A 461,373-nucleotide genomic window follows, 5' to 3' on the forward strand; every position below is an offset into this window, starting at 1 on the left:
TCTTCAGTTCAAACATCTTTGGGTTTTGAGAAAACCCTAAACTTGGCTCAGCAATCGTTGGTTACATCTTTGATTTCTCGCGGAGTAACTTGTGATGCTGATAATCTGTTGACTAGCAGTCTGACTCCACAAGCACCCACACGAATTGCTTGATTCAGTTGTTAAAGAGCGGTTGGCTGAGTCTTTCGTCTCAACCGAGGCGCGCATTCTACAGCGCCCCGTGTATCTGTCAAGCGGTTATTTTAAGAAGTTTTCAAAGTTTCGCTTCGGAAACATCAACAACTTCAACCACTTGCGCTTCCGATCTCTCGTTAGCGGGAGGCGAATTCTACAGCGTTACTCGCTGCTGTCAACACCTCTTTTTCACCGCTTTCGACCGAGAAGATCGAATCGCCGATAGAGCCAAACAACACCGCTCTATCTGCTCCTTCCGGGCTTCGATGACCTGAAGCCCAACACCTTCGAAACTTACTTAACTCATTGAATCTCAAGGAGTTTTCCGTTTCGACTGCGCCGGAAGTGGGGCGAATTATAGACTTCCAGAATCTGCCGTCAACACCTATTTTCAGCTTTATTCAGATTTCAGCGTAATACGCGCAAAAGCCTTCTTGCCGGCCTGACAGACATGAGTAGAACCCAGCTCATATATATAGGTGCGATCCACAACCTCACCATCGATACGCACACCACCCGAACCCAAAAGGTCTCGCGCCACCGCTGCGTTCTTGACCAGGCCTGCTTTATTAAGGACTGCCGCAATCGGCATATCCTCGGCAGCAGTCAACTCGATCTCCGGCAGATCGTCCGGCAGCTCGCCATCCTTCATGCGATTACCCGCCGCGCGATGAGCATTGGCCGCAGCCTCCTCACCATGGAAACGCGCAACGATCTCTTCGGCCAGCTTGATCTTGATGTCACGCGGATTGGCGCCAGCCTCGACATCGGCACGGAACGCATTGACCTCATCCATGGACCGGAAACTCAACAGCTCGAAGTAGCGCCACATCAGCACATCAGGAATGGAGACCAGCTTGCTGTACATGACGCCCGGCGCTTCCTGGATACCCACGTAGTTGCCCAGCGACTTGGACATCTTCTTCACACCATCCAGACCTTCCAGCAACGGCATGGTCAGGATGCACTGTGCCTCCTGACCATAACCACGCTGCAGCTCACGCCCCATCAACAGGTTGAACTTCTGGTCGGTACCGCCAAGCTCAACGTCCGCGCGCAACGCGACCGAGTCATAGCCCTGCACAAGCGGATAGAGGAACTCATGAATGGCGATTGGCTGATTGGATTTATAGCGCTTGTCGAAATCATCGCGCTCAAGCATGCGAGCCACGGTGTATTGGGACGTCAGACGAATGAAATCCGCCGGCCCCATCAGATCCATCCAAGTGGAGTTGAAAGCCACTTCGGTCCTGGCCGGATCAAGAATCTTGAAAACCTGAGTCTTGTAGGTCTCGGCGTTATCGAGAACCTGCTCACGAGTCAGCGGTGGGCGCGTAGCACTCTTGCCGCTTGGATCACCGATCATCCCGGTGAAGTCACCTATAAGGAAGATGACCTGGTGCCCCAGGTCCTGGAACTGGCGCAGCTTATTAATAAGCACGGTATGGCCCAGGTGCAGATCGGGTGCCGTCGGATCGAAACCTGCCTTGATACGCAGCGGCTGCCCGCGCTTGAGCTTTTCGATCAGCTCGGACTCGACCAACAGTTCTTCCGCACCACGTTTGATCAGCGCTAGCTGCTCTTCAACCGACTTCATAACAGACCCGTAAGGCTCAGATTCAAAGGGCCCCAACCATACAAGATCGCGCACCAAATACAAGGTTTGCCCGGCGCGCGGACGCCAATCCACAGAACAGAGCGTTCGCGGGCTTGCTTCGCAGGGGTTTTGGTTATATTTTATACAGTTATTTCATCTTCATCATGTCAGTCATCTTTTCCAATTCATCTTTTCAAAAGTCAAAATTACCTATGACCACAGAACCGTCTAAAGCGCCGCCGCTTTACCCGAAGACCCACCTGCTTGCCGCAAGTGGCATCGCAGCCCTCCTTAGCCTGGCGCTGCTGGTGTTTCCCTCCAGCGATGTTGAAGCCAAAAAGACGACCCTGAGTCTTGAACTGGAAAGCCCTGCTGAACAACTGACACAAGAACAAGACGCCGCCGAAACCGTTCAAGCCACAAACGAACCGGCCGCCTCTCCTTTTGCGCAGATTGAAAACAGCCCGCAAGACACCACCGAGGCAGCCGCTCAGGTAGAAGCGCCTGTAGCAGAAGAAAAGAAGGGACCAGACCATCGCGAAGTGATTGTTGCCAAGGGCGACACACTTTCCACCCTCTTCGAAAAGGTTGGCCTGCCCTCGACTTCGGTCCATGAAATCGTGGCCAGCGACAAGCAAGCCAAGCAGTTCACTCAACTGCAGCGCGGCCAGAAACTCGAATTCGAACTCGATCCAGAGGGCCAGCTGACCAACCTGCACACCAAGCTGAGCGACCTGGAAAGCATCACCCTGACCAAAAACGACAAGGGTTATGTATTCAATCGCGTCATCACCAAGCCTACCGTCCGCTCGGCCTACGTTCATGGCGTCATCAACAGCTCATTGTCCCAGTCGGCTGCACGCGCAGGCCTTTCCCACAGCCTGACCATGGACATGGCCAGTGTATTTGGCTACGACATCGACTTCGCCCAGGACATTCGCCAGGGTGACGAATTCGACATCATCTATGAGCAGAAAGTGGTCAATGGAAAAAGCGTCGGCAACGGCCCGATTCTCTCCGCGCGCTTCACCAACCGCGGCAAGACATACACCGCCGTGCGCTACACCAACAAGCAAGGCAACAGCAGCTACTACACCGCCGACGGCAACAGCATGCGCAAGGCCTTCATCCGTACACCGGTTGATTTCGCCCGCATCAGCTCGAAGTTCTCCGCCGGCCGCAAGCATCCAATTCTGAACAAGATCCGCGCCCATAAAGGTGTCGACTACGCAGCTCCCCGTGGCACGCCAATCAAGTCTGCCGGCGACGGCAAGGTATTGCTGGCCGGACGTCGCGGCGGTTACGGCAACACCGTGATCATCCAGCACGGCAATACCTACCGCACGCTGTACGGCCACATGCAAGGCTTCGCCAAGGGCGTGAAGACTGGCGGCACCGTCAAGCAAGGCCAGGTGATCGGATACATCGGCACTACCGGCCTGTCCACCGGCCCGCACTTGCACTATGAATTCCAGGTCAACGGCGTCCACGTCGATCCGCTTGGCCAGAAACTGCCGATGGCCGATCCGATCGCCAAGGGCGAACGCGCGCGCTTCCTGGCTCAAAGCCAACCCTTGATGGCTCGCATGGATCAAGAGAAAGCCACCATGCTGGCCTCGAGCAAGCGTTAAGCATGGCGCTCTATATCGGTGTGATGTCCGGGACCAGCCTGGATGGCCTGGATATCGCACTGATCGAACTGACCCCGGCGATCAAATTGATCGCCACGCACTACATTCCGATGCCCGCCATCCTGCGTACCGAATTGCTCGGATTGTGCAGCAGTGGGCCCGATGAGATCGCCCGCTCCGCCATTGCCCAGCAAAGCTGGGTAAAGCTGGCCGCACAGGGTATCCATACCCTGCTCAACGAACAGAAACTCAAGCCTGAAGACATCACGGCGGTCGGCAGCCACGGCCAGACCATCCGCCATGAACCAGCCCGCGGGTTTACCGTACAGATTGGCAATCCGGCCTTGTTGAGTGAGTTGACCGGCATCACCGTCGTCAGCGATTTCCGCAGCCGTGACGTCGCCGCCGGTGGACAAGGCGCCCCGCTGGTTCCGGCATTTCACGAAGCACTGTTCGAAGAACGAGCCGGTAAACGTGCCGTACTGAATGTCGGCGGTTTCAGCAATCTCAGCCTGATCGAGCCGGCAAAACCCGTCGCTGGTTTCGACTGTGGTCCAGGCAACGTATTGCTCGATGCCTGGATACATCAACAACGAGGCGACCATTTCGATCGTGACGGTCAATGGGCTGCCAGCGGGAAAGTCGAGCCAGTTCTGCTCAAGACGCTGCTCAGCGATCCCTTCTTTGTCACGAAGGGTCCGAAAAGTACCGGGCGAGAGGTATTCAACCTGCCTTGGCTGAGCCAGCATTTATCGCAGTTGCCAGCCTTCACCCCGGAAGACGTGCAGGCAACGTTGCTCGAACTGACAGCCCTGACCATCGTCGAATCACTCCAACATGCCCAGTCCAATACTCAAGAGTTGCTGGTCTGCGGCGGCGGTGCACATAACCAGACGCTCATGAAGCGCCTGGCCGATTTGCTGCCGGACGCCAAAGTCAGCAGCACGGCGGTGTACGGCGTAGACCCGGATTGGGTTGAAGCCATGGCTTTCGCCTGGCTTGCCCATTGTTGCCTTGAAGGTATTCCAGGTAACCGTCCAAGTGTCACCGGCGCCCGCGGCCTGCGCGTACTCGGCGCCATCTACCCAGCCTGAATCCAGTAATTACGGACAGAAAAAAGCCGCAGGGCCCTAAGGCTCTGCGGCTTTTTTATTGAAGCACTCAGATCGAGAACGAAGAACCGCACCCACAGGTTGTGGTCGCGTTTGGGTTCTTGATCACGAACCGCGAGCCTTCCAGGCCTTCCTGATAATCCACCTCGGCACCTGCCAGGTACTGGAAGCTCATCGGATCGACCACCAGGCTGACCCCTTCGCGTTCAACGATGGTGTCGTCTTCGGCCACTTCTTCATCAAAAGTGAAGCCGTACTGAAAACCGGAACAACCGCCGCCCGTTACAAACACGCGCAGCTTCAAACGATCATTGCCCTCTTCATCGACCAGGCTCTTCACCTTGTGCGCGGCACCGTGGGTGAATTGCAAAGCCGTGGGGGTGAAGGTTTCGACGCTCATGCTGAATATCTCCCGGCGCTTACGCCGCCATAATGCGTGATGGCGGGCATTATCCGCTTCTCCTAGAAAATCGGTCAACTATTTACAAGAGCAGCGGCGAACTACAAGCCCCAAGCTCGTAGCTGCCAACTTGAAGCGTGTGGCTGCCGTTATGGCAACATCCCCGCATGGGAGAGCCCCAAGCGCTCATCCAGCCCGAACAGGATGTTCAGGTTCTGCACGGCCTGGCCGGACGCGCCCTTGACCAGGTTATCGATGACCGACAACACCACCACCAGATCACCGTCCTGCGGACGATGCACGGCGATCCGGCAAACGTTCGCACCGCGCACGCTGCGGGTTTCCGGGTGGCTGCCGGCTGGCATTACGTCGACGAACGGTTCGTTGGCATAACGCTTTTCAAACAACGCCTGCAGGTCCACCGAACGATCGACGACGGTTGCATAAAGAGTGGAGTGGATGCCACGAATCATCGGCGTCAGGTGCGGCACGAAGGTCAGGCCGACCTCCTTGCCCGCGGCCCGGCGCAATCCCTGGCGAATTTCCGGCAGGTGGCGGTGCCCCTTGACCGCGTACGCTTTCATGCTTTCCACCGTTTCGGCGTACAGCGAGCCGACACTGGCGCCACGCCCGGCCCCACTGACACCGGACTTGCAGTCGGCAATCAGACGCGAAGCATCGGCAAGACCGGCCTCGAGTAGCGGCAGGAACCCCAGCTGCGTCGCCGTCGGATAGCAACCCGGTACCGCGATCAGTCGGGCCTGCTTGATTTTCTCGCGATTGACTTCCGGCAATCCATAGACCGCCTCGTCGAGCAGATCCGGCGCGCCGTGAGGTTGACCGTACCACTTGGCCCATTCATCGGCGTCCTGCAGGCGGAAGTCCGCCGACAGGTCAATGACCTTGGTCCCGGCAGCCAGCAGTTCACCCGCCAGGGCGTGGGCGACACCGTGAGGTGTGGCGAAGAACACCACATCGCAGGCGCCAAGGGTCTTGATGTCCGGAACACTGAACGCCAGGCCGTCGTAATGACCTCGCAGGTTCGGGTACATGTCGGCAACGGCCAGGCCGGCCTCGGATCGGGAAGTGATGACCACCACCTCAGCTTGCGGATGCTGTGCCAACAGACGCAGCAGTTCGACACCGGTGTACCCCGTGCCGCCGACGATACCGACCTTGACCATAAACCTGCCCTCAACGAACCCACTGGAAAGCCGTCGATGATAGGGGCCGCAGGGCCCGGCGACAACCGCCAAGGTGACGTGCGGACGCTCTAACCTCTACTATCGGGCTACCGTGAATCCTGGGAATAACTAAAAATGCTCTATCTGTGGCTCAAAGCACTTCATATCGTCAGCATGGTCTGCTGGTTCGCCGGCCTGTTCTACCTGCCTCGCCTGTTTGTCTATCACGCCCAAAGCGAGGACAGCGTCAGCAAAGAACGTTTCAGCGTCATGGAGCGCAAGTTGTACCGCGGCATCATGGGCCCGGCGATGATTGCCACGCTCGTATTCGGCATCTGGCTGCTCAGCCTCAACGCCGGCGCCTACTTCACCCAAGGTGGCTGGATGCACGCCAAGCTGACCCTGGTCGTGCTGCTGATCGGTTACCACCATATGTGCGGCGCCCAGGTAAAGCGCTTCGCCCGTGGCGAAAACACCCGCAGCCATGTCTTTTATCGCTGGTTCAATGAAGTGCCGGTTCTGATATTGCTGGCTATCGTAATTCTGGTCGTCGTCCGACCGTTCTAATCTCCAATCAGCATCCATTATCCGGGGTACTTGCGATGTCGTTGCCCGCTCTGCTTGAACAACGCTTGCGCCTGCCCGTCGTGGCAGCGCCAATGTTCCTGATTTCCAATCCGAAACTGGTGCTGGCCTGCTGCCGCAACGGCATCGTCGGAAGTTTTCCGGCGTTGAACCAGCGCGAAAGCAGTGGCTTCAAGGCCTGGCTCGAGGAAATCGAAGCAGGCCTGGCGACCCTGGAGAATCCGGCACCCTACGCCGTGAACCTGATCGTCCATCACAGCAACCCGCGGCTTCAAGCCGACTTGGCCATCTGCATCGAACACAAGGTGCCGATTGTCATCACCAGCCTGGGCGCGGTGAAGGAGTTGGTGGATGCCGTCCATGCTTATGGCGGACTGGTGTTCCATGACGTGACGACCCGGCGTCATGCCGAGAAAGCCGCCGAAGCCGGTGTCGATGGCTTGATCGCCGTTGCCGCTGGTGCAGGCGGGCATGCCGGAACATGGAGCCCGTTTTCACTAGTCGCCGAGATCCGGCAGTTTTTCGACAAAACCGTGCTGCTTGCAGGATGCCTGAACCATGGCCATCAGATTTTGGCCGCACAATTGCTCGGCGCCGATCTGGCCTACTTCGGCACGCGCTTTATCGCTACGAGCGAAAGCCACGCCCCTGACGCTTATAAAGAGATGTTGCTCACATCCAGAGCCGCAGACATCGTGCATACTCCCGCTGTATCCGGAGTGCCGGCCAGTTTCATGCGCCAGAGCCTGGAGAGCGCCGGTTTCGATCTGGCCGCTCTGCAGAACAAGGGCGAGGTGGATTTTGGCTCGAAACTCAAACCGCTGAACGATGAAGCCAAGGCCTGGAAAACCGTATGGTCCGCTGGCCAGGGCGTGGGTGAAATCGATGATTTGCCCAGCGTCGATCAGTTGGTGGCACGCCTGGATGAAGAATACCGTCAGGCACATGCCCGGGCGGCGCAGCTTGGCGGGCAATGGCCCCGCTGAAGCAACCCCATAAAAACAGTTATTTAACTTTCAGAGACAAGGATGCCGGGCATGAGCGAAACCCGTTTCAACATTGTATTCGACGGAGGCCTGATGCCGGGCGTCGATACCACCACAGCCAAACTCAACCTCGCCGACCTGTTTAAAAGCGACATCAGCGCCATTGAACGGCTGTTCACTGGTCGCAAGGTAGCCCTTAAAAGCAACCTGTCCCAGAGCGAAGCGCAGCAATACCTGGAAGCGCTCAACAGGAGCGGAATCGATGCCCGAATCGAAGCTGAACCTGCCCTCCAACTGAGCCTCGGCGAAGTGCAGGAGTCGCCACAACAGCCGAGTGGGCGCCACCCGGAATCTATCGTCGACCCCGTCTCGCCGTATGCGCCTCCCCGGGCCGAAGTGGGTGAAACACTCGCCGAGTACAGCACCCTCAAGCCGTTCAGCTTCGATGGGCGTATCGGCCGTTTGCGCTACCTGGCCTGGACCATGGTGTTGACCCTGGCCCTGCTGCCCCTGGTCGGCCTGGGCTTCTGGTTAGCCACGGCCTGGCTGCTGGCTTCCGACTCGATAGCGGGACTCATCGTCGGCGGCCTGCTCGGCGCAGCCGTCGTACTAGCCTTTGCCTTCGTGAGCATCCAGTTCAACGTCCAGCGCCTGCATGATCTCGGCTGGTCGGGGTGGTTGTGGCTGGTCAACCTCGTTCCATTCGTGGGCAGCATCTTCCCGTTCATCCTCATCATCGCCCCGGGCAATACCGGTGCAAACCAGTATGGTCCGCCGCCACCGCGCAATACCACGGCGGTCAAATTGCTGGCGTCGCTTTGGCTTGTGATGATCGTCCTGATTTTCATGGCTACCTTTGCCGGCATCTTCGGAGCCCTCCAGGAGGACTACGACAGCAGTACCCTGAGCAGCTATGAAAGCAGCGAGTCCAGCACCGACACCGCCGAAGAACCCGCCGTCGAGGCAGCCGAGCCCGCTTCGCCTTCTGTAGACTATGAAGAAGAAGAGGAACAATAAGCGCGCTTCATGCCGGTGACAGCCCAGTCGCCTGGCGGCGGGCTGTTGATGGAGAACTGCATGACCCGTTACGCACTGATCACTGGCGCTTCCAGCGGCATTGGCCTGGCCATGGCCGAAGCGCTGGCCCGGCGCGGCCGCAACTTGATACTGGTGGCTCGACAACGTGATCGGCTGGAAAGTATTGCAATCGAACTGACTCAGCGGTTTGGCGTGGAGGTGTTGTTCCGGGCTTGCGACCTGGGCGAACCGCTGAGGCTTTCAGGCTTTCTCCTGGAACTGGAGGAAGGTGAGCGGCAGATCGACCTGCTGGTCAATTGTGCAGGCATCGGCACCAGCGGGCCGTTCCTGGGCCAGGACTGGATGACCGAGCAGGATCTGATCGAAGTCAACATCCTCGCCCTGACACGGCTTTGTCACGCCATCGGTAACAGCATGGCCCTGCTTGGCGGCGGCCAGATCCTCAACGTCGCCTCGATTGCCGCGTTCCAGCCCGGCCCCTGGATGAGTACCTATTACGCCAGCAAGGCCTATGTGCTGCACTTCTCCGAAGCCCTGCGGGTCGAGCTGAAGAAATGCTCGATCAAGGTCTCGGTGCTTTGCCCTGGCCCGACCCGGACCGGCTTCTTTTCCAGGGCGCAGATGGACGAACAGAAACTCATCGACAGCAAGTTGCTGATGAGCCCGGAAGAGGTGGCCCTGTACGCCGTGCGCGCGCTGGACCGCAACCGCGCCATCATCATTCCCGGACGCCGCAACCGCTGGCTGGCCGCACTGCCGCGACTGGGGTCGCGATGGCTGGTACGAACCATCGCCGGCATGATCAACAAGGCTTATTGCCCGCGCTGATCCCTTCAAGTTGAATAACCAGGCGCCTCAACCGGAGCCTTCAAGACACCCGACCTCGACGAACCCAACGGAGAAAACAGCTGTGGATACTCTGTTTACCAAGATCATCAACCGGGAAATCCCGGCGAAGATCATTTACGAGGATGACCAGGTATTGGCCTTCCACGACATCGCCCCGCAGGCGCCTGTACATTTCTTGGTCATACCGAAAAAACCGATCCGCACCCTCAATGACCTGGCCGAAGAAGACAAAGGCCTGGCTGGACACATCTTGTTCACTGCCCAGCGCCTGGCACTGGAATTGGGCTGTGCAGAAGGTTTTCGCGTGGTGATGAATTGCAATGAAATGGGTGGGCAAACGGTCTATCACATTCATATGCATGTGCTGGGGCAGCGCCAGATGAACTGGCCGCCGGGCTGATACCCCTGACCCAACGCAAATCTTCGGCGGTCGATTGGGTTAAACTGGCCGCTGTGATTTTTCCCGGAGGTAAGCATGACTACCCAACGTCACTACTCGCCGATTGACCGCCTGTTGCTGCAAGCGGATACCGCGATGCGCACGCTGCTGCCCTTCAGTGGCCAGCCGTACCGCCCATCACCGGCTATCGTGCAACCAGACGCGCAACTGAGTGACGAGCAAACCCGCCACGTCGCCGGACTGATGCGTATCAACCACACCGGCGAAGTCTGTGCCCAGGCGCTGTATCAGGGCCAGGCGCTGACAGCGAAGCTACCGCAAGTGCGTAAGGCAATGGAGCATGCCGCCGAGGAAGAAATCGACCATCTGGTCTGGTGTGAACAACGGATTCGCCAGCTGGGCAGTCATACCAGCGTCCTGAATCCGCTGTTCTATGGGATGTCATTCGGGATCGGCGCCGTTGCCGGGCTGATCAGCGACAAAGTCAGCCTCGGCTTCGTTGCGGCGACCGAGCATCAAGTGTGCAAGCATTTGAATGAACACCTCGAACAACTGCCGGCCGAGGATGAAAAATCCCGGGCGATCCTTGAACAGATGCGCGTGGACGAGGAACACCATGCCGAGAGTGCGCTTGAGGCCGGTGGCTTCCGTTTTCCGGCCCCGGTGAAGTTCGGCATGAGCCTGCTGGCCAAGGTCATGACCAAGAGCACTTATCGGATTTGACGGCAATTGAGGACTGACTAGCTCATTCCCACGGAAATTAAAAAGGCGACGTCCCCAAGGGAAGTCGCCTTTTTTCTGTCCGAATACATCAATACGGCCAGTCGACTCTCGACTCAACCCAACTCGATGATTTCATAATCGTGGGTGATTTCGACCCCGGCGACGCCAAGCATGATCGAAGCCGAGCAGTATTTCTCGGCGGACAGCTCGATGGCGCGCTTGACCTGGGCTTCCTTCAGGGCGCGCCCCTTCACCACGAAGTGCATGTGGATCTTGGTAAACACTTTGGGATCTTCAGTGGCGCGCTCTGCCTCCAGGAAAGCTTCGCAGCTTTCGACGGCCTGGCGAGACTTTTTGAGAATGCTGACCACGTCGAAGTTGCTGCAACCGCCCACGCCCAGCAGGAGCATTTCCATCGGCCGAACACCCAGGTTCCGCCCACCGGCCTCTGGCGGGCCGTCCATGACGACCACATGACCACTGCCTGACTCACCGAGGAACATGGCTTCGCCAGCCCATTGGATGCGTGCCTTCATCGCCAAGACTCCACTGTTAAAAAAGGGTCGCCAGCTTAGCACAGCGCTCCGGCATGACCGCTCTCCGTCTTAGGAGACCTGACCGACCAGCATGTAGGTAAATTCTCAAATCAATTAAGGACGCCTCTGTTAAGCTGGCCATACGCCAACTCGATGGCGCATGGCCAGCCTTTAGCGATAGCCATTCGCGTCTATAAAAAAACCAAACCATCACTGCGCAGTCTTTCGGGATACAACCATGGTTGCCATTACTCCCACGTTCAAGATCAAGAATCTCGACAAACTCTTGATGCATTGCCAGCGCCGCCGCCATCCAGCCAAACACAACATCATTTGTGCGGGAGATCGTTCCGAGACGCTGTTTTTCATCATCAAGGGGTCGGTCACTATCCTCATAGAAGATGACGACGGTCGGGAAATGATCATCGCCTACCTCAATTCCGGAGATTTTTTCGGCGAGCTGGGGTTATTCGAACAGGCGGGCAAGGAACAGGAACGCAGTGCCTGGGTACGGACCAAGATTGAATGTGAAGTGGCGGAGATCAGCTACGCCAAATTCCGAGAACTGTCCCTGCAAGACCCGGACATTCTTTACGTCCTCAGCGGACAAATCGCACAGCGCCTGCGCAATACCACCCGCAAGGTGGGCGATCTCGCATTTTTCGACGTCACCGGACGTGTAGCACGCTGCCTGTTGGAACTGTGCAAGCAACCCGATGCCATGACCCACCCGGACGGCATGCAGATCAAGGTGACGCGCCAAGAGATTGGTCGGATTGTCGGTTGTTCGCGTGAAATGGTCGGTCGCGTACTCAAGGACCTGGAAGAACGCAACCTGGTCAGCGTCAAAGGCAAGACCATGGTGGTGTTCGGAACGCGTTAAGCACCCAGCAGCTTGGTCAGCAGCTCCCGATACAACGCCTCGAGTCGCTCCAACGCATGAGGCGCCGGGAATTTTTCACGCAGGGCAATATGACTCTCGGCACGCACTCGCTGCTCCAGGCCACAGGCCTCATTGAAGCGATTGACTGCCGCGACCATGGACTCGCGCTCGCCCACCAGTAAAAGCGCACCATGGACCAGCCCCACCGGACGTTGACCACCCTTGCTCTGGCGCCAGCGCTGAGCGGTGCCCACCATTTTCCGGCCGTCGAGGTTGACGTTGAAGCGTCCGTCACAGAAAGCCCCCTCCACCTCTCCCAGCGAAGCCACTCCGCCCAGCTCATCCAACAGTTGGCAGATGGGATCGCACAACCGGCGATACCCGGTTTCGATACGTCCGTGGTCGCCTTCGCTGCGCGGTGGTGCGTAGACCAGGGCGATATTGACGGTGGCGGCCGATTGCGGCACCGGTTCGCCACCGGTTTCGCGCAGCAGGACCGGCCAGCCATGGGCAGCCGATACTTCACAGGCGTGTTCAAAGCCCGGTAGGCGACTCAAACGGCGCGGCATGACCAGCGCACGGTCTTTGGGCTGCCAGAACAGCAGGCCGAACTCAGCGTCGCCCGCGCAGATGCTGGCCAACAGATCCTGTTCGGCTTGCAGGCCAGCTTCGACGGTCAGGGAAATCACAGGCGACATGGATCAGTCCAGCGTCGAGCCGCTCACCGGCAGGCCACGTTCAGGAAAGAACAGTCGTTGCAACTCCGTACCCGGGTTCTCGGCGCGCATGAACGCTTCGCCCACCAGGAACGAGTACACATCGCTGACTTCCATCAGCTCGACATCGGCCCGGTTGAGGATGCCGCTTTCGGTGATGACCAGGCGATCGCGCGGAATGCGCGGCAACAGGTCCAGGGTGGTTTCCAGGCTCACTTCGAAAGTGTGCAGGTTACGATTGTTCACGCCGACCAGTTTGGTATCGAGGGTTTTCAGGGCTCGTTCCAACTCGTCACCGTCGTGGACTTCCACCAGGACATCCAGCCCGACGCTTTTGGCAACGGCCGCCAGCTCGGCCATTTTCACGTCGTCCAAGGCGGAAACGATCAACAGCACGCAGTCGGCACCCAACGCACGCGCCTCGACGATCTGGTACGGATCGATCATGAAATCCTTGCGGATCACCGGCAACTTGCACGCCGCCCGCGCCTGCTTCAGGTAGTCGTCGGCCCCTTGAAAAAAGTCGACGTCGGTCAGCACCGAGAGGCAGGTAGCACCGCCCTTCTCGTAGCTTCGCGCGATCTCGTCCGGGACGAAGTGCTCACGAATCACGCCCTTGCTGGGGGATGCCTTCTTGATTTCGGCAATCACCGCCGGCTGTTTTTTCTTGGCCTGATCGATCAAAGCCTGGGCAAAGCCGCGCGGCGCATCCGCTGAACGCGCCAGGTTTTCCAGCTCGGCCAGACTGACCCGAGCGCTGCGCTCGGCCACTTCCTGGGCCTTGCGAGCCAGAATTTTTTCCAGAACCGTTGGCACGCTCATCCTTCATTCTCCACTTTGAATACGGCGGTAAATGCACCCAGCTCTTCGAGCTTTTCCCTGGCCAGGCCAGTGTGCAGCGCATCATGGGCCAGTTCCACGCCTTGCTTGAGACTGCTGGCGTGGTCAGCGGCGTACAACGCAGCGCCGGCATTGAGCACGATCATCTCAGCGGCTTTCTGGCCATTCTCGGTTTTGCGACGCCCCAGGGCATCGCGAATCAGTTCCAGCGATTGGGCCGGGCTGTCGACCGCCAACCCGTGCAAACTCTGGCTCTTCATGCCGAGGTCTTCAGGTTCGACCCAGTACTCGCTGATCTGATCATTTTTTAGTTCGGCCACGAATGTAGGCGCCGCCAGGCTGAACTCATCCAGCCCATCCTTTGAATGGACCACCAGCACGTGCTTGCTGCCCAGGCGTTGCAGGACTTCAGCCAATGGCCGGCACAACGCCTGGCTGAACACACCGACTACCTGATGTTTCACGCCGGCCGGATTCGTAAGCGGGCCGAGCATGTTGAACAGCGTACGCAGCCCCAGCTCGCGGCGCGGCGCGGCGGCGTGTTTCATGGCGCTATGGTGGGTCTGGGCAAACATGAAACCGATGCCGACGTTATCGATGCAGCGTGCCACCTGGATCGGCGTCAGGTTCAGGTAAATGCCGGCCGCCTCCAGCAGATCGGCACTGCCGCTCTTGCCGGAAACTGCCCGATTGCCGTGTTTGGCAACGGTGCAACCGGCCGCCGCGACGACAAACGACGAAGCCGTGGAAACGTTAAAGATATTGGCGCCGTCACCGCCGGTACCGACCACATCCACCACACCGTCCAGCGTCTTGAGTTCGACCTTGTCCGCCAGCTCACGCATCGCCGAAACCGCACCGACGATTTCATCGATGCTCTCACTCTTCATGCGCATGGCCATCATGAACGCGCCGATCTGCGCATCCGTGCATTGGCCAGTCATGATTTCGCGCATCACGTCGCGCATCTCGTCGGTGCTCAGGTCGAGATGGCCGACGATACGGCTCAGGGCTGTCTTGATATCCATGAAAAGTCCTTAGCGCGTGCCGCCGGTTTGTTTGAGAAAGTTGGCGAACAGTTCGTGGCCCTGCTCGGTGAGAATAGACTCGGGATGGAATTGCACACCCTCGATATTCAATGTCTTGTGGCGCAGCCCCATGATTTCATCGACCGAGCCGTCTTCAAGCTGGGTCCAGGCCGTCAGTTCCAGGCAGTCCGGCAGAGTTTCGCGCTTGACGATCAGGGAGTGGTAGCGGGTTACGGTAAGCGGATGATTCAGCCCCTCGAACACGCCCTTGTCCTCGTGGAATACCGGGCTGGTCTTACCGTGCATGACTTGTCGGGCGCGCACCACGTCACCGCCGAACGCCTGGCCGATCGACTGGTGCCCCAGACAGACACCCAGGATCGGCAGCTTGCCAGCGAAATACTTGATGGCGTCGATGGAAATGCCCGCTTCGGTCGGCGTGCACGGGCCGGGCGAAACCACGATGCGCTCAGGCTTGAGGGCTTCGATTTCGGCGATGGTCAGTTCGTCGTTGCGCACGACCTTGACCTCGGAGCCCAGCTCGCCGAGGTACTGCACAACGTTGTAGGTAAAAGAGTCGTAGTTATCGATCATCAGCAACATGGCGTAAGCAACCTATTGAATTCACTGGCTTTAAATACAGCCTTCAGGGCAAAAAAGCCCCTTGGCCGCAGGTTGTCGGGGAGGACTTCAGGCGCCTGAAGTCTGCTCCGCCAGCGCCACGGCGCGAAACATGGCCCGTCGCTTGTTCAGGGTCTCTTCCCACTCCAGTGCCGGCACCGAGTCGGCGACAATACCGCCGCCGGCCTGCACGTGCAGTTCACCGTTCTTGATGACCGCGGTGCGAATGGCAATGGCGGTGTCCATGTTGCCGTTCCAGGCGAAGTAACCCACGGCCCCGCCGTACACGCCCCGCTTGACCGGCTCCAGTTCGTCGATGATTTCCATCGCGCGGATTTTCGGCGCGCCGGACAAGGTGCCCGCCGGAAGAATCGCCCGCAAGGCGTCCATCGCCGTCAGCCCGGCCTTCAACTGGCCGGTGACGTTGGAAACGATGTGCATCACGTTGGAGTAGCGCTCGATGACCATCTTCTCGGTGAGCTTCACCGAGCCGATTTCCGAGACCCGTCCGGTGTCGTTGCGCCCCAGATCAATCAGCATCAGGTGCTCGGCGATTTCCTTGTCATCCGACAGCAGGTCCTCTTCCAGCGCCCGGTCAGCTTCCTCCGTGGCGCCACGGGGGCGAGTGCCGGCGATCGGCCGCACCGTGATCAGGTTGTCTTCGACCCGCACCAGCACTTCCGGCGAACTGCCCACGACATGGAAGTCTCCGAAGTTGAAGAAATACATGTAGGGCGTCGGGTTGAAACAGCGCAGCGCCCGATAGAGATCGATGGGCGCCGCCTTGAAGTCGATGGACATCCGTTGCGACGGCACGACCTGCATGCAGTCACCGGCGAGGATGTACTCCTTGATGGTATCGACGGCGCGTTCGTAATCGTCCTGGGTGAAACTGGAACGAAACACCGGGTCGGCCGCCGACTGCTTGCTGAAGTCCAGGCCGGGACGCGGAGCGATCGGCTGACGCAACTTTTCCAACAGTGCTTGCAGGCTTTGTTGACCTTGCTCGTAGGCATCTTCCTGGGACGGATCGGCCAGGACGATGGCGTGCATCTTGCCGGCGAGGTTGTCGAAAACGACGACCGCGTCGGACACCATCAGCAAAATATCCGGCACGCCCAGCGGATCGGGGTTCGGGCAGGTGCCCAGGCGTTTTTCCACGTAACGCACGCAGTCGTAGCCGAAATAACCCACCAGGCCACCGTTGAAGCGCGGCAGGCCGGGGATGGTCGGCACGTTGTAGCGGGCCTTGAAGGTTTCGACGAACGCCAGCGGGTCTTCGACTTCGAGGCTTTCGATTTCGACGCCGTCGTGGGTCACGCTGATGCGATGGTCATGGACTCGCAGCACGGTGCGGCACGGCAGGCCGATGATGGAATAACGGCCCCATTTCTCGCCGCCCTGCACCGATTCGAGCAAGTAGGAGTTGGGTTGGTCGGCCAACTTGAGGTAGATCGACAGCGGTGTGTCGAAGTCGGCCAGGGTTTCACAAGCAAGGGGGATGCGGTTGTAGCCGGCAGCGGCTAGACGCAGGAATTCTTCGCGGATCATGGGGTGCCTCGTGGCAAGAGGAGCTGACAGTCAGGTATGCAAACGCGCCGGATAACCGGCCAGGATCACGTCAGGCGCGCCAACGCCAGCGGGCCAGGGCCTTCATGACTTTCATCCAGAGTTTGCGAGTGACCACCACGATGGCGTTTCCAGAAGAGGATTGAACAGCGTCGGGCAACGTTATCTCAGCGGCCGGGTCCAGGCAACCGGGAATTAACAGACGCAAATCGTCGATCACCAGCGTCGGAAACTCTTCGGCGATGGGCCGGCCGTGGTTGTAGCCATAACTCAACGCCACGCACTTGACCCCTGCCGCCTTGGCCGCCAGCACATCGCTGCGCGAGTCGCCGACGAACAGGGATTGGGAAGCCGGGATGTTGGCCATTTTCATCACGAAAAACAGCGCGGCCGGATCCGGTTTTTTCTGCGGCAAGGTATCGCCGCCGATGATCCAGCGGAAATAGCGGCCGATTTTCATCTGGTCCAGCAACGGCGCAACGAAGCGCTCCGGTTTGTTGGTAATCAGGGCCATTTCCACGCCCTGCTTTTTCAGCCATTTGAGGGTGGAGCGCACGCCGGGATAGACCACCGTCAGTTGGTGATTGTCTTCGTAGGCGTCATTGAACAACGCCAGCGCCCGCTCGGCCTCGGCATCATCGACACCTTGGGCATCGATGTCATTGGCCAAGGCCCGGCGCACCAGCATGGGCGCGCCGTTGCCGACCCAGTGGCGCACCGAGTCGATACCGGCAGGCGGGCGTCCAAGCTTGAGCAGCATCGTGTCCACGGCCGCCGCGAGGTCCGGGACCGAATCGACCAATGTGCCATCGAGGTCGAACATCACCAGACGCGGCAAGCTGCCGGGGAACAGCTGCTCGAAGCCGCTCATGGGCGCGCCAGGGCCAGTTCGGCGCGCATTTTTGCAATCACCTCTTCGTAGTTCGGTGCGTTGAAGATCGCCGAACCCGCGACGAACGTATCGGCACCGGCCGCGGCGATTTCACGGATATTGTTCACGTTCACGCCACCGTCGATTTCCAGGCGGATATCACGGCCCGAGGCATCGATCAGCGCACGGGCTTCGCGCAGCTTGTCGAGCGTACCCGGGATGAACTTCTGCCCGCCGAAGCCAGGGTTGACGCTCATCAGCAGGATCATGTCGACCTTGTCCATCACGTACTTGAGCACGTCCAGGGGCGTGGCCGGGTTGAACACCAGGCCGGCCTTGCAACCGCCTTCGCGGATCAACTGCAGGGAGCGGTCGATGTGCTGCGTGGCTTCAGGGTGGAAAGTGATGTAGGTAGCACCGGCTTCGATGAAGTCACCGACGATGCGGTCCACCGGACTGACCATCAAGTGCGCGTCGATCGGCGCGGTGACGCCGTACTTGCGCAGCGCCGCGCAGACCATCGGGCCGATGGTCAGGTTGGGCACGTAGTGGTTGTCCATGACATCGAAGTGGACGATGTCGGCCCCGGCGGCCAGAACGTTGTCCACTTCCTCGCCCAGGCGGGCGAAGTCGGCAGAGAGAATCGACGGAGCAATAGCGAAGGGCTGCATGACGCACCTGTTTTGAGCGAAATCACGATGGCGCGCATTGTATACCTCAAGATTTGGCGCGCCCACCGTGACAATCGATCAATACGCCGCGCGGTAGATCTTCTCGATATCGGCGGCGCTCAGTTGGCGTGGATTGTTGCGCATTAGCCGTTCTATTCCCGCCGCTTCCACCGCCATGGAGGGAATCACGTCATCGGTCACGCCCAGGCTGCTGAGGCCCTTGGGTATTTCCACGGCAGCACACAGCGTAATCATCGCCTCCACAGCCTCATCGGCCGCCTCGAGATCGCTCAGGTGAGCGGTCTTGATGCCCATGGCTTCGGCGATATCACGCATGCGCTCGACACAGGCCATCTTGTTCCAGGTCATGACATACGGCAGCAACAAGGCGTTGGCAACGCCATGGGACACGTGAAAACGCCCGCCCAACGGATAGGCCAGCGCATGCACCGCCCCGACCCCGGCATTGCCGAATGCCATGCCGGCCATCAGGCTGGCCGTGGCCATGTCTTCCCGGGCTTGCAGGTGAGCCGGGTTGGCATAGGCCTTGGGCAGCGCGCGGCTGATCAGCTTGATTGCGCCGATCGCCAGGGCATCGGTGATGGGTGAAGCATTGAGCGACAGATAGGCCTCGATGGCGTGTGCCAGCGCATCAACGCCACTGGCAGCCGTGACGCCGCGCGGGCAGGTGAGGGTCATCTGCGGACTGACCAGCGCCACGTCCGGCAACAGATAATCGCTGACGATGCCTTTTTTCAGCTGCGCGGCCTTGTCGGAGAGGATCGCCACGTTGGTGACTTCCGAACCAGTACCGGCCGTGGTCGGGATGGCAATCATGGGCGGGCCTTTGCGAGGCACCTGATCGACACCGAACATATCCTGCAGCTCGCCGTGGTACCCGGCATAGACCCCCACGCACTTGGCGATGTCGATGGCACTGCCGCCACCCAGGCCGATCAAGCCATCATGACCACCGTCGCGGTAGGCTTGCATGCAGTCCTCGACAATGGCGATTTCCGGGTCCGGCATGACCCGGTCGAAAATCTCGTAGTCCCGTCCGCCCAGATGTTGCAGGGCCAGTTCCACGGTGCCGGACTTGACCAACGCCGCATCGGTCACGATCAGTGGGTTGTCGACGTCCAGCCGGGTCAGCTCAGCCGCCAGTTGCTCGATGGCAGCGGCACCGGTGATCAGTTTATGGGCGATCTTGAATGAGGAAAGACTCATGTGCGCGGCCTCTTATTCGAGTATGGGCTGGCACAAGGATAGCTCGGTATTGAGGGTTGTCAGCTATTGAGCTTATGAATACACCGCAAACCCAATGTGGGAGCGGGCTTGCTCGCGAATGCGGCGGAACATCCAACATCTATGTCGACTGTTACACCGCTTTCGCGAGCAAGCCCGCTCCCACAGGGACCAACGCTGGCCTCAGACTTGGGTAGTACGCAGCTTCTCGCTACGCCCACGCAACCACTCCAGGGTCAGCAACAGGATCACCGAGAAGGCAATCAGCAGGGTCGCCGCCGCCGCGATGGTGGGGCTGAGGTTTTCGCGGATGCCGCTGAACATCTGCCGTGGCAGGGTTGCCTGCTCGGGGCCGGCCAGGAACAGGGTCACCACCACCTCATCGAACGACGTCGCGAAGGCGAACAGTGCGCCAGAGATCACGCCCGGGGCGATCAACGGCAGGGTCACCCGACGAAACGCCGTCAGTGGCGAAGCCCCGAGGCTGGCAGCGGCCCGAACCAGGTTGTGGTTGAACCCCTGCAGGGTCGCCGACACCGTGATGATGACGAACGGTACACCCAGCACGGCGTGGACCACGATCAGCGAGAAGAAGCTGTTGCCCATCCCCAACGGTGCGAAAAACAGGTAACTGGCCACGCCGATGATCACCACCGGCACCACCATGGGCGAAATCACCAGGGCCATCACCAGTGCCTTGCCTGGGAAGTCACCACGGGTCAGGCCGATGGCCGCGAGCGTGCCGAAGATCATCGCCAGCAACGTCGCTGCCGGAGCCACGATGATGCTGTTTTTCAGCGCCCGCATCCATTCGGCCGAGGCGAAGAAATCGTGATACCACTGCAGCGAGAAACCTTGCAGCGGGTACACCAGGAAACTGCCGGAGTTGAACGACAGCGGAATGATCACCAGCACCGGCAGGATCAGGAACAACAGGATCAACCCGCAGAGTATGCGCAGACTGTAGAACCACACCCGCTCAATGGGGGACATGTAAGGACTCACCATTTTCGATCTCCCCTTAGCTCAGGCGCAGGCGACTGGCGCCCACCAACCAGCTGTAAATCAGATAAAGCACGATGGTCGCCAGCAACAGCAGCCCGCCGAGCGCCGTGGCCATGCCCCAGTTAATGCTGGTATTGGTGTAGAACGCGACGAAGTAGCTGACCATCTGATCGTTCGGGCTGCCCAGCAGCGCCGGCGTGATGTAGTAGCCGATGGCAAGGATGAACACCAACAGGCAACCGGCACCGACACCTGCATAGGTCTGCGGGAAGTACACCCGCCAGAAACTGGCGAACGGGTGACAGCCCAGGGAGATCGCCGCCCGCATGTAAGTAGGCGAGATGCCTTTCATCACGCTGTAGATCGGCAGGATCATGAATGGCAGCAGGATGTGGACCATGGAGATATACACACCAGTGCGGTTGAACACCAGTTCCAGAGGCTTATCGATGACGCCCATGGCCATCAGGGCGCTGTTGATCAAGCCGCCCGACTGCAACAGCACGATCCATGCGGCGACTCGCACCAGGATCGAGGTCCAGAACGGCAGCAACACCAGGATCATCAACAGGTTGCTTTGGCGCGATGGCAGGTTCGCCAGCAGGTAGGCCAGCGGATAGGCCAGCACCAGGCAGATCGCGGTGATCACCAGGCCCATCCAGAACGTGCGGGTGAAGATATCCAGGTAAATAGCCTGGTCAGGGGTGGCTGGGGCCAGCTCGCCGAGGTCATCGATGCGGTGATCGACGGCCGCCAGCAGGTAATACGGGGTAACGTCGCTGGTGTTGCGGCGGATCACCTGCCAGTACGCGGGGTCGCCCCAACGCTCATCGAGGTTTTCCAAGGCTTCTTTATAGGAAGCCGGCTCGGTGGCAAACGGCAACGCCCGAGCGGTCTTGGTCAGCAGGCTGCGATAGCCGGCCAGTTCCATGTTCAGGCGCTTGGACAAGTCGCCCAAGGTCTGATTCTTGCGGGCTTCGGCCAGGTCTTCACTGGCAGCCTTGTACACTGGTTCGCCCGGCAAACCGCGTCCGTCCCAGGCAGCGACGGCGGCGACGGTGCGCGGCATGGCGCCCACCACCTCCGGGTTGCTGACGCTTTTGAACAGCAGCGCCACGATCGGCACCAGGAACACCAGCAACAGAAACAGCACCAGCGGCGCGATCAAGGCCTGGGCCTTCCAGCGGTTGATCCGCTCGGCGTGCTTGAGCCGCTGCTTGAGGGTGGGGCTGGTGCCCGCGTTCAGTGGAACGGCGATGGCCATGGCGAACTCCGCAAATCTCTTTGATCGTTACAGGGGCGGCGGGCCGCCTCTGTTCTTTTGAAACACCCAACTGGTGCAAAACCTGTGGGAGCGGGCTTGCTCGCGAAAGCGCTGGGTCAGCCAACACTGATGTTGGAAGTGATGACGCCTTCGCGAGCAAGCCCGCTCCCACACAACCGTCACCGGTTTACTTGGCAGCCCAGGAGTTGAAGCGCTGTTCCAGTTGCTCGCCATTGTCAGCCCAGAAGCTGACGTCGATCTGCACTTGGTTGGCGATGTTTTCCGGGGTGGTCGGCATGTCCTTCAGGACATCCTTGGCCAGCAGCGGTACAGCCTGGGTATTGGCCGGACCGTAGGCGATGTTTTCCGAGTAGGTCTTCTGCTGCTGCGGCGCCACCGAGAAAGCGATGAATTTCTTCGCAGCTTCGGCGCGGGTCTTGTCCAGGCCGCGTGGGATGGCCCACGCATCAAAGTCGTAGATGCCGCCGTTCCACACCACTTTCAGGTTGCTTTCCTTCTGTACCGCGGCGATCCGGCCGTTGTAGGCCGAGCTCATGACCACGTCACCGGAAGCCAGGTACTGCGGCGGCTGGGCGCCAGCTTCCCACCACTGGATGTTCGGCTTGAGCTCATCGAGCTTCTTGAACGCACGGTCCTGGCCGTCTTTGCCAGCCAGCACTTTGTAGACGTCTTTCGGCGCTACGCCGTCGGCCATCAAGGCGAATTCCAGGGTGTACTTGGCGCCCTTGCGCAGGCCGCGTTTGCCCGGGAATTGCTTGGTGTCCCAGAAGTCTGCCCAACTGGTCGGCGCGGTCTTGAGTTTGTCGGCGTTGTAGGCCAGCACGGTCGACCACACGAAGAAGCCCACGCCGCAAGGCTGGATGGCGCCCTTGACGTAGTCTTCGGCCTTGCCGAACAGGGCCGGATCGAGTTGTTCGAACATGTCTTCGTCACAACCACGGGACAATTCCGGGGACTCGACCTCTACCAAATCCCAGGAAACGCTCTTGGTATCGACCATGGCCTTGACCTTGGCCATTTCGCCGTTGTACTCGCCAGCCACGATCTTGCCGTTGCCAGCCGCTTCCCACGGTGCGTAGAAGGCTTTGACCTGAGCCGCCTTGTTCGCCCCACCGAAAGACACCACGGTCAGGTCCGGGCCCGCCGCCATCGCGCTTGCCGCACCCATCATGCCCAGTGTCAGGGCTGTGAACTTCAGGGATCTCAACATTTATTGTTCTCTCCACGTGCAGGGTTGGTGTTGGTACAGCAGGGGGCGATCAATTCGCCTCTAGAAGGGGATCGAGCGCACGCACATGCTCGACTTGCCAGCCAAGCGGAACCACGTCCCCGACGGCGAGCCCGGGATCGAGCTCGGCAATCGGCTGTTTCACGAAGAAGTCGGTCTTGCCGCAGACTTCCAGGCGAACCCGGACGTGGTCGCCCAGATAGATGAATTCCGCCACCCTCCCTGAGAAGCGGTTGACACATTGTTCGCTTGCGCCGTTGAGGCTCACCCGCTCCGGGCGGATCGACAGGGTCACCGGCTCGCCGGGCTGTCCGACGTTCACCGCCAGCGCCTCGACCTTTTCACCGCGTCCCAGCTCCACCAGGCAGCGCTCGCCGGTTTGACTGTGCAGACGACCGTTGAGACGGTTGTTCTCGCCAATGAAGTTGGCGACGAAGGTGTTTTTCGGCTCTTCATACAGGGTGCGCGGCGGGGCGATCTGCTGGATCTCGCCCTGATGGAACACCGCCACGCGGTCGGACATGGTCAAGGCTTCGCCCTGGTCATGGGTCACGTAGACCACTGTCACGCCAAGACGCTGGTGCAGGTGTTTGATTTCCATCTGCATGTGCTCGCGAAGCTGCTTGTCCAGCGCACCCAGGGGTTCGTCCATCAGCACCAGCTGCGGCTCGAATACCAGCGCCCGGGCCAGGGCTACCCGTTGTTGCTGGCCGCCGGACAATTGCGCCGGGTAGCGTTGGGCGAAGCTGTCCAGCTGGACCATGCTCAAGACGCGCTTGACCCGATCGCTCACGTCGCTCTTGTTCAGGCCACGCACGGTCAGCGGGAAGGCAAGGTTCTCGGAGACGGTCATGTGCGGGAACAAGGCGTAGTTCTGGAACACCATGCCGATGTCGCGCTTGTGCGGTGGCACATTGTTGATCGAGCGCCCGGCCAGCAGAATCTCACCGGCGGTTGGGGTCTCAAACCCGGCGAGCATCATCAGGCTGGTGGTCTTGCCAGAGCCGGAAGGCCCGAGCAGGGTCAGGAATTCGCCTTTGCGAATATCCAGGTTGAGGTCTTTGACGATCAGGTTCTCGCCGTCGTAGCTCTTTTGCACACCACGAAAGCTGACCAGTACATCACTGGCCCCCGCGCTTGAATCGACCTGGCTCATACCCGCACCTTTTGTATTGATGACTGCTTGTGAGTCAAGCCTAGTGGAGCCTGGGGTCCACGCAAATCGGGACGCAGGAGAGAATCACCTCAGCGGGATGGAAGAGTCGGGGTAGGGATTGCCCTACAGGGATGGCGGGATTGGGTAAATGCAGTGGCGCGTTTTAAGCGGCAAGCCGCAAGTAGGGGCAAAAGGCGCTGTTGGGGCTTGTCGCAAATGGATATGCCAACGCATTCCCCTGTGGGAGCGAGCTTACTCGCGAAGGCGGTGTATCAGTCGACACATGTGTTGGATGTCAGACCGCCTTCGCGAGCAAGCCCGCTCCCACAGTAAGGATGGTGGGCGGGCTTAGAGCAGCTTGTGCTCCATCGCATACTTCACCAGTTCCGCCAATGAGGTGATGTTGAGCTTCTGCATCAGCCGCGCCTTGTGGGTGCTGATGGTCTTGCTGCTCAGGGCCAGTTGCTGGGCGATGTCGTTGACGTTGGCGCCCTGGGCCAGGCGTTCGAAGACTGAGAATTCACGCTCGGACAGCAGCGAGTGCAGCGGTCGCGTGTCGGTCAGGCCGACTTCAAAGACCATGCGGTCGGCCAGGTCCGGGTCGATGTAGCGCCCGCCAGCCGCGACCTTGCGAATCGCCATGAGCAGCAAGGCCGGGTCGCTGTCCTTGGTCGCGTAGCCGGCGGCGCCGACCTTCAGGGCGCGGGCGGCCATTTGCGCCTCGTCATGCATCGACAGCACCAGGATGGCCGGCGGATTGTTCAGCGCCCGGATCCGTGGGATCGCCTCCAGGCCGTTGACGCCCGGCATGGAAATATCCAGCAGCACCACTTCGCAGGGCACATGCCGTAAGGTTTCGAGCAACTGTTCGCCATTGCTCGCCTCCCCCACCACCACCAGATCCTTGGCCAGGCCGATCAACTGCTTGATGCCTTCGCGGACGATGGTGTGGTCTTCGGCTACCAGTACACGGATCACATTGTTCTCCAGATTCAGGATCTCATCGCGAGCAAGCTCGCTCCCACAGGGTGTATCTACATCTCAATCAATGTGGGAGCGAGCTTGCTCGCGATTGGGCCCGCCCAGGCAACCCACCCCATCAGGCCTCCTGCAACGGCACCCGCACCGACAGGGTCGTCCCCTCCCCCGGCTCACTCTCCAGGGTCAACTGCCCGCCCATGATCAACACCCGTTCACGCATGCCGACCAGGCCAAAGGAGGTTGGCCGACCCGTATCGGCAATAAATCCTACACCGTCGTCGCTGACGGTCAGACACAATTCGTCGTCGTCCTGAACCAGCGTCAGCTCTACAGTATGCGCCTGGGCATGGCGCATCACGTTGGTCAGCGCTTCCTGGAGAATCCGGAACAGGCCAATGGCCTTGGCGTCGCTCAGGGGCGGCAGGTTGTCCGGCACCTGCACCAGACATGGGATCTGCGTACGCGCCTCGAAACGCCGGGCCTGCCATTCGATAGCCGAGGCAATGCCCGCATCCAGGATCGGCGGGCGCAAGGCCGTCGCCACGTCCCGCACCAGTTGGAACAGCTGGGCAATCAAGCGCTTCATGCTGTTAAGCCGCTCATGCAGGCCCGGATCAAGTTGTGCGTAGGCCAATTCACACATGGACGTTTCAAGCTTCAACACCGTCAGCATCTGACCCAGCTCATCGTGGACCTCCCGGGCGATGCGCGCCTTCTCCTCTTCCCGCACGCTTTCCAGGTGCGCCGACAACTCGCGCAACTGCTCCCGGGAGCTGGCCAGTTCCAGCTCGATGCGCTTGCTTTCGGTGATGTCCCAGACGATTCCGTCCCAAACGTAGGCGCCATCTTCCAGACGACGGGTGATCGCCTTGATCTCGGCCCAACGCTCCTGGCCTTCGCGGGTCAGGATGCGGCCCTGCCATGACCAGTCACTGTCAGTGTCCAGCGCCTGGTCCTGGGTACGGTGGTAATCGGCCTTGTCCTGCGGGTGCACCAGGCTGCGCAGCCCGGTGTCGCTGCGGGCCAAGGTCGCGGGGGAATAACCCACCAGGCTTTCGCTGCCCTCGCTGATGTAGGCAAAGTCGATCTGGCCGGTCACCGGCGCCCGCTCCAGGCGAAAGACCAGGCCTGGCACATTGGCGGCGATGCCTTGCAACCGCGCTTCGCTTTCGCGTAGCGCCGCCAGCGCACGTCGGCGTTCGGTCACGTCGTTGAGGTAGACCACCAGGTATTCGGCGTCGCGAAAACGCAGGAAGCTCAGGGAAACGTCAGCCGGCAGGATGCTGCCATCGGCTCGCACGCATTCGGTCTCGAAACTCTGCGGCCCGTCGTCACTGGCCCGGGCGCGCTTCCACAGGTTCAGCCAGCGATCCATGTGCAAGCCCGGCTCGAAGTCGATCAAAGGGCGGTCAATGATCGCGCCCGAGGCGTAGCCGAGCATGGTTTCAGCCGCTCGGTTGGCATAACGCACGTGGCTGTCCCAATTGACCCAGAGGATGCCGACCGTGCTTTGATCGATGGAAAACTGCGTCAGGCGCAAGGCTTCTTCGCTGGCAGCGCGCTGGACGATGTCCTCCTTCGCGGCTCGCAGACGGCGCTCCAGTGCGCGTTGCTGGCGGCGCTGCCAGAACACGATGGCAATGCTGCTGAGCAGTAGAACCAGAATCAACAGGGTCAGGTTCTGCCAGAAGCCCGGGGTCTCGGTCAGGCGTGGGTATTTTGGCTTGAGCCAACGGCTGTGCAGTTGCTCCAGATCCTTGGCCGGGATCGCCTGCAAACCGCTGTCGATGATCTCGGCCAGTTCCGGCCAGTCCCGGCGCGTGGCAACCCGCAGCAACTGCGGCAGGCCAATGTCGCCCACTACCGCCAGCTCAGCGAATTCGGGCTCGACCATCAGCCGCCCGAGTTGTGCCTCGTCGACCACCGCATATCGGGCCTGCTGGGTCAGCAATAATTGCAGGGCTTCGCGCTCCATCGGCACACCTTGCAGATTCAGCGCCGGGTAGTTGCTGCGCAAGTAATCGGCTATGGCGCTGGGCATGCGCACCGCGACCCGGGCCTGGGTGTCGAGTTTTTCCAACTCCACCCCTTCGGCCCCCTTCTGCGCGCCGACGATCAATTGCGGCACGCGCATATAGGGATCGGAAAACTGCCAGAGCTTGAGCCCGCCCGGGGATTGGGTCAGGCCCGGAGCAATGTCCACCTCGCCGGCGCGTACCGCGGCTTCCAGTTGCGCCACGTCCTGGAAATTGCGCCAGGTCAGCTCGACGTTCAACGCCTTGCCCAGCCATTGCATCAACTCGACGTTGGTGCCGGACAAACGCTGCAAGCGCCGGTCGTATTGCGCATAGGGCGCCTGCAACACCAGGCCAACCCGCCATTGCGGATGTTGCACCAGCCATTGGCGCTGCCCTGCATTCAATTGCACCCCGTGCGCCGACGGCGCGGGCGCGGCCCACGCCATCAAGGGAAGCCATAAACAGCCGATAACCCACAGGCAGCAAAAACGCATCATCGAAGTCTCATGCACTGACAAATACTGACCAACCCATTAGGCTGCCGGAAATACTTCTGGTCATGGAATATCCGATGCCCTCTGTTTATCGCCTGGCGTTGCCAGCATTGTGCCTGTCGCTGATCCTGCCAAGTGCCTTTTCTGTACGGGCCAGCGAAACGGCCCCCGCCGCCGAGCAACCTGCCGAAGAAAAACCCGTCGAGCGCCAGCCTTTGCTCGAGCGTAGCCAGGAAGAAGCGAGCGCACTTGAACGAAAAGTCCCGGTCCTGGAACAGCAACAGTTGCAGACTGGCAGCGATACCTTCCTGGCGCTGTGGAAACCGGCCAATACCAGTGATCCCAGGGGCGCAGTCATCATAATCCCCGGTGCTGGCGAAACAGCTGACTGGCCTCAAGTTATCGGCCCTTTGCGGAAAAAGTTGCCCGATGTTGAATGGAGCAGCCTGAGTATCACCCTGCCGGACCTGCAAAGCGACGTCATTGCACCGCGCGTGGTGCAAGCACCACCTGAGACCAAGCCGGCCGACACCGCTGCCGCAGCACCGGACGCCACCACTGCGGCACCGATCGAACAGGTCGCCGGTGGCGAAGCCGATGCGACAGATCCAGTCGTTGCCCCAACCGATGAAGAACACGCCAAGGCCGACGCCGAGCGCATTTTCGCCCGTATCGATGCCGCGCTGGCCTACGCCGAACAGCAAAGCGCACGCCGCATCGTGTTGCTGGGCCATGGTACCGGCGCCTATTGGGCAGCACGTTACTTGAGTGAGAGGCAGCCCTCGCAAGTCGAACGCTTCGTGATGGTGGCCGCCCAACCCCCGGTTACCGCCAAGCCCGCCCTGGCCGAACTGACCCCGACCTTGAAACTGGCGACCGCCGACATTTTCTACATGGACAAGCCGCTGGATCGCAACGCGGCGCTGGAGCGCTTGCAGGCGAGCAAACGCTTGAAAGGCTCGACCTTCAGCCAGGTGTCCCTCAAGGCCCTGCCGAACCAGGCGGCGGAGCAAGAGCAGCTGTTTCGTCGGGTTCGGGGTTGGTTGAATCCGCAGAAGACGGGGGAGTAAGGGCTGGCTCTGCCCCCTTCACCGTGGCAAGGGAGCTTGCTCCCGCTGGACCGCGCTGTAGGAGCTGCCGAGCGAAGCGAGGCTGCGATCTTTCCAAGACCAGTTGAATATCAAGCGAAAGATCAAGATCAAAAGATCGTCCGAGCGCGGCCCGAGCCTTCGGCAGCTCCTACCGCAGCCGAGCGGGAGCAAGCTCCCTCGCCACAGGGGGCAGTGGGCTAGCGAAAATCCCGCCGCTCGCGAATCAGTCGATAGGCGTTATGCAGCTCTCGGGTTTTGTCGGTGGCTTCACGCACCTGCAAGGGCGTTGCCCCGCTGCCGGCAATCTTGTCCGGGTGATGACGGCTGAGCAGGCGACGATAAGCGCGCTTGATCTGCGACGGTTCGCTGGTGGCCGAAACCCCCAGCAAGCGCATTGCTTCCTGGTAGGTCACGCCACTGTTGGGCCGCGACAGTTTCTGCGGCTCGTAATCAGCCGCCAGCGCCTGGACCTGTTGCGGCGTCCAGCCCAGCCACCGGCCCCACTGAGTCACCAGTTCTCGCTCGGCGACACCGGCACGCCCATCGGCCCAGACCATCCGCCAACACGCGCGCAATACCCCTTCAGCCGCATGGGGCTGGACGGCCAGGCGACGCATGTAACCGCGCAAGCGATCGTTTCCGGACTTGCCCCGGTTGAACGCCGCGATCGCCCGGCGCTGCGCCGATTCGCTCAAGTCCAGCGCACGCATTTCCTGACGAGCCTGCTGGATGTGGCCATCGACCACACGCCCATCACTTTTCGCCAGACGCCCGAGCAATACAAACAACAACTCATCGTTGCGTAACGCCGGACGTCCCCCCAGGCGCTCACGTACCTGCGCCCAGCCCTGCAGGTTCAGGCGCCGATCCAGTGCCTGTCCCAACAACGCCCCAAGCATGGCCCCCGGGATGCTGGCTATGGCAAAGCCCGCCCCGGCTCCAATCAGAGTCCCTGGCCACCACATATCAACCGCTCGCTTCTATCAAGGTTTCGACCTGCGCCAAACGTTCATGGGTGCCGACATCGACCCAATGCCCTTTGAGGTGCTCGCCACTGACGCGCCCCTCGGCCATGGCCGCGCGCAACAGCGGTGCGAGCTTGAACGCACCGTCCGAGCAACCGTCGAACAACCGCGGGTGCAGGACGGCAATGCCGCTATAGGTCAGGTTGTCGGCAGGCGCGTGCCTATCGTGAACCTTTCCGTCGACCAGGACGAAATCGCCGCCTGGGTGATGCTCGGGATTATCGACGAGCACCAGATGCGCCAACCCTTCGAGCGGCCGGCGCAAAGCACTGAAATCGTAGTCGGTCCAGACATCGCCATTCACCACCACAAACGCTTCATCGCCCAGCAGCGGCAAGGCCCGGAAGATTCCACCACCGGTTTCCAGCGGCTCGCCTTCGGGGGAAAACCGAATGTTCACGCCAAACCGTGAGCCGTCCCCCAGGTGATCTTCGATCTGCTGACCGAGCCAGGCGTGATTGATCACGATCTCGGTGAACCCGGCCCGCGCCAGCGCCCGCAAGTGGTATTCGATCAAGGGAACACCACCGACGCGAATCAACGGTTTTGGCGTGGTAAGGGTCAAGGGGCGCATGCGTTCGCCCTTGCCCGCCGCCAGGATCATCGCCTTCATGCCGTTGCTCCGGCCGATTGCCGCAGGCTGCCCAGCAGTTCATCGAGCGGTGCCAGTTCCGGACGACGGGCAATGACCGCTTCTATATAAGCAAAGAAACGCGGCACATCGCCGAGGTAACGTGGCTTGCCGTCACGATGACAAATGCGCGCGAAGATCCCGATGACCTTGAGATGGCGCTGCACGCCCATCAAGTCGCTGGCCCGCAGGAAGTCCTCGAGATCCGGCTGGACGGGAATGCCGAGGGCGCCGGCCTGCTGCCAGTAACTCTCCAGCCAGCCGCGCACACGCGCCTCGGGCCAACTGAGGAAGGCATCCTTGAACAGACACGTCACGTCGTAGGTGACGGGGCCATAGACCGCATCCTGAAAATCCAGCACGCCGGGGTTCGGCACGCTGAGCATCAGGTTGCGCGGCATGTAGTCGCGGTGCACCAGTACTTTGGGCTGGGCCAGGGCACTGTCGATCAGCAGCTCGCTGGCCTGCTGCCAGAGTTGCTGCTGGGCCGAATCCAATTCGATACCCAGCTCGCGCTTGACGTACCACTCGGGGAACAATTCCAGCTCCCGACGCAGCAACGCGACATCGTAGCTCGGCAACGGCGCAACCATCGGCAGTTGCTGGAAAGCCAACAAGGCTTGCAGGGCATCGCGGAATAAATCGTCGGCATTTTCGCCGGTGATCACGTCCAGATAGGTCTGGTTGCCCAAGTCATTGAGCAAAAGAAAGCCGCGTTCGAGGTCTTCGGCATAAATTTTTGGCACGTTAATGCCAGATTTCGCCAGCAAAAAAGCAATATCCACGAAGGGTTTGCAGTTTTCCTGGGGCGGTGGCGCATCCATTACGATCAAACTGCGACCCTCGCCTTCCCAGCGGAAATAACGCCGAAAACTCGCGTCACTGCTGGCGGCGGTCAACGTGGCCGGGGGTACGACGCCCCAGCCCTGTTGAGTGAAAAGGATCGGCAGTTGTTCATCGAGCCAAACTTTCAGGTGTTGCAAGCGTACATCTTGGTCGGGCATTGCAAGGGTCTCCGACGGCGCTAGCCGTCAAGCGGGTCATGCTTTATTATCCAGCATCTTTTTCAGACCATCGAGAGGCGTGCGGCCCACACCGCGGGCAGATGGCACGCAGGAAGCCCGGACTAATAAGATGGCATTGAAATCCCCCGCGTTTCGTAAAAAATTTCCGTTGCTGGTCACCGGCAGTCTGCTGGCCCTGCAACCCCTGGCCTCTTCATTCGTCGTCGCGGCGCAGCAGTATGACTGCTCCGTCTCCGCTTCGGGTGCCTGGGACTGTGCACCCAAGACACCGGCCGCCGCGTTGCCGCCGCGTCCCGTGCATGACGGCAGTGCGGTTTCCGACAGCGGCGCAGCGGCGGCCGACAGCAGCTCGGGCGAGGAAGCCGGCGAAAAGCCGATGCTCGTTACCGAAGCCAAGGGCCGTGGCCTGAAGTCACGCAGTGCAGACTACAGTCACCTGGATTGGGTTCCACGGGAGAACCTCACCCCGGCGCAATTGGCTGAAACCGGCCCTTACTGTGCAGGGGCCTATATCGAGCCGACGCGTCCTGGCATGAACGACAAGACGGCCAAGAGCGACGCCCCCACCTTCCTCGGCGCCAAGGCGTCACGCTATCAGCAGGAAGAACAGGTGGCGACCCTGGCCGGTGACGTGGTCATGCGCCAGGGCAGCATGCAGGTCGAGGCCGACGAGGCCAGCCTGTACCAGGCCGAGAACCGCGGTGAGCTGAGTGGCAACGTGCGGGTGCGCGACAACGGTGCGCTGATCGTCGGCGACCACGCCGATGTACAGCTGGACACCGGCGAAGCCAAGGTCGACAACGCCGAATACGTGATGCACAAGTCGCGTATCCGGGGTAACGCGCTGTACGCCAAACGCGCCGAGAACGCGATCATCCGCCTCAAGGACGGTACCTACACCACGTGCGAACCGGGCAGCAACGCCTGGACGCTCAAGGGCAACAACATCACCCTGAACCCGGCCACCGGCTTCGGTACCGCGACCAACGTGACGCTGCGGGTCAAGGACTTCCCGGTCCTGTACACGCCGTACATCTACTTCCCGATCGACGATCGTCGCCAGTCCGGCTTCCTGCCGCCGACCATCGGCAGCGGCAGCGACACCGGTTTCCTGCTGGTCACCCCGTACTACTTCAACCTGGCGCCGAACTACGATGCCACGTTGTACCCGCGCTACATGAGCAAGCATGGCCTGTTGATGGAAGGCGAATTCCGCTACCTGACCAAGTCCAGCGAAGGTCAGTTCGGCGCGGCGTACCTCAACGATGAAGAAGACGAGCGCAACAAGCAGTCCGACTACAGCAAGACCCGCTACATGTACAACTGGCAGCACAAGGGCGGGCTCGATTCGCGCGTGCTGACGGAAGTCGACTACACCAAGATCAGCGATCCTTACTACTTCCAGGATTTGCAGACCGACCAGATCGGTGTCGAGTCCAAGGACTATGTGAACCAGCAAGGAGCCGTCAGCTATCGGGGCGACAACTATGTTGCCCGCGTGAATGCCCAGGCTTACCAGATGGCGACGATTTCGAAGATCACGCCTTATAACCGCCTGCCTCAGATCACGTTCAACGGTGAGCTGCCTCAGCATCCGTACGGCCTGGATTTCGCCTACAAGACCGAGCTGGTGCGATTTGATCGAAATCTGCGCGACGGCCTCTATAGTGATAAAGATGGCGTCACGACACCGTGGCTGGATACCCGGGTTTGGGGCCTTGCCCGGGCAAATGGCAATCGTCTGAACCTGGCGCCTGTCATCAGCCTGCCGATGAACGCAAGTTATGGCTATATCAAGCCATCGCTCAAGTACCAGTACACCCAATATGATCTGGATCTGGACGGCGAAGGCAAAGGCGATATCGCTGGGCAGACCGCAGAACTGGATCGCCTACGCGGCACGTACAGCAGCAGCCAGAGCCGTGGCGTTCCAATCGCCAGCATCGACAGCGGCTTGTATTTTGACCGTGATACTCAATGGTTCGGCACCAACTATCGCCAGACCCTGGAACCACGCCTGTTCTATCTTTATGTACCGGAGAAGGATCAGAGCGATATTCCGGTATTCGATACCAGCGAATCGACTTTCAGCTATTCCTCGCTGTTCCGGGATAACCGCTTCACCGGCTCCGACCGTGTCGGCGACGAGAACAAACTTTCCCTGGGCGTGACCAGCCGCTGGATCCAGGAAAACGGTTTCGAGCGCCAGCGCGTCAGCGTCGGCCAGGCCTTTTACTTCAAGGACCGCGAAGTTCAACTACCAGGCATCGACTTCAACACGCGTGAAGATGCCAAGTCAGACGTATCTCCATACGCACTGGAGTACGAATTCCGCTGGAACCGCGACTGGCGAACCACAGCTACCTACAACTGGGACCCTGACACCCACAGCCCTCGCTCGGGCAGCGCGATGTTCCACTATCAGCCTGAAGACAACCCGAACAAGGTTATCAATGCTGGCTATCGCTATCGCAACGATCAGGTCCGTTACGACGAAGCTACCGGTACATGGCAAGTGGGCGGCGGCGACTACGGTACGCCAGGTACACCTGGCTACGTGAAGGACTACTACAAGATCAAGCAGCACGACTTCTCGGTCATCTGGCCGATCGTGCCGCAGTGGAACGCGATCAGTCGCTGGCAGTATGACTACAACCGCAACCGTACCCTGGAAGCCTTCGGTGGTTTCGAATACGACAACTGCTGCTGGAAACTGCGCCTGATCAACCGTTACTGGGTCGACTATGAAGAGTTCAGTCAAGCCGCCCCGGAAAACGAAAAAGGCGACCACGGCATCTTCCTCCAAATTGTTCTGAAGGGACTCGGCGGCCTGACCGGCGCCAAGGTAGAGAGCTTCCTCGACAAAGGCATCCAAGGTTATCGTGAACGTGAAGACCAAGCTTTCTGATTGTCTGCGCCCGCTGATGCTGGGCGCGCTGTTCCTGGGTACCGCGGCCAACGCCGCGGTAGAGTCCATCGATAAAGTGGTGGCCATTGTCGACAACGACGTGGTCATGCAGAGCCAGTTGGACCAGCGCGTCCATGAAGTGCAGCAAACCATCGCCAAGCGCGGCGGTGGCCAGCCGCCTCCAGGCGTGCTGGACCAGCAAGTGCTCGAACGCCTGATCGTCGAAAACCTGCAACTGCAGATCGGCGAACGTTCCGGCATCCGCATCACCGATGAAGAACTGAACCAGGCCGTCGGCACCATTGCCCAGCGCAATAACATGAGCATCGACCAATTCCGCGCCGCCCTGGCTCGCGACGGCCTCTCCTACGAGGACGCCCGCGACCAGATCCGCCGCGAAATGGTCATCAGCCGTGTGCGTCAGCGCCGCGTAGCCGAACGCATCCAGGTGTCGGAGCAGGAAGTGAAGAACTTCCTCGCTTCCGACCTGGGCAAGATGCAGCTTTCCGAAGAACTGCACTTGGCGAACATCCTGATTCCGACCCCGGAAAGCGCCAACTCCGAAGCGATCCAGAGCGCTTATCGCCAGGCGATGGATGTCTACCAGCAGCTCAAGCAAGGTGCTGATTTCGGCCAGATGGCCATTGCCAAGTCGGGCAGCGACAACGCCCTGGAAGGCGGTGACATGGGCTGGCGCAAGCCCGCTCAACTGCCGCCTCCGTTCGACCGCGAACTGAGCGCCATGGCCGTGGGCGACATCACCCAGCCTGCGCGTACGCCAGGCGGCTTCATCATCCTGAAAGTGCTGGAGAAGCGCGGTGGTGGAACCCAGGTCCGTGACGAAGTGCATGTTCGCCACATCCTGATCAAGCCCAGCGAGATTCGCAGCGAAGCCGAGACCAAGCGCCTGGCTGAGAAACTCTACGACCGCATCGAAGCGGGCGAAGACTTCGCTGAACTGGCGAAGAGTTTCTCGGAAGACCCGGGGTCGGCCCTCAACGGCGGCGACCTGAACTGGGTTGACCCCAATGCACTGGTTCCAGAGTTCCGCCAAGTCATGGCCGATACGCCGCAAGGCCAGTTGTCCAAGCCGTTCAAGAGCCCTTATGGCTGGCACGTGCTGGAAGTCCTTGGCCGCCGCGCCACCGACAGCACCACCCAGGCTCGTGAACAGCAGGCGATGACCGTATTGCGCAACCGCAAATACGACGAAGAACTGCAAACCTGGCTGCGTCAGATTCGCGACGAAGCCTACGTTGAAATCAAACTTCCTGGTGCAGACCAGGCAGCGCAGTGAAACCCAAGCGTTTCGCGCTGACACCCGGCGAACCAGCCGGCATCGGTCCCGACCTGTGCCTGCTGCTCGCCTCGCAAGCCCAGCCACATCCCCTGATTGCCATCACCAGTCGCGACCTGCTCCTTGAGCGGGCCGCGCAGCTGGGGGTGGTCGTCGACCTGTTACCCGTGACACCGCAGGCCTGGCCGGACGTCCCGGCGCCCGCCAACAGTCTGTATGTCTGGGATACCCCCCTGGGTGCTCCAGTCGTCACCGGGCAGCTGGACAAGGCCAACGCCGCGTTCGTCCTGCAAACCCTGACCCGCGCAGGCGAAGGCTGCCTGGACGGATCGTTCGCAGGTATGATCACCGCACCGGTGCACAAGGGTGTGATCAACGAGTCCGGGATTGCCTTTTCCGGGCACACCGAATTCCTGGCGGACCTGACCCACACCGCGCAAGTGGTGATGATGCTCGCCACCCGTGGCCTGCGAGTGGCCCTGGTGACCACTCACCTGCCCTTGCGCGACATCGCCGACGCCATCACCCCGGAACGCCTGGAACGGGTCACGCGCATCCTGCACGCCGACCTCCAGGAAAAATTCGGCATCGCCCGGCCACGCATCCTGGTCTGTGGGCTCAATCCCCATGCCGGTGAAGGCGGACACCTGGGCCGTGAAGAAATCGACATCATCGAACCTACCTTGGAGCGCTTGCGCAGCGAGGGCATGGACCTGCGTGGCCCGCTGCCTGCCGACACTCTGTTTACCCCAAAATATCTGGAGCACTGCGACGCGGTGCTGGCGATGTACCACGACCAGGGCCTGCCCGTGCTGAAGTACAAAGGCTTCGGCGCGGCAGTCAACGTGACGCTGGGCCTGCCGATCATCCGCACCTCCGTGGACCATGGCACTGCCCTGGACCTGGCCGGCAGCGGCAAGATCGATACCGGCAGCCTGCACGTCGCGCTGGAAACCGCCTACCAGATGGCCGAGACTCATTTATGACCGAGCAATACCAACACCGCGCGCGCAAGCGCTTCGGCCAGAACTTCCTGCATGACGCCGGCGTGATCGATCGCATCCTGCGCTCCATCCGGGCCAAGCCCGACGATCGCCTGCTGGAAATCGGCCCGGGCCAGGGCGCCCTGACCGAGGGCCTGCTCGACAGCGGCGCGCAACTGGACGTGGTGGAACTGGACAAGGACCTGGTCCCGATCCTCAACCAGCAATTCGCCGGCAGGAGCAATTTCAGCCTGCACCAGGGCGACGCGCTGAAGTTCGACTTCAATAGCCTGAACGCCGCGCCGAACAGCCTGCGGGTGGTGGGAAACCTGCCGTACAACATCTCCACGCCGCTGATCTTCCACCTGCTGAGCAATGCCGGCCTGATCCGCGACATGCACTTCATGCTGCAAAAAGAAGTGGTCGAGCGCCTCGCCGCCGGCCCTGGCGGTGGTGACTGGGGTCGCCTGTCGATCATGGTCCAGTACCATTGCCGGGTCGAACACCTGTTCAACGTCGGCCCAGGCGCATTCAACCCGCCGCCGAAAGTCGACTCGGCCATCGTCCGACTGGTGCCCCATGCCGTCCTGCCGCACCCGGCCAAGGATCACCGCCTACTGGAGCGGGTGGTGCGCGAAGCGTTCAACCAGCGCCGCAAGACCTTGCGCAACACCTTGAAACTTCTGCTCAGCAGCACTGAAATCGAAGCCGCTGGCGTCGATGGCAGCCTGCGCCCCGAGCAGCTGGACCTTGCCGCTTTCGTGCGCCTGGCCGACAAGCTCAGCGAACAGGTCGCCCCGCAAGTCGACGCCAACTGAACGGGTGACGATGGCTATCGGGCAGTACACCAATCTGGTCTACTACCCGATATCTGGCCTAGACTGATCTCCTGAGTCGCGCCCGCGTCCCGCTTCGCTTTTAAGGCCTTTTTGCATGTCCGATCCTCGTTATCAGGTCGACGTCAGCGTCACCACCCGTTTTCTGGCAGAACAGTCGCAACCCGAGCATGACCGCTTCGCCTTCGCCTACAGCATTACCGTGCGCAACAACGGCTCCTTGCCGGCCAGGCTGCTGTCGCGGCACTGGATCATCACCGACGGCGATGGCCATGTCGAAGAAGTGCGTGGCGAAGGTGTGGTCGGCCAGCAGCCGTTGATCGACGCCGGCAAAAGCCACAGCTACAGCAGCGGCACGGTGATGACGACCAAGGTCGGCACCATGCAGGGCACCTACCAGATGCTGGCCGAGGACGGCAAACGCTTCGACGCCGTCATCAAGCCCTTTCGCCTGGCCGTGCCCGGAGCCCTGCACTAATGGCCACGTATGCGGTCGGCGACCTGCAAGGCTGCCTCGACCCGCTCAAATGCCTGCTGGAGCGCGTCGCCTTCGACCCGCAAAAAGATACGCTGTGGCTGGTGGGCGATCTGGTCAACCGTGGCCCTCAGTCCCTTGAGACGCTGCGCTTTCTCTACGGCATCCGCCAGTCGCTGGTGTGCGTGCTCGGCAACCACGACCTGCATCTGCTGGCCGCCTGGCAGAACATCGAACGCCTGAAAAAATCCGATACCCTGAACGAAATACTCGCGGCCCCCGATTGCGTTGAGCTGCTGGAGTGGTTGCGCCAGCAAAAGCTCATGCACTACGACGAGGCGCGCAACCTGGCGTTGGTCCATGCAGGCATCCCGCCCCAATGGTCCCTGCGCAAGGCGCTCAAGTGCGCTGGCGAAGTCGAACACGCATTGCGCGACGACAATCTGTTCGCCCCTTACCTGGACGGCATGTACGGTAACGAGCCGATCAAGTGGGACAACGACCTCACCGGCAGCGCCCGTCTTCGCATCATCACCAATTATTTCACGCGCATGCGCTTCTGCACCCGCGACGGCAAGCTCGACCTCAAGGGCAAGGAAGGCATCGAGACCGCACCGCCCGGCTATGCCCCCTGGTTCAAGCACGGTGAGCGCAAGACCCGTAACCTGAAGATCATTTTCGGGCACTGGGCGGCACTGGGAGGTCAATGCGACGAGCCCGGCGTCTTCGCCCTCGATACCGGCTGCGTGTGGGGCAGCGCCATGACGCTGATGAACGTCGACACGGGCGAGCAACTGCATTGCGATTGCGACGAACAGGGCCACGCCAGAACCCATCACCTGACCACTGCACCATTGCCGGCCGGCACTGCCGTCTGACCGGCGTTGCGCCTCAGCGCTAAAGGAGCCCTCATGACTGAATTCAAACGCATCCCCCCGGAACAAGCCCAGGCCCTGCGCGAGCAAGGCGCGGTCGTCGTCGACGTTCGCGACCCAGCCACCTTTTCGGCTTTGCACATCAGCGGTTCCAGGCACCTGGATAACCACTCCATCGCCGACTTCATCCGGGCCGCCGACCTCGATGCACCTACCGTCGTGGTCTGCTATCACGGTAACTCCAGCCAGAGCGCAGCCGCCTATCTGGTCAGCCAGGGCTTCAGCGACGTCTACAGCCTGGACGGTGGTTTCGAGTTGTGGCGTGCGACTTATCCTTCAGAAACAGCGCAAGACAAACACGAATAATTTTTTAAGCCGTCCAAGCCCGCGTGAACCGTGGGCTTGAGCGATGGCAGACGAACGGTCTGCCATAACTAATTACGTATTCCACCTTTACCTCCGCGATTCCGAACTATCCTTAGCCTCAGGCCATCCAAAACAGGGGAGAGCCGGTACACCGGCGCGCGGGTCATCGGGAGTCAGCTTTCAAGAGCCTGCATGCTTGGAAGCATTCTGGGGGGTAAACGGCAACTGGGTTCCCAGCGGCTGTCCAGCATCGACTGATTGATCCGACACCGGCTCCACGTATCGAGCGAGGTGACGTCATGAGCATTTTTAGCCACTTCCAGCAACGTTTCGAGTCCACGCGGCAGGAGGAATACTCGCTGCAGGAATACCTCGAACTCTGCAAGCAGGACCGCAGCGCCTATGTATCGGCTGCGGAGCGTCTGTTGCTGGCAATCGGAGAACCGGAGCTGCTGGATACCTCGGCCAACTCGAGGCTTTCGCGGATTTTCTCCAACAAAGTGATTCGCCGCTATCCGGCCTTTGAGGACTTCCACGGGATGGAAGAATGCATCGACCAGATCGTGTCCTATTTCCGCCACGCCGCCCAAGGCCTGGAAGAGAAGAAGCAAATCCTCTATCTGCTCGGCCCCGTGGGTGGTGGTAAATCGTCCCTGGCCGAAAAACTCAAGCAACTGATCGAAAAAGTGCCCTTCTACGCCATCAAGGGCTCGCCGGTGTTCGAATCGCCCCTGGGGCTGTTCAACGCCACCGAGGACGGCGCGATCCTCGAGGAAGACTTCGGCATTCCACGCCGCTACCTCAGTACCATCATGTCGCCATGGGCGACCAAGCGCCTGGCCGAATTTGGCGGCGACATCAGCCAGTTCCGGGTGGTCAAGCTCTACCCGTCGATCCTCAACCAGATCGCGGTGGCCAAGACCGAGCCGGGTGACGAAAACAACCAGGATATTTCCGCCCTGGTGGGCAAGGTCGATATCCGCAAACTGGAAGAATTCCCGCAGAACGACGCCGACGCCTACAGCTATTCGGGTGCGCTGTGCCGGGCCAACCAGGGCCTGATGGAATTCGTCGAAATGTTCAAGGCGCCCATCAAGGTGCTGCACCCGCTGCTGACCGCCACCCAGGAAGGTAACTACAACAGCACCGAGGGCCTGGGGGCCATTCCGTTCACCGGCATCCTGCTGGCTCACTCCAACGAGTCGGAATGGCATACCTTCCGCAACAACAAGAACAACGAGGCCTTCATCGACCGGATCTACATCGTCAAGGTGCCGTACTGCCTGCGCGTGACCGACGAGGTGAAGATCTACGACAAGCTGCTGTTCAACAGTTCGCTGTCCAAGGCTCATTGCGCCCCCGACACCCTGAAGATGCTGGCCCAGTTCACGGTGCTGTCGCGTCTCAAGGAGCCGGAAAACTCCAACATCTATTCGAAGATGCGTGTGTACGACGGTGAAAACCTCAAGGACACCGATCCGAAGGCCAAGTCGATCCAGGAATACCGCGACAACGCGGGGGTTGATGAAGGGATGAACGGGCTATCCACACGTTTCGCGTTCAAGATCCTGTCCAAGGTCTTCAACTTCGACCCCCACGAGATCGCGGCCAACCCGGTTCACCTGCTGTATGTGCTGGAACAGCAGATCGAGCAGGAACAATTCCAGGCCGAAACCCGCGAGCGCTACCTGCGTTTCCTCAAGGAATACCTGGCCCCGCGCTACATCGAGTTCATCGGCAAGGAAATCCAGACGGCGTACCTGGAGTCCTACAGCGAGTACGGCCAGAACATCTTCGACCGCTACGTGCTGTACGCAGACTTCTGGATCCAGGACCAGGAATACCGCGACCCGGAAACCGGCGAGATACTCAATCGCGTGGCCCTCAACGAGGAACTGGAAAAAATCGAGAAACCGGCGGGCATCAGCAATCCGAAGGACTTCCGCAACGAGATCGTCAACTTCGTACTGCGCGCCCGGGCCAACAACAACGGCAAGAACCCAACCTGGCTCAGCTATGAAAAGCTGCGGGTGGTCATCGAGAAGAAAATGTTCTCCAACACCGAAGACCTGCTGCCAGTCATCAGCTTCAACGCCAAGGCCAGCAAGGAGGACCAGCAAAAACACAACGACTTCGTCACACGCATGGTCGAACGTGGCTACACCGACAAACAGGTACGACTGCTCTCCGAGTGGTATCTGCGGGTCCGGAAATCGCAGTAAGCAGCGGCAAGCTTCTAGCTACAGCCTGCAAGGGAACGGCGTTGAGCCCATGGCTCGACGCCACGCCCCTTGCAGCTTGAGGCTTACGACTTGAAGCTCCCCCGGAGGGGCCTATGAGCTATGTGATCGACCGACGCCTTAATGGCAAGAACAAGAGCACGGTGAACCGCCAGCGGTTTCTGCGGCGTTACCGTGACCACATCAAGAAGGCCGTCGAAGAGGCGGTCAGCCGGCGTTCCATTACCGACATGGAACACGGCGAACAGATCAGCATCCCCGGCCGCGACATCGACGAGCCGGTGCTCCACCATGGTCGCGGCGGCAAACAGACCGTCGTGCACCCTGGCAACAAGGAGTTCACCAGTGGCGAGCACATCCCCCGTCCCCAGGGCGGAGGCGCCGGCAAGGGCCCCGGCAAGGCCGGCAACTCCGGCGAAGGCATGGATGAGTTCGTGTTCCAGATCACCCAGGAGGAATTCCTGGAGTTCATGTTCGAGGACCTGGAGCTGCCGAACCTGGTCAAGCGTAACCTGACCGGCACCGACACCTTCAAGACCGTGCGTGCTGGTATCAGCAATGAAGGCAATCCGTCACGCATCAACATCATCCGCACCCTTCGTTCAGCCCACGCCCGGCGCATCGCGTTGTCGGGCAGCAGCCGGGCAAAACTGCGCGAGGTCAAGGAAGAACTGGCCCGCCTGAAACGCGAAGAACCCGACAATTTCGGCGACATTCAGGACCTTGAAGCGGAAATCGAGAAACTCAGCGCCCGCATCCACCGCGTACCGTTCCTCGACACGTTCGACCTCAAGTACAACCTGCTGGTGAAACAGCCAAACCCCAGCTCCAAGGCGGTGATGTTCTGCCTGATGGACGTGTCCGGCTCCATGACCCAGGCCACCAAGGACATCGCCAAGCGCTTCTTCATCCTGTTGTACCTGTTCCTGAAACGGAACTACGACAAGATCGATGTCGTGTTCATCCGCCACCACACCAGCGCCAGGGAAGTGGACGAAGAGGAATTCTTCTATTCCAGGGAGACAGGCGGCACCATTGTCTCCAGCGCCCTGAAGCTGATGCAAGAGATCATGGCCGAACGCTACCCAGCCAACGAATGGAACATCTATGCGGCCCAGGCGTCGGACGGCGACAACTGGAACGACGATTCACCGATCTGCCGCGACATCCTGATCAACCAGATCATGCCGTTCGTCCAGTACTACACTTATGTGGAGATTACTCCACGCGAACACCAGGCCTTGTGGTACGAATACGAACGAATTGCCGAAGCTTTTTCCGACACATTTGCCCAACAGCAACTGGTCTCGGCCGGGGATATCTACCCGGTCTTCCGTGAACTCTTCCAGCGCAGGTTAGTGACATGACCGCCAAAAAAGAGCAGAAGCGCCAGCCCATTTCCACCGGCTCCGAATGGACGTTCGAGCTGATCAAGGCCTACGACCGCGAAATCAGCCGTATCGCGGACCGTTATGCCCTCGACACCTACCCGAACCAGATTGAGGTGATCACCGCCGAGCAGATGATGGACGCCTACGCGTCAGTCGGCATGCCGCTGGGCTATCACCACTGGTCCTACGGCAAGCACTTCCTCAGTACCGAAAAATCCTACAGCCGCGGCCAGATGGGACTGGCCTATGAGATCGTCATCAACTCCGACCCCTGCATCGCCTACCTGATGGAAGAAAACACCATCTGCATGCAGGCACTGGTGGTGGCGCACGCCTGCTATGGGCACAACAGTTTCTTCAAGGGCAACTACCTGTTCCGCACCTGGACCGACGCCAGCTCGATCATCGATTACCTGGTGTTCGCCAAGCAGTACATCATGCAATGCGAGGAACGCCACGGCATCGACGCGGTGGAAGACCTGCTGGACTCCTGCCACGCCCTGATGAACTACGGCGTGGACCGCTACAAGCGGCCTTACCCGATTTCCGCCGAAGAGGAACGCCGGCGCCAGAAGGATCGCGAAGAGCACCTGCAAAAACAGATCAACGATCTGTGGCGCACCATTCCCAAGGGTGCAGACAAGTACAACGAAAAAGACAATGCCCGTTTCCCTGCCGAGCCCCAGGAGAACATTCTCTATTTCATTGAAAAACATGCGCCGTTGCTGGAGCCCTGGCAGCGGGAAATCGTGCGCATCGTGCGCAAGATCGCCCAGTATTTCTATCCACAGCGCCAAACCCAAGTGATGAACGAAGGCTGGGCCACGTTCTGGCACTACACGCTGATGAACGACCTGTACGACGAAGGCCTGGTCACCGACGGCTTCATGATGGAGTTCCTGACGTCCCACACCAGCGTGGTGTTCCAGCCCGGCTTCGACAGCCCGTACTACAGCGGTATCAACCCCTACGCACTGGGTTTCGCCATGTACCGCGACATCCGGCGCATGTGCGAAAACCCTACCGAGGAAGATCGTCACTGGTTCCCGGAAATCGCCGGTTCGGACTGGTTGTCCGCCATTAAATTCGCCATGAGCAGCTTCAAGGACGAAAGCTTCATCCTGCAGTACCTTTCGCCCAAGGTGATCCGCGATCTGAAACTGTTCAGCATCCTCGATGACGATCAGAAAGATGACCTGCTGGTACCTGCCATTCACGACGAGGGCGGCTACCGCATCATTCGCGAAACCCTCGCGGCGCAGTACAACCTGGGCAATCGGGAGCCCAATGTGCAGATCTACAGCATTGACCGCCGCGGGGATCGTTCGCTGACGCTGCGGCACCAGGCGCACAACCGCAAACCACTGGGCGACTCCACCGACGAAGTGCTCAAGCACCTGCATCGCCTCTGGGGTTTCGACATCCACCTGGAAACCCTGCAAGGCGACCAAGTGATGAAAACCCATCACGTGCCCCCCAGAAGCGAACAAGCCGAAGGCGACTATGGTCGCCTGGACCTGGCCGTCATTCATCTTTGATCCCGTTTTCGCCTCCGGACGTCTGACGCAAAGGTTATCCTGTCGGACCAACGGAGGTTTTTTATGCAGATCTATAAAGTTGGCGGCGCCGTTCGCGATCGCCTGCTGGGCATTCCCGTCACCGACGTCGATCGGGTCGTGGTGGGGGCCACCACCGAGGAAATGCTCGCCAAGGGTTTTCGCCCCGTGGGGGCCGATTTTCCGGTATTCCTCGAGCCGAAGACTGGCGAGGAATACGCCCTCGCCCGCACAGAGCGCAAAAGTGGTCGCGGCTATGGCGGCTTCGTGTTCCATGCCAGCCCTGAAGTGACCTTGGAGGAGGACCTGGTTCGCCGGGACTTGACCATCAACGCCATGGCAGAAGACGACCATGGCAACCTGACCGATCCGTATCACGGCCAGCGCGATCTGGAAGCCCGGATACTGCGTCACGTTTCCCCCGCTTTCGCCGAAGATCCACTCCGAGTCCTGCGGGTTGCCCGCTTCGCCGCGCGTTATGCTCCGCTGGGTTTCAAGGTGGCAGACGAAACCCTTGAACTGATGCGCCAACTCAGCGATTCCGGCGAGCTGGAAGCACTGACGGCCGAGCGCAGCTGGAAAGAAATTTCCCGTGCTCTCATGGAAAAACAGCCACAGGTATTTATCCAGGTCTTGCGCGACTGCACGGCCCTCAAGGTCCTGATGCCTGAGGTCGATGCGCTGTTTGGCGTACCCCAGCCTGAAGCCCATCACCCGGAAATCGACACCGGCGTCCATACCCTGAGCGTGCTGGAACAAGCCGCCCTGCATCGACAGCCGCTGACGGTCCGCTGGGCCTGCCTGCTCCATGACCTGGGCAAAGGCCTGACGCCCCAACACGAATGGCCGCGACACATCGCCCATGAGCACACGGGGTTGAAGCTGATCAAAGCGGTCAACGAACGCTTCAAGGCGCCCCGCGACTGTCAGGAGCTGGCGTTGTTGGTCGGCCAATACCACACCCATGGCCATCGCGCGCTTGAACTGAAGGCGTCTACTTTGCTTGAGCTGCTGCAGAGTTTCGATGTGTACCGTCGACCTCAGCGCTTCGAGGAGTTCATCGCAGCCTGTGAGATGGATGCGCGAGGGCGCAAAGGGCTTGAAGAACGGAGTTATCCACAGGCTGATTATCTGCGAGGCGCAGCGGCAGCGGCCCGCGCGGTGGCGGTGCAGCCTTTGCTGGAGAAGGGTTTCAAGGGGCCGGAGCTGGGAGAGGCGATCAAGCGTGAGCGTCTCAGGGTGTTGAAGGCCTACAAGGAAGCGGCGAGCTGACGGAATCTTGGATCAGCTTGCATTTGTGTTGGATGTTCCGTCGTCATCGCGAGCAGGCTCGCTCCCACAGTGGATTTCGGTTGAACACAAGCTATGTGCACGCTGAAATCCTAATGTGGGAGCGAGCCTGCTCGCGATGGCGGCAGGCGCCTCAACGCAGGTTCGATGGCGTAAGCTGCTGGCCCCGCCATTCAAAAGCCACCGGCGCCAGCACCTGGTCGATCTGCGCTTCTTCCCACAACGTGGCAAAGCTTTTGCCCACACCCGGATGAATTCGATCCGGCGCGATCAACGACAAAGGCCACAGGACGAAGGCGTTCTTGAGGATTTCCGCGCGCGGCAGGATCAACCCATCGAAGTTGCCGACCTGTTCGCCATACAACAACACGTCGATATCCAGCGGCAGCCCCTTGCGGTCCGGCGCATAGCGACCGTTGTCCGCCTCAATGAACTTGAGGCGACGATCCAGTTCCATCAGCGGCAGATCCGTGAAGGCCGAGACGACAAAATTGAAGAATGGCCCGCTCTTGATACCCACCGGCTGGCTCTCGAACACCGCCGAACAGCGCATGTCCACCAGGAAACCGGCCAAGGCCTCCAGACCGGCGCACAGATGGGTTTCGCGCTCGATATTGCTGCCGAGCCCGAGAAAAACCTGAGTCAGCGACATCCGCGCTCGATCTCCACACCCACGCCGCTGGCCGCCGGTACAGCGCCAGGCTTGGTCACTTTCAGACGCAGCCAGGTGATCTTGAACTCATCCATGAGCGCCTGGGCCAGCCGCTCGGCAAAGGTCTCGACCAATTGGAACTGCGCCTGCTCGGCAAACGCCTGGATGCGTGACGACACGCTGGCATAGTCGAGCGCCAGGGTCAGGTCGTCGCCTGCGGCGGCCGGGCGGTTGTCCCAGGCAAAGCTCAGGTCAAGCCGCAGGCACTGTCGGATGCCTCGCTCCCAGTCGTAGGCACCGATTACCGTGTCGACTTCCAGGCCTTCGATAAACACTCTGTCCAAGCACTCTTCTCCGCAGCACGACAAGGGCGCAATGCGCCGTTAGAATCAGGGCGTCCTCGCCCGGAATAGTTAGCATGTTTTGGTTACTGGCGATTCTCGCCTACCTGCTCGGCTCGCTGTCCTTCGCCATTTTGCTCAGCCGCCTGACCGGTCACCCGGATCCGCGAATGAGTGGCTCGGGTAATGCCGGCGCCACCAACATGCTGCGCCTGGCCGGACGCAAACTCGCCATCCTGACCCTGCTGGGCGACCTCTGCAAAGGCCTTGTCCCGGTATTGATCGCCAGCCTTGCAGGGCTCTCGTTGCAGCAACAGGCCTGGATCGGCGTCTGCGCCGTTATCGGCCATCTATTCCCGCTGTACTTTCGCTTTCGTGGCGGCAAGGGTGTCGCCACCGCCGCCGGCATGCTGCTGGGCCTGTACCCGCCCGCCGCCCTGCTGGCTGTCTGTGCCTGGCTGCTGACGTTCTACCTGACCCGCACCAGCTCCCTGGCCGCGCTGATCGCCACACCGCTGACCCTGCCGTTGCTGGCCTGGCAGGAACCGGCGGCCTTGCTGCCAATGACCGCACTGGTTGCACTGATCGTCTGGCGTCACCGGGGCAATCTACGCGACCTGTTCGCCGGGCGCGAACGGCATTTTTAAATGACGCTTCACAGCGGCGCCAACTGCTCCATCGGCCAGCGCGCCTGCACGCTGATCGCCAGGCTTTCGTGCTGGCCGGCCTGCAAACGCTGGCAGCCGGCAAAGGCAATCATCGCGCCGTTATCTGTGCAGAACTCCGGCCGGGCGTAGTAAACGTCGCCCTTCATGTCGCCGAGCATTTTCTCCAGCGATGTCCGCAAGGCCTTGTTCGCACTCACACCGCCAGCGATCACCAGGCGCTTGAGCCCGGCCTGCTTGAGGGCACGCTTGCACTTGATGGTCAAAGTCTCCACCACGGCCTGCTGGAACGCCAGCGAGATGTCGCAACGGGCTTGTTCACTGTCGTCCCCGGCGCTGACACACTGCTGCCAGGTGTTCAGGGCAAAGGTCTTCAGCCCGCTGAAACTGAAATCCAGGCCGGGACGGTCACACATCGGCCGCGGGAACACGAAACGCCCACCGACCCCTTGCGTCGCAAGCCGGGAGATTTCCGGCCCACCGGGATAATTGAGGCCCATCATTTTTGCAGTTTTGTCGAACGCTTCGCCGGCAGCATCGTCGAGGGTTTCGCCGAGCAGCTCGTATTGGCCGATCCCATCGACCCGAATGAGCTGCGTATGGCCGCCCGAGACCAACAAAGCGACGAACGGAAATTGCGGCGGTTGCGACTCCAGCATCGGCGCCAGCAGGTGGCCTTCCATGTGATGCACGCCCAGGGCCGGAATCCCCCAGGCAAAGGCCAGCGCCTGGGCACAGGAAGCGCCCACCAGCAACGCGCCCACCAGGCCCGGGCCGGCGGTGTAGGCGATGCCGTCGATCTCGGTCGGCACGCAGCCAGCCTCGGCCAGGACCTGGCGAATCAAGGGCAGCATGCGCTTGACGTGATCGCGGGAGGCAAGCTCGGGCACCACCCCGCCATAGGCGCGGTGCAGGTCGATCTGGCTGAACAGCGCATCGGCCAGCAGGCCGCGTTCACTGTCGTAAAGTGCGACACCGGTTTCGTCGCAGGAGGTTTCTAATCCCAGTACTAGCATGGGTTTGCGCCTTGTAGAGGCTGAATTCGAAGGCGCGCATAATAGTCGCCGCGTTGTGCCCCGACCAGCGGTTTTCGATCAGAGGCTTTGCATTCCGAGCGTTGAGGGGTTAACATCCGCAACCCTTAAAAACCGACGTCTTCAAGTGCTCTTTTGCCGCGAGGATGTTGACCCCGGTAATGAATGAAGGTAGCTCTGGATGCCAGCCGTCAAAGTAAAAGAGAACGAACCCTTCGACGTAGCTCTGCGTCGTTTCAAGCGCTCCTGCGAAAAAGCCGGTGTTCTGGCTGAAGTTCGTAGCCGCGAATTCTACGAGAAGCCGACTTCTGAGCGTAAGCGCAAGGCAGCAGCCGCTGTTAAGCGTCACGCCAAGAAAGTTCAGCGCGAACAGCGCCGCGCCGTACGTCTGTACTAATACACAGACGTCCGTAGCAAGCTTCTGCCAAGCCCGGCCCTCAAGCCGGGCTTATGGCATTTGCGGAATAACGCTTGATGCTTCACTGTCAAAGCCGCAGACGCGACCAAGACAACCTGCTTCACCGCGTCAGACCTGGCTCTTTTGCCAGCGGTGCACGTCTTTCCTGACGAGCCTTCCAAGGCTACCGACGAGCACACCCTGATTCCTCTAACGACGATCAGCCCAAGGCACCTGCCTGCGTGTCCGCTTCATGAGCTATCCGAGGCCTGAACGGCTGTTACCGGACTCAGCGCAACACATTCAAACAGTCGAATACTGATAGTTATTAACGTCAGTGGATTATCGGCAGATACACTTCCCGACAGCGATGATGCAGACGACCCGGTCGAGCCACCGATTTAGCGTGCCTCAAACCCAGACCCGGTTACGCCTGCCGATTTCGGGTCCATATTTCGCGCAGTGATGATGAGAACGCCATGGCCGGGCTGATTCCCCAGAGCTTTATTGACGACCTCCTGAACCGCACCGACATCGTCGACGTGGTCAGCTCTCGCCTGCAAATGAAGAAAGCGGGCAAGAACTACACGGCCTGCTGCCCGTTCCATAAAGAGAAAACGCCTTCTTTCAGCGTCAGCCCCGACAAGCAGTTCTACTATTGCTTCGGCTGCGGCGCTGGCGGCAACGCCCTCGGCTTCATCATGGACCACGACAACCTGGACTTTCCCCAGGCCGTCGAAGAACTGGCCAAAGCCGCCGGCATGGAAATACCCCGGGAGGAAAGCGGCCGACAGCACAAGCCGCGCCAACCGACCGATTCACCGCTCTATCCGCTACTGACGGCAGCGGCCGATTTCTACCGCCAGGCCCTCAAAAGCCATCCGGCACGCAAGGCCGCGGTGGATTATCTCAAGGGCCGCGGCCTGACCGGCGAAATCGCCCGGGACTTCGGCCTCGGCTTCGCCCCGCCCGGCTGGGACAACCTGTACAAGCACCTAAGCAGCGATACGCTGCAACAGCGCGCCATGATCGACGCTGGCCTGCTGATTGAAAATGCCGAAACCGGCAAGCGCTACGACCGCTTCCGAGACCGGGTCATGTTTCCGATCCGCGACACACGCGGGCGGATCATCGCCTTTGGTGGCCGGGTGCTGGGCGACGACAAGCCGAAATACCTGAACTCCCCGGAAACCCCGGTGTTCCATAAGGGCCAGGAACTCTACGGCCTGTACGAAGCACGCAAGAACAACCGCAACCTCGACGAAATCATCGTCGTCGAAGGCTACATGGACGTTATTGCCCTGGCCCAGCAAGGCCTGCGCAATGCCGTCGCGACCCTGGGCACGGCCACCAGCGAAGAGCACATGAAGCGCCTGTTTCGCGTGGTGCCCAACGTGCTGTTCTGCTTCGACGGCGACCAGGCCGGCCGTAACGCCGCCTGGCGCGCACTGGAGGCCACCTTGCCGTGCCTGCAGGACGGACGCCGGGCGCGTTTTCTGTTCCTGCCCGAGGGCGAGGACCCGGACACCCTGGTGCGCTCCGAAGGTACCGACGCATTCCGTGCGCGGATCAACCAGCACGCACAACCGTTGGCCGATTATTTTTTCCAGCAGTTGACCGAAGAAGCCGACCCACGCTCCCTCGAAGGCAAGGCCCACATGGCCACCCTCGCGGCACCGCTGATCGACAAGGTGCCCGGCGCCAACCTGCGCACACTCATGCGCCAGCGCCTGACCGAGATCACCGGCCTGAACAGCGAAGCGGTCAATCAACTGGTGCACAGCGCCCCCCAGGAGGCGCCACCCGCTTATGACCCGGGCATCGATTACGACGCGATGCCGGATTTCGCCGACTATCATCAACCCCAGCAGGATTACGCCCCCCAGCAGGAATGGACACCGAAAAAACCCGGCAGTGGCGGCAAGAAATGGGACAAGAAACCCTGGGACAAGAACGGCAAGCGCGGCGATCGCGACCAACCACGTGCCCCGCGCGTGCCGGCCGCCGTCGAACCACCAACACTGGCCGCCTTGCGCACCTTGCTGCATCACCCGCAACTGGCGGAAAAAGTAGAGGACGCCGGGCACTTCGCCGCCGAGGATCACAGCAATACGCAATTGCTGGTTGCACTCCTTGAAGCCGTGCAGAAGAACCCCAAGTTAAACTCTTTCCAGTTGATCGCACGGTGGCACGGGACCGAGCAGGGGCGCCTCTTGAAGGCCCTGGCCGAGAAGGAATGGCTGATTGAAGGAGACAACCTTGAACAACAGTTTTTCGACACCATTACTAGCTTGTCCGCCCGCCAACGCGAGCGAAACCTGGAACAACTTCTGCGAAAAGCTCGCCAGAGCGAGTTGACCAGCGAAGAGAAAAACCAATTGCGCGACTTACTCAGCCGCAATGTTTGCGCATCAAACCCGACCTCAACTGGCGCGTGAGGTCACAGCTCAGGTATAATCCTCGGCTTGTTTTTTGCCCGCCAAGACCTTCAGTGGATAGGGTGTTATGTCCGGAAAAGCGCAACAGCAGTCTCGTATCAAAGAGTTGATCCTATTGGGTCGTGAGCAGGGCTACCTGACTTACGCGGAGGTCAACGACCACCTGCCGGAGGATATTTCAGATCCGGAACAGGTGGAAGACATCATCCGCATGATCAACGACATGGGGATCAACGTATTCGAGGTTGCTCCAGATAAGGATGCCCTTATGCTGGCCGACGCCGATACCGACGAGGCGGCCGCTGAAGAAGCGGCCGCAGCGTTGGCAGCGGTCGAGACCGACATTGGTCGCACCACCGACCCCGTGCGCATGTACATGCGTGAAATGGGTACGGTAGAGCTCCTCACGCGTGAAGGCGAAATCGAAATCGCCAAGCGTATTGAAGAAGGCATCCGTGAAGTGATGGGCGCAATCGCGCACTTCCCTGGCACGGTTGACCATATTCTCTCCGAGTACACCCGCGTCACCACCGAAGGTGGGCGCCTGTCCGACGTCTTGAGCGGCTATATCGATCCGGACGACGGCATCGCGCCGCCTGCCGCCGAAGTGCCGCCGCCGATCGACGCGAAAGCCGTCAAGGCCGACGACGACACCGATGACGACGACGCCGAAGCGAGCGACGACGAGGAAGAAGCCGAAAGCGGTCCGGATCCAGTCATCGCAGCACAGCGTTTCGGCGCTGTGGCTGACCAGATGGAAATCACCCGCAAGGCGCTGAAAAAGCACGGCCGCAACAACAAGCAGGCGATTGCCGAGCTGTTGGCACTGGCCGAGCTGTTCATGCCGATCAAGCTGGTACCGAAGCAATTCGAAGGCCTGGTCGAGCGTGTTCGCAGTGCTCTGGATCGCTTGCGCCAGCAAGAGCGCGCGATCATGCAGCTTTGCGTGCGTGATGCCCGCATGCCGCGTGCCGATTTCCTGCGCCAGTTCCCTGGCCACGAAGTTGACGAAAGCTGGACCGATGCACTGGCCAAGGGCAAGAGCAAATACGCTGAAGCCATTGGTCGCCTGCAACCGGACATCATTCGTTGCCAGCAGAAGCTGACCGCGCTGGAAACCGAAACCGGTTTGACGATCGCCGAAATCAAGGACATCAACCGTCGCATGTCGATCGGTGAGGCCAAGGCCCGCCGCGCGAAGAAAGAGATGGTCGAAGCGAACTTGCGTCTGGTGATCTCCATCGCCAAGAAGTACACCAACCGCGGCCTGCAGTTCCTCGATCTGATCCAGGAAGGCAACATCGGCCTGATGAAGGCGGTGGACAAGTTCGAATACCGTCGCGGCTACAAGTTCTCGACTTATGCCACCTGGTGGATCCGTCAGGCGATCACTCGCTCGATCGCCGACCAGGCCCGCACCATCCGTATCCCGGTGCACATGATCGAGACGATCAACAAGCTCAACCGTATTTCCCGGCAGATGCTGCAGGAAATGGGTCGCGAGCCGACGCCGGAAGAGCTGGGCGAACGCATGGAAATGCCTGAGGACAAGATCCGCAAGGTATTGAAGATCGCCAAAGAGCCGATCTCCATGGAAACCCCGATCGGTGATGACGAAGACTCCCATCTGGGTGACTTCATCGAAGACTCCACCATGCAGTCTCCGATTGATGTCGCCACTGTCGAGAGTCTCAAGGAAGCGACTCGCGAAGTACTCTCCGGCCTCACTGCCCGTGAAGCCAAGGTACTGCGCATGCGCTTCGGCATCGACATGAATACCGACCACACCCTTGAGGAAGTCGGTAAGCAGTTCGATGTGACCCGTGAGCGGATTCGTCAGATCGAAGCCAAGGCATTGCGCAAACTGCGCCACCCGACGCGAAGCGAGCATCTACGCTCCTTCCTCGACGAGTGACCCTTCAAAACCCCCGGCCCTGCCGGGGGTTTTGTTATGCACAGATAAAATCCCCCTCGTTACACCCCACCACCCTGTTGCCCGTCTACACTCGAATCATCCTCCCCAAGCCATGACGAGACAGTGATGCCCAGACTGACGGCCGCGCTTTTGCTGTCATTGATGACCTGGACCGCAACAGCTGGCGCGTTGACGCTCACCGACGAGGAGCTCCGCTGGCTCAAGAACCACCCCGACCTGCGCCTGGGTGTCGATGCCTCATGGCCGCCGTTTGAGTTTCGCGATGACCAGGGCCGCTATCAGGGCCTGGCCGCCGACTACGTCGACGTCATTCGTGAACGGCTGGCCATCAAGCTCACCCCCATCGAGCCGGTCAGTTGGACCGCCGTGCTCGAGCAGGTCGCACAGGGCAAAATCGACCTTTTGCCGGGCATCATGTCCACACCGGAGCGTCAGAATTACCTGGCGTTTACCCGGCCTTACCTGGATTTCCCCATTGTCATCCTGGCCCATCGCGGTGGCGCCCAGCCGCACAACCTCAAGGAACTGTACGGGCTGAAAATCGCCGTGGTGGAGAACTATGCCCCCCATGAATTGCTGCGCAACCACCATCCCGACCTGAACCTCGTGGCGCTGCCCAACGTCAGTTCAGCCCTGCAAGCACTGGCAACCGATGAAGTGGACGCGGTGGTGGGCGATCTGGCTTCCAGCGTCTGGAGCCTGCGCCAACTCAAGCTCGAAGGCCTTTATGTCAGCGGGGAAACGCCTTATCGCTATCAGTTGGCAATGGCCGTCCCTCGAGACAACAAGATATTGGTGGGCATCCTGGACAAAGTCCTGGCAGACATGAGCCCGGCCGAGGTCGCCGAGATCCAGCAGAAGTGGGTCGGCAATGTGCACGACTATCGCCAGCTCTGGTCAGACTTACTGTTTTACGGCCTGCCTGCGCTGCTGCTGATGGTCGGCATACTGGCGGTGGTGATTCGTATCAACCGCCGACTCAGCTCGGAAATCTCCCGACGGGTCGAGCTTGAGCAGGAGCTGCGCAGCAGCGAATACCATTACCGTGGGCTAGTGGAGAGCCTGTCGGCCATTGCCTGGGAGGCAAGGGTCAGCGATTTCACCTACAGCTACGTGTCGCCCCACGCCGAAGACCTGTTGGGCTATCCCCTCTCCCATTGGCTGGTCCCAGGTTTCTGGCGCAACATCATTCATCCGGCCGACCTGATCCGAGCCCAGACCTACTGCGATCATGAAGTGCTGGCAGGTCGCGACTACTGCGTCGATTATCGCGTGATCACCGCCGATGGCCGCTGCCTGTGGGTGCGCGATATTGTCAGCCTGATCGAGCACGGGCACGAACCAGTGATGCGCGGGCTGATGATCGATATCAGTGAAGCCAAGCGCACCGAGGAAGCGCTGCGCCTTTCGGAGCAGAAATTTGCCTCGGTATTCCGCCAGTGCCCGGACATCCTGGTGATTGCACGGTTATTGGACGGTTGCCTGCTGGAAGTTAACAAGGCCTTCGAAGAACAGATCGGTTTGAGTGCCGCCGAGGTGGTGGGACACAGCGCAACCGAACTGGATATCTGGGGCATCCAGGGCGTGGGGCCGGGCCTGTTGCAGCGCTTGCAGGCCGGCAGCATTCGCAACCTGGAAATGCCCTTCCGCCGTAGCAATGGCCAGGTGTTCACCGGGCTGATCTCCGCCGAGCCCTTCGACCTCGACACGACGCCAGCCCTGGTCGTGGTGGTACGGGACATCAGTCAACTCAAGGAAACCCAGCAGCAATTGCAGACCTCCGAAGAGAAGTTTGCCAAGGCGTTCCACGCCTCGCCCGATGGCCTGCTGCTGTCCCGGCAAAGCGACGGCCTGCTGATCGAAGTCAACGAAGGCTTCAGCCGCATTACCGGCTTCAACAGCGCCCTGTCGGTGGACCGCTCCACCTTGGACCTGGGCATCTGGGTCAACCTCAACGAGCGAAAGCAGATGCTCGACCTGCTGAAGCGGGACGGCTTCGTCAGGGATTTCAGCTGCCATATCCGTCGCAACGACGGGCAGATCCGGCTGTGCGAAGTCTCCAGCCGCCCGCTGCCCATCGGCAACGAAGACTGCATGCTGACCATCGCCCGGGACATCACCGAACGCCACCTCATGCAGGAGAAACTGCAACAGGCTGCCACCGTGTTCGAAAGCACTGCCGAAGGCGTGCTGATCACCGATACGCAACAGCACATCAGCGCAGTGAACCGAGCCTTCACCGAAATCACCGGCTACAGCGAAACCGAAGCCTTGGGCCATACACCTCGGTTGTTGGCTTCAGGCCTGCATGACAGTGCGTTTTACGCCGCGATGTGGCACCAGTTGACGGCGGAGGGCCACTGGCAGGGAGAGATCTCCAATCGGCGCAAGAACGGCGAGCTCTACCCTAGCTGGCTGACCATCAGCGCGGTGCGCAATCGGGATCGACAGATCACCCATTTCGTCGCGGTCTTCGCCGATATCTCCAGCCTCAAACACGCCCAGGCCCGCCTCGATTACCAGGCCCACCATGACCCGCTGACGGGCCTGCCGAATCGCACACTGTTCGAAAGCCGCTTGCTGGCAGCTCTCAATGGCCAGCAGGAAAACGGTGGCCAGGGTGCCGTGCTGTTCCTGGATCTGGACCGCTTCAAGCACATCAATGACAGCCTCGGGCACCCGGTCGGCGACCTGTTGCTCAAGGGCATTGCCGTACGCTTGCGCGAACAGTTACGCGACATCGACACCGTGGCGCGCCTGGGCGGCGACGAGTTCATCATCCTGCTGCCGGGCTTGCAGCAGCCCAGCGATGCCGAGCACATCGCCCAGAAACTGCTGAACTGCTTTGCCGCGCCATTCCAGGCCGGCGAGCACGAGTTCTTCATCAGCGCCAGCATCGGTACCAGCCTCTACCCACAGGATGGCTGCGACGTCGCCACGCTGGTCAAGAACGCTGACGCGGCGATGTACCGCTCCAAGGCCAAGGGCCGCAACCGGGTGGAGAAATACACCTGTGACCTCACCGCCCAGGCCAGCGAGCGCGTGGCCTTGGAACACGAGCTGCGACGAGCGATCGAGCGCAACGAACTGTCACTGTCCTTCCAACCGAAAATCAGCCTCGCCGACAACCGCCTGGTGGGCGCCGAGGCGCTGATTCGCTGGTATCACCCGACATTTGGTGACGTCCCGCCCGAACACTTCATCCCGTTGGCGGAAGAAAACGGCATGATCCTGCAAATAGGCGACTGGGTACTGGAACGCGCCTGCCGGCAACTGTGCGAATGGAACAGCACCTATGAAAGCCTCGGCCCCCTCTCGGTCAACCTGGCCGGCGCCCAACTGCGCCAACCCAACCTGCTGGGGCGTATCGAGCAACTGCTGCGCGAACACCAGCTCCAGCCCGACTTATTGCAACTGGAAATTACCGAAAATTTCATCATGAGCCAGGCCGAAGAGGCCCTGACGGTGCTGCACCAGTTGAAAAACCTCGGCGTGCAACTGGCCATCGACGACTTCGGCACGGGCTATTCCTCCCTGAGTTACCTCAAGCGCCTGCCGCTGGATATCCTCAAGATCGACCAATCCTTCGTCCGCGGCCTGCCCGACGACCCCCACGACGCGGCCATCGTGAGGGCAATCATCGCGCTGGGCCGCAGCATGCAATTCACCATCATCGCCGAGGGCGTCGAAACCCTGGCCCAGCAGCAATTCCTGACCGAAGAAGGTTGCGAACAGATCCAGGGCTACATCGTCAGCCTGCCCCTGGGCGCCGACGAATTTGCCGCAACGTTTCTTCGTGTGACCGTATCGGATTTTTCGGATAGCACAGCCGAGAAACCGTCGCTATAATCCGCGGCCTACTGAGGGCCTATAGCTCAGTTGGTTAGAGCAGAGGACTCATAATCCTTTGGTCCACGGTTCGAGTCCGTGTGGGCCCACCATACAAAAAGCCGCGCATTGCGCGGCTTTCGTGTTTCTGGATGGACCACCACAGATACAGTCGCTTAGACCTATCGACGCTGGTCATCAAGGTCTGAGGAACTGCACATGCCCTACATCATGCAAACTGTCGTCCTTCTGGTGCTGGGCGCGATCCTCGTTCAGTTTCTGAAACCATACTCGCTGCGCAAGTGGCTGGGTTTGGCGCTGCTGGCAACGGGCTTGGTCAGCATCTTCAAGGTTGGTGAGCAGCAGGTGCTGGGCTTTGACCTGAAGCTGCTAGCACTGCTGGCCGTGCCGCTGGGCGTGGTGCTTTTTCTGACGCGGCGGCGGTTCACGGAGGGGGACTGAAGCCCTGGCACGATTTCTCGGTGCCGTCTCTGACCCAAAATCATATGGGACAACAGTCGATCAACAGTGGTCTCCACCACTGCCATGAATCATTTTCCCGCTGTCGCCTTCAGACGTCGCAACCTGTAGTAAGGTCGTCATCAGTCGAACACTCCCTGGATTTCGTCAAGCGTGGGCATTGCAGCTGGCACCACGGCGAATTCACAATCCAGAGCCCCCAGAATTCGCGCGTAGGCGAGCATGCCCACCGACAGGTCACCCTTTTCAATGGCGATGACCTTCTGCCGGGTGATACCCGCCAAAGCAGCGAGATCGGCTTGGGTCAGACCGCGATTCAGGCGGCGCTGCCGGACCTGTTGACCAAGACGTGTTGTGATAAAAATCAAAACCGCTGTGTCGCATAGGGGAGCAGTTCTCCCGTTAGCCTCTTTCGCTCCATTACAATAAAAATCCCCCTCCCTCACCGAGACGCCCATCATCGCCAGCCCCAGCCTCCCCCGACTGTTTCTTGAACTGTTCTGGCAACTCGGCATCCTGCTGGTGCCGGCCTTTTTCGTCACCGTGCTGCCACCCCCATTGGCTTTGCTGGCGGTGGTGTTCCTTGGGCTGCTGATGGGCCTGGCCGCTCGCCTGGGCTTTTTGCCGGTGGGCCGAGGCATTGCCCGGCTGACGGTGGGCGCTGTGTTTGGCCTGGGTTTCAGCCTGGGCCGGGCGTTGCCTGAGTGGTGGGGCATCTTGGTAGCGATCGTCGGCATCATGGTCGGGCTCGCCTGCGTCAGTAGCTGGGAGAGGCGCCTTGGGTTGACACCCATTTCCAGCAAAGGGCCGAGTGCCTGGGGCGGAAACGAACCGTTGCTGACCCCTGAAGGCGAGCCGATCCGGGCGTTCAACCACGGCGAAATCGCCATGGGCGGCCCGACTTATTGCGACTATCTGTTCCCCGACGGCGTGCTCCTGCAAGGCCTGGGCTCTTCGGCCGTATTCTCCAGCGACGGGCGCTATTTCGCGGCACCGGTACCGTCCCGGCAGGCATGGGGACTGGTGGTCCTCGACCGTCAGCAACGCCAGTTGTACCGCTGTGCCGACAGCGAGCTCTGGGAGTTGGACGCTTTTGACCTCGACCTGTTGAATGGACGCCATAGCCCACTGGTGGATAACAGCGTTCGCGAAACCCGGCTCGATGAGCTGTTAAAAACGGCCAGCGTTTCCAATCTGGTGCCTGTCGCCGATCTCTGGCTGGAACCCGACTGGCACCCGGAGCATGTCCTGCACACGTTCGAACGACGTTCCGCCGACGGCCTGCAATGCCTGCAAGGCAACATTTCATTGCCTTCGACGTTCCGTGATCTGGACCAGCCACTGGAACCGCTGCGTTCACCGCGCTACACCGTCAGCATCAACGGACAACCGTCTGGCCTGCTGATGGCGGCCGATGCGCCACTGGTGTGGAGCACCGATCAACGCGCCCTGGTGTGCCTGGCCCAGGCGCGGGATCCTCAAGCAGATGGCGACCAGTATTGGTTGTGGCAGCTCGACAAAGGCTGGCGCGCCTTGCCATTGCCGTGGGTGAAGAGTGCTGCTGAACCGTCCTTCTACTGGCATGAGTTGCTGAGCCTCGACGCGCACCATGTGCATATCGGCGCGTACCTCGACTATCCGCGACCGGGTTCCGGCCGGTATGGCTACCGCCTGGACAGCATCCACAGCGATACCGAAACCCAGGCCGGTCATGACGCCCAGGGTCGCGTACAGGTTGCAGAGTTCAAACTGACCCGCACGGTCATCGCGATGCCGCTGGACAGTCCGGGAGTGCGAGGTGACTCGTACATCGAGACGCAGCCGCTGCTGGGTGGCGCATGCGCTCAGCTCATCTGGCTTTGCGACAATCGCGAGGGGCTTGGCGGTTATCGCTGCCAGATTGGTGATTGGCACTTGCCAGGCAGTTGGCTGCTGGATCATCGCGTCTCTGACTGCGGGCGCTACTTGGCACTGCTGCCCTTTGCAGACTCAACGACAGTGGCCACCCATGCGGTCATTGCAGATGTGCAGGATCGACGCCTGCTGGAAGGCCCCTCCATGTGGGTGGAACGGATACTCGACTTTCGGGATGGCCGCTTGAGTCTGGCAGTGGTGGCCGGTCGTCTTGACCACGACCTGGACAGCAGCGCGCTGCAACGCTTCAACATCCCGGCGCCGCCGATCGGCAGCGATCCTTCGTTCTTTCATCCCAGCGAGCAATCCCGGCTGTTCTACAACACCGTGGACCTGCAGGTGACAAACTCACAACTGCACAGCGTCGCCCCCTGGCGCCTGGTGGATCGTCCGCAAGTGGCCAACGCTGACGGAGACTTCATCCAGCCCGCCCACGACCATCAGGATGCCGCCTGGCTGTTCGGCAGCGAAACGGAATATGCCGACAGTTGGGTGCGTGCGCAGACGCCCCGGCTCGGAGGCCATCTGCTGACAGCCTCAGGCTGCGCGTTGGTCGACTTGGCACCGTCGATGATCTGGTCGACGGATAGCCGCTATCTGGCCCTGACCTGCATGGCGACCGATGTGACAGAACAGTGTGGAAGTTATCGAGGCTGGCAATTGCTGCTCCTGGATGTCCAGGAACACACATTGCGGGGGCATCCACAGTGGCTGGGCAACCGGCCGTTGTTTGAAAGCTTCGACGACGAACAGCTGCATGTACGGTGTTTCGAGCGCGATTGGGAAGCGCAAGACGATGACGACCCGGGTTCAGTGCAGTCGTTCTCACTGGATCTGTTGTTGCAGTTGCCCACCGAACAGCTGGTTTGCCAGGACGGTTTCTGGTTCAGGGCTTCACAGGTACACCTGGCCCCCGCCTGGCGCGCACTGGCTTTGCCTGCCGTTGGCTATTTCGCACGTGAGAGCCTGTAACATGCTCGCCATCGAATGCCTGCGCCGGAGCCCACTTTGACTGACACCCGCCCTCCCGTCCTCGACAAAATCGACCGGCAGCTGATCGCGGCGCTGCAAATCAACGCCCGGGAAAGCGTCGCCATGCTCGCCCGGCAACTGGGTATCGCCCGCACGACCGTGACCTCGCGGCTGGCGCGCCTGGAAAAGACCAAGGTGATTACCGGATATGGCGTGCGCCTGGGACAACGGGTGATTGACGGTGGCTTGCAGGCTTACGTCGGCATCAAGGTCCAGCCGCGCTCCGGCAAGGACGTGCTGCGGCGCTTGAGCGCCATGGCTCAAGTACAGCAGCTGTGCGCGGTCAGCGGTGAGTTCGACTATGTCGCCTGGTTGCGCACGGACTCGCCGGAACAGCTGGACCAGTTGCTGGACCAGATCGGCAGCGTGGACGGCGTGGAGAAGACCACCACCTCGATCATCCTCAGCAGCAAGATCGATCGAGGCCAGCCAGTCTAAACCCTGCGTCACTTAACCTGTGGGAGCGAGCTTGCTCGCGATGGCGTCAATCCAGTCAACACCGTCATGGAATGACATACTGCTATCGCGAGCAAGCTCGCTCCCACAGGGGACTGGTTTCGTCATTATGATTTATGAACAGATCAAGATGACTGATATGCGCTCAAAACGACGACATATTGTGTCTTATTAACATGTTCCACCCTCCCTAGAATGGCTGGCATCTTTCCTATACTCAGACGCGAACACTGCGTCGAGTCGCCCACCAAGGTCAGCCATGAACAAGAACAATCGCCACCCAGCAGACGGTAAGAAGCCCATCACCATTTTCGGGCCGGACTTTCCTTTCGCCTTTGACGACTGGATCGAACATCCGGCTGGCCTGGGCAGCATTCCCGCCCACAACCACGGTACCGAAGTGGCGATTGTCGGGGCCGGAATCGCCGGTCTGGTGGCGGCGTACGAGCTGATGAAGCTGGGTCTCAAGCCCGTCGTCTACGAGGCGTCGAAGATGGGTGGGCGTCTGCGTTCACAAGCGTTCAACGGCGCCGAAGGGGTGATCGCCGAGCTGGGCGGCATGCGTTTTCCGGTGTCCTCCACCGCGTTCTACCATTACGTCGACAAGCTGGGCCTGGAGACCAAACCGTTCCCCAACCCGCTGACCCCGGCGTCCGGCAGCACGGTCATCGACCTGGAAGGCCAGACCTACTACGCACAGAAACTGGCGGACCTTCCCGCACTGTTCCAGGAAGTCGCCGACGCCTGGGCCGATGCACTGGAGGATGGCTCGCGCTTCGGCGACATCCAGCAGGCGATCCGCGACCGCGACGTGCCACGCCTCAAGGAGCTGTGGAACACCCTGGTGCCACTGTGGGACGACCGCACCTTCTACGACTTTGTCGCCACTTCCAAGGCCTTCGCCAAGCTCTCTTTCCAGCACCGCGAAGTGTTCGGCCAGGTCGGTTTCGGCACCGGCGGCTGGGATTCGGACTTCCCCAATTCGATGCTGGAAATCTTCCGTGTCGTGATGACCAACTGCGACGACCACCAGCACCTGGTGGTCGGTGGCGTCGAGCAGGTGCCCCACGGCATCTGGAACCACGTGCCGGAACGCTGCGTGCACTGGCCGCAAGGGACCAGCCTGAATTCGTTGCACCTGGGCGCCCCACGCAGCGGCGTGAAGCGCATCGCCCGCGCGGCCGATGGCCGGTTCAGCGTGACCGACGTCTGGGACAACACACGCGAGTACGCCGCGGTGCTGGTCACCTGCCAGAGCTGGCTGCTGACCACCCAGATCGAATGTGAAGAAGCGCTGTTCTCGCAAAAAATGTGGATGGCCCTGGACCGCACCCGCTACATGCAATCGTCGAAGACCTTCGTGATGGTCGACCGGCCATTCTGGAAGGACAAGGACCCGGAGACCGGCCGCGACCTGATGAGCATGACCCTGACCGATCGTCTGACCCGTGGCACCTATCTGTTCGACAACGGGGACGACAAGCCAGGGGTGATTTGCCTGTCGTATTCCTGGATGAGCGACGCGCTGAAAATGCTTCCGCACCCGGTGGAAAAACGCGTGAAGCTGGCACTCGATGCCCTGAAGAAAATCTATCCCAAGGTGGACATCGCCGCCCGGATCATCGGCGATCCGATCACCGTGTCCTGGGAAGCCGACCCGCATTTCCTCGGCGCGTTCAAGGGCGCCCTGCCCGGCCACTATCGCTACAACCAGCGCATGTATGCGCATTTCATGCAGGACGACATGCCGGCCGAACAACGCGGGATCTTTATCGCCGGCGATGACGTCTCATGGACACCGGCCTGGGTCGAAGGCGCGGTACAGACCTCACTCAATGCCGTGTGGGGAATCATGAAGCACTTCGGCGGTGAAACTCACGCCGAGAACCCGGGTCCAGGTGATGTGTTCCATGAGATCGGTCCGATCGCCCTGCCCGAATAAAAGGAGTTATTGATGCGTGTAGCCCTCTACCAATGCCCGCCGCTGCCACTGGATCCGGCCGGCAACCTGCAACGCCTGCACCAGGTGGCGCTGGAGGCCAGGGGCGCCGATGTGCTGGTGCTGCCGGAGATGTTCATGACCGGCTACAACATCGGCGTCGACGCGGTGAATGTATTGGCCGAGGTCTACAACGGCGAGTGGGCGCAACAGATCGCCCGCATTGCCAAGGCCGCCAGCCTGGCGATTGTCTACGGCTACCCTGAGCGCGGCGAAGACGGGCAGATCTACAACGCCGTGCAACTGATCGACGCCCAAGGCGAGCGCCTGGCCAACTACCGCAAGAGCCACCTGTTCGGTGACCTCGATCACGCCATGTTCAGCGCCGGCGACTCAGCGCTACCTATCGTCGAGCTCAACGGCTGGAAGCTCGGCCTCCTGATCTGCTACGACCTGGAGTTTCCGGAAAATGCCCGACGCCTGGCCCTGGCCGGTGCCGAGCTGATCCTGGTGCCAACCGCCAACATGCAACCCTATGACTTCATCGCCGACGTCACCGTGCGGGCCCGGGCCATCGAGAACCAGTGTTTCGTGGCGTACGCCAACTACTGCGGCCACGAAGGTGAATTGCAGTATTGCGGCCAAAGCAGCATCGCCGCACCGAATGGCTGCCGCCCAGCCCTTGCGGGGCTGGATGAGGCCTTGATCGTCGGAGAACTGGATCGACAACTGATGGAAGACTCCCGCGCGGCCTACAACTACCTGCACGATCGCCGCCCTGAGCTTTACGACGACCTGCACAAACACTGATTGAGGATTGAGAACGCAGCCTAATCCGCTAGCATGAGCGCATCTTTGTTCTGGAAGCGCTCATGCCGGCCCCCGACTCCCTCCGCCCCCACACTGAAACCCTGGCCAACGGCTTGCGGGTGACATTGCGTCACGTCCCAGGCCTCAAGCGCAGCGCTGCAGTACTGCGAGTCGCGGCTGGCAGCCATGACGCGCCCCTGGCCTGGCCGGGATTGGCGCACTTGCTCGAACATCTGTTCTTCCTCGGCACCGCGCGTTTTCCCGCGGGGGAGAACCTGATGGCCTACGTGCAGCGCCACGGCGGCCAGGTCAATGCGCGCACCAGCGAACGCACCACGGATTTTTTCTTCGAATTGCCACCTGCAACCTTCGCCGACGGACTGGAACGACTGGGGGACATGCTCGCTCACCCACGCCTGGATGAGGCCGATCAGTTGCGCGAACGGGAAGTGCTGCACGCCGAGTTCATCGCCTGGTCCCAGGATGCTGCAGCCCAGCGACAGCTTGCCTTGCATGACGGCCTGTCGGCGACCCATCCACTGCGGGGTTTTCATGCCGGCAATCGCGATAGCCTGGCGGTGACGCAAGCCGAATTCCAAAGCGCATTGCACGACTTCTATCGCCGCTTTTACCAGAGCGGCCAGATGACCCTGAGCCTGGTCGGCCCGCAGAGCATCGACGCCTTGAAAGCGCTGGCTGAACAGTTCGACAGCCACATACCTGCCGGCGAAGCGCTTGCCAGGCCGGCACCACCAAGTTTGATGGCATCGTCCCAGACGAGTTATCAACAGGCCCGCGAGGGTTGCCTTGATCGGCTGTTCGCCTTCGAAGACTTGCCTGCCGCCTCGCCTCAAGCCCTGGACTTTCTGTGTACGTGGCTGAACTCCAGCAAACCGGGCGGCTTGCTCGCCACGTTGCGTCAGCGCGGCCTGGCTGACAGCCTCAAGGCCACCGCGCTGTATGAGTTTGCCGGGCAGGCGCTGCTGCACATCGAACTCAAGCACGCCAACGCCCAGACAGCGGCGCAGATCCAGCCGTTGCTGCACGACTGGCTGGGGTTCTTTGCCGCCCAGGACGACTGGGCGCCGTTGCGCGAGGAGTTCACCGCACTGTTGCAGCGCCGGCAAGAGACAGGATCGGCCTTGCAGGTGGCCCGCTGGGACGGTGAAGGACGTGACGGGCCGCTGTTGGCAAACGACCTCGTCAGGCTCAGGGAAATCCTCAGGCAACTGCACCCGGCCGATAACGTCGCGGGGCAATGGCAACTGCCCGCGCCCAATCCGTTCCTGCAAACGCCAAGCGAAGCGCCCCGCGCCGGGCTGATACGCGGCCAGACCAGCGCCCACCGCGGCTTGCGAACCTTCGCCCAGGACCGCTCCCGGGGTCGCCGGGAACGCTCGCCCATGCAGTTCAGCCAGGCGCTGCCAGACAACGGTCGTGAAGGCGCGGTGTACCTGCGCTGGCAACTGACGACCCAGGCACCGCTGGACTTTCAATCCAGGCTCGACCGGCACCTGCAGGATCTGCGAGAGGATGCTCGCCAGGCCGGCGTGGACGTCAGCTTCGAGCCCTCCGGTCATCAATGGCTGCTGAAACTGGTTGGCTTACAAGCGCCGATACCGTTGGTGCTCGAACACGTTCTGACGAAGCTTGCGCAACCGCTGCCAATGGCCCAAGCCGGTCACGAAACCCCGCCGATGCCGATTCGGCATCTGTTGAAGGCGCTGCCAGATCACTGCCGCCACAACCGCCAAGCGCCAGCGTTGCCAATGCCCGACAGCGACCAAAGCGTGTGGACAACGGCCCGATGGGACGGGCTGTCCATCGGCCTGTCGACGGCCACTCAAGGGGCGTTGGGCCCTGCGTTGGCCCGAGTGCCGGGCATTGCCGGCGATGAAGCCAGCCCGGTGCCGGCACCTCGCGGGCAACGCCTCTGGCATAGGCTCCAGACTCACGGCGAAGAACCGGCCGTGTTGCTGTTTTGCCCGACAGCCACCCCGACGCTGGCCGACGAAGCCGCCTGGCGGTTGCTGGCACAGCTGTGCCAGACGCCGTTCTACCAGCGCCTGCGCGTCGAGTTGCAGTTGGGTTATGCGGTGTTCAGTGGGTTGAAGCAGATCGACGGGCAAACCGGGGTGTTGTTCGGCGTCCAATCGCCCAGCCTTTCGGCAACGCAACTGAGCGCCCACATCGAACAATTTCTGGCTGGGCTACCGGCGCTGATCGAGCAGCTCGATGACTCATCCCTGACCGGCCAGCAGCAGGCGCTTGCCGCCCAACTCCAGGACACCACCCTGCCCTGCGCCCAGGCCGCCGAACTGCTCTGGCAGGCCAAGTTGGCCGCCCGCCCGTCGGATTATCTTGAGCAACTGTCCGCTGCCATCGTGTATCTGGATCGCAAGCAGCTACAAATGGCCGCCCAACGTCTGATCAAGGCTGAAGGAGGATGGTATTGCCTGAGCAACGGAGCCTGCCCGGGAGAGCGCTGGCAAGCGGCGCAGTGATCATTGCAGGGGCCGTAATGAGCTTTCTTCGAGAATCGCGGCGAACGAATATGTCAGATTTAGTAACATAGGCGTCTAAGCATCTGAACATCTCCGAACGGAGGTGGACTATATGTATAGGTCTCAACCGTTCTATCTAACGAAAGCATCCCAACCAAAGGAGTATTCCCATGTCCTGGTCCAAACCCGCATATATCGACCTGCGTATCGGTTTCGAAGTCACCATGTACTTCGCCAGCCGTTGAATGCTGCAGGCGGTTAAGCACGCAGCACTACGCCTCGGCCAGCCGAGGCGTTTTTATTTCGGTTTGCAGATGGAGCAGCCATGTTCGTCCAGATTCTAGGTTCTGCCGCCGGTGGCGGTTTCCCCCAGTGGAACTGCAACTGCGCCAATTGCGCAGGTTTTCGCGATGGCAGCCTGCGGGCCCAGGCGCGCACCCAATCGTCCATCGCCCTGTCCGATGACGGTGTGAACTGGGTGCTGTGCAACGCCTCTCCGGACATTCGCGCCCAGCTCCAGGCGTTTGCCCCAATGCAGCCGGGCCGGGCCCTGCGCGACACCGGCATTGGCGCGATCATCCTGATGGACAGCCAGATCGACCACACCACCGGCCTGCTCAGCCTGCGTGAAGGTTGCCCGCATCAAGTCTGGTGCACCGACATGGTCCATGAAGACCTGAGCACCGGCTTTCCGCTGTTCAACATGCTGACCCACTGGAACGGCGGGTTGAGTTGGAATCGCATCGAACTCGACCAGAGCTTCACCATCGCCGCCTGCCCGAACCTGCGCTTCACCCCACTGCCCCTGCGCAGCGCCGCACCGCCCTATTCACCGCATCGCTTCGACCCGCACCCGGGCGACAACATCGGGTTGATCGTCGAAGACCTGCGCACGGGTGGCAAGCTGTTCTATGCCCCGGGCCTGGGCAAGGTCGACGAGTCGTTGTTGGCGATCATGGCCGGCAGCGATTGTCTGCTGGTGGACGGTACGATGTGGGACGACGATGAAATGCAGCGCCGTGGCGTCGGCACCCGCACTGGCCGGGAAATGGGCCACCTGGCCCAGAATGGCCCCGGTGGTATGCTCGAAGTGCTGGAACAAGTACCTGGGCCGCGCAAAGTCCTTATCCATATCAACAACACCAACCCGATCCTGGACGAAGACTCGCCCGAGCGGGCTGAACTTGTACGTCGAAAGATTGAAGTGTCTTACGACGGAATGAGTATTGAGTTGTAGGAAGGGCGGAACCAATGTGGGGTGAGCTTGCGGTGTGCCAGTCAACGCTTGTGCTGGCTGATAGGACGCCTTCGCGAGCAAGCCCGCTCCCACAGAGGCCGAGTAGCACTTGATATTTTATGCACCGCAAAACCAATGTGGGAGCGGGCTTGCTCGCGAAGAGGCCAGCCCAGCCCCCCAACCGCCAGCGGTTATTCCCCGGAGCCCCAAATGACTGACACCCCCCTGTCCCCCGCCGAGTTCGAAGCCGCCCTGCGTGCCAAGGGCGCGTATTACCACATCCATCACCCGTATCACGTGGCGATGTATGAAGGCCGCGCGACTCGCGAGCAGATCCAGGGCTGGGTCGCGAACCGTTTTTACTACCAGGTGAATATCCCGCTCAAGGACGCCGCGATCCTGGCCAACTGCCCGGACCGGGAGATCCGCCGCGAGTGGATTCAGCGCCTGCTCGACCACGACGGCGCTCCCGGCGAAGACGGCGGCATCGAAGCCTGGCTGCGGCTGGGCCAGGCGGTGGGCCTGGACCCCGATCAACTGCGCTCCCAGGAGCTGGTGCTGCCCGGGGTGCGTTTCGCCGTGGATGCCTATGTCAACTTCGCCCGCCGGGCCTGCTGGCAGGAAGCCGCCAGCAGCTCGCTGACCGAACTGTTCGCCCCGCAGATCCACCAGTCGCGCCTGGACAGTTGGCCCCAGCACTACCCCTGGATCGACCCGACCGGCTATGAGTACTTCCGCACCCGCCTGGGCCAGGCCCGGCGTGATGTGGAACATGGCCTGGCGATCACCTTGCAGCACTACACCACCCGCGCAGGGCAGGAACGCATGCTGGAGATTCTCCAGTTCAAACTGGACATCCTCTGGAGCATGCTCGACGCCATGAGCATGGCCTATGAATTGAACCGCCCGCCCTACCACAGCGTGACCGGGCAACGGGTGTGGCACAAAGGGATCATCTTATGAGTTTCGACCGCAGCAAAACCCCGCGCTGGCGCCCCGGCTATCGTTTCCAGTACGAACCGGCCCAGAAAGGCCACGTGCTGCTCTATCCTGAAGGCATGATCAAGCTGAATGACAGCGCTGCGCTGATCGGTGGCCTGATCGATGGTGAACGGGATGTCGCGGCCATCATCGACGAGTTGGCGAAGCAGTTTCCCGGCGTGCCGGAACTCGGTGACGACATCGAGCAATTCATGGAGGTCGCCCGTGCACAGCACTGGATCGAACTTGCCTGAGAGCACCGGTCTGCCGCCCAAGCCTGAAGTCGGCTTGCCGCTGTGGTTGCTGGCGGAGCTGACCTATCGTTGCCCGCTGCAATGCCCGTACTGCTCCAACCCGCTGGACTTTGCCGAGCAAGGCAAGGAGCTGAGCACCGAGCAATGGTTCAAGGTCTTTCGCGAAGCCCGCGAGATGGGCGCTGCGCAGCTGGGCTTTTCCGGCGGCGAGCCGTTGGTGCGCCAGGACCTGGCCGAGTTGATCGGCGAGGCACGCAGGCTGGGTTTCTATACCAACCTGATCACCTCCGGCATCGGCTTGACCGAGCAGAAAATCAGCGACTTCAAGAAGGCCGGCCTCGACCATATCCAGATCAGTTTCCAGGCCAGCGACGAGCAGGTGAACAACCTCCTGGCCGGTTCGAAGAAGGCCTTCGCGCAAAAACTCGAAATGGCCCGAGCGGTAAAGGCCCACGGTTATCCGATGGTGCTGAACTTCGTGACCCATCGGCACAACATCGACAAAATCGATCGCATCATCGAGCTGTGCATCGCCCTGGAAGCCGACTTCGTAGAACTCGCCACCTGTCAGTTCTACGGCTGGGCGCAGCTCAACCGCGTCGGCCTGCTGCCCACCCGGGAGCAACTGGTACGCGCCGAGCGTGTCACCAACGAATACCGCGCCAAGCTGGAAGCGCAAGGCAATCCGTGCAAGCTGATCTTTGTCACGCCGGACTACTACGAAGAACGCCCCAAGGGCTGCATGAACGGCTGGGGCAGCATTTTCCTCACGGTCACGCCGGACGGCACGGCATTGCCCTGTCACGGTGCCCGCCAGTTGCCGGTGCAATTTCCCAACGTGCGCGACCACAGCATGCAGCACATCTGGTACGACTCGTTCGGCTTCAACCGCTTCCGCGGTTATGACTGGATGCCCGAACCGTGTCGCTCCTGCGATGAAAAAGAAAAGGACTTCGGCGGCTGCCGCTGCCAGGCGTTCATGCTCACGGGAGACGCCAGCAACGCCGACCCGGTGTGCAGCAAGTCCGAACACCACGGGGTGATTCTCAAGGCACGTGAAGACGCCGAGCACGCCACGCAAACCATTGAACAATTGGCCTTTCGCAATGAACGAAACTCGCGCCTCATCACCAAAAGCTGAGCCTTTCAGCGCCGCCCAGGCCGTTGCCGCCGGCACCGACTTCGCCGAACTGCAGCTCGGGCCTTTGGGCCTGTTCTGGAATGAATACCGCCCCGCAGACGGTGCCTGCCGGATCTGGCATTGGCAAGACGCCATGCCCCGCTGCCTGACACCGGACGGGTTCAGCGCGCGCAGCCGAGTCTATGAATACGGCGGTGGATCATTCTGCCTGAGCCATGACGGTGTGCTGTTCGTCAATGAGGCCGACCAGCAGCTGTACCACCAATCCCTGAACGACGAACGCCCCGTAGCGCTGACCTCGGGTGACTGCCGCTATGGGGATCTGAGCTTCGCCGACGGCCAGGTATTGGCGGTGGAAGAACAGGCCAACCAGCATCGCCTGGTGTCGATCGGGCTGGTGGATCATCAGCGACATCTGCTGGCCGAAGGTGCAGATTTCTACGCGTCACCCACCGTGAGCCCGGACGGCCAGCGGCTCGCCTGGATAGAGTGGAGCCGTCCGCATCAACCCTGGACCGCCACGCGCTTGATGCTGGCCGAGCGCAACGCTACGGGTTGGGGTGCGCCACGCTGTGTCGCGGGCAACGGTGAAGAAGAGTCCATCCAGCAACCGCGCTTCGATGCGGCCAGTCGTCTTTATTGCCTGACTGATCGCGGTGGTTATTGGCAGCCTTGGCTGGAGTCGGCCCAGGGCCTGGAACCGCTGCCTGCCGCCCAAGCCGATCACGCCCCAGCGCCGTGGCAACTGGGTGGCTGCACCTGGCTGCCGCTGGGCGAACACGCGTACCTGGCCAGTTGGACCGAAGCGGGTTTCGGGCGCCTGGGCCTGTGCCACGGTGACGATGCCGATGAGGACTTCACCGGCACCTACACCCGCTTTCGTAGCCTGGCGTTGGATGAGCGGTTCATCTACGCCGTTGCAGCCTCGCCGACCCGCCCATCGGCGGTCATTACCATTGAGCGGCATAGCCACGAAGTGGCCGTGCTGGCTGGCGGCGTCACGCCATTGCCCGTCGAACAGATCAGCCGTCCTCGCACCCTGCGCTATCCATCCGCGTCAGGCGAGGCCCACGGGTTCTTTTACCCGGCCATGAACGCACCCGCAAAGCCGCCCTTGGTGGTGTTCATTCACGGCGGCCCCACCTCGGCCTGTTATCCCTTGTTCGACCCGCGTATCCAGTATTGGACCCAACGTGGCTTTGCCGTCGCCGATCTCAACTACCGCGGCAGCAGCGGCTATGGCCGGGCCTATCGGCAGGCGTTGCATTTGAATTGGGGCGTGGTGGATGTCGAGGACGCCTGCGCGGTGGTCGCGTATCTGGACGAACAAGGCCTGGTCGATGGCCGACGTGCGTTCATTCGCGGTGGCAGTGCCGGTGGCTACACGACCCTCTGTGCCTTGGCATTCCATGATGTATTCCGCGCCGGCGCCAGCCTCTATGGCGTGAGCGACCCTGTCGCCCTGGCCCGTGCTACGCACAAGTTCGAAGGTGATTATCTGGACTGGCTGATCGGCGATCCGCAACAGGACGTCGAACGCTATCACGCCCGCACCCCGCTGTTGCACGCCGGGAACATCCGCGTGCCGGTGATCTTTTTCCAGGGTGAGCTGGACGTGGTGGTCGTACCGCAGCAAACCCGCGACATGGTCAGTGCTTTACAGGCCAACGGCGTGGCGGTCGAGGCGCACTACTATCCCGATGAGCGCCACGGTTTTCGCAAGGCCGCGAACCAGGCCCATGCGCTGGAGCATGAGTGGTTGTTCTATCGCAAGGTGATGGATGGCGACCTGTAGGATGCCAAAAAACTGTGGGAGCAAGCTCGCTCCCACAGGGGGTTCTATAACCGATGAGTTCAGCGCTTGGCGATGATGTACACCGCATGGACGATGCCAGGGATATAACCCAGCAGCGTCAGCAGGATATTCAGCCAGAAAGCCCCGCCGAAGCCGACCTGCAGGAACACTCCCAGTGGCGGCAGCAGGATGGCGATAATGATGCGAATGAAATCCATGGATAACTCCCTGATCGACGATGGCCAAATTGCCCTATAGCTCATTGACCCCAGGCCGCTCGCCAGGGTTCAGTGAAACGCAACCAGAAGCAGCCTCGATGGAGGGCGCCTGCCAGGAACAAAAAACGCAGGCAAAAGAAAGCCCCGCCGAAGCGGGGCTTTGCAGACTGTTTCCCTGACGTCCATTTCACTCCGCCGTCCTGGCAGAATCCTACGTGTCCGTGTCGTTACTTTGCGCGTCCTGCGCTACATCCATGGAAGCTAGATTAGCCCTGGATCCAATCCGCCGGTAGAGGGAAAACGCCAGCACGATGTGTAAGAGAATGCTTACACATCGTCATGATTTCAGAACTGGCCGGCTTCCAGCAGGAACAGCGACTCGCTGCCCGCCTTGACCGAAGCGCTCAAGGAGTGAATACGCGGCAGCAGGCGGGCGAAATAGAACCGCGCCGTGCCCAGTTTGCTCGCGTAGAAATCATCCTGGCTTTCTTTGCCCAAGGCCGCCCTGGCCATCAGCGCCCACATGTAGGCATACGCGGTGTAGCCAAACGCCTGGAGATACTCCACCGACGCCGCGCCGATTTCGTTCGGGTTGCTTTTCGCCCGGTCCAACAGCCAGTCGGTCAACTCGTCCAGCGTGTCGACAGCGCTGTTCAACGGCTTGATGAACTCCGCCAGATCGCTGTTCGCGGTGGCCGTGAAGTGACGGATTTCATCGGCAAACAACTTGTAGAACGCACCGCCGCTGCCGACGATCTTGCGCCCCACCAGGTCCAGCGCCTGGATACCGTTGGTGCCTTCGTAGATCTGGGTGATACGCACATCGCGCACCAGTTGCTCCTGGCCCCATTCACGAATGTAACCGTGGCCGCCGAACACCTGTTGACCATGGACGGTGGTTTCCAGGCCCAGGTCGGTCAGGAAGGCCTTCGCCACCGGCGTCAGCAACGCCACCAGGTCTTCGGCGCGCTTGCGAGTGGTTGGGTCTTCGCTGAACTTGGCGGTATCCAGTTGCATCGCCACGTAGGTGGAAAAGGCCCGACCGCCTTCGTTCGAGGCTTTCATGGTCAGCAGCATCCGACGCACGTCGGGGTGGACGATGATCGGGTCAGCGACCTTGTCCTTGTTCTGCGCACCGGTTGGCGAACGACTTTGCAGGCGGTCACGGGCATATTCGATGGCGTTCTGGTAGGAACGCTCACCGGAGGCCAGGCCCTGGATACCCACCCCCAGGCGCTCGTAGTTCATCATGGTGAACATCGCCGCCAGGCCCTTGTTCGGCTCGCCCACCAGATAACCCACGGCTTCGTCGAAGTTCATCACGCAGGTGGCGGACGCCTGGATGCCCATCTTGTGTTCGATCGACCCGCAGTTGGCCGCGTTGCGCGCGCCCAGGCTGCCGTCGGCATTGACCATGAACTTGGGCACCAGGAACAGCGAGATGCCCTTGGGGCCTGCCGGCGCGTCCGGCAGTTTCGCCAGCACCAGGTGAATGATGTTCTCGGTGAGGTCGTGTTCGCCGCCAGTGATGAAAATTTTCGTGCCACTGACCTTGTAGGAACCGTCGGCCTGGGGGTCGGCCTTGGTGCGGATGATCCCCAGGTCCGTACCGGCATGAGGCTCGGTCAGGCACATGGAACCGGCCCAGACGCCGGCGTACATGTTCGGCAGGTACGCCGCTTTCAGTTCTTCACTGGCGTGGGCATTGATCGACAGGCAGGCGCCGGCGGTCAACATCGGGTACAAACCGAAGGACAGGCTGGCGGAGTTGACCATTTCCTCGACCTGGGCCGAAACGGCCTTGGGCATGCCCATGCCGCCGTACACCGGGTCACCGCCGACACCGACCCAACCACCTTCAGCGTAAGTCTTGTAGGCCTGTGGAAAACCTGCCGGCGTGGTGACGGCGCCGTCGGCCCAGTGGCAACCTTCTTCGTCAGCGGCGCGGCTGAGGGGCGCGATGCTTTTGCTGGTGACTTTGCCGGCTTCTTCAAGGATCGCTTCGACCGTTTCGGCATCCACGGTGTCGGCCAGCGCCGGCAATTGGGCCCAGAGTTTCGCGACCTCGAACACTTCATTGAGGACGAAGCGCATATCGCGCAGGGGCGCTTTGTAGTCAGCCATGGCAAACCTCGCAGGATCTAAACAGTTGGTTCGTAAAAGACGGTTTTCGCAATGACCTGAGTGTACCTCAACAACTTTTGCGACACATAGGGTCAACCCATGACCGTTTTGTTATTTTTAGTCACAACGAAAGATCGCAGGCTCCTACAGGGAATACGCATTTCAATGTAGGAGCTGGCGAAGCCTGCGATCTTTGGCATTCCTCTCAATCAAAGCGCAAACAACTCCGCCGGCAACTTCATCAGGCAATCACTCCCGGCCTCGACGGCAGCCCGATGGGCGGTCGTGCGCGGCAACAGGCGCTTGAAGTAAAACTCGCACGTCGCCAATTTGGCCCGGCAAAAATCGTCATCTCCAGTGCCACTGTCGAGTTGCGCCTGGGCCACCAAGGCCATGCGCAGCCACAGGTAGGCCAGGATGATGTAGCCGCTGTACATCAGGTAATCCACGGAGGCAGCGCCCACTTCATCGGGATTTTTCATGGCGGCCATGCCGACCCGGGTGGTCAGTTCGCCCCATTGCTGGTTGAGCCCGTCGAGTTGCGCGACGTAATCCTTGAGCTGCGGATGTCCGGCATTCGCGGCGCAGAATTTGTGGACGATCCGGGTAAAACCGCGCAACAACTTGCCCTGGCTGCCCAGCACCTTGCGCCCCAGCAGATCCAGGGCCTGGATGCCATTGGTGCCCTCGTAGATCGGCGCGATGCGGCAATCGCGCACCAACTGCTCCATGCCCCACTCACGAATGAAGCCGTGACCGCCGAACACTTGCATGCCGTGGTTGGTCACCTCCAGCCCGGTGTCGGTCATGAAGGCTTTGCAGATCGGGGTGAGGAACGCCAGCAGGTCCTCGGCCTCCTGGCGGGCGGTTTCGTCCGGGCTCAGGTGCGCGGTATCGAGCAATTGCGCGGTGAAATACGTCAGCGCCCGGTTGCCTTCGTTGAAGGCCTTCATGGTCAGCAACATCCTGCGCACATCGGGATGGACGATGATCGGGTCGGCGACCTTTTCCGGCGCCTTGGGGCCGGTCAGCGCGCGCATCTGCAACCGGTCGTTGGCGTATTTGATCGCGCCCTGGAAGCTCGCCTCGCCCAGGCACAGGCCCTGCATGCCGGTACCGAGCCGGGCGTGGTTCATCATGGTGAACATGCAATTGAGGCCCTTGTTCGGCTCGCCGATCAGGACCCCCTTGGCCCCATCGAAATTCAGCACGCAGGTGGCCGAGGCCTTGATGCCCATCTTGTGTTCGATCGAACCACAGGACACGCCATTGCGTGCCCCGGCCTCACCCGTGGCGTCGGGCAGGAACTTGGGCACGATGAACAACGAGATGCCTTTGGTCCCGGCAGGAGCGTCCGGCAACTTGGCCAGCACCAGGTGGATGATGTTATCGCTCATGTCGTGTTCGCCGGCGGAAATGAAGATCTTGCTGCCGGAGATCGCGTAGCTGCCATCGGCCTGTGGCACGGCGCGGGTTTTGATGATGCCCAGGTCGGTGCCGCAGTGGGCTTCGGTCAGGCACATGGTGCCGGTCCACTGGCCGGCGGTGAGTTTGCTCAGGTAGGTCTGTTTCTGTTCTTCCGTGCCGTGGGCGTGAATCGCCGACATGGCACCGTGAGTCAGGCCCGGGTACATGCCCCAGGACGTGTTGCTGGAGCCGATCATCTCGCTGATGACCAGGCCCAGGGAGCTGGGCAATCCCTGGCCACCATAAGCCGGATCTGCCGCCAAGCCGTGCCAGCCGCCTTCCACGTACTGTGCGAAAGCCTGCTTGAAGCCTGTCGGCGTGGTGACCACGCCGCTGTCGAAATGGCACCCCTCTTCGTCACCGGAACGATTGAGTGGCGCCAGCACGTTCTCGCAGAATCTGGCACCTTCCTCGAGGATCGCGCTGACCATGTCCGGGCTGGCATCGCTGACGCCCAGCTCGGCATAACGGCCATGGAAATCGAAGACGTGATCGATCAGAAAGCGCATGTCGCGCAGCGGGGCTTTGTACTCGGGCATGGTGGTTTTCTCCGGTAGCAGATCGTTTCAACCTACTGCCGGCCACCGAGGCTCACAATCACAGTCCAGGCGCTGAATGCGCCGTCATCACTCAACCCGCGGCAGCCTCCATGCGCACCGCACCGCGGCGGTTCTGGCCGAAGGCAATCACACAGTTACGCCCCGCGCCCTTGGCGTTATAGAGCGCCTGGTCGGCGGACTTGAGCACTTCTTCAGGCGTGCGTTGCTCGAGGCGTTCCGCGACGCCGATGCTGACCGTCACCGAGACGCTGGATGCGCCGGCGCCAGAACGACGCTGGCGACCTTGTTGATCGTCCTGGGGACGGCTGTCGGAATTACGCAGCTGGATGGCGTACGTCTCGATGGACTGGCGGATGACCTCCAAATGGGGCATGCACTCGTCGATGGTCTTGCCTGCGAACACCAGGGCAAATTCCTCACCGCCGTAGCGATACGCCCTACCGCCACCGCCGATCTTCGACAATTTGCTGGCCACCAGGCGCAGGACCTGGTCACCCACATCGTGGCCGTGGGTGTCGTTGAATTTCTTGAAGTGGTCCACGTCGCTCATCGCCAGTACATAATTGCGTCCCAGGCGCTGCATGCGTTCGTTCAGCGCCCGACGACCCGGCAGGCCGGTCAGCTCGTCACGGAAGGCCATTTGATAGGCCTCGTGGGAAACCGCCGCAGCGATCATCAGCATCACCTGGCTGCACATGATGTTCAGGGTGAACGGCAGGATAAAAGTCTTCGGCAGCATCCAGAACAACCCGAGCAACCCCACCAGTTGCGCCGCGTGCAGTGGCCGGGGGTTGCGCCAATATTGCCAGGCCAGCAGCAGGAATGCGGCGGCGAACATCGGGTAGGACAACTGGATCAGGCTCATCCAGGCGCCGTGCAACGCGGGCCAGCGGATTTCCGAAAGCCACAACAGCAAGGCTTGGGGGAAACTCTGCTCCAGGGCCAGCGCCACGCTGCCAAAGACCAGCAATACCGCGAACCGCGCCACCATGTCCTGGAACAAGTGGGTGCGCTCCTGCCACGCCGCGAACAGCCCGAACAACAGCGGCAACAACAGGCAAACGAGATGGAACACCACCGCCGCGTCTTCGCGCACCTTGCCGTTATCGCGGTAGAAGTCGGTCTGGGTGTCCAGGAGGAAGTAGGCGATGTACACCGTGACCATCAGGAACAGTTCACGTTGACGTCGGTAGACCGCGCAATACGCCCCGCCCAGCAACAACACCAGCGTGGGGAGCACGTTGAACAGCGAGGTGAAGAAAACGTTGAGATCCTTGACGTAGGCAGCCGCAAGCCCCGCCAGCAACAGCAGCAATGACGGTAGGAAATGGCTTAAACGTACAGCGGAAGAACGCGGCAAGGGTAAAGCTCCGACCCGGCTGATCAAAGATGGCATTGTGCCTGCAACTGGAGCAGTAAGGCACGCGAGATGTGACAGATGTCACACTGCCATCGCTGTAACGGCAGAGGGGACGGTTTTCTTAGGGTCGAGTTGGATGAATATTGTTTCAGGATCGCGGTTGATCCTGTGGGAGCGGGCTTGCTCGCGAAGGCGGTGGGTCTGCTTGCATTGATGTTGAATGTGCAGCCGCCTTCGCGAGCAAGCCCGCTCCCACAAGGGGATTTGTGGCAGACATGAAAAAGCCGCTGCTCCCGAAGAAGCAGCGGCTTTTGGAAGAACCACGTGAGGCTTAGTAGCCCAGCGCGAAGTCCTCTTCCTTCATGTCCATCAGGTTGTTGGCGCCCGACAGCATGGTTGCCACGTGGGTACGGGTACGCGGCAGGATGCGCTGGAAGTAGAAGCGCGCGGTCTGCAGCTTGGCGGTGTAGAAGGCTTCTTCAGTGGTGCCGGCTGCGAGTTTTTCCGCCGCCAGGCGCGCCATGTCGGCCCAGAAATAGGCCAGGCAGGCGTAACCGGAGTACATCAGGTAGTCCACCGACGCGGCGCCGACTTCTTCGCGATCCTTCATGGCCGCCATACCGACCTTCATGGTCAGCTCGCCCCATTCCTTGTTCAGCGCAGCCAGGGGTTCTACGAACTCCTTGACCGCTTCGTTGCCTTCGTTGCCCTGGCAGAACTTGTGGACGATCTTGGTGAAGCCCTTGAGTGCCTCGCCCTGGGTCATCAGTACTTTACGGCCCAGCAAGTCGAGGGCCTGGATGCCGGTGGTGCCTTCGTACAGCATCGAGATACGGCTGTCGCGAACGTTCTGCTCCATGCCCCACTCGGCGATGAAGCCGTGGCCGCCATAGATCTGCACGCCGTGGTTGGCCGATTCGAAGCCGACTTCGGTCATGAAGGCCTTGGCGATCGGCGTCATGAACGCCAGCAGTGCATCGGCCTTTTTCTTCTCTTCTTCATCCACGCCGTACTTGACGATGTCGACCTGCTTGGCGGTGAAGTAGACCATCGCCCGGTTACCCTCGGCGAAAGCCTTCATGGTCAGCAGCATGCGACGCACGTCAGGGTGAACGATGATCGGGTCAGCGGCCTTGTCTGGCGCTTTCGGGCCAGTCAGGGAACGCATTTGCAAGCGATCGCGGGCATATTTCAGGCCGCCCTGGAAGCCGATCTCGGCGTGGGCCAGGCCTTGCAGTGCGGTACCCAGGCGTGCGGTGTTCATGAAGGTGAACATGCAGTTCAGGCCTTTGTTCGCCGGGCCGATCAGGTAACCGGTGGCCGCGTCGAAGTTCATCACGCAGGTGGCGTTGCCGTGGATGCCCATCTTGTGTTCCAGGGAACCGCAGCTCACCGCGTTGCGCTGGCCGATGGAGCCGTCGGCGTTAGGCAGGAACTTGGGAACGATGAACAGCGAAATGCCCTTGGTGCCCGCCGGTGCGTCCGGCAGGCGTGCCAGCACGATGTGGACGATGTTGTCGGCCATGTCGTGTTCGCCGGCCGAAATGAAGATCTTCGTACCGGAAACCTTGTAGGAACCGTCGGCCTGAGGCTCGGCCTTGGTGCGCAGCATGCCCAGGTCGGTGCCGCAGTGCGGTTCGGTCAGGCACATGGTACCGGTCCATTCGCCGGAAACCAGCTTGGTCAGGTAAGCCTCTTGCTGTTCGGGCGTACCGTGCTCGGAAATCGTGTTCATCGCGCCATGGGACAGGCCCGGGTACATGCCCCACGACCAGTTGGCTTCACCGACCATCTCGCTGACCGCCAGGCCCAGGGACTCCGGCAAGCCCTGACCACCGTGCTCGACGTCGTGGGCCAGGCTTGGCCAGCCACCTTCGACGAATTGCTTGTAGGCTTCCTTGAAACCCGTCGGGGTCTTCACGCCGGACTCGCTCCAGGTGCAACCTTCGATGTCGCCCACGCGGTTCAGCGGCGCCAGCACCTGCTCACAAAACTTGGCGCCTTCTTCGAGAATGGCGTCAACCATGTCCGGAGTTGCGTCCTGGCAAGCCGGAAGGCTCTGATAATGCGCTTCGTAGCCAAGCAGTTCGTCACGAACGAAGCGAATATCACGCAAGGGGGCCTTGTAGTCAGGCATAGCGATAAACCTCTGCTGATGTAACCGGGAATGAACGACCGCGTGGATTTGTTGTAGCGGTCAAACAGTTGTTTGAAACATACGTTTACGCCCAAATCTTGTCAAGCGCCGATCTTTTGCCGTTCGTCATCAGCCGAGAAAAATGTCGGACACGGGAAATCCATCGCGCTGAAGAATCCGCGATGCGCGTAGGAAAAGATTAGTTGAGCAATAAGACGTTAGAGACAAGAACGCCGCGAATAATCGCGGCGTTTTCGTCAATCTGAAGGGCAGGATCAGGCGAAGGTATCGATCAACGTACCGAGCATTTCGTCGGATGCCTTGGCGACGTTAACACCCAGTTGCACCTGGAACTTGCCTTGGGACAGTTCAACCATGTTGCTGGTCAGGTCCGACTGCTGACTACGATCCACTGACCGCAGGCGATCCACCTGGACTTCGGACGACTGGCTGGTGACCGAACGCTCGATCGTATTGTTGGCGATCTGGCTGGAGGCCTGATCGACACGGTTCTGCCCTGTCTGAATCGTGCTCAGACCGGCATAGAACGCGGTATTTCCTGAGATTTCCATGACAGAGCTCGTCTTCTTGAAGGGTCGACAATGGCCATTGAAGCAGAACCCCAAGGAAAAGGCCCGACAAAAACACTAATGGCACAGTGCCTTGTCATAGTGAAAACCTTCCCTTGGATGATTAATCCAGCAGATCCAGGTGCAGATGCGCAGCCACGATATCGGCAGTGATGCCTTTGACCCTCGGTACTCGCCCCAGGCAAGGCGCCGGGAGGCGTTCGGCCAGAGTGGCGAGGTTTTCTTCCAGGCGCGAGGTCTTGGGATCAATGATATTCGCCACCCAACCGGCCAGTTGCAGACCGTCCCGGGCGATGGCCTCGGCGGTCAGCAGCGCATGGCTGATGCACCCCAGGCGCACGCCCACCACCAGGATCACCGGCAGGCCCAGGGCCATTGCCAGGTCCGAAAGATTATCCTGATCGGCCAACGGCACACGCCAGCCGCCCGCGCCCTCTATCAAGGTGAAATCGGCCTCCAGGGCCAGCACCTCACGCATCGGCCCCAGCAAGGATTGCACCGTCAGCGCCACGCCGGCTTCCCGGGCGGCCAGGTGCGGCGCAATGGCCGGCTCGAATGCCAGCGGATTGACCTGGGCATACTCAAGCGGCACCGAACACTCGGCCAGCAGCGCCAGGGCATCGGCATTGCGCAGGCCCTTGGGCGTCACGTCGCAGCCAGAGGCCACTGGTTTTCCAGCCGCCGTGCTCATGCCAGACTGCCGCGCAGCATGCAGCAGGCCCGCCGCGACGGTGGTCTTGCCTACATCGGTGTCGGTGCCGGTGATGAAATAAGCCTGGCTCATAGCGGTTTCTCCAAAACGGCGTAGACCACCTGGTAAGTCGCCGGCAGTCCCTGCGCCTGACGAAACTGCTCATAGGCTTCAACCAGCGCCAGGATCCGCGCCCTGCCGGTCAAGCCGCCGGGGCGACCGGGGTTCAGATTGTGGGCGCCCAAGGCTTTCAATTCGTGAGTCAGACTGCGCACGTCGGGGTAATGCAACACATGGGGACAGTTTTCAAGACTGACGACATTCAGCCCGCTGTCCGCGCAAAGGTGTTGATACGTCTCGAACCCACGGAAACGGTTGACGTGCACCAAGCCATCCACCTGACGCCAACTGTCGCGCAATTCGTACAAAGTGCCCACGCAGAGGCTGGTGAAGGCAAACACCCCACCCGGTTTCAACACACGATGGGCCTCGCTCAGCACCGCGGCAAAATCCGCACACCACTGCACCGCCAGGCTGGAAAACACCAGGTCACAGCTCGCCGCTTGCAAAGGCAGTCGCTCAGCGTCACCAGCGACGAAATACAAGGCGCCACCTTGAGGACGCGCATGGTTGAGCATGCCTTCGGCGATATCCAGTGCCAATCCGTTTGTCTCACCGAAACGCGCGCCCAGCGCCCGAGTGAAATAACCGGTGCCGCAGCCCAGGTCCAACCAACGTTGCGGCATGAATGAGGGCGGCAAGCGCCCGAGCAATTGCTGGCCCACGTCGCGTTGCAGTTCGGCCACGCTGTCGTAACTGGTCGCTGCACGGGAAAACGAAGCCGCTACCTGGCGCTTGTCAGGCAAGGCACCGGGCAATGGGGGAAAAGACAAATCAGTCATCACCGGACTCATGCAAAAAAGCCTGGATCGCCGCCGCTACACCGTGCGGGTCTTCCAGAAGGAATCCGTGGCCGGCCTGTTCGATCAGACCGATTTCGACATCCGGCAGCAAGACCAGCAAATCACCCGCGGCTTCGGCAGGCACCAGGGCATCGAGGCCGGCAAACAAATGCAGTTGCGGGCCGCGAAAGCGCTGCAACGCGGCGCGTGTGTCCAGTTGCGCCAGCACTTCAAGCCCGGCCATCAAGACCTCGGGTGAAGTACTCGGCGCCCCGGCCAACAACAACCGCGACAACCCGCGCGGATCGCTGCAGCCCTGGGCACACAGCAAGCTGAAGCGCTTGAGGGTCTGGCGCGGGTCGGCCGCACAGCCGGCGAGAAAACCATCGAAGGTTTCTCCGCCCATCGCGCTCGGCCATTGCTCGTGGGCGACAAAAGACGGATTGCTCGCCAGGGTCAGCAGGCCGCAGCAGCGCTCGCCCCGACGCGCCGCCAGCGCCGAGGCCAGCATGCCGCCCAGGGACCAACCGCCCAACCAGGCGTCCTGGGGCACGGTGGCGTCCAGCTCTTCGAGCCATTCATCGGGGTCGTTCGATAGCAACGCCGGCAACGGTTCGATTTCCACGCGCAGGTGTTCGTCGAGCCCTTGCAACGCCGCCGCCAGCGGTTCCAGCGGTGAAACGCCCAAGCCCCAACCAGGCAGCAATATCAGTCGATCACGCATCGCTTGGCTCCGGCCCCAACAGGGCAAAACACTCGGCCAGTGCATTCAACAATAGCTGCACCTGGGCCTCGCTGTGGGCGGCGGTCAGGGTCACGCGCAAACGGGCGCTGCCGGCCGGTACGGTGGGTGGGCGGATCGCGGTAACCATCAGCCCGCGCTCACGCAGCATTTGCGACAAACGCATGGCCCGTCCCGCATCGCCAATCAGGATCGGCTGGATCGGCGTGAAGCTGTCCATCAATTGCAGGCCGATCTGCTCGGCGCCCTGGCGGAACTGACGAATCAGCACTTGCAAGTGCTCGCGCCGCCAATGCTCGCTGCGCAGCAGCTCAAGGCTCTTGAGCGTGGCGCAAGCCAGGGCCGGCGGTTGGCTGGTGGTGTAGATGTAGGGGCGAGCGAACTGGATCAGGCTTTCGATCAGCTCTTCACTGCCGGCGACAAAAGCCCCGGCGGTACCAAAGGCCTTGCCCAGGGTGCCCACCAGCACCGGCACGTCATCCTGGCTCAAGCCAAAATGCTCGACGATACCGCCGCCATTGGCCCCGAGCGGGCCGAAGCCGTGGGCATCGTCGACCATCAGCCAGGCGCCCTTGGCCTTGGCTTCACGGGCCAGGGCCGGCAGGTCGGCAATGTCGCCGTCCATGCTGAATACGCCATCGGTGACCACCAGGGTATTGCCGGTGGCTTTCTCCAGGCGGCTGGCCAAACTCTGGGCATCGTTGTGTAGGTAACGGTTGAAACGCGCGCCGGACAACAGCCCGGCGTCGAGCAGCGAGGCATGATTGAGCCGGTCTTCCAGCACCGTGTCGCCCTGCCCCACCAGCGCCGTGACCGCGCCGAGGTTGGCCATGTAGCCGGTGGTGAACAGCAACGCCCGCGGGCGGCCGGTCAGGTCGGCCAAGGCTTCTTCCAGGGCGTGATGAGGACTGCTGTGGCCGATCACCAAATGGGAGGCGCCACCCCCGACACCCCAACGGAGCGCCCCGGCGCGCCAGGCTTCGATCACTTGCGGGTGATTGGCCAGGCCCAGGTAATCGTTGTTGCAGAACGCCAGCAACGGCTGGCCGTCCACCACCACTTCCGGGCCCTGCGGGCTTTCGAGCAGCGGGCGCTGGCGATAGAGGTTGTCGGCACGACGGGCAGCCAGGCGTGCGGCGAGATCGAAGGGCATGCAGGCCTCGGGGTGAACTACTTATTTGAGACGGGATGAAATCCCCTGTGGGAGCCGGCTTTTGTGGGAGCCAAGCTTGCTCGCGATGAAGGCATCGCGGTCTATAGCAGGACCGCGTTATCGTTCATCGCGAGCAAGCTTGGCTCCCACAAAAGCCCGCTCCCACACTTGGTTTTGCGTCAACTCAAACAGCGGCGTTATAGAACTGTTCGCTGCTCTTCTGCTCCACCAGCGCCTGTTCAATCGCCGCCTGGTGCACTTCGTCGGCATGTTCTTCGCGGGCTTCAGGCTGGATACCCAGGCGTGCGAACAATTGCATGTCTTTGTCGGCTTGCGGGTTGGCGGTGGTCAACAGCTTGTCGCCGTAGAAAATCGAGTTGGCACCGGCAAAAAATGCCAGGGCCTGCATCTGCTCGTTCATCGCTTCACGGCCGGCGGACAGGCGCACATGGGACTGGGGCATCATGATCCGCGCCACGGCGAGCATGCGGATGAAATCGAACGGATCGATGTCCTCGGCATTCTCCAGCGGCGTGCCGGCGACTTTGACCAACATGTTGATCGGCACCGATTCCGGGTGCTCCGGCAGGTTCGCCAGTTGGATCAGCAGGTTCGCGCGATCGTCCAGGGACTCGCCCATGCCGAGGATGCCGCCGGAGCAGATCTTCATTCCCGAATCACGCACGTAGGCCAGGGTTTGCAGGCGCTCGCTGTAGGTGCGGGTGGTGATGATGCTGCCGTAGAACTCCGGCGAGGTGTCGAGGTTGTGGTTGTAGTAGTCCAGGCCGGCCTGGGCCAGCGCTTCGGTCTGTTCCTGGTCGAGGCGGCCCAGGGTCATGCAGGTTTCCAGACCCATGGCCTTCACGCCCTTGACCATTTCCAGTACATACGGCATGTCCTTGGCCGACGGATGCTTCCAGGCCGCGCCCATGCAGAAACGGGTCGAACCGATGGCCTTGGCGCGCGCGGCCTCTTCAAGGACCTTCTGCACTTCGAGCAATTTCTCTTTATCCAGGCCGGTGTTGTAGTGACCGGACTGCGGACAATATTTGCAATCTTCCGGGCAAGCGCCGGTCTTGATCGACAGCAGCGTGGAAACCTGGACGCGGTTGGCGTCGAAGTGCGCGCGGTGCACGGTCTGCGCCTGGAACAGCAGGTCATTGAATGGCTGGACGAAGAGTGCTTTGACTTCGGCCAAAGACCAGTCATGACGCAGGTTGGCAGTGGTGCTGGCGCTCATGGGCATTTCCTTGATTTATGCTTGGCTGGCGCCTGGGGCATGGAATACCCACAGGCGCGACACGGATGTTCGGCATATTTAAGGAAGAGTCATGCGCTGTCAACCACGATACAACGGACCGGTTTACATCTGGTTAAAAAACAAACAATTTTGCCTGTTATGCGGCGAAAGCACCGACACCCCGCAGCCTATCTGCACCCCCTGTGAAAGCGAGCTGCCCTGGCTCGGTGACCAATGCTGCGTCTGCGCCCTGCCGCTGCCCATGGCTGGACTGCGTTGTGGACAATGTGCCTCGCGACCGCCGGCCTTCGAACGGGTCCTGGCGCCCTGGGCCTACGACTTCCCGGTGGACAGCCTGATCACCCGTTTCAAGCATCAGGCGAAATGGCCCCTGGGCCGGCTGTTGGGCGAACTGCTGGCGCAGTCGCTGCAACATCATTTCGACGAAGGGCTGGAACGGCCCGACGCACTGGTACCGGTGCCACTGGCGACCCGTCGTTTGCGCCAGCGCGGTTTCAACCAGGCAGCGCTGCTGGCCCGCTGGCTCAGCGGGCCGTTGGCGATCCCTTGCGAAGAGCATCTGCTGCGACGCACCCACGACACCCCCGCCCAACAGGCTCTCGACGCCAAGTCCCGACGGCGAAACCTGCGCCAGGCCTTTGCCCTCGCGCCCCAGGCTGCGTTGCGCAACCGTCACTTGGCGTTGGTCGACGACGTGCTCACCACGGGCGCCACCGCCCAGGCACTGGCTGCCCTGCTGCTCGACGCCGGCGCTGCGCGGGTCGATGTGTACTGCCTGGCTCGCACGCCGAAACCCGGAGAGTCGGCTTGACGGGCCGCGCCCAAGGCGCCAACGTCCGCTCATCGACCTTTGCACGCAGTTTTCCGTCATGTCCTTGCCCACGCTTCTGACCCAGCACATCGTTCGGCGACCACAACGCATCGCCCTGTTGCAGCACATCGCCGAACAAGGCTCGATCACCCGCGCCGCCAAGAGCGCGGGCCTGAGCTACAAGGCGGCGTGGGATGCCATCGATGAGTTGAACAACCTGGCGGACCAACCGTTGGTGGAGCGCAGCGTTGGCGGCAAGGGTGGTGGCGGCGCCAAGCTGTCGGAGGAAGGCCACCGCGTGCTGCGCCTGTATCTGCGCCTGCAAGCGCTGCAGACGCAACTGCTGGAAGCAAGCGAGGATCCCGGCGACCTGGGCCTGCTCAGCCGCTTGATGCTGCGCACCAGCGCCCGTAATCAATTGCATGGCAAGGTCCTGGGCATCGAGGCCCAGGGGCACAACGACCGGGTACGCCTGGAGCTGGCCAGGGGTCTGGTCATCGAAGCCCAGATCACCCACGACAGCACGCTGCGCCTGGAGCTGGATGTCGGCACCGACGTGGTGGCGCTGATCAAGGCTGGCTGGCTGGAATTGCACCCTGTCGAGCAAGCGGAAAAACCGGGGATCAATTCGCTGCGCGGCATGATCGAACAGGTCGACGCCGCCGAAGACGGCCCCAGCGAAGTACGCATCAGCCTGCCCAACGGCCAGACGCTGTGCGCCCTGGCCGACCCGCTTGAGCTACAAAAGCAGCATCTGGAAGGCGGCTCACCGGTGCAAGTGACGTTTTCAGCAACAAATGTGCTGCTCGGCACACCGCTGTAGTGTGTTGCAACAATAGTTTCATCGACCCGCTTTAAGGTGACTGCCAAAACCAGCAGGGAGCCTGATGATGAGCCTATTAGAAGAAAACCAATCCACCGACCTGGAAAAGATCGTCGGCCTGAGCCGTCGAAGCTTCATCAGCGCCGGCGCCCTGTGCGGCGCGGCGATGTTCCTGGGCGGCAACCTGTTGAGTCGCAGCGTCCTGGCCGCCGCCGTGAGCGAAGGCAACAGCCGGCTGCTGGGCTTTAAAAGCATCGCCGCCGCCACGGCCGACACCATCACCCTGCCGCCGGGCTACAAAGCCTCGGTACTGATCAGTTGGGGCCAGCCGCTGCAGAAAAATGCACCGGCGTTCGATCCAAGCGGCAATGGAACAGCCCGCGCACAGGAAATGCAGTTCGGCGACAATAACGACGGCATGAGCCTGTTCGAATTCCCCGGCGACAAAAACCGGGCGCTGATGGCGATCAATAACGAGTACACCAACTACCAATACCTGTTCCCTCACGGCGGCCAGCCACAGTCGGCCGAAGACGTGCGCAAGGCCCAGGCCAGCGAAGGCGTGTCGGTGATCGAAATCCAGCGTCGTCGCGGCCAGTGGCAGTTCGTCCAGGACTCGCGCTACAACCGCAGGATTCACGGCAACACGCCGATTCGCCTGCGTGGTCCGGCAGCCGGGCACGACCTGCTGAAAACCAGTGCCGACAACAGTGGCAAGAAAGTACTCGGCACATTCCAGAACTGCGCCAACGGCATGACCCCGTGGGGCACTTACCTGACCTGCGAAGAAAACTTCACTGACTGCTTCGGCAGCAGCAAGGCGGACCTGCAATTCGATGCGGCACAGAAACGCTATGGTGCCACCGTCGCCAGCAGTGAAATCAATTGGCACTTGCACGATCCGCGTTTCGACCTGGCGAAGAACCCCAACGAACTCAATCGCCACGGCTGGGTGGTGGAAATCGACCCGTTCGACCCGCAATCCACCCCGGTAAAACGCACCGCCCTGGGCCGCTTCAAACATGAAAACGCCGCCCTGGCGCAGACCAATGACGGTCGCGCCGTGGTGTACATGGGCGATGACGAACGCGGCGAGTTCATCTACAAGTTCGTCAGCCGCGAGCGCATCAACCATCGCAATGCCAAGGCCAACCGCAACCTGCTGGACCATGGCACCTTGTATGTAGCGCGCTTTGATGCCGGCGACGGCAACCCGGACCATCCCAAAGGCAAAGGCCAATGGATCGAACTGAGCCATGGCAAGAACGGCATCGACGCCAGCAGCGGTTTCGCTGACCAGGCCGAGGTGTTGATCCATGCCCGCCTGGCCGCCAGTGCCGTTGGCGCTACGCGCATGGACCGTCCGGAGTGGATCGTGGTCAGTCCCAAGGATGGCCAGGTTTATTGCACCCTGACCAACAACTCCAAGCGCGGCGACGCCGGCCAACCGGTGGAGGGGCCAAACCCTCGGGCCAAGAACGTCTATGGGCAGATCCTGCGCTGGAAAACCGACCGCGACGATCACGCCTCCAAGACCTTCGCCTGGGACCTGTTCGTGGTCGCCGGCAACCCGACGGTACACGCCGGCACGCCGAAAGCCGGATCGTCCAACATCAACCCGCAGAACATGTTCAACAGCCCCGATGGCCTGGGCTTCGACAACGGCGGGCGGCTATGGATCCAGACCGACGGCGACTCGAGCAACGCTGGCGACTTCGCGGGCATGGGCAACAACCAGATGCTCTGCGCCGACCCCAACAGTGGTGAAATCCGCCGTTTCATGGTTGGCCCGGTAGGCTGCGAAGTGACCGGCATCAGTTTCGCGCCGGACTACAAGACCCTGTTCGTCGGAATCCAGCATCCCAGCGGCGGTTCAACCTTCCCCGAGCACCTGCCCAACGGCAAGCCGCGGTCTTCGGTAATGGTGATTACCCGGGAAGATGGCGGGGTCATCGGCGCCTGACACTGATCGTTCCCACGCTCTGCGTGGGAATGCAGCCAGGGACGCTCCGCGTCTCCGAAGCGTAACGCGGAGCGTCACATGAGGCGTTCCCACGCAGAGCGTGGGAACGATCACCGACAGCCACCACCTATCTGCCTCTGTCTGCGCTACCATGCTGGGCCGGACGCGGCAGCCCTGCCGCTGCGCAGGAGTCAGCATGTCCCATCCGTTTGAAACCCTCACGCCCGACCTGGTACTCGATGCCGTTGAAAGCATCGGCTTTCTCAGCGACGCCCGCGTGTTGGCCCTCAACAGTTATGAGAACCGCGTCTACCAGGTCGGCATCGAAGATTCCGAGCCGCTGATCGCCAAGTTCTATCGCCCCCAGCGCTGGACCAACGAAGCGATCCTGGAAGAGCACAGCTTTACCTTCGAGCTGGCCGAATACGAAGTGCCTGTGGTCGCGCCGCTGATCCACAACGGCACCAGCCTGCACGAACACGCCGGGTTTCGTTTCACCCTGTTCCCCCGTCGCGGCGGCCGTGCACCGGAGCCGGGCAACCTCGATCAGCTCTATCGCCTGGGACAATTGCTCGGGCGCCTGCACGCAGTCGGAGCAACCCGTCCGTTCGAACATCGTGAAGCCCTGGGAGTGAAGAACTTCGGCCACGACTCACTGGCCACCGTGCTGGCAAGCGGCTTCGTCCCTCGTAGCCTGCTGCCGGCCTACGAGTCGGTCGCCCGGGACCTGCTCAAGCGCGTCGAAGAGGTTTACGCCGCCACGCCCCACCAGAACATCCGCATGCATGGCGATTGCCACCCGGGCAACATGATGTGCCGCGACGAGGTGTTCCACATCGTCGACCTGGACGACTGTCGCATGGGCCCGGCGGTGCAGGACCTGTGGATGATGCTCGCCGGCGATCGCCAGGAATGCCTGGGGCAATTGTCGGAATTGATGGACGGCTACCGCGAGTTCCACGACTTCGACCCGCGGGAGTTGGCGCTGATCGAGCCGCTGCGGGCCCTGCGCCTGATGCACTACAGCGCCTGGCTGGCGCGACGCTGGGACGACCCGGCGTTCCCGCGCAGCTTCCCGTGGTTCGGCAGCGAGCGCTACTGGGGCGACCAGGTGCTGGCACTGCGCGAGCAACTGGCGGCGCTCAATGAAGAGCCGTTGAAGCTGTTCTGATGTCCCGCAGAGCCACCCTGTGGGAGCGGGCTTGCTCGCGAAAGCGTTAAGTCTGGCAAAGTTGTGCTGCCAGGCACGCCGCCTTCGCGAGCAAGCCCGCTCCCACAGGGGGGCTGCGGTGATTGTGCACAAGGTTCACAGCACAACCAGACAAATCTCCTTACAATCACTCCTTTGTTAGCTGCCTAAGCAAGGATTCTGCATGCAAGCCGCCAACCCGCGTCGCGGGTACATCCTGGGCCTGAGCGCCTACATCATCTGGGGTCTGTTCCCGATCTACTTCAAGGCCATCGCCAGCGTGCCGTCGGTGGAGATCATCATCCACCGGGTGCTGTGGTCGGCCTTGTTCGGCGCGGCGTTGCTGATGGTCTGGAAACACCCGGGCTGGTGGCGCGAACTGCGGGACAACCCACAGCGCCTGGCGATCCTCGCCCTGAGCGGGACGCTGATCGCAGCCAACTGGCTGACCTACGTCTGGGCGGTGAACAACGAGCGCATGCTCGAAGCCAGCCTGGGTTACTACATCAACCCTCTGGTCAACGTATTGCTGGGCATGTTGATCCTCGGCGAGCGCCTGCGCCGCATGCAATGGCTGGCGGTGGGGTTGGCGGCGGTCGGTGTGGCGCAGCAGGTCTGGCAAGTGGGCAGCCTGCCGTGGGTGTCGCTGGTGCTGGCGCTGACCTTCGGTTTCTATGGGTTGATCCGTAAGCAGGCACCGGTCAAGGCGTTGCCGGGGCTGGTGGTGGAAACCTGGATGCTGGTGCCGATCGCCATCGCCTGGTTGCTGTTCAATCCCACGGCCACCAGTGCCCAGGCGGCATTCTGGACCACCTCCGAAGCCTGGTGGCTGGTAGCGGCCGGCCCCGTGACGCTGGTGCCGTTGGTGTGTTTCAACGCCGCAACACGGCATTTGCCCTACACCACCATCGGTTTTCTCCAGTACGTCGCGCCGACGCTGGTGCTGCTGCTCGCCGTGATGCTGTTCGGTGAGCACCTGTCGTCCAGCACACTGGTGGCGTTCCTGTTTATCTGGGCCGGGCTGGCGGTGTACAGCGTCGATGCCGTGATCAGCATGCGTCGGCGCAGCTGATCAAAAAACGCACAAACCTCTACAGGCCACGTCTGGCGTGGCCTGCGCTCATCCTTCCCAAGGTTATCCACAGCGTGATCCCCGCCGTTTGTGCACAACCCCTTGAAAACTGGTGATTTTTTGATCATCGACCGCTAAGCCCCGGCGAGCCTGGGCTGGAGCCGGGTCTCTACAGGTTATCCACAGGCAGGCGCAGTTTTTCCTTGGATAACCTTCATCACGCTTCGTCGCTGAGCTTGAGCTCCACCATCAACTCATCGGCCAGGGTCTCCAGGCGTTCCTGCAACGTCTCCAGCGACAGGGTCAACGGCACCCCCAGGATCGCTTCGGCATGAAACAGCAACTCGCTGCTCATCGGCGCCGGCCGGACGTAGGTCACCAGGCGCTCGACATTGACGCCCTGCTCGCTCAACAGCCGGGTGATGTCCCGCACGATGCCGGGACGGTCGTTGCCCACCAGCTCCATGGTGATGGGTTTCCAGGTGCAAGCCTCCTCAAGGGCGCTTTCAGCGATCAACACGCGGATGTCGTGAGCCGACAGCCCCTGCAAGGCTTCGATCAGTGCCTCATGGGCCTCGGCCGGGGCGCTGATTCGCAGGATCCCGGCAAACTGCCCAGCCAGGCGCGACATGCGGCTTTCCAGCCAGTTACCACCATGCTCGGCGATGCAATCGGCAATGCGCTCGACCTGCCCGGGCTTGTCCGGGGCGAAAACAGTAATGACAAGGTGGTCCATGGCGCAGTCCTCTTGTTGGGGAAGGGACAGTATAGGCAGGTGATCGCGAGCAGACTGTGGCCTAAAGATTTATACCTTCCCCCTGTGGGAGCAAAGCTTGCTCGCGATGAAAACAACCCGGTCCTTCTGAAACCAAGGCGCCTGTATCGCGAGCAAGCTTTGCTCCCACAGGATGACACCAGAGATATCGTGTACAAACCTCAAGATTTATCTGGAACAATCTATCTATTTTTTGAGAACATCCCGTGTCTCGACGTGACCGTAACACTTTAGTCGGTCGCGGAACGACGCAATTAGTCTAATTTTCACAACCGCAATTGATCATGTAGTATGCCGCAGCGAGCACTACATAACGTTGTACCGATGTCTGCTTAAGGCGCAGTCGCATCCCTGAAAAGCCCCGTCAGCAAGGCTTACCACCCAGCCGCCAGCGATGGCATGTACTGGTTCCGGGGTTTGTGCTTTAAATGGCCCGAGGCTTCATTGTCAAAATCGAAGAGCTGAAAAGCGAAATAGCTGAGCAGAGTGAGGCAAGCAATGACTGAACACGTTCAAGTCGGTGGCCTGCAGGTCGCCAAAGTCCTGTTCGACTTCGTGAATAACGAAGCCATTCCCGGAACCGGCCTCACCGCCGACGCGTTCTGGGCCGGTGCCGACAAGGTCATCCACGACCTGGCGCCGAAGAACAAAGCCCTACTCGCCAAACGCGATGATTTCCAGGCGCGGATCGATGCCTGGCACCAGGCCCGTGCCGGCCAGGCCCACGACGCCGTGGCTTACAAAGCCTTCCTGCAAGACATTGGATACCTGCTGCCAGAAGCGGCGGATTTCCAGGCTACGACCCAAAACGTCGACGATGAAATCGCCCGCATGGCCGGCCCGCAGCTGGTGGTGCCGGTGATGAACGCCCGCTTCGCCCTCAACGCATCGAACGCCCGCTGGGGTTCGCTGTATGACGCGCTGTACGGCACCGACGCCATCAGCGAAGCCGATGGCGCGGAAAAAGGCAAAGGCTACAACAAGGTCCGCGGCGACAAGGTCATCGCCTTCGCCCGTGCCTTCCTCGACGAAGCCGCGCCCCTGGCGGCCGGCTCCCATGTCGACTCCACCGCTTACAAAATCGTCGACGGCAAACTGGTGGTCACCCTCAAGGGCGGCAGCAACAGCGGCCTGCGTGACGATGCCCAGTTGATCGGCTTCCAGGGCGATGCCTCGGCACCGACCACCGTGCTGTTGAAACACAACGGCCTGCACTTCGAAATCCAGGTCGATGCCAGCACCCCGGTCGGCCAGACCGACGCCGCCGGCGTCAAAGACATCCTGATGGAAGCCGCGCTGACCACCATCATGGACTGCGAAGACTCGGTCGCCGCCGTCGATGCCGATGACAAAGTGGTGATCTACCGCAACTGGCTCGGCCTGATGAAAGGCGACCTGGCTGAAGAGGTCGCCAAAGGCGGCCAGACGTTCACCCGCACCATGAACCCCGACCGTGTCTACACCGCCGTCGACGGTTCGAGCGTGACCCTGCACGGCCGCTCGCTGTTGTTCGTGCGTAACGTCGGCCACCTGATGACCATCGACGCGATCCTGGACCAGCACGGCAACGAAGTGCCGGAAGGCATCCTCGACGGCCTGATCACCAGCCTGGCAGCGATCCACAGCCTCAACGGCAACACCAGCCGTCGCAACAGCCGCACCGGCTCGGTGTACATCGTCAAGCCGAAGATGCACGGCCCGGACGAAGCCGCGTTCACCAACGAGCTGTTCGGTCGCGTCGAGGACGTGCTGAACCTGCCGCGCAACACCCTCAAGGTCGGGATCATGGACGAGGAGCGCCGTACCACGGTCAACCTCAAGGCCTGCATCAAGGCCGCCAGCGAGCGCGTGGTGTTCATCAACACCGGCTTCCTCGACCGTACCGGCGATGAAATCCACACCTCCATGGAAGCCGGCCCGATGGTGCGCAAGGCCGACATGAAAGCCGAGAAGTGGATCGGCGCGTATGAGAACTGGAACGTCGACATCGGCTTGAGCACCGGCCTGCAAGGTCGCGCACAAATCGGCAAGGGCATGTGGGCCATGCCGGACCTGATGGCGGCGATGCTCGAACAGAAAATCGCTCATCCGCTGGCCGGCGCCAACACCGCCTGGGTTCCCTCGCCGACCGCCGCGGCCCTGCACGCGCTGCATTACCACAAGGTCGACGTGTTCGCTCGCCAGGCCGAGCTGGCCAAGCGCGCCCGCGCATCGGTGGACGACATCCTGACCATCCCGCTGGCCGTCAACCCGAACTGGACACCGGAGCAGATCAAGAACGAACTGGACAACAATGCCCAGGGCATCCTTGGCTACGTGGTGCGCTGGATCGACCAGGGCGTGGGCTGCTCCAAGGTGCCGGACATCAACGACATCGGCCTGATGGAAGACCGTGCGACGCTGCGTATCTCCAGCCAGCACATCGCCAACTGGCTGCGCCATGGCATCGTCACCCAAGACCAGGTGATGGAAAGCCTCAAGCGCATGGCGCCGGTGGTCGACCGCCAGAACGCCAGCGACCCGCTGTACCGTCCGCTGGCACCGGACTTCGACCGCAACATCGCCTTCCAGGCGGCGGTCGAGTTGGTGATCGAAGGCACAAAGCAGCCCAACGGCTACACCGAGCCGGTGCTGCACCGTCGTCGTCGTGAGTTCAAGGCCGCCAATGGGTTGTGATTGAGCGGTAGACGCGGCACAAAAAAAGCCCTGATCGAAAGATCAGGGCTTTTTTATTGCAAAATCACCAAGCATCTGGCTGATGCTTGAGTCATTGCGGCAAGGGGATTTATCTGTGGGAGCAAGGCTTGCCCGCGATGAGGGCAGCGCGGTCCTTGGTGAACCGAGGCGCCTGCATCGCGGGCAAGCCTTGCTCCTACAGACAATCTTAGAGATCCATCCCCAACTCGTGCTTGACCAACCCCAGCAGCTTGTCGGTATCGATCGGCTTGAGCAAAAAGTCCACCACGCTCAGGTGCATGGCTTCGATGGCGTCCTTCACGTCGGCATCGCCCGACACGATGATGATCGGCAGCGCCGCCCGCGGAGACTCGCGCACCAGGCGGATCAGCTCCAGGCCATCGACATTGCCCATGCGCAGGTCGGTGATCAACAGGCCAATCGATGGCTTGGTTTCCAGCATCTTGAGTGCCGTTTCACCACTGGCGGCGGTCATGCAGTGAATCCCGTCCAACGCCAGGATCTCCGACAGCAGCTCACGAGCGTCCTTGTCGTCATCGACGATCAAGACGCGCTGCGGCGGCAAGTCAGGTTCCAGCATGACGGCACTCAGCGCCTCGCGCTCGGCGTCACTCAAAATATCGTGGTCGGACATGGTGCTCTCTACGTTCTTTAAATCGATCCCCTGGCACAGTGGTCAGACATCGTTCTGCGGCGCTTCAATGTGCACTTCGTCGGATTTTTTTCCAAGAACATTCAATGAAGATTTTTCCGACGCCTTGCGTAGGATTTTTCCGTAAGCCCTCCCCTGTGCAGCGACCTAGACTTACGTCCAATGGGCACCCCGCGCTGAGGGGCCGACCATGGGAGAACGGATCGACCACAACAATTCAAAAAAGACTGCGTAATGGTTATGAAAAAAGCGGACGCCTTCACCCAGGCAGGGAAAACCGCGGTGTTGCAAAACATCCAGGGGACACTGCAGTTTCTCCAGCGTTTCCCACCGTTCAACCAGATGGAAAACGCCCACCTGGCCTATCTGGTGGAGCAATGCCTGCTGCGTTTTTATGCGCCGGGCGAAACCATCATCAAACCAGCCGACGGCCCGGTGGAGCACTTTTACATCGTCAAGCAAGGCAGGGTGATAGGCGAACGTCCGCATTCGGCCAAGGGTGGCACCGAAACCACCTTCGAAATCACCACCGGCGAATGTTTCCCCCTCGCCGCGCTACTGGGCGAACGAGCCACGCGCACCGAGCACCGGGCCGGCGAAGACACGTTCTGCCTGCAACTGAACAAACAGGCCTTCATCAAGCTGTTCGCCCTGTCCGGCCCGTTTCGCGACTTCGCCCTGCGTGGGGTCAGCAGCTTGCTCGACCAGGTCAATCAGCAGGTCCAGCAGAAGTCCGCGCAAACCCTGGGCACCCAGTACTCCCTCAACACCCGGCTGGGCGAACTGGCGATGCGCCATCCGGTGAGTTGCAGCCCGGACACGCCGCTGCGCGAAGCCGTGAAGCTGATGCACGAACAGCAGGTCGGCAGTATCGTGGTGGTGAATGAGCAGAAAGTCCCGGTGGGAATTTTCACCTTGCGCGACCTGCGGCACGTGGTGGCCGATGGGGACGGGGATTTTTCCCAGGCCATCGTCGGACACATGACCCAGGCACCGTTTTTTCTCTCGCCGGACCACAGCGCCTTCGACGCGGCCATCGCCATGACCGAACGGCACATCGCCCATGTCTGCCTGGTCAAGGACCATCGCCTGTGTGGCGTGGTGTCGGAGCGCGATCTGTTTTCCCTGCAACGGGTCGACCTGGTGCACCTGGCCCGGACCATTCGCAACGCGCCAAAGGTGGAGAATCTGGTGGCCCTGCGCGGTGAGATTGGCCAACTGGTGGAGCGCATGCTGGCCCACGGCGCGTCGTCGACCCAGATTACCCACATCATCACCCTGCTCAACGACCACACCGTGAGCCGGGTCATCGAACTGACCCTGGCCGACAAGGGCGACCCGGGGGTGCCGTTCAGTTGGTTGTGTTTCGGCAGTGAAGGCCGGCGCGAGCAAACCCTGCACACCGACCAGGACAACGGCATTTTGTTCGAGGCCCGGGACGCCGCCCATGCCGCGCAGATCCGCGGCCTGCTGCTGCCCATCGCCCAACAGATCAACCAGAGCCTGGCCTTGTGCGGCTTCACCTTGTGCAAGGGCAACATCATGGCCGGCAACCCCGAGCTGTGTTTGTCCCGTGCCGAATGGGCCCGGCGCTTCGCGGCATTCATTCGCGAAGCGACCCCGGAAAACCTGCTGGGCTCGAGCATCTATTTCGACCTGCGGGTGGTCTGGGGCGATGAGCAAGGCTGCGAGCAGCTGCGCCGGCAGATCCTCGACCAAGTGGCCGACAACCGTTTGTTCCAGCGCATGATGGCCGACAACGCGCTGCGTCATCGCCCACCCGTGGGACGTTTCAGGGACTTCGTGCTCAGCCGCAAGAATGGCGAAAAGGCGACCTTGGACTTGAAAGTGCAGGGCCTGACGCCCTTCGTCGACGGCGCCCGTCTGCTGGCGCTGGCCAACGGCATCGAAGTCAACAATACCTTGGAACGCTTGCGGCAATTGGTCGTCAAGGAAGTGATCGAACCGCTCGATGGCGCCGCCTATGAAGAGGCCTATCACTTCATCCAGCAGACCCGCATGCAGCAGCACCAACTGCAAACCCGCGAGAACCTGCCCTACTCCAACCGCGTCGACCCCGACAGCCTCAACCATCTGGACCGACGCATCCTGCGCGAATCCCTGCGCCAGGCCCAACGCCTGCAAAGCAGCCTGACCGTGAGATATCAGCTGTGAGCATTTTTTCCTGGTTGCGCCCAGCCCAACCCATGTTGCCCGAAGAAATACAAAGGCGCCTGGAACGCCTGCCGGCGGCTTCAGCCTTGGGTGAATGCGACCTGCGGGAACAACGCTGGGTCGTGCTGGACCTGGAAACCACCGGGTTGAACCTGAACAAGGACCAGGTGCTGTCCATCGGCGCGGTGGTCATCGAAGACGGCGCCATCGACTTCAGCCAGCAGTTCGAACGCACCCTGCAATGCGATAAGCAGAAACTCGGGCCGAGTGTGTTGATCCATGGCCTGGCACCCAGCGCCATCGCCGCCGGCAGCGACCCGGCCGAGGCGCTGCTGGCGTTCATGGAGTTCGTCGGCGACAGTCCGCTGCTGGCTTTTCACGCGCCGTTCGATTCGCACATGCTCGGGCGCGCCTTGAAAGACTACCTGGGCTATCGCCTGCAGCATTCGTTCCTCGACGTGGCGGACCTGGCCCCGATGCTTTGCCCGCAAGCCCATCTGCGCAAGTCAGGCCTGGACGAGTGGATCGACTGGTTCAAGCTGCAAGTCTTCGACCGCCACAACGCCAGCGCCGACGCCCTGGCCACGGCGGAACTGGCGCTGATCCTGTTCAGCCGCGCCCGCCAGCAACAGATCCACAGCCCACTTGACCTGCAACAGCGCCTGAGCCACTGGAAACGGCGGCAGCAGGCGCCTTCGCTCTAAACCCTCTGCTCCGCGGGTGGTTCACCTGTGGGAGCAAGGCTTGCCCGCGATGGCATCGCCTGGTTTGACAGCCAAACCGAGTCGCCTGCATCGCGGGCAAGCCTTGCTCCCACAGACCTACTTGGGCCCACAGACTTATTTGGGCCCACAGATCGGGTCCCGACCAGCGCCAATTGCTTTCCCGCCTCCGCCTCTGCCACAATCGCGAACAATTCTCGTTACTTAAAACGTCGGTGATGCTAGGTGTCGTCAGTCCCCACCCCCCACAGTGATTTGGTTGGTGCGTTGTACCGCGACCATCGCGCTTGGCTATTGGCCTGGCTGCGACGCAACGTGGCGTGTGCGCACCGGGCCGAGGACCTGAGCCAGGACACCTTTGTGCGCTTGCTGGGTCGCGAGGAACTGAAGGCGCCCCGCGAACCACGGGCATTTCTGGTGGCCATCGCCAAGGGCCTGCTGTTCGATTATTTCCGTCGAGCGGCATTGGAGCAGGCCTACCTCACCGAACTGATGCTGATCCCCGAGGCCGAGCAGCCCTCGGTGGAAGAACAGCAAATCATCCTCGAAGACCTCAAGGCCATCGATCGCCTGCTCGGCAAACTGTCGAGCAAGGCCCGCGCAGCTTTCCTCTATAACCGCCTCGACGGCCTCGGCCACGCCGAAATCGCCGAGCGCCTGGGGGTTTCGGTGCCGCGCGTACGGCAATACCTGGCCCAAGGCATCCGACAGTGCTACATCGCACTTTATGGTGAGCCGACATGAGCCAGGCCCATGCCAAACCGGTCTCGGCCAGCGTGCTGGATGCCGCCATTGCCTGGCAGTTGTCCCTGGACTCGAGCAGCGCCCAGGAGCGTGAAGCCTTCGCCCAATGGCATGCCGCCGACGAAGAACACGCCCGGGCCTGGCGACAGCTGGGCATGCTTGACCAGCGCTTCAGTGTGGCCAACGGGCCGGCGCGCGCCGCGTTGCTGCAATCGCGGGTCAGCATTCGCCGGCGGATACGCAAGGTCGGCAGCGGCCTGGCCAGTGTTGTCGCGGTCATCGGCCTGGCGCTGTTTGCCGGCGATCGTTACCTGCCGCTGGATTACTGGCTGGCCGATCAGCGCACCGCGACAGGCGAACAGCGCACCCTGCGCCTGACCGACGGCACGCTGATCAACCTCAACACCCACAGTGCCCTGGACGTGCGTTTCGATGACAAGCAGCGCCGCATCGTCCTGCAGGAAGGTGAGATCCTGGTGGAAACCGGTCACGACGACCCGCGTCCGTTCATCGTCGAGACCCGCGAAGGCAGCCTGCGCGCCTTGGGCACACGGTTCCTGGTCAAGCGTGAAGACGAAGGCACGCGCCTGAGCGTGTTGAAATCCGCTGTGGCGGCGCATCCCCAGGCCACGGACAAGGAACTGATCCTGCGCGAAGGCCAACAAGTGCTGATGCACCGCGACGGCCTCGGGCCGACCATTGCCCTGAACCCCGGCGCCGATGCCTGGACCCGCGGCATGCTGGTGGTGGACAACGCGCGCCTTGAAGACCTGGTCTACGAACTGGGGCGTTACCGGCATGGCTACTTGGGGGTCGCGCCACAAGTGGCAGACCTGCGCATCACCGGCAGTTTCCCGCTGCACGACACCGACCTGGCCCTGACGGCCCTGCTGCCGAGCTTGCCGGTGCAGGTCGAGCATCACACGCGGTGGTGGGTGGTGGTGGGGCCAAGCACCGCGCCGAAACCCTGAGAGATCTTGTGTCAGGCAGGCCGCCTTCGCGAGCAAGCCCGCTCCCACATGGGAATGCGAACTCCTGTGGGAGCGGGCTTGCTCGCGAAGAGGCCTGCTGCCTCAGCACAAAGACCAGGCTGGACACCCAACCAATAACCTGAATCTAAATTATTTTCATCCACCCCTATCACTTTTCGATTTTCATCCGGCACCCAGGCAATTGAGAAATATTTCCATTCAGGAGCCGCCGTATGTCCCGCCCGCTAGACACCCTGTTGCGCCCCAGCCTGTTAGCCATCGCCATTGCCTTTGCCGTCCCGTTGACCAGCGCCCCACTGCTGGCCGCCGAACAGGCCACGAGCGTGCGCACCTACAACCTGCCCGCCGCGCCACTGGCCAGCACCCTGAACCAGATCGCCAGCCAGGCCGGCCTCGCCCTGAGCCTGAATCCGTCCCTGGCCTCGGGCAAGACCTCGGCCCCGGTCCAGGGCCAGTTCGACGCCACCGGCGCATTGCGCGAGGCCTTGCGCGGCACCGGCCTGCAACTGGAACAAAGCAGCGCCGGCACCTACAGCCTGGTGGCGGTGCCTGAAGGCGTCATGGCCTTGCCGGAAACCAGTGTGATCGGGGCCGGCCTCAATGAAACCGCGTGGGGCCCGACCGAGGGCTACGTCGCCACCCGCACCGCCGCCGGGACCAAGACGGATACGCCGATTGTCGAACTGCCGCGCTCCGTCTCGGTGGTCACGCGCCAACAGATGGAAGACCGTTCGGTTCTCAACCTCAATGACGCCCTGCGCTACACCGCTGGCGTGCAGAGCAGCGGCTACGGTTCGGATTCGCGCAACGACTGGCTGTTGGTCCGTGGCTTCATACCGACCCAATTCCTCGATGGCCTGCCGCTGCCCAAGGGCAACTACATCACCCCGAAAATCGAGCCCTGGAACCTGGAGCGCATCGCCGTGCTGCGTGGCCCGGCCTCTTCGGTCTACGGCCAGACGCCGCCTGGCGGCATGCTGGACATGGTCAGCCGTCGGCCACAGGCCGAAAGCAGCAATGAAGTCGAGTTGCAGGCCGGCAGCTATGAACACAAGCAGATCAACTTCGACAGCACCGGCAAAGTCGATGACGAAGGCCAGTTCCTCTATCGGCTCAGCGGCACCGTGCGCGACAGCAACGCCCAGGTCGATCACATCCCGGACAAGCGCTACAACCTTGCGCCGAGCCTGACCTGGAACATCAACGACGACACCCGTCTGACCTTCCTGTCCCAGTACACCCGCGACGACACCGGCATCACCGGGCAATTCCTGCCACTGCAAGGCACCAAGCTGTCCTCGCCAGCGGGCAAGATTTCCCACCACAAGAACCTCGGCGACCCGGACTGGGAATTCTACGACCGGACCTACTACGCGCTCGGCTATGCGTTCGAACATCGCCTGAACGACACCTGGCAGTTCCGCCAGAACCTGCGCTACACCAAGAGCGACCTGGAAACCCAGGGCATCTCCGCCGGCGGGCAATTCTCGCCGGCCGGTCCTGAGGAAGCGGTGAGCGCCGATGGCACCGTCAAGCGCAGTGCCAGCGTCATTGACGAAGACATCAGCCAGTTCGCCGTGGACAACAACTTCCAGGCCGATTTCCAGACCGGCGCCCTCAGCCACACCCTGCTGCTGGGCCTGGACCACCAGCGCTCCAACAGTAATTCGCACTGGGATTGGGGTTCGACTGGCGTGCCGACCAGCAACATCCACAACCCGACCTATGGACAGGATTTCTCCAACGTCCAGTATTTCACCATGTATGACTACAACCAGAAGACCCACCAGACCGGCCTGTACGTCCAGGACCAGATCGCCCTGGACAACTGGCGCCTGACCCTCGGCGGTCGTGAGGACTGGATTCACACCGGCACCGTGTTCCACAACCTGAACGATGCGACCAACACCCAGCGCGACAAGAAATTCAGCGGCAACGCGGCACTGAGCTATGTCTTCGATAACGGTGTGACGCCGTACATTTCCTTCGCCCAGTCGTTCCAGGCGGCGGCAGGTTCAACCGTCAACAGCACCGAAGCGTTCAAACCCACCGAAGGTGAACAATACGAAGCGGGTATCAAGTACCAGCCACCCGGCACCAAGACCCTGCTGACCGCTGCGGTGTTCGACCTGACCCAGCAAAACAACTCCGTCACCGAAAACAACGTCACCCGCCAGGTGGGTGAAGTCCAGGTGCGTGGCCTGGAACTGGAAGCCTCGGGCGACGTGACCGACAACCTAAAACTGATCGGCTCCTACACCTACAACGACAGCGAAATCACCAAGGGCACGGCGGCGGAAAAAGGCAAGCGCATGGCCCAGGTCCCGCGCAACCAGGCCACCGCCTGGGCGGACTACACCTGGCATAACGGCCCGCTGGATGGCTTCGGTATCGGCACAGGTGTGCGTTATGTCGGCGACACCTACGGCAACACCACCAACACCGACTGGGGCCATGTCGGGTCCTACACCGTGTACGACGCCTCGGCCCATTACGACCTGGGCCGTCTGAACAAAACCCTCAAGGGGGTCACGGTGGCGGTGGACGCGAAGAACCTCTTCAACAAGGACTATCTGTCCACTTGCGACGGCTTCTACTGCTACTACGGCGACCAACGCAACGTCGTCGCCAGCGTGAATTACAAATGGTAAACGGTTAGCATTTGCATACCCACTTTAGCGGGCACTATGTGGGAGCAAGGCTTGCCCGCGATGGAGGCGACTCGGTTTCAGAAAGACCGCATCGCCTGTTTCGCGGGCAAGCCTTGCTCCCACTGATACCCCTCGCCACAAGGTGCCCTTTTGCATCCGGATCGCTCATGAAAAGCAAAACCATCCGCCGCTGGTCCTTCGTCCACACCTGGACCAGTCTGATCTGCACGGTGTTCCTGCTGATGCTGGCGATCACCGGGCTGCCGTTGATCTTCCACCATGAAATTGAACACCTGCTGGGCGACGCCCCGCAGCTTCGGGAAATGCCCGCCGACACGCCGCCGCTGGACCTGCAACAACTGGTGGAAAAAGCCAAGGCCCATCGCCCGGGGGAAGTGGTCCAGTATTTTGGCTGGGACGATGACGAGCCCAACGGCGTCATCACCATCATGGCACCGACACCGGGCACTGAACCCAATGCCTCCCACACCTTCATGCTCGATGGGCGTACCGGCGAGGCCCTGGAAATGCCCTCGGCCAATGGCGGTTTCATGATGGTTATGCTGCGCCTGCACGTGGACCTGTTCGCCGGGTTGCCGGGCAAGTTGCTCCTGGCGTTCATGGGGTTGCTGTTCGTGATTGCCATCGTCTCCGGGGTGGTCCTGTACCTGCCGTTCATGCGCCGCTTGAAGTTCGCCACGGTGCGCCAGGACAAATCCACGCGCCTGCGCTGGCTCGACCTGCACAACCTGATCGGCGTGGTCACGCTGGTCTGGGCGCTGACCGTGGGCGTCACTGGCGTGATTGCCGCCTGCGCCGACCTGATCATCGCCGCGTGGCGCAACGACAGCCTCAGCGCCATGGTCGAACCCTACCGCAACGCCCCGCCGCTGACCCAACTGGCACCGGCCACCCGGCTGCTGGACATCGCCAAGGACGTCGCGCCGGGCATGGAGCCGAGTTTCATCGCCTTCCCCGGCACGCTGTTCTCCAGCGAGCACCACTACAGCGTCTTCATGAAGGGTGACACCCACCTGACCTCGCACCTGCTCACGCCGGTGCTGATCGATGCCTCCACCCTGGACATCACCGCCGTCGCCGAACGGCCGTGGTACATGGACGTCATGAGCCTGTCCCTGCCGTTGCACTTCGGCGACTACGGTGGCCGGCCAATGCAGATCTTCTGGGCGACCCTCGACGTACTGACCATCATCGTCCTCGGCAGCGGCGTCTACCTGTGGCTGGTGCGGCGTAAAGCGGCCAAGCGTGCGACCGTTGGTGCGCAGGTCCTCTCGTGAGGCCTCGGCAGTCGAGTTTCTGGAAGGTGTTTGGTCTTCCCCTGATGATTGGTGCGCTCAGTGCGGCAGGGTTGTTCAGCGCATTGCTCGGAGACGGCGTCTGGGATGCGGTGAGCTGGGTGGGTTTAGGGGTGCCGACGGTCTTGGGGGCGTGGGGATTGATCAAGCGCGGATAACTCCTGCCGGACGCGTCCCCTGTGGGAGCGGGCTTGCTCGCGAAGGCGGCGTGTCAGTCGCAATTGTGTTTCTGACACGCCGCCTTCGCGAGCAAGCCCGCTCCCACACTGGAACTCGCCAGCCGCCTTGGAACTGTCTAGGCTAGGCGCTAGCCGTTTACCGAGGATGCCTGCATGTCCACTCCCAGCATGACGCTGTTCCACAACCCCGCTTCGCCCTTCGTTCGCAAGGTCCTGGTGCTGCTGCACGAAACCGGCCAGCAGGACCGCGTGGCGTTGCAGCTCAGCCAGCTCTCGCCGGTCAAGCCGGACCGGGCGCTGATCGATGACAACCCGTTGAGCAAGATCCCGGCCCTGCGCCTGGCCAACGGGACGGTGATCCACGACAGCCGCGTCATCCTCGACTACCTCGATCACCAGCACGTCGGCAACCCGCTGATCCCCCGGGACGGCGCGGCCCGCTGGCGGCGCCTGACCCTGGCCTCCCTGGCCGATGGGATCATGGATGCGGCCGTGATGATCCGCTACGAAACCGCGCTGCGCCCTGTGGAAAAGCACTGGGACGAATGGCTCGATGCGCAGCGGGACAAAATTCGCCGGGCCCTGGGCCAGCTCGAAGCCGAAGCGATTGCCGAGCTGGCCTGCCACTTCGACGTGGCCTCCATCAGCGTGGCCTGCGCCTTGGGCTACCTCGACCTGCGCCATCCCGACCTGGAATGGCGCAAGGCCAATCCGCAACTGGCGGCGTGGTTTGCCGAGGTCAGTCTGCGGCCTTCGATGGTCGAGACGGTGCCCAGGGTTTAGCTTTGCGTTAGCCGTGCCGGCCTTATCGCGGGCAAGCCTTGCTCCCACATAGACCCCGCTCAACCTTGGGAGCAGGTTAGCCCCCACATAGACCCGCTCAACCTGTGGGAGCAGGTTAGCCCCCACATAGACCCGCTCAACCTGTGGGAGCAGGTTAGCCCCCACATAGACCCGCTCAACCTTGGGAGCAGGTTAGCCCCCACATAGACCCGCTCAACCTGTGGGAGCAGGTTAGCCCCCACATAGACCTGCTCAATCTTGGGAGCAGGTTAGCCCCCACATAGACCCGCTCAACCTGTGGGAGCAGGTTAGCCCCCACATAGACCCCGCTCAACCTGTGGGAGCAGGTTAGCCCCCACATAGACCCGCTCAACCTGTGGGAGCAGGTTAGCCCCCACATAGACCCGCTCAACCTGTGGGAGCAAGGCTTGCCCGCGATGGCAGTGCACCGGATCCAGCGGAAACAACCCAGCAATCTGCATCACCAACACCTCCCGCACCCGCTGGTCCTCACGCAACCCCAATGACCGGCTCATTTCACCTCTCCCAGATCAAAGCTCATCGCCGCCGCCGGCTTCGACCCGACCCCGTACCAGTCCAGCTTGCGGGTCAGCACCATGAACACGCCCAGCAGGCCGAACAGCAACAGCGAGCCCATCAACAGCGCGTAGTCCTCGGCGCTCAACAGGCCGTAGAGCAAACCGTACAAGCCCGCCAGCCCCACCGAGAATCCCAGGCCGTGGCTCACGCTGCGCAACACATGGCAGACATAGAACCCGATCAGCAATACACAGGCGCTGGCCGACACCAAGTACGCCAGGGTGAAGCCGATGTGCTCCGACAGCGACAACAGCAGCAGGTAAAAGAACGCCAGCGCCACGCCCACCAAGGCGTACTGGACCGGGTGCACCGCCAGGCTCTTGAGTACCTCGAAGAGGAAGAAACCGGCGAAGGTCAGGGCGACAAACAGCAGCGCATATTTGATCGCCCGGTCGCTCTTGAGGTACTGGTCCACCGGGTCGATGAAGCTCACCCCGAAGGCCCGGCTGCGGAACGCTTCACAGCTATCGCTCGGTTCGCAGGCTTGCAGTGTTTCCAGGAGGTTGGTGGAGAAAAACGACGTCTGCCAGTCGGCACTGAAACCCTGCTCATTGATTTCACGATTGGTCGGCAGGTAGTTGCCGATAAAGCTCGGATGCGGCCAGTCAGCCGACAGGTGCACCTTGGTGGATTTGCCCACTGGCAGAATCTGGAACTCGCCAGTGCCTTGCAGGCGCAGGTCGAAACCGAAGGTCAACTCAGGGCCGCCCTGGGCGGTGATCATCGGCAGCGGCACATGCACACCCTGCCCCAGCCAACCGAGCCGCGAGCCAGGCAGGAAGTCGACGGTCTGTTGGTTGAGCGTCAGGGTCAGCGCATTCTCGATGCCGCGAATGTCGCTGATGCCGACGCTCAGGTACGGCTCATCGAAGCGGTAATCGGCAAAATCCTTGGCGGCTACACCGTAGCGCTCAGGCACCTTGAAACGGCCATCGATCCGGTTATCGGCATGGAACAAGCGCGCTTCGTAGATGCCCCGGGCACGGGTTTCGGTGCGGATCTGGCCGTCGAGTTCAAACTGCTCCGGTAAAAAATACAACTCGCCCGCTCGCTCGACGGTTTCCAGGAAACGCACGCCGGTCTTCTCGTTGGTATTCCAGACCTTCACGCTCTTGCGAAACGGCACCACGATCATCGGCCCGATCAGTTGCTGGTTGTAGCTGGAGCTGCGGGCGATGTCCTGCAGCACACCGTCACGCAGTTCCTGGCGCTCATCAATGAGCCCGTTGATCATCAACAACGGGATCATCAACAAGAGAATCAAGAGGGCGATCATGCCCAGTTTTATGGCGAGGCTGCGGTTCATGTGGGGCTCTCCCTGTTCGAATGAGGGAGAGTCTGGGGTGGCTGTGTGTTGGGCTTATGGAGCGATTGTGGAGATTGTGTGGAGACTGCCATCGTCGTGTCGAGCACGAACGCCGGCATCCGCCACGTCCACGGCCTGGAAAGCTTCGCGCAGGGAGTCCTCCATCAGCTGCCAGGCCTCCTCGGCCGACTCGTCCGGTCCCAGGTGGGTGAACATATGGTCGCAGCCTTCAAACATTCGCTGGCGCACCGGCACGCCGGCCTGGCGTAACTTCTCGGCGTAGGCCTCGCCTTCGGCACGCAAGATATCGTATTGCGCCGTGATCACCGTGGCAGCCGGCATCCCCGCCAGCGCCTCGACCGGCGCCAACAGGGGTGAGGCCAACGGATCGAGCGCCTGTGCCGGATCGCTCAGGTAGCAGCTATTGAAGAAGCGCATCAGGCCGGCATTGAGCAGTGGCCGGGCACTGGTGGACGTCTTCAAGGCTGGGTCCTGGTGCAGATCCAGCGCCGCATAGTCGATCAACTGATGCACCACCTTCAACGCCTGATGCCCTCGCGCCAGGCCCGCCACGGCGGCGGCCAGATTGCCGCCGGCGCTATGGCCGCCGACGGCGAAACGCTGAGGATCGATGCCCAGCGTTTCGGCTTCGCTGGCCAGCCATTCGAGCACCGCGAAGCACTGCCGCGGGCCTGCGGGGAAGGCGTGCTCCGGCGCCAGCACATAGTCCAGATTGACCACCAGGCAGTTCAGGTTATGGGCCAGTCGACGGCAATAGCTGTCGTCGTGTTCGGGCGTCCCCGCGACAAAGCCACCGCCATGGAAATTCAGGTACACCGGCAGCTTTGCCGAGGACTGCGAATGGGGCCAGTAAAACAGCGCCCGCGCAGGCCCCCAAGGCGTCGGGATGGTTTGCTCGACAACGGCGCGCAACGGAAACAACGCAGCGTCGTAGGTAAACTTCGCCTTCATTCTCTTGGCGAAGGCGCGCAACAACTTGGCCTGCAGTTTTTGCCAGAGGCTCACCATGCTCATGCTCCCGGTTGTGTATCCACGAATAGGACCAGCCGACCGAAAGTCATCTCGCCGTAAGGCATGGCTTGCTGACAGGTCTACAAAATTGTTCGCCGGTGCTGAGGGGAAATTAAACCTAAAAAATGGTTATGTAAATTAATCAATAATAAGATTAACCAAGTTCCCTCAAGGCAACCTCAGCACCACCTCAACCCCACCCACGATATTGCCAATACTGAATTGCCCCCCATGCAACTGCACCACCTCCTCCACGAAGTTGAGCCCCAGGCCAGTGCTCTTGCGGCCGCTGTCCGGGCGCGGCAGGGAGTAGAAGCGCTCGCTCAGGCGGGGCAGCGCGTAGTCGGGAATCGGCGCGGCCTGATTGAACAGACGAATCTCGACGCGATTCCCACTGCGCTCGGCGCTGATACGTAGCCGACCGTTGACGGGGGTGAAGTCCAGGGCGTTTTCCAGCAGATTGCCCAAGGCCTGGCGCAACAGGAACGGCTCACCGGTCAGCGTCAGGTCGGCAGCGATATGCTGTTCAACCGTCAACTGGCGACTTTCAATCCAGCCGCCACGCGCTTCCAGCAGCTCGTCCATCAACGCTGCCAGCGGCACCGCGACTTCTTCTTCCAACCCCTGGCGCTGCTCGATCTGGGCCAGGTTGAGCAACCGTTCGATCAACTGCTGCATGCGCACACTTTCGTTGTCGATGTTATTGACGAAGCGTTGGTGCTGGGCGGCGGGCATGTCGCTTTGCAGCAGCTCGGCGGCCCCGCGAATCGCCGCCAGCGGGCTCTTGAGCTCGTGGGTCAGCGTATGCACATAACGCTCGACGTAAGCCTTGCCTTCCAGTTGCGTGCGCATGTGCTCCACAGCGCCCGCCAGTTGCTCGAACTCGCCCCCACGATAATGCGGCACTTCCACCCGACGCCCCTGGCTGACCGCCTGGGCATAGCTCGTCAAACGCCGCAATGCCGCGCTGAGCCACCAGGACAACAAGCCGCCCAGCAACAAGCCCAGGGCCACCAACCCGGCGCCATAGATCAACAGGCGCCGCTCGGTGCGATCGACATAAGGCTGCAAGGAACTGTTGGGTTTGGCGACGGTGACGACCCCAATGATGCGGCCGTTGTCGCGGATCGGCGCGCCGACGTGCATCACCGAAGACGTCGGATCATCGGCAACGCTGCGGGTCGAGCGAGCGCCGTAGTGGCCGCGCAGGGTCAGGTAAACGTCGTTCCAGCGCGAATAATCCTGGCCCACCGCCACGCCACTGGAGTCGAGCACCACGATGCCGTTGGCATCGGTGACATAGATGCGATGGCTGACCTGGTTTTTCGGCAAGCCCCAGATCGTCGCCGCCGGCTGGCGCTCGCCGTAGGCCTTGAGCAACTGCGGCCAGCGATTCTGGTTGAGGGTGCCGGCCTTGAAATCGTCCCGCAGGATCTCGGCCATCAGGTTGGCCGTGTCCACCAGGGTTTCTTCGGTGGACTGGCGCACGCCGGGGCGGATTTCCTCCATGACCGTGTTGAGCACGAAGTAACCGGTCAAGGCGATAAACAGCACATACACCAGGAAAATCCGGATCCCCAGCGACATCAGCTGTGCCCCGGGCTGTAGCTGTAGCCCAGGCCCCGATGCGTCTGGATCGGCTCGGCCTCGGCCCGGACCAGGCGCAGCTTGGCGCGCACGCTCTTGATGTGGCTGTCGATGCTGCGCTCGTAGCCGGCATCGCTGGCCACGCCCAGGGCATCGAGCAGTTGCTCACGGCTGAAGACCCGCTCAGGTTGCTCCAGCAGACAATTGAGCAGGCGGAACTCGTGACGGGTGAGGTTCAGCGGTGTGCCGCGATAGTTGATCTGCACACGGTCGGCATCGACCTGAAACAACGCCGTGCCCACCTCCGCCGCCGGACGCGGCGCCACGCGTTTGAGAATCGCCCGGACCCTGGCCGCCACCTCGCGGGGGCTGAAGGGTTTGACCACGTAATCGTCGGCACCGATTTCCAGGCCCACGATCCGGTCGATCTCGCCATCCCGAGCTGTAAGAAAGATGACCGGAACGTCGCTGAAACGTCTGATTTTTTTACAAGTCTCGAATCCACTGATATCCGGCAGGCCCACATCGAGAATGATCAGGTCCGCCGGGGTGTTTTTCTGGTGTTCGAGGGCGGCTGCGCCAAGGCTCAACCAGGTGGTGTCAAACCCCTCCCCTTGCAGGGCAAACACCAGTGTATCGGCGATGGCGGCTTCGTCTTCGACAATCAGGATATGAGGCATGGCTTGCGGGCCCGGCAGTAAAGTTGCCGGAACGGTGCCGCAAGGTTTGGGGTACGTCAATCGGCAGTCGAGTTGGTCGGTGGTTGGCGGTCACGACTAACAGTTCTGATAGTTGGCAAGCGCTGGAAAACGGCTGATGCTGAAGACCGGTTTTTTTGGACTTCAGATGGAGCTCAGTCGATGCCGGCCTCCCCTCGCGAAACCGTATTGTGCCGCTACCGCTACGACCCGCTGGATCGCCTGGTCGACTGCGCGCCTTCCGCTGAGGCTGGTATTCAGCGCTTTTATTGCAAAAGCCGATTGGCGACGGAGATACAGGGGGCGGTGCAGCGTAGCGTGTTTCAACACGACGATCAGCTACTGGCGCAACATCGGCGCGAGGATGCGAAGGTGAAGACCGCCCTGCTGGCGACTGATCAGCAGCGGTCGGTGTTGAATGTGCTTGATGCGAACCGGGTTCATCCACTTGCCTATAGCCCTTACGGACATCGTCCGGCGGAAAGCGGGCTGCTCAGTTTGCTTGGGTTTAACGGCGAACGACCGGATCCGGTGACGGGGCATTATTTGTTGGGGAATGGGTATCGGGCATTCAATCCGGTGTTGATGCGGTTTAATAGTCCGGACAGTTTGAGTCCGTTTGGGGAGGGGGGGGTGAATGCTTATGGGTATTGTGGAGGGGACTCTATCAATCGAAGCGATCCTACAGGGCATATTTTCAAAAGAATTCTAAGAGGGTTTGGATTAATGAAACCCAAAACAACATCTACAGTGCCTACCAGTAACGCTCCTATACTTGGGCTCCCTCTACGAGAAACGTACGCATGCGCAGAATTGTCGCTTAATGGCACTGGACTCTTCATCGGCGGACAAAACATAAACCCGCTCAGCAAAAATGGTTCATTGGTGCCAGCAAACATAGACGAGGCAACAGTACCCGATTTATTTATTATGCGAAAATACATTACAGCGAAAACTGACCTTAAAAACATGATTCTCAAGCTTGAGTTTCCTGATTTCTACGCGATACATAAAGACGATCCATTAATAAGTGAATTCGAAAGATACCCGTTATTACTCTCCCTTGAGCCACGGGATACCACAGCAATGGCAATATCCGACCTACGGATGGCATTATTACAATACGGTGCGGTGCAAGAAATACTAAACTTTGCCAGACAAACAAATCCAACACCTAATATCAGCCCTACTCTCAACCGGGCGAAAAAAATAAGACGTAGCTCAGTTTGACATTAAAGAGTTTAATGGCTTTTGCCACGATGTACGAAGAGCTGGCAATCTTAATCGCCAGTTCCTCGTACATCACGACCGCGGGACTTTCCACGCCAGCCCCCAAGACACACCGTTCAACAATCCGGCTTATCCGCCGTAAACCGCCGCGCCGGGTTCACCGCCGCGCCAAACTCACGCAGCGCCTTGGCCCCGATCAACAGCGGATAATTGAAACTGCTGCGGTCTGTCAGGTTGACCTCGACCGTGCGCTTGACATTACCCAGGCACAACTCCAGATCGACCACCGGGCGCTTGGTGGGGGCGATCTTTTCGTCGTCGTCCTCATCCTCTTCGGAACGGGTCTTGATCTTGCTGATGCGGGCGATCTTGTGTTCGTAGACCTTGTTGCTCGCGCCCTTGGTCGCCAGGCGGAACCGCACCCAGTCATCGCCGTCGCGGGTGAAGGTCTCGATGTCCTTGGCCGACAACGAGGCGGTCAGGGCGCCGGTGTCCATCTTGGCCTTGAGCACTTCACCGCCGATTTCCGGCAGCGCGATGTATTCATAGCGCCCGTACAGGGTCGGCTCGGCGGCCAGCACTGGAAGGGCCACCAGGGAAAGCAGGGCTAGAACTGATTTCATGTAGTTAGGGCTTCCATTGTGGGAGTGGGGTTTTAGACCGTTGCTGATGAATTCGTTCGGTTGACTTCGATAGCAATGGCTAAGAGAAACTCCAGCCAAGCGCTACCTCTGTGGCGAGGGGATTTATCCCCGCTGGGGTGCGAAGCAACCCCAAAACAGTCAGCTCAATCAGTCTGGCGCACCGAGATATCAGGTTTCAGGGGCGCTTCGCACCCCAGCGGGGATAAATCCCCTCGCCACAAAAGCCCATCCAGTTTAGCCAAGCCCAAGTGAAACTTTCGTCCACACCGATTTGGCCTGCCGCCCGAAGCCTGCTTATCATGGCCCGCCCACCTGTTTGCAAGAGTCATCTATGCGCCGCCTGCTCACCGGCTGTTTCGTCACGCTGCTGTTATTGCTCAACACCCTGGTGCTGTTCGGGCCGCTTCTGGTGTTCGCCGTGCTCAAACTGATCCTGCCCGGGCGCTTTCGCGACTATGCCTCGTGGGCGGTGATGTGGATCGCCGAGACCTGGGCCGAAATCGACAAGCTAATCTTTGCCCTGTGCATCCCCACCCACTGGGACATCCGCGGCGGCGCGAACCTGCGCGGCGATACGTCTTACCTGGTGATCAGCAATCACCAATCCTGGGTGGACATCCCCGCCCTCGTCCAGACCCTCAACCGGCGCACGCCGTTCTTCAAGTTCTTCCTCAAGAAAGAGCTGATCTGGGTGCCGTTCCTGGGGTTGGCCTGGTGGGCGCTGGACTACCCGTTCATGAAGCGCTACACCAAGGCGTTCCTGGCGAAAAACCCGGAACTGGCCGGCAAGGACCTGGAAATCACCAAGGCCGCCTGCGAGCTGTTCAAGCGCCAACCGGTCACCGTGGTCAACTACCTCGAAGGCACGCGCTTCACCGCCGCCAAAAGCCAACAACAGCAATCCCCCTTCACCCACCTGCTCAAGCCCAAGGCCGGTGGCGTGGCGTTCGTGCTGGCGGCCATGGGCGAACAGCTGGACGCGGTGCTGGACGTGACAGTGGTCTATCCGCAGCAACGCATCCCCGGGTTCTGGGACTTGATCAGCGGCGCGGTGCCCAGGGTCATCATCGACATCCAGACCCGCGAGTTGGACCCGGCACTGTGGCAGGGCGATTATGAAAACGACCCGGCGTTTCGCCAGCAGGTGCAGGACTGGGTTAATCGGCTCTGGACTGAAAAGGACCGGCGCATCGCCCAATTGCGCAACGAAGGGAGTGGAACCTAACAGTTCTGATAGTAGGCAGCGGCTGAAAAAGCTCCGATGCTGGAGGTCCGGATGTTTGGACCTTGCACGGAGTTCGGAGCATGCCTGCTGCCCCTCGTGAGACCGTATTGTGCCGCTACCGCTACGACCCGCTGGATCGGCTGGTCGATTGTGCGCCTTCTGCTGAGGCTGGAATTCAGCGGTTTTATTGCAAAAGCCGATTGGCGACAGAGATACAGGGCGCGGTGCAGCGCAGCGTATTTCAGCATGAAGACCAGTTGTTGGCGCAACGTCGGCGCGAGGATACGAAGGTTGATACCGCCCTGCTGGCGACCGATCAGCAGCGGTCGGTGTTGAATGTGCTCGATGCGAACCGGCTTCATCCCCTTGCCTATAGCCCTTACGGCCATCGCCCGGTAGCGAACGGTCTGCTCAGTTTGCTGGGGTTTAACGGCGAACGGCCGGATCCGGTGACGGGGCATTATTTGTTGGGGAATGGGTATCGGGCATTTAATCCGGTGTTGATGCGGTTTAATAGTCCGGATAGTTTGAGTCCGTTTGGGGAGGGTGGGTTGAATGCTTATGCGTATTGTGTGGGGGACCCTGTAAATAAAGTAGATCCGACTGGACACTCTCTACTTACTTGGTTCAGATCACACTTCGGAAGAGCAAGACCGACAGAGCCTTTTTGGGAAAGATTTGATTCCGGAATCGGGCTAAAAGACGGACGCATCGTTCTTTTACAACCTATAGCTCCTGACAACCCCTTTTATAATTCTGACCGCCCCCCATCAAACTTTCAATTGAAACACTATAATGAGCACGAAATAAGAAGCTTCACAATGAAGTTACAAGAAAAAATATCCTTCTCCTCCAGGCCCGAATGGGATTTCAACGACCGCCTCCCTATCCTTCAACCACTTAGAGGTCGACCCAGCGCACTAAATGAATTAGTTCAGACCACCCATATATATCGCGAGTACAAAATACACCAAAGAACACACCAAATCGAACTCGCAGCGCAGCGCCTAGCTCGCCCAACATCGTCCCTATCCGTTTCACGGTCCGACGCCCCGCCAACTTACCGTGAGGCCACACAAAATGCCGCTAATAAAATAAGAAAATAACAACCTCAGAAAAACCGAGATGTACCCGATCTTAATATCGTCACCTTCGGTCTTAGGCGCCCCGTCGCAAGCCCCAACGAGGCCGTAGATCAAATAATTATTTGATCTACGTTAGGACCATTAAAAATCCTCTCCTAATTCCAAATCAGCATAAAAAACTGTCAACCCTGACAGTACCCCTCGCCAGACGCAGCCATAACCATGTCCCCGACCCCTAATACGGAAGCACACCCATGCGAAACTTCATGACGGGCGGCGGCGGAATAATTCTGCTGATGATCGGCCATGTCCACGTTGGAGAAGTCACTTGTCCAGCCGTGACACAACTCCATGACCACACTGAAACGGTAGAAATGCAGGATGATCCCGAATGGCAAAGCCAGAGCTTCGTGCAGGAGCTCAACCCGGCGGCACTGCCCTTCAACGACGCCGAGTTCGCGATCCATGAACCCGACGAAGATGAGCAGGTAACGAGGAGGGTGACCATCACCTGCAATTACGGCGAGAACAATCTCACGCTGGATTATCAGCCGATGTCTTTACCCTCGGCGGCCGACCGTTGCGCCAGCCGGGACACCAACACCTGCAGACGAGTGAACACCGACTACTTCAGCTTGAGATTCTGATGGTTGCGTGGCGGATTTTCGATGTCGCCACACCCTCATCAAACACCCGCACTACTCCCCCAAATCCCCCCCAGATTCTGCAGCAACGAACCCGCCACACCCTGTTGACCGAGGTACTGCAAGATGATCGGGGCAAACTGGCCGATCATGCCACTGTCCATGCCCAGCGCACTGAAGGCGTTGTTCAGGTCGCCGGTGTCCTTGACGTTGCCCAGCAAGCCGTCGAGCAGTGCATTCTTGTCCGACCCGCCCCCGAGCAAACCGCCCAGGCCATTGAGCCCGCCGATGGCGCTGTTCCCAGCGATCTGATCCAGGCCCGGGACACTTTTGCTCAACTCGGAAAACTGCGGCTCACTGAGTCGGTTCTTCGCCAGCCCCAGCATCGCACCGGCACCGCCGATGGCCTGTTCCGGCGTGATCTTGAGTTCCGATCCCAAGGTGTTGAGCAGGCCGGCGGCTTTCGGCGCGGCGGCCACGGCGCCCTCGCCCTGCTCGCCTTGGTTGCCCTGCATCGCCGACACCACATTGGCTGCATCACTGAGGCTGAACTGCGCGAAGGCTGGGCTGGCAGCCAGCGTCAACAGGCAAGACAGAGCAAAACCACGTGAAACCTTCATCCGGGACATCCTCTAGACCATGAAAAAGCCGCTCATGAAGAGCGGCGTAAAGCGAGCGTTGGACTGGCGCGGACGCAGATTGTTCCTAAACGTATTACATAAATGGCTGATAGCCATTACAGAAAATTCTCCAAAGGCCGTCAGAAGTGTCTGATTCAACGAAAACTGCGCTTTTTAATATATCTAAAAGTTACCAAACATCCATATACAGTTCTAAATTGACATAAATAACTGCCTACATTGACAGTAGCCCGCCCGACCAAAGCCGTGAATCGTTGAACGGAGACTTTTGGAGCCTGGCAGATGGAAAAAATACTGGCTGGACGCGCGGTGTTACTTTTATTGATTGTCGGCCACGCCCATGCCGGTGAAATAACCTGCCCTGCCGTCACTGACATCCATAGAAACATTGAATCGGTGGAAGATGTTTTCTTCGTCGAGATACAGGACGACCACGAATGGGAGAGCGAAAGCCTGGTGGACGTGGTCGACCCGGCATCGTTGCAGTTCGAAGGTGCCGAGTACGTTATCCATGAAGCCGACGAGGAAATACAGGCAGCCACAAGGGCGACCATCACGTGCCGGTACGGGGACATAAATCTGAATATGGAGTATCAGCAGATCCTGGAACCGGCCTTTTCAGGGTGGGTGAACAATCGCTGCGAAAGCCCGAACACCAGAATGTGCAGGTTAATGGACGGAGACTACTTCAACCTGTTTCTTTGATCGGGAATGGCAACCGCGTCACTGTTCCTGCACAGCGTTTCAAGGCGCCCTGCCATCGCCTGCACCGTTACCGTACAGTGCGGCTTTCTCCAGCAGAGTTTGCCCATGAACGTAAAAATCGGCGGCGCGACCCTCGCCGTCATCCTGACGGGCATGCTCATTGTCCTGGGCGTCAACGAATGCCAGCGCGGCCCGCTAAATCCGGAACTGGCCGACGGCACCAGCGAAGAACAAAAGACCTGGCTGACCATCGAACACCGCATCAAGCGCTCCGACCCGACGCTTACCGATGTGACCCGCGACCAGCAAACGCTGACGGTGCTTTACCGTCCAGGTGCTTGCGCGGATGACTGCGAGCCCTGGGTCCCGCACCTGCTGCGGGTTGTCGGCCATGGCCTGGCAGCGCTCAGCGGCGCGCCAGGGGGCAAGCTGTACACGCAAGTGACGGTCAAGGCGCGGATCCTTGCCGATGATGATGTGGAACTGGTCTATGACATGCCAGGGTTCGACGCCATCAAGACCCAACAAGGCGGCTACGAAACCTTTGCCGGCATGCCCCGCAGCCTGAAATTCAGCAGCGACGCCCTGGCCCAGGCGCAGGACTATTGCCAAGGCCCTAGCGCCAAAGGTTTCTACCCTGAATTTTGCGAACGAGTCGAGGCTGCAACGGCCCATCGATAACCGTGGCGAGGGCACTTGGACCCTGTAGGAGCTGGCGAAGCCTGCGATCTTTTGATCTTTCGCTTGAGACTCAAGTGTCTGGGGAAAGATCGCAGCCTCGTTTCACTCGGCAGCTCCTACACAGTGTCCACAACCCGACGCGTGCAATTTCTGGCCACAACCGGCGCTCGATCACCGTCGACTAAAAATCTTACAACTACTTGGGAAATCCCCCGCAACAGCGAGCCTTGCCCAAGCCAATCCGCGATGCCTATAGTTCGTCCCGTCGTCCACATGGCGACTCGGGTTTGGCGACTCGGAACACTGCGGTCAGAAGTCCCAATTTAACTAAATGAGGCTCCACCCAATGAACCGATACATGCCCCTCACCGGCGTCGACTGCTCCCCCGCCGCCCTGCTCATCGACACCCAAGCCCCCCTCGACGTCCTCCACGAAACCGCCGCCTACCGCATCCGCGCCGTGACTCAGCTGTTGGAAAACATCGCCTTTCGCGAAGAGCTCAGTTCCGACGCCGTCGTCCTCCACGACTTCGCCCTGCTCCTGGCGATTCCGTTGCGCGATGGCTGCGACGTGCTGGACGTGATCGGCCGGCGCTTGCAGGCACAAGCCATGGCCTGACCGCAGCGCCAGTCATCCGACTATCAACGCGCAAGCCGTTATTTCCTCTCGGTATTGCCTACTGTCAACGTTGACAGTAGGCAGCTGTTCATTCGGGTTCTAACCTGCAGCCGTGACAACGACAAACAAGGCTCTGGGCAACCCACAGCCCCTGTGCCTTTCTTCATTCGGGCAAGCAGGAAGAATAAAAATGAACGACCGAATCAAAGGAACCGTGAAGTGGTTTAACGATGCAAAGGGCTATGGCTTCATTACCTGCGGCAATGGAGGCGAGGATTTGTTCGTTCATTACTCGGCCATCGCCGGCGAGGGATATAAAACATTGAAACAGAAGCAGACGGTTTTTTTTGAAATCGAAAAGGGCGACAAAGGCATGCAGGCCACGAGAGTGACGCCTGAATAAAGCGCTTTCCATTCCGGGTAACGACGTCATGTTGGCGAACCGCAAGACGCTGCTGTGCCGCTACCACTACGACCCACTGGATCGCCTGGCCGACTACACACCCTCGGCCCAGGCCCGCACCCAGCGCTTCTACCTGAAAGAACGCCTGACCAGCGAAATCCAAGGCTCGGTACAGCGCTCGATATTCCAACAGGGCGATCAACTCCTGGCCCAACAACAGCGCCAGGACGCCGCCGTCGAAACCACCTTGCTCGCCACCGATCTGCAACGCTCGGTGCTGCACGCGCTCGATGCCATGCAGCCTCGTCCCCTCGCCTATACGCCCTACGGCCATCGCCCTGCGGAAAACGGCTTACTCAGCCTGCTCGGCTTCAACGGCGAACGGCCGGACCCGGTGACGGGGCATTATTTGTTGGGCAATGGGTATCGGGCGTTCAATCCGGTGTTGATGCGGTTCAACAGCCCGGACAGTTCGAGTCCGTTTGGGGAGGGTGGATTGAATTCATACGCCTATTGCATTGGGGATCCGATAAATCGGATTGATCCAACGGGGCATACTTGGAAACCGTTAAAAGTTGTCTTGAGAAGAGCTGGGCTCATGAGGCCATCAGATTCGGTCACTCAACCCGTCGCCTCTCGAAATCCACCGGCAACAACCGGAACCATTCCATCACAGACCTTCAATAATAAATCCGCGGCAGGGACAACTAGAGACATTATAGCGGGCAATGCCCCTGCCCCATATTCCGGCTATTCTGAGAGGAACATGACGGCTTCTGAACCCGTTCGCCCTGAAGATCCCAATCGTTGGCGTCTGATGCTTTCACTGTTTAGAGCAGATATTAGAAGCCTCTTACAAACTGGAGCAAGACATAGAGCACCTGTTGCAATCATCATAAATCATGCCGAGCGGGTCAACTTTCGGCCTCGAGATCCTGATGCCCCTCCCAGTTACGATGAGTTGTTTCTGCCATCTTACTCAGAGGCGATGAATCGCATTAGGGATGGTCTGAAATAGCCGGTTATGAGTGGTGCCTGGCCGCTGTGGGCAGCCAAACCTAACACTTCTGCTAGCTAGACAGCCGACCTTCTGCCTGAACATGATGTTGCTGTCTGTATTGACCACAGAGCACAGCCCATGCCCACCCCAGATAAAACCTTGCTCTGCCGTTACCACTACGACCCACTGGATCGCCTGGCCGCATGCACGCCATCGACCCAGGCCCGCACCCAGCGCTTCTACCTGAAGGAGCGCCTGACCAGCGAAATCCAAGGCTCGGTACAACGCTCGATTTTCCAGCAGGACGACCAACTCCTGGCCCAACAACAGCGCCAGGATGGCGTCATCGAAACCACCTTGCTCGCCACCGATCAGCAACGCTCGGTGCTCCACGCGCTCGATGCCATGCAGCCTCGTCCCCTCGCCTATACGCCCTACGGCCATCGCCCTGCGGAAAACGGCTTACTCAGCCTGCTCGGCTTCAACGGCGAACGGCCGGACCCGGTGACGGGGCATTATTTGTTGGGCAATGGGTATCGGGCGTTCAATCCGGTGTTGATGCGGTTTAACAGCCCGGACAATTTGAGTCCGTTTGGGGAGGGTGGGCTGAATGCTTATGCATACAGCGTCGGAGATCCGGTAAATCGAAAAGATCCAACAGGTCACTACAATTCATTCGTTAATACCTACTCGACATCCAGGTCCTCTTGGCTCGGGATATTCACCAAACAAAGAAAATGGCAACCCCAACCAGCAGCTTCGTTGCCTGACAGAACAATCAACGGCATCGATCAAGTAGTCAGAGACAGCCTCGATCACTACAACCCCACCCCAAAAAGACTAATCACCAGCGCGGACAATGCCATTCACCATGCGAAGCTAATCGGCCATCGCAGCGAAAAAATCGAGACACTCAAAACTACCAAAGAAAAATTTAATTCATATATAACTGACAGAAGCAAAACCATAGAAAAAATCAAAGAAACGCTAAGCTACGATTCCATTTCAGGCAGCGACGGTCCGACAGTGTTCTTTATAGCCAGCAATCATTATGAGCAGCAACGTGTACAGCTTTACCTTCAAACAGCCCAAGAGACCTATGAGCTAAATAGCGAACTGGCAGTAAACCTTGGCATACGATCATCAGCCGTCCGCAAAACGTGAAGCCCACCTAGTTAAAAGTTGCATGGACATCATTAAAAAAGGGCGACATCACTGTCGCCCTTTCCCCATCTTGCCCTTTACCACTTACGCCGCACTCAACAACTTATGCGGATCAATCGACAACTTCTTCGGCACACCCGCATCGAACTCGCCATACCCCTTCGGCGCATCATCCAGGCTGATCACCTGCATCAATTGTCGGTGATTTCATCGCCAGGCCTGGCCGACAGGGGCAGCCAAACCTAACACTTCTGCTAGCTAGACAGCCGACCTTCTGCCTGAACATGATGTTGCTATCTGTATTGACCACAGAGCACAGCCCATGCCCACCCCAGATAAAACCTTGCTCTGCCGTTACCACTACGACCCACTGGATCGCTTGGCCGCATGCACGCCATCGACCCAGGCCCGCACCCAGCGCTTCTACCTGAAGGAGCGCCTGATCAGCGAAGTCCAAGGCTCGGAGAGACGCTCGATATTCCAGCAGGGCGACCAACTCCTGGCGCAGCAACAGCGCCAGGACGACGCCGTCAAAACCACCTTGCTCGCCACCGATCTGCAACGCTCGGTGCTGCACGCGCTCGATGCCATGCAGCCTCGTCCCCTCGCCTATACGCCCTACGGCCATCGCCCTGCGGAAAACGGCTTACTCAGCCTGCTCGGCTTCAACGGCGAACGGCCGGACCCGGTGACGGGGCATTATTTGTTGGGCAATGGGTATCGGGCGTTCAATCCGGTGTTGATGCGGTTTAACAGCCCGGACAATTTGAGTCCGTTTGGGGAGGGTGGGTTGAATGCATATGGGTACTGCGAGGGAGATCCGATAAATAAAAGCGATTCAACTGGGCGCTTTTCCTTTTTCTCAAAATTAAAGCTGAGATTCTGGAAGCCACTTTCAAAACACAACAATCGCAAAACACCTGCCACGCCATATAATTTAGTAGGGATTTATAAAAAAAAGGAAACACACCAACTCTCCACAACGACCAAACCATACCGAACCGATAGAACACAACCATTAGAGTCTGCCCTCGCCAAACCCAGCTCAAATTCACAGCCTCCCACCCCCGCACAAAGGAAAACATCACTAGATTTGTTTATCGAAACAGCCAAAAAAGAACTAACAAAAAGCGATCAGCGAAGAATCAAATCATTAATCGAGTCTCTTCCTTCAGAAAACCACAGCCAGCAACAGATAACGCACATCATGATTCGCGCCATAGATAAAAGATCTATAACCATAGAACAAAAATACAACTATCAAGGGATTACGCCTAGCGCCGCAACCAAAGAAATTCGCAATCCACAATCCACCAAAGCTAACACTTCTACTAGCTAGACCACTGCCCTTAAAAATGATGTTCCTATTCGTATTTCTCAGAGTAAAGCCCGATGCCCTCCACAGATAAAACCTTGCTCTGCCGTTACCACTACGACCCACTGGATCGCTTGGTCGCCTGCACACCCTCGGCCCAGGCCCACACCCAGCGCTTCTACCTGAAGGAGCGCCTGACCAGCGAGATCCAGGGCTCGGTACAGCGCTCGATATTCCAACAGGGCGATCAACTCCTGGCCCAACAACAGCGCCAGGACGACGCCGTCGAAACCACCTTGCTCGCCACCGATCAGCAACGCTCGGTGCTGCACGCGCTAGATACCACGCAGCCTCATCCCCTAGCCTATACGCCTTACGGCCACCGTGCCCCGGAAAACGGCTTACTCAGCCTGCTCGGCTTCAACGGCGAACGGCCGGATCCGGTGACGGGGCATTATTTGTTGGGTAATGGGTATCGGGCGTTCAATCCGGTATTGATGCGGTTTAACAGCCCGGACAGTTTGAGTCCGTTTGGGGAGGGAGGGTTGAATGCTTACGCCTATTGCGTGGGGGATCCGGTGAATAAGACAGATCCCACCGGGCATTTCCCTAACCTATGGAAAGGTATATTAAACCGCCTGAACCTTCGAACACCCAGGCCCCGCGCAGCCGCCACATCTCCAGCGGCCATTGGCGGCGCAGCAAACACTGTTATGCCCAACAGGCGCCCAGCTGCACCCCCTCCTTATGCTGACGCAGAAGATGGCTGGAACCAGATACATGGGAATCCAATCGAGGCATCTTCTGCTTATAACGACTCGCCACCTCACTACGCTGATCACAGATCGGATCCCATAGTCCTTTATCGCGAGCCGCCACCTCAACACCCTCTTGTTGCGTCAATTACCGCACCGATTGAAGTTGTCGCTCCTGCGCATGCTCCCCCTCCAGCTCCCACACCGCGTAGACGGCCGTTTGGATCACACCATTTAGATTCTTCGGGCAGGGTTATCTCCCCTACCAGCAGTAGCCGTCAAGCGAGCCAAGATAGAGGCCCATCCAACCCCCTTGTGCGAGTCATCCAAGAAAGAGCAGCCCAACTACGCCGAGGAAGGTCGAGGAATTAGAAATTGCCGATAACCATGAAAAAGTTCTACTCGAATCGGTCGTAACTCTCCTCGGCGCACTTGAGTAGGGTCCGCCAAACCAAATCGCTTCGGTCCCGAAACGCCGCCGCTGGGATGCACTGAACAAAAAAGGGCGACATCACTGTCGCCCTTTCCCCGTCTTGCCCTTTACCGCTTACGCCGCACTAAACAACTTATGCGGATCAATCACAAACTTCTTCGGCACACCTGCATCGAACTCGCCATAACCCTTCGGCGCATCATCCAGGCTGATCACCTGCACACCCACGATTTCAGCAATGTTGATACGGTCCCACATGATCGCCTGCATCAACTGGCGGTTGTACTTCATCACTGGCGTCTGGCCGGTGTGGAAGCTGTGGGATTTGGCCCAGCCCAGGCCGAAGCGGATGCTCAGGCTGCCCATTTTCGCCGCTGCATCGACAGCGCCCGGGTCTTCGGTGACGTAGAGGCCGGGGATGCCGATTTTGCCGGCCACGCGGACCACGCCCATCAATGAGTTGAGCACGGTGGCCGGGGCTTCGTGCTTGACGCCGTCATGGCCGTGGCCGCGGGCTTCGAAGCCGACGCAGTCGACGGCGCAATCTACCTCTGGCTCGCCCAACAGTGCGGCGATTTGCTCGTGCAGCGGGGTGTCGGTGGACAGGTCGACAATTTCGAAGCCTTGAGCCTTGGCGTGGGCCAGGCGGATGGAGTTGACGTCACCAATGATCACCACGGCCGCGCCCAGCAGACGGGCGGAAGCGGCGGCCGCCAGGCCAACCGGGCCGGCACCGGCGATGTAGACGGTGCTGCCAGGGCCAACACCAGCCGTCACGGCGCCGTGGTAACCGGTGGGCAGGATGTCGGACAGGCAGGTCAGGTCGCGGATTTTCTCCATGGCCTTGTCGCGGTCCGGCAGTTTCAGCAGGTTGAAGTCGGCGTACGGCACCAGTACGTATTCGGCCTGGCCGCCGGTCCAGTCGCCCATGTCCACGTAACCGTAGGCACCGCCGGCACGGGCCGGGTTGACGGTCAGGCAGACGCCAGTGTGTTGTTCTTTGCAGGAACGGCAGCGCCCGCAAGCCACGTTGAACGGCACCGACACCAGATCACCGATTTTCAGGTTCTCGACGTCGCTGCCCTTTTCGATCACTTCACCGGTGATTTCGTGACCCAGGACCAGACCGGTCTGGGCGGTGGTACGGCCGCGCACCATGTGCTGGTCGGAGCCGCAGATGTTGGTGGAGACCACGCGCAGGATGACACCGTGCTCAATCTTCCTGCCGCGCGGGTCCTGCATTTTTGGATAGTCGATTTTCTGTACTTCGACCTTGCCGTTGCCGAGATACACGACACCACGATTACCAGACATGCTTTCACCTCGCTGTTGTTTTTGTGGAACTGCGTTGCCCAGGCAGGCAGCGCGTTGATTGCTCGGGTTACAGATGCTGTTTTTGCGTTGTTAGTAATGGCCTCTTCGCGAGCAAGCCCGCTCCCACATTCGACTGCATTCCAAAGGTGGAACGCGGTCGAATGTGGGAGCGGGCTTGCTCGCGAAGGCGTCCATCACAGCACCACAGTACGATTGGCGTTCAAGAACACCCTTCGCTCGATGTGATACCCCACGGCCCGGGCCAGGGTGAGCCCTTCGATGTCCCGACCCTTGGCGATCAGGTCTTCGGGATAGTGGCTGTGGTCCACCACTTCCACGCCCTGGGCGATGATCGGACCTTCATCCAGGTCGTTGTTGATGTAGTGCGCCGTGGCGCCCACCAGTTTCACGCCTTTGTTGTAGGCCTGGTGATACGGCTTGGCGCCCTTGAAGCCCGGCAGCAGCGAGTGATGGATGTTGATCGCCTTGCCGTCGAGCTTGCGGCACAACTCCGGCGACAGCACTTGCATGTAGCGGGCAAGGATCACCAGCTCAGCACCGGTGTCTTCGATCACCTGCCACACCTGCCGCTCCTGGGAGGGCTTGTCGTTCGGGTCCAGGGGGAAATGGTAGTAGGGAATCTGGTGCCAGTCGGCCAGAGGCTTGAGGTCGGGGTGGTTGGACACCACGGCCACCACGTCCATGGACAACTGGCCGATGCGCTGGCGGTAGAGCAAGTCGTTGAGGCAGTGATCGGCCTTGGAGACCATGATCACCACTTTGGGCCGGTAGTTGGGCGGCGTCAGTTCGAAAACCATGCCGAAGGCTTGCGCGCGTTCGGCCAGGCCGGAACGGAAATTCTGCTCGTCAAAACCGTCGGGTTGACGAAACTCCACGCGAATGAAGAAGCGCCCCGAGAGTCGGTCGTCGAAGGAGTGGTGCTCGGTGACGTAGCAGCCCTGCTCGAACAGAAAGCGGGTCACCGCGTCCACCGTGCCGAGCACGCTGGGGCAGTCGGCAGTCAAGATCCATGTGTCTGGGGCGCGGCTCATTCGTGATACTCCTCTGATCGTTCCCATGCTCTGCGTGGGAATGCCGCCATGGACGCTCTGCGTCCGCCTTTTGGGACGCGGAGCGTCCCGGGATGCATTCCCACGCAGAGCGTGGGAACGATCGACATCAGGCCTGCACGCTCAACCCATACTCAGCCGCGGCATCCTGCAACCACAGCCACCAGTAATCCGAGAAGCTGCGGCGGATCACCAGTTCCCAGGTGTCTTCGCCCGTGTGGCGGATCACCAGTTGCGACTTGGCGAACACCGTGCCCACGGCCTTGCCCACCGGGAAGTTGCTTGGGTGAACGTCATAGCTGGTGGACTTCATCAGCACGTCGCGCACGTTCGGGCCGGACAGTTCGAGGATCTGCTGGCCACCGCTGACGTTGACGATCTGGATGTGCAGGTCGCCCAGGGCTTCACGCAGTTTCTGCTCGGCGGCAAACTCTTCGCCCGTGGGCACCACCAGCAGCCATTCGTCCGGGCCAAGCCATTGCAGGCTGGTTTCACCCTTGACGATGACGGTCAGGGCGCCCGGCAATTCCAGGCCCAGGGCCTTGTGCACGCCGGCGGCGAACGCCGGGTCGTGACCGTCGCCACGAAGGGTCAGGTGGCCCAGGAGTTTTTTCTCGCGCACGGTCACACCGGCGTTCTTGCGGCCCTTGCCCACCAGGCTGGCGAGGTCGGCATGGTGCAGCGACGACTCGGCCTTGGCCCCGGTGGTTGGGCGTTGTGGGTACACGTTGACTGCGGTCATATGGAGCACCTGTCTGAATGCTTGTTCGACCTGCCGGTGGGTGGCGCTGTGGGAGCAAGGCTTGCCCGCGATGAACGATAACTCGGTCTGATGGCTACCGTGTCGCCTGCATCGCGAGCAAGCTTTGCTCCCACACGCCCCCACCACAGGGCTTAAATGTTAGATATTCTGCCGATCCCCCTTCGGATCGAAGAACACCGAAGAAACAATCTCTGCCTCGATCACGCTGCCGTCGGCCAATGGCGCGAACACGCGCTCGCCCATCCGCTTGAGGCCGCCCTTGACCACGCCCATGGCAAATGAATAACCCAGGGAGTTGTGGGCATAGCTGGAGGTCACGTGACCAACCATGGTCATCGGGATCGCCTGCTTGGTGTTGAACACCAGTTGCGCACCCTCCGGCAGCCAGACATTCGGGTCGATCGGCTTGAGGCCCACCAGTTGCTTGCGCTCTTCACGCACGCAATCTTCGCGATTCATGCCGCGCCAGCCAATCCACGAGAACGGTTTGGTCCGGCCTACGCACCAGCCCATGTTCAGGTCGTCCGGGGTCATCGAGCTGTCAGTGTCCTGACCGACGATGATGAAGCCCTTCTCGGCCCGCAGTACGTGCATGGTCTCGGTGCCATACGGGGTCAGGTTGTACTTTTTGCCGGCCTCGACGATCTGCTCGAGCACGCCCATGGCGTAGTCGGCCTGCACGTTGATTTCGTACGACAGCTCACCGGTGAACGAGATGCGGAACACCCGCGCCGGTACGCCGCCCACCAGGCCTTCCTTCCAGGTCATGAACGGGAAAGCGTCCTTGTCCAGGTCGATGTCGGTGACGTCGCCCAGCAGCTTGCGGCTGTTGGGTCCCGACAGGGTCATGGTTGCCCAGTGGTCGGTGACTGAGGTGAAGTACACCTTCAGGTCCGGCCATTCGGTCTGGTGATAGATTTCCAGCCATTGCAGCACGCGCGCCGCGCCGCCGGTGGTGGTGGTCATCAGGAAGTGGTTGTCCGCCAGACAGGCCGTTACGCCGTCGTCGAAGACCATGCCGTCTTCCTTGCACATCAGGCCGTAGCGGGCCTTGCCCACGTCGAGCTTGGTCCAGGCGTTGGTGTAGACGCGGTTGAGGAACTCGCGAGCATCCGGACCCTGGATGTCGATCTTGCCCAGGGTCGAGGCGTCCAGCAGGCCAACACTGTCACGCACGGCCTTGCATTCGCGCTTGACCGCGGCATGCATGTCTTCGCCGTTCTTCGGGAAGTACCAAGGACGCTTCCACTGGCCGACGTCTTCGAACTCGGCGCCGCTTTTCACATGCCAGGCATGCAGCGCGGTGAAGCGCACTGGCTCGAAGATGTGCCCGCAATGCCGGCCCGCCACCGCGCCGAAGGTCACCGGCGTGTAGTTCGGACGGAACATGGTGGTGCCCATCTGCGGGATGCTCACGTTCAGCGAGCGGGCCGCGATGGCCAGGCCGTTGACGTTGCCCAGCTTGCCCTGGTCGGTACCGAAGCCCAGTGCGGTGTAGCGCTTGACGTGTTCCACCGACTCGAAGCCTTCGCGGGTGGCGAGCTCGATGGCGGCGGCGGTGACGTCGTTCTGCAGGTCGACGAATTGCTTCGGCGCCCGTGCAGTGGATTTTTCGTGGGGCACCTGGAACAGCGCCAGGGTTGGCTCTTCATGACGGCTCAGGGCTTTGGGCAACACACCCTCCACCGCTTTGAAGCCGGCTTCGTTGGCCGCGCGCACGCCGCCTTCAAAACCGTCAGCCAAGGTATCACCGAGGCTGTAGACACCGTTCACACCACCGACGCAGACACGCTTTTGCGGTGCTTCGCCCGGTACGAAACCGAGGATGTCTTCACGCCAGATCGGCTTGCCACCCAGGTGCGAAGCCAGGTGAACCACCGGGCTGTAGCCGCCGGAGCTGGCCACCAGGTCGCAGTCCAGCCATTCGCCGGGGCTGGTGACTTTGTGAGCACGGACGTCGATCGCGGCAACACGTGCCCCGGTGACGCGCTTGCTGCCACGGGCCTCGATCACGGCGCTGCCGGTGAGGATGCGAATGCCCTTGGCGCGGGCTTCTTCCACCAGCGCACCACGCGGGTTGCTGCGCGCATCGGCGACAGCCACCACTTGCAGGCCGGCGTCGAACCAGTCCAGGGCCACGCGATAGGCGTGGTCGTTGTTGGTGCTCAGCAGCAGTTTCTTGCCCGGTGCCACGCCGTAGCGACGCACGTAGGTGGACACCGCACCGGCCAGCATGTTGCCCGGCACGTCGTTGTTGCCATAGACCAGCGGGCGCTCGCAGGCGCCGGTCGCCAGGACCACGCGCTTGGCGCGGACGCGGTTGATGCGCTGGCGGACCTGGCCGATCGGTGCACGGTCGCCGAGGTGGTCGGTGAGGCGCTCGTGGATGGTCAGGAAGTTATGGTCGTGGTAACCGTTCACCGTGGCGCGAGGCAACAGCAACACTTGCGGCATCGATTGCAGTTCAGCCACCGCAGCAGCGACCCACTCGGTCGCCGGCTTGCCGTCCAGGCTCTCGCGGGATTCGAGCAGGCTGCCGCCGAACTCTTCCTGCTCATCGGCCAGGATAACGCGCGCACCGCTGCGGGCCGCGGCCAGTGCGGCGGCCAGGCCAGCGGGGCCTGCGCCGACGATCAGCACGTCGCAGTGACGGTTCATGTAGTCGTAGGTGTCCGGATCGTTCTCGGTCGGCGAGCGACCTAGCCCTGCGGCCTTGCGGATGTACTTCTCGTAGGTCATCCAGAACGATTGCGGGTACATGAAGGTTTTGTAGTAGAAGCCCGGCGGCATCAGCTTGCCGCCGACCTTGCCGAGAATCCCCATCATGTCGTTGTTCACGTTCGGCCAGCCGTTGGTGCTGGTGGCGACCAAACCCTGGTACAGCGCCTGTTGCGTGGCGCGCACGTTCGGAATTTGCGTGGCTTCGGTGGCACCGATCTGCAGCACCGCGTTCGGCTCTTCGGCACCGGCGGCGAAGATGCCGCGCGGACGCGAATACTTGAAGCTGCGGCCGATGATGTCGACACCGTTGGCCAGCAACGCGGCGGCCAGGGAATCGCCCTCGAAGCCTTTGTAGGTCTGGCCGTTGAAGGTGAAGCTCAGCGCTTTGTTGCGGTCGATCCGTCCGCCGTTGGACAGGCGATTGATCTGGCTCATACCTTCTCTCCCAGAGCCTGCGCGGCCGCTTTCGGACTGTCAGCCTTGTCGGTGAATTGCGGCTTTTGGCCGATCTTGTAGGTTTCGAGAATCTCGTAGGTCACGGTGTCGCGGGTCACGTTGAAGTACTGGCGGCAACCGGCGACGTGATCCCACAGCTCGTGGTGCAACCCGCGTGGGTTGTCACGGAAGAACATGTAGTCGCCCCACTGTTCGTCGGTGCAGGCATTCGGATCCAGTGGACGCGGGATATGCGCCTGGCCGGATGCATGGAATTCCTCTTCGGAGCGCAGTTCGCCGCAGTGAGGACAGAAGATGTGCAACATAGGGATTTCTCCTGTTAGTGGGCGACGGCAGCAGCGCCGTGTTCGTCGATCAGTGCGCCGTTGTGGAAACGGTCGATGGAAAACGGTGCGGCCAGCGGGTGCATTTCACCCTTGGCCAGGCTTGCAGCGAAGACGTTGCCCGAGCCCGGGGTGGCCTTGAAGCCACCGGTGCCCCAACCGCAGTTGAAGAACATGTTCGGCACCGGGGTCTTGGAGATGATCGGGCAGGCGTCCGGCGTGGTGTCGACGATGCCGCCCCACTGGCGGTTCATGCGTACGCGGGACAACACCGGGAACATCTCGACGATGGCCTGGACCGTGTGTTCGATCACCGGGTACGAGCCACGCTGGCCGTAGCCGTTGTAGCCGTCGATACCGGCACCGATCACCAGGTCACCCTTGTCGGACTGGCTGATGTAGCCGTGCACGGCGTTGGACATGATCACGCTGTCGATGATCGGCTTGATCGGCTCGGACACCAGCGCTTGCAGCGGGTGGGATTCGATCGGCAGGCGGAAGCCCGCGAGCTTGGCCATGTGCCCGGAGTTACCGGCGGTCACCACGCCGACGCGCTTGGCGCCGATGAAGCCCTTGTTGGTTTCCACGCCGATGCACACGCCGTTTTCCTTGCGGAAACCGATCACTTCGGTCTGCTGGATCAGGTCCACGCCCAACGCGTCCGCCGCCCGGGCAAAGCCCCAGGCCACGGCATCGTGACGGGCCACGCCGCCGCGACGCTGGACGGTGGCGCCCATCACCGGGTAACGGGTGTTTTTCGAGCAATCCAGGTACGGGATCTCGTCGGCCACTTGCTTGGCGTTGAGCAGCTCGCCGTCCACGCCGTTGAGACGGTTGGCGCTGACGCGACGCTCGGAATCACGGATGTCCTGCAGGGTGTGGCACAGGTTGTAGACGCCACGCTGGGAGAACATCACGTTGTAGTTCAAGTCCTGGGACAGGCCTTCCCACAATTTCATCGCGTGTTCGTACAGGTGGGCCGATTCGTCCCACAGGTAGTTGGAGCGCACGATGGTGGTGTTGCGCGCGGTGTTACCGCCGCCCAGCCAGCCCTTCTCGACCACGGCCACGTTGGTGATGCCGTGTTCCTTGGCCAGGTAGTAGGCGGTCGCCAGGCCGTGCCCGCCACCGCCGACGATGACCACGTCATAGACCTTTTTCGGGGTCGGCGTGCGCCACATCCGCTGCCAGTTTTCGTGATGGCTGAGAGAGTGTTTGAAGAGGCCGAAGCCCGAATAGCGTTGCATAGTCATTACTCCAAAACCGACTCAGCGATAAACCGGGAAGTCCGCGCACAGGGCCGCCACTTGCTGCGCGACATTGGCCTCGACATCGGCATCGCCGAGGTTGTCGAGAATGTCGCAGATCCAGCCGGCCAGCGTGACGCACTGGGTCACCTTGAAACCACGCGTGGTCACCGCCGGGGTGCCAATGCGCAGGCCCGAGGTCACGAACGGCGATTGCGGGTCGTTCGGCACGGCGTTCTTGTTGACGGTGATGTGGGCGCGGCCCAGGGCAGCATCGGCGTCCTTGCCGGTCAGGCCCTGACGGATCAGGCTGACCAGGAACAGGTGGTTATCGGTGCCACCGGACACTACATCGTAGCCGCGCTTGATGAACACGCCAGCCATGGCCTGGGCGTTATCGATCACTTGCTGCTGATAAGCCTTGAAGCCAGGCTCCGCCGCTTCCTTGAAGCACACCGCCTTGCCGGCGATCACGTGCATCAACGGGCCGCCCTGGGCGCCGGGGAATACGGCGGCGTTGAGCTTTTTCTCGATCTCTTCGTTGGCCTTGGCCAGGATCAGGCCGCCACGTGGACCACGCAGGGTCTTGTGGGTGGTGGTGGTGACCACGTCGGCGTAAGGCAGTGGATTAGGGTACAGACCCGCGGCGACCAGACCGGCAACGTGGGCCATGTCAACGAACAGCAGGGCACCGACCTTGTCGGCGATCTGGCGGAAACGTGGGAAGTCCAGGGTCTTGGAGTAAGCGGAGAAACCGGCAACGATCATCTTCGGCTTGTGCTCGACCGCCAGGCGCTCGACTTCGTCGTAGTCGATCAGGCCGGTGGTGGTGTCGATGCCGTATTGCACCGCGTTGTAGAGCTTGCCCGAAGACGACACCTTGGCACCGTGGGTCAGGTGACCGCCGTGGGCCAGGCTCATGCCCAGGATGGTGTCGCCGGCCTGCAACAAGGCCAGGTACACGGCGCTGTTGGCCGAAGAACCGGAATGCGGCTGGACGTTGGCGTAATCGGCACCGAACAACTGCTTGGCGCGCTCGATGGCCAGCGCTTCGACTTTGTCGACGTGCTCGCAGCCACCGTAGTAGCGCTTGCCCGGATAACCTTCGGCGTACTTGTTGGTCAGGCCGCTGCCCTGGGCCTCCATCACGCGCTTGCTGGTGTAGTTCTCTGACGCGATCAGCTCGATGTGATCTTCCTGGCGTTGCTCTTCGGCGTTCATCGCCGCCAGCAGTGCATCATCGTAGCCTTGGATTTGGTCTTGCTTGCTGAACATCGCGTCTCTCCCAGCGGCGGCGGTGCGCCTTTCGTCTCGGTGAGGCACGGACCATTCGGTCGTGCCCTTTGGATGCGATGGTATGGCTGGCGCAGGCATGTCAAATGCCTATGGACGCCACGCAAAGGTGCGTTTACGACATGGGACCAAAGAGTCGGAGAGCAAGGCCTGCGCGATAGCACTGTGGGAACTGAGATTTGTGGGAGCAAAGCTTGCTCGCGATCCAGGCGCCTCGGTCCACGGGAGACCGCGGCGTTTTCATCGCGGGCAAGCCTTGCTCCCACAGGCCTTGCTCCCACAGGTATTGTTCCCACAGCTTGGCTCCAAAAATGCTGCTCCCACAGGGCTATGCGGCGATCTGGCGAACCGCGAGCAACAGTAGAAAATGCGCGGGATAAAGGCCATAGGCCCAGCGCCGCATCGCCGGTGGATGAAAACGACCCGCCTGTCGCAAAAGCATCAGCCCGAGCCATGGCGCGATCAGGCAAGCCACCAGCCCGCCGATCGCCACTGGCTCCCCCAGCCACGCCGCGCCATACAGCACCCGCCATTGATTGGCCGCCACGCAGACCAATCCCGGCAACAAGGCCATATACAAGGGACGCTTGAATACCAGCAACATCGCCAGCGGCAGCAGCACACCAAAGAACCCGAACATCAGTTGCGATGAAAACAGCGCCGCCAACAACAACGCCACCGCGGCCAGGCATCGCGCCTCCAGGGTGGGCACCTGCCAACCGCGCGCCACCAACAATCCCAGCACCAGGGTCGGCATCACATTCAGGGTGGTGGGATCGGGAATGAACAAGCGGTAGGGGATTTCGCTGACGGCGCTGAATAGCAGCAGCCAGCCCAGGTAACGCCAGGGGGCGGTGCTGGCGTCGTTGCGCGCCAGGTTCGCCGCCATCGCCAGGCAGAACCACGGGAACGCCAGGCGTCCCGGCACATATAGCCAATCGACGGAGAAACCGACATATCGCAGATGATCGAGCACCATCGCCAACAGAGCCAGCCACTTGAGCAGGTCCAGGGCGCCGTCACGCCGGTTCATGTGTGAAACAGCTCGATGACTTTGATACTTTCCGACAGAAACATCCGGTGTGTTCCCCCACTAATCTTGGGTAAAGTGCGCACCAACATAGATCACGGCGTTGCACACTCAAGCGCGCCGAACCATGATCGACCACGGCGCTGTGGACCCAAACACGCCGAACCATGGAACGCCCCACCCGGGCATTCCGCCAGGGATCTTCTTTATCCAGGACTCTCTATTCAAGGAGCAAGGCCATGACCGACAAGAGTCAACAGTTTGCCAGCGACAACTATTCCGGCATTTGCCCCGAAGCCTGGGCGGCCATGGAAGAAGCCAACCAGGGTCACCAACGCGCCTACGGCGACGACGAGTGGACCCACCGCGCGGCGGACGATTTCCGGGCCTTGTTCGAAACCGACTGCGAAGTGTTCTTCGCGTTCAACGGCACGGCGGCCAACTCGTTGGCGTTGTCCTCACTGTGCCAGAGTTACCACAGCGTGATCTGCTCGGAAACCGCCCACGTCGAAACCGACGAATGCGGCGCACCGGAGTTCTTCTCCAACGGTTCCAAGCTGCTGGTGGCGCGCACTGAAAACGGCAAGCTGACCCCCGAGTCGATCCGTGAGATCGCCCTCAAGCGCCAGGACATCCACTACCCCAAGCCCCGGGTCGTGACCCTGACCCAGGCCACGGAAGTCGGCAGCGTCTACACCCCGGAAGAAATCCGCGCCATCAGCGTCACCTGCAAGGAACTGGGGCTGAACCTGCACATGGACGGCGCGCGTTTTTCCAACGCCTGCGCCTTCCTCGGCTGCTCCCCGGCCGACCTGACCTGGAAGGCCGGCGTGGACGTGTTGTGCTTCGGCGGCACGAAAAACGGCATGGCGGTGGGTGAAGCGATCCTGTTCTTCAACCATGACCTGGCCGAAGACTTCGACTATCGCTGCAAACAGGCCGGGCAACTGGCCTCGAAGATGCGCTTCCTCTCCGCGCCCTGGGTCGGTTTGCTGCAAAACCAGGCCTGGCTCAAGCACGCCCGCCACGCCAACCACTGCGCCCAATTGCTGGCAGAGCTGGTCAGCGACATTCCCGACGTGGAACTGATGTTCCCGGTCCAGGCCAACGGCGTGTTCCTGCAACTCTCGGAACCGGCCATCGCCGCGCTGACCGCCAAGGGCTGGCGTTTCTACACATTCATTGGCAAAGGCGGCGCACGCTTCATGTGCTCGTGGGATACCGAAGAAGCGCGAGTGCGGGAATTGGCGGCGGATATTCGGGAAGTGATGGCGAGCTAGGAAAGCCGCCCCGGCCTGTCATGCCCGCCGTGGTGAAAGAGGCTTACTGTGGGAGCAAAGCTTGCTCGCGATGCAGACGGCTCGGTCCATGGGAGACCCCGTCGCTTTCATCGCGGGCAAGCCTTGCTCCCACAGGCTTTGCTCCCACAGCAAGCTTTGCTCCCACAGGCCTTGATCCCACAGGGGGGGGCTCACCGCCACTAGGATGGGCAGATCAGAAATCGATCCGCACATCCCCCTTCGGCACGCTGCAGCACGACAGGATATACCCCTCGGCCTCGTCGTCCTCGGTGATACCCCCGTTGTGGTCCATTTCCACTTCCCCGCCCAGCTTCAGCACCTTGCAGGTGCCGCAGATGCCCATGCCGCAGGCCTTGGGGATCATCATGCCGAGCTTGGCAGCCGCGGCGTGCACGGTTTCGCCCGGCCCCACGCGAATGCTCTTGCCCGAGGAGGTGAACTCCACCAGGTGCAGGTCCGCTGCGTCGACTTGCGGGGCGTCGGCCGCTTGTTCGGCCTGTTCCACGGCGTCGGCGCGAGCTTCCGGTGGCGTGGCGCCGAAGGATTCCTCGTGGTAACGCTTCATGTCGTAGCCGGCCGCTTCCAGCAAGCGCTTGACTGCGGTCATGTACGGGGTCGGGCCGCAGCAGAACACCTCGCGCTCGAGGAAGTCGGGCACCATCAGTTCCAGCATCTTGTGGTTCAGATAACCGCGATAGCCGGCCCAGGGCTCGCCCAGGCCGTGTTTTTCGCAGATCAGGTGCAAGCTGAAGTTGTCGATCCGCGACGCCATGTGCTCCAGCTCGCGGTGGTAGATGATGTCCTTGGGCGAGCGGGCGCTGTGGATAAAGGTCATGTCGACATTGGCGTTGGTGTCGTAGAACCAGCGCGCCATGGACATGCACGGCGTGATCCCCACGCCACCGCTCAGGTACAGGACTTTCGGGCTCGGGAAATCGATGGCGTTGAACAACCCCACCGGCCCGTGCACCGCCAGCTCCTGGCCTTCATGCAGGGTGTCGTGCAGCCAGTTGGAAACCTTGCCCCCCGGCACGCGCTTGATGGTCACCGAGAAACTGTAGGGCACCGACGGCGAGCTGGAGATGGTGTAGGAGCGCATGATCGGCTGGCCTTCGATTTCCAGCTCCAGGGTGACGAACTGCCCAGGCTTGAAAAAGAACAGGATCGGCTGGTCAGCCATGAAGCAGAAGGTGCGCACATCCCAGGTTTCCTGGATGACTTTGACGCAACGTACGATATGTCGGCCATTGGCCCAGGTCTGGGTCGTGACCGGGTTCAGGAAGTTATTGGACATGCTGATCTCCACGGCCGACTGTCGGCCTTCATGAGGGCGATTGTGCGCAGGCGCCTGGGTGACCATTTACCTATCTGCGACATTCACATACTTATCGCGACCAGCCCTTAACTACCGGGGCTAGCGCGTCGGGAACAGATTGGGCCATGTCGCCCATGGATAAGGTTGCGCCCCTGCGCGGCCCCACACTCGCCCCAACAGATAAACAAAGTTTTCTGCCTTGCGTAGCACAACCGATTAGTCATTTTTCGCCGGCCACGTAGAGGGCCATGAGGATAAAACGATGGACGTCACCACTACCCTGAGCCTGGGCGATCCGCTGGAACCCGCACGCAAGGCCACCGCGCAAATGCTGCAAGAGCGCGAGCGCACCTTTTCGCTGCCGCAGCCGTTCTACTCCGATGAGCGCCTGTTTGATATCGATATGCAGGAAATCTTCCAGAAAGAATGGTTGATCGCCGGCATGACCTGCGAGATCCCGGCCAAGGGCAATTACCTGACCCTGCAAGTCGGCAAGAACCCGATCATCGTGATTCGCGGTGCCGAGGGCGTGGTGCACGCGTTCCATAACGTCTGCCGCCACCGTGGTTCGCGGCTGTGCACCAGCGACAAGGGCAAGGTCGCCAAACTGGTCTGCCACTACCACCAGTGGACCTACGAGCTGGACGGTCGCCTGTTGTTCGCCGGCACCGAGATGGGCGCCGACTTCGACATGAAGCAGTACGGCCTCAAGCCTGTGAACGTGAAGACCGCGGGTGGCTACATCTTCATCAGCCTGGCCGAGAACCCGCCGGCCATCGATGACTTCCTGTCGACGCTGAACCATTACATGGAACCGTACGACATGGAGAACACCAAGGTGGCGGTGCAAACCACCTTGATGGAAAAGGCCAACTGGAAACTGGTGCTGGAAAACAACCGCGAGTGCTACCACTGCAACGCCTCGCACCCTGAACTGCTCAAGACCCTGCTGGAATGGGACGACGTCACCGACCCGCGGGCCGACCAGGCCTTCAAGGACCACGTGGCCGCTTCCGCCGCCGCCTGGGATGCCGAGAAGATCCCTTACGCCCACGCCAGCTTCGGCCTGCGCAACCGCATCGTACGCATGCCGCTGCTCAAGGGCACCGTGTCGATGACCATGGACGGCAAGCAAGGCTGCGCCAAGCTGATGGGCCGCATCAAGAACCCGGACCTGGGCTCGATGCGCATCCTGCACCTGCCGCACTCGTGGAACCACTGCATGGGCGACCACATCATCGTGTTCACCGTATGGCCGATCAGCGCCCAGGAAACCATGGTCACCACCAAGTGGCTGGTGCACAAGGACGCGGTCGAAGGCGTGGACTACGACGTGGCGCGCATGCGCGAAGTCTGGGACGCCACCAACGACCAGGACCGTCGCCTGGCCGAAGAAAACCAGCGCGGCATCAACTCCACCGCCTACCAGCCAGGCCCGTACTCCAAGACCTATGAGTTCGGCGTGGTGAACTTCGTCGACTGGTACAGCGAGCGCATGCTCAACAACCTGGGGGCCGAGCCGGCGCCTTACCTCAAGGGCGTTCCGGTCCAGGGCTAAAAACTAAAAGCTTCGCGAGCAAGCCCGCTCCCACAGTTGACCGAGTTTCTTCAGAAGGAATGCGGTCGAATGTGGGAGCGGGCTTGCTCGCGAAGGCGGTCTAACAGCTGACGACTAATGTGAAGACCACCGCACACTGCCATCCTCCCCATAAAACGTCTCGACAATCTCCTCCCCCTTCAGCCGCACCTTCACATACCCGTTCAACACCCGCAGCGGATACGCCTCGTCACCCGCCAATTGGGTCTCCGACCACAATACCCCGGCATGCCCGTTCAATTCGCTGGTGGTGCCATAGGGGATCGCCCCGTGCCCGGCGCAGCGCGCATGCAATCCGCCTTGCGGTGCGTAGCAGATGCCGTTGTGCAAATGCCCCCAGTACCAGTAGTCCGGTTCACGCCCCAAGGCATCGCACACCGGTTGGTAAAGCGCCGTCTTGTTGTGCCCGGAAATATCAAAACCCTGGTGATGACTGAGCACCATGAGTTTCTTGCGTTTGGGCAGGGTTTTCATCCACTCGATCTGCTGGGTGTTGAGGGTGCCGTCCATGTACAGGTTCATGGCGTCCGAGGCGTAGGCGCTGTCGAGGCCAACCACCAGCCAGTCGTCGTTGTACAAGGCAAAGTAACTGGTGCCCTGTTGCACCGGGAAACGCTTGGACAGCTCCTTGAAATAGCCGTGGGCACCGCTGTACATCTCGTGGTTGGAGTTGAGGGTGAACGCGCCGTGCTTGCCCTGGGGCCAGCCGACCATGTCGACGTCTTCCTGGGAATGGGTGCCGGCGTAATACACGTCGCCCAGATGGATGGTGAAATCGGCCAGGGCCAGTTGCATCTGGTTGGCCACCGCCACCGCCGGGGCGTGACTGTCGAACGGCCCGGTGCCCCAGTCGCCAGCGATGGCCAGCACCACGTCGCTGTCCATTTTCACCAGCGCCGGGTTGGTGGCGAACGGCGCGTGGTGGCGCAGGTTCTCGATCCACTTGAGCAGCGCCTCGCTCCACAACAGATCCAGCAGTTCCCATTTGCGGCAGCCGAGCAAGGTGCCGTCCTTGAGTACCCGGGTCGGCAACTCGTCCACGCTTTGCGGCAAGGGCGTGGCGTTGCCGATTTTGAGGATCGACAAACCGTGGGACAACTCCCACGGCACGGCCGGCTCGTCGTCCGGCAGGTCGCCATGCTCGATGACATGCTGGGCCTGGTCGTGGCCTCGCTGCAGCAGCTTGACGATGGCCTGGAACTCCTCGGGCTCGAGGTCGTTGACCAGTTTTTTCCAGGACATCTCCAGCCGCGTGACCAACCCATGCAGGCGGACCTTGACCTTGTCGAACTCATGTTCCCAATGGTGCAGTAATGACATGTGAACGCTCCTTCGCAATGCCCTGGGCTACAGGGTCTTCATGAATTCGATCAGGGCCCGTTTATCGACGTCCGACAGCTGCGTGCCATACAGGTGGCCACCGTTGTGGTTGCCTTCCAGGCGGGTGTCGTATTTGAAATCCGCCGACGCCTTCATCTGCGCGCCGCGGGTGATGAAGCCGACCTTCTCCTGGTCGTAGATGTCGGAGCCGGTGTAGAACACTTGCGGACGTTGCTCCGGCGGTTGCAGCAAATCCCACAGGGTCGGCACCGAACCGTTGTGCAGGTACGGCGCGCGCAGCCAGATACCGTCGGTGGGCGTGTTGCTGTAGCTCTGGGTCTTGCGGTAGGCGCCAAAGTCGAACGGCGGTTTCTTGAAGCCGTGGAACGCCGTCACCAGGCCGGTGGTGAAGGAATTCAAGCGATGGGGATCGGTGCCCAACTGGTCGATGTTGGTGGTGACCTGACCGGTGTCGCTGCGGCCAAAATCGTGGCAGCTGGCGCAGTTTTTCTCCCAGATCGGTTTGCCTTGGGCGACTTTCGCCTGGTCCAGGGCGAACGGCCAGGCCGGCGCCTTGTGGCCCAGCAGCCAGTTCGTGACGCGATTGAAACTCGGTGGCAGCACCGATTGCGGCGTCGCGCCCACGGCCATGGCCGCTGCGTAGTTGCGTTCGTGGATCTTGTTGTTATTGCCGTCCCAATGCAGGTACATGGACTCGCGCGGTTTCTGGTTCCAGACCTGCGGCAGATCCACGGTGCCGATGGTGGAGTCATCCGGGAAGCCGAACACCACCATTTTGGTCGGGTTGAAGGTGTCGGTCCGCCCTGGCCCCTGGGCCGGACGCAGCTTCTGCCAGGCATACGCCTGCTTCTGTTTGAGCAGCGCACTCTTGGCCATCGGAATGATCAGGTAACGGTTGTACAGCTTCTCGAAAAAACCCAGTTGGAACTTGCCATTGATCGCCGCCATCACCGCCTGGGGGGTGAATTTCGGGTCGCTGGCGCACTCGTAGGCGAACCACTGGAAGGCCTGCAGTTGCAGGGTATTGGCCGGCGCGCTAGCGACCGGAACCGCTACGTCACTGGCATTGGCCCGATAGGAGCCGGTGTGACACAGGGCACAGTTGGGTTCCACCGTGGGGTAACCGAGCTGCCGCTTGGCCATGCCAATGGGCAGGTCTTTGCCGTTTTCATAGAGAAAACCGAACACCTCGTAGCCACCCGGCTTGGGCAGTTTTTCCGGGCACATCTGCGGCAGCACGGCGAACAGGTAGTAGGGAATCCGCGCCTCGATGCCCAGGCCGATGGCGGCGTATTTGTAATGGTCTTCGTCGGAGGCGAAGTCCGGTTGCGGGACTTCCCGGATCATCTGGTACCAGGTCTGGTAGCCGATGAAGCCCAGCACCAGCAGCACCACCAGCGTGCCGACCTTGAAACCGTGGCTCTGCCAGCGCAGCGCCCAACCGGCGCGCCATTCCCGCCAACCGGCGCAGAGCAAGGCCAGCGGACGATTGGCCACCGGGCTGCCCAGGTACAGCAGCACGCCCAGGATCAGGAACATGCTCAGGTCGCCCATCAGCATCGGCACGAACAGCTGGCCCTGGTTGTTGGTGTTGATCAGGTAGATCCAGAACACCACCGCCACCAGCCGCGACAGCACGCACAACCACGAATGCACCACGAAACGCGGCGCGTTGAACCCCGAGGGCATGTAGAACAGGCTGATCCCCACCAGCAACATGCCGGCGTTCTCCAGCCAGGGATCGGATAACACGGGCGGCAGGCCGATCATGGACGTCAGCAATGCCGGCGCGAACAGCGCCGGGATCGCGAAGAACATGTTCATGACAATCCCGACCCAGATGATGCGTTGGAACCAGCGGATGTAAGTGTTCATGGCATTTCCCTTGATCGTTCCCACGCTCTGCGTGGGCATGCATCCCGTGACGCTCTGCGTCACAACAGCGGACGCAGAGCGTCCATGGCGGCATTCCCACGCGGAGCGTGGGAACGATCAGCTAGCCCAACGCCGTCTTCTCCAGGTGCTCAAGGATGATCGGATACACATCCACCACCGCATCCTTGCCGAACATGCAGTCGATGTGGCCGTACCCCGGCACTTCGTGGCGGCTGAACAACTGCGGGCCGTGCATCTCGCACAGTCGTTCGTAGGTCTTGAGAGTGCTTTGCGGCAGGTAGCACTGGTTGTCGGCGCCGCTGATGAAGCAGATCGGCAATTTCAACCGATCGAAATGCGGCATGTAGACGTCGTTGCCCTTGAAGTCCACCAGGTGCCCCTTGCGCACGATCAGCGCCAGGTGCTCGAAGGTCTGGATATTCGACTCGCCGAACAACTCATGCAGGTTGTCGTGCAGGGTTTCGTTGAGGGTGTCGTGGCGGTACAGCGACGCATACATGAACGTGATGCGATGACAGACCGGGTTGGTGCAATAGCCCTGGGCCTCGATCCGGGCATAGCCGTTAAGGGCCTTGTCGTAGAGTTTGTTGAACCAGCTTTCCTTGGTGTCGGCGTAGGCCGTGAGGGACTTGATGCCGATGGCATCGAGCATCCCCGGCAAATGCAAACCGGCTTTCAGACCGGTGGCGGTGGCAACCACCGTGTCGGCGGCGATCTGCGAGCAGACCACCGAACGCACGCCCTGCAAGCCCGCCAGCATCGACATGAAGAAGGTCGTCGCGCCGTAGCAATGCACCACGCATTGCACGTCACGGGCCAGGGTCGCCTGCTGGATCTGCTCGATGGCGGCCTTGAAATCGTACTGGGCCACCTGGTCGCCGTTCCATTCATTTTTGCTGGCCGGCAGCAGGATGCTCACCCGCAAATCCAACAGCCAGACGTCGTATTCGTGCTTGCAGAGGTATTCCAGCAGGTTGGTGTGAATGGTGTCGGTGGAGAAAATATTCGAGCCCACGCCCAGGCCATGAACCAACATCACCGGGCCTTTGGTGCCGGCCTGGTAACGGGTCAGGCGCAACTCGACGTTGTCTTCGGTCTGGAAGAAATGCACGGCCGGCGCCGGTGCATCCAACGGCCGTTTCAACCGGGGCGGTGCGTCCGGGTTGAAGTAGACATCGCCGGCGAAGACACCGCCATAGCTCTCCCACAAGATGCCGGCAAAGAACTTGCCGAACCGCGCCAGTGCCTCCACGCGCTCACGCTCATTGCGGGCGTTGAGCACTTTCATGGTGGTCATCTGCTTGGCGAAGTCCGCCGGCAGGATGTGCATCACCCCGGAGCCGATCACCGCGCCGGTCTTGTCCGGCCCGCGATAGAGGGTGACGTACAGGGTGCTGGTGTCAGGCCAGATGTTCAGCACACCGTTGTCCTCGGGCACGGTCTTGAAGGCGCTGAAGTAATAGTCGCTGCCGTCTTCGGCGGTCAGCTTCATGTCGTAGTTCATGTGCCGCACGCCAACCTGTTCCTGGTACTGCTCGAACAGGTTGAACACCCCATTGCTGGCGACCAGCGGCTGCGGCGAGAGCAGCGGTGCATCGAGGGTGCCCACCAGGGTTGCCGCATGTTCCGGCTCCTTGATCAGGCGGTTGAGGTCGGAGGCGGTGATGGTCAGCGTGAACTCGATGGGCGAGTTGTCGGCCTTGCCCCGCTTGGCCGCCGCTTCGTACAGGCTGAGGTCGGTGCCCTGGGGTTGGGTGAAGGCTGTGGAAAAGTAGCCCTTCATGGTTTCAGTGAACTGCACGCCGAGGGTCGGCGCCGCCACGGCTTTGCGCGGGGCCGAAGGCAGCGTGTAGTCGATGATCCAACCCCGATCAGCCGCCAGCAGCCCCATGTTGCGCTCGCTCACCGCCGAGATGGTCAGCAGCGGGTTGACCGCCAGCGACGTCGGGATCACCGCGCCGTCAGTCACGTACAGGCCCGGGTAGACATCGGTGCCGCTGGCGCCACTGAACACCTGGCCCTTGTGGTTGACCACGCCTTGGGTCGCATCCTCGCCCATCACGCAACCGCCCAGGGGATGGACCGAGACGATGCTGTGCTTGAGCAGCTTGGTCCAGATCGGGTTCTCGACCCAGATCCCGCCCAGGGCCTTGGTGCTCTGGTGCAGCCGCTCGTTGCCGAGGGTGACGTTCTCCTGTTCGCCGACGCCGGGCCAGTCGATGCGCAACTGATCCTTGCTGTCGAGCAGCATGCGCCCCTTGGCGTTGTCATGGCTCATGATCAGGTAGGTCTGCATGTTGTGCAGCGCGCCGTGATACGGCCCGCGCAGGAAGCTCTCGGCTTCGCGCCCCTTGTACTTGAGGCTGGCGCCGAAGCCGGTGTCGGTGGGTACGCCAATCATCCCGGCGAACGCCGCCATGCTTGGCACCATGGCCTGGCCGAGGGCGCCGGGAATCGAACCCTCCTCGATGACCATGCGGCTGCGCCAGTCGCCCTCGGTGCGCATGTCGATGATCGAGGTGATGCACGGCCCCACCGGTTCCAGTTCCTTGGCTGAATGGGCGCCGAAGCCGATGCCGTTGATGACCTGGTCACAGTTGTGGCCGAAGCCGAGGATGTCACCGTTGCCGCTCATGTGCTCGCCCAATTGGCTGGACATCGACAGGCCCTTGTCCCGCGAGCGCAACATGATTTCGGTGGAGCCCAGGGTGCCGGCAGACACCACCACGATGTCGGCGCGCACGAACAGGGTCGGCGCGGAGAACATCTCGCGACCGCTGTCCAGGTATTGGAAGTGCACGATCCAGCCATCGCCGTCGCGCTCCAGGTGCCGCACCTCGGCCTGGCAGAAAATTTCCGCGCCGTGGTTCCAGGCATCCGGCAGGTAGTTCATCAGCGTGGTGTTCTTGGCCTTGTTGTTACAGCCCGAGACGCAATCGCCACAACCATTGCACGGCAGCTGTTCGACGCCGACGTGGTTGAGGTTGTTGGGCAGCTTGTCGAACGTCACGTTGATCGGTGGTTTGTAGAAATGCGCGCCTTGCTTGAGGTAATCGGCGGACTTCTTGTGCGCGTCGAGCTTGGGCAGGTTCGGTTCCGACGCGGGGTAAGGGTTGGGCTTGAGCATCTCCCGGGCCCGGGCGTAGCCGTCCTTGAGCAGCGTGTCCTGGTGCTCACGGACTGCCTGGGGCCAGCGCGGGTCCTCGAACACGCCAGGCTCCGGCTCCAGCGCAACGTTGGCATTGATCAGCGACGTGCCGCCCAGGCCACAACCGACCACCACGTTCTGCTGGGCGTTGACGTGCAAGTCGAACAACCCGGTGCGCGAACCGATGTGGCCATCCGGGTCGTGGACTTGCAGTTCCTCGGTGGCTGCGAGCAGGGTATTGGGGTATTCGCCGGGCTGGATCTCCCGGCCACGCTCCAGCAGGCACACCTTGCGCCCGGCCCGGGACAGACGCGAGGCAGCAATGCCGCCCCCGTAGCCCGAACCGATGACGATCACGTCGTAGTGCTCCTGGATATCACTGATGGGGGTCGAGATCCGTGTCATGTTCAAGTCCTCTCAGGCAGAAGGGGCAACTCTGCGGTTGCCTGCAAATCGACAGGCGCACGAACGCCTGGCCACCGTCCCTTGCAGGGTCCGGCGACAGTCAGCGGTGCTACAGGGGAAACCCGGGCGCTATAGACGCGCACGCTGATTGACGGCGCGACGATGAATGCGTTTATGCAACGAGGTGGGAGGTGTCGGGACGCAGGTCACCGATGATTGCGGGTGTGAGCGGGGTTCCTTGCTATCCATCATGTGTTCTCCCTGAACCTGATGTGGATAAAGTGGCGATGTCCTTGTGCCATGGAGTGAAGACAGCCCGCAGACCCTCGTCAAGGGTGTGACTTAGAACTGTATGAAATTTGATCTATCGCCATTTGCGCTATGCCCGCTGTGGCTTGCAGCGTTTGGCGAACAAGTTATCCACATGACCACCCACAGCAAATGGGGACAAGTACGTGTATGCCCGGCATTTTTCCACCGGCAAAGTGAATAAAAACCGTGACTTATGAACAATGACGGTTTTACCGGCCTATCGGTTGTTTTTTGATCAAACCCCTGTAAGCCGTGCCCGACAAGGCGTGTGGCGGTAAGCGAACACCTTATCCACAGAAGCACCAACAGTGTTTGGGGGTAAATTTGACGATTCTGTGGAAAACCCTTTGGACGGCTTGTAAATCGAGGTTTTCCTGATAAAAAAAGGCTATTTGATCAGTTTATGATCAACTCGCTGAACGCCCCGGTTCGTATGGGTTGCAGCGTAGAGCGAACATCTTATCCACAGAAGCGCCAACAGAGATTGGGGGCAAGTTTTGGCTGGAGCGAATAACTACTCACAGGCAAAAGCCAATAAAAACCGTGAGTTATACTGATTGTTTTTTGAACGCAGGGCTGGAGGGCCTGATTTGCATGGGGTGCAGAGAGGGGCGAACAGGTTATCCACAGAAGCGCGCACAGGGATTGTGGGTAACCCACCATGCCCATTCTTTGTGGGAGCTAGCCCTGTGGGAGCAAAGCTTGCTCCCACAGGGGGTTAGGGGGTACTTGAGGTCAGCGAACCACTCCTTCCTCCACCAACAGCTTGAGAATCGCCTCGGCCCCCGCCTCCGGGCTCACGCCCTTGAGCACCTGCCCGCCTCCACCACTGGCCTTGGCCGTGGCAGCTTTCATGCGGTCGGCGCCGCTCTTGGCCTTGATCACTTTCAAGCGTTTGGGCCGTGGCTTGGCCGGTTGCAGGGTTGCCACCGCCAGCAAGGTGTCGTCGATCACTTCGACCTCCTCGGTATGCAATGCCCCCCGCCGGGCCGGGCCGTAGGCGCTTTGCCGAGGCTTTGGCGCAGCGTTATCCACAGTGGCCAGGAACGGCAGGCGCACTTTGAGACGTCGCCGTTGGCCGCGAGGCAAGGCTTGCAGCACCAGGGCCACACCCTTGTCGATGGACTCGACCTGGGCCAACCCCACCACCAGCGGCCAACCGAGACTCTCGGCCAGCAGGAACGGCAGCATGCCCGAGCCTTCACCGGTTTCCGCCTGGCTGCCGGTGAGCACCACTTGGGCACCGGCATCACGCAGGTAATCGGTCAGGGCCGGTAGGGCGTCGGCGCCGACGGGGTTTTCCAGCACGTGCAATTCATCCAGGCCCATGCCCAGATAGGCGCGCAGGGCCGGTTCGGCCACGTCGCCAGCGTGCAGCACTTGCAGGTCGCTGCCGGCCAGTTGCAAGCCCAGCTCCACGGCCCGGGCGTCCTGTTCGGCGCGCCGAGGCCGACCGGAAGTGGGGTGGGCGCCGATGGACACGAGGCTGATCACTTGGGTACTCATCAACTTATCCTTCTTAAGCCGCATCGCGCTTGGCTTCGTTGCGGTAAGCCTCTACCGCCGCGATCAAGGCCTGGAGAATCGCCGCGCTGTCACCGATCACCGACAGGTCCGCCCGTTTGATCATGTCGCAACCCGGATCGAGGTTGATCGCCACCACCTTGTCGCAGGCGCCAATGCCCTGCAGGTGCTGGATCGCCCCGGAAATCCCCACGGCCACGTAAACCCGCGCCGTAACCCAGGTGCCGGACGCACCGACCTGGCGATCGCGGGCCATGAAGCCGTCGTCCACCGCCACCCGCGAAGCGCCTTCGGTAGCGCCCAGGGCCGCTGCGGTCTGGTGGAACAGTGCCCAGTCCTTGACCCCGTTGCCGCCGGAGAAAATGAATTCGGCCTCGGCCATCGGGATCGCGCCCGGGTCCACCGCCACCGCACCAAGGTCTTCGATGCGCGACAAGCTGCGGGCCACGCTTGTGGATAACTCCACCGGCAAGGCTTCGTGGCGGGTTTCGCTGACCGGTTCAGCGCATTCGGCCGCTGCCAGGATCAAGCGCGCCAATGGCCGGGCCAGGTCTTGCAGGCCCGCACCGGCGCGGCCGATACACTCTTCGCCCTTGACCTGCCAGACCCGCGTGGCCGGGCGCTCACCCAAGGCCGCAGCAAAGCGCCGGCCCAGTTCGCCGCCACCGGTGCGGCTGTCTGGCAACAGCCAATGGCGTGGGCTGAACTGGTTATCCACAGCCCGCAGGCCTTGCACCCGTTGTTCCGGTGCATAACCGCTGAATTCCTCGCCATCGAGCACCAGCAAGCGGTCGACACCGGCCGTGGCGAAGGCGTTTTCCTTATGCTCGCCGAAGACCACCGCCAGCACTGCGCCTTCACTGCCGGCAAGCTGATGGGCCAGGCCCAGCAGATCGCGGTCGTGGCTGCTCAAGCGGCCACCGACCATGTCCGGCACCACACTGATGTAGAACGCCGGTTGCGGCACCTGATGCAGCGGCAATTGCACTTCAACGGCAGCGCTGCGTTTGCTCGCGCCACCCTGCTGGGCACCGCTGCGGTCGATCCGCTTGATGCCATTGGGGCCGATGAAACCGACACCATGAACGTTCTTGCGAATGACGCCGTTGGGCCCCATCCAGCTGTGCTGCACCGGTTGCATGGCCGCGTGAAGCGGGTGCAGGCGGTTGCGGGCGATCCACTCGGCGCGAGGGTCGCGGCGGATGATTGTGCTCATGAATGCACCTGCGCGAGTTCACGTTTGACCGGGGTCACCGGTTTGCTCGGGGCCACGTCTTCCAGCAGCGCGTCGGCCACCAGTTCGGCAATGTCCTTGATCATCGGCCGCGGCTCGACCACGCCTTCCAGCATCGCGGTGCACTGTGGACAACCCACGGCCACCAGTTCGGCGCCGGTTTCGCGGATGTCTTCCATGCGCATGTCAGGAATCCGCTGCTTGCCCGGGATGTCGGTGATCGGCGCGCCGCCGCCACCGCCGCAGCAACGCGAACGGAAACCGGAACGCTGCATCTCCTTGACCTCGATACCCAGCGCACGCAGCACCTGGCGCGGCGCCTCGTATTCGCCGTTGTAGCGGCCCAGGTAGCACGGGTCGTGATAAGTCACGCTGTCGCCCTTGTGCTGGCCGAGGTTCAACGCACCGGCGTCGATGATTTCCGCCATATAGGTGCTGTGGTGCTGCACCAGGTAGTTGCCATCGAAGGCACCGTATTCGTTTTTCAGCACATGGAAACTGTGGGGGTCGCAGGTGACGATGCGGTTGAAGCTGTATTTGGCCAGGGTCTGGATGTTGCGCTTGGCCAACAGCTGGAACGTCGCCTCATCGCCCAGGCGCCGGGCCACGTCGCCGCTGTCGCGTTCTTCGAGGCCGAGCACGGCGAAGTCGATCTTCGCCGCCTTGAGCACTTTGACGAAGGCGCGCAGGGTGCGCTGGTTGCGCATGTCGAAAGCACCGTCGCCGACCCAGAACAGCACGTCGGTGGATTTCTTCTCGCTGAGCAGATTGAGGTTCAAGTCCGCCGCCCAGTTCATCCGCCCGCCCGGGGCGAAGCCGCCAGGGTTGTCGGTGGCGATGAGGTTTTCCAGCACTTCGGCGCCCTTGTTCGGCGTGGCGCCTTTTTCCAAGGTCAGGTGGCGGCGCATGTCGACGATGGCATCGACGTGCTCGATCATCATCGGGCATTCCTCGACGCACGCCCGGCAGGTGGTGCAAGACCACAGGGTCTCGGCGTCCACCAGGCCGTTGACGATTGGCTGATGGGGATTACCAGCATGTTCGCCCACCGGTTTACCCGGATACGGGCTGCCGGCGAATTTCGCATCGGTGCCGCCGGCCAGGCCGACGACCATGTCCTGGATGAGTTTTTTCGGGTTCAGCGGCTGGCCGGCAGCGAACGCCGGGCAAGCAGCCTCACACTTGCCGCACTGCACGCAGGCATCGAAGCCCAGCAGTTGGTTCCAGGTGAAGTCCTTGGGTTTTTCCACACCCAGCGATGCGCTAGGGTCGTTCAAGTCCAACGGCTTCAGACCGGTGGAACGACCGCCACCAAAGCGCTCCGCTCGGCGGTGCCAGGCCAGGTGCAGGGCACCGGCGAAGGCGTGTTTCATCGGCCCGCCCCAGGTCATGCCGAAAAACAATTCCGACACACCCCACAGCACACCGACACCCAGGATCGCCGCCACCAGCCAACCGCCGAAGTTTTCCGGGAGGATGCCCGCCACCGGCAGGGTCACCAGGAAGAACGACGCCGAGAAAGCCAACAGGCTTTTCGGCAGGCGCATCCAGGGACCCTTGGACAAACGGGCCGGCGGATTGCGCCGACGCAAGTACATAAAGATCGCGCCAACGAACATCACCGCCGACATCAGCAGCAAGGCGTAGCCGAGGATGCGGTTGTGCAGGCCAAAACCGTGTACCAAAATCGCCAACACAATCGACGCCACCGCACCACCGGCCGTGGCGACGTGGGTATTGGCAATGTATTTGTCCCGCGCCACCACATGGTGCAAATCCACCATATAGCGCTTGGGCATGGCGAAGAGACCGCCGATCAGGTCGACCTTGGCCGGTCGTCCGCGACGCCACATGTTCACCCGCCGCAAGGCGCCAAGGACCGCGAGGCCCAGGGCAGCAAACAGCAGGATGGGAAGAAGGGTGTTCAACATAGGTGTTGCTCCCAAAGACCTCAGGTCTTGCAGGCCAAACTAACTGGATGCCTTGCCCGATTCCTGTGGGAGCAAGGCTTGCCCGCGATGCGATCGACTCGGTCCGTCAGATGCTCCGTGTCGCATTTATCGCGGGCAAGCCTTGCTCCCACAGGGTTATCCACAAGCCGTTAGAAATCCTTGCACAACCGCAGGGCGTCGTAGATGGCCGCGTGGGTATTACGCTGGGCCACACAGTCGCCGATGCGGAACAGCAGGTAGCCATCGCCACTCTGCTCCAGGCACGGCTGGGGCTTGATCGCGAACAGGGCTTCAACGTCGATCTGGCCCTTGTTGCGCGAACCTTCCTTGAGCGCGTAGTAGATTTCCTCGTCCGGCCGCACGCCGTTTTCCACCACCACCTGGTCCACCACGCGTTCTTCCTTGGCGCCGGTGTATTCGTTCTCCAGCACCGCCACCAGCTTGTCGCCTTCGCGGTAGACCTTCTCCAGCATCATGTCCCCGGTCATGATCACTTCCTTGGGGTACATGCTGCGGTAGTAGGTGGGGAACGACGTCCCGCCAATGGCCACGCCCGGCTTGATGTCGTCGGTGACGATCTCGACCTGGCTGCCCTTGTCAGCGAGGAAGTCGGCCACCGACATGCCGGTGAACTCGCAAATGGTGTCGTAGACCAATACGTTCTTGCCCGGTGCAACCTTGCCGTCGAGCACGTCCCAGCTGCTGACCACCAGCCCTTCGGCAGCGCCCCAGTGTTCGTTCTGCTCCAGGAACGGATGGCCGCCGACGGCCAGCACGACGACGTCCGGACGCAGGTCCATGATGGTCGCCGCATCAGCCGCCACGCCCAGGCGCAGGTCGACTTTCAACCGCGCCAGCTCCAGTTGGAACCAGCGGGTGATACCGGCGATCTGGTCCCGTTGCGGGGCTTTCGAGGCGGTGGTGATCTGCCCGCCGATGAATTCTTTCTTCTCGAACAGGGTCACGTCGTGCCCACGTTCGGCGGCCACACGCGCCGCTTCCATCCCGGCCGGGCCGGCACCCACGACGACCACCTTGCGTTTCGGCCCGGTGGACTTCTCGATGATGTGCGGCACGCCCATGTATTCACGGGACGTCGCGGCGTTCTGGATGCACAGCACGTCCAGGCCTTGGTACTGACGGTCGATGCAGTAGTTGGCGCCGACGCACTGCTTGATCTGGTCGATCTGGCCCATCTTGATCTTGGCGATCAGGTGCGGGTCAGCGATGTGGGCGCGGGTCATGCCGACCATGTCGACGTAACCGCCCTCCAGAATCCGCGTAGCCTGGTTCGGGTCCTTGATGTTTTGCGCGTGCAACACCGGAACCTTGACCACTTCCTTGATACCGGCGGCCAGGTGCAGGAACGGCTCCGGTGGATAACTCATGTTCGGGATGACGTTGGCCAGGGTGTTGTGGGTGTCGCAACCCGAGCCCACCACGCCGATGAAATCGAGCATGCCGGTGTCATCGTAGTACTTGGCGATCTGCTTCATGTCCTCGTGGGACAAGCCGTCCGGGTGGAATTCGTCACCGCACAGGCGCATGCCCACGCAGAAGTCGTCACCGACCTCGGCGCGCACGGCTTTCAACACTTCCAGGCCGAACTTCATGCGGCCTTCGAAGGTGCCGCCCCATTCGTCGGTACGCTTGTTGACCCGCGGGCTCCAGAACTGGTCGATCATGTGCTGGTGCACGGCGGACAGTTCGACGCCGTCCAGGCCGCCGGCCTTGGCGCGTTTGGCGGCGCTGGCGTAGTTGCCGATCACCCGCCAGATTTCTTCCGGCTCGATGGTCTTGCAGGTGGCGCGGTGCACCGGCTCACGTACGCCGGACGGCGACATCAGGGTCGGCCAGTTGAAACCGTCCCAACGCGAGCGACGGCCCATGTGGGTAATCTGGATCATGATCTTGGCGCCATGCTTGTGCATGGCGTCGGCCAGGTTCTGGAAGTGCGGAATGATACGGTCGGTGGACAGGTTCACCGAACTCCACCACTCCTGCGGGCTGTCGATGGCGACCACGGACGAGCCACCGCAGATCGCCAGGCCGATGCCGCCCTTGGCCTTCTCTTCGTAATACTTCACGTACCGGTCGGTGGTCATGCCGCCGTCGGTGGCGTAGACCTCGGCGTGCGCGGTGCTGAGCACGCGGTTGCGGATGGTCAGCTTGCCGATCTGGATCGGCTGGAACATTGCTTCAAAAGCCATGGCGCGATCCTCGACTTACAACGGCTTGACGATGAACAGGCCGTCGTCGTGGCCTTCTTCGGAACCGCCGTAGACCTGCTCGGCCACGGTGCGGATCTGGCTGCCGCGAGCGGCGAGGATCTGGTCCATGGCGCCGGCGAACCAGCCAGTGAACATGTAGTCGACCTTGCGCCCGACCTTGCCGTACACATAGACGAACGCCGAGTGTTCGAGCTTGACGCTGGCGGTGCCTTTGTCCAGGTCGATGTCCTGGATCTTGAACAGGCCCCAGCCACGCTGCGACAGGCGCTTCATGTAGTGTTCGAACACCGCGACGCCTTCCAGGCCATGGCATTCGGCTTCTTTTTCACACCAGTGCCAGGCGGATTTGTAGCCGGCCTTGTAGAGAATCTCGGCGTAGGCGTCGGCGCCCAGCACTTCTTCGATGCCCATGTGGTTGTTGACGAAAAAGTGCCGTGGCACGTACAGCATCGGCAGGGCGTCGGAGGTCCAGACACCGGTTTCGCTGTCGACTTCGATAGGCAGTTGCGGGGCGATCTTGGCCATGAAAACTTGACTCCGGAAATTCGTGATGTGCCTGCGGCGCGAGTGGCCGCAGGTAAGGATTCAGTGATGCAGCGGGGTTTACTCGCCCCAGACGTCCTTGAGGACGTTCACCCAGTTCTCGCCCATGATCTTGCGCACTACCCGCTCAGGATGGCCGCGCTTGAGCAGCGTTTCGGTGAGGTTCGGGAACTCGCCCACGGTGCGGATGCCCAGGGGGTTGATGATCTTGCCGAAGCTGGTCAGACGACGGGCGTAGCCCTTGTCGTGGGTCAGCATTTCGAAGAAGTCCTGGCCGTGGCCCTGGGTGAAGTCGGTGCCGATGCCGATGGCGTCTTCACCGACGATGTTCATGGTGTATTCAATGGCCTCGGCGTAGTCGTCGATGGTCGAATCGATGCCCTTGGCCAGGAACGGCGCGAACATGGTCACGCCGACGAAACCGCCGTGGTCGGCGATGAACTTCAGTTCTTCATCGGACTTGTTGCGCGGGTGTTCTTTCAGGCCGGACGGCAGGCAGTGGGAATAGCACACTGGCTTCTTCGATTCGAGGATGACCTCTTCGGAAGTCTTGGAACCGACGTGGGACAGGTCGCACATGATGCCGACCCGGTTCATCTCGGCGACGATTTCGCGACCGAAGCCCGACAGGCCGCCGTCACGCTCGTAGCAACCGGTGCCGACCAGGTTCTGGGTGTTGTAGCACATCTGCACCACACCCACGCCCAGCTGCTTGAAGATCTCGACGTAGCCGAGCTGGTCTTCGAAGGCATGGGCGTTCTGGAAACCGAAGATGATGCCGGTCTTGCCCTGTTCCTTGGCGCGGCGGATGTCGGCGGTGGTTTTCACCGGGATCACCAGGTCGCTGTTCTCGCGGATCAGTTTCTGGCTGGCGGCGATATTGTTGATGGTGGCCTGGAAGCCTTCCCACACCGACACGGTGCAGTTGGCTGCGGTCAGGCCGCCCTTGCGCATGTCTTCGAACAGGTCGCGGTTCCACTTGGCAATGATCAGCCCGTCGATAACGATGCTGTCGGCGTGCAATTCGGCTGGGCTCATCAGGCAGTCCCCTTTTATCAGCGATTCATGCGCCGAATCGTGTGCCGGCGCTTTGGGGCCAGCATATGCCTGAGGGCCGCGACGACCCGGTGCAAAAACGACAGGGGAATTGCCGAAAGCGTCAATCCACGACAAAGGGGTACACCAGGCCCACCCTACCCGTCTGTTCTTTACCCGACGCTTGCGCCAGAATCCGCCGCATCACTGGTTTTCACTGGACTTGAGCGGCAACGCAATGAAATCACTCTTCCTGGCTTTGGCACTGATCAGCACCGTCGCGCATGCGACCGAAGACACCGAACCCAATCCCTGCGACGAAGTTGAAAACGACGTCCAGACCCTGGCCTGCTCGGCCTACGGCAAAACCGCCGCCGAACAATTGCTGGGCGAAAACCTGCAAAGCCTCAACGAGCGCCTGCAAACCCGCTACGCCAGCGACAAGGCCCAGCTCAACGACATCACCACCAAGGTCAAGGCCGCCCAACAACTGTGGCAAAAACAGCGCGAGGCCGACTGCGCCATCGCCGCCTTCCCGGCCAAACCCGGCAGCGAAGCCTACAAAATCGCCGAAAACGACTGCATGGCCCAGGTGAGCGATGATCGGTCGGAGTTTTTGGAGTCGATTGGGCAGGAGTGATGCTTCAGAAGCCGTTTAGCGCGGTAAGCTGCTTGCATCATTGGTAAAGGGATTCACATGAAAACGTGCGGCATCGAAATCAAAGGCAGCGAAGCAATCATCGCCGTTGCCTCGCTGGATCAACAGGCGCTGAGTCACGTTGCGCTGAACACCAAGAAAATCGCCCTGGACGACGATGACGAAGCCGCCAACGTCAAGGCCTTCGCCGCCCAGGTGCGGGCGTTTGTGGTTGAGAATGGCATCGAACGCATCGCCATCAAGAAGCGCAGCAAGAAAGGCGAGTTCGCCGGTGGGCCGACGACGTTCAAGATCGAAGGGGTCTTCCAGTTGCTGGACGGTTGCGAGGTGACGCTGCTGTCGCCGCAGACCATCAATGCGCAGAGCAAGAAACATGACTTCGCCCTGCCGGCGACGCTCAATAAGTATCAGCATGAGGCTTATAAGGCGGCGTGTTCGGCGTTGATGAAGAAATAGACCTTTTCCAGCCGAACGGGCACCTATGGAGAGTTTTTTGTGGGAGCAAAGCTTGCTCGCGATGGAGGCGATGCGGTCCTTCAGAAACCGAGTCGACTGTTTCGCGAGCAAACTTTGCTCCCACAAAATCCCCTCTCCACACAGGTCACTATGCTCGACCGCTAATCGGGTCAGGACCGACTCTGTTGCTTGCGATACCCCTTCAACCACTCCGCAAACGCCTTGTCCTCCAGCGCATAACCACCCCGGTTGGACTTCCACACCAATTCCTTTTCACGCAGCGCGTCGATGCAGGATTGGATGGTCTGGGTACCGGGCACGACTTCGCTTCCCATAGTCCTCAGCGCCTTGCCCACCGCCTCCAGCGTTGAATCGGTGAAGGGCGCGAAGGGTTCGTTGTTTTGCGAACGCTCGGCCATGACCTGCAGCACGGCGCGTTGCGGCACCGTCAGGGCGTTCCAGGCGCTCTCGAACTCGGTCCAGACGCCGGCGCGCAGCATTTCAGCGCTGTTGCGCAGCAAGTCACCCAACTGGCTCGCCTCACCCAGCTCCAGGGCAATTTCGCCGATGACGCTGCGCAACATCTCCGGACGGCGCCCCACCAACTCAAACGCCTGGTCGAGGTCATCGGCGTTGAACTGGTTGGTTTGAGCCAAGTGTGCGTTCAAATGGGCGGTGTAGGCCTGGGTGAAGGCTTTGCCCAGCAAAGGGAACGGCGTGATGCTGGACCCGTAGAACGGTTGGTTGCGGCTGAGTACCAAGTGGGCGAGCTTGTCGCGATTGGAGCCGGTGAACACCAGCCGCAGGCCGCTGGCATCCCCCTCACGTCCCTGGTTGAGCTGGTCGCGGGCAGCCTTGAGGCCGAACATCGCGTTGACCCCGGCCTCGGTGGTCAAGGCATGCTGGGCTTCGTCGATCACCAGCACCACGGTTTTACCCGCGGCACGGTGCAACAGCTCCAGCGCCTGGGTCAGCGTCGCCCCTTCGGGCAGTTGCGGCTGGCTGAAATCCCAGGACAGCGTGCGCAAGAAGCTGAGTTTGTCGATGCCCATGGATTTGGCGAGCTTGCGGATGCCCTTTTCATAAGGCACCAGTGCCCCGGCGATGGCCGAGGCGATCAGGTCGGCAGGGTCCTTCTCCTTGTTGGCCCAAAGGTCGACGTAGACCGCGAGCCAACCTCGCGTCTCGCATTCGGGAATCAAGTCTTCGCGCAGGAATGTACTTTTTCCGGTACGCCTTGGCGCGGCCAGGAACAGGCCTGAGGTGTAATCCTGGATCCCGGCGCCGGCCAGCCCATCGACAATATTGCGGGCCAGATCGGGGCGCCGGAAGACAAAACCGGGGTGCTTGGACATGGTTTTATACTCAATTATGGCGACAGGTATAATTTATAGTCGCGAGTATAATTGAGTATAAAAGCCTGTCAAACCAACTCCCGCCCATCCCCCTGCCGTCGCCGATCCTCCCGCGGGCAGCGCTCGAACCGTGCCCGATAGCTGCGGGTGAAGTACGACGGTGACTCAAAGCCGCAGGCGATGCTTACTTCCAGCACACTCATGTCGGTCTGGCGCAGCAATTGCCGGGCCTTTTCCAGGCGCAGGCGCAGGTAGAAGTTGCTCGGGGTGTCGTTCAGGTGCAGGCGGAACAGCCGTTCGAGCTGGCGACGGGTGACGTTGATCGACTCGGCCAGCGCCAAGGTGCTCAGTGGCGGTTCGCTATGGGTTTCCATCTCGCCGATGACGTGCACCAGCTTCTTGTTGCGAATGCCGTAGCGGTTGGCGATTTCCATGCGCTGGTGGTCTTTGCGCGGGCGGATGCGGCCGAGCACGAACTGCTCGCTGACCTGGATCGCCAGTTCCGAACCGTGGGCCTGGCCGATCAGGTCCAGCATCAGGTCGATGGACGCAGTGCCGCCCGCACAGGTGATGCGGCGACGGTCGATTTCGAACAGTTCCTGGGTCACGCTGAGTTGCGGATAAGACTCCTTGAACGCCTCGATCGCTTCCCAATGCAAGGTCACGCGGTGCCCTTCCAACAGTCCCGCCTCGGCCAACACCACACTGCCGGTGTCGATGCCCCCCAGGGTCACGCCTTCGTTGTCCAGCCGATGCAGCCAGCGCTCCAGTGCCGGGGTGGCGAATTTCAGCGGTTCGAACCCGGCCACCACCCAGAGGGTCGCGCCCTTCTTCAGCGGTTCCAGTGCGGCATCGGCGTTGACCGACATGCCATTGCTCGCCAGCACCGGCCCGCCATCGATACTCAGCACATGCCAGCGGTACAGCTCGCCGCGAAAACGATTGGCGACCCGCAACGGCTCGATGGCCGAAATGAAACCGATGGCCGAAAAACCCGGCATCAACAAGAAGTAGAAATCCTGGGACATGGAGCGCACTCGGTTGGCGGGTAGCGTGCGGACCTTGATACGCCAGTTGCAACGCCCGTTCAAGAGTCGCTGCAGTGCAAGAGCACGTCGCCGCTGTGCGCTTTGCCAGGCGTTGGGCTGCGTAACTTGGCATCACCGGTGCGCAGATGCCGGAACCCATAACAATAAGCTGCCGAGGAACCCGACATGAAACGACTGATCAGCTCCTGTGTACTTGCACTTTGCGGCACCACCTTCCTCAATGGCGCCGTCATGGCTGCCGAGCCCGCCGCATGCCAGAACGTGCGCCTGGGCGTGGTCAACTGGACCGACGTCATCGCCACCAGCGCCCTGACCCAAGTGATGCTCGACGGCCTCGGCTACAAGACCAAGCAAACCAGCGCCTCCCAGCAAATCATCTTCGCCGGCATCCGCGACCAACGCCTGGACCTGTTCCTGGGCTACTGGAACCCGTTGATGACCCAGACCATCACCCCGTTCGTCGAGGCCAAGCAAATCAAGGTGCTGGAGCAGCCCAGCCTCAAGGACGCCCGCGCCACCCTGGCCGTGCCGGCGTACCTGGCCGACAAGGGCCTGAAGACCTTCGCCGACATCGCCAAATTCGAAAAAGAACTGGGCGGCAAGATCTACGGCATTGAGCCTGGCTCCGGCGCCAACACCCAGATCAAGGCGATGATCGCCAAGAACCAGTTCGGCCTGGGCAAATTCCAACTGGTGGAGTCCAGCGAAGCCGGCATGCTCGCCGCCGTGGACCGCGCCGTGCGGCGCAAGGAAGCCGTGGTGTTCTTCGGTTGGGCGCCGCACCCGATGAACGTCAACGTGCAAATGACCTACCTCACCGGCAGCGACGACGCCCTCGGCCCGAACGAAGGCATGGCCACCGTGTGGACCGTCACCGCGCCGGACTACGCCCAACAATGCCCGAACGTCGGTCGCTTGCTGAGCAACCTGACGTTCAGCGCCGAGGATGAGAGCCGGATGATGCAGCCGTTGCTCGATCACAAGGACCCGCTCGAATCGGCCCGGCAATGGCTCAAGGATCATCCGCAAGACAAGCAGCGCTGGCTCGAAGGCGTCACCACCTTCGACGGCAAGCCCGCCGCCGACAACCTGAAACTGACCAATAACTGAACAACCGTTATCCATCTGCGCAGCGCCAAACGGCTGCGCGGTGACTCACCACGCCTGAAGGAAGCCGCACCATGAACCACGACGTCATCATCACCTGCGCACTCACCGGTGCTGGCGACACGACCGCCAAGAGCCCCCACGTGCCGGTCACCCCGAAACAGATCGCCGCCGCTGCCGTCGAGGCGGCGAAGGCCGGGGCCACGGTGGTCCATTGCCACGTCCGCGACCCGCAGACCGGCAAGTTCAGCCGCGACGTGGCGCTGTACCGCGAAGTGATGGAGCGCATCCGTGAGGCGGACGTGGACATCATCGTCAACCTCACCGCCGGCATGGGCGGCGACCTGGAGATCGGCGCGGGCGAACGGCCGATGGAGTTCGGTCCCAACACCGACCTGGTCGGTCCGCTGACCCGCCTGGCCCACGTCGAAGCGCTGTTGCCGGAAATCTGCACGCTGGATTGCGGCACCCTGAACTTCGGCGACGGCGACACCATTTACGTCTCCACCCCGGCGCAACTGCGGGCCGGCGCCAAGCGCATCACCGAACTGGGGGTCAAGGCCGAGCTGGAGATCTTCGACACCGGTCACCTCTGGTTCGCCAAGCAACTGATCAAGGAAGGCCTGCTGGACAACCCGCTGTTCCAACTCTGCCTGGGCATCCCGTGGGGCGCACCGGCCGACACCACCACCATGAAAGCCATGGTCGACAACCTGCCGGCGGACGCGGTGTGGGCCGGCTTCGGCATCGGCCGCATGCAAATGCCAATGGCCGCCCAGGCGGTGCTGCTGGGGGGCAACGTGCGGATCGGCCTGGAAGACAACCTCTGGCTGGACAAAGGCGTACTCGCCACCAACGGCCAACTGGTGGAGCGGGCCGGCGAAATCCTCAGTCGCCTCGGTGCGCGGGTGCTCACCCCGGCTGAAGGTCGCAAGAAAATGGGCCTGACCCAGCGCGGCTAAACCGACATCCACCTTCCCCTATTGGGGGGCACAACCTGTGGGAGCAAGGCTTGCCCGCGATAACGGTATGTCAGTCGACATCCCCGTTGAATCTACTGCCGCCATCGCGGGCAAGCCTTGCTCCCACAGGAGATCACCGAACTATTTTTTCAGGAAATCACCATGAGTTTTATCACCGACATCAAGACCTTCGCCGCCCTGGGCAGTGGTGTAATCGGCAGCGGCTGGGTCAGCCGGGCCCTGGCCCATGGCCTCGACGTTGTCGCCTGGGACCCGGCGCCCGGCGCCGAAGCGGCCTTGCGCAAACGTGTCGCCAATGCCTGGGGCGCCCTGGAGAAACAGGGCCTGGCCCCTGGCGCCTCGCAGGATCGGCTGCGCTTTGTCACCACCATCGAAGAATGCGTGCGCGACGCCGATTTCATTCAGGAAAGCGCCCCCGAGCGCCTGGCGTTGAAACTCGAATTGCACGGCCAGATCAGCGCCGCCGCCAAGCCAAACGCGTTGATCGGTTCCAGTACCTCGGGGCTGCTGCCGAGCGAATTCTACGAAGGCGCCACCCATCCGGAGCGCTGCGTGGTCGGGCACCCGTTCAACCCGGTCTACCTGTTGCCGCTGGTGGAAGTGGTCGGCGGCAAAAACACCGCGCCCGAAGCCGTGCAGGCGGCGATGCAGGTGTACGAATCCCTGGGCATGCGGCCGCTGCACGTGCGCAAGGAAGTGCCCGGTTTCATCGCCGACCGCCTGCTCGAAGCGCTCTGGCGCGAAGCCCTGCACCTGGTCAACGACGGGGTGGCGACCACCGGGGAAATCGACGATGCGATCCGCTTTGGCGCCGGCTTGCGCTGGTCGTTCATGGGCACCTTCCTGACCTACACCCTGGCCGGCGGCGATGCCGGGATGCGGCACTTCATGGCCCAGTTCGGCCCGGCGCTGCAACTGCCATGGACCTACCTGCCGGCGCCAGAGCTGACCGAGAAGCTGATCGACGATGTGGTGGACGGCACGAGCGCGCAATTGGGCAGCCACAGCATTTCGGCCCTGGAGCGCTATCGTGATGATTGTCTGCTGGCGGTGCTGGAGGCGGTGAAGACCACCAAGGCCAAGCACGGTATGTCTTTCACTGAATAACCCCCTGTGGGAGCGGGCTTGCTCGCGAAGAGGCCGGTACATCCGCCAAATATCGTGCGGTAGATACACCGCCTTCGCGAGCAAGCCCGCTCCCACATGAATCCCACTCTTCTGTTGGATCGTCATCATGCCCACCCTCACCACCTACCAAACCCGCATCCTCCCCGAATGGGTCGATTACAACGGCCACCTGCGCGATGCCTTCTACCTGCTGATCTTCAGCTACGCCACCGACGCGCTGATGGACCGGCTCGGCCTGGACAGCCAGAACCGCGAAGCCAGCGGCCACTCGCTGTTCACCCTCGAACTTCATCTCAATTATCTGCACGAAGTGAAACTCGGGGCCGACGTGCAAGTGCACACGCAGATCATCGGCCACGACGCCAAGCGCCTGCACCTCTACCACAGCCTGCACCTGGTCGGCGGTGATAAAGAGCTGGCCGGCAATGAACAGATGCTGTTGCACGTCGACCTGACCGGTCCGCGCTCGGCGCCTTTCACCGAACAGACCCTGGGCCGGCTCAGCGCCCTGCTCGACGAACAATCCGACCTGCCGCCGCCGCTGTACATCGGCCGGATCATCGCCCTGCCTCTGCCCCGATAAACCGCGAACAGGAGATCGCCATGAACACCGCCGCCGCCTTTGCCGACTTCCGCCGTTATCCCCTGATCTCCCCATTGACCGCCGCCACACCGTTGGTCGACCGGATCCAAGTGACGTGGGCCGACGGCCGGACCAGCCCCTTTCATCACCCGTGGCTGCGGGACAACTGCCCGTGCGCCCAATGCGTCTACAGCGTCACCCGCGAACAGGTGCTGGAGATCGTCGACGTCCCTGAAGACATGACTCCCAGTGCGACCCGCCTCGACGACGAAGGCTGCCTGTGCGTGGACTGGCAGGACGGTCACCAGAGCCGTTTCGACCCCGGCTGGCTGCGCGCCCACGCCTACGATGACCAATCACGCGCCGAGCGCCTGGCGAACAAGCCCTGCCGCCAACTGTGGCGACGCGACCTGCAATTGCCAGTGTTCGACTACCCGGCGCTGATGGACGATGACGATACGTTGTTGCAATGGTTGCTGTCGGTGCGCGACATCGGCCTGACCCAGGTGTGCGGCGTGCCCACCGAACCCGGTTCGCTGAAACGGGTTGCCCAGCGCATTTCCTTCATTCGCGAGAGCAACTTCGGTGTGCTGTTCAACGTGCAGTCCAAGGCCGATGCCGACAGCAACGCCTACACCGCTTTCAACCTGCCGTTGCACAGTGATTTGCCGACCCGGGAATTGCAGCCGGGGCTGCAATTCCTGCATTGCCTGGTGAATGACGCCGACGGTGGCGAGAGCATTTTTGTCGACGGTTTTGCCATTGCCGAAACCCTGCGCCAGGAAGACCCCGAGGCCTTCGACGCGCTGTGTCGGATCCCGGTGGAATTTCGCAACAAGGACCGTCGCAGCGACTACCGCTGCCTGGCGCCGATCATCGCGCTGGACACCCTGGGGCAGGTTTCGGAAATCCGCATGGCGAACTTCCTGCGTGGGCCGTTCGACACCACGGTCGAGCAGATGCCCAGGCTTTACCGCGCCTACCGCCGCTTCATCGCCCTGACCCGCGAGCCACAATTTCGTCTGGTACAGCGCCTCGAACCCGGCCAGCTCTGGTGCTTCGACAACCGCCGCACCCTCCACGCCCGCAATGCCTTCGACCCGGCTTCCGGGGCCCGGCATTTCCAGGGGTGCTATGTGGATCGGGATGAGTTGTTGTCGCGGATTCTGGTGTTGCAGAGGTAAACCGCGTCATCGTTCATCGCGAGCAGGCTCGCTCCCACAGTGGTTCTGTGTCGCTCACAAAACCTGTGGGAGCGAGCCTGCTCGCGATAGCGGTCTGTCCTGCAACCCATCTATCCCAGATTCACCGAGGCAAAAAAATCCCCGATCAAGCCGTGACAGGATCGGGGCAGGAGCGTTACTGGAGGAGCTGTCGCGCGAGGGTGACCAAACCATCGTGATTCAGCTTGAGGTCAGTGTGCCCAGTCCAGGTCCGTGCAAGTTAGCCGAAAACGACGCCTCCATAGTCATTCATGACATTACGACCATTTGCCCTTGCCGCCGCTTCGGGTGGCTACCAGAATCGAGACACGAGCCCAATCCCTGAACAAGGAAAAGCGTCATGATGTACGCCGATTTGATCGACCAGGAAGACCTGCTGGGCCATCTCAAGGCCCTGGGGCTGCAAATACCCAGTGGTTCCACTGCCGAGCAGGCGTGCGAGTGCGCCGTGCGGGGGCTGGACACCGTCCGTGCCAATGATTTGCGGCGGATGGTCAAGGAGATGTACACCAGCAGCGCCACCATCCTGCCGGCCGTGCGCCAGGCGATCGATAAGCAGCTGTTGCCGGCGTTGATGCAATACCAGCAGAACCATAGCGCCTGACAGAACACAATTGCTCCCACAGGATTTGTGTCGTTCACAAAACCTGTGGGAGCGAGCTTGCTCGCGATGGCGGCCTGATTGAGTACATATCCGTTGCTGCGGTAACGGCGGCTAATGGTTCCGCCCTGACGGCGGCTCACTTTTGAAAAGCGCAAAAGTAAGCAAAACGCTCATGCCCCACCACTCGGTGCCTCGCCTAGGCTCGGCATGCCCGAACGAAGGCATTGCTCCGTGGGCCCGCCGCGAAGGGCCATCCATGGCCCAGCGCGGCTATCCCGGCATCCATGCCGGGTTGCCCACTCCACAATGCCTGCGTTCGGCCAGCGTGGTTAACGGGGCGCCGAGATCAACGTCCACCGCGAGGCGGCCTAGTAGCCGACCTGGTTCTCCCCGTCGTACACCCATCAGATCTGTTTGAGCAGGACCTGTGGGAGCAAAGCTTGCTCGCGAGGCGGCCTTACAGCCGACCTGGCTCTCCTGGTCGTACACCCATCAGATCTGTGGGAGCAAAGCTTGCTCGCGAGGCGGCCTGACCGTCGGCCTACTCTCCAGCCGTACCCCAATCCAACTGTGGGAGCGAGCTTGCTCGCGATAAAGGCGCTACGGTCTCAGAGCCTCACACTGGCAAACGTCGACTCATTACGCGCCTGGCTCAACGCCGACAGCGGCCCGGACAATGGCGACAGCACCAGCGCCTGTGGCAGCGGCATCATCGCCACCTGTTGCGTGGTGTTGGAACCGACGCGTTCGTCGCGCGGCGGAATGCCGAAGTATTCGCGGTAGCACTTGGAGAAGTGCGGGGTGGAGACGAAGCCGCACACCGAGGCCACTTCGATGATCGACATCGGCGTCTGCTTGAGCAGTTGCCGCGCACGGATCAACCGCAGCTTGAGGTAATAGCGCGACGGCGAGCAGTGCAGGTACTTCTGGAACAACCGCTCCAGCTGACGCCGGGACACGGCGACGTATACCGCCAGTTCGTCCAGGTCGATCGGTTCTTCGAGGTTGGCCTCCATCAGCGCGACGATTTCCTGCAGCTTCGGCTGGTTGGTGCCAAGCATGTGCTTGAGTGGCACACGCTGGTGATCCTGTTCGTTGCGGATACGCTCGTAGACAAACATTTCCGAGATCGCTGCCGACAGTTCACGGCCATGATCGCGGCTGATCAGGTGCAGCATCATGTCCAGCGGCGCGGTGCCGCCGGAGCTGGTGAAGCGGTTACGGTCGAGGGTGAACAAGCGGGTGCTCATCGATACCCGCGGAAAAGCTTCCTGCATTGCCGCCAGGCATTCCCAGTGCACGCTGCAATCGAAGCCGTCCAGCAGGCCGGCGCAGGCCAGGGCCCAACTGCCGGTGCAGACCGCGCCGAGGCGACGGGATTGGCGGGCCTGGCCTTGCAGCCAAGACACGTGTTCGCGGGTCACGGTGCGCTGGATGCCGATGCCGCCACAAACGATGACCGTATCCAGGGCCGGCGCCTTGTGCATGGAGGCGTCAGGAGTGATTTGCAAACCGTCGCTGGCCCAGACCTGGCCGCCATCGACCGTAAGGGTGGTCCAGCGATACAGCTCGCGACCGGACAATTGGTTGGCCATGCGTAGCGGTTCTACCGCGGACGCCAGGGAAATCAGCGTGAAATTGTCCAGCAGCAAAAAGCCGATGGATTGAGGCGCACGGTTCTGGGGTTGGGCCCCGGAGTTGGACGTCGTCATCGCGGTATCTCCTCACACAAAGCGGGTGATGGCCTCAGGCGGAGGCTCTTGTTATTGCCATCGTTCTCGTACCGAGACGGGGCTTTATCGGGATAGAGCAATTGCCATGCCTAAAATTGAATGCGCGTTCAATAAATCCTGAAAACGACATCGCGGCCTGTCTATATAAGGCGTGTGTCGAGTACGGGTTATAAGCGCCATCCAGGGCGGCAGGCACCTGTCACAGCGGGCCGTGAGCAGTTCGGTAGCACTTGTGGGAACTGGGCTGCGCCGCTTGCGCAACGAGTATCACCACAGGTGCGGATGACGGACGGTCGAGGCCGATTCAGCGGCTGGCTCGACAACAGGGGTCTTGTCTGTTTGCGACGCGCTAAAAGGTGGCGCGTTTGCCGATTGGTGTTCATTTTGTGAGCGGTTTTCGCTCTTGTGGATAAAGGGAATCATCTGTGGGAGCAAAGCTTGCTCGCGATGGCGGTATGCCAGTCGACATCCATGTTGAATCTACTGACGCTATCGCGGGCAAGCCTTGCTCCCACAGAAAACCCTCTTGCCACAGAGCGTTGTGCAAACAAGGTTTCAGCACTCCACCGCACTGACCGCCAAGCCGCCGCGCGAGGTTTCCTTATATTTGTCATGCATGTCGGCACCGGTATCACGCATGGTGCGGATCACCCGGTCCAGGGAGATGAAATGCTGGCCATCCCCGCGCAAGGCCATTTGGGCGGCGTTGATGGCCTTGACCGCGGCGATCGCATTACGCTCGATGCACGGCACCTGCACCAGGCCGCCCACCGGGTCGCAGGTCAGGCCGAGGTTGTGTTCCAGGCCGATTTCCGCCGCGTTGCACAGTTGTTCCGGCGTGGCCCCGAGGATTTCCGCCAGACCGGCCGCCGCCATGGCGCAAGCCGATCCCACCTCGCCCTGGCAACCGACTTCGGCGCCGGAAATCGATGCGTTCTTTTTGCACAGGATCCCGACGGCCGCCGCACCGAGGAAATAATCCACGACGTTGGCGTCGGTGACCGCTTCGCTGAACTTCATGAAGTAATGCAGCACCGCCGGAATGATCCCCGCCGCGCCATTGGTCGGCGCCGTGACCATGCGCCCGCCGGCAGCGTTCTCCTCGTTGACCGCCAAGGCGAACAGGTTGACCCACTCCATGGCGCTGAGGGTCGAGCCGATGACATTGGGCTTGTTCAACTCTTGCAGGCTGCGATGCAACTTGGCCGCACGTCGACGCACATTCAAACCGCCCGGCAGGATGCCTTCGTGCTTGAGACCCTGCTCGACGCAATCCTGCATGGCCCGCCAGAGCTTCATCAGGCCGCTGCGGATCTCTTCTTCGGAACGCCAGACCTTTTCGTTGGCCATCATCAACTCGGCCACCCGCAGGTTGTGGCTGCGGCACAGCTGGAGCAACTCTTCGGCGCTGGAAAAATCGTAAGGCAGTTCGGTGCGGTCCAGGTCCACTACACCGCTGGTGGCCTGGGCCTGATCGACAACGAAACCACCGCCGACCGAGTAATAGGTGTCACGGTGCAGCTCGCCGTCGGCGCCCTCGGCCACCAGCGTCATCGCATTGGGATGGAATGGCAGGTTCTCGTCGATCAGGCGCATGTCCCGGGACCAGATGAACGGCACCGACAGGCGACCGTCGAGCAGCAGGGTCTGGGTTTCGCGCAGCCGCTCGATGCGCGGGCCGATCTGCGACGGGTCGATTGCGTCCGGCCACTCGCCCATCAAGCCCATGATCACGGCGTTGTCGCTGCCGTGGCCGATGCCAGTGGCCGAAAGCGAACCGTAGAGCTGAACTTCCACCCGCGCGACTTGTTCCAAAAGTCCTCGCTCACGCAAACCTTGCACGAACAATGCGGCGGCCCGCATCGGGCCCACGGTGTGTGAACTGGACGGGCCAATACCGATTTTGAACAGGTCGAAAACGCTGATTGCCATTGCCGAGAACCTCCAGAACAGGCACATCCGGGCGCAGGAGCGTCCGGTGACGGAGCTGCTACGCTCAACGCCGGGATGGCCGCATCATCCGGTTTTTGCCATGGCGTGCGACGTCTGACACCGACGCAATCATGCCCAGCAGCGCCGCCCCGTCCTGCCCCCGGTTTTGCGGCGTTTTTCTGCGTATCAGGGGCCCATCAGGGGCGGAAAAAATCTGTAAACGACGTCACCAACACTGGATGCGACCCTCCCTGTACTGGATACGACCCACCCTGTAGGCGTCAGATTTGCACTGGTACATGATCGGTTACGGCTCGTTTGCAAGGCCGCGTGTCAGAGAGTGCCCACGCGCCACCAACCGCAACATCCCATAAGCGCGGCGTCCTGACCGGACACCGCCGATAAAACACCAGGAGTCCACCCATGAAAGGTTCCACATCGTTGTTGTTGGCCGCCATGCTGAGTCTTCCGATGCTGGCCAACGCTGCTGAACCCGAACAGTGCAGCACCGTCAACTTCTCCGATGTCGGTTGGACCGACATCACCGTGACCACCGCCACCACCAGCGTGGTGCTCGACGCCCTCGGCTACAAGACCAAGACCACCATGATTTCCGTGCCCGTGACCTACAAGTCCCTGGCCGACGGCAAGAACATGGACGTGTTCCTCGGCAACTGGATGCCGACCATGGAAAACGACATCAAGTCGTACCGCGAAGCCGGCACCGTGGAAACCGTGCGCACCAACCTCAAGGGCGCCAAGTACACCCTAGCCGTGCCCCAGGGTTTGTATGACAAAGGCCTGCACGACTTCGCCGACATCCCCAAATTCAAGAAAGAACTGGACGGCAAGATCTACGGGATCGAGCCCGGCAACGACGGCAACCGCCTGATCCAGAGCATGATCGAAAAGAACGCCTTCGGCCTGAAGGACGCGGGTTTCAAAGTCGTCGAGTCGAGTGAAGCCGGCATGCTCTCGCAGGTCGACCGCGCCGCCAAGCGCGGCACCGATGTGGTGTTCCTCGGCTGGGCGCCACACCCGATGAACACCCGCTTCAAAATCCAGTACCTGACCGGCGGCGACGACTTCTTCGGTCCCGACTTCGGTGCCGCCACCGTGGCAACCAACACCCGCAAGGGCTACAGCCAGGAATGCAGCAACGTTGGCCAGTTGTTGAAAAACCTGGAGTTCACCGTCGACATGGAAAGCACACTGATGGGCAACGTGCTCGACGACAAAATGAAGCCTGAGGCCGCCGCCAAGGCCTGGCTGAAGAAAAACCCACAGGTACTCGATACCTGGCTGGCTGGCGTGACCACCATTGACGGTAAACCAGGCCTGGAAGCCGTGAAAGCCAAGCTCGCGCAATAACTGTTCATGTTATGCCGGGCGGGTTCGCTCGCCCGGGCTGTTTATCCCTTGCATGCGGACGTTCACTACCATGCTCATTGATCAGAAAATACCCTTGGGCCAGTACATCGCGGGCTTTGTCGAATGGTTGACGCAAAACGGCGCCAACACCTTCGACGCAATCGCGCTGTTCCTGGAAACGATGATTCACGGCGTGACGTTTGCGCTGACCTGGTTCAACCCCCTGGCCCTGATCGGCCTCATTGCGCTCTTGGCGCACTTCATCCAGCGCAAATGGGGCCTGACCGTATTCGTCATCGCGTCCTTCCTGCTGATTCTTAATTTGGGTTACTGGCAGGAGACCATGGAAACCCTCGCCCAGGTGCTGTTCGCGACCCTGGTTTGCGTATTGATCGGCGTGCCGCTGGGCATTGTTGCCGCGCACAAGCCGATGTTCTACACAATGATGCGTCCGGTGCTCGATCTGATGCAGACCGTACCGACCTTCGTCTACCTCATTCCTACCCTGACCCTTTTCGGTCTGGGTGTGGTCCCGGGCCTGATCTCCACGGTGGTGTTCGCGATTGCCGCGCCCATCCGCCTGACCTACCTGGGCATCCGCGACGTACCGGACGAACTGATGGACGCCGGCAAAGCCTTCGGCTGCTCCCGTCGCCAGCTCCTGTCGCGCATAGAACTGCCCCATGCGATGCCGAGCATCGCGGCCGGTATCACCCAGTGCATCATGCTGTCGTTGTCGATGGTGGTGATCGCCGCGCTGGTGGGTGCCGATGGCCTGGGCAAACCCGTGGTCAACGCACTGAACACCGCCGATATCGCCCTGGGCTTCGAAGCCGGCCTGGCGATCGTCCTGCTGGCAATCATGCTCGACCGAATCTGCAAACAACCCGACGCCAAAGTAGGGGGTGACGCATGAGCATAATTCGTTTTGAAGACGTCGACGTGATCTTCACCAGGGATCCACGCGAAGCGCTCAAGCTGCTCGACCAGGGCATGACCCGCAACGAAATCCTGAAGAAAACCGGGCAAATCGTCGGCGTGGAAAAAGCCACCCTGGACATCGAGAGAGGTGAAATCTGTGTCTTGATGGGCCTGTCCGGCTCCGGCAAGTCCAGCCTGCTGCGCTGCATCAACGGCTTGAACACCGTCAGCCGTGGCAAGCTGTTCGTCGAGCATGAAGGCCGGCAGATCGATATCGCTTCCTGCACCCCCGCCGAACTGAAGATGATGCGTACCAAGCGCATCGCCATGGTGTTCCAGAAATTCGCCCTGATGCCCTGGCTGACGGTGCGCGAGAACATCAGCTTCGGCCTGGAAATGCAGGGCCGTCCGGAAAAAGAACGCAAGAAGCTGGTGGATGAGAAGCTTGAGCTGGTGGGCCTGACCCAATGGCGTAACAAGAAGCCCGACGAGTTGTCCGGCGGCATGCAGCAACGGGTCGGCCTGGCCCGCGCCCTGGCAATGGACGCCGACATCCTGCTGATGGACGAACCCTTCTCGGCCCTCGACCCGTTGATCCGCCAAGGCCTGCAAGACGAGTTGCTGGAGCTGCAACGCAAACTGAGCAAGACCATCGTGTTCGTCAGCCACGACCTTGACGAGGCCCTGAAGCTGGGCAGCCGGATCGCGATCATGAAAGACGGCCGGATCATCCAGTACAGCAAGCCGGAACAAATCGTGCTGAACCCGGCGGACGAATATGTGCGCACCTTCGTCGCCCATACCAACCCGCTCAACGTCCTGTGCGGTCGCAGCCTGATGCGCACCCTGGACAACTGCAAGCGTATCAACGGTTCGGTATGTCTGGACCCGGGCGGCGACTCCTGGCTCGACCTGGCCGAAGGCAACACCATCAAGGGCGCCCGGCAGAACGGCGCGGCACTGGACCTGCAAAACTGGGTACCGGGCCAAGCGGTGGAAGACCTGGGCCGGCGTCCGACCCTGGTGGACTCCAACATCGGCATGCGCGACGCGCTGCAGATTCGCTACCAGACCGGCAACAAACTGGTGCTTCACGATAACCAGCAAGTCGTCGGGATACTGGGCGACAGCGAGCTGTACCACGCACTGCTGGGCAAGAACCTGGGCTAAGCCCACGCCAGCAAAAACGCCGCGAGATGAACGCGGCGTTTTTGTTTGAGTGGTTCTGAACGGTATTCCAGCTATCAAGCGCATTTGGCCTACATGCCAACCGACGAGTGTTATAAAGACATCCCCAAAAGTCCTCGCCCCGGCAAATAGCGACGACTTGTCATAGAACTTATTTTTTGTTGATTGAACGTTCAATCAAAACAAAATAGACTGGCTTTCGTTCCGGCAGACGACATTCGTGCGCCGGATGGCCTAAGGAGATGTGCTAGATGCCCAAGGTCGGTATGCAACCCATCCGCCGCCAACAATTGATCGAAGCCACACTGCAAGCGGTCGATCAGGTCGGCATGGGGGACGCCAGCATTGCGCTGATCGCCCGTTTGGCCGGTGTCTCCAACGGCATCATCAGTCACTACTTTCAGGACAAGAATGGCCTGATCGCGGCCACGGCCCAGTACCTGATGACTGTCCTGAGCGAGAACGTCACCGCGCGCCGCCAGGCGCTGGAGGACACAAGCCCCCGGGCTCACCTCAAGGTGATCATCGAAGGCAACTTCGACGCCAGCCAGGTCAATGGCCCGGCAATGAAAACCTGGCTGGCCTTCTGGGCCACCAGCATGCACCACCCGTCTTTGCACAGGTTGCAGCGGATCAACGATCACCGTCTGTATTCCAACCTGTGTAGCCAGTTCCGCCGCGTGTTGCCCGTCGATCAGGCGCGCAGCGCAGCACGGGGCCTGGCCGCGCTGATTGACGGTTTGTGGCTGCGCGGAGCGCTGTCGGGAGACGCGTTCGATACCGCCCAGGCGCACCAGATCGCTTACGAATACATGGATTTTCAACTGGCCAAAGCAGGGGCACCAGAGCACACAGAACCGCTCGACTCCTGAACCGCCGCCGAACCGCGTAGTCAGCTATAAACGACACGCTCCGGTGGTCAGCCAACCACTTATGTACTTGCGAGGACTTTATGGCCCGTTTCGAACTGCAAAAACTCTACATCGATGGCGCGTACAGCGATGCCAGCGGCGACGCCACTTTCGAAGCCATCAACCCTGCCAACGGTGAAGTCCTTGCCCAAGTGCAGCGTGCGACGTTCGAGGACGTCGAGCGCGCCGTGGTCAGTGCCGAAAAGGGCCAGAAGGTCTGGGCCGCCATGACCGCCATGCAGCGTTCGCGCATCCTGCGTCGCGCCGTGGACATCCTGCGCGAGCGCAACGATGAACTGGCCGCCCTGGAAACCCTGGACACCGGCAAGGCCTACTCCGAAACCCGCTACGTCGACATCGTCACCGGCGCCGACGTGCTGGAATACTACGCCGGCCTGGTGCCGGCCATCGAAGGCGAGCAGGTTCCGCTGCGCGCCACTTCATTCGTCTACACCCGTCGCGAGCCCCTGGGCGTGGTGGCCGGTATCGGCGCCTGGAACTACCCGATCCAGATCGCCCTGTGGAAATCCGCCCCGGCCCTGGCGGCCGGTAACGCGATGATCTTCAAGCCGAGCGAAGTCACCTCGCTGACCACCCTGAAACTGGCCGAGATCTACACCGAGGCCGGCGTTCCAGCGGGTGTGTTCAACGTACTGACCGGCAGCGGCCGTGAAGTCGGCACCTGGCTGACCGAGCACCCACGCATCGAGAAAATCTCCTTCACCGGCGGCACCGACACCGGCAAGAAAGTCATGGCCAGCGCCTCGAGCTCTTCGCTCAAGGACGTGACCATGGAACTGGGCGGCAAGTCGCCGCTGATCATCTTCGAGGACGCCGACCTGGATCGCGCCGCCGACACCGCGATGATGGCCAACTTCTACAGCTCCGGCCAGGTCTGCACCAACGGCACCCGCGTGTTCGTGCCGAGCCACCTCAAGGCGGCCTTCGAAGCCAAGATCGCCGAGCGCGTGGCGCGCATCCGCATCGGTAATCCTCAGGACGAAAACACCAATTTCGGTCCGCTGGTGAGCTTCGCCCACATGGAAAGCGTGCTGGGCTACATCGAGAAAGGCAAAGCCGAAGGCGCGCGCCTGCTGTGCGGCGGCAGTCGCCTGACCGACGGCGAATTGGCCAAGGGCGCGTTCGTCGCCCCGACCGTGTTCACCGATTGCACCGACGAGATGACCATCGTGCGTGAAGAAATCTTCGGCCCGGTGATGAGCATCCTCACCTACGACACCGAAGAAGAAGTGATCCGCCGCGCCAACGACACCGACTTCGGCCTGGCCGCCGGCGTCGTCACCCGCGACCTGAACCGTGCCCACCGCGTGATCCACCAGCTCGAAGCCGGCATCTGCTGGATCAACGCCTGGGGTGAGTCGGCGGCTGAAATGCCGGTCGGTGGCTACAAGCAATCGGGCGTGGGCCGGGAGAACGGCATCAGCTCGCTGAACAACTTCACCCGCATCAAATCGGTACAGGTCGAGTTGGGCGATTACACGTCGGTGTTCTGATCCAGTGTCGTCTCTGAGACCGCCATCGCGAGCAGGCTCGCTCCCACAGGAGCCCCCATTCCAATGTGGGAGCGAGCCTGCTCGCGATCGAGTGCGAAGCACTCGCAAGGTCTGACCTGAACCCATTCAAAAGAGGGTGCATTTCATGTCCCAAGAATTCGATTACATCATCATCGGCGCCGGTTCGGCCGGTAACACCCTGGCCACCCGCCTGACCGAAGACGAAGGCGTCACCGTCCTGCTGCTCGAAGCCGGCGGCCCGGACTATCGCCTGGACTTCCGCACGCAAATGCCCGCCGCCCTGGCGTTCCCGCTGCAAGGCCGACGCTACAACTGGGCCTACGAGACCGACCCGGAGCCACACATGGATGGCCGCCGCATGGAATGCGGTCGCGGCAAGGGCTTGGGTGGTTCTTCGCTGATCAACGGCATGTGCTACATCCGCGGCAACGCCCTGGACTATGACAACTGGGCCAAGCTGCCGGGCCTGGAGGACTGGACCTACCTCGATTGCCTGCCGTATTTCCGTAAAGCCGAAACCCGCGACATCGGCCCGAACGACTACCACGGCGGCGACGGCCCGGTCAGCGTGACCACGCCCAAGGCCGGCAACAACCCGCTGTTCCACGCCATGGTCGAAGCCGGCGTACAGGCCGGTTACCCGCGTACAGAAGACCTCAACGGCTACCAGCAGGAAGGTTTCGGCCCGATGGACCGGACCGTCACGCCCAACGGCCGTCGCGCCAGCACCGCGCGCGGTTACCTGGACGTCGCCAAGAAGCGCTCGACGCTGACCATCGTCACCCACGCCCTGACCGACAAGATCCTGTTCGAAGGCAAACGTGCAGTTGGTGTGCGTTACCTGGTGGGCGCCGCTGAAGAGCGCGTCGAGGCCCGGGCACGCAAGGAAGTGCTGCTGTGCTCCGGCGCCATCGCCTCGCCGCAGATCCTCCAGCGTTCCGGCGTCGGCCCGGCCCAGTTGCTGGAAAGCCTCGACATCCCGGTGGTCCACGACCTGCCGGGTGTCGGTGAAAACCTGCAAGATCACCTGGAGCTGTACCTGCAATACGCCTGCACCCAACCGGTTTCCCTGTACCCGTCGCTGCTCTGGTACAACCAGCCGGCCATCGGTGCCGAGTGGCTGTTCAACGGCACCGGGATCGGCGCCAGCAATCAGTTCGAGGCCGGCGGCTTCATCCGCACCCGTCCGGAATTCGATTGGCCGAACATCCAGTATCACTTCCTGCCGGTGGCGATTAACTACAACGGCAGCAACGGCGTGAAGGAACACGGTTTCCAGGCGCACATGGGCTCCATGCGCTCGCCAAGCCGTGGCCGGATCCAGGCCAAATCCAAGGACCCACGCCAGTACCCGAGCATCCTGTTCAACTACATGGCGACCGAGCAGGACTGGCAGGAATTTCGCGACGGCATCCGCCTGACCCGCGAGATCATGCAGCAGCCGGCGCTCGACCCGTTCCGTGGCCGCGAGATCAGCCCGGGCATCGAGGTGCAGACGGACGAGCAGTTGGACCAGTTCATCCGCGAACATGCCGAAACCGCGTTCCACCCGTCCTGCTCGTGCAAGATGGGCACCGACGACATGGCAGTGGTGGACGGCGAAGGCCGTGTGCACGGCATGCAAGGGTTACGCGTGGTGGATGCCTCGATCATGCCGATCATCACCACCGGCAACCTGAACGCGCCGACGATCATGATCGCCGAGAAAATCGCCGACAAGATCCGCGGCCGCAACCCCCTGCCACGCAGCACCGCGCCGTACTTCGTGGCCGGCGATGCGCCGGTGCGCAATAAGCCACTGCGCGAAGTGGGGCCTGGCGCCCAGTAAGACTCAGGACCGCAATCGCGAGCAAGCTCGCTCCCACAGGGGATTGGTGACGGACACAGATTTTGTGACCACCAGAGATCCACTGTGGGAGCGAGCTTGCTCGCGATGGCGTCCAACCTGACACCCCAAACGCCCATCTGCCTTGATCCCTCCCCCACCCCAGGCCTACTCTAGAGCCACCGCGTCAACACGCCGCACCTCGCAGCATCGCCACTCCAGACAAGGAGGTTCCATGTTCGACTTCCACCCCCAGCTCAAGCAGCGTTTTGCGGCCTTGCGCACGGGCGCTGAATTCTTTTCCCTGCGTTACGTGCGCGAGTCCGGCCAGCACTTGTCGGTGCGCAAGAATGTCGCCGAACCGCCAAGCCTGGGCCGTGATGAAGGGGCGATGCTCACCGTGCGGGTCAACGGGGTCGAGGCGTATGCCGCTACCAACGACCTGTCCCAGGCCGGCCTGCAAGCGGCACTGGAACGCGCCGAGCAACATGCGCGCGGGCTCAAGCCCCATGCCCTGCTGGACCTGCGCGAGCAAGCGGTGTCCAGCGACCGCGCCGATTACTTCTCGCCAAATTTCGACCAGGCCTTCCCGCCACTGAGCGATTGCTACCAATTGCTCGGCGACGAGTCAGCCGCAGTGCCCCAGGACGAGCGCCTGGTGAACTGGCAAGCCAGCATCGGCCTGACCCAGGTCGAGCAGATCTACCTCAACAGTGCCGGCGCTGAACTGCGCCAGGCTCAACGCTTCATCTACCCGGCCCTGGAAGTCACCGCCTTCGACGGCAACGACAGCCAGACCCGTACCCTGGGCCGGGAAAATTTCGGCCAGCAAGGCGGCTTCGATGTAATCAGCCGCAGCGGCTTGATCGGTGCCGGGCGGAAAATCGCTGACCAGGCCCTGCAACTGCTGCTGGCGCCAAACACCCCACAAGGCCCCCGCGACCTGCTGCTGATGCCCGACCAGATGATGCTGCAGATCCACGAGTCCATCGGTCACCCGCTGGAACTGGACCGCATCCTCGGGGACGAGCGCAATTACGCCGGCACCAGCTTCGTCAAGGCCAGCGATTTCGGCCACCTGCAATATGGCTCCAGCCTGTTGAACGTGACCTTCGACCCGGACATTCCCGAAGAACTGGCGAGCTACAGCCATGATGACGACGGCAGCGCCGCCAGCAAGCAGTTCCTGATTCGTGAAGGCCTGTTGCTGCGTCCACTGGGCGGCGCACTGTCACAGTTCCGTGCGGGCCTGGACGGTGTCGCCAACAGCCGCGCCTGCGGCTGGAATCGTCCGCCCATCGACCGCATGGCAAACCTGAACATCGAACCTGGCGACCAGTCCCTGGAACAGCTGATCCAAGGCACCGAGCACGGCGTGCTGATGCGCACCAACCGCTCCTGGTCCATTGACGACGCCCGCAACAAATTCCAGTTCGGCTGCGAGTGGGGCCAGTTGATCGAGAACGGCGAGCTCAAGGGCGTGGTGAAGAACCCCAACTACCGGGGTATTTCTGCGCAATTCTGGAAGAGCCTGCGCGCCGTGGGCGATGCCAGTACCTCCCGGGTCCTGGGCACGCCAAACTGTGGCAAGGGCGAACCGAACCAGGTCATCCGCGTCGGCCATGCGTCACCGGCCTGTGTGTTCAGCAACGTTGATGTGTTTGGGGGGGATGCCTGATATGAGCACCGTCAATAATCAGGCCGAGGCATTCAAGGTGCTAGTCGACTGGCTGCGCGATGCGCTGCATGAGCAGGAACAGTTCACCTTGGGTTATGCCGCCGAGTCCTCGGCTTTCGTACGTTTCAACCACGCCAAGGTGCGCCAGGCCGGGCAGGTGCAGCAGGCCAATGTCAGTTTCAAATTGATCGACGACGGACGCCACGCCGACTTGCAGATCACCTTGTCCGGCGACACCGAGACCGACCTGCAACGCCTGTCCGAGGGCCTGCAACAACTGCGCGAAACCTTGCCGCTGCTGCCTCGCGATCCGTACCTGTTGCTCAACCCCGACCATTGGCAGAGCCATAACGTGCAGGAGCATCCGCTGCCGGACACCGAGCAGGCCGTGGCTGAAATCACCCGCGCCGCCGAGGGCCTGGACCTGGTGGGGTTCTATGCGGCCGGGCCCATCAGCCGGGGTTTCGCCAGTTCGTCGGGAGCGTTCGGCTGGCATCAGGCCAACAGCTTCAACTTCGATTTCAGCCTGTTCCATGAAAACGGCCAGGCGGTAAAAGCCAGCTACGCCGGGCATGCGTGGAGCAGCGAAGGATTTGCCCGACGCTTCGAGCAGGCTCGCGAGCAACTGGCGTTTCTCGGCCGCCCGCTGCGCACATTGCCGCCCGGCGAATACCGCGCCTACCTGGCGCCGGCCGCCCTGGAAGAGATCATGGGCATGCTCAGTTGGGGCGGGTTCTCGGCCCGGGCGATTGCCAGCAAGCAGAGCCCGTTGCAGAAGTTCTACGCCAACGAAGCCAGCCTGAGCCCCAACGTGTGGCTGAGCGAGCAGGTCAGCGGCTCCTTGAGCCCGGCGTTTTCCGACGAAGGTTATCCCCGCGATGACCTGGCGCTGATCGCCAAAGGCACGGCCAATGCGCAGTTGATCAACTCCCGCAGCGCCGCCGAATACGGCCTCGCCGCCAACGGCGCCAGCAGCTACGAATACCCCACGGCGCTGGACATGCAGGGCGGACAACTGGAGCAGAAATACATCCTCGAGCAACTTGGCACCGGGCTGTATATCAGCAACCTCTGGTACCTGAACTACTCGGACCAACCGGCCGCCCGCCTGACCGGCATGACCCGCTTCGCCACGTTCTGGGTCGAGAACGGCCAGATCGTGGCGCCGGTCAGCACCATGCGTTTCGACGACAGCGTCTACAGCCTGCTCGGCTCGCAACTCGAAGCCCTGACCCGAGAGCGGGAACTGCTGCTCTCGGCCAGCACCTACAGCCAGCGGGCCACGGCCTCGATGTTGTTGCCAGGGGCGCTGGTCAAGCGGTTGACCTTGACGCTGTAAAAAAGCATCGCGGGCAAGCCTTGCTCCCACAGGATGTGCGCCGTACATGTGGGAGCAAGGCTTGCCCGCGATGAAGCCAACAGACACCCGAACACAAACAAGAGGTCCCATGCCCAACCGTGCACCGCTCGACGCCGTCACCGCCCGCTGGCTTCCGTGGGTGGTGGCGATTGCCTTCTTCATGCAGTCCCTGGACGGGACCATCCTCAACACCGCCCTGCCCGCCATGGCCAGTGACCTGGCGGAAAACCCGTTGCGCATGCAGGGCGTGATCATTGCCTACATGCTCACCGTGGCGTTGCTGATCCCGGCCTCGGGCTGGATCGCCGACCGCTTCGGCACCAAGAAGATTTTCTTCGGGGCGATCCTGCTGTTCAGCTTCGGCTCGTTGCTGTGCGCCTTGTCCAGTTCGTTGAGCATGCTGATCGGCGCTCGGGTCGTCCAGGGACTGGGCGGTGCGCTGATGCTGCCGGTGGGCAGGCTGGTGGTGCTGCGGGCCTATCCGCGCTCGGAACTGGTGCGGATCATGGGCTTCATCACCATCCCCGGCCTGCTCGGCCCACTGATCGGGCCGACCATGGGTGGCTGGATGGTCGAGTACCTGACCTGGCACTGGATCTTCATCATCAATCTGCCGGTGGGCGTGATCGGCTGTTATGCCGTGTGGAAGTTCATCCCCGACCTGCGGGGCAGCGAGCGCACGCGGTTCGATGGGTTGGGGTTCCTGCTGTTCGGCGCGGCGATGGTGCTGATCACCATCGCCATGGAAGGCCTGGGTGAACTGCACCTGCCGCACCTGCGTGTGATGTTGTTGCTGTTCGGCGGCATGGCCTGCCTGGCGGCCTATTGGCTGCGGGCCGGGCATGTCGAAAACGCGCTGTTCCCGCCGTCACTGTTCAAGACCCGCACCTTCGCCGTGGGCATTCTTGGCAACCTGTTCGCGCGCCTGGGCAGCGGCGCCCTGCCGTTCCTGGTGCCGTTGCTGCTGCAAGTCGCCCTGGGCTATTCACCGTCCCAGGCCGGGATGAGCATGCTGCCCCTGGCGGCGGCGGCCATGGTCGCCAAGTCCGTGGCCCGGCCGCTGATCGAGCGCTTTGGCTACCGCGCCGTGTTGACCAGCAACACCCTGGCCCTGGGCCTGATGCTGGCAAGCATGGGCCTGGTCAGCGAACAGACGCCGTACTGGCTGCTGCTGGCGCAACTGGCGGTGCTGGGCGCGATCAACTCGCTGCAATTCACCGCGATGAACACCGTGACCCTGATCGACCTGGACGACGCCAGCGCCAGCAGCGGCAACAGCCTGCTGTCGGTGGTGGCGCAGCTGTCCCTGAGCCTCGGCGTGGCCTGCGCCGGCGCCCTGCTCGGCGGCTTTACCGCCCAGGTGGGTAACGATGGGGTGGAGACAGTACTGGGGGCGTTCCAACTGACGTTCGTGACGGTGGGAATCATGGCGATGCTGGCGGCGACGATTTTCTCGCAGTTGTCACGCGAAGACGGGCGACGGGTGAAACGGCCGGATGAGCATATCGAACACTAAGTCGCTTCGTGGCTGGGAGATTTTGTGGGAGCAAGGCTTGCCCGCGATCCAGGCGACTCGGTGTTTCTGGGGAAAATGCATCGCCTGGATCGCGAGCAAGCTTTGCTCCCACAGCTCCAGAGCTCCAGAGTTCCCAAGGCTTCTGGAATTGCCAGCCCCCCCGGGCAGGCCCTGCCCTCACAGCTCGTCCAGAACTTTCGAAGAAAGTGGCACGAGGCTGCTACACTGCGCGACATTTTGTTTTGCAGGCCAGTCCCGTGACCACCATTGCCACCGCTTTTAATACTTTGCCGCTGTCCGCCGCCATGCTGGCTAACCTCGAATCACTCGGTTATGCCCAGATGACGCCGATCCAGGCGCAAAGCTTGCCGGTGATCCTCAAGGGCATGGACCTGATCGCCCAGGCCAAGACCGGCAGCGGCAAGACAGCCGCCTTCGGCATCGGCCTGCTGAACCCGATCAACCCACGCTTCTTCGGCTGCCAGGCGCTGGTGATGTGCCCGACCCGTGAGCTGGCCGACCAGGTCGCCAAGGAAATCCGTCGCCTGGCCCGCGCCGAAGACAACATCAAGGTCCTGACCCTGTGCGGCGGCGTGTCCTTCGGCCCGCAGATCGCCTCCCTGGAACACGGCGCCCACATCATCGTCGGCACCCCTGGACGCATCCAGCAGCACCTGCGCAAGGGCTCGCTGGTCCTGGACGGCCTCAACACGCTGATCCTCGACGAAGCCGACCGCATGCTCGACATGGGTTTCTACGACGCCATCGAAGACATCATCCAGCAGACCCCGGAACGCCGCCAGACGCTGCTGTTCTCCGCCACCTACCCGGTGGGCATCAAGCAGCTGTCGTCCAAGTTCATGCGTAACCCGCAGCAAGTGAAGGCCGAGGCGTTCCACTCCGACGCGCAGATCGAGCAGCGCTTCTACGAGATCTCCCCCGAGGAGCGCATGGACGCAGTGGTCAAGGTCCTGGCGCATTTCCGCCCAGCCTCCTGCGTGGCGTTCTGCTTCACCAAGCAGCAGGTCCAGGAAACCGTCGACCACCTGACGTCCAAGGGCATCTCGGCCGTCGGCCTGCACGGCGACCTGGAACAGCGCGACCGTGACCAGGTGCTGGCGATGTTCGCCAACCGCAGCACCTCGGTGCTGGTCGCCACTGACGTGGCGGCCCGCGGCCTGGACATCGATGCCCTGGACATGGTGATCAACGTCGAACTGGCCCGGGACTCGGAAATCCACATCCACCGCGTCGGCCGCACTGGCCGCGCCGGTGAGAAAGGCATCGCCATCAGCCTGGTGGCGCCGTCCGAAGCCCACCGCGCCCAGGCCATCGAGCAACTGCAGAAGTCGCCGCTGAGCTGGGACCAACTGGACAACCTCAAGTCCCAAGGCGGCGGCCCGCTGTTGCCGGCCATGAGCACCCTGTGCATCGGTGCCGGTCGCAAGGACAAGGTCCGCCCCGGCGACATCCTCGGCGCCCTGACCGGCGAGGCCGGTATCCCCGGCGCCCAGGTCGGCAAGATCGCGATCTTCGATTTCCAGGCCTACGTGGCCGTGGAACGCGGCATCGCCAAACAGGCCCTGCAACGCCTGAACGATGGCAAGATCAAGGGCCGGTCGTTGCGGGTGCGGATCCTGTAACCGATCGCCTGACGAACAGAGATCAAACTGTGGGAGCGAGCTGTGTGGGAGCAAGGCTTGCCCGCGATGAAAACGCCGCGGTCTCTTGAGGACCGCAGCGCCTGGATCGCGAGCAAGCTTTGCTCCCACACAGCTCGCTCCCACATTCAGTTATGTGGGAAAGCTGAGAGGACACCGTTTTGCGCTCTACCGAAGTCGTGATCATTGGCGCTGGCGCCGCGGGGTTGATGTGCGCGCTGACTGCGGCCGCGCGCGGGCGGCAGGTAATGTTGCTGGACCACGCCAACAAGGCCGGCAAGAAGATCCTCATGTCGGGCGGTGGGCGCTGCAATTTCACCAACATGTACACCGAGCCAGGCAATTTCCTCTCGCAGAACCCGCACTTCTGCAAATCGGCCCTGGCCCGCTACACCCAGTGGGATTTCATCGCCCTGGTGGCCAAGCACGGCGTGCCCTATCACGAGAAAAAGCTCGGCCAGTTGTTCTGCGATAACAAATCCAGCGACATCCTCGGCCTGCTCTTGGATGAATGCGACCAGGCCGGCGTCAGCCTGCACCTGGACACCTCGATCACGCAGATCGAAAAAACCGACAGCGGCTACCTGCTGCAAACCACCCTCGGCGCCATCGCCTGCCAGTCCCTGGTGATCGCCACGGGCGGGCTGTCGATCCCGACCCTGGGGGCAACCGGCTTCGGTTATCAGGTGGCAAAACAGTTTGGCCATGAACTGCTGCCGACCCGCGCTGGCCTGGTGCCGTTCACCATCACCGACCAGCTCAAGACCCTCTGCACCGAACTCTCGGGCACCTCGGTGGATTGCCTGGTGAGCTGCAACGACCAGAGCTTTCGCGAGAACATCCTGTTCACCCACCGCGGCCTGAGCGGTCCGGCGATCCTGCAGATATCCTCGTTCTGGGAATCGGGGGACACGGTGCAGATCAACCTATTGCCCGACCACGACGTGCCGCAATGGCTGCAACAACAGCAGGCCGAACGCCCCAATAGCGAACTCAAGACGTTGCTGGGCGAGTTGTTCACCAAGAAAATGGCCAACCTGCTGGCCGACACCTGGTTCGTCTCCAAACCCATGAAGCAGTACACCCACGCGGAGCTGGCAGACATCGCCGAGAAACTGGCGAGCTGGAACGTCGTCCCCGCCGGCACCGAAGGCTACCGCACCGCTGAAGTCACCCTGGGCGGCGTCGATACCCGGGAAGTCTCGTCCAAGACCATGGAATCGCTGAAAAGCCCCGGGCTGTATTTCATCGGCGAAGTGCTCGACGTCACCGGGCACCTGGGCGGGTTCAACTTCCAGTGGGCGTGGGCGTCGGGGTATGCGGCGGCGCAGTACGTCTGAGCCCGCCCCATGTTGTACCTGCTTTTGTGGCGAGGGGATTTATCCCCGCTGGGCTGCGCAGCGGCCCCCAAACCAGGCAACTCAGTGTGTCAGTAAGATTGAGTTCACTGTTTTAGGGCTGCTGCGCAGCCCAGCGGGGATAAATCCCCTCGCCACAGAGGTGGAGGTGCTCTTCGCATGCCGGAACACTTTTTGCGGTCAGATGTGATCGCCGCCATTGCGTCGGCGTCATTACTGCCTCAATTTAGCGTCATTGCCCGTCAGGCCTGTGCACTTCATGTCAGCGAACTCGTTTAGTCAGTCTTTGCGTCGCCTTTGGGCGTTGGATAAGTTCAGTTATAGCGTGCGGGTCTTCATCGCCCTGACCGGCAGCATGGGGCTGTGCTGGTACCTGGATGAAATGGCGCTGCTGATTCCCTTGTTCCTGGGCATCATCGCCAGCGCCCTGGCCGAGACCGACGACAGTTGGCAGGGCCGCCTCACCGCGCTGGCCGTGACCCTGGTGTGCTTCACCGTCGCGGCGTTGTCGGTGGAGCTGCTGTTCCCCTACCCCATCCTGTTCATCATCGCCCTGGCCCTGGCAGCCTTTGGCCTGACCATGCTTGGCGCCCTGGGTGAGCGCTATGGCGCCATCGCCTCGGCCACGCTGATTCTGTCGGTCTACACCATGATCGGCGTGGACCAGCGCGGCGGCGCCGTCAACGATTTCTGGCATGAACCCCTGCTGCTGGTCGCCGGTGCCGCGTGGTACGGCTTGCTGTCGGTGTTGTGGCAGGCGTTGTTTTCCAACCAACCGGTGCAACAAAGCCTGGCGCGGCTGTTTCGCGAACTGGGGCGCTACCTGAAACTCAAATCGTCGCTCCTGGAGCCGATCCGCCAACTGGACGTCGAAGCCCGCCGCCTGGAACTGGCCCAGCAAAACGGCCGGGTGGTCGCTGCGCTCAACAGCGCCAAGGAAATCATCCTGCACCGTGTGGGCAATGGCCGCCCCGGCTCGAAAGTCAGCCGGTACCTGAAGCTGTACTTCCTGGCCCAGGACATCCACGAACGCGCCAGCTCTTCTCACTACCCCTACAACGCCCTGGCCGAGGCCTTCTTCCACAGCGACGTGCTGTTCCGCTGCCAGCGCCTGCTGCGTCAGCAAGGCAAGGCCTGCCAGGCACTGGCCGAGTCAATCCAGCTGCGCCAGCCATTCGTCTACGACGCCACCTTTGCCGAAGCCCTCAACGACCTGCACGCGTCCCTCGAACACCTGCGCATCCAGAGCAACCCGGCCTGGCGCGGCTTGCTGCGTTCGTTGCGGGCACTGTCGGTGAACCTTGCCACCATGGACCGCCTGCTCAGCGACGCGAGCAACCCCGACGCCCTGGCCGACGCCACCGACAGCAGCCTGCTCGACCGTTCGCCGCGCAACCTCAAGGATGTCTGGCTGCGCTTGCGCACCCAGCTCACGCCCACCTCGCTGCTGTTCCGGCATGCCCTGCGCTTGCCCCTGGCCCTGAGCGTCGGCTACGCCATGGTGCATCTGATCCACCCGTCCCAGGGCTATTGGATCATCCTCACCACACTGTTCGTGTGCCAACCCAACTACGGCGCCACCCGGCGCAAGCTCGGCCAGCGGATCATCGGCACCGCCATCGGCCTGACGGTGGCCTGGGCATTGTTCGATCTGTTTCCCAACCCGCTGGTGCAATCGAGCTTCGCCATTGCCGCCGGGGTGGTGTTCTTTACCAACCGCACCACCCGCTACACCCTGGCGACGGCGGGCATCACCATCATGGTGCTGTTCTGCTTCAACCAGGTGGGCGACGGCTACGGGCTGCTGTTGCCACGGCTGCTCGATACCTTGCTCGGGAGCCTGATTGCCGGGCTTGCGGTCTTCCTGTTCCTGCCTGACTGGCAAGGTCGTCGGCTGAACAAAGTGCTGGCCAATACGCTGACCTGCAACAGCATCTACCTGCGCCAGATCATGCAGCAGTACGCCGCCGGCAAAAGCGACGACCTGGCCTATCGCCTGGCCCGACGCAACGCCCACAACGCCGATGCCGCGTTGTCCACCACGCTGGCGAACATGCTGATGGAGCCGGGGCATTTCCGGAAGGAGGCCGATGTGGGCTTCCGCTTCCTGGTGTTGTCCCACACCCTGCTCAGCTACCTGTCAGGCCTGGGTGCCCACCGGGGCACCGAACTGCCGGCGCAGGTGCGCGAGCAACTGATCGATGGCGCGGGAGTGAAGCTGGCGACAAGCATCGACGAAATCGCCCAGGGCCTGGCGAGTAAAACGCCGATTGTGCTCCAAAGCGACGAGGAGGAAACCCTCGCCACTGAACTTGAGCAGATGCCCGATGAAATCGACGAAGGACAGCGGCTGGTGCAGACGCAATTGGGCTTGATCTGCCGCCAGCTCGGTCCGTTGCGGACCTTGGCGGCGCATCTGATCAAGGACACTGGCGAGGCTTGAGGGTTGTGGTGAATGGGCCGACCCCTTCGCGAGCAAGCCCGCTCCCACAGGAGTACGCATTCCAAATGTGGGAGCGGGCTTGCTCGCGAAGAGGCCTGTCCAGGCAACTCAACCTTTAAATAAGCTCACATCCCATGTTGCTTGAGCAACCGCGCATAACTCCCATCCGCCTTCATCGCCGCGATCTCCCGGTCAAACCCCGCCACGATCCGCTCATGCTCCGGGTTCTTCAAGCTGACCAGGATGTGCAGGCTGTTTTCACTCAATGCCTTGGGCATGAATTCCACGGCGTTGCGCACCTTGGCCGATTCGCGGGCCAGGTAATAGCGGGCGACGTACTCGTCTTCCAGGGTCAACTTCACACGATCGGCAGCCAGCATGCGCACTGCCATCGCGAAGTTATGCACAGGGACTTTCTGCATTAGCAGGTCTTCGTCGAAGTCCTTGGAGTAGGCATAGCCGCGAACCACGGCGATGGGATAGGCACGCAGCTGTTGCAGGCTGTCAAACTGGATCGCTTCGTCCTTGCGCTTGATGAAACGCACACGGTTGAGCAAATACTCAGCCGAGAACTGGCCGATGTGAGTGCGCTCCTCGCTGTACCAGGCGTTGACCAGCACGTCATAGCGGCCCTCGCCGATGCCCAGCATCGCCCGGGCCCAGGGCACTTGTTCGAAGTCCGTGGCATAGCCGGCCCGCGCCAGGGCCGTGCTGACGATATCGGTCGCCAGGCCACCATTGATCAAGGTGGAATCGGTAAAGGGCGGCCAGCCATCGGCGACCAGACGCAGCTTTTGCGCGCAGGCCTCATAGCTCAATAACAGCAACCCGATCAATGCAAGAGCTCGATGCAATCGCGGCATGCCAAACGTCCTTGACGGGTTCAAAGCCCGGTTTGTTTTTAGCCGACACTCAACAGGCATTCTCAGACACCCGGTCCTAACATTAGCTCATTGGAACCGCTGCGCAGCGCTGTCACGAAGATTACACAAAGACGACAACGCCGCGACAGAGGAATGATGGCATTTTGGCCTTTATCGCAGATTTTCCAGTCGACCGAGAAAGAGACTTCCGGGCCAAGCACGCTTAATATCGGCATCAGGTTCTTCAGGAAATTCAAAAAAATGGATATCGAGTGGGTCTGCAAACATCACAGTGACCTGAGCAAGGAACAGCTGTATGCCATCCTCAAATTGCGTGCCGACGTGTTCGTTGTCGAGCAGAACTGCGCCTACCCGGATGTTGACGGCCTGGACCTTGAAGGCGACACCTGCCATTTGATGGCCTGGCAGGACAACCACCTGGTGGCCTACCTGCGCCTGCTCGATCCGCACTCGCAAAACAGTGACGTGGTGATCGGGCGCGTGGTCATCGCGCCCCACGCACGCGGCCAGGGGCTGGGCCACACCTTGATGGAACAGGCGCTCAAGCAGGCCGAGAAGCATTGGCCCGGTACGTCGATCTCATTGTCGGCCCAGGCGCATTTGCAGGGGTACTACGGGCGGTATGGGTTTGAAGTGGTGGGGGTGGAATATATGGAGGATGGGATTGCGCATATTGGTATGCATCGGCCGTAGGAGCTGCCGCAGGCTGCGATCTTTTGATCTTGACCTTTCGTTTGAGATTCAAGTGTCTGGGGGAAGATCAAGATCAAAAGATCGCAGCCTCGTTGCACTCGTCAGCTCCTACACAGCTCCTACGCAGCTCCTACGGATACTCCAGCACCGCCTTGATCCGCGGCAAATTCCCCTCGATCCACCCCCGATCGATCGCCCCCCAATCGCGAATCCGATAACGCCCGGCATGATTGCGCGCGCCGTCCTCTTGCTCGAACTCACACACGATATCCAGGTCAGCCAGCGCGGCAATGGTGTCCTGGGCCGTACGCCGGGGCATGCCGGTGGCTTCGGTGAGCGCCGGGACGTTGCTGGCGGCACCGCTGTCGATCAGGTAAGCCACGTACAAGCGACGGTAGAAGCTGGTCTTGGTCTTGCTGACATCCATTCGGTCATTCCTTGTGGGGTTGCAGGTCCCGCCAGGTCAGGTACACCCGCAGGTCGAATTCCAACTGGTGATACCCCGGCAGCATGTGCTCGCAGAGTTGGTAGAACGCCTTGTTGTGGTCCGACTCCTTGAAGTGCGCCAGTTCGTGCACCACGATCATGTTCAGGAACTCGGGCGCCGCGTCCTTGAACAGCGCAGCGATGCGGATTTCCTTCTTGGCCTTGAGCTTGCCGCCCTGGACCCGCGACACCGCGGTGTGCAGGCCGAGGGCACGGTGGGTCAGGTCCAGGCGACTGTCGAACAGCACCTTGTCGATGGCGGGCGCGTTACGCAGGTATTGCTGCTTGAGGTCCAGTGCATAACCGTACAGGGCCTTGTCGCTCTGGATCGGATGCCGGCCCGGGTAGCGCTGCTGCAGGTAATCGCCCAGTCGGTCCTGGGCGATCAATTGCTGCACTTGGGCTTGCAGGGCGGCGGGGTAGGCCTGGAGGTATTTGAGCGCGGTCATCAAGGGGCAACACTGTCACAAGAGGCCGCCAGTGTAGCGAATTCAAGCCTGCACCGCGCTCCAGTCGAACGGCGTGGCGAAGGCATTGGTGTCTTCGGCCATCAAGGGCCGCGCCACGAGGAACCCCTGCACGTACTCACAGCCATGGGCCTGCAGCCACTCATATTGCTCGCGGGTTTCCACCCCTTCGGCGATCACCCGCAAGCCCAGTTGCGTACACAGGTCGATCACCGAGGCGGCCAACGCGGCATCCCGGGGCGACCCCGGCAGGCGGGCGATCAGGTGCCGGTCGAGCTTGAGGGTATCGAGTTCAAGATCGCGCAGATGCGTCAGCGAACAGGGCCCCGAACCGAAGTCATCCAATGCAACCCGCACCCCGAGGTGACGCAGCAGGCGCAATTGCTTTTGGGTTTCATCGGGGTTGCGCATCAGCGCATCCTCGGTCACCTCGACCTCCAGCTGCCGAGGCTTCAAGGCATGGCGCTCCAGGACCTGGCGCAACTCGGTCACCAGGTTGGGCATGCCGAACTGGGTGCTGCTCAGGCTCACCCCCAACACCAGGTCGTCAGCGAACAGGCGTTCCCAGACTTTGCGCTGAGCCGCGCTGCGATGATAAATCCAGCTGCCCAGGCGACTGATCAACCGCGCCTCCTCCAGCAAGGGCAGGAACAGGCCCGGCGGAACATCACCGACGCTGGGGTGCTGCCAGCGCAACAGCGCTTCGAACCCGCGGATCCGCCCGTCGACGATGCTCACCTGCGGCTGGTAGACCATATTGAAATCGCGGTTCTCGATGGCCGAGCGCACGCTCTCTTCCAGCATCAGCCGTGAACGGGCTCGACCGTTCATTTCATGATCGTAAAAACGGTATTGCTGACGTCCGGCACGCTTGGCTTCGTACATGGCGATGTCGGACGCCCGCAGCAACCCATCGAGATTGGCGCCGCAGTCCGGGTACGTCGCGATGCCGATGCTGGCCCCAAGGGCCACGTCCATGCCTTCGATCTGCTGGCAGATGGCGACGCGCTCGATCAGTTTCTCGGCGATCTTGGCCGCCTGCTCGGGAAATTCCAGGTCCAGCAGCGCCGTAAACTCGTCCCCGCCCAACCGCGCCAGGATATCGAATGGGCGCAGGCAGGCCTTCAACTGTTCCGACACCCAGCGCAACACCCGATCCCCGGCATCATGCCCCAGCGAGTCATTGACCCGCTTGAAGCCATCGAGGTCCAGGTACAGCAACACCCAGTTGCTTTCCTGGCGCTCGCTGCGCATCAACAGGTTTTCCGCGGTCTGGTAGAACCCTCGGCGGTTGAGCAACCCGGTCAGCGGGTCCGTGACGGCCTGGTATTCGAGTTGCTGGTGCAAATGACGAACCACGGACATGTCCTGGAGCGTCACCACCATCGCCTTCTGCTCCGACGGCAACGGCGCGCAGGACAAGGCCACCGACACCTGCTGGCCGGGCGCCGTGCGCAGGACCGCGTCATGCAATCGCCAGGTTTCACCGCGACGATAGGCGTTGTGGATATCGGAATCGAGCCACTCGGGAATGTGCGGTTTCTGCAGGAAATCCAGGAACGGCATGCCCTGCAATTGCTCGGCGGTGGCATTGAGCAAACGGCAGGTAGAGGGGTTGGCGAAACGGATACAGCCATTCTCATCCACCACCAGGATGCCCTCGGCGGCGTTGTCCAGCACCGAGGCATTGAAGGCCCTGGCCGCTTCGAGATCCTGGCTCAGGCGCTGCAAGGCCCGGCGATTGCGCTGGTGCTCGAGCAACGCCTGGACCTTGGGCTTGAGGATCTGCGGATCGAAGGGCTTGAACAGGTAATCCACGGCGCCACTGGCGTAGCCCTTGATGACCGCATCCTGGGATTGCTCGTTGGCCGTCAGGAAAATGATCGGCGTGAGCCGCGTGCGCTGGCTGCCGCGCATCAGGCGCGCCACTTCGAAACCGTCCATGTCGGGCATCTGCACATCCAGCAGAACCAGGTCGATGTCGTGTTCGAGCAGCAGGTTTAGCGCCTCGACCCCCGAGGACGCGGTCATGACTCGCCAATCCTGACGCTGCAGCAAGGCACGCATGCTGAGCAGGTTTTCAGGGTAATCATCAACAATCAAAAGGACAGAGCTGTCTTCGCCGAGCGGTGGTTGCGCGCATTCCATGCTGCTTCTCTTATCGGGCGCCACGTCCGTTTTTACGTAGCAAAGCGGACAAATACTGTCCCCTCACTCTAGACCGGGATTATCAAAAGCAGTAGGTGTCAACGCGCCATCATCCAGACAAAGCCCGAAATAGCCGACTAACGGTCACCCTCCTCAGGCACAGAAACTGCACTGACACCCTCGACGGACAATTGACGTCAAACATCCGCCGAACGGTCAACAAAAAAAGCCCCTGTCCAGCGTTCCGAAACGCTTCAAAAGGGCGGTTTAAAGCCTCCCGCTACGGCATCCACCTTTACATCTCGATACGCAGGACCTGGACATGATCGATCTCGCAACCTGGAATTTGAGCATCCCCGAGGGCGCCCCACCGGCAACCATTGAAACCTCACAATTGGTTCAGGGCTTCAAGAACCAGTACTTCAACTCTGAAACCGGCACGGTGTTTTTCTGGGCCCCCGTGACAGGCGCCACGACGGCCAATGCTATTTACCCACGCAGCGAACTGCGCGAAACCAACAGCGACGGCACCTTGCGCAATTGGCTTTACCCGTCGGCGGACAACACCCTGCGCGCGACCGTCACCGTCAACCAGGTGCCCAGCACCGGCAAGATCGTGATCGGCCAGATTCATACCAAGGACAGCACCAGTCCGATGGTGAAACTGGAATACCAATACAAAGCCTACAGCTCCACCGGAAATATCGTCGCCAAGGTGCGCATTCGTCCTGATGACGCGACGGGCCAGGTCATTACCATCGCCACGGGCGTGACCCTCAACCGCAGCTTCTCCTACATGATCCACTTGAGCCCGAAGGGCGCGCTGGGCATTACTGCGGCGGGCTACAACTGGCGGACCACCGTTGATCCGAGCTGGAAAGTCAAACCGCTCTATTTCAAAGCGGGGGTGTATGTGCAGGACAACACCGGCTACGTCACCGAAGGTGGGAAAGTGACGTTCAGCCTGCTGGAAATCAAACACACCACTCTTTAACCACTGTCGCACCTTTGAAGGCATCCGTTTCCGGGTGCCTTTTTTTTGCCCCGTGTACGACGAAAGAACCAAATAGCCATTAGCCAATGGTTCCGAGAAAAATCGAGCTAGCCGACCAATGGTCGTTTGTCTCGGGCACCAAAGCGGCAAACGCAACTCTGACGGACTGTTGACGCCAACCCTCCGCCGGACGACCGCGCCAAATACTCGTCCGCGCACCCTTCTGGCCTCAGCAAAAGCGCGTCTTAGAGCCTCCGGCTGTGGCGTAAATCATTTCTTCTTCTCAGAAAGGATCCGAACATGGTCGATCTTGCAACCTGGAACCTGAGCATCCCCGAAGGCAGTCCGCCGAAAACCATCGAAACCCCTCGGCTGGTGGATGGGTTCCAGGACAAATATTTCAACTCCGAAGGCAGCACGGTGTATTTCTGGTCACCGGTGACCGGCACCAAGACTGAAAACGCGATCTATCCGCGCAGCGAATTGCGTGAGACCTACAAGGACGGCACCTTGCGCAACTGGGTCTACCCCGACGCCGATAACCAGCTACGGGCAAGTTTGGTGGTCAATCAGGTGCCCAGCAGCGGCAAGATCGTGATCGGACAGATCCATGCCAAGGACAGCAGCAAGCCCATGGTCAAGCTGGAATACCAATACAAGGAAGACAGCGCCACCGGGAACATCGTCGCCAAGGTCCGCATGCGGCCTGATGACAGCGAAGGCAGGGTGATTACCGTTGCTACGGGGGTGAAGCTCAATCGGTCCTTCTCTTACCGAATTCATCTTGATCGTACGGGCGATCTTGGCATTACCGCTGCCGGTCATAGTTGGTACACCACCGTCGGTGCCGCCTGGCGCGACAAGCCGTTGTATTTCAAGGCTGGGGTGTATGTGCAGGACAACAGCGGTTACACCAGCGAAGGTGGAAAAGTGACGTTCAGCGTGCTGGATATCGATCACAACACCTGAAATTTCACTTCCGATAATCTCGTAGGAAATCCCCTCTTGTGGCGAGGGGATTTATCCCCGTTGGGCTGCGAAGCAGCCCCTCTTTTCGTCAGACCCACCGCATGTGCCGACTTTACGGCGGCTGCGCCCCCGAGCGGGAGCAAGCTCCCTCGCCACAGGGGGGCGGTGCGTCCTACAGGTCGATTTTGGTCTCGAAAATCTCCTCTATAGTTCGACTTGTCTGCTGGCCTTGGTCAATGGGCAGGGGTTTCGCAGCCCTGGTGAGTTAGAATCACGACCGTCAAAAATCGACATAGGCGAATCCTGCCTACGTTCGGCTTTTCATGGCGGCTGTGTGTGGGAGATCTTCGGGTCTGCCGGGTTTCTCTAACTCCTCGGTCTGCGAACCCGCACATGGCTGCCACCCAATTTGTTTCGCAGCAAACGGTGGTAAGTACTTTTTCTTGAGTTAGAGGTTTGTCATGAAAACTGAACAATTGCTAAGCCGTTTCACGCCACTTACCCCGATCGCCACCACCCAACCCATCCTGTTCATCGACAGCACCGCCCCATTGACTGAACTCCACGCCTGCGCCAGCGAACGCTTACATGCCACGCTCGACTACTTGACGCTCATGGCCTGCGCCACCCTGCGCGATTCGGCCGCCAGCGACTTCAATACCCTCACCAATGTTGCCCGGATCCTGGTTCAGGATGTCACCGATGTGTTTGGTGTCATTGAACAACGCGGGCTCGAAGGGGAATAAAATATTGCGGGCATATCCATTGCTGCGGTAACGGCTGCTTAGGGTTCCGCCCTGACGGCGGGTCACTTTCGAAAAGCGCGAAAGTAACCAAAGCGCTCCTGCCCCACCACTCGGTGCCTCGCCTAGGCTCGGCATGCCCTCACTCCGGCATTGCTCCGCGGGCCGCCGCGAAGGGCCATCCATGGCCCAGCGCGGCTACCTCGGCATCCATGCCGGGTTGCCCACTCCACAATGCCTGCGTTCGGCCATCGTGGTTAACGGGGCGCCGAGATCAACGTCCACCGCGAGGCGGCCTAGTAGCCGACCTGGCTCTCCCGGTCGTACACCCATCAGCTCTGTTTGAGCAGGACCTGTGGGAGCAAAGCTTGCTCGCGAGGCGGCCTGACAGCCGACTTGGCTCTCCCGGTCGTACACCCATCAGCTCTGTTTGAGCAGAACCTGTGGAAGCAAAGCTTGCTCGCGAGGCGGCCTGACAGCCGACTTGGCTCTCCCGGTCGTACACCCATCAGCTCTGTTTGAGCAGAACCTGTGGGAGCAAAGCTTGCTCGCGAGGCGGCCTGACAGCCGACCTGGCTCTCCCGGTCGTACACCCATCAGCTCTGTTTGAGCAGAACCTGTGGGAGCAAAGCTTGCTCGCGAGGCGGCCTGACAGCCGACCTGGCTCTCCCGGTCGTACACCCATCAGCTCTGTTTGAGCAGAACCTGTGGGAGCAAAGCTTGCTCGCGAGGCGGCCTGACAGCCGACCTGGCTCTCCCAGTCGCACACCCATCAGCTCTGTTTGAGCAGAACCTGTGGGAGCAAAGCTTGCTCGCGAGGCGGCCTGACAGCCGACTTGGCTCTCCCGGTCGTACACCCATCAGCTCTGTTTGAGCAGAACCTGTGGGAGCAAAGCTTGCTCGCGATAGCGATCGATCAGCTTGCATCAGCGCTGGATGTGCCACCGTCTTCGCGAGCAAGCTTTGCTCCCACAGATCTGACAGGTGTACGACCGCAAGAGCCAAGCCGGCTGTCAGGCCGCCTCGCGAGCAAGCTTTGCTCCCACACACACCTGCTCCCACAGGGGAAACGCGGTCTCACCAAGAGCCAGGTCGGCTATAAGGCCGCCTCGCGGTGGACGTTGATCTCGGGCGCCCCGTTAACCACGATGGCCGAACGCAGGCATTGCGCAGTGGGCATCCCGGCATGGATGCCGGGATAGCCGCGCTGGGCCATGGATGGCCCTTCGCGGCGGGCCCACGGAGCAATGCCGGAGTGAGGGCATGCCGAGCCTAAGCGAGGCACCGAGTGGTGGGGCAGAAGCGCTTTGGTTACTTTCGCGCTTTTCGAAAGTGACCCGCTGTAAGAGCGGAACCATAAGCCGCCGCCACCCAAAAAACGGATATACACACAAACCCCACCCATAAAAAAACCCGCATCACTGCGGGTTTTCTCACAACGCTAAAACATCAATTAACCTTAGCGTTCAACTCACCCTTCAAGTACCGCTGATACATAGCCTCCAGAGAGATCGGCTTGATCTTGGAAGCATTACCCGCCGTACCAAACGCCTCATAACGCGCAATACACACATCCCGCATCGCCGTCACGGTCGCACCGAAGAACTTACGCGGATCAAACTCACTCGGATTGGTCGCCATCAAACGACGCATCGCACCAGTAGAAGCCAGACGCAGATCGGTATCGATGTTGACCTTGCGCACACCGTACTTGATGCCTTCGACGATTTCCTCAACCGGCACGCCGTAGGTTTCCTTGATGTCGCCACCGTACTGGTTGATGATCGCCAGCCACTCCTGTGGAACCGAGGAAGAACCGTGCATCACCAGGTGGGTGTTCGGGATGCGCTTGTGGATTTCCTTGATGCGGTCGATCGCCAGCACGTCGCCAGTTGGCGGCTTGGTGAACTTGTAGGCGCCGTGGCTGGTGCCGATGGCGATGGCCAGGGCGTCGACCTGGGTCTTCTTGACGAAGTCCGCCGCTTCTTCCGGATCGGTCAGCATCTGGCTGTGGTCCAGCACGCCTTCGGCGCCGATGCCGTCTTCTTCACCGGCCATGCCGGTTTCCAACGAACCCAGGCAACCCAGTTCGCCTTCCACCGATACGCCGCAGGCGTGGGCCATGGCGACGGTCTGCTGGGTGACGCGTACGTTGTACTCGTAGTCGGTCGGGGTCTTGCCGTCTTCGCCGAGGGAACCGTCCATCATCACCGAGCTGAAGCCCAGCTGGATGGAACGCTGGCAGACGTCCGGGCTGGTGCCGTGGTCCTGGTGCATGCACACCGGGATGTGCGGGAACTCTTCGATCGCTGCCAGGATCAGGTGACGCAGGAACGGCGCGCCAGCGTATTTGCGGGCACCGGCCGAAGCCTGGACGATCACCGGAGAGTCAGTCTTGTCAGCGGCTTCCATGATGGCGCGCATCTGCTCAAGGTTGTTGACGTTAAAGGCTGGAACGCCGTAGCCGAACTCGGCTGCGTGGTCCAGCATCTGACGCATGCTGATAAGTGCCATTGTGTCTCTCTCCCGGTCGAGGGTCGTTAATCGTGCCAGCCTGCCGGAGCGGCGGCGGCTATTCAAGTCATTGCGGATCGGGGGTCGGTCCCGGTCTGCGTGTTCCGTGCAGCAAAATCTCAAATCGTATAGAGCCCCCTGTGGGAGCGGGCTTGCTCGCGAATGCGGTTTCACATTCAACAAAGATGCAAGCTGAGCCGCCGCATTCGCGAGCAAGCCCGCTCCCACATTGGATCTCAGTGGATCACTCGGCCTTGCAGCCACGCCCAATCAAGTCATTGGTGGCGACCCAATACACCAGGCCTTCCTCACCCTTGACGTGAAACGCCAGCATGTCATCGCTGTACAGTGAACCTTCAGCACCCGGCTCAAGCTTGAGACGATAAACCTTATCGGCGCCGCCCAGGCGTACATCGACTTCCTTGTGGGCGGCATCGGTGTAGCGCCAGAGCACTTTGGCCTCGCTGTCGCAGGTCCAGGTCGTCCAACCTTCAACAGGTTCGGACGTGTGCAAAAAGTCCAACTGCGCACAACCGCCCAGCAATGCCAACGCCACGACGGCGATCAAGCCTTTCATCCGTGTTCCTCGACGGACGGCACACGCCGCCCGCCATGAGTTAAGAGTCAGACCCGTCAAGGACAACCATGTTCCTTGGCCGGGGTTTGCGTCTCGTATTTGTCCAGGCCGTCCGGTCCGGAACGCTTGTTCAGCACCGGGTTGGTCTCGGCCTGCCAGTCGGCCTGGTAACAGCCGTCTTCGGGCGCCGGCGTGCCGGGTTGCGGGGCCGGAGCCTGCGGGCTGCTTGAGCAGGCCACCAGCATCGTCGCCGCCAACAGCAACGGGATCGTCTTGACCATCAGAACACTCCTTTGCCTGGTCAATGCAGCTTCAGGCCTTGGCCCGGCTTTCCAGGACTTCCACGGCTGGCAACACTTTGCCTTCGACGAACTCGAGGAATGCGCCGCCGCCAGTAGAAATGTAGGAGATCTGCGAGGCCACGCCATATTTGTCGATGGCCGCCAGGGTGTCACCGCCACCGGCGATGGAGAACGCAGCGCTGTCGGCGATGGCCTGGGCCAGCACCTTGGTGCCGTTGCCGAACTGGTCGAACTCGAACACACCGACCGGACCGTTCCACAGGATGGTCTTGGAAGATTTCAGCAGTTCGGCGAAGTTGGCTGCGGTTTGCGGGCCGATATCGAGAATCATGTCGTCCTCGGCTACGTCAGCGATCAGCTTGACGGTGGCGGTGGCGCTTTCTGCGAATTCCTTGGCCACAACCACGTCCACCGGCAACGGTACGCTGACCTTGGCGGCGATTTCCCGGGCGGTGTCCAGCAAGTCTGGTTCGTACAGGGATTTGCCGACCGGGTGACCGGCAGCAGCGAGGAAGGTGTTGGCGATGCCGCCACCGACGATCAACTGGTTGCAGACCTGGCTCAGGCTATTGAGCACGTCCAGCTTGGTGGAGACCTTGGAGCCAGCAACGATGGCAGCCATCGGCTGGGCCGGGGAGCCCAGGGCCTTGCCCAGCGCGTCCAGCTCGGCAGCCAGCAACGGGCCTGCGGCGGCGACTTTGGCGAACTTCGCCACGCCGTGGGTCGAACCCTCGGCGCGGTGGGCGGTGCCGAACGCGTCCATCACGAACACGTCGCACAGGGCAGCGTATTGCTGGGCCAGTTCGTCGGCGTTCTTTTTCTCGCCCTTGTTGAAGCGCACGTTTTCGAACAGCACGACATCGCCGGCCTTCACGTCCAAGCCGCCCAGGTAGTCAGCGACCAATGGCACGTCACGGCCCAAGGCCTTGCTCAGGTAATCGGCCACAGGCTTGAGGCTGTTTTCCGCCGAGAACTCGCCTTCGGTCGGACGGCCCAGGTGGGAGCAGACCATCACGGCCGCACCTTTTTCCAGGGCCAGCTTGATGGTCGGCAGCGAGGCCAGGATGCGCGCGTCGCTGGTGACAACACCGTCCTTGACGGGGACGTTGAGGTCTTCGCGGATCAGTACGCGCTTACCTTGCAGATCGAGGTCGGACATCTTCAACACGGTCATGGGTCGCAATTCCTGGGTAACTGTTTAGAGAGCAGGTTTTTTAGAAGCGGTTTGCAGGTAATGCTCGGCAACGTCCAGCATTCGGTTGGCAAACCCCCATTCGTTGTCGAACCAGGCCAGGATGTTCACAAGCCGCGGCCCGGAAACACGGGTCTGGCTGGCATCGACGATGGCCGAATGTGGGTCATGGTTAAAATCACAACTGGCATGAGGCAACTCGGTGTAGGCCAGAAGGCCTTTGAGCGGACCGCTGGTGGCGGCTTCGCGCAGGATCCGGTTGACTTCAGTGGCGTCGGTATCGCTCACGGTCTGCATCGTAATGTCGAGGCAGGACACGTTGACCGTCGGCACCCGCACGGCTTTGGCCTGAATTCGCCCCGCAAGTTCCGGCAGCAGCCGTTCGATGCCACGCGCCAGACCAGTGGACACCGGAATCACCGATTGGAACGCCGAACGGGTGCGGCGCAAGTCCTCATGGTGGTAGGCGTCGATCACCGGCTGGTCGTTCATCGCCGAGTGGATGGTGGTGATCGACACGTATTCCAGGCCAATGGCCTGGTCCAGCAGGCGCAACAGCGGCACTCCGCAGTTGGTGGTGCAGGACGCGTTGGACACCAGCAGCTCTTCGCCGGTCAGGCAATCCTGGTTCACGCCGTAGACGATGGTGGCGTCCACGTCCGCTTCGCTGGCCATCGGCTGGGAGAACAGCACCCGTGGCGCGCCGGCAGCGAGAAAACGCTGGCCGTCTTCGCGGGTGTGGTAGGCGCCGGAGCACTCGAGCACCAGATCGACATCCAGGGACGCCCAATCGATGCCTTCAGGAGTGGCGCTGCGCAAGACCTTCACGCAGTCGCCGTTAATATGCAGACAATCGCCCTCGACCCGCACTTCGCCGGGAAACCGGCCGTGGGTGGAGTCGAAGCGTGTCAGGTATTCGATACTGGCCATGTCGGCCAGGTCATTGATCGCCACAATCTCGAAACCGGCCTTGGCCCCCCGTTCGAACAACGCACGCAGGACGCAACGACCTATCCGGCCGTAGCCGTTGAGTGCAACTTTGTAGGGACGCGGTTGGGGCATGGGGGGTTCTCTGACCAGGGTGAATCCATGGAGTACAGCGCCGAATGTTCCGCAGTCATCGCGGGCAAGCCTTGCTCCCACAGGCTGGCATTTTCCCAGTAGGGGTATGCACATCCTGTGGGAGGAAGCCTTGCTCTCACAAACTGGCATTTCCCAGTAGGGGTATGCACATCCTGTGGGAGGAAGCCTTGCTCTCACAAACTGGCATTTCCCAGTAGGGGTATGCACATCCTGTGGGAGGAAGCCTTGCTCTCACAAACTGGCATTTCCCAGTAGGGGTATGCACATCCTGTGGGAGGAAGCCTTGCTCTCACAAACTGGCATTTCCCAGTAGGGGTATGCACATCCTGTGGGAGCAAGGCTTGCCCGCGATAGCGTCAGAACAGGCACTACATGCCTGGACTTAGTCTTCCAGCAGCTCTTCCGCCTGACCCAGGATGTTTTCCAGGGTGAAGCCGAATTCCTCGAACAACGCCGGCGCAGGCGCCGATTCGCCGTAGGTGGTCATGCCGATCACGCGGCCTTCCAGGCCCACGTACTTGTACCAGTAATCGGCGTGGGCAGCCTCGATGGCGATCCGCGCACTGACCTGCAGCGGCAACACCGCTTGCTTGTAACCGGCATCCTGGGCGTCGAACACGCTGGTGCACGGCATGGACACTACGCGCACGTTGCGGCCCTGCTCGGTCAGCTTGTCGTAGGCCTGAACGGCCAGGCCGACTTCGGAACCGGTAGCGATCAGGATCAGCTCCGGCTCGCCGATGCAGTCCTTGAGCACGTAGCCGCCGCGAGCGATATCGCCGATCTGGTCGACATCGCGGTTCTGGTGCTGCAGGTTCTGGCGGGAGAAGATCAGCGCCGATGGACCGTCGTTGCGCTCGATGGCGTGTTTCCAGGCCACTGCCGACTCCACGGCATCGCAAGGGCGCCAGGTGTCCAGGTTCGGCGTGCAACGCAGGCTCGCCAATTGCTCGATCGGCTGGTGAGTCGGGCCGTCTTCGCCCAGGCCGATGGAATCGTGGGTGAACACATACAGGATGCGCTTTTTCATCAGCGCCGACATGCGCACGGCGTTGCGGGCATATTCCATGAACATCAGGAAGGTCGCGCCGTAAGGCACCAGGCCGCCGTGCAGCGCCACGCCGTTCATGATCGCGCTCATGCCGAACTCGCGAACGCCGTAGTACATGTAGTTGCCGCTGGCATCTTCAGCGCTGACGCCTTTACAGCCTTTCCACAGGGTCAGGTTGGAACCGGCCAGGTCGGCCGAACCGCCCAGCAGTTCCGGCAGCAATGGGCCGAAGGCGTTCAAGGTGTTCTGGCTGGCCTTGCGGCTGGCGATGGTTTCGCCCTTGGCGGCGACTTCAGCGATGTACGCCGAGGCTTTTTCGGCGAAGTCGGCCGGCAGCTCGCCACTGAGGCGACGCACCAGCTCGTTGGCCAGCTCAGGGAATTCGGCGGAATACGCAGCGAAACGCTGATCCCATTCGGCTTCGAGCGCGCGGCCTTTTTCCTTGGCATCCCACTCGGCGTAAATGTCGGCCGGGATTTCGAACGGGCCATGGTTCCACTTCAACGCGGCGCGGGTCAGGGCGATTTCCTCGGCACCCAGTGGCGCGCCGTGGCAGTCTTCCTTGCCTTGCTTGTTCGGCGAGCCGAAACCGATGGTGGTCTTGCAGCAGATCAGGGTCGGCTGGGCGCTTTTGCGGGCCGTCTCGATGGCAGTCTTGATCTCTTCCGGATCGTGACCGTCGACATTGCGGATCACCAGCCAGTTGTAGGCTTCGAAGCGCTTGGGAGTGTCATCGGTGAACCAGCCTTCGACTTCGCCATCGATGGAGATGCCGTTGTCGTCATAGAAAGCGATCAGCTTGTCCAGGCCCAGGGTGCCGGCCAGGGAGGCGACTTCGTGGGAAATGCCTTCCATCATGCAGCCATCACCCAGGAATACGTAGGTGTGGTGATCGACGACGTTATGACCTGGGCGGTTGAACTGCGCGGCCAGGACTTTTTCTGCCAATGCAAAACCTACGGCGTTGGCCAAGCCCTGCCCCAATGGACCGGTGGTGGTTTCCACGCCTGGGGTGTAGCCGTATTCCGGGTGGCCCGGGGTGCGGCTGTGCAGTTGACGGAAGCTCTTCAGGTCATCGATCGACAAGTCGTAGCCGGTCAGGTGCAGCAGCGAGTAGATCAACATCGAGCCGTGACCATTGGACAGCACGAAGCGGTCACGGTCGGCGAAGGCTGGGTTGCTCGGGCTGTGCTTGAGGTAGTCGCGCCAAAGCACCTCGGCGATATCCGCCATACCCATAGGGGCACCGGGATGGCCGCTGTTGGCTTTCTGCACGGCATCCATGCTGAGGGCACGAATGGCATTGGCACGCTCACGACGGCTGGGCATCGCTGTTCTCCTGCGGGTATTGAATCGAGAATGAATAAAATGGAACTGAAAAAAGGCGAGCATTTTCCCTCACCCACCCACCCCGGGGCAATGACAGATAGTCATCCTTGGGCGTTTTTCCGGTGGATAAAGCCGCATTCACCAGGTGAAACCTTTCCGCTGATGGTTTGTAGAGTCAAGCACACGTCGGGAAGTGCCATTTATCCACCAATATCAAAACTTTTTGATATTGAACTTGCAGGGTTCCAATCCCCTCACTAGACTGCCGCACATGAACTTACCTGCACCTTCCATTCGCCATGACGACTGCGATGAGCTGGCGGCCCTTTGCAAGGCCGGCGGCGATCCGTTGCGGCTCAATGTATTGCGCGCCCTGGCCAATGACTCGTTCGGCGTGCTGGAGCTGGCGCAGATATTCGGCATCGGTCAGTCCGGGATGAGCCACCACCTCAAGGTCCTGGCCCAGGCGGACCTGGTGGCGACCCGCCGGGAAGGCAACGCCATTTTCTATCGCCGCGCCCTGCCCCACACCGACCTGCTGGGCGGCAAGCTGCACGCGGCGCTGCTGGACGAAGTGGACGCGCTGAACCTGCCGATCGACGTGCAGGCTCGCATCGCCCAGGTACACGGGCAACGGGCCGCCGCCAGCCAGGACTTCTTCGCCCGGGTCGCCGAGAAATTTCGCGCCCAGCAAGACCTGATCGCCGGCTTGCCGCAATACCGCGAAAGCGTCGTGGCGCTGCTCGACAAACTAAGCTTCGAAGCCACGGCCACGGCGATCGAAGTCGGCCCCGGCGACGGTGCTTTTCTGCCGGAACTGGCGCGGCGCTTCAGCCAGGTGACGGCGCTGGACAACAGCCCGGCCATGCTTGAACTGGCGCGCCAGGTGTGTGAACGCGAGGCCCTGGCTAACGTCAGCCTGCAACTGGCCGACGCCCTGGATGGCATGAGCCTGCAGGCCGACTGCGTAGTATTGAACATGGTGCTTCATCATTTCGCCGCGCCGGCCGATGCACTCAGGCACATGGCCGCCCTGCTGCAACCGGGCGGCAGCCTGCTGGTGACGGAGTTATGCAGTCACAACCAGAGCTGGGCCAGGGAGGCCTGTGGCGATCTCTGGCTCGGCTTCGAACAGGACGACCTGGCCCGCTGGGCCACCGCTGCGGGCCTCGTGCCCGGGGAAAGCCTTTATGTAGGCTTACGTAATGGTTTCCAGATCCAGGTCCGCCACTTTCAGCGGCCGACTGGCGACACTCACCAACGGTAACTTGTAGGAAAACATCGAGATGAGCGAATACTCCCTTTTCACCTCCGAGTCCGTGTCTGAAGGGCATCCGGACAAAATCGCCGACCAGATTTCTGATGCGGTGCTGGACGCCATCATTGCTGAAGACAAGTTCGCCCGCGTGGCGTGCGAGACTCTGGTGAAAACGGGCGTGGCGATCATCGCCGGCGAAGTCACTACTTCGGCCTGGGTCGACCTGGAACAGATCGTCCGCGACGTGATCCTGGGCATTGGCTACAACAGCTCCGACGTCGGCTTCGACGGCGCGACCTGCGGCGTGATGAACATCATTGGCAAGCAGTCCCCCGACATCAACCAAGGCGTTGATCGGGCCAAACCGGAAGACCAGGGTGCCGGCGACCAGGGCCTGATGTTCGGCTACGCCAGCAACGAGACCGACGTGCTGATGCCGGCCCCGATCACCTTCTCGCACCAGTTGGTTCAACGCCAGGCCGAGGCCCGTAAATCCGGGCTGCTGCCTTGGCTGCGCCCGGACGCCAAGTCCCAGGTGACCTGCCGTTACGAAGGCGGTAAGGTGGTCGGTATCGATGCCGTCGTCCTGTCGACCCAGCACAACCCCGATGTGTCCTACAAAGACCTGCGCGAAGGCGTGATGGAACTGATCGTCAAGCACGTGCTGCCTGCCGAGTTGCTGTCCAAGGACACCCAGTTCCACATCAACCCGACCGGCCAGTTCATCATCGGCGGCCCGGTGGGCGACTGCGGCCTGACCGGTCGCAAGATCATCGTCGACAGCTACGGCGGCATGGCCCGTCACGGCGGCGGCGCGTTCTCCGGCAAGGACCCTTCGAAGGTTGACCGTTCGGCGGCCTACGCCGGCCGTTATGTCGCCAAGAACATCGTCGCCGCCGGCCTGGCCGAGCGCTGCGAGATCCAGGTGTCCTACGCCATTGGCGTGGCCCAGCCTACGTCGATCTCGCTGAATACCTTCGGCACCGGCAAGATCGGCGATGACAAGATCATCAACCTGGTCCGTGAAGTGTTCGACCTGCGTCCATACGCCATCACCACCATGCTCGACCTGCTGCACCCGATGTACCAGGACACTGCAGCCTATGGCCACTTCGGTCGTACGCCGCAGATCAAAACCGTGGGTGACGATACCTTCACCACCTTCACCTGGGAAAAAACCGACCGCGCCGACGCCCTGCGCGCCGCTGCCGGCCTGTAACACCGGCGTGTAAAGAAAAGCCCCTGGCGACTGTGTCGTCAGGGGCTTTTTCATGCCTGGCTCTTGAGGCGAGAGAATTTATCTGTGGGAGCAAGGCTTGCCCGCTATGAGGACAACGCGGTCCTTGCGGTAACGAGGCGCCTGCATCGCGGGCAAGCCTTGCTCCCACAAAACTCCCTCGCCATGCCGCTCAAGCCCGTCGTGCCACCAGCAAAAACGAAGCCGCACCGGCCAGCAGCCCAGCACACATCCGATTGAACAGGCGCTTGCCACTGGGCCGGGAAAACAAACGCCGCGCGTAAATACCCATGTAGCAATACAAGCCGATGGCGATGCACTCCAGCGCCAGGAACAAACCACCCAGCACGGCGAATTGTTGGGTGACGGTGCCTGTACGGTCGACGAATTGTGGCAGGAACGCGGTAAACAACAGAATCGCCTTCGGATTGCCGATCGCCACCAGGAACTCCTGGCGCGCCAGGCCGGCCCGGCTCATCGACGCGACCGCGGCTTCGCTGCCGGCCTCGGGCTGGGCCCGCCACAATTGCACCGCCAAATAGAACAGGTAACCGGCACCGACGAGCTTGATCCCCAGGAACAGCAACTCCGAGGTGTGCAGCACCGCAGTGAGCCCTACCGCCGCCAGGGCGATCATGATCGCAAACGCCAGCAACCGACCGATGCCGCCACTGCACGCCCGGACGAAGCCATAACGCGAGGCGTTACTGATGGACAGCAGGTTGTTCGGCCCCGGCGCCATGTTCAGCGCAAAGCAGGCCGGGATGAAAACAGCGAGCGTCGACAGTTCCATCGGGAGCATTCCAGGCAGCGGCGAATCGAAAGCCCATTCTGCGCCGGCCGCTGACGAGGGCAAGGCACAGTTGCGCGGCTAAATCACCTCGCACTGTACCGCCGCGACTTCGCCACCAGGCCCCGCAAAATCCGGTAACGCTCCAGGCCTCGCAACTTCCACGACGGTGGCTAGCCTTCAGTACTCAACCAAGCAAGGATGCTTCGATGCCACCGTTTTTGTATGCACTCGCCTGTCTTGTATTCATTGCCATTCCTGCGGTTGCCGCGCCCTGTCCCGATTGGCCCACTGAACGCGCCCGGGCCGAGATCGCCGTGCTGCAACAGCAAATCGACACCTGGGACGACAGTTATCACCGCCTCGGCCAATCCCTGGTGGCCGACGAATTGTATGATCAATCCCGCACACAGTTGGGCCAGTGGCGCCGCTGCTTCAACCTCGCAGCCCCCGAAGATCCGCTGCGTTCAGTGGGCGCAAAGGTGCCGCACCCCGTTATCCATACGGGCCTGGAAAAACTGAAGGATGCCGACGCCGTGGGGGCCTGGCTGCACGGTCGAGAGGACGTCTGGGCCCAGCCGAAAGTCGACGGCGTGGCGGTAACCCTGGTCTATCGCAAGGGTCGCCTGCATCAGGCAATCAGCCGTGGCGATGGCGTCCTCGGACATGACTGGACCACCAATGCGCGCAAGATCGGCGCCATCCCGCAACAACTGCGCCAGCCCGTAGACCTGGTCGTCCAGGGCGAGTTGTACTGGCGCCTGGAGGCTCATGTCCAAGCCAGCAGCGGCAGCGTGAACGCCCGCGGGACCATGGCAGGCTTGATGGCACGCAGCAATTTGACGGTACACGATGGGGTATCTATCGGCCTGTTTGTCTGGGACTGGCCGGAAGGGCCGGAGACCCTGCCCGAGCGAATGGCCGCGCTGAACGCGTTGGGCTTCGCTGACACCCTCGACTACAACCAACCTGTGCGGACATTGGTCGATGCCGAGCAGTGGCGCGATCACTGGTACCGCACACCGCTGCCATTCGCCAGCGACGGGATCGTCCTGCACCAGAGCCGCCGCCCACCCGCCGACCGCTGGCAGGCCAGGGCGCCGTTCTGGAGCGTGGCCTGGAAATACCCGTATGCCCAGGCGCTGGCCGAAGTGCGCAAGGTGCACTTCAAGGTCGGGCGTACCGGGCGCATCACGCCCGTACTGGAGCTTGAACGCATCCGGCTCGACGACCGGTGGATTCGCCGGGTAAGTGTCAGTTCCCTCAAGCGTTGGGAGGAAATGGACATTCGCCCCGGCGACCGGGTCGCTATCAGCCTGGCCGGGCTGACCATCCCACGGCTCGACAGCGTCGTGCTGCGCAGCGTCGAGCGGCAGGACCTCAACGCCCCTGCGGCAGCCGATTATCACTTCTTGAGTTGCTGGCAACCGACAACCGGCTGTGAAAGCCAATTCCTCGCACGACTGGGCTGGCTGAGCGGCAAACACGGGCTCGCCCTGCCCCATGTCGGCCCCGGCACCTGGGAAAAACTGCTGGCCGCCGGACGACTCGACGGATTGCTGGATTGGATGACCCTCGATGCCGCCGAGCTTGCTAACATTGCCGGCTTTGGCGAACGCAGTAGCAGCCGCCTGCTCGCCAGCCTGGACAGCGCCCGGCAACGCCCTTTCGAGCAATGGCTCAAGGCCCTGGGCCTGCCGCCCGCGGGTGAGGCCCGGCTGGAGGGACCGTGGCGGGTGCTGGCCGAGCGCACTACCGAACAATGGCAAGCCGAGGCCGGCATCGGACCGGAACGCGCCGCGCAACTGAGCGCATTTTTTCGCGACCCGCAGGTGCTGGCCTTGAGTGACGAACTACGCTCCGCCGGGGTCGACGGTTTTTAATCCGGGCCCTGTGTGGTTGAACCCAAGGGGCAAGCATGCGTTCCAACAGCGCATCTGTACCGACCGCTCGCGATTTTTTACGGAGTTGCTATGAATTTCCTGTCCCCCGTTGCCCTGCTGGTTTTATGCAGCGCCATGGCCGCCCCTTTGATGGCGGACGAGCAAACCCCGGAGCTCACCGGCTGCGCGGCCAAGCGCCAGGGCATCATCAACCAGATCGAACTGGCCAAGTCCCGTGGCAACCAGGACCAGCAGGCTGGCCTGGAAACCGCGTTGAGTGAAGTCACCAGCCATTGCACCGATGCATCCCTGCGCAAGGAGCGTGAAAACAAGGTGCTCGATGCCAAGCACGAGGTCAGTCGGCGTCAGGCCGACCTGGAAAAGGCCATGAAGAAAGGCGACGCCGAGCGGATCAACAAACGCAAGGACAAGCTGGCGGCCTCCCGCAAGGAACTGCAGGAAGCGGTGGATGAGTTGGATAAGTGAACATTGACAAGATCGCGGCCTCCTACAGGTTGAATGCGATCCCCTGTAATTGGAACTGGCGAAGCCTGCGATCTTTCAAGACATGTCAATGATCCCGAAATTCCTTGTGACAGGCGCTGCACGCATCCTCGACCTTTTGCACCGCCGGCCCCAAGTAACTGGCCTTGTAGGGTTGGACGTTGCTGGCAATTACCAACTCACCGGTGGCGGCTTCAAGGTTACGGGCCAGCTCCTGGAAACGCGCCTGCTTTTGCCAGACATCATCCAGGGCGCTGGTGTGGTCTTGCTCGCGCACCTGCGGGAAGTGCTTCCACGGCTCATGGGAGAGTTGATCCAGTTGCATCGCACCCTCGGCGAATCGTGCGCCATCGAACGGGACTCGACCGCGCAACATGCCGCCCAACTCTTCGTTGGTCTTGAGCATCTGCTTGAAGATCGCCTTGCGCTGGCCAAGGGGAGAATTGGGATCGACGCCGCCACAGGCGGACAACATCAGGCAGGCCAGCACGGCCATGGAAAATCGTTTTACAAACATCTTGGCCTCGGGGCAGGAAACGGCAGTTAGTATCCTCGGGTCATCGATAAAGACCAATGCCCCTATCAACAATACGGGTTGTTCGAGCGCCTGACAGCGTCCGGATGACTGCAAAGGAAATCTTCATGAACAGCCGCATCAAGACCTGGCACAAAGGCCTGGCATTGACCCTACCGCTGATCGCACTGTTGGCCGGTTGTAATCGCGGCGAAAAGGTCGAAGCACCTCAGACCCACGCCCTCGCCACCTATGTCAGCGCACCATGGGAGGCGCTGCCGTCGGTGTCCGATGCAGACCTGCTGGCCGGTTTCGGCTCCTGGCGCAGTGCCTGCACCCGGCTCAAGGCCGATGCGACCTGGGGCCCGACCTGCGCGGCGGCGGCCAATGTGCCGCAAACCCCACAGGATGTACGCAATTTCCTGAAACAAAACCTGGACGTCTATGGCCTGCGCTCAGGGGACAACAGCCCCAACGGCCTGATTACCGGCTATTACGAGCCGGTCTACCCCGGCAGTCTCACCCAGACCGCCACGGCGAATATCCCGGTCTATGGTGTGCCGGAGGACATGATCATTGTGTCGCTGGACAGCATTTACCCTGAGCTCAAGGGCAAACGCCTGCGTGGCCGCCTTGAAGGCCGGGTGCTCAAGCCATACGACGACGCGGCCACCATCGAAACCAACGGGGTGAAGGCGCCGATCATCGCCTGGCTGACCGACCCCATGAACCTGCAATTCCTGCAAATCCAGGGTTCGGGACGTATTCGACTCGCCGATGGCCGCCAACTGCGCATCGGTTATGCCGACCAGAACGGCCACCCTTACCGCCCCATCGGGCGCTGGCTGGTTGAACAGGGCGAGCTGAAGAAAGAAGACGTGACCATGGGTACCATCAGTGCCTGGGCCAAGGCCAACCCGAACCGTATTCCCGAATTGCTGGGCAGCAACCCCAGCTACGTGTTCTTCAACCGTAACCCCGACAGCAACGAAGGCCCGCGAGGCTCGCTGAATGTACCGCTGACAGCCGGCTACAGCGTGGCGGTGGACCGCAAGGTGATTCCGCTGGGCAGCCTGTTGTGGCTATCCACCACGCGCCCTGACGGCAGCACCTTGAACCGGCCCGTCGCCGCCCAGGACACTGGCGGTGCAATTGCCGGTGAAGTGCGGGCGGACCTGTTCTGGGGCACGGGCGAGGCTGCCGGGCAACTGGCCGGGGACATGAAGCAACAGGGCCAGATCTGGATGCTCTGGCCCAAGGGCATGGCGTTGCCGCAAGTGCCGCAGGTGGCGAATGCGGTGACCGCCAACCCCTAAAGAGATGCGTTGATTGTCCCGGCCCCATCGCGAGCAAGCCCGCTCCCACAGTTGATCTCAGTGAACACAATATTTGTGAGCGACCAGAGATCAGTGTGGGAGCGGGCTTGCTCGCGAAGAGGCCCGCACAGACGCCAGAAACTCACCAGCCAGGCTCAGACCGAAACAAAGAAGAAACTCAAGACCAACCCCACCCCCACGAACCACACCAGCGAACGCAGGATCGCCCAGTCCGCCAGATAGCAGATGATGTAGAGCAGGCGACTGGTGATGAACAGCACCGCCAGCACATTGATGGTCACCAGCTCGGCATTGCCGGCCAGGTGCGCGACGATCACGGCGGCGGCGAAAAACGGGCTGATTTCAAAGCTGTTCAGTTGCGCAGCGAAAGCGCGCCGGGGAGCACCTTCGAGCGAGTCGAGAAAATCCCGAGGGTCGTGGTTATCCCGTAACCGGTATCTGCCACCGGCCTTGGCGATCCCGACACACAGGTAAGGCAGGAGAAAGGCAATCAAAATACACCACAGGGCAACCGTCATTGACGCAGTTCCTTCTTTGAGTTTTATAGAAAATCGCGAGTCCGGACACTGGTCAGAACTTCATCACCAGCATGCCAACCAACACCAGCCCGCAGGCTAAGAGCCGCGGCAAGCCAAAAGGTTCTTTCAGGTAACGCATGCCGAACAGCACCACCAGGATCACGCTGATCTCCCGCAGCGCCGCCGCTTCGGCGATCGAGCCCAGTTGCATGGCCCACAGCACCAGAGCGTAGCTGAACAATACGCAGAATCCGACCGCCAACCCCAACCGCCACTGCTCACGCCAGAACCGCATGAAGGCCGGCCGCTTGCTCACCAGCGCCAGCAACGGGAACGGCCAGGCACTGAGCAGCGTGACCCAGACCAGGTAATCCAGCGGATGGGACCAGCGCCGCAGAGCGTGACCGTCGATATAGGTGTAGCAACCGATGCACAGGCCAATCAGCGCCACCACCGGCAGCATCGACCAGGGCAGCCGCTCGCCACCGCCGCCCTGCCACAACAGGCAAAGCATGCCGAACGGGATCAGCAAAATGCCGATGACCTGCTGGGTCGTCAGCGCTTCACCGGCGAACATAAATGTCAGCGCCAGCACCACCAGCGGCGACAGGCCGCGCATCAGCGGATAGACCAGCCCCAGGTCACCGACCCGATACGCCTGGATCAGCAAATAGCGATAGAGCAGCTCGAACGCCGCCGACGCCAGGATCCACGGCCAGATCTCCAACGGCGGCAAGGCCACGAAACCCAGTGCCAGCGCGACGAACAGCAAGGCGACGCTGTCCATGCACGCCACCACCAGCAAACGCTCGCCACTGAACTTGATCAGCGTATTCCACGCCGCATGCAACAGCGCTGCTACCAACACCAAGGCCGTCGCAAGCACGGCACGCTCCTTGTCCCCGATCCTACGATCATCGGGCTCATGAATTGATTCGCTATCGTTTATACTGCAAACCGACCACGCCGCACTCAGTTGCGCATACACCTATTCCAATAATCTCGCTGTTGCCCCGCTCATTCGAAGGGGGGCGCCGGCATGCGTATGCCTGATCAGAGCGTCAAGACTACAGACAGAGACCTTGCGCATGCCACTCGCCTTGCTTGCTTTGGCCGTCGCCGCTTTCGGCATCGGCACGACTGAATTCGTCATCATGGGCCTGTTGCCCGATGTCGCCCGGGACCTGGCCGTAAGCATCCCCCAGGCCGGCCTGCTGATCACTGGCTACGCCCTGGGCGTGGTGTTCGGCGCGCCGATCCTGGCGATTGGCACCGCCAACATGCCACGCAAGGCCACGCTGCTGGGCATGACCCTGATGTTCATCCTCGGCAACGTGCTCTGCGCCCTGGCGCCGAACTACGCCACGCTGATGGCCGCCCGGGTCATTACTGCGCTGTGCCACGGAGCGTTCTTTGGCATCGGTTCGGTGGTGGCGGCCGGGTTGGTGGCGCCGAACAAACGGGCCCAGGCGATTGCCATGATGTTCACCGGCCTGACCCTGGCCAACGTGCTGGGCGTACCGTTGGGCACGGCCCTGGGGCAATACGCCGGCTGGCGTTCGACGTTCTGGGCGGTATCGGTGATCGGCGTGATCGCCGCCATCGCCCAATGGGTCTGGCTGCCCAAAGAAATCCCCATGGACAAAGCCAACCTGGCCAGCGAGTTCAAGGTGCTGGGCAAGGTCAACGTGTTGCTCGCCCTGGGCATGAGCGTGCTGGCCTCCACCAGTTTGTTCAGCGTGTTCACCTACATCGCGCCGATCCTGCAGGATATCACCGGTGTCAGCCCCCACGGCATCACTGTCATGTTGCTGTTGTTCGGCGTCGGCCTGACGGCGGGCAGCTTCCTTGGCGGACGCCTGGCGGACCGGCGCCTGCTGCCTGCGCTGGTGGCCATGGCCTTGGCCGTGGTGCTGGTGCTGGCCGCGTTCAGCCAGACCAGCCGGTCGGTGATCCCGGCGGCAATTACCCTGGTGCTGTGGGGCGTCTTCGCCTTCGCCCTGTGCCCGATCCTGCAATTGCTGATCATCGACCAAGCCCACGAAGCACCGAACCTCGGCTCGACCCTGAACCAGAGTGCCTTCAACCTCGGCAACGCAGCCGGGGCGTGGATGGGTGGGTTGGTCGTCGCCAGTGGTGCCGACCTGGCGGATTTGCCGTGGACCGGGGCATTCGTCAGCGGCCTCACGGTATTGACCGCCTTGTTCTTTATCCAACGACAGCGACGCTTGGCGGCCGTCGTTGTTTGAGGGCCTGGGAAATCGGCGCTTCCCATGAGTGAAGGGGCGACGCTTTCAGTAAGAATGTTTCCCCATTCGTGCGGGCTGTTTTTACCTGTCGTCCAGAAGCCTTGTTCCAGAGCGCCTGCCATTAAAATCCGCCGAGGGCTGTTCGCAGCCGGCGGATGTTTATCCAATTAAGTCGCAACGCAATCAGCCTGCAGATTTTGCTTAGAGTTCGGCCCCCACACTCGGTACAAGGACGAACCAGAATGCCAGGCCCAATCTCGCAACAATCCCTCCCCCCTAGCTCTCTCAAGAACAGCGACCAGACCGTAAAACAGGCGAATCCCGGAAATGCCTGCCTACTGGTAGACCGCGCTACAGACCGGTCTATATCCATCATTCGATATGGCGACGGTAGCGTCGAAGTCACTATGGATCGCCCCACCATTAGCGACCTGATCCTCAGTGGTGGTGGCGCCAAGGGAGCGGCCTATTCCGGACTCCTCAAAACCCTCGAAGCCAACGGCCTCATGGACAATATCAGAACGATTTCAGGCTCTTCTGCAGGGGCCATATCGGCCGCCGTACTCGCAAGCGGCATGAGTCACGCGCGTTTCGACCAGATTCTTGACGATATTCCCCTCACGTCGTTGCTCGACAGCACCAACGTTATCGTTAAAGCACTCCAGAATGTCTCGTCGAAGCTGGGCGAAAAACTGAAAAACGTTCCGCTGGCGCAATTGCTGTGTGATCTGTTGCCACGCCTGGGTTCCAAGGGGATGCCGCTGGAGAACTTGATCCGGGAGGAATCCTGCAAGGCGCTTCTACAACACTGCAAAGATCACCCGGAACCTCTTTCCGAAAAAGCGCAACAAGCCGTTGCCAATGTGAGACGGAACGAATACGTCACCTTCGCTGACCTGGCCGTCCTGAGCAAAGAAATCCCACCGATCAAGACCGTGGAAATCACCGGCACCGCCATGTTCGAGGAAGACACGCAATTGCTGGTGTTCAGCGAGAAGACCACGCCTGACATGGACATTGCCGTGGCAGCGCTTATCTCCGCGTCGCTGCCGGTGGTGTTCAGCAAGCTGACCCAGCAAGGACTACCCTTCCAACAGAATGATGAGAAACGCACTGAAACCACGGCGTTTGCCGATGGCGGCATCCTGAACAACACACCGGTACCTGACATCTATAATCCGGCGACCTCCATGAGCCCGATCCCGGACAGAGAGTCTTTGATCCTGATATTCGAGGCGGAAGAATCGAACCAGGAAAACCAGCGAGGCACGGGCATCACGGCCCTGATCGACAAATTTCTCAATGCACCCCATACGGCCAGCTCTGTATGGAATGCCGAACAACTGAAGCGCTTTGCCGACCAGACCGTCGTCGTGCCGCTGAAATCCAATAAAGGTGATTACCGCGGCCTGTTGAGCGGGACAGTCAACTTCAGCATGCCCAAGGAGATCAAGGATCATCTCCAGGAAGAACTGCGCAAGAAAGTCCAAACCCATCTGGACGAGCACAACGCCACTCGACAAACCTTTTGGTTTGACTCAATCGAGGATGCGCTGTTGGCGTTGGGTGACAAGGCATTCGAGCAACTGAGCCTAGAACTGGAGGACGACGAAACCTGCGCCGAGGCGATCACCTTCAGGCACCACGCACAACGAGCGTTGGCGCAATTGAAGGAAGCGATCCAAGAGGCCAACAAGGCATCCACCAAACTTGAACCCACCCCACCGATGCACATGGCCATCTGGACCCTCGATCAGCTTGCGGACCAGCCCGGCAGGCTGGAATGGCTGGCAAAACGCCTCAATCACGGCAATGACCCGGACTTCATGCAGTTCCTCCAGGCCGCCGCCGAGTGGGACAGAGGCGCGCCGAATGCAACTTCCGAGGTGACCGGCCACGCCGTCGAGAAAATGCACCTGCAGGACATTGCCACCCGTATATCTAACGTCGTGCAACATGTGCTGAATCCCGCATGCTTTCTCGGCGGCCAACCCGACGCGAACATCAAGTTGATAAAAGGAGTCATCCGGGACCTGCTGGAACTGCAAGATCCAAAAGCATCCAAAAATTCGCTGGAGCAGAAGATCACATTCAACAATTCACTTGAACGGGTTATCGCGAATTACAGGTCGCGCTACACCGGGATGCTTGATCCAAAGTCAACAACTCGCGAGACACTGCTCAACATGCTATTCAAATAACCGCCTACTCCGAGTCAATGCGCTGCGCAGGCTTATCTGGGCGCTTATCTTTGGGCAGGCCCACTTCACTGCGGATCTGCGCATGGCTGATCAAAGCGAAGATAAAGCTCCCGCCAACGATATTGCCCGCCAACGTCGGCCCGGCAAACACCATCCAGAAATCCTCCCAGGACAACTGGCCGGCAAACACCAGGTAGGACACTTCGGCCGAGCCGACGACGATGTGGGTGAAATCCCCGAGCGCCATGAGGTAGGTGATCAGAATGATGATCCACATCTTGGCGCTTTCCATGGACGGGATCATCCAGACCATGGTGGCGATCATCCAGCCGGAAATGATGCCCTTGGCGAACATCTGGCCGGTGTCGTTCTCCATGACCTTGCGGCCGATTTCCAGGAAAGCCTGGTCGGTGCGCTGATCGAAGATCGGCAAGTGCAACATCACGTAGGCCACCAGCAAGGTGCCGCACAGGTTGCCCACCAGCACCACGCCCCAGAGCCGCAACAGCCGGCCGAAGTTGCCCAGCGTGGGTTTGCTCATGATCGGCAGCACGGCGGTCAGGGTGTTTTCGGTGAACAGTTGCTGGCGGGCCAGGATCACCGCGAGAAAGCCGGCGCAGTAACCGAAACTGGCGATCACCTTGAAGCCTTCGTGGTCCGGCAGCCGGGAGTTGAGCAAGCCCATCGCCATCAGCGACAGGCCCATGGTCAACCCCGCCGCCAGGGCCGACCACCAGAGCGCGGCGATACTGCGCTCCAGCTCCTGATTGCCCTGGGTGCGGATGATTTCGTGCAGCACCGCAGCCCGCGGTGGCTGGTTGCGGTCGACTTCGTGCTGTTCCTGAGCCGAAAGGTCAGGGGTCTTGCCTTCTTCATGAGTGTCCATACAGCTCCTGAACCGGTGGCGTGATGTACCTACGACACGCGGCGATCAGCGCTGTTCAGTGCCGACCTGGACATACATGTGGGAGCGAGCTTGCTCGCGATGGCAGCACCGCCGATCTCACTCGACCACATCGTCCTTGAACTGATCCTTGACGTATGTGATCTCGGTCCGCCCATGAGGCGCGGGCAAGCCATCTTCGCCAAGGTTGACGAAGACCATCTTCTCCACGGTCAGGATGCTCTTGCGGGTGATTTTGTTGCGCACCTCGCAGGTCAGCGTGATGGAAGTACGACCAAACTCGATGGCGGTGATGCCCAGCTCGATGATGTCACCCTGGCGCGAAGCGCTGACGAAATTGATTTCCGAGATGTATTTGGTGACCACGCGCTGGTTGCCGAGCTGGACGATGGCATAGATCGCCGCCTCCTCGTCGATCCAGCGCAACAGGCTGCCGCCGAACAGCGTGCCGTTGGGGTTGAGGTCTTCGGGCTTGACCCATTTGCGGGTGTGGAAATTCATGATCACTCCTGAGTGTCTGGCCGTTGGATTGCTGCATCATGGCAGACCGCACGGCCAGGCTCTACGTCGTGGGCCCTATGACGGTCATCGGCAATTTCGATTTGCCGACAGAAACCCTTTTGGAAGATCCGATTAGCCCGTTATAATCGCCACCGTTTTACCTCGGTCCACGCTTTGGACCGTTCCCGCCACCTGTCCGAGGGGCGCTGCAGCAGGCTCGACCTGTCAGGCTCGGATGGGGCGTTGTTTGTACGGGGGCTCCCCGCACGGACACTAAACGCACAACGGCGCCCATTCGCATACATTACGAATGGAGACTCTTCATGAGCGCTGTTATCACGCCTGCCGATTTTACCGACTACAAAGTCGCCGACATGTCCCTGGCTGCCTGGGGCCGTCGCGAAATCATCATCGCCGAATCCGAAATGCCAGCCCTGATGGGCCTGCGCCGCAAGTACTCTGGCGAACAGCCATTGAAGGGCGCAAAAATCCTCGGCTGCATCCACATGACCATCCAGACCGCCGTGCTGATCGAAACCCTGGTTGCCCTGGGTGCCGAAGTGCGTTGGTCGTCCTGCAACATCTTCTCGACCCAGGACCAGGCCGCTGCCGCCATCGCCGCCGCTGGCATCCCGGTATTCGCCTGGAAAGGCGAGACCGAGCAAGAGTACGAGTGGTGCCTGGAGCAGACCATCCTCAAGGATGGCCAGCCGTGGGACACCAACATGATCCTCGACGACGGCGGCGACCTGACCGAGCTGCTGCACAAGAAGTACGCAGCCGTGCTGGAAAACGTCCACGGCGTGACCGAAGAGACCACCACTGGCGTGCACCGCCTGCTGGACATGCTGGCCAAGGGTGAACTGAAAATCCCGGCCATCAACGTCAACGACTCGGTGACCAAGAGCAAGAACGACAACAAGTACGGCTGCCGTCACAGCCTCAACGACGCCATCAAGCGCGGCACCGACCACCTGTTGTCGGGCAAGCAGGCGCTGGTGATCGGCTACGGTGACGTGGGCAAGGGTTCGGCCCAGTCCCTGCGTCAGGAAGGCATGATCGTCAAGGTCTCCGAAGTCGATCCGATCTGTGCCATGCAGGCCTGCATGGACGGTTTCGAGCTGGTTTCGCCGTTCATCGACGGGATCAACGACGGCTCCGAAGCCAGCATCGACAAGGCCCTGCTGGGCAAGATCGACCTGATCGTGACCACCACCGGCAACGTCAATGTCTGCGATGCCAACATGCTCAAGGCCCTGAAGAAGCGCGCCGTGGTCTGCAACATCGGTCACTTCGACAATGAAATCGACACCGCCTTCATGCGCAAGAACTGGGCATGGGAAGAAGTGAAGCCGCAGGTCCACAAGGTGCACCGCACCGGCACTGGCAGCTTCGACCCACAGAACGACGACTACCTGATCCTGCTGGCCGAAGGCCGCCTGGTTAACCTGGGTAACGCCACTGGCCACCCAAGCCGCATCATGGACGGTTCGTTCGCCAACCAGGTCCTGGCCCAGATCTTCCTGTTCGGCCAGAAATACGCCGACCTGTCGCCAGCCCAGAAAGCCGAGCGCCTGACCGTGGAAGTACTGCCCAAGAAACTCGACGAAGAAGTGGCCCTGGAAATGGTCCGCGGCTTCGGCGGCGTGGTCACCCAACTGACCAAGCAACAGGCTGACTACATCGGCGTCACCGTCGAAGGCCCGTTCAAGCCGCACGCTTACCGCTACTGATCGGCGCTATTGCCTGCTCTCCCTGTGGGAGCGGGCTGTGTGGGAGCAAGGCTTGCCCGCGATGAAAACGCCGCGGTCTCTCGAGGACCGCAGCGCCTGGATCGCGAGCAAGCTTTGCTCCCACACAGCCCACTCCCACATTGTGATGCGCAAGGCGTCCAGGCTTACGAGTTTCCAAGGATATGACCATGTCCCAAGACCGTCGCTACAGCTTCGAGTTCTTCCCGACGAAGACCGATGCTGGGCATGAAAAACTGATCGCCACTGCCCGTCAGCTGGCCAGCTACAACCCCGACTTCTTCTCCTGCACCTATGGCGCTGGCGGTTCGACCCGTGACCGCACCCTGAACACCGTGTTGCAGCTCGAAAGCGAAGTCAAAGTCCCGGCCGCCCCTCACCTGTCCTGCGTGGGTGACAGCAAGGACGACCTGCGCAACCTGCTGACCCAGTACAAGGCCGCCGGCATCAAGCGCATCGTTGCCCTGCGCGGCGACCTGCCGTCAGGCATGGGCATGGCCAGCGGCGAGCTGCGCCACGCCAACGAACTGGTTGAATTCATTCGTGAAGAAACCGGCGATCACTTCCACATCGAAGTGGCTGCGTATCCGGAAATGCACCCCCAGGCGCGCAATTTCGAAGACGATCTGCGCAACTTCGTGCGCAAGGCCAACGCTGGCGCCAGCAGCGCGATCACCCAGTACTTCTTCAACGCCGACAGTTACTTCTACTTCGTCGAGCGCATACGCCAGTTGGGCGTCGACATTCCTGTCGTACCGGGAATCATGCCGATCACCAACTACAGCAAGCTGGCGCGCTTCTCCGACGCGTGCGGTGCAGAAATCCCACGCTGGATCCGCAAGCAACTGGAAGCCTACGGCGACGACTCCTCCAGCATCCAAAGCTTCGGCGAGGAAGTCATCACGCAAATGTGTGAGCGTCTGCTGCAAGGCGGTGCACCGGGGCTGCATTTCTATACCCTAAACCAGGCCGAACCCAGCCTTGCGGTATGGAACAACCTCAAGCTGCCGCGCTGAATGACTTAATGCGGTGGTACAAAGAGGCCTTGGCGAACACCAAGGCCTTTTTCATTCAGTGATCGAGCCCTACCCTGCAATGCGCTTGCATCGGTGATTGCCGCCGAGCCATCCATGAACACCGCAGGCAGGCAAAGGGCGACTGAGGCGCAGGCCAGAGCCCTCTAGCTATTTGATGAGCTCTCGTCGTAACCTCAGGCCATGCCCGTCATTGTCCAACTGCTGACCGCCCTTCTTTTCCTGTGCCTGAGCATGACTGCCCGGGCCGAAAAGTTGCGCATTGTCACCGAACCCTGGGCCCCGTACGTCTACGAAGAGAACGGCAAGATGCTCGGCCTGGACTACGAAACCACGGCCATTGTGTTCAAGCGCCTGGGTATCGATGTGGAATGGCAGTTCCTGCCGTGGAAGCGCTGCCTGGCGATGCTGGAGCAAGGGTTGGCGGACGGTGCGCTGGACATTTTCCACAGCAATGAACGCGATTCCACGCTGCTTTACCCCAGCGAACCGCTGTCGGACGTGGAGTTCGTGATGTTCTACGCCAATGCCCGACCCCACCCGTTCCGCACGCTCGATGACCTGGACGGCCTGACCGTCGGCACCTCGCCCGGCTATCTGTACAGCCAGGCCTTCAGTGAGTCGACGCTGTTCGCCCGTGAAACCGCGCCCACCCACGAAGCCAATTTCGGCAAGCTGCAACTGGGTCGGATCGACCTGCTTATCACCGACCGCAGGGTCGGCCGACATGTGCTCGAACAAATGCAGTTGGGCGACCAGATCACCGAAAACCCGATGGTCGTGAGTCGTCAAAGCCAATATCTGGCGGTTCGGCGCAGTGCCGGGATGGATTTGCTGGTGCAACGCTTCAGCGCCGAACTCAAGCGCTTCAAGCGCGAACCGGCCTATGCCGAACTGAGCGCTCGCTACGGCGCAGGCCCAGCGGCCAAGGTCACCTCGCCCGGCCAGATCAACGTTGAAATAAACCGTTGAGCAGCAGGAAAGCGGCGCGCGGCGTTTGCTCTGTTATACTCCGGCCTTCCCGCCAGGCTCACGCCCGGACGCCCGGTCTTGCAAAAGGCATCCCGACACCGCTACAGCGCCGCCTACAGCCCGCGCGAGCCTTGTCCGGACCCGCCTTCGAGGCCCGGCAGGACCGGACGGGATGACGTCTTTTGGTTGAACGTCATTCGCGCCCGGCAAGACTATCCCATTGGGCCAGGCCCTCACTAAAACAGGATTACTCATGTCCTTTGCTTCCCTCGGTCTCTCCGAGGCTTTAGTCGGCGCCATCGAAGCCGCCGGCTATACCCAGCCTACCCCGGTGCAACAGCGGGCCATTCCCGCCGTGTTGCAAGGTCGCGACCTGATGGTCGCGGCGCAGACAGGTACTGGTAAAACCGGCGGTTTCGCCCTTCCGATCCTGGAGCGGTTGTTTCCCAACGGTCACCCAGACAAATCCCAGCGTCATGGCCCGCGCCAACCGCGCGTACTGGTCTTGACCCCTACCCGCGAACTGGCGGCCCAGGTCCACGAGAGCTTCAAGGTCTACGCTCGTGACCTGAAGTTCGTCAGCGCCTGCATTTTTGGCGGCGTGGGCATGAACCCCCAGGTCCAGGCCATGTCCCGTGGCGTCGATGTACTGGTCGCCTGCCCCGGTCGCCTGCTGGACCTGGCCGGCCAGGGCAGCGTCGACTTGTCCCACGTTGAAATCCTCGTGCTGGACGAAGCCGACCGCATGCTCGACATGGGCTTTGTCCATGACGTGAAGAAAGTCCTCGCCCGTCTGCCCGCCAAGCGTCAGAACCTGCTGTTTTCGGCGACGTTCTCCAAGGACATCACCGACCTGGCCGGCAAGCTGCTGCACAACCCGGAGCGCATCGAAGTCACGCCACCGAACACCACGGTCGAGCGCATCGAGCAACGCGTGTTCCGCCTGGCGGCTAGCCACAAGCGTGCCCTGCTGGCGCACCTGATTACCGCCGGCGCCTGGGAACAGGTTCTGGTGTTCACCCGCACCAAGCACGGCGCCAACCGCCTGGCCGAGTACCTGGACAAGCACGGCCTGCCGGCTGTGGCGATCCACGGCAACAAGAGCCAGAACGCCCGCACCAAGGCCCTCGCCGACTTCAAGGCCGGCGAAGTACGCATCCTGGTGGCCACTGATATCGCCGCCCGTGGCCTGGACATCGACCAGTTGCCTCACGTGGTCAACTTCGAGCTGCCAAACGTCGATGAAGATTACGTGCACCGTATCGGCCGTACTGGCCGGGCCGGTCGTTCGGGCGAAGCGATCTCGCTGGTCGCGCCGGACGAAGAAAAGCTGCTCAAAAGCATCGAGCGCATGACCAAGCAGAAAATTGCCGACGGCGACCTGATGGGCTTCGATGCCAGCACCATCGAGGCCGAGAAGCCTGAAGTGCGCGAACGTCCGGACGTGCGCAATCCGCGCAATGCCCGCGGCCCACGCGGCGACGGTCCGAATGGCGGCGGTGGTGGTGGCGGCGGCCGCAAAGACAAAGGCAAGGACAAGGGCAAGGAAAAAACGGCCAGCAACAGCAATGGCCGCGGCGAACGCCCTGCCCGCGAGCAGAAGCCCCGCGAAGGCACACCCGCTCGTGAACAGCAGCGTCCAGCCCCACGCGCCGCAGCCGATCGTGCCCCGGACGAGTTCCTGGACGACGACGTCGACAACTTCGGTAACCGCGTCGACTACGTGCCGCAGCAGAAACCGGCCCAGGGTCGTGGTCGTCGCCCGGGTGCCCCGGCACAGGGTGCAGCTGCAGGCGCGCCGCGCAGTGGCCAGCCACAAGGCCGCCAGAACGGTCCGCGCAACAGCAACGGCTCGTCCACCGGTACGCCACCGGCCAAGCGCAGCGGCCCACGCAACGGTGCCCCGCGTGACGGCCAGGCTCGTCGCGATGACACCCGCCCGCGCCGCCCGGCCCATGACGACCAGCCTCGCCAGGAACCCGCCGTGCAGAACCCGCGCGGCAGCCAGCCGAAGATCATGCACAAGGAGTCGAAAGCCGATCGCTTCCCGACGCCTGAGCAACTGGATCAACTGCCAAGCCGTCCACGGGGCGAAAAACCGGCATTGCTGACGCGCAATCGCTGAGTTTTTCCCAGCTGTAAAAAATGCCCCGGGTCTCGCGACCCGGGGCATTTTTTTGGCCCAACACAATTCCAAATGTGGGAGCGAGCTTGCTTGCGATAGCGGTGTATCAGTCAACATTGAAGTCGGCTGGTATGACGCCATCGCGAGCAGGCTCGCTCCCACATTGGATCTTCAGCAGCCACAAAATCCATGTGCACCTAGCCCCCCTGTGGGAGCGAGCCTGCTCGCGATGGCGGCCTGAGGGCCAACTTCAAATTGCTGGCCGACCACAAATTCGTGGCGAGGGAGCTTGCTCCCGCTGGGGCGCGAAGCGGCCCCAACAGCAACGACTCCATCCATCTTGACGCACCGAGGTATCAGATTTAGGGGCTGCCCGCCCCCACAGCTTTTTTGTATCGCCGGAATCCGCGCAATAAAAAACGCCCCTGATCGCAAGATCAGGGGCGTTTGTTTGTCAGGGGCGAAGGTTACTTCGCTTTGACACCTTCAAACGAGATGTACAGCTCAACGGCGTCGGATTGTGGGCCCAGGTCCATCATCTTGCCGAAGTCGGAACGCTTGATGCTGGTGGTGCCCTCGAAGCCAGCACGGTAGCCGCCCCATGGATCCTTGCCTTCGCCCAGGAACGTGGCCTTGACCACGATTGGCTTGGTCACGCCGTGCAGCGTCAGGTCACCCGTCACGTCTGCAGTGTCTTTGCCATCAGCGTTCTTGCCGGTGGACTTGACGCTGGTGGACACGAACTTGGCGTCGGCGAACTTGCCTACGTCCAGGAAGTCCTTGCTGGCGATGTGCTTGTCGCGCTCGGCGTGGTTGGTGAACACGCTGGCGGTGTTGACGTTGAACTCGATCTTGCTGGCTTCAGGCTTGGCGGCGTCGAAGCTGAACTTGCCGTCGATGTCCTTGAAGGTACCGGTAATGTAGCTATAGCCCAGGTGGCTGATCTTGAAGTCGACGAAGGCGTGCTGGCCTTCCTTGTCGACCACGTAGTCGGCGGCCATGGCCTGGCCAGCGGACAGCAGGGCAGAACCGATTGCCAGGGCGGCGAGCGTCTTTTTCAACATGCTTTCTATTCCTTTGGAGTCGAGGTTGAACATCAGGCTTGGCGCCCCAGCATTCGCTTGAGGGTCGCGTCACGGTCGATAAAGTGGTGTTTCAATGCTGCCAACGCATGAAGGCCGGAGAAAATGACCAACGCCCACGCCAGGTAGAGGTGAATCTGGCCGGCGACGTCTGCCTGATCGGGCAGTCCGGACACCAGCGCGGGTACTTCAAACAGGCCAAACACCGGGATCCCGACACCGTCTGCGGTGGAAATCAGGTAACCGGCAATCATCACGGCGAACAACCCGAGATACAGTGCGCTATGGCCGAGCTTGGCGCCGACGCGGGTCAGGCGACCATAGGTTTGCAGGGTCGGTGGCGGCGGGCTGACAACGCGCCAGATCACCCGCAGCAACATGACCGCCAGCAGCACCAGGCCAATGCTCTTGTGCAGGTCCGGTGCGTCTTTTCGCCAGGTGCTGTAGTAATCCAGGCCAACCATCCACAGGCCCAGGGCAAACAGCCCGTACACCGCCAGCGCAACGCCCCAGTGCACAGCGATACTGACCCAGCCATAGCGAGAAGAAGAGTTGCGTAGCTGCATTGCTCATTTCCTGTAAAAACTGCGATCAAGACTAGCGAGTTATCTATCGATTTAAAGCGGAAAATTTCGCTTTGAAATATCGAGAAATACGATCATCAGTCTGGAGGGGGTGGGTTAAGGAAAGATTAAAGCCAATACGATGCGTGATAACAGGACGGACCTTATCGCGAGCAAGCTCGCTCCCACACTGGCCGAGCGCAATCCCTGTGGGAGCGAGCTTGCTCGCGATAGCGGTTCTACAGGCAAAAAAAAGCGCGGCTGACACGCCGCGCTTTTTCTGTCACCGAGCCTTACTGAGCCTTGGTCTCAGTCGCCGCCGGCGTTGTCGCTGCCGGCTTGGCCGCCGGTTTCTTCGCCGGAGTGGCTTTCTTCACTGGCGCTTTTTTAGCCGGAGCCTTGGCGGCTGGTTTTTTCGCCGCTGGTTTGGCCGCTGCTTTCTTGGCTGGCTCAACCTTTGCCGGGGCCGGTGCAGGTGGTTCCACCGGTGCCGGCGCAGGAGCGGGTGCAGGTGCTGGAGCAGGCGCTACCGGTTCCGGTGCCTTGACCGGCTCTGGCTTCTTGTCATCGTCCGAGCCACCAAACAGGTTGCTGAAGAAGTTGCCCTTCTTCGCCGCCACTGCACCAGCCGCCGCCGTTGCAGCAGGCGCGACCTTAGGAGGTTCGAACGACTTGCCCGCCGCCAGGTCTTCAACCTGACTGGCCGCGCGCTGACCACTGCGCAACGCGCCTTCCAGGGTACCCGGATACAGGGTGTCGGTGTGTTCACCGGCAAAGGCTACGCGTTGCAATGGCTTTTCCCACAGGCGCCAGTACTTGCTGATCTGGCCCGGGCCAAAGGCCAGGTACGCGCCGCCCATGGACGGGTCGGTGCTGTAGCGGCGGATTTCATAGCCGGTGAACGCGCCACGGGCCTGTGGATAAAACGCGTGCAGACGGATCAGTACCTGATCGACCATCTGCTTGTCGCCGAAAGCCTGCATCACCCGGGCGTTGTCGCCGGACAGGTTGATGACCACGTTGGCCCCGCCCTTCAAGGCCGGTTCGATCCACATCATGCCCAGGCCGGCGTTGCTGTAGATCTCGCCCGACATGCGCGCCTTGCTGTCCCAGACAGGGGTCTTGAACTTGAGCATGATCTGGTCGCGCCAGCCGTAATTGGTGCTCTTGATCGCGCCTTGATGCTGGGCGTCCAGGGCCGGGGTCAACTGGATCTTGTTCAGCGCCCGCAACGGCACCGCCAGCACCACGTAATCCGCCTGGTAGCCAACGGCGCCAACTTTGACGGTTACACCGTCCTTGTCTTGGGAGATGGCCGACACAGGCGAACTGGTCTTGATGGTTTTCAGTTGCTTGACGAACGCCTGGGCCAGTACCGGACTGCCACCGAGCAGGCGCGAGGCCCGCCGGTCGCGGTCGGAGACGCCGCGATAGACGCGGTTCTGCTGGGCGAAATACAGCAGCGACAGGCGCGAAGGTTCGTCATACCGGGTGCGAATCTCCTGGTTCACCAACTGCCGCGCCGTGGCCGGCAGTTGCAGGCGGTCGAGCCAGTTGGACACGGTGATCTGGTCCAGCGCATGCAGCGTGCTGGTCGCCGCCGGGTTCAGCGGGTCTTCGATGGAGCGCGCCAGGTCGTCCAGGGTGGTTTCGTAGCGCTTGAGGGCTTCGGCGGTGGCCGGCTGTTTGCTCGCCAGGTCCGCGGCGGTGAAGTAGATGCCGTCGATCAGGTAGCTGGGGGTGCGCACGAACTCCGGGGCCGGCGTGGTGCTCAGCTTGAATGTGGAGACGTACTTGTTCAGCACTGGCTGCGTCTTCTCGTTGCCGATCCACTCGCTAGTGGCCATGCCTGAACGACCGCCCAGGCTCGGTTTGGCTTCCAGCAGCGTCACGGCCCAGCCTTTGTTCTGCAATTCATAGGCCGCCGTGAGCCCCGCCAGGCCGCCGCCGATGACGATGGCCGTCGGTTGTTTGTCCTTGGCCAGCGCCGAAACGCTGAACAGCCCTATCATCACCAGCGCACAGGCGCGCAGCCAACCAGCAGACATTCAACGAACTCCGGATTAAACGTAGAAAATTTCAGCTTTCGAGCCAGCCGGCTCAGGGAACGGCGAAGAATACGTCAGCCATCAAAACGCCGCCAGCGACGTCTATCGCCTCGTTCAAAGTAGTGGGAATGACACAATGGGTTGTCCGCCGGGCCGCCATTGCATAGGCTTGCGCGATTGTTTTGCCCGCGCACGCCGCGAGCCGCCTCGAGGAGACTGTACATGGGCCTGAATAACCAGTGGATGCAACGCGACCTTGCGGTGCTATGGCACCCCTGCACCCAGATGAAAGACCACGAACAGCTGCCGCTGATCCCCATCAAGCGCGGTGAAGGCGTGTGGCTGGAAGATTTCGAAGGCAAGCGCTATCTCGATGCCGTCAGCTCCTGGTGGGTCAACGTATTCGGCCACGCCAACCCGCGCATCAACCAGCGCATCAAGGACCAGGTCGATCAGTTGGAGCATGTGATCCTCGCCGGTTTCAGCCACCAGCCGGTGATCGAGCTGTCCGAGCGCCTGGTGAAGATGACGCCCGAAGGCCTGACCCGGTGCTTCTACTCCGATAACGGCTCGTCCTGCATCGAAGTGGCGATGAAGATGAGCTTCCACTACTGGATCAATCGCGGCCGGCCGGACAAAAAACGCTTCGTCACCCTGAGCAACAGTTACCACGGCGAAACCATCGCGGCGATGTCGGTGGGCGATGTGCCGTTGTTCACTGAAACCTACAAGGCGTTGCTGCTGGACACCATCAAGGTGCCGAGCCCCGACTGCTACCACCGCCCTGAAGGCATGGGTTGGGAAGAACATTCGCGCAACATGTTCGCGGCCATGGAGCAGACCCTGGCCGAGCACCACGACACGGTGGCGGCAGTGATCGTCGAACCGTTGATCCAGGGCGCCGGCGGCATGCGCATGTACCACCCGGTGTACCTGAAGTTGCTGCGCGAGGCCTGCGACCGCTATGGCGTGCACCTGATCCACGACGAAATCGCCGTTGGCTTCGGCCGTACCGGGACGATGTTCGCCTGTGAGCAGGCCGGCATCACGCCGGATTTCCTCTGCCTGTCCAAGGCGCTGACCGGCGGTTACCTGCCGCTGGCCACGTGCGTGACCACCGATGAGGTCTACAGCGCGTTCTACGACGACTACCCGACCCTGCGCGCCTTCCTGCATTCCCACAGCTACACCGGCAACCCGCTGGCCTGCGCGGCGGCCCTGGCAACGCTGGATATCTTCGAAGAAGACAACGTCATCGAGAACAACAAGGCCCTGGCCCAACGCATGGCGAGCGCCACCGCGCACCTGGCCGACCACCCGAACGTGGCCGAAGTACGCCAGACCGGCATGGTGCTGGCCATCGAGATGGTCAAGGACAAGGCCAGCAAAACCGCTTATCCGTGGCAGGAACGGCGTGGCCTGAGTGTGTTCCAGCATGCCTTGGAGCGAGGTGCCTTGCTGCGTCCGCTGGGCAGCGTGGTGTATTTCCTGCCGCCGTATGTCATCACCCCGGAGCAGATCGATTTCCTCGCCGAAGTGGCCAGCGAAGGCATCGACATTGCCACCCGGGACAAGGTCAGCGTGGCGGTGCCGAAGGACTTCCACCCGGGTTATCGCGATCCGGGCTGAGCCTGGGCCACCGCCATCGCGGGCAAGCCTTGCTCCCACAGAGAAATGCGAACCCACTGTGGGAGCAAGGCTTGCCCGCGATGAGGCCGCGAGCTTCAACCACGATCATTTTTTCTTGCAGAGACTCCACATGAGACTGTCCCGCTTCTTCATCGACGCGCCCCTGAGCCTCGGCGACCACGAACTGCCTGAAGCCCAGGCCCATTACATCGGCCGTGTGCTGCGCATGGCCGAAGGCGATGCCGTGCAGGTGTTCGACGGCTCGGGCCAGGAGTTTCGCGGCACCCTGGCCGAGGTCGGCAAGAAACGCGTGCGGGTGCAATTGGACGAGCAGTTCGCCGGGCAAGCTGAATCGCCGCTGCGCATCCACCTCGGCCAGGGCCTGTCCCGGGGCGAGCGCATGGATTGGGCGATCCAGAAAGCCACGGAGCTGGGCGTCAGTGAGATCACGCCGATTTTCAGCGAACGCTGCGAAGTACGCCTCAAGGACGAGCGTGCCGACAAGCGCCTGCTGCACTGGCGCCAGGTGGCAATCAGCGCCTGCGAGCAGTGCGGGCGCTCAAGCGTGCCGGTGATCCACCCACCGCTGCTGCTGGCTGACTGGCTGAAACAGACCGAGGCCGAGCTGAAGCTGGTGCTGCATCCAGTGGCCGAGCCGCTGGTCAGCCATGACAAACCGTCGACGTTGGCGTTCCTGATTGGTCCCGAAGGCGGGTTGTCGGATGCCGAGGTCGAACAGGCCAAATCCGCCGGCTACCACGCCGCCCGCCTTGGCCCCCGCGTGCTGCGCACCGAAACCGCGCCGGTTGTGGCACTGGCGGTGGCGCAGCAGCTATGGGGGGATTTCTAATCCCCTGCGGCCACTGAAGATCAATTGTGGGAGCGGCGGTGCGGCGATCCGACTTGCTCGCGAAAGCGGTGTATCAGTCAATATTGTGCTGGCTGACACACCGCTTTCGCGAGCAAGCCCGCTCCCACAGTAGATCAGTGGTGTTCAGAACTCGGTGCGGGGTCATGGATTAGAGCACGTAGAACAGAATCGCCACGAAGTGCAGCAAACTGCCGGCGATGACAAACAGGTGCCAGATGCCATGGGCGTGGCGCAGCCGGTGGTCGAGGGCGAAAAAGATAATGCCCACGGTGTACAACACGCCGCCCGAGGCCAGCCAGGCAAACCCGGCGCTGCCCAGGGCCGCCAGCAGCGGCTTGACAGCCACCAGCACGATCCAGCCCATCACCGCGTAGATCACAATCGACAGGATCCGCGCTTCGGAGCGCGGCTTGATCTCCTGCAAGATACCAATCACGGCCAGCCCCCAGACGATCCCGAACAACGTCCAGCCCCACGGCCCGCGCAGCGTCACCAGGCAGAATGGCGTATAGCTGCCGGCGATCAGCAGGTAGATCGAAAAGTGATCGACCTTCTGCATGATTGCTTTTTTGCGCCCACGCACGCTGTGGTAAACCGTCGACGCGCTGTACAGCACCAGCAGGGTGAACCCGTAGATCGCCACGCTGACGATCTTCCACGGATCGCCCGCCATCCCGGCAATCACCAGCAACCACACCGCCCCGATAAAAGCCGCCACCGCCCCGACCAAGTGCGTCCAGGCGTTGAGTCGTTCCCCGTGATACATCCAGTCCCACCTCACATTCCAGAACAGACGCCAAGGCTCAGGCCTGGCGCTTTAAAGTGCAATGTTTTGCTTTTAAACCTGGAGACATACCTTGTGGCGAGGGGATTTATCCCCGCTGGGCTGCGAAGCAGCCCCAATGCAGCTAAGTGCGATCAGCCTGACACGACGAGATGACAGGATTTGGGGCCGCTTCGCTGCCCAGCGGGGCGGTGCGACGTTTCGCTAAATCCCCTCGCCACAAAGGCTTCTTGGGGCACAATCGGGCGATACGAATAAGAGTCCGCCCCATGCTGATCGACGAAGAATTGACCCTGAAGAAACTCGAGGTGTTCCTGGCCTTCATGCGCACCGGCAATCTGGCGCGGGCGGCGGCCGAGTTGCAGACCAGCAACGTCAGCGTGCACCGGGCCATTCACTCGCTGGAGAGCGCCCTGCGTTGCCCGCTGTTCAAGCACGAAGGCCGCAACCTCACGCCGCTGGAAAGCGCTTATGTGCTGGAAGAGCGGGCGCAGAAGCTGATCCAGGACGTGGTCGAAAGCGTACGCCTGACCCGCGAAGCCGCCGGCTTCTCCGCCGAACGCTTCAAGCTCGGCTCGTTGTATTCGTTGACGGTCAAGACCGTGCCGCAACTGATCATGGGCCTGAAAATCCGTCGCAGCGAGCTCAATATCGACCTGATCCTGGGCTCGAACATCGACCTGCTGTACAAGCTCAAGAACATGGAAGTGGACGCGATCCTGATCTCCCTGGACGACAGCGTGAACGACCCGGACTGCGAGCATATCGAGCTGTTCTCCGACGACATCTTCCTCGCCACGCCGGCCGACTCACCCTTTGCCCAACGCAGCGAGGTCGATCTGGCCGAGGTGCGCGACGAGACGTTCATCACCCTGACCCAGGGTTTTGCCACGCACCAGGACGGCATCCGGGTGTTCAAGCAGGCGGGGTTCGAGCCGAAGGTGGCGATGCAGGTCAACGACATCTTCACCCTGCTGAGCATGGTCAGCTCCGGGGTGGGTTATGCCTTGCTGCCGGGCAGGATCGCGTCGGTGTATGAGAACCGGGTGAAACTGATCCCGTTGCAGGAAAGGTATCGGCTACAACAGCGCATTGGCGTGGTGTTCCTGAAAGCCAAGGAGCGTGATCCGAACCTGCTGGCGCTGTTGGCTGAGTGTCGGATGTATGCCAATCGTCAGAGCTGAAACCGAGTCGCCCATATCGCGAGCAGGCTCGCTCCCACATTGGATCGGTGTTCACAAATCCCCTGTGGGAGCGAGCCTGCTCGCGATGAGGACAGCCCTCTCAGCGCACATTCAAAGCCCTACCCCATCAACCCCCGCATGATCAAAAACAACAACGAAGGCCCCAACAAGCACCCAAGCGCCGTATAGAACGCCGCCGTCAGGCAGCCATACGGCACCAGCTTCGGATCGGTGGCCGCCAGCCCCCCGGCCACGCCGCTGGAGGTGCCCATCAAGCCACCGAAGATCACCGCACTGCGTGGATTATCCAGGCCAATCATCGGTGCCACGAACGGTGTCGCCACCATCACCAGGATCGCCTTGATCAACCCGGCGGCAATGGACAGCGCCATCACTTCGGAACTGGCACCAATCGCCGCCCCGGTCACCGGCCCGACGATGTAGGTCACCGCCCCGGCGCCAATGGTGGTCAGGCTCACCACATCGGTGTAACCGAACGCCATCGCCACGCCCACGCCAGCAATGAACGACGTGCCGACCCCGACGAACAGCGCCAGCACCCCAACGAAACCGGCGCGCTTGAGTTCTTCGATACTCACGCCAAACGCCGTGGCGACGATGGCAAAGTCCCGCAGCATCGCACCGCCGAGCAAGCCGATCCCGGACAGCAGTGGAATGTCCACCACGCCCTTCTGCCCACCGGTCATTGCCCCGCCGATGTAGGAGAGCATCAGTCCCAGGAGAATGGCGATGGCCGAGCCATGCAGGCGGCCTTTAGTGAAGGTGTTGCTGATCCAGTAGGACACCCACATGGTGATGCCGACAATCGCAAAACCACTGATCAGGCCGTAGCCGGTGATGACTTTCATCATGGATTCGTACATGGCAATCACCCGACCGTCTTAACGGAAACGTCGCCCTGGGGCCCTTTGTTGCCAATGCGCACCAGCACGGGCACCAACGCAAAGGCAATCACCACCGCCAGGGTCCCGGCCAGGATCGCCATTGGCCCGCCCTTGAGCGCGCCGTAGACGTTTTGCTGCGCCGCCATCGCGACCACGATGGGGATGTAGACCGCGCTCCAGAATTCCACGCCGGCCTCGGATTTGCCCTTGAACAGGCCACGCTTGCCCAGGTAACTGCCCAGGCCGATCAACAGCAGCATCGCAATGCCGACGCCGCCGACGTTGGCCGGCACGCCGATCAATTTGCCCAGCAGCTCACCGATAAAAATACCCGCCAGGGTACAAAAGGCCAAAAATGCCACACCGTAGATAATCATTGTTGTAGTCCTCAAAGTGCATCGTCGAAGTTGTTGTTTTTGTGCTTCGCCAGCTTGAGTCGGTGGTTTAGGGTTGGCGGTTTCCCTCCTCACGCAACAGCGCCTGCAAGGTGTCGAGCCGGGCGCCGTCGAAAGCCATGACAGTGCCCTGCTCGAATACCCGACGCGCCAGGGCGGTCAGCACCGCACCGGGCGGCAGTTCGACCTGTAGTCGCACGCCGCGCTCGTAGGCGCTTTGCACGGTGCCGCGCCAATCCACCACGCGGCACATGTTGAACGCCAGGTCGTCGCGCAAGGCCTCGGTGTTGATCAGCGGTCGCGCGCGGCTACCGCTGAGATAACCCAAGGCCGGTGCTTTCAACGGCACGTCGGCAAATGCCTGGGCCAATGCCCGGGCCGGTGTTTCCAGCAACGGGCAATGAGACGGCACGCTTACCGCCAGCCGACAGGCCTTCCCGGCACCCAGGCTTCGCGCTAGTTTGGCAACGTTGCTCATGGCCGCGTCACTGCCGGCGATGACCACCTGGTTATCCGCGTTGATGTTGGCCAGGTAGACCGGTGTGCGGTCGCCGTGCACTTGCGCCAGCAACGCTTCCACTGCCGCGAGTTCCAAGCCGATGATCGCGGTCATGCCATAGCCTTGCGGATACGCCTGTTGCATCAATTCGCCCCGCAGGCTGACCAGTCGCAAAGCATCCTCGAACCCCAGCGCCCCAGCCACCACCGCCGCTGGATAAGCACCGATGGACAGCCCCGCCACGTAGTCCGGGGCAGGTGCTTGTTCCAACAATCGCCGCGACGCTGCCACGCCGGCGATCAACAGGCACAGTTGCACGGCGCGGGTCGATTGCAAGGCCTCGGCGCTGTCCAGTTGCAAGACGTCCTCACCGAGCACGTCACCCGCTTCGTCGAGGACTTGTGGCGCCAGGCCATGGAGCATGCCCACGCGCTGCGCACCCTGGCCGGGAAAGACGAAGAGGCTGCTCACGCGACTTGCTCCAATGAAGGCTGCCAAGGATCGCTCACCAGCCGTGCCTGAACATCATCCTTGAGCAAGACCCGACGCGACGCCCCCGCCCACTCGCGCAAGGCCACGGCGCCGCAGGGTGTTTGCAACTGCATATCCACGGCGCAGGCCGAAGCATCCAGTTGCGCCAGCAATTCCCTTGCGTGGAGACGATCGAGAAAGTGTGGCACCCGCAGAATCAAATCCAGGTCGCTGCGTTCATGCAGCGCCTCGATACCCGTGGCGAGCTCAAAGCCGGCGCTGCCGCTGACGCCCCAGGCCCAGCCACTGGCATCGAGCAGCGGACGCAGGCGGGACAGCGCTTGCAGGGCTGGCAAGTCGCGGGTCGACGGGACGTGACAAAGGTCTTCCGGCCTGACGCGACGGGAAATCGCCATAACCGCCATCGACGTTGCATAACGTTGCTCGCGCAAGCGTCCACGCACTCCGACCGCGATGTGATCGGGTGCCGTCAGCGAGCGCCGAACCACCACCGGTTGACCGGCGTTGATCGCGTCGGCCACCCACACCGGCGCATCCGCCGGCAACTGTTGTGGGGTCAGCCCCCACAGCAGGTCATGGGCCAGATACGTACTCACCACTGCTCTCTCAGCAGTTGGCGAACCCGGCTCGACGCGATGCGGTTGAACGCACCCAGACGACTGCTCAGATCACGCGGCCCCGCCGCTACAGCTTCAATCGCCTGGAGCAGACACTCATTCACCCGCGCCAGATCCTCCGCCAACGGCTGTTCAACCTGTTCCACTGACAAGGTTTCCCACAGCAGACCCAGGCTGGCAAAGCTGTCGATGTCATAGGCCATCGGTGGCACGCTGGCGGCCAACGCCTCAAGCTCCTCGACGCTGCGCAGCGTCACCCGCGCCGCCGAGGCCTTGCCCATGGCGTGGACCATCACGCCCGGGTCGCGCAGGGCGATCAGGCGGTTGGCCTGGTAACCGTGGGCCAGGAACGCCCCGGACATGGCCTTGCCCACCAGCAAGCCAATCACCGGGTGCCCGACCAGTCGCGCACGGGCATAGCTGTCCGCCGCACCGGCCAAGGCCTGATGAATGCCCAGGGCTTCTTCGCGCCGGCCGTAGGCCTGGCTCGGTACATCGACAATGGCGATCAGCGCACGCTTGTTGACTGCATCCCGGTCGGCGTCGATGGCGTCGTCCACCGCTTTAGCCAGGCCCCAGCCTTCCAGCAGTCCGACTTCGCCGTTGCGCGCCCGCGGGAAACGGTTGTCGGGATCGGCCACCACCGCCAGCAGGCGCACGGTTTGCTCGCCCAGCCTGGTGTCAGCGACTTTCAACGAAGCCGGCAGGCCTTCCAGCGGTTTGGCGTCGCCAGCCAAGGCTTCGAACCAGCGCAAGCCTCTCAATGAATAGGCACTCATGAGCGTTCTCCCTGATACAGCTGGCGAACCGTGGCCGGTTCGATTTGCACGTCAGTGTCCAAGCGGGCCAGGCGCTGCAGGAACAGCTCGGCCTGGCCGCTGCGGTGTTGCGCGGGAACGCCCAGGTGCAACAACTGGCCGACCTGTTGGCGGATCTGCGTCACATCGTCGGCCACATAACGGTCCACCAATCCCGTGGCGAACCGCTGTTCACCGCCGATCAGGCTCCAGATGAACGGCCGGTCGCGGGAGTCGTATTCGTCGATCCCGGCCTCCTGTTCGATCACTTGTGGGCCGTTCAGGCCCAGCCGCGCTTCCTGGGTCACCAGCAGATAACTGCACAGCCCGGCGGCGATGGACATGCCACCAAAACAGCCGACGCTGCCGGCCACCACACCGACCACCGGTTGGTATTGGCGCAGGTCGACAATCGCCGAATGAATCTCGGCGATCGCCGCGAGCCCGAGGTTGGCCTCCTGCAACCGCACGCCACCGGTTTCCAGCAGCAGCACGGCGCGGGTCGGGATGCCCTTGCGGTTGTCCTCGGCGGCCAGTTCCAACGCACCGGCAATCTTCGCCCCGCCGACTTCGCCGAGGCTACCGCCCTGGAACGCGCCTTCGATGGCGGCGATCACCACGGGCAGGCCATCGAGCGTGCCCTTGGCGATCACCACGCCGTCGTCGCTTTGCGGCACCACGCCCTGGCGCAACAGCCACGGCGACATGATCCGCTGGAACGGGTCGAGCAGTTCACGGAAAGTGCCCTCATCGAGCAAGGCCTTGGCCCGCTGCCGGGCGCCGAGTTCGACGAAGCTGTGCTTGTTGAGCAACGCTGCACTGTCAGTCATGGCCGATCTCCTCGAAGCCTTGCTCCAGGCGCAAACGCACCACGCCGGGGGTGGCGCCGAAATCGTGGATGTCGATAGACAAGGCCGGCGGTGTCTGGCCGTCGAACAGGCGGGCGAACAGGTGCTGCCAGCGTTGTTCACTACCGTTGACCGAGGTCTGCACCTGGATGGTCAACTTGCCCGCCAGACCGGGTTCGATCAGCACTTCCAGGTCGCCCGAGCCGACACAGCCCACCAGCGCCCGGCCCCGTGGCGGCTGCCCGGCGGGGAATTCAAAGGATAAGGTTTCCATCAGCACACTCCAGGGAAGAGGCCATCGCCGCGTTCGATTCGATCGAGGAACAGGCAGGCGGCGAGCAGGTCGGCAGCGCCGCCGGGCGAGGCGTTCAAGGCAATCAGTTGTTGATCCAGCGCGTGCAAGTGGCGGCGACCGCCCAGGCTCGCACTGCCACCGGCATCGAGCACCGCCTTGGCGCCCTGTTGCATGGCCTGCAAACCCGGCTCGCCGGCGCGATAGAGCACGCAGGTATCGGCCAGGGTGGTCATGATCGCCAGCAAGGCATCAAGCCGGGCGTTCTGCTCTCCCGCGCCCGCCGCGCGACTGCGCTTGAGCTGCGGCAGACCCAGGCCAGTCACCGCAGGGAACGCCAGTTGCGCTTCTTCCCGGGCGCCGCGCACGCCGTAGCGCTGGGCGACCTGGGCGCCATGGCTCAAGGGTTGGGGCGCATAGCGGTCGTTGAGCAAGGCCAGGCGGGCCGCACGTAAAGTCACGGCACCCGCGACGCTGGATTCAGGTTCCAACGCTGCCGCAGCGACCAACAGGCCCAAGGCCCAGATCGCCCCGCGATGGGTATTCACCCCACCAGTGGTGGCGAGCATCGAGGCTTCCCCCTCACGGCCGATGCGCCCGAGGGCTTCGCGTAGCGGCAAGCCGATCTCGCCACAGTCGAGGGCGGCTTCGGCCATTTCCTTGAACGCCGGCCACAGCGACAGTGCCGAAGCATGCATCAGGCCCAGGTGCAGATCGGTGTGGGCGCCATTGCCACGACGGTCCACCAAGGCCGGTTTAGGCGACAGGTCGGCTTCGTCGATCAGCGCGTCCACCGCCATATCCGCCAGGCGCTCGGCCAAGGACAGTTTTTTCGGTTGCAGGTTGAAGGCGTGCATTTACCAGCTCCTGAACTTGGCGGGCGGGTTGTAGAGGCCACCGGACCACTCCACCAGATCGGCAACGCTCTTGGCCGCGAGCAACTCGCGGGTGGCGTCGGTGCGACGGATCCCGAGGTCTTCGGGCAAGGCGATCAGCCCTTCGCGGCGCATACGCGCGGTGTCTTTCGGGTCATGGCGCAGGCCAATGGCAGTGACGCCGGCCACGGCGGCGATCATCGCCTGGCGCTCTTCCAGGGAACGGGCCTTGTACAGGTAGGCGATGCCCTCTTCGGTCAGCAGGTGGGTGACGTCGTCGCCGTAGATCATGATCGGCGCCAGGGGCATGCCGGCTTTCTTCGCCACATCCACCGCGTCGAGGGTGTCGACGAAGGTCGGTTTGCCGCCCTCCTGGAACGTCTCGACCATTTGCACCACCAGCTTCTTGCCGCGTTCGAGCAACGGCGCCTCGCCATCGCCATGGCGCATGTCGAGCCAAGCCGGCGTGCCGTGACGACGACCACGCGGGTCGTGGCCCATGTTCGGCGCCCCACCGAAGCCGGCCAAGCGGCCACGGGTCACGGTGGAGGAATGGCCATCGCCGTCCACTTGCAGGGTGGCGCCGATGAACAGGTCCACCGCGTACTGCCCGGCCAGTTGGCAGACCATGCGGTTGGAGCGCAGCGAGCCGTCGTGGCCGGTGAAGAACACGTCCGGCCGGGCGGCGATGTAGTTTTCCATGCCCAGCTCGGTGCCAAAGCAATGCACGCTCTCGACCCAGCCGCTTTCGATGGCCGGGATCAGGGTCGGGTGCGGATTGAGCGTCCAGTTGCGGCAGATCTTGCCCTTCAGGCCGAGGGATTCGCCGTAGGTCGGCAAGATCAACTCAATCGCGGCGGTGTTGAAACCGATGCCGTGATTGAGGGATTGGACGTTGTGTTTCTCGTAGATCCCGCGGATCGCCATCATCGCCATCAGCACATGCACAGGCTTGATGTGGCGCGGGTCGCGGGTGAACAGCGGCTCGATGTAGAACGGCTTGTCGGCCACCACCACGAAATCGACCCAGGACGCCGGGATGTCGACGCGCGGCAGGTCGCTGACGTCATCCACCAACTGGTTGACCTGGACAATGACGATGCCGTCACTGAACGCCGCCGGCTCGATCAGCGCCGGTGTGTCTTCGGTGCTGGGGCCGGTGTAGATATTGCCGGCGCGGTCGGCCATGAAACCGGCCGAGAGCACCACATTGGGGATCAGGTCCACCACCAACCGGGCATAGAGTTCGATGTAGGTGTGGATCGCGCCGATTTCCAGCAGGCCGTCTTCGAGCAACTGGCTGATGCGCAGGCTCTGGGTGCCGGCGAAGGAGAAGTCGAGCTTGCGGGCGATGCCGCGTTCGAACAGGTCCAGGTGCTCGGACCGCCCGACGCTGGGCATGATCATGTGCAAATCGTGCAGCTTCGACGGGTCGACTTTCGCCAGGGAGCGGGAAAGGAAGTCCGCCTGCTTCTGGTTATTGCCCTCAAGCACCACACGGTCGCCGGGCAGGATCAACGCCTCCAGCGCAGCAACGATCTTGTCGGTGGGCAGCACCACACCGTCGGCAAGCCCCTTCACCAGCCCGAGACGCCGCTGCTTTTCGCTGCGCCGCCGCGTCCAGCGCGAGTCGGGGGATATTGTTGTTGTCATGACCACTCCACGGGTTCGCTGTCGTGGGGGTCACCTTAGGAGTGTTGTGGCGCGGGCATCAATCAAGCTCGACGGCGGATCGTTACGGTTGGAGTAATGGTTGAACGCCATCCTTGTGGGAGCGAGCTTGCTCGCGATAGTGGTGGGTCAGCCAAAGGAGATGTCGAATGTGCTGCCGCCATCGCGAGCAAGCTCGCTCCCACACAGGTCGTTTATAAGATCAGTGCCCACCGCTAATCCTGTGGGAGCCAAGCTTGCTCGCGATAGCGATGGGTCAGATTGCAAATGCAGAATGTGCCGCCTTCGCGAGCAAGCCCGCACACAATAGGATTGGGGTACACCTGCCAATAGCAGGTCGGCTGTCAGGCCGCCTCGCGAGCAAGCTTTGCTCCCACAGGTTCTGCTCACACAAGTCTGGTTGGGGTACAGCTGCATGAGCCAGGTCGGCTGTCAGGCCGCCTCGTTTTTGATCTTGATCTTGATCTGGGGCGCCCCGTTAACCACGCTGGCCGAACGCAGGCATTGTGGAGTGGGCATCCCGGCATGGATGCCGGGATAGCCGCGCTGGGCCATGGATGGCCCTTCGCGGCGGGCCCACGGAGCAATGCCTTCGTTCGGGCATGCCGAGCCTAAGCGAGGCACCGAGTGGTGGGGCAAAGCCTTTTTTGTTACTTTTTTGGCGTCTGAAAAAAGTGACCCGCCGTAAGGGCGGAACCCTAAGCCGCCGTTACCGCAGCAATGGATATGTACCCGTTCAACAAAATCCTGGCCCGCTGTCAGGCAGCCATCGCGAGCAAGCTCGCTCCCACCAGATCGTTGGTTACCTTTCGATTGGTGGCGAACGCCACGGATCAACTCACGCCCATCAATTGCCGGACCCGTTCGAGCAGTTGCGCAGCGCTCTCAATCAGTTGGGTAAGAAGTGCATCATCTTCATCCATGTACCCCTCGTACTCGGCAAGGTTGCGCCGCTCATGACACAACGCGAATAACCGGACCTGCACGTTGCTGATTTCCGTCGTGTGAATCAGGCACTGGAAGACCAGATAGCGCTTGTCCGACCGATAACCACTCAAGCGTAGCGCCGTGAGCGCCAAGGCATGGGCGGCGTTGTATGCCAGGTCAAACCGGCTGGCGAAAGAAAGGGAAGTTGTTTGTGCATCCTTCAAGCGATCCGTTGCCGAACGCATCAGGCCCTCGCATTCCTGACGATCCGATGGTTCGGCTTTCAGGCCGCCGCTACGTAACAGATTCTCCAGGTTTTCTTGCTTGCCCATCCTTGGTTTCCAAAGGGTCTTCACCCAGCAAATTGATCTTGTCCTGTTGCGCTACACGCACCACGAAACTGTTGCCAACGGCAAGTTTCGTGGCCCAGTCCTGGGGGGTGTAGAGCGTTGGGTTTAGCGGGCGGCCCAGTTGCTCTTCCAGAGGTAGAAGCCGCTCCATCACTTCACTGTAGTGCAGGCCTTCGCCGATCAGCATGAGATCTATGTCACTGGATGCGTTTGCCTGGCCCTTGGCGATAGAGCCATAGACGAACGCCCAGCGCAGTTGTTCTGAAAAAGGCTCCAATGCCTGGCGCAACGGTTCGGCGATGCCGATGGTTTTGCGCACGATGCCGAGCAGCTCAGCGTAAATCGGGCAGTGTGGGTTGACTTGATAATGGGTTTGATTGCCCAGACGAGTCATGGTGAGCACGCCTGAGCGTTGCAGGCGTTCCAACTCTCGCATGAGGCTGCCTTTACCTATTTGGGCCCAGCGGGCAATTTCGTTGGCATAGAAGCTTTGGTTCGGCTTACCAAACAACAAGCCCAAGACCCGTTGCTGAGTGGCCGTGAACAGCGCGTCGCTGAGAGAAAGGTGGTTCATATAAGCAACACAAAGTCCCAAAAAGGGAACGATAGGTCCCTTATTGGGACTTAGCAAGTCTTGTCGTTTAATCCGGTCCCATAAAGGGACTTAACAGACCCTTTATGGGACCTATCTATCGAGCGCGACAGAGAAGGTATTACTTGTGATAGCAGCGGCATACTTAATATTGATGTCGCCTGACCAACCGCTATCGCGAGCAGGCTCGCTCCCACAGGCCCTTCTCACACACGTCTGGTTGGGGTACAGCCGCAAGAGCCAGGCCGGCTGTCAGGCCGCCTCGCGAGCAAGCTTTGCTCCCACAGGTCCTGCGCACACACGTCTGGTTGGGGTACAGCCGCAAGAGCCAGGTCGGCTGTCAGGCCGCCTCGCGAGCAAGCTTTGCTCCCACAGGTCCTGCGCACACACGTCTGATTGGGGTACAGCCGCATGAGCCAGGTCGGCTATAAGGCCGCCTCGGCGTGGACGTTGATCTCGGGCGCCCCGTTAACCACGATGGCCGAACGCAGGCATTGTGGAGTGGGCAACCCGGCATGGATGCCGGGTTAGCCGCGCTGGGCCATGGATGGCCCTTCGCGGCGGCCCACGGAGCAATGCCTTCGTTCGGGCATGCCGAGCCTAAGCGAGGCACCGAGTGGTGGGGCAAAGCCTTTTTGGTTACTTTTTTGGCGTCTGAAAAAAGTGACCCGCCGTCAGGGCGGAACCCTAAGCCGCCGTTACCGCAGCAATGGATATGTACCCGTTCAACAAAATCCTGGCCCGCTGTCAGGCAGCCATCGCGAGCAAGCTCCCTCCCACAGTTTGATCGAAGTACAACCGGGAGAAACAGCTCGGCTCGCTCCCACATCGGAACTTCGTATGCCTCAGGTGTTGTAGGGTTGAATCAGGCCCGCAGCCATCACCAACTCCTCCAGCGCCAACAGATCCGGCACTTTCGCCACGTGCTCCCCAACTTGCACTGCAGCCTGCTCCAACCCGCACAGCGGCACGTCGACGTAGCTCAATTGGCTGTCGAGCTTGTAGGAGCGCGGGATACCTTGCACCAGCAGGGCAATGAAACGCAGCTCCGGCCGCCCGCCGAGGGCGTTGAGCACGACGATGCGCACGCGCTCGCCAATCACGGTCTTCTGGCCGCAGGCCGACTCGAAGCTCAGCAATGGGATTTGCCGTTCGCGCCAGCTCACCCAGCCCAGGAACCACGGCGGGGTGTCCATATCGAATACGCTGCTCTGGTAGTCGATCAGTTCGGCCACGGCCACGTTGGGTAACACCAGGTGCCGGTCGGCCAATGGCAACAGCAGGCCGGTGAGCGGGCTGGTGCGCGAGTGAAGATGCAGGTCATGCATGGGTTTTGCTCCAGTACGCGATGCTGTCCAGCAGCACCGATTCCTGGTACGGCTTGCCCAGGTAGTCATTGACGCCGATGGCCATGGCGCGGTCGCGGTGTTTCTGGCCGGTGCGGGAAGTGATCATGATGATCGGCAAATGCGCCAGGCGCGGGTCGTTGCGCACTTGGCTGGCCACTTCGAAGCCGTCCATGCGCGGCATCTCGATGTCCAGCAGCATCAGGTCAGGCGCATGTTCGGCCAGCAGCGCCATGGCGTCCACGCCATCCTTGGCGGTCAGGACGTGCATGCCATGGCGCTCCAACAAGCGGCTGGTAACCTTGCGCACCGTCACCGAGTCGTCCACCACCAGCACCAGCAACGGCCGTTGCGGTTCGCCCTCGCCTTCAGCCGGCACCTGGCGCCGCGGGACCTGATGGGGCAAGGCGCGGATCGGCGCCAGCAGGTCGAGAATCAACACCACCCGGCCGTCCCCCAGGATCGTCGCCCCGGACAGGCCCTGTACCGCCGAGAACTGCGGGCCGAGGCTCTTGACCACGATCTCCCGGGTCCCGACGGTAGCGTCCACCTGCACCGCGACATGCCGCTCGTTGCACTGCACCAGCAGCACCGGCAAGGGTTGGCTCTGGCCCAGCAGTTTCGGCCGGGCGCCGGTTTTCAGCAGTTCACCGAGGTAGCACAACTCGTAACGCTGCCCGGCGTAGGTGTAGGTCGGCGGATCGAGCTGGTAATAGCCGTCCAGTTCGGCGGGCAACACCCGGACAATGCTCTCGATGGTGTTCAGCGGGATCGCATACTGGTCTTCATGACAGTGCACCATCAACGCCCGGTTCACCGCCACGGTAAACGGCAGGCGAATGCGGAAATGCACGCCCTGCCCCGGCGTGGAATCGATGACCATGCTGCCGCCCAATTGCCGCACTTCTTCGTGGACCACGTCCATGCCGACGCCGCGCCCGGAGATCTGGGTGATTTTCTCGGCCGTGGAAAAGCCTGGTTGCAAGATGAACTGCAGCACGTCGCGGTCGCTGATGTCGCTGTCCGGCGCCAGCAAGCCACGCTTGATCGCCTTGTTCCGCACCGCCTCCAGCGGCACGCCGGCGCCGTCGTCGCGGATGTCGAAAATGATGTCGCCGCCTTCCCGGGACAGGTCGAGGCTGATACGTCCTCGTGCCGGCTTGCCGGCGGCAATGCGTACGTCGGCCGGCTCCAGGCCGTGATCGACGGCATTGCGCAGCATATGTTCAAGAGGTGCAGCCATGCGCTCCAGGACGTTACGGTCCATTTCGCCGTCGGCATTGCCGACCAGGAATTCCACGTCCTTGCCCAGTTCCTGCGCCACTTGCCGGACGATGCGCTTGAGCCGGGGCAGCATGCGCTCGAACGGCACCATGCGCGTACGCATCAGGCCTTCCTGGAGCTCGGTGTTGATCCGCCCCTGCTGTTGCAGCAGGACCTCGGCATCGTGATTGCTGCGATCAAGGGTTTCCTTGAGCTCGAGCAAGTCCGAGGCGGACTCGAACAGTGCCCGGGACAACTGCTGCAACTGGGAATGGCGGTCCATCTCCAGCGGGTCGAATTCTTCATAGCCCAGGCGCTCGGCCTCGACCTGTTGCCGGCTGAGAATCCGCCCCTGGGTTTCGGTATCCAGGCGCCGCAACTGATCGCGCATGCGCTCGATGGTAGTTTCCATTTCGCCCAGGGCCACGTGCGCGTCGTTGACCTGCTGTTCGATGCGCCCACGGAAGATCGACGTTTCGCCCGCCAGGTTCACCAGGTCGTCGAGCAATTCGGCGGAGACCTTGACCATGTCCGCACCGTCGCCCGGAGCACTGGGATCGGGTCTTGCGGGCGCCGTTGGCGGTGCCACGACGGGCACCGGTTCCGGCGCCGATTCAGCCTGCGGCGCAGCGTTCTCCTGGGGATGATTCACCGCCTGGATCTGTGCGATCAGTCGGTCGGCCAGCGGGCACGGGTGGCCGGCGCGCACGGCGTCGAGCATCTGCGCCAGTCGGTCATGGCTGCTTTGCAATAAGGTGAACAGCGCCGGGGTCGGCTGGAGCAGGCCCGCTGACAGACCTTCGTAGAGGTTTTCCAGCTCGTGGGCCAGGTCGCCGATGGGGACGATTTCCACCATGCGCGCACCGCCCTTGAGGGTGTGCAAATCCCGTAGCAAGGTTTCCACGGCCTGGCGATTCGACGGTTCTTCCTGCCAGCGCAGCAGCGCCGCGCCCGAGCTGTCGAGGATGTCGAAGCCTTCCTCAAGGAAGATCTCCAGCAACTCGGGATCATGGCCGGCGCCGTCGGCCCGGGCCGCTGCGCTCGTCTCGATGGCGTTCGGCTTGTCCTGGCGGAACCGTCGAATGGCGTCGATCAGCGCAACCGGATCGCCCAACGGCTGGCCCTGTTGCAACTGCCCAAGCAACAGGTCGAGGCGTTCATGGCTGCTGGTGAGCAGTTGTGCCAGTTCCTCGCTGTAGCTGTAGCGCCGGTCTACCAACCCTTCGTAAAGGTTTTCCAATTCCTGGGCCAGGTCGCTCACCGGCCGGATGTCGGCCATTCGCGCACCGCCCTTGAGGGTGTGCAAGTCACGTTGCAGCGAGGACAGCGGCGCACCGTTGTCCGGATCGGCCAACCAGCGCTGCAAGGCCTGGGCGGCGCTTTCGAGGATGTCCTGGGCTTCTTCGAGGAAAATCGCCGCGAGGTCATCTTCCATCGAGGTATCGACGGGCGCGTCACGCTCCATTTGCGCCGTCGCGTGGCCCAGTTCGCGGATGCTCAGGGTGCGGCTGCCGTCGCTGCGGATCAGGCCGGTGGCCGACGGATCGAGGCTCTCCTGGAGCAGGCGGCGCAAGGCTTGTACTCGCTCGGGCTGCGGATGCACATGCTGCCCGGCCGCCAGTTCATCGAGCATGTCGATCAGCGCTTCATGGGCGCGCTGGGCTTCCTGGAAAAATTCATCGCTGACCGCCAGGCTGCTTTCCTCTACCGCACCGTAGAGGTCGAGCAAGGCTTCGCAGAGTTCGTCCACCGGGTGCAAGTCGGCCAGGTGCGCGCCTTCGCCGAGGGTGGTCAGCTCATCGAGCAGCGCACTCAGTTCCTGGCCTTCGCCGGGGTGCTGCTGCCAGCGCTGCAAGAGGCTTTCGGCGTCCAGCAGAATGTCCATGCCCTGGGCGAGGAAGTTGTTGATCAGTTGCGGGGCGCGCTTGGTCCGCAGCGCTTTGTCCGGCGCACTGTTGGCGGCGTGCAGGCGCTCGGCCAGCAGGGCCTGGGCGCGCAGGATCAGATCCTCGGCCCCGGGGATCGGCGCCAGCGGCTCGCTGTGCAACTGGCGCAAGCCACGGCGCAGCAGCCCTTCGGCTTCCAGCAGCAATTCGACCTCATCCAGGTCGAGGGCAATCAGGTGCGCCCGGTATTCCCGGGCCAGCTCATCCATCGCCCCGGCCAGCTCGGCGATCGGCAGCACGCCGGCCATCGACGCGCTGCCCTTAAGGGTGTGCAAGGCCCGCTGCAACTCATCGCTGGCCTGCAAGGGCAGGTGGTCGGCCGACTGATCGAGAAAACGATTGAGGCTGGCGAGGTGGCCCTGGGCTTCGTTGTCGAAGATCTTCAACAGCAGCGGATCGAGTGCGGCCACGTCCTGCTCGTCTTCATCGTCCTCGTCGCCGCCCTTGGCCAGGACATGGGCGCGGGCGGCCAAGCGGTCGACGTCGTCGCGCTGGCGCTGGTGATTGGCCGCGAATTCGGCCACCAGGGCCGGCAACAACTGCACCGTGTCTTCGATCAACTGGCGGACCGAGGCCTGCGGCTCGACGCTGCGCTCCAGCACCCGGTTGAGCAGGTTTTCCACGGCCCAGGCCAGTTCACCCAGCACCAGCGCCCGGACCATCCGACCACTGCCCTTGAGGGTGTGGAAGGCCCGGCGCAGTTCGCTCAGGGCGCCGTGATCGTCAGGATGCGCACTCCAGCGCGGCAGGTATTCACGCAGGACGTCCAGCACCTCGCCGGTTTCCTCGAGGAAGACTTCGCGTAACTCGTCGTCCACCGGACTTTCATCCACCGGTGGCGGCAACAGGCTGCCCGGGGTGCTCCTGGCCGGCGGATTGACCGCCGAGATCGGGCTGGCCAGCACCTCGGCCAAGGACTGCACCGTCTGCGGGTCATCCAGTTCCTGCAAGTCCTGCATGACCTGGGCTTCGTTGGGGCTCAACACATCGTCGAGCACCGGCACCCGCGCTTCGTCAGGGAAATAACCGAGCGCAGCCAGGCTCCGCTCGACCCCATCGAGCAACGGCTCGCCAGGGGTTTGCGGGTCCTCGCTCAAGCGCTCCAGGTAGTATTCGAGGCCGGTGATCACGTCGGCCAAGTGGTCGAGTTCTTCCCAACCCGGCTGGGCCTGGTCCAGCAGCAGATGCTCGCGGATGAAACCGTTGCAGGCCTCCACCAGGCTGGCGGCACGGCTCAGGGGAATCATCGCCAGCGCGCCGCGCACTTGGGTCAGCAGCGCCGGCAAGGGCTGCAGTTGTTCGCTGTTCCAGTCCGCGTCGATGTAGTCGACGATCATGTCCTTGGCCTGTTGCAGGCAGGTGTGGGCTTCCTTGATGACGATCTGGTGGATCTGGGTCAGGTCGGTGGTGGGCAGGTGGGTGTCTTCGCGGCTCTCGGGCTCGACGGTGCCGACCATGCCGGCCAGGGTCGCCTCGACGTAGAGCAAGGCCCCGGCGACGTCCATGAGGGTCGCGTCATCCGGCTCGCGCTGGCCCTGGGCGAGGCTCAGGACCACCGCCAGTTGATCGATGATGACCTTGCGCGGCTGGCCGAAACCGAGCACCGCCAGGGTGTCGGCGATCTGCCGCAGCGGCGCCAACAGGCTGTCCAGCTCCGAGGCGTGCTGGCGATCGCTGCGCACGAACAGGTCCAGGCGCTCCTTGACCCGTACCAGTTCCTCGCACAGCGCGGCGAGCACCGAGCGCATGGCATCGCGGTCGGGCCCGGCCAGGCGCGCGCGTTCTTCGTCGACCATGGCGCTGTCGGGTAGCGCGTCGTCCAGTGAGTAGCGTTCTTTCATGATCTGCATCTGCCCGCTGGGATGTTCGGCCTTGGCAATATAGAACAACAAACTCTTGAGCAGGTGGGGCGGTGCCGGCTGATTGATGCCTGGCATGCCTTGGTCCAGCAGGCGCTTGAGTTCCTTGTCGGCTTCCTTGAACAGGCTGCGCAGCGCCGGGCTGTTGGTAATGCGCCCGTCACGCATGCCTTCGACCAGCGCCGAGGCCACCTGCCATAACGCATTGAGAGGCGCCCCAGTACACAAGGTTTCCAGGCGATGGAAGACCTTGGCCAGGTAACCGAGGTGGGTTGCGTCATCCTGTTCGCGCAGCAGGCCCACCAGGGCCACTTGCAGGGTCTGGCGCAATTTGCGCAAGGTGTTTGGCAGGTCAGCGGGTTCGAGGCGCTGCAAGTCCTGGTCGCTGAGCGGCGCAATATCGGGCAACTCGGGGCTGAACAGGCTGGTTTCCGACAACAGGCTCTCGCCCCGGGCACTGCGCAGGTCGTTGATCAGGGGCAGCACCACCAGCGGCAGGTCGCGACGGGCACCTTGTACGCGGTCCAGGTAGATCGGCAACTGCCCCAGGGCCTGGCTCAACAGGCTGATGGCTTCGTCGCGATGGGTGACGCGGTTGTCCTGCAGGGCGGCGCACAGCTGCTCCATCTCCTCGGCCAGCAACGCCGCACCGTAGAACTCGACCATCTGCAGGCCGCCGTGGACCTGGTGAATACAGGCCAGGCATTGCCCGAGGGCATCCGACGCCTGCGGATCGTCCACCAGGCGGTTGAGGGCCAGATGAGCCTGCTTCAGCGTTTCGGCAATCTCGCCCTTGACCCATTCCAGGGCCACGTAGTCGTGCCGATCACCCATAACCACTCCAAATCAACAGTCATATCCCCAGAGCAAATCAGCTCTTGTGGCGAGGGGATTTATCCCCGCTGGGCTGCGAAGCGGCCCCCTGCAATGCAGAATCCAACATCTATGTCCCAGACTGGCTATTTTGGGACTGCTTCGCAGTCCAGCGGGGATAAATCCCCTCGCCACAAAAGCTTCCTCGCCACACGCCCCTTCTCAATATGCAGATCCGGCCAGTCACGACTTGTCCTCATCCACCACAGGTGCCGTCGGCAACGTGAACCCCGACACCGAACGACGCAGCTGGCTGGCCATTTTCGCCAGGTTGCCAATGCTCTCGGCGGTGGCGGTGGAACCGGACGAGGTCTGCGAGGTGATCTGCTGGATCACGTTCATGGTCAAGGAAATCTGCCCAGCCGAGGTGGTCTGTTGTTGCGCCGCGTTGGAAATGCTCTGGATCAGCGCCGCCAGGGTCTTGGACACGCCTTCGATTTCCTCCAGGGCGACACCGGCGTCCTGGGCCAGTCGCGCACCGCGCACCACTTCGGTGGTGGTCTGCTCCATGGAAATCACCGCCTCGTTGGTGTCGGCCTGGATCGCCCGCACCAGGGTCTCGATTTGCCGGGTCGCCGCCGAAGAGCGCTCGGCCAGGCGCTGCACTTCATCGGCCACCACCGCGAACCCGCGCCCGGCATCACCGGCCATGGACGCCTGGATGGCGGCATTGAGGGCCAGGATGTTGGTCTGGTCGGCGATGTCGTCGATCAGGCTGACAATGTCGCCAATTTCCTGGGATGACTCACCCAGGCGCTTGATGCGCTTGGCGGTGTCCTGGATCTGCTCGCGAATGTTGTCCATGCCATGAATGGTGTTGTGCACCACCTCGTTGCCCTTGTTGGCAATCTCCACCGACCGCTCGGCCACCGCCGACGACTCGGCGGCATTGGCCGACACCTGGTCGATGGACTGGGCCATTTCATTAATTGAAGTCGAAGCTTCGGAAATTTGCTGGGCCTGGTGCTCGGAGGCCTGGGCCAGGTGCATCGCCGTGGCCTGGGTTTCCTGCACCGCAGCGGCGACCTGGCCGGCGGTGAGGTTGATGGTCGCCACCAGGTCGCGCAGTTGGTCCACCGAGTAATTGATGGAGTCGGCGATGGTGCCGGTGAAGTCCTCGGTGACCGAGGCCGTGACGGTCAGGTCGCCATCGGCCAGGTCTTCGATCTCATCCAGCAACCGCATGATCGCGTTCTGGTTGCGCTCGTTCTTTTGTGCGGTTTCGTGCAACTGGCGATTGGTTTCGCGGACCATCACCAGGCCAATCAGGATGATCGACATCAGCGCCAGCAAACCCAGCACATAGCCGCCGATGGTATTGATGGAGCGCCCGCCGGCGAGGTTTTCGAAGGCCGTGGCCAGGTGCGAAGCCTCATCAAGCAGGGTCTGCGACAGGTTGAAGATGTTGCCGGCCGATTCGCGGACCTTGAACAGCTCCGGGGAGGTCTCGAGGATTTCGTCCACCGAACCGGAGACGAACTCGAAGAGCTCGCTGATTTCGCTCAGGCGTGCCCGGGCATCGCGGTCCTGGACCTGGGATATCTTCAGGGCCGGGTCACCTTGCAACATGCCATTGAGCACCTGGCCAAAACGCGCGGCGTCGCGACCGAAGGTGTCGGCGGCCTGGCTGGCGTTTTCGTCCCCCGCCAGCACGGTATTCACCGCGCCGAGAATCCGTTCGGCCAGCAGCGACTGGCGCTGGGCCATGGCCACCTGGGCGGCCGGCGCGCCGCGTTGCAGCAGGATCTCGACGACTTTTTCGTACTCGACCTGCAACTGCGGCACGGTTTCGGCCAGGGTCGCCGCCACCTGATGCAGCGACAACACGGTCTGTTCGCTGGAGAGGATGGCATCGGTGTTCTTGAGCAGGCGCTCCCAATCCAGCTGCACGGCGCGCATCTGCGGACGCAGGGTGGCCGGCGCAGGGGGCAGGCCGGTCACCGGGTCGCCCTGTTTCAGGGAGCCCCAGCGCTGAGCGAAGTCATTGCGCGCATCGCTCAGCAGCTTGAACGCCGCGGGCTTGCCGGCGGCGGCCTCGGTGGCGTTCTTGGCGATGCGCTGGGACAGCACCCGCAGCTCACCGGCATGGCCGATGTACTGTTTGTCATAGGTGGATTGGGTGTTGAGGTAGGCGAAGTTGGCGAACAGCAGCATGATGAAGACGATCAGCGCGACGAACAGCACGATGATCTGCGAACGACTGCGCGACGCTTCCAGTGGCTTGCCTGTTTTTGCTTTGATCATCGGTTCTCGCCTGTACTGCCCAATCCAACTTACTGCCATTAACTGTAGTGTTGTGCAGTCTGCTCAATCAGTGTGGCTCTGTGGGAGCAAGGCTTGCCCGCGATGAGAACGACACAGTTTTTTCGTCAACCGAGGCGCCGCCATCGCGAGCAAGCTTTGCTCCCACAGGTTTGCTCCCACAAAGGGCCTGCGCTGCATCTCGTTAAATCGCCACATCCATGAACCCCGGCGACCGCGCCAGGGCAAACGGGCTGAACACTTGCCACTCGCGCTCGCCGCCAAACCGGCCCTTGACGAAGGCCGCTTCCGGGCCGTCGAGGTCGTCCACCAGCGTCGGTTCCAGGCTGTCCTGGGAGAAATGCTGCAGCCCAAGGACCTCGTCCACCAGCAACCCGGCGAACACCTCGTCGTGGTCCACCACCAGCACGCGCCGCTGCTTGCGCACGCTCGACAGCTCATGGCCGAAGAACCCGCACAAGTCCATCAACGGCAACAAACGCCCGCGCAGGTTAGCTACGCCACGCACCCACGGCTTGACCCCGGGCAAATGCGTGTGACGTGGTTCGTGCAGCACTTCGCTGACTTCGCCCATCGGCGCCACGTACCAGTGCTCGCCCAGGCGAAAGCCGATGCCGCTCCAACCGGCGCGATGGGTTGGCTGGGAGGGCAGGTCCGCCCCCAGCAACCGGCAGCGCCGGTCGATCTGCAGCAGCAGTTCGAATGCGGTCAGGGATTGGCTCATGGCCGCGCCGTCAGCCCGCCAGTACTTTGTTCAGGGTCGCGATCAGGGTTTCTTCGTCCACCGGCTTGGTCAGGTAGTCCTTCGCCCCTTGGCGCGTGCCCCAGACCTTGTCGGTGTCCTGGTCCTTGGTGGTGATGATGATCACGGGGATGTGGCCGGTGTCCGGGTCCTTGGTCAGCTGGCGCGTGGCCTGGAAACCGTTGAGGCCGGGCATGACGATGTCCATCAGCACCGCATCGGGTTTTTCCTGGCGGGCCAGGGCCACGCCATCGGCGCCATTCTCGGCCTTCAGGACCTCGTGGCCGTGCTTTTCCAGCATGCCGGTCAGTTTGTACATTTCAGTCGGCGAATCATCGACGATCAGAACTCGTGCCATGGTGTTCCCCATTTTCTTGTTGACCCCAGGCCCGTTGGCCAAGTGTCATTAATGTGCCTGGTGCGGCTGGACAGCGGCAAAGCCCGGAACATGGGCCTGTATCGCGCCCAGCAGTTCTTCCTTGCTGAACGGCTTGGTCAAAAACTGATCGGAACCGACGATGCGTCCCTTGGCCTTGTCGAACAACCCGTCGCGGGACGACAGCATGATCACCGGCGTGGCCTTGAACGCACTGTTGTTCTTGATCAGGGCACAGGTCTGGTAGCCATCCAGGCGCGGCATCATGATGTCGACAAAAATGATGCCCGGATGATGGTCGGCGATCTTGGCCAGGGCATCGAAGCCATCGACGGCCGTGATCACCTCGCAGCCCACGTTGCGCAGCAAGGTTTCGGCGGTGCGGCGGATGGTCTTCGAGTCGTCGATGACCATGACCTTCAAGGCGCTGGGTTGCTGCTGCGTGAGATGCTCTGCCATTGCCACTGCGAACCGGTTTTTAACGCGTAAGTGTGATCGACAGCGCAAACCCTTGATGTTCAAGGCCCGCACGTCACATGGCAGCCTTTTTAGCACAGTCTCCATCGCCGATCTATCGGCCGCTCGGCGCGGTGGTTTTTCCTTGACCGCCAATCTTCCGGGCGCCACTCTGACGCCACTTTTTCGCACCAATATGTGCCCATCACATTTCGAGGAACCAAGCCATGAGCGTACGCGTCGGCATTGTCATGGACCCTATCGCCAGCATTTCCTATAAAAAGGATAGCTCGCTGGCCATGCTGCTGGCCGCTCAGAAGCGCGGCTGGGAACTGTTCTACATGGAGCAGCGCGACCTCTACCAGGCCGAAGGCCAGGCTCGGGCGCGGATGAAACCGCTGAAAGTCTTCGCCAACCCCGAGAAGTGGTTTGAGCTGGGCACCGAGAGCGACGCGCTGCTGAGCGACCTGGACGTGATCCTGATGCGCAAGGATCCGCCGTTCGACATGGAGTTTGTGTACTCCACCTACCTGCTGGAACAGGCTGAAAACGCCGGCGTGCTGGTGGTCAACAAGCCCCAGAGCCTGCGCGACTGCAACGAAAAGCTGTTCGCCACGCTGTTCCCGCAGTGCACGCCGCCGACCATCGTCAGTCGTCGCCCGGACGTGTTGCGCGAATTTGCCGACCATCACGGCGACGTGATCCTCAAGCCCCTGGACGGCATGGGCGGCTCCTCGATCTTCCGGCACACCGCCGGCCACCCGAACCTCTCGGTGATCCTGGAAACCCTGACCTTGCACGGCAAGCAGCAGATCATGATCCAGGGTTACCTGCCGGCCATCGTCGATGGCGACAAACGCATCCTGATGATCGACGGCGAACCGGTGGACTATTGCCTGGCGCGCATCCCGGCAGCCGGCGAAACCCGCGGCAACCTGGCGGCTGGCGGGCGTGGCGAGGCGCGTCCGTTGACCGACAAGGATCGCTGGATCGCCGCCCAGGTCGGCCCGACCCTGCGCGAAAAAGGCCTGCTGTTCGTGGGCCTGGACGTGATCGGCGAGCACCTGACGGAAATCAACGTCACCAGCCCGACCTGCATCCGCGAGATCGACAATGCCTTTGGCACCGACATCGGCGGCATGCTGATGGATGCCATCGATCAGAAGCTCAAGGCTCGTTGATCCAGATCTGCTGAAGGAAACCCACATTGCGTTATCATGCCCGGCCTGAAAAAAACGCGATGTTGGTTTCCTTGCCATGACACTCCCGTCCGATCTGCCCCAAGAGCTCGCCCATCGTGGCGTGCGCCCGGCTGATCGCCTCGGTTTTACCCTGTTCCTGGCGGCGCTGATCCACTTGGCCCTGCTGCTGGGCGTCGGTTTTGCCACGGTCGAGCCCAAGCAGATCAGCCAGACCCTGGAAATCACCCTGGCCACCTTCAAGAGCGAGACCAAGCCCCAGAAGGCCGACTTCCTCGCCCAGGAAAACCAGCAAGGCAGCGGCACCCTGGAAAAAAAGGCGATCCCCAAGACCACCGAGATCGCGCCGTTCCAGGATACCAAGGTACAAAAAGTCACCCCGCCGCCAGCCGCCAAGCCCGAGGTGCAGGAGACGGCGCCCAAGGCAGCCGTGACCACCGTGGCGCCGAAGCCGAAAAAGGCCCCGGTCAAGGAAGAGGTCAAGCCTGATCCCAAGCCCAGGGCCCCCGAACCCACCTTCGACAGCTCGCAGTTGTCCAGCGACATCGCCAGCCTGGAAGCCGAACTGGCCCAGGAGCAACAGCTCTATGCCAAGCGCCCGCGTATCCACCGCCTGAGCGCCGCCTCGACCATGCGTGACAAGGGCGCCTGGTACAAGGACGAATGGCGCAAGAAGGTCGAGCGCATCGGCAACCTCAACTACCCCGACGAAGCGCGGCGCAAACAGATCTACGGCAACCTGCGGCTAATGGTCTCGATCAACCGCGACGGCTCGCTGTATGAAGTGCTGGTGCTCGAATCCTCCGGCCAGCCGCTTTTGGACCAGGCCGCCCAACGGATCGTGCGCCTGGCCGCACCGTTCGCGCCGTTTACCGGGGACCTGTCGGACATCGACCGGCTGGAAATCATCCGCACCTGGAAGTTCGCCCGGGGTGATCGGCTTTCCAGTAACTGAGCCGCATCGATGATGGCAGGGACTTGTGGGAGCGGGCTGTGTGGGAGCAAGGCTTGCCCGCGATGAAAACGCCGCGGTCTCTTGAGGACCGCAGCGCCTGGATCGCGAGCAAGCTTTGCTCCCACAAAGCTCGCTCCCACAGGGGATTGGTGACAGTCTCAGGTATTTCCTGGCTTGTCAGTTCGGCCCTGCGCCGCCACACTAGCGCCTATGAAAAACGTCAGCCCCACCTACCTCAAGCATCACTTCCTGATTGCCATGCCGCACATGGCCGATCCGAACTTTGCCCATACCTTGACCTACATCGTCGAGCACACGGCCAATGGGGCCATGGGGCTGGTAATCAATCGCCCGCAGGAATTGAACCTGGCGGACATCCTGGAGCAGTTGCGCCCCGACGTGGAACCGCCACTCTTGTGCCAGCACGTGCCGATTTTCATCGGCGGCCCGGTGCAGACCGACCGCGGTTTCGTGCTCCATCCGTCGGGCCCCAAATACCAGGCCACCGTGGATCTGGACGGGGTGTCGCTGTCCACCTCCCAGGACGTGCTGTTCGCCATCGCCGACGGCGTCGGCCCGCAAAAGAGCCTGATCGCCCTCGGCTATGCCGGTTGGGAACCCGGGCAATTGGAAGCCGAACTGGCCGACAACGCCTGGCTGACCTGCCCCTTCGACGCCGACATCCTGTTCAACACCAGCAGCGAACTGCGCCTGGAAGCGGCGGCCAGCCGGTTGGGGGTCAACCTCAGCCTGCTCACCAGCCAGGCAGGACACGCCTGATGGCCCTGCGCTTGCTGCTGGGCTTCGATTACGGCACCAAACAGATCGGCGTAGCGGTCGGCCAGGTCATTACCGGCCAGGCCCGCGAGTTGTGCACCTTGAAGGCGCAGAATGGCGTTCCGGACTGGAACCAGGTCGAAGCGCTGATCAAGGAATGGAAACCCGATGCCGTGGTGGTCGGCCTGCCGCTGAACATGGACGGCACGCCCAGTGACATGTGCCTGCGCGCCGAAAAGTTCGCCCGCCGGCTCAATGGCCGCTACAACCTGCCCTTCTATACCCATGACGAGCGCCTGACCACTTTCGAAGCCAAGGGCGAGCGCCTGGTGCGCGGCGGGCAGAAAGGCAGTTACCGCGACAACCCGGTGGACGCCATCGCGGCTGCCCTGCTGCTGCAAGGCTGGCTCGACGCCAACGCTGCCCTGTTCGAAACCTGATTTTTTGAAAGCGCCGCCAAGGCGCTTTCTCTTAGCGATAGACCGCGCCATTCACCACCGGCCCGGGAACCTGAAGGAGCCAGCATGAGCCTGCCCAATCCTGCCGAACTGATCAGCCAGATGGCGATTCGTCTCAAGGCACACCTGGAACACCGCGGCATCAGCGAGCCGCGCTACATCGGTATTCGCACCGGTGGCGTCTGGGTCGCCCAGGCCTTGCTCGAAGCACTGGGCAGCCAATCGCCACTGGGCACCCTGGACGTGTCCTTCTACCGCGACGACTTCAGCCAGAACGGCCTGCACCCGCAAGTGCGCCCCTCGGCCCTGCCATTCGAGATCGAAGGCCAGCACCTGGTGCTGATCGACGACGTGCTGATGAGTGGCCGGACCATCCGCGCCGCCATGAACGAACTGTTCGACTACGGCCGCCCGGCCAGCGTGACGCTGGTGTGCCTGCTGGACCTGGACGCCGCCGAGCTGCCGATCCGGCCGAACGTGGTCGGTGCGACGCTGACGCTGGCTGCCCACGAGCGGGTCAAGCTCTCCGGCCCGTCGCCGCTGCAACTCGAACTGCAAGACCTTGCCCTTTAACTGCCCTTGTAAGAGTCCATCGCGATGACGCCTCTCGAAACCAAGCGCCCGCTGCAGCTCAACGATCAGGGCCAGCTGCGGCACTTCCTGTCCCTCGACGGCCTGCGCCGCGAGCTGCTGACGGAAATCCTCGACACTGCCGACTCGTTCCTCGAAGTCGGTGCCCGGGCGGTGAAGAAAGTCCCGTTGCTGCGCGGCAAGACCGTGTGCAACGTGTTCTTCGAAAACTCCACCCGCACCCGCACCACCTTCGAACTGGCGGCCCAGCGGCTGTCGGCGGACGTGATCACCCTCAACGTGTCCACGTCCTCGGCGAGCAAGGGTGAAACCCTGCTCGACACCCTGCGCAACCTCGAAGCCATGGCCGCCGACATGTTCGTCGTGCGCCACGGCGACTCCGGCGCGGCGCACTTCATTGCCGAACACGTCTGCCCGCAAGTGGCGATCATCAACGGCGGCGACGGCCGTCACGCTCACCCGACCCAGGGCATGCTGGACATGCTGACCATCCGTCGGCACAAGGGCAGCTTCGAAAACCTGTCGGTAGCCATCGTCGGCGACATCCTGCACTCGCGGGTGGCCCGCTCCAACATGCTGGCCCTCAAGACCCTCGGCTGCCCGGACATTCGCGTGATCGCACCGAAAACCCTGCTGCCCATCGGCGTCGAGCAATACGGCGTGAAGGTCTACACCGACATGACCGAAGGCCTCAAGGATGTGGACGTGGTGATCATGCTGCGCCTGCAACGCGAGCGCATGACCGGCGGCCTGCTGCCCAGCGAAGGCGAGTTCTACCGCCTGTTCGGCCTGACCACCGCACGCCTGGCCGGGGCCAAGCCGGACGCCATCGTCATGCACCCGGGGCCGATCAACCGCGGCGTGGAGATCGAGTCGGCGGTGGCCGACGGGCCGCACTCGGTGATTCTCAACCAGGTGACCTACGGCATCGCCATCCGCATGGCCGTGCTGTCCATGGCCATGAGCGGGCAAACGGCCCAGCGCCAATTCGACCAGGAGAACGCCCAGTGAAGCTCAGCATTCTCGGCGCACGCGTGATCGATCCAGCCAGTGGCCTGGATCAAGTGACTGATATCCATATCGATGCCTGCAAGATCGTCGCCCTTGGCGCGGCGCCAGCGGGTTTCGTCGCGGTCGAGACCCTCGACGCCCAAGGCCTGGTGGCCGCTCCCGGCCTGGTGGACCTGAACGTCGCCCTGCGCGAACCAGGCTACAGCCGCAAAGGCAGCATCGTCAGCGAAACCCGGGCCGCCGCTGCCGGTGGCGTGACCAGCCTGTGCTGCCCACCGCAGACCAAACCGGTGCTGGACACCTCGGCCGTAGCCGAACTGATCCTCGACCGCGCCCGCGAGGCCGGCAATACCAAGGTCTTCCCGATTGGCGCACTGAGCAAGGGCCTGGACGGCGAGCAACTGGCCGAGCTCATCGCCCTGCGTGACGCCGGTTGCGTGGCGTTCGGCAACGGCCTGAACAGTTTCCGCAACACCCGCACCCTGTGCCGTGCCCTGGAATACGCGGCGACCTTCGGCCTGACGGTGATCTTCAACTCCCAGGACCACGACCTGGCCGAAGGCGGCCTGGCCCACGAAGGCCCGACCGCCAGTTTCCTCGGCCTGCCGGGCATCCCGGAAACCGCCGAGACCGTGGCCCTGGCCCGGGACCTGCTGTTGGTCGAGCAAAGCGGCGTGCGCGCCCACTTCAGCCAGTTGACCAGTGCTCGCGGTGCGGCACTGATCGCCCAGGCCCAGGCCCGCGGCTTACCGGTGACCGCCGATGTGGCGCTGTACCAGTTGATCCTGACCGACGAAGCGCTGATCGATTTCAACAGCGTCTACCACGTCCAGCCGCCACTGCGCACCCGCGCCGACCGCGATGGCCTGCGCGCGGCGCTGAAGTCCGGGGTGATCTCGGCCATTTCCAGCCATCACCAACCCCATGAGCGCGATGCCAAGCTGGCACCGTTCGGCGCCACCGAGCCGGGCATCAGCAGCGTCGAACTGCTGCTGCCGCTGGCCCTGACGCTGGTGGAAGACGGCTTGCTGGACCTGCCAACCCTGCTGGCACGCCTGAGCGCCGGCCCGGCCCAGGCGCTGCAACTGCCGGCGGGGAAACTCGCGGTTGGCGCCGCGGCGGACCTGGTGCTGTTCGACCCTGCCGCCTCCACCGTGGCCGGTGAAGCCTGGCGCTCCAAGGGTGACAACTGCCCGTTCCTCGGCCATAGCCTGCCGGGTGTGGTGCGTTACACCCTGATGGATGGGCGGATTACCCACCAGGCCTGAAAAACCGCGTCGCCTGCTTCGCGAGCAAGCCCGCTCCCACATTGGATTTGGATGTTCACAAATAATGTGTTCACCAAAGATCCTTGTGGGAGCGGGCTTGCTCGCGAATGCAGGCGACTCGATCTGCCGGTCTTACTAAAAAGCCCCACGCTTCTGCGCATTACGAATCGACACCTGATCGTTCAGCGTCCAGAAGTCATACAACACCCCCAGGAAAAACACCCCACCGGTCAGCAGGTAAAGGATCCCGCTGAGCCATTTGCCCTGGTACATGCGGTGTACGCCCAGCACCCCGAGAAACGTCAGCAGAATCCACGCCACGCTGTATTCGATAGGCCCCGGAGTGAAACGCAGGTCCGCTTCACGATCCATGGCCGGAATCAGGAACAAGTCGATCAACCAGCCAATGCCCAGCAGGCCGAAGGTGAAGAACCAGATCGTGCCCGTGACCGGCTTGCCGTAATAGAAACGATGGGCACCGGTGAACCCGAAAATCCACAGCAGATACCCAATGACCTTGCTGTGGGTATCGCGGATTGCATCCTGCTGATAGCTGTTCATGAATGGCCTCTTTTGCCTCGATAGATAAATTTTTTCTGACTTTGTGTGACTTTTTCGTGTCTGCCCGACAAGCGGTCCTGGGCGCCACGAACCGACGAAAGCCCCGTAGCATAGGGGTTCTGTCGGACAATCAGGTCAAGTTGTCGCATTTTGCTGGGTTTCGCGCTGCGTTTCGAATCGACAAACGGCCTCGGAAACGCAAAAAAAGCTGTTATAAAGTTGCGCGCCAACCTTTAAGAGCCTTGCCTAATGCGTCCATTTTTCAAGACATGGCTAACCATCTGCCTATTATTGCCACTGGCTGCCCACGCCACCAATCGTGAGCAACGTCTTCCCAACGTCAACGGCTATACCTCGAAATCCCATGTTTCTGCTTCCTTGAGCAAGAACAAGCCAAACGTCCAGCACGTGAGCACAGCCAACAGCAAGCTGGTCCCGCCGATGGCGACCAAAGCGAGCAGCAATGTGTTGAGTCGCGCCGTGAATGTACTTGGCACACCTTATCGTTGGGGCGGCAGTAGCCCAAGTAAAGGGTTCGATTGCAGCGGGTTGGTGAAATACGCCTTCAACGACGCCACCTTCGATCTGCCGCGCACCTCCAACGCCATGGCCGCCGGTCATGGCGAGAAAGTCGAGCGCAAGGACCTCAAGCCCGGTGACCTGATCTTCTTCAAGCTCAAGAGCCGCCGGGTCAACCACGTGGCCATCTACCTGGGCAACGACCGCTTCATCCACGCCCCGCGCCGTGGCAAGTCGGTGAGCATCGACACCCTGAACAAACCGTACTGGAACAGTCACTACGTGGTCGCCAAGCGCGTGCTGCCGAAAGAGCCGGGGGCGATGCGGGTGGTTCAGCGCTGATCACCGGCCTCTGTGGCGAGGGGATTTATCCCCGCTGGGGCGCGAAGCGCCCCCCCCCCAACAATGCAGAGGCCCACACCTCTATTTCGAGCTAGCCATTTTGGGGCTGCTTCGCAGCCCAGCGGGGATAAATCCCCTCGCCACAAGGCTTGCACCAACCTCCCCGCCCCCTCTAGAAGTTATCCGGCGTACGCGCCCGCTCCCGCGCATGTTCGCGGCTGATCAGCCCCTTGCTCACCAAGTCCTTCAGGCACATGTCCAGCGTCTGCATCCCCAGCGAACCGCCGGTCTGGATCGCCGAGTACATCTGCGCCACCTTGTCTTCGCGGATCAGGTTCCGAATAGCCGAGGTGCCCAGCATGATTTCATGCGCCGCGATCCGGCCGCCGCCGATTTTCTTGACCAGGGTCTGGGAAATGACCGCCTGCAACGATTCCGACAACATCGAGCGAACCATGGACTTCTCGTCACCGGGGAACACGTCCACCACCCGGTCAATGGTCTTGGCCGCCGACGTGGTGTGCAGGGTGCCGAACACCAGGTGCCCGGTTTCCGCGGCGGTCAGCGCCAGGCGGATGGTTTCCAGGTCGCGCATCTCGCCCACCAGGATCACGTCCGGGTCTTCCCGCAGGGCCGAACGCAGGGCCGTGGAGAAACCCTGGGTGTCGCGGTGCACCTCACGCTGGTTGATCAGGCATTTGCGCGGTTCGTGAACGAATTCGATAGGGTCTTCGATGGTGAGGATGTGATGGTGCTTGTGGCTGTTCAAGTAATCGATCATGGCCGCCAGGGTGGTGGACTTGCCTGAACCGGTCGGCCCGGTCACCAACACCAGCCCGCGCGGCGATTCGGTCACTTTGCGAAACACCTCGCCCATCCCCAGGTCTTCCATGGTCAGGACTTTCGACGGAATGGTCCGAAACACCGCCCCCGCACCGCGATTCTGGTTGAAGGCGTTGACCCGGAACCGTGCGACGCCCGGCACGTCGAAGGAAAAATCGGTCTCCAGAAACTTTTCGTAATCTACTCGTTGCCGGTCGTTCATGATGTCGTAGATCAGTTCATGAACCTGCTTGTGGTCCAGCGCAGGCAGGTTGATGCGCCTGACATCGCCATCGACACGGATCATCGGTGGCAGCCCGGCGGACAGGTGCAGGTCCGACGCGCCCTGCTTGGCGCTGAACGCCAGTAACTCAGTGATATCCATAGCGCTCCTCAATTCCAGTAGAATGCCGCGAACCTCACCGCTGGCGCTTCTTTATGTCCACGATAGCAGACAACATCGCTCAGGTTAGTTCGCGCATCCGTGCTGCGGAGCAGGCCGCCCAGCGTGCCGAACACAGTGTCAAACTGCTGGCCGTGAGCAAGACCAAACCCGTCCAGGCCTTGCGCGAAGCCTATGCCGCCGGCCTGCGGGACTTCGGCGAGAACTACCTGCAAGAAGCCTTGGGCAAACAGCTCGAACTGACCGACCTGCCCTTGATCTGGCACTTCATCGGCCCCATTCAATCGAACAAGACGCGCGCTATCGCCGAACATTTCGACTGGGTGCATTCCGTGGATCGCTTGAAAATTGCACAGCGTCTGTCCGAGCAGCGTCCGGCCGACTTGCCACCGCTGAACATCTGCATTCAGATCAACGTCAGCGGTGAAGCCAGCAAATCCGGCTGCACCCCGGCGGACCTGCCCGCCCTGGCCAGCGCCATCAGCGCCCTGCCCCGCCTGAAACTGCGCGGGTTGATGGCGATTCCCGAACCCACCGAAGACCGCGCCGCCCAGGATGCTGCCTTTGCCGCGGTCCAACGCTTGCAAGCCAGCCTGGCGCTACCGTTGGACACCCTTTCCATGGGCATGAGCCACGACCTTGAGTCGGCCATTGCCCAGGGCGCCACCTGGGTGCGCATCGGTACGGCCCTGTTTGGCGCCCGCGACTACGGTCAATCCTGAAACATGGCCGACTCATCTTTTTATAAGGACCTGTCATGAGCAACACGCGTATTGCCTTCATCGGCGCCGGCAACATGGCCGCCAGCCTGATCGGCGGCCTGCGGGCCAAGGGTCTGGACGCTTCTTTGATCCGCGCCAGCGATCCGGGTGAAGAGACCCGCACCCGGGTGAGCAGCGAACACGGCATCGAAACCTTCGCCGACAACGCCCAGGCCATCGACGGCGCGGACGTCATCGTGCTGGCGGTCAAGCCGCAGGCGATGAAAACCGTCTGCGAAGCCCTGCGCCCAAGCCTCAAGCCTCATCAACTGGTGGTGTCGATTGCCGCCGGCATCACGTGCGCCAGCATGAACAACTGGCTCGGCGAGCAGCCGATCGTACGCTGCATGCCCAATACCCCGGCACTGCTGCGCCAGGGCGTCAGCGGCCTGTTCGCCATTTCCCAAGTGTCCGCCGCACAACGCCAGCAGGCCGAGGAACTGCTGTCGGCTGTCGGCCTGGCACTGTGGCTGGACACCGAACAGCAACTGGACGCCGTTACCGCCGTCTCCGGCTCGGGCCCGGCGTACTTCTTCCTGCTGATCGAAGCCATGACCGCCGCCGGCGAGAAACTCGGCCTGCCCCGGGAAACCGCCGCCAGGCTGACCTTGCAGACCGCCCTCGGTGCCGCGCACATGGCGGTGTCCAGCGACGTCGATGCGGCCGAGCTGCGTCGTCGCGTCACCTCGCCGGCCGGCACCACTGAAGCGGCCATCAAATCGTTCCAGGCCGGGGGCTTCGAAGCCCTGGTGGAAAAAGCACTCGGCGCCGCCGCGCACCGCTCGGCCGAAATGGCCGAACAACTGGGCCAATAAGGAGTTATTCATGATTGGATTGAACACTGCAGCGGTCTACGTGCTGCAAACCCTCGGCAGCCTGTACCTGCTGATCGTGCTGCTGCGCTTCGTGCTGCAACTGGTGCGCGCCAACTTCTACAACCCACTGTGCCAGTTCATCGTCAAGGCCACCCAGCCGCTGCTCAAGCCCCTGCGCCGGATCATCCCGAGCCTGTTCGGCCTGGACATGTCATCGCTGGTCCTGGCGATCCTCGTGCAACTGGCGCTGATGGCCCTGACCCTGCTGCTGACCTACGGCACCACCGGCAACCCGCTGCAACTGCTGATCTGGTCGCTCATTGGCGTGACCGCGCTGTTCCTGAAGATTTTCTTCTTCGCCATGATCATCAGCGTGATCCTGTCGTGGGTTGCGCCGGGCAGCCATAACCCGGGCGCCGAGCTGGTGAACCAGATCTGCGAGCCGGCCCTGGCGCCGTTCCGCCGCATCCTGCCGAACCTTGGCGGCCTGGATATTTCGCCGATCCTGGCGTTCATGGTGCTCAAGCTGATCGACATGCTGGTGATCAATAACCTGGCGGCGATGACCATGATGCCGGAAATCCTGCGGTTGCTGATCTGACCCGATACCGGTCTGATCAGTCAGCACCTCTCTCTGTGGGAGCAAAGCTTGCTCGCGAAACAGGCACCTCGGTCCCCAAAAGACCGCATCGTCCCCATCGCGGGCAAGCCTTGCTCCCACAGGGTTTACGTCCACCGAAGAATCAGCGCCGCCCTTTGCTTGCCGCCTACCCCAGCGGTCTTTAGACTTACGCCTCATTTCAACGCGAGCAGGGTCGATGCCAGCTGCCTTTCCCCCCGATTCCGTTGGTCTGGTGACGCCGCAAACGGCGCATTTCAGCGAGCCCCTGGCCCTGGCCTGCGGCCGTTCGTTGCCAGCCTATGACCTGATCTACGAAACCTACGGCACCCTCAATGCCACGGCGAGCAATGCCGTGCTGATTTGCCACGCCTTGTCGGGGCATCACCACGCCGCCGGCTACCACAGCGTCGACGACCGCAAGCCCGGTTGGTGGGATAGCTGCATCGGCCCGGGCAAGCCCATCGACACCAGCAAGTTCTTCGTGGTCAGCCTGAACAACCTGGGCGGCTGCAACGGCTCCACCGGCCCCAGCAGCCTCAACCCGGACACCGGCAAACCTTTCGGCGCCGATTTCCCGGTGCTGACCGTGGAAGACTGGGTTCACAGCCAGGCACGCCTGGCCGATCGCCTCGGGGTCGGCCAGTGGGCCGCCGTGATCGGTGGCAGCCTGGGGGGCATGCAGGCCCTGCAATGGACCATCACCTACCCGGACCGCGTGCGCCACTGCCTGGCAATCGCCTCGGCCCCCAAGCTGTCGGCGCAGAACATCGCCTTCAACGAAGTGGCGCGCCAGGCGATCCTCACCGACCCGGAATTCCACGGCGGCTCGTTCCAGGAGCACGGCGTGATCCCCAAGCGCGGGCTGATGCTGGCGCGGATGGTCGGGCACATCACCTACCTGTCCGACGACTCCATGGGCGAGAAATTCGGCCGTGGCCTCAAGAGCGAAAAGCTCAACTACGACTTCCACAGCGTCGAGTTCCAGGTCGAGAGCTACCTGCGTTATCAGGGTGAAGAGTTCTCCGGGCGCTTTGACGCCAACACGTACCTGTTGATGACCAAGGCACTGGACTACTTCGATCCGGCAGCGAACTTCGACGATAACCTGGCGAAAACCTTCGCCAACGCCACCGCCAAGTTCTGCGTGATGTCGTTCACCACCGACTGGCGCTTCTCCCCGGCGCGCTCGCGAGAGCTGGTGGACGCGCTGATGGCCGCGCGCAAGGACGTCTGCTACCTGGAAATCGACGCGCCCCAGGGCCACGACGCCTTTTTGATCCCGATCCCGCGTTACCTGCAGGCGTTCGGCAACTACATGAACCGTATAACGCTGTGAGGACGCCATGAGAGCCGATCTGGACATCATCCAGGAATGGATCCCCGCCGGCAGCCGCGTGCTCGACCTGGGCTGCGGCAACGGCGAACTGCTGACCTGGCTGCGGGACAACAAGCAAGTCAGCGGCTACGGCCTGGAAAACGACCCGGACAACATCGCCGAGTGCGTCGCCAAGGGCATCAACGTCATCGAGCAAGACCTGGACAAGGGCCTGGGCAACTTCGCCAGCAACAGCTTCGACGTCGTGGTCATGACCCAGGCCCTGCAAGCGGTGCACTACCCGGACAAGATCCTCGACGAAATGCTGCGGGTCGGTCGCCAGTGCATCATCACCTTCCCCAACTTCGGTCACTGGCGCTGCCGCTGGTACCTGGCGAGCAAGGGCCGCATGCCGGTCTCGGATTTCCTGCCCTACACCTGGTACAACACGCCGAACATCCACTTCTGCACCTTCGAGGATTTCGAAGCGCTGTGCCGCGAACGCGAAGCCAAGGTCATCGATCGCCTGGCCGTCGACCAGCAGCACCGCCACGGGTGGGCCAGCAAGCTATGGCCTAATCTGTTAGGTGAGATAGGCATCTATCGGGTCAGCAGCCCAGGCCTTACCGATCATCAGGTCGCGGTGTGAGCCCCCGACCTCACCAGGAGCACGACATGAACCGTCTAGCGTTGTTTCTCATCACCGCTTGCCTGAGCGTTGGCGCCATGGCCGCCGACGCGATCAAGGGCGAGCGCAAGGAAGTGTTCGGTGATATCACCGTGCACTACAACACCTTCAACTCCACCTTCCTGACACCGGACATCGCCAAGGGCGCCGAGCTGATTCGCAGCAAGCAACAAGGTGTGATCAACGTCTCGGTGCTCAAGGATGGCAAGCCCTTGATGGCCCAGGTCAGCGGCACGGTGAAAGACCTCACCAGCCAGAGCGTCCCGCTGCAATTCAAGCAGGTGACCGAGCAAGGCGCGATCTACTACATCGCCCAGTATCCGGTGCCCCAGCAGGAAACCCGCACCTTCGAGATCAAGGTGCAGACCGGCGACAAGATCAACACCATCAACTTCAACCAGGAACTGTTCCCGGGCCAATGATCAATTTCACCCAACTCGTACTGGCCAGCCACAACGCCGGCAAACTCAAGGAACTGCAAGCCATGCTCGGCGGGTCGGTGCAGTTGCACTCGATTGGCGAGTTCAGCCAGGTGGAGCCGGAAGAGACCGGCCTGTCGTTTGTCGAGAACGCCATCCTCAAGGCCCGCAATGCCGCGCGCATCTCAGGCCTGCCGGCGCTGGCCGACGATTCCGGGCTGGCCGTGGACTTCCTCGGCGGTGCGCCGGGCATTTACTCGGCCCGTTACGCTGACGGCAAAGGTGACGCGGCGAACAACGCCAAGCTGCTCGACGCCCTCAAGGACGTGCCCGAAGCCGAGCGCGGCGCGCAGTTCGTGTGTGTGCTGGCCCTGGTCCGCCATGCCGATGATCCATTGCCGATCCTCTGCGAAGGCCTGTGGCACGGGCGCATTCTCACCGAAGCCAGCGGCGAGCACGGTTTTGGCTATGACCCGTTGTTCTGGGTGCCGGAGCGCAATTGCTCCAGCGCCGAGCTGGGGCCGGTGGAAAAGAACCAACTGAGCCACCGCGCCCGCGCCATGGCCCTGCTGCGTCAACGCCTGGGCCTGCAATGATCGATGACGCTCCCGCACCGCTGATTCATGGCGGTGTACAAACGCCTCGGGCACCGCTGCCGGTGCTGCCGCCCCTGGCGTTGTACGTCCACATCCCGTGGTGCGTGCGCAAATGCCCGTATTGCGACTTCAACTCCCACACCGCCAGCCCACAGTTGCCGGAAGAGGAATACGTCGACGCCTTGCTGGCCGACCTCGACCAGGACTTGCACGCGGTTTATGGTCGCCCGTTGAGTTCGATCTTTTTCGGCGGCGGCACCCCGAGCCTGTTCAGCGCCCAAGCCCTGGGCCGATTGCTCAAGGGCGTGGAAGCGCGGATACCGTTCGCCCAGGACATTGAAATCACCCTGGAAGCCAACCCCGGCACCTTCGAGCAAGAAAAGTTCGTCGCTTACCGGGCCTTGGGCATCAATCGCCTGTCCATCGGTATCCAGAGTTTCCAGCAGGCCAAGCTCGAAGCCCTGGGCCGGATCCACAACGGCGACGAGGCGGTGCGCGCCGCTGGCATGGCCCGTCAGGCCGGTTTCGACAATTTCAACCTGGACCTGATGCATGGGCTGCCCGACCAGTCCCTGGAAGACGCTTTGAGCGACCTGCGCCAGGCCATCGCCTTGAAGCCGACCCATTTGTCCTGGTACCAGCTGACGCTGGAGCCGAACACGGTGTTCTGGAACCAGCCGCCGACATTGCCCGAAGACGACACGCTGTGGGACATTCAGGAAGCCGGGCAAGCCTTGCTGGCCGAACACGGCTACGCCCAATACGAGGTTTCGGCCTACGCTCAACCCGGTCGGGCGGCGCGGCATAACCTCAATTACTGGAGCTTCGGCGACTTCATCGGCATCGGTGCCGGCGCCCACGGCAAGCTCAGCCATCCGGACGGGCGCATCGTGCGCACCTGGAAGACCCGCCTGCCCAAGGACTACCTCAACCCGGCCAAAAGCTTCCAGGCTGGCGAGAAAACCCTGGCCAATGAAGAGCTGCCGTTCGAGTTCCTGATGAACGCCCTGCGCCTGACCGCAGGCGTGGAAGCGCGGCTGTACCCGGAGCGCACCGGGCTGTCCTTGCAAAGCCTGGCCGAAGGCCGGCGCGAGGCCGAACAAAGCGGGTTGTTGCAGGTCGAACCGACACGTCTGGCGGCCACCGAGCGCGGACAGCTGTTTCTCAACGACTTGCTGCAGACATTTCTGAGCTGATCAACACAAGGAAATCGAATGGATCTGGTACTCGACCTGCTGGCCACCGTGTCCCGCTGGAGCCGCAGCAACCTGTCGGAAATCTCCCTGGCATTGGTAGGCTGCCTGCTGGTGCTGTTTGGTGCCGATATCAAGGGCTGGGTCGAACAACGCCTGGGCAGCATCGCCGGCGCCTTGCGCGTCCCGCTGATCGCCCTGCTGTGCATGATCGGCAGCGGTGCGGCACTGATTTACGCCACGCCGTGGATCGTCAGGGGCTTGAGCCAGTTCAACAACTACAGCCTGGCGCCGGTGTTGTTGGTGGTGCTGGTGTTGATAGGTGTAGTCGCAGATCGACGCTGACCCGGTCACCTAAAACAACGGTGGGAGCGAGCTTCTGTGGGAGCAAAGCTTGCTCGCGATGCAGGCAACTCGGGTTCAAGTGATACCGAGGTGTTGCTGTCGCGAGCAAGCTTTGCTCCCACAGAGCCTTGCTCCCACAGAAGCTCGCTCCCACAGGGGATCCCCTTTCAGCAGGGATTTCTGGTGTTTAAGCCAGCTTCTCGAACTTCAAATCCCAAACCCCATGCCCAAGGCGTTCGCCACGGCGCTCGAACTTGGTGATCGGCCGTTCAGCCGGGCGCGGTACGCACTTGCCGTCTTCGGCCAGGTTGCGATAGCCCGGGGCGACGTTCATCACTTCCAGCATGTATTCGGCGTAGGGTTCCCAGTCGGTGGCCATGTGCAGCACACCGCCGACCTTCAACTTGCTGCGCACCAGTTCAGCGAACGACGCCTGGACGATACGGCGCTTGTGGTGGCGGCTTTTGTGCCAAGGGTCCGGGAAGAACAGCATCAGCCGGTCGAGGCTGTTGTCGGCCACGCAGCGGTTGAGCACTTCGATGGCGTCGCAATCGTAGACCCGCAGGTTGGTCAGCCCTTGGGTCAGCACGCCGTTGAGCAGCGCACCGACGCCGGGACGGTGGACTTCCACACCAATGAAATCCTGTTCCGGCGAAGCGGCGGCCATTTCCAGCAACGAGTGGCCCATGCCGAAGCCGATTTCCAGCGAGCGCGGGGCCGAGCGGCCGAAGACCTGGTCAAAATCCACCGGGGCATCGGCAAGTGGCAGGACAAACAGCGGCGCGCCCTGCTCCAGGCCGCGCTGCTGGCCTTCAGTCATGCGCCCGGCGCGCATCACGAAACTCTTGATGCGGCGGTGCTGGCGCTCTTCGCCTTCTTCCGGCAGGACCGGCGTGTCGTTCGATTCAGTCATCAATGGCTCTTACTTGATCAGACCATCCAGCGGCGAGGAGGCGCTGGCGTAAAGTTTTTTCGGCATGCGGCCAGCCAGGTACGCCAGGCGACCGGCGACGATGGCGTGCTTCATGGCTTCGGCCATCAGGATCGGCTGCTGGGCGTGGGCGATGGCCGAGTTCATCAGCACCGCTTCGCAACCCAGTTCCATGGCGATAGTGGCGTCGGAAGCGGTACCGACACCGGCATCCACCAACACCGGGATCTTGGCTTCTTCCAGGATGATCTGCAGGTTGTACGGGTTGCAGATTCCCAGGCCTGTGCCGATCAGGCCGGCCAGCGGCATGACCGCGATGCAGCCGATTTCCGCCAATTGACGGGCGATGATCGGATCATCGCTGGTGTAGACCATCACGTCGAAGCCTTCCTTGACCAGGGTTTCAGCGGCCTTGAGGGTTTCGATCACGTTGGGGAACAGGGTTTTCTGGTCCGCCAGCACTTCCAGCTTCACCAGGTTGTGGCCGTCGAGCAGCTCACGGGCCAGGCGGCAGGTGCGCACGGCCTCGATAGCGTCGAAGCAACCGGCGGTGTTCGGCAGGATGGTGTAGCGGTCCGGCGGCAGGATATCCAGCAGGTTCGGTTCGCCCGGGTTCTGGCCGATGTTGGTCCGGCGCACGGCGACGGTCACGATTTCGGCGCCCGAGGCCTCGATGGCCAGACGGGTTTCTTCCATGTCGCGATATTTGCCGGTGCCTACCAGCAAACGCGACTGGTAGGTACGACCGGCCAGGACGAAGGGCTTGTCGCTACGAACGATGCTCATGGGAAATCCTCTGTTGGGGTGAGGTTCTTGCGAAATGCTGCGAAACCGAGGCGACTAGCCGCCGCCGATGGCGTGGACCACTTCGATGCTGTCGCCATCGTTCAACGTGGTTTCGGCGTGCTGGCTGCGCGGGACGATATCCAGATTGAGCTCCACCGCGACGCGGCGTCCGGTGAGTTCCAGACGGGTCAGCAGGGCCGCAACGGTTTCACCGTCGGGCAATTCAAGGGGGTCGCCGTTCAACTGAATGCGCATGCCGGATGCCGCCATCATTTTTAGGGGCTGGCATTCTAGCCCGATCAGTCTGGGTGACCCAAGCCATTCGTCATGAAATGGACCGCCCGGTCAGCCCAGCCGCCAGGCGGCAAGCCCCAGGCACACCCAACCGATCAGGAACGCCACGCCGCCCAACGGTGTGATGATGCCCAGCTTGCTGATGCCCGTGAGGGTCAGCAGGTACAGGCTGCCGGAGAACAACAGGATGCCAACCACAAATGAAACCCCGGCCCAGGTGACGATGCGACCGGGAATGTGCGTGGCCAGCAGCGCAACACCCAGCAACGCCAGGGTGTGCACCAGTTGGTAGGTGACGCCGGTGTGGAAAATCGCCAGGTAGTCGGCGCTCAGGCGGCCTTTCAGGCCATGGGCGGCAAACGCCCCCAGTGCCACGCCCGTGAAGCCGAAAAAAGCAGCCAGCATCAGAAAGCTACGCAGCATGAGAACTCCAGTCAGACTCGGGGGACAGGGTCTGTATAATGGCCCGCTCGACGGGTTCGGCCAAGCCATCTCTATGCTGCGTTTATTATTTCGACGATTCCTTAAAGCCCTGCTCTGGTTCGCCGTTGGCAGCGTTGTGCTCGTGCTGTTGTTTCGCGTGGTGCCGCCGCCGTTCACGGCGCTGATGATCGAGCGCAAGGTTGAATCCTGGTTCGGCGGCGAACCCATCGACCTGCAACGCACCTGGCAGCCTTGGGACCAGATCTCCGACAGCCTGAAAGTCGCAGTGATCGCTGGCGAAGATCAGAAATTTCCCGAGCACTGGGGCTTCGACATCGGCGCGATCCAGGCCGCGTTCGCCCACAATGGGCGTGGCGGTTCGATTCGCGGCGCCAGCACCCTCAGCCAGCAAGTGTCCAAGAACCTGTTCCTATGGTCGGGCCGCAGCTGGCTGCGCAAGGGGCTGGAGGCTTGGTTCACCGCACTGATCGAAGTGCTCTGGCCCAAGCAGCGGATCCTCGAGGTGTACCTCAACAGCGTCGAGTGGGATGACGGCGTGTTCGGGGCCGAAGCCGCAGCACGGCATCATTTTCGTATCAGCGCCGACGCCTTGTCCCGGCAACAGGCCAGCCTGTTGGCGGCGGTACTGCCCAACCCGCGGAAATGGAGCGCCAGCCGGCCCAGCCCCTATGTGCTACGGCGGGCGGGCTGGATTCGCCAGCAGATGAGCCAGTTGGGGGGCGACAGTTATTTGCTGGAACTCAATAATTCGCGGCGAGCGCCTTGGGCCCAGTAGCCGGACGCTGAAGCCTCTCCCTGCATGATCGTTCCCACGCTCTGCGTGGAAATGCAGCACGGGACGCTCCGCGTCCCAAAGCGTGACGCGGAGCGTCACAGGATGCGTTTCCACGCAGAGCGTGGGAACGATCACAGCAGGGGATTGCATCGCACAAACAAAAACGCCCCGATCATCACTGATCGGGGCGTTTTTATGGCCGCTATCGCAGTCAGGCGGCGATCGACACCTTGAGCTTGTTCATCGCGCTCTTCTCAAGCTGGCGAATCCGCTCGGCCGACACGTTGTACTTCTGCGCCAGGTCGTGCAGCGTGGCTTTTTCCTCGGCCAGCCAGCGCTGGTAGAGGATGTCGCGGCTGCGTTCGTCCAGCACTTCCAGGGCTTCGTGCAGGTTGGTGTTGGAGTTGTCGCTCCAGTCGGCGTCTTCCAGTTGACGCGCCGGGTCGTACCGGTGGTCTTCCAGGTAGTTGGCCGGCGATTGGAAAGCGCTGTCGTCGTCCGCTTCGGCGGCCGGGTCGAAGGCCATGTCATGGCCGGTCAGGCGGCTTTCCATCTCGCGCACTTCCCGCGGCTCTACGCCCAGGCTTTCGGCGACACGATGGACTTCTTCGTTGTTCAGCCAGGCCAGACGCTTCTTCTGGCTGCGCAGGTTGAAGAACAGCTTGCGCTGGGCCTTGGTGGTCGCGACTTTCACGATGCGCCAGTTGCGCAGGATGAACTCGTGGATTTCCGCCTTGATCCAGTGCACCGCAAACGACACCAGGCGCACGCCCATTTCCGGGTTGAAACGCTTGACCGCCTTCATCAGGCCGACGTTGCCTTCCTGGATCAGGTCGGCCTGGGCCAGCCCGTAGCCGGAATAGCTGCGGGCGATATGTACGACAAAACGCAGGTGGGCGAGCACCATCTGCCGAGCCGCCTCAAGATCCTGCTCATAATAGAGACTCTCGGCCAGTTCACGCTCCTGCTCGGGGGTCAGCAAGGGAATGCTGTTGACCGTGTGCACATAGGCCTCCAGGTTCGCACCCGGGACCAGAGCATAAGCAGGTTGCAAAGAAGTGGTCATACGAAAAAACCTCCGACTCACATAACTCGTGCAGTTCAGCACTGCGAAAATTGACCGGGAACCCTAGGACAAGTTCCCACAAAAATTGAAAGGTCAATACACGCAAAAAAACACTTATTTTGGCGCAAGCTCACGCAAGTGGCGTGCGACCGCAATCCATGCACCGATATAACCCAACAGCACCGCGCCAAGCAAGAGCGACAGACCGTCGGCGGCTGGCACACCGGCCAGCGAGAAATCACTGCCGTACAAACCGGCCAACCCTGTTACCGCATCGTTCAGCCAGTCCAGGCCGAACGCCAATACACCCCAGGACAGAATCCCGGCACCGAAGCCATACAGCGCGCCCATATAAAGGAAGGGCCTGCGTACATAGCTGTCCGTACCGCCGACGAGTTTAATCACTTCTATCTCGGTGCGGCGGTTTTCAATATGAAGACGAATGGTATTGCCTATCACCAAAAGTAATGCAGAAACCAGCAGCACCGTCAGGCCGAAGACAAACCGGTCGCCGAGCTTGAGGATCGCCGCAAGACGCTCGACCCAGACTAGATCAAGTTGCGCCTGTTGTACCTTCGGCAACTCGGAAAGTCTTTGTCTTAATGCTTCAAGGGTCGGCTTGTCGACTTCGTTTGGCGTCACCAGCACCACGCCCGGCAGCGGGTTCTCCGGCAGCTCCTTGAGGGCTTCGCCCAGGCCGGACTGCTGCTGGAATTCCTCAAGCGCCTGTTCGCGCCCGATGTATTCGGCATCGGCCACGCCCGGCATGGCCTTGATCTGCTCGCGCAACGCCTGGCCCTCGCCGGGGCTCGCGTCCATCTGCAGGTACAGGGAAATCTGCGCCGCGCGCTGCCAGGAACCGCCCAGGCGCTCCACATTATTCAGCAATAATGACAGCCCCATGGGCAGGCTCAGGGCAACCGCCATCACCATGCAGGTAAAGAAGCTGCCGATGGGTTGCTTGCCCAGGCGCCGCAGACTGTCCAGCAGGCTGGCGCGATGGCTTTCGATCCAGGCGCGCAGCAGCGTGGCGAAGTCCGGGCCGTCGTCATCGTCGCGTTTTTTCTTTTGCGGCTGCGGATCGGAGGCCTTCGGGGCCACGCGTTCGGCCACTTTCGGGCTGCGAGTAGCACTCATACGCCAGCCTCCCCGTCACCAATCAGGCGTCCGCGCTGCAACGTGAGCATGCGGTGACGCATGCGCGCGATCAATGCCAGGTCGTGACTGGCAATCAGCACGCTGGTGCCCAGGCGGTTGATGTCTTCGAATACGCCCATGATCTCCGCCGCCAGGCGCGGGTCGAGGTTACCGGTGGGTTCGTCCGCCAGCAGCAAGGCCGGGCGATGGACGATGGCACGGGCGATGCCGACGCGCTGTTGCTGACCGGTGGACAGGTCGCCCGGGTACAGGTCGGTCTTGTCCGACAGGGCCACACGCTCCAGGGCCGAGTCCACGCGCTTGATGATCTCGGCCTTGGACAGGCCCAGGATCTGCAACGGCAACGCCACGTTGTTGAACACCGTGCGGTCGAACAGCAATTGGTGATTCTGGAACACCACGCCGATCTGCCGTCGCAGGTAGGGAATCTGGGCATTGCTGATGGTGCTCAGGTCCTGGCCGGCCAGCAGCAGTTTGCCGGTGGAGGGCCGCTCCATCGCCAGCAGCAGGCGCAGCAAGGTACTTTTACCGGCGCCGGAATGGCCGGTGACAAACAGAAACTCGCCCCGACGGACCCGAAAGCTCAGCTCATGCAAGCCGACGTGACCGTTCGGATAGCGTTTACCGACCTGTTCGAAACGAATCATGCATGCTCCCGTTCGGCAAACAGTGCCTGGACAAAGGGCTCGGCTTCAAAGGCGCGCAAGTCGTCGATGCCTTCACCCACGCCGATATAGCGGATGGGCAGGCCGAACTGCTTGGCCAGGGCGAAAATCACCCCGCCCTTGGCGGTGCCGTCGAGCTTGGTCAGGGCCAGCCCAGTCAGTTCGACGGTCTGGTTGAATTGCTTGGCCTGGTTGATGGCGTTCTGGCCGGTACCGGCGTCCAGCACCAGCAGCACTTCGTGGGGTGCGTCGGCGTCGAGCTTGCCGATCACCCGGCGCACCTTCTTCAATTCTTCCATCAGGTTGTCTTTGGTGTGCAGGCGACCGGCCGTGTCGGCGATCAACACATCGATGCCACGGGCCTTGGCCGCTTGCACGGCGTCGAAGATCACCGAAGCGGAGTCGGCGCCGGTGTGCTGGGCGATCACCGGGATCTTGTTGCGCTCGCCCCACACTTGCAGTTGTTCGACCGCGGCGGCACGGAAGGTGTCGCCCGCCGCCAGCATGACTTTCTTGCCTTCGAGCTGCAGCTTCTTGGCCAGCTTGCCGATGGTGGTGGTCTTGCCTGCACCGTTGACGCCGACGACCAGGATCACGAACGGCTTGTTCTGCGAGGCGATCACCAGCGGTTTTTCCACCGGCTTGAGCAGGCTGGTCAGCTCGCCTTGCAGGGATTTGTACAGCGCATCGGCGTCGGTCAGCTGCTTGCGCGCGACCTTCTGGGTCAGGCTCTGGATAATCACCGAGGTGGCCTCGACACCGACGTCGGCGGTCAGCAGGCGGGTCTCGATGTCTTCCAGCAATTCGTCGTCGATGACTTTTTTGCCCAGGAACAGGCTGGCCATGCCTTCGCCGATGCTGGCGCTGGTCTTGGACAGGCCTTGCTTGAGGCGGGCGAAGAAACCGACCTTGTTTTCCTCGGCGCTACGGACGGGCTCGACGGGGGCGATGGCTTCCAACAGGGCAGGTGCCGGTTCGGGCACGGCTTGCGCAACCAAGGGCGCAACGACGGCGACCGGCGGCTCAATGACAGCGTCGACGACTGGCGCCTCGACAACCTGCGTCGGCGCGGGAATCGGCGGGGTGATATGGGGCGCCGCTTCCTCGACCAGCGCAACCGGTTCTTCCGCCACCGGCAAGGTCAACCAGGGGGTTTGCTCGACGGGCGGGGTCAGCGGCTGCTCGGCCACCGGCTCTACAACGGTCTCAGCCTCGACCGGCTGCAGCACCGGCTCGGCAATCGGCAGGACGATGGGCGCAGTTGCTTCGGCCACGGCCTCGGCGGCGGGCTCAGGCAGCGGTTGTGGCTGTTCGACGACGGTTTCCTGCGGCTTCTTGCGCAGCCATCCGAACAGGCCTTTTTTCTCGCCAGCCGCAGCTGGGGTCTTCTTGTCGTCGTTGGAACCAAACATGGAGGACGGCTATCTCACGGTAGCGACGCGCCACAAGGGCGCCTCGGTGATAAATATTCAATGCTGAACAGACTGCGTTTCATCCAGCTTGTTCACGCGCAACATTTTGTCGAGGCGTCCCGAGGACACCCCAAAGTCGATTTTTTCGAAGGACTGGTACGGCATCATCGGCGAAAACGCCGGGATCAACGAGCAAACCCGGTGTTTCTCCGGGGAACCCAGACAACCCCGGGCCGATAAAAGGCCCGATAGGCGTGGCCGCCAGTAAAACGGATCAGTATCCTAGCACCTCCTCGCCTGCTGAGGCTAAGGCCAAGCAGGCAACCCAACAGGTTTAAACACGAATGAATGCTCTTGCCCGCCGCGCCGCAGGCCTGCTGTTCAGCACAGTTTGTCTGCCCTTTTCAGCCTTGGCTGCCGACCCACAACCCACCCACGAATTTACCCTCGACAACGGCCTGAAGGTCGTCGTGCGCGAAGACCATCGTGCGCCGGTGGTGGTCTCCCAGGTCTGGTACAAGGTTGGCTCCAGCTACGAAACGCCAGGCCAGACCGGTTTGTCCCACGCCCTTGAGCACATGATGTTCAAGGGCAGTGAAAAAGTCGGTCCCGGCGAAGCGTCGCTGATCCTGCGCGACCTCGGTGCCGAAGAGAACGCCTTCACCAGCGATGACTTCACCGCCTATTACCAAGTACTGGCCCGCGACCGCCTGGGCGTGGCCTTCGAACTGGAAGCCGACCGCATGGCCAGCCTGCGCCTGCCACCGGAGGAGTTCAGCCGCGAGATCGAGGTGATCAAGGAAGAGCGCCGCATGCGCACCGACGACAAGCCCATGTCCAAGGCCTACGAGCGCTTCAAGGCCATGGCTTACCCGGCCAGCGGCTACCACACGCCGACCATCGGCTGGATGGCCGACCTGGACCGGATGACCGTCGAGGAGCTGCGGCACTGGTACGAATCCTGGTACACCCCGAACAACGCGACCCTGGTGGTGGTCGGCGACGTGACGCCGGACGAGGTCAAGTCCCTGGCCCAGCGCTATTTCGGCCCGATTGCCCGGCGCGCGGTGCCGGTGGCGAAAATCCCCCTGGAGCTGGCCGAACCCGGCGAGCGCCAGATCACCCTGCATGTGCAGACCCAACTGCCCAGCGTGATGCTGGCCTTCAATGTGCCGAGCATCGCCACCGCGACGGACAAGGGCTCAGTCAACGCGCTGCGGCTGATCTCGGCCCTGCTGGACGGCGGCTACAGCGGGCGGATCCCGACCCAACTGGAGCGCGGCGAAGAGCTGGTGTCCGGCGGTTCGTCGAGCTACGACGCCTTCACCCGCGGCGACACACTGTTCACCTTGTCGGCGACGCCCAACACGCAGAAAAACAAAACCCTCGCCCAGGCCGAAGCCGGCTTGTGGCGCTTGCTTGAGCAGTTGAAAACCACCGCCCCGACCGCCGACGAACTGGAACGCGTGCGCGCCCAGGTCATCGCCGGCCTGGTCTATGAGCGCGACTCGATCACCAGCCAGGCCACCGCCATTGGCCAGTTGGAGACCGTCGGTTTGTCCTGGAAGCTGATGGACACCGAACTCGCCGAACTGCAAAGCGTGACCCCGCAAGATATCCAGAAGGCAGCCCAGCTGTATTTCACCCGCTCGCGCCTGAGCGTTGCGCATGTCCTGCCCGAGGAGAAAGCTCATGAGTGAGCGCAAATCACGGCGCCCGGTGCTGATCGGCCTGGCGCTGATCGCCCTGGCCGGCTCCCTGGCGTTCTATCTGTCGCCGACCACCGACGTCACCGCCAGCCAGGCATTGGATAACGCCAAGTCCGGCAACAAGCTGCAATCGTTGACCGAACTGAATGACAAGGCGCCGAGCCGGCGCCAACTCGACGTGCAAACCTGGACAACCGCCGACGGCGCCAAGGTGTTGTTCGTCGAAGCCCGCGAATTGCCAATGTTCGACCTGCGCCTGACCTTCGCTGCCGGCAGCAGCCAGGACGGCGATGCCCCCGGCCTCGCCCTGCTGACCAACGCCATGCTCAACGAGGGCGTGGCCGGCAAGGACGTCAGCGCCATTGCCCAAGGTTTCGAAAGCCTCGGTGCGGACTTCGGCAACGGCGCCTACCGGGACATGGCCGTGGCGTCCCTGCGCAGCCTCAGCGCAGCCGACAAGCGTGAGCCGGCATTGAAGCTGTTCGCCGAGGTCGTCGGCAAACCGACCTTCCCCGCCGACTCCTTCGCCCGCATCAAGAACCAGATGCTCGCCGGTTTCGAATACCAGAAACAGAACCCCGGCAAACTGGCCGGCCTGGAACTGATGAAGCGCCTGTACGGCGAGCATCCCTATGCCCATTCCAGCGACGGCACCGCCGACAGCATCCCACCGATCACCCTGGCCCAGGCCCGGGCTTTCCACGCCAAAGCCTACGCCGCCGGCAACGCCGTAATCGCGCTGGTGGGGGATTTGTCCCGCGCCGAAGCCGAAGCGGTTGCCAACCAAGTATCCGCCGCGCTGCCCAAAGGCCCGGCCCTGGCGAAAACCCCGCCACCGGTGGAGCCCAAGGCGAGCATCGGCCACATCGAATTCCCGTCCAAGCAGACCAACCTGATGCTCGCGCAACTGGGCATTGACCGTGACGATCCGGACTATGCCGCCGTGTCCCTGGGCAACCAGATCCTCGGCGGTGGTGGCTTCGGCACGCGACTGATGACCGAGGTGCGGGAAAAACGCGGCCTGACCTACGGCGTGTACTCCGGCTTCACGGCGATGCAATCCCGCGGCCCCTTCATGATCAACCTGCAGACCCGTGCGGAAATGAGCGAAGGCACCTTGAAACTGGTGCAGGACGTGTTCGCCGACTACCTCAAGAACGGTCCCACCCAGAAAGAACTCGACGACGCCAAGCGTGAGTTGGCCGGCAGTTTCCCGCTGTCCACCGCCAGCAATGCCGACATCGTCGGCCAGCTCGGTGCCATGGGGTTCTATGACTTGCCGCTGAGCTACCTGGAAGATTTCATGCGCCAGTCCCAGGAACTGACGGTCGAGCAGGTCAAGGCCGCGCTGAACAAACACCTGAGCACCGACAAAATGGTCATCGTCACCGCCGGCCCGAGCGTGCCGCAAAAGCCGTTGCCGCCCCCCACTGACAAACCTGCCGAGCAGCCGCTCGGGGTTCCGGAGCACTAATGGCCCGTCCATCGAATTCCAGCAAGAAACCCGTGCACAACGGTGTGAACCAGTTGCGCATCATCGGCGGCGAATGGCGCAGCCGGCGCCTGAGCTTCCCGGATGCCCCGGGCCTGCGCCCCACTCCCGACCGCGTGCGCGAAACCCTGTTCAACTGGCTCGCACCCTATGTGGCAGGTGCCCGGGTGCTCGACCCGTTCGCCGGCAGCGGCGCGCTGTTTCTCGAGGCCCTGTCCCGTGGCGCCGCCATGGGCCAGGCGCTGGACGCCAGCAACCTGGCGGTCTCCAGCCTGAAAGAACACCTGGGCACGCTGCGCTGCACCGTCGGCCAGGTGCAGACCGCCGACGCCCTGCGCTACCTGGACAGCCAACCGGCGACGCCTTTCGACCTGGTGTTCCTCGACCCGCCTTTCAACCAGAACCTGTTGCCGACGGTCTGCGCGCTACTTGAGGACCGTCAGTGGTTGGCCGAGGATTCCTGGGTCTACACTGAAAGCGAGACCGCCCCGTCCACTCTGGGCTTGCCGGGCAATTGGCGCTTGCATCGCGAGCAGAAATCCGGACGGGTGTATTACGCGTTGTGGCAGCGTTCGGCAAAGGACATTGGCTGAACGGCTGACCAGTGCATCGAGAATAATAATGATGTCCGCCGCATCCGAACGTTTCGTCCCTGCCCCGGGCCTGGGCAACCCGCATTTGCAAACGCTATGGGGCCCGTTGTGGCGCCAGACCACCCACATCGATCGCCAACGCGAGCGCTTGTGGCTGGAAGACGGTGATTTCCTCGACCTTGACTGGCACGGCCCCCACAGCGCCGAGGCACCACTGGTGCTGGTGCTTCACGGGCTGACCGGCTCTTCCAACTCGCCTTACGTGGCCGGCCTGCAACAGGCTCTCGGTCGCCAGGGCTGGGCCAGTGCGGCCTTGAACTGGCGTGGCTGCTCGGGTGAGCCGAACCTGTTGCCCCGCAGCTACCACTCGGGCGTCAGCGAAGACCTGGCCGCCGCCATCACCCACTTGCGCGCCCGACGGCCCTTGGCGCCGTTGTTTGCGGTGGGTTATTCGCTGGGCGGCAATGTGTTGCTCAAACACTTGGGGGAAGCCGGCCGCGACAGCCAGTTGCAAGGGGCGGTGGCGGTCTCGGTGCCGTTTCGCCTCGACCAGTGCGCCGATCGCATCGGCCAGGGATTTTCCAGGTTCTACCAGGCGCATTTCATGCGCCAGCTCGTGGCCTATGTGCGCAACAAGCAACGCCAGTTCCAGCACGACGGACGCCACGAGGGCCTGGCGACCCTGGCGGCGCTTGGCCCTTTGGAAAACATGCGCACCTTCTGGGACTTTGACGGCCGGGTGACGGCGCCGCTGCACGGGTTCTCCGATGCCGCGGATTACTACCGCCGCGCCTCCAGCCGTTATTTCATGGCGGGCATCAGCACGCCGACCCTGGTCATCCAGGCCGCCGACGATCCCTTTGTGTTTCCTCACAGCCTGCCCGAACCGCGCGAATTATCCGCTTCGACCCGGATTGAACTGCACGCCCGGGGCGGGCATGTGGGGTTTGTCGACGGAACCCTGCGGCGCCCGGGGTACTACCTGGAGCGGCGGATTCCCGATTGGCTGGCCAGCCTGGGCCACGGCTGAGCATGATGGTTCATGACCAACACACATCCCCTGTGGGAGCGGGCTTGCTCGCGAAAGCGGTGGGTCAGCGACATTGAAGTTGACTGACACACCGTCTTCGCGAGCAAGCCCGCTCCCACATTGGTTCCGGGTGTTTGTTATTCGCCCGTTGCCACGCCCCGCTGGGGATCATTGATCCACTCACTCCACGAGCCAGCGTACAGCCGCCCCAGCGGATACCCTGCCAGGCACAAGGCAAACAGGTTATGACACGCCGTCACGCCGGAGCCGCAATAGGCCACCAGGTCGGTGGGCGAGCGCTCGCCCAGTTTTTCGGCGAAGCGCCGCTTGAGCTGGTCGACCGGCAGGAAGCGCCCATCGGCGCCAAGGTTTTCAGTGAACGCCGCGCACTGTGCGCCCGGGATATGCCCGGCTATCGGGTCGATGGGCTCGACTTCCCCTTTGAATCGCGGCAACGCCCGGGCATCCAGCAGGGTCATGTCCGATTGGCCAAGGCGTTGTTGCAGCGCTTGAGCACTGAGCACCACGCTCGCATCCGGCGCCCCGCTGAAGGTCCCGCGAGTGTTCTGCGGCGGATCCAGGCTCAAGGGCAAGCCAGCGGCATGCCAGGCCTTGAGCCCACCGTCGAGGATGTACACGCCCTCGCGCTTGCCCAGCCAGGCCAGCAACCACCAGGCCCGCGCGGCATAGGCGCCGGGACCGTCGTCGTACAGCACGACATCGCTGTCGTTATCGATCCCCCAGGCCTTGAGGCGCTCGATCAACGCCTCGGGCTCCGGCAGCGGATGACGCCCGGTCACGCCTTTGGTCACCAGCCCACTCAGGTCGCGTTCAAGGTCCGCGAACGATGCACCGGCGATGTGGCCCTCGGCATAACTGCGCTGGCCATAATCCGGGTCTTCCAGGGCAAAACGGCAATCGAGAATGACCAGCCCGGGTTGTGATCGCCGCTCTTCGAGGGCGTGAGGGCTGATGAGTTGCGCAATGGGCATGGTGAACTCCTGTGGCTAAGTCGGGGGTCGGTCCTACTGCCCTTCCTCCAGGGTCTGGGCCAGGGGGACGTAATACTCTTTGAACAGTGCATCCACCTCTTCGCGGGCCTGATCGGTCACGAAACCGGCCTCCAACACCAGTACCTGATACACGCCTCGCTTGATGGCCTGCTCGCTCAGGTGGCTGAAGTTTTCCCGCGTGGTGCACAGGAATCGCACCCAGGACGTGAGAATGATCCAGGCATTGAGGGTCAGGGACTCGATCTGCACCCGGTCCATCTTCAGGATGCCGGCGGCAACGAAGCCTTCATAAATAGCGGTACCGTGGATCAGGCTGCGCTGGGAAAACCGTCGATAGCGCGCCGCAAGGTCCGGGTCGCTGTCGAGCAGATGCTCCAGGTCCCGGTGCAGGAAACGGTAGCGCCACATGGCCGCCAGCAGCTCCTGCAAATAGAAGCGTTTGTCCTCCACCGTGGCCGCACGACCCTGGGGCGGGCGCAAGAAACTGTCCACCAGGTTCTCGTACTCACTGAACAACACGGCGATGATCGCCTGCTTGTTGGGGAAGTGGTAATAGAGGTTGCCCGGGGACATGTCCATGTGGGCGGCAATGTGGTTGGTGCTGACGCTGCGCTCGCCTTGCTGGTTGAACAGCTCGAGGCTGTTTTGCACGATGCGCTCGCTGGTTTTCATTCGTGGGGCCATGGTTTGGGCTTTAATTCGACGAAGGCATTGATCGGCATCTTACGACCTATCGGTCACAGGAAAAACCCATCGCCGTTACGGATGCCATTGACTTTATAGAGTATAAGCTCTAGAAAACACCCACTCTAATAATATCCGGTGCCCGACGATGCCTGCCGACGTTGCCTACCTGCACGAGTCGCAACAACAACTGGACGAGCTGCGGTCGCTCTTCGATGCCCAACGCCAGGCCTACGCGGCCCATCCGATGCCACCGGCCGAACAGCGCCAACAATGGCTCAAGGCACTGCGCGAGGTATTGAGCAACGAACGCCAAGCCTTGATCGACGCCATCAGCCAGGACTTCAGCCACCGCAGCGCCGACGAAACACTGCTGGCCGAGTTGATGCCGAGCCTGCACGGTATCCATTACGCCAGCCGGCATCTCCAGGGTTGGATGAAACCCTCCCGGCGCAAAGTGGGCATGGCCTTTCAACCGGCATCGGCCAAAGTGATCTATCAACCGCTGGGCGTGGTCGGCGTCATCGTGCCGTGGAACTACCCGCTGTTCCTGGCCATCGGGCCGCTGGTCGGGGCTTTGGCGGCGGGCAACCGGGTGATGCTCAAGCTCAGCGAATCGACACCGGCAACCGGCTTGCTGCTCAAGCAATTGCTGGCCCGGGTCTTCCCCCAGGACCTCGTCTGCGTGGTGCTTGGCGAGGCGGAAATCGGCATGGCGTTTTCCAAGCTGCCCTTCGATCACCTGTTGTTCACCGGCGCCACCAGCATCGGCAAGCATGTCATGCGTGCCGCTGCCGAAAACCTGACGCCGGTCACCCTTGAGCTGGGTGGGAAATCGCCGGCCATCGTGTCGGTCGATGTACCGATCAAGGACGCCGCCGAACGCATTGCCTTCGGCAAGACCCTGAATGCCGGGCAAACCTGTGTCGCCCCGGACTACGTGCTGGTGCCGCAGAACCGCGTCGGCGAGTTCGTCGAGGCGTATCGCGAGGCGGTTCGCGGGTTTTATCCGACCCTGGCGGACAACCCGGACTACACCGCCGTCATCAACGAACGACAACTGGCGCGGCTCAACGGCTACATCAGCGACGCCACCAGCAAAGGCGCGTTGCTGATCGAGTTGTTCGAGCAAGGCCAGGGCCGTCGCATGGCCCACAGCCTGCTGCTCAACGTCAGCGATGAGATGACCGTGATGCAGGACGAGATTTTCGGCCCGCTGCTGCCCATCGTGCCCTATGACAATCTGGACCAGGCGTTTGCCTACATCAATCAGCGACCCCGCCCGCTGGCGCTCTACTACTTCGGCTACAACAAGGCCGAACAGAATCGCGTGCTCCACGAAACCCATTCCGGCGGCGTCTGCTTGAACGACACGCTGCTGCATGTCGCCCAGGACGACTTGCCGTTCGGCGGCATCGGCCCCTCGGGAATGGGGCATTACCACGGGCACGAGGGTTTCCTGACCTTCAGCAAGGCCAAGGGCGTGCTGACCAAACAGCGATTCAACGTCGCGAAGCTGATTTATCCCCCTTACGGCAAGCCTTTGCAGAAACTGATCCAGAAGCTGTTTGTCCGCTGACGCGTCTCTTCCCGGGTAATAACAATAATGAACCCAAGCCTCACCGATACACCCGCGTTGTCACGGCGCGGCCTGTTGAAGTTCAGCCTCGGCGCCAGCGCCTTCCTGGCCACCGTCGGCCTGGGCGCCAGCCTGAGCGGTTGCTCGCCAAGCCAACCGGCCAACGGCCTGGCGGCCCTGCGCGACAGCGACCTGCCATTTTTACGCAGCGTCATTCCCGTGATGCTGGACGGCGCAGTGGCCGTCGGACAGATCCCCGCCGCCACTGACGCGACCCTGCGAAGCCTGGACAGCAGCCTGGCCCACCTGTCCCCTGCCATGCTCAAGCTCACGCGCCAGCTGTTCGACGTGCTCACGCTGGGCATTACCCGCGGGCCGCTGACCGGGGTCTGGGGCCCGTGGGAAAACGCCAGCGCCGATGACATCCGCCTGTTCCTCGGACGGTGGGAAAACAGCTCGCTGGACCTGTTGCGACAAGGCCATTGCTCATTGCTGCAATTGGTGATGATGGCCTGGTACAGCCGACCCGAGGCCTGGGCGCATTGTGGATATCCAGGACCGCCCAAGATTTGAAAGCCAGGCCCAACTCCTGTGGGAGCGGGCTTGCTCGCGAAGGCGGTGTGTCAGCTTGCATAAATGTTGAATGTACAGCCGCCTTCGCGAGCAAGCCCGCTCCCACAGGGTTCTTCATCGTCCATCCATAACAATAAGAGAGCCCTGAACATGCCCGTACCCGATCCCTTCCGCGAAGGCCTGGCCCGTGGCTGGACCACCTACAACGGCGCGCAGTTGTCCCAGGACCTGACCCTGGAAGCGGACGTGGCCATCGTTGGCAGCGGTGCTGGCGGCGGCACCACGGCGGAAATTCTCAGCGCCGCCGGCTACCGCGTGTTGCTGATCGAGGAAGGTCCGCTCAAGACCAGTCATGACTTCACGCTGCTCGAAGACCAGGCCTACAGCAGCCTGTATCAGGAAGGCCTCGGGCGCATGAGCAAGGACGGCGCCATCACCATTCTCCAGGGCCGGGCCGTCGGTGGCACGACGCTGATCAATTGGACCTCCAGCTTCCGCACGCCCGACCAGACCCTCGACCACTGGGCCGCCGAGCACAACGTAAAAGGCCACGGCCGCGCTGAAATGGCGCCCTGGTTTGCGCAGATGGAACAACGCCTGGGCGTGGCACCGTGGCTGGTTCCGCCCAATGCCAACAACGACGTGATCCGCAAAGGCTGTGAACAATTGGGCTACGCCTGGCACGTCATCCCGCGCAACGTACGCGGCTGCTGGAACCTGGGCTATTGCGGCATGGGCTGTCCGACCAACGCCAAGCAATCGATGCTGGTTACCACCATCCCGGCCACGCTGGACAAGGGCGGCGCGCTGCTTTACCTGGCGCGGGCCGAGCGTCTGACGATCAAAAACGATGCCGTCATCGCCCTCGAGTGCCAAGCCATGGATGAACGTTGCGTGGCGCCGACCGGGCGGCGCATCACCGTCAAGGCGCGGCATTACGTGCTGGCGGGCGGCGGCATCAATAGTCCCGGGTTGCTGCTGCGCTCCGATGCGCCAGACCCATATGAACGCGTGGGCAAGCGCACCTTCCTGCACTTGGTGAACATGTCCGCCGGGCAATTCGACGAGGTCATCAACCCGTTCTACGGCGCACCGCAATCGATTTATTCGGATCATTTCCAATGGCAGGACGGCACCACCGGCAAAATGTCCTACAAGCTTGAAGTCCCGCCCTTGCACCCGGCCCTGGCCGCCACGCTATTGGGCGGGTTCGGCCCCGAGAACGCTTGGCACATGTCCCGACTGCCCCATACCCACGCCATGCTGGCGCTGTTGCGCGACGGTTTTCATCCGGACAGCCCCGGCGGCAGCGTCGAGTTGCGCAGCGACGGCACGCCCGTGCTCGATTATCCCGTTACGCCGTATGCCTGGGATGGCTTGCGCCGGGCCTTCCACAGCATGGCCGAGATCCAGTTTGCCGGTGGCGCCAAGGCGGTCATGCCTTTGCACAGCGATGCCCGCTACGCAACGACCCTGGCCGAAGCCCGCACACTGATCGACGGACTCGACCTGGCTTTGTACCGCACACGCCTGGGCAGCGCCCACGTAATGGGCGGTTGCGCCATGGGTGAAGACCCGAAAACCGCCGTCACCGACAGCCTTGGCCGCCATCACCAACTGGGCAACCTGTCGATCCATGACGGCTCGCTGTTCCCCACCAGCATCGGCGCCAACCCGCAGTTATCGGTGTACGGACTGACCGCGCAATTGGCGACGGCCCTGGCCGAACGCCTGAAAAATCCATGAATAGCCGGATTATTCGCAGCGTCTATAGTGCTTTCTTACGCAACAGCCGACTTGGCCGACCGAGAAGGCTGCGATACCATCCGACTCCCCAACGGACTCCCGCCAGGACGACGCGATGAACCGAGTGTTGTACCCAGGTACCTTCGACCCTATTACCAAGGGCCATGGCGATCTGGTCGAACGCGCCGCGCGCCTGTTCGACCATGTGATCATTGCCGTCGCCGCCAGCCCGAAGAAAAACCCGCTGTTCCCGCTGGAACAACGTGTGGAACTGGCCCGCGAGGTCACCAAGCACCTGCCCAACGTGGAAGTGGTCGGTTTCTCGACGCTTTTGGCGCACTTTGCCAAGGAAAAGAACGCCAATGTGTTCCTGCGTGGCCTGCGGGCGGTCTCGGACTTCGAGTACGAATTCCAACTGGCCAACATGAACCGCCAACTGGCACCGGACGTCGAGAGCCTGTTCCTGACGCCGTCGGAGCGCTATTCCTTCATTTCCTCGACGCTGGTCCGGGAAATCGCGGCGTTGGGCGGAGATATCACCAAGTTCGTCCACCCGGCCGTGGCCGATGCGCTGACCCTGCGCTTCAAGAAATAACCGGCTGGCGCTGCGAGCTACCTCGCAGCACAGCGCAGTCCATCGCGCCCGCGTGCACTGCGCTCGCCAATGCGGCACAATTGCGCCCATACGTTTTCATATGCCCGGGCCCAACGCCCCGGCAGGAGCCTGCATGTCCCTGATCATCACCGACGACTGCATCAATTGCGACGTCTGCGAACCTGAATGCCCGAACGAGGCCATTTCCCAAGGCGAGGAAATCTACGTCATCGACCCGAACTTGTGCACCCAGTGCGTCGGCCATTACGACGAACCCCAGTGCCAGCAGGTTTGCCCGGTGGATTGCATTCCGCTGGACGAGGCTCATCCGGAAACTGAAGAACAGTTGATGGCGAAGTATCGCAAGATTACTGGCAAGGCATGAGCCAGGTTTTGTAGCGTCTTTGCCGGCCTCTTCGCGAGCAAGCCCGCTCCCACAGGAATCGACTGTGTTCACATAATTTGTGTCCTAAGCACATCCTTTGTGGGAGCGGGCTTGCTCGCGAAGAGGCCCTCAGCCACCACCAAGATGTAACTGTTGACCTTCACTCCTGCCGCTCAAACCCCTCCCCAATGCACCCCAGGCACCGCACAAACGTGGCCTTCGCCGGGTCCACCACCAACGCCTTCCCCGCATCACCGACCCCGCCACCCAGCGCGGTAAAGGGCAACGACACCACGAATGCCCCGGCGCCAATCACTGTGGCGGCGAGCAGCAGCGGACGGGCAATCAGCAGGTCGCCGATCATGGCGAAGGCCGGCGGGTTCTGGATGGTGTAGCGCGGGTCGCCGCTGCCGTCGCTTGCCAGGGCAGGCAAACCGACACTCAGCAGCAGCGCTAGAACGACAGGTCGAAGCAGTTTCATGGGCGATCCTTCGGCTAAATACTGACTATAGACCGTAGGACAAATCAGCTCTGACAGCGTGGACACCAGACGCTGGCGCGCTGGCCCAGGCGGATTTCCCGCAGCCCCGTACCACACACCTTGCACAACTCCCCGCCCCGGCCGTAGACGAACAGTTCCTGCTGGAAATAGCCGGGTTGGCCATCCCCGCCGATAAAGTCCCGCAGCGTGGTGCCGCCGCGCTCGATGGCATGGGCGAGGATGCGCTTGATCTCGATCGCCAGCTTCAGGTAACGCGCCCGGGAAATGCCCCCGGCGGCCCGGCGCGGGTCGATGCCGGCGGCGAACAGGGCCTCGGTCGCGTAGATATTGCCCACGCCCACCACCACCGCGTTATCCATGATGAACGGCTTGACCGCCATGGACCGCCCCCGCGAGAGCTGGAACAACCGTTCGCCATCGAACAGGTCGGTCAACGGCTCGGGACCCAGGCGAATCAACAGCTCGTGATTGAACGGGTCGAGGCTCCAGAGCATCGCGCCAAAGCGGCGCGGGTCGGTGTAGCGCAAGGCCAGGCCGGACTCCAGCTCGATGTCCACGTGCTCGTGCTTGGCGGCCGGCATGCCGACTTCCACCAAGCGCAGGTTGCCGGACATGCCCAGGTGGCTGATCAACGTGCCGACCTCGGCATTGATCAACAGGTACTTGGCCCGCCGCTCCACCTGCACGATGCGCTGGCCCGACAGCCGCACGTCGAGATCTTCCGGGATCGGCCAGCGCAGGCGGCGGTCGCGGACCACCACGCGGCTGACCCGCTGGCCTTCAAGATGGGGCGCGATTCCGCGACGGGTGGTTTCGACTTCCGGCAGTTCTGGCATGAGGCTCTCGAGTCAGGCGAAGCCCCGCACTCAACGAGTGGCGAGGTCGCGAATTTCCTGTTTCTGGGTCTGGAAGTCGTATTCCGACAACCCGATGTAATCGAGCACAAGGCTCCCGACGCAATCCCACTCGTGGTCTTCGGCCTGATTGCCGAGCACCCGGTGGGACGCACAGATGTTCTCGGACATTTTCAGGATCGCCAGCAGGTTCTTCAACGGGCTGTTGTTGCGTGAAGACTCGTCGCTGAAGATCGCCAGGGCATTGTGGTGGTTGGCGATGGCCTGGCTGACGTGATCCGGCAGGCGCCAGGATTTGGAAGTGTAGTAACCGACCACCGCATGGTTGGTGTTGAACTCACGGTTCTCGGTGTCCACTACCCGGCACTCGGCGCTGGCATTGGCGTAGGCCTCTTCCAGCACGCCCATGTAGCTGGGGAACTGCTTGAGCATCAACGGCACACCGCAATCGTGGAACAACCCCAGCGCATAGGCTTCGTCACCGTTCTCCAGGCCGACGCGCTTGGCCAGGGTCAGGCAGGTCATCGCCACGTCCTGGGCGGTATCCCAGAAACGGTTCAGGGTCACGATAGCGTCGTCGTGCAACTCGCCCTTGATCGACAGCGCATTGATCAGGTTGATGATCGAACGGCTGCCCAGCAGGTTCACCGCGCGCTGGATCGAGGTGATCTTGTTGCGCAGGCCGTAATACGGCGAATTGACGATCTTGAGCAGGGCGCCCGAGAGGCCCGGGTCTTGGGAGATCAACTTGGCGATGGTCTCCAGGTCCGGATCGGGCATGTACTGCTCCATCTGCAGATCCACCATGATCTGCGGCTGGGGCGGCACACTGATGCCTTGCAGGGACTGTTGGATCTGTTCAGCGGAAAGTTCTTTGGACATGCGTACACACTCCAGGTCAGGCGGGGATTCTAACCCTTAAAGATGGATCCGATACACCGCCGGGCCACCGATCGTCCTTCAAGCCCGTCAACCCTTGCAACACGGTATACTCCCGCTCTTTTTTCCGGAGCGACGTCATGTCCCTGCCTAGCCTGCGCCTCAAAGCCAACGCCGACCGTCGCCTGCGCGCCGGCCACCTGTGGGTCTACAGTAACGAAATCGATGTAGCCGCCACCCCGCTGCACGGCTTCAAGGCCGGCGACCAGGCCATCCTCGAAGCCGCCGGCGGCAAGCCGCTGGGCATCGTTGCGATGAGCCCCAACAACCTGATCTGCGCCCGGCTGCTGTCCCGTGACGTGAAGCTGTCGCTGGACAAATCCCTGCTGGTGCATCGCCTCAACGTGGCGTTGTCCCTGCGCGAGCGGCTGTTCGACAAGCCGTTCTATCGCCTGGTCTACGGTGACTCCGACCTGTTGCCAGGCCTGGTGGTCGACCGTTTCGGCGACATCCTGGTGGTGCAGATCGCCTCGGCCACCATGGAAGCCCACAAGGACGACGTGATCGCCGCCCTGACCCAGGTGCTCAAGCCCAGCGGCATCCTGTTCAAGAACGACTCCGCGGCCCGTGACGCCGAAGGCCTGAACCGCTACGTCGAGACCGTGTTCGGCCTGGTGCCGGAGTGGGTCGCCCTGGAAGAGAACGGCGTGAAGTTCGAAGCGCCGGTCATGGAAGGCCAGAAAACCGGCTGGTTCTACGACCACCGCATGAACCGCGCACGCCTGGCCCCGTACGCCAAGGGCAAGCGTGTACTGGACCTGTTCAGCTACATCGGCGGCTGGGGCGTGCAAGCCGCAGCGTTCGGCGCCAGTGAAGTGTTCTGCGTCGATGCCTCGGCCTTCGCCCTCGACGGTGTCGAGCGCAACGCCGCGTTGAACGGCTTCGCCGAGAAGCTGACCTGCATCGAAGGCGACGTGTTCGAAGCCCTGAAGGAACTCAAGGCCAGCGAAGAGCGTTTCGACGTGATCGTGGCCGACCCACCCGCTTTCATCAAGCGCAAGAAAGACCTGAAAAACGGTGAAGGCGCCTATCGCCGCCTCAACGAGCAAGCCATGCGCCTGCTCAGCAAGGACGGCATCCTGGTCAGCGCGTCGTGCTCGATGCACCTGCCCGAAGACGATCTGCAAAACATCCTGCTGACCAGTGCTCGTCATCTGGACCGCAACATCCAACTGCTCGAACGCGGCGGCCAGGGGCCAGACCATCCGGTACACCCGGCCATCGCCGAAACCCGCTACATCAAGAGCATCACCTGCCGGTTGTTGCCCAACAGCTGAGGCCGGGCGGGGCCAGTGCCGTAGCGCTGTGCCCCGCACACTCCAATTGCATGCTGATCGCGGCCTTGGCTGCGATTTTTTTTGCGCGTCTGAATAAGTCTGTAGGAGAACCCCCACGCAATTACCAGAGCCGTCCTACTCAATCTCCCCGTGACGGGCGGACATGACGCATTAGGATTGAAAGCGACCCCTCAGGGACGCCTTGGAACGCCTCATGACTGATCCGCAAAACCGCCTGGCTACCCGCAAACCGGCCACCGTCGGCTTGTTGCTGATGCTGACATTGCTCGGCGTCTTTCCAATCGATGTGGTGCTGCCCTCATTCCCTGCACTGTCCGAGCATTTTCAGAGCCCATCCTCCGATATCGCCCTGTCTGTCAGCCTGTTCGCAGTGGGTATCGCCCTTTCGCAACTGCTGATCGGTCCGCTTTCCGACGTCATGGGGCGAAAAAATCTACTGCTGATCGGGATCACCGTTGCAGCCATCGGAGCAACAGGTTGCGTGTTCGCCGACAGCTACTGGACCTTTCTCTTCTTCCGTGTCGTCCAGGCCTTGGGGTGCGGTTGTTTCGTGCTGTCCCAGGCGCTGATCCAAGACCTGTTCACTGGCCGGGAACAGCAGCGACTGCGAATCTTCCTGGTCACCTGCGGGGGGATTTTCATTTCCGTTTCACCCCTGGCCGGCACCGGGCTGCAAAGCTGGATGGGCTGGCGTGGCAGCTTCCTGGTGTTCATTGTCCTGGCCATGGGTGTATTCGCAAGCGCCTGTCTTTTACTTGAACGCTCCACGGCAGGTAGCCAACCCAGGCGCCTGAATTTCATCGCAGCCTATCGAACGGTCTGCGCGGACTTCAGCTTCATGGCCTATTGGCTAACATCGGCGCTGGCTTTTTCCTGCCACTTTTCGTTCATCGTCATTTCACCCCTGATTCTGATCGACCAGTTGCACTTCTCACCCGAGGCTTTTTCACTGGCGCTGCTGGGCTATGGGCTGGCCTATATTGGCGGGGGCGCGGTAGCGTCCGTGCTGAGCAATCGCATCGACTCGCAGACGCAAATCATCACCGGCCTGGGCCTGATCCTCTCGGCGGGGGTCCTGATGCTGGGGCTCTCCAGCCACCTGGGCTTGTCGGTCACAACCCTGCTGCTGCCCATGATCGTGTGCACCGCCGGAACGACCATCGCCCGCGCAGCCGCCCACACCCAAGCCATGAACAGATTTCCCGAGCGGGCCGGCACATCGGCCTCGGCCGGTAGCGTGTTGATCTTCATCCTCGGCGGGCTGACCAGCGCCGCGATCAGCCTCACCCCGCTGGACTTGCAGCTCACCCTGGCCCTCTGCCTGGTCCTGCTCAGCCTGCTGGGGCTGGCACTCAATGCCCTGGTCCGGCATCGCTACAAGGGGTTGCTGGCCGATTGAACGCTGCCAGTCGTCATCCCGCGCACGACATTGGCGCCCGATCGGCGCTTTGCGTCATTTCATCCTGGCGCCAGCGGTGTAGAATCGCGTCATTCATCGCCATTCATCCCCGGCGGGTTTATGAGCTCATGCTGAGGCGCGCAGTGATCCTGCAAAGTCATCAGCCACTTGCGGACACACGGCCAAACCCGGGTGCTCCAGACGTCGACAGAAGCTCACTTCCCCATTGATACCTGATAAGTACCTGATTAGCCGCCCGGAGTGCTCCATGCCTGATTACCGCTCGAAAACATCCACCCATGGCCGCAACATGGCCGGCGCCCGTGCCTTGTGGCGCGCCACGGGGATGAAGGATGACGACTTCAAGAAGCCGATCATCGCCATTGCCAACTCCTTCACCCAGTTCGTACCGGGCCACGTCCACCTCAAGGACCTCGGCCAGCTGGTTGCCCGGGAAATCGAGCGCGCTGGCGGCGTTGCCAAGGAATTCAACACCATCGCCGTGGACGACGGCATCGCCATGGGCCACGACGGCATGCTCTATTCGCTGCCGAGCCGCGAGATCATCGCCGACTCCGTCGAGTACATGGTCAACGCCCATTGCGCCGACGCCATCGTGTGCATCTCCAACTGCGACAAGATCACCCCGGGCATGCTCATGGCCGCCCTGCGCCTGAACATCCCGGTGATCTTCGTCTCCGGCGGCCCGATGGAAGCCGGCAAGACCAAGCTCGCCAGCCACGGCCTCGACCTGGTCGACGCCATGGTCATCGCCGCCGACTCCAGCGCCTCTGACGAGAAGGTCGCCGAGTACGAGCGCAGCGCCTGCCCGACCTGCGGTTCGTGCTCCGGCATGTTCACCGCCAACTCGATGAACTGCCTGACCGAAGCCCTGGGCCTGGCCCTGCCGGGCAACGGTTCGACCCTGGCCACCCACAGCGATCGCGAACAGCTGTTCCTGCAGGCCGGCCGGACCATCGTCGAGCTGTGCAAGCGCTACTACGGTGAGAACGACGAGTCGGTGTTGCCACGCAACATCGCCAACTTCAAGGCGTTCGAAAACGCCATGACCCTGGACATCGCCATGGGCGGTTCCACCAACACCATCCTGCACTTGCTGGCCGCTGCCCAGGAAGCCGAGATCGATTTCGACCTGCGCGACATCGACCGCCTGTCCCGTCACGTGCCACAACTGTGCAAGGTCGCGCCGAACATCCAGAAGTACCACATGGAAGACGTGCACCGTGCCGGCGGGATCTTCAGCATCCTCGGTTCCCTGGCCCGTGGCGGCCTGTTGCACACCGACCTGCCGACCGTGCACAGCAAGACCATGGCCGAAGGCATCGCCAAGTGGGACATCACCCAGACCACCGACGAGGCCGTGCATCACTTCTTCAAGGCCGGCCCGGCGGGCATCCCGACGCAAACCGCGTTCAGCCAGTCGACCCGTTGGGAAACCCTGGACGACGACCGTGAAAACGGCTGCATCCGCAGCGTCGAGCACGCGTACTCCCAAGAGGGCGGCCTGGCCGTGCTGTACGGCAACATCGCCCTGGATGGCTGCGTGGTGAAAACCGCCGGCGTCGATGAGTCGATCCATGTGTTCGAAGGCAACGCGAAGATTTTCGAAAGCCAGGACAGCGCCGTGCGCGGCATCCTCGCTGACGAAGTGAAGGCCGGCGACATCGTGATCATTCGCTACGAAGGTCCGAAAGGCGGCCCGGGCATGCAGGAAATGCTCTACCCAACCTCCTACCTGAAGTCCAAGGGCCTGGGCAAAGCCTGCGCCCTGCTGACCGATGGCCGGTTCTCCGGCGGTACCTCGGGCCTGTCCATCGGCCACGCTTCGCCAGAGGCTGCGGCGGGCGGCGCCATCGGCCTGGTGCGCGATGGCGACAAGGTCCTGATCGACATTCCGAACCGCTCGATCAACCTGTTGGTCAGCGACGAAGAACTGGCCGGGCGCCGCGTCGAACAGGACAACAAGGGCTGGAAACCGGTGGAAGTACGTCCACGCAAAGTCACCACGGCCCTCAAGGCCTACGCCCTGCTCGCCACCAGCGCCGACAAGGGCGCGGTGCGGAACAAGGCGATGCTTGACGGCTTGTAAGCGCTGCAACCGCCCATAAAAAAGCCCCGCCAAGTGCGGGGCTGATCGTTCCCACGCTCTGCGTGGGGATGCCGCAAGGGACGCTCTGCGTCCAGTGACGCGGAGCGTCACGGTATGCATTCCCACGCAGAGCGTGGGAACGATCATTACCGGCTTACTGGATGTCTTCAGGTTTGACGATCACCCAGTTCTTGTCCGCCGTCACCGGCAGTCCTTCCTTGGCCTGGGCCGCGGCGTGCTTGGCCATCATGCCGTTAATCTGGGTCATGTACTTGTCCTTGCGGTTGACCCACAAGTGAATGCCGCCCTTGGCCACATCCACATCGTGGAACAGCATGTAGCCGTCACTGCTCGGCGTGTCACCCGCCACCAGCACCGGTTTTTTCCATTCATCGATGTACGTCAGGATCGCCGCGTGCTTGCCGGCCATCCAGGTCGCCGGGGTCCACAGGTAAGGCGTGTACTCCAGGCCGAGGTTGGCCTTCTCGTCATATTTGCCGTTGGTGATCTGCTTGCGCGCGGTGGTCAGTTCGCCGGTCTTGCGGTCCTTGAGCAGCGTGGTCACACCGATCACGTTCTGCGGCTTGAGGTTGTAGCCGTACTTCGGATCGGAGGCGACCATACGCACCAGTTCTTCGGAAGCGGCGGTCATGACATAGACCTCGATGCCGTTTTCCATCAGCTTGTTGTACAGCTCAGCCTGGCCGGTGAAGATTTTCGGCGGGTTGACGTTGTACTGGACCACCTTGTCGCCATCGTAATAGGTGGTCGGCACCGGCTTGCCGGACGCCATCAGCTCGTCGACATAGCCCTTGAGCTCCTTGAGGGTAAAGCCGGAGAACACCTGGGCCACCCATGGGTAGCAGACCATGTCATCCACTTCGCACAGGCGGTAGTAGTAGCTGAACAGGCTTTCCTTGTGATCGGCGGTGTCCTTGAACGGCATCAGCTTCAAGGATGGGTCCAGGGTTTCCCGGGTGATGAGGCCCTTGTTCTCCATGAACGGCAGCAACGACTCTTCCAGATCGTAGCGGTAACTGGTGTTGTCCATGTCGAACACCGCGTAGTTACCCTTGTTGGCGTTGGCCGCGATCATCGTCTCCAGGGCCTTGGCTTGTTCCGCCGGCCAGTGTTTGAGATCGGTGGCGAGTGCCTGGCCAGCGAGACCAAGACTCAAGGCGACAGCGAGAAAACGAGGTGCGAGCTTCATCGGCATTTCTCCCGGGTTCAAAAGAACTCGACGCTAACAAATGCTTGTGACAGTCCTCGCCTACCCGCGACCGCTTGCGTCTTGATAGCGCCAGCGACATATCCGTAAACGCCGCTGCCATATTCCATAAACGACAATCTACATGCGTTTTTAGTATTAATTCATTAGTTATCAGGCTGTTAGGCTTCCCGACTCACAGTCGCGGCTTCGGGCGACTGGCACGTCTTATCGGAGTCTCTTTTGATAAATCTGCCGCTGTTCCTCAATCTTCTGGTGTTCCTCGCCTTGCTGTTCGGCCTGGCACAAACCCGTCACCGCACCTGGAGCCTGGCCAAGAAAGTGCTGCTGGCATTGGTACTGGGCGTGGTGTTCGGTCTCGCCTTGCACACGATTTACGGCGCCGGCAACCCGGTACTCAAGGCCTCGATCGGCTGGTTCGACCTGGTGGGCAACGGCTACGTGCAGTTGCTGCAAATGATCGTGATCCCGTTGGTCTTCGCCTCGATCCTCAGCGCCGTGGCCCGCCTGCATAACGCCTCGTCCCTGGGCAAGATCAGCTTCCTGACCATCGGCACGCTGCTGTTCACCACTGCCATCGCCGCGCTGATCGGCATTGGCCTGACCAACCTGTTCGGCCTCACCGCCGAAGGCCTGGTGGCCGGCACCCAGGAACTGGCGCGCCTGCAAGTGATCCAGAGCGACTACGCCGGCAAGGTCGCCGACCTGAACATCCCGCAATTACTGCTTTCGTTCATCCCACAGAACCCCTTTGCCGACCTGGCCCGGGCCAAGCCGACCTCGATCATCAGCGTGGTGATTTTCGCCGCGTTCCTCGGGGTCGCGGCGTTGCAGTTGCTCAAGGACGACGTGGAGAAAGGCCAGAAAGTGATCAACGCCATCGACACCCTGCAAAGCTGGGTGACGCGCCTGGTGCGCCTGGTGATGAAGCTGACGCCGTACGGTGTACTGGCGCTGATGACCAAGGTGGTGGCCGGTTCCAACCTGCAGGACATCATCAAGCTCGGCAGTTTTGTCGTGGTGTCGTACCTGGGGCTGGGCCTGATGTTCGTGGTCCATGGCCTGCTGGTGTCCGCTGCCGGGATCAACCCGTTGCGCTTTTTCCGCAAGATCTGGCCGGTGCTGACCTTCGCCTTCACCAGCCGCTCCAGCGCGGCCACCATCCCATTGAGTATCGAAGCCCAGACCAGCCGCCTCGGCATTCCACGGGCGATTGCCAGCTTCAGCGCCTCGTTCGGCGCCACCATCGGCCAGAACGGTTGTGCCGGCCTTTATCCGGCCATGCTGGCGGTGATGGTCGCGCCGACGGTGGGCATCAACCCGCTGGATCCGGTGTGGATCGCGACGCTGGTGGCGATCGTGACGTTGAGTTCGGCCGGGGTGGCCGGGGTCGGTGGCGGTGCGACGTTCGCCGCGCTGATCGTGCTGCCGGCCATGGGCTTGCCGGTCTCGCTGGTCGCCTTGCTGATTTCCGTCGAACCGCTGATCGACATGGGCCGTACGGCGTTGAACGTCAGCGGCTCGATCACCGCCGGGGCGATTACCAGCCAGGTGATGCAGCAGACTGACAAGGCGTTGCTCGATGCGCAGGAGCATGGGGAGCTGGTGCACGCTTGATTGCCCTGATACCTGTGGGAGCAAAGCTTGTGGGAGCAAGGCTTGCCCGCGATGAAAGCGACGCGGTATTCCATGGATCGAGGCGCCCGGATCGCGGGCAAGCCTTGCTCCCACAAGCTTTGCTCCCACAGGGCTTACAGCTTCTCCCACACCTCAAAGCTGTAGGCCGGCTTGTCCCCTTCAGCCGGGTTCGGCTGGTTCGAAACCAGCGTCCACTGGCTCGAATCGAACTCAGGAAACCACGCGTCACCCTCAGGGCTCAGCGCCACGCGGGTCAGGTACAGTCGATCCGCCTGCCCCAGGGCCTGGGCGTACAGTTGGGCGCCGCCGATCAACATCAACTCGTCGACGCCCTGCTCCAGTGCCCACGCCTCGGCCCGCACCACCGCAGCCTCCAGGGTGGAAAACACTTCTGCGCCCTCCAGCACCAGGCCCGACTGGCGACTGACCACGATGTTCAGGCGTCCCGGCAGCGGTCGACCGAGGGAATCCCAGGTCTTGCGCCCCATGATGATCGGCTTGCCCAGGGTGGTGGCCTTGAAGTATTTGAAATCCCCCGGCAGGTGCCAGGGCATGCTGTTGTCGACGCCGATCACACGGTTTTCACCGAGGGCTGCGATCAGGCTTAAGGGGAGAGTTTTGTTCATGGCCGCGAGGATACCAGAGGCTCGGCGTACCCCGACAGGCATCACAGCGGTTATGCTCAACCCTCATTCGAGCAACGGAAGCACTCGTGACAGTACTGCAGAACCTCTGGTTGACCGAGACAATACGCCTGCGTGAAGAACACGCCGGCCCGCTCGAGGACCAGGAAGCCAATCGCCTGGCCCGTGCGGCCGGCGGCGACTTGGCCACGCGCATCCGCCACCGCGCCCGCTGGCTGGCCGAACGCGATGGCCTCACCGAGGCCCTGCGCCATTGGCTGCAAGGGGCGCGCCTGGCGCTGGTCGCATTGGCGTTGCTCGCTATCATCAGCGGCGCCGGCCTGGGCTTTGCCGCACTCGGCGACGGGCAAACGCCGGTCAATGTCTTCTGGGCCTTGGGCAGTCTGTTGGGGCTGAACCTGATCCTGCTCAGCGGCTGGGCCCTGGGCCTGATGTTCGCTGGCGAGCAAGGTGCCACGCTGGGACGCCTGTGGCTGTGGCTCAGCGAAAAACTCGCCCGCGACGCCAAGGCCGCCCAGCTGGCACCGGCCCTGCTGCTGTTGCTGCAACGGCACAAACTCAATCGCTGGGCCCTCGGCGTGTTGGTCAATGGTCTGTGGCTGCTGGCGATGCTCAGTGCGCTGGTCATCGTCCTGCTGCTGATGGCGACCCGGCGCTATGGCTTCGTCTGGGAAACCACCCTCCTGGGCGGCGAGACCTTCGTCGCCATGACCCAGGCCCTCGGCGCGCTGCCGGCGCTGCTGGGCTTCAGCGTGCCAACGGTGGACATGATCCGCGCCAGTGGCGACGCCGCTCTGAACATCGAAAGCGCCCGCCAGGCCTGGGCCGCCTGGCTGGTCGGCGTACTGCTGGTCTATGGCCTGTTGCCGCGCCTGGGCCTGGCGCTGCTGTGCCTGTGGCGCTGGCGGCGCGGCCGCGCCTCCCTGCGCCTGGACTTGAACCTGCCGGGCTACGCCCAATTGCGTGAACGGCTGATGCCCAGCAGCGAGCGACTGGGCGTCAACGACGCCGCCCCCGCGCAATTGCATCCCATCGAAAATACTGTCAGTGCAATGGACAGCGACGGCGCGCTGCTGGTGGCAATCGAACTGGACGATCGACCCTGGCCGCCCAAGCTGCCCGAAACCGTGAAAAGCGCCGGCATCCTCGACAGCCGCGAGTCGCGCCACAAACTCCTCGAACAACTGTCGCGCTTTCCGCCGGCACGCCTGGCGATTGCCTGCGACCCACGCCGTTCACCGGATCGCGGCAGCCTGGCACTGATCGCCGAACTGGCCCGCAGCGCCAGTGCCACCCGCATCTGGCTGTTGCAGGCGCCGCCCGGCGAAGCGCTGGACGCCGAGCGCCTGGGCGACTGGCACACCGCGCTGCAACAGTTGCAGTTGCCCTTCGCCGACTGCATACCCTTGAACTGGCTGGAGACCGGCCATGACTGAACCCATCAAGCCGCTGAAGCTGGCGGTGGTCGGCCACACCAATGTCGGCAAGACCTCGCTGCTGCGTACCTTGACCCGCGACGTCGGCTTCGGCGAAGTGTCCCATCGCCCGAGCACCACCCGGCATGTCGAGGGTGCGCGCCTGTCGGTGGATGGCGAAGCGCTGCTGGAGCTGTACGACACGCCGGGCCTGGAGGACGCCATCGCCCTGCTCGATTACCTCGAGCGCCTGGAGCGTCCGGGCGAACGCCTGGACGGCCCGGCGCGCCTGACCCGTTTCCTTGAGGGCAGCGAGGCGCGGCAACGCTTCGAACAGGAAGCCAAAGTGCTGCGGCAACTGCTCGCCAGCGACGCCGGGCTTTATGTGATCGACGCCCGGGAGCCGGTGCTGGCCAAGTACCGCGATGAATTGGAAGTCCTCGCCAGTTGTGGCAAGCCGCTGCTGCCGGTGTTGAATTTCGTCAGCAGCGCCCACCATCGCGAGCCCGACTGGCGCGAAGCCCTGGCGCGATTGGGGCTGCACGCCCTGGTACGCTTTGACAGCGTCGCCCCACCCGAGGACGGCGAGCGACGCCTGTATGAGAGCCTCGCGCTGTTGCTGGAAAGCGCCCGTGGGCAACTGGAACGCCTGGTCGCCGACCAACAGGCCCAACGCCTGGCCCGCCAGCAGAGCGCGGCGCGCTTGATCGCCGAACTGCTGATCGACTGCGCCGCCTGCCGACGCAGCGTCGCCAGCGACACCGAACTGGAACGCGAAGCCATTAGCGAACTGCGCAGCGCAGTGCGTCAGCGCGAGCAGCGCTGCGTCGAGGCCCTGCTCAAGCTCTACGCGTTCCGTCCCCAGGACGCCGCCGCCAGCGATCTGCCGCTGCTCGACGGGCGCTGGGGCGATGACCTGTTCAACCCCGAGACCCTCAAGCAACTGGGCGTACGCGTCGGCGGCGGGATCGCGGCGGGCGCAGCGGCCGGGGCCGGCGTGGATTTGCTGGTGGGCGGCCTGACCCTTGGCGCCGCCGCCCTGGCCGGGGCCATTGTCGGTGGCACCCTGCAAACCGCCCGCAGCTACGGCAGCCGGCTGATGGGCAAACTCAAGGGGCAACGGGAGTTGACGGTGGACGACAGCGTGCTGCGCCTGTTGGCCCTGCGCCAACGCCAACTGCTGCAAGCCCTCAACCAGCGCGGCCATGCGGCGCTGGACAGCATCCGCATCGCCACGCCCCAGGACAAGACCTGGCGCGAGGGCAAGCTGCCCGAAGCCTTGAACAAGGCGCGGGCGCACCCGCAATGGTCATCCCTGAATACTCAACCGCGATTGAGCCAGGCAGAACGCCAGGAGCTGATTGAGCAGTTGGCTGAGCAGCTATAACCCCTGCAACAAGAGACTTTGTGGGAGCAAGGCTTGCCCGCGATGAAATCGATGCGGTCCTTCAGAGACCGAGGCGTCTGTATCGCGGGCAAGCCTTGCTCCCACAGAGAGTTCCTTGCCGCTGAGAACTGCGCGGCTCAAGGTTACTCGCTGTTCAAGGCCTTGAGGGCCGCCGCCGCTTCAGGCAACTCCAGCTCACTGAACACCTTCACGCCATGGCGCTTGAGCAACGCCGCCGTCACGCCTTCGCCGCTGACCTTCACACCGCTGAACGTTCCGTCATAGGTCAACAGGTTGCCGCACGACGGGCTGTTGGCCTTGAGCACGGCGATGCGGATGCCGTGTTCACGCACCCGTTCCAGCGCTTGATAGGCGCCTGACAGGAACTGCGCACTCACCTCTTCGCCATCGGTGGTGATGACCGCTGCCTGGCCGTCGAGCACTTGCCCGCCCTGCCCGCCAGGAATCTCCGCCGCCGCCCGAGGCGTAGGCAAGCCGCCGGCGACTTCCGGGCACAGCGGCACGATCCGGCCTTCGTCGAGCCACTGCTGAAGTTGATCGAACGGCCCGCTGGCACCGCCGTCGTAACGCACGCGATGCCCGAGCAGGCAGCGACTGACCAGGATCTTTTCCATCGTCAGAACAACTCGTTGCCGCGACGGCGGAACCAACCGGTCAAGGACAGGCGATCTCGCGTGGCCGGCAGTACTTCGTGGGGGATGTCCCCCGACAGGAACACCACCAGGCAACCGCCAATGGGCACCACGTCCTGCTCCAGGTTTTCGTCCAGGTACATGCGCAACTGGCCGCCGTGTTCCGGCAACCAGTCGTCATTAAGGTAGAGCACCGCCGACACCATGCGGCGGTCGTCATCGCGGAAGCGGTCGACGTGCTTGAGGTAAAACGCGCCGGGTGGGTAGAGGGCAAAGTGACTTTCGAAGTCTTCCAGGCCCAGGAACAACCCGCGATTCATCGCTTCGCGCAGGCTGTCCATCAGCCCCAGGTAATGGTCGCAGGCTTGCGCCTGGCCGGCTTCGATCCACTGGATGTGATCACCCCGGATCCCTTCGCGGATCTCCGAGAACGGCCCGCGCCCGACCGCTGCCGGGGCCAGTTCGCCCTCGGCGGCGCGCTGGCGGCATTCGGCCGCCAAGGCGCGGGTCAGCGCCTCCGGCAGGAAGAGGTTCTGCTGCGACCAGCCGCGCTCGGCCAAGTCGTCGACGATACGTAACAGCAGCGGGTGATCAGAAGGTATTTGCATGGCGCGCATAGTATGCCTGTGCCTGCAAAACCGACAGCGCCACGCAGCGGGTTCGCTGTGTCGGTTCGCTGCGTCAAATTGCACCGCCGTACGAACTTGATACGAATTCTCGACAAGACCCCACACCCCACGGAGAATAGTCGGCTGCTGACAGGAGTCCCTATGCGCCGTTTGCTTTTCTCACTGTTGATGTTCTGCGTTTTGCCCGCCTGGGCAGACAGCTACGACCAGTTGTACAAGGTCGCCGGCTGGCCGGAACAGCGCGCGCATTTCAGTGATGCCTTGAGCGCCGCCCAGCAGCGCTATCAGAGCAGCCTGCCGCCGGCGGTGTTCCAGGCGCTGGTGAACAACAGCAATCAACGTTTCGCCCCCCGGGCCATGGACCAGCGGGCCGAGGCGCAAATGCGCAAGAATCTGCGTGACCCTCAGCCGGCCCTGAGCTTCTTCCAATCGCCTTTGGGCCGCAAAGTCGTGGCAGCTGAGTTGCTGGCGACCCGGCGTGATCAATTGGCGAAAAACGCCAAGGGCCTGCCGAAGATGCCAGCCAGCGACAACCGCCTGTTGATCATCGGCCACCTGGCCCAGGCCCTGCCCGCCCGCGAGGCCGGCGCCGAGGTCAGCCTGGCGATCGCTGGCGTGGCGGCCGACAGCCTGAGTTCGATGATCCCGGGGCTCTTGGGGGCCGGCCAGGCCCAGGGCATGTTGAATGGACAACGCCAACGGTTAATGGAACAGATCGGCGCGGACCTGAACAACACGCTGTTGTACGTCTACCGTGACCTCACGGATACCGAGCTGGAAGAATTCGCCACCTTCGCCGAATCGACCGAGGGCCAGGCTTATTATCAAGCGGCCCTGGCGGCGATTCGGGCGGGGTTGGCGGTGGGGCAGAATCTCGGGCAGTAGCTCTTCAGTGTCCTTGAGACCGCTATCGCGAGCAGGCTCGCTCCCACAGGGTATTTGGATGAACTCAGGTTTTGTGATCGATTAAGATCCAGTGTGGGAGCGAGCCTGCTCGCGATAGCAATAGCCCAGTCACCGCCGGATCCTGCTCATCCGCTTGCTCAAGAACCCAAACATCTCCTGCCGCATCGCCAGCGCCTCGTTCGCCAGGTGATGCCGCCCTTCAGGCAACATCAACACCTGCGGCCGGTCGAACTTGCTGCGCAGCACTTGCAGGTTGTGCGCCCAATCCACCGTCATGTCCGCCTGTCCCTGCACGATCAATGGCTGGCGCGGGCTGCTCGGGGCGGCTTCGATACGCTTGATCCATTGCCCCAGCGCGCCCACCCACGCGGTGGGCAGGCGCAGCGGTTGCAACGGATCGGCTTGCAGGAATGACAGGAATTGCGGGTCGGTAGAGTTCTCGCTGAAACGCCGGGCAATACCGGTCACGAAGGGCTTGAGCAGGTAATAACTCAAGCGCGACCAGCCCCAGGCCCGCGGCCGCACCAACGGTGACAGCAGGATGACCTGCCCCTGGGCCGGGCTCTGCGCGCCCTGGTTGAGCACGTGATCGACGACGATCGCCCCGCCGGTGCTTTGCCCACACAGATGCCAGGGTTGCGGCAGGTCCAGCGTCCCGGCCTCGGCCAACAGGCCTTGCAGCGCGGCCTGGTATTCGGCGAAATCCTCGATGCTGGCGCGTTCGCCACTGGACAGGCCATGGCCCGGCAGGTCACAGGCGATCACCGCGAATTTCTGCTCCAGGGCCCATTCGATCAAGTGCCGGTACAGCCCCATGTGATCGTAGTAGCCGTGGAACACAAACAAGGTCGCCACGGCTTTTTCCGGCCACCAGACCTGGCTGACCAACTCATACCCACCCACCTCGAAACGCCCCAATCCCTTGCGCACGCTGCGCTGGGGAAAGTCCAGGCCATAGAACCGCTGGTAGGCCTGGGCTTGCTCGGACAGGGCTTGCCACTGGGCCAGCGGTTGCAGGCTGGCACGCAGGAGATCGGGGTCGAAAGTGGCAGGCATCAAGATTTCCAGGCATAGGCGCATCGCGCGAAACAGACTTTGTAGGCCTGCGATATTCATCTGTCGCGGCAGGCATGGCAAGCTACGCGGCCTCAGAGGATCGACTCCATGCGCCCGTCCCACCGCACGACCTTGCTCGCCAGCCTGCTCGCCCTCGGATGCGCCGTCGTATTGTGGATGGCCTATGACTGGTTCCAAGGCCGTTTCCTGCGGGCTTTCAGCCAACACACCGTGGTGTTTTCCGGCGACCCGCTGCGCCTGCCTGCCGATCTGGCCGGCCCCGGCGCCATTCGCCTGGTGCATTTCTGGGACCCGGCGTGCCCGTGCAACGTCGGCAACCAACAACACCTTGCCGAGCTGGTCGATAAATATGTGCCGCAAGGCGTCGAGTTTTATGCGGTACAAAAAGCCGGCAGCCAAGGTCGGCTGCCGGCCACGTTGAGCCACTTGAAAACCCTCCCGACGCTCCCCGGCTCGAGCCAGATTCCCGCCAGCCCGGCCGTGGCGATCTGGGATCGCAGCGGCAAACTGGCGTACTTCGGCCCCTACAGCGAAGGCCTGACCTGCAACTCGAGCAACAGCTTCATCGAGCCGATTCTCGAGGCATTGAGTGCCGGCCGGGAAGTTGATGCGACTCACACATTAGCGGTGGGCTGTTATTGCCCATGGTCGGTTTCAAACTGACGAATTAACTACAACACGTATTGCCAACCGCCTCTAGGCTGATGCCACTAAGTTATGCCGAGTGTTTGCTTTTAGAGTTCTTGCTCAAAGTAAGGGCCTGGGCTGAACCGTTTGTCGGATCCAATTTTTCCAAACGACGCCATTACCGATCCTTTTCGGCCTGTGCCCCATGCCAGACGGCTTGTGCAGGGCATTTGAGCCCGGCTGACCGTTTAGCTGAATCGATTAACAGCGGCGGTGCCAGCATGAACTTTTTTTTAATCTCTTCTCTAAACCTCGTGACCAGCAAAATGTTCATTACCCGTGCAGTCGCGCGGCGGCGCTAACTAGAGGAAGTGTCACACGCCTTTTCATCGTTCAACTTGTCGACCCTTCTAACCAAACAAGAAATGGAATCGTCAGTGATGCAAAAGCTGCTATGCGCTGCACTTTCCAATCCCTATAAAGAAGATGCCCTCAACCTCGAGGCGTTCGTCCAAAGCGTCGCTCCGCTGATGATCGACGTGTTGCTGCGCGGCGAGACGGGTACCGGTAAAGACACGCTGGCAGAAAAGATCCATCGCATGTCCGGCTGCTCCGGCAAGTTCGTTGCCATCAACTGCGCCGCCATTCCCGAAAGCCTCGCCGAGAGCCAGCTTTTCGGGGCCAACACCGGCGCGTTTACCGGGGCCAGCCAAAATCGCGCGGGGTTCGTCGAAGCCGCGCATAACGGCACGCTGTACCTGGACGAAATCGACAGCATGCCGTTGACTCTGCAAGCCAAACTGCTGCGGGTCCTGGAATCCAGGACGGTCCAGCGCCTGGGCTCGACCCAGAACATCCCGGTGAACATGCGGGTGATCGCCTCCGCCCAGTGCCCGCTGGGAGAAATGGTCGAACGTGGCGAATTTCGCCGGGACCTTTATTTTCGCCTGAACATCATCAGCCTCAAGCTGCCCCCACTGCGCAGCCGCAAGGAGCGCATCGTGCCGCTGTTCCAGTCGCTGGTGCGCCGGGAGGCCCAGGCACTCGACCGGCCCTACGTCGCGCCGTCGCCAGCACTGTTGCGCCAACTGCTCGGCTACGCCTGGCCAGGCAACATCCGCGAACTGCAGTCCGCCGCCAAGCGATACGTGCTCGGCTTGCCGGCACTGCCCCGCGCCGAGCAACTGGAACACAACAGCTCGACGCTCAAGTTGAAAGAACACCTGCAGCAGTTCGAAAAAATCCTCATCGAGGACTGCATGCGCCGCCACCATCACTGCATCGACAAGGTCATCGCCGAACTGGGTATCGCCCGGCGCACGCTGTATTACCGGATGAAGTGCCTGCAAATATCGACGAGTTGAGTGGGATTGGTGGAACCGTTTACACAACGGTCGCCACTTAACCATCGAGACGTTCACGATCGTCTCGCCATTCCACAACCCGGAGATACGACTATGAGTTTTGGTGGAGCTTCTCTCGCCGCTTCCACGGCTGCCATGCAGCAGATGGACGCGACCTCGGCTGCGATGACAACCATGAAATCCCAATTCGACCAGAAAAAACTGGTCGCCGACACCATGAACGCAATCGCGGCAGGGTCGATGGACACCGCAACCAAAGCCATTACCGCCATGGGGGAAGCCTCGAAAAACATACGATTCTGACCTCTCGCTGCAGCCCCGCTCCGGCGGGGTAACCTCAAGCGCGATGCGAGGAGGCCCTATGCACATCGACTTGCCAGACAGCCTTCGAGCTCTCAGAGACCTGTCCCATGACGAGCCCACGCTGCGTCCTGCACCGACTCCACCAGGCCTGCACTTGGCGCTGCATGGAGCCGGCGACCGGTTGAGGGAGTCGCTCGTCCAGTGGGGCAACGAAAAGGGTTCGACGGGCGGACAGTCCCGGTCTGGCTGGCCGAGCCCCCAGGACAGATTTGCCGCAGAGACCGAAGACCCTTTGCGCCTGGTGCTGGAAGACATCCTGGAAGAGATCAACAGCGGCACCGGCTCCAATCTCGACGTCGATATCGATGACGCCTATTCCAACGAAGACCTGTTCAACGATCTGGCGCAGATGTTCGCCCATCGTCGGCAGCCCATCGGTGACAACGATGTCGACAGCCAAAGCGATTTCGGCAGCGCCAACAACCCCTTCTGTGGCGCGCTGTTCGGCGCCTGGGAGATGGAGGGCGACCACGCCACGCGGCGCAGTCGTCATGACGCGAGCCTGTCGCTGCTGCTCAAGATCATCGCGGTCCTGGGCCGCAGGAAACTGCTGACGCTGCTGGACATCGACGAAGGCGACGGGCAGGCGCGGTATGAACCGGACGACCAGGACCTGTTGTTCGAGATCGCCGCCTTCATGGACCAGCACCCGGCGCGCTATCCCCCACCGGCGACCCTCGACGCAGAACGCTGGACATGGACCGAACGCATTGCCCGTGGCACAGCGCTGGATGCTCGCGAAACCCGGTTGTTCCAGCTTGCCCTGGAAGAGCTGGACTTCGCCCTCGCCCGCCTGGCCGGCCAGCAGCCCCCGCTGCGCCAGCGTGCCCGGCGCAACCGGGAGGAAATCGAGTTTCACCTGAGCGTCACCGGTAGCGCTCGCAACGTCTTGAGGCTGATGTGCGCCTGAAGGCACCCGACCTTTGAGTTTTCAAACCGACCTTTGAAACAGGAGACATTCCGTGGACATACACGCCATCGACCCCAGCAACCTCGCCTCCACTTCCGCCAAAACGAGCGCCAGGCCACAAGCGAGCGCCGAGACCAGTGATGTCAGTTGGTTCAACGCACAAATGCGCGAAAAAGCCCCCGCCCCGGACAGCGAAAACAACGTCGCGGCACGCATCATTGACTCGCTGTCGAGCCGCTCCGGTGAACTGCAGCGCCTGGACGACCGCGCCAACCGAGACATGCTCAAGGCTATCCGCACCGCCGACCCGCAGGACATGTTGCAGTCGAACCGCTCACTGTCGTCCTTCCACCTGGAAAGCCTGATGACCGCGAAAGTGGTCAGCAAAGGCTCCCAGGCCATCGAGAAGCTCACCAATCTTCAGTAAAGGGAAGGCCGGTCATGTCCATGCGCGCGTTCTCAACACTGTTGCTGTGCCTGCTGCTCACCGGTTGCGACGAACAGACGGCGTTGCACAGCCATCTTTCCGAGCAGGATGCCAACGAAGTGATCGCCGAGCTGGCGAACAAGAACGTGGAGGCGAGCAAGCAAGTCGACAAAGAGGGGCTGACCGTGCTGGTCGAGCCTGCCGACATGAACAGCGCCGTCCAGGTACTCGAAGCCGCTGGCCTGCCGCGTCGCTCACGTTCCAGCCTGGGGGAGATCTTCCGCAAGGAAGGGGTCATTTCCACGCCGATGGAAGAGCGTGCCCGCTACATCTATGCGCTGTCCCAGGAGCTCGAATCGACGCTGTCACAAATAGATGGCGTGGTGCTCGCCCGGGTCCATGTGGTCCTGCCGGAACGGGTGGCCCCGGGTGAGCCGGTCCAGCCCGCATCGGCCTCGGTGTTTATCAAGCACACCAATGCCCTGGACCCCGACAGCATTACCCCGCGCGTGCGCAATCTGGTCGCCAGTGGGATTCCCGGCATGGCCGACGCCACCCAGAACCCGACCAAGTTATCGGTGGTTTTCGTTCCCGCCGCGCCGTATCAGGAACGGCGCAAGATGGCGTATTTCGGACCGTTCCTCATGCAGGCCGATGAAATCGGCTATTGGCGAGCGGTGACCGTGACGGTAAGCATCACCTTGCTCGCCATCCTGATGGGTGTCTTGTATGGACTCTACCGGCTATGGCGTCAGGGCGTGTTGGTGCTGCCACGTTTTCTCGACCACTCGCTCGCCAAGCCAGCCGGGGCGCCGACCGCCCCCCAAAGCAGCGCGACACCCGGGCTGTTCGCCGTGAAAAACCCGGGGACCAAACCCGACAGTAACGGGACCGCCGCATGACGGCGGAGATTGCATGGGTTCGCTGGTGGAGCCTCGCGTGGCGCGAAGCAGACCGGGGCTGGTATTCGTCGGCGCTTTGCCTGCTGACCGCGCCACAGATCGACACCCTCGCCCGGGGGCAGCATGCCGCGCTTGCCCGCAGCTTCGGGATGACGCCGTGCACGCCCCCCCAACCCAGCCCGACGCTGCAATCGCTGTTCTGCGGCACGCCCCGGACCTTGGCCCTTGCCTGCGAATTGGTGGCGAGTACTTGCGCGCCGTTAACGGCAACACAGGCACTCTCGGCGCAGGACCGGGCCTGGTGCGAGCGCACCGCCAAAGCCCTGCGCCCAGGGCACTGGCTCGAACAAGACCAGGACCCACTCGCGCTGCTGCACGCCTGGTTGGGCGAACGGGCTTGGGAACGGGCACGCCTGGCGTTCCCACGCGACAGAATCATCGCCATCGAATCAGCACCCGCCCCTCAACCGCCAGCCGCCAAGCTGAACACGCTTTGGCAGTCCGCCTGCTGGAAGGCTGAGCAAAGCCTGGCACCCTCGGCCCCTATCCAAACGGAGAGACACGATGCTCGCTCGGCGTTCGCTTGAACTGCGCCCCGATGGCCAAGGCCTGTCGCAGCCCTACATCGCGCGCGAAACCCTGGTTGATTGTGCCCGCGCACAGGTCATCCTCGAACAGGCCCAGGTGCAAGCTGCACAATTGCTTGAACGCGCCAGCGCAGAGGCGGACGCGACCGTGCTCGAGGCTCAAGCACAATTTTGGGAAAAGGCCGAAACCTTGCTCGCCGCGTGGGAATCCCAGCGCCAAGCCATGTGGGAGCGGATCGAGACGAGTGCCGCACACGTGGTCAACGAGGCGCTGGGGACGCTGTTGAACGAGGTCCCGGAGCAGGCACGCATCGATGCACTCGTCCGCCAACTGGCGTCGCGCCAGGACGACCCGGTCAGCGCCACCCTTCACTGTCATCCTGAAGACCTGGCAAACCTGACCCAGAGCCTGGGCACCGACAGCCGACGCCCCTGGACGCCGGTGGCCGATGCCGACATGGAACGACATCAACTGAAGCTGGAAACGCCAGGCGGCACATACCTGCTCGACTGGCCCACCGCCGTCGAAGCCCTACGCCTGCCCGAACCACAACACATCACCGCAAGCTGACCCACCGCTTTCGCGAGCAAGCCCGCTCCCACAAATGGATCGAAGTACGACCAGAAGAACTAGGTCGGCTACTAGGCCGCCTCGCGAGCAAGCTTTGCTCCCACAGGTCCTGCTCAAACATATCTGATGGGTGTACGACCGGGAGAGCCAGGTCGGCTACTAGGCCGCCTCGCGAGCAAGCTTTGCTCCCACAGGTCCTGCTCAAACATATCTGATGGGTGTACGACCGGGAGAGCCAGGTCGGCTACTAGGCCGCCTCGCGGTGGACGTTGATCTCGGGCGCCCCGTTAACCACGATGGCCGAACGCAGGCATTGTGGAGTGGGCAACCCGGCATGGATGCCGGGTTAGCCGCGCTGGGCCATGGATGGCCCTTCGCGGCGGGCCCACGGAGCAATGCCGGAGTGAGGGCACACCGAGCCTAGGCGAGGTGCCAAGTGGTGGGGCAAGAGCGTTTTGCTTACTTTTGCGCTTCTCAAAAGTGAGCCGCCGTCAGGGCGGAACCCTAAGCAGCCGTTACCGCAGCAACGGATATGTACCCGGTCAAAGAAATCCTGTCCGGATACTAAGGCCACCATCACCCCGTCAGTTTTTTTCCTCATTTACGCGGAACCGCCAACGGCATAACCACCACTCACATCGTGAATATGCCCAGCCCAGAGGAACCGCCCATGTCTTCCACCGATGCCGTCCAGCGCCGCCTCGACACCTACTTCCAACGCGCGACCGACAACGTCAACAACGCTGCGATGAACGCGGCAGAAAGTCAGTCGCTCGACGACATGCACTCCTTCGTGACCAGCATGAACGGCATGTCCGTCGCGGTGAACGCCGCCACTCAACAGACCACCGCCCATCACAACCTCGCCAAGGCGATCATCGATGCAATGCCATGAGCTGCGCACACAGCTCACCCGCTGGAACGCCGACGTCGATGGTCCGGAGCACTTCACCGTTGTCATCGACGATGGCGAAGCAACGTTCAGCAAACTCGACGAAGGCCTGCTGGCATCGGTCGAGCTGACGGTTCCGGTGACCCATGAGGTGGCCCTGGAAGACCTGCTTCGGCTGGCGCACCCAAGCCTCTCGCGATTTCCCGGTGCGCTGGCCCGTTCACCACAAGACGGGCGGTTGTGGCTGCTGGCGCAAGTGCCGCTGGACGGGCACATCGACGACTTGATCGAGGTGCTCGAAGCACTGCTCAACCAGCGTGACACCTGGCAATCCATGCTCAATAAAAACCAACGTGCCGTTGCCGCGCCCGTGGCGCGACGCCTCTCGCACGCTCACTTGCTCGGAACAGGAATCCGTCATGCCTAACAGGTGGCTCACACCGTACCGCTTGATGACCGCAGGCAAGGTACACCTTCGCCAGTTGATCGAACGCCGCGGGGCGAAACCTTCGCTGGTCGCACTGGCATTGGCCGGCGCGCTTGGCGCTGGCATGCCGGCAGAGGCGGCCATACCGACCGACTGGAAGAATACGCCTTACGCCTACGACGCCCAGAGCACACCGCTGGCCAAGGTACTCGGCGACTTTGCCAATACCTTTGCGGTGCAGCTGGTGATCGACGGCACGGTGAAAGGCACCGTCGACGGGCGGATGCGCGCCGAAAGTCCCCAGGCGTTCCTCGACAGGCTTGGTCTGGAAAATCGCTTCCAGTGGTTCATGTACGGCAACACCTTGTACGTCAGCCCCTTGCAGAACCAGGACTCCACGCGCCTGGAAGTGTCCGCCGATGCCGTGCCGGACATGAAGCAGGCCTTGACCGACATCGGCCTGCTGGATCCGCGTTTCGGCTGGGGCGAGTTACCCGACGAAGGCGTGGTCCTGGTCTCCGGCCCGGAGCGCTACGTGCGCCTGGTGGCGCAATTTGCCGAAGTGCGCAAGACCCCCGAAGAGAAGCAGGAGGTGATCAGTTTCCCGCTGCGCTATGCCACCGCCGCCGACCGCAACGTCAAGTACCGCGGCGAAACACTGGTCATTCCCGGGGTCGCCAGCATCCTGAAAGGTTTGCTGGAGAGCCGCAGCGCCGTGTCCGGGGGCATGCAAACGGCCTCGCCCCAGGCATCGTTCCAGAACATGCAGAACCAGCAATCCATGACCATGGGTAACATCGAGCAGTTGGCACTCAACGGCATAGGGCGTCCGAACACCAGCCGTGTACCGTCCGGCGCGAACAGCGGTGCAGGCGGCCGGGGCAAAATCCGCGTCGAAGCCGATGTGCGCAACAACGCGGTGCTCATCTACGACGCGCCCAAGCGACGGGAAATCTACACGCCGCTGATTCGCGATGTGGACGTGCCGCGCAAGCTGGTGGAAATCGATGCGATCATCCTCGACATCGACCGCACGCAACTGGCCGAGCTGGCCTCGAACTGGAACGTCGAGAGCGGCGATCTGATCGGTGGAGCGTCGATGATTCGTCCCGGCGCCAGCTCGACGGTGTTCATTCAGGACTACGGTGATTTTTCCGCGCAACTGCGGGCCCTGGAGGGCCGTGGCCTGGCCTCGGTGGTGGCGAACCCATCGGTACTGACCCTGGAGAACCAGCCGGCGGTCATCGACTTCAGCCGGACCGAGTACATCTCGGCCATCGGCGAGCGCGTAGCCACCATCGAGCCCATCACGGCAGGCACCAGCTTGCAGGTCGTGCCCCATGCCATCGAGACCGGGGGCCGCAACCAGATCCAGATGTCCCTGGACATAGAGGACGGCCGCATCGAACCCTCGGAAGTCGGCCAGCAGACACCCAGCGTGCGCCGGGGCGTGGTCAGCACTCAGGCTGTCATGGGGGAAAGCCGGTCGTTGGTGGTCGGCGGTTTTCATACCGAAGAGACCGGCGATAACCTCGAACGGGTGCCGTGGCTGGGTCGCATCCCGCTGATCGGGCCGCTGCTGTTTTCCTCGACCACGCGCGAGACCAGTCGCCGCGAACGGGTCTTCATCCTGACGCCTCGCCTGATCGGTGACCAGGTCGACCCGGCCCGCTACATCTCCGCCCTTGACCGCGAACAGGTCGACAGCGCCATGGCCCGCCTGGAAGAGCGTCGCAACGGCACCCGCCCCGTCGGTCGTGTCGAGGTCAGCGACGTGCTCGCCCAACTCGCCGACGGCAACATTCCGGCCACGTTCAAGCAAGCGGCGTCGATTCCTTATTCACCCGACACATTGTGCGCGTTGCAACCCGGGCTATCGCTGGACGCTGCTCGGGCCCAATGGTTCGCCGGCCCCGATTACGGCATCGCCGTGGGCGTGATACGCAACGACGATCAGCGGCGCTTGCGTTTCGACGAGGCAAGCTGCGGCAGCCGCTGGGCCCTGGCCACCTCCGCCTGGCCGAAGGTGTGGCTTGAGCCCGGCGAGGAAACGGAAGTGTTCGTGGTCATGAAACAACCCACGCGCACGCCAGGCGGCGAGCGCCCTTCTCTTCTGCAAACCAGCGCAAGGACCCTGCCATGAGTCGCACGCCACTGCTGCTCGTTTTATTGCTCAGCCTGCCGGTGTTCGCCGGCTGCGCGAACCGCTCGGGCTGCCAGGGCGATGCCTGCAGCCGCGCCGAACCGGATAACGGTCGGCTGGTGATCTGGTGGTCACCCGGCATGCGCGGCGGCCTTGGCTCCCCCGAACACCCACTGGACCATACGGTCGTCCCATTGGAGAACTGAACGCTATGTCTTTTTCAGTACACAGCGTAAGCACTCGCCAGGCCTTCCAGAAGAACATCATCGCCGGCATCGCGACGTATTGGGAAATAGCCCCAGGCATTGAGTTCTGCCTGCGACGCGAGCCTCACAGCGTGGGGCTCGCCTTACAAATACAAAGCCAGGCGCTGCGCGCAAACCAGATCCAGCATGCCCTCGAACGGCGTTTCGCCCAGCCGACCGACTACGCACAGCTGTTCGTATTTCTCGATCCGCAGCGAGCACTCGTGGTCTGGCAGGCGCTGCCCGACGCGCCGCTATCCACTGAACTGCTCGATGAAATCCAGTCCCGGCAATTGTCGCTGCTGGGCCTGGAAGACCTCGACGATTACTCGGCCACGTATTGAGCGAAACACAACGAACTGTTTGGACCGGGAACATGGTGAACCTGTGGCGAGGGGATTTATCCCCGTTGGGCTGCGTAGCAGCCCCAAAGAACTGATCACATCAACCTGATACAACACGGTGGCGGATTTCAGGGCTGCTACGCAGCCCAACGGGGATAAATCCCCTCGCCACAATGACTCATGAACTCTTTTGTATCGAGGGAGGTTTTCCATGACCGTCGCACCGCTTGCCCAGCGCTTGATCTCGGCCCTCGCGGAACATTTGCACGCGGACTTGCAGTTGGAAGGTGGCGTGTGCGCGCTGTATGACGCGAGCAACCGCGAAGCCGTGATCATCGAGCTGCCCGATCACGGCGATGTCGCCATCCTCCATAGCTCGATCGATGTGCCTACCCACGCGCCCGGCTTGCACAAGCGCTTGCTGGAACTCAACTTTCGACTGGATCTGCTCGGCGGCAGCTGGTTGGCCCTGGACGATAAGGGCAGCGTTCGCCTGTGTGCCCATTGTCCGTTGTCGATGCTCGATGAGGTGCGGTTCTGCCATTGGATCGTCGGTTTCATCGCCCAGGTCGGCGACGTTCGGGCGCGCTTGGCGGTGCCCGCAACGCCGGGCAGCCCTCGTCCGACCTCGCTCCACATGAGCCGCACCCGATTGGGATAGGCACCCGTGGCCTGGAATTACTACTGCGGGACTCTGTAGGAGCTGGCGAAGCCTGCGATCTTTTGATCTTTTGATCTTTCGCTTGAGATCCAGGTGGCTGGGGAAAGATCGCAGCCTCGTTGCACTCGACAGCTCCTACACAGCTCCTACACGACACCTACACAGGTTGATGCAGGCTCATCGCTTTATCGAAGCTTCATCGCCTCGCCACCCTCCTGCATGACTTTCCTTGCGCTGTCCATGAAGCCCTTGGTGACCTCCGTCACCGTATCGCTCATCAGCTTGGCCATGTCGGCGGAGCTTTTAACGAGCAACATGGCGCTCTGGCGTTCCTCCATGCCCATCTGCAGCTGGAACTGCTTTTCCATCAACTGCTTCTGACGGGTTTCCATCTCGCTCATGAAAGAGTCCGGCGTGCGGCTGGGCGTTTGCGCGTCATCCAGCGGTTGCGTGTCATTCGGTGCCGCCGCGTGGTTGGTATCCCGCGTTCGGGTGCGGCCACGCTGATGCAGCGTCGGTGGTGTCGAGGAGGAACGTCCCCGGCCATGCAGGCTTTGAGTGCCTTCGCGCTGCTGCGCCTCGCGGGGTCGTTGGCTCAGCGAGGGTGAGCGCGATGGCGATAAGCTGTCGGTGCCGTGCAGGGCACCTGTGCCCCTTAAGGGGCTCGTCAGGGGTCTGGGTTCGGGCATGGGAATCCTCCACGAGTCGATGTCTGTGTGGTGGGCACTGTCGGCAGGCCGGGATCCTCCGGACGAGCCTGGCTCACTCCCTGAGTGGCAGCCGCGTGTGCATCGGTTCCATCGACCTCAACGCTGGTTCAATTCCGGAATCTCGATCACCTCGCCCTTGGCCTCGTCATCCAGTTCGCGCAGCACCCGATAAATATGCGCAACCGCCTGGAGCGTCTCCCGGGGGATATAACCGCCGACGTCTTCACGGTAGATCGTGCGTGCCAGCCAGACGCACTGGATGACCGGAACCCGCGCCGCCTTCGCACGCTCGATCAGCGCCCGAGCCTCGGCATCGACGCCTTTGACGATCAACTGCGGCAGCGGCGTTTCCTCGGGGCGATACAACAGCGCGACGGCATAGTGGGTGGGGTTGACCACCAGCATGTCGGCGTCTTCCACCGGCTTGGTCTCTTTGTTGACGGGCTGGTCGACCAACTGCCGGGCCAGGCTGCGGCGATGCATTTTTACATGGGGGTCGCCTTCCATTTCCTTGAACTCCTTGCGCACCTCCTCCTCGCTCATGCGCAGGCGCTTGGCGAAGAAATATTTCTGCAGGCCGAAATCGAGAATCGCCAGTACCAGCAATACGCCCAGGCAAATGTGCATGATGTGCCGAAACAGGCTGGCCAAGCCGCGCCAATAGCTGTGCAGGTCGCCGTTGACCAGATTGATCAACGAGCCGAGTGCCGGCAGGGTCACCAGATAGATCACGGTGCCGATAAACACGGCCTTGACCAGCCCCATGAACAGGTTGATCAGCGCCTGGCCGGAGAACATCTGCTTGGCCTGGTTCATCGGGTTCAGGCGGTTCGGGTCCGGCTGCAGGGCCTCGGGGGCGAACAGGAAACCGAACTGTATCCAGCCGGCCACCAGGCGCGTGACGATCGCCAGTCCCACGGTCATCAAGGTGAAATTGAGCAACACGCCACCGGCATGGGCCAAGGTTTCCTCAAAGGCCCGCACGAAGTCGACATCCAGCCGACGCAGCGGGAATGTCACCATGTCTCCCAAGGCCTGCATGCTGTCGTCGGCCTGGGTCAATGCCACTTCGGTGATCGCCGCAAGCACCAGCAGGCTGCTCAAGTCCTGGCTTTGGCCGACCTGGCCTTTGTTGCGCGCGTCGCGAATCTTCTTCGGCGTCGCCCGCTTGGTCTTTTCTCCACTGTCTTCGCTCATGCCCGAAGCCCTCCTTCAGGGTGACGGCAACAACAGGTGCAGCAGATGCCGGATTTCGCCATAGCGGCCGAGACGGCCGGTCATCGCGTCCCACAGCGTGGGCAGGTAGAACAGCAGGAAGCCCAGGCCGATCAGGCTCTTGGCCGGCATGGCGAGGACGAACACCTGCAATTGCGGGCTGTACAGGCTGAGCAGCGCCAGGCTGAACTCCACCAGCAACAGCAAGCCGATAAAGGGCGCCGCGTAGAGCATCATGTGCATGAACATTTCGCCGAGCAGCCCGAGAAACACACCGAAGCCATCCGCGCCAGGCAATGGAAACCAAACGGTGGGCGACCACACCAGGTAGCTGTCCCAGATCACCTGGGTCAACGTGCCAATGCCCAAAGTGGTGACCAGCAGCAAGATCGTCATCTCCTTGAACAAGAGGCCCAGGGGCGTGGTGTCGCTGCCGAGGGCCGGGTTCAACTGGCCACCGATGAGCGCACCGCGCTGGTTGTCCAGCAGGGCGCCCACCGACTCGTACAACCAGAACGGCATCGCCAGCAGCACCCCGAGCAAGAAGCCCAGCACCAGCTCCTTGAACATCAACCCGGCCAGCGACAGCCAATTGACCTGGGCATCAATCAGCGCCTGGCGAATACCGGGCGCCGGCAACATGCCCAGGGCAAACACCACGGCATGGCGCGGCAAGCCTCGCAGGTGCTGGAAGCAAAACACCGGGACCAGGTAGGCGACCGGGTAAATGCGCGCCATGCCGAGCGCGATCGACAGCAGCAAGTCGAAATACGGGACAAAAGCCTGGGCCGTCATCAGGTGTTGGCCATCATTTCGAATGCCCGACGCAGCAGTCCCAGCAATTCCACGCCGATCCAGCGGCCCGTGACCAGCAAGGTCAGCCCGACCGCCACCAACTTGATGCCGAAGGGCAAGGTCTGGTCCTGGATCTGCATCAAGGCCTGCACCAGGGAGGTCAGCACACCGACGATCACCGCCACGATCAAAGGCGGCGCGGAGAGCAGGACCACCAGCAACATGCCTTCCTTAAACAACGTCAGCGCGTCCATCGCACATCCTCAAAGATAGGAATAGAAGAGGCTGTCGAGCAATTGCGTCCAGCCCTGCACGAGGACAAAAATCAGCAGCTTGAGCGGCAACGAAATGGTCATGGGCGCGACCATCTGCATGCCGAGTGCCAGCAGCAGGTTGGACACGATCAGGTCGATGACAATGAACGGGATATAAATCAAAAATCCCATCTGGAAACCGGCCTCGAGCTCCGACAGCATGAAGGCCGGGATGAGCAGCATCAGGTCGTCGCGGCTGGCCTGTTCGGCGCGCTCCTTGGGCCACATCCGCTGGGTGTTTTCCAGCAGGTGGGCGAGGATATCCGGGTTGGTATTGCGCGACATGAAGGCCTGCAACGGTTTTATCGCGTTTAGCGCAGAACCTTGCAACGCCTCAGTGTTGCTGAAGTCCAGCGGCCGTTCTTTCAGCTCTTCGGCGATGTTGTGGCCCACCGGCGCCATGATGAACAGCGTCGCGGCCAGGGCAATGGCATACAGCGCCATATTGGGTGGCACCTGCTGCACGCCGATGGCGTTACGGGTGATGGTCAACACGATGGTTATCTTGAGAAAGGCGCTGCAGATGATCAGCAGCAGGGGGACCAAGGAAATCCCGCCGATGAACAGCGCCAACAGAAAGGGGTCGACCCCCTGGAAGCTCATCCAGCCACATCCACGTGAGCGATTTGCAGGCCCAACCGGCCATCGACCTCGACCAGCTCGCCATGGGCCAGGGCCCGTTCGCCATAGAACAGCGCCGCTGTCCCCGGTGTCACGCCTTGCACTTGCAGCACCGCGCCGGGCGCCAGATTGCGCAGCTCGCCCAAGGTCAGGCTCAAATGACCGCAGCGTATCGTCAGCGTCAGCGGCAGGTCGTCGAAGCGCTCGGGGAGATCGGCAGCGACCGGCTCCGTCATTGGCACCTCCTCGGTTTCAGCGGCGGCATAGGCCGACTCCGGGTGCTCGGCCGCCTCGGCGGCTTGGGCGTCAGGTTCGTAGCCGGTGCTATCGTCCCAGTCCGGCGTCAGGATGTCGGTGTCGGCGGTGGTGCTCATAACGGTCTCCTCCAGAGCGAGCAAGGTCAGGCGCAACGGCGCGGCACGACTGTGTACCCGCACCTGCAAACAATGCCGGCCCAGGCGAATCAGCCCTTGGCCGGATGAATCGAACAGAGCGGTTTGCGGCACCAACACATCACCGGGGCGCAACCTCGCCAACTGCCCGGCGGCCAGCGCCAGGTGTCCCAGTTCCAACGGAACATGCAGCGCAAAGCCCGCGATCCCTGGCGCGGTTCGCCGCTGCCAAGGCGTAGCGCGAAGCAGCCCCAGCAGGGTCGCACCGGTCATTTCCAGATGACTCGTGACGCGGGCCGCGCCCACCCTCACGTCGAGCCGGCAAGCAATGCCCTGCACCGCGGGTCCGACCGCTGGTTTGATAAAACCGAATGCCTGGTGCAGGGGCTCGCTCAGGGTTTGCTGGAACAGTGACCAGAACCACGCGTCATCCGGTCCGGGTTCGGCAGGCAGGACCACCGGGCATTCACCGAACAGGCTGAGCACCGCGCCGGGCTCGTCCAGGGTAAAGACGCCATGGGCACATGCCAGCACACACCGTGTGCTCCCAGCCGCAACGCCGCCCGGGGTCAGTTCCAGCAGCCCCGTCTCGCCCGCCACCTCGAAGGGCAACCGGACGCCAACTCCCAATAGTCGCCGGGCGCTGGCGTCCTCGCTGCCCACAGTCGGCAGCACCAATGCATGGACGGTCATGTCGCGCTAACCTCCTCTTCCCGCGCTACGCGCACGCTCACCGGCTGGCCCAGGCTTTGGGTCAGCGCCTCTTCGAGACGGCCGGATCGACCCGACAGCCGCGTCTGTACGTCTGCACTTTCGCTGCTCAGGCCGATGTCCCACCCGCACGCCCCGCCTAGCCGCCGGGCGGATACCTTGATGCGGCCCAGGTTGGGAAGATGCAGCAGCAGGTCCAATTGCTGGTCGAGCGTGGCGCGCAACCGTGGCGTGAGCTGGTCGACAAACGCCTCCTCTTCGCCGCTCGAAAGATTCACCAGGCCCGACAGCGAACCGGTGCCGGCGCTGTCATCCTGCGCGCCGCCCCGTGGCGCATCGACCCACTGGCGGAACCAGTAACCGTCACTGCTTCCTGCCGTCATGTCCGGGTCGCGCCCGGTGGCAGGGGCGGACTCACGTGCCGCCGGACGACTTGCCCGGCTCACCTGGGCAGGCGGTTGCTCATACGCTCGAGGCGGTTGCCGAAGGGGGGCCGCCGAGGGGTTGCTGTGCGATGTCGGCCCACCGCGCACGCTGCGTTCATTCATCGCTGGGGGTCTCCACCAGGTACTCCATCATTGCGCTGAGCTTTTCCAGATCTCGCCGGCGCCCTTGTAGCCGCTGCTGGGCAGCAGCGGTGTGCTGTGCCTGTTGCGCCTGTTCGTCGTCCAGTGCCTGCACTGCCCGCGCTTGCTCGGCCAGCTCGCCGATCAAACGACGTTCCTGGGTACTCCAGGCATTCAGTTCGCACACGCTCAAGGCCCGGCCACGGTGCTCGCCGTACAACGCCTCGCGCTGCACCGCCTGCTGCTCACGAGTCGCCTGCATCTGCGCCCGCGCGGCGGCAACCGCGGCTTCGCGCTCACGCAAAAGCTCGCGCTGCTGGCGCCACGCCCGCTCGGCTTGCGCTTCGCGGTGGCGGCGTATCGGCGCCAGGGCGTCCAGATCAACCCGGGACATAGGCGGTCAACTGCTGCAGGTGAGCGAGCGTGGACGCAAACGGCTCCGGCTCACGCAGGTCCTGGCGCAGAAAGGCGTCCAGGGCGCCACGCGACTCCACCGCCAGGTCGGTCAAGGGGTCGGCGCCGGCCTGGTATTCGCCCAGGCGCAACATCAGTTCGATTTGCTCATAGGCCGACAGCAATCGACGCAGATTGATGCCCGCCCGCAGGTGCTCCGCCTCGGCCACGTTGGCCAAGGTTCGCGACAGGCTGGCCAGCACATCGATTGCCGGGTAGTGGCCGCGCTCCGCGAGCTTGCGTGACAGCACGATGTGACCGTCGAGCAGCGAACGCACTTCATCCGCCACGGGATCGTTCATGGAGTCCTGCTCGATGAGCACCGTATAAAACGCGGTGATAGCGCCCTCGTTGGTCAGGCCGGCCCGCTCGACCAGGCGCGGCAGCAAGCCGTAGACCGACGGAGGCAGGCCGCCGCGCCCCAACGGCTCGCCGGCGGCCAGGCCGATCTCACGCTGGGCCCGGGCGAAGCGGGTCAGCGAATCGATGAGCAACAGCACGCGTTGGCCCCGGGCACGAAAACCCTCGGCCAGTGCCGTCGCGGTGAACGCCGCACGGGCGCGTTCCATGCTGGAGCGGTCGGAGGTGGCGCACACCAGCACCGCACGGGCCCGCAGTTCATCATCCAGCTCATGGTCGAGGAATTCGCGCAGTTCGCGCCCACGCTCGCCGATCAGGCCGAACACGATGACATCGCAGTCAACGTTCCGGGCAATCTCCGCCAGCAACGTGGTCTTACCGCAACCGGCGCCGGCGAACAGCCCCACACGCTGGCCTTCACCGAGCGTCAGCGGGCCGTCGATGGCCCGTACGCCGGTCATCAAGGGCCGTTGGATACGCGGTCGTGCGGTGGGTGCAGGCGCCTCGCCAATCACCTCCGAGGCGTGCAGCACATGCGGGCCGGCGAACGCCCCCGTCCCGCCGTCCAACAGGGGCCGGCCGAAGCCATCCAGCACCTGACCCAGCAGCTCCGGTCCCACGCACACCCGATGCGGCATGCCCAGCGGCTCCACCGCCGCACCGACCCGGATCCCCTCCAGGCCGCCCAGGGCACTGAGCAGGGCATCGTGCTGGTCGAAGCCGACAATCTCGGCGAGCAGCGGCTCGCGGGCGTCGCGCTCGACCCGGCAGAGGTCGCCGATCTGCGCCCCCGGCAGTCGGCACTGCAGCAAGATGCCACTGACCCGCTGCACCCGTCCGCGCACCATGACCGGCGCGAAGCGACGCAAGTACGCCAATTGCCCGGCCTCCCAGGCCTCCAGTCGCGCGATGGCCGCCTGCGTCATCACCAAGTGACCTCGTAGCGTTGGTCGCCCTCGAAGGTGACTTTGCCGCTGTCGATGGCGGTCAAGCGCAGGCCATCGATCTGGTCGCCCAGGAACAACCGACGTCCATCGGCGGTGACCACGTGGCCATGCTTACCGCCCACGATCTGGGCGATCTGAAACGGCAGCTTCGTCAGCCGTTCGTTGACGTTGGCGGTGATCCCGATCGGCGTTTCGTAGCGGTCGTGGAAGCGCTCGATCAACCGTTCGACCATCGCCAGGCGTTGGCGCGGCAACTCGCCCACCAGGACCAGCCGGTCGCCCTGGCTCTCGACCCGCACACCGGCGCCCAGATCACGTTCCTGCAACATGCGATCAAGCTCCAGGCGGACCGCCTCGACATTGTCCAAGGCCACCTTCGTCTGCTTGAGCTGCTGGGCCGGGCTGCGCGCCACGGGCTGCGCCGGTTGGCTGGTAAAGGCCCAGGCGCTGGAGGCAACGGTGATCACCGCAGCGGCAATGGCCAGGCGCTTGGGCCAGGACGGCCGCATGGCGGGTTTCGGGGTTTCCCGGTCCGACGCCAGATGCGCGGCATCATCCAGTGCCGCCTCTTCGGGCCAGGGTTGATCAGCCGGGGCCAAGCATAGCCAAACGCCTGCCACGGCAAACGGGGCATTGCTCTGCAAGGGCTCGGCCGCAGCCCAAGGCTGGCCTTGTCCATCGCAAACCGTGCCCTCCAGCCGTTCCAGCAGCCACTGACCCTGCACCTGCCGCAGGCCCACGTGACGCCCACAGATGCCCGGATCGTAAAGCGCCAGGTCGGCCTCCTCCGCCGCCCCGACCACCCATTGCTCGCCAATCAGCGGCAACGCCGCACCTCGGTGCAGACCACTCAAGACTCGCAGTTCGAACATGGTCAATTCCTCAAGGGGCGACAGATGCTCGCCCACGACCCGGTTGTACGACGGGGCACCGGCGGCCCCCGTCCTCTGTCACAGCCAGGCCATCGAACGCACCTGGATTTGCATCGTTACGTGGAGGCACCGCTGCTGGCGTGCCAAGACAAGCCCGTCACGCAGCATCCTCCATCCGTAGTTTTTCCTGCTCGAGGTCAAAGCGCCCCAGCACGGTGACCTGGGCGTTGCTGTGCAACTCGCTGAAGGCGAGCACGGGCACGTGATTGAATTCATCGCGCAACAAATCGCGCAGCGGTGCCCGCAGGTCTTGCGCCACCAACAGCACGGCCACGCGCTTGGCGCGCAACGGGAAACCTTCGCGCAACTGCATCACCAAGGCGCGGGTATGCAGGCTTTCCAGGGCAAAAAAGGTTTCCGTCTGGGTCTGGCGCAGCGCATCGCGCAACAGGCCTTCGGTTTCCGGCGTCAACAGCCACACGTGCAGGCCGTCTTCGTCGCGGTACTGGTGATAGATCTGCGACTTCAGGGCGATGCGCGCGTAGTCGGTCAGCGCACCGACGTCACGCTCGTGCTGCCCATGTTCGATCAAGGACTCGGCGATCAGCCGCACCGCGCGCAGCGGCACACCTTCGCCGGCCAGGCGCTGGAGCACGGCGGCGAAACGGGCCAGGGGCATGGTCCGCTGCAGCTCCTGCACCAGTTCTGGCTGGCCCGCTTCAAGCCAACTGAGAATCGACTTGCTCTCCTGAAGCCCCAAGAATTGCGGGCCCGTGGCAAACATCGCGCGGCTCATCCGCTCCACCAGCAACTCGGCGGCCGACACCGCCTCCACGCGTTCGTCCGCCAGCAGCGGATCGTCGGGCGTCAGCCAGAGCCACTGCTGCTCGTCACGCACCTCGCTGCCGACCTGCCCGTCGCGCGGTTCCAACGGCAGCGGCCCGCGCGCCACCGCCACGCGCTCTCCGAAAGTGGCCCGCAACATCGGCACCTCGTGCACGCAGAAGCGGAACTCGTCGTCCTCCAGCAACGCGCTGTATTCGATCTCAAAAGGCGGCAAGGTCAGGCCAAAGCCGGCCACCAGCGCGTTACGCTTCTTGCGGATCGCCTGGATGACTTCCTCGGCGGCAGCGTTACCTTCCATGGCTTTGGAAAACTGCAAAAGAAAGGCACGGGTCGGGTCGAAGCTGCGCAGGTCTTCAGCGCCGTTCTGTGCAGGGGCCACGACCTCCGCTGGCTGGTCACCCTGGCGTGCCTGCCGGGCGCGCGAGTAGAGCTGAACGATGCCGGCGGTGCCGGTGATCAAGGCGATGACGATGAACACCAGCGTGGGCATGCCGGGCAAGGCCGCGAAGCCGAGCATGCCCACCGAAGCGATCACCCAGGCCTTGGGTTCGGCGGTCAACTGCTGGGCGATTTCCTTGCCGACGCTACTGCCCGCCGGCTGCCCTTCCGGCGACACCCGGGTGATGATCATGCCCGCGGTGAGGGAAATCAGCAGTGCCGGAATCTGCGCGATCAGACCGTCACCGATGGTCAACACGGCATACAAATGCATCGATTCAGACGCGCCCATGTCGTGCTGCATCATGCCGACCGTAAAGCCACCGATGAGGTTGATCACCACGATCACCAAACCCGCGATGGCATCGCCCTTGACGAATTTCATCGCCCCGTCCATCGCACCGAACAGCTGGCTTTCCTTGTTCAACTCCTCGCGACGCCGCCGGGCTTCACTGACATCGATCAGGTTCGCGCGCAGGTCGCTGTCGATGGACATCTGCTTGCCCGGCAGCGCATCCAGGGTGAACCGCGCCGCCACTTCGGCGACCCGCTCCGAGCCCTTGGTGATCACCAGAAAGTTGACCACCGTCAGAATGAGAAAGATGACCAAGCCGACTGCAAGGTTGCCTCCGACCACGAAATTACCGAACGCCTGGACGATATGACCGGCGTCGCCCTGGAGCAGGATCAATCGGGTAGTTGCCACCGACAACGCCAGCCGGAACAGCGTGGTCAGCAGCAGCACCGCGGGAAACGAGGAAAACGCCAACGGCCGTGGCAGGTACAGCGAGATCACGATCAGCAGGCAGGAGATACAGATGTTGATCGCGATCAGCGCATCGACCACCGAGGTCGGTAAGGGCAGGATCAGCATGAACACGATGCCGAGCACCACGAACGCCGCAACCACCTCGATGCGTCGCACCGCTTCATTGGCGACTTTGTTCAACAGGGCGATCATGAGCGCGCTCCAATCACCGGGGCGGCGGTCTGGCTTCGGGGCTCGCCACGGGAGCGCTCATCGAGCAGCACCAACAGGTTCTTCAGCGCGGTCTGTCGGCTTTTGCTATCCCGCCAGAGGGGCAGCGGCAAACGCTTGAGCAAGGGGTACAGGCCGTTCAGGGAGACCAGTTGGTCGCGCTCCTCTTCTCCACCCAATTCACGCCCGATGCGCCGTACTTCCGCCGCCGACAGGCCACTGCTGACAAACCCCAGCATGCGCTGGAGCAACAGCACTGCCGTGAGCTGGCTGGCCGGGCAACTGTAGGCCAGTTGTTCGAGCAAACGGCGGCAGCTGTGCAGGACACTGCCAAGTTGCGTCGAGGCGGCCAGGCCGATCAACAACGTGCGCAATAGCGCGGTAGGACGTGACGGTGTGTGGGCGGCGATGTCGTCAGCCAGTGCCCGGCGCATCATATCCAGCCCCGGCACGAATGCCGCCTCGCCGAACAAGCCAAGCAGCGCCTGCATCATGGTGGGCAACGACTGTTTGAGCACCACGGTGTCGTAGTAGAGCCGCCGTACTGCCTGGCGCAGTTCGGGATCGCCGCCCGCAGCGCGCAAGGCCTCGGCGATGTTCATGCCCGCCTGGATCTGCGCGCCATAACGCTCGCGCAATAGCTGCAGGTAGTCGCGAGCGCGCTGGGCTTCAACGAGACGACCTTGCACTTCGGCCTCGCGCAACGCTTGCTGCAGGATCAGGTCGGTACGGGCCGGGTCACCACCCGTGGACTGCACCACCTCTTCAAGCACCGGCTCGCCACACAACAACAAACCCGCCTGGGCGGCCATTGCCCCCAGGCTCTGCTTGCCTGGGTGGCCAAGTTGGTCGTACCACTCCTCCAACTGCTCGCGCGTCTCGACGCGCATCTGGCCCACCTCGCTGCGGGCATTGCGGATGCGCCGCTGGCTCAGCGCCTTGGTATTGCGCTCCACATGATGGCTGAAGGTCATGCCGACCTCCTCCATCGAATTGGACTGCACGGCCTGAAACGATTCGACAGGCCTGCCCATGCCCACAACGGCCGAAGCGGCCTGGGCAAGGTTGACGGCAATATGCGCATTTGTCGGGGCTTCTACTTTCATGATGGCCATGAGCGTGGTTTCGGACGCTCAGTGGGTGGCGGCGATCCAGCATTCAGTTCCATCCGCGGTCGTGGCCTTTTCTGACCAGTTAGGGAGGGTTTCCTGCCCGAGCGTTCGCTCGGTGCAATTTCATGCAGTGGAGTTTGGGACGGTTGTGCATGCTCTTGCACAAATAGAGCAAAAACACTAAACAAAAACCATTATTTATCAAGTAGATAAATCATTAAACCGGCTTGGCACAGGTCCTGCTGACAGGGGAAACGTCGACATTTTTTATCGACGCTATGGAACCTACTCAGAGGGATTTATTGATGAACAGCCTGAATCTCATGGCCCCCCCGAAAACCTCCCCGGCACCCGCAGGTGCGCCAGGCATCTGCTTCGGCGAGGCGCGCAAACTGCGTCTGTTTGTGCAAAAACGTGTACTCAATCAAGACGACGCCGACGACATCATCCAGCTCACGTACCTGGAAGCCTGGCGCAACCAGCAGAAGTTCAAAGGGCTGGCAAAGCAGGACACTTGGTTGTGCGGTATCGCCCTCAACCTGATCCGCAACCATTTCCGCCGCTTCTACGCGCAGCCACCGCTGAGCACTTTCGATGAAAGCGAGTTCAACGAGTCCAGTGACGACATTGACCTGAGTGAACTGTGCGACAACCGTCGGCTGTTGGACCGTACGCTGATAGCCATGGACGCGCTGCCCAAGGACATGCGCGACACCCTGTGGACCGCCGTGGACACCGAGAGCAGCTACCGCGATGCCGCCGAACGTCTGGGTGTCCCCATTGGCACCGTGCGCTCAAGGTTGTTTCGCGCGCGTGAACAACTCAAACGAAGCGTCTATGGAGAAGCCCGGCCATGACCAATAATCGTTTGAACAGTCGGCCCGACCTGCCTCGCGGCGTGCGCCGCTACACCCCCGACGACTTGCCGGTGATGACAGATATCTTCAACGAAAGCGCTCTGGGAGGTACCAGCTCCCCCGTGCTCAGAGCGTTTTCCCTGAAGGAAATGACGTTTTTCGTCGACTGTTTCGTCAACGAGGGTGATCCGATCTACGTGCTCGAACGCGCAGGTGAAGTCATCGCCTGGTTGATCGTCAACCGCTTCTGTTGGGGCGCCCAGGCCTGCCGATTGACCGGCGAAGTGTCGATCTACGTGCGCGGCGACCACATCGGCAGCGGTGTCGGCATCCGCCTTGGCCAAGCCGCGGTGGTGTTGGCCAGGCAGTATGGTTTCGAGACGCTGGTGGCCTGGATCATCGAGCACAACGAGGCCAGTAAACGCGGCGTACAAGGGCTTGGCGCGACCCAATGGGGACGCTTTCCAGGGATTGCCCGGTTCGCTGATAACCGTGCGGACGTCGTGCTCTACGGACTGCACCTGACGCCAGGCGACACGGCATCCACCACCCTTTCAGCGCCAGCGCAAAACGAGGAGGCCAGCCTGGCGTGAGTCCACGGCTCGTCCGGCTGGATAGTCGGGCGAGCCGCCTCTTTCTCAGGCATGGGCCTGCGCTCATTCGAGCCGATGCCATTTTTTGCACAGCCCAGTGACTCCCACTGGAGGAGCTGTGTAGGAGCTGTGTAGGAGCTGTGTAGGAGCTGTCGAGTGCAACGAGGCTGCGATCTTTCCCCAGACACTTGAATCTCAAGCGAAAGATCAAAAGATCAAAAGATCGCAGGCTTCGCCAGCTCCTACAGAACCCAGCGCGAGCTTGCTCGTTCTCATCAATCCACCGACCAGCGCACCGGCAACGCCTCCGGCCCTCTGAAGTTGGGCACATAACGCCAGCGTACGGCGCCGGGATCGACCGCCAATTGCAGCCCAGGGCAGCATCGAAGAAGTGTATTCAGTGCAATTTCCAACTCCTGCCGGGCCAACGAGGCGCCCAGGCAATAGTGCGTGCCTTTGCCAAACGACATGTGCGGGCAGGCCAGGCGGGTGATGTCGAGCGTGTCAGGATTTGCACACAGCGCTTCGTCACGATTGGCCGAGCCTACCACCGCGATCAGCAGTTGCCCGCGCAGCAAGCGTTGCCCGGCCAGTTCGGTGTCTCGGGTAACGAAGCGGACCATGGCCCGCTCCACCGAGGAGTCATAGCGCAGAAACTCCTCGACCGCGCCAGGCATCAACGCCGGCTCGTCACGCAATCGCGCCAGCGCCTTCGGATGCTGCACGAGCATGTGCACCGCATTGCCGATCATCGATGCCGAGGTTTCGTGCCCGGCGATGATCAGCAGCGCGATCATGCTGCACAGCTCACTTTGGCTGAGCATGCTGCCCTCTTCCTCGACCTGCGCCAGCGCCGACACCAGGTCATCGCCCGGCTGTGCTCGACGCTGGTCGATCAACGCGAGCATGTAGCCCGCGAATTCGTTGTAGCAATGCCGCAACTCACTCAGGTCGTGCCCCACCTGCTGGACGATCATGTGGGACCAGCGACGAAAATCGTCACGGTCGTGCGCGGGGACGCCAAGCAGCTCGGCGATGACGGTGATCGATAAAGGGAATGCATATTGGCTCACCACGTCCATTTGCCCGCTCGACCGCACGGGCTCCAGCAACGTCTCGGCGATCTGTTCGATACGCGGCCGCAGGGCGTTCACCGCCTTCAACGTGAAGGCCTTGTTGACCAGGCGACGCAAGCGGCGATGACTGTCGCCATCGCGGTTGAGCATGTGGTCGTTAAGAAACGCGATGGATTGCTCACCACCGAGCATCGCAGCGAACTGCGCATCGATCCGCGACGGGTCACGGGCGAAGCGCTCGTTGTCCAGCAGCACCTCCTCGACTTCCCGGGCACCGGTGACGTACCACATCGGCAACTGCCCTTCGGCCTGGCTGAAGAACACCGGGGACGCCTGGCGCAGCGCCGCATAATGCCGATAAGCCTCGCCGCGAAACGCGTCGCTATTCAAATCAAGGGTACGCTCGTAAGCCATGAACACTCTCCAGGGGCATCAATCATTGCTCCTGAGTGGCAGGGCGCGCCAAAAAAGATCCCTGTGGGGGCACAATGCTGTTCACTTAGAGCCCCAAAGCAAGAACAAAGGGCAGGTCGAGCTTCTAGGCATCTGCACCACCGCTATCGCGAGCACATCCAACATCACCGCAAACTGACACATCGCCTTCGCGAGCAAGCTTTGCTCCCACAGATCTGACGGGTGTACGACCGGGAGAGCCAGGTCGGCTATTAGGCCGCCTCGCGGTGGACGTTGATCTCGAGCGCCCCGTTAACCACGATGGCCGAACGCAGGTATTGCGCAGTGGGCACCTCGGCATGGATGCCGAGGTAGCCGCGCTGGGCCATGGATGGCCCTTCGCGGCGGCCCACGGAGCAATGCCTGCGTTCGGGCATGCCGAGCCTAAGCGAGGCAGCGAGTGGTGGGGCAAGAGCGTTTTGCTTACTTTTGACTGGGCCGGCTCCCGGGCTTCTCAAAAGTGAGCCGCCGTAAGGGCGGAACCATAAGTCGCCGTTACCGGAGAAACGGATGTATATACACCTGAAACAGGCCTCGGAATGGAGACCAAATCTCCGATAAACGCTTAAGTGAACAGCATTACCTGTGAGAGCGAACTCGCTCCTACATGGGTCTGTAGTATGTGCCGGTGAACCGTTTGCACGGCCACGGTCACTCAAAGGGAAACACCAACCCTTGTGTGGAGCTGACATGACGCGTGCACCTGCTATCCATGGCCAATGCGACACCCGTTTCGAACCGGTCAAAGAGGCGTTTATCCGGCTGATGCAAAGCCCCTTCGAACGCGGCGCCGCCCTGTGCATCCAGATTGACGGCGAAACCGTCATCGACCTGTGGGCCGGCACTGCCGGGCCGGAGCCGGACAACCATTGGCAGCGCGACACGCTGCTTAATCTGTTTTCCTGCACCAAGCCCTTCACGGCGGTGGCGATCATGCAGCTGGTCGGCGAAGGACGCCTGGAGCTGGACGCGCCGGTCTGCCGCTACTGGCCCGAATTCGCCAACGCCGGCAAAGCGTCGATCACCCTGCGCCAGGTGCTTTGCCACCGTGCCGGGCTGCCAGCGCTGCGCACGCCCCTGGCACCGGAAACCCTCTACGACTGGCACACCATGACCGACCTGATCGCCGAGGAAACTCCCTGGGCCGCAGCCGGAGAACAGCAGACCTATTCGCCCTTGCTGTTCGGCTGGATCCTCGGCGAACTGCTACGCCGGGTGGATGGCCTGACGCCGGCGCAAAGCATCCATCAGCGGGTCGCGGTGCCGCTCGGGCTGGACTTCCACCTCGGCCTGGACGACGCGACCATCGCGCGCTGCGCCTACATGGCACGCACCAAAGACGAGATCGACGATGAGGCCTTTGGGCGAGTACTGACGGACGTGCTCAACGAGCCGACCGCCATGAGCACACTGGCCTTCGCCAACCCACCCATGGTGCTGGGACGCAGTAACGAGGCGGGCTGGAAACGCATGACCCAACCGGCGGCCAACGGACATGGCAATGCCCGCAGCCTGGCGGCGTTCTACGCCGGTCTGCTCGACGGGCAACTGCTGGAGTCGCCGCTGCTCAACGAAATGTTGCGCGAGCACAGCGCCGAATACGACCCGACCATCCAGACCCCCACGCGCTTCGGCCTGGGCATCATGCTCAACCAGCCGGACGTGGCGAACGGCAGTTATGGCATGGGCAACGAGGCGTTCGGCCACATGGGCGCCGGTGGCACCATCGGGTTTGCCGACCCTGAGCGCGGCGTGGCGTTCGGCTTCGCCTGCAACACCATTGGCTCCTACGTCTTGATGGACCCACGTGCACGCGGCCTGGCCAATGTCGCGATGGGCTGCCTGTAGGCCCTGGAGATCCGAAAGATCAGGTGGTGGGGGCTGTGGAAGATCGTTCCTCACGCTCCGCGTGGGAATGCCGCCAGGGACGCTCCGCGTTCCGCTTCTGGAAGGTGACGCAGAGCGTCACGGGATGTATTCCCACGCAGAGCGTGGGAACGATCAACATGGCGGATAATCGGCTCACACCCCTGGCGGCACGACCACCTCTGCCACCTGCGGCTCGGCCACGCCGGTATCGGGTGAGGCAACCACTTGTTCTTCGCTACCGGCCACGCGGGGCAGCGCCGCCTTGGCGATCATGTCCGGTTGGGCCTGCAACCTGCGCGACGCTTCCATGGGCATCAGCAAGCGCCCCCTGGCCCGGCCGCGCGCGGCAGGGTTGAGCATGCGCAACTCTCGCTCATGCACACCGGACAACAGCGCCAGGTGCGCCAGGTCCACGGGCTGCGCCAAGGCGACCATCTGGAAGTACGGCTGGTCGGCGATGGGCGCCAGGCTCACGCCATAGTCGGCGGGCGCATTCACCAGTTGCGACAGCGCCAGCAGTCGCGGCACATAGTTCTGGGTTTCACCGGGCAACGACAGGTTCCAATAATTGGTTGCCAGGCCGCGGGCGCGATTGCGCGTGATAGCGTCGCGCACCCGCCCTTCCCCGGCGTTGTAGGCGGCCAGCGCCAGTAGCCAGTCGCCGTCGAAGTAATCGTGCAAGTAGGACAAATAATCCAGGGCGGCCCGCGTCGATGACGGAATGTCCCGGCGCTCGTCATAGTCGCCTCCCTGCTGCAATTGGTAGCGGCGTCCCGTGGCGGGAATGAATTGCCAGAGGCCCAGGGCCTGGGCCGGCGATTGGGCGTTCGGATTGAACCCGCTCTCGATGGCCGGCAACAGCGCCAGTTCCAGCGGCATGTTGCGCTTGTTCAGTTCGCCCACGATGAAGTGCAAGTAGCGACTACCGGCGCGTCCGGTCTGGGTGAGAAACGCCGGGCGATCCATCAGCCAGCGGCGTTGCTCATCGATGCGCGCCACCCCCTGGGTCTTGGCCTGCAAGGAAAACCCCTGGCGCATGCGCGTCCACAGGCTGCCGCCGCTTTGCGGGGATGACTCGCCGATCTGGATGATCGTGTCCGTAGGCGCCGGCTCAAGCCAGCGCAGTTGCGAGCGGTAAGGCTCGTTGGCGGAAGGATCACCAATGGTCAGCTGCGGTTCGAGGTGCTGGCAACCATACAGCAAGGTCGCCACGGCCAGCATGGACAACCCTTTGGGGACGATTCGAAGGGCCGGCAAAGGTGCAAGTGATCGGGACATGGGCGGTCAACCTTGAGTGAGGTGGCGCCATTGGGTGGCAGATCACAGGGCTGCGGTTCCACGCAGTTCGCCCGGCGCGTCGGCATCGGCCCGCAGCGGCGGTCGGTTGGAACCGAAATGCCGCAGGTGTCACTCACCATGGGCAGCAGGCGCTCGTCGGCGCCTGGATGACAATGCGAGGTCACTCATGGCGTCACCCATCTATTGCAAGCTGATCGATCAGCTCTGCGAACTCACAATGATTCCTACCCCGGCAGCGTTCTACGAGCAGGCGAACCTGTCGGTCAAGGATGTGGACTTTTCCCTGAAGCACACCCCTGGCGTGGGTGAGGGAGACGTCTTTATCTACTGCAGCTTCGGGCCATTGCCGGTGGCGAATCGGGAAGCGGTCCTGCAACGGCTACTGGAAACCAACCTGTACCTGCTGAGCGGCGCGTTCTGCCCTTCCCTGTCTTACAACCGCGACAGCGAACAGGTAATCCTGATCGGCCACGTCCCCCTGGAAACCCTCACGGCCGAGCGCCTGCTCGGGCTGATGGGCGGTGCCGCCGACATGGCGTTGATTTGGCGCGATGGCTACTTCTTCGACGGCGCCAGCCCAAACGACACCGCCAAGCCCACCCCCCGTAGCACCGGGCTCAACAGCGCCCTGTCAATCTAGGAGAGCACGACATGCCAGATTTATCAGTAGGACGAAGCACCAGATCGGCGGCGTTGCACCAGCAGGACGATCGGATCACGCCGGTGGGAACCAGCCTGTCCGGGCAGGTTCGGCCCTCCACCAATCCCCTGGTGCCTTATCACTTCGAAGGACAGGCGACCGACAAGACCCAGCAAACACTCAGGACCCGGCAGCAGCGCCTGACAGGACTGGTCAACAGCCTCGGCAAGAAAAACCCTGAGAGCGACCCCATTGGCTATGCACGTGAGCATATGAGCCTGGAAGGCAAAGTATTGGGCTACGCGCCAGGCACAAGTTATCAAGATGTACAGAAGCATCTCGCCGAACTCGGCGGCACACCGCACCCGATGCTGTCGGGCCACGAAGAAACCGAAGCATTCGTCAAGGACTTCAACGAGTACCTGGGCAAAAACGAGGACGACAGGAAAGAGGACGGCGGTTTCAAAGCCGTCTGGGGCAAACACTGCGAGCGCATGGGTAATACCCTTGGCGCCTATCATTCGTTGTGCCAGGAAGTCATCGATAAAACCCCGGAAGGGAACGATCGCCAGCTGCTGCAAAATAGCCATGAAGCCTTCCGCGGTTATGCCAAAGGTGTCATGCAAGCCATGACGCAAGACATGCCCACGCGCTTGAATACCTTCATGGAAAGCCGAATCGAGCATGCGCAACAAGCGGCGAACAACGAGAGCCTTCCCCCGGCCGCACGCGACCAGGCGAAGGATCAACTGGGCCAGTTACGCGAGGTCCAGGGGGAGCTTGGCGAGTTGCTCAAGACCGATGACGACAAGCCGAACACGCCAAGCGAACTGGCAACGGCGACGAAGAAAAACGAGGTGCTGGACACCGCGCTGAAGAACGTCGCACGCCAGGACTATGTCGCCGACCTCAAGACCAAGAGCGGCTTTGTAACCGGCCTGGCGGTGTTCGCCGGGGCGGGAATCCCGCAGGGCGTGGCGTCTGCGGGTCACTTTGGCGCCATCACTGCGTCGATCGATGAAAAAATGGCGGACGCCTCCTACGGCAAGCATGTCGCGGCGACCTCGACGGTGCTTGGCGCCGCCCACAAGGTGATCAGCGACGGCATCCGCCCATTCGTCCAGGTCGTCGTCGACAAGACCATCGGCGCCGGCCTGGAAAAAGTCGATCCGATGTCGGTCTATCCCAAGGCCTTGCAAGTCGTCACGCAGGACGGACGTCGGGTCGAGAACGCTGGACGCGATGCCCTCAACCTCACACAGGAGCAAAAGCGCAACGACTTCAAGCTCAAACAGAACGCGAATAACTTTGGCACCATGAGCGGTGACTTCACCGGCTACCTCGCCTTCGGTGCCGCCCATGCTGTGCGCGACACCATTGATCAATTCTCCTCGACAAATGCCAGCGGCATCCTCGCCCGCTCGGCGGCATCCGCAGTGGGTGGCTCCTTCATGGCGGGTGGCCAGGCAGTGGCGAAATATGCGCAAACCCACGGTGACGAGGAGATCCCTACCTACCGGGTGACAACGGAAAACCGCAACTGGGGCGAGCTGCTACCCAAGGCGTTTTCCGAAGCGACAGGAAAGCTCAACCCGATCAGCATGACCAACATCAGCGACTACGCCAACCGGATCGTAGGCGTAGGCGAAGGGGTCGCCATGCGTACAGCCGTGGGTGACGCAGCCGCGGTGGGTGAAAACCCGGAAGTGCGGGAAAAAATGGAGCAGATTGTCACCACCTTTTTCTCCTCCGGCCTGACGCTGCTTCCGTTCTTTGCCAACAGCGTGGCGGCACCGCTCGAAAACAAGGCGCTGAGCGGCAAAGATGACCTGACCAAGCGAGCAAACGTACCGCTGCAGAACGTGACAAGTCCAAACCGCGACGGTCTGCCCCACACCCAGCCGGAAGGCTGGCGGCGCGACCTCGAAAATACCTACCACGTGACCCGCGGCCTTACCCAGGTCGTTCCGCAAACCGCTATCGCAGGGCTTAACCTGGGTACCGAATGGGCCCAGAGCCTGGCAACGAGGCCTAAAAAAGCCTCTGGCGATGACATTCAACTGGCAGAGCGAGGCGAAGCGCGGACCCAGGGCGGACCGTCCAACGAACCTGCACCCACTACCCGGCCAAGCTGATGAATTCGCCGGGCCATCCTTCGATGGCTTGACGATCACCGGCTGAAACCACCCCTCTACGCCGGCCGCAGGAGCCTCCTGCGGCCGGCCCTCGCGACACACGCCGACTCACATCCCTTTGCGCTTGGACGACGGCAGACGTGAATGCTGTGCCGATCAACGATAGCCTTCCGATTCGCAGCGCGGCCTCCAACGCCCAGCCGCTGCCCGAAACCTTCCACCGCCTATACTCCCGCCCGCGAGGCGACCTGGAGAAAATCCCTCCGACGGACGATGCGCCGGGAAGCAGCCATATGCTAAACAGGGAATCAACAGCGAGACCATGGGACCGCTGTCACCAGAATAAGGAATCACCATGAAGCGCACCCTCATCGCCTTCCTGTCATTGATCGTCACCGCGATCATCGTCGCGGGCGGCTACCTCTACAGCAAGCAGCCCACCCGCCAAGGCACGGTGCAGTTGCAAGGGCTGCATGGCTCGGTGACGGTGCGCTACGACGAACGCGGTGTGCCGCATATCCGCGCCGAGAACGAAACCGACCTGTACCGCGCCCTCGGTTATGTCCATGCCCAGGATCGGCTGTTCCAGATGGAGATCATTCGCCGCCTCGCCCGTGGTGAGCTGGCCGAGGTGCTGGGGCCGAAGCTGCTCGATACTGACAAGCTGATGCGCAGCCTGCGCATCCGTGAGCGCGCCGCGGCCTATGTGACCGAACAAGACCCGCAATCCCCAGCCTGGCGCGCCATGCAAGCCTACCTGGACGGGATCAACGCCTATCAGGACAGCCACACCCGGCCCGTGGAATTCGATGTGCTGGGCATTCCCAAGCGCCCGTTCACCGCCGAAGACACCGTGAGCGTTACCGGCTACATGGCCTACAGCTTCGCCGCGGCCTTTCGCACCGAACCCCTGCTGACCTATGTGCGCGATGTGCTGGGTGCCAACTACCTGAACATTTTCGACCTCGACTGGCAGCCTCAAGGTGTGCTGGCCGAAGGTCGCAAGGGCGGCCTGCCGCTGGCTGCCGCCGACTGGAAAGACCTCAACGCCCTCGCCCGCCTGAGCGAGCAGGCCCTGGCTGATAACGGCCTGCCGCAGTTCGAGGGCAGCAATGCCTGGGCGGTCTCCGGCAGCCGCACCCACAGCGGCAAGCCGTTGCTGGCGGGTGACCCGCACATCCGTTTTTCCACGCCTTCGGTGTGGTACGAGGCGCACTTGTCGGCCCCGGGGTTCGAACTCTACGGGCAATACCAGGCGCTGCTGCCCTTCGCGACGCTGGGCATGAACAAGGATTTCGGCTGGAGCGTCACCATGTTCCAGAACGACGACCTGGACCTGATCGCCGAGAAGGTCAACCCGGACAATCCCGAACAGGTCTGGTATCGCGACAAATGGGTGGACATGACCCGCAGCGAGCAACAGATCGCGGTCAAGGGCCAGGCACCGGTGACGCTGGTGCTGCGCCAGTCGCCCCATGGTCCGATCGTCAACGATGCCCTCGGTGCGAACGCCGGCAAGACCCCGGTCGCCATGTGGTGGGGATTCCTGGAAAGCCGCAACCCGATCCTCGAGGCCTTTTACCAGCTCAACCGCGCCGACACCCTCACCAAGGCTCGCGGCGCTTCGGCCAAGATCCACGCACCCGGGCTGAACGTGGTGTGGGCCAACGCCAAGGGGGACATCGGCTGGTGGGCCGCCGCACAACTGCCCAAGCGGCCAGCCGGTGTGAAGCCTGGCTTCATCCTCGACGGCAGCAGCCCGGAGGCGGAAAAGGAAGGTTTCTATCCGTTCAGCAGCAATCCGCAGGAAGAGAACCCGGCGCGGGGCTACATCGTCTCGGCCAATTTCCAGCCGGTGCCGGCCAGCGGCATCGAGATCCCCGGTTACTACAACCTCGCCGACCGCGGCCAGCAACTCAACCGTCAGCTCAGCGACAAGCAGGCGAAGTGGGACATCGAAACCACCCAGAAACTGCAGCTGGGCACCACTACCGCCTACGGCCCTCGCCTGCTCGCGCCTTTGCTGCCGGTGCTGCGTGAGGTGGTCAACGACCCACAGGAACGCAAATGGGTGGAACAACTGGCTCAATGGCCGGGCGATTACCCCCTGGACTCCACCAGCGCCACGCTGTTCAACCAGTTCCTGTTCAACCTGGCCGACGCCGCCCTGCACGATGAACTGGGCGACGGTTTCTTCGAAACCGCGCTGTCGACCCGGGTGATCGACGCAGCCCTTCCACGCTTGGCGGCCTCCGGAGATTCATCGTGGTGGGATGACCGCACGACCCTCGGCACGGAAACCCGTGCCGACACCGTGAAAAAGGCCTGGGACAAGAGCCTCACCCACCTGAAGACCACCCTCGGCGACGATGCCACGCAATGGCAATGGGGCAAGGCCCACACCCTGACCCATGGCCACCCGCTGGGCCTGCAAAAGCCGCTGGACCGGATCTTCAACGTCGGCCCCTTCGCCGCACCGGGTACCCACGAGGTGCCCAACAACCTCTCCGCCAAAATCGGTCCGGCGCCGTGGCCGGTGACCTATGGGCCTTCGACGCGGCGCATCATCGACTTCGCCGACCCGACCCACAGCGTCACCATCAACCCCGTTGGCCAGAGCGGCGTGCCGTTCGACAAGCATTACGAGGACCAGGCCGAGGCGTACATAGAGGGGCTGTATCACCAGGCGCACCTGGCCGAGGAAGAAGTGACGGCCAATACCCATGGCACCTTGAAACTGTTGCCGGCCCGGGCGCCCTGAATCGGACGCGCAGGTCTTTTTCATCGCTAACCGGGCTTGATCGTCATGGATGGTCAAGACTACAAGGGCGCAATCCCGCCTTTCCCACTAGGAGTCAAACGCTATGTTCAACAACTGGTCCGAGCTGCTGCCTACCATCAAGAGCGCCTTTGGCGCCCTGGGTAAAAGCAACCCGAAGATGGTCAAGGCCTATATGGCCCTGGACGAAGCCGCGGCTGAAAACGACGTGCTCGATGCCAAGACCCGTGAGCTGATCTCCATCGCCGTCGCCATCACCACGCGCTGTGACGGTTGCATCGGAGTACACACCGACGCCGCCATCAAGGCCGGCGCCACCCGCGAAGAAATCGCCGCTACCCTGGCCACCGCGGTGTCGCTCAATGCAGGTGCGGCGTACATCTACTCCTTGCGCGCGCTGGAAGCCCATGACGCGTTGAAGAAGTGAACGGCCAATAACCTGCCGGCCGTATCGCGAGCAGGCTCGCTCCCACAATGGGATTTGCATTCGGTCGCGGATTTATAGGCGCCCCAAAAACCCTGTGGGAGCAAAGCTTGCTCGCGATGACGGCCTGACATTCAACCTCTTCATTGACTGCCACACCGCTATCGCAAGCAAGCTCGCTCCCACAATGGGATTTGCATTCGGCCGCGGGTTTATAGGCGCCCCAAAAACCCTGTGGGAGCAAAGCTTGCTCGCGATGACGGCCTGACATTCAACCTCTTCATTGACTGCCACACCGCTTTCGCGAGCAAGCCCGCTCCCACAATGGGATTTGCATTCGGCCGCGGTTTTATAGGCGCCCCAAAAACCCTGTGGGAGCAAAGCTTGCTCGCGATGACGGCCTGACATTCAACCTCTTCATTGACTGCCACACCGCTATCGCGAGCAGGCTCGCTCCCACAATGGGATTTGCATTCGGCCGCGGTTTTATAGGCGCCCCAAAAACCCTGTGGGAGCCGAGCTTGCTCGCGATGACGGCCTGACATTCAACCTCTTCATTGACTGCCACACCGCTTTCGCGAGCAAGCCCGCTCCCACAATGGGATTTGCATTCGGCCGCGGGTTTATAGGCAACCCAAAAAACCTGTGGGAGCAAAGCTTGCTCGCGATGACGGCCTGACATTCAACCTCTTCATTGACTGCCACACCGCTATCGCAAGCAAGCTCGCTCCCACAATGGGATTTGCATTCGGCCGCGGTTTTATAGGCGCCCCAAAAACCCTGTGGGAGCAAAGCTTGCTCGCGATGACGGCCTGACATTCAACCTCTTCATTGACTGCCACACCGCTTTCGCGAGCAAGCCCGCTCCCACAATGGGATCTGCGTTTGGCCGCGGATTTATTGGCAACCCAAAAAACCTGTGGGAGCAAAGCTTGCTCGCGATGACGGCCTGACATTCAACCTCTTCATTGACTGCCACACCGCTTTCGCGAGCAAGCCCGCTCCCACAGATTCAGACCGGCGAGGTCTCGGGCCGGCGTACTTCCGGTTGTTTCCAGGAGTCGGCGGCGCTTTCTTCGATGGCTTGCTGGATCGCGCGCTTGCGATTCTCTTCGGCGCGGCGGCTGAAGTACCAGACCAGGAAAGTCACCAGTGACACCGCCAGCAGGATCAGGCTCGCCACGGCGTTGATTTCCGGTTTCACCCCCAGGCGCACCGCCGAGAAGACTTCCATCGGCAAGGTCGTCGAGCCGGGACCGGAGACGAAGCTCGCCAGTACCAGGTCATCCAGAGACAATGCGAACGACATCATGCCCCCCGCCGCCAGTGACGGCGCGATCATCGGGATGGTGATCAGGAAGAACACCTTCCACGGCCGCGCACCGAGGTCCATGGCCGCCTCTTCGATGGACAGGTCCAGCTCACGCAAGCGTGCCGAGACCACCACCGCCACATAGGCCGCGCAGAATGTCGTGTGGGCAATCCAGATCGTGACGATGCCACGCTCCTGGGGCCAGCCGATCATCTGGGCCATGGCCACGAACAGCAGCAACAGCGACAGGCCAGTGATGACTTCCGGCATCACCAACGGCGCGGTGACCAGGCCGCCGAACAGCGTGCGGCCCTTGAAGTGGGTGATGCGGGTCAGCACGAAAGCCGCCAGCGTACCCAGGGCCACCGCGGCAATCGCCGTGTAGCAGGCGATCTCCAGCGAGCGCACCACCGACCCCATCAGCTGGCTGTTGTCCAGCAGGCCGACGTACCACTTGATCGACCAGCCGCCCCACACCGTCACCAGTTTCGAGGCGTTGAACGAGTAGATCACCAGGATCAACATCGGCGCGTAGATGAACATAAAACCCAGCACCAGCATCAGGCTTGAAAAACTGAAGCGCTTCATTCCTTGCCCTCCATTTCTTTGGCCTGACTGCGGTTGAACAGGATGATGGGCACGATCAGGATCGCCAGCATCACCACCGCCAGGGCGGATGCCACCGGCCAGTCTCGGTTATTGAAGAATTCCTGCCACAGCACTTTGCCGATCATCAGGGTTTCCGGACCACCCAGCAATTCCGGAATCACAAACTCGCCCACCACGGGGATGAACACCAGCATGCAGCCGGCGACGATGCCGTTCTTGGACAGCGGCACGGTGATTTTCCAGAAGCTGTTGAAGGTACTCGAACCCAGGTCCGACGCGGCCTCCAGCAAGCTGGAGTCGTGCTTCACCAGGTTGGCATACAACGGCAGGATCATGAACGGCAGATAGGAGTAGACGACCCCGATATACACCGCCAGGTTGGTGTTGAGGATCTGCAGCGGTTCGCTGATCCACCCCATGCTCAGCAAAAAGCCGTTGAGCAGGCCGTTGTTGCTGAGGATCCCCATCCACGCGTAGACCCGGATCAAAATCGCGGTCCAGGTCGGCATCATGATCAGCAGCACCAGCACCGTCTGCATCTCTTTGCGGGCATTGGCGATGCCATAGGCCATCGGATAACCGATCAGCAAGCACAGGACGGTGCTGATCAGCGCCATCTTCAGCGAGCCTAGGTAGGCGGCGATGTACAGCTCGTCCTCGCTCAGCATCGCGTAGTTGGCGAGGTTGAGCAGCACCTGCAGCTTCTGGTCGACGTAGCTGTAGATCTCGGTGTACGGCGGAATGGCGACGTCGGCTTCGGCGAAGCTGATCTTCAGGACGATGAAGAACGGCAGCATGAAGAACAGGAACAGCCAGATGAAGGGCACCCCGATGACCAGTTGGCGGCCACCGGGCGTTATTCGATCGAGTCGGCGTTTGAGTTTGCGCAGGTTCATGAGCGAAGCACCACGCCGCTGTCGTCTTCCCACCAGACGAACACCTGGTCGCCCCAGGTCGGACGCTGGCCACGGCGTTCGGCGTTGGCGACGAAGGACTGCACCAGCTTGCCGCTCGGCAACTCGACGTAGAACACCGAGTGGCCGCCCAGGTAGGCGATGTCATGGACCTTGCCGCTGGACCAGTTGTGCTCACAGGTCGGCTGCTCGGACGTGACCAGCAGCTTTTCCGGGCGAATGGCGTAGGTCACGGACTTGTCCTGCACCGAGGTGCTGATGCCGTGGCCCACGTAGATGTTGCGGTCCAGGTCCTTGCAAGTCAGCACCGCGTGGCCTTCGGCGTCGTCCACCACTTCGGTCTCGAAGATGTTGACGTTGCCAATGAACTCGCAGACCAGCCGGCTGGTCGGGGTTTCGTAGATGTCGATCGGGCTGCCGATCTGGGCGATCCAGCCCAGGTGCATGATCGCGATGCGCTCGGCCATGGTCATGGCCTCTTCCTGGTCGTGGGTCACCATGACGCAGGTCACGCCGACCCGCTCGATGATCTCCACCAGCTCAAGCTGCATTTGCGAGCGCAGCTTCTTATCCAGGGCGCCCATTGGCTCGTCGAGCAACAACAGCTTCGGGCGCTTGGCCAGGGAACGGGCCAGGGCCACGCGTTGACGCTGGCCACCGGAGAGCTGGTGCGGCTTGCGCTTGGCGTATTGGCTCATCTGCACCAGCTTGAGCATTTCAGCCACGCGGGCATCGACCTCGGCTTTCGGGATCTTGTCCTGCTGCAGGCCGAAGGCGATGTTCTGCGCCACAGTCATGTGGGGGAACAAAGCGTAGGACTGGAACATCATGTTGATCGGCCGCTCGTAAGGCGGCATGTCGGTGATGTCCACGCCATCGAGGAAAATCCGTCCCTCGGTGGGCCGCTCGAAACCGGCCAGCATGCGCAGCAAGGTGGATTTGCCCGATCCCGAACCGCCGAGCAAGGCAAATATCTCGCCTTTCTTGATTTCCAGGGACACATCGTCCACGGCAATCGTCTCGTCGAACTTTTTCGTGACCCGGTCGATTTTGACCAACACCTGCTTGGGTGTCTGGTCGCCCTCGAGGGCTTTCTTATAGGCGCCGGAGGCAACTGCCATTTACGAAACTCCCACAGAATTTGCAGTTCGCCCCACGTGGACGAACCTAAGAGTGTTGACGTTATTTACCCGACTTGACCTTGGTCCAGCTGCGGGTCATGAATCGTTGGATCTTGGGCGGCAACTCGGAGTTGACGTAGAGCTTGTCGACGACCGCTTGCGGTGGGTAAACCGCTTCATCGGTGCGCACTTTCTGGTCCATCAGTTCGCCAGCCTTCGGGTTCGGGTTGGCGTAACCGACAACGTCGCTGACCTGGGCGATGACCTCAGGCTTGAGCACATAGTTGATGAACGCGTGCGCCTGCTTGACGTTGGTGGCGTCACGCGGGATCGCCAGCATGTCGAACCAGAGGTTGCCGCCTTCCTTGGGGATCACGTAGGCGATTTCGACGCCCTTGCCGGCTTCGCTGGCGCGTTCGCGGGCCTGGAAGATGTCGCCGGAGAAACCGGCGGCCACGCAGATCTCGCCATTGGCCAGGTCGGAGATGTACTTGGAGGAGTTGAAGTAGGTCACGTAAGGCCGGATCTTGAGGAGCTGGGCCTCGGCCTTCTTGTAGTCTTCAGGGTCTTCGCTGTTGGGGTTCAGGCCCAGGTAATTGAGCATCGCCGGGATCATCTCGTCGCCCGAGTCGAGGAACGAAACACCGCAGCTGGACAGCTTCTTGATGTTTTCCGGCTCGAACAGCATGGCCCACGAATCGATCTTGTCGACGCCCAGGACTGCCTTGATCTTCTCGACGTTGTAGCCGATGCCGTTGGTGCCCCACAGGTAAGGCACGGCGTACTGGTTGCCCGGGTCGTTCTTTTCCAGGCGTTTGAGCAGCACAGGGTCGAGGTTGGCGTAGTTGGGCAACTGCGCCTTGTCGAGCTTCTGGAACGCCCCGGCCTTGATCTGCTTGCCCAGGAAGTGGTTGGACGGCACCACCACGTCATAACCGGTACGCCCGGCCAGCAACTTGCCTTCCAGGGTTTCGTTGGAGTCGAACACGTCATACACCGGCTTGATGCCAGTGGCTTTTTCGAAATCCGCCAGGGTGGTCTCGCCGATGTAGTCCGACCAATTATAAATATGCACGGTGGAGGCGGCCTGGACGCTGACGGCGAGCGTCAGGCCGGCACCGACCAGCAAGGCGTTACGTAACAAAGAAAAGACTGGCACGTGGAGGTCCTCTTAAATAGTTGGGCCCAAGTTGCCCCCGTTACTTGGCCAAGAGAGGCCCTGCAACAAAACCGGCGCGCAACTTACCCTCGATAAACCGATCCAGCAAAACTTTTAGTTATTTAATTGCTCCTGTTGCCGCCGCCGCGATGGCAGCGACAACAGGAGTATGCTTCAGGCCGGCTTATTTACCGGATTTGATCTTGGTCCAGCTGCGGGTCATGATCCGCTGGGTCGCGGCGGGCAGGTCGGCAATCGCGTAAAGCTTGGCTTGCACGTCTGCCGGCGGGTAGATGCCCGGGTCGCTGGTGATTTCCTTGTTGACCAGCGGCGTGGAGGCCGCGTTGCCGTTCGGGAAGCTCACGATATCGGTGATTTCAGCCATGATTTCCGGCTTATGCAGGAAGGTCATGAACTTGTAGGCACCCTCGACGTTCTCGGCATCCTTGGGGATGGCGACCATGTCGAAGAAGCTGCCAGCACCTTCCTTCGGAATGTTGTAGCTGACTTTAACCTTGCCGCCGGCTTCGGCCGCGCGGGACTTGGCCTGGTAGATGTCGCCCGAGTAGCCGACCGCTACGCAGATGTTGCCGTTGGCCAGGTCGGAGATGTACTTGGAGGAGTGGAAGTAGCCGATCGAAGGACGGATCTTGAGGAACAGTGCCTCGGCTTCAGCCAGTTGTTTCTTGTCCTGGCTGTCGGTCGGGTAGCCCAGGTAGTGCAGTGCCACCGGGATCATCTCGGTCGGCGAGTCGAGGAAGCTGATGCCACAGGCTTTCAGCTTGGCCGCGTTTTCCGGTTTGAACAGCAGGTCCCACGAGTTGGTCGGCGCGTCGGCACCCAGCGCGGCCTTGACCTTCTCGGCGTTGAAGCCGATGCCGATCGAACCCCACATGTACGGGAAGGCGTGTTCGTTGCCCGGGTCGCTCACGGAAACGGCCTTGAGCAGGTCGGTGTTCAGGTTTTTCCAGTTGGGCAACTTGGACTTGTCGAGTTTCTGGTAGACCCCGGCCTTGATCTGCTTGGCCAGGAAGTTGTTCGACGGCACCACGATGTCGTAACCGGACTTGCCGGCCAGCAACTTGGCTTCCAGGGTTTCGTTGCTATCGAACACGTCGTAGACGACTTTGATCCCCGACTCTTTCTCGAACTTGGCGACGGTGTCCGGCGCAATGTAGTCGGACCAGTTATAGACGTGCAGCACTTTGTCGTCCGCCTGAACAGCGCCCGCCATCACGCCCATCAGGGACATGGCGAGGAGGGTCTTGCCAGCTATCTTCATACCTAATGCCTTCATGAAAAAATGCTCCAGTTATTCTTCTTAGCCACAGTTCAGTAGCCAGCTCGCGGGCAACTTGAACAGTCGGTAGTCTGGCAAGTTACAGGCCAGGCTTTCAACACAAGCCCAGCCTTTTATTCTCGCTGGGCGAGGCCCTTGCAGGCACCTCGCTCAGAGCCTAGCACTTAGCCTTGCAACGCACTGAGCGTCAGGTCCAGGCACTGCCGCGCCTTGGTCACCAACTCATCGATCTCGGCCTTGCTGATCACCAGCGGCGGCGCAATGATCATGGTGTCGCCCACCGCGCGCATGATCAGCCCGTTATCGAAGCAGAACTGCCGGCAGATCATGCCCACGCCCTTGCCTTCGTAGCGCTTGCGCGTGGCCTTGTCCTGAACCAACTCGATCGCCCCCAGCAAACCGACACCGCGCACTTCACCTACCAGAGGATGATCGTTCAGTTCCCGCAAACGCTGCTGCAAATAGGGTGCCGTTTCAGCATGGACGCGCTCGATGATTTTTTCGTCGCGCAGGATGCGGATGTTTTCCAGGGCCACTGCCGCGGCCACCGGGTGACCGGAATAGGTAAACCCGTGGTTGAAGTCGCCGCCTTCGTTGAGCACCGCGACCACGTCATCACGCACGATCAGCCCACCCATGGGGATGTAGCCGGAGGTCAGGCCCTTGGCGATGGTCATCATGTGCGGTTTCAACCCGTAATGGTCGGTACCGAACCACTCACCGGTACGGCCGAAGCCACAGATCACTTCGTCGGCCACGAACAGGATGTCGTACTTGGCGAGGATTTCCTTCATGCGCGGCCAGTAGCTGTCCGGCGGCACGATCACACCACCGGCGCCCTGGATCGGCTCGGCGATGAAGGCGCCGACGTTGTCCACGCCGAGCTCCAGGATCTTTTCTTCCAACTGGTTGGCCGCCCACACGCCGAACTCTTCGGGGCTCATGTCGCCGCCTTCGCCGAACCAATAAGGTTGGGCGATGTGGACAATGCCCGGGATCGGCAAGTCGCCCTGTTCATGCATATAGGTCATGCCGCCCAGGCTCGCGCCGGCCACGGTCGAACCGTGATAACCGTTCTTGCGGCTGATGATGACTTTCTTGTTCGGTTGGCCCTTGATCGCCCAATAGTGGCGGACCATCCGCAGCATGGTGTCGTTGCCCTCGGAGCCGGAGCCGGTGAAGAACACGTGGTTCATGCCTTCAGGGGCGATGTCGGCGATGGCTTTGGACAATTCCAGCACCGGCGGGTGGGCGGTCTGGAAGAACAGGTTGTAGTACGGCAGCTCGCGCATCTGTTGGCTGGCGGCGTCGGCCAGTTCCTCGCGGCCATAACCGACAGCCACGCACCAGAGGCCGGCCATGCCGTCGAGGATCTTGTTGCCTTCACTGTCCCAGAGGTAGACGCCCTTGGCGTGGGTGATGATGCGCGGGCCTTTCTCTTTGAGCTGCTTGAAGTCGCTGAACGGCGCCAGGTGGTGATCGTTGCTCAGGGCCTGCCATTCACGGGTTTGCGGGTTATTGCGGGTCATGCCAATTCTCCTGTTATCGGTGAGGGCGAAGCTGCCTGAAGCAGCCCCGCCCGGCGCTTCAGACGGCAAAGAGCAGGAATTCCCGCTCCCACGAACTGATCACGCGCTTGAAGTTTTCATGCTCGGCCCGCTTGACCGCGACGTAGCCTGTGATGAATTTCTTGCCCAGGTATTTCTCGATGGTGGTGCTGTTTTCCATGCGTTCCAGGGCGTCTTCGATGGTCAGCGGCAAACGCAGGTTGCGGCGTTCGTAGCCTCGGCCCACCACCGGCGCGCTCGGGTTGATGCCTTCGACCATACCGATGAAGCCACACAGCAGGCTGGCGGCAATCGCCAGGTACGGGTTGGCATCGGCGCCCGGCAAGCGGTTTTCCACCCGACGGTTCTGCGGCCCGGCATCCGGCACGCGCAAGCCCACGGTGCGGTTCTCTTCGCCCCACTCCACGTTCACCGGCGCCGACGTGTCCGGCAGGAAGCGGCGGAACGAGTTGACGTTGGGGGCGAACAGCGGCAACAGCTCGGGGATGAATTTCTGCAGGCCGCCGATGTGGTGCAGGAACAGATCGCTCATGGTCCCGTCTTCATTGGAGAAGACGTTCTTGCCGGTTTCCTTGTCGATGATGCTCTGGTGCAAGTGCATCGCACTGCCCGGCTCGCCGGTCATGGGCTTGGCCATGAAGGTGGCAGCCACGTCGTGCTTGAGTGCCGCTTCGCGCATGGTGCGCTTGAACACCAGGATCTGGTCGGCCAGGGACAGGGCATCGCCATGACGGAAATTGATTTCCATCTGCGCCGTGCCGTCCTCGTGGATCAGGGTATCGAGGTCCAGTTCCTGCAGTTCGCACCAGTCGTAGACGTCTTCGAACAGCGGGTCGAATTCGTTGGCCGCTTCGATCGAGAAAGACTGCCGGCCGGTTTCCGGGCGGCCGGAGCGGCCAACGGGCGGTTGCAGCGGAAAGTCCGGGTCGTCGCTGCGCTTGGTCAGGTAGAACTCCATTTCCGGCGCGACGATCGGCTGCCAACCCTTGTCGGCGTAGAGCTTGAGTACTTTCTTGAGCACGTTGCGCGGCGACAGCTCGATGGGGTTGCCCTGCTTGTCGTAGGCGTCGTGGATGACCTGGGCTGTGGGCTCGATGGCCCAGGGCACAAGGAATACTGCGTTCTCGTCCGGGCGGCAGATCATGTCGATGTCGGCAGGGTCGAGCAGTTCGTAATAGATGTCGTCTTCGACATAGTCGCCCGTCACGGTCTGGAGCAGAACGCTCTCGGGCAGGCGCATGCCTTTCTCGGCGATGAACTTGTTGGTCGGCGAGATCTTGCCCCGGGTGATACCGGTGAGGTCGCCAATCATGCATTCGACTTCTGTGATCTTGTGGTCTTTCAACCAATCGGTGAGCTGGTCGAGGTTGTTACTCATAAATGCCTCTAGGCGTGAGTTTCCTGACTGCTATTAGTCGTCAGGCGTTGTTTGACGCATCGGCGTCGCGTTGTGCTGCCCTTGCTCGGCAGGCATCGCCAAATGCCTGGAAAATCGCAAGGTAGTGCGGGTTAGAGCTTACCTCCCATTCGGGGTGCCATTGCACACCTAAAGCAAAAGCCTTGCCTTCTGGCACCGAAACAGCCTCGATCAGGCCGTCGGGGGCCACCGCTTCGGCTCGCAACCCAGGTGCCAGGCGCTCGATGCCTTGGCTGTGGATCGAGTTGACCTCCATTAGCTGGGGCAGCCCCAGGCCTGCCAGTACACCGCCAGGCTGGGTATGCACGGCGTGGGCAGGACCGTATTGGACATCCACCGCTTGAGTATCGTCTTCACGATGATCGATGAAGGTTCCGACTTCGTGAACTTTCTGATGCAGGCTGCCGCCAAAGGCTACGTTCATCTCCTGGAAGCCACGGCAAATGCCCAGCACCGGGATGCCCGCAGCGACAGCGGCGCGGATCAGCGGCAGGGTGGTGGCGTCCCGTGCAGGATCATGAGCAGTGCCTGGCGCACTGGCCGGGCCCTGGTAATGAAAAGGTTCTACATTGGAAGGAGAGCCGGTAAAGAGAATACCGTCCAGGGCGTCCAGAATATCGGACGGCGGGAACAGATCCGCCAGGGACGGAAGCAGCACTGGCAGGCCCTTGGCGGCTGTCGCGACAGCCCGGGAATATTTATCGCCACTGATGTGATAAGCATGCAGACCAATCTGCCTGGAGCAGGTGGTGACGCCGATTAACGGCAGGCGAGACATGAAGCACCCCGGTATTATTGCTGTTATGGGTTTGAATCGAGCTTAGCCTTGTTCATTTTTTTACACAACACCCCCGTAAAAAATACAACACGGCCCGCTCAAGCCCGCGGGCGCCAAGACCGTTAAAGGGAAAAAAACGCCCTAAATTGCCTCAAAAAAGCCTTGAAGGTGCTTTTTTAGGGCAAAAAAGGCCCTGCTTGACTTCGGCATGCCGTTCGGGTTGACTGGCTTTCGAAGAGATCAATGATTGATATTTTTAACAACAAAGGTGTTGCATCATGTCGGTACCCCCGCGTGCCGTTCAGCTTAACGAAGCGAACGCGTTCCTTAAGGAACATCCTGAGGTTCTGTACGTTGACCTTCTGATTGCGGATATGAATGGTGTGGTGCGCGGCAAGCGCATAGAACGCACCAGCCTCCACAAGGTTTACGAGAAAGGCATCAACCTGCCGGCCTCTTTATTTGCCCTGGATATCAACGGCTCTACGGTGGAAAGCACCGGCCTGGGTCTGGACATCGGCGATGCCGACCGGATCTGCTATCCAATCCCTGACACCCTGTGCAACGAGCCTTGGCAGAAGCGCCCCACTGCGCAACTGTTGATGACCATGCACGAACTCGAAGGCGAGCCTTTCTTCGCCGACCCGCGTGAAGTCCTGCGCCAAGTCGTGACCAAGTTCGATGAACTGGGCCTGACCATCTGCGCCGCATTCGAGCTGGAGTTCTACCTGATCGACCAGGAGAACGTGAATGGACGCCCACAACCGCCTCGCTCGCCAATCTCCGGCAAACGCCCGCACTCGACCCAGGTCTACCTGATCGATGACCTCGACGAATACGTCGATTGCCTCCAGGACATTCTGGAAGGGGCCAAGGAGCAAGGCATTCCCGCCGACGCCATCGTCAAGGAAAGTGCCCCGGCGCAGTTCGAAGTGAACCTGCACCACGTGGCCGATCCGATCAAGGCCTGCGACTACGCGGTCCTGCTCAAGCGTCTGATCAAGAACATCGCCTACGACCATGAAATGGACACCACCTTCATGGCCAAGCCTTATCCGGGCCAGGCGGGTAATGGTCTGCACGTCCACATCTCGATTCTTGATAAAGATGGCAAGAATATTTTTGCCAGCGAGGATCCCGAGCAGAACGCCGCACTGCGTCACGCGATCGGCGGTGTGCTCGAGACCCTGCCCGCGCAGATGGCTTTCCTCTGCCCTAACGTCAACTCCTACCGTCGTTTCGGCGCACAGTTCTACGTGCCGAACTCGCCGACCTGGGGCCTGGACAACCGCACCGTGGCCTTGCGCGTCCCTACCGGTTCGGCCGATGCCGTGCGCCTGGAACACCGCGTCGCCGGCGCCGATGCCAACCCGTACCTGCTGATGGCCGCCGTGCTGGCGGGCGTACACCATGGCCTGACCAACAAGATCGAGCCCGGTGCGCCGGTGGAAGGCAACAGCTACGAGCAGAACGAGCAAAGCCTGCCGAACAACTTGCGCGATGCCCTGCGCGAGCTGGACGACAGCGAAGTCATGGCCAAGTACATCGACCCGAAATACATCGATATATTCGTGGCCTGCAAGGAAAGCGAGCTGGAGGAGTTCGAACACTCCATCTCCGACCTCGAGTACAACTGGTACCTGCATACCGTGTAAGCGGTTGCGGTAAACAAGAAACGCCGCAGGCCTTATGGCCTGCGGCGTTTTTTTGTATCTGGGGGGATGGCCGCCTTCGGCGGATCGCGAGCAAGCTCAGCTCCCACAGGGGTTCTTCGTGATCATTTGGTCTCATTCACAAAGCTCCCACAGGGGGGCTTTGTGATCATTTGGTCTGATTCACAATGTATTGCTCTGTGGGAGCAAGGCTTGCCCGCGATGAGGGCCGGGAAGACAACACAGGACCCGACTCGTACAATGCCCGGCAGCCCCGCAGGAGACGTCCATGACGCGCATCGCCACCCCCCGCAAACCCCGCGCACGCAGCCAGGCCCGGATCGACACCATTCTTGATGCCGCCCGTACGCTGCTTGCCGCCGAAGGTGTGGCCAGCCTGTCGATCTACAGCGTCGCCGAGCGCGCCGGGATCCCGCCCTCTTCCGTGTACCACTTCTTCGCCAGCGTCCCGGCCCTGCTCGAAGCCCTGACCGCCGACATCCACGCCGCCTTTCGCGCCGGCCTGCAAGCACCGATTGATCATGCGGCGTTGAACCACTGGCACGACCTGTCACGGCTGGTGGAGCAACGCATGCTCACCATCTACAGCCAGGACGCCGCCGCTCGCCAACTGATCCTGGCCCAGCACGGCCTGACCGAAGTCATCCAGGCCGACCGTCAGCACGACCTCGAGCTGGGCGACCTGATGCATAAGGTGTTCAACCACCATTTCGAGCTGCCGAGCTTGCCCAAAGACGTCGACGTATTCGCCCTGGCCATGGAACTGGGCGACCGCGTCTACGCCCGCTCGGTACAACAACACGGCCAGATCACCCCGCGCATGGCCGAAGAAGGCATGCGGGTGTTCGATGCGTACCTGGGGTTGTACCTGCCGCCGTATCTGCCCAAGCGTGAAGCGCCCTGATCCCCTCGCCACAAAGTCCCCTTCCAGCCTCACCAACGCTAATTCACAAGCTGCCAAAAAACCAAAAAGCCCCGAAGGGCTCACGCCGTCCGGGGCTGCGGGTGACGCATCGCTCACAACTTGGCGATAGACACCTCGGTGGATTTGACGAAGGCAATCACTTCGCTGCCGATCGCCAGTTCCAGCTCCTTGACCGAGCGGGTAGTGATGACCGACGTGACAATGCCCGACGCGGTCTGCACGTCGATTTCCGACAGCACGTCGCCTTCGACGATTTCCTTGATGGTGCCTTTGAACTGGTTGCGTACGTTGATGGCTTTGATAGTCATGGTGTCGATTCCTGTCTGGATGAAGTTATTGCGCCCAACGCAATTGCGTAGGCAAGGGTGAAACGGGTTCGGGTTCCGGCGGTTGGCCGGGCAAGGACAGCACACGGTTGAGGACTTCGGTTTCCAGGCTCGCCAGGCGATGAGAGCCGCGAACCCGTGGGCGTGGCAGGTCGATGGGCAGGTCGAGGCCGATCTGGCCGTCCTCGATCAGGATCACCCGATCGGCAATCGCTACCGCCTCGCTGACGTCGTGGGTCACCAGCAACACCGTGAAGCCGTGCTGCTGCCAGAGGTTTTCGATCAGTTGCTGCATCTCGATACGGGTCAGTGCGTCCAGCGCCCCCAAGGGTTCGTCGAGCAGCAACAGGCGTGGCTGATGAATCAGCGCTCGGGCCAGGGCCACTCGTTGTTTCTGCCCACCGGACAACGCCGCCGGCCACTCATGGGCGCGGTCGGCCAAGCCGACGGCTTCCAGTGCCTGCAACGCCTGCGGGCGCCAGTTGCCCTTGAGCCCGAGGCCGACGTTGTCGATGACTTTTTTCCAGGGCAGCAAACGCGCTTCCTGGAACATCAACCGCGTGTCCTGTTGCGCGGCACTCAGCGGCGCCGAGCCCGCCAACAGTCGGCCATCGGTGGGTTGATCGAGCCCGGCCAGCAACCGCAGCAGGGTACTTTTGCCACAACCGCTGCGACCGACCACGGCCACGAACTGCCCGGCCGGGATATGCAGGTCGATGTCGCGCAACACCTGGCGTGTGCCGAAGGTTTTTTGCAGCTTGCGCACCGCAAGCGGAATGCCACGCAGCAGGCGCGGAGGTTGTTGGGCGGTCATGCGGCACCTCCCTTGTTCACTTGGTAGGCCGGGTGCCAACGCAGCCAGACCCGCTCAAGCCCGCGGGCGGCAAGGTCAGCCAATTTGCCCAGCACGGCATACAGAAGAATCGCCAGCACCACCACATCGGTCTGCAGGAATTCCCGGGCATTCATCGCCAGATAACCGATGCCGGAACTGGCCGAGATGGTTTCCGCCACGATCAGCGTCAGCCACATGAAACCCAGGGCAAAACGCACGCCCACCAGGATCGAAGGCAGGGCGCCAGGCAGGATCACCTGGCGAAACAGCCTGAAGCCGGACAAGCCGTAGCTGCGGGACATTTCCACCAGCGCCGGGTCGACGTTGCGAATGCCGTGGTAGGTGTTGAGGTAGATCGGGAACAACGTGCCCAGGGCCACCAGGAAAATTTTCGCCGACTCATCAATACCAAACCACAGGATCACCAACGGAATCAGCGCCAGGTGCGGGATGTTCCGGACCATTTGCACGGAACTGTCCAACAGACGTTCGCCCCATTTCGACAAACCGGTGATGAAGCCCAGGGCCAGGCCGATGCCACCGCCGATCAGAAAGCCCACCGCAGCCCGCCAACCGCTGATCGCCAGGTGCGTCCAGATCTCGCCGCTGCGCACCAGGTTGACCCCGGCCTCGATCACGGCCACGGGTGCTGGCAGGATCCGCGTGGACAACCAACCGGCCGACACCGACAGTTGCCATACCGCCAGCAACAGCAGCGGCACCGCCCAGGGCGCGAGGGTGTGGATGATTTTCTTCATGGCCGCCTCAGCTCTGGGACGCGGCTTTGGGAAGAATATCGTTGGCGACCATTTCACCGAACGGGCTCACATAGCCCTGGCTTTTCGGTAATTCCGGGCGCTCGACGTCCAGGTGGGGGAACAACAGTTCCGCCACACGGTAGGACTCTTCCAGGTGTGGATAACCGGAGAAGATAAAGGTGTCGATGCCAAGGTCAGCGTATTCCTTGACCCGCGCCGCCACGGTCGGACCATCGCCCACCAGCGCCGTACCGGCCCCGCCGCGAACCAGGCCGACGCCGGCCCAGAGGTTGGGGCTGACTTCCAGCTTGTCGCGACGGCCACCGTGCAGGGCGGCCATGCGTTGCTGGCCCACCGAATCGAAGCGCGCCAGGGACGCCTGGGCACGGGCGATGGTGTCGTCGTCCAGGTGAGAGATCAGCCGGTCGGCCGCTTGCCAGGCCTCGGCATTGGTTTCCCGCACGATCACATGCAGGCGAATGCCGAAGCGCACGGTACGGCCGAGCTTCGCGGCCTTGGCTCGCACCTGCTCGATTTTTTCCGCGACAGCTGCGGGCGGCTCGCCCCAGGTCAGCACCATTTCCACCTGCTCGGCTGCCAAATCCTGGGCGGCTTCCGACGAGCCACCGAAATACAGCGGCGGACGCGGTTGCTGAATCGGTGGGTAGAGCAGCTTGGCGCCCTTCACACTGATGTGCTCACCGTCGTAATCCACGGTTTCGCCTTCCAGCACCCGGCGCCAGATGCGGGTGAATTCCACCGACGCCTGGTAACGTTGTTCGTGGTCGAGGAACAGCCCATCGCCGGCCAACTCATCCGGGTCGCCGCCGGTCACCAGGTTGAACAACGCACGTCCGCCGGACAACCGGTCCAGGGTCGCAGCCTGACGCGCTGCCACCGTCGGGGAAATGATCCCGGGGCGCAGGGCAACGAGGAATTTCAGGCGTTGGGTCACCGGAATCAACGAAGCGGCCACCAGCCAGGAGTCCTCGCAGGAACGCCCGGTGGGGATCAACACGCCGCCGAAACCCAGTCGATCCGCCGCTTGGGCGACCTGCTGCAGGTAACCGTGATCAACGGCACGGGCGCCTTCGGCAGTGCCAAGGTAATGGCCGTCGCCGTGGGTAGGCAGGAACCAGAAAATATTGAGGCTCATGGAGTGGTCTCCTAAGGGATCGAATTACTGCGCGTTCGCAACGGCCGCCGGCGGCGTCCAGATCACGTCCTTGATGCTCAAGGGTTTGGGAATCAATTTGAGCTGATAGAAGCTGTCGGCGATTTTCTGCTGCGCCGCCACCACCTCCGGCGTGAGGAACAACGCCCCGTAGCCTTGGCGTTTCACCGCCGTCAGGGTGATGTCCGCCGGTAGGCCAAGCAGCGGCGATACTTGCTTGGTCACGTCTTCAGGGTTGGCCTTGGACCACTCCCCCACTGCCCGCACCTCCTCCACCAGCGTCGTGATGACCTGGGGATTTTTTTGCGCATAAGGTTTGGTGGCGAGGTAGAACTGGTGGTTATCGACGATGCCTTTGCCGTCACGCAGGGTGCGTGCCTGCAACTGCTGTTCAGCGGCCGCCTGGTACGGATCCCAGATCACCCAGGCGTCCACGCTGCCACGTTCGAACGCGGCGCGGGCGTCGGCCGGCGGCAGGAAAATGGTCTGGATATCGGAATATTTCAGGCCGGCATCCTCCAGCGCCCGCACCAGCAGGTAGTGGACATTGGAGCCTTTGTTCAGCACGACTTTCTTGCCCTTGAGGTCTTGCACCGACTGGATGGCAGAGCCTTTGGGCACCAGGATCGCTTCGCTGGTGGGCGCCGGTGGTTCGTAGGCGACATAAAGCAGGTCGGCGCCGGCGGCCTGGGCAAACACCGGCGGGGTTTCACCGGTCACGCCAAAGTCGATGGAGCCGACGTTCAAGCCTTCAAGCAGCTGCGGGCCGCCGGGGAACTCGGTCCATTGCACGTCCACGCCTTGGGCTGCGAGGCGTTTTTCCAATGTTCCCTTGGCTTTGAGCAGCACCAGGGTGCCGTACTTCTGATAACCGATCCGCAAGGTCTCGGCTTGAGCTTGAGTAATGACGCCGAGGGACACAGCCGCAGCAAACAGAGCGACCAGCCCGCGACGCAAAATGACAGTGCGCATGGCGCCTCTCCTTTTTGCTGTGGGGTTTTGGCTGCACCTGCTGGGCCGTTGGCGGCTGAGTAAGGTGAGTTGAATCAGGGTGTTCGGGGTTCAAATGCTCCAGCGAGCACTCAACAAACGTTCGTTCAATACACTGGGGTCCAGCGGCCTGGGCCGACGGGCCATGGCGCTGAAAAACTGTTCCAGCGCCTCGTCCAGACGCTGTTGCAATGCTGGTGTCAATTGCGCCTGGGCACTGCCTTCGCCATACGCGATCTGGCTGTCCTCGGCAAAGATCCCATGGAGCATTTCCTGGGCCTTGAGCGCAGACAACACCGGCTTGAGGGCGTAGTCCACCGCCAACATGTGGGCGATACTGCCGCCGGTTGCCATCGGCAACACCACTTTATGGGCCAGGGCGCGCTCAGGCAGCAGATCCAGCACAGTCTTCAGCGCACCGGAAAAAGACGCCTTGTACACCGGCGTGGCAATCACCAAACCGTCGGCATTTTCGATCTGGGCCAGCAGGTCGACCACCTTCGGGCTGTCGAAGCGGGCATGGAGCAGATCTTCGGCCGGGAAGTCGCGCACCTGATAGCTCACCACTTCCACACCTTGCTGCTGCAACCAGCGTTGCGACCGCTCCAGCAGCACCCCGGAGCGGGAGCGTTGGCTGGGGCTGCCACCGAGTAAGACGACCAACATGCCTGCTATTCCTTAACTGTCACGTGCGATTCGCGGTGGGCGATCTCGCTGCATGGGTCAAACCATAACAGGGGATTCATATATCTTTAAATCATATTTATTCATTTGGTTATGCGATTTTGAGATATTAAATTCACTTTCCTTGGCGCAATAAAAAAGGCCGTCGAAACGGCCAAAACCCTGCTTATGGAAGTATCTAATCCGAGTCCCGCGCAGACCGGAAGTCAGCCTTCGCGAGCAAGCCCGCTCCCACATTGGAATGCGTACTCCTGTGGGAGCGGGCTTGCTCGCGAAGGCGATTGCAGCCATTAAAGAAAATCCGAAGCTCTACTTGTTGGGCTGTGGAGTCAGGCGCAGGTAAGGCTTCACGGCGCGGTAGCCCTTGGGAAAACGCTGCTTGAGTTCCTCTTCATCCTTGAGCGACGGCACGATCACCACTTCATCACCGTCCTGCCAGTTGGCCGGGGTGGCGACTTTGTAGTTGTCGGTCAGTTGGAGCGAGTCGATCACCCGCAGGATTTCGTTGAAATTGCGCCCGGTGCTGGCCGGGTAGGTGATGGTCAGGCGGATTTTCTTGTTCGGGTCGATCACGAACAGTGAGCGCACGGTCAAGGTGTCGCTGGCGTTGGGGTGGATCAGGTCGTACAGGTCCGACACCTTGCGGTCGGCATCGGCCAGGATCGGAAAATTGACCACGGCGTTCTGGGTCTCGTTGATGTCCTCGATCCACTTGTGGTGCGAGTCCACCGGGTCGACCGAAAGGGCAATGGCCTTGACCCCGCGCTGGGCGAACTCGTCCTTGAGCTTGGCGGTGAGGCCCAGCTCGGTGGTGCAAACTGGGGTGAAATCCGCCGGATGGGAGAACAACACGCCCCAGCTGTCGCCGAGCCATTCGTGGAAGCGGATCTTGCCGGCGCTGGAATCCTGTTCGAAGTCGGGGGCGATATCGCCGAGTCTGAGGCTCATGGTGCGGCTCCTGGATGAGGTTGTTGTGAGCCCAACTTTGCACCGGTTTGGATTGCTTTAAAAAGAATAAATATCCATTTATCTAGATCTATAGGGAATATAAAAACTGTTCACTGGCGCCACAACGCATAGCGGCCCAAGATCATTTCCGAGGTTTCGAGAAGGCCTCGAGTTGCTGAAAAGAGGAGAAGGTTCGGGGAAGGCTACAGGGGTGGGCCAGACCCGAAACGCAAAAGCCCCGTCCGGCGTGTTTCCGGGCGGGGCTTTTTTTACTTCGCTACGTCTTACATGAAGTTGTAAGTGTAGTTGAAGATCAGGCGGGTCTGATCCCGGTCAGCGCCGGAACCACTACCAGTGCCGCGGTAAGAACCGTGACGCAGCGTGGTGCCGAAACCTTTCAGAGCACCTTGCTGGACGACGTAATCCAAGCGCATGTCGCGTTCCCACTCGGACGAATCGCTTCCACCTGCGGTCGTGGACTTGATGTTTTCACCATGCAAGTAGGCGACAGCGGCTTTCAGGCCCGGAACGCCCAGACCGGTGAAGTCATAGGAGTATTGACCGAAGGTGGTGTTTTCACCGGCACGGACGAATCCGTTGATCATGCTATCGGTGAACAGGTAGAAGCTCGAACCACCGGCACCTTCATTTCGGCCGTTGCCATCAAGCACGCTGCCCTGGTTCAGGTAAACGAAACCACCGTCATCACCGACTTGCTGGTGACCCAACATGAAGGCACTGCCACCCAGGGAGTAGGTGAACATGGCGCTCCAGGTTTTGTTATCGACCACACCCTGTTCTTTGGCATAGCCACCGTTGTTATCGAAATCATAACCCGCATCGCCGTTGCGGCCATCCGAGCTACTGTCGAAGTAACGCAGGTCTGTCTTGAACGACTGGCCTTCGGTGATCGGGAAAACATGTACAGCGCCCAGGAAGTGCTGCTTGTAGTAATCCTGCAGGTTGGCGTAGTAGTACTGCAGGGTCAGGTCTTTGGTGACCTTCCAATCAGCACCGGCGTAGCGGAATTGATTGCTTTCCTCGGTACCACCAGAGACTGCCAAGCCGGTACGGTTGCTCGATGCACGACCAACAGCATGTTCCAGCTGACCAGCGTTGAACGTTACGTTGTCCAGGTCCTTGGAGGTGATGGTGCCACCTTCGAAGGTTTGCGGCAGCAGACGACCGTCGCTGGCGACCAGGATCGGCAGGTTAGGCGCCAGGGCACCACCCAGGTGGGCTTCGGTCTTGGAGAACAGCGCCTTGACGTTGCCCGACAGACGGCTCCAGTTGTGCACGGCGGAGCCATCGGTGTCGCTTGGAACGAAGGTGTTGCTGTTGGGGTGTTGGCCTTTGCCACCATCGAGATGGATCCCCACCAATGCCTGGGCATCAATACCAAACCCCACGACGCCTTGAGTGAAGCCGGACTTGTAGTCGAACTTCAGACCAGTAGCGGTTTCACGCTGGTCGGCACCGCCTTCGCGGTTATCGTTATCAAAGTACAACGTACGAGAACTGACAGACGCCTTGCTGTCTTCGATAAAACCAGCGGCGCCTGCCTGCTGCGCCAGAACCCCAACGGCCACAGCCAGGGCCAAGGTGGACTTGTTCATGCTTCGCTCCTCTCGTTTTCTAATTCTTGTGTGTCTTTGGCTCCGGATCGAACGCCCGGAATCCGCGGATGCGCGATTAGCGCCAGACCGTGACTAACAAGTCAATCGTAAGCATTTATCACTACGACTATGGTCTAACCCCTCTACATCGGCCCGCAGGATAATGGATTCTTTATAATCCCAAAAAGAATTGTTTCAACAGTTTTCAGCTCGTTTGGGAATATAGCCGTCATCCAAGCTTCGTCAACCGTGACCCGGCGTATCGGCCAGCCTGCTGATTACTGAATGGTTTTCTGTCGGGACCTCCCAAAAAGGAAATCCTCGGCGTAGAGGCATGCTCTTGATGCTCATTGGCTACGCGCCGGGAACTGCGAAGGTTGCGATCTTGATCGCTATGCGCCTGACGATTCATTGTCTGAAATCAAAAAGACGCAACCTGCGACAGTCCCACGCAGGTAGGAATGACCAGGGGGTTACAGGGCCTTTTCGAAGATCTTCGAATTACGCTGATAGTTGTAGAGCGATGCCCGCGCCGCCGGCAGGCGCTCGACACTGCTGGGTTCAAAGCCACGTTCGCGGAACCAGTGGGCAGTCCGGGTCGTCAGTACGAACAACGTCTTGAGCCCCTGGGCGCGGGCGCGGGTTTCGATCCGTTCCAGCAGTTCATCGCCCCGGCCACCGTGGCGGTATTCCGGGTTCACCGCCAGGCAGGCCAGTTCCCCGGCGTCCGAATCGGCAATCTGGTACAACGCCGCACAAGCGATGATCATGCCTTCGCGCTCGACCACGCTGAACTGTTCGATTTCGCGCTCCAGCACTTCGCGGGAGCGACGCACCAGAATCCCCTGTTCTTCCAGCGGGCTGATCAGGTCCAGCAGGCCGCCGACGTCTTCGATGGCCGCTTCGCGCACCACCTCGAATTGCTCCTGGGCCACCAGCGTACCGCTGCCATCGCGGGTGAACAGTTCGGCCAGCAGCGCACCGTTCTCGGCATAGCTGACGATATGGCTGCGGGCGACGCCGCCCCGACAGGCCTGGGCCGCCGCGTCCAGCAATTCGGCCTGATAGTCGCTGCCCAGGCGTTGCATGTGGGCCGGGACCTGTTGCGGGCGCAACTCACGCACCAACCGCCCGTCTTCACCAATAAGCCCCTGCTCGGCACCGAACAGCAGCAGTTTGTCGGCCGCCAGGTCGATGGCTGCGCGGGTGGCAACGTCTTCACAGGCCAGGTTGAAGATCTCGCCGGTGGGCGAATAACCCAACGGCGACAGCAGCACGATGGAGCGCTCGTCCAGCAGGCGATTGATGCCCTTGCGATCGACCCGACGCACTTCACCGGTGTGGTGATAATCCACGCCTTCGAGCACGCCGATGGGACGCGCGGTGACCAGGTTGCCGCTGGCGACCCGCAGCCGCGAGCCCTGCATGGGCGAGGACGCCATGTCCATGGACAGGCGCGCCTCGATGGCGATGCGCAACTGGCCGACCGCGTCGATCACACACTCCAGCGTCGCCGCATCGGTGATGCGCATGCCGTGGTGGTAATGGGGCGTGAGGCCCCGTGCAGCAAGGCGGGTCTCGATCTGCGGGCGCGAACCATGGACCAGCACCAGGCGCACGCCGAGGCTGTGCAGCAGCACCAGGTCATGGACGATGTTGCCGAAATTAGGGTGTTCCACCCCGTCGCCGGGCAGCATGACGATGAAGGTGCAATCGCGGTGGGCGTTGATGTAGGGCGAAGCGTGACGAAGCCAATTGACGTATTCGGGCATGAACCTGGACCTGTAATAAATAACAGCCAAAACAAAGACGAAACAGAACGCACAACGGGGCTGGTGGTTATCGTCGGAACAGGCTTGGCGACACGCGCGCTCTCCTCATGTGATGAATACGGCCCCGCAAGGGCGCAATTTAACCGGCCGTGGCCGGCGTCAGGCAGTAATGGCCGATCAACTGCCGCAACAACTGTACGGTAGGTTGCAAACGTGACATTTCAAGGTACTCGCCCGGCTGGTGGGCGCAGGCGATATCGCCAGGGCCGAGCACCAGGGTTTCGCAGCCAAGGCGCTGAAGATAAGGCGCTTCGGTGCCAAACGCCACTGCTTCGGCACGATGGCCGGTGAGTCGCTCGGCCACCCGTACCAGCTCGCAGTCTTCGGCCTGCTCGAAGGGTGGCACTTCGGGGAACAGCGGTGCGTAGTCGATCTTGACTTTATGGCGTTCGGCGATGGGGTCCAACTTCTGTTGGATCGCCGCCCGCAGCACCTGCGGATCCATGCCCGGCAAGGGTCGCAGGTCGAATTCCATGGAGCACTGGCCGCAGATGCGGTTGGGATTGTCGCCACCATGGATGCAACCGAAGTTCAGCGTCGGTTGCGGCACGGTGAACTGCGGATTACGGAACTCACGCTGCCATTGCAGGCGCAGGCCGCGCAATTCGCCCATGGCATCGTGCATGGCTTCCAGCGCGCTGTGGCCCAGGCTCGGATCGGAGGAATGGCCGCTGCGCCCGAGAATGTCGATGCGCTCCATCATCACGCCTTTGTGCAGGCGAATCGGCCGCAGGCCGGTCGGTTCACCGATCACCGCCACACGCCCCAGTGGTCGACCGGCATCGGCCAGGGCACGGGCGCCGGCCATGGAGCTTTCTTCGTCGCAGGTCGCAAGGATCAGCAGCGGTTGCTTGAACGGTTGGTCCAGCAGCGGCTTGACCGCTTCGATGACCAAGGCGAAAAAACCCTTCATGTCACAACTGCCCAGGCCGACCCAGCGGCCATCGACCTCGGTGAGCTTCAGCGGATCGGTCTGCCACAACGCGCCGTCGAACGGCACCGTGTCGCTGTGGCCAGCCAGTACCAGGCCGCCGGGGCCGCTGCCGAAGCTGGCCAGCAGGTTGAATTTGCCAGGGCTGACCTGCTGGATATCACAGCAGAACCCCAGCTCAGTGAGCCAGCCTGCCAGCAGCTCGATCACGGCACTGTTGGACTGGTCCAGCCCAGGCTGGGTACAACTGACCGAAGGTGCGGCGATCAGGGCAGCGAATTGATCTTTCATGGACGGCAAAGGCATCGCTGACTCCGGGCTTACAGATTGACGTTCATCATAGAACCATCTGGCCCCAGGAATAAACCTAGGGCGGGTGAGTCCTGTACACTGCACGGCCTTGGCAGCCACACCTTCCCCCGGCTGCACACCCGATCCCTGGATTTTCCGGCCATGCAGAAAGAAACCGAAATCAAACTCCGCGTCAGCCGCGAGACCCTGGCAGCCTTGCGCGAGCATCCGCTGCTGAAAAAACGCAACAAGAGTGGCTGGGAACGCCACGAACTGATGAACCAGTATTTCGACACGCCGGAGCGTGACCTGGCCCAGGCCAAGGTCGCCCTGCGCCTGCGTCGCGACGGCGAAGAGGTGATCCAGACCCTCAAGACCCGCGGCCAGAGCGTCGCCGGCCTGTCCGAGCGCAACGAGTACGATTGGCACCTGCCCAAGGCCAAGCTCGACCTGAAGAAGCTCGACGGCGAATGCTGGCCCGAGGCCTTGGCCGAACTGGACAAGAAAACCCTCAAGGCCATCTTCACCACCGATTTCGTTCGCGAACGCGCTGAAATCGCCTGGGGCCGTGGCAAAAGCAAGGTCGTCATCGAAGCCGCCCTGGACCTGGGCCATGTGGTGGTCGGCAAGCAGAAGGAAGAAATCTGCGAACTGGAGCTGGAACTGCGCGAAGGCGAACCCGCCGCCCTGCTGGAACTGGCCGCCGAGCTGGCCGCGACCCTGCCCCTGATGCCCTGCGACATCAGCAAGGCCGAGCGTGGCTATCGCCTGTATGACGCGGGCAGCTACGCCCTGAGCCTGCCAGCGCCACAACTGACCGCCGAAACGCCGCTGGATGACGCCTTCGCCGCGCTGAGCTGGCATCTGCTCGGCAGCAGCCAGCGCCTGGCCGAACAATACCGTTTCAACGGCCATTGGCGCCTGCTGCAGGACTGGGTGGAAAACCTCGCCGAACTGCGTGCCCTGCTCAGCAGCCTCGGCCAGGCCGCGCCGCGCCAATCGACCCACGACTTGCGCCTGGCCCTGGACGCGTTGCTGGAAGACTGGCGCCCACTGGTCCAAGCCGGCCTGGATGACGAAGACGTGCGCAAGGCGGCGCCGGAACAGTTCCTTGAAGAGCTGCAAGACCCGCGCTGGGGCCTGTTTTCCCTCAACACTTCACGCTGGCTGCTGGCGCGCAGCTGGGCCGCCGAGCGCAACACCCGTGGCAATCGCCAGGGCGCGGCGCAACTGGGCAGCTGGCTGCCGCGCCTGCTGGGCGAAGAATCCTCGTCCCTGCAACTGCAACGCTATCAGCAGCAGCCGGAAGACCTCGCCGAGCAACTGCCGCGCATCGAACGTATCCAGGGCTGGCTACACCACGCCCGCCATGTGCTGGAGATCCCGGAAATGGATCGCCTCTATGGTGAACTGAACAAACTGGCGCAACTGGCCAACCAACCGATCACCGACGAAACGCTGGATGCCCGCAAGCAACAGGCGATTGCGGTTTACCAGAATCGGGCCTGGAAGACTTTGCTGCGCCTGTAACCGAGATATCTTCGGCGTCGGGCATATTGCTTTCGCGAGCAAGCCCGCTCCCACACTGGATCTTCAGCGAACACAACATGTGTGTACGGTAGAGGCCCATTGTGGGAGCGGGCTTGCTCGCGAAGGGGCCGGTGAATTCACCTCAGATTCAACTACCGCAGCACCGGCAAACTCGTCGTCGACTTGATCTCCGACAGCGCCACGATCGAGTTCACTTCCTGGATCCCCGGCACCATCGACAGCTTTTCGAAAAAGAATCGCTCATACGCCTCGATATCCGCCGTGACGATGCGCAACAGAAAATCCACCGCCCCCATCAGCACGTAACACTCCAGCACTTCGGGGAAGCCGCGGATCGCCTCGGTGAATTCGGTGAAGTTCGAACGGCCGTGGGCGTTGAGTTTGATTTCGGCGAAGATCTGCGTGTTGAGGCCGATTTTCTTGCGATCCAGCAGGGTCACCTGGCCGCGAATGATGCCCTCCTCCTTCATCCGCTGGATCCGCCGCCAGCACGGCGATTGAGACAAGCCGACCTGCTCGGCGATCTGCGCGCTGGACAGCGAGGCATCCTCCTGCAGCAGCGCCAGTATCCTGCGGTCGTAGCTATCCAGTTCGCTGTGCATGATCAAACCCGAAATGATTGATTTAGAGAATCAAGCGATTCAAAACATCGCCAGAATCACTCATCTTAGATAAGAAATACCCCGCCTCGCATGTAAATATTTCTCCCGCCACCAAGGAGATCGAACATGCCCTCACTCGAAGCCGTTGCCATCGCCCCGACCCGCGCCGACGTCTGGCACGCCGCCAATACCCATTGCCGGGTGCAGTACCAGATATTGGCCGAAGCCGAGCCGGATTTACTGTGCCGGGCGTTGAACCTGTTTGCCTTGCAGGGCCTGACGCCGCAGCGGGTTCATGTCGAACGCCAAGGCGATATGCTATCGCTGGACATCGTCATGGACGGGCTGAGCTGGCACCGTGCCCAGGTCATCGCTGAAAAACTACGTAACCTGATCAGCGTCTGCTCGGTGGACCTGCAAGACGCTGATATTGCGCACGTTGGGCCGGCCCACGCAGCGGGATGAGCGTCCACGGGCAAAATTTCGCAACGCATTGGTCGGGTAGTGGCCCAACGGTCTACAGCGTCGGGACTATTCTTTTGCAGACCGAGCGAGGACGCCGAGGCGTCTGTATCGCGGCTTTGCTGCAATTGTCCAATAGGAACCCGCATGTCCACCAAACACGCCACTCAGGACCGCTGGCTGGACCTCAACGATCTGCTGCGCCAACTGGTCACCCAGGGCCTCATCAGCCAGGACTCAGCCGAAACCGCGCTGAACGCCCGCCGACGCCACAGCGCCAATAGCCAGTTGCATCCGCTGGAGTTCATCGCCAACCAGCACCTGGACGACCTCAGCCGGCCCGGCAAGCGCCTGGACCTGGAGAACCTGACCCTGTGGTTGTCCCAGCAGGCCGACCAGCCCTACATGCGCATCGACCCGTTGAAAATCAACGTCGCGGCCGTGACGCCCTTGATGTCCTACGCCTTTGCCCAGCGCCACAAGATCCTTGCGGTGGCGGTCGATCGTGACGCCGTCACCGTCGCCAGCGCACAGCCCTACGTCAACAGCTGGGAAGCCGACCTGACCCACGTGCTCAAGCTGCCGATCAAGCGGGTGATCGCCAACCCGGTGGACATCCAGCGCTTGAGCGTGGAGTTCTATCGCCTGGCCAAATCGGTCAGCGGCGCCACCACGGTCGACCAGCAGCCGAGCAACCTGAGCAATTTCGAACAGTTGCTCAACCTGGGCGCCAGCGACCAGGAGCCGGACGCCAACGACGCCCACATCGTCAATATCGTCGACTGGCTGTTCCAGTACGCCTTCCAGCAGCGCGCCAGTGACATCCACATCGAACCGCGCCGCGAACAGGGCACCGTGCGATTTCGCATCGACGGCGTGCTGCACACCGTCTATCAGTTCCCGCCGCAGGTCACGATGGCAATCGTCAGCCGCCTCAAGAGCCTGGGGCGGATGAACGTCGCGGAAAAACGCAAACCCCAGGACGGCCGGGTCAAGACCAAGACCCCGGACGGCGGCGAAGTGGAATTGCGCCTGTCGACCTTGCCCACCGCGTTCGGCGAAAAAATGGTCATGCGGATTTTCGACCCGGAAGTGCTGCTCAAGGACTTCGACCAACTCGGCTTCTCCGCCGACGACCTGCGCCGCTGGCAGGACATGACCCGCCAGCCCAACGGCATCATCCTGGTGACCGGGCCTACCGGTTCCGGCAAGACCACCACGCTCTATACCACCCTCAAGAAGCTGGCAACGCCGGAAGTGAACCTCTGCACCATCGAGGACCCGATTGAAATGGTCGAGGCCTCTTTCAACCAGATGCAGGTCCAGCACAACATTGACCTGACCTTCGCTGCCGGGGTGCGGGCGCTGATGCGGCAAGACCCGGACATCATCATGATCGGTGAGATCCGCGACCTGGAGACCGCCGAGATGGCGATCCAGGCGGCGCTCACCGGGCACCTTGTGCTGTCGACACTGCACACCAACGACGCGCCGAGCGCCATCAGTCGCCTGCTGGAGCTGGGAGTGCCCCATTACCTGATCAAGGCCACCGTGCTCGGGGTCATGGCCCAGCGCCTGGTGCGCACCTTGTGCCCGCAATGCAAGGCCCCCCTGACCCTGGATGAAGATGACTGGCAAACCCTGACGCGGCCCTGGCAGGCGCCGCTGCCGAGCAATGCCCAACAGGCCGTCGGCTGCCTGGAATGCCGTGACACCGGTTACCGCGGCCGCGCCGGCGTCTACGAAATCATGCAACTGACCGACAGCGTCAAGGCCTTGATCCACCCCGACACCGACCTGCTGGCCGTGCGCCGCCAGGCGTTCAAGGAAGGCATGCGCAGCCTGCGGCTGTCGGGGGCGCAAAAGGTGGCGGCAGGCTTGACCACGGTCGAGGAAGTGCTGCGGGTGACGCCGCAGAGCGAGCAGAAGTAGCTGTGGCAGCACCTGTGGCGAGAGGCTGTGGGAGCAAGGCTTGCCCGCGATGAAAATGACGCGGTCTCCCGGGGAAGCAAGGCGCCTGCCTCGCGAGCAAGCTTTGCTCCCACAGAGTGATGATACTGGCCGCGTGCCCTACACTCAGGGCTCGCAGGTCCATCTCAATTCGCACAGGGAACCGTCATGCAGATCGGTAGCGTACTTTTACTTTTCATCGGCCTCGTGGTCGCCATCCTGTTCATGGGTTTCAAGGTCGTGCCCCAGGGCTACCAATGGACCGTCGAGCGGTTCGGCCGCTACACCAATACGCTCAAGCCCGGCCTGAACATCATCATCCCGGTGATGGATCGCATCGGGCGCAAGATCAATGTCATGGAAAGCGTGCTGGACATCCCGCCCCAGGAAGTCATCACTGCCGACAACGCCACGGTACAGATCGACGCCGTGTGTTTCTTCCAGGTGGTCAATACGGCCCAGGCGGCCTACGAGGTCAACAACCTCGAACACGCCATCCGCAACCTGCTGCAAACCAATATCCGTACCGTGCTGGGGTCCATGGAGCTGGACGCGATGCTGAGCCAGCGCGACGGTATCAACGAAAAACTGCTGCGCACCGTCGATGAAGCCACAGCGCCGTGGGGGATCAAGATCACCCGGATCGAGATCAAGGACATCAGCCCGCCGGCCGACCTCATGGCCGCCATGTCGGGGCAGATGAAAGCCGAACGTATCAAGCGTGCCCAGATCCTCGAAGCCGAGGGCCTGCGCGCGTCGGCGATTCTCACCGCCGAAGGCAAGAAGCAGGCGCAAATCCTCGAGGCCGAGGGCAGCCGCCAGGCCGCGTTCCTGGAGTCCGAGGCCCGCGAGCGCCAGGCACAAGCCGAAGCGCTGGCCACCCAGGTGGTGTCCCAGGCGATTGCCGACGGCAACGTCCAGGCCGTGAACTACTTCGTCGCGCAGAAGTACATCGATGCGCTGGGCAAACTGGCTTCCGCCAACAACAGCAAGGTGATCCTGATGCCGCTGGAAGCCAGCCAGGTCATCGGTGCGGTCGGCGGCATCGGCGAGATCGTCCGGGCCACCTTCGACAGCAAGAAAGCCTGAGGCGCGCGTATGTGGATGTTCCTGCAAAACATGTCGTACTGGGACTGGCTAGCGCTGGGCGTCATCCTGCTGATCCTTGAAGTGTTCGGCGCCGGCGGCTACTTGCTGTGGATCGGCATGGCCGCCGCGGCGGTCGGCGTGCTCACGTTCATCCTGCCGCAGATGCCGTGGGAGCTGCAGTTCCTGTTGTTCGGCCTGTTCGCCATCGCAACAGCGCTGTACTGGTGGCGACGCCAGCGCAGCGCGGTGCGCGAAAGCGATCAGCCGCACCTGAACCTGCGCGGGCAAGAGCTGATCGGCAAGGTCTTCCAGGTTCATGAAGCGATTGTCGATGGCCGTGGCAAGATCAAGGTGGCCGACAGCGTCTGGTTGGCCAAGGGGCCCGAGTCGTCCGTGGGCACGCGGGTCAGGGTGGTGGCGCAAGATGGCGCGGTGCTGCAGGTGGAACGGGCTGACTGACAAGGCATGGAACTGAATAGAGGCGCAGGTAATCCAACGTCATAGTTAACCCAGTGGAGTCACCTATCATGCGTCTCAAACTTGCTGTCGCTACCCTAGCCTTGCTGTCTCTTCCTGTTGGCTCGGCAATGGCCGACACGTTTTGGCGTAACGTCATCTCATCCGGTGCGACCACCGGTTCCACCTACCTGACCTTCAAGGATAACAAGCTGATCGTCGCGGCTCAGGACGACGCCGGCAGCTTCGTCGCCAGTGATGGCGGTATCCGTGGCCCCTACCTGGAAGCGGCGATGCAGAAAGTGCGTGCCGACAACCCAGGCCTGCAAGCCACCGACATGGAACTGGCCAACGCGATCCTGGCGAAAAACGCCGTCGCCCAGGACTGATTCCCGGCCAATAAAAAATGCCGCTCGATGGGAGCGGCATTTTTTTTGCCCGAAAATATTATCAGGCTGTACGCAGTACCCTGTGTGGGAGCGGGCTTGCTCGCGAAAGCGGTGTATCAGTCAACAACACTGAAACTGACACACCGCTTTCGCGAGCAAGCCCGCTCCCACATTGGATCCGGGTTATTCGCCGATAGCGGCCTGGTAACCTGCCGCATCGAGCAGCTTGTCCAGCTCATCCTTGTCGCTTGGCTTGAGCTTGAAGATCCAGGCGCCGTACGGATCAGAGTTGAGCAGCTCAGGCGAGCCGCTCAGCTCTTCGTTGACCGCGATCACTTCACCTGCAATTGGGGAATAGATATCGGAAGCAGCTTTGACCGACTCGACCACACCGGCCTGGTCACCTGCGCCAAAGACCTTACCGACTTCAGTCAGCTCGACAAATACCACATCGCCCAAGGCTTCCTGCGCATGATCGCTGATGCCTACGGTGACGGTACCGTCAGCTTCCAGGCGTGCCCACTCATGGCTTTCGGCAAAACGCAGTTCGGCAGAGATATCACTCATATTCTGTGTCCTCAAGAGAAAGTGTCAGCGGCCAGCGGCCCGCCGCAAAAGGTTAGATCAGGGTTTTGCCATGGCGGACGAAGGTCGGTTTGACCACCCGTACCGGGTACCACTTACCGCGAATTTCCACCTCGGCCCGGTCAGCCGTAGCCATCGGAACACGTGCCAGGGCGATCGACTTGCTAAGCGTAGGAGAAAAACTACCACTGGTGATCTCCCCTTCGCCAACATTGGCGATGCGAACCACCTGATGGGCGCGCAAGACACCCCGCTCTTCCAGCACCAGCCCGACCAGTTTGTGCTGCACACCGCTGGCAAGCTCGGCTTCCAGCGCACCGCGCCCGATGAACTGACGGCTCGCCGGTTCCCAGGCGATGCTCCAGGCCATGTTCGAGGCCAGCGGCGAAACGTCCTGGTTGATGTCCTGACCGTAGAGGTTCATGCCGGCCTCCAGGCGCAAGGTATCACGGGCGCCGAGGCCAATTGGCGAAATGCCAGCACCTACCAGGTCATTGAAGAAACTCGGGGCCTCCTGGGCGGGCAGGACGATTTCCAGGCCATCTTCGCCGGTGTAGCCGGTCCGGGCGATGAACCATTCGCCGTCGACGCGACCTTCGAAAGGCTTGAGTTGCTGGATGATTTGCCCACGCGGCTGGGTCACCAGTTCGGCAATCTTCTGCCGGGCCTGGGGGCCCTGGATCGCCAGCATCGCCAGCTCGGGGCGCTCATGCAGTTGCACGTCGTAATCACCGAGCTGTGCCTGCATCCAGGCCAGATCCTGATCGCGAGTCGAGGCGTTGAAGACCAGCCGATAGCCGTCCTCGACCCGGTAGATGATCATGTCGTCGACGATGCCGCCGCGCTCATTGAGCATCGCGCTGTACAAGGCACTGCCTGTGTCTTGCAAACGATCGACGTCATTGGCCAGCAAGCGCTGCAGCCAGACCTTGGCCTGGACGCCCGCGACATCGATCACGGTCATGTGGGAGACATCGAACACTCCGCAGTCGCGACGCACCTGATGGTGTTCCTCGACTTGCGAGCCGTAGTGCAAAGGCATATCCCAACCGCCAAAATCGACCATCTTCGCGCCAAGGGCGAGATGAAGGTCATACAGAGGCGTACGCTGTCCCATGGGTTTCTCCTTCCGGGCTTGGCGAAGGTGCGGACGGACACTGAGTAGCGCGAACGTCTGAAAAAAAGGAGTTTTCTGACGTTCTCAGTTGCCCGGTCCGACAGACGGACCGCACCGAATGCCGCGCATTGTAGCCGCATGAGGTGGGACTGACACCTAGCTGTTTCGATGGGCCGAACGTCGTATCAATCCGATGACCGGTAACAACCCCACCAGTACCAACGTCAGCGCCGGCAGCGCGGCGCGGGCCCACTCCCCTTCGCTGGTCATCTCGAAGATCCGCACCGCCAGCGTGTCCCAGCCGAACGGGCGCATCAGCAGGGTGGCGGGCATTTCCTTGAGCACATCAACGAACACCAGCAACGCCGCGCTCAAGGTGCCGGGCAACAGCAACGGCAGATACACTTTGAAAAACAGTCGTGGCCCACTGACCCCAAGGCTGCGTGCAGCCTCGGGCAAAGACGGACGAATTCGCGCCAGGCTGCTTTCCAATGGACCGTAGGCCACGGCCAGGAAGCGCACCAGGTACGCCAGCAGCAGCGCCGACAGGCTACCCAGCAACAACGGCTTGCCTGCCCCGCCGAGCCAGCTCGACAGCGGGATGACCAGCTCACGGTCCAGGTAGCTGAACGCAAGCATGATCGACACCGCCAGCACCGAACCGGGCAAGGCATAGCCCAGGTTCGCCAGGCCGACACCGGCACGAATCGGCCGGGTCGGCGCCAGCCGCCGGGCGAACGCCAGCAGCAAGGCCACGCAAACGGTGACCAGCGCCGCCAGGCCGCCGAGGTAGAGGGTGTGGACGATCAGCCCGGCATAACGCTCATCCAGGTCGAAACGACCGCGTTGCCAGAACCACACCACCAACTGCAGCACCGGAATGACAAAGGCACAGGCGAATACCAGGAAACACCAACTGCTGGCTGCCACGGCCTTGAGACCGCGCAACGTGTACAACGCCTTGACCCGGGGCCGCTCGTTGCTGGCTCGATGAGCGCCGCGAGCCCGGCGTTCGCCGTAGAGCACCAGCATCACCGCCAGCAACAGCAGGCTGGCCAACTGGGCTGCGCTGGAGAGGCTGAAGAAGCCGTACCAGGTCTTGTAGATGGCGGTGGTGAAGGTGTCGAAGTTGAACACTGACACCGCGCCGAAATCCGCCAGGGTTTCCATCAGCGCCAGCGCCACGCCCGCACCGATGGCCGGTCGGGCCATCGGCAGCGCCACGCGCCAGAACGCCTGCCACGGCGATTGCCCGAGCACCCGGGCGGCTTCCATCAAGCCCTTGCCCTGGGCCTGGAAGGCACTGCGCGCCAGCAAATAGACGTAAGGGTAAAAGACCAGCACCAGCACCAGGATCACCCCGCCGGTGGAGCGAACCCGGGGCAGGCGCAGGCCGCTGCCGAACCATTCACGCATCAGCGTCTGCACGGGGCCGGCAAAATCCAGCAGGCCCACGAAGACAAACGCCAACACATAGGCCGGAATCGCGAACGGCAGCATCAACGCCCAGTCGAGCCAACGTCGTCCGGGGAACTCACACAGACTGGTGAGCCAGGCCAGACTGACACCCAGCAACGTCACACCGACACCCACGCCAAGGATCAACGTGAGGGTGTTGCCCAACAAGCGTGGCATTTGCGTATCCCACAAGTGGGACCAGATCTGTTGGTCGATGCTCTGCCAGGACAGTAACAAGACGCTAAGGGGCAGCAGGACCAGCGCGGCGATGGCGAAGACCAGGGGATACCAGCGGCGTTGGGCGGGGTGGGCCAAGGAATACTCTCGTTAAACAAACGGTCATGTGGCGAGGGAGCTTGCTCCCGCTGGGCTCTGTAGGAGCTGGCGAAGCCTGCGATCTTTTGATCTTTTGATCTTTTGATCTTTCGCTTGAGATTCAAGTGTCTGGGGAAAGATCGCAGCCTCGTTACACTCGACAGCTCCTACACAGCTCCTACAGGCCCGGCGGGAGCGAGCTCCCTCACCACAGGTCTCAGTTCCAGCCAGCGCGATCCATCAGGCGAATGGCTTCGGCCTGGCGCTTACCCGCGACTTCCACCGGCAGGGTATCAGCCTTGAACTTGCCCCAGGCTGCCACTTCCTTGGACGGCTCGACTTTCGGGTTGGCCGGGAATTCCTGGTTCACGTCGGCGAAGATGTTTTGCGCTTCCGCCGTGGTCATCCACTCCACCAGTTTCTTCGCGGCTTCCGGATGCGGTGCATGCTTGGTCAGGCCAATGCCCGAGAGGTTGATGTGCACGCCGCGGTCGGCCTGGTTCGGCCAGAACAGCTTCACCTTCAGGTCCGGCTTCTGCTGGTGCAGGCGGCCATAGTAGTAGGTGTTGACGATGCCGACATCGCACTGGCCAGCGTTGATTGCTTCAAGCAGCGCGGTGTCGTCGGAGAACACGTCGGTGGACAGGTTCTTGACCCAGCCCTTGAGGATTTCCTCGGTTTTTTCCGCCCCGTGGGTTTCGATCAGCGTGGCGGTCAGGGACTGGTTGTAGACCTTCTTCGAGGTCCGCAGGCACAGGCGGCCTTCCCACTCTTTGCCAGCCAGCGCTTCATAGGTGGTCAATTCGCTGGTTTTGACCCGTTCGGTGGAGTAGACAATGGTCCGCGCCCGCAGGCTCAAGCCGGTCCAGGCGTGGGAAGAGGCGCGATACTGGGACGGGATGTTGGCGTCGATCACCGGCGACGTGAACGGCTGGAGAATGCCCATCTGCTCGGCTTGCCAGAGGTTGCCGGCGTCGACGGTGAGCAGCAGGTCGGCAGTGGCGTTCTCGCCTTCGGCCTTGATCCGCTGCATCAGCGGCGCTTCCTTGTCGGTGATGAACTTCACCGACACGCCGGTTTTCTTGGTGTAGGCATCGAAGACCGGCTTGATCAGTTCATCGATACGCGAGGAGTAGACCACCACCTCATCGGCGGCCTGGGCGGCAGTGGTGCCGATCAGGGTCAAGGCGAGGGCGGACAGCAGGCGCTTGGTTGCCAACATGGTAGCGGTCTCTGGATGGTGAGCGAAGCGCAAATGATAAGGACTCACATTTGGCATCTCAATCGAACAATGGCTGGACACATTTCCAAATGTTGCAGCTTTGAGATCTGCCGTGTTTTGCGTCCGCCATCGCGGGCAAGCCTTGCTCCCACAAAAGCTTGTCCCACATTACACACCTGTGGTGTGCAAGAGTTTGTGGGAGCAAGGCTTGCCCGCGATAGGGCCATAAGCCCCAATACACCTCTCAGGCCTTGGCCAAATCCGGCAAATCCCCAATCAACCCCAGCGCCTCGCGCACGAACAACGCCTTGGCCTCAGGCATGCGGTCCACCAGCTTCAGCCCGGTGTTACGCAACCAGCGCACCGGCAGTGGATCGGCCTGGAACAAGCGCTCGAACCCCTCCATCGCCGCCATCAGCGCCAGGTTATGGGGCATGCGTCGCCGCTCGTAGCGGCTCAGCACCTTCACGTCTGCCAGTCGTTCGCCACGCCCGGCGGCCTGCAACAGCACTTCGGCCAGCACGGCGGCATCGAGGAAGCCCAGGTTCACGCCCTGCCCGGCCAACGGATGAATGGTATGGGCCGCGTCGCCGATCAACGCCAGCCCTTCGGCCACATAGCGCTTGGCATGTCGTTGGCGCAGCGGCACGCACAGGCGCGGGTCGGCACTCAGTACCGTACCGAGCTGGCCTTCGAAGGCCCGTTCCAGTTCGCTGCAGAATTGAGTTTCATCGAGCGCCATCAAGCGCTGCGCTTCACCGGGGGTGGTGGACCAGACGATCGAGCACCAATCGTGCTGACCGTCACGCTCAAGTGGCAGGAACGCCAGCGGACCGTTGTCGGTAAAACGCTGCCAGGCCGTCATTCGATGCGGCCGGGCGCTGCGCACGCTGGTGACGATGGCGTGGTGCAGGTAATCCCATTCGCGCGTGGCGACGCCGGTCAGGCGGCGCACAGCGGAATTCGCCCCATCGGCAGCGATGACCAGGGGCGCGCGCAACGTGCGGCCATCGGCCAGGGTCAGCAGCCAGTCGTCACCGGAACGACGCATCTGTTCCAGCCGGGCATTGGCCAGCAGGCCCAGGTCGCAGTCATGCAGTCGATCCAGCAAGGCGTCCTGCACAACACGGTTTTCAACGATGTGCCCAAGCGCCTCGGCGTGCAGGCTGGCGGCCGAGAAATGGATCTGCCCGGTGCCGCTGCCGTCCCAGACGTGCATGTCGGTATAGGGGCTGGCGCGGCGGGCGGTGATGCCGTCCCAGACGCCCAGGCGATCGAGGATCCGCTGGCTGGCCGTCGACAAGGCACTGACCCGCGGCTCGAACGCGGCCTGGGGATCAAAGGGTTTGACGCTCATCGGGCTGCCGTCGAGCAACAGCACTTGCAGGCCACTGCCCTGCAACGCCAGCGCCAGGGCGCTGCCGACCATACCGGCGCCGACAATCAGCAGATCTGCACGCAATTCCATGCTCTAAGCCTGTTTTGCTGGCGACATCAGCCGCCCATGAAAAGAAATGACAGCCCCGGCCTCAAGCATCGGGACGCGTCCCCAGCCCCATGGCCTGACGGGCGAACCAGCGCTTGGCCGGCGGCAGCAAGTCGAGGCCCAACAGGCCGAGGTTACGGCCCAGGGACACCAACGGCAGGTTGCTGGCGAACAGCCGCGTGACCTGGTCGGAAAAGCCCACGGTCAAGGCCTGATCCATTCGCTGACGCTCGCGATAGGCTTGCAACACGGCAAAATCCCCCGGCTCGCTTTCGCTGTCGAGCAGAGCATCGGCAAGAGCCTGGGCATCGCGCAGGGACAAGTTGAACCCCTGCCCGGCAATCGGGTGCAGGCTGTGGGCGGCGTTGCCCAGGATCGCCAGGTGCGGACGGACCTGTTCTTCAGCCTCCACCAGCGCCAGTGGGTACAGATGTCGCACGCCCACCTGTTTCAGGGTGCCCAGGCGATAACCGAACACGCCCTGCAATTCACTGAGGAAACTGCGCTCGTCGAGGGCCGCCAGCCGTTGTGCGTCCATGCCCTGGCGGGTCCAGACCAGTGCGCAACGATTCTCCGGCAGTGGCAACAAGGCCATCGGGCCGTCGTCGGTAAAACGTTCGAAGGCCATGCCGTTGTGGGCTTCGCTGGGGGTGATGTTGGCGATCAAGGCGCTCTGGTCGTAGGGTCGACTGCGCACGCCGATACCCAACTGCTCGCGCAGGCCGGAGCGGCCGCCATCGGCCAGTACGGCAAGGTCGCATTCCAGGGTGGTTTCGTCGTCGAGGGTCAGGCGATAACCGCCGACCAGCGGTTCCATCCGGGTGACCTGCGCCGGGCAACGCCAACTGACCACCTCCGGGTCCAGGCCTTGCCACAGGCACTGGCCGAGCCAGGCGTTTTCCACCACGTAGCCCAGCGCCGGCACGCCCTCTTCCATGGCCGACAACCGCGCCGTGGAAAACCGCCCGCGGTCGGACACATGGATCTGCTTGATCGGCTCGGCGCGGCGGGAAATTTCCTGCCAGACACCCAGGCGTTGATAAATTTGCCGGGCGCCATAGGACAATGCCGAGGACCGGGCATCGTAGCTTGGCTGCCAGGCGTCGCCGGGGGCGAAGGGCTCGATCAGCATGATCTTCCAGCCCCGGGCCTTGGCACCGGCCTGCAGGGCCAGCGCCAGGCTCGCGCCGACCAGGCCGCCGCCGACGATCGCCAGATTGACCCGGCTCATGCCGCTTGCGTCCGGGCGGCCATCAGGGCCTCGATGTCGGCGACCGTCTTCGGTACGCCGTGGCTCAGGATTTCACAACCGGTTTTGGTCACTACCACGTCATCCTCGATACGCACGCCAATGCCGCGCCATTTTTTCGCTACGCTGCGGTTGTTCGGACCGATGTAGATGCCCGGCTCTACCGTCAGCGTCATGCCGACCTCAAGTACCCGCCACTCGCCACCAACGCGGTATTCACCCACGTCGTGCACGTCCATGCCCAGCCAGTGGCCAGCGCGGTGCATGTAGAACGCCCGGTAGGCCTCGCTGGCGATCAACGCGTCCACCTCACCCTCCAGCAGCCCAAGGCGCACCAACCCCTCGGTAATCACCCGCACCGTCGCTTCGTGGGCCTGGTTCCAATGTTTGTCCGGCGCGATCTGGGCAAACGCGGCTTCCTGGGCAGCCAGCACTACTTCGTAGATTGCCTTCTGCTCGGGTGAAAACTTGCCACTGACCGGCCAGGTACGGGTGATATCGCTGGCGTAGCAGTCGATTTCACAGCCGGCGTCGATCAACACCAGGTCGCCATCCTTGAGAAGCGCGTCGTTCTGCTGGTAGTGCAGGATGCAGCTGTTGCGCCCCGCCGCGACGATCGAACCATAGGCCGGCATCTTCGCCCCGCCCTTGCGGAACTCATAGTCCAGCTCGGCTTCCAGGCTGAACTCATGCAGCCCCGGGCGCGCCGCCTGCATCGCTCGGATGTGCGCCTGGGCGGAAATCCGCGCCGCTTCGCGCATCACTTTCACTTCTGCCGCCGATTTATACAGGCGCATGTCATGCAGCAGATGATCCAGGGCAACGAATTCGTTCGGCGGCTGGGCGCCGAGGTGGGCCTTGGAGCGAATCACGTTGATCCATTCCATCAGGTGCCGGTCGAATTCCGGGTTGCTGCCCATGGCCGAATACACCCGGTCGCGGCCTTCGATCAGGCCCGGCAGGATGTCGTCGATGTCGGTGATGGGAAACGCGTCGTCGGCACCGTAGTCACGGATCGCCCCTTCCTGGCCGGCGCGCAGGCCGTCCCACAACTCACGTTCGGCGTTGCGCTCGCGGCAAAAGAGGATGTATTCGCCATGGGCGCGGCCCGGCATCAGCACCAGCACCGCTTGCGGCTCGGGAAAGCCGCTGAGGTACTGGAAGTCGCTGTCCTGGCGGTAGACGTGCTCGACGTCGCGGTTGCGGATCGCAACGGCGGCGGCGGGCAGGATTGCGATGCTGTTGGGTTCCATCTGCGCCATCAGGGCCTTGCGGCGACGGCTGTATTCCGATTTCGGGATATGAATCATGGGCAGACGGGGTTCCCTCTAAAAATTAATGCAAGGACGGCTTGGCGGCCGCTGCATCGGTTTTCTTGGTCTCGGTGAACAGCAGCAACGGTGCGACCCGCAGGTACTCCATCACTTCCATGTAGTCGCTTTCGCCGTCATCGGATTCTTCCAGGGCATCCTGGACCTGGGAGATCGCGGCCAGGTCCTGCAACACTTCCTTGGCCTCTTCGCTCAGCGCGTATTCGCGGCGGGTCAGGCCGAAACCGGCGAGGAAGCCCTGGCACCACTGGCCCAGCGCCGCGGCGCGTTCAGCCAAAGGGGCGTCGTCAGTGGGCAGCAGCAGGACGACGGTCATGTCGTCGCTGGTCAGCTCGCCCTTGACCATTTCCTGCAGGCCGATAAGCGCGTTGCGGACGTTGTCCGCCGGCTCGCCTTCCAGCAGTTCGGCGGCGTCGGCCAACCAACCGGCGGCATCGAAACCGGCGCCGGCGCAACTGCGGCCGAGCAACAGGCCATGCAGTTCGGCGGGCGAGACAGGATGACCGCTGGTGCTCAGCAGGGTGGCGAATGCTTGATACGGGGAATTCTGAATGGGCATGGGCAGCTAGGCGCCAGACGGCGCTATGTCTAGAATGGAGGCCTTGTATCCTACATCGACAGACTCGCCAAGACTATCAGAGGCTGTGCGACCCATACCCTCCATCAGACACAATCTTCAGTGGACACAATGGAAGACACCGACCTGCAAGCGCTGATGGCCAGACTCGAACTGCTAATTGACCGGGTCGAGCAACTTAAGAGCCAAAACGGACTCCTATTAGCTCAGGAAAAAACCTGGCGCGAGGAACGCGCGCACCTCATTGAAAAAAACGAAATCGCCCGGCGTAAGGTCGAATCGATGATTTCGCGCCTCAAGGCCCTGGAGCAAGACTCATGAGTTCAAGCAATAGCGTTACCGTGCAGATCCTCGACAAAGAATATTCAATCATCTGCCCCCAGGAAGAGCGTAGCAACCTGGTGAGCGCCGCCCGTTACCTGGACGGCAAGATGCGCGAAATCCGCAGCAGCGGCAAAGTCATCGGTGCCGACCGCATCGCGGTGATGGCCGCCTTGAACATCACCCACGACCTGTTGCATCGCCAGGATACGCCTGACCTGCAGGTCAGCGGCTCGACCCGTGAACAGGTGCGCGACCTGCTCGATCGGGTGGATCTGGTGCTCGCCACCGATCCAGACGTCAGCAAAGGCTGATTCGCGAGACTGCCTGGGGTATACTCGCATCACTCCCTGGGGTGCTTGCCAGTTGGTGATGTCCCTGAGCCGATACGCACAACCACGGGGGTTGCACGTTGGGGCCGGTGTGCATGTCCGCTTGACGGAAAGCCTTAACGCCCCCTGCAACTTCCACCTTGAACTTTCGGGTTCAAGGGCTAAGCCGACAGCGGTTCATCCGGGGAGCCTGATTCCAGACAATGCCAGTCCATGTGGACTGGCATTGTCGTTTCCGGCGCCGGCATTTCTGAGCAGCCTGTTTTGCGGTTACGCTGTGGCATCGCCACTGCGTGAAGCACTGATATGACCGAACCTGCGCTGCTGCCCCGCCCGCAACTTCGACGCCTGCTGCGCCAGGCCCGTCGTGCCCTGACGCCCGCCCAGCAACGGCAAGCCGCCCGCGGACTGTACAAACAACTGGCCCAGCATCCGCTGTTTCGCCGCGCGAAGCACATCGCCCTGTACCTGCCCAACGACGGCGAGATCGACCCACGCCTGCTGCTGCGCGCAGCCCAACGCCGGGGCAAGACCACTTACCTGCCGGTGCTCAGCCCGTGGCCGCAGACCAAGATGGTGTTCCAGCGCATCCACCCCGGCGAAAAAATGCAGCCCAATCGGTTTCGCATCCCCGAACCACGCAAGAACATCGCCCGGCAACGCAAGGTCTGGACGCTGGACCTGGTGTTGTTGCCATTGGTGGGGTTTGACGATGCGGGCGGGCGGCTGGGCATGGGCGGCGGCTTTTATGACCGCAGCCTGGCGTATCTGGCGCGACGCAAGCAGTGGCGCAAGCCGACGCTATTGGGGCTGGCCCATGAATGCCAGAAAGTCGAACGATTGGCGCAGGCAAGCTGGGACGTGCCGCTGCAGGGAACGGTCAGCGACAGGCATTGGTATATCGCAGGATAGACGCCGCGGTAGTCAGCGGCGCCAGGAAAGCGGGTTCAGCGTTTGAGCGATGGCGCAGGCTGGGTGATTTCCACCGGCGCATCGGCCTTGTTGGCCCACAGGCTTTGGGCGTAACCCGTGGTCACGACACCCAGACCGAACAGAATGACCAAGATCCACAACAAATCCGGTTTGCGTTTCATCGATTGCCCCCCTCAAGGCACATCACACACGATGACAGCAGCGGTTTTCTTATTGGCCGTGCAGCAGCGTCAAGCTTGGAAGGCCGGCATTTTGCGGCAACCGGCCCCGACACGCAAACTCTGGCGTCAACCGACTGTCGGTTTGTCATAAAATCGCTGAACTATTTTTTTCAACACCGCCAAGGAGTAGCAATCATGGCCTATTGGCTGATGAAATCCGAGCCCGACGAATTATCCATCCAAGGTTTGGAAACGCTCGGCCAGGCACGCTGGGACGGGGTTCGCAACTACCAGGCGCGCAATTTCCTGCGGGCCATGGCGGAGGGCGACACGTTCTTTTTCTACCACTCCAGTTGCCCCGAGCCAGGCATTGCCGGGATCGGCCGGATTGTCCGCGCAGCCTACCCCGACCCGACAGCGCTGGAACCCGACAGTCATTACTTCGACCCCAAGGCCGGCCCGGACAAAAACCCCTGGAGCGCGATCGACGTGGCCCATGTCGAAACGTTTCCCCATGTGCTGAAGCTCGACTACCTCAAGCAACAGACCGCCCTGGCTGAAATGCCACTGGTGCAAAAAGGCTCGCGACTGTCGGTGATGCCCGTCACGGCCGAACAATGGGCCGCGGTGATTGCCCTGCGCTGATCGCCAATGAGTTGATGGATATCAAGCTGGATCGGCCATTGATCGCGCAGACTTCGATGCTATAGCCGCAGGATGCCGGACATGTCGACGAACCATCGTACCTCGCGTTTTTTTGCCTTTGCCTTGATGGCCGTGTTGCTGGCCGCCGGCGGTTTCGGCTACTGGAAGTCACGCCACGATCGCCTGCCGGAAGGCTTGAGCATGGGCAACGGCCGCCTTGAGGCCACCGAGGTCCAGATCGCCAGCAAGACGCCCGGGCGCCTGGCCGAAGTTCACGTCGACGAAGGCGACAACGTCATCAAGGGCCAAGTGCTGGCGCGCATGGACACCCGCACCCTGGAGGCCCAGCGCAACCAGGCCGAAGCCGAAGTCGTGCGTGCCCGGCAGAACCTCGCGGCCACCGAAGCCAACGTGCAGTTGCGCCAGAGCGAACAATTGCTCGCCCATCAGGAACTCAAGCGGACCCAGGAACTGTTCAAGCGCGGTTACGCCAGCGGCCAGGTCATCGACCAGCAACAAGCCCGCGTCGACACCGCCAACGCCGCGGTCAACGCCGCCCGGGCCCAGGTATCGGCAGCGAATGCGGCCATCGGCGCGACCCTGGCCCAAGTGGCGCAGCTCACCAGTGAAATAGATGACAGCACGTTGCGGGCACCCCTCGACGGCGTGATCCAGTTGCGCCTGGCCGAGCCGGGTGAAGTACTGGGCGCCGGCGGCCGGGTGTTGCTGATGATCGATCCGAACGACCAATACATGAATCTCTACCTGCCGGCCTCGGTGGCCGGGAAACTCGCGGTGGGCGATCAAGCGCGCCTGCTGCTCGACGCCCTGCCCGAGCGACCGCTGCCGGCCAAGGTCAGCTTCGTCGCGGCCAAATCCCAGTTCACCCCGAAAGAAGTCGAGACCCGTGATGAGCGCCAGAAACTGGTGTTCCGCGTCAAGGTACACCTGACCCAACCCGGCGAAGTGCCCCAGGCCAAACCCGGCATGCCCGGCGCCGGCTATGTGCGCACCGCCCCCATCGATTGGCCGGCCAACCTGCAATGAGCAGCGCCCTCGGCGAGGCATTGCACGCTTCGGGCATCGAGCATCGCTACGGCCAGCAGGTAGCGTTGAGCGATATCGCCTTCAGCCTGCCCGTCGGCACTCGCTGCGGCCTGATCGGCCCGGACGGCGCCGGCAAATCGAGCCTGTTGGGGCTGATTGCCGGGGTGAAAAAACTCCAGCACGGCCAACTGGACGTGCTCGGCGCCTCGATCGACGACCGACGCCATCGCAATACCCTCTACCGACGCATTGCCTTCATGCCCCAAGGGCTGGGGGGCAACCTTTACCCGGACCTGTCGATACGCGAGAACATCCGCTTCTTCGGCACGCTGTTCGGGTTATCGCGGACAGACTGCGAACAACGCATGGGCACCTTGCTGCTGGCCACCGATCTGCAGCGTTTTGCCGATCGTCCGGCGGGCAAACTGTCCGGCGGCATGAAACAGAAGCTCGGCCTGTGCTGCGCACTGATCCATGAACCGGACCTGCTGATTCTCGACGAACCCACCACCGGCGTAGACCCGCTGTCCCGGCGACGCTTCTGGGAACTGATAGAAGACGTGCGCCGACAACGCCCGCAACTGACCCTGCTGGTCGCCACCGCGTACATGGAAGAGGCCGAACAATTCGAGCATTGCCTGATGCTCGACAACGGTCGCCTGATCGCCAAGGGCTTGAGTGCGGAGCTGGCCAAGGTCACCCCGGACGACAAGCTCGACTCGGCCTTCACCCACTTCCAGGGCGACAGCGGCCGCGATGCCGAACCGCTGGTGATTCCCCCCAGGAGCGCCGGCACTGCCGACATCGCCATCGAAGCCCACGACCTCACCTTGCGCTTCGGCGATTTCACCGCCGTCGACAACGTCAGCTTCGCGATTGGTCGCGGTGAGATCTTTGGCTTCCTGGGTTCCAACGGTTGCGGCAAGACCACCACCATGAAGGTGCTGACCGGGCTGATCCCCGCCAGCGAAGGCAGTGCCCGGCTGCTGGGCAACCCGGTCAACGCCAAGGACCTCGCCACCCGCAAGCGGGTGGGTTTCATGTCCCAGAGTTTCTCGCTGTACGGCGAACTGAGCGTGCGCCAGAACCTGGAACTGCACGCCAAGCTCTTCGACCTGCCCACGACGGACAGTCGCCAGCGCATCGACGAACTGATCCAGCGCTTCAATCTCCAGGCACTGGCGGAGCAGCCTTCCGGCGCGCTGCCACTGGGCCTGCGCCAGCGTTTGTCCTTGGCGGTGGCGGTGCTGCATCGCCCGGAAGTGCTGATCCTCGATGAGCCGACCTCGGGTGTCGACCCGGCTGCGCGGGATGATTTCTGGCGGCTGCTGATCGAGTTGTCTCGCGAACAGGGCGTGACGATTTTCCTTTCCACGCATTTCATGAACGAGGCCCAGCGCTGCGATCGCATTTCGCTGATGCACGCCGGCAAGGTCCTGGCTTGTGACACGCCGGCAGCCTTGCAGGCGCAGTTCAACGGCCAGACGCTGGAAGCCGCGTTCGTCACCTGCCTGGAAAAAGCCCAGGGCGAGACGCAGCAAGACGCCGCCCCCGTGACCCTCGACAGTGCCGACGCCCCCCGGGACCGGCGCGGCCTGAGCCTCGGTCGCCTGTGGGCCGTCGCCAGCCGGGAGGGCAAGGAGCTGCTGCGCGACAAAGTGCGGATGGCGTTCGCCCTGCTGGGGGCGTTGTTCATGATGGTGGTGTTCGGCTTCGGTATTTCCCTCGATGTGGAGAAACTGGCCTTCGCCGTGTATGACCAGGATCAGAGCCCGCAAAGCCGTGCCTACCTGGAAGCGTTCCGCAGCTCACGCTACTTCGAAGAGCAGCCGATCATCCGCGACGCAAAGGAGCTGCACCGACGCTTGCAGCGCTCGGAGATCAAACTGGCCCTGGAAATCCCTCCCGGTTTCGGTCGTGACCTTTACGCCGGCCGCCAGCCGACGGTGGGCGCCTGGCTGGACGGCGGCATACCGTTTCGAGCCGAGACCAGTCGCAACTACGTCCAGGCCGTGCACCAGGCCAACCTTGAGCAATTGACTGAATTCAGCAGCCGCGCGCCGACCCGGCAACCCGGCGCGACGCTGGAGACGCGCTTTCGCTATAACCAGGACGTGGTCAGCGTCAACGCCATTGGCCCCGGGGTCATGGCGCTGATCCTGGCGTTCATCCCGGCCATGTTGACGGCGCTGGGCATCGTGCGGGAGAAGGAGCTGGGCTCGATCACCAATTTCTACGCCACGCCGCTGACCCGCCTGGAGTTCCTGCTCGGCAAACAAGTGCCCTACCTGGCGGTCAGCCTGATCAACCTCGCCCTGCTGACAGCGATGAACCGCTGGCTGTTCGGTGTGCCGTTCAAAGGCAGCGGCCTGACGCTGGCGGTGGGCGGCCTGCTCTATGTACTGGCGACCACCAGCATGGGAATGCTGATCTCGGCGTTCACCCGCACCCAGATCGCGGCGATCCTCGGCACCATGATCATCACCAGCCTGCCGACCATCCAGTTTTCGGGGCTGATCGTGCCGCGTTCGTCCCTGGAAGGGGCCGCCTCGGTGATGGGCCAGTTGTTTCCCGCCGGTTACTTCCTGGATATCGCCGTCGGCACCTTCACCAAGGCCCTGGATCTGCGCCAGCTATGGCCGCAATGCCTGGCGCTGGGCGGGTTTTTCCTGGGCTTCACCGGGCTCAGCCTGATCATGCTGAAAAAGCAGGAGGCCTGATGCACACGCTTTCACATATCTGGCGTCTGGGGCTCAAGGAGCTGACCAGCCTGCGCTACGACTCCGTCCTGCTGCTGTTTTTGGGCTACGCCTTCACGGTGGCGATCTACATGCCGGCCGCCGGCTCGGTGATCGGCGTCCACAACGCCAGTGTCGCAATGGTGGACGAAGACCAGAGCCATCTTTCGCGCCAATTGGCCCAGGTCCTGCAACCGCCGGAGTTCCAGCACCCGGCGGCCTTGCCCTATGCCGAACTGGACAAGGTCATGGACAGTGGCCGCTACACTTTTGTCATTAACGTGCCCGCCAACTTCCAGGCCGACCTGCTCGCCGGACGCGAACCAACGCTGCAACTCAACGTCGACGCCACGGCCATGAGCCAGGCGTTCATGGGCGCCGGCTACATCGGACGGATTTTCCAGCAGGAGCTGACGACCTACGCCGGCCAGGCACAAACGAGCGAAGCAACACCCGTGAGGCTGACCACGCGTTCGCTGTTCAATACCAACCTGGAAGGTGGCTGGTTCCTGGCGGTGATCCAGATCGTCAACAACATCACGATCCTGGCGATCATCCTGACGGGGACCGCGCTGCTGCGCGAGCGCGAACACGGCACCCTCGACCACTTGCTGGTGCTGCCGCTGACGGCATTGGAAATCATGCTGGCGAAAATCTGGAGCAACCTGCTGGTGGTGGTGCTGTGCACCTGGGCGTCGCTGGAAATCATCGTCAAGTTCGCTCTGGGGGTTCCACTCGCCGGCTCCATGGTGCTCTTCCTGCTGGTGACCGCACTCTACCTGTTCGCCAGCACCTCACTGGGCATCTTCCTCGCCACCCTGGCCCGTTCGACGCCGCAATTCGGTTTGCTGGCGATCCCGGTCATCATCCCAATGCTGCTGTTGTCAGGCGGCAGTACACCGCTGGACAGCATGCCGCAATGGTTGCAATGGGTGATGCAGGGCTCGCCCTCGACGCATTTCGTCAGCCTCAGCGCGGCGATTCTGTTCCGAGATGCCGGCACTGGCGTGATCTGGCCGGACCTGCTGGCGCTGGCGGCCATCGGGCTATTGTTCTTTGCAATCGCCCTGGCCCGGTTTCGGAAAAGCCTGGCGTCTTGACGAAAAAAAGCAGCCTTGGGCAGCGCCAGGAGATCCGGGCACTGCCAAAGGCTGCGATCGAGCCGGTTTACTGAATGATCAGGTTGTTGAACAACAGGTCATCGACCATCGGCTTGCCGGTTTCGTCGTTCATCACCTGCTGGGTCTGCTTCAACGCTTCCTGGCGCAGCTTTTCCTTGGCTTCCAGGTTATTCATGGCCTCGGTGGTCTGCTGGGCGAACAGCGCCACCAACTGGTTGCGAATCAGTGGCTCGTTGGCCTTGACCGCCGCAGCGGCGGCGTCACCGGTCACGCGCAGGGCCACGTCGGCCTTGTAGACCTTCAGTTTCGCCGTACCGTCGAGCCCATAGTTGCCGACAAAGGGTGGGCTGAGGGTGATGTAGCTGACCTTCGGCGCCTCGCCTTCCTTCGCTTCCTTGCCCTCTTCGGCCATCGCTGCCACAGGCAACGACAGGGCCAGCATCAACATGATCCACGCTTTCACAATTGATTTCCTCATCCGGTTTGCGGCCCAGCATACCGACCCGCCGTTCAAGCACAAGCTTATGGCCGGCTATCAGGGCGGGGCATGCTCGTTGACCCGTTGTCTCTCACACCTACACTTATCGGCCATCACTCCCAAAGGAATAGCCCTGATGAAAGCCGTGCTGTGCAAAGAATTCGGCCCCGCCGAATCGCTGGTGCTGGAAGACGTCGCCAGCCCCGTCGCCAAGAAGAACGAAGTGCTGCTGGACGTGCATGCCGCCGGGGTGAATTTCCCTGACACGCTGATCATCGAGGGCAAATACCAATTCAAGCCACCCTTCCCGTTCTCCCCCGGCGGCGAAGCGGCGGGCGTCGTCAGACAGGTGGGTGAGAAAATCAGTCATTTGAAAGTCGGCGACCGGGTGATGGCGTTGACCGGCTGGGGTAGCTTTGCCGAGCAGGTGGCGGTACCTGGCTACAACGTGTTGCCGATCCCCGCGTCCATGGACTTCAACACCGCCGCCGCCTTCAGCATGACGTACGGCACCTCGATGCATGCCCTCAAGCAACGGGCCAACCTGCAACCCGGCGAAACCCTGCTGGTGCTCGGCGCATCCGGTGGTGTCGGCCTGGCGGCAGTGGAGATCGGCAAAGCCATGGGCGCCCGGGTGATCGCCGCTGCCAGCAGCGCGGAGAAACTCGCCGTGGCGAAGGCCGCTGGTGCCGACGAATTGATCAACTACACCGAAACCAGCCTGAAGGATGAAATCAAGCGCCTCACCGACGGCCAGGGTGCCGATGTGATCTACGATCCGGTGGGTGGCGACCTGTTCGACCAGGCCATCCGCGCCATCGCCTGGAACGGCCGGTTGCTGGTGGTGGGCTTTGCCAGCGGACGCATCCCCGAACTGCCGGTGAACCTGGCCCTGCTCAAAGGCGCCGCCGTGGTGGGCGTGTTCTGGGGCTCCTTCGCCCAACGCCAGCCCCAGGACAACGCCGCCAACTTCCAGCAATTGTTCGGCTGGTTTGCCGAGGGCAAGCTCAAGCCGCTGGTGTCCCAGGTCTATCCGCTGAGCAACGCTGCCCAGGCGATCAATGACCTGGGGCAGCGCAAGGCGGTGGGGAAGGTGGTTGTGCAGGTGCGCTGAATGCGTCAAAGCGGTCAGGCCTCCAACCGCCGGACCGCTATTGACCCGCACTAAAGCAACTCACGAATCTCCTCCGGCAGCATCCGCACATACCGTGCCGCCGGAAAACTCCCGCAACGCTGCACGATCGAGGGCAGGAGCCTGTTGAACCGGGCGATCAAGGCCAGGCGCTCGGTTTCCGGTAGCTGTTTGACGAGAAATACATTGGATAAATAGAGGCGTGTGTAGTGGAACGGGAGCAAGTCCTGCACCCATAGCTGGCCCTTGGCGTGTGCGTTGATGTCCGAGCACTTCCAAGTCTTGATCCATTTATTGGCATCCAGTGGTAAGCCATCCAGGCGGAACTCGAAGGGCACTATAACGTGCGTCTGCGCTGGGTGTTCGTGATCCACCGTCCATGGCTTGAAGCGCCATTGGCTCACGGCCTCCCGTGCGGCCTCGGCGAAATCCGGATGATCGCTGTGCAGAATCGCGATCTCATCGACACGACCATCGGCATGCACCGTGAAGCCGACCCGGGCCACACCCGCGATGCCCTTCCCGACCAGAGTCGTCGGGTAATCCGGCTTGGGATTGTGTTCGGGCACCAACAACACATCCGCTGCCCCGCTCGTACCGGACAAGCACAGCAACAGCATCACCACACACCACCTCATGCCCTTACCCCTCACCTGAATGCCAGACCTGGCAAAGATATAAAGAGTAGAGGCCGCGGCCTTGGGGCTGAATAGCGAGACTTCCCATTTGGGTGAAGGACGTTTCCCACTGTCCTGCCCCGCAGCCACCGATGCGCCGCATGAAAAAAGCCTGTGGCGACATTTCCTACAACGGCGTTCGCCGATGCCTGAGCGACATGTTCGTTTAAGAACATTCAATCAGAAAAATTTCGCTTTTTAAGCGATAAGAACCAATGCTATTTTCGGTAACGAAACTGTAACATTCGCATCCGCCGCCATAACAAGAACCAGGAGCACTTGAATGTTTGCTTTCTTTCGACCTGCTGTACACCAGGCAACCCTGCCTGAAGAAAAAATAGACAGCACCTACCGACGCCTTCGTTGGCAGATCTTCGCCGGGATCTTCATTGGCTACGCCGGCTATTACCTGCTGCGCAAGAACTTCTCCCTGGCCATGCCATACCTGATCGACGAGGGTTACACCCGTGGTCAGTTGGGCCTGGCCATGTCGGCCATCGCCATCGCCTATGGGCTGTCGAAGTTCCTGATGGGCCTGGTGTCCGACCGTTCCAACCCACGTTACTTCCTGCCCTTCGGCTTGCTGGTCTCGGCGGGGGTGATGTTCGTGTTCGGTTTCGCGCCTTGGGCAACGTCCAGCGTGACCATGATGTTCATCCTGCTGTTCATCAACGGCTGGGCCCAAGGCATGGGCTGGCCGCCCAGCGGACGGACCATGGTGCATTGGTGGTCGCAGAAAGAACGCGGCGGCGTGGTGTCGGTGTGGAACGTGGCGCACAACGTCGGCGGCGGCCTGATCGGCCCGTTGTTCCTATTGGGGATGGGCTGGTTCAATGATTGGCACGCGGCATTCTATGTGCCCGCTGCTGTCGCACTCGTCGTTGCGGTGTTTGCCTTCGTGACCATGCGCGACACCCCACAATCGGTGGGCCTGCCGCCGATCGAGAAATACAAGAACGACTACCCGGAAGGCTACGACGACAGTCACGAGAACGAATTCAGCGCCAAGGAAATCTTCGTCAAATACGTGCTGCGCAACAAAATGCTCTGGTACATCGCCATGGCCAACGTGTTTGTCTACCTGCTGCGCTACGGCGTGCTGGACTGGGCGCCGACCTACCTCAAGGAAGCCAAGGGCTTCACGGTGGACAAGAGTTCCTGGGCCTATTTCTTCTACGAGTGGGCGGGCATTCCCGGCACGCTGCTGTGTGGCTGGATGTCGGACAAGATCTTCCGCGGCAACCGTGGCCTGACCGGCATGGTGTTCATGGCCCTGGTGACCGTGGCGACGCTGGTGTACTGGCTGAACCCGGCCGGCAACCCGACCGTCGACATGATCGCCCTGGTTTCCATCGGCTTCCTGATCTACGGCCCGGTGATGCTGATCGGTTTGCAGGCACTGGAACTGGCGCCGAAGAAGGCCGCGGGTACCGCCGCAGGCTTCACCGGTTTGTTCGGTTACCTGGGTGGTTCGGTCGCGGCCAGTGCCGCCATGGGCTACACCGTGGACCATTTTGGCTGGGACGGTGGTTTTGTGCTGTTGATCGGTGCCTGCCTGCTGGCGATGGCCTTCCTTGCGCCAACCCTGTGGCACAAGCAGATCGCCAGTCAGAGCCGCGAAGCGATCGCCTGATCCAGCGCTGATTTGCAGCGCTTGAGCCGCGCCTCCAGATTCCGGTCTGGCATGGCGTGGCTGCGCAGGGCGTGGATGGTCTGCTCGACGTAATCGCGAGTGGTGCCGTAACGCCCACAGGCGCTTTCGAACACCTGGCTCAGCACATGGTCCGGCAGGTTGCCGGCATAGCTGGGCAGGTGTCGCTCCAGGACAAACCCCAAGGCTTGCACCCGGCTGCCATCCTCGAGACGGCAACTGAGCCAGTGTGGGCGATAGGACGGGACCGGCATCTCGCGCTGCCACAGGGCAAACAGCGAGTCCTCGAGATTCTCCTCCGGCAACCGGTAGGCGAAACCGCTGCACGAACCGCCGCGATCCAGCCCGAACACCAGCCCCGGCAACTCCGGTGTACCGCGGTGTTCGTGGGACCACAGGTACAAACCGCGATGATAACCATGGACCCGGCCGCGCATCCGCTCCACCGCCGTGCATTCGGGCCGCCAGATCAATGAACCGTACGCAAACAGCCAGACCGGACCGCCCTGGTGAAGGCTCATGGTCAATTGCATCGAGGCGAGCAATTGCTCACGGGTCAGTTGCGGACCCAGGTCGAGCCTTGGCGGGTACAAGGCACAGGCAATGGCGGATTCGATAGCGGTCATGGCCGGTAGCGGTTGGCTCCTCGCGGGTCAAAGAGTTAGGTCGCGCGCCGTCATGATGCTGGCGCACATAGAGATCAAGGCAAGTTGGATGCCACTCCTGCCTATGATGTTGGCATATACCTTAACGACATCCAGTGCGCGCGCTAAATATCGAATCGATATATCGTCAGGCCTATAACCCTGTGGGAGCAAGGCTTGCCCGCGATGAAAGCGATGCGGTCTTTCAAAGATCGAGGTGCCTGTTTCGCGAGCAAGCTTTGCTCCCACAAAGCACAACCCCTTGCGACAAAAAAGCAGACCTCAAGCAAACTTCGAGAGTGGCTCAAGCCCGCGGCGCATACGCAAACACGTCGGCGCGCATTTGATGGGCGTCCATGCCGGCTTCCACCAGCGCATCGAGCGTAGCGTAGATCATGGCCGGCGAGCCGCTGGCGTAGACGTGCACGCCGGAAAGATCGCTGATGTCCTCGCACACGGCTTCGTGGAGCATGCCGCAGCGCCCTTCCCAACCGCACAAGTCGCTGACGACTTTGTGCAGGAACAGGTTCGGCAGCTTTTTCCATTCATCCCAATGCTCGATTTCATAGAAATCTTCCGGCCGCCGCACGCCCCAATACAGGTGCACCGGGTGCTTGAACCCCGCCGCCCGGCAATGCTCGATCAGGCTGTGCATCTGCGCCATGCCGGTTCCGGCGGCGATCAGTACCAACGGGCCATCGGGCAGTTCGGACAAATGCGTGTCGCCAAAAGGCATTTCGATACGCACGCTGGGGTTGCGTCGCAGTTGTTCCAGCAGCGCCTGTGCACTGCTTTCGCGCACCAAAACATGCAACTGCAGCTCACGTCCGGAATGCGGCGCCGAGGCCAGGGAGAAGGCCGATTTTTCGCCGCTCTCCCGTTCGATCATCAGGTACTGCCCGGCGTGATAGCGTGGCGGCTTGCCGGCCGGCGCACGCAGGCGCACTCGCCAGACATCGCCCCCCACGTCGGCGCACTCGACCACCTGGCACGCCAGGTTGCGTACCGGCAGCTCACCCGGCGACAGCACGCCATCCCATAACACCACGCAGTCCTCCAGCGGCTCGGCGATGCAGGTGAAGATCTCACCGTGATCGCGCACCTCACCCGCCTGTTCCACACGGCCCTCCACCAACAACGCGCCACAGACGTGGCAGTTGCCGTTGCGGCAGCTTTGCGGGCATTCATAGCCCAGGCGCCGCGCGCCATCGAGAATCCGCTCGGCGGGCCGGATCTCCAGCACCGCCCCGGAAGGCTGCAAGGTTACACGCATCAATCTATTCCTAACTGATTCCAGATGGCATCGATCCGTTGGGTAACGGCTTCATCCTTGACGATAACCCGGCCCCACTCACGGGTGGTTTCACCGGGCCATTTATGCGTGGCATCGAGCCCCATCTTCGACCCCAGGCCAGACACCGGCGAGGCGAAGTCGAGGTAATCGATCGGCGTATTCTCGATCATCACCGTGTCGCGCTTGGGGTCCATGCGCGTGGTGATGGCCCAGATCACATCGTTCCAGTCCCGTGCGTTGATATCGTCGTCGGTGACGATAACGAACTTGGTGTACATGAACTGTCGCAAAAACGACCAGACACCGAGCATCACCCGCTTGGCATGCCCCGGATACGACTTCTTCATGGTCACCACGGCCATGCGATACGAACAGCCTTCCGGCGGCAAATAGAAATCGGTGATTTCCGGAAACTGCTTTTGCAGGATAGGCACGAACACTTCGTTCAGCGCCACGCCGAGAATGGCCGGCTCATCGGGCGGACGGCCGGTATAGGTGCTGTGGTAAATCGGCTTGATCCGATGGGTGATGCGCTCGACGGTGAACACCGGGAAGCTGTCGACTTCGTTGTAGTAGCCGGTGTGATCGCCATACGGACCTTCATCGGCCATTTCGCCAGGATGGATCACCCCTTCAAGGATGATCTCGGCGGTGGCCGGCACTTGCAGGTCGTTACCGCGGCATTTCACCAGCTCGGTGCGGTTGCCCCGCAACAGGCCGGCGAATGCATATTCGGAAAGGCTGTCGGGCACGGGCGTGACGGCGCCGAGGATGGTCGCCGGGTCCGCGCCCAGGGCCACCGACACTGGGAATGGCTGGCCGGGGTGTTTTTCACACCACTCACGGTAGTCCAGGGCACCGCCGCGATGGCTCAGCCAGCGCATGATGACCTTGTTGCGGCCAATCACTTGCTGACGATAGATGCCCAGGTTCTGGCGATCCTTGTTCGGGCCCTTGGTGACGGTCAGGCCCCAGGTGATCAGTGGCCCTACGTCGCCCGGCCAGCAGGTCTGCACCGGGAGCATGGCCAGGTCGACATCGTCGCCCTCGATCACCACTTCCTGACAGATCGCGTCCTTGACGACTTTCGGCGCCATGGCAATGATCTTGCGGAAAATCGGCAGCTTGGACCAAGCGTCCTTCAGGCCTTTCGGCGGCTCGGGTTCCTTGAGGAACGCCAGCAGCTTGCCGATTTCGCGCAGTTCGCTGACCGCTTCGGCGCCCATGCCCAGGGCCACGCGTTCCGGCGTGCCGAACAGGTTGCCCAGCACCGGAATGTCATAACCCGTCGGGTTTTCGAACAACAGCGCCGGGCCTTTTGCGCGCAGGGTGCGGTCGCAGACCTCGGTCATTTCCAGGACGGGGGACACCGGCACCTGGATGCGCTTGAGTTCGCCGCGCTGTTCCAGCCCGCTGATAAAGTCGCGCAAGTCGCGATACTGCATGCAAAAGCCTCATGGTGGCCGTGGCGTTCGGGGGCCCGAGTTTAACGCCGCCCGTCCAGAATAGTGAATGCACAGATAGCAAAAAGCCGGGTTTCCCCGGCTCTTGCTGGCCTGTCTTGGCGATTTACTTGCGTTTCATCGACAGGAAGAACTCATCGTTGGTCTTGGTCGCCTTCAGCTTGTCGACCAGGAACTCGATGGCAGCGACTTCATCCATCGGATGCAGCAACTTGCGCAGGATCCACATGCGCTGCAACTCGTCGTCGGCGGTCAGCAACTCTTCGCGGCGCGTGCCGGAGCGGTTGATGTTGATGGCCGGGAAGACACGCTTCTCGGCGATACGACGATCCAGAGGCAGCTCCATGTTGCCGGTGCCCTTGAATTCCTCGTAGATCACTTCGTCCATCTTCGAACCGGTTTCAACCAGCGCGGTGGCGATGATGGTCAGCGAACCGCCTTCCTCGATGTTCCGTGCGGCACCGAAGAAACGCTTCGGTTTTTCCAGCGCGTGGGCATCGACACCACCGGTCAGCACCTTGCCGGAGCTCGGGATCACGGTATTGTAGGCACGGGCCAGACGAGTGATGGAGTCCAGCAGGATCACCACGTCCTTCTTGTGCTCGACCAGGCGCTTGGCCTTCTCGATCACCATTTCGGCAACCTGCACGTGGCGGGTCGGCGGCTCGTCGAACGTCGAGGCGACCACTTCGCCGCGCACGGTGCGTTGCATCTCGGTCACTTCTTCCGGACGCTCGTCGATCAGCAGCACGATCAGGTGAACTTCAGGGTTGTTACGGGCGATGTTGGCCGCGATGTTCTGCAGCATGATCGTCTTGCCCGCTTTCGGCGGTGCCACGATCAGGCCACGCTGGCCTTTGCCGATGGGTGCGCACAGGTCGATGACACGACCGGTGAGGTCTTCGGTGGAACCGTTGCCGGCTTCCATCTTCATGCGCACGGTCGGGAACAGCGGCGTCAGGTTCTCGAAGAGAATCTTGTTCTTCGCGTTTTCCGGACGATCGAAGTTGATCGTGTCGACCTTCAGCAGTGCGAAGTAACGCTCGCCTTCCTTCGGAGGGCGGATCTTGCCAACGATGGTGTCACCGGTGCGCAAGTTGAAGCGACGGATCTGGCTCGGCGAGACGTAGATATCGTCTGGGCCGGCAAGATAGGAAGCGTCTGCGGAGCGAAGGAAGCCGAAGCCGTCCTGGAGAATCTCCAGCACGCCATCACCGGAGATTTCCTCGCCGCTTTTCGCGTGCTTCTTGAGCAGGGAGAAAATCACGTCCTGCTTGCGCGAACGGGCCATATTTTCTATGCCCATCTGTTCGGCCAATTCGAGCAGTTCGGTAATCGGCTTTTGCTTGAGTTCAGTCAGATTCATATAGGAATGACGTAATCATTTATGGAGGGGGGAAATTAAGCTTTTGGCTTAATGAGGCCGCGCCGCGGAGAAGGCGACAGGATCGCGTACTTATTCGAAAGGAGAGCGTCGGCGACGGCTTGCAGGGGGCACTGGAGAAACCAGTGCGGGGCCGAATGTAACACCTGGGTTTGCGAGCGTCTAGCCCTGAATAACGAAAAAGCCCCGCGATTTGCGGGGCTTTTTCAATGGCATTCGACGCTTAGATGTTGGCGTCGATGAAAGCAGCCAGTTGCGACTTCGACAGCGCGCCAACCTTGGTAGCTTCGACGTTGCCGTTCTTGAACAGCATCAGGGTCGGGATACCACGTACGCCGTGCTTGGCCGGAGTCTCCTGGTTTTCGTCGATGTTCAGCTTGGCGATGGTCAGCTTACCTGCGTAGGTGGTAGCAATATCGTCCAGGACCGGGGCGATCATTTTGCAGGGACCGCACCACTCAGCCCAATAGTCGACCAGTACCAGGCCTTCGGCCTTGAGTACGTCAGCCTCGAAGCTAGCGTCGCTAACGTGTTTGATAAGCTCGTTGCTCATGGAAGTCTCCGGGTAATCAGCAAAAAAACGTGGCCCATCATAGCTGCCCTTCCAAGGTTCAGGAAGCTTGAGTTGATTGAGTCTCGCTATGGCGACAGATGTATTTGGGTATAGCCCAAGTCACGAGGCAACAGGCGCCACGAAGGAAATCCCGGTACGCAGTGCGGCGTTACGTACATGTTCCTGCATGGCTTTTTGCGCAGCCCCCGAAGCGCGGCGAGCCAAGGCGCGAAGGATCTTGCGATGCTCCTGCCAGGTTTCCATCGCCCGCTCCGCCCGGATGAACGGTAGTTTCTGGCTTTCCAGGAAGATATCGGCGCTGGCGGTGAGGATGCTCAGCATCGCCTGATTACCGCTGGCCAGCAGGATTCGTCGATGAAATTCGAAATCCAGTCGCGCGGCGGCGTCGAAATCCCCGACCTTCAACTCCCGGCGCATGGCTTCGATATTGTCTTGCAGCGTGTCGAGCTCGTCGGCGCTCAGCGTTACCGCCGCCAACCCCGCCGCGAAGCCCTCCAGGGCGTAGCGCAATTGGAAGATATCCACCGGCGAGGCCTGGGCCGCGAACGGCCAGCCCGGCGCCGATTCGCTGCGTGGAGCCTCTACCGGTGCCTGCACGAACACCCCCTTGCCCGGCTGCACGCTGATCATGCCCAGGGCACTGAGGGAGGACAGCGCTTCGCGCAGCGACGCCCGGCTCACGCCCAGTTGCAGCGCCAGGTCCCGTTGCGACGGCAGCGCATCGCCCGGGCCGAAGCCTTCATCGACGATCAGTTTGCGGATGGCTTGCAGGGCCACTTCAGGAACGGCGCGAGCGATGGAATTCATGATTTTTCAGACGAACCGGGCCAGTGAGCGGCTAGTTGTAAAGCTATTCGTCGCCCCCGGCAAGTCGTGCCCCAGCAGGGTTCGACGACAAATGCCGACGCCCGATAACGGTGCGAAACGCGGCGCAACTGTTCAGACCAGTAAGACCGCTCCCCACCAGCAAAACCGTGGCTTTGGCCGATTAAAAGCCGCCTTGGCATGGCCTGTGCTCTGTCCGAACGCAGAAATCACATCACCGATTGCGGAGATTCGCCATGATTCAGCGTTGCAGCGCCCTGCTCACAGCCCTGTTTGCCAGCCTGATGCTCTGTCAGCTGCCCGCCCACGCCGACGGCCTGGAAGACGTGGTCAAGCGTGGCACCCTCAAGGTCGCCGTGCCCCAGGACTTCCCGCCATTCGGTTCGGTAGGCCCGGACATGAAACCCCGCGGCCTGGACATCGACACCGCAAAACTGCTGGCCGACCAGCTCAAGGTCAAGCTTGAACTGACGCCGGTCAACAGCACCAACCGCATCCCCTTCCTGACCACCGGCAAGGTCGACCTGGTGATTTCCAGCCTGGGCAAGAACCCGGAGCGGGAAAAGGTCATCGACTTCTCCAGTGCCTACGCGCCGTTCTACCTGGCCGTGTTCGGCCCGCCTGACGCCGCGATCAACACCCTGGACGACCTCAAGGGCAAGACCATCAGCGTCACCCGTGGCGCCATCGAAGACATCGAGCTGACCAAGGTCGCCCCCGAAGGCACCACCATCAAGCGCTTCGAAGACAACAACTCGACCATCGCCGCCTACCTGGCCGGCCAGGTGGACCTGATCGCCAGCGGCAACGTGGTGATGGTCGCCATCAGCGAACGCAACCCCAAGCGTGTTCCGGCGCTGAAGGTGAAACTCAAGGACTCGCCGGTGTACGTGGGCGTGAACAAGAACGAGCCGGCGCTGTTGGACAAGGTCAACCAGATCCTCGCCACCGCCAAGACCGATGGCAGCCTGGAGAAAAACTCCCAGACCTGGCTCAAGCAGCCGCTGCCGGCCGATCTCTGACCGTCGCTTGAGAGGCTGAGCATGGCTTATCAGTTCGATTTTCTACCGGTGGTGCAAAACACCGAGCTGCTGTTGCGCGGTGCGCTGTTCACCCTGGAACTGACGGCCATCGGCACGTTGCTCGGGGTCAGCCTGGGCATCGTCGGGGCCGTGGTGCGGGCGTGGAACATTCGCCCGTTCGCGGCGATCTTCGGCGTGTACGTGGAGTTGATCCGCAACACGCCGTTCCTGGTGCAGCTGTTTTTCATCTTCTTCGGCTTGCCGTCCCTGGGCCTGCAGATTTCCGAATGGCAGGCCGCAGTATTGGCGATGGTGATCAACCTTGGCGCCTACTCCACCGAGATCATCCGTGCCGGCATCCAGGCGATCCCACGGGGGCAACTTGAAGCCGCCGCGGCCCTGGCGATGAGCCGCTTCGAGGCCTTCCGTCATGTGGTGCTGCTGCCGGCGCTGGGCAAGGTCTGGCCGGCGTTGAGCAGCCAGATCATCATCGTGATGCTCGGCTCGGCGGTCTGTTCGCAGATCGCCACCGAAGAGTTGAGCTTTGCCGCCAACTTCATTCAGTCGCGCAACTTCCGCGCGTTCGAAACCTATGCGCTGACCACGCTCATCTACTTGTGCATGGCGCTGTTGATCCGCCAGTTCCTCAACTGGGTGGGCCGCCGTTGCCTGTACAAGAGCGGCAACGGGAGCGGCCGATGAGCGATTTCACTTTCTGGGACGTGGTGCGCAACCTGCTCACCGGCCTGCAATGGACCCTGGCGCTGTCGCTGGTGGCGTTTATCGGCGGTGGCGTGATCGGCTTGCTGGTGATGGTGCTGCGCATCTCCAAGCGCGCCCTGCCCCGCAACATCGCCCGTACCTACATTGAGCTGTTCCAAGGCACACCGCTGTTGATGCAGCTGTTCCTGGTGTTCTTCGGCGTGGCCCTGGCCGGGGTGGAAATTTCCCCCTGGATGGCGGCGGCGATTGCCTTGACGCTGTTTACCAGCGCCTACCTGGCGGAGATCTGGCGCGGTTGTGTCGACTCGATTTCCTACGGCCAGTGGGAAGCCTCGGCGAGCCTGGCCCTCAACCCGCTGGAGCAGTTGCGCTACGTGATCCTGCCCCAGGCCCTGCGTATCGCCGTGGCGCCGACCGTGGGCTTTTCGGTGCAAGTGGTCAAGGGCACGGCCGTGACCTCGATCATTGGCTTTACCGAACTGACCAAGACCGGCGGCATGCTCGCCAACGCCACGTTCGAGCCGTTCATGGTCTATGGCCTGGTCGCCCTCGGCTATTTCCTGCTCTGCTACCCCTTGTCCCTCAGTGCGCGCTACCTGGAAAGGAGACTGCATGCCTCTGCTTAGAATTACCGCCCTGCATAAATACTACGGCGATCATCACGTGCTCAAAGGCATCGACCTGAGTGTCGAGGAAGGCCAGGTGGTGGCGATCATCGGCCGCAGCGGCTCGGGCAAATCCACCTTGCTGCGCACCCTCAACGGCCTGGAATCGATCAACGATGGTGTGATCGAAGTCGACGGCGAATACCTCGATGCGGCCCGCGCCGATCTGCGCAGCCTGCGGCAGAAAGTCGGGATGGTGTTCCAGCAGTTCAACCTGTTCCCGCACCTGACGGTTGGCGAAAACGTCATGCTCGCGCCGCAGGTTGTGCAAAAAGTGCCCAAGGCCAAGGCGGCCGTGCTGGCGCGGCAGATGCTGGAACGGGTCGGGCTTGGCGAGAAATTCGATGCCTTCCCGGACCGCTTGTCCGGTGGCCAGCAACAACGGGTGGCAATTGCCCGGGCGCTGGCGATGTCGCCGAAAGTGCTGCTGTGCGACGAAATCACCTCGGCCCTGGACCCGGAGCTGGTCAACGAAGTGCTCAGCGTGGTGCGGCAACTGGCCAAGGAAGGCATGACGCTGATCATGGTCACCCATGAAATGCGTTTTGCCCGGGAAGTCGGCGACAAACTGGTGTTCATGCACCAGGGCAAGGTGCACGAGGTGGGCGATCCCAAGGTGTTGTTCGCCAATCCGCAGACAGCCGAACTGGCGAACTTCATCGGCACCGTGGAGCCGGCGGCGTGACGGTCAGTGGGCGGATACCAATTCGAAGCGTCCACGACCCTCGATCAACGTTTCCTCGCGAACCCGCGTCGCCGTTACGGGCAAGTAGGTTTCAATCTCGACTTGCGCGGAAAACATCCGCCCCTGGATAGGCGCACCGCCCTGTCGGGCAACCAATGTCTGGCCGGGCAACAAGCGACTGGCCTGTTCCAGGGAACGCGCGCGCCCCTGGAACAATTCGACAGCCTGCCCGTCCAGCCGGGGCTGCCTGAGGCTCAACGTGAAGTTGCCTTGCAATCCCAGGCTGAAGGCCTCGGGGCCGGCGCCGGGGCCGTCGAAACGCAAAGCCATCGCGGTGGGCTGGGGACAGACCACGCTCAGGTTCAAGGTTCGCTTACCCAGCGCCAGCTCAGCCTTGCCCGGCTGCTCGACCTGCAGTCCGCCCCGGTGCAGGCGGCCATAATCGACCCGATCCTGACTCAGCGACACATTGCATTGCTCAGCTTTCGCTGGGCTCGCCAGCATCAGTATCGCCATCGAGCAACTCAGGCAACTCAGGCTCCTCGGCAGTCGCCAGTGCCTCATTTGACTGAAGGTCACGGCATACCGCCGAAGCGCTTTCATAAGGGAGATCTTCATCATTGTCTTCCGTCAGTTCGAATTGAAGTTGGCAGGTCCTGGAATCGGACAGCGCTACTTTCAGGGCCTGCTGCCCGCCGATATCGCCAATGAAAATCATGCCGTCGCCCGCCACGCTGGTGAGGAAGTCGTCATTGTCGGCCAGTACCGAGACACCGTGAGGAAGCGCCTGGCCGCCTTCGTCGCGAGCATGCAGCAACAGCCTGCGGACGTTGACCACCGAAAAGTCGACGGCATTGAATGAGCCGCGCCCGGCGCTCAGGACCTTGGTGCCGTTCTGGATATCCACACGTTTGGGCAGCGACCGGGTGTCCACTTCGAGCCGGCTGTTGTTGTAGGCGGGCAAACTGGCGATGACCGCGCGGCCCTTGGCGTCCGTCCACACCGGGCCTTGCGGTGTGCTTATCCTGGCCCCAGGAACACCTGCCAGGGAAACGACACCAAACGTTTCCTGGACCCTGTAAGGGGAAAACGTCATCCCTTGTCCGTGGGCCACGACGCCACCTTTTAGATATCCGCTGTAATTGGTGCTGAAACGATCCTGACTGGCCGTCAATCCGACCTGGGTATAGCGCGGCGTAGCGTTGACAGTGCCTCGCGTCAGGGATTGCGGATGGTTCAGCCCCTGTTCGGCGCCGACCTCATAGTTGAGGTATTCGTTGACACGCTCACTGTAGGCCGCCGTCATGGTGGAGCGACTTCCCTGGTGCCTGATGGAGGAACGGGCACGCCGGTCCTTGCCCAGCGGTACGCTGACCTGCAGGCGAACTGACACGCCTTCGTCATACGAGCCTGACGCACCGACCGCCGAGTCGATGTAGGCACTCACACTCGCGTGCTTGAACGATTTGCTCCAAGAGCCATGTAAACGCGCGTAGGCCTGATCATCGAATTGCGATGATCGCGAGTAACCGACCGAGAAACCGCCCAGCGCCGGATCGAACCAGCTGAGTCCAGCCGTGTATTGGTCCTTGAAGCGCGACGCAAGAAAATCATCCCGGTCGGTATGCCTGTCGACGTAGTGGATCTGCGAGACCTCGCGGTAGCCTGGGGTTTGCCGGGTGGCGCTGAGTGTCAGGTCCAGGTTGTCGGCCAGAGAAGTGCCCAGCGAAAGGCTGCTGCGCGCGCCGGACTCACCGCTGGCCTTGTCGCGCGAGACATTGCCGCGCGCGCCAAGCGTCAGGTTTTCCATGGGGCGGGTATCGAGCCCAAGGCCCGCCGCCTGATAAGTTTGCGCGCCCACCAGGCCAGTACTCAGGGCCGAACTGCGCCCGAGCCCCCAGCTTGCGCTCCCCATTGCCAGCAGCGGCTGGTCGCCCTCACTGCCTTCTGACGCACGTACCTGGCCGAGGGAGACGTAATAGCCCGACTGAGCGGGTGCCGCGCCCCGGAAAGACGCCGCCGGCACGACAAAACGCTGCTCCGCGCCGTTCTCCTCGATCACGCTCACTTCAAGATCGCTGGTGCCGTTGAGCAGCGGCAAATTGCTGAGCGTGAAGGGCCCTTCCGGAACCAGCGTTGTATAGATCAACGCGCCGGACTGACGGACCTCCACGCGGGACTGGCTCAGCGCCAGCCCTTCCACCACGGCGCCACTCGCGCCGGCGTTGCGCTTTACGCCGTCGGGGAAAAATTGCAGGCCGGAGAACTGGACACCACCAAACACCGGGCTGTTGCTGGAGAGCTGTCCGAGCTGGAAAGTGGATTGCCAGGGCAACAGGTCGCGCTGGGCGTAGGCGTACAAATGCTCGCTGCGCTGCACCCCGTTGATCGAGGTATTAAGCTGCCGGCTGCGCACGATCCAGTCCCCCAGGTTGACGCCGGCTTCCGTGGCAACGGATAGATAACGGCTTGCACCGCCTGAACGCGACTGGCTTTCCAGGCCCAGCACATCGTAGTTGAGCAGGCCTGCCAGGCCGCCTCGGGAAAACATCCCTTCGTCCAACCCCAGCTCGCGAAACGCCTCGCTCGGCACCACCAAAGCGACCTCCTCGCGATTGGGGCGCAGGCTCACGACGGTATTGGGGTATTGAGCCAGAAAATCATGGCATGCCGGTTCGCTCCATTCTCCCTGGTCGACGGTGGCGGCAGGCACGCGCAAACCGGCCTTATCCAAGAGAACCTGGGTGAAGCACAACTCGCCCTCACGATCGAATCGCGCCTCGGTCAACCCGAGCTGATTGCCGTTGACCCGCAGACTCACCACCCGCGTGCCCTCATGAAAACGCGGCGCGTGACGAAAATAGTCCGAAACACCCGGGTCGATCCCCCGGGACGAGAGGATCGAGGTGTCGAATTGCGCCAGCGTCTCGCCGGCCTTGCCCAGTCCCTGCGCGAGCACATATCCGCCGGTTCCACACCAGATTGCCGCGGATAAAATCAGCTTGCGCGACCAAAGTCCTCCAGCACCCCGCCCGCAAACGAATCGACGACCGCCGTTGCGCACGACCAGACAGGGCTCGGCCTGCATGACCGTCATCATTGACGTGTGACCGGTGCATCGAAGTTGCCAATCGCAAACCCGTACACTGTCGCAGGCTGGATCGTGACCGAAGTCACGGCTGACGTAGGCTCCTTGAATGGGGCCGTCAGGGTTTCGCCCGGCAAGATGTAAGTGCGAGGCAGGGAAACCGGGGTTTCCAGTGGGTTCAGCTGTACCCGCTCAGACAAGCGCACGACATAGGGGCTGTCGTTCTCAACCGCCAGGCTCTCCCCATCGGTTTTCCATTTCAGAAGCTCCCAAGGCGCCTGATGCCGAGCCAAGCCCTTGGGATGGATGATAAGCGGCAGGTTATGCCGGATATTGATGCCCACCGTGGCACCGCCGGTGGATTTCTTCTGCGGGATACCTTCGAAGGTGACCCGCTTGAGTCGCTGGGTCTTGAGCGGCTCCTTGAATGCCCCGATCAAACGGATCAACTGCGTTTCGCCCGCATCGACGCGCGTGATCGGCGGCGTCACGATCACCGACAGTTCGGAGTCTTCCGGTATGTGTTCAACTTTTGAATGAAGCAGGGTCGGGCCGGCATCGGTATTCCGGAGGTTGATGGTGGCTTCGCCATGTTCTTCATAAAAGATGACCACGGTGGTTTCCGGCTGCATGCCGGCGGCCATTGCCGACCCGCACACCAGGCACAGTGATGCACACCAAGAAAATTTCAATCTCGATAAAAAATTCAACACGCACTCTCCCGCCACGAATCGAAGTTCATGGAGCGACATATATAACTAGAAGAATAAAACTCAAAAACGACCGCTGCTTGATGCATCGACGATTGTTAGTCGTCAGCTTCAACCAGCGGTACAGAGCCAATCATGCCCAGTAAAAGAGCCAGCCCCGGGACAGGAGCTGGCATCGGTGTTAGATGTAGGTCAGCTCCATCGTTGCACTGCCATCTATGTCCACCTGCTCCAGAAGAGCAAGCTCAGTCGTGTTGTTGATGGCGGCCTGGACTTCCAACTCACCGGTAACGGTTGTCAGAAGATGGGGGCTGTTGGCCCCGTTAGGAGACCACGAGAGGACATAGTTGGGCGTGCTTCGAAAAAGATCGCTCGCCCCCGACCAGTTACCTCCGCCGTTCAAAATAGTTCTGAAATCGGTGCTGCCGTCCACAGAATAATTGCGGACATGCAGGCTGTAGGCTCCAATCTTTCCACCCTCGGTGTTTGTACCCAGTCCAAAACTATTACGCGGGTCGGCAAGGCCAGGATCAATCGCAACCATGGCTTCATGCTTTCTGCTGGCGGCCCGATTGTCGGCAGCAGTCAAGCCAACAAGCGTTGGTCCATCACAGGCGATGCTGAACGTCGTGGTCAACTTTTGCAGTGCGGTGTAATCGACAGGACTCAAGTCAGTGACGGTAAGTCGTCCATAATCCACAGCCAACGTAGGAATATTCAGCGAGCAACTGCCAGGAACGATACTGCCCGTCACCTGCAAATCAGCAGCTTGAACATTGGCGCAGGCCAAGGCGAGAACACTGACTGCTGTCAACCCAAGTATTTTTTTCATTTCTTGATTCCTCAACTAACATCAATGAGATGCCGTTCATGCAACGCCCGGGAATTCCTTATCCCAACAGCCTAACTCAGCAGACAATTTTTCTTCCTGAACCTGAAGCAGTCACAACAACTAACAGCACGGCGAAATTGCCGAACGGAAGTCTCGGTTAAGTCCTCTTAAAAATAAGCCGGAAATATCAACTATCCTTGTAGGAAAGTGCCATACGCCCAGATGTAAAAGTTGATTTCTTACAGAGGCCTCCCACTAAGTTATATCTTTTCTACCTTCAGCCAAAAACCTGTCGGCGACCGAACCTCACTCGCATCCGTTGGCGGCGACGGTCGATCGTGGCAGGATGACGTGGTTATCGACCGAGACTTTTTGACCATGCCGCCATCCCAAGCCAAGAATCTGTCCCTGATCGCTGCCATAGACCTGGGCTCCAACAGCTTCCACATGGTCGTCGCCAAGGCCCAGAACGGGGAAATCCGCATTCTTGAGCGGCTCGGCGAGAAGGTCCAACTGGCCGCCGGCATCGACGAAGAGCGCAAGCTGAGCGAAGAATCCATCCAGCGCGGGCTCGATTGCCTCAAGCGGTTTGCCCAACTGATCAACGGTATGCCCCTGGGCGCGGTGCGGATCGTGGGCACCAACGCCCTGCGCGAGGCGCGCAACCGTGGCGAGTTCATCCGCCGCGCTGAAGAAATCCTCGGGCATCCGGTGGAAGTCATTTCCGGCCGTGAAGAAGCGCGCCTGATCTATCTGGGCGTCTCCCACACCTTGGCCGACACGCCGGGCAAGCGCCTGGTGGCGGACATCGGTGGCGGCAGTACCGAATTCATCATCGGCCAGCGCTTCGAACCGCTGCTGCGCGAAAGCCTGCAGATGGGCTGCGTCAGCTACACCCAGCGTTATTTCCGCGACGGCAAGATCACCCCGGCCCGCTACGCCCAGGCCTACACGGCGGCGCGCCTGGAAATCATGAGCATCGAACACGCCCTGCACCGCCTGACCTGGGACGAAGCCATCGGCTCCTCAGGAACCATCCGGGCCATCGGCCTGGCCCTCAAGGCCGGTGGTTACGGCACCGGCGAGGTCAACGCCGAGGGCCTGGCCTGGCTCAAGCGCCGGGTGTTCAAGCTCGGTGAAGCGGACAAGATCGATTTCGAAGGCATCAAGCCCGACCGCCGAGCGATTTTCCCCGCGGGCCTGGCGATCCTCGAGGCGATTTTCGACGCCCTCGAACTGCAACGCATGGACCACTGTGAAGGCGCCCTGCGCGAAGGCGTGCTCTACGACCTGCTGGGACGTCATCATCACGAAGACGTGCGCGAGCGCACCCTGGGCTCGCTCATGGAGCGTTATCACGTCGACCTGGAACAAGCCGTACGGGTCGAACGCAAGGCGCTGCACGCCTTCGACCAGGTCGCCGATGACTGGGACTTGAACGACGGGGTGTGGCGCGAGTTGCTGGGCTGGGCCGCCAAGGTCCATGAAGTGGGCCTGGACATCGCCCACTATCACTACCACAAGCACGGCGCCTACCTGATCGAGCATTCGGACCTGGCGGGGTTTTCCCGAGAAGACCAGCAAATGCTCGCGCTGTTGGTACGCGGCCATCGGCGCAACATTCCCAAGGATAAATTTGCCGAGTTCGGCGATGACGGCATCAAGCTGATTCGCCTGTGCGTGCTGCTGCGCTTCGCGATCCTGTTCCACCACATCCGTGGCACCCAGGAAATGCCCCAGGTGGTCCTGCACGCCAATGGCGATCAGTTGGATGTGCTGTTTCCCGAAAAATGGCTGGAAGAGAATCAACTGACCCAGGCCGACTTCGCCCAGGAAGCCGACTGGCTGACCCGGGTCGGGATTGTGCTGAACATCCACTGATTATCGACTGCAACGCAGATCTCTTGTGGCGAGGGGATTTATCCCCGCTGGGCTGCGTAGCAGCCCTAAAACCAGCCTACCCGTTTTGTCGGGCTGATTGCCTTCAACTCTTTGGGGCCGCTTCGCGGCCCAGCGGGGATAAATCCCCTCGCCACAAAAGCTGAGCCTGCCGCCACCCACCGAGTTTTTAACGAACCGCCAACACCGGGCTGCTCAAGCGCTCGAGCAACGTCGCCTGGGCGCTGCGCGGGTTCTGGTTGCCGGTCGGCGTGTTGCGGATGTAACGGCCATCCGACTGCAGGCTCCAGCTGTGGGTGTTGTCGGTCAGGTAGCTTTCCAGCTCCTTCTTGACCCGCAGGATCAGCTTCTTGCCTTCCACCGGGAAGCAGGTCTCGACCCGCTTGTCGAGGTTGCGCTCCATCCAGTCGGCGCTGGACAGGAACATCTGCTCCTCACCGCCGTTGAGGAAGTAGAACACCCGCGTATGCTCCAGGAACCGCCCGATGATCGAGCGGACATGGATGTTGTGGGACACCCCCGGAATGCCTGGCCGCAGGCAGCACATGCCCCGCACCACCAGATCGATGCGCACGCCCGACTGGCTGGCCTTGTACAACGCACGAATGATCTTCGGGTCGGTCAGCGAGTTGAACTTGGCAATGATGTGGGCCGGCTTGCCGTCCAGGGCGAACTGCGTCTCCCGGGCGATCATGTCGAGCATGCCCTTTTTCAGGGTGAACGGCGCATGCAGCAGCTTCTTCATGCGCAGGGTCTTGCCCATGCCGATCAACTGGCTGAACAGCTTGCCGACGTCTTCGCACAAGGCATCGTCGGAGGTCAGCAGGCTGTAGTCGGTGTACAGGCGGGCGTTGGCAGCGTGGTAGTTGCCGGTGCCCAAGTGGGCGTAACGCACGATCTCACCGGCTTCACGGCGCAGGATGAGCATCATCTTGGCGTGGGTCTTGAAGCCGACCACGCCATAGATCACCACCGCACCGGCCGCTTGCAGGCGGCTGGCCAGTTGCAGGTTGGATTCCTCGTCGAAGCGGGCGCGCAATTCGATCACGGCCGTGACTTCCTTGCCATTTCGCGCCGCGTCCACCAGGGCATCGACGATTTCCGAGTTGGCGCCGCTGCGGTACAGGGTCTGGCGCACCGCCAGGACGTGGGGGTCCTTGGCGGCCTGGCGCAGCAGGTCGACCACCGGCGTGAACGACTCGAACGGGTGCAACAGCAGGATGTCCTGCTTGCTGATCACGCTGAAAATGTTCTCGCTGTTTTGCAGCAGTTTCGGGATCTGCGGCGTGAACGGCAGGTATTGCAGTTCCGGGTGGCTGTCCAGGCCGGTGATGCTGAACAGTCGGGTCAGGTTGACCGGGCCGTTGACCTGGTACAGCTCGGTCTCATGCAGGTTGAACTGTTTGAGCAGGTAGTCGGACAGGTGTTTGGGGCAGGTATCGGCCACCTCCAGGCGCACCGCATCACCGTAGCGACGGGAGAACAGCTCGCCGCGCAGGGCGCGGGCCAGGTCTTCGACGTCCTCGGTGTCCACCGACAGGTCAGCGTTACGCGTCAGGCGGAACTGGTAGCAACCCTTCACCTTCATGCCCTGGAACAGGTCATCGGCGTGGGCGTGGATCATCGACGACAGGAACACATAATTGTCGCCGGGGCCGCCGACGTCTTCCGGCACACGGATGATGCGCGGCAACAGCCGTGGCGCCGGGATGATCGCCAGGCCGGAATCGCGACCGAAGGCGTCGATGCCTTCCAACTCGACGATGAAGTTCAGGCTCTTGTTGACCAGCAGTGGGAACGGGTGCGTTGGATCGAGGCCGATCGGGGTGATGATCGGCGCGATCTCGTCGCGGAAATAGCGGCGCACCCAGGTCTTGATCTTGGTGTTCCAGTTGCGGCGACGGATGAAGCGCACCTGGTGCTTTTCCAGCTCCGGCAACAGGATGTCGTTGAGGATCGCGTACTGCCGGTCCACATGACCGTGGACCAGTTCGCTGATGCGCGCCAGGGCCTGGTGCGGTTGCAGGCCATCGGCGCCGGCCTGTTCACGGGCGAAGGTGATCTGCTTCTTCAGGCCGGCGACGCGGATCTCGAAAAACTCATCCAGGTTGCTGGAAAAGATCAGCAGGAATTTCAGCCGTTCCAGCAGCGGATAGGACTCGTCCAGCGCCTGCTCCAGCACGCGGATGTTGAACTGCAGTTGCGACAGCTCGCGATGGATGTACAGGCTGCTGTCATCCAGGTTGGGAATCACAATCGCCGGGGCCGGTGCGGGCTCGACGACAGCCGGGGCAGCAGGCTCCAACGCTGGCGGTGTCTCGGCAACCTGCTCGACCACGGGTTGAGCGTCTTTTACGGCAACTTCGGAGAGTCCTTCGGTATTCATCGCAAGTTCCTGGGAGGCTATTTCTGCTCTCGTAACAATTGGGCGGCGCGCACAGCAAAGTAAGTCAGGATGCCATCAGCACCTGCGCGTTTGAAAGCGGTCAAGGACTCCAGGATCACCCCTTCGCCCAACCAGCCGTTCTGGATCGCGGCCATGTGCATCGCGTACTCGCCGCTGACCTGATAAACAAAGGTCGGCACTTTGAATTCGTCTTTGACCCGGCAAAGAATGTCGAGGTAAGGCATGCCAGGCTTGACCATGACCATGTCTGCCCCTTCTGACAAGTCAGCCGCCACTTCGTGCAAGGCTTCCTGACTGTTGGCCGGGTCCATCTGATAAGAGGCCTTGTTGGCCTTGCCCAGGTTCAGGGCCGAGCCGACCGCGTCGCGGAACGGGCCGTAATAGGCGCTGGCGTACTTGGCCGAGTAGGCCATGATCCGCACGTTGACGTGACCGGCCACCTCGAGGGCTTCGCGGATCGCCTGGATGCGCCCGTCCATCATGTCCGACGGCGCCACCACCTGGGCTCCGGCCTCGGCATGGGACAAGGCCTGCCTGACCAGTGCATCGACGGTAATGTCGTTCTGCACGTAGCCTTCTTCATCGAGGATACCGTCCTGCCCGTGGGTGGTGAACGGGTCCAGCGCCACGTCGGTGATCACCCCCAGCTCCGGGAAGCGCGCGCGCAGGGCACGGGTCGCGCGTTGGGCGATGCCTTCCGGGTTCCAGGCTTCGGCGGCGTCCAGGGACTTGAGTGTCGGCGGTGTGACCGGGAACAGCGCCAGCGCCGGAATGCCCAGCTCGACCCACTGGGCGGCTTCTTCGAGCAGCAGGTCGATGGTCAGGCGTTCCACCCCGGGCATCGACGCCACCGCTTCGCGACGGTTCTCACCGTCCAGCACGAATACCGGCAGGATCAGGTCATTGGTGGTCAGCACGTTTTCACGCACCAGCCGACGCGAGAACTCATCACGGCGGTTGCGACGCAGGCGGGTAGCAGGGAACAGACGATTGGCGGGGGTAAAGCTCACGGCAGACTCCTGAGCCCGTGCTGACGGGCGAGCGTGACAGTTATAAGCGCCCATTATGACGAAGACATTACAGTTATGTGCACCTGCGTCCTGTCGTCGCAGTTATTGTCATTGTAGGAATTGTTCACGTCGAGACACATTTCGATACTTTCCTGAATGTGCCTGAAGGGTTAGGCTGCGCGTTCATTTCGCCAGCACCCAGACAATGCTCCAACAATTTCTGCATGACTTCGGCTACTTGGCCCTGTTTATCGGCACGTTCTTCGAAGGCGAAACTATCCTCGTGCTCGCAGGTTTCCTGGCGTTCCGTGGCTACATGGACATCAACCTGGTCGTCGTCGTGGCGTTCTGCGGCAGCTACGCGGGCGATCAGCTGTGGTATTTCCTGGGGCGCAAGCACGGCCGCAAGCTCTTGGCGCGCAAGCCGCGCTGGCAGTTGATGGGGGATCGGGCACTGGAGCACATTCGCCGGCATCCGGACATCTGGGTCCTGAGCTTCCGTTTCGTCTATGGCCTGCGCACGGTGATGCCGGTGGCGATCGGCCTGTCAGGTTACCCGCCGGGTCGCTACCTGTTGCTCAACGGCATCGGTGCAGCGATCTGGGCCACGGCATTGGCCGCTGCCGCGTACCACTTTGGCGCGGTGCTCGAGGGCATGCTGGGCAGTATCAAGAAGTATGAGTTGTGGGTACTCGGCACGCTGCTGGTGCTGGGCCTGCTCCTGTGGCTGCGCCGACGCATCAAGAATGCCCGGCTGGCCAGGAAAGTCCTCGAAGCCGAGCGCCTGGAGCAAGCCAGGTCCGGCGAACCTACGACGCCAACCGAGTAAACCGGGTACGGCAGCAATACAGCCCGATGCCGCTGAGCAGGCTGTAGCTGAGCAGCCCGGCCCAGGCCCCATGGCTCATCACAGCGCTGGCCGGCCACAACCCGGCCAGTGGCGCCAGCCATACCAGCGGCACGTTCGAGGCCAGTCGCAACAGCTCCAGCCGCAACGCCCACGGGCGATTCTCCAGGGCCACGCCCAACACGAACAGACCGAACGCCACCGCCCCCCAACCCAGCACCAGGGCGGTGACCGGCAGGCTGGTTTCAAGGTTCATCAGATAACTGCCCAAGGCAATGTAGGCGCAGAACTGCAGCCCCACGTACCACTGCTGGCGCGGGTCCAACGGCACTTCGAACTTGCGGAACTGGCTCAGGTCCGGCTTGTTCAGCGGATACCTGGCCGCGACGTCCGTCGGACGCCAACCGGTGGGCATGAACCAGATCCGCAACTTGTCCCACCAGCGCTCGGCCCGCCGCGCATCGGCCCACAGCTGTGCATAGAACTGCAGGTTGGCCCACAGCGGATTCCAGCTTGCCAGCGGCGTGGTCACGCCGAAAATCACCGGTTCGTTGGTGTCTTCTTCCTGGAAGGTGCCAAACAGACGGTCCCAAATAATGAACACCCCGCCGTAGTTGCGATCCATGTAGAGAGGGTTCTGTGCATGGTGGGCACGATGATTGGACGGCGTGACGAAGCACCACTCCAGCCAGCCGAGCTTGGGAATGTGCTGGGTGTGGACCCAGAACTGGTACAGCAGATTCAACGCCGCGACGCTGACGAAGACCACCAGCGGCACGCCCAGTACGGCGAGCGGGACGTAGAAGATCCAGCTCAGCAGGAACCCGGTGCTGGTCTGGCGCAACGCGGTGGAGAGGTTGTAGTCCTCGCTCTGGTGGTGCACCGAATGGGCCGCCCAGAGGATGTTGCGCTCATGGCCCATGCGGTGCAGCCAGTAGTAACAGAAGTCGTAGAACACGAAAGCGAACACCCAGGTCCAGGCCTGGTCGGCGGGCCATTCAATCACCGCCAAGTGTTCGACTGCGAAGGCGTAAGTGACAAGTCCCACGCCCTTGGTCAGCAAACCGGTGGTGGTCGACAGCACGCCGGTGCTCAAGCTGTTGATCGCGTCTGCCACGCGGTAGTGGCTCACGCCGCGCCAGCGATCGGCCAGCAACTCGACGGCGATCAGCACGAAGAAGAACGGCACGGCATACAGGATGAAATTCATGACGCAACCCGGGCATGCAAGGCAGGGAGATAGTCGGCAGATTAGGTGTAGCTGCCCGATCCCCCTATGGCAACGAGTGACAAATTAGTAGACATTTAACGCCATGAATCTGGAGAAAAGCCCATGAGCAAAAAAATTGCAGTGATCCTTTCCGGCTGTGGCGTGTATGACGGCGCCGAGATCCACGAAAGCGTGATCACCTTGCTGCGCCTCGATCAGCGTGGAGCACAGGTCCAGTGCTTCGCCCCCAACATTGCCCAACTGCATGTGATCAATCACCTGACCGGCGAGGAAATGCCCGAGAGCCGCAACGTGCTGGTGGAATCGGCACGGATCGCCCGCGGCAACGTGAAGGACTTGCGTGAAGCCAGCGCTGAGGATTTCGACGCCCTGATCGTACCCGGTGGTTTTGGCGCGGCGAAAAACCTCTCCAACTTTGCCGTCGAAGGCGCTGGCTGCACAGTCCAGCCAGAGCTCCTGGCACTGACCGAGGCCTTTGCCGAGGCCGGCAAACCGGTCGGGCTGATCTGCATCTCCCCGGCCCTGGCGGCGAAGATCTACGGCCCGGGTGTGGTCTGCACCATCGGCAACGATGTCGACACGGCCGCCGCCGTGACCAAAATGGGGGGTACTCACGAGGACTGCGCCGTCACCGACATCGTCGAAGACCGCGCGCGCAAACTGGTCAGTACCCCGGCCTACATGCTGGCGCAGAACATCAGCGAAGCGGCTTCAGGCATCAACAAGCTGGTGGACCGGGTGTTGGAGCTAACGCACGAGAACGACGCCTGACATCACAACAACCCTTGTGGGAGCGGGCTTGCTCGCGAAAGCGGTGTATCAGCCACTCGATGGGCCAACTGAACCGACGCCTTCGCGAGCAAGCCCGCTCCCACAAGGGGATTGAGGCAAGACTCAGGAAATCCGGGTCAGGCGCGTCAGGATCCGATCCAGCGCATTGGCAAACCCCTGCTTGTCCCGCTCGCTGTACGCCGCCGGGCCGCCGCCCATGTGGCCCTGTTCGCGCAAATCGGTGAACAGGTTGCGCACCGCCAGTCGGTCGCCCATGTTCTGTGCATCGAACTCCTTGCCTCGCGGATCCAGCGCGGCAACGCCCTTCTTCACCAACCGGTCGGCCAAGGGCACGTCGCTACAGATCACCAATTCACCCGGTTCGGCGTGCTCCACCAGGTAATCGTCCGCCGCATCAGGGCCACTGGGCACCACGATCAGCTTCACACAGGCCAGCCCAGGCTTGATCTGCGGCTGACCGGCCACCAGCACCACCTCGAACCTGCGCTTCAAGGCGAACTTGACCACCAGTTCCTTCGCGGCCTTGGGGCAGGCGTCGGCGTCGATCCATACGCGCATTGAATGGTTTCCTCTAGATTAAAAGCATCGCGGGCAAGCCTTGCTCCCACACAAGCCTTGCTCCCACACAAGCCTTGCTCCCACAAGCCTTGCTCCCATAGCCTGTGGGAGAAAAGCTTGTGTGGGAGCAAGGCTTGCCCGCGATTATGAGCGCAGCGAATGCTTTTCAGGAAACCTGGACCCGACGCTTATCCACCACCCAACTGCGCCCATACAGCACCACAATCACCAGGATCGCCACCACTTGAGCGGCCAGCGAATAGGCATCGGCATGAATACCCAGCCAGTCGAAGTCGAAGAACGCCACCGGATGGGTGCCGAAGATCCCGGCCTCCTGCAACGCCTTCACGCCGTGACCGGCAAATACCACCGACAGCGCGCACAGCAACGCGGCATTGATGCTGAAGAACAACGCCAGCGGCAGTTTCGCCGAGCCGCGCAGGATCACCCAGGCCAGCCCCACCAGCAACACCAGCGCCGTCGCGCCACCGGCCAACACCGCGTTGTGCCCGGCGGGGCCCGCTTGCAGCCACAGGGTTTCGTAGAACAGGATCACTTCGAACAGTTCGCGATAGACCGAGAAGAACGCCAGGATCGCAAAACCAAAACGCCCACCGCCGCCCACCAGGCTGCTCTTGATGTAGTCCTGCCAGGCCGCTGCGTGGCGACGGTCGTGCATCCACACACCCAGCCACAGCACCATCACACTGGCGAACAACGCCGTCGCGCCTTCAAGCAGCTCGCGCTGGGCGCCGCTGACGTCGATCACATACGCCGCCAGCCCCCAGGTCGCCAGGCCAGCCAACAGCGCCAGGCCCCAACCAACGTTGACACTGCGCACCGCCGACTGCTGGCCGGTGTTACGCAGGAACGCCAGGATCGCCGCCAGCACCAGGATCGCTTCCAGCCCTTCGCGCAGCAAAATCAGCAACCCGGAGATGTAGCTCAGCGACCAGCTCAAGCCATCACCGCCCAGCAAGCCGGCAGACGCCTTCAACTTGGCCTTGGCCGCGTCCAGACGCTGTACCGCCTGCTCCACCGGCAAACCATCCTGCAACGACTGACGATAGGCCATCAGGGCCTTTTCGGTGTCCTTGCGCACGTTGGCATCGACGTTATCCAGCGAGCTTTCCACCAGCTCGAAACCTTCCAGGTAAGCCGCTACCGACAGGTCGTAGGCCTGGTCATGGTCGCCTGCGCGATACGCCGCGATGCTTTTATCCAGGGTGGCGGCCGTGTAGTCGAGCAACTGCGCCGGGCCACGTTGCACCTGCGGCGGCTGGGCGCGCTGGGCACGGAATGTCGCCGCCGCTGCGGGGCCTTGCGCGACGAGGACTTCGGCCGGGGTCTGGCGCGCCAGGTCAGCGAGGTTGAAGACCTGTTCACTTTTGGCAGCGGCCGGGTCGGCGCTGAAGCTGGCGATGTAGGTCGCCAGGTCCCAGCGTTGACGGTCGTCGAGCTGATCGGCGAAGGCCGGCATGTCGGTGCCTTCAATGCCCATGCCGACGGTGTTGTAGATCGCATAGAGACTCAGGCGGTCCAGGCGCTGGGCATCCCGCATGTTGGCGGGCGGCGGTTCCATGCCGACACCGGCTGGACCGTCGCCGGCACCGTTGGCCCCATGGCACACCGAGCAATTCTGGGCATACAGCGGCGCACCACGGGAGGGATCGGGGGTGATGACCGGCGCCTGGCTGACTTCATATGCCACCGCCAGCTTGGCCCCCAGTTGCCGCGCCAGGCGCGCGACATCGCCGCCCTCCTGGCGCTGGGTGATCGCACTGCGCAAGGTGCTGATGCCTTGGACCAGCTCAGTCTTTTCCGGCTTGGCCGGTAGCCCGGCGACCAACCCCTCCAGCACCTGGGTAAATTCCAGCTGCTCGCGATATTCCCCGTCGTCGATGACCTTGCCCGCCTCGACCGTCGCCGGGTAATCCGCCCCGATGTAATCCAGCAAATGCAGCGCCTGGGGGGCACTCTCGACGGTATCGGCCAGCAGCGAAGTGCTGCATAGCGCAAGCAATGGCAGCACAAGCCAGGCCAGGAAACGGAACGGCACAGTCATGAATGACTCTCGGTTGGTAATAAGAAGTAACACATTGTTCACTTCCAATGGCTTTGGCTCAAGGGCCGATGTGTTTCGGGGGCCGATTTTCATCGGATTTTCATGCTTTGGAGGTGATGTCACAAAAAAGGCATTTCGAGATTGAAAAGCCATTACATAGCCAAGCGCCATGTTTATAATCCCGCCGCCTTCTTATTATTAGACGGCATAAAAGCTCCTCTTTTTATGAGGAACCGGCAGCGTCCCGACGCTTGTCCGTGGGATCGCTCCAGCCCGACCCGCACACCCCGGCTGTTACTCAGGGAAGAAATGTTCATGGCATCCCGTGCCGTTTTTTCGGTCGCCCTCGGCGCGATCACCTTGTTGTCCGGCTGCTCGGCCTTTCGCAACTACGACAGCGAATTGGCCCAGACCAACCAGCAGTTGGCATCCGGCAACGTCGACGGCGCGCTGACCCTGCTGGAAAAGAACAACTCCAGCAAGGACAAAGACCTGCTGTACTACTTCGAGAAAGGTGAGTTGCTGCGCGCCAAGGGTGACTTGTCCGGCAGCCAGACAGCCTGGACCAGCGCCGATCAGCAGGTTGGTCAGTGGGAAGACGCGGTCAAGCTCGACACCGCCAAGTACCTGGCCCAGTTCGGCAGTTTCCTGGTCAACGATAAAGTCCGCCGCTACGAAGGCTACGACTACGAAAAGGTCATGCTGACCACGCAGATGGCCCTGAACCTGCTGGCGGTGAATGACTTCGACGGCGCGCGGACCCAGATCAAGAAAACCCACGAACGCGAAGCGGTGATCGCCGACCTGCGGGACAAGCAATACCTCAAGCGCGAGGAAGAAGCCGAGAAAGAAGGGGTCAAGACCGAATACAAGGACCTCCAGGGTTACCCGGTGGCCAGCCTCGACGCACCGGAAGTGGTCGGCCTCAAGAACAGTTACCAGAGCGCGTTCAGCCATTACCTGGCCGGCTTCGTCTACGAAGCCCTGGGTGAAAAAGACCTGGCCGCACCGGGTTATCGCAAGGCCGCCGAACTGCGCCCCAACACACCGTTGCTGGAGCAGGCCCTGCGCGACCTCGACAAACCCGCCAAGAGCGATGACAGCGACATCCTGATCGTGGTGCAGAGTGGCCTGGCACCGTCCCGGGACTCGATCCGCATTCCCCTGCCCTTGCCGATCAGTGGCAACCTGGTTATCACGCCGTTGTCGTTCCCGTTGATCAAGCCCGACACCTCCACGGCCACCTTCGGCCAGATCGGTGTGGACGGTCGTCAGTTGGACCTGACCCAGCTCAACAGCACCACTGCCATGTCCCGCCGGGCCCTGCGCGACGACATGCCGGGCATCATCCTGCGCACCACCGTGCGCGCCGTCAGCCGTGGCGTGGCACAAAAGCAGATCAACGAAACCAACCCCCTGGCCGGCCTGGCCGTGGGGCTCACCTCGGCGGTACTCGAAGGAGCCGACACCCGGACCTGGCGCACCCTGCCCGACTACACCCAGGTGGTGCGCCTGCGCCTGAAGAAAGGCGAGCATCAGGTCACCTTGCCAAGCTCGGTGGGCGGCTCGGTGGTCAAGGTCACCGTCGACCAGCGCTACCAGGTCATCACCCTGCGGGCGGTGGGTAACCAGGTGTTCGCCGGTGGCCTGGCTGCCCAGGTGATGCCAAGCGCCAACCCGACCGCCATTGCCCTCAAGCAACCTTAAGAACGGAGTCTTGTTCACATGCGTTTAAAACTGATCGCCATCGGCGCCCTGGCCTTGCTGGCCGGTTGCGCCACCCCGCCGCCACCGGAGCCGGGCAGCGCCGCCAGCAAGGTCGTGGCGATGGGCAAGACCAAGAACATCGTGGTCGGCGCCATGCGCGTGGCCCGGGAAAACGGCTACATGACCGTCAACGTGCAGCTGAGCAACACCAGCTACAACAACAAGACGATGTATTACCGCTTTGCCTGGCTGGGGCCGGAAGGCTTTCCGATCGCCGAGGAAGAAACCTGGAAAAGCCTGACGCTGTACGGCGAACAGACCAGCTTCCTGCCGGCCATCGCACCGACCCCCAAGGCGGTGGATTTCCGTTTGGAAATCAATACCCCGTAAGACAGATGCACATTCCTGTGGCGAGGGGATTTATCCCCGTTCGAGTGCGCAGCACTCGTTGAAATTGGGGCTGCTACGCAGCCCAGCGGGGATAAATCCCCTCGCCACAGACCTTTTTTCAGTTTTCGAGAGCACCCACATGTTTGTACGCATTTCCTCCCTCGCCCTCGCCGCCCTGCTGGTCAGCGGCTGTGCCAACAACTCGCCGGTCCTGGGCAACAAGAACATCAGCTACGGCGACACCAAGGCCGTGGAAACCGTGACCAACGAGTTCGGCTCCACCGACCTGCAAATGATCGCCGAGTCCATGACCCGCTCCCTGGCCCAGTCCGGCATCCTGCAGGGTCGCCCGGTGGTCCAGGTCTATGACGTGAAGAACAAGACCAGCGAATACATCGACACCCGTGAAATCACCACCAGCATCAAGACCCAACTGATGAAGACCGGCGCTGCCCGCTTCGCCAGCGACAACACCGCCATGGACAGCCAGGTCGACCAGCTCAAGTTGCAGAACCAGAGCGGCCTGTACAAGAAAAGCACCGTGGCCAAGACCGGCAACATGATTGCTGCCAAGTACCGTCTCGAAGGCTCCATCAGCTCGATCGTCAAGCGCAGCAGCGACTACAAGGACGTCTTCTACAAATTCAGCCTGCAATTGATCGACGTCGAAAGCGGTCTGGCCGAGTGGATGGACGAAAAAGAAATCCGCAAGACCACGGAGCGTTAAGCCATGCGCACATGGATAGGCATCATGGCCCTGGCCTGCGCATTTGGCGCGCAGGCGGCCCCGAAAGTCGCAGTGACCGACCTTGCGTACCAGGAGCGGGTGGAGGAATACATCCACACCGTTTCAGCGCAGAGCAACTTCCAGGCGAACCCCTACAGCGCCAGCGCCTCCTCGAGCTACGACGAGATGGAAGCCACCAGCAGCTACATCGAGCAGGGCGAACTGCGCAAGTTCACCGGCGACATCAAGGGCGAGATCCTGCGCAGCGGGATGTTTCAGCTGACCCAAGGCACGCCCTACACAGCGGCGTCCAAGGGCGACGTCTATGACGTGATCAAGCGCATCAAGGCCGGTAACTTCAAGGGTGCCGACTACGTGCTGTTCGGCACGGTGTCGGACATCGACTTCACCCGCGACATCAACGAGCTGGCCAATACCGACAGCTACTCGGCTGTGCTGGCGTTGACCCTGGTGGCGGACTTCAGCCTGATCAACACCAAGACCTACGAAATCACCTCGGCCTTTACGGCCATGGGCGAAGGCCAGGACACCAAGTTGATGAACCACCGGGACGTACGCATCAGTCTCAATCGTCCACGGGTGGTGCGCGAAGTGTCCAAGGCCCTGGGGGAAGACGTGGCGCGGCAACTGAGCGAACAGCTCGGCGGCCCGAGCTACCAACAACCCAGCGAACCGGTACAGCGCAATAACCTGCCTCGGGATACGGCGCCGGTGATTTTGCGCTGAATAGCTGAGCGAATGCTTGTGGGAGCAAGGCTTGCCCGCGATACAGGCGATGAGATCTTCCAGAAATCGAGTCGCCTGCATCGCGGGCAAGCCTTGCTCCCACAAAGTAACCTCGCCACAGGTTTTGCTTTACACCGCAGCCTTGCGAATCGTCGCAAGCAGCCCCGCCGCACCAATGAACATACCCGCAAAGGCACGGTTCATTCGCCGTTGCTGTTTCGGGGTGCGCAACAGCCGCAGGACTTTGGACGCCAGCCCGGTGTACCCGGCCATGACGATGAGATCGACGACGATCATGGTCACGCCCAGGATCAGGTATTGCTGGATCAACGGCGCATGGGGATTGATGAACTGCGGCAACACCGCCAGCATGAACACCAGCGCCTTGGGGTTGCTGACATTGACCAGAAAGCCGCGAAACACCAGCGCCAAGGGCTTGCCGATGGGCCGCGGGGCCGCGTCGTCAGTCATGTCAGCGGGAATGGCTCGCCACTGTTTGACACCCAGGTAGACCAGGTAGGCCACGCCGAACCATTTGATCGCATAGAACGCGGTGGCCGACGCCGTGAGGATCGCGCCAACCCCGGCGGCGACGACCACGATTTGCAACGCCAGGCCCAATTGCAGGCCCAAGGCGTTCCAGTAACCACGCCAGAAGCCGTATCGCAGCCCGCTGGACATCGATGCAATCGCGCCGGCACCCGGCGAAAGACTGATCACCCAGCACGCAGCGAAAAACGCCAGCCATGTTTCCAGCATCATTGCACTCCCCGGCCCGGATTCGTCGAAACGACTAAGCTAATGCGCCGCCAGGCCGTTGACCACCGTTTTTTGCACAAACACTTAAGCCGGCATGAACCGTGGCGAGGGAGCTTGCTCCCGCTGGGCCGCATAGCGGCCCTATGCGTTATTCGACGAAACCACCCACCGGAAACGCCTCGCTGCCGCGCCAACGCCGCACCGAACGCTGGAAGAACAGGCTGTTGGGCACTTGCACCATGGCGCTGCCGGTGCCGAGTTCCTCGGGTTCGATCAGCGTGGTGTACAGCAGGTTGATCGCTACCACGCGCCCCTTGATGCCGGGCTTGTCGGTGGTGTCCACCAACTCGACCACATCCCCCAGGCGAAACGGTCCGACGGTGTAGATCAAAACGGCGCAGAGCAGGTTCGACAGCACGCTCCAGATGGCAAAGAACGCCACCGCTGCCACCGCAACGAAGCCTGACAGTGCAGTCCACAGCACCGTGGCCGAGACGCCCAGGCGTTCGAGCACCACCAGCACGGCGCTGCCCATGATCAGCCAGCGCAGCACACCCCGCAGGATAATGACCAGTTGGGGTGGGAACGGGTAACGCTCACCCAGGCCGGTAAGGGTCCGCGCCACGACACGTTGCGCGACATAACCGGCCAGCAGGATCAGCAGGATTTGCACGCCCAGCCAGATCGGCTCGATCCACATGACGGGTATAGGCAACGCCAACGCTTCCATCAGGACAACGCCTCCAGCTCCGCTTGCAGATTTTCCAGCAGTTCCAGCGCTTGCATCCACGCCTCCTCGAGTTCCGCTTCCCGAACCTTCAGCTTGGCCTGCTCGGCCAACAGGTCGCGCAACTCATCCTTGCGCGCTGCCTCGTAGAGACCACTGTCGCCAAGGCTGGTTTCGATCTTTTGCAGTTTTTCATGCAGCTTGCCCAGCTCGGCTTCGAGCTTGTCGGCCTCACGCTTGTGCGGTGCCAGTTGCTGGCGCAATGCGGCGGCGGCCTGGCGCTGGGCTTTCTTGTCGGTCTTGTCCGGGTTGACCGGCGTGCTGCTGACCGGCGCGTTGCGCTGACGGTATTCCACCAGCCAACGGGCGTAGTCTTCCAGGTCGCCGTCGAACTCCTCGACCTTGCCGTCAGCCACCAGGAAGAAATTATCCGTGGTGCTCTTGAGCAAATGCCGATCGTGGGACACCACCAGCACCGCGCCACTGAATTCCTGCAAGGCCATGGTCAGGGCCAGGCGCATCTCCAGGTCCAGGTGGTTGGTCGGCTCGTCGAGCAGCAACAGGTTCGGCCGGCCCCAGGCGATCAACGCCAGCGCGAGGCGCGCCTTTTCGCCACCGGAGAAATTCAACACCGGTTCGTCGATGCGCGCCCCGCGGAAATCGAAACCGCCGAGGAAATCGCGCAGGACCTGCTCACGCTCGGTCGGTGCCAGGCGCTGCAGGTGCAACAGCGGGCTGGCCTTGGAATCCAGGGAGTCGAGCTGATGCTGGGCGAAATAGCCGACCACCGTGTTCTCGCCCCGGGTCAGGCGCCCGGCCAGAGGTTCGAGTTCGCCGGAAAGGTTCTTGATCAGGGTCGACTTACCGGCACCGTTGGGGCCCAGCAGACCGATCCGCGCACCCGGGGTCAGTTGCAGCTTGACCTTCTCCAGCACGGTCTTGTCGCCGTAGCCCAGGCGCGCGTCGGACAGGTCGATCAACGGGCTGGAAATCTTGGTCGATTCACGGAAGACAAAATCGAACGGCGAATCGACGTGGGCCGCCGACAACTCTTCCATCCGCTCCAGCGCCTTGATCCGGCTCTGGGCCTGGCGGGCCTTGGTGGCCTGGGCCTTGAAGCGGGCGATGTAGCTTTCCATGTGCGCACGTTGCGCCTGTTGCTTCTCGTAGGCCTGCTGTTGCTGGGCCAGGCGTTCGGCACGCGCGCGCTCGAAGGCGCTGTAGCCGCCGCGGTACAAGGTGAGCTTGCGCTGATCGACATGGGCCACGTGATCCACCACCGCGTCGAGGAAATCACGGTCGTGGGAAATCAGCAGCAGCGTGCCCGGGTAACTCTTGAGCCAGTCTTCGAGCCAGATGATGGCGTCGAGGTCCAAGTGGTTGGTCGGTTCATCGAGCAACAGCAGATCCGAAGGACACATCAAGGCCTGGGCCAGGTTCAGGCGCATCCGCCAGCCACCGGAGAAGTCCCCGACCTGGCGATCCATCTGCTCATTGGTAAAGCCCAGGCCGGCGAGCAATTTGCGCGCACGGGCATCGGCGGTGTAGCCATCGGCACTGTCGAGTTCCGCGTGCAAGCGGGCCTGTGCGGCACCGTCATGGGCCGCTTCGGCCGCAGCCAGGTCACGTTGCACCTGGCGCAGGCGCAGGTCGCCATCAAGCACGTAGTCCACCGCCAGGCGCTCGAGGGTGTCGACCTCCTGGCGCATGTGGGCGATGCGCCAATCAGCCGGCAACAGGCAATCACCCGAGTCCGGGTGCAGCTCGCCTCGCAGCAAGGCGAACAGGCTCGATTTGCCGGCGCCGTTGGCACCGATGAGGCCGGCTTTGTGGCCGGCGTGCAGGGTCAGCTCGGCGTCTTCTAGCAGACGTTGCGGGCCACGCTGTAAAGTCAGGTTCTGAAGTCGGATCATAATGGCGGCGGAGTCTACCAGCTTCGCTCGCAACTGGCGCGAGTAGCACGATGTCCCCAGACCTGTGGAGCTTTTCCCTCGACCTCTATGCCAAGCCTGGCGTGGAGCCTGCCTGCCTGGCGTCACAAGACGCCGGCGCCAACGTCTGCCTGCTGCTGTGCGGCCTGTGGCTGGCGCAGCGCGGCGTGGCCTGCAATGAACACCGGCTGCAGCAGCTTCGACGATTGGCCGAGCCTTGGGATGCCGAGGTGGTGCGGCCACTGCGCACGCTTCGCCGCCAATGGAAAACCAGCGCCCTCCAGGACACGGCACTCGATAGCCTGCGCGAGCAGGTCAAGCAACTGGAGTTGGCCGCCGAACGGCAATTGCTGGAGCGATTGGAAGCGCTGGCCAAGGATTGGCCCGGGACACAACAGAACGATTCAGCGCAATGGCTGCAAGGGCTGGCGGCGAATGCCGGACCAGCGAGCCGCGACGCGCTGCATCAGCTGCGCGTCGCGGTGTCCGGCACTTAGGAAGCGCTGGTTGGGGTGCTGCTGCTCGGCGCAACGGCGGCGGATGGGCTGGTCGCCGCGGCCGGAGTGCTGGCGGTTGGAGCCGGTGCCGCGGTCGGAGCCGGTGTCGCTGGCTTGGCGGCTGGCGCAGTCGCAGGTTTTGCGGCGGCTGGCTTTTTCACGGCCGGTTTCGCTGCGGGCTTGGCGGCTGGTTTGGCGGCGGCAGGTTTGGCAGCCGTTGGCTTCGCAGCAGCAGGCTTGGCCGCAGCCGGTTTAGCAGCGGGTTTAGCCGCCGCTTTGGCGGGGGCTTTGGCAGCGACTGGCTTGGCAGCCGTTTTCGCAGCGGGCTTGGCCGCAGCCGTTTTGGTTGCCGCAGGCTTCGCTGCTGGTTTGGCAGCAGCAGGTTTAGCAGTGGCTTTTACCGCCGCTTTGGCAGCCGGTTTTACGGCAGCGGTTTTCGTCGCGGCAGGTTTTGCAGCGGCGGGTTTAGCGGCAGGTTTGGCGACAGCTTTTGCCGCAGGTTTAGCAGCAGCTTTTACAGCGGGCTTGGCGGCAGCAGGTTTAGCGGCCGCCGTTTTTGCGGCAGGCTTGGCCGCCGCTTTGACGACTGGTTTTTTTGCCGCAGGTTTTGCAGCACTGGCAGCGACCGGTTTGGCAGCAGACTTGCTGGCAGTTTTGGCCGGTGCTTTCGCCGCAGGCTTGGCAGCGACTTTGGCCGCAGCTTTTGCCGCGACGGGTTTAGCCGCCGGCTTCTTGGCCGATACAGCGGCAGGCTTGGCAGCACGAAGCGTCAGCGCCTTGCCTGCGGCTTCTTGAACACGACCGACACCCTGGGCCAGTTTCAGGCTTTCCTGGGCATCACGCTTGAGTTGCAGAATGTAGGTGCGGGTCTCGGACTGACGATCCTTCAAGGCATCGAGCAGGTCTTCGAGTTCTTTCACGACCTCTTTGGCCTTGGCTTGTGCCTTGGCCTTGCCAGCGGTGGCTGCGTCTTGCAATTTGGTGCGCGACTTGTGCAGTTTTTCCTGCGCTTTGCCGCGTTGCTTTTCCAGTTTGGCGAGCAGTTTTTCAGCATCAGCCAGGGCTTGGGAGCAGGCATTTTCCAGATGTTCGAGCAAGCTGCCCGAGAGTTGTTGGAGCAAGTGCAACGGAGTGTTTACAGGCTTCTTGGTGGCCGACATGGTTTACCTCCTGACTGACGTGAGTGCGGCTCATACTAGACCTCTGCTTCAACCGCCGCTAGGGCATGTTGACAGTACACAAGACGTTGCGTTGCAAGGGACGAAAAATCTTCTGCGCCAGTGCCTTGGCAATCCACCTCTACAGAGATCGGCACTGGCATAATTCCTCGATTCGAGGCCGGAGAGCACACATGTCGCGTCACCTGTTTTTATTCCTGTGCATGGTTTGCTCCACGGTCCAGGCCGTTGAAAAAACCAGCGCAAACGATGCCCACGATTTGGCTTACAGCCTGGGCGCAAGCCTTGGCGAACGCCTGCGCCAGGACGTGCCGGACCTGCAGATCAAAGCCTTGGTCGAAGGTTTGCAGCAGGCCTACCTGGGCAAGCCGCTGGCCCTTGAGGACAAACGCATCGAACAGATCCTGGCCGAGCACCAGGCGCAACTGAACTCGCAATCGACAACGCCGCAGATCGAAGCCGCGTTGAAAACGGAGCAGAAATTTCTCAACGAAGAAAAGAACCGGCCCGGCGTCCAGCAACTCGCAGACGGCATCCTGCTGACCGAGATCAAGCCTGGACACGGCGCGAAGGCCGGTCCTCACGGCAAGGTCCAGGTGCTGTACATCGGTCGCTTGCCGGACGGCACCGTATTCGATTCCAACCACCAGGCGCAGTGGTTCAACCTCGACAGCGTGATTGACGGCTGGCGCAGTGCATTGCCGCAAATGCCGGTAGGCGCAAAATGGCGACTGGTGATTCCATCGACCCTGGCCTATGGCGCCGAAGGGGCGGGAGATGTGATCCCGCCGTTCACGCCACTGGTGTTTGAAATCGAATTGCTGGGCACGACGACCTGACGCTGTCCCAATAAAAAACGGTGCGCAATGCGCACCGTTTTCTCATGACCGCGAAACCCTCAGGCCTGGACCGCGGCTTCTTCCTTGTGAGCGTTGTGCAGCACTTCGATCAGGCAGTCTTCCAGTTCGAAACGTTCGTGCAGCAAGCCGCCCAGCTCCTTGAATTTTTCCGCTACGCACTTGCCTTCATCGCACAGGTCGTTGAACGCCAGCAGCTTTTCGGTGATGACATCGATGCGCGGGTAGATCTGCTCGGCGAGCTCCAGGCCGCGCTTGTCGTTGAAGGCCTTGGCCTCGCCCGTCAGTTGTTCGTAGATCTCGAAATGACCGGCAGACACATAGTCGACCAGCACACCGCAGAACTCCTGCAAGGGTTTGCGGCTTTCGCTCAGCGCTTCAGGCTTATCGCCGAGGGCATCATAGGCCCGAACCAGTTCGTGACGCTCCTGCAACCAGCGATCGATCAGCAGATGCACCCCACCCCAGCGTTCCTGAGCATTCTGACAACTTTCGAGCATGGTGATTTCTTCCCTTGTGAGTCATGCCACTCGCAGCCTGTGCACGCCTGATGATCAGGGACAAGCCAGACACAACATGATCGAGCGACACAATTCCAATAACACGTGCGGGCCAGATTATGCCCGCACGACAATGGCTTCAAGGTACGCAGGAGATAATGTTCATACAAGTGTTTAATCCACGGCCCGGAGCATCTGCGACGTATCGCCGCTGAGCGGTCGTACCAGAGCACTCCAGGCAAGGCGCAGTAGCAGATAGGTCATCGCGCTGGACACCGCGAGAAAAAACAACAGGCTCCATTCGGGGATACTCAGGTCGAACAGTGTCCAAGTGATATTCGCGCAATCGATGGCGCCGTCGAGGACACGATGCAACGCGCACCACCACGATTCCATCAGCTTGGGCTGGGCAATACAATCAGGAAACGGCTCGAACGAATGGCTTTGCATCAAGACCTGACGCCATGCCAGGGTCATTCCCCCCGCCGCAAAAACCAACCCTGCCGCACCATAGAAGAGACTGCCTCTTTGCCCTGGACCGTGTACGCATGCCACAAGGCTGTTCGCCAGGAACAGCATCAGGCACAACCGCTGCAAGACACACAGGCTGCAAGGTGTCAGGCCGACCGAATATTCCAGATAAGTACTGATGCCCAACGCCAGGGCTGCGGCGATGGAAGCCATGAGAAACAAGAAGCGTGAGCTGGCCAAAGACATGGCGGTTCCGTAACAGAAGAGACAAGCAGTTACGGTAGAGGAAAGCCCTCGGGCCTTTCAAGGCGGGCCAGCGCAGACACTTCACCGGGGGTGTAGGGAATTCCCGACAGGCCAAAGAGGATTCAGCGCGATGGGCTGTAGGACTTTACTGAGGCCATGACCAAAGCCCCAAAAACAAACGGGTATCACCAGTGGGAGCAAGGCTTGCCCGCGATGAAGACGACGCGGTCTTTCAGAAACCGAGGCGCCTGTTTCGCGAGCAAGCTTTGCTCCCACTCATGCAGGCGCGCCACAATAACTCATCTCAAGTGGACAACACCTGAGCCGGAACCGGCAACGGCGCGGCCAGCAAACGCTCATCCAACAGCCCCAGCCCCTCCTGGAACAACTGGTTGCTGCGCTCGGCATCGCCCAGTTGCGCCAGCAATCGCGCCAGTTCGGCACAGGCTTCGGGGTTGCGTTGGACGCGCAAGCTGCTTTCCAGATAGTCCCGCGCCTTGCCCCACAAACTGTTCTGCAGGCATAGGCGCCCCAGGGTCAGCAGCAGGCTTGGATCGGCCGGGTGGTCCTTGAGCCAACCTTCGGCCGCTTGCAACTGGCGGATCGGATCATTGCCACGCACCAATCCGTACAAGCGCGCCAGATGGCTGTCGTAGTGACGCTTGAGCGCACTTCGCAGTACCTCTTCGGCTTCGACCTGGGCCCCCAACTGACGCAATTGCTCGGCATAGGCCAGCACCAGCGCCGGCTCCTGGCGCTGCGCGGAGGTCAGTTGTTGCCAGGCGCGATTGAGCGACTGCAAGCCGACGCTGCCGTCCTCCTCGCGGTGGGCTGCCAGGCTGAGGTTTTCGCCCCAAGCGCGACGCTCCAGTTCAGCCAGTTCAGCCGGCGGCAGAACCTTGTCCTTGCGCAGTTCCGGCAACAGCCGGATGACCGCCGACCAGTCGCCGCGCTGCTGATGCAGTCGCTGCAGTTGGCGCAGGACCTGGACGTTATGGGGATGACGCTCATGCATGGCCTGCAGCGTGGTCAACGCGCCGTCGGTGTCGCCTCGGTCCGTCTGCAGTTGCGCGTGCGTCAGGGCAATGGCCAGTTCCGCCTGGGGCTGACGCTCCAGGGCGCGCTCGAGCAAACTGTCACTTTGTTCGTAAAGACCCTGTTCGTTGGCCGCGCGGGCGGCACCCATGTAATACAGCAGCGGCTGGCGCTCGGCTTCGGCGGCACGATGCAGGTGTCGCTGGGCACTGGCCCAGCGACCTTCGGCCAGGTCCAACTGGCCGTGTTCGATTGCCACTTGCACCCGCCGGCTGCGGTTGCGCCGCGACCACGGGTTGACCACGCCGCTGGACGTAGTCACCAGCCCGATCAGCGCCCGCAGGCCTCGCCACACCAGCCAGAGCACCACCACCAGCGCCAGGGTGACCCACAGGCCCGCTTCATAACGGAAGTTCTTGTACGCCACCAGCACGTAACCCGAATGCTCGGCAATCGCCACGCCCAGCAAGGCAGCGGCAGCGATGACCACGAACAGAATCACGTAGAGACGCTTCATGGCGTGGCCTCCTGCGCGCCAGGCGCGGGCAGCGGCTTGACCGATTCCTGGGCATTGAGGTTGCGGCGCTCAAGGTAAGCCTGGACGCTGCTCAGCGTGCCCGTCAGGTCCGGGGTGACCACCGTCACCGGCTGCTTGGACAGCTCCCCCACGCGTTCGAGCATGATCTTGCTTTGCGGGTTGTCCTGGTTGAAGTTGTTCTTCAACACGTCTCGGGCTTCAGTCAGCGCCTGGGTGTACACCGGCGCCTGACCATTGAGAGCGGCCCATTGCGCCTGCTCCAGCGCCAGGCTCAAGGCCAGGCGCACTTGCACAAGGCTTTGCCCGGCCAGCAGCGGACGAACATTTTCATCGGCGTTGAAGTCGATACGGATATAGCGCGAGATCTGGTCCCACCACTGTGCCCAACGACTGGCACCATCGCCATCGGCAGTCAGGCCCAAAAGCGACTCACCACGGTCCTTGTACTCGGGTGCCAGCTCGGTCAGCTCCAGGACCTGGTCACGCAAGGCGCCCAGTTGCAGGAACAGCCCGGTGCGATCCGGTTGTTCGGTGCTGCGCAATGCGGCGAGGGTCTTGGCCAGTTGCTCGCGGGCGGCGAACGAACCGGGGTCGTTCTGCTCGCGCAGGATTTCATCAGCGCCCTGCACCAGCGCCTGGGCACTGTTGATGTCTTGCAGGGCGGAAAGACGCAGGCTGGCCAGGCGCAACAAGTGCTCGGCCTCCGCCAGGCGCCAATCCTTGCGGCTGGCACCGAGCACGGTCTCCAGGCGCTGGTTCAGGTGCTGCTGGTCACTTTGCAACTGGGCCACCAGACGCCGCCGCTCCTCCAGCTCTTCGGCCGGGGGCAATTGCGCCAGGCGCTCGCTCAGGCGTTGCTCGTTGAGCTTGAGGCTCTGGGCCTGGTCATTCAGTGCCTGGACCTGGGCGGACTGCTGCTGGTTATTGGTTTGCAGGTGACGCACCTGCCAAACGCCCCAACCGCCTACGGCGACACCGGCGGCGCCGAGCAGCAAGGCAACAACGGCCAGCCCGTTGCCGCGACGCGGCACCACTGGGGGCGGGGTTTCAACCGGCGCATCGATCGCTGGCTGGTCTAGATCTTCTTTTGGCAAGGCTGTTTCGCTCACGTATCCATCCTTTGCATTAGAAAACGGCACGGAGTGTTCCCGTAACGCCGCCAGCAAAGCCGCAGCATTGGCACCACGGCAATCCACAACTGTTCGGGCCCCGGCGGCACGCGCCATCTCGGCAACCCTTGGGCTTGGAACAAACAACGGTAACCGCGCCAGGGCCGGCCACGCATCGCCGGCCAGCCGCTGCAGATGCTCGAAGCCCTGCCCACTGCTGACCACCAGTGCGTTCAAGCGTTCCGCTTCGACTTTCGCCGGCAACGCCCCTTCGCCGTAATCAGGCAAGTGGCGGCGGTACAATTCCAGATAATCGACACTAGCACCTTGCTCGCGCAAACGCTCTGCCAGCAAGCCACGCCCGCCTTCACCCCGAACGATCAACACCTTGGGGTCGGGCCGCGCAACAGCCTGGCGCAAGACCAAGTGCTCCAGCAAGGCTTCGCTGTCATCGCCGTTATCGGGATAAAACACCGTGAGGCCGGCATCGCTGAGAATCTGTCCGGTGGCCGCACCCACGCTGAACCAGGGTTGGTCTGGAGGCTGGGGCCAGTATTGGCGCAACAACTCGACGCACAGGCGTGCGGCAGGTTTGCTGACGACGATCACGGCAGAGTATTGGTCCAGCGCCTGGAATATCGCCCGCCCGGCATCGGACAGCGGGACCGGCTCGATATCCAGCAAGGGCAGGCTGCTGCTGTAGACCCCCGCTTCGGCCAGGACAGCCGCCAGCGCCGAGGACTCGTCCGCCGGCCGGGTGAGCAGCAGCCGCCAGCCCGTCACGCGTGGCCGGCCTCGCCGTAGACGGCCTTGAGGATGTCGGCAGCGCCCTGGCTCAGCAGGTCCTCGGCCACCCGCACGCCCAACGCCTCGGCATCGTGGCGCGGTGCCCGGGCCTCGGCGCTGAGCAGCCGACCACCGTTGGGATCCCCCACCAGGCCGCGCAACCAGACCTGTTCGCCTTCCAGCACGGCGTAACAGGCGATCGGCACTTGGCAACCGCCATTGAGGTGTTTGTTGAGGGCGCGCTCGGCGAATACCCGCGTAGCGGTGTCTTCATGGTGCAGCGGCGCCAGCAAGGCGTGGATGTCGCTGTCGGCGCTGCGGCACTCGATGCCCACCGCCCCTTGCCCACCGGCCGGCAGGCTGTCGTCAACGCTGATGGCCGAGGTGATGCGCTCTTCGAAGCCCAGCCGGATCAGGCCGGCGGCGGCGAGGATGATCGCGTCGTACTCACCGGCATCGAGCTTGGCCAGGCGCGTATTGACGTTACCGCGCAGGAAACGGATTTGCAGGTCCGGGCGGCGAGTCAGCAACTGTGCCTGGCGACGCAGGCTGGAAGTGCCGACCACGCTCCCGGCAGGCAGTGCTTCAAGACTGGAAAACGTGTTGGAGACGAACGCATCGCGTGGGTCTTCCCGCTCGCAGATGCAGAACAGGCCCAGGCCTTCGGGGAAGTCCATGGGCACGTCTTTCATCGAATGCACGGCGATGTCGGCTTCGTTGTCCAGCAACGCGGTTTCCAGCTCCTTGACGAACAGGCCCTTGCCGCCGATCTTCGACAGCGGCGAGTCCAGCAGCTTGTCACCGCGACTGACCATGGGCACCAGGGTCACGATCAGGCCTGGATGGGCCGCTTCCAGGCGGGCTTTGACGTATTCGGCCTGCCAGAGGGCCAGGGCACTTTTACGGGTGGCGATGCGGATCTCGCGAGGGGACATGGATCAATCCGTACTTAAAAGATACGGCAGATAATAACAGCTCAGCCAAAACCGCTTTGATTTGAATCACGACCCCAAGGCCTCCCTGGCCGCCAACTCCTCGAAATGAAACGTATGGAACGCCTTGGACCCGCCGCGCTAAAGCTGCTGCATCATCTTGCGCACGCCGGCCACGTGCCGCCGGCTGACAATCAGCGCATCGCCATTCAGGCCCTTGAGGAACAGTTGGAAATGCCCAAGGGGCGTGCGTTGCAAACGCTCGATGCGCTCGCGGGCCACGAGGGCGTTGCGGTGGATGCGTACGAAACGTTCGCCGAACTCGTCTTCGAGAGCCTTGAGTGGCTCATCCAACAACACCTCGCCACTCTCATGGCGCAAGGTCACGTATTTATGGTCGGCTATAAAGTAGACCACCTGGTTCAACGGGATCAGCTCGATGCCTTTGCGGGTACGCGCACTGATATGGCTGCGCGGGCCGCTACCGCTTTCGGCGGCCGGACGGGTCAACGCCGCCAGTTGCACACGGTTGGGCCGCTCAGCCTTGCGCAAGGCTTCGAGCAACGCCTCGGCCGCCACCGGCTTGACCAGGTAGCCCACGTCACCGGCCTGCAACACCTCGGGTGGGAAGTCATCCCGGGTGGTACAGAACACCACGGCGGGTGGTGACTCTCGTTCGCACAACTTCGCCGCCACTTGCAGGCCGTCCAGCCCTGGCATGCGAATGTCGAGCAGCACGATATCCGGCTTGTGGCTGTCAATAAGGGCCAATGCCTCTTCGCCATTGGTGGCGCTCGGCTCCAGGACACTGTAACCCTCGAGTTCGCCAACCATTCGGCTCAGGCGCTCGCGGGCCAGTGGTTCGTCATCAACGATCAGGACATTCATATTGCGCTGGATTCCTGCGTGAGTCTCGCACAAGGATAGCGTAGACAGGGGAAGTGACATCCGTCACCGCGATCCACGCTAAGACTCGTTCGAGGGCCAAAAAGTGCCGCGAGGCGGTTGCCTATCTTTACCAGCGCTTGCCGACCGATGCCCGAGGCCCGTTGTCGCACGGCGTCGCCGTAGGGATTGTTAACTGTCGATCTGACCAATATGAGCTCCCCCTTCTTATCTATACCCGCTGCGCCATGGGTGGAAAAAGCAAAAGTCCTACAGTCCACTGTAGACGGTTGCCACGACGATATTGCTCAATCGAAAAATATCGTTGCGCGAAAACCCGGTTGGATCCCAGGGTTCTATCGAAAAAACCTGCCGACCAGTGCCAGCGCCAGTCCCGGCAACCCTGCTATCATCCGCCGCAGCCTTTAACCGCTACTTTCTCTACAGCCGATCACGAGCGAATTCATGAGCACTGACAAGACCAATCAGTCCTGGGGCGGCCGCTTCAGTGAACCCGTCGACGCCTTCGTCGCCCGCTTCACCGCCTCCGTCAACTTTGACCAGCGCCTGTATCGCCACGACATCATGGGCTCGATCGCCCACGCCACCATGCTGGCCAAGGTCGGCGTGCTGACCGATGCCGAGCGCGACAGCATCATCGACGGCCTGAAGACCATCGAGACTGAAATCGAGGCCGGCCAGTTCGACTGGCGCGTCGACCTTGAAGACGTGCACATGAACATCGAAGCGCGCCTGACCGACCGCATCGGCGTGACGGGCAAGAAGCTGCACACCGGCCGCAGCCGCAACGACCAGGTCGCCACCGACATCCGCCTGTGGTTGCGCGATGAGATCGACCTGATCCTGGCCGAAATCACGCGCCTGCAAAAAGGCCTGCTGGAGCAAGCCGAGCGCGAGGCCGAGAGCATCATGCCGGGCTTCACGCACCTGCAAACCGCCCAACCTGTAACGTTTGGGCATCACATGCTGGCCTGGTTCGAAATGCTCAGCCGCGACTACGAGCGCCTGGTGGACTGCCGCAAGCGCACCAACCGCATGCCCCTGGGCAGCGCCGCGCTGGCCGGCACCACGTACCCGATCGACCGTGAATACACCGCGCAGTTGCTGGGCTTCGACGCCGTGGGCGGCAACTCGCTGGATAACGTCTCGGACCGCGATTTCGCCATCGAATTCTGCGCCGCCGCGAGCATCGCGATGATGCACCTGTCGCGCTTCTCCGAAGAGCTGGTGCTGTGGACCAGTGCGCAATTCCAATTCATCGATTTGCCCGACCGCTTCTGCACCGGCAGTTCGATCATGCCGCAAAAGAAAAACCCCGACGTGCCGGAACTGGTGCGGGGCAAGAGTGGCCGGGTGTTCGGCGCACTGATGGGCCTGCTGACCCTGATGAAAGGCCAGCCGCTGGCCTACAACAAGGACAACCAGGAAGACAAGGAACCGCTGTTCGACGCCGCCGACACCTTGCGCGACTCGCTGCGGGCCTTCGCCGACATGATCCCGGCCATCAAGCCCAAGCACGCGGTGATGCGCGAAGCGGCCCTGCGCGGCTTCTCCACCGCCACGGACCTGGCCGATTACCTGGTGCGCCGTGGCCTGCCGTTCCGCGACTGCCATGAGATCGTCGGCCATGCCGTGAAGTACGGCGTGGACAGCGGCAAGGACCTGGCGGAAATGAGCCTGGACGAACTGCGCCAGTTCAGCGACCAGATCGAGCAGGACGTGTTTGCCGTGCTGACCCTCGAAGGCTCGGTCAATGCCCGTGACCACATCGGCGGCACCGCGCCGGCGCAGGTCAAGGCAGCCGTAGTACGCGGCCAGGCGCTGATCGCCAGCCGCTAAAAGCCAAAAGCATCGCGAGCAGGCTCGCTCCCACAGTGGATCTTCAGTGAACACATATTTTGTGACCATGGAGATCAAATGTGGGAGCGAGCCTGCTCGCGATGACTCACTTCAAAACACCTCAAACTCACTTCTTGGCGGCAATCATCGCCAAAAACGCCGGCATCTCTGCCTCCCGATCCGCAGCGATCCGCCGCACGTTCGGATTCTGCTCCAAGCGCTCCATCAGCGCCTTGGCCGCCGGCATGTCTGCCAGCAGGTCGATATCGAACAACTTCCTGCCCACCTGGCAGGCCGGCGAGACGCTGTAGAAGAAATACAGATCGGCAATGGTCAGACTATCGCCCGCCACGTAGGGCGCGAATTTGCCGTGCCGACCGAGCGAGGCGAACCCCTGCCGCAATTCGTCTTTGCTCTTTTCCTTGATGGCATCGGGCACCGTCATGCCGAAAAATGCCTCGGCAAAGCAAGCCCGCGCCGGCAACTCGATGTACAACTCGATCTCCCTGCACAAGGCCAATACCTGGGCGCGCTCGAACGGGTCACTGGGCAGCAGGGCCTTGCCTGGCTGGGTTTGCTCGATGTACTCGAGGATCACGCTGGTTTCGTTGATAAACCCCTGCTCGGTTTTCAACACCGGCACCTTCCCGCGCGGGCTGATGGCCCACGCTTCGGCGGTCTGGTTGGGGTAGAACGGCACTTCTTCGAAGGGCAGGCCCTTCTCCAACAGCGCCAGCTTGACCATGTTGTAATAGTTACTGACAGAGAAACCATAAAGCTCGAGCATTACAAAGCCTCCAGGCCGTGCGGGGTTGGCAGCATTGCGTTATAGACCGTCGGGGTATTTCTTGCCAGGCGCATCACGCCGCTGAATGCAGGTAAACTGGCGACCTTTCTCCCAGGAGCCTGCCATGAGCGAGCCAACCGACATCGACAACGACGAAGAAGAATTCGTCGAGAACACGCTGATCCAGGCCATCGAAAACCAGATCGAAAGTGACAATCCGCCTGCAGCCAAGGCCACTTTCAACAAGTTGACCTTGGTCGGTTATGAGCGCGAAGAAATCCTCAACCTGATGGCCCATGTGCTGGCGGTGGAGATCGATGCGATCCTGGAAGAGGATCGCCCGTTCAATACCGAGTGGTACGAAGCCGCCTTGCGCGCGCTGCCTGAGTTGCCGCCGGAAAAGAAGTGAACCGATAGGCAAAGTTGCTTCTGTGGCGAGGGGATTTAGCGAAACGTCGCACCGCCCCGCTGGGGCGCGAAGCGGCCCTAAAAAAGTGGACTCATTACGATTTTGGGCCTGCTGCGCAGTCCAGCGGGGATAAATCCCCTCGCCACAAGGAATCTGCCTGGACTCGCTACAAAAAAACAAAAAAAGCATGACACTGAGACTGGACAGGCCGGCCGAGTGCGCTCACCTTAGTGACGCTGTCGACCAAATTCCTAGAAAGTCTGGAGTCCTTATGTCGCTTACCCCTGAGCTGGTTGCCGAACTGGAAATCCTCGCACTCTTCAACCTGGACAGTTCCCAGGAAGGCCTGAAAATTCATCAGACCGCTGCCCCTAAAGCGATTGCCGCTGCCCAACGCCTGTTCGAAAAAGATCTGATCACCCAGCCCGACGGTGGTTACCTGACAAGCCTGGGCCGAGATGCCGCCCAAAACGTACAAACCGTCCTGACGATACTCAGCGTGCAAGAAGCCGCCTGATCCCCCCTGTCGCCCACGGAAATCTCCTTTACGGGATTTCCGCAGGCGCACGGGTGCCTTGCGTAAAAAACCGGCATCCGAATTCTGTTTTCAGCTTAAGAATTCCCAAGATCGGGCGCTAACCTGCCATCACCCCCACGTTCGACGCCGCGAGCCGGTTTGAGCTGACATGACCCGCAATCACGAAATACGCCCCGATCTGGACGAGGGAATCGACCGCAAGGTCTTGAGCCAGTTGCGCGCACGTTTTCTCAAGCTCAACACCGTGCGGATGGAGCGCGCCCTCGAAGGCCTGTCGCCGCGCCAGCAAGGCGTGCTGACGTTGCTGCCGCTGTTCTTCCACGTCAACCATCCGCTGCTGCCCGGCTACGTTTCCGGCAGCACGCCTGCCGGGCTGTCGAACTACGAGCCTGACGCCAATATCCTTGCCGAAGCCCAGCGGCTGACCCGTTCGTTTTCCTACAAGCCCCGGCACGGCAGCAACCCGCCACGGCCGATCCTTGGCCTGTTCCTGATGGGCAGCCTCGGCACCCTGGCCCAAGCCGACCAGAGCGACATGGACGTGTGGGTGTGCCACGGGCCGGACCTGAGCGACGATGAACTGGCCGAGCTGCGCAAGAAATGCCAGTTGCTGGAGATCTGGGCCGCGACCCAGGGCGCCGAAGCCCACTTTTTCCTGATCGACCCGGCGCGTTTCGTAAGGGGTGACCGTGACAACCAGCTCAGTTCCGACGATTGCGGCACGACCCAGCATTACCTGTTGCTGGACGAGTTCTACCGCACCGCGATCTGGCTGGCCGGGCGCACGCCGATCTGGTGGCTGGTGCCGGTCTATGAAGAAGAGAACTATGAGCAGTACACCCATACGCTGATGTCCAAGCGTTTCATTCGCGCCGATGAAACCCTGGACCTGGGGCACCTGGCCTACATTCCGCCAGGCGAATTCGTCGGTGCCGGGCTCTGGCAGCTGTTCAAAGGTATCGAGTCGCCCTACAAGTCCGTGCTCAAGCTGCTGCTGACCGAGGTCTATGCCAGCGAACACCCGAATGTCCGCTGCCTGAGCCTACGCTTCAAACAGGCCGTGTTTGCCAATCGCCTGGACCTCGAAGAGCTGGACCCGTACATGCTGGTCTACCGCCGCATCGAGGAATACCTCAATGCCCGCGGCGAATCCGAACGCCTGGAGTTGATCCGCCGCGCGCTGTACCTGAAGGTCAATCGCAAGCTCACCGGCCAGACGCGCAGCAGCGGCTGGCAACGGGTACTGCTCGAGCGACTGGCTCGGGAATGGGGCTGGGACCAGCGTCAACTGGCGCTGCTGGACAGCCGCAGCCAATGGAAAGTCCGCCAGGTCAGCCACGAGCGACGGGCCCTGGTCAATGAGCTCACCCACAGCTACCGCTTCCTGACCCAGTTCGCCCGCACCGAGAAAACCGTCAGCCTGATCAACAAGCGCGATCTCAACGTGCTTGGCCGGCGGTTGTATGCGGCCTTCGAGCGCAAGGCCGACAAGGTCGAGTTCATCAACCCTGGCATCGCGCCGGACTTGGCCGAAGACACCCTGACGCTGGTCCAGTCGCCCAACAAGAAAGAACCGGGGCAGAACCAGTGGGCGCTGTACAACGGCAGCCTCAACGCCCTGGAGTGGGAGAATTTCGCGCCGATCAAGCGCTGCCGCGAGCTGCTGGAACTGCTGACCTGGTGCCATCGCAACGGCGTGATCGACAGCAGCACGCGCCTGGCGCTGCACCCAGGCGACAGCGACCTGAGCGAGTTCGAACTGTTCAATCTGCTGGGCAGCCTGCAACAGTCCATCGCCCTGCCCTTGACCACCGTGGATGAAGCACAGTTGCTGCGCGCCAGCGTGCCCAGCGAAGTGCTGATTCTGGTGAACGTCGGCGTCGACCCGCTCAAGCACCACCGCGACCTGAATATCCTGATGACCACCGAGCGCACCGACTCCCTGAGTTATGCCGGGGTCCGGGAGAACCTGGTGCTGACCCTCGACCAGGTCACGCTCAACAGTTGGAACGAGGTGCTGGTCAACCGTTTTGACGGCGAACACGCCCTGCTCGACTGCCTGCGCGATTACCTCAACGACCTGCCCGTCACCCAGCACCAGCCACGCTTGCAGGTGCGCTGTTTCTGCCACAACCGCGCCCAATTCATTGCGCGGCGCGTCGAAGAAGTCATCGACACGGCGCAGACCCTGCTGCTGAGCAGGCTCAATCACCGCTATCTGCTTCAGGTCCAGCAGCACTATCACGTGCTGGAGCTGGTGCCCGGCCAGGTCAATCACGTGGCGCTGGGCAGCCTGTCGGCGCTGATGGATTACCTGGGCGAGGAACTGACGGCCTACAGCCCCTTGCACCTGGACCCGATGGCCCTGGAAGACCACGACCTGGCGCTGATCCTGCCCATGGGCCAGCCCGAGTGCATCCAGGTGTTCTACCGGACCAACGAAGACGAAGCCGATCTGTATGTGCTCGATGAGTTCAACGCACTGTGGCAGCAACACGTGCCGTATCACGACGAACAAAGCCTGCTGGTGCCGCTGCAGCGCTTTTTGCAATCGGTGCTGTACCGTCGCGATGCCCTGCTGCCGCTGGATGTCGCCCAGCCGCTGACCCTGGAAACCCTGTACTACCAGTTATTGCCCTCAGGCAGCGGCCGGGCGCGACGGATCGAAGCGCGGCAAGCCCCGCAGATGCTGGTCAACAAGCCGTTCTATGACGTGCAGGCGATCATCGGCAAAGCGGCGCACGGGCAGGTACACGTCACCCTGTATTGCGATCAGCAGGAGTTTTCCGAACTGGAACATGGTGACCAACTGTTCCGCGTGGTCGCCAGGGAGATCGTCGAACAGCGCCGCGAAGCCCAGCGCTATCGCTGCTACATCACCGACCTGGATCTCTCGGGCCTGGTGGGCGACGGCGCCTGTTCAAGCAATTTGTACCTGCGCTACAAGGCCGACCTGGAACGCGCCCTGAACGAGGCACTGAACCAGGTCTGAGACGGGTTCAGAACGCGCAGTCGCCGCCATTGACCGGCTGCGACTCGACCTCCAGCAACGTCAGCTTCAGCGTCTTGCCACCCGGGGCCGGCCAGTCGATGTGCTGGCCGACCTTCAGGCCCAGCAACGCACTGCCCACTGGCGCCAGGATCGAGATCCGGCCTTCGTCGGCATTGGCGTCCTGTGGATAAACCAGCGTCAGGTGATAGTCCTTGCCACTGCTTTCTTCGCGGCAGTGCACGCGCGAGTTCATGGTCACGACATCGGCAGGCACTTCTTCGTGGCCCACCACGTTCTCGGCGCGATCCAGTTCGGTTTGCAGCGCAATCACGCCCGGCAGCGTTTCATCAAGGCTGTCGATCAGGCGTTCCAGACGCTGTACGTCCAGACGGGTAAGGGTAATGGAAGGTGCGGTCATGATCCTGGCAGACTCCTTTCTTCTGCACAAAAAAAGCAAAACCCCGCCACAAAAAGGCGGGGTTTTCACGGGCCTCGATAAGTGGAGGCGTAGCTGGACACTACCACAGCTCAATAAATAAACAACTCGGGACAAATCTACCCATTGTCATGGGGAGCAGAATTACTGTGGCGAGGGGATTGTGGGAGCAAGGCTTGCCCGCGATGAATACAGCGAGGTCTCTCTGGAACCGAGGCGCTTGTATCGCGAGTAAGCTTTACTCCCACAGGGTTGCTAGGCAAGCCTTGCTCCCACACAGTGGGCGATCACACCAGAGATTTGCGTTTAGCCGCCTCGGCGCAGATGACCCGCCGACGTTCGTCGTCGGCCGAGCGCCATTCGCGGATATCTTCCACGTGGCGCAAGCAACCGAGGCAGACCTTCTGTTCATCCAGCTTGCACACGCCGGTACACGGCGACGGCACGGCCGGGCTGACGTTGCTGTAGAGCGGCTTGGGAGGCCGTATCGGGGCTGTCTGGCTCACGCCGTCACAGGCCTTCGAAATCGAGTTCCGCGCCAGCCTGCTGCTTGACGATGCGCTCGAGCATCTCGCCCAACTGCTCTTCGCTCTTGTCGCACATCCAGCGTTCGCTTTCTTCGTCGTAGTCGAAATGAAAGCCACCGGAGACCGCCGCCAGCCACAATTGCCGCAACGGTTCCTGGCGACTGAAAATCAACTGGCTGCCGTTTTCGAACTTGACGGTGAGAACACCGGCGGAGATTTCCAGGTCAATGTCCAGGCCACTGTCATCGAACACATCCTCCAGCGTTTGCTGGGTCGCATCGACCAGGTCGTGGAAACGGGCTTCAGTCAAACTCATTGCGGCAACCTCGAAAATGTCTGCTCATGCTCAAGCGCCGCAAGATACGGACGCTTCCCGGCGATTGCAAAGGATATACCCACTGACGACCACCAGCGCCGCCGGACGGGCGCCCCGTTGCATAGGCAAGCTGACGGGTGGCCGGTATACTCCGGCGCAATTAAAGCATTTTCAAGGATTTCGCCATGAAGCGCCTGATCTCTTCCCTTGCTGCGCTCGTCGCGGTTGCCTGCCTCGTGACAGCCTGTGGTCAAAAAGGTCCGCTGTACCTGCCTGATGACAGCAAGTCTCCCGAAGAACAAGCAGAACAGGCCAAGTCGTCGCAATCCAAGTCGCACTCGCACGACACCCACACCACTTACTAAGGGAACGCCATGGACGCTTTTAACTACCGTGGCGGGGAGCTGTTCGCGGAAGGGGTTGCCCTGTCCGCGATCGCCGAACGTTTCGGCACGCCGACCTATGTCTACTCCCGCGCTCACATCGAAGCCCAGTACCGCACGTTCGCCGATGCCCTCGAGGGCATGCCGCACCTGGTGTGTTTCGCTGTAAAAGCCAACTCCAACCTGGGTGTACTCAATGTCCTGGCGCGCCTGGGCGCCGGTTTCGACATCGTCTCCGGTGGCGAGCTCGAACGTGTGCTGGCCGCTGGCGGCAGCGCCGACAAGATCGTGTTCTCCGGCGTCGGCAAGACCCGTGAAGACATGCGTCGCGCCCTGGAAGTTGGCGTGCACTGCTTCAACATCGAGTCCACCGACGAGCTGGAGCGCCTGCAAATCGTCGCCGCCGAGCTGGGCGTCCGCGCGCCGGTCTCCCTGCGCGTGAACCCGGACGTCGACGCTGGCACCCACCCGTACATTTCCACCGGTCTCAAGGAAAACAAGTTCGGCATCGCCATTGCCGACGCCGAAGACGTGTACGTGCGCGCCGCCCAACTGCCGAACCTGGAAGTGCTGGGCGTCGATTGCCACATCGGCTCGCAACTGACCACCCTGGAGCCTTTCATCGATGCCCTCGACCGCCTGCTGGCGCTGGTCGACCGCCTCGGCGACTGCGGCATCTACCTGCGTCATATCGATTTGGGCGGCGGTGTCGGCGTGCGCTACCGCGACGAAGAGCCGCCGCTGGTGGCCGACTACATCAAGGCCGTGCGTGAGCGCCTCGACGGGCGTGACCTGGCGCTGATGTTCGAACCGGGCCGCTACATCGTCGCCAACGCCGGCGTGCTGCTGACCCAGGTCGAGTACCTCAAGCACACCGAGCACAAGGATTTCGCCATCGTCGACGCGGCGATGAACGACCTGATCCGCCCGGCGCTGTACCAGGCGTGGATGGACGTCACCGCCGTGCGCCCTCGCGACACCGCGGCACGCAGCTACGACATCGTCGGCCCGATCTGCGAAACCGGTGACTTCCTGGCCAAGGGTCGGGAGCTGGCGCTGGAAGAAGGCGATCTGCTGGCCGTGCATTCGGCCGGTGCCTACGGGTTTGTCATGAGTTCCAACTACAACACCCGCGGCCGCTGCGCCGAGGTGCTGGTGGACGGTGATCAGGCATTTGAAGTGCGTCGCCGCGAGACGGTAGCCGAGTTGTTTGCCGGCGAAAGCCTGCTGCCGGAGTAAGACCATGCTGCTGCGTTTTACCAAGATGCACGGCCTGGGCAATGACTTCATGGTCCTCGACCTGGTCAGCCAGCACGCGCACATCCTGCCCAAGCACGCCAAGCAATGGGGGGACCGGCACACCGGTATCGGTTTCGACCAATTGTTGATCGTCGAGGCACCCAATAACCCGGACGTGGATTTCCGCTATCGGATCTTCAACGCCGACGGTTCGGAAGTGGAGCAATGCGGCAACGGCGCGCGCTGCTTCGCCCGCTTCGTGCTGGACAAGCGCCTGACCGCCAAGCGGCAGATCCGCGTCGAGACCAAGAGCGGCATCATCGAACTGGATGTGCGCAGCGACGGCCAGATCGGCGTCAACATGGGCGCTCCGCGCCTGGTACCGGCGGACATTCCCTTCCAGGCACCTGCCCAGGCCTTGAGCTATCAGGTGGATGTCGACGACACCACGGTGGAACTGGCAGCGGTCTCCATGGGCAACCCCCATGCCGTGCTGCGCGTGACAGATATCAACAGTGCCCCGGTGCATGAGCTGGGGCCGAAAATCGAGCATCATCCGCGCTTCCCCGCGCGAGTGAACGTCGGTTTCCTGCAAGTCATCGACCGCCACCGCGCACAATTGCGCGTCTGGGAACGCGGCGCCGGGGAAACCCAGGCCTGCGGTACCGGCGCCTGTGCGGCCGCAGTCGCTGCGATCAGCCAGGGGTGGATGGATTCGCCGTTGTTGATCGACCTGCCCGGCGGGCGCCTGTCCATCGAATGGGCAGGCCCTGGCCAACCGGTGATGATGACCGGCCCGGCAGTGCGCGTATACGAAGGACAAATTCGTCTTTGAGTGAGCCAAACCCATGACCGACCAGCCACAGGTTCCAGCCCCACAGCCCGACGAATCCCCCAGCCTTCCAGAAACCGCAGCTGTGGCGGCTTACCTGGAGGCTCATCCGGACTTCTTCGTCGAGCATGAAGAACTGCTTGCGACGATGCGCATCCCCCACCGGCGCGGCGATACCGTGTCGCTGGTTGAGCACCAGATGAAAATCCTGCGCGAGCGCAACATCGAAATGCGTCATCGTCTTTCGCACCTGATGGACGTGGCCCGGGACAACGACCGACTCTTCGACAAGACCCGTCGGCTGATCCTGGCGCTGATGGACGCCAACACCCTCGAAGACCTGGTCATGAGCGTCGAAGACAGCCTGCGCCAGGATTTCCAGGTGCCCTTTGTCAGCCTGATCCTGTTCGGTGACAACGCCATGCCGGTGGGCCGCTGGGTGACCCACGCCGAAGCGCAGACGGCCATTGGCGGCCTGCTCACGGAAGACAAAAGCGTCAGCGGCAGCCTGCGCGAACATGAGCTGGACTTCCTGTTTGGCGAAGAACAACGCAAGCAGATCGGCTCCACCGCCGTCGTCGCCATCGCCCACCAGGGCGTGCATGGCGTGCTGGCCATCGCCAGCCGCGATCCGCAGCACTACAAGAGTTCGGTGGGTACGCTGTTTTTGAGCTACATCGCCGAAGTCACTGGTCGGGTGCTGCCAAGGGTCGCCGGTTCGCTGCGCTCGGTACGCGGATGATGGAACGACAACTGGACGCCTACTGCGAACACCTGCGCAGTGAGCGCCAGGTGTCGCCCCACACGTTGTTGGCCTATCGCCGCGACCTGGAAAAAGTGCTGGGCTGGTGCCAGAAGCAGAACATCGGCAGCTGGTCGGCCCTGGACATCCAACGCTTGCGCAGCCTGATCGCCCGCCTGCATCAACAGGGGCAATCCTCCCGCAGCCTGGCGCGCCTGCTGTCGGCGGTACGCGGCCTGTATCACTACCTCAATCGCGAAGGCCTGTGCGATCACGACCCGGCCACCGGCCTGGCGCCGCCCAAGGGCGAACGCCGATTGCCGAAGACTCTCGACACCGATCGCGCCCTGCAATTGCTTGAAGGTGCCGTCGAGGATGACTTCCTGGCACGGCGCGACCAGGCGATTCTCGAGCTGTTCTATTCTTCCGGCCTGCGGCTTTCAGAGCTGACGGGGCTTAACCTGGATCAACTGGACCTGGCCGATGGCATGGTCCAGGTGCTCGGCAAGGGCAGCAAGACACGCCTGTTGCCCGTTGGCCGCAAGGCCCGTGAAGCCCTGGAGCAATGGCTGGCGCTGCGGGCGCTGACCAACCCTGCCGACGACGCGGTCTTCGTCAGCCAACAGGGGCGACGTCTCGGCCCGCGGGCGATTCAGTTGCGGGTCAAAGCTGCCGGCGAACGGGAGCTGGGACAGAACCTGCACCCGCACATGCTCCGGCACTCCTTCGCCAGCCATCTGCTGGAGTCCTCCCAGGACCTGCGCGCCGTTCAAGAGCTGCTGGGGCACTCGGACATCAAGACCACACAGATCTACACCCACCTGGATTTCCAGCACCTGGCAACGGTCTATGACAGTGCCCACCCCAGGGCCAAACGCATCAAGGGCGACGAATCATGACCATCGAGCTGATCACTTTCGACCTGGACGACACCCTGTGGGACACCGCCCCGGTGATCGCCAGCGCCGAAGCCATACTCCGCCAATGGCTCACCGACAACGCACCAAACCTGGGCGGCGTGCCGGTGGAGCATCTTTTTTCGATTCGCGAGCAGGTGTTGCGCGAAGAGCCCGGCCTGAAGCATCGCATCAGTGCGTTGCGCCGGCGGGTGCTGTTCCGTGCCTTGCAGGAAGCCGGCTACGATCAGTGGCAAGCGTCTGAGCTGGCGGACCAAGCCTTCGAGACGTTCCTGCACGCCCGCCATCAACTCGAAGTCTTTCCCGAGGTGCAGCCCACCCTGGAGATCCTGGCCAACCATTTCGCCCTCGGTGTGGTCACCAATGGCAACGCCGACGTGCGGCGCCTGGGGTTGGCGGACTATTTCAAGTTCGCCTTGTGCGCCGAAGACATCGGCATCGCCAAGCCTGACGCCCGGCTGTTCCACGAAGCCCTGCAACGCGGCGGCGCCACGGCGCAAACCGCCGTGCACATTGGCGATCACCCGGGCGACGACATCGCCGGCGCCCAACAGGCCGGCCTGCGCGCCGTATGGTTCAACCCGGCAGGCAAACCCTGGAATGCCGACCACGCGCCGGATGCAGAAATCCGCAGCCTCACCGAACTGCCGGGGTTATTGGCAGGGTGGCATCGCCAGCACTGAACCCCCGCCCTGTAGCCCTACAACCTCTGTGGGAGCGGGCTTGCCCGCGAAGGCGGCGGCACCCCAACATCAATGCCACAGACCCACCGCTATCGCGAGCAAGCTCGCTCCCACAGGTCCGAGACTTTATCTGGCTCATGAAAAAGCCCGCAGCGACGGCGGGCTTTTTCAGCAAGCAATGAAGCCGATACTCAGATAGGGCGGCTGCCGTACTTGTTGTCAGGCTTCTTGGGCGGATCAGCGACCACGTTGGCCTCCACTTCCTGCACCTTACCGCCCCTGGCCAGGAACTCCTCCATGGCCTTGGCGAGCGCATCACGCTCCTTGTTCTTGGCCTCTACACTCGGCAACTCGTCAACCGACACGGCTGCCTTGGCCTTGCCTTTGGCGGTAGGTGCCGGAACATCGGCCCCATCGTCGTCGGCAACGTCTTCCGCTGCCGCTTCAAGGCCTTCTTCGGTCTCGTCTTCGTCGCCTACTTCGAGGTCGTCGTTTTCCAGATCATCGTCGCTCATGTTCTACCTCATGACTTGCGAAAAGCAGATTAGTTATAGCCCAGCTTCGCCATCTGTTCGAAGGCTGCCAGAAAAAATTCAATATCCGCCGGCAATCAGCGGTTATGCCCCTTCACCGTACAAGGTGACGAGGACTTTACGAGCACCACCGTGATCGCGGTGCTCGCCCAGATAAACACCTTGCCAGGTACCCAATGCCAGCCGTCCTGCCGTGACCGGCAGGCTGACCTGGCAACCGAGCACACTGGCCTTGAAGTGCGCCGGGAGGTCGTCCAAGCCTTCGTCGTTGTGCTCATAGTCGGCGGTTCCTTGTGGGATCAGCCGATTGAAAAATCGTTCGAAGTCTCGACGTACCGCCGGATCGGCGTTCTCGTTGATGCTCAACGAAGCCGAGGTATGCTGCAGCCACAGATGCAACAGACCGACACGACACGCCTGGAGTTCAGGCAGGCCGGCAAGCAACTCGTCCGTCACCAGATGAAAGCCCCGGGGCCTTGCCTGCAGGGTTATCAGCGTCTGTTGCCACATACAGATCTCCACACGTTCGGCGCGCATTCTAGCGCGCTCAGGGAAAAAACAAAGGGCCTAATATTCTTGCTTCGGTGTAAGCCTTTGGCGGTATAAAACCCCATGTCGCATCCACAACAAAAGGCGTCGGAAAAACCACTGCACCTTGTGAGCAATGACAAATTCCAGGCAAAAAAATGCCCGGCGAACCGGGCATTTTTTATTGCGCGTGCTTACAGGTTGTAACCACGCTCGTTGTGCTGGGCCAGGTCCAGGCCCACGGCTTCTTCTTCCTCGGTGACACGCAGACCCATGACGGCGTCCAGAACCTTGAGGATGATGAAGGTGACGATCGCGGTGTAGACCACCGTGAACGCCACGCCTTTGAACTGAATCCACACTTGCGCGCCGATATCGGTCACGGTGCCGAAGCCACCCAGTGCCGGAGCTGCGAACACACCGGTCAGGATCGCGCCGAGGATACCGCCGATGCCGTGTACGCCGAAGGCATCCAGGGAGTCGTCATAACCGAGTTTGCGCTTGAGGGTGGTGGCGCAGAAGAAGCACACCACGCCCGCCGCCAGGCCGATGACCAGGGCGCCCATCGGGCCCACGGTGCCGGCAGCCGGGGTGATTGCAACCAGACCGGCGACCACACCCGAGGCAATGCCCAGTGCGCTTGGCTTGCCGTGGGTGATCCACTCGGCAAACATCCAGCCCAGCGCCGCCGCGGCGGTCGCGATCTGGGTCACCAGCATCGCCATGCCGGCGGTGCCGTTGGCGGCGACAGCGGAACCGGCGTTGAAGCCGAACCAGCCGACCCACAGCATGGCCGCGCCCATCAGGGTGTAACCCAGGTTATGCGGCGCCATTGGCGTGGTCGGGAAGCCTTTGCGCTTGCCCAATACCAGGCACGCCACCAGGCCCGCGATACCGGCGTTGATGTGCACCACGGTGCCGCCGGCGAAGTCCAGCACGCCCCAGTCCCACAGCAGGCCACCGTTGCCGGACCAGACCATATGGGCAATCGGTGCATACACCAGGGTGAACCACACGCCCATGAAGATCAGCATGGCGGAGAACTTCATCCGCTCGGCAAATGCGCCGACGATCAGGGCCGGGGTGATGATGGCGAAGGTCATCTGGAAGGTGATGAACACCGCTTCAGGGAACAGCGCCGCCGGGCCGGTCAGGCTGGCTGGCGTGACGCCCGCCAAGAAGGCTTTGCCGAAACCGCCGATGAAGGAATTGAAGTTGACGACGCCCTGCTCCATGCCGGTGGTGTCGAACGCAATGCTGTAGCCATAGATGACCCACAGGACGCTGATCAGACCGGTAATGGCAAAGCACTGCATCATCACGGAAAGAAGGTTTTTCGACCGAACCATGCCGCCGTAGAACAGCGCCAGGCCAGGAATGGTCATGAACAGTACAAGAATCGTTGCCGTGAGCATCCAGGCGGTGTCGCCGGAGTTCAGGACTGGGGCTGCCGCTTCTTCTGCCATGGCCAGGCCAGGCATTGCGAAGGACAACAGGGCTCCTAGCCCTGCGAATTTACGCAGAGTCATATTGTTTTCTCCTGGGGCGTTGGGTTTGGCGGCTTAGATGGCGTCGGTATCGGTTTCGCCGGTACGGATGCGAATAGCCTGTTCCAGATTGACCACAAAGATCTTCCCGTCACCGATCTTGCCGGTGTTGGCAGCCTTGGTGATTGCCTCGATCACCCGATCAAGATCCTTGTCGTCAATGGCGACATCGATCTTCACCTTGGGCAGGAAATCGACCACGTACTCCGCGCCACGATACAGCTCGGTGTGACCTTTCTGCCGACCGAAGCCTTTGACCTCAGTAACGGTAATGCCCTGCACGCCGATCTCGGACAACGACTCGCGCACGTCGTCCAACTTGAACGGCTTGATGATGGCAGTGACTAGCTTCATGAAACTTTCTCCCGAATTGGTGGACTTGCCCCAGGAAAACAAACCCGACTCAAGTCTAAGCGCAGTGCCTGGCTTTGTAACGCGTCGTCGGCCCAAGTTGCCCGACAGGTGCCAGTTAACCGATCCTGGCGAAACTCCCCGTTCCGCCTGCTGCACTGCATTCGTCACAGCGACTGCATCAGTGCATGGGTCATCAGCCTCTAAGCAGAAACCTTGCCATCTGCACCCAAACCCTCTGATTTCAGTCTCTTGGCCACCTGCTCGACGCGCACTGCGCCATGAACCGCAGCGATACGCACAACAACAGTGCAGCGACGCCCGGCCTCATGCGCGAAAAGCGTGCATCCCTTGCTTGCGAATTGACTATAGACACTGCGTGATACACTGCCCGCCATTGTTTCCAGGACACCTGCACATGCTTGCGCCCAAAGACCTCCTCGACGCCCTGAGCGGCCACGCCTCCCGTATCTTGAGCGGTGACACGCCGCTGCCCAAAAGCGAAATCGAAAGCCAGTTCAAAGCCCTGCTGCAAAGCGGCTTCAGCAAGCTGGACCTGGTAAGCCGGGAAGAATTCGACAGTCAGATGGTCGTGCTGGCCCGGACCCGGGCGCGGCTTGAAAGCCTGGAGGCCAAGGTTGCCGAGCTGGAAGCGCGACTGGCTCCGGCCCAGCAATAAGCAACCCCTGCGGGCCACTCAACCACTCGCAGCGTGTTGAGACGGGGCCAGTGCCAGCGGCAGCTCCAGGATAAACACCGCGCCCCTGCCCGGCCCGGCGCTCTGCACGGTCAGATCGCCGCCCATCTCGTGCGCAGCCAGGATGCAGCTGTGCAGGCCAAAGCCGTGACCGTCGACACGCGTGGTGAAGCCGTGCTCGAACACCCGCGCAAGATTGTCCTGCGAAATCCCCTCGCCATTGTCCTCGATCTCGACCCGCACGCGCTCATCGTCAATGGTCTTCAGGCGCAGGATGATCTGCGGCGGCCGGTTCGTACCCGCGTCCAGCGCCTGCTTGGCGTTGTTGATCAGATTGACCAGGATCTGCAGCACTCGGTGCTTGTCCAGCGGCATTTGCGGGATATCACTGAATTCCTTGATCAGCGTGATGTGGTGGCGGGCCAGGGACACATCACAAATGCGCACGACATCCTCGACCAGCTCTCGCAACGAGCCCGGCTCCAGCACGCTGGCGTTGCCGGCGTAGGATTGCTGGGTGGCGACGATTTCCTTGATGTGGTCGATTCGGCGGGTCAACTGCGCCAACTCGGCGATCATGCCCTGCTGCTCGACGGCCAGCGCGTCGGCCAGCTTGTCGAGATAGTCGGGTAGCGCGCGCCCTTTCGGATCGCTGCTGATGAAGTCACCAAGATCATCGGGATGCTCCTTCATCAACTGAGCGACCTTGGCCACCCCTGGCCCCTTGGACGTATGCACCTTCTCGTAGAGGACCTGGGCTGACACATTCACGCTATTGAGCACATTGCCCACGTTGTGCAGCACATTGGTGGCGATCTCCGCCATGCCGGCCCGGCGCGCGGTGGTGACCAGTTCGGCCTGTGCCTCGCGCAACTCGTCGTTGACCTTGGCCAATTGCTGCGGACTGGGGATCTTCAGGGCCGCCGGCACCAGCCGGACCAGCAGGATGGCGGTAATCACCGAGGCAATCGCGGTGATCACCTTGACCAGCGCCATCAGCCAGTAATAGGGCTGCCAGATGGTCAGGATCTCCATCACATGGCTGGTCCCGCAGGCCAGGATAAACACGCCAAAGGCCGCGAGCATCCAGTCAAACGGCACGTCCTTGCGCTTGTGGATAAAGTACAGGAGGGTGAAGGGGATGGTGACGTAGGACAGGGCGATCAAGCCATCGGCGATCACATTGGTCCACAGCAGATCCGGACGCCACATGTAGCAATGCCCGTGGGGCATGAAGCGCTTGTCGGTTAACAGCGCCAGCAGATCGTTCATGGCCACTTCCTCGTTGTGCCGTTGATACCGCCAAGTGCCGACTGGGCAAATCGCAGTCTAGCAGAGGGTCCTTCCCGGGCATTTTGCGTGGCCAGGTGAGGCGGTGGTATCGGCTACCGCATCCCGCTTGCCGCCCCTTGGCTGTCACTTGCCCTCGAAACATCCTGCCAAATTTTCCCCCATCAATTTCCGCGCCCAAGTTCGTCCCCACGACTAACCTTCCAGAGCCGCAGGACGCGGCGCCCTATTCACTCAAGGAATGATTCATGTCGCTTGCCATCGTCCACAGCCGCGCCCAAGTAGGTGTCGAGGCTCCTGCTGTTACCGTTGAAGTCCACCTGGCCAATGGCTTGCCGTCGCTGACGATGGTTGGCCTGCCGGAGGCGGCGGTGAAGGAAAGCAAGGATCGGGTGCGCAGCGCGATCATCAATTCGGGGCTGAACTTCCCGGCACGACGCATCACCCTGAACCTGGCGCCGGCAGACCTGCCAAAGGACGGCGGACGCTTCGACCTGGCCATCGCCCTGGGGATCCTGTCGGCCAGCGTGCAGGTGCCAACGCTGACGCTGGACGACGTGGAATGCCTTGGTGAACTGGCCTTGTCCGGCGCGGTACGACCGGTGCGCGGGGTATTGCCCGCGGCGCTGGCGGCGCGCAAGGCCGGGCGCATGCTGGTGGTGCCGCGGGCCAATGCCGAGGAGGCCTGCCTGGCCTCGGGGCTGAAGGTGATCGCCGTGGACCATCTGCTCGAAGCGGTGGCGCATTTCAACGGCCACACGCCGGTAGAGCCGTTCGTTTCCAATGGACTGCTCTCGGCCAGCAAGCCCTACCCCGACCTGAATGAAGTACAAGGCCAGGCCGGGGCCAAGCGGGCCTTGCTGATTGCCGCCGCGGGGGCTCATAACCTGCTGTTCAGTGGGCCACCGGGCACCGGCAAGACCCTGCTGGCGAGCCGTTTGCCAGGGCTGTTGCCACCGTTGGCCGAAAGCGAAGCCCTGGAGGTCGCGGCCATCCAGTCGGTGGCCAGTTGCATACCGTTGAGCCACTGGCCGCAACGCCCGTTTCGCCAACCACACCACTCGGCTTCCGGCCCGGCGCTGGTGGGTGGCGGGTCAAAGCCGCAGCCAGGGGAGATCACCCTCGCCCACCATGGCGTGCTGTTTCTGGATGAGCTGCCGGAATTTGACCGCAGGGTACTGGAGGTCTTGAGAGAGCCGCTGGAGTCTGGACACATCGTGGTGTCTCGCGCCCGTGACCGAGTACGCTTCCCGGCGCGTTTCCAGTTGGTGGCGGCAATGAATCCTTGCCCCTGTGGATATCTTGGCGAGCCCAGCGGACGCTGCTGCTGTACACCGGACATGGTGCAGCGCTACCGCAACAAACTCTCCGGACCGCTGCTGGACCGCATCGACCTGCACCTGACCGTCGCCCGGGAAGCCACGGCGTTGAACCCCAAGCGCGAATCCGGAGACGATACCGCCACGGTCGCCGAGCAGGTGGCCGAGGCCCGGGAGCGTCAGCACAAGCGCCAGGGCTGCGCCAACGCCTTCCTCGATCTGCCGGGGTTGCGTCAGCATTGCAAGTTATCCACAACCGATGAAACCTGGCTGGAAACCGCCTGCGAACGGCTGACCCTGTCGTTGCGTGCCGCCCACCGCTTGCTCAAGGTCGCCCGGACGCTGGCGGACCTGGAGCAAGCGGGGTGTATCCGCCGCGAGCATCTGGCCGAAGCATTGCAGTATCGGCCGACTAACCCCTGAACCGCCTTATGGTTTGCTCAGGTCCACCAACGGTGTTTCCCGGACTTCGGTTTTCTGACCGTTCTGGATGGCGTCGATGCGCTTGAGCGCCTTATCCACTGCGCCCTTGTCCGCCAACAGGCTGTAGTGGATCTGGAACTGCTTGTGCTCTTTCGGCGCGATGGTAGGAACCAGACCCAGGGGGCGCTGATACCGGCGGTTATAGGAAAAACTGGTGCCTGGCTCCAGCCCGGTCACGTAGCCCTGGCCCTGGGTATCGGTGTTTTTCCACAGGGAGAACACCGGAAGCGTGCTGGTGTTGAAGCCCACAGACACACCGAGGCTACCGGCCTTGTTGTGCAGCACGGTGAGTGTGTCGCCCTTGGCGTCAGCGTATGGCACGACGTTGTAGACGGTTTCGTCGTAATCCTTGGTCGGGCCCCGGTAGGTTTGCCAATCGGACAAATCGCCCTTGGCCTTGTCGTTGAACGGCGAAACCTGCTTGACCGGTGCCACGAAACGGGCGCCCTGCTCCAGGAACGGCGTACTGAAGTTGCTGTGGTAGAGCGCTTGGTATTCCTTCGGATAATCGCCGTTGTTGGTCAGCGTATCGCTGAGCGCGAACGTCACGCTGCCGGGTTCGGTGACCAGTTCGGTCTGCACCGAGAAATCGACCTTCTTGAACGCCTGCTCCTTCAACTCGCCCCGCAGGGTGATGGCGTAGGGCGGCTTTTCGTCGATGTGCAAGGTGACTTTGTTGGCAGGAATATTGGCGGCGCGACCATGCAGGGTCAGCAGCTCACCGTTGTCCATGCCGGGATGGCCGACCCACTCGTAGCCGCAACGGGTGACCAGCTCATTGAAACCTTCGAGCCAGCCCAACCCACCTCGGCCGTTGAGTTCGATGAACGCCGGATTGACCACTTCCTTGACGGGCGAATCCCAACCCATGCGCACCTTCCCGACCGAAGCCTGCAGCACGTTCATGCCACGGGTCGGGACGACCGAAAGTTTCAGGGTGCCATTGTCGATGTCGACGATGCTGACGCCTTCCTGCCGGCCGCCGTGCAGGGTGCGCATCGTCACGGAAAAGGGCTTGTCGGTTTTCACCCCGAGTTGCTGGCTGGTGATTTGCCAGGGTTGGGCGGCTTTATCCGTATCCAGCAGGACGTAATCCCAAGCCATCGCCTGGGAGGCAGCGCCCAAGGCGCCAAGGGTAACGAGGAGTTTGAGCGGAGTCATGGTCACGACCTTTTATTGGAGTTGTGCGGTTTTTATAGACTTGAAGAAACGTTTCAGCAAGCTTAAAAACAGCAATATCCTTAAAAAGGGAGATTCACAAGAATGGGGCTTTTGTGGGAGCGGGCTTGCTCGCGAAAGCGGTGGGTCAGTGAGCAGAGATGTGGCTGGAGAGCCGCCTTCGCGAGCAAGCCCGCCCCCACACTGATTCCGGGCGGACGCCAGGAGCGGGATCACCGCAAATTCCCTTGTGGGAGCGAGCTCGCTCGCGATAGCGGTGGGTCAGATTGAGATGATGTTGGCTGGGCAGCCGTCATCGCGAGCAAGCTCGCTCCCACAGGGGTATGGGTGAACTTGCTCGTGACGGGACGCTTCAGCGGAACCGATCAACCTCTTGGCGCAGGTCCTGGGCCAGTTTTTCCAGTTCCTTGGCGGTGAGTGCCAGGTTCGAGACCACTTGGCGCTGTTCGCTGTTGGCCATGGCAATGCTTTGCAGGTTGCTGCTGAGCAGGGTCGCGGTGCTGCTTTGTTCCTGGGTGGCGGTGGTGATCGCCGCAAATTGCTGGCCGGCCGAGCGGCTTTGCTCATCGATGCGGGCCAAGGCCGTGGCTACGTTGGCGTTGCGCGACAGGCCTTCCTGCATCAACACATTGCCCTGCTCCATCGTGCTGATGGCATTGCCGGTTTCCTGCTGGATGCTGTTGATCATGCTGGAGATTTCGTCCGTGGCCTGGCGAGTGCGGGAAGCCAGGCTGCGGACTTCATCGGCCACCACGGCGAAACCACGGCCCTGCTCGCCTGCGCGGGCAGCTTCGATGGCGGCGTTCAAGGCCAGCAGGTTGGTCTGCTCGGCGATCGAGGTGATCACACCCACGATGCCACCGATTTCCTGGGAACGCTGGCCCAGGGTGTTGATGACCGTGGCCGTGCTGTTCAGCGCACCGGCAATTTGCTCCAGGGACGACGACGCTTCGTCCATCGAGGTCCGGCCAATGCGGGTTTGCTGGGCGTTTTCCTGGGCCAGGCGCTCGGTGTTGCCCATGTTGTCGGCAATGTTCAATGAGGTCGCACTGAACTCTTCCACCGCGCCGGCCATGCTGGTGATTTCGCCGGATTGCTGCTCCATGCCTTCATACGCCCCGCTGGACAACCCGGACAGCGCCTGGGCGCGGCTGTTGACCTCCTGGGAGGCCTTGCGGATGTGCTCGACCATGGTCGACAAGGCCTGGCTCATCTGGTTGAAGGCACGGGCCAACTGACCGATTTCATCATGGCTCGACACGTTCAGGCGCACGCTCAGGTCGCCGGCGCCCAAGGCTTCGGCCTGGCGTACCAGGTCCCCAAGCGGAGCCAATTTGCTACGCAACAACCACATTGCCGAGCCGACCGCCAACAACATCGCCAGCAGGCTGCCAATGGCCAATTGCGTACCGACGCTCCAGGTCACGGCGCGAATCTCGGTTTTCGGCATGCTCGCCACCACGGCCCATGGCCCGCCTTCGAACGGTACGGCGACGCTGTAGAACGCTTCCGCGGTGTCGTCCCAGAACGCACCCTTGCCCGGTTTTTTGATCAAGCCCGTGATGGCCGCAGTAGCGTTGTCCAGCGCCTGTACGCCCGCCGGCGGCACCAGCCATTTGTTTTGTTCATCCAACAATGCCAGCGAACCGGTCTGGCCGATGCGGAAACGCTTGAGGTTCTCGAACTGCGCGTTCTGCGCATCGGTGTAGTCGAAGCCTACATACAACACGGCAATGATCTTGCCGCCGCTGTCGCGTACAGGCGTGTACTGCGACATGTAGAAGCGTCCAAAAAGCAAGGCTCGACCGATGTAGCTCTGCCCGCTGATCACCGGACCGTAGGCTGGACCGGCGCGGTCGAGCACGGTACCAATGGCCCGCGTGCCGTCCTGTTTACTGACGGAGGTACTGACGCGGATGAAATCGTCGCCGCTGCGCACGAATACCGTGGCAACCCCGGCGGTCATCGCCTTGAAGTCATCCACTTCCTTGAAGTTGTTATTCAACACTTCGCTGCCCAGGTTCAAGCCTGGGGTCTGTACGCCCGCCACCGTCACCGGCTGGTCTGGATGCACGGTCAGGCCCGCGCTGAAGCGCTTTTCGAACAGACCGGCCAATCGCTGCGTGCTCTCGCGCAAGGTGCCGTGGAACGTATTGAGCTGATCGGCCATCAGACGCGCTTCGCTGGCCAGGTGTTCTTCACGGGTGGCGAGGTTGGCAGCGTCCAGCGAACGCAGGGCGAAGACGGTACTGCCGGAGATCACGATCGCCAATATCACAGCGAGGGCAAGGCCTAGCTGTGAGGCGATCCGGGCACGGGGTTGAGACATGACGGCTCCTGGCCGAGAGACCGGATCATCCTGATCACGCTCGCACGCTCGGCATTTTTCGAGTGAGGTGTAAGTTGGTCCTTTCTGCACGAAGGTTCCATCCCCACACATTCGGCGGCAAAACCAAATACTTGAGCGGCTTGGAAGGATTAATGCCAATTGGCTATCACAGCAACTGCAACGTTTTAGCCCAAACGCTGCACGTCGGGCAATTGCATGGCCTTCACCTCACCCTGGAGGAAGTCGCTGAGTCGGCGCAAACGTTCACCTCCCGGTCGGGTTTTCGGCCAGACCAGGTAATAGTGTTCACCGCTGGCGACAGCCGTCGGCCAGGGTAGGCTCAGGCGCCCCTGAGCGACGTCCTCGGCCACCATCAGCAGGTCGCCCATGGAAACCCCATAGCCGCGTGCCGCTGCGATCATGCCCAGCTCCAGGGTATCGAACACTTGGCCCCCCTTGAGCGAGACCTTGTCAGACAGGCCCATGCGTTGCAGCCAATTGCGCCAGTCCCGGCGATCCGGCGTGGGGTGCAGCAATTCAGCGCTGGCCAACCGCGCCACATCCCAAGGCTGGTCGTTCAGCAGGTTCGGCGCGCCCACCGGGATCAATTCCTCGGGAAACAGCAAACTGGCCTCCCAGTCCGCCGGAAAATGCCCGTTGCCCAACAATACGGCGCAATCGAAGGGCTCGACGTTGAAGTCCACCGAGTCGATGTCCATCCAGGCACTGGTCAGTTGCACCTCGTTGCCGGGCTGCAAATGCCGAAAGCGACTCAGGCGCGCCAACAGCCAGCGCATGGTCAGCGTGGAAGGCGCTTTCATGCGCAGGATGCCATCCTCGCCATGCAAGGTATGGCAGGCGCGCTCCAGCGCCATGAAGCCCTCACGTACGCCCGGCAACAACAACCGCGCCGCCTCGGTCAATTGCAGGTTACGGCCGCTGCGCAGGAACAGCCGGCAGGCAAAGTGATCTTCCAGCGTGCGAATGTGCCGGCTGACGGCGCTCTGGGTGATCGACAGCTCTTCAGCGGCCCGGGTGAACGAGCTGTAGCGCGCCGCGGCTTCGAATGCCCGCAGCGCATAAAGAGGAGGAAGACGACGAGGCATCGCAGAAGCTCCATGGCGTTGTTCGCAAACCCTACCAGAAACCCATCCAGCATGAGTTTTAATCATGCCAGCGATCTTTTTTATCCCTTTGTGCAATCCGCCGAGAGCGCCGAGAATCGTTGCTTTACTGCCTTGTTTGAACATGGAGCGTGATGATCATGCGGCATCCAGTGCGTACCGAACTCTGGGCCATCCTGCGGCTGGCGGGGCCGTTGATTGCCTCGCAGTTGGCGCACATGCTGATGGTGCTCACCGACACCGTGATGATGGCACGCCTGAGCCCAGAAGCCCTGGCCGGCGGTGGGCTTGGGGCGGCCACCTATTCGTTCGTATCGATCTTCTGCATCGGCGTGATCGCCGCGGTAGGCACCCTGGTCGCGATCCGCCAGGGCGCAGGCGATGTCGAAGGCGCCACCCGGCTGACCCAAGCCGGACTGTGGCTGGCCTGGTTGATGGCGCTGATGGCCGGGTTGCTGTTGTGGAACCTCAAGCCGGTGCTGCTGATGTTCGGCCAGACCGAAACCAACGTGCTGTCCGCCGGACAGTTCCTGCTGGCGCTGCCATTCGCCCTGCCCGGCTACTTGAGCTTCATGGCCCTGCGCGGCTTCACCAGTGCCATCGGCCGGGCCACACCGGTCATGGTGATCAGCCTCGGCGGGACGGTGGCCAACTTCCTGCTCAACTACGCGCTCATCACCGGCATGTTCGGCCTGCCAAAACTCGGCTTGATGGGGATCGGCCTGGTCACGGCCATCGTCGCCAACTGCATGGCCCTGACGCTGGCCTGGCATATCCATCGGCACCCGGCCTACCGTGCCTATCCGCTGCTCGACGGCCTGTCGCGGCCCAATCGCCAGTACCTCAAGGAGCTGTGGCGCCTGGGCCTGCCGATTGGCGGCACTTACGCGGTGGAGGTCGGGCTGTTTGCGTTCGCTGCGCTGTGCATGGGCACCATGGGCAGCACGCCGTTGGCAGCCCACCAGATCGCGCTGCAGATCGTCTCGGTGGCGTTCATGGTGCCGGCGGGAATGTCCTACGCCATCACCATGCGCATCGGCCATCACTATGGCGCCGGGCAGTTGCTGATGGCGCGCCTGGCGGGTCGGGTCGGGATTGGCTTTGGCGCGGCCGCCATGCTGGCGTTCGCCATGGTGTTCTGGTTGCTGCCCCATCCATTGGTCGGCTTGTTCCTGGACCACGACGACCCGGCGTTTCGCGATGTGATCAACCTGGCCGTGAGCCTGCTGGCGGTGGCGGCGTGGTTCGAGCTGTTCGATGGCACGCAAACCATCGCCATGGGCTGCATTCGCGGGCTCAAGGACGCCAAGACCACTTTCCTGGTCGGTCTGGGTTGCTATTGGCTGATCGGCGCGCCAGCGGCGTGGTGGATGGCGTTCCACCTGAACTGGGGACCGACCGGTGTCTGGTGGGGCCTGGCCCTGGGGCTGGCCTGCGCGGCCGTGAGCCTGACGGCGGCGTTTGAATGGAAGATGAAGCGGATGATTCGCAGTGAGCCTGGGCTGAGGCGTTTCGAAAGCATCCAAGCCGACTGAGATTCCCTATGTGGGAGCGGGCTTGCTCGCGAAGGCGGTGTATCAGCCAGACATATATCGACTGACCCACCGCCTTCGCGAGCAAGCCCGCTCCCACAGGGTTTTGAGTCAGCTGATTTCCAGCATCGACTGCTGATCACCCTCGAAGGTCAAGTACTCAACCAACTCCGGCAACGGCAACGGCTTGCTGATCAGGAAACCCTGCACCTGGTCACAACCGAAACCGCGTAGCAGGTCCAGTTGCTCCCGGGTTTCCACACCTTCGGCCACCACTTCCAGGTTGAGGTTGTGCGCCAGGTTGATCATTGCGTGCACCAGTTTGCGGTTCTCTTCGCGCTGCTCCATGCCGCCGACGAAGCTCTTGTCGATCTTGAGCAGGGCGATGGGCAGGCTGTTGAGGTGCACGAACGAGGAGAATCCGGTACCGAAGTCGTCCAGGGAGAAGCGCACTCCCAGGCGGCCCAGGGCATCCATGGTCTGCTTGACCAGCTCGCTACGGCGCATGACGGCGGTTTCGGTGAGTTCGAACTCCAGCCATTGGGCCTCGACACCCCGCTCGGCGATCAACCGGCTCAGGGTCGGCAGCAACTGGCTGTCCTGGAACTGCCGGAACGACAGGTTGACCGCCATGTGCAACGGCGCCAGCCCCCGCTCGCGCAGGGCCTGCATGTCCCGCAGCGCGCGGGAAATCACCCAGTAGCCCAACGGCACGATCAGGCCGCTCTGTTCGGCCAGCGGCACGAACTCACTGGGTGGCAGCAAGCCACGTTCGCCGTGACGCCAGCGCACCAGGGCTTCGAGACCGACGATGTGGCCGCCATCGAGGTTCAGCCGTGGCTGGTAATGCAGTTCCAACTCGTCACGGCGCAGTGCCCGGCGCAGCTCGCTTTCCAGGTCGGCGAGGCTGCGGGCATTGCGATTGATGCGCTCGTTGAAGATATGAAAGGTGCAGCCCTGGGTGCTCTTGGCCTGCTGCATGGCGATATGGGCGTGCCACATCAGTGGATCGGCGCCGGCCTGGGCGCGGGCGTGGGCAACGCCCAGGCTGCAGCCGATCAGCAGGCTTTCACCGTCCACCCAGTAGGGCTCGGCCAAAGCTTCGGTAATACGCTCGGCCATCCACTCGGCCCGCTGTGGTGCGCGGCGGGTGTCGATCAACAGGGCGAATTCATCACTGCCCAATCGCGCCAATTGATCGCCGGCCTCGAGCGAGCTCTTGAGCCGCGACACCACTTGCAGGATCAAGCGGTCACCGGCCTGGTGGCCGAGGGCGTCGTTGGCGTGACGAAAGTTGTCCAGGTCCAGGTGACCGAGCGCCAGGCCACGGCCGTCGTTTTCCGCCAGGCGCGCCGCCAGCAGCGTCTGGAAACCCTGGCGATTGGCAATGCCCGTCAACGGGTCCTGTTCGGCGAGGCGCTGCAAGGTGTTTTCCAGCACGCCGCGTTCGCGCACATGGCGCAGGCAACGACGCAGGGTCGCGCTGTCGAGCACGTCGCGCACCAGCCAGTCGCTGACGCCGTCGGGGGCAGCCGCCGGCTCGTGTTCGAGCAACAGGATGGTCGGCAGGCTGCAACGACCCGGCGCCGGTTGCAACGTCGCAACGGTCAGCAACACCGCGTTGCGATTGTCTTCGAACAGGCTGCTGACGGACTCCCAGCTCGGCGCGCTGATCAACACGACCGAGGGCCCCAAGGGCACCAGGCACTCGCGCAAAATTGCTGACCACGCAGGCTCTTCGGCCAATAACAGCAAACGCAAGGGTTCGACAGGCGTTGACAAGCTGACTCCCTAGACTCTGCAAGGTGGTAGGCGCCGGGCATTATGACCTGCCCATGGGCAATGACCAATGCCAATGGTTCTCAAACACGCGGTTTAGGTGGTTTTTTTCCACTCCAAATCCTGCGCGGGACGCGATTGGCCCCACATCCTGCGTGAAAGTAACAAAAGCGGCAAATGACAATGCGCTGTGCGTCACAAGTCGGAGAGAGCAGCACAATTCTCAGAGCCTGTTAAAATGCCGGCCCATTTCGCAAACGACTCCCTGACTCTGTCATGTCCCGACTCAATCCCCGGCAGCAAGAAGCCGTGAACTATGTCGGCGGCCCTCTTTTGGTGCTCGCCGGTGCAGGCTCCGGCAAGACCAGCGTAATCACCCGCAAGATCGCGCACCTGGTCCAGAATTGTGGCATCCGCGCCCAGTACATCGTCGCCATGACCTTCACCAACAAAGCCGCCCGGGAAATGAAGGAACGGGTCGGCGGCCTGCTGCGCGCCGGCGAAGGCCGCGGCCTGACGGTCTGCACCTTCCACAACCTGGGCTTGAACATCATCCGCAAGGAACACGCGCGGCTGGGCTACAAACCGGGCTTCTCGATTTTCGACGAGACCGACGTCAAGGCCCTGATGACCGACATCATGCAAAAGGAGTACTCGGGCGACGACGGCGTGGATGAGATCAAGAACATGATCGGCGCCTGGAAAAACGACCTGATCCTGCCGCCCGAGGCCCTGGAAAACGCCCGCAACCCCAAGGAGCAGACTGCCGCCATCGTCTACACCCACTACCAGCGCACGCTCAAGGCGTTCAACGCGGTGGACTTCGACGACCTGATCCTGTTGCCGGTCAAGCTGTTCCAGGACCACGCCGACATTCTCGAGAAATGGCAGAACAAGGTCCGCTACCTGCTCGTGGACGAATACCAGGACACCAACGCCAGCCAGTATTTGCTGGTGAAGCTGCTGATCGGTACGCGCAACCAGTTCACCGTGGTAGGCGACGACGATCAGTCGATCTATGCCTGGCGCGGCGCGCGGCCGGAAAACCTGATGTTGCTCAAGGAAGACTACCCGTCGCTCAAAGTGGTGATGCTGGAGCAGAACTACCGCTCCACCAGCCGCATCCTGCGCTGTGCCAACGTGTTGATTTCCAACAACCCCCACGAGTTCGAAAAGCAACTGTGGAGCGAGATGGGCCACGGCGACGAGATCCGCGTGATCCGTTGCCGCAACGAAGACGCCGAAGCCGAGCGCGTGGCCATGGAAATCCTCAGCCTGCACCTGCGCACCGACCGGCCGTACAGCGATTTTGCGATCCTGTACCGCGGCAACTACCAGGCCAAGCTGATCGAGCTGAAACTGCAGCATCACCAGATCCCTTATCGCCTGTCGGGGGGCAACAGCTTTTTCGGACGCCAGGAAGTGAAGGACCTGATGGCCTACTTCCGTCTGATCGTGAACCCGGACGACGACAACGCCTTCCTGCGGGTAATCAATGTGCCGCGCCGGGAAATCGGTTCCACCACCCTGGAAAAGCTCGGCAACTACGCCACCGAACGCAAGATCTCGATGTATGCCGCCACCGACGAAATCGGCCTGGGCGAGCATCTGGATAGCCGCTTCACCGACCGCCTGGCGCGCTTCAAGCGCTTCATGGACAAGGTTCGCGAACAGTGCGCCGGGGAAGATCCGATTTCGGCGCTGCGCAGCATGGTGATGGACATCGACTACGAGAACTGGCTGCGCACCAACAGCTCCAGCGACAAGGCTGCCGACTACCGCATGAGCAACGTCTGGTTCCTGATCGAGGCGTTGAAGAACACCCTGGAAAAAGACGAAGACGGCGACATGACGGTCGAGGACGCCATCGGCAAACTCGTGCTGCGCGACATGCTCGAGCGCCAGCAGGAAGAGGAAGACGGCGCCGAAGGTGTGCAGATGATGACGCTGCACGCCTCCAAGGGCCTGGAATTCCCCTACGTGTTCATCATGGGCATGGAAGAAGAAATCCTGCCGCACCGCTCCAGCATCGAGGCCGACACCATCGAGGAAGAACGGCGCCTGGCGTACGTCGGGATTACCCGGGCCCGTCAGACGCTGGCCTTCACCTTCGCCGCCAAGCGCAAGCAATACGGCGAAGTGATCGACTGTGCCCCCAGCCGCTTTCTCGATGAACTGCCGCCGGACGACCTGGCCTGGGAAGGCAACGACGACACGCCGACGGAAGTCAAAGTCGTTCGCGGCAACAGCGCCCTGGCGGATATACGCGCGATGTTAAAGCGCTAGAATCGACTACTTTTTTACCGACTTCAGGCGCTGACGCGTCACCAGAGGAGGCTTCATGGAAGCCCTGCACCAGAAAATTCGTGAACAAGGCATCGTGCTTTCCGATCAGGTCCTGAAAGTCGACGCGTTCCTGAACCATCAGATCGACCCGCAGTTGATGAAGCTGATCGGCGACGAATTTGCCGCGTTGTTCAAGGACTCGGGCATCACCAAGATCGTCACCATCGAAGCCTCAGGGATTGCCCCGGCGATCATGACCGGGCTGAACCTGGGCGTACCGGTGATCTTCGCCCGCAAGCAACAGTCCCTGACCCTGACGGAAAACCTGTTGTCGGCCACCGTGTATTCGTTCACCAAGAAAACCGAAAGCACCGTCGCCATCAGCCCGCGTCACCTGACCAGCAGCGACCGGGTGCTGATCATCGACGACTTCCTGGCCAACGGCAAAGCCTCCCAGGCGCTGATTTCCATCATCAAGCAGGCCGGCGCCACCGTGGCAGGTTTGGGGATCGTGATCGAGAAGTCGTTCCAGGGCGGCCGTGCGGAACTGGATGCCCAGGGCTATCGGGTTGAATCGTTGGCCCGGGTCAAGTCACTGGCGGGTGGGGTCGTGACCTTCATCGAATAACCCCCTCATACCCCTGTGGGAGCGGCGGTGCGGCGATCCGACTTGCTCGCGAAGGCGGTGTATCAGTTAGCATTGATGTGGCTGACACACCGCCTTCGCGAGCAAGCCCGCTCCCACAGGGGAAGGTGCACGCCTTTATGGCGCAGTCGCCTTGAGCCCCGCCAGCAACAACCGCTGAAACAACTCCTCCTTCAGCCCTTCAGGGCTGGCCAGCTGCATCCGTTCCAGATGCCCGGCAAACTCCCAGGGCTGCGGCGCATCGAGCGCGGCTTTGCCCAGCTCCAGGATCTCGGTGAGCTTGAATTTGCTCTTGAGCCAGTTCAACGCCCGCAGCAGGTCCCGCTCGACCTCATCGAAATCACACCCCAGCGGGTATTCGGGAAACAGGTTCGGATGGCGTGCCTGGATCGCCTGCAAGCGTTCCGATGTGTTGTCGGCGAAGCGCGGGTCGAGGCGGAAATCCTTCGGCAACTTGCCGGCACTTTGCGCCTGCTCGATCAACCCGGGCTGGAAGCGTGAATCGCTGATATTCAGCAACGCCTCGATCACCGCAGCGTCGGTCTTGCCTCGCAGGTCGGCGATGCCGTACTCGGTCACCACGATGTCGCGCAGGTGCCGGGGAATCGTGCAATGACCGTATTCCCAGACGATGTTCGAGCTGATCTCGCCCCCGGCCTCACGCCAACTGCGCAGCAGCAGGATCGAACGTCCGCCCTCCAGCGCATGACCCTGGGCAACGAAGTTGTACTGCCCGCCCACGCCGCTGAGCACCCGCCCGTCTGCCAACTGATCGGCCACCCCGGCCCCCATCAGGGTCATGGTGAAGACCGTGTTGATGAAACGGGCGTCGAGGCGCTGCAGGCGCTTGAGCTGTTCCTGGCCGTACAGCTCGTTGATGTAGCTGATGCGCGTCATGTCGAATTCGAGAAGACGGCTTGGCGGCAACTCGCGCAGGCGCTCATAAAAACTGCGCGGCCCGAGGAAAAATCCACCGTGGATGCAGATGCCGTCAGGTTGCGCTGCCTCGTCGAGGGTGCCGGCGTTGGCCCGTTCCTGGGTCGGAACGTCGGGGTAGACCTTGCGCCGGACAATTCCGGCCTCGGCCAGCACCAACAAACCGTTGACGAACATTTCACTGCAACCGTACAGCCCTTTGGCAAACGGCTCGACTCCACCCTCGCGCTCGATCAGTTGCGTCCACTGGCTAAGGTTCAGGTCCGCCAGCAGCGCCTGGTAACCGGCATTATCGGCCTGGCGTGCGAGCAGCGCCGCCGTCAGCGCATCGCCCATGGCGCCGATGCCGATCTGCAGCGTCCCGCCGTCGCGCACCAGGGTACTGGCGTGCAGACCGATCAGATGATCCTGGAAACCCACCGGCATGTTCGGCGTGGAAAACAACGTGTGGCTGTCCTTCTCGTCGATCAACAGGTCGAAAGCGTCGATGCCGACTTCCGCGTCGCCCGGCATGTAGGGCAAATCGTTGTGCACCTGGCCGACCAGGAGGATGGTCTCTCCGGCCGCGCGCCTCTTGGCGATCATCGGCAGCAGGTCGAGGGTGATATCCGGGTTGCAGCTCAGGCTCAGGCGATCCGGGTGCTGGGGCTCGCTCGCCACCAACTGCGCCACCAGGTTCAAGCCGGCAGCGTTGATGTCCCGGGCCGCGTGGCTGTAGTTGCTGCTGACGTAGTTCTGCTGGGCCGACGCACTGTGCAGCAGGCTGCCGGGCTGCATGAAGAACTGCTCGACCCGTATGTTGGCCGGCAGGCTGTCCTGATGCAGATCGGCCAGGTAATCCAGTTCGGGATAGTCGCCGAAGACCCGTTCGATAAAGGGTTCGAGGAAGCGCTTCTGCAAACCGTCGCCCAGGTTCGGCCGGCCCAGGCTCAGGGCCGTGTAGATGGTCAGCTGTCGCTCGGGCAGTTGTGCGATGCGCCGGTACAGCGCGTTGGCAAACAGGTTGGGTTTGCCCAACCCCAGGGGCATGCCGAGATGAATATGCGCGGGCAGACGCTCGAGCACGTCATCCACCGCCTGTTCGATTGAACACAATTGCACCATCGGACCCTCCTGGACATTCCATGAATGTGGGTTGGACCGAGCTTGCCGGGTCTTGGTTGCGATGAACAGCCCTGGAAAAACCCCAGGCACAAAAAAGCCGCTCGTAAGCGGCTTTTTTGCGCGGGATATCGGCGTATTACAGGCCGGACATCTCTTTGATGGCGCCCTTGAGGTCGTCATCCGAGCAATCGGCGCAGGTGCCTTTAGGCGGCATGGCGTTCACGCCAGTAATGGCCTTGGCCAGGATGCCATCGAGACCGCCCTGGTGGTCGGCGCGCTCTTTCCAGGCAGCCTTGTCACCGATTTTCGGTGCGCCCAGCAGGCCGGTGCCGTGGCAAGCGTTGCAGTGTTTTGCAATCACGTCTTTCGGCGTCTTGGCAGCCCCGCCGCCAGCCGAGGCCACGACTTCCATACCCTTGCATTCCTTGCCCTGGACGCAGACCTGGCCGACGGGTTCAAGGCGCTTGGCGATTTCGTCGTTGGGCGCAGCTTGAGCGCTCGCAGCCCATAGGGCCAATACGGTTGCTGGTGCAGCCAGCATTTTCATAATTAGGTTCACGCGTACACCCTCAATGGTGGCTAGTCACGCCTGCGGCCACGGTTTGCAGGCGGGCGCAAGTATAGCGGTAAGCCCGTCACACTGAAACAACCCCAAAGTCGCAAGGGTCTTGTTTGCGATGACGGTGCCTTCCCTGGGCGCCTTTGCCGTACGGGCCGGCGCCGCTTTTTCTAGAAATTGGCCGGTGTGGCTGCGCTGATCAGTCGCGCCGGCACGTCGAACGGATTACGGAAACGGTGGGGCTTGGTGCTTTCGAAATAGTAGCTGTCGCCGGCTTCGAGCACGAAGGTTTCGACACCCACCACCAGTTCCAGCCGCCCTTCCACCAGGATCCCGGTTTCCTCGCCCTCATGGGTGAGCATCTCTTCACCGGTGTCGGCGCCAGGCGGATAGATTTCGTTGAGGAAGGCGATCGCCCGGCTCGGATGTGCCCTGCCCACCAGCTTCATGGTCACGGCGCCGTCGGAGATGTCGATCAGTTCGTTGGCTTTATAGACGATCTGGGTCGGTTTCTCCTGAAGGATTTCTTCGGAGAAAAACTCGACCATGGACATGGGAATCCCGCCAAGGACCTTACGCAGCGAGCTGATCGAGGGGCTGACGCTGTTCTTCTCGATCATCGAAATAGTGCTGTTGGTGACGCCCGCGCGCTTGGCGAGTTCACGCTGGGAAAGGCCTTTGAGTTTACGAATGGATTGCAGTCGTTCACCGACGTCCAATGCTGGAGCCTCCAGGGAATCAGGTTGTGAGGAAAGTGAGCGTTATCATGGCGACAGCGTTCAGTATTTACAACACTTTGACCCGAATCCTGTGCGGTGAAGCGACTTTCGGTAGCTGGCGCCGCGCGTCAATGCCCGGAATAGAGCCGTGGCACCCGTCGCAGGTTGCAGAAAATCTGATAGGGGATCATGTCGGCGGCCTTGGCAACATCGCTGGCCAGGATGTTCTTGCCCCACAACTCCACGGTCGAGCCGAGCCCGGCCAGGGGGACGTCGGTCAAGTCGACACAGAGCATGTCCATCGACACCCGTCCGACCAGTTGGCTGTGCTGCCCATCCACCAGCACCGGTGTACCGGTGGGCGCCTGGCGTGGGTAGCCGTCGGCATACCCCATGGCGACCACGCCGACCCGGGTCGGTTGCGTGGTCACGAAGCGGGCGCCATAGCCCACCGGCTCTCCAGCGGGCAATTCGCGCACGCTGATGATCTTCGACTCCAGGGTCATCACCGGTTGCAGGCGCGAGGCGACGGCGTTGGGTTCGTCAAAGGGCGTGGCCCCGTAGAGCATGATGCCCGGGCGCACCCAGTCGCTGGGTATCTGCGGCCAGCCCAGCACAGCCGGTGAGTTGCGCAGGCTGATCTGCGCCACCAGGCCCTGGCGGGCCTTGTCGAATATCGCCAGCTGCTCAGTGCTGCTGGGATCGTGCAGTTCATCGGCACGGGCGAAGTGGCTCATCAAGACAATCTTCGCCACCTTGCCGCTGGCGAGCAGGCGACGGTAGGCCGCCTGGTAATCCGCCGGATGCAGGCCGACCCGGTGCATGCCGGAATCGAGCTTGAGCCAGACCGTGATCGGCTGGCTCAGCGCGGCTTTTTCAATCGCTTCGAGCTGCCACAACGAATGCACCACGCACCAGAAATCGTGCTCGACGATCAACGGCAGCTCACTGGCCTCGAAAAAACCCTCCAGCAGCAGGATCGGTCCGCGGATCCCACCGGCCCGCAGTTCCAGGGCTTCTTCGATGCAGGCCACCGCGAACCCGTCAGCCGTGTCCTGCAGCGCCTCGGCGCAACGCACCGCTCCATGCCCGTAGGCGTCGGCCTTGATCACCGCAAGGGCCTTGGCCCCCGTGACTTCGCGGGCCAATTGGTAGTTGTGACGCAGGGCTTGCAGATCGATCAGGGCACGGGCAGGACGCATGGCGGCAGGCTTCTAGGCGGTCATGAATAAAAAACCGGTGCTGGCTGACAGCATGAACCACCAACAGCACCGGGAGAGGGATCGTTTGGGCCGGTATTTAAGGCAACGCGGCCACGACGGACAGCTCCACCAGAATCTCCGGTTCGCACAGCTTGGCTTCCACCGTGGCACGGGCCGGGGCGACGCCCTTGGGCAACCATTTGTCCCAGACGGCGTTCATGCCTTCGAAGTGGGCGTCGATGTCTTTCAGGTAAATCGTCACCGACAGCAAACGATTCTTGTCGGTCCCGGCCAGGTCCAGCAAGCGCTCGATATTGGCCAGACTTTCGCGGGTCTGCTGTTCGATACCGGCGTTCATGTCGTCGCCGACCTGCCCGGCCAGGTAAACGGTGCCGTTGTGCACGACAACCTGGCTCATGCGGTCATTGGTGAGCTGGCGCTGGATTGACATGTTTTGCAGACTCCTGGTGTTTGCTGCCATAACGGGAAATATCGAGGCCTTCGGCGCTGATCTGCGGCTTTTTCTTCGCCATCAGGTCGGCCAACAGGCGACCGGAACCACAAGCCATGGTCCATCCGAGGGTGCCATGGCCGGTGTTCAGGAACAGATTCTTGAAGGGCGTGGCCCCCACGATTGGCGTGCCATCCGGGGTGGTCGGGCGCAAGCCGGTCCAGAAACTGGCCTGGGCCAGGTCGCCGCCCTGAGGATAAAGGTCGTTGACGATCATCTCCAGGGTTTCGCGCCGGCGCGGGTTGAGGGACAGGTCAAAACCGGCGATTTCCGCCATGCCGCCCACCCGAATGCGGTTGTCGAACCGGGTGATCGCGACCTTGTAGGTTTCGTCGAGAATGGTCGAAGTCGGCGCCATCGCCGGGTTGGTGATCGGCACGGTCAGGGAGTAGCCCTTGAGCGGATACACCGGTGCACGGATCCCGAGGGGCTTGAGCAGTTGCGGCGAATAGCTGCCCAGGGCGAGGACGTAGCGGTCGGCGGTTTCCAGCTTGCCGTCGATCCAGACGCCGTTGATGCGATCACCGGCGAAGTCCAGGCGCTGGATATCCTGGCCGAAGCGGAATTGCACACCGAGCTTCTCGGCCATTTCCGCCAGGCGCGCGGTAAACATCTGACAGTCGCCGGTCTGGTCGTTGGGCAGGCGCAGGGCGCCGGCCAGGATGTCGGTGACATTCGCCAGGGCCGGTTCAACCCGGGCAATGCCCTCGCGGTCGAGTACTTCGAACGGCACACCCGACTCTTTCAGCACGGCGATGTCTTTTGCCGCGCCATCGAGCTGGGCCTGGGTGCGGAACAGCTGGGTGGTCCCCAGGCTACGGCCCTCGTAGGCTATGCCGGTTTCGGCGCGCAGCTCGTCGAGGCAGTCACGGCTGTACTCGGACAGGCGCACCATGCGCTCCTTGTTGATGGCATAGCGGCTGGCGGTGCAGTTGCGCAGCATCTGTGCCATCCACAGGTATTGGTCAATGTCGGCAGTGGCCTTGATCGCCAGCGGCGCGTGGCGCTGCAGCAGCCACTTGATGGCCTTGAGCGGTACGCCCGGTGCGGCCCACGGCGAGGCATAACCCGGCGACACCTGGCCGGCGTTGGCGAAACTGGTTTCCATGGCTGGCGCCGGCTGACGGTCGACCACCACCACTTCAAACCCGGCACGGGCCAGATAATAAGCACTGACGGTGCCGATGACGCCGCTACCCAAGACCAGAACGCGCATGTTGATGCCCTCATCGCGGATAACCGCTGACGTTTGTTGTACATAGCTTTGATGGTCGCAGTGTAAAAAAGATCAGCCAGTGCTTTTCACTATATAAACGCCTATATTTGGCGAGAATTCTCGGCAAAAACCCTTTTCACGGAGGCGCATCACCTGTGCGTACCAACACCCAGACCAAACGTGAGCTGGACAAGATCGACCGCAATATCCTGCGCATTCTCCAGGCGGACGGACGCATCTCCTTCACCGAGCTGGGGGAAAAGGTCGGCCTCTCCACCACGCCCTGCACCGAGCGGGTACGGCGCCTGGAGCGCGAAGGCATCATCATGGGCTACAACGCCCGGCTCAATCCGCAGCACTTGAAGGGTAGCCTGCTGGTGTTTGTCGAGATCAGCCTCGACTACAAATCCGGCGACACGTTCGAAGAGTTCCGACGCGCCGTGCTGAAACTGCCTCACGTGCTGGAATGTCACCTGGTGTCAGGAGACTTCGACTATCTGGTGAAAGCACGGATTTCCGAGATGGCTTCGTACCGCAAGCTGCTGGGGGACATCCTGCTCAAACTGCCCCATGTGCGCGAATCCAAGAGCTACATCGTGATGGAAGAGGTGAAGGAGAGCTTGAACCTGCCGATTCCGGATTGAGCCTGGCTCAAGGCAATGGTTGTCTGGACGGACGCTTTCGCGAGCAAGCTCGCGAAGGCCGCGACTCGGTATCCCTGCCTGCTAGACCAACACCTGGCGAGTGCTGGCCATGTATTCATGAATCTGCTTCTCGACCCGCGGATGAATCAGTTCCACCGGTCGCCGGCCATTGGGACAAGGCAAGGTCGCGGTGGTGCCGAACAGCCGGCAGATCAGCGGGCGCTCGTCGTAGACGGTGCAACCGTTGGGCCCCAGGTGCACGCAGTCGAGTGCGTCCATGGCCGCGTCCTGTTCAGCGCGGGTCTTGCGGGGCAAGCGGGCCATTTCCTCCGGCGAGGTGGTCACCGGACCACAGCAGTCATGGCAGCCCGGTACGCACTCGAACGAGGGAATCTGCTGGCGTAGCGTGCGGATTTTTTGACTGTTGCAGCTCATCGAGGCGGTTACCGAAGGAGACGGTCCAGGATTCTGCCTTAAAAGCCTCGCACCAGACAGCGCCAGCCGACCGGTGTTGCCCAGTAAGGAATCGCCAGCTTATGCTCCGTAAAATTTCTCAAACACAAAAATCAGGATTACGCACATGAACGCCCGTGTTCAGCAACCTGTCCCGAGCCACGCGCACGCCGCCTCTTATTACGCCGCCAGCAGCCTGCCGCAACCGGACCATCCGCTGCTGCAGGGTGAATTGCTGGCGGATGTCTGCGTGGTCGGCGGCGGGTTCTCCGGGTTGAACACGGCGATCGAACTGGCCGAGCGCGGCATGAGCGTGGTGCTGCTGGAAGCGCACCGGATCGGCTGGGGCGCCAGCGGGCGCAACGGCGGCCAATTGATTCGTGGCGTCGGCCATGGCCTCGATCAGTTTGCGCCGATCATCGGTGCCGACGGCGTACGCCAGATGAAGCTCATGGGCCTTGAGGCCGTGGAAATCGTCCGACAGCGCGTCGAGCGTTTCCAGATTCCGTGCGACCTCACCTGGGGTTACTGCGACCTCGCCAACAAGCCCAGCGACCTGGAAGGCTTCGCCGAAGACGCCGAAGAACTGCGCAGCCTGGGTTATCGCCACCCGACCCGACTGCTGCAAGCCAACGAAATGCACAGCGTCGTGGGTTCGGATCGTTACGTCGGCGGGTTGATCGACATGGGCTCGGGGCATCTGCATCCGCTGAACCTGGCCCTGGGCGAAGCCGCCGCCGCGCAGCAACTGGGTGTCAGGCTGTTCGAGCAATCGGCGGTCACACGTATCGACTACGGTCCTGAAGTGAGGGTGCACACCCAGCAGGGCTCAGTCCGCGCCAAGACGCTGGTGCTGGGCTGCAACGCTTACCTCAATGGACTCAATCCGCAACTGGGCGGCAAAGTGCTGCCCGCTGGCAGCTACATCATCGCCACCGAACCCTTGAGCCAGGCCCAGGCACAGGCGCTGTTGCCACAGAACATGGCGGTCTGCGATCAACGCGTGGCGCTGGACTACTACCGGCTTTCAGCG

General features: G+C 61.7%; 419 protein-coding genes, 2 tRNA genes, 1 other RNA gene, 5 pseudogenes and 1 riboswitch (1 of these 428 only partly in view). Of the genes and pseudogenes, 209 read left to right on the forward strand and 218 right to left on the reverse strand.

Annotated features, from left to right (window positions below; translation table 11 throughout):
• Positions 1-571: 571 nt before the first annotated feature.
• Positions 572-1,771 (reverse strand): tyrosine--tRNA ligase, encoded by a 1,200-nt coding sequence (gene tyrS / locus AD662_RS25435; RefSeq protein ID WP_053182483.1) that lies wholly within the window; start codon positions 1,769-1,771, stop codon positions 572-574.
• 212 nt (positions 1,772-1,983) lie between these two features.
• On the opposite strand from tyrS, the gene AD662_RS25440 reads away from it, so the two are divergent.
• Both AD662_RS25440 and AD662_RS25445 read left to right on the forward strand, forming a co-directional pair.
• On the forward strand, positions 1,984-3,402 hold the full coding sequence (locus AD662_RS25440; RefSeq protein ID WP_018607144.1) for a peptidoglycan DD-metalloendopeptidase family protein: 1,419 nt from the start codon (positions 1,984-1,986) through the stop codon (positions 3,400-3,402).
• 2 nt (positions 3,403-3,404) lie between these two features.
• The gene (locus AD662_RS25445; RefSeq protein ID WP_018607146.1) at positions 3,405-4,496 is read left to right on the forward strand and encodes an anhydro-N-acetylmuramic acid kinase; all 1,092 of its coding nucleotides are present in this window, start codon (positions 3,405-3,407) and stop codon (positions 4,494-4,496) included.
• A gap of 67 nt (positions 4,497-4,563) precedes the next feature.
• Here the strand turns inward: AD662_RS25445 and erpA are convergent, their stop codons facing one another.
• Positions 4,564-4,914, reverse strand: a complete 351-nt coding sequence (erpA, locus tag AD662_RS25450) for an iron-sulfur cluster insertion protein ErpA (RefSeq protein ID WP_003177727.1) — start codon at positions 4,912-4,914, stop codon at positions 4,564-4,566.
• Positions 4,915-5,063: 149 nt separating this feature from the next.
• A complete protein-coding gene (argC, locus tag AD662_RS25455; RefSeq protein WP_053189950.1) occupies positions 5,064-6,098 on the reverse strand; it encodes an N-acetyl-gamma-glutamyl-phosphate reductase in 1,035 nt (344 codons plus the stop codon).
• 135 nt (positions 6,099-6,233) lie between these two features.
• Between argC and hemJ the strand changes: the two genes are divergently transcribed.
• From hemJ to coq7, 6 genes are all read left to right on the forward strand, one after another.
• Entirely contained in the window at positions 6,234-6,665 is a 432-nt protein-coding gene (gene hemJ, locus AD662_RS25460) for a protoporphyrinogen oxidase HemJ (protein WP_003206117.1), read from the forward strand.
• A 35-nt stretch (positions 6,666-6,700) separates the two neighbouring features.
• Positions 6,701-7,669, forward strand: coding sequence for an NAD(P)H-dependent flavin oxidoreductase (locus tag AD662_RS25465; RefSeq protein ID WP_018607169.1), 969 nt, complete (start codon positions 6,701-6,703; stop codon positions 7,667-7,669).
• Between the two features lie 51 nt (positions 7,670-7,720).
• On the forward strand, positions 7,721-8,686 hold the full coding sequence (locus AD662_RS25470; protein WP_018607171.1) for a DUF805 domain-containing protein: 966 nt from the start codon (positions 7,721-7,723) through the stop codon (positions 8,684-8,686).
• Between the two features lie 60 nt (positions 8,687-8,746).
• On the forward strand, positions 8,747-9,535 hold the full coding sequence (locus tag AD662_RS25475) for an SDR family NAD(P)-dependent oxidoreductase (protein WP_018607174.1): 789 nt from the start codon (positions 8,747-8,749) through the stop codon (positions 9,533-9,535).
• An 82-nt stretch (positions 9,536-9,617) separates the two neighbouring features.
• Complete coding sequence (locus AD662_RS25480) at positions 9,618-9,956, forward strand: histidine triad nucleotide-binding protein (RefSeq protein ID WP_053189951.1); 339 nt, start codon at positions 9,618-9,620, stop codon at positions 9,954-9,956.
• A gap of 75 nt (positions 9,957-10,031) precedes the next feature.
• Entirely contained in the window at positions 10,032-10,679 is a 648-nt protein-coding gene (gene coq7, locus AD662_RS25485) for a 2-polyprenyl-3-methyl-6-methoxy-1,4-benzoquinone monooxygenase (RefSeq protein ID WP_018607177.1), read from the forward strand.
• A 113-nt stretch (positions 10,680-10,792) separates the two neighbouring features.
• On the opposite strand, the gene AD662_RS25490 is transcribed toward coq7, so the two are convergent.
• Entirely contained in the window at positions 10,793-11,215 is a 423-nt protein-coding gene (locus tag AD662_RS25490) for an OsmC family protein (protein ID WP_018607179.1), read from the reverse strand.
• Positions 11,216-11,453: 238 nt separating this feature from the next.
• On the opposite strand from AD662_RS25490, the gene crp reads away from it, so the two are divergent.
• Entirely contained in the window at positions 11,454-12,098 is a 645-nt protein-coding gene (gene crp / locus AD662_RS25495) for a cAMP-activated global transcriptional regulator CRP (protein WP_018607181.1), read from the forward strand.
• Here crp and AD662_RS25500 read toward each other — a convergent pair.
• The 14 genes from AD662_RS25500 to AD662_RS25565 form a co-directional block, all read right to left on the reverse strand.
• Entirely contained in the window at positions 12,095-12,796 is a 702-nt protein-coding gene (locus AD662_RS25500; protein WP_018607182.1) for a lipoate--protein ligase family protein, read from the reverse strand. The genes crp and AD662_RS25500 overlap by 4 nt on opposite strands.
• A 3-nt stretch (positions 12,797-12,799) precedes the next feature.
• The gene (trpC, locus tag AD662_RS25505; protein ID WP_018607185.1) at positions 12,800-13,636 is read right to left on the reverse strand and encodes an indole-3-glycerol phosphate synthase TrpC; all 837 of its coding nucleotides are present in this window, start codon (positions 13,634-13,636) and stop codon (positions 12,800-12,802) included.
• Complete coding sequence (gene trpD / locus AD662_RS25510; protein ID WP_018607187.1) at positions 13,633-14,682, reverse strand: anthranilate phosphoribosyltransferase; 1,050 nt, start codon at positions 14,680-14,682, stop codon at positions 13,633-13,635. Before trpD ends, trpC begins: the two co-directional genes overlap by 4 nt.
• Positions 14,683-14,691: 9 nt before the next feature.
• Complete coding sequence (locus tag AD662_RS25515; protein ID WP_018607190.1) at positions 14,692-15,285, reverse strand: aminodeoxychorismate/anthranilate synthase component II; 594 nt, start codon at positions 15,283-15,285, stop codon at positions 14,692-14,694.
• Positions 15,286-15,372: 87 nt separating this feature from the next.
• Positions 15,373-16,854 (reverse strand): anthranilate synthase component I, encoded by a 1,482-nt coding sequence (gene trpE, locus AD662_RS25520; protein ID WP_024616720.1) that lies wholly within the window; start codon positions 16,852-16,854, stop codon positions 15,373-15,375.
• 70 nt (positions 16,855-16,924) lie between these two features.
• On the reverse strand, positions 16,925-17,743 hold the full coding sequence (locus AD662_RS25525; protein WP_018607195.1) for a phosphoglycolate phosphatase: 819 nt from the start codon (positions 17,741-17,743) through the stop codon (positions 16,925-16,927).
• The gene (gene rpe / locus AD662_RS25530) at positions 17,740-18,414 is read right to left on the reverse strand and encodes a ribulose-phosphate 3-epimerase (protein ID WP_014340498.1); all 675 of its coding nucleotides are present in this window, start codon (positions 18,412-18,414) and stop codon (positions 17,740-17,742) included. Before rpe ends, AD662_RS25525 begins: the two co-directional genes overlap by 4 nt.
• 78 nt (positions 18,415-18,492) lie before the next feature.
• Positions 18,493-19,641 carry an iron-containing alcohol dehydrogenase gene (locus AD662_RS25535; RefSeq protein ID WP_018607197.1) on the reverse strand — a complete coding sequence of 383 codons (1,149 nt, stop codon included), beginning with the start codon at positions 19,639-19,641 and terminating at the stop codon, positions 18,493-18,495.
• A gap of 201 nt (positions 19,642-19,842) precedes the next feature.
• Positions 19,843-20,667, reverse strand: coding sequence for an ABC transporter permease (locus AD662_RS25540; RefSeq protein WP_018607199.1), 825 nt, complete (start codon positions 20,665-20,667; stop codon positions 19,843-19,845).
• Positions 20,668-20,680: 13 nt separating this feature from the next.
• Positions 20,681-21,928 carry an ABC transporter permease gene (locus AD662_RS25545; protein ID WP_018607201.1) on the reverse strand — a complete coding sequence of 416 codons (1,248 nt, stop codon included), beginning with the start codon at positions 21,926-21,928 and terminating at the stop codon, positions 20,681-20,683.
• 187 nt (positions 21,929-22,115) lie between these two features.
• Positions 22,116-23,159 carry an ABC transporter substrate-binding protein gene (locus AD662_RS25550; protein ID WP_003206153.1) on the reverse strand — a complete coding sequence of 348 codons (1,044 nt, stop codon included), beginning with the start codon at positions 23,157-23,159 and terminating at the stop codon, positions 22,116-22,118.
• Positions 23,160-23,208: 49 nt separating this feature from the next.
• Positions 23,209-24,333, reverse strand: coding sequence for an ABC transporter ATP-binding protein (locus tag AD662_RS25555; RefSeq protein WP_024616725.1), 1,125 nt, complete (start codon positions 24,331-24,333; stop codon positions 23,209-23,211).
• 348 nt (positions 24,334-24,681) lie between these two features.
• On the reverse strand, positions 24,682-25,311 hold the full coding sequence (locus tag AD662_RS25560) for a response regulator (protein WP_003206156.1): 630 nt from the start codon (positions 25,309-25,311) through the stop codon (positions 24,682-24,684).
• Positions 25,312-25,432: 121 nt separating this feature from the next.
• Positions 25,433-27,829 carry a PAS domain-containing sensor histidine kinase gene (locus AD662_RS25565; RefSeq protein ID WP_024616726.1) on the reverse strand — a complete coding sequence of 799 codons (2,397 nt, stop codon included), beginning with the start codon at positions 27,827-27,829 and terminating at the stop codon, positions 25,433-25,435.
• A gap of 74 nt (positions 27,830-27,903) precedes the next feature.
• Between AD662_RS25565 and AD662_RS25570 the strand changes: the two genes are divergently transcribed.
• Positions 27,904-28,896, forward strand: a complete 993-nt coding sequence (locus tag AD662_RS25570; protein ID WP_053189952.1) for an alpha/beta hydrolase family protein — start codon at positions 27,904-27,906, stop codon at positions 28,894-28,896.
• Positions 28,897-29,114: 218 nt separating this feature from the next.
• On the opposite strand, the gene AD662_RS25575 is transcribed toward AD662_RS25570, so the two are convergent.
• Genes AD662_RS25575 through AD662_RS25585 form a run of 3 tightly spaced genes read right to left on the reverse strand, consistent with a single transcriptional unit; the run spans position 29,115 to position 31,577 of the window.
• Positions 29,115-29,882 (reverse strand): TerB family tellurite resistance protein, encoded by a 768-nt coding sequence (locus AD662_RS25575; RefSeq protein WP_024616728.1) that lies wholly within the window; start codon positions 29,880-29,882, stop codon positions 29,115-29,117.
• A gap of 1 nt (position 29,883) precedes the next feature.
• Positions 29,884-30,555, reverse strand: a complete 672-nt coding sequence (gene murU, locus AD662_RS25580) for an N-acetylmuramate alpha-1-phosphate uridylyltransferase MurU (RefSeq protein WP_018607213.1) — start codon at positions 30,553-30,555, stop codon at positions 29,884-29,886.
• On the reverse strand, positions 30,552-31,577 hold the full coding sequence (locus AD662_RS25585) for an aminoglycoside phosphotransferase family protein (protein WP_053182506.1): 1,026 nt from the start codon (positions 31,575-31,577) through the stop codon (positions 30,552-30,554). The genes murU and AD662_RS25585 overlap by 4 nt, the downstream gene beginning before the upstream one ends.
• A gap of 130 nt (positions 31,578-31,707) precedes the next feature.
• Between AD662_RS25585 and AD662_RS25590 the strand changes: the two genes are divergently transcribed.
• The 11 genes from AD662_RS25590 to AD662_RS25640 all read left to right on the forward strand — a co-directional run bounded on the left by AD662_RS25590 (position 31,708) and on the right by AD662_RS25640 (position 45,797).
• Positions 31,708-34,506 (forward strand): LPS-assembly protein LptD, encoded by a 2,799-nt coding sequence (locus tag AD662_RS25590; RefSeq protein WP_053189953.1) that lies wholly within the window; start codon positions 31,708-31,710, stop codon positions 34,504-34,506.
• On the forward strand, positions 34,487-35,803 hold the full coding sequence (locus AD662_RS25595) for a peptidylprolyl isomerase (protein WP_018607218.1): 1,317 nt from the start codon (positions 34,487-34,489) through the stop codon (positions 35,801-35,803). Before AD662_RS25590 ends, AD662_RS25595 begins: the two co-directional genes overlap by 20 nt.
• Positions 35,800-36,789 carry a 4-hydroxythreonine-4-phosphate dehydrogenase PdxA gene (gene pdxA, locus AD662_RS25600; protein ID WP_018607220.1) on the forward strand — a complete coding sequence of 330 codons (990 nt, stop codon included), beginning with the start codon at positions 35,800-35,802 and terminating at the stop codon, positions 36,787-36,789. The genes AD662_RS25595 and pdxA overlap by 4 nt, the downstream gene beginning before the upstream one ends.
• Positions 36,786-37,604, forward strand: a complete 819-nt coding sequence (gene rsmA, locus AD662_RS25605) for a 16S rRNA (adenine(1518)-N(6)/adenine(1519)-N(6))-dimethyltransferase RsmA (protein ID WP_018607222.1) — start codon at positions 36,786-36,788, stop codon at positions 37,602-37,604. The genes pdxA and rsmA overlap by 4 nt, the downstream gene beginning before the upstream one ends.
• Positions 37,605-37,719: 115 nt before the next feature.
• Positions 37,720-38,100, forward strand: a complete 381-nt coding sequence (apaG, locus tag AD662_RS25610) for a Co2+/Mg2+ efflux protein ApaG (RefSeq protein ID WP_003206172.1) — start codon at positions 37,720-37,722, stop codon at positions 38,098-38,100.
• Positions 38,100-38,975 (forward strand): symmetrical bis(5'-nucleosyl)-tetraphosphatase, encoded by an 876-nt coding sequence (locus tag AD662_RS25615; protein ID WP_053182515.1) that lies wholly within the window; start codon positions 38,100-38,102, stop codon positions 38,973-38,975. The genes apaG and AD662_RS25615 overlap by 1 nt, the downstream gene beginning before the upstream one ends.
• Before the next feature lie 33 nt (positions 38,976-39,008).
• On the forward strand, positions 39,009-39,338 hold the full coding sequence (glpE, locus tag AD662_RS25620; RefSeq protein ID WP_053189954.1) for a thiosulfate sulfurtransferase GlpE: 330 nt from the start codon (positions 39,009-39,011) through the stop codon (positions 39,336-39,338).
• 299 nt (positions 39,339-39,637) lie between these two features.
• Positions 39,638-41,560, forward strand: a complete 1,923-nt coding sequence (locus tag AD662_RS25625) for a PrkA family serine protein kinase (protein WP_018607229.1) — start codon at positions 39,638-39,640, stop codon at positions 41,558-41,560.
• A gap of 113 nt (positions 41,561-41,673) precedes the next feature.
• Positions 41,674-42,945 (forward strand): YeaH/YhbH family protein, encoded by a 1,272-nt coding sequence (locus AD662_RS25630; protein WP_018607231.1) that lies wholly within the window; start codon positions 41,674-41,676, stop codon positions 42,943-42,945.
• Entirely contained in the window at positions 42,942-44,507 is a 1,566-nt protein-coding gene (locus AD662_RS25635; RefSeq protein ID WP_018607233.1) for a SpoVR family protein, read from the forward strand. The genes AD662_RS25630 and AD662_RS25635 overlap by 4 nt, the downstream gene beginning before the upstream one ends.
• Positions 44,508-44,570: 63 nt before the next feature.
• Complete coding sequence (locus AD662_RS25640) at positions 44,571-45,797, forward strand: multifunctional CCA addition/repair protein (RefSeq protein WP_018607235.1); 1,227 nt, start codon at positions 44,571-44,573, stop codon at positions 45,795-45,797.
• A gap of 151 nt (positions 45,798-45,948) precedes the next feature.
• Here the strand turns inward: AD662_RS25640 and folK are convergent, their stop codons facing one another.
• Positions 45,949-46,467 (reverse strand): 2-amino-4-hydroxy-6-hydroxymethyldihydropteridine diphosphokinase, encoded by a 519-nt coding sequence (gene folK / locus AD662_RS25645; protein WP_053189955.1) that lies wholly within the window; start codon positions 46,465-46,467, stop codon positions 45,949-45,951.
• Complete coding sequence (gene folB, locus AD662_RS25650) at positions 46,458-46,811, reverse strand: dihydroneopterin aldolase (protein ID WP_018607238.1); 354 nt, start codon at positions 46,809-46,811, stop codon at positions 46,458-46,460. The genes folK and folB overlap by 10 nt, the downstream gene beginning before the upstream one ends.
• Before the next feature lie 74 nt (positions 46,812-46,885).
• Between folB and plsY the strand changes: the two genes are divergently transcribed.
• Positions 46,886-47,455 (forward strand): glycerol-3-phosphate 1-O-acyltransferase PlsY, encoded by a 570-nt coding sequence (plsY, locus tag AD662_RS25655; RefSeq protein WP_018607239.1) that lies wholly within the window; start codon positions 46,886-46,888, stop codon positions 47,453-47,455.
• A gap of 8 nt (positions 47,456-47,463) precedes the next feature.
• On the opposite strand, the gene tsaD is transcribed toward plsY, so the two are convergent.
• A complete protein-coding gene (tsaD, locus tag AD662_RS25660) occupies positions 47,464-48,489 on the reverse strand; it encodes a tRNA (adenosine(37)-N6)-threonylcarbamoyltransferase complex transferase subunit TsaD (RefSeq protein ID WP_018607241.1) in 1,026 nt (341 codons plus the stop codon).
• A gap of 199 nt (positions 48,490-48,688) precedes the next feature.
• Between tsaD and rpsU the strand changes: the two genes are divergently transcribed.
• From rpsU to AD662_RS25690, 6 genes are all read left to right on the forward strand, one after another.
• Positions 48,689-48,904 (forward strand): 30S ribosomal protein S21, encoded by a 216-nt coding sequence (rpsU, locus tag AD662_RS25665; protein WP_002551877.1) that lies wholly within the window; start codon positions 48,689-48,691, stop codon positions 48,902-48,904.
• Between the two features lie 479 nt (positions 48,905-49,383).
• A complete protein-coding gene (gene dnaG, locus AD662_RS25670; RefSeq protein WP_024616738.1) occupies positions 49,384-51,342 on the forward strand; it encodes a DNA primase in 1,959 nt (652 codons plus the stop codon).
• A gap of 67 nt (positions 51,343-51,409) precedes the next feature.
• On the forward strand, positions 51,410-53,257 hold the full coding sequence (rpoD, locus tag AD662_RS25675; RefSeq protein ID WP_018607334.1) for an RNA polymerase sigma factor RpoD: 1,848 nt from the start codon (positions 51,410-51,412) through the stop codon (positions 53,255-53,257).
• 126 nt (positions 53,258-53,383) lie between these two features.
• Complete coding sequence (locus tag AD662_RS25680; RefSeq protein ID WP_018607335.1) at positions 53,384-57,127, forward strand: bifunctional diguanylate cyclase/phosphodiesterase; 3,744 nt, start codon at positions 53,384-53,386, stop codon at positions 57,125-57,127.
• Between the two features lie 15 nt (positions 57,128-57,142).
• Positions 57,143-57,219, forward strand: a tRNA-Ile gene (locus AD662_RS25685).
• A 106-nt stretch (positions 57,220-57,325) separates the two neighbouring features.
• On the forward strand, positions 57,326-57,568 hold the full coding sequence (locus AD662_RS25690; RefSeq protein ID WP_053189956.1) for a hypothetical protein: 243 nt from the start codon (positions 57,326-57,328) through the stop codon (positions 57,566-57,568).
• A gap of 140 nt (positions 57,569-57,708) precedes the next feature.
• Here the strand turns inward: AD662_RS25690 and AD662_RS25695 are convergent, their stop codons facing one another.
• Positions 57,709-57,954, reverse strand: coding sequence for a helix-turn-helix transcriptional regulator (locus tag AD662_RS25695; RefSeq protein WP_029866746.1), 246 nt, complete (start codon positions 57,952-57,954; stop codon positions 57,709-57,711).
• An 88-nt stretch (positions 57,955-58,042) separates the two neighbouring features.
• On the opposite strand from AD662_RS25695, the gene AD662_RS25700 reads away from it, so the two are divergent.
• The 11 genes from AD662_RS25700 to AD662_RS25745 all read left to right on the forward strand — a co-directional run bounded on the left by AD662_RS25700 (position 58,043) and on the right by AD662_RS25745 (position 71,649).
• Complete coding sequence (locus AD662_RS25700) at positions 58,043-60,472, forward strand: hypothetical protein (protein WP_053189957.1); 2,430 nt, start codon at positions 58,043-58,045, stop codon at positions 60,470-60,472.
• Positions 60,473-60,508: 36 nt separating this feature from the next.
• Complete coding sequence (locus AD662_RS25705; RefSeq protein ID WP_053189958.1) at positions 60,509-60,970, forward strand: Lrp/AsnC family transcriptional regulator; 462 nt, start codon at positions 60,509-60,511, stop codon at positions 60,968-60,970.
• Between the two features lie 277 nt (positions 60,971-61,247).
• Positions 61,248-62,930, forward strand: coding sequence for a flavin monoamine oxidase family protein (locus AD662_RS25710; RefSeq protein WP_003206211.1), 1,683 nt, complete (start codon positions 61,248-61,250; stop codon positions 62,928-62,930).
• Positions 62,931-62,942: 12 nt separating this feature from the next.
• Positions 62,943-63,737, forward strand: a complete 795-nt coding sequence (locus AD662_RS25715; RefSeq protein ID WP_053189959.1) for a carbon-nitrogen hydrolase family protein — start codon at positions 62,943-62,945, stop codon at positions 63,735-63,737.
• Between the two features lie 62 nt (positions 63,738-63,799).
• Positions 63,800-66,241 (forward strand): pyrroloquinoline quinone biosynthesis protein PqqF, encoded by a 2,442-nt coding sequence (gene pqqF, locus AD662_RS25720; RefSeq protein WP_053189960.1) that lies wholly within the window; start codon positions 63,800-63,802, stop codon positions 66,239-66,241.
• A 170-nt stretch (positions 66,242-66,411) separates the two neighbouring features.
• Entirely contained in the window at positions 66,412-66,486 is a 75-nt protein-coding gene (gene pqqA, locus AD662_RS29000) for a pyrroloquinoline quinone precursor peptide PqqA (protein ID WP_003177660.1), read from the forward strand.
• 80 nt (positions 66,487-66,566) lie between these two features.
• Entirely contained in the window at positions 66,567-67,478 is a 912-nt protein-coding gene (gene pqqB, locus AD662_RS25725) for a pyrroloquinoline quinone biosynthesis protein PqqB (protein ID WP_053189961.1), read from the forward strand.
• Between the two features lie 210 nt (positions 67,479-67,688).
• Positions 67,689-68,441, forward strand: a complete 753-nt coding sequence (gene pqqC / locus AD662_RS25730; protein ID WP_053189962.1) for a pyrroloquinoline-quinone synthase PqqC — start codon at positions 67,689-67,691, stop codon at positions 68,439-68,441.
• The gene (pqqD, locus tag AD662_RS25735) at positions 68,438-68,713 is read left to right on the forward strand and encodes a pyrroloquinoline quinone biosynthesis peptide chaperone PqqD (RefSeq protein ID WP_018607357.1); all 276 of its coding nucleotides are present in this window, start codon (positions 68,438-68,440) and stop codon (positions 68,711-68,713) included. Before pqqC ends, pqqD begins: the two co-directional genes overlap by 4 nt.
• A complete protein-coding gene (pqqE, locus tag AD662_RS25740) occupies positions 68,685-69,854 on the forward strand; it encodes a pyrroloquinoline quinone biosynthesis protein PqqE (protein WP_053189963.1) in 1,170 nt (389 codons plus the stop codon). Before pqqD ends, pqqE begins: the two co-directional genes overlap by 29 nt.
• Positions 69,820-71,649: a S9 family peptidase gene (locus AD662_RS25745; RefSeq protein WP_053189964.1), complete on the forward strand. Its 1,830-nt coding sequence runs from the start codon at positions 69,820-69,822 to the stop codon at positions 71,647-71,649. Before pqqE ends, AD662_RS25745 begins: the two co-directional genes overlap by 35 nt.
• Positions 71,650-71,708: 59 nt before the next feature.
• Here the strand turns inward: AD662_RS25745 and AD662_RS29005 are convergent, their stop codons facing one another.
• The 11 genes from AD662_RS29005 to bioB all read right to left on the reverse strand — a co-directional run bounded on the left by AD662_RS29005 (position 71,709) and on the right by bioB (position 84,833).
• Entirely contained in the window at positions 71,709-71,867 is a 159-nt protein-coding gene (locus AD662_RS29005; protein ID WP_003177654.1) for a YqaE/Pmp3 family membrane protein, read from the reverse strand.
• 345 nt (positions 71,868-72,212) lie between these two features.
• On the reverse strand, positions 72,213-73,991 hold the full coding sequence (locus AD662_RS25750; RefSeq protein WP_053189965.1) for an acyl-CoA dehydrogenase C-terminal domain-containing protein: 1,779 nt from the start codon (positions 73,989-73,991) through the stop codon (positions 72,213-72,215).
• Between the two features lie 209 nt (positions 73,992-74,200).
• The gene (locus AD662_RS25755) at positions 74,201-75,997 is read right to left on the reverse strand and encodes an acyl-CoA dehydrogenase C-terminal domain-containing protein (protein WP_053189966.1); all 1,797 of its coding nucleotides are present in this window, start codon (positions 75,995-75,997) and stop codon (positions 74,201-74,203) included.
• A gap of 91 nt (positions 75,998-76,088) precedes the next feature.
• On the reverse strand, positions 76,089-77,378 hold the full coding sequence (locus AD662_RS25760) for a GGDEF domain-containing protein (protein WP_024616755.1): 1,290 nt from the start codon (positions 77,376-77,378) through the stop codon (positions 76,089-76,091).
• A 331-nt stretch (positions 77,379-77,709) separates the two neighbouring features.
• Entirely contained in the window at positions 77,710-79,515 is a 1,806-nt protein-coding gene (locus tag AD662_RS25765) for a phenylacyl-CoA dehydrogenase (RefSeq protein WP_003206230.1), read from the reverse strand.
• A gap of 275 nt (positions 79,516-79,790) precedes the next feature.
• Entirely contained in the window at positions 79,791-80,087 is a 297-nt protein-coding gene (locus AD662_RS25770) for a hypothetical protein (protein WP_018607389.1), read from the reverse strand.
• Between the two features lie 121 nt (positions 80,088-80,208).
• A complete protein-coding gene (bioD, locus tag AD662_RS25775; protein WP_053189967.1) occupies positions 80,209-80,889 on the reverse strand; it encodes a dethiobiotin synthase in 681 nt (226 codons plus the stop codon).
• The gene (gene bioC, locus AD662_RS25780; protein WP_053189968.1) at positions 80,886-81,698 is read right to left on the reverse strand and encodes a malonyl-ACP O-methyltransferase BioC; all 813 of its coding nucleotides are present in this window, start codon (positions 81,696-81,698) and stop codon (positions 80,886-80,888) included. The genes bioD and bioC overlap by 4 nt, the downstream gene beginning before the upstream one ends.
• Positions 81,691-82,422, reverse strand: a complete 732-nt coding sequence (locus AD662_RS25785; protein ID WP_053189969.1) for an alpha/beta fold hydrolase — start codon at positions 82,420-82,422, stop codon at positions 81,691-81,693. The genes bioC and AD662_RS25785 overlap by 8 nt, the downstream gene beginning before the upstream one ends.
• The gene (gene bioF / locus AD662_RS25790; protein ID WP_014340549.1) at positions 82,415-83,593 is read right to left on the reverse strand and encodes an 8-amino-7-oxononanoate synthase; all 1,179 of its coding nucleotides are present in this window, start codon (positions 83,591-83,593) and stop codon (positions 82,415-82,417) included. The genes AD662_RS25785 and bioF overlap by 8 nt, the downstream gene beginning before the upstream one ends.
• Before the next feature lie 184 nt (positions 83,594-83,777).
• Positions 83,778-84,833: a biotin synthase BioB gene (gene bioB, locus AD662_RS25795; RefSeq protein ID WP_014340550.1), complete on the reverse strand. Its 1,056-nt coding sequence runs from the start codon at positions 84,831-84,833 to the stop codon at positions 83,778-83,780.
• Positions 84,834-84,924: 91 nt separating this feature from the next.
• Here bioB and AD662_RS25800 point away from each other — a divergent pair, with 91 nt between their 5' ends.
• From AD662_RS25800 to rarD, 5 genes are all read left to right on the forward strand, one after another.
• Positions 84,925-85,665, forward strand: coding sequence for a ComF family protein (locus AD662_RS25800; protein ID WP_053189970.1), 741 nt, complete (start codon positions 84,925-84,927; stop codon positions 85,663-85,665).
• A gap of 58 nt (positions 85,666-85,723) precedes the next feature.
• On the forward strand, positions 85,724-86,488 hold the full coding sequence (locus AD662_RS25805; RefSeq protein ID WP_053189971.1) for a TOBE domain-containing protein: 765 nt from the start codon (positions 85,724-85,726) through the stop codon (positions 86,486-86,488).
• 67 nt (positions 86,489-86,555) lie between these two features.
• Complete coding sequence (locus AD662_RS25810; protein ID WP_053189972.1) at positions 86,556-88,451, forward strand: PhoX family protein; 1,896 nt, start codon at positions 86,556-86,558, stop codon at positions 88,449-88,451.
• A 196-nt stretch (positions 88,452-88,647) separates the two neighbouring features.
• The gene (locus tag AD662_RS25815) at positions 88,648-89,622 is read left to right on the forward strand and encodes a serine/threonine protein kinase (RefSeq protein ID WP_003206247.1); all 975 of its coding nucleotides are present in this window, start codon (positions 88,648-88,650) and stop codon (positions 89,620-89,622) included.
• A 202-nt stretch (positions 89,623-89,824) separates the two neighbouring features.
• Complete coding sequence (rarD, locus tag AD662_RS25820; RefSeq protein WP_018607406.1) at positions 89,825-90,712, forward strand: EamA family transporter RarD; 888 nt, start codon at positions 89,825-89,827, stop codon at positions 90,710-90,712.
• Between the two features lie 217 nt (positions 90,713-90,929).
• Here rarD and AD662_RS25825 read toward each other — a convergent pair whose 3' ends face one another.
• Positions 90,930-91,448, reverse strand: a complete 519-nt coding sequence (locus AD662_RS25825) for a glycine cleavage system transcriptional repressor (RefSeq protein ID WP_053189973.1) — start codon at positions 91,446-91,448, stop codon at positions 90,930-90,932.
• Between the two features lie 537 nt (positions 91,449-91,985).
• On the opposite strand from AD662_RS25825, the gene AD662_RS25830 reads away from it, so the two are divergent.
• Positions 91,986-94,163 (forward strand): malate synthase G, encoded by a 2,178-nt coding sequence (locus AD662_RS25830; RefSeq protein ID WP_053189974.1) that lies wholly within the window; start codon positions 91,986-91,988, stop codon positions 94,161-94,163.
• 208 nt (positions 94,164-94,371) lie between these two features.
• Here AD662_RS25830 and AD662_RS25835 read toward each other — a convergent pair whose 3' ends face one another.
• On the reverse strand, positions 94,372-94,818 hold the full coding sequence (locus tag AD662_RS25835; protein ID WP_003206256.1) for a response regulator: 447 nt from the start codon (positions 94,816-94,818) through the stop codon (positions 94,372-94,374).
• A gap of 252 nt (positions 94,819-95,070) precedes the next feature.
• Between AD662_RS25835 and AD662_RS25840 the strand changes: the two genes are divergently transcribed.
• From AD662_RS25840 to AD662_RS25875, 8 genes are all read left to right on the forward strand, one after another.
• Positions 95,071-97,011 (forward strand): putative nucleotidyltransferase substrate binding domain-containing protein, encoded by a 1,941-nt coding sequence (locus AD662_RS25840; protein WP_033062651.1) that lies wholly within the window; start codon positions 95,071-95,073, stop codon positions 97,009-97,011.
• Positions 97,008-97,715: a 3'-5' exonuclease gene (locus AD662_RS25845; RefSeq protein WP_053182566.1), complete on the forward strand. Its 708-nt coding sequence runs from the start codon at positions 97,008-97,010 to the stop codon at positions 97,713-97,715. The genes AD662_RS25840 and AD662_RS25845 overlap by 4 nt, the downstream gene beginning before the upstream one ends.
• A 243-nt stretch (positions 97,716-97,958) precedes the next feature.
• Positions 97,959-98,477: an RNA polymerase sigma factor gene (locus AD662_RS25850; protein ID WP_018607416.1), complete on the forward strand. Its 519-nt coding sequence runs from the start codon at positions 97,959-97,961 to the stop codon at positions 98,475-98,477.
• Entirely contained in the window at positions 98,474-99,448 is a 975-nt protein-coding gene (locus AD662_RS25855) for a FecR domain-containing protein (RefSeq protein WP_053189975.1), read from the forward strand. The genes AD662_RS25850 and AD662_RS25855 overlap by 4 nt, the downstream gene beginning before the upstream one ends.
• A 233-nt stretch (positions 99,449-99,681) precedes the next feature.
• Positions 99,682-102,120, forward strand: coding sequence for a TonB-dependent siderophore receptor (locus AD662_RS25860; RefSeq protein ID WP_053189976.1), 2,439 nt, complete (start codon positions 99,682-99,684; stop codon positions 102,118-102,120).
• A gap of 167 nt (positions 102,121-102,287) precedes the next feature.
• Positions 102,288-103,418, forward strand: coding sequence for a PepSY-associated TM helix domain-containing protein (locus tag AD662_RS25865; RefSeq protein WP_053189977.1), 1,131 nt, complete (start codon positions 102,288-102,290; stop codon positions 103,416-103,418).
• Positions 103,415-103,594 carry a hypothetical protein gene (locus AD662_RS29860; protein ID WP_033062653.1) on the forward strand — a complete coding sequence of 60 codons (180 nt, stop codon included), beginning with the start codon at positions 103,415-103,417 and terminating at the stop codon, positions 103,592-103,594. The genes AD662_RS25865 and AD662_RS29860 overlap by 4 nt, the downstream gene beginning before the upstream one ends.
• Positions 103,595-103,768: 174 nt before the next feature.
• On the forward strand, positions 103,769-104,398 hold the full coding sequence (locus AD662_RS25875; protein ID WP_046064518.1) for a glutathione S-transferase: 630 nt from the start codon (positions 103,769-103,771) through the stop codon (positions 104,396-104,398).
• A 532-nt stretch (positions 104,399-104,930) separates the two neighbouring features.
• Here the strand turns inward: AD662_RS25875 and creD are convergent.
• The 4 genes from creD to creB form a co-directional block, all read right to left on the reverse strand.
• Positions 104,931-106,304, reverse strand: a complete 1,374-nt coding sequence (gene creD, locus AD662_RS25885; RefSeq protein WP_018603535.1) for a cell envelope integrity protein CreD — start codon at positions 106,302-106,304, stop codon at positions 104,931-104,933.
• Between the two features lie 54 nt (positions 106,305-106,358).
• Complete coding sequence (locus AD662_RS25890; RefSeq protein WP_018603537.1) at positions 106,359-107,333, reverse strand: alpha/beta hydrolase; 975 nt, start codon at positions 107,331-107,333, stop codon at positions 106,359-106,361.
• Positions 107,334-107,504: 171 nt separating this feature from the next.
• The gene (creC, locus tag AD662_RS25895; RefSeq protein ID WP_053189978.1) at positions 107,505-108,923 is read right to left on the reverse strand and encodes a two-component system sensor histidine kinase CreC; all 1,419 of its coding nucleotides are present in this window, start codon (positions 108,921-108,923) and stop codon (positions 107,505-107,507) included.
• Complete coding sequence (gene creB, locus AD662_RS25900; protein WP_018603542.1) at positions 108,923-109,603, reverse strand: two-component system response regulator CreB; 681 nt, start codon at positions 109,601-109,603, stop codon at positions 108,923-108,925. Before creB ends, creC begins: the two co-directional genes overlap by 1 nt.
• Positions 109,604-109,783: 180 nt before the next feature.
• On the opposite strand from creB, the gene AD662_RS29865 reads away from it, so the two are divergent.
• A complete protein-coding gene (locus tag AD662_RS29865) occupies positions 109,784-110,851 on the forward strand; it encodes an RHS repeat-associated core domain-containing protein (RefSeq protein WP_235862370.1) in 1,068 nt (355 codons plus the stop codon).
• A gap of 116 nt (positions 110,852-110,967) precedes the next feature.
• Here AD662_RS29865 and rloA2 read toward each other — a convergent pair whose 3' ends face one another.
• A complete protein-coding gene (rloA2, locus tag AD662_RS25905) occupies positions 110,968-111,474 on the reverse strand; it encodes a retropepsin-like aspartic peptidase RloA2 (protein ID WP_053189979.1) in 507 nt (168 codons plus the stop codon).
• Between the two features lie 352 nt (positions 111,475-111,826).
• Here rloA2 and AD662_RS25910 point away from each other — a divergent pair, with 352 nt between their 5' ends.
• The 3 genes from AD662_RS25910 to AD662_RS25920 all read left to right on the forward strand — a co-directional run bounded on the left by AD662_RS25910 (position 111,827) and on the right by AD662_RS25920 (position 114,452).
• Positions 111,827-112,720: a 1-acylglycerol-3-phosphate O-acyltransferase, YihG family gene (locus AD662_RS25910; RefSeq protein WP_053189980.1), complete on the forward strand. Its 894-nt coding sequence runs from the start codon at positions 111,827-111,829 to the stop codon at positions 112,718-112,720.
• 80 nt (positions 112,721-112,800) lie between these two features.
• On the forward strand, positions 112,801-113,826 hold the full coding sequence (locus tag AD662_RS29870) for an RHS repeat-associated core domain-containing protein (RefSeq protein ID WP_235862371.1): 1,026 nt from the start codon (positions 112,801-112,803) through the stop codon (positions 113,824-113,826).
• A 233-nt stretch (positions 113,827-114,059) separates the two neighbouring features.
• Complete coding sequence (locus AD662_RS25920) at positions 114,060-114,452, forward strand: hypothetical protein (protein ID WP_074849499.1); 393 nt, start codon at positions 114,060-114,062, stop codon at positions 114,450-114,452.
• Positions 114,453-114,490: 38 nt separating this feature from the next.
• Here the strand turns inward: AD662_RS25920 and AD662_RS25925 are convergent, their stop codons facing one another.
• Positions 114,491-115,069, reverse strand: a complete 579-nt coding sequence (locus AD662_RS25925; protein WP_053182592.1) for a DUF2780 domain-containing protein — start codon at positions 115,067-115,069, stop codon at positions 114,491-114,493.
• A 303-nt stretch (positions 115,070-115,372) separates the two neighbouring features.
• On the opposite strand from AD662_RS25925, the gene AD662_RS25930 reads away from it, so the two are divergent.
• The 6 genes from AD662_RS25930 to AD662_RS29880 all read left to right on the forward strand — a co-directional run bounded on the left by AD662_RS25930 (position 115,373) and on the right by AD662_RS29880 (position 119,662).
• Positions 115,373-115,795 carry a DUF3757 domain-containing protein gene (locus tag AD662_RS25930; protein WP_053189981.1) on the forward strand — a complete coding sequence of 141 codons (423 nt, stop codon included), beginning with the start codon at positions 115,373-115,375 and terminating at the stop codon, positions 115,793-115,795.
• 105 nt (positions 115,796-115,900) lie between these two features.
• A complete protein-coding gene (locus AD662_RS25935) occupies positions 115,901-116,476 on the forward strand; it encodes a hypothetical protein (RefSeq protein ID WP_053189982.1) in 576 nt (191 codons plus the stop codon).
• A gap of 346 nt (positions 116,477-116,822) precedes the next feature.
• Positions 116,823-117,095 (forward strand): hypothetical protein, encoded by a 273-nt coding sequence (locus AD662_RS25940; RefSeq protein ID WP_018603560.1) that lies wholly within the window; start codon positions 116,823-116,825, stop codon positions 117,093-117,095.
• Between the two features lie 190 nt (positions 117,096-117,285).
• Entirely contained in the window at positions 117,286-117,498 is a 213-nt protein-coding gene (locus AD662_RS25945; RefSeq protein WP_018603565.1) for a cold-shock protein, read from the forward strand.
• Positions 117,499-117,526: 28 nt separating this feature from the next.
• Entirely contained in the window at positions 117,527-118,516 is a 990-nt protein-coding gene (locus AD662_RS29875) for an RHS repeat-associated core domain-containing protein (protein WP_235862372.1), read from the forward strand.
• 120 nt (positions 118,517-118,636) lie between these two features.
• The gene (locus AD662_RS29880; RefSeq protein WP_235862373.1) at positions 118,637-119,662 is read left to right on the forward strand and encodes an RHS repeat-associated core domain-containing protein; all 1,026 of its coding nucleotides are present in this window, start codon (positions 118,637-118,639) and stop codon (positions 119,660-119,662) included.
• Between the two features lie 84 nt (positions 119,663-119,746).
• On the opposite strand, the pseudogene AD662_RS25955 reads toward AD662_RS29880, so the two are convergent.
• Positions 119,747-119,854 (reverse strand): annotated as a pseudogene (locus tag AD662_RS25955) (hypothetical protein); the annotation flags it as partial.
• Positions 119,855-119,984: 130 nt separating this feature from the next.
• Between AD662_RS25955 and AD662_RS29885 the strand changes: the two are divergent.
• Both AD662_RS29885 and AD662_RS29030 read left to right on the forward strand, forming a co-directional pair.
• Positions 119,985-121,001 (forward strand): RHS repeat-associated core domain-containing protein, encoded by a 1,017-nt coding sequence (locus AD662_RS29885; protein ID WP_018610509.1) that lies wholly within the window; start codon positions 119,985-119,987, stop codon positions 120,999-121,001.
• A 53-nt stretch (positions 121,002-121,054) separates the two neighbouring features.
• Positions 121,055-121,588 (forward strand): annotated as a pseudogene (locus AD662_RS29030) (RHS repeat-associated core domain-containing protein); the annotation flags it as partial.
• Between the two features lie 691 nt (positions 121,589-122,279).
• Here the strand turns inward: AD662_RS29030 and fdhA are convergent.
• The 8 genes from fdhA to AD662_RS26005 form a co-directional block, all read right to left on the reverse strand.
• Positions 122,280-123,479 (reverse strand): formaldehyde dehydrogenase, glutathione-independent, encoded by a 1,200-nt coding sequence (gene fdhA, locus AD662_RS25970; protein ID WP_003177608.1) that lies wholly within the window; start codon positions 123,477-123,479, stop codon positions 122,280-122,282.
• Between the two features lie 194 nt (positions 123,480-123,673).
• Positions 123,674-124,531, reverse strand: coding sequence for a formyltetrahydrofolate deformylase (purU, locus tag AD662_RS25975; protein ID WP_018610503.1), 858 nt, complete (start codon positions 124,529-124,531; stop codon positions 123,674-123,676).
• Between the two features lie 127 nt (positions 124,532-124,658).
• Positions 124,659-125,291: a sarcosine oxidase subunit gamma gene (locus AD662_RS25980; protein WP_018610499.1), complete on the reverse strand. Its 633-nt coding sequence runs from the start codon at positions 125,289-125,291 to the stop codon at positions 124,659-124,661.
• Between the two features lie 159 nt (positions 125,292-125,450).
• Positions 125,451-128,468 (reverse strand): sarcosine oxidase subunit alpha, encoded by a 3,018-nt coding sequence (locus AD662_RS25985; RefSeq protein WP_053189984.1) that lies wholly within the window; start codon positions 128,466-128,468, stop codon positions 125,451-125,453.
• Positions 128,465-128,794: a sarcosine oxidase subunit delta gene (locus tag AD662_RS25990; RefSeq protein WP_003206305.1), complete on the reverse strand. Its 330-nt coding sequence runs from the start codon at positions 128,792-128,794 to the stop codon at positions 128,465-128,467. The genes AD662_RS25985 and AD662_RS25990 overlap by 4 nt, the downstream gene beginning before the upstream one ends.
• Positions 128,795-128,808: 14 nt before the next feature.
• A complete protein-coding gene (locus tag AD662_RS25995; protein ID WP_003177603.1) occupies positions 128,809-130,059 on the reverse strand; it encodes a sarcosine oxidase subunit beta in 1,251 nt (416 codons plus the stop codon).
• Between the two features lie 21 nt (positions 130,060-130,080).
• Positions 130,081-131,334, reverse strand: a complete 1,254-nt coding sequence (gene glyA, locus AD662_RS26000; protein WP_003206308.1) for a serine hydroxymethyltransferase — start codon at positions 131,332-131,334, stop codon at positions 130,081-130,083.
• A 346-nt stretch (positions 131,335-131,680) separates the two neighbouring features.
• The gene (locus AD662_RS26005; protein WP_053189985.1) at positions 131,681-132,385 is read right to left on the reverse strand and encodes a TraX family protein; all 705 of its coding nucleotides are present in this window, start codon (positions 132,383-132,385) and stop codon (positions 131,681-131,683) included.
• Positions 132,386-132,621: 236 nt separating this feature from the next.
• Between AD662_RS26005 and AD662_RS26010 the strand changes: the two genes are divergently transcribed.
• Positions 132,622-133,662: a threonine aldolase family protein gene (locus AD662_RS26010; RefSeq protein WP_018612398.1), complete on the forward strand. Its 1,041-nt coding sequence runs from the start codon at positions 132,622-132,624 to the stop codon at positions 133,660-133,662.
• Positions 133,663-133,876: 214 nt separating this feature from the next.
• Here AD662_RS26010 and gbcB read toward each other — a convergent pair whose 3' ends face one another.
• On the reverse strand, positions 133,877-134,977 hold the full coding sequence (gbcB, locus tag AD662_RS26015; RefSeq protein WP_018612396.1) for a glycine-betaine demethylase subunit GbcB: 1,101 nt from the start codon (positions 134,975-134,977) through the stop codon (positions 133,877-133,879).
• A 283-nt stretch (positions 134,978-135,260) separates the two neighbouring features.
• Between gbcB and gbcA the strand changes: the two genes are divergently transcribed.
• Positions 135,261-136,556 carry a glycine-betaine demethylase subunit GbcA gene (gbcA, locus tag AD662_RS26020; protein ID WP_053189986.1) on the forward strand — a complete coding sequence of 432 codons (1,296 nt, stop codon included), beginning with the start codon at positions 135,261-135,263 and terminating at the stop codon, positions 136,554-136,556.
• A 114-nt stretch (positions 136,557-136,670) separates the two neighbouring features.
• Here gbcA and AD662_RS26025 read toward each other — a convergent pair whose 3' ends face one another.
• The 9 genes from AD662_RS26025 to AD662_RS26065 form a co-directional block, all read right to left on the reverse strand.
• Complete coding sequence (locus AD662_RS26025) at positions 136,671-137,915, reverse strand: metallophosphoesterase (protein ID WP_018612393.1); 1,245 nt, start codon at positions 137,913-137,915, stop codon at positions 136,671-136,673.
• Positions 137,916-137,942: 27 nt separating this feature from the next.
• Entirely contained in the window at positions 137,943-139,811 is a 1,869-nt protein-coding gene (locus tag AD662_RS26030; RefSeq protein ID WP_018612389.1) for a c-type cytochrome, read from the reverse strand.
• 121 nt (positions 139,812-139,932) lie between these two features.
• On the reverse strand, positions 139,933-143,385 hold the full coding sequence (locus AD662_RS26035; protein ID WP_053189987.1) for a GMC oxidoreductase: 3,453 nt from the start codon (positions 143,383-143,385) through the stop codon (positions 139,933-139,935).
• A gap of 1,047 nt (positions 143,386-144,432) precedes the next feature.
• On the reverse strand, positions 144,433-145,203 hold the full coding sequence (gene etfB, locus AD662_RS26040) for an electron transfer flavoprotein subunit beta (protein WP_053189988.1): 771 nt from the start codon (positions 145,201-145,203) through the stop codon (positions 144,433-144,435).
• Between the two features lie 13 nt (positions 145,204-145,216).
• Positions 145,217-146,437, reverse strand: coding sequence for an electron transfer flavoprotein subunit alpha (gene etfA / locus AD662_RS26045; RefSeq protein WP_018612383.1), 1,221 nt, complete (start codon positions 146,435-146,437; stop codon positions 145,217-145,219).
• Entirely contained in the window at positions 146,434-148,386 is a 1,953-nt protein-coding gene (gene dgcB / locus AD662_RS26050; RefSeq protein ID WP_018612381.1) for a dimethylglycine demethylation protein DgcB, read from the reverse strand. The genes etfA and dgcB overlap by 4 nt, the downstream gene beginning before the upstream one ends.
• A gap of 170 nt (positions 148,387-148,556) precedes the next feature.
• Positions 148,557-150,617 (reverse strand): dimethylglycine demethylation protein DgcA, encoded by a 2,061-nt coding sequence (dgcA, locus tag AD662_RS26055; RefSeq protein WP_014340592.1) that lies wholly within the window; start codon positions 150,615-150,617, stop codon positions 148,557-148,559.
• A gap of 15 nt (positions 150,618-150,632) precedes the next feature.
• Positions 150,633-151,163, reverse strand: coding sequence for a DUF5943 domain-containing protein (locus tag AD662_RS26060; RefSeq protein WP_018612374.1), 531 nt, complete (start codon positions 151,161-151,163; stop codon positions 150,633-150,635).
• Between the two features lie 78 nt (positions 151,164-151,241).
• A complete protein-coding gene (locus tag AD662_RS26065) occupies positions 151,242-152,219 on the reverse strand; it encodes a dipeptidase (RefSeq protein ID WP_014340593.1) in 978 nt (325 codons plus the stop codon).
• A gap of 235 nt (positions 152,220-152,454) precedes the next feature.
• Here AD662_RS26065 and AD662_RS26070 point away from each other — a divergent pair, with 235 nt between their 5' ends.
• The gene (locus AD662_RS26070; RefSeq protein ID WP_053189989.1) at positions 152,455-152,856 is read left to right on the forward strand and encodes a lysozyme inhibitor LprI family protein; all 402 of its coding nucleotides are present in this window, start codon (positions 152,455-152,457) and stop codon (positions 152,854-152,856) included.
• A 57-nt stretch (positions 152,857-152,913) separates the two neighbouring features.
• Positions 152,914-153,330: a DUF3010 family protein gene (locus AD662_RS26075; protein WP_053189990.1), complete on the forward strand. Its 417-nt coding sequence runs from the start codon at positions 152,914-152,916 to the stop codon at positions 153,328-153,330.
• A 170-nt stretch (positions 153,331-153,500) separates the two neighbouring features.
• On the opposite strand, the gene AD662_RS26080 is transcribed toward AD662_RS26075, so the two are convergent.
• Positions 153,501-154,685 (reverse strand): ATP-binding protein, encoded by a 1,185-nt coding sequence (locus AD662_RS26080; RefSeq protein ID WP_053189991.1) that lies wholly within the window; start codon positions 154,683-154,685, stop codon positions 153,501-153,503.
• Positions 154,686-154,753: 68 nt separating this feature from the next.
• Complete coding sequence (locus tag AD662_RS26085; protein ID WP_053189992.1) at positions 154,754-155,713, reverse strand: GlxA family transcriptional regulator; 960 nt, start codon at positions 155,711-155,713, stop codon at positions 154,754-154,756.
• Between the two features lie 186 nt (positions 155,714-155,899).
• Between AD662_RS26085 and AD662_RS26090 the strand changes: the two genes are divergently transcribed.
• The 6 genes from AD662_RS26090 (at position 155,900) to AD662_RS26115 (ending at position 161,362) form a co-directional block, all read left to right on the forward strand.
• Positions 155,900-156,844 (forward strand): choline ABC transporter substrate-binding protein, encoded by a 945-nt coding sequence (locus tag AD662_RS26090; RefSeq protein ID WP_053189993.1) that lies wholly within the window; start codon positions 155,900-155,902, stop codon positions 156,842-156,844.
• A 71-nt stretch (positions 156,845-156,915) separates the two neighbouring features.
• A complete protein-coding gene (gene cdhC / locus AD662_RS26095) occupies positions 156,916-157,803 on the forward strand; it encodes a 3-dehydrocarnitine:acetyl-CoA trimethylamine transferase CdhC (protein WP_053189994.1) in 888 nt (295 codons plus the stop codon).
• 162 nt (positions 157,804-157,965) lie between these two features.
• Positions 157,966-158,931, forward strand: coding sequence for an L-carnitine dehydrogenase (locus AD662_RS26100; protein ID WP_053182635.1), 966 nt, complete (start codon positions 157,966-157,968; stop codon positions 158,929-158,931).
• Between the two features lie 127 nt (positions 158,932-159,058).
• Positions 159,059-159,535, forward strand: a complete 477-nt coding sequence (locus AD662_RS26105; protein WP_018612357.1) for a thioesterase family protein — start codon at positions 159,059-159,061, stop codon at positions 159,533-159,535.
• A gap of 20 nt (positions 159,536-159,555) precedes the next feature.
• Positions 159,556-160,719 (forward strand): gamma-butyrobetaine dioxygenase, encoded by a 1,164-nt coding sequence (locus AD662_RS26110; RefSeq protein ID WP_053189995.1) that lies wholly within the window; start codon positions 159,556-159,558, stop codon positions 160,717-160,719.
• A gap of 379 nt (positions 160,720-161,098) precedes the next feature.
• Positions 161,099-161,362, forward strand: a complete 264-nt coding sequence (locus tag AD662_RS26115; protein ID WP_018612353.1) for a hypothetical protein — start codon at positions 161,099-161,101, stop codon at positions 161,360-161,362.
• A 608-nt stretch (positions 161,363-161,970) separates the two neighbouring features.
• Here AD662_RS26115 and gbdR read toward each other — a convergent pair.
• Positions 161,971-163,074 (reverse strand): choline metabolism transcriptional regulator GbdR, encoded by a 1,104-nt coding sequence (gene gbdR / locus AD662_RS26120; protein ID WP_013694424.1) that lies wholly within the window; start codon positions 163,072-163,074, stop codon positions 161,971-161,973.
• Positions 163,075-163,650: 576 nt separating this feature from the next.
• Complete coding sequence (locus tag AD662_RS26125; protein ID WP_018612349.1) at positions 163,651-165,027, reverse strand: L-serine ammonia-lyase; 1,377 nt, start codon at positions 165,025-165,027, stop codon at positions 163,651-163,653.
• A 423-nt stretch (positions 165,028-165,450) separates the two neighbouring features.
• Between AD662_RS26125 and AD662_RS26130 the strand changes: the two genes are divergently transcribed.
• The 12 genes from AD662_RS26130 (at position 165,451) to yccS (ending at position 182,794) form a co-directional block, all read left to right on the forward strand.
• Entirely contained in the window at positions 165,451-166,398 is a 948-nt protein-coding gene (locus AD662_RS26130) for a choline ABC transporter substrate-binding protein (protein ID WP_018612347.1), read from the forward strand.
• Between the two features lie 70 nt (positions 166,399-166,468).
• Positions 166,469-167,314, forward strand: a complete 846-nt coding sequence (choW, locus tag AD662_RS26135) for a choline ABC transporter permease subunit (RefSeq protein ID WP_014340605.1) — start codon at positions 166,469-166,471, stop codon at positions 167,312-167,314.
• Positions 167,311-168,489: a choline ABC transporter ATP-binding protein gene (gene choV, locus AD662_RS26140; protein WP_018612345.1), complete on the forward strand. Its 1,179-nt coding sequence runs from the start codon at positions 167,311-167,313 to the stop codon at positions 168,487-168,489. The genes choW and choV overlap by 4 nt, the downstream gene beginning before the upstream one ends.
• Before the next feature lie 269 nt (positions 168,490-168,758).
• On the forward strand, positions 168,759-169,379 hold the full coding sequence (gene betI / locus AD662_RS26145; protein ID WP_003206359.1) for a transcriptional regulator BetI: 621 nt from the start codon (positions 168,759-168,761) through the stop codon (positions 169,377-169,379).
• A gap of 80 nt (positions 169,380-169,459) precedes the next feature.
• A complete protein-coding gene (gene betB / locus AD662_RS26150) occupies positions 169,460-170,932 on the forward strand; it encodes a betaine-aldehyde dehydrogenase (protein ID WP_053189996.1) in 1,473 nt (490 codons plus the stop codon).
• 145 nt (positions 170,933-171,077) lie between these two features.
• The gene (gene betA, locus AD662_RS26155; protein WP_053189997.1) at positions 171,078-172,781 is read left to right on the forward strand and encodes a choline dehydrogenase; all 1,704 of its coding nucleotides are present in this window, start codon (positions 171,078-171,080) and stop codon (positions 172,779-172,781) included.
• A 232-nt stretch (positions 172,782-173,013) separates the two neighbouring features.
• The gene (locus AD662_RS26160) at positions 173,014-174,456 is read left to right on the forward strand and encodes a TldD/PmbA family protein (RefSeq protein WP_018612338.1); all 1,443 of its coding nucleotides are present in this window, start codon (positions 173,014-173,016) and stop codon (positions 174,454-174,456) included.
• Position 174,457: 1 nt separating this feature from the next.
• On the forward strand, positions 174,458-175,795 hold the full coding sequence (locus AD662_RS26165; protein WP_053189998.1) for a TldD/PmbA family protein: 1,338 nt from the start codon (positions 174,458-174,460) through the stop codon (positions 175,793-175,795).
• A 70-nt stretch (positions 175,796-175,865) separates the two neighbouring features.
• A complete protein-coding gene (gene mdtD, locus AD662_RS26170) occupies positions 175,866-177,332 on the forward strand; it encodes a multidrug transporter subunit MdtD (RefSeq protein WP_074849757.1) in 1,467 nt (488 codons plus the stop codon).
• 305 nt (positions 177,333-177,637) lie between these two features.
• Positions 177,638-178,975 (forward strand): ATP-dependent RNA helicase DbpA, encoded by a 1,338-nt coding sequence (gene dbpA, locus AD662_RS26175; protein WP_232199893.1) that lies wholly within the window; start codon positions 177,638-177,640, stop codon positions 178,973-178,975.
• 179 nt (positions 178,976-179,154) lie between these two features.
• Positions 179,155-180,333 (forward strand): BaiN/RdsA family NAD(P)/FAD-dependent oxidoreductase, encoded by a 1,179-nt coding sequence (locus tag AD662_RS26180; protein ID WP_053189999.1) that lies wholly within the window; start codon positions 179,155-179,157, stop codon positions 180,331-180,333.
• 277 nt (positions 180,334-180,610) lie between these two features.
• On the forward strand, positions 180,611-182,794 hold the full coding sequence (gene yccS, locus AD662_RS26185; protein ID WP_053190000.1) for a YccS family putative transporter: 2,184 nt from the start codon (positions 180,611-180,613) through the stop codon (positions 182,792-182,794).
• Positions 182,795-182,919: 125 nt separating this feature from the next.
• On the opposite strand, the gene AD662_RS26190 is transcribed toward yccS, so the two are convergent.
• Positions 182,920-183,657, reverse strand: a complete 738-nt coding sequence (locus tag AD662_RS26190) for a substrate-binding periplasmic protein (protein WP_018612326.1) — start codon at positions 183,655-183,657, stop codon at positions 182,920-182,922.
• Positions 183,658-183,918: 261 nt separating this feature from the next.
• Here AD662_RS26190 and AD662_RS26195 point away from each other — a divergent pair, with 261 nt between their 5' ends.
• Positions 183,919-184,371: a GNAT family N-acetyltransferase gene (locus AD662_RS26195; protein ID WP_018612323.1), complete on the forward strand. Its 453-nt coding sequence runs from the start codon at positions 183,919-183,921 to the stop codon at positions 184,369-184,371.
• A 130-nt stretch (positions 184,372-184,501) separates the two neighbouring features.
• On the opposite strand, the gene AD662_RS26200 is transcribed toward AD662_RS26195, so the two are convergent.
• Genes AD662_RS26200 through AD662_RS26210 form a run of 3 tightly spaced genes read right to left on the reverse strand, consistent with a single transcriptional unit; the run spans position 184,502 to position 187,472 of the window.
• On the reverse strand, positions 184,502-184,798 hold the full coding sequence (locus AD662_RS26200; RefSeq protein WP_018612322.1) for a winged helix-turn-helix domain-containing protein: 297 nt from the start codon (positions 184,796-184,798) through the stop codon (positions 184,502-184,504).
• Between the two features lie 4 nt (positions 184,799-184,802).
• Entirely contained in the window at positions 184,803-185,306 is a 504-nt protein-coding gene (locus AD662_RS26205) for a M48 metallopeptidase family protein (protein ID WP_024619094.1), read from the reverse strand.
• 42 nt (positions 185,307-185,348) lie between these two features.
• A complete protein-coding gene (locus tag AD662_RS26210) occupies positions 185,349-187,472 on the reverse strand; it encodes a putative bifunctional diguanylate cyclase/phosphodiesterase (RefSeq protein ID WP_018612320.1) in 2,124 nt (707 codons plus the stop codon).
• Positions 187,473-187,794: 322 nt separating this feature from the next.
• Here AD662_RS26210 and AD662_RS26215 point away from each other — a divergent pair, with 322 nt between their 5' ends.
• From AD662_RS26215 to AD662_RS26225, 3 genes are all read left to right on the forward strand, one after another.
• The gene (locus AD662_RS26215; protein ID WP_018612317.1) at positions 187,795-188,466 is read left to right on the forward strand and encodes a polysaccharide lyase family 7 protein; all 672 of its coding nucleotides are present in this window, start codon (positions 187,795-187,797) and stop codon (positions 188,464-188,466) included.
• Between the two features lie 300 nt (positions 188,467-188,766).
• On the forward strand, positions 188,767-189,435 hold the full coding sequence (locus AD662_RS26220; protein WP_053182662.1) for a polysaccharide lyase family 7 protein: 669 nt from the start codon (positions 188,767-188,769) through the stop codon (positions 189,433-189,435).
• Between the two features lie 461 nt (positions 189,436-189,896).
• Entirely contained in the window at positions 189,897-190,181 is a 285-nt protein-coding gene (locus AD662_RS26225; protein ID WP_053182665.1) for a hypothetical protein, read from the forward strand.
• A 1,446-nt stretch (positions 190,182-191,627) separates the two neighbouring features.
• Here AD662_RS26225 and fba read toward each other — a convergent pair.
• From fba to tkt, 6 genes are all read right to left on the reverse strand, one after another.
• Positions 191,628-192,692: a class II fructose-bisphosphate aldolase gene (gene fba, locus AD662_RS26230; RefSeq protein WP_003177554.1), complete on the reverse strand. Its 1,065-nt coding sequence runs from the start codon at positions 192,690-192,692 to the stop codon at positions 191,628-191,630.
• Between the two features lie 244 nt (positions 192,693-192,936).
• Positions 192,937-193,269, reverse strand: a complete 333-nt coding sequence (locus AD662_RS26235; protein WP_018605054.1) for an MliC family protein — start codon at positions 193,267-193,269, stop codon at positions 192,937-192,939.
• 56 nt (positions 193,270-193,325) lie between these two features.
• A complete protein-coding gene (locus tag AD662_RS26240; RefSeq protein ID WP_014340623.1) occupies positions 193,326-193,550 on the reverse strand; it encodes a YajG family lipoprotein in 225 nt (74 codons plus the stop codon).
• Positions 193,551-193,581: 31 nt separating this feature from the next.
• Entirely contained in the window at positions 193,582-194,745 is a 1,164-nt protein-coding gene (locus tag AD662_RS26245; RefSeq protein ID WP_018605052.1) for a phosphoglycerate kinase, read from the reverse strand.
• Between the two features lie 24 nt (positions 194,746-194,769).
• On the reverse strand, positions 194,770-195,825 hold the full coding sequence (gene epd / locus AD662_RS26250; RefSeq protein WP_014340625.1) for an erythrose-4-phosphate dehydrogenase: 1,056 nt from the start codon (positions 195,823-195,825) through the stop codon (positions 194,770-194,772).
• A gap of 403 nt (positions 195,826-196,228) precedes the next feature.
• Entirely contained in the window at positions 196,229-198,226 is a 1,998-nt protein-coding gene (gene tkt / locus AD662_RS26255; protein ID WP_018605049.1) for a transketolase, read from the reverse strand.
• A 30-nt stretch (positions 198,227-198,256) separates the two neighbouring features.
• Between tkt and AD662_RS29435 the strand changes: the two genes are divergently transcribed.
• Genes AD662_RS29435 through metK form a run of 3 tightly spaced genes read left to right on the forward strand, consistent with a single transcriptional unit; the run spans position 198,257 to position 200,703 of the window.
• Positions 198,257-198,487 (forward strand): hypothetical protein, encoded by a 231-nt coding sequence (locus AD662_RS29435; protein ID WP_139213039.1) that lies wholly within the window; start codon positions 198,257-198,259, stop codon positions 198,485-198,487.
• 10 nt (positions 198,488-198,497) lie between these two features.
• The gene (locus AD662_RS26260; RefSeq protein ID WP_018605048.1) at positions 198,498-199,493 is read left to right on the forward strand and encodes an ArsR/SmtB family transcription factor; all 996 of its coding nucleotides are present in this window, start codon (positions 198,498-198,500) and stop codon (positions 199,491-199,493) included.
• 19 nt (positions 199,494-199,512) lie between these two features.
• Positions 199,513-200,703 carry a methionine adenosyltransferase gene (metK, locus tag AD662_RS26265; protein ID WP_014340628.1) on the forward strand — a complete coding sequence of 397 codons (1,191 nt, stop codon included), beginning with the start codon at positions 199,513-199,515 and terminating at the stop codon, positions 200,701-200,703.
• Between the two features lie 190 nt (positions 200,704-200,893).
• Here metK and AD662_RS26270 read toward each other — a convergent pair whose 3' ends face one another.
• Positions 200,894-201,514, reverse strand: a complete 621-nt coding sequence (locus tag AD662_RS26270) for a LysE family translocator (RefSeq protein WP_053190001.1) — start codon at positions 201,512-201,514, stop codon at positions 200,894-200,896.
• Positions 201,515-201,720: 206 nt separating this feature from the next.
• On the opposite strand from AD662_RS26270, the gene ligB reads away from it, so the two are divergent.
• Positions 201,721-203,394 carry an NAD-dependent DNA ligase LigB gene (gene ligB / locus AD662_RS26275; protein ID WP_053190002.1) on the forward strand — a complete coding sequence of 558 codons (1,674 nt, stop codon included), beginning with the start codon at positions 201,721-201,723 and terminating at the stop codon, positions 203,392-203,394.
• Positions 203,395-203,484: 90 nt separating this feature from the next.
• A complete protein-coding gene (locus AD662_RS26280) occupies positions 203,485-203,880 on the forward strand; it encodes a DUF1090 domain-containing protein (protein WP_014340631.1) in 396 nt (131 codons plus the stop codon).
• Between the two features lie 85 nt (positions 203,881-203,965).
• On the opposite strand, the gene AD662_RS26285 is transcribed toward AD662_RS26280, so the two are convergent.
• Positions 203,966-204,415, reverse strand: coding sequence for a c-type cytochrome (locus AD662_RS26285; protein ID WP_053190003.1), 450 nt, complete (start codon positions 204,413-204,415; stop codon positions 203,966-203,968).
• 125 nt (positions 204,416-204,540) lie between these two features.
• Here AD662_RS26285 and mltA point away from each other — a divergent pair, with 125 nt between their 5' ends.
• On the forward strand, positions 204,541-205,728 hold the full coding sequence (gene mltA, locus AD662_RS26290) for a murein transglycosylase A (RefSeq protein WP_053190004.1): 1,188 nt from the start codon (positions 204,541-204,543) through the stop codon (positions 205,726-205,728).
• Between the two features lie 155 nt (positions 205,729-205,883).
• Here the strand turns inward: mltA and AD662_RS26295 are convergent, their stop codons facing one another.
• Together AD662_RS26295 and AD662_RS26300 are read right to left on the reverse strand one after the other, a co-directional pair.
• Positions 205,884-206,267 carry an MAPEG family protein gene (locus tag AD662_RS26295; RefSeq protein ID WP_018605043.1) on the reverse strand — a complete coding sequence of 128 codons (384 nt, stop codon included), beginning with the start codon at positions 206,265-206,267 and terminating at the stop codon, positions 205,884-205,886.
• A gap of 52 nt (positions 206,268-206,319) precedes the next feature.
• Complete coding sequence (locus AD662_RS26300; RefSeq protein ID WP_018605042.1) at positions 206,320-207,153, reverse strand: EamA family transporter; 834 nt, start codon at positions 207,151-207,153, stop codon at positions 206,320-206,322.
• 202 nt (positions 207,154-207,355) lie between these two features.
• Here AD662_RS26300 and AD662_RS26305 point away from each other — a divergent pair, with 202 nt between their 5' ends.
• Positions 207,356-208,516: an MFS transporter gene (locus AD662_RS26305; RefSeq protein ID WP_018605041.1), complete on the forward strand. Its 1,161-nt coding sequence runs from the start codon at positions 207,356-207,358 to the stop codon at positions 208,514-208,516.
• Between the two features lie 407 nt (positions 208,517-208,923).
• Entirely contained in the window at positions 208,924-210,717 is a 1,794-nt protein-coding gene (locus tag AD662_RS26310) for a patatin-like phospholipase family protein (protein ID WP_053190005.1), read from the forward strand.
• Between the two features lie 4 nt (positions 210,718-210,721).
• Here the strand turns inward: AD662_RS26310 and AD662_RS26315 are convergent, their stop codons facing one another.
• Both AD662_RS26315 and AD662_RS26320 read right to left on the reverse strand, forming a co-directional pair.
• Positions 210,722-211,603, reverse strand: coding sequence for a formate/nitrite transporter family protein (locus AD662_RS26315; RefSeq protein ID WP_018605039.1), 882 nt, complete (start codon positions 211,601-211,603; stop codon positions 210,722-210,724).
• Between the two features lie 117 nt (positions 211,604-211,720).
• Positions 211,721-212,122: an acyl-CoA thioesterase gene (locus AD662_RS26320; RefSeq protein ID WP_053190006.1), complete on the reverse strand. Its 402-nt coding sequence runs from the start codon at positions 212,120-212,122 to the stop codon at positions 211,721-211,723.
• A gap of 192 nt (positions 212,123-212,314) precedes the next feature.
• Positions 212,315-212,422, forward strand: a riboswitch (S-adenosyl-L-homocysteine riboswitch).
• A gap of 23 nt (positions 212,423-212,445) precedes the next feature.
• On the opposite strand from AD662_RS26320, the gene ahcY reads away from it, so the two are divergent.
• The 4 genes and pseudogenes from ahcY to rhlE2 all read left to right on the forward strand — a co-directional run bounded on the left by ahcY (position 212,446) and on the right by rhlE2 (position 218,004).
• Positions 212,446-213,855 carry an adenosylhomocysteinase gene (ahcY, locus tag AD662_RS26325; RefSeq protein ID WP_053182694.1) on the forward strand — a complete coding sequence of 470 codons (1,410 nt, stop codon included), beginning with the start codon at positions 212,446-212,448 and terminating at the stop codon, positions 213,853-213,855.
• A 188-nt stretch (positions 213,856-214,043) separates the two neighbouring features.
• The gene (metF, locus tag AD662_RS26330; RefSeq protein WP_053190007.1) at positions 214,044-214,889 is read left to right on the forward strand and encodes a methylenetetrahydrofolate reductase [NAD(P)H]; all 846 of its coding nucleotides are present in this window, start codon (positions 214,044-214,046) and stop codon (positions 214,887-214,889) included.
• A gap of 201 nt (positions 214,890-215,090) precedes the next feature.
• Positions 215,091-215,901: pseudogene (locus AD662_RS26335) on the forward strand (substrate-binding periplasmic protein); the annotation flags it as partial.
• 231 nt (positions 215,902-216,132) lie between these two features.
• Positions 216,133-218,004 (forward strand): RNA helicase RhlE2, encoded by a 1,872-nt coding sequence (gene rhlE2 / locus AD662_RS26340; protein WP_053190008.1) that lies wholly within the window; start codon positions 216,133-216,135, stop codon positions 218,002-218,004.
• Positions 218,005-218,471: 467 nt separating this feature from the next.
• On the opposite strand, the gene AD662_RS26345 is transcribed toward rhlE2, so the two are convergent.
• The 5 genes and pseudogenes from AD662_RS26345 to AD662_RS30245 all read right to left on the reverse strand — a co-directional run.
• Complete coding sequence (locus AD662_RS26345; protein ID WP_018609575.1) at positions 218,472-219,068, reverse strand: YceI family protein; 597 nt, start codon at positions 219,066-219,068, stop codon at positions 218,472-218,474.
• Between the two features lie 32 nt (positions 219,069-219,100).
• Positions 219,101-219,652 carry a cytochrome b gene (locus AD662_RS26350; RefSeq protein ID WP_018609573.1) on the reverse strand — a complete coding sequence of 184 codons (552 nt, stop codon included), beginning with the start codon at positions 219,650-219,652 and terminating at the stop codon, positions 219,101-219,103.
• A gap of 290 nt (positions 219,653-219,942) precedes the next feature.
• Positions 219,943-220,269, reverse strand: coding sequence for a hypothetical protein (locus AD662_RS29440; RefSeq protein WP_156334945.1), 327 nt, complete (start codon positions 220,267-220,269; stop codon positions 219,943-219,945).
• Between the two features lie 23 nt (positions 220,270-220,292).
• Positions 220,293-220,381, reverse strand: a tRNA-Phe gene (locus AD662_RS29445).
• 20 nt (positions 220,382-220,401) lie between these two features.
• Positions 220,402-221,697: pseudogene (locus AD662_RS30245) on the reverse strand (flavin monoamine oxidase family protein); the annotation flags it as partial.
• A 222-nt stretch (positions 221,698-221,919) separates the two neighbouring features.
• Between AD662_RS30245 and AD662_RS26360 the strand changes: the two are divergent.
• Both AD662_RS26360 and AD662_RS26365 read left to right on the forward strand, forming a co-directional pair.
• The gene (locus AD662_RS26360; RefSeq protein WP_053190009.1) at positions 221,920-223,326 is read left to right on the forward strand and encodes an adenosylmethionine--8-amino-7-oxononanoate transaminase; all 1,407 of its coding nucleotides are present in this window, start codon (positions 221,920-221,922) and stop codon (positions 223,324-223,326) included.
• Between the two features lie 130 nt (positions 223,327-223,456).
• A complete protein-coding gene (locus AD662_RS26365) occupies positions 223,457-224,176 on the forward strand; it encodes a 16S rRNA (uracil(1498)-N(3))-methyltransferase (protein WP_018609565.1) in 720 nt (239 codons plus the stop codon).
• A gap of 169 nt (positions 224,177-224,345) precedes the next feature.
• Here the strand turns inward: AD662_RS26365 and trhA are convergent, their stop codons facing one another.
• On the reverse strand, positions 224,346-224,963 hold the full coding sequence (gene trhA, locus AD662_RS26370; RefSeq protein ID WP_053190010.1) for a PAQR family membrane homeostasis protein TrhA: 618 nt from the start codon (positions 224,961-224,963) through the stop codon (positions 224,346-224,348).
• A 287-nt stretch (positions 224,964-225,250) separates the two neighbouring features.
• Between trhA and AD662_RS26375 the strand changes: the two genes are divergently transcribed.
• Complete coding sequence (locus tag AD662_RS26375) at positions 225,251-226,165, forward strand: LysR family transcriptional regulator (RefSeq protein WP_053190011.1); 915 nt, start codon at positions 225,251-225,253, stop codon at positions 226,163-226,165.
• A gap of 119 nt (positions 226,166-226,284) precedes the next feature.
• On the opposite strand, the gene madM is transcribed toward AD662_RS26375, so the two are convergent.
• From madM to AD662_RS26465, 18 genes are all read right to left on the reverse strand, one after another.
• A complete protein-coding gene (gene madM, locus AD662_RS26380; protein WP_053190012.1) occupies positions 226,285-227,049 on the reverse strand; it encodes a malonate transporter subunit MadM in 765 nt (254 codons plus the stop codon).
• 5 nt (positions 227,050-227,054) lie between these two features.
• Positions 227,055-227,447, reverse strand: coding sequence for a malonate transporter subunit MadL (madL, locus tag AD662_RS26385; protein ID WP_024616432.1), 393 nt, complete (start codon positions 227,445-227,447; stop codon positions 227,055-227,057).
• A 67-nt stretch (positions 227,448-227,514) separates the two neighbouring features.
• On the reverse strand, positions 227,515-228,435 hold the full coding sequence (gene mdcH, locus AD662_RS26390) for a malonate decarboxylase subunit epsilon (protein WP_053190013.1): 921 nt from the start codon (positions 228,433-228,435) through the stop codon (positions 227,515-227,517).
• Positions 228,432-229,052 carry a malonate decarboxylase holo-ACP synthase gene (locus tag AD662_RS26395; protein ID WP_018609555.1) on the reverse strand — a complete coding sequence of 207 codons (621 nt, stop codon included), beginning with the start codon at positions 229,050-229,052 and terminating at the stop codon, positions 228,432-228,434. Before AD662_RS26395 ends, mdcH begins: the two co-directional genes overlap by 4 nt.
• On the reverse strand, positions 229,049-229,852 hold the full coding sequence (mdcE, locus tag AD662_RS26400; RefSeq protein ID WP_053190014.1) for a biotin-independent malonate decarboxylase subunit gamma: 804 nt from the start codon (positions 229,850-229,852) through the stop codon (positions 229,049-229,051). Before mdcE ends, AD662_RS26395 begins: the two co-directional genes overlap by 4 nt.
• Entirely contained in the window at positions 229,849-230,700 is an 852-nt protein-coding gene (locus AD662_RS26405; RefSeq protein WP_053190015.1) for a biotin-independent malonate decarboxylase subunit beta, read from the reverse strand. Before AD662_RS26405 ends, mdcE begins: the two co-directional genes overlap by 4 nt.
• Positions 230,693-230,992, reverse strand: coding sequence for a malonate decarboxylase subunit delta (locus tag AD662_RS26410; RefSeq protein ID WP_018609549.1), 300 nt, complete (start codon positions 230,990-230,992; stop codon positions 230,693-230,695). Before AD662_RS26410 ends, AD662_RS26405 begins: the two co-directional genes overlap by 8 nt.
• Positions 230,992-231,867, reverse strand: coding sequence for a triphosphoribosyl-dephospho-CoA synthase (locus AD662_RS26415; protein WP_018609547.1), 876 nt, complete (start codon positions 231,865-231,867; stop codon positions 230,992-230,994). Before AD662_RS26415 ends, AD662_RS26410 begins: the two co-directional genes overlap by 1 nt.
• Positions 231,868-233,538 (reverse strand): malonate decarboxylase subunit alpha, encoded by a 1,671-nt coding sequence (gene mdcA, locus AD662_RS26420; RefSeq protein ID WP_024616425.1) that lies wholly within the window; start codon positions 233,536-233,538, stop codon positions 231,868-231,870.
• A gap of 450 nt (positions 233,539-233,988) precedes the next feature.
• Positions 233,989-234,111 (reverse strand): hypothetical protein, encoded by a 123-nt coding sequence (locus AD662_RS29980; protein ID WP_053190016.1) that lies wholly within the window; start codon positions 234,109-234,111, stop codon positions 233,989-233,991.
• A gap of 278 nt (positions 234,112-234,389) precedes the next feature.
• Positions 234,390-234,815, reverse strand: coding sequence for a hypothetical protein (locus tag AD662_RS26430; protein WP_014340660.1), 426 nt, complete (start codon positions 234,813-234,815; stop codon positions 234,390-234,392).
• A complete protein-coding gene (locus AD662_RS26435; RefSeq protein ID WP_053190017.1) occupies positions 234,778-235,407 on the reverse strand; it encodes a nucleotidyltransferase domain-containing protein in 630 nt (209 codons plus the stop codon). The genes AD662_RS26430 and AD662_RS26435 overlap by 38 nt, the downstream gene beginning before the upstream one ends.
• A gap of 863 nt (positions 235,408-236,270) precedes the next feature.
• Complete coding sequence (locus AD662_RS26440; protein WP_014340662.1) at positions 236,271-236,753, reverse strand: chemotaxis protein CheW; 483 nt, start codon at positions 236,751-236,753, stop codon at positions 236,271-236,273.
• Positions 236,746-242,673, reverse strand: a complete 5,928-nt coding sequence (locus AD662_RS26445; RefSeq protein WP_053190018.1) for an Hpt domain-containing protein — start codon at positions 242,671-242,673, stop codon at positions 236,746-236,748. Before AD662_RS26445 ends, AD662_RS26440 begins: the two co-directional genes overlap by 8 nt.
• 222 nt (positions 242,674-242,895) lie before the next feature.
• Positions 242,896-244,956, reverse strand: a complete 2,061-nt coding sequence (locus AD662_RS26450) for a methyl-accepting chemotaxis protein (protein WP_024618835.1) — start codon at positions 244,954-244,956, stop codon at positions 242,896-242,898.
• A 202-nt stretch (positions 244,957-245,158) separates the two neighbouring features.
• A complete protein-coding gene (locus AD662_RS26455; protein WP_024618834.1) occupies positions 245,159-245,698 on the reverse strand; it encodes a chemotaxis protein CheW in 540 nt (179 codons plus the stop codon).
• A gap of 10 nt (positions 245,699-245,708) precedes the next feature.
• On the reverse strand, positions 245,709-246,074 hold the full coding sequence (pilH, locus tag AD662_RS26460; protein WP_018609535.1) for a twitching motility response regulator PilH: 366 nt from the start codon (positions 246,072-246,074) through the stop codon (positions 245,709-245,711).
• A gap of 48 nt (positions 246,075-246,122) precedes the next feature.
• Positions 246,123-246,551, reverse strand: coding sequence for a response regulator (locus AD662_RS26465; RefSeq protein ID WP_003206467.1), 429 nt, complete (start codon positions 246,549-246,551; stop codon positions 246,123-246,125).
• A 224-nt stretch (positions 246,552-246,775) separates the two neighbouring features.
• Here AD662_RS26465 and gshB point away from each other — a divergent pair, with 224 nt between their 5' ends.
• The 7 genes from gshB (at position 246,776) to AD662_RS26500 (ending at position 252,807) form a co-directional block, all read left to right on the forward strand.
• Positions 246,776-247,729, forward strand: coding sequence for a glutathione synthase (gshB, locus tag AD662_RS26470; RefSeq protein WP_003206468.1), 954 nt, complete (start codon positions 246,776-246,778; stop codon positions 247,727-247,729).
• A gap of 76 nt (positions 247,730-247,805) precedes the next feature.
• Positions 247,806-248,702 carry an energy transducer TonB gene (locus AD662_RS26475; RefSeq protein ID WP_053182729.1) on the forward strand — a complete coding sequence of 299 codons (897 nt, stop codon included), beginning with the start codon at positions 247,806-247,808 and terminating at the stop codon, positions 248,700-248,702.
• A gap of 210 nt (positions 248,703-248,912) precedes the next feature.
• Complete coding sequence (locus tag AD662_RS26480) at positions 248,913-249,482, forward strand: YqgE/AlgH family protein (RefSeq protein ID WP_024618832.1); 570 nt, start codon at positions 248,913-248,915, stop codon at positions 249,480-249,482.
• Positions 249,482-249,919, forward strand: coding sequence for a Holliday junction resolvase RuvX (gene ruvX, locus AD662_RS26485; protein ID WP_003177497.1), 438 nt, complete (start codon positions 249,482-249,484; stop codon positions 249,917-249,919). The genes AD662_RS26480 and ruvX overlap by 1 nt, the downstream gene beginning before the upstream one ends.
• An 84-nt stretch (positions 249,920-250,003) precedes the next feature.
• On the forward strand, positions 250,004-250,510 hold the full coding sequence (pyrR, locus tag AD662_RS26490; protein WP_014340669.1) for a bifunctional pyr operon transcriptional regulator/uracil phosphoribosyltransferase PyrR: 507 nt from the start codon (positions 250,004-250,006) through the stop codon (positions 250,508-250,510).
• A gap of 24 nt (positions 250,511-250,534) precedes the next feature.
• A complete protein-coding gene (locus tag AD662_RS26495) occupies positions 250,535-251,539 on the forward strand; it encodes an aspartate carbamoyltransferase catalytic subunit (protein ID WP_003177495.1) in 1,005 nt (334 codons plus the stop codon).
• Positions 251,536-252,807 carry a dihydroorotase gene (locus AD662_RS26500; RefSeq protein ID WP_053190019.1) on the forward strand — a complete coding sequence of 424 codons (1,272 nt, stop codon included), beginning with the start codon at positions 251,536-251,538 and terminating at the stop codon, positions 252,805-252,807. The genes AD662_RS26495 and AD662_RS26500 overlap by 4 nt, the downstream gene beginning before the upstream one ends.
• Positions 252,808-252,942: 135 nt before the next feature.
• Here AD662_RS26500 and AD662_RS26505 read toward each other — a convergent pair whose 3' ends face one another.
• Complete coding sequence (locus AD662_RS26505; protein ID WP_018609512.1) at positions 252,943-253,368, reverse strand: NINE protein; 426 nt, start codon at positions 253,366-253,368, stop codon at positions 252,943-252,945.
• A 249-nt stretch (positions 253,369-253,617) separates the two neighbouring features.
• On the opposite strand from AD662_RS26505, the gene AD662_RS26510 reads away from it, so the two are divergent.
• Positions 253,618-254,229 (forward strand): C40 family peptidase, encoded by a 612-nt coding sequence (locus AD662_RS26510; RefSeq protein WP_053190020.1) that lies wholly within the window; start codon positions 253,618-253,620, stop codon positions 254,227-254,229.
• Between the two features lie 172 nt (positions 254,230-254,401).
• Here AD662_RS26510 and AD662_RS26515 read toward each other — a convergent pair whose 3' ends face one another.
• Positions 254,402-255,436: a type IV pilus twitching motility protein PilT gene (locus AD662_RS26515; protein ID WP_014340671.1), complete on the reverse strand. Its 1,035-nt coding sequence runs from the start codon at positions 255,434-255,436 to the stop codon at positions 254,402-254,404.
• Positions 255,437-255,489: 53 nt separating this feature from the next.
• Between AD662_RS26515 and AD662_RS26520 the strand changes: the two genes are divergently transcribed.
• The 9 genes from AD662_RS26520 (at position 255,490) to AD662_RS26560 (ending at position 262,208) form a co-directional block, all read left to right on the forward strand.
• A complete protein-coding gene (locus AD662_RS26520) occupies positions 255,490-256,176 on the forward strand; it encodes a YggS family pyridoxal phosphate-dependent enzyme (protein ID WP_018609508.1) in 687 nt (228 codons plus the stop codon).
• A 35-nt stretch (positions 256,177-256,211) separates the two neighbouring features.
• On the forward strand, positions 256,212-257,030 hold the full coding sequence (gene proC / locus AD662_RS26525) for a pyrroline-5-carboxylate reductase (RefSeq protein WP_018609506.1): 819 nt from the start codon (positions 256,212-256,214) through the stop codon (positions 257,028-257,030).
• A 10-nt stretch (positions 257,031-257,040) separates the two neighbouring features.
• Positions 257,041-257,631 (forward strand): YggT family protein, encoded by a 591-nt coding sequence (locus tag AD662_RS26530; protein WP_014340674.1) that lies wholly within the window; start codon positions 257,041-257,043, stop codon positions 257,629-257,631.
• A 217-nt stretch (positions 257,632-257,848) separates the two neighbouring features.
• Complete coding sequence (gene metX, locus AD662_RS26535) at positions 257,849-258,988, forward strand: homoserine O-succinyltransferase MetX (RefSeq protein ID WP_018609504.1); 1,140 nt, start codon at positions 257,849-257,851, stop codon at positions 258,986-258,988.
• Positions 258,989-258,995: 7 nt separating this feature from the next.
• The gene (gene metW / locus AD662_RS26540; RefSeq protein ID WP_014340677.1) at positions 258,996-259,616 is read left to right on the forward strand and encodes a methionine biosynthesis protein MetW; all 621 of its coding nucleotides are present in this window, start codon (positions 258,996-258,998) and stop codon (positions 259,614-259,616) included.
• 26 nt (positions 259,617-259,642) lie between these two features.
• Positions 259,643-260,077, forward strand: a complete 435-nt coding sequence (locus AD662_RS26545) for a DUF4426 domain-containing protein (RefSeq protein ID WP_014340678.1) — start codon at positions 259,643-259,645, stop codon at positions 260,075-260,077.
• The gene (gene rdgB, locus AD662_RS26550) at positions 260,074-260,670 is read left to right on the forward strand and encodes an RdgB/HAM1 family non-canonical purine NTP pyrophosphatase (protein ID WP_018609500.1); all 597 of its coding nucleotides are present in this window, start codon (positions 260,074-260,076) and stop codon (positions 260,668-260,670) included. The genes AD662_RS26545 and rdgB overlap by 4 nt, the downstream gene beginning before the upstream one ends.
• Complete coding sequence (gene hemW / locus AD662_RS26555) at positions 260,667-261,866, forward strand: radical SAM family heme chaperone HemW (protein WP_053182744.1); 1,200 nt, start codon at positions 260,667-260,669, stop codon at positions 261,864-261,866. The genes rdgB and hemW overlap by 4 nt, the downstream gene beginning before the upstream one ends.
• 18 nt (positions 261,867-261,884) lie before the next feature.
• Entirely contained in the window at positions 261,885-262,208 is a 324-nt protein-coding gene (locus AD662_RS26560) for a DUF3392 domain-containing protein (protein WP_014340681.1), read from the forward strand.
• Between the two features lie 187 nt (positions 262,209-262,395).
• Here the strand turns inward: AD662_RS26560 and trmB are convergent, their stop codons facing one another.
• From trmB to AD662_RS26580, 4 genes are all read right to left on the reverse strand, one after another.
• Complete coding sequence (trmB, locus tag AD662_RS26565; protein WP_018609495.1) at positions 262,396-263,121, reverse strand: tRNA (guanosine(46)-N7)-methyltransferase TrmB; 726 nt, start codon at positions 263,119-263,121, stop codon at positions 262,396-262,398.
• A gap of 9 nt (positions 263,122-263,130) precedes the next feature.
• The gene (locus AD662_RS26570) at positions 263,131-263,925 is read right to left on the reverse strand and encodes a thiazole synthase (protein ID WP_003177480.1); all 795 of its coding nucleotides are present in this window, start codon (positions 263,923-263,925) and stop codon (positions 263,131-263,133) included.
• 54 nt (positions 263,926-263,979) lie between these two features.
• Entirely contained in the window at positions 263,980-264,180 is a 201-nt protein-coding gene (gene thiS / locus AD662_RS26575) for a sulfur carrier protein ThiS (protein ID WP_162493984.1), read from the reverse strand.
• A 90-nt stretch (positions 264,181-264,270) separates the two neighbouring features.
• Positions 264,271-264,642, reverse strand: coding sequence for a DUF423 domain-containing protein (locus tag AD662_RS26580; RefSeq protein WP_018609491.1), 372 nt, complete (start codon positions 264,640-264,642; stop codon positions 264,271-264,273).
• Between the two features lie 73 nt (positions 264,643-264,715).
• Between AD662_RS26580 and mtgA the strand changes: the two genes are divergently transcribed.
• A complete protein-coding gene (mtgA, locus tag AD662_RS26585) occupies positions 264,716-265,438 on the forward strand; it encodes a monofunctional biosynthetic peptidoglycan transglycosylase (protein WP_018609489.1) in 723 nt (240 codons plus the stop codon).
• A 211-nt stretch (positions 265,439-265,649) separates the two neighbouring features.
• On the opposite strand, the gene rpoH is transcribed toward mtgA, so the two are convergent.
• From rpoH to ftsY, 4 genes are all read right to left on the reverse strand, one after another.
• On the reverse strand, positions 265,650-266,504 hold the full coding sequence (gene rpoH, locus AD662_RS26590; protein WP_003177476.1) for an RNA polymerase sigma factor RpoH: 855 nt from the start codon (positions 266,502-266,504) through the stop codon (positions 265,650-265,652).
• Positions 266,505-266,618: 114 nt separating this feature from the next.
• Positions 266,619-267,641: a permease-like cell division protein FtsX gene (ftsX, locus tag AD662_RS26595; protein ID WP_018609487.1), complete on the reverse strand. Its 1,023-nt coding sequence runs from the start codon at positions 267,639-267,641 to the stop codon at positions 266,619-266,621.
• Positions 267,638-268,309 (reverse strand): cell division ATP-binding protein FtsE, encoded by a 672-nt coding sequence (gene ftsE / locus AD662_RS26600; protein ID WP_003177474.1) that lies wholly within the window; start codon positions 268,307-268,309, stop codon positions 267,638-267,640. The genes ftsX and ftsE overlap by 4 nt, the downstream gene beginning before the upstream one ends.
• The gene (ftsY, locus tag AD662_RS26605) at positions 268,306-269,739 is read right to left on the reverse strand and encodes a signal recognition particle-docking protein FtsY (protein ID WP_053190021.1); all 1,434 of its coding nucleotides are present in this window, start codon (positions 269,737-269,739) and stop codon (positions 268,306-268,308) included. Before ftsY ends, ftsE begins: the two co-directional genes overlap by 4 nt.
• A 344-nt stretch (positions 269,740-270,083) precedes the next feature.
• Between ftsY and AD662_RS26610 the strand changes: the two genes are divergently transcribed.
• Genes AD662_RS26610 through AD662_RS26625 form a run of 4 tightly spaced genes read left to right on the forward strand, consistent with a single transcriptional unit; the run spans position 270,084 to position 274,563 of the window.
• On the forward strand, positions 270,084-271,439 hold the full coding sequence (locus AD662_RS26610; RefSeq protein ID WP_053190022.1) for a M16 family metallopeptidase: 1,356 nt from the start codon (positions 270,084-270,086) through the stop codon (positions 271,437-271,439).
• Positions 271,432-272,922 (forward strand): M16 family metallopeptidase, encoded by a 1,491-nt coding sequence (locus AD662_RS26615; RefSeq protein ID WP_053190023.1) that lies wholly within the window; start codon positions 271,432-271,434, stop codon positions 272,920-272,922. Before AD662_RS26610 ends, AD662_RS26615 begins: the two co-directional genes overlap by 8 nt.
• The gene (gene rsmD / locus AD662_RS26620) at positions 272,922-273,533 is read left to right on the forward strand and encodes a 16S rRNA (guanine(966)-N(2))-methyltransferase RsmD (protein WP_014340689.1); all 612 of its coding nucleotides are present in this window, start codon (positions 272,922-272,924) and stop codon (positions 273,531-273,533) included. Before AD662_RS26615 ends, rsmD begins: the two co-directional genes overlap by 1 nt.
• Positions 273,534-273,564: 31 nt before the next feature.
• Positions 273,565-274,563: a hydrolase gene (locus AD662_RS26625; protein WP_033062732.1), complete on the forward strand. Its 999-nt coding sequence runs from the start codon at positions 273,565-273,567 to the stop codon at positions 274,561-274,563.
• A 137-nt stretch (positions 274,564-274,700) separates the two neighbouring features.
• Here AD662_RS26625 and AD662_RS26630 read toward each other — a convergent pair whose 3' ends face one another.
• Together AD662_RS26630 and AD662_RS26635 are read right to left on the reverse strand one after the other, a co-directional pair.
• Positions 274,701-275,555, reverse strand: a complete 855-nt coding sequence (locus tag AD662_RS26630) for a sulfurtransferase (RefSeq protein ID WP_053190024.1) — start codon at positions 275,553-275,555, stop codon at positions 274,701-274,703.
• A gap of 33 nt (positions 275,556-275,588) precedes the next feature.
• Positions 275,589-276,260, reverse strand: a complete 672-nt coding sequence (locus AD662_RS26635) for a TetR/AcrR family transcriptional regulator (RefSeq protein WP_003206524.1) — start codon at positions 276,258-276,260, stop codon at positions 275,589-275,591.
• Positions 276,261-276,408: 148 nt separating this feature from the next.
• Between AD662_RS26635 and AD662_RS26640 the strand changes: the two genes are divergently transcribed.
• From AD662_RS26640 to AD662_RS26660, 5 genes are all read left to right on the forward strand, one after another.
• Positions 276,409-277,839, forward strand: coding sequence for a coniferyl aldehyde dehydrogenase (locus tag AD662_RS26640; RefSeq protein ID WP_053190025.1), 1,431 nt, complete (start codon positions 276,409-276,411; stop codon positions 277,837-277,839).
• Positions 277,840-277,866: 27 nt separating this feature from the next.
• A complete protein-coding gene (locus AD662_RS26645) occupies positions 277,867-278,412 on the forward strand; it encodes a hypothetical protein (protein WP_053182763.1) in 546 nt (181 codons plus the stop codon).
• Positions 278,413-278,562: 150 nt separating this feature from the next.
• A complete protein-coding gene (locus AD662_RS26650; protein WP_053190026.1) occupies positions 278,563-280,158 on the forward strand; it encodes a GMC family oxidoreductase in 1,596 nt (531 codons plus the stop codon).
• A 115-nt stretch (positions 280,159-280,273) separates the two neighbouring features.
• Entirely contained in the window at positions 280,274-280,753 is a 480-nt protein-coding gene (gene coaD / locus AD662_RS26655; RefSeq protein WP_003177462.1) for a pantetheine-phosphate adenylyltransferase, read from the forward strand.
• A 133-nt stretch (positions 280,754-280,886) separates the two neighbouring features.
• A complete protein-coding gene (locus tag AD662_RS26660; protein ID WP_003206534.1) occupies positions 280,887-281,138 on the forward strand; it encodes a YfhL family 4Fe-4S dicluster ferredoxin in 252 nt (83 codons plus the stop codon).
• Positions 281,139-281,298: 160 nt separating this feature from the next.
• On the opposite strand, the gene AD662_RS26665 is transcribed toward AD662_RS26660, so the two are convergent.
• Genes AD662_RS26665 through AD662_RS26675 form a run of 3 tightly spaced genes read right to left on the reverse strand, consistent with a single transcriptional unit; the run spans position 281,299 to position 283,322 of the window.
• A complete protein-coding gene (locus AD662_RS26665) occupies positions 281,299-281,619 on the reverse strand; it encodes a hypothetical protein (RefSeq protein WP_018609455.1) in 321 nt (106 codons plus the stop codon).
• Positions 281,620-281,663: 44 nt separating this feature from the next.
• A complete protein-coding gene (gene mutM, locus AD662_RS26670) occupies positions 281,664-282,476 on the reverse strand; it encodes a bifunctional DNA-formamidopyrimidine glycosylase/DNA-(apurinic or apyrimidinic site) lyase (RefSeq protein ID WP_003206537.1) in 813 nt (270 codons plus the stop codon).
• 30 nt (positions 282,477-282,506) lie between these two features.
• Entirely contained in the window at positions 282,507-283,322 is an 816-nt protein-coding gene (locus AD662_RS26675; protein WP_172681187.1) for an HDOD domain-containing protein, read from the reverse strand.
• 191 nt (positions 283,323-283,513) lie between these two features.
• Between AD662_RS26675 and AD662_RS26680 the strand changes: the two genes are divergently transcribed.
• From AD662_RS26680 to ilvD, 3 genes are all read left to right on the forward strand, one after another.
• Entirely contained in the window at positions 283,514-284,710 is a 1,197-nt protein-coding gene (locus tag AD662_RS26680) for a class I SAM-dependent rRNA methyltransferase (protein WP_053190027.1), read from the forward strand.
• A gap of 214 nt (positions 284,711-284,924) precedes the next feature.
• Positions 284,925-286,130 (forward strand): MFS transporter, encoded by a 1,206-nt coding sequence (locus AD662_RS26685; RefSeq protein WP_053190028.1) that lies wholly within the window; start codon positions 284,925-284,927, stop codon positions 286,128-286,130.
• A 268-nt stretch (positions 286,131-286,398) separates the two neighbouring features.
• Positions 286,399-288,240, forward strand: coding sequence for a dihydroxy-acid dehydratase (ilvD, locus tag AD662_RS26690; protein WP_018609449.1), 1,842 nt, complete (start codon positions 286,399-286,401; stop codon positions 288,238-288,240).
• 154 nt (positions 288,241-288,394) lie between these two features.
• On the opposite strand, the gene AD662_RS26695 is transcribed toward ilvD, so the two are convergent.
• Positions 288,395-289,450, reverse strand: coding sequence for an HAD family hydrolase (locus AD662_RS26695; RefSeq protein WP_014340698.1), 1,056 nt, complete (start codon positions 289,448-289,450; stop codon positions 288,395-288,397).
• A 243-nt stretch (positions 289,451-289,693) separates the two neighbouring features.
• Between AD662_RS26695 and AD662_RS26700 the strand changes: the two genes are divergently transcribed.
• Positions 289,694-291,085, forward strand: a complete 1,392-nt coding sequence (locus AD662_RS26700) for an L-cystine transporter (RefSeq protein WP_053190090.1) — start codon at positions 289,694-289,696, stop codon at positions 291,083-291,085.
• 134 nt (positions 291,086-291,219) lie between these two features.
• Here AD662_RS26700 and AD662_RS26705 read toward each other — a convergent pair whose 3' ends face one another.
• The gene (locus AD662_RS26705) at positions 291,220-291,732 is read right to left on the reverse strand and encodes a dihydrofolate reductase (RefSeq protein WP_053182773.1); all 513 of its coding nucleotides are present in this window, start codon (positions 291,730-291,732) and stop codon (positions 291,220-291,222) included.
• An 86-nt stretch (positions 291,733-291,818) separates the two neighbouring features.
• Here AD662_RS26705 and AD662_RS26710 point away from each other — a divergent pair, with 86 nt between their 5' ends.
• Together AD662_RS26710 and AD662_RS26715 are read left to right on the forward strand one after the other, a co-directional pair.
• A complete protein-coding gene (locus AD662_RS26710) occupies positions 291,819-293,186 on the forward strand; it encodes a DUF2868 domain-containing protein (protein WP_053190029.1) in 1,368 nt (455 codons plus the stop codon).
• A complete protein-coding gene (locus AD662_RS26715; protein WP_053190030.1) occupies positions 293,179-294,552 on the forward strand; it encodes a GTPase/DUF3482 domain-containing protein in 1,374 nt (457 codons plus the stop codon). Before AD662_RS26710 ends, AD662_RS26715 begins: the two co-directional genes overlap by 8 nt.
• A 143-nt stretch (positions 294,553-294,695) precedes the next feature.
• On the opposite strand, the gene AD662_RS26720 is transcribed toward AD662_RS26715, so the two are convergent.
• Together AD662_RS26720 and AD662_RS26725 are read right to left on the reverse strand one after the other, a co-directional pair.
• Entirely contained in the window at positions 294,696-295,187 is a 492-nt protein-coding gene (locus tag AD662_RS26720; RefSeq protein WP_053182783.1) for a 2-thiouracil desulfurase family protein, read from the reverse strand.
• Between the two features lie 2 nt (positions 295,188-295,189).
• The gene (locus AD662_RS26725; protein WP_053182786.1) at positions 295,190-295,822 is read right to left on the reverse strand and encodes a 2OG-Fe(II) oxygenase; all 633 of its coding nucleotides are present in this window, start codon (positions 295,820-295,822) and stop codon (positions 295,190-295,192) included.
• Positions 295,823-295,975: 153 nt separating this feature from the next.
• Between AD662_RS26725 and AD662_RS26730 the strand changes: the two genes are divergently transcribed.
• Positions 295,976-296,719, forward strand: coding sequence for a DUF2059 domain-containing protein (locus tag AD662_RS26730; RefSeq protein WP_053182789.1), 744 nt, complete (start codon positions 295,976-295,978; stop codon positions 296,717-296,719).
• 129 nt (positions 296,720-296,848) lie between these two features.
• On the opposite strand, the gene bipL is transcribed toward AD662_RS26730, so the two are convergent.
• Positions 296,849-297,796, reverse strand: coding sequence for a phospholipase BipL (gene bipL / locus AD662_RS26735; RefSeq protein ID WP_053182792.1), 948 nt, complete (start codon positions 297,794-297,796; stop codon positions 296,849-296,851).
• Between the two features lie 108 nt (positions 297,797-297,904).
• Between bipL and AD662_RS26740 the strand changes: the two genes are divergently transcribed.
• From AD662_RS26740 to AD662_RS26805, 14 genes are all read left to right on the forward strand, one after another.
• Entirely contained in the window at positions 297,905-298,480 is a 576-nt protein-coding gene (locus tag AD662_RS26740; RefSeq protein WP_018610791.1) for a DUF6436 domain-containing protein, read from the forward strand.
• 404 nt (positions 298,481-298,884) lie between these two features.
• Positions 298,885-299,808, forward strand: a complete 924-nt coding sequence (locus tag AD662_RS26745) for a sigma 54-interacting transcriptional regulator (protein ID WP_018610792.1) — start codon at positions 298,885-298,887, stop codon at positions 299,806-299,808.
• 93 nt (positions 299,809-299,901) lie between these two features.
• Complete coding sequence (locus AD662_RS26750) at positions 299,902-300,111, forward strand: type III secretion system major pilin HrpA (protein ID WP_003206573.1); 210 nt, start codon at positions 299,902-299,904, stop codon at positions 300,109-300,111.
• A gap of 181 nt (positions 300,112-300,292) precedes the next feature.
• A complete protein-coding gene (locus AD662_RS26755) occupies positions 300,293-301,081 on the forward strand; it encodes a harpin HrpZ family protein (RefSeq protein ID WP_248842556.1) in 789 nt (262 codons plus the stop codon).
• A 52-nt stretch (positions 301,082-301,133) separates the two neighbouring features.
• On the forward strand, positions 301,134-301,508 hold the full coding sequence (sctI, locus tag AD662_RS26760) for a type III secretion system inner rod subunit SctI (protein WP_018610797.1): 375 nt from the start codon (positions 301,134-301,136) through the stop codon (positions 301,506-301,508).
• Positions 301,509-301,522: 14 nt separating this feature from the next.
• Positions 301,523-302,410: a type III secretion system inner membrane ring lipoprotein SctJ gene (gene sctJ, locus AD662_RS26765; RefSeq protein ID WP_053190032.1), complete on the forward strand. Its 888-nt coding sequence runs from the start codon at positions 301,523-301,525 to the stop codon at positions 302,408-302,410.
• Complete coding sequence (locus AD662_RS26770; protein WP_053182805.1) at positions 302,407-302,997, forward strand: hypothetical protein; 591 nt, start codon at positions 302,407-302,409, stop codon at positions 302,995-302,997. Before sctJ ends, AD662_RS26770 begins: the two co-directional genes overlap by 4 nt.
• Positions 302,975-303,568 (forward strand): type III secretion system stator protein SctL, encoded by a 594-nt coding sequence (gene sctL, locus AD662_RS26775; RefSeq protein ID WP_053190033.1) that lies wholly within the window; start codon positions 302,975-302,977, stop codon positions 303,566-303,568. Before AD662_RS26770 ends, sctL begins: the two co-directional genes overlap by 23 nt.
• A 670-nt stretch (positions 303,569-304,238) precedes the next feature.
• Complete coding sequence (locus tag AD662_RS26780) at positions 304,239-304,463, forward strand: type III secretion protein (protein ID WP_024618899.1); 225 nt, start codon at positions 304,239-304,241, stop codon at positions 304,461-304,463.
• Positions 304,450-304,887 (forward strand): type III secretion system chaperone, encoded by a 438-nt coding sequence (locus tag AD662_RS26785; protein ID WP_053190034.1) that lies wholly within the window; start codon positions 304,450-304,452, stop codon positions 304,885-304,887. The genes AD662_RS26780 and AD662_RS26785 overlap by 14 nt, the downstream gene beginning before the upstream one ends.
• The gene (sctC, locus tag AD662_RS26790; protein ID WP_053190035.1) at positions 304,880-307,030 is read left to right on the forward strand and encodes a type III secretion system outer membrane ring subunit SctC; all 2,151 of its coding nucleotides are present in this window, start codon (positions 304,880-304,882) and stop codon (positions 307,028-307,030) included. The genes AD662_RS26785 and sctC overlap by 8 nt, the downstream gene beginning before the upstream one ends.
• Positions 307,027-307,236: an HrpT family type III secretion system protein gene (gene hrpT, locus AD662_RS26795; protein ID WP_024619913.1), complete on the forward strand. Its 210-nt coding sequence runs from the start codon at positions 307,027-307,029 to the stop codon at positions 307,234-307,236. The genes sctC and hrpT overlap by 4 nt, the downstream gene beginning before the upstream one ends.
• A gap of 5 nt (positions 307,237-307,241) precedes the next feature.
• Positions 307,242-307,619, forward strand: coding sequence for a hypothetical protein (locus AD662_RS26800; RefSeq protein WP_014340718.1), 378 nt, complete (start codon positions 307,242-307,244; stop codon positions 307,617-307,619).
• 211 nt (positions 307,620-307,830) lie between these two features.
• Positions 307,831-308,280, forward strand: a complete 450-nt coding sequence (locus tag AD662_RS26805) for a type III secretion system chaperone (RefSeq protein ID WP_053190036.1) — start codon at positions 307,831-307,833, stop codon at positions 308,278-308,280.
• Positions 308,281-308,465: 185 nt separating this feature from the next.
• On the opposite strand, the gene AD662_RS29595 is transcribed toward AD662_RS26805, so the two are convergent.
• The 12 genes from AD662_RS29595 to AD662_RS26865 all read right to left on the reverse strand — a co-directional run bounded on the left by AD662_RS29595 (position 308,466) and on the right by AD662_RS26865 (position 319,614).
• Positions 308,466-308,969 carry a type III effector gene (locus AD662_RS29595; protein WP_169788916.1) on the reverse strand — a complete coding sequence of 168 codons (504 nt, stop codon included), beginning with the start codon at positions 308,967-308,969 and terminating at the stop codon, positions 308,466-308,468.
• Between the two features lie 117 nt (positions 308,970-309,086).
• Positions 309,087-310,187, reverse strand: coding sequence for a type III secretion system export apparatus subunit SctU (gene sctU / locus AD662_RS26815; protein ID WP_053190037.1), 1,101 nt, complete (start codon positions 310,185-310,187; stop codon positions 309,087-309,089).
• A 15-nt stretch (positions 310,188-310,202) separates the two neighbouring features.
• The gene (sctT, locus tag AD662_RS26820) at positions 310,203-311,000 is read right to left on the reverse strand and encodes a type III secretion system export apparatus subunit SctT (RefSeq protein ID WP_024618601.1); all 798 of its coding nucleotides are present in this window, start codon (positions 310,998-311,000) and stop codon (positions 310,203-310,205) included.
• A complete protein-coding gene (sctS, locus tag AD662_RS26825; RefSeq protein ID WP_003206603.1) occupies positions 311,000-311,254 on the reverse strand; it encodes a type III secretion system export apparatus subunit SctS in 255 nt (84 codons plus the stop codon). Before sctS ends, sctT begins: the two co-directional genes overlap by 1 nt.
• Positions 311,255-311,263: 9 nt before the next feature.
• A complete protein-coding gene (sctR, locus tag AD662_RS26830; protein ID WP_024618602.1) occupies positions 311,264-311,917 on the reverse strand; it encodes a type III secretion system export apparatus subunit SctR in 654 nt (217 codons plus the stop codon).
• Positions 311,914-313,020: a type III secretion system cytoplasmic ring protein SctQ gene (sctQ, locus tag AD662_RS26835; protein ID WP_053190038.1), complete on the reverse strand. Its 1,107-nt coding sequence runs from the start codon at positions 313,018-313,020 to the stop codon at positions 311,914-311,916. Before sctQ ends, sctR begins: the two co-directional genes overlap by 4 nt.
• The gene (locus tag AD662_RS26840) at positions 313,017-313,586 is read right to left on the reverse strand and encodes a type III secretion protein (RefSeq protein ID WP_235862375.1); all 570 of its coding nucleotides are present in this window, start codon (positions 313,584-313,586) and stop codon (positions 313,017-313,019) included. The genes sctQ and AD662_RS26840 overlap by 4 nt, the downstream gene beginning before the upstream one ends.
• Positions 313,579-313,998: a YscO family type III secretion system apparatus protein gene (locus AD662_RS26845; RefSeq protein ID WP_053190039.1), complete on the reverse strand. Its 420-nt coding sequence runs from the start codon at positions 313,996-313,998 to the stop codon at positions 313,579-313,581. The genes AD662_RS26840 and AD662_RS26845 overlap by 8 nt, the downstream gene beginning before the upstream one ends.
• Positions 313,985-315,343, reverse strand: a complete 1,359-nt coding sequence (locus AD662_RS26850; RefSeq protein WP_053190040.1) for a FliI/YscN family ATPase — start codon at positions 315,341-315,343, stop codon at positions 313,985-313,987. Before AD662_RS26850 ends, AD662_RS26845 begins: the two co-directional genes overlap by 14 nt.
• On the reverse strand, positions 315,343-316,236 hold the full coding sequence (locus AD662_RS26855; protein WP_053190041.1) for an FHA domain-containing protein: 894 nt from the start codon (positions 316,234-316,236) through the stop codon (positions 315,343-315,345). Before AD662_RS26855 ends, AD662_RS26850 begins: the two co-directional genes overlap by 1 nt.
• A gap of 157 nt (positions 316,237-316,393) precedes the next feature.
• On the reverse strand, positions 316,394-318,481 hold the full coding sequence (gene sctV / locus AD662_RS26860; RefSeq protein ID WP_053182830.1) for a type III secretion system export apparatus subunit SctV: 2,088 nt from the start codon (positions 318,479-318,481) through the stop codon (positions 316,394-316,396).
• A complete protein-coding gene (locus AD662_RS26865; protein ID WP_018604067.1) occupies positions 318,478-319,614 on the reverse strand; it encodes a TyeA family type III secretion system gatekeeper subunit in 1,137 nt (378 codons plus the stop codon). Before AD662_RS26865 ends, sctV begins: the two co-directional genes overlap by 4 nt.
• Before the next feature lie 302 nt (positions 319,615-319,916).
• On the opposite strand from AD662_RS26865, the gene AD662_RS26870 reads away from it, so the two are divergent.
• Positions 319,917-320,468: an RNA polymerase sigma factor gene (locus tag AD662_RS26870; protein ID WP_018604068.1), complete on the forward strand. Its 552-nt coding sequence runs from the start codon at positions 319,917-319,919 to the stop codon at positions 320,466-320,468.
• The gene (locus tag AD662_RS26875) at positions 320,465-321,061 is read left to right on the forward strand and encodes a GNAT family N-acetyltransferase (RefSeq protein ID WP_053182833.1); all 597 of its coding nucleotides are present in this window, start codon (positions 320,465-320,467) and stop codon (positions 321,059-321,061) included. The genes AD662_RS26870 and AD662_RS26875 overlap by 4 nt, the downstream gene beginning before the upstream one ends.
• A gap of 275 nt (positions 321,062-321,336) precedes the next feature.
• On the opposite strand, the gene AD662_RS26880 is transcribed toward AD662_RS26875, so the two are convergent.
• Both AD662_RS26880 and AD662_RS29450 read right to left on the reverse strand, forming a co-directional pair.
• A complete protein-coding gene (locus tag AD662_RS26880; RefSeq protein ID WP_053190042.1) occupies positions 321,337-322,551 on the reverse strand; it encodes a cytochrome P450 family protein in 1,215 nt (404 codons plus the stop codon).
• 251 nt (positions 322,552-322,802) lie between these two features.
• Entirely contained in the window at positions 322,803-322,967 is a 165-nt protein-coding gene (locus AD662_RS29450) for a hypothetical protein (RefSeq protein WP_156331409.1), read from the reverse strand.
• A 313-nt stretch (positions 322,968-323,280) separates the two neighbouring features.
• Here AD662_RS29450 and AD662_RS26890 point away from each other — a divergent pair, with 313 nt between their 5' ends.
• On the forward strand, positions 323,281-324,438 hold the full coding sequence (locus AD662_RS26890) for a serine hydrolase domain-containing protein (RefSeq protein WP_053182841.1): 1,158 nt from the start codon (positions 323,281-323,283) through the stop codon (positions 324,436-324,438).
• A gap of 174 nt (positions 324,439-324,612) precedes the next feature.
• On the opposite strand, the gene AD662_RS26895 is transcribed toward AD662_RS26890, so the two are convergent.
• Positions 324,613-325,737, reverse strand: coding sequence for a transglycosylase SLT domain-containing protein (locus AD662_RS26895; RefSeq protein WP_082308779.1), 1,125 nt, complete (start codon positions 325,735-325,737; stop codon positions 324,613-324,615).
• A 187-nt stretch (positions 325,738-325,924) separates the two neighbouring features.
• On the opposite strand from AD662_RS26895, the gene AD662_RS26900 reads away from it, so the two are divergent.
• From AD662_RS26900 to AD662_RS26915, 4 genes are all read left to right on the forward strand, one after another.
• The gene (locus AD662_RS26900) at positions 325,925-326,398 is read left to right on the forward strand and encodes a type III secretion system chaperone family protein (RefSeq protein ID WP_053190044.1); all 474 of its coding nucleotides are present in this window, start codon (positions 325,925-325,927) and stop codon (positions 326,396-326,398) included.
• 11 nt (positions 326,399-326,409) lie between these two features.
• Positions 326,410-328,533 (forward strand): hypothetical protein, encoded by a 2,124-nt coding sequence (locus AD662_RS26905; RefSeq protein ID WP_053190045.1) that lies wholly within the window; start codon positions 326,410-326,412, stop codon positions 328,531-328,533.
• Between the two features lie 355 nt (positions 328,534-328,888).
• Positions 328,889-331,294 (forward strand): penicillin acylase family protein, encoded by a 2,406-nt coding sequence (locus AD662_RS26910; protein ID WP_053190046.1) that lies wholly within the window; start codon positions 328,889-328,891, stop codon positions 331,292-331,294.
• A 103-nt stretch (positions 331,295-331,397) separates the two neighbouring features.
• Positions 331,398-331,739 carry a carboxymuconolactone decarboxylase family protein gene (locus AD662_RS26915; protein WP_003206631.1) on the forward strand — a complete coding sequence of 114 codons (342 nt, stop codon included), beginning with the start codon at positions 331,398-331,400 and terminating at the stop codon, positions 331,737-331,739.
• A 1,009-nt stretch (positions 331,740-332,748) separates the two neighbouring features.
• Here the strand turns inward: AD662_RS26915 and AD662_RS26920 are convergent.
• The 8 genes from AD662_RS26920 to AD662_RS26955 all read right to left on the reverse strand — a co-directional run bounded on the left by AD662_RS26920 (position 332,749) and on the right by AD662_RS26955 (position 341,914).
• Positions 332,749-333,636, reverse strand: coding sequence for an ABC transporter permease subunit (locus AD662_RS26920; protein ID WP_018610564.1), 888 nt, complete (start codon positions 333,634-333,636; stop codon positions 332,749-332,751).
• The gene (locus tag AD662_RS26925) at positions 333,633-334,553 is read right to left on the reverse strand and encodes an ABC transporter permease subunit (RefSeq protein ID WP_018610566.1); all 921 of its coding nucleotides are present in this window, start codon (positions 334,551-334,553) and stop codon (positions 333,633-333,635) included. The genes AD662_RS26920 and AD662_RS26925 overlap by 4 nt, the downstream gene beginning before the upstream one ends.
• Positions 334,550-335,692 carry an ABC transporter ATP-binding protein gene (locus AD662_RS26930; protein ID WP_014340741.1) on the reverse strand — a complete coding sequence of 381 codons (1,143 nt, stop codon included), beginning with the start codon at positions 335,690-335,692 and terminating at the stop codon, positions 334,550-334,552. The genes AD662_RS26925 and AD662_RS26930 overlap by 4 nt, the downstream gene beginning before the upstream one ends.
• A 61-nt stretch (positions 335,693-335,753) precedes the next feature.
• Complete coding sequence (locus AD662_RS26935) at positions 335,754-336,851, reverse strand: polyamine ABC transporter substrate-binding protein (RefSeq protein WP_053190047.1); 1,098 nt, start codon at positions 336,849-336,851, stop codon at positions 335,754-335,756.
• Positions 336,852-337,035: 184 nt separating this feature from the next.
• Entirely contained in the window at positions 337,036-338,133 is a 1,098-nt protein-coding gene (locus AD662_RS26940) for a polyamine ABC transporter substrate-binding protein (protein WP_053182867.1), read from the reverse strand.
• A 182-nt stretch (positions 338,134-338,315) separates the two neighbouring features.
• A complete protein-coding gene (locus tag AD662_RS26945; protein WP_018610573.1) occupies positions 338,316-339,680 on the reverse strand; it encodes an aspartate aminotransferase family protein in 1,365 nt (454 codons plus the stop codon).
• 58 nt (positions 339,681-339,738) lie between these two features.
• A complete protein-coding gene (locus AD662_RS26950) occupies positions 339,739-341,097 on the reverse strand; it encodes a glutamine synthetase family protein (protein WP_018610575.1) in 1,359 nt (452 codons plus the stop codon).
• A 40-nt stretch (positions 341,098-341,137) separates the two neighbouring features.
• A complete protein-coding gene (locus tag AD662_RS26955) occupies positions 341,138-341,914 on the reverse strand; it encodes a gamma-glutamyl-gamma-aminobutyrate hydrolase family protein (protein WP_053182870.1) in 777 nt (258 codons plus the stop codon).
• A gap of 278 nt (positions 341,915-342,192) precedes the next feature.
• Here AD662_RS26955 and AD662_RS26960 point away from each other — a divergent pair, with 278 nt between their 5' ends.
• Entirely contained in the window at positions 342,193-343,569 is a 1,377-nt protein-coding gene (locus AD662_RS26960; RefSeq protein WP_003177396.1) for a glutamine synthetase family protein, read from the forward strand.
• Between the two features lie 286 nt (positions 343,570-343,855).
• Positions 343,856-344,491: a TetR/AcrR family transcriptional regulator gene (locus tag AD662_RS26965; protein WP_018610580.1), complete on the forward strand. Its 636-nt coding sequence runs from the start codon at positions 343,856-343,858 to the stop codon at positions 344,489-344,491.
• A gap of 113 nt (positions 344,492-344,604) precedes the next feature.
• Here AD662_RS26965 and AD662_RS26970 read toward each other — a convergent pair whose 3' ends face one another.
• The 10 genes from AD662_RS26970 to argE form a co-directional block, all read right to left on the reverse strand.
• A complete protein-coding gene (locus AD662_RS26970) occupies positions 344,605-344,820 on the reverse strand; it encodes a TOBE domain-containing protein (RefSeq protein WP_003177394.1) in 216 nt (71 codons plus the stop codon).
• Between the two features lie 25 nt (positions 344,821-344,845).
• Positions 344,846-345,652: an aliphatic sulfonates ABC transporter ATP-binding protein gene (ssuB, locus tag AD662_RS26975; protein ID WP_053190048.1), complete on the reverse strand. Its 807-nt coding sequence runs from the start codon at positions 345,650-345,652 to the stop codon at positions 344,846-344,848.
• The gene (ssuC, locus tag AD662_RS26980) at positions 345,649-346,431 is read right to left on the reverse strand and encodes an aliphatic sulfonate ABC transporter permease SsuC (RefSeq protein ID WP_053190049.1); all 783 of its coding nucleotides are present in this window, start codon (positions 346,429-346,431) and stop codon (positions 345,649-345,651) included. Before ssuC ends, ssuB begins: the two co-directional genes overlap by 4 nt.
• A 7-nt stretch (positions 346,432-346,438) precedes the next feature.
• A complete protein-coding gene (ssuD, locus tag AD662_RS26985; protein WP_003206647.1) occupies positions 346,439-347,587 on the reverse strand; it encodes an FMNH2-dependent alkanesulfonate monooxygenase in 1,149 nt (382 codons plus the stop codon).
• Positions 347,588-347,611: 24 nt separating this feature from the next.
• A complete protein-coding gene (locus AD662_RS26990; protein ID WP_018610595.1) occupies positions 347,612-348,577 on the reverse strand; it encodes a sulfonate ABC transporter substrate-binding protein in 966 nt (321 codons plus the stop codon).
• A gap of 90 nt (positions 348,578-348,667) precedes the next feature.
• Positions 348,668-349,261, reverse strand: a complete 594-nt coding sequence (gene ssuE, locus AD662_RS26995; protein ID WP_018610597.1) for an NADPH-dependent FMN reductase — start codon at positions 349,259-349,261, stop codon at positions 348,668-348,670.
• Between the two features lie 327 nt (positions 349,262-349,588).
• Positions 349,589-350,227: a peroxiredoxin gene (locus tag AD662_RS27000; protein WP_046063206.1), complete on the reverse strand. Its 639-nt coding sequence runs from the start codon at positions 350,225-350,227 to the stop codon at positions 349,589-349,591.
• A 284-nt stretch (positions 350,228-350,511) separates the two neighbouring features.
• Positions 350,512-351,843, reverse strand: a complete 1,332-nt coding sequence (locus AD662_RS27005; RefSeq protein WP_024617265.1) for an OprD family porin — start codon at positions 351,841-351,843, stop codon at positions 350,512-350,514.
• 473 nt (positions 351,844-352,316) lie between these two features.
• Entirely contained in the window at positions 352,317-353,615 is a 1,299-nt protein-coding gene (gene argA, locus AD662_RS27010; RefSeq protein ID WP_018610603.1) for an amino-acid N-acetyltransferase, read from the reverse strand.
• Between the two features lie 139 nt (positions 353,616-353,754).
• Entirely contained in the window at positions 353,755-354,912 is a 1,158-nt protein-coding gene (gene argE / locus AD662_RS27015; protein WP_053190050.1) for an acetylornithine deacetylase, read from the reverse strand.
• Positions 354,913-355,059: 147 nt separating this feature from the next.
• Here argE and AD662_RS27020 point away from each other — a divergent pair, with 147 nt between their 5' ends.
• Positions 355,060-356,427 (forward strand): CYTH domain-containing protein, encoded by a 1,368-nt coding sequence (locus AD662_RS27020; RefSeq protein WP_018610607.1) that lies wholly within the window; start codon positions 355,060-355,062, stop codon positions 356,425-356,427.
• 152 nt (positions 356,428-356,579) lie between these two features.
• On the opposite strand, the gene AD662_RS27025 is transcribed toward AD662_RS27020, so the two are convergent.
• Positions 356,580-357,050 carry an Lrp/AsnC family transcriptional regulator gene (locus AD662_RS27025; protein WP_018610608.1) on the reverse strand — a complete coding sequence of 157 codons (471 nt, stop codon included), beginning with the start codon at positions 357,048-357,050 and terminating at the stop codon, positions 356,580-356,582.
• A 126-nt stretch (positions 357,051-357,176) separates the two neighbouring features.
• Between AD662_RS27025 and AD662_RS27030 the strand changes: the two genes are divergently transcribed.
• The 5 genes from AD662_RS27030 to AD662_RS27050 all read left to right on the forward strand — a co-directional run bounded on the left by AD662_RS27030 (position 357,177) and on the right by AD662_RS27050 (position 361,396).
• On the forward strand, positions 357,177-357,515 hold the full coding sequence (locus AD662_RS27030) for a hypothetical protein (protein ID WP_018610611.1): 339 nt from the start codon (positions 357,177-357,179) through the stop codon (positions 357,513-357,515).
• Positions 357,516-357,659: 144 nt separating this feature from the next.
• On the forward strand, positions 357,660-359,444 hold the full coding sequence (tfpB, locus tag AD662_RS27035) for a type IV pilus assembly ATPase TfpB (RefSeq protein WP_014340767.1): 1,785 nt from the start codon (positions 357,660-357,662) through the stop codon (positions 359,442-359,444).
• A gap of 186 nt (positions 359,445-359,630) precedes the next feature.
• Entirely contained in the window at positions 359,631-360,551 is a 921-nt protein-coding gene (locus AD662_RS27040; RefSeq protein WP_014340768.1) for an SPFH domain-containing protein, read from the forward strand.
• 9 nt (positions 360,552-360,560) lie between these two features.
• A complete protein-coding gene (locus tag AD662_RS27045) occupies positions 360,561-361,010 on the forward strand; it encodes an NfeD family protein (RefSeq protein WP_018610614.1) in 450 nt (149 codons plus the stop codon).
• Positions 361,011-361,075: 65 nt separating this feature from the next.
• Positions 361,076-361,396, forward strand: coding sequence for a DUF2388 domain-containing protein (locus AD662_RS27050; protein ID WP_172436019.1), 321 nt, complete (start codon positions 361,076-361,078; stop codon positions 361,394-361,396).
• Between the two features lie 183 nt (positions 361,397-361,579).
• Here the strand turns inward: AD662_RS27050 and gcvH are convergent, their stop codons facing one another.
• From gcvH to AD662_RS27090, 8 genes are all read right to left on the reverse strand, one after another.
• A complete protein-coding gene (gcvH, locus tag AD662_RS27055; protein ID WP_018610618.1) occupies positions 361,580-361,963 on the reverse strand; it encodes a glycine cleavage system protein GcvH in 384 nt (127 codons plus the stop codon).
• Between the two features lie 52 nt (positions 361,964-362,015).
• The gene (gene gcvT, locus AD662_RS27060; RefSeq protein ID WP_053190051.1) at positions 362,016-363,098 is read right to left on the reverse strand and encodes a glycine cleavage system aminomethyltransferase GcvT; all 1,083 of its coding nucleotides are present in this window, start codon (positions 363,096-363,098) and stop codon (positions 362,016-362,018) included.
• 156 nt (positions 363,099-363,254) lie between these two features.
• Positions 363,255-364,871 (reverse strand): ABC transporter permease, encoded by a 1,617-nt coding sequence (locus AD662_RS27065; protein ID WP_018610623.1) that lies wholly within the window; start codon positions 364,869-364,871, stop codon positions 363,255-363,257.
• 217 nt (positions 364,872-365,088) lie between these two features.
• Complete coding sequence (locus AD662_RS27070) at positions 365,089-366,093, reverse strand: extracellular solute-binding protein (protein ID WP_018610625.1); 1,005 nt, start codon at positions 366,091-366,093, stop codon at positions 365,089-365,091.
• A 244-nt stretch (positions 366,094-366,337) separates the two neighbouring features.
• Positions 366,338-367,555, reverse strand: coding sequence for a 2-octaprenyl-3-methyl-6-methoxy-1,4-benzoquinol hydroxylase (locus AD662_RS27075; RefSeq protein ID WP_174553539.1), 1,218 nt, complete (start codon positions 367,553-367,555; stop codon positions 366,338-366,340).
• A gap of 67 nt (positions 367,556-367,622) precedes the next feature.
• Positions 367,623-368,810 carry a 2-octaprenyl-6-methoxyphenyl hydroxylase gene (gene ubiH, locus AD662_RS27080; RefSeq protein WP_053182906.1) on the reverse strand — a complete coding sequence of 396 codons (1,188 nt, stop codon included), beginning with the start codon at positions 368,808-368,810 and terminating at the stop codon, positions 367,623-367,625.
• The gene (gene pepP, locus AD662_RS27085) at positions 368,807-370,138 is read right to left on the reverse strand and encodes a Xaa-Pro aminopeptidase (RefSeq protein WP_018610628.1); all 1,332 of its coding nucleotides are present in this window, start codon (positions 370,136-370,138) and stop codon (positions 368,807-368,809) included. Before pepP ends, ubiH begins: the two co-directional genes overlap by 4 nt.
• 25 nt (positions 370,139-370,163) lie before the next feature.
• Entirely contained in the window at positions 370,164-370,718 is a 555-nt protein-coding gene (locus tag AD662_RS27090; RefSeq protein ID WP_018610631.1) for a YecA/YgfB family protein, read from the reverse strand.
• Between the two features lie 129 nt (positions 370,719-370,847).
• On the opposite strand from AD662_RS27090, the gene AD662_RS27095 reads away from it, so the two are divergent.
• The 4 genes from AD662_RS27095 (at position 370,848) to AD662_RS27105 (ending at position 372,301) form a co-directional block, all read left to right on the forward strand.
• Positions 370,848-371,057: a TIGR02449 family protein gene (locus AD662_RS27095; RefSeq protein WP_003177365.1), complete on the forward strand. Its 210-nt coding sequence runs from the start codon at positions 370,848-370,850 to the stop codon at positions 371,055-371,057.
• A complete protein-coding gene (locus AD662_RS27100; RefSeq protein WP_003177364.1) occupies positions 371,054-371,371 on the forward strand; it encodes a cell division protein ZapA in 318 nt (105 codons plus the stop codon). Before AD662_RS27095 ends, AD662_RS27100 begins: the two co-directional genes overlap by 4 nt.
• 30 nt (positions 371,372-371,401) lie before the next feature.
• Positions 371,402-371,581, forward strand: a non-coding RNA gene (ssrS, locus tag AD662_RS29065) — 6S RNA.
• 114 nt (positions 371,582-371,695) lie between these two features.
• Positions 371,696-372,301, forward strand: coding sequence for a 5-formyltetrahydrofolate cyclo-ligase (locus AD662_RS27105; protein WP_053190052.1), 606 nt, complete (start codon positions 371,696-371,698; stop codon positions 372,299-372,301).
• Positions 372,302-372,336: 35 nt separating this feature from the next.
• On the opposite strand, the gene AD662_RS29600 is transcribed toward AD662_RS27105, so the two are convergent.
• Positions 372,337-372,483, reverse strand: coding sequence for a hypothetical protein (locus AD662_RS29600; protein ID WP_018610636.1), 147 nt, complete (start codon positions 372,481-372,483; stop codon positions 372,337-372,339).
• A 195-nt stretch (positions 372,484-372,678) separates the two neighbouring features.
• Between AD662_RS29600 and AD662_RS27110 the strand changes: the two genes are divergently transcribed.
• From AD662_RS27110 to AD662_RS27125, 4 genes are all read left to right on the forward strand, one after another.
• Positions 372,679-373,128 carry an EVE domain-containing protein gene (locus AD662_RS27110; RefSeq protein WP_053190053.1) on the forward strand — a complete coding sequence of 150 codons (450 nt, stop codon included), beginning with the start codon at positions 372,679-372,681 and terminating at the stop codon, positions 373,126-373,128.
• Between the two features lie 81 nt (positions 373,129-373,209).
• The gene (locus tag AD662_RS27115; RefSeq protein WP_018610640.1) at positions 373,210-374,175 is read left to right on the forward strand and encodes an HlyD family secretion protein; all 966 of its coding nucleotides are present in this window, start codon (positions 373,210-373,212) and stop codon (positions 374,173-374,175) included.
• Positions 374,172-376,895, forward strand: coding sequence for a ribosome-associated ATPase/putative transporter RbbA (rbbA, locus tag AD662_RS27120; protein ID WP_053190054.1), 2,724 nt, complete (start codon positions 374,172-374,174; stop codon positions 376,893-376,895). The genes AD662_RS27115 and rbbA overlap by 4 nt, the downstream gene beginning before the upstream one ends.
• On the forward strand, positions 376,895-378,013 hold the full coding sequence (locus tag AD662_RS27125) for an ABC transporter permease (protein WP_053190055.1): 1,119 nt from the start codon (positions 376,895-376,897) through the stop codon (positions 378,011-378,013). The genes rbbA and AD662_RS27125 overlap by 1 nt, the downstream gene beginning before the upstream one ends.
• A gap of 67 nt (positions 378,014-378,080) precedes the next feature.
• Here the strand turns inward: AD662_RS27125 and AD662_RS27130 are convergent, their stop codons facing one another.
• On the reverse strand, positions 378,081-378,497 hold the full coding sequence (locus AD662_RS27130; protein ID WP_018610646.1) for a flagellar basal body-associated protein FliL: 417 nt from the start codon (positions 378,495-378,497) through the stop codon (positions 378,081-378,083).
• Positions 378,498-378,648: 151 nt separating this feature from the next.
• On the opposite strand from AD662_RS27130, the gene AD662_RS27135 reads away from it, so the two are divergent.
• Positions 378,649-379,626, forward strand: coding sequence for an NADPH:quinone oxidoreductase family protein (locus AD662_RS27135; RefSeq protein ID WP_053190056.1), 978 nt, complete (start codon positions 378,649-378,651; stop codon positions 379,624-379,626).
• Positions 379,627-379,676: 50 nt separating this feature from the next.
• Here AD662_RS27135 and AD662_RS27140 read toward each other — a convergent pair whose 3' ends face one another.
• Positions 379,677-380,264 (reverse strand): energy transducer TonB, encoded by a 588-nt coding sequence (locus AD662_RS27140; protein ID WP_235862421.1) that lies wholly within the window; start codon positions 380,262-380,264, stop codon positions 379,677-379,679.
• 340 nt (positions 380,265-380,604) lie between these two features.
• Between AD662_RS27140 and glpT the strand changes: the two genes are divergently transcribed.
• A complete protein-coding gene (gene glpT, locus AD662_RS27145; RefSeq protein ID WP_018610652.1) occupies positions 380,605-381,954 on the forward strand; it encodes a glycerol-3-phosphate transporter in 1,350 nt (449 codons plus the stop codon).
• Here the strand turns inward: glpT and AD662_RS27150 are convergent.
• The 6 genes from AD662_RS27150 to AD662_RS27175 form a co-directional block, all read right to left on the reverse strand.
• Positions 381,930-382,598: a gamma-glutamylcyclotransferase gene (locus AD662_RS27150; RefSeq protein ID WP_018610654.1), complete on the reverse strand. Its 669-nt coding sequence runs from the start codon at positions 382,596-382,598 to the stop codon at positions 381,930-381,932. The genes glpT and AD662_RS27150 overlap by 25 nt on opposite strands.
• A 322-nt stretch (positions 382,599-382,920) precedes the next feature.
• On the reverse strand, positions 382,921-383,889 hold the full coding sequence (locus tag AD662_RS27155; protein WP_053190057.1) for a CDP-6-deoxy-delta-3,4-glucoseen reductase: 969 nt from the start codon (positions 383,887-383,889) through the stop codon (positions 382,921-382,923).
• Positions 383,889-385,355 (reverse strand): 4-hydroxy-3-polyprenylbenzoate decarboxylase, encoded by a 1,467-nt coding sequence (gene ubiD, locus AD662_RS27160; protein WP_014340789.1) that lies wholly within the window; start codon positions 385,353-385,355, stop codon positions 383,889-383,891. The genes AD662_RS27155 and ubiD overlap by 1 nt, the downstream gene beginning before the upstream one ends.
• A gap of 124 nt (positions 385,356-385,479) precedes the next feature.
• The gene (rho, locus tag AD662_RS27165; protein ID WP_003177350.1) at positions 385,480-386,739 is read right to left on the reverse strand and encodes a transcription termination factor Rho; all 1,260 of its coding nucleotides are present in this window, start codon (positions 386,737-386,739) and stop codon (positions 385,480-385,482) included.
• Positions 386,740-386,980: 241 nt separating this feature from the next.
• Positions 386,981-387,310 (reverse strand): thioredoxin TrxA, encoded by a 330-nt coding sequence (gene trxA, locus AD662_RS27170; protein WP_018610661.1) that lies wholly within the window; start codon positions 387,308-387,310, stop codon positions 386,981-386,983.
• A 120-nt stretch (positions 387,311-387,430) separates the two neighbouring features.
• On the reverse strand, positions 387,431-388,138 hold the full coding sequence (locus tag AD662_RS27175) for a FadR/GntR family transcriptional regulator (RefSeq protein WP_018610663.1): 708 nt from the start codon (positions 388,136-388,138) through the stop codon (positions 387,431-387,433).
• A 254-nt stretch (positions 388,139-388,392) separates the two neighbouring features.
• Between AD662_RS27175 and AD662_RS27180 the strand changes: the two genes are divergently transcribed.
• From AD662_RS27180 to AD662_RS27195, 4 genes are read left to right on the forward strand one after another with little or no spacing between them, the layout of a single operon-like run.
• Complete coding sequence (locus AD662_RS27180; protein ID WP_018610665.1) at positions 388,393-389,178, forward strand: transporter substrate-binding domain-containing protein; 786 nt, start codon at positions 388,393-388,395, stop codon at positions 389,176-389,178.
• 21 nt (positions 389,179-389,199) lie between these two features.
• Positions 389,200-389,880 carry an amino acid ABC transporter permease gene (locus tag AD662_RS27185; protein WP_014340792.1) on the forward strand — a complete coding sequence of 227 codons (681 nt, stop codon included), beginning with the start codon at positions 389,200-389,202 and terminating at the stop codon, positions 389,878-389,880.
• Positions 389,877-390,527 carry an amino acid ABC transporter permease gene (locus AD662_RS27190; protein WP_053190058.1) on the forward strand — a complete coding sequence of 217 codons (651 nt, stop codon included), beginning with the start codon at positions 389,877-389,879 and terminating at the stop codon, positions 390,525-390,527. The genes AD662_RS27185 and AD662_RS27190 overlap by 4 nt, the downstream gene beginning before the upstream one ends.
• Positions 390,514-391,251, forward strand: a complete 738-nt coding sequence (locus AD662_RS27195; protein ID WP_018610670.1) for an amino acid ABC transporter ATP-binding protein — start codon at positions 390,514-390,516, stop codon at positions 391,249-391,251. The genes AD662_RS27190 and AD662_RS27195 overlap by 14 nt, the downstream gene beginning before the upstream one ends.
• A gap of 3 nt (positions 391,252-391,254) precedes the next feature.
• Here AD662_RS27195 and AD662_RS27200 read toward each other — a convergent pair whose 3' ends face one another.
• From AD662_RS27200 to AD662_RS27215, 4 genes are all read right to left on the reverse strand, one after another.
• Complete coding sequence (locus AD662_RS27200; protein ID WP_235862376.1) at positions 391,255-391,719, reverse strand: DUF1120 domain-containing protein; 465 nt, start codon at positions 391,717-391,719, stop codon at positions 391,255-391,257.
• Positions 391,720-391,729: 10 nt separating this feature from the next.
• A complete protein-coding gene (locus AD662_RS27205; RefSeq protein WP_248842557.1) occupies positions 391,730-394,339 on the reverse strand; it encodes a fimbria/pilus outer membrane usher protein in 2,610 nt (869 codons plus the stop codon).
• Between the two features lie 8 nt (positions 394,340-394,347).
• Positions 394,348-395,052, reverse strand: coding sequence for a fimbria/pilus chaperone family protein (locus AD662_RS27210; RefSeq protein WP_235862378.1), 705 nt, complete (start codon positions 395,050-395,052; stop codon positions 394,348-394,350).
• A 178-nt stretch (positions 395,053-395,230) separates the two neighbouring features.
• Positions 395,231-395,881 carry a DUF1120 domain-containing protein gene (locus tag AD662_RS27215; protein ID WP_018610678.1) on the reverse strand — a complete coding sequence of 217 codons (651 nt, stop codon included), beginning with the start codon at positions 395,879-395,881 and terminating at the stop codon, positions 395,231-395,233.
• Between the two features lie 378 nt (positions 395,882-396,259).
• On the opposite strand from AD662_RS27215, the gene ppx reads away from it, so the two are divergent.
• Positions 396,260-397,762 carry an exopolyphosphatase gene (gene ppx / locus AD662_RS27220; protein ID WP_018610680.1) on the forward strand — a complete coding sequence of 501 codons (1,503 nt, stop codon included), beginning with the start codon at positions 396,260-396,262 and terminating at the stop codon, positions 397,760-397,762.
• A gap of 187 nt (positions 397,763-397,949) precedes the next feature.
• On the opposite strand, the gene ppk1 is transcribed toward ppx, so the two are convergent.
• Both ppk1 and hemB read right to left on the reverse strand, forming a co-directional pair.
• Positions 397,950-400,166 carry a polyphosphate kinase 1 gene (gene ppk1, locus AD662_RS27225; protein ID WP_014340795.1) on the reverse strand — a complete coding sequence of 739 codons (2,217 nt, stop codon included), beginning with the start codon at positions 400,164-400,166 and terminating at the stop codon, positions 397,950-397,952.
• A gap of 17 nt (positions 400,167-400,183) precedes the next feature.
• Positions 400,184-401,197, reverse strand: coding sequence for a porphobilinogen synthase (gene hemB / locus AD662_RS27230; protein ID WP_053190061.1), 1,014 nt, complete (start codon positions 401,195-401,197; stop codon positions 400,184-400,186).
• Positions 401,198-401,402: 205 nt separating this feature from the next.
• On the opposite strand from hemB, the gene AD662_RS27235 reads away from it, so the two are divergent.
• Entirely contained in the window at positions 401,403-402,026 is a 624-nt protein-coding gene (locus AD662_RS27235; RefSeq protein WP_053190062.1) for a DedA family protein, read from the forward strand.
• Here the strand turns inward: AD662_RS27235 and AD662_RS27240 are convergent.
• Positions 402,007-403,254 carry a sterol desaturase family protein gene (locus AD662_RS27240; RefSeq protein WP_053190063.1) on the reverse strand — a complete coding sequence of 416 codons (1,248 nt, stop codon included), beginning with the start codon at positions 403,252-403,254 and terminating at the stop codon, positions 402,007-402,009. The two genes, AD662_RS27235 and AD662_RS27240, sit on opposite strands and share 20 nt — an antisense overlap.
• 123 nt (positions 403,255-403,377) lie before the next feature.
• Here AD662_RS27240 and elbB point away from each other — a divergent pair, with 123 nt between their 5' ends.
• Positions 403,378-404,046: an isoprenoid biosynthesis glyoxalase ElbB gene (gene elbB / locus AD662_RS27245; protein ID WP_024619875.1), complete on the forward strand. Its 669-nt coding sequence runs from the start codon at positions 403,378-403,380 to the stop codon at positions 404,044-404,046.
• Between the two features lie 123 nt (positions 404,047-404,169).
• Here the strand turns inward: elbB and AD662_RS27250 are convergent, their stop codons facing one another.
• Entirely contained in the window at positions 404,170-404,625 is a 456-nt protein-coding gene (locus tag AD662_RS27250) for a YaiI/YqxD family protein (protein ID WP_053190064.1), read from the reverse strand.
• Positions 404,626-404,791: 166 nt separating this feature from the next.
• A complete protein-coding gene (locus AD662_RS27255; protein WP_053190065.1) occupies positions 404,792-406,690 on the reverse strand; it encodes an FTR1 family protein in 1,899 nt (632 codons plus the stop codon).
• A 315-nt stretch (positions 406,691-407,005) separates the two neighbouring features.
• Here AD662_RS27255 and AD662_RS27260 point away from each other — a divergent pair, with 315 nt between their 5' ends.
• From AD662_RS27260 to AD662_RS27275, 4 genes are all read left to right on the forward strand, one after another.
• Positions 407,006-408,397 carry a COG3014 family protein gene (locus tag AD662_RS27260; RefSeq protein ID WP_033062779.1) on the forward strand — a complete coding sequence of 464 codons (1,392 nt, stop codon included), beginning with the start codon at positions 407,006-407,008 and terminating at the stop codon, positions 408,395-408,397.
• An 18-nt stretch (positions 408,398-408,415) separates the two neighbouring features.
• Entirely contained in the window at positions 408,416-408,787 is a 372-nt protein-coding gene (locus AD662_RS27265) for a YcfL family putative periplasmic lipoprotein (protein ID WP_018610696.1), read from the forward strand.
• Between the two features lie 139 nt (positions 408,788-408,926).
• The gene (gene lpoB / locus AD662_RS27270; RefSeq protein WP_003177333.1) at positions 408,927-409,514 is read left to right on the forward strand and encodes a penicillin-binding protein activator LpoB; all 588 of its coding nucleotides are present in this window, start codon (positions 408,927-408,929) and stop codon (positions 409,512-409,514) included.
• 3 nt (positions 409,515-409,517) lie between these two features.
• Positions 409,518-410,261: a hypothetical protein gene (locus AD662_RS27275; RefSeq protein WP_033062772.1), complete on the forward strand. Its 744-nt coding sequence runs from the start codon at positions 409,518-409,520 to the stop codon at positions 410,259-410,261.
• A gap of 129 nt (positions 410,262-410,390) precedes the next feature.
• On the opposite strand, the gene rhtB is transcribed toward AD662_RS27275, so the two are convergent.
• The 3 genes from rhtB to AD662_RS27290 form a co-directional block, all read right to left on the reverse strand.
• Positions 410,391-411,023, reverse strand: coding sequence for a homoserine/homoserine lactone efflux protein (gene rhtB / locus AD662_RS27280; protein WP_033062773.1), 633 nt, complete (start codon positions 411,021-411,023; stop codon positions 410,391-410,393).
• Between the two features lie 145 nt (positions 411,024-411,168).
• Complete coding sequence (locus AD662_RS27285; protein ID WP_024619577.1) at positions 411,169-411,750, reverse strand: mechanosensitive ion channel family protein; 582 nt, start codon at positions 411,748-411,750, stop codon at positions 411,169-411,171.
• On the reverse strand, positions 411,750-413,660 hold the full coding sequence (locus tag AD662_RS27290; protein WP_024619578.1) for an ATP-binding cassette domain-containing protein: 1,911 nt from the start codon (positions 413,658-413,660) through the stop codon (positions 411,750-411,752). Before AD662_RS27290 ends, AD662_RS27285 begins: the two co-directional genes overlap by 1 nt.
• Before the next feature lie 50 nt (positions 413,661-413,710).
• Between AD662_RS27290 and AD662_RS27295 the strand changes: the two genes are divergently transcribed.
• Positions 413,711-414,175: a TIGR02444 family protein gene (locus tag AD662_RS27295; protein WP_053182947.1), complete on the forward strand. Its 465-nt coding sequence runs from the start codon at positions 413,711-413,713 to the stop codon at positions 414,173-414,175.
• On the opposite strand, the gene AD662_RS27300 is transcribed toward AD662_RS27295, so the two are convergent.
• Positions 414,172-415,335 (reverse strand): AlgP family protein, encoded by a 1,164-nt coding sequence (locus AD662_RS27300; protein ID WP_053190066.1) that lies wholly within the window; start codon positions 415,333-415,335, stop codon positions 414,172-414,174. The two genes, AD662_RS27295 and AD662_RS27300, sit on opposite strands and share 4 nt — an antisense overlap.
• 191 nt (positions 415,336-415,526) lie before the next feature.
• Here AD662_RS27300 and AD662_RS27305 point away from each other — a divergent pair, with 191 nt between their 5' ends.
• Positions 415,527-416,192 carry an FKBP-type peptidyl-prolyl cis-trans isomerase gene (locus AD662_RS27305; RefSeq protein WP_053190067.1) on the forward strand — a complete coding sequence of 222 codons (666 nt, stop codon included), beginning with the start codon at positions 415,527-415,529 and terminating at the stop codon, positions 416,190-416,192.
• A gap of 59 nt (positions 416,193-416,251) precedes the next feature.
• Here AD662_RS27305 and AD662_RS27310 read toward each other — a convergent pair whose 3' ends face one another.
• The 7 genes and pseudogenes from AD662_RS27310 to AD662_RS27335 all read right to left on the reverse strand — a co-directional run bounded on the left by AD662_RS27310 (position 416,252) and on the right by AD662_RS27335 (position 422,715).
• Positions 416,252-416,710, reverse strand: coding sequence for an Rsd/AlgQ family anti-sigma factor (locus AD662_RS27310; protein WP_003206770.1), 459 nt, complete (start codon positions 416,708-416,710; stop codon positions 416,252-416,254).
• A 174-nt stretch (positions 416,711-416,884) separates the two neighbouring features.
• Positions 416,885-417,427, reverse strand: a complete 543-nt coding sequence (locus tag AD662_RS27315) for a disulfide bond formation protein B (protein ID WP_053190068.1) — start codon at positions 417,425-417,427, stop codon at positions 416,885-416,887.
• A 304-nt stretch (positions 417,428-417,731) separates the two neighbouring features.
• Entirely contained in the window at positions 417,732-418,979 is a 1,248-nt protein-coding gene (locus AD662_RS27320) for a heme biosynthesis protein HemY (protein ID WP_024618148.1), read from the reverse strand.
• On the reverse strand, positions 418,976-420,109 hold the full coding sequence (locus AD662_RS29895) for a uroporphyrinogen-III C-methyltransferase (protein WP_029866858.1): 1,134 nt from the start codon (positions 420,107-420,109) through the stop codon (positions 418,976-418,978). Before AD662_RS29895 ends, AD662_RS27320 begins: the two co-directional genes overlap by 4 nt.
• A gap of 36 nt (positions 420,110-420,145) precedes the next feature.
• A pseudogene (locus tag AD662_RS29900) lies at positions 420,146-420,892 on the reverse strand (uroporphyrinogen-III synthase); the annotation flags it as partial.
• A complete protein-coding gene (gene hemC / locus AD662_RS27330) occupies positions 420,889-421,830 on the reverse strand; it encodes a hydroxymethylbilane synthase (RefSeq protein WP_053190069.1) in 942 nt (313 codons plus the stop codon). The gene hemC and the pseudogene AD662_RS29900, both read right to left, overlap by 4 nt.
• A gap of 138 nt (positions 421,831-421,968) precedes the next feature.
• Positions 421,969-422,715: a LytR/AlgR family response regulator transcription factor gene (locus tag AD662_RS27335; RefSeq protein ID WP_014340814.1), complete on the reverse strand. Its 747-nt coding sequence runs from the start codon at positions 422,713-422,715 to the stop codon at positions 421,969-421,971.
• A gap of 462 nt (positions 422,716-423,177) precedes the next feature.
• On the opposite strand from AD662_RS27335, the gene argH reads away from it, so the two are divergent.
• Positions 423,178-424,572, forward strand: a complete 1,395-nt coding sequence (gene argH, locus AD662_RS27340; RefSeq protein ID WP_053190070.1) for an argininosuccinate lyase — start codon at positions 423,178-423,180, stop codon at positions 424,570-424,572.
• A 127-nt stretch (positions 424,573-424,699) separates the two neighbouring features.
• On the opposite strand, the gene AD662_RS27345 is transcribed toward argH, so the two are convergent.
• Positions 424,700-425,359 carry a glutathione S-transferase family protein gene (locus tag AD662_RS27345; protein ID WP_053182960.1) on the reverse strand — a complete coding sequence of 220 codons (660 nt, stop codon included), beginning with the start codon at positions 425,357-425,359 and terminating at the stop codon, positions 424,700-424,702.
• A gap of 124 nt (positions 425,360-425,483) precedes the next feature.
• Between AD662_RS27345 and AD662_RS27350 the strand changes: the two genes are divergently transcribed.
• The 3 genes from AD662_RS27350 to AD662_RS27360 all read left to right on the forward strand — a co-directional run bounded on the left by AD662_RS27350 (position 425,484) and on the right by AD662_RS27360 (position 429,298).
• Positions 425,484-425,768: a hypothetical protein gene (locus AD662_RS27350; protein WP_024618144.1), complete on the forward strand. Its 285-nt coding sequence runs from the start codon at positions 425,484-425,486 to the stop codon at positions 425,766-425,768.
• Between the two features lie 271 nt (positions 425,769-426,039).
• Entirely contained in the window at positions 426,040-426,285 is a 246-nt protein-coding gene (locus tag AD662_RS27355) for a TIGR02647 family protein (RefSeq protein ID WP_018605410.1), read from the forward strand.
• Positions 426,286-426,454: 169 nt separating this feature from the next.
• Positions 426,455-429,298, forward strand: a complete 2,844-nt coding sequence (locus tag AD662_RS27360) for a class I adenylate cyclase (RefSeq protein ID WP_018605412.1) — start codon at positions 426,455-426,457, stop codon at positions 429,296-429,298.
• Between the two features lie 7 nt (positions 429,299-429,305).
• Here the strand turns inward: AD662_RS27360 and rnk are convergent, their stop codons facing one another.
• From rnk to cyaY, 3 genes are all read right to left on the reverse strand, one after another.
• Positions 429,306-429,716, reverse strand: a complete 411-nt coding sequence (gene rnk / locus AD662_RS27365; protein WP_014340819.1) for a nucleoside diphosphate kinase regulator — start codon at positions 429,714-429,716, stop codon at positions 429,306-429,308.
• A 305-nt stretch (positions 429,717-430,021) separates the two neighbouring features.
• The gene (locus tag AD662_RS27370) at positions 430,022-430,240 is read right to left on the reverse strand and encodes a DUF1289 domain-containing protein (protein ID WP_018605415.1); all 219 of its coding nucleotides are present in this window, start codon (positions 430,238-430,240) and stop codon (positions 430,022-430,024) included.
• Positions 430,241-430,244: 4 nt separating this feature from the next.
• Entirely contained in the window at positions 430,245-430,577 is a 333-nt protein-coding gene (cyaY, locus tag AD662_RS27375) for an iron donor protein CyaY (protein WP_018605417.1), read from the reverse strand.
• Between the two features lie 185 nt (positions 430,578-430,762).
• Here cyaY and lptM point away from each other — a divergent pair, with 185 nt between their 5' ends.
• From lptM to AD662_RS27405, 6 genes are read left to right on the forward strand one after another with little or no spacing between them, the layout of a single operon-like run.
• The gene (gene lptM / locus AD662_RS27380) at positions 430,763-430,942 is read left to right on the forward strand and encodes an LPS translocon maturation chaperone LptM (protein WP_018605419.1); all 180 of its coding nucleotides are present in this window, start codon (positions 430,763-430,765) and stop codon (positions 430,940-430,942) included.
• Positions 430,943-430,951: 9 nt separating this feature from the next.
• Positions 430,952-432,199: a diaminopimelate decarboxylase gene (gene lysA, locus AD662_RS27385; RefSeq protein ID WP_018605421.1), complete on the forward strand. Its 1,248-nt coding sequence runs from the start codon at positions 430,952-430,954 to the stop codon at positions 432,197-432,199.
• A gap of 4 nt (positions 432,200-432,203) precedes the next feature.
• Entirely contained in the window at positions 432,204-433,034 is an 831-nt protein-coding gene (gene dapF / locus AD662_RS27390) for a diaminopimelate epimerase (protein ID WP_053182966.1), read from the forward strand.
• A 13-nt stretch (positions 433,035-433,047) separates the two neighbouring features.
• Entirely contained in the window at positions 433,048-433,773 is a 726-nt protein-coding gene (locus AD662_RS27395) for a DUF484 family protein (RefSeq protein ID WP_018605426.1), read from the forward strand.
• A complete protein-coding gene (gene xerC / locus AD662_RS27400) occupies positions 433,773-434,672 on the forward strand; it encodes a tyrosine recombinase XerC (protein ID WP_053182969.1) in 900 nt (299 codons plus the stop codon). Before AD662_RS27395 ends, xerC begins: the two co-directional genes overlap by 1 nt.
• A complete protein-coding gene (locus AD662_RS27405; RefSeq protein ID WP_053182972.1) occupies positions 434,669-435,373 on the forward strand; it encodes an HAD family hydrolase in 705 nt (234 codons plus the stop codon). Before xerC ends, AD662_RS27405 begins: the two co-directional genes overlap by 4 nt.
• Before the next feature lie 191 nt (positions 435,374-435,564).
• On the opposite strand, the gene sutA is transcribed toward AD662_RS27405, so the two are convergent.
• From sutA to glnK, 4 genes are all read right to left on the reverse strand, one after another.
• Positions 435,565-435,888, reverse strand: coding sequence for a transcriptional regulator SutA (gene sutA, locus AD662_RS27410; protein ID WP_014340827.1), 324 nt, complete (start codon positions 435,886-435,888; stop codon positions 435,565-435,567).
• A gap of 102 nt (positions 435,889-435,990) precedes the next feature.
• A complete protein-coding gene (locus AD662_RS27415) occupies positions 435,991-436,416 on the reverse strand; it encodes a secondary thiamine-phosphate synthase enzyme YjbQ (protein ID WP_053190071.1) in 426 nt (141 codons plus the stop codon).
• Between the two features lie 212 nt (positions 436,417-436,628).
• Positions 436,629-437,963 carry an ammonium transporter gene (locus AD662_RS27420; RefSeq protein WP_053190072.1) on the reverse strand — a complete coding sequence of 445 codons (1,335 nt, stop codon included), beginning with the start codon at positions 437,961-437,963 and terminating at the stop codon, positions 436,629-436,631.
• Between the two features lie 33 nt (positions 437,964-437,996).
• Positions 437,997-438,335 carry a P-II family nitrogen regulator gene (glnK, locus tag AD662_RS27425; RefSeq protein WP_002555808.1) on the reverse strand — a complete coding sequence of 113 codons (339 nt, stop codon included), beginning with the start codon at positions 438,333-438,335 and terminating at the stop codon, positions 437,997-437,999.
• Between the two features lie 415 nt (positions 438,336-438,750).
• Here glnK and AD662_RS27430 point away from each other — a divergent pair, with 415 nt between their 5' ends.
• Entirely contained in the window at positions 438,751-439,011 is a 261-nt protein-coding gene (locus tag AD662_RS27430; RefSeq protein ID WP_018605561.1) for an accessory factor UbiK family protein, read from the forward strand.
• Between the two features lie 18 nt (positions 439,012-439,029).
• On the opposite strand, the gene AD662_RS27435 is transcribed toward AD662_RS27430, so the two are convergent.
• Complete coding sequence (locus AD662_RS27435; protein WP_053190073.1) at positions 439,030-440,301, reverse strand: sensor histidine kinase; 1,272 nt, start codon at positions 440,299-440,301, stop codon at positions 439,030-439,032.
• Between the two features lie 266 nt (positions 440,302-440,567).
• Between AD662_RS27435 and AD662_RS27440 the strand changes: the two genes are divergently transcribed.
• Complete coding sequence (locus tag AD662_RS27440; protein ID WP_053190074.1) at positions 440,568-442,061, forward strand: YifB family Mg chelatase-like AAA ATPase; 1,494 nt, start codon at positions 440,568-440,570, stop codon at positions 442,059-442,061.
• A 6-nt stretch (positions 442,062-442,067) separates the two neighbouring features.
• Here the strand turns inward: AD662_RS27440 and AD662_RS27445 are convergent, their stop codons facing one another.
• The 3 genes from AD662_RS27445 to AD662_RS27455 form a co-directional block, all read right to left on the reverse strand.
• The gene (locus AD662_RS27445; protein WP_053190075.1) at positions 442,068-443,282 is read right to left on the reverse strand and encodes an aldose 1-epimerase family protein; all 1,215 of its coding nucleotides are present in this window, start codon (positions 443,280-443,282) and stop codon (positions 442,068-442,070) included.
• Positions 443,283-443,652: 370 nt separating this feature from the next.
• Positions 443,653-445,629, reverse strand: a complete 1,977-nt coding sequence (locus tag AD662_RS27450; protein WP_053190076.1) for a methyl-accepting chemotaxis protein — start codon at positions 445,627-445,629, stop codon at positions 443,653-443,655.
• A gap of 185 nt (positions 445,630-445,814) precedes the next feature.
• Entirely contained in the window at positions 445,815-446,735 is a 921-nt protein-coding gene (locus AD662_RS27455) for a LysR substrate-binding domain-containing protein (RefSeq protein ID WP_053190077.1), read from the reverse strand.
• A 158-nt stretch (positions 446,736-446,893) separates the two neighbouring features.
• Between AD662_RS27455 and AD662_RS27460 the strand changes: the two genes are divergently transcribed.
• Entirely contained in the window at positions 446,894-448,288 is a 1,395-nt protein-coding gene (locus tag AD662_RS27460) for a NorM family multidrug efflux MATE transporter (protein ID WP_053190091.1), read from the forward strand.
• Positions 448,289-448,396: 108 nt separating this feature from the next.
• On the opposite strand, the gene AD662_RS27465 is transcribed toward AD662_RS27460, so the two are convergent.
• Positions 448,397-450,067: a putative bifunctional diguanylate cyclase/phosphodiesterase gene (locus AD662_RS27465; RefSeq protein ID WP_018602594.1), complete on the reverse strand. Its 1,671-nt coding sequence runs from the start codon at positions 450,065-450,067 to the stop codon at positions 448,397-448,399.
• Positions 450,068-450,340: 273 nt separating this feature from the next.
• On the opposite strand from AD662_RS27465, the gene rep reads away from it, so the two are divergent.
• Positions 450,341-452,350, forward strand: a complete 2,010-nt coding sequence (gene rep / locus AD662_RS27470) for a DNA helicase Rep (protein WP_014340843.1) — start codon at positions 450,341-450,343, stop codon at positions 452,348-452,350.
• A gap of 55 nt (positions 452,351-452,405) precedes the next feature.
• Positions 452,406-452,978 carry a xanthine phosphoribosyltransferase gene (locus AD662_RS27475; RefSeq protein ID WP_018602593.1) on the forward strand — a complete coding sequence of 191 codons (573 nt, stop codon included), beginning with the start codon at positions 452,406-452,408 and terminating at the stop codon, positions 452,976-452,978.
• A gap of 135 nt (positions 452,979-453,113) precedes the next feature.
• Here AD662_RS27475 and AD662_RS27480 read toward each other — a convergent pair whose 3' ends face one another.
• From AD662_RS27480 to dadA, 6 genes are all read right to left on the reverse strand, one after another.
• Complete coding sequence (locus AD662_RS27480) at positions 453,114-455,036, reverse strand: acetyl-CoA hydrolase/transferase C-terminal domain-containing protein (RefSeq protein ID WP_053190078.1); 1,923 nt, start codon at positions 455,034-455,036, stop codon at positions 453,114-453,116.
• Positions 455,037-455,172: 136 nt separating this feature from the next.
• Positions 455,173-455,583, reverse strand: coding sequence for a c-type cytochrome (locus AD662_RS27485; protein ID WP_018602590.1), 411 nt, complete (start codon positions 455,581-455,583; stop codon positions 455,173-455,175).
• Positions 455,584-455,765: 182 nt separating this feature from the next.
• Complete coding sequence (locus AD662_RS27490) at positions 455,766-456,314, reverse strand: cupin domain-containing protein (protein WP_003206841.1); 549 nt, start codon at positions 456,312-456,314, stop codon at positions 455,766-455,768.
• Positions 456,315-456,442: 128 nt separating this feature from the next.
• Positions 456,443-457,516 (reverse strand): alanine racemase, encoded by a 1,074-nt coding sequence (alr, locus tag AD662_RS27495; protein WP_053190079.1) that lies wholly within the window; start codon positions 457,514-457,516, stop codon positions 456,443-456,445.
• Between the two features lie 97 nt (positions 457,517-457,613).
• Complete coding sequence (locus tag AD662_RS27500; protein ID WP_018602587.1) at positions 457,614-457,967, reverse strand: RidA family protein; 354 nt, start codon at positions 457,965-457,967, stop codon at positions 457,614-457,616.
• Positions 457,939-459,243, reverse strand: coding sequence for a D-amino acid dehydrogenase (gene dadA / locus AD662_RS27505; protein WP_018602584.1), 1,305 nt, complete (start codon positions 459,241-459,243; stop codon positions 457,939-457,941). The genes AD662_RS27500 and dadA overlap by 29 nt, the downstream gene beginning before the upstream one ends.
• Positions 459,244-459,398: 155 nt before the next feature.
• Here dadA and AD662_RS27510 point away from each other — a divergent pair, with 155 nt between their 5' ends.
• Positions 459,399-459,887, forward strand: a complete 489-nt coding sequence (locus AD662_RS27510; protein ID WP_003206849.1) for an Lrp/AsnC ligand binding domain-containing protein — start codon at positions 459,399-459,401, stop codon at positions 459,885-459,887.
• 81 nt (positions 459,888-459,968) lie between these two features.
• On the opposite strand, the gene AD662_RS27515 is transcribed toward AD662_RS27510, so the two are convergent.
• Positions 459,969-460,322, reverse strand: a complete 354-nt coding sequence (locus tag AD662_RS27515) for a YkgJ family cysteine cluster protein (protein WP_018602566.1) — start codon at positions 460,320-460,322, stop codon at positions 459,969-459,971.
• A 145-nt stretch (positions 460,323-460,467) separates the two neighbouring features.
• Here AD662_RS27515 and AD662_RS27520 point away from each other — a divergent pair, with 145 nt between their 5' ends.
• A protein-coding gene (locus tag AD662_RS27520) for an NAD(P)/FAD-dependent oxidoreductase (RefSeq protein ID WP_024618127.1) crosses the window boundary here: on the forward strand, positions 460,468-461,373 show its 5' portion. The gene runs 408 nt beyond the window's last position; 906 of the gene's 1,314 nt are visible here — the first part of the coding sequence; it begins with the start codon at positions 460,468-460,470; its stop codon lies off the right edge, out of view.

Source organism: Pseudomonas kilonensis (assembly GCF_001269885.1).
In the GTDB taxonomy this organism is placed as follows: Bacteria; Pseudomonadota; Gammaproteobacteria; order Pseudomonadales; family Pseudomonadaceae; genus Aquipseudomonas; species Aquipseudomonas kilonensis.

Bases quoted from the DNA above. Each gene is read 5' to 3' on its own strand.
- AD662_RS25985 (WP_053189984.1), bottom strand. From the start codon at position 128,468: ATGAGCCAGATCAATCGCCTGTCCAACGGCGGACGGATCGACCGCAAC.
- AD662_RS25555 (WP_024616725.1), bottom strand. From the start codon at position 24,333: ATGAGCCAGGTCGATTCAAGCGCGGGGGCCAGTGATGTACTGGTCAGC.
- pqqF (WP_053189960.1), top strand. From the start codon at position 63,800: ATGCCGGCCCCCGACTCCCTCCGCCCCCACACTGAAACCCTGGCCAAC.
- etfB (WP_053189988.1), bottom strand. From the start codon at position 145,203: ATGAGTACCCAAGTGATCAGCCTCGTGTCCATCGGCGCCCACCCCACT.
- sctS (WP_003206603.1), bottom strand. From the start codon at position 311,254: ATGGACGCGCTGACGTTGTTTAAGGAAGGCATGTTGCTGGTGGTCCTG.
- AD662_RS27295 (WP_053182947.1), top strand. From the start codon at position 413,711: ATGTCCCCAGACCTGTGGAGCTTTTCCCTCGACCTCTATGCCAAGCCT.
- AD662_RS26345 (WP_018609575.1), bottom strand. From the start codon at position 219,068: ATGTTGAAAAAGACGCTCGCCGCCCTGGCAATCGGTTCTGCCCTGCTG.
- AD662_RS26850 (WP_053190040.1), bottom strand. From the start codon at position 315,343: ATGACGCAGGCGGCCATCGCGCGACTGGAGGCCTGGGAGGCCGGGCAA.
- AD662_RS25995 (WP_003177603.1), bottom strand. From the start codon at position 130,059: ATGCAACGCTATTCGGGCTTCGGCCTCTTCAAACACTCTCTCAGCCAT.
- elbB (WP_024619875.1), top strand. From the start codon at position 403,378: ATGAGCAAAAAAATTGCAGTGATCCTTTCCGGCTGTGGCGTGTATGAC.
- AD662_RS26685 (WP_053190028.1), top strand. From the start codon at position 284,925: ATGACTGATCCGCAAAACCGCCTGGCTACCCGCAAACCGGCCACCGTC.
- betA (WP_053189997.1), top strand. From the start codon at position 171,078: ATGTCCCAAGAATTCGATTACATCATCATCGGCGCCGGTTCGGCCGGT.
- AD662_RS27105 (WP_053190052.1), top strand. From the start codon at position 371,696: ATGACCGAACCTGCGCTGCTGCCCCGCCCGCAACTTCGACGCCTGCTG.
- AD662_RS25535 (WP_018607197.1), bottom strand. From the start codon at position 19,641: ATGAGTCTTTCCTCATTCAAGATCGCCCATAAACTGATCACCGGTGCC.
- AD662_RS25875 (WP_046064518.1), top strand. From the start codon at position 103,769: ATGTCCACTCCCAGCATGACGCTGTTCCACAACCCCGCTTCGCCCTTC.
- AD662_RS27515 (WP_018602566.1), bottom strand. From the start codon at position 460,322: ATGAGCTGCAACAGTCAAAAAATCCGCACGCTACGCCAGCAGATTCCC.
- AD662_RS27095 (WP_003177365.1), top strand. From the start codon at position 370,848: ATGGAAGACACCGACCTGCAAGCGCTGATGGCCAGACTCGAACTGCTA.
- AD662_RS26270 (WP_053190001.1), bottom strand. From the start codon at position 201,514: ATGGAACTGTCGACGCTCGCTGTTTTCATCCCGGCCTGCTTTGCGCTG.
- AD662_RS26035 (WP_053189987.1), bottom strand. From the start codon at position 143,385: ATGACACGGATCTCGACCCCCATCAGTGATATCCAGGAGCACTACGAC.
- AD662_RS26665 (WP_018609455.1), bottom strand. From the start codon at position 281,619: ATGAAACTGCTTCGACCTGTCGTTCTAGCGCTGCTGCTGAGTGTCGGT.
- AD662_RS26065 (WP_014340593.1), bottom strand. From the start codon at position 152,219: ATGAGCCCAGCCGAATTGCACGCCGACAGCATCGTTATCGACGGGCTG.
- AD662_RS26800 (WP_014340718.1), top strand. From the start codon at position 307,242: ATGTCTTTTTCAGTACACAGCGTAAGCACTCGCCAGGCCTTCCAGAAG.
- bioF (WP_014340549.1), bottom strand. From the start codon at position 83,593: ATGCCCTTCGATCTCGCCGCACGCCTGGCTGCCCGTCGTGCCGACAAC.
- metW (WP_014340677.1), top strand. From the start codon at position 258,996: ATGAGAGCCGATCTGGACATCATCCAGGAATGGATCCCCGCCGGCAGC.
- glnK (WP_002555808.1), bottom strand. From the start codon at position 438,335: ATGAAGCTAGTCACTGCCATCATCAAGCCGTTCAAGTTGGACGACGTG.
- AD662_RS26305 (WP_018605041.1), top strand. From the start codon at position 207,356: ATGCCACTCGCCTTGCTTGCTTTGGCCGTCGCCGCTTTCGGCATCGGC.
- rhtB (WP_033062773.1), bottom strand. From the start codon at position 411,023: ATGATGCTGGAAACATGGCTGGCGTTTTTCGCTGCGTGCTGGGTGATC.
- AD662_RS27215 (WP_018610678.1), bottom strand. From the start codon at position 395,881: ATGAAAAAAATACTTGGGTTGACAGCAGTCAGTGTTCTCGCCTTGGCC.
- AD662_RS26510 (WP_053190020.1), top strand. From the start codon at position 253,618: ATGCGTCCATTTTTCAAGACATGGCTAACCATCTGCCTATTATTGCCA.
- AD662_RS26680 (WP_053190027.1), top strand. From the start codon at position 283,514: ATGTCCCTGCCTAGCCTGCGCCTCAAAGCCAACGCCGACCGTCGCCTG.
- gbcB (WP_018612396.1), bottom strand. From the start codon at position 134,977: ATGTCCAATAACTTCCTGAACCCGGTCACGACCCAGACCTGGGCCAAT.
- argC (WP_053189950.1), bottom strand. From the start codon at position 6,098: ATGGTCAAGGTCGGTATCGTCGGCGGCACGGGGTACACCGGTGTCGAA.
- AD662_RS26415 (WP_018609547.1), bottom strand. From the start codon at position 231,867: ATGCACGCCTTCAACCTGCAACCGAAAAAACTGTCCTTGGCCGAGCGC.
- ligB (WP_053190002.1), top strand. From the start codon at position 201,721: ATGCCACCGTTTTTGTATGCACTCGCCTGTCTTGTATTCATTGCCATT.
- ftsX (WP_018609487.1), bottom strand. From the start codon at position 267,641: ATGAGTGCTACTCGCAGCCCGAAAGTGGCCGAACGCGTGGCCCCGAAG.
- AD662_RS25770 (WP_018607389.1), bottom strand. From the start codon at position 80,087: ATGGAAATCTCAGGAAATACCGCGTTCTATGCCGGTCTGAGCACGATT.
- AD662_RS29880 (WP_235862373.1), top strand. From the start codon at position 118,637: ATGCCCACCCCAGATAAAACCTTGCTCTGCCGTTACCACTACGACCCA.
- tyrS (WP_053182483.1), bottom strand. From the start codon at position 1,771: ATGAAGTCGGTTGAAGAGCAGCTAGCGCTGATCAAACGTGGTGCGGAA.
- AD662_RS26730 (WP_053182789.1), top strand. From the start codon at position 295,976: ATGCGCCGTTTGCTTTTCTCACTGTTGATGTTCTGCGTTTTGCCCGCC.
- sutA (WP_014340827.1), bottom strand. From the start codon at position 435,888: ATGAGCGACGATGATCTGGAAAACGACGACCTCGAAGTAGGCGACGAA.
- AD662_RS25465 (WP_018607169.1), top strand. From the start codon at position 6,701: ATGTCGTTGCCCGCTCTGCTTGAACAACGCTTGCGCCTGCCCGTCGTG.
- AD662_RS25470 (WP_018607171.1), top strand. From the start codon at position 7,721: ATGAGCGAAACCCGTTTCAACATTGTATTCGACGGAGGCCTGATGCCG.
- dnaG (WP_024616738.1), top strand. From the start codon at position 49,384: ATGGCCGGGCTGATTCCCCAGAGCTTTATTGACGACCTCCTGAACCGC.
- bioB (WP_014340550.1), bottom strand. From the start codon at position 84,833: ATGAGCGCCAGCACCACTGCCAACCTGCGTCATGACTGGTCTTTGGCC.
- argA (WP_018610603.1), bottom strand. From the start codon at position 353,615: ATGCCCGAATACGTCAATTGGCTTCGTCACGCTTCGCCCTACATCAAC.
- AD662_RS26280 (WP_014340631.1), top strand. From the start codon at position 203,485: ATGAATTTCCTGTCCCCCGTTGCCCTGCTGGTTTTATGCAGCGCCATG.
- AD662_RS26475 (WP_053182729.1), top strand. From the start codon at position 247,806: ATGACACTCCCGTCCGATCTGCCCCAAGAGCTCGCCCATCGTGGCGTG.
- AD662_RS27100 (WP_003177364.1), top strand. From the start codon at position 371,054: ATGAGTTCAAGCAATAGCGTTACCGTGCAGATCCTCGACAAAGAATAT.
- AD662_RS27260 (WP_033062779.1), top strand. From the start codon at position 407,006: ATGGCATCCCGTGCCGTTTTTTCGGTCGCCCTCGGCGCGATCACCTTG.
- AD662_RS26900 (WP_053190044.1), top strand. From the start codon at position 325,925: ATGGCGTCACCCATCTATTGCAAGCTGATCGATCAGCTCTGCGAACTC.
- AD662_RS26930 (WP_014340741.1), bottom strand. From the start codon at position 335,692: ATGGCAGTTGCCTCCGGCGCCTATAAGAAAGCCCTCGAGGGCGACCAG.
- AD662_RS27205 (WP_248842557.1), bottom strand. From the start codon at position 394,339: ATGCAGGCCGAGCCCTGTCTGGTCGTGCGCAACGGCGGTCGTCGATTC.
- AD662_RS27000 (WP_046063206.1), bottom strand. From the start codon at position 350,227: ATGAGCCTCAGACTCGGCGATATCGCCCCCGACTTCGAACAGGATTCC.
- AD662_RS26405 (WP_053190015.1), bottom strand. From the start codon at position 230,700: ATGACTGACAGTGCAGCGTTGCTCAACAAGCACAGCTTCGTCGAACTC.
- pqqC (WP_053189962.1), top strand. From the start codon at position 67,689: ATGACTGACACCCCCCTGTCCCCCGCCGAGTTCGAAGCCGCCCTGCGT.
- sctC (WP_053190035.1), top strand. From the start codon at position 304,880: ATGCCTAACAGGTGGCTCACACCGTACCGCTTGATGACCGCAGGCAAG.
- lysA (WP_018605421.1), top strand. From the start codon at position 430,952: ATGGACGCTTTTAACTACCGTGGCGGGGAGCTGTTCGCGGAAGGGGTT.
- AD662_RS26915 (WP_003206631.1), top strand. From the start codon at position 331,398: ATGTTCAACAACTGGTCCGAGCTGCTGCCTACCATCAAGAGCGCCTTT.
- AD662_RS25830 (WP_053189974.1), top strand. From the start codon at position 91,986: ATGACTGAACACGTTCAAGTCGGTGGCCTGCAGGTCGCCAAAGTCCTG.
- AD662_RS27025 (WP_018610608.1), bottom strand. From the start codon at position 357,050: ATGCACAGCGAACTGGATAGCTACGACCGCAGGATACTGGCGCTGCTG.
- proC (WP_018609506.1), top strand. From the start codon at position 256,212: ATGAGCAACACGCGTATTGCCTTCATCGGCGCCGGCAACATGGCCGCC.
- ftsY (WP_053190021.1), bottom strand. From the start codon at position 269,739: ATGTTTGGTTCCAACGACGACAAGAAGACCCCAGCTGCGGCTGGCGAG.
- fba (WP_003177554.1), bottom strand. From the start codon at position 192,692: ATGGCACTTATCAGCATGCGTCAGATGCTGGACCACGCAGCCGAGTTC.
- AD662_RS27290 (WP_024619578.1), bottom strand. From the start codon at position 413,660: ATGATCCGACTTCAGAACCTGACTTTACAGCGTGGCCCGCAACGTCTG.
- AD662_RS29600 (WP_018610636.1), bottom strand. From the start codon at position 372,483: ATGAAACGCAAACCGGATTTGTTGTGGATCTTGGTCATTCTGTTCGGT.
- AD662_RS25920 (WP_074849499.1), top strand. From the start codon at position 114,060: ATGCGAAACTTCATGACGGGCGGCGGCGGAATAATTCTGCTGATGATC.
- AD662_RS27320 (WP_024618148.1), bottom strand. From the start codon at position 418,979: ATGAAGCGTCTCTACGTGATTCTGTTCGTGGTCATCGCTGCCGCTGCC.
- AD662_RS26480 (WP_024618832.1), top strand. From the start codon at position 248,913: ATGAAAAACGTCAGCCCCACCTACCTCAAGCATCACTTCCTGATTGCC.
- AD662_RS26260 (WP_018605048.1), top strand. From the start codon at position 198,498: ATGAACTTACCTGCACCTTCCATTCGCCATGACGACTGCGATGAGCTG.
- AD662_RS27045 (WP_018610614.1), top strand. From the start codon at position 360,561: ATGTGGATGTTCCTGCAAAACATGTCGTACTGGGACTGGCTAGCGCTG.
- AD662_RS26435 (WP_053190017.1), bottom strand. From the start codon at position 235,407: ATGAACCACCTTTCTCTCAGCGACGCGCTGTTCACGGCCACTCAGCAA.
- coq7 (WP_018607177.1), top strand. From the start codon at position 10,032: ATGACTACCCAACGTCACTACTCGCCGATTGACCGCCTGTTGCTGCAA.
- rarD (WP_018607406.1), top strand. From the start codon at position 89,825: ATGCAAGCCGCCAACCCGCGTCGCGGGTACATCCTGGGCCTGAGCGCC.
- AD662_RS25805 (WP_053189971.1), top strand. From the start codon at position 85,724: ATGTCCTTGCCCACGCTTCTGACCCAGCACATCGTTCGGCGACCACAA.
- trxA (WP_018610661.1), bottom strand. From the start codon at position 387,310: ATGAGCAACGAGCTTATCAAACACGTTAGCGACGCTAGCTTCGAGGCT.
- AD662_RS26310 (WP_053190005.1), top strand. From the start codon at position 208,924: ATGGATCGCCCCACCATTAGCGACCTGATCCTCAGTGGTGGTGGCGCC.
- AD662_RS27250 (WP_053190064.1), bottom strand. From the start codon at position 404,625: ATGCGCGTATGGATCGACGCCGACGCCTGCCCCAAGGCCGCGAAGGAA.
- AD662_RS26770 (WP_053182805.1), top strand. From the start codon at position 302,407: ATGACGGCGGAGATTGCATGGGTTCGCTGGTGGAGCCTCGCGTGGCGC.
- apaG (WP_003206172.1), top strand. From the start codon at position 37,720: ATGTCCGATCCTCGTTATCAGGTCGACGTCAGCGTCACCACCCGTTTT.
- AD662_RS26115 (WP_018612353.1), top strand. From the start codon at position 161,099: ATGATGTACGCCGATTTGATCGACCAGGAAGACCTGCTGGGCCATCTC.
- AD662_RS26505 (WP_018609512.1), bottom strand. From the start codon at position 253,368: ATGAACAGCTATCAGCAGGATGCAATCCGCGATACCCACAGCAAGGTC.
- AD662_RS27395 (WP_018605426.1), top strand. From the start codon at position 433,048: ATGACCGACCAGCCACAGGTTCCAGCCCCACAGCCCGACGAATCCCCC.
- AD662_RS29875 (WP_235862372.1), top strand. From the start codon at position 117,527: ATGTTGGCGAACCGCAAGACGCTGCTGTGCCGCTACCACTACGACCCA.
- AD662_RS26640 (WP_053190025.1), top strand. From the start codon at position 276,409: ATGCCTGCCGACGTTGCCTACCTGCACGAGTCGCAACAACAACTGGAC.
- AD662_RS27310 (WP_003206770.1), bottom strand. From the start codon at position 416,710: ATGCTCGAAAGTTGTCAGAATGCTCAGGAACGCTGGGGTGGGGTGCAT.
- AD662_RS25945 (WP_018603565.1), top strand. From the start codon at position 117,286: ATGAACGACCGAATCAAAGGAACCGTGAAGTGGTTTAACGATGCAAAG.
- mutM (WP_003206537.1), bottom strand. From the start codon at position 282,476: ATGCCAGAACTGCCGGAAGTCGAAACCACCCGTCGCGGAATCGCGCCC.
- mdcE (WP_053190014.1), bottom strand. From the start codon at position 229,852: ATGAGTGCCTATTCATTGAGAGGCTTGCGCTGGTTCGAAGCCTTGGCT.
- AD662_RS27445 (WP_053190075.1), bottom strand. From the start codon at position 443,282: ATGACTCCGCTCAAACTCCTCGTTACCCTTGGCGCCTTGGGCGCTGCC.
- choW (WP_014340605.1), top strand. From the start codon at position 166,469: ATGCTCATTGATCAGAAAATACCCTTGGGCCAGTACATCGCGGGCTTT.
- metK (WP_014340628.1), top strand. From the start codon at position 199,513: ATGAGCGAATACTCCCTTTTCACCTCCGAGTCCGTGTCTGAAGGGCAT.
- AD662_RS25785 (WP_053189969.1), bottom strand. From the start codon at position 82,422: ATGCGTGATCGACTGATATTGCTGCCTGGTTGGGGCTTGGGCGTTTCA.
- AD662_RS26880 (WP_053190042.1), bottom strand. From the start codon at position 322,551: ATGGCTTACGAGCGTACCCTTGATTTGAATAGCGACGCGTTTCGCGGC.
- AD662_RS25575 (WP_024616728.1), bottom strand. From the start codon at position 29,882: ATGTGGTGGCCAGGGACTCTGATTGGAGCCGGGGCGGGCTTTGCCATA.
- AD662_RS26125 (WP_018612349.1), bottom strand. From the start codon at position 165,027: ATGGCAATCAGCGTTTTCGACCTGTTCAAAATCGGTATTGGCCCGTCC.
- rpe (WP_014340498.1), bottom strand. From the start codon at position 18,414: ATGCAGCCCTTCGCTATTGCTCCGTCGATTCTCTCTGCCGACTTCGCC.
- AD662_RS26660 (WP_003206534.1), top strand. From the start codon at position 280,887: ATGTCCCTGATCATCACCGACGACTGCATCAATTGCGACGTCTGCGAA.
- AD662_RS26925 (WP_018610566.1), bottom strand. From the start codon at position 334,553: ATGAACCTGCGCAAACTCAAACGCCGACTCGATCGAATAACGCCCGGT.
- AD662_RS26235 (WP_018605054.1), bottom strand. From the start codon at position 193,269: ATGAAAGGCTTGATCGCCGTCGTGGCGTTGGCATTGCTGGGCGGTTGT.
- AD662_RS26060 (WP_018612374.1), bottom strand. From the start codon at position 151,163: ATGGCCAAGATCGCCCCGCAACTGCCTATCGAAGTCGACAGCGAAACC.
- epd (WP_014340625.1), bottom strand. From the start codon at position 195,825: ATGCCCCAACCGCGTCCCTACAAAGTTGCACTCAACGGCTACGGCCGG.
- AD662_RS26245 (WP_018605052.1), bottom strand. From the start codon at position 194,745: ATGACCGTGTTGAAGATGTCCGACCTCGATCTGCAAGGTAAGCGCGTA.
- rloA2 (WP_053189979.1), bottom strand. From the start codon at position 111,474: ATGAAATCAGTTCTAGCCCTGCTTTCCCTGGTGGCCCTTCCAGTGCTG.
- sctQ (WP_053190038.1), bottom strand. From the start codon at position 313,020: ATGACCGTCCATGCATTGGTGCTGCCGACTGTGGGCAGCGAGGACGCC.
- AD662_RS26350 (WP_018609573.1), bottom strand. From the start codon at position 219,652: ATGCAGCTACGCAACTCTTCTTCTCGCTATGGCTGGGTCAGTATCGCT.
- AD662_RS26130 (WP_018612347.1), top strand. From the start codon at position 165,451: ATGAAAGGTTCCACATCGTTGTTGTTGGCCGCCATGCTGAGTCTTCCG.
- dgcA (WP_014340592.1), bottom strand. From the start codon at position 150,617: ATGGCTTTTGAAGCAATGTTCCAGCCGATCCAGATCGGCAAGCTGACC.
- AD662_RS27350 (WP_024618144.1), top strand. From the start codon at position 425,484: ATGAGCGAGCCAACCGACATCGACAACGACGAAGAAGAATTCGTCGAG.
- AD662_RS25825 (WP_053189973.1), bottom strand. From the start codon at position 91,448: ATGGACCACCTTGTCATTACTGTTTTCGCCCCGGACAAGCCCGGGCAG.
- AD662_RS26110 (WP_053189995.1), top strand. From the start codon at position 159,556: ATGAACACCGCCGCCGCCTTTGCCGACTTCCGCCGTTATCCCCTGATC.
- AD662_RS27475 (WP_018602593.1), top strand. From the start codon at position 452,406: ATGGAAGCCCTGCACCAGAAAATTCGTGAACAAGGCATCGTGCTTTCC.
- sctJ (WP_053190032.1), top strand. From the start codon at position 301,523: ATGTCCATGCGCGCGTTCTCAACACTGTTGCTGTGCCTGCTGCTCACC.
- AD662_RS29980 (WP_053190016.1), bottom strand. From the start codon at position 234,111: ATGGCCCAGCGCGGCTATCCCGGCATCCATGCCGGGATGCCCACTCCA.
- AD662_RS26705 (WP_053182773.1), bottom strand. From the start codon at position 291,732: ATGAACAAAACTCTCCCCTTAAGCCTGATCGCAGCCCTCGGTGAAAAC.
- AD662_RS27360 (WP_018605412.1), top strand. From the start codon at position 426,455: ATGACCCGCAATCACGAAATACGCCCCGATCTGGACGAGGGAATCGAC.
- choV (WP_018612345.1), top strand. From the start codon at position 167,311: ATGAGCATAATTCGTTTTGAAGACGTCGACGTGATCTTCACCAGGGAT.
- sctL (WP_053190033.1), top strand. From the start codon at position 302,975: ATGCTCGCTCGGCGTTCGCTTGAACTGCGCCCCGATGGCCAAGGCCTG.
- bioC (WP_053189968.1), bottom strand. From the start codon at position 81,698: ATGACTGATTTGTCTTTTCCCCCATTGCCCGGTGCCTTGCCTGACAAG.
- hemW (WP_053182744.1), top strand. From the start codon at position 260,667: ATGATCGATGACGCTCCCGCACCGCTGATTCATGGCGGTGTACAAACG.
- crp (WP_018607181.1), top strand. From the start codon at position 11,454: ATGGTTGCCATTACTCCCACGTTCAAGATCAAGAATCTCGACAAACTC.
- AD662_RS26845 (WP_053190039.1), bottom strand. From the start codon at position 313,998: ATGTCCCGGGTTGATCTGGACGCCCTGGCGCCGATACGCCGCCACCGC.
- AD662_RS26530 (WP_014340674.1), top strand. From the start codon at position 257,041: ATGATTGGATTGAACACTGCAGCGGTCTACGTGCTGCAAACCCTCGGC.
- AD662_RS27070 (WP_018610625.1), bottom strand. From the start codon at position 366,093: ATGTTGGCAACCAAGCGCCTGCTGTCCGCCCTCGCCTTGACCCTGATC.
- AD662_RS26195 (WP_018612323.1), top strand. From the start codon at position 183,919: ATGGATATCGAGTGGGTCTGCAAACATCACAGTGACCTGAGCAAGGAA.
- lpoB (WP_003177333.1), top strand. From the start codon at position 408,927: ATGTTTGTACGCATTTCCTCCCTCGCCCTCGCCGCCCTGCTGGTCAGC.
- AD662_RS25940 (WP_018603560.1), top strand. From the start codon at position 116,823: ATGAACCGATACATGCCCCTCACCGGCGTCGACTGCTCCCCCGCCGCC.
- AD662_RS27285 (WP_024619577.1), bottom strand. From the start codon at position 411,750: ATGGAAGCGTTGGCGTTGCCTATACCCGTCATGTGGATCGAGCCGATC.
- metX (WP_018609504.1), top strand. From the start codon at position 257,849: ATGCCAGCTGCCTTTCCCCCCGATTCCGTTGGTCTGGTGACGCCGCAA.
- dbpA (WP_232199893.1), top strand. From the start codon at position 177,638: ATGCTGGCTAACCTCGAATCACTCGGTTATGCCCAGATGACGCCGATC.
- murU (WP_018607213.1), bottom strand. From the start codon at position 30,555: ATGAAGGCGATGATCCTGGCGGCGGGCAAGGGCGAACGCATGCGCCCC.
- AD662_RS25810 (WP_053189972.1), top strand. From the start codon at position 86,556: ATGAGCCTATTAGAAGAAAACCAATCCACCGACCTGGAAAAGATCGTC.
- fdhA (WP_003177608.1), bottom strand. From the start codon at position 123,479: ATGTCTGGTAATCGTGGTGTCGTGTATCTCGGCAACGGCAAGGTCGAA.
- pyrR (WP_014340669.1), top strand. From the start codon at position 250,004: ATGAGCCTGCCCAATCCTGCCGAACTGATCAGCCAGATGGCGATTCGT.
- mdcA (WP_024616425.1), bottom strand. From the start codon at position 233,538: ATGACAACAACAATATCCCCCGACTCGCGCTGGACGCGGCGGCGCAGC.
- hemJ (WP_003206117.1), top strand. From the start codon at position 6,234: ATGCTCTATCTGTGGCTCAAAGCACTTCATATCGTCAGCATGGTCTGC.
- AD662_RS25935 (WP_053189982.1), top strand. From the start codon at position 115,901: ATGAACGTAAAAATCGGCGGCGCGACCCTCGCCGTCATCCTGACGGGC.
- AD662_RS25910 (WP_053189980.1), top strand. From the start codon at position 111,827: ATGCGCCGCCTGCTCACCGGCTGTTTCGTCACGCTGCTGTTATTGCTC.
- AD662_RS26465 (WP_003206467.1), bottom strand. From the start codon at position 246,551: ATGGCAGAGCATCTCACGCAGCAGCAACCCAGCGCCTTGAAGGTCATG.
- AD662_RS26520 (WP_018609508.1), top strand. From the start codon at position 255,490: ATGTCCACGATAGCAGACAACATCGCTCAGGTTAGTTCGCGCATCCGT.
- AD662_RS26715 (WP_053190030.1), top strand. From the start codon at position 293,179: ATGACTGAACCCATCAAGCCGCTGAAGCTGGCGGTGGTCGGCCACACC.
- AD662_RS27460 (WP_053190091.1), top strand. From the start codon at position 446,894: ATGCGGCATCCAGTGCGTACCGAACTCTGGGCCATCCTGCGGCTGGCG.
- rsmA (WP_018607222.1), top strand. From the start codon at position 36,786: ATGACCGAGCAATACCAACACCGCGCGCGCAAGCGCTTCGGCCAGAAC.
- AD662_RS27415 (WP_053190071.1), bottom strand. From the start codon at position 436,416: ATGTGGCAACAGACGCTGATAACCCTGCAGGCAAGGCCCCGGGGCTTT.
- sctR (WP_024618602.1), bottom strand. From the start codon at position 311,917: ATGAGCTTCCAGGGGGTCGACCCCTTTCTGTTGGCGCTGTTCATCGGC.
- ahcY (WP_053182694.1), top strand. From the start codon at position 212,446: ATGAGCGCTGTTATCACGCCTGCCGATTTTACCGACTACAAAGTCGCC.
- AD662_RS26965 (WP_018610580.1), top strand. From the start codon at position 343,856: ATGACGCGCATCGCCACCCCCCGCAAACCCCGCGCACGCAGCCAGGCC.
- AD662_RS25475 (WP_018607174.1), top strand. From the start codon at position 8,747: ATGACCCGTTACGCACTGATCACTGGCGCTTCCAGCGGCATTGGCCTG.
- ilvD (WP_018609449.1), top strand. From the start codon at position 286,399: ATGCCTGATTACCGCTCGAAAACATCCACCCATGGCCGCAACATGGCC.
- AD662_RS27480 (WP_053190078.1), bottom strand. From the start codon at position 455,036: ATGGTGCAATTGTGTTCAATCGAACAGGCGGTGGATGACGTGCTCGAG.
- AD662_RS25680 (WP_018607335.1), top strand. From the start codon at position 53,384: ATGCCCAGACTGACGGCCGCGCTTTTGCTGTCATTGATGACCTGGACC.
- AD662_RS26455 (WP_024618834.1), bottom strand. From the start codon at position 245,698: ATGAGCCAATCCCTGACCGCATTCGAACTGCTGCTGCAGATCGACCGG.
- etfA (WP_018612383.1), bottom strand. From the start codon at position 146,437: ATGAGCACAATCATCCGCCGCGACCCTCGCGCCGAGTGGATCGCCCGC.
- AD662_RS26625 (WP_033062732.1), top strand. From the start codon at position 273,565: ATGTCCGCCGCATCCGAACGTTTCGTCCCTGCCCCGGGCCTGGGCAAC.
- rnk (WP_014340819.1), bottom strand. From the start codon at position 429,716: ATGACCGCACCTTCCATTACCCTTACCCGTCTGGACGTACAGCGTCTG.
- AD662_RS26920 (WP_018610564.1), bottom strand. From the start codon at position 333,636: ATGAAGCGCTTCAGTTTTTCAAGCCTGATGCTGGTGCTGGGTTTTATG.
- AD662_RS26560 (WP_014340681.1), top strand. From the start codon at position 261,885: ATGGATCTGGTACTCGACCTGCTGGCCACCGTGTCCCGCTGGAGCCGC.
- AD662_RS27020 (WP_018610607.1), top strand. From the start codon at position 355,060: ATGCAGAAAGAAACCGAAATCAAACTCCGCGTCAGCCGCGAGACCCTG.
- AD662_RS26895 (WP_082308779.1), bottom strand. From the start codon at position 325,737: ATGTCCCGATCACTTGCACCTTTGCCGGCCCTTCGAATCGTCCCCAAA.
- trhA (WP_053190010.1), bottom strand. From the start codon at position 224,963: ATGTATCACGGGGAACGACTCAACGCCTGGACGCACTTGGTCGGGGCG.
- betB (WP_053189996.1), top strand. From the start codon at position 169,460: ATGGCCCGTTTCGAACTGCAAAAACTCTACATCGATGGCGCGTACAGC.
- AD662_RS27265 (WP_018610696.1), top strand. From the start codon at position 408,416: ATGCGTTTAAAACTGATCGCCATCGGCGCCCTGGCCTTGCTGGCCGGT.
- AD662_RS26285 (WP_053190003.1), bottom strand. From the start codon at position 204,415: ATGTTTGTAAAACGATTTTCCATGGCCGTGCTGGCCTGCCTGATGTTG.
- AD662_RS27190 (WP_053190058.1), top strand. From the start codon at position 389,877: ATGAGCGATTTCACTTTCTGGGACGTGGTGCGCAACCTGCTCACCGGC.
- AD662_RS26030 (WP_018612389.1), bottom strand. From the start codon at position 139,811: ATGAACACTTACATCCGCTGGTTCCAACGCATCATCTGGGTCGGGATT.
- trpD (WP_018607187.1), bottom strand. From the start codon at position 14,682: ATGGATATCAAGACAGCCCTGAGCCGTATCGTCGGCCATCTCGACCTG.
- AD662_RS27405 (WP_053182972.1), top strand. From the start codon at position 434,669: ATGACCATCGAGCTGATCACTTTCGACCTGGACGACACCCTGTGGGAC.
- AD662_RS29865 (WP_235862370.1), top strand. From the start codon at position 109,784: ATGCCGGCCTCCCCTCGCGAAACCGTATTGTGCCGCTACCGCTACGAC.
- AD662_RS26865 (WP_018604067.1), bottom strand. From the start codon at position 319,614: ATGGCCATCATGAAAGTAGAAGCCCCGACAAATGCGCATATTGCCGTC.
- AD662_RS25615 (WP_053182515.1), top strand. From the start codon at position 38,100: ATGGCCACGTATGCGGTCGGCGACCTGCAAGGCTGCCTCGACCCGCTC.
- glyA (WP_003206308.1), bottom strand. From the start codon at position 131,334: ATGTTCAGCAAGCAAGACCAAATCCAAGGCTACGATGATGCACTGCTG.
- dadA (WP_018602584.1), bottom strand. From the start codon at position 459,243: ATGCGCGTTCTGGTCTTGGGTAGCGGCGTCATCGGCACCGTCAGTGCT.
- lptM (WP_018605419.1), top strand. From the start codon at position 430,763: ATGAAGCGCCTGATCTCTTCCCTTGCTGCGCTCGTCGCGGTTGCCTGC.
- trpE (WP_024616720.1), bottom strand. From the start codon at position 16,854: ATGATCCGCGAAGAATTCCTGCGTCTAGCCGCTGCCGGCTACAACCGC.
- AD662_RS29595 (WP_169788916.1), bottom strand. From the start codon at position 308,969: ATGCCCGAACCCAGACCCCTGACGAGCCCCTTAAGGGGCACAGGTGCC.
- yccS (WP_053190000.1), top strand. From the start codon at position 180,611: ATGTCAGCGAACTCGTTTAGTCAGTCTTTGCGTCGCCTTTGGGCGTTG.
- gbcA (WP_053189986.1), top strand. From the start codon at position 135,261: ATGGACGTCACCACTACCCTGAGCCTGGGCGATCCGCTGGAACCCGCA.
- AD662_RS26210 (WP_018612320.1), bottom strand. From the start codon at position 187,472: ATGGAATGCGCGCAACCACCGCTCGGCGAAGACAGCTCTGTCCTTTTG.
- AD662_RS25860 (WP_053189976.1), top strand. From the start codon at position 99,682: ATGTCCCGCCCGCTAGACACCCTGTTGCGCCCCAGCCTGTTAGCCATC.
- AD662_RS26610 (WP_053190022.1), top strand. From the start codon at position 270,084: ATGAATGCTCTTGCCCGCCGCGCCGCAGGCCTGCTGTTCAGCACAGTT.
- pepP (WP_018610628.1), bottom strand. From the start codon at position 370,138: ATGATTCATATCCCGAAATCGGAATACAGCCGTCGCCGCAAGGCCCTG.
- bipL (WP_053182792.1), bottom strand. From the start codon at position 297,796: ATGCCTGCCACTTTCGACCCCGATCTCCTGCGTGCCAGCCTGCAACCG.
- AD662_RS25840 (WP_033062651.1), top strand. From the start codon at position 95,071: ATGGTTATGAAAAAAGCGGACGCCTTCACCCAGGCAGGGAAAACCGCG.
- AD662_RS25980 (WP_018610499.1), bottom strand. From the start codon at position 125,291: ATGACCGCAGTCAACGTGTACCCACAACGCCCAACCACCGGGGCCAAG.
- ubiD (WP_014340789.1), bottom strand. From the start codon at position 385,355: ATGCAGTATCGCGACTTGCGCGACTTTATCAGCGGGCTGGAACAGCGC.
- pqqD (WP_018607357.1), top strand. From the start codon at position 68,438: ATGAGTTTCGACCGCAGCAAAACCCCGCGCTGGCGCCCCGGCTATCGT.
- sctT (WP_024618601.1), bottom strand. From the start codon at position 311,000: ATGACGGCCCAGGCTTTTGTCCCGTATTTCGACTTGCTGCTGTCGATC.
- rep (WP_014340843.1), top strand. From the start codon at position 450,341: ATGTCCCGACTCAATCCCCGGCAGCAAGAAGCCGTGAACTATGTCGGC.
- mtgA (WP_018609489.1), top strand. From the start codon at position 264,716: ATGCTGCGTTTATTATTTCGACGATTCCTTAAAGCCCTGCTCTGGTTC.
- AD662_RS25835 (WP_003206256.1), bottom strand. From the start codon at position 94,818: ATGTCCGACCACGATATTTTGAGTGACGCCGAGCGCGAGGCGCTGAGT.
- AD662_RS26430 (WP_014340660.1), bottom strand. From the start codon at position 234,815: ATGGGCAAGCAAGAAAACCTGGAGAATCTGTTACGTAGCGGCGGCCTG.
- ssuC (WP_053190049.1), bottom strand. From the start codon at position 346,431: ATGAAGAAAATCATCCACACCCTCGCGCCCTGGGCGGTGCCGCTGCTG.
- AD662_RS27420 (WP_053190072.1), bottom strand. From the start codon at position 437,963: ATGACTCTGCGTAAATTCGCAGGGCTAGGAGCCCTGTTGTCCTTCGCA.
- AD662_RS26440 (WP_014340662.1), bottom strand. From the start codon at position 236,753: ATGCATGACCTGCATCTTCACTCGCGCACCAGCCCGCTCACCGGCCTG.
- hrpT (WP_024619913.1), top strand. From the start codon at position 307,027: ATGAGTCGCACGCCACTGCTGCTCGTTTTATTGCTCAGCCTGCCGGTG.
- AD662_RS25490 (WP_018607179.1), bottom strand. From the start codon at position 11,215: ATGAAGGCACGCATCCAATGGGCTGGCGAAGCCATGTTCCTCGGTGAG.
- tfpB (WP_014340767.1), top strand. From the start codon at position 357,660: ATGTCCACCAAACACGCCACTCAGGACCGCTGGCTGGACCTCAACGAT.
- tsaD (WP_018607241.1), bottom strand. From the start codon at position 48,489: ATGCTAGTACTGGGATTAGAAACCTCCTGCGACGAAACCGGTGTCGCA.
- AD662_RS25815 (WP_003206247.1), top strand. From the start codon at position 88,648: ATGTCCCATCCGTTTGAAACCCTCACGCCCGACCTGGTACTCGATGCC.
- ssuE (WP_018610597.1), bottom strand. From the start codon at position 349,261: ATGTTGGTCGTCTTACTCGGTGGCAGCCCCAGCCAACGCTCCCGCTCC.
- ppk1 (WP_014340795.1), bottom strand. From the start codon at position 400,166: ATGAATACCGAAGGACTCTCCGAAGTTGCCGTAAAAGACGCTCAACCC.
- cdhC (WP_053189994.1), top strand. From the start codon at position 156,916: ATGAACCACGACGTCATCATCACCTGCGCACTCACCGGTGCTGGCGAC.
- rho (WP_003177350.1), bottom strand. From the start codon at position 386,739: ATGAATCTGACTGAACTCAAGCAAAAGCCGATTACCGAACTGCTCGAA.
- AD662_RS27135 (WP_053190056.1), top strand. From the start codon at position 378,649: ATGAAAGCCGTGCTGTGCAAAGAATTCGGCCCCGCCGAATCGCTGGTG.
- AD662_RS26360 (WP_053190009.1), top strand. From the start codon at position 221,920: ATGGGCCTGAATAACCAGTGGATGCAACGCGACCTTGCGGTGCTATGG.
- AD662_RS25765 (WP_003206230.1), bottom strand. From the start codon at position 79,515: ATGCCTGACTACAAGGCCCCCTTGCGTGATATTCGCTTCGTTCGTGAC.
- AD662_RS26645 (WP_053182763.1), top strand. From the start codon at position 277,867: ATGAACCCAAGCCTCACCGATACACCCGCGTTGTCACGGCGCGGCCTG.
- AD662_RS27355 (WP_018605410.1), top strand. From the start codon at position 426,040: ATGTCGCTTACCCCTGAGCTGGTTGCCGAACTGGAAATCCTCGCACTC.
- AD662_RS26365 (WP_018609565.1), top strand. From the start codon at position 223,457: ATGAGACTGTCCCGCTTCTTCATCGACGCGCCCCTGAGCCTCGGCGAC.
- AD662_RS26890 (WP_053182841.1), top strand. From the start codon at position 323,281: ATGACGCGTGCACCTGCTATCCATGGCCAATGCGACACCCGTTTCGAA.
- AD662_RS26855 (WP_053190041.1), bottom strand. From the start codon at position 316,236: ATGTTCGAACTGCGAGTCTTGAGTGGTCTGCACCGAGGTGCGGCGTTG.
- AD662_RS27430 (WP_018605561.1), top strand. From the start codon at position 438,751: ATGCTTGCGCCCAAAGACCTCCTCGACGCCCTGAGCGGCCACGCCTCC.
- AD662_RS26105 (WP_018612357.1), top strand. From the start codon at position 159,059: ATGCCCACCCTCACCACCTACCAAACCCGCATCCTCCCCGAATGGGTC.
- AD662_RS25990 (WP_003206305.1), bottom strand. From the start codon at position 128,794: ATGTTGCACATCTTCTGTCCTCACTGCGGCGAACTGCGCTCCGAAGAG.
- ssuB (WP_053190048.1), bottom strand. From the start codon at position 345,652: ATGACCGCCCAACAACCTCCGCGCCTGCTGCGTGGCATTCCGCTTGCG.
- AD662_RS27450 (WP_053190076.1), bottom strand. From the start codon at position 445,629: ATGTCTCAACCCCGTGCCCGGATCGCCTCACAGCTAGGCCTTGCCCTC.
- AD662_RS26320 (WP_053190006.1), bottom strand. From the start codon at position 212,122: ATGAATTTCCACACCCGCAAATGGGTCAAGCCCGAAGACCTCAACCCC.
- AD662_RS27305 (WP_053190067.1), top strand. From the start codon at position 415,527: ATGTCGCGTCACCTGTTTTTATTCCTGTGCATGGTTTGCTCCACGGTC.
- AD662_RS26215 (WP_018612317.1), top strand. From the start codon at position 187,795: ATGATCGATCTCGCAACCTGGAATTTGAGCATCCCCGAGGGCGCCCCA.
- AD662_RS26165 (WP_053189998.1), top strand. From the start codon at position 174,458: ATGAGCACCGTCAATAATCAGGCCGAGGCATTCAAGGTGCTAGTCGAC.
- AD662_RS25755 (WP_053189966.1), bottom strand. From the start codon at position 75,997: ATGCCCGAGTACAAAGCCCCGCTGCGCGACATGCGCTTTCTGATCGAT.
- glpE (WP_053189954.1), top strand. From the start codon at position 39,009: ATGACTGAATTCAAACGCATCCCCCCGGAACAAGCCCAGGCCCTGCGC.
- AD662_RS27275 (WP_033062772.1), top strand. From the start codon at position 409,518: ATGCGCACATGGATAGGCATCATGGCCCTGGCCTGCGCATTTGGCGCG.
- AD662_RS25525 (WP_018607195.1), bottom strand. From the start codon at position 17,743: ATGAGCGGCTTCGAGCAGCTGTTCCCCGGCAGCTTGCCGCGTCTGGTG.
- alr (WP_053190079.1), bottom strand. From the start codon at position 457,516: ATGCGTCCTGCCCGTGCCCTGATCGATCTGCAAGCCCTGCGTCACAAC.
- AD662_RS26970 (WP_003177394.1), bottom strand. From the start codon at position 344,820: ATGACTATCAAAGCCATCAACGTACGCAACCAGTTCAAAGGCACCATC.
- metF (WP_053190007.1), top strand. From the start codon at position 214,044: ATGTCCCAAGACCGTCGCTACAGCTTCGAGTTCTTCCCGACGAAGACC.
- hemC (WP_053190069.1), bottom strand. From the start codon at position 421,830: ATGTCCCCTCGCGAGATCCGCATCGCCACCCGTAAAAGTGCCCTGGCC.
- AD662_RS25640 (WP_018607235.1), top strand. From the start codon at position 44,571: ATGCAGATCTATAAAGTTGGCGGCGCCGTTCGCGATCGCCTGCTGGGC.
- rdgB (WP_018609500.1), top strand. From the start codon at position 260,074: ATGATCAATTTCACCCAACTCGTACTGGCCAGCCACAACGCCGGCAAA.
- AD662_RS25625 (WP_018607229.1), top strand. From the start codon at position 39,638: ATGAGCATTTTTAGCCACTTCCAGCAACGTTTCGAGTCCACGCGGCAG.
- AD662_RS27155 (WP_053190057.1), bottom strand. From the start codon at position 383,889: ATGCGTGTAACCTTGCAGCCTTCCGGGGCGGTGCTGGAGATCCGGCCC.
- AD662_RS26905 (WP_053190045.1), top strand. From the start codon at position 326,410: ATGCCAGATTTATCAGTAGGACGAAGCACCAGATCGGCGGCGTTGCAC.
- AD662_RS27240 (WP_053190063.1), bottom strand. From the start codon at position 403,254: ATGAATTTCATCCTGTATGCCGTGCCGTTCTTCTTCGTGCTGATCGCC.
- AD662_RS25445 (WP_018607146.1), top strand. From the start codon at position 3,405: ATGGCGCTCTATATCGGTGTGATGTCCGGGACCAGCCTGGATGGCCTG.
- AD662_RS29870 (WP_235862371.1), top strand. From the start codon at position 112,801: ATGCCTGCTGCCCCTCGTGAGACCGTATTGTGCCGCTACCGCTACGAC.
- AD662_RS26630 (WP_053190024.1), bottom strand. From the start codon at position 275,555: ATGCCCATTGCGCAACTCATCAGCCCTCACGCCCTCGAAGAGCGGCGA.
- AD662_RS26315 (WP_018605039.1), bottom strand. From the start codon at position 211,603: ATGGACACTCATGAAGAAGGCAAGACCCCTGACCTTTCGGCTCAGGAA.
- AD662_RS27140 (WP_235862421.1), bottom strand. From the start codon at position 380,264: ATGCTGTTGCTGTGCTTGTCCGGTACGAGCGGGGCAGCGGATGTGTTG.
- AD662_RS25925 (WP_053182592.1), bottom strand. From the start codon at position 115,069: ATGAAGGTTTCACGTGGTTTTGCTCTGTCTTGCCTGTTGACGCTGGCT.
- AD662_RS26090 (WP_053189993.1), top strand. From the start codon at position 155,900: ATGAAACGACTGATCAGCTCCTGTGTACTTGCACTTTGCGGCACCACC.
- ftsE (WP_003177474.1), bottom strand. From the start codon at position 268,309: ATGATTCGTTTCGAACAGGTCGGTAAACGCTATCCGAACGGTCACGTC.
- AD662_RS26580 (WP_018609491.1), bottom strand. From the start codon at position 264,642: ATGCTGCGTAGCTTTCTGATGCTGGCTGCTTTTTTCGGCTTCACGGGC.
- AD662_RS27125 (WP_053190055.1), top strand. From the start codon at position 376,895: ATGCACACGCTTTCACATATCTGGCGTCTGGGGCTCAAGGAGCTGACC.
- creC (WP_053189978.1), bottom strand. From the start codon at position 108,923: ATGTCGCTGGGGATCCGGATTTTCCTGGTGTATGTGCTGTTTATCGCC.
- AD662_RS25630 (WP_018607231.1), top strand. From the start codon at position 41,674: ATGAGCTATGTGATCGACCGACGCCTTAATGGCAAGAACAAGAGCACG.
- rpoD (WP_018607334.1), top strand. From the start codon at position 51,410: ATGTCCGGAAAAGCGCAACAGCAGTCTCGTATCAAAGAGTTGATCCTA.
- AD662_RS26615 (WP_053190023.1), top strand. From the start codon at position 271,432: ATGAGTGAGCGCAAATCACGGCGCCCGGTGCTGATCGGCCTGGCGCTG.
- gcvT (WP_053190051.1), bottom strand. From the start codon at position 363,098: ATGGGACAGCGTACGCCTCTGTATGACCTTCATCTCGCCCTTGGCGCG.
- creD (WP_018603535.1), bottom strand. From the start codon at position 106,304: ATGAACCGCAGCCTCGCCATAAAACTGGGCATGATCGCCCTCTTGATT.
- AD662_RS25890 (WP_018603537.1), bottom strand. From the start codon at position 107,333: ATGGTGAGCCTCTGGCAAAAACTGCAGGCCAAGTTGTTGCGCGCCTTC.
- erpA (WP_003177727.1), bottom strand. From the start codon at position 4,914: ATGAGCGTCGAAACCTTCACCCCCACGGCTTTGCAATTCACCCACGGT.
- sctV (WP_053182830.1), bottom strand. From the start codon at position 318,481: ATGATCGCCCTGTTGAACAAAGTCGCCAATGAAGCGGTGCGACGCATC.
- AD662_RS29435 (WP_139213039.1), top strand. From the start codon at position 198,257: ATGAATAAAATGGAACTGAAAAAAGGCGAGCATTTTCCCTCACCCACC.
- AD662_RS27115 (WP_018610640.1), top strand. From the start codon at position 373,210: ATGTCGACGAACCATCGTACCTCGCGTTTTTTTGCCTTTGCCTTGATG.
- creB (WP_018603542.1), bottom strand. From the start codon at position 109,603: ATGCCTCATATCCTGATTGTCGAAGACGAAGCCGCCATCGCCGATACA.
- AD662_RS26100 (WP_053182635.1), top strand. From the start codon at position 157,966: ATGAGTTTTATCACCGACATCAAGACCTTCGCCGCCCTGGGCAGTGGT.
- cyaY (WP_018605417.1), bottom strand. From the start codon at position 430,577: ATGAGTTTGACTGAAGCCCGTTTCCACGACCTGGTCGATGCGACCCAG.
- AD662_RS27255 (WP_053190065.1), bottom strand. From the start codon at position 406,690: ATGACTGTGCCGTTCCGTTTCCTGGCCTGGCTTGTGCTGCCATTGCTT.
- AD662_RS26780 (WP_024618899.1), top strand. From the start codon at position 304,239: ATGTCTTCCACCGATGCCGTCCAGCGCCGCCTCGACACCTACTTCCAA.
- AD662_RS29885 (WP_018610509.1), top strand. From the start codon at position 119,985: ATGCCCACCCCAGATAAAACCTTGCTCTGCCGTTACCACTACGACCCA.
- mltA (WP_053190004.1), top strand. From the start codon at position 204,541: ATGAACAGCCGCATCAAGACCTGGCACAAAGGCCTGGCATTGACCCTA.
- AD662_RS27500 (WP_018602587.1), bottom strand. From the start codon at position 457,967: ATGTCAATCCAGCGCCAGCTCACCAATGACCGCATGAGCCAGGTTGTC.
- plsY (WP_018607239.1), top strand. From the start codon at position 46,886: ATGTTTTGGTTACTGGCGATTCTCGCCTACCTGCTCGGCTCGCTGTCC.
- AD662_RS25865 (WP_053189977.1), top strand. From the start codon at position 102,288: ATGAAAAGCAAAACCATCCGCCGCTGGTCCTTCGTCCACACCTGGACC.
- AD662_RS25635 (WP_018607233.1), top strand. From the start codon at position 42,942: ATGACCGCCAAAAAAGAGCAGAAGCGCCAGCCCATTTCCACCGGCTCC.
- AD662_RS26495 (WP_003177495.1), top strand. From the start codon at position 250,535: ATGACGCCTCTCGAAACCAAGCGCCCGCTGCAGCTCAACGATCAGGGC.
- AD662_RS26545 (WP_014340678.1), top strand. From the start codon at position 259,643: ATGAACCGTCTAGCGTTGTTTCTCATCACCGCTTGCCTGAGCGTTGGC.
- AD662_RS27485 (WP_018602590.1), bottom strand. From the start codon at position 455,583: ATGAAAATGCTGGCTGCACCAGCAACCGTATTGGCCCTATGGGCTGCG.
- AD662_RS25750 (WP_053189965.1), bottom strand. From the start codon at position 73,991: ATGGCTGACTACAAAGCGCCCCTGCGCGATATGCGCTTCGTCCTCAAT.
- AD662_RS27455 (WP_053190077.1), bottom strand. From the start codon at position 446,735: ATGCCTCGTCGTCTTCCTCCTCTTTATGCGCTGCGGGCATTCGAAGCC.
- coaD (WP_003177462.1), top strand. From the start codon at position 280,274: ATGAACCGAGTGTTGTACCCAGGTACCTTCGACCCTATTACCAAGGGC.
- thiS (WP_162493984.1), bottom strand. From the start codon at position 264,180: ATGCGCATTCAGTTGAACGGCGACCCCCTTGAATTGCCCGACGGTGAA.
- AD662_RS25565 (WP_024616726.1), bottom strand. From the start codon at position 27,829: ATGATGCGTTTTTGCTGCCTGTGGGTTATCGGCTGTTTATGGCTTCCC.
- AD662_RS29450 (WP_156331409.1), bottom strand. From the start codon at position 322,967: ATGCCCGAACGCAGGCATTGCTCCGTGGGCCGCCGCGAAGGGCCATCC.
- AD662_RS26080 (WP_053189991.1), bottom strand. From the start codon at position 154,685: ATGTCCAAGCACCCCGGTTTTGTCTTCCGGCGCCCCGATCTGGCCCGC.
- AD662_RS25515 (WP_018607190.1), bottom strand. From the start codon at position 15,285: ATGTTGCTGATGATCGATAACTACGACTCTTTTACCTACAACGTTGTG.
- gcvH (WP_018610618.1), bottom strand. From the start codon at position 361,963: ATGAGTGATATCTCTGCCGAACTGCGTTTTGCCGAAAGCCATGAGTGG.
- AD662_RS27030 (WP_018610611.1), top strand. From the start codon at position 357,177: ATGCCCTCACTCGAAGCCGTTGCCATCGCCCCGACCCGCGCCGACGTC.
- AD662_RS26950 (WP_018610575.1), bottom strand. From the start codon at position 341,097: ATGAGTAACAACCTCGACCAGCTCACCGATTGGTTGAAAGACCACAAG.
- AD662_RS27300 (WP_053190066.1), bottom strand. From the start codon at position 415,335: ATGTCGGCCACCAAGAAGCCTGTAAACACTCCGTTGCACTTGCTCCAA.
- AD662_RS26450 (WP_024618835.1), bottom strand. From the start codon at position 244,956: ATGATCAAAGCAAAAACAGGCAAGCCACTGGAAGCGTCGCGCAGTCGT.
- AD662_RS26205 (WP_024619094.1), bottom strand. From the start codon at position 185,306: ATGACCGCGCTCAAATACCTCCAGGCCTACCCCGCCGCCCTGCAAGCC.
- AD662_RS25800 (WP_053189970.1), top strand. From the start codon at position 84,925: ATGCGCTGTCAACCACGATACAACGGACCGGTTTACATCTGGTTAAAA.
- bioD (WP_053189967.1), bottom strand. From the start codon at position 80,889: ATGAGCCAGGCTTATTTCATCACCGGCACCGACACCGATGTAGGCAAG.
- AD662_RS29005 (WP_003177654.1), bottom strand. From the start codon at position 71,867: ATGGATTTCATTCGCATCATTATCGCCATCCTGCTGCCGCCACTGGGA.
- AD662_RS27090 (WP_018610631.1), bottom strand. From the start codon at position 370,718: ATGCCCATTCAGAATTCCCCGTATCAAGCATTCGCCACCCTGCTGAGC.
- ppx (WP_018610680.1), top strand. From the start codon at position 396,260: ATGCCGCCATCCCAAGCCAAGAATCTGTCCCTGATCGCTGCCATAGAC.
- rsmD (WP_014340689.1), top strand. From the start codon at position 272,922: ATGGCCCGTCCATCGAATTCCAGCAAGAAACCCGTGCACAACGGTGTG.
- AD662_RS25590 (WP_053189953.1), top strand. From the start codon at position 31,708: ATGGCATTGAAATCCCCCGCGTTTCGTAAAAAATTTCCGTTGCTGGTC.
- AD662_RS26070 (WP_053189989.1), top strand. From the start codon at position 152,455: ATGAAATCACTCTTCCTGGCTTTGGCACTGATCAGCACCGTCGCGCAT.
- AD662_RS25690 (WP_053189956.1), top strand. From the start codon at position 57,326: ATGCCCTACATCATGCAAACTGTCGTCCTTCTGGTGCTGGGCGCGATC.
- AD662_RS27110 (WP_053190053.1), top strand. From the start codon at position 372,679: ATGGCCTATTGGCTGATGAAATCCGAGCCCGACGAATTATCCATCCAA.
- AD662_RS25715 (WP_053189959.1), top strand. From the start codon at position 62,943: ATGCGTGTAGCCCTCTACCAATGCCCGCCGCTGCCACTGGATCCGGCC.
- ruvX (WP_003177497.1), top strand. From the start codon at position 249,482: ATGGCCCTGCGCTTGCTGCTGGGCTTCGATTACGGCACCAAACAGATC.
- mdtD (WP_074849757.1), top strand. From the start codon at position 175,866: ATGAAGCCAACAGACACCCGAACACAAACAAGAGGTCCCATGCCCAAC.
- AD662_RS26085 (WP_053189992.1), bottom strand. From the start codon at position 155,713: ATGTCCCAGGATTTCTACTTCTTGTTGATGCCGGGTTTTTCGGCCATC.
- AD662_RS26695 (WP_014340698.1), bottom strand. From the start codon at position 289,450: ATGAAGCTCGCACCTCGTTTTCTCGCTGTCGCCTTGAGTCTTGGTCTC.
- AD662_RS25540 (WP_018607199.1), bottom strand. From the start codon at position 20,667: ATGGTGAGTCCTTACATGTCCCCCATTGAGCGGGTGTGGTTCTACAGT.
- AD662_RS25500 (WP_018607182.1), bottom strand. From the start codon at position 12,796: ATGTCGCCTGTGATTTCCCTGACCGTCGAAGCTGGCCTGCAAGCCGAA.
- AD662_RS26750 (WP_003206573.1), top strand. From the start codon at position 299,902: ATGAGTTTTGGTGGAGCTTCTCTCGCCGCTTCCACGGCTGCCATGCAG.
- AD662_RS27195 (WP_018610670.1), top strand. From the start codon at position 390,514: ATGCCTCTGCTTAGAATTACCGCCCTGCATAAATACTACGGCGATCAT.
- AD662_RS26410 (WP_018609549.1), bottom strand. From the start codon at position 230,992: ATGGAAACCTTATCCTTTGAATTCCCCGCCGGGCAGCCGCCACGGGGC.
- AD662_RS26515 (WP_014340671.1), bottom strand. From the start codon at position 255,436: ATGGATATCACTGAGTTACTGGCGTTCAGCGCCAAGCAGGGCGCGTCG.
- madM (WP_053190012.1), bottom strand. From the start codon at position 227,049: ATGTACGAATCCATGATGAAAGTCATCACCGGCTACGGCCTGATCAGT.
- argE (WP_053190050.1), bottom strand. From the start codon at position 354,912: ATGCCTTTGCCGTCCATGAAAGATCAATTCGCTGCCCTGATCGCCGCA.
- AD662_RS26720 (WP_053182783.1), bottom strand. From the start codon at position 295,187: ATGGAAAAGATCCTGGTCAGTCGCTGCCTGCTCGGGCATCGCGTGCGT.
- pqqB (WP_053189961.1), top strand. From the start codon at position 66,567: ATGTTCGTCCAGATTCTAGGTTCTGCCGCCGGTGGCGGTTTCCCCCAG.
- AD662_RS26875 (WP_053182833.1), top strand. From the start codon at position 320,465: ATGACCAATAATCGTTTGAACAGTCGGCCCGACCTGCCTCGCGGCGTG.
- AD662_RS27040 (WP_014340768.1), top strand. From the start codon at position 359,631: ATGCAGATCGGTAGCGTACTTTTACTTTTCATCGGCCTCGTGGTCGCC.
- rpsU (WP_002551877.1), top strand. From the start codon at position 48,689: ATGCCAGCCGTCAAAGTAAAAGAGAACGAACCCTTCGACGTAGCTCTG.
- AD662_RS27175 (WP_018610663.1), bottom strand. From the start codon at position 388,138: ATGAATTCCATCGCTCGCGCCGTTCCTGAAGTGGCCCTGCAAGCCATC.
- tkt (WP_018605049.1), bottom strand. From the start codon at position 198,226: ATGCCCAGCCGTCGTGAGCGTGCCAATGCCATTCGTGCCCTCAGCATG.
- AD662_RS26225 (WP_053182665.1), top strand. From the start codon at position 189,897: ATGAAAACTGAACAATTGCTAAGCCGTTTCACGCCACTTACCCCGATC.
- AD662_RS26375 (WP_053190011.1), top strand. From the start codon at position 225,251: ATGCTGATCGACGAAGAATTGACCCTGAAGAAACTCGAGGTGTTCCTG.
- dapF (WP_053182966.1), top strand. From the start codon at position 432,204: ATGCTGCTGCGTTTTACCAAGATGCACGGCCTGGGCAATGACTTCATG.
- betI (WP_003206359.1), top strand. From the start codon at position 168,759: ATGCCCAAGGTCGGTATGCAACCCATCCGCCGCCAACAATTGATCGAA.
- AD662_RS26955 (WP_053182870.1), bottom strand. From the start codon at position 341,914: ATGTCTCGCCTGCCGTTAATCGGCGTCACCACCTGCTCCAGGCAGATT.
- glpT (WP_018610652.1), top strand. From the start codon at position 380,605: ATGTTTGCTTTCTTTCGACCTGCTGTACACCAGGCAACCCTGCCTGAA.
- AD662_RS27005 (WP_024617265.1), bottom strand. From the start codon at position 351,843: ATGAACAAGTCCACCTTGGCCCTGGCTGTGGCCGTTGGGGTTCTGGCG.
- AD662_RS25855 (WP_053189975.1), top strand. From the start codon at position 98,474: ATGAGCCAGGCCCATGCCAAACCGGTCTCGGCCAGCGTGCTGGATGCC.
- AD662_RS27435 (WP_053190073.1), bottom strand. From the start codon at position 440,301: ATGAACGATCTGCTGGCGCTGTTAACCGACAAGCGCTTCATGCCCCAC.
- AD662_RS27180 (WP_018610665.1), top strand. From the start codon at position 388,393: ATGATTCAGCGTTGCAGCGCCCTGCTCACAGCCCTGTTTGCCAGCCTG.
- AD662_RS26075 (WP_053189990.1), top strand. From the start codon at position 152,914: ATGAAAACGTGCGGCATCGAAATCAAAGGCAGCGAAGCAATCATCGCC.
- argH (WP_053190070.1), top strand. From the start codon at position 423,178: ATGAGCACTGACAAGACCAATCAGTCCTGGGGCGGCCGCTTCAGTGAA.
- AD662_RS26160 (WP_018612338.1), top strand. From the start codon at position 173,014: ATGTTCGACTTCCACCCCCAGCTCAAGCAGCGTTTTGCGGCCTTGCGC.
- AD662_RS26740 (WP_018610791.1), top strand. From the start codon at position 297,905: ATGCGCCCGTCCCACCGCACGACCTTGCTCGCCAGCCTGCTCGCCCTC.
- xerC (WP_053182969.1), top strand. From the start codon at position 433,773: ATGGAACGACAACTGGACGCCTACTGCGAACACCTGCGCAGTGAGCGC.
- ubiH (WP_053182906.1), bottom strand. From the start codon at position 368,810: ATGAGCCGGGTCAATCTGGCGATCGTCGGCGGCGGCCTGGTCGGCGCG.
- AD662_RS26295 (WP_018605043.1), bottom strand. From the start codon at position 206,267: ATGACGGTTGCCCTGTGGTGTATTTTGATTGCCTTTCTCCTGCCTTAC.
- pilH (WP_018609535.1), bottom strand. From the start codon at position 246,074: ATGGCACGAGTTCTGATCGTCGATGATTCGCCGACTGAAATGTACAAA.
- folK (WP_053189955.1), bottom strand. From the start codon at position 46,467: ATGTCGCTGACTCAGGTTTTTCTCGGGCTCGGCAGCAATATCGAGCGC.
- AD662_RS25745 (WP_053189964.1), top strand. From the start codon at position 69,820: ATGAACGAAACTCGCGCCTCATCACCAAAAGCTGAGCCTTTCAGCGCC.
- AD662_RS25545 (WP_018607201.1), bottom strand. From the start codon at position 21,928: ATGGCCATCGCCGTTCCACTGAACGCGGGCACCAGCCCCACCCTCAAG.
- AD662_RS26010 (WP_018612398.1), top strand. From the start codon at position 132,622: ATGACCGACAAGAGTCAACAGTTTGCCAGCGACAACTATTCCGGCATT.
- AD662_RS26990 (WP_018610595.1), bottom strand. From the start codon at position 348,577: ATGCGCACTGTCATTTTGCGTCGCGGGCTGGTCGCTCTGTTTGCTGCG.
- AD662_RS26200 (WP_018612322.1), bottom strand. From the start codon at position 184,798: ATGGATGTCAGCAAGACCAAGACCAGCTTCTACCGTCGCTTGTACGTG.
- ssuD (WP_003206647.1), bottom strand. From the start codon at position 347,587: ATGAGCCTCAATATTTTCTGGTTCCTGCCTACCCACGGCGACGGCCAT.
- AD662_RS26635 (WP_003206524.1), bottom strand. From the start codon at position 276,260: ATGGCCCCACGAATGAAAACCAGCGAGCGCATCGTGCAAAACAGCCTC.
- AD662_RS26840 (WP_235862375.1), bottom strand. From the start codon at position 313,586: ATGAATGAACGCAGCGTGCGCGGTGGGCCGACATCGCACAGCAACCCC.
- AD662_RS26805 (WP_053190036.1), top strand. From the start codon at position 307,831: ATGACCGTCGCACCGCTTGCCCAGCGCTTGATCTCGGCCCTCGCGGAA.
- AD662_RS26190 (WP_018612326.1), bottom strand. From the start codon at position 183,657: ATGCCGCGATTGCATCGAGCTCTTGCATTGATCGGGTTGCTGTTATTG.
- AD662_RS26220 (WP_053182662.1), top strand. From the start codon at position 188,767: ATGGTCGATCTTGCAACCTGGAACCTGAGCATCCCCGAAGGCAGTCCG.
- AD662_RS27315 (WP_053190068.1), bottom strand. From the start codon at position 417,427: ATGTCTTTGGCCAGCTCACGCTTCTTGTTTCTCATGGCTTCCATCGCC.
- purU (WP_018610503.1), bottom strand. From the start codon at position 124,531: ATGAGCCGCGCCCCAGACACATGGATCTTGACTGCCGACTGCCCCAGC.
- AD662_RS26025 (WP_018612393.1), bottom strand. From the start codon at position 137,915: ATGTCATTACTGCACCATTGGGAACATGAGTTCGACAAGGTCAAGGTC.
- AD662_RS26785 (WP_053190034.1), top strand. From the start codon at position 304,450: ATGCAATGCCATGAGCTGCGCACACAGCTCACCCGCTGGAACGCCGAC.
- rpoH (WP_003177476.1), bottom strand. From the start codon at position 266,504: ATGACCACTTCTTTGCAACCTGCTTATGCTCTGGTCCCGGGTGCGAAC.
- AD662_RS26240 (WP_014340623.1), bottom strand. From the start codon at position 193,550: ATGGTCAAGACGATCCCGTTGCTGTTGGCGGCGACGATGCTGGTGGCC.
- AD662_RS26870 (WP_018604068.1), top strand. From the start codon at position 319,917: ATGAACAGCCTGAATCTCATGGCCCCCCCGAAAACCTCCCCGGCACCC.
- madL (WP_024616432.1), bottom strand. From the start codon at position 227,447: ATGATTATCTACGGTGTGGCATTTTTGGCCTTTTGTACCCTGGCGGGT.
- rhlE2 (WP_053190008.1), top strand. From the start codon at position 216,133: ATGTCCTTTGCTTCCCTCGGTCTCTCCGAGGCTTTAGTCGGCGCCATC.
- AD662_RS26445 (WP_053190018.1), bottom strand. From the start codon at position 242,673: ATGGGTGATCGGCACGACTACGTGGCCCTGGAATGGGTCAAGGGCGAG.
- gbdR (WP_013694424.1), bottom strand. From the start codon at position 163,074: ATGACGACGTCCAACTCCGGGGCCCAACCCCAGAACCGTGCGCCTCAA.
- AD662_RS26945 (WP_018610573.1), bottom strand. From the start codon at position 339,680: ATGACCCGCAATAACCCGCAAACCCGTGAATGGCAGGCCCTGAGCAAC.
- dgcB (WP_018612381.1), bottom strand. From the start codon at position 148,386: ATGTTGAACACCCTTCTTCCCATCCTGCTGTTTGCTGCCCTGGGCCTC.
- AD662_RS25930 (WP_053189981.1), top strand. From the start codon at position 115,373: ATGGAAAAAATACTGGCTGGACGCGCGGTGTTACTTTTATTGATTGTC.
- AD662_RS26940 (WP_053182867.1), bottom strand. From the start codon at position 338,133: ATGAAGATAGCTGGCAAGACCCTCCTCGCCATGTCCCTGATGGGCGTG.
- AD662_RS26570 (WP_003177480.1), bottom strand. From the start codon at position 263,925: ATGAGCATCGTTCGTAGCGACAAGCCCTTCGTCCTGGCCGGTCGTACC.
- AD662_RS26650 (WP_053190026.1), top strand. From the start codon at position 278,563: ATGCCCGTACCCGATCCCTTCCGCGAAGGCCTGGCCCGTGGCTGGACC.
- AD662_RS25585 (WP_053182506.1), bottom strand. From the start codon at position 31,577: ATGCCCGACCAAGATGTACGCTTGCAACACCTGAAAGTTTGGCTCGAT.
- trmB (WP_018609495.1), bottom strand. From the start codon at position 263,121: ATGACTGAATCGAACGACACGCCGGTCCTGCCGGAAGAAGGCGAAGAG.
- AD662_RS26960 (WP_003177396.1), top strand. From the start codon at position 342,193: ATGTCGGTACCCCCGCGTGCCGTTCAGCTTAACGAAGCGAACGCGTTC.
- AD662_RS27345 (WP_053182960.1), bottom strand. From the start codon at position 425,359: ATGCTCGAGCTTTATGGTTTCTCTGTCAGTAACTATTACAACATGGTC.
- AD662_RS25550 (WP_003206153.1), bottom strand. From the start codon at position 23,159: ATGTTGAGATCCCTGAAGTTCACAGCCCTGACACTGGGCATGATGGGT.
- AD662_RS27335 (WP_014340814.1), bottom strand. From the start codon at position 422,715: ATGAATGTCCTGATCGTTGATGACGAACCACTGGCCCGCGAGCGCCTG.
- AD662_RS26005 (WP_053189985.1), bottom strand. From the start codon at position 132,385: ATGAACCGGCGTGACGGCGCCCTGGACCTGCTCAAGTGGCTGGCTCTG.
- AD662_RS25440 (WP_018607144.1), top strand. From the start codon at position 1,984: ATGACCACAGAACCGTCTAAAGCGCCGCCGCTTTACCCGAAGACCCAC.
- AD662_RS27440 (WP_053190074.1), top strand. From the start codon at position 440,568: ATGTCGCTTGCCATCGTCCACAGCCGCGCCCAAGTAGGTGTCGAGGCT.
- gshB (WP_003206468.1), top strand. From the start codon at position 246,776: ATGAGCGTACGCGTCGGCATTGTCATGGACCCTATCGCCAGCATTTCC.
- AD662_RS27150 (WP_018610654.1), bottom strand. From the start codon at position 382,598: ATGACCGCTATCGAATCCGCCATTGCCTGTGCCTTGTACCCGCCAAGG.
- rbbA (WP_053190054.1), top strand. From the start codon at position 374,172: ATGAGCAGCGCCCTCGGCGAGGCATTGCACGCTTCGGGCATCGAGCAT.
- AD662_RS27235 (WP_053190062.1), top strand. From the start codon at position 401,403: ATGCTCCAACAATTTCTGCATGACTTCGGCTACTTGGCCCTGTTTATC.
- AD662_RS25710 (WP_003206211.1), top strand. From the start codon at position 61,248: ATGAACAAGAACAATCGCCACCCAGCAGACGGTAAGAAGCCCATCACC.
- AD662_RS27185 (WP_014340792.1), top strand. From the start codon at position 389,200: ATGGCTTATCAGTTCGATTTTCTACCGGTGGTGCAAAACACCGAGCTG.
- AD662_RS25570 (WP_053189952.1), top strand. From the start codon at position 27,904: ATGCCCTCTGTTTATCGCCTGGCGTTGCCAGCATTGTGCCTGTCGCTG.
- AD662_RS26745 (WP_018610792.1), top strand. From the start codon at position 298,885: ATGCAAAAGCTGCTATGCGCTGCACTTTCCAATCCCTATAAAGAAGAT.
- sctU (WP_053190037.1), bottom strand. From the start codon at position 310,187: ATGAGCGAAGACAGTGGAGAAAAGACCAAGCGGGCGACGCCGAAGAAG.
- trpC (WP_018607185.1), bottom strand. From the start codon at position 13,636: ATGAGCGTGCCAACGGTTCTGGAAAAAATTCTGGCTCGCAAGGCCCAG.
- AD662_RS26910 (WP_053190046.1), top strand. From the start codon at position 328,889: ATGAAGCGCACCCTCATCGCCTTCCTGTCATTGATCGTCACCGCGATC.
- AD662_RS26725 (WP_053182786.1), bottom strand. From the start codon at position 295,822: ATGCGCGCCATGCAAATACCTTCTGATCACCCGCTGCTGTTACGTATC.